Genomic DNA, 456,950 nt, shown 5'->3' with positions numbered 1-456,950 from the left:
GGGCCCGATCAATAATCCGATCGTGCTTCCCCAGATTGCCGCCCTGCTTCCTCCGTACCTTTTAACGCCAAGTAAATTTGACACATAGTCAGCTGCGAATAAAACGGCCGCAAATACCGCCTCAATGAGCCAAAACAGGTAAGAATAAGGACTGAAGGAAAACAAAAATCCGTAGAGAAGAAAACCGGCCACAATAAAAATAACGCTTGGAATCACCGGGTATACAAGTCCGATAAAAGCAATGACGAAGACCGCAATGATAATCAGCCAATACAAAACACTCATGACAAAAACACCCTCCTTTGTTTTGCGGGCGATCACAGCTTCCCGCTTTATCTTATTATGTATGATTCCTTATCACCGCTTTAAATACTCTCACTTGTGTTCATCCCCTGTGAACGATACAATAAGCAACATATACCAGTTTAGGCTAGGAAGTGAAGATGTTGAACATATTTACGGCTTTATTGAAAAGTACATACTCTCCGGCGGATATTGCAAAAACACGGTTTCAGGGGATAGGAAAAGCGATCCTTTATGTATTTTTGCTGTCTGTCCTTTTTACGCTGCCAAGCGCTTATTACCTTTGCTCCGGCACCGTAAACTCAATGAACGGTTTCAAAACCGTGTTAAAGAAAGATTTCCCTGATTTCAGCATTTCAAACGGAGAATTGCAGACGAAAGCGTCCGCCTCTAAGGAAACGGAAGCTAACGGCTTTGTCATCGTGTTTGATCCGACAGATGCTTACGGCGCGAAACAAATAGCGGCGAAACAAAACGCGATCGGCATTTTAAAAAATAAAATGGTGCTTGCTGTAGACGGACAGGCGACAGAAATGAATTATTCGCTGATGCCTGCTGATATCACAAAAAAAGAAATCATATCAGCATTAAACCAAAATAAAACAATGATCGTCACCGTCCTGTCCGTTTTGCTGTTCATCATGACAGCGGCCGGAAAATTCATTGAAGTATCATTTCTCGCCGTCATCGGCCTGATATTGAAAAATGCGCAAAGAAAGACATTGAATTACCAGCAGCTCTGGAAGCTTTCGGCTTATTCCATTACACTTTCGACCATATTCTTTACGATCATGCGCGCGCTTGTTATTACAGTGCCGAGTGAATTTTTAGTGAATTGGTTTGTAAACTTTATCATCCTTTTCCTCGTCTTAAAAGAGATACCGCCAAGAAAAACAGCTGTGTAACAAAGACTGCCCCCGGCGGTCTTCTTTTTTGTCATGAACAAAATGGGACAAGCATACAATGAAGTAAAAATGTATGCGGGAGGCGGTTGGAATGAAGCGGCTTACTTTTGTATTCGGCAGTTTATTTGTGATATTCATTATCTTTTACGATCTTAAAATCGGCACGATCCCTTCTCAAGACCTTCCAGCATACGCAGCGGCGGCACAGCCAGCAAAACAGGAAGCTTCATACAGAACGGTTACGGTCAAAAAAGGCGATACGGTGATGTCGATAGTCGGCGCACATAAAGCTCCTGATGATATTGCACAAGATTTTGAAGCGCTGAATCCGAATGTAAAAGCAAACGCCATTCGGGCAGGCACCGCTTATAAATTCCCCGTCTACCGCAATTAAACGTTAATTTCTTGTCAGTTCGGCAAATACACTGTTACAATATAACATGTAAATAGAAGTTGCCTGACATGTAAAAGGCTCAGCCTGCAAAAGCGGTAACTACAATTAAGGAGCGATTGACAAGTGAGTGAAATCACACATCGTACAAAAACGCGTCCCGTCAAAGTGGGACCTTTAACAATAGGCGGAAATAACGAAGTCGTTATTCAGAGTATGACGACGACCAAGACACACGACGTAGAAGCAACAGTTGCGGAAATCAACCGTTTAGCCGAAGCCGGCTGCCAAATTGTCCGGGTAGCATGTCCGGACGAACGCGCCGCTAACGCGATTGCCGACATCAAAAAACAAATTTCCATCCCTCTCGTTGTCGATATTCATTTTGACTACAAGCTTGCATTAAAAGCAATTGAGGGCGGCGCCGACAAAATCAGAATCAACCCGGGTAACATCGGCCGGCGCGAAAAAGTGGAAGCCGTCGTAAAAGCGGCGAAAGAAAAAGGAATTCCGATCCGGATCGGCGTAAACGCGGGTTCTTTGGAAAAACGCATTTTAGAAAAATACGGCTATCCGACTGCTGACGGAATGGTTGAGAGTGCGCTTCATCATATCAAAATCCTGGAAGACCTTGACTTTCACGACATCATCGTCAGCATGAAAGCGTCTGACGTCAATCTCGCCATAGAAGCATACGAAAAAGCGTCAAAAGCATTTGATTATCCGCTCCACCTCGGAATTACAGAATCGGGCACGCTGTTTGCCGGAACGGTAAAAAGCGCGGCCGGACTCGGAGCGATTTTAAGCAAAGGAATCGGAAACACGCTCCGGATCTCTCTGAGCGCCGACCCGGTTGAAGAAGTAAAAGTAGCCAGAGAACTGCTGAAATCATTCGGTCTCGCTTCAAACGCGGCTACGCTTATTTCATGCCCGACATGCGGACGGATCGAAATTGATCTCATCAGCATCGCAAATGAAGTGGAAGAATACATTTCTAAAGTCAAAGCGCCGATTAAAGTAGCGGTTCTCGGATGTGCCGTTAACGGACCGGGCGAAGCAAGAGAAGCCGATATCGGGATTGCCGGCGCGCGCGGCGAAGGACTTCTTTTCCGCAAAGGCCAAATCGTCCGCAAAGTCCCTGAAGAAACCATGGTCGAAGAGCTGAAAAAAGAAATCGACAAGCTGGCAGAAGAACACTACGCAAAGCTTGAAGCGGAAAAAGCAAAAGCAGAACAAGAAACACAAAAAGCTTGACGGATATTCCGCCAAGCTTTTTTTTGCGTTGTGTTAAAAAAACGGTGTAATGAAGATGCCGAGCACAAGAGAAACAATACCGATTCCCATCGCCCATCCGCCTAAAGCGCCTGCTCCTCTTCTTCTGGCGATATAGCCGACGATAATGCCGCATGCCCCTAATAAAACAGGGAGCACAAACAGGGAAATGATAGAAATAGCCAATGCTGCATACCCTATCCCCCGGCCTTCACTTACTCCGTCCCGATTATCATCACGGTCTGCTGCCCGGTCAGAAGCACGATATGGCTCTGAGATTTCGGCCGCTGTTTCTTCTGAATAAACATCACGCGTGATATCGGTTCCTTCCGATCCATGATCCACATAGTAGTCGTTGCCTTTTCGATTTTCGTAATCGTATGCCACCTTCAATTCCCCCTTTTTCTTTTATGAAAGGAGCTTTTTTAGTTTCCGCGTTTTTTACGGATTCATGTTTGCTAAACTTTTCTGGTATTGTTAATTGTTTATGTTACACTTGAAGGGATGAATTTATAGGAGTGTGGACATGTTACGGTTAGGTATAGATATTGACGGCACAGTTACGGCACAGGATACATTTGTCCCTTATTTAAACCGCTCATTTCATCTTTCCATTACCTTGGATGATATGACTGATTATGATCTGACGAAGCTTTTGAACATTACAGACGAGGAATTTTGGGAATGGATGAACGTTCATGAAGCAGCCATATATAAAGAAGCGAAACTCGCGGAATTTGCCAAGCAGGCACTGGACGGACTGAAAGAAGAGCACCGTCTGATCTACATTACGGCAAGACGCGGCCACTTAGAAGATGTTACGCTGGACTGGTTTGCAAACCGGGACATTCATTACGATCACATTGAGCTTGTCGGAGGCCATCACAAAGTGGAAGCCGTCAAAAAACACGGCATTGATTTATTTTTCGAAGATCACCACGGCAATGCGACAATGATCGCAAAAGAAGCAGGCATTCCGGTTATCCTTTTTAACTCCCCATATAATCAGCTCCCCATCGATTCCAATATTATCAGGGTGCAGAATTGGCTTGAAGCCGTCGCCTGGATTAATAAAAACAAACACAGCTTCCAGCATGTCAAAAGCTGAAAAAAACCTCCTGTATAAGCAGGAGGTTTTTTATCGGCACGCCGGACAGGTGCCGTAAATTTCAAACTTATGGCCGCTGATTTCATACCCTTCCAAATCATCGTGCAGCTTATCCATCGGACAGGACTCAATTTCCTTCGTTTTCCCGCAGGTTAAACAGATAAAATGGTGATGATGATGGGTATAAGAGCATGTAAAACGGAACAGTTTTTCTCCGGATAGCTCCGTCGTTTCCAAAATGCCGAGTTCTTCATATAACGAAAGATTTCTGTATATGGTATCAAAGCTCAGACCCGGATAGTTGTCATTTAATGCGGCAAGCACGTTTTTGGCGGTCAGATATTTATCAGAATCAGCAAAAAGCTGCAGCATGTCTTCTCTCTTACTCGTATATTTATACCCTTTTTCTTTCAGCAGGTTCAACGCTTCTTGTACGTTCATGAGGACCTCCCCTTTACAACACGGTATCGCTCCAAAAAGAAAATGGCAGCTGTCTGAACAGCAGGCCATTTTCTTATGATGTATCAAATTATACCTATAAAATGATGAAAAGTAAATGAAAGCCTAGTGAATCGCGGTTTTGAACTTACCGCCCCTCGTTTCATGGGTATTCATGATCGTAATAAAGGCGTTTTTATCAATTTCAAACACAATGGATTTCAATTTAGTCACTTCAAGCCTTGTCACGACCGCGTAAATGACTTCTTTGGTTTCATCCGTATATCCGCCTTTACCCTGAAGTTTGGTGGTTCCCCGTCCAAGCCGGTGCAATATAGCATCTGAGATCTCAGCATATTGCTCTGCAACAATAATGACCGCTTTTGTTTCATCAAGCCCCTGGATGACGGCGTCAATCGTTTTCATGGCAATATAATAAGTCATGAAAGAATACATTGCCTGCTCCGGACCGAACACAAAACCGGCCCAAATGAAAATAAACACATTGATGAGCATAACGAATTCCCCGACTGAAAAGGGCAGCTTTTTCGTGAGAAGGATACCGAGGATTTCAGTACCGTCCATCGAGCCTCCGTTTCGGATGACAAGGCCTACCCCGAAACCGAGCAAAAGCCCGCCGAATACCGTCGCCAAAATAGGCTGGGTCGTAATGGCCTCCACATGGTGCAATGAGGATTCAATCAGCGCTAAACCGACGATTCCGATAACAGTAGAGATGAGAAATGTTTTTCCGATATATTTATATCCGAAAATCATAAATGGAATGTTGAGTAACACAACGAATAAGGCAAAATTGAGGAGGGGATTGGACATAAAGAGGTGGTCTAAAATTAATGAAACACCGATAATGCCTCCGTCGATAAAATTATTAGGGACCAGAAACAATTCAATACTTACGGCGGCTGAACCCGCCCCGATCAGAATCATAATGACCCTGAAGATAAAGTGTAAAAATGATTCTCTTTTATGCTGTTTATTTGGGGTCATAAAATCTCCTTTCCTATAATAACTATTTTAAACAGTAAGCAACTTTATTTTACCATTAAAAGCTGTAACATTTTAATGATCTGCTCAATACATTATGTCTAAAGAGGTGAAAGTATCGATGATTTTAATACAAAGAATTATTTTGCAGCGGCTCAATCAAGTCACTGCGGACGATCTGCTGAAATATTCCAAGCAATACGGAATCAGCATTACAAGAAGTCAAGCGGCTGAGGTAGCGGCTCTGATGCACGGAAAAAACATTAATATTTTTGATGAACAGGAGCGGCTGCGCCTGCTGAAAAAAGTGGAAACGATAACCTCAAAAGAAACGGCGCGGAAAGTTGACGAACTTTTCAATCAATTCTCAGGGTAAGAAAGGAGGGACACCCGCCCCTCCTTTCTTTCTTATTGAGCTGATATTTTTTCAAGAAGCTCCTTATCAAACTGCTTTTCTTTCAGCATTTCGATTTCAAAACGGTACGGCGGCTTCTTATTTTTCTTGTCTTCGCCTACATACGGTGTTTCGAGGATTTTCGGAATATCGGCAAGCTGCTCGTGATGAACGATGTACTGCAGAGCGTCAAAACCGATCTCTCCGAACCCGATATTTTCATGGCGGTCTTTCCGGGCGCCTTTAATATTTTTACTGTCGTTCACATGAAGGACTTTTATCCGATCGATGCCGACGATTTTATCAAACTCGTTAAGAACACCGTCAAAATCATTAGCGACATCATACCCGGCGTCATGGGTGTGGCAAGTGTCAAAGCAGACGGATAGATGTTCATTATGCGTGACTCCCGCAATGATCTCGGCCAGCTCTTCAAAGCTTCTTCCGCATTCTGATCCTTTGCCCGCCATTGTCTCCAGCGCAATCTGCACGTTTTGATCGGGAACAATCACTTCGTTTAAACCTTCAATGATTTTTTTGATGCCCGTCTCAGCCCCGGCTCCGACATGCGCTCCTGGATGAAGCACGATCTGTTTCGCGCCGATCGCTGCCGTTCTTTCAATTTCAGAACGCAGAAAATCAACGCCCAGCTCAAACGTTGCCGGATTTGTCGTATTTCCGATGTTAATGATGTACGGCGCATGCACGACAATCTCGTCGATGCCGTTTTCCTTCATATGGGCGCGGCCCGCTTCGATATTCAAGTCTTCAATTTTTTTGCGGCGCGTGTTTTGGGGAGCGCCCGTATAGATCATAAATGTATTCGCCCCGTACGAAACAGCTTCCTTGCTTGCGGCAAGGAGCATATGTTTTCCGCTCATTGAGACGTGTGAACCTATTTTCAGCAACCCGATTCCCCCTACTTTCCTCTGTTAGATTGGTTTCTTCTCTGCTTCTTTTTAATTTTTTCCATTTCGTAGCTCATTTTCTTTTTATAGCCCGGCTTTACTTTTTTCGGCTTTTTCACGAGGCGTTTCGCAATTTGGTCAGCCTCATTTGTCGTCTTTTTGCGATTTTTACGGCGGTGGCGGTCATCGCCTTTCTTCCATTCGCCGTTTACAAGCTCCGCATAGTCAAACACAATGCCCATCTTTTCGAGTCTTACGAGCGCATCTTCGTCAGAAAGCTCATAAATGGTCAGTGCTTGGCCTGATGAACCGGCGCGTGCAGTTCTCCCGACGCGGTGAACATAAAAATCCAGATCGTCCGGAAGCTCGTAGTTGATGACGTGGCTTACGCCTTTAATGTCAATTCCTCTAGCCGCAAGGTCTGTCGCAATGACATAAGTGAACTCCAGATCATTAATCTGCTTCATTACCTTTTTGCGCTCACGCGGCGTTAATCCCCCATGCAGAAGACCGACCCTCATTCCTTTTTCAGTCAGGTATTTCGCAATATGGTCAGCCGTGTTTTTCGTATTTGCAAACACAATGCCCAGATAAGGATTCAGATGAGACATCATATCAAAAAGCAGTTTGTCTTTATCACGCTGTTTAGAAGGAACCAACACATGTTCAATCTTTTCGGCTGTGATTCTTTTCGGCTCAACATGCGCATACTTCGGATTTTCCATATACTTTTTCAAAAACGGCTTCAGCTTTTCCGGAATCGTAGCTGAGAACACAAGCATCTGCAGTTCTTCCGGCATACGCGATCCGATATAATCAACGTCTTCTAAAAAGCCCATATCAAGCATCAGATCAGCTTCGTCAATGACGAGAGACTGCGCTTTATAGACGTTCAATGCCTGCGCCTTAATCAGATCCGCGATCCGGCCCGGCGTTCCGACGACGAGATGAGGCTGTGTTTTCAGCTTATCAATTGATTTTTGCTTGTCCGTCCCGCCGATGAAGCATTTTGTCCGGATCGGCTCATCTTCCGCACCCTGTGTGATTTTGAGCGCTTCCTGATGAATCTGATTGGCAAGTTCTCTCGTCGGCGCCGTGATAACGGCCTGTACCGTATCAGAACCCGGATCAATCCGATTCAGAATAGGCAATAAATAGGCGTGGGTTTTCCCCGTCCCCGTCTGGGACTGCCCGATCACGCTTTCGTTTTTCAGTACGGCAGGTATCAGACGCTTTTGAATATCTGTCGGTTCATAAAAACCAAGGCGGTGAACTGCATCTATAATAAACGGTTTTAAGTTGTATCCATCAAATTTAGTTTCTTTCATTTTTCCCAGCTCCTTAAAGCGGCACATTCTGTGTCCATCATCACATTATAACCGATTTTACTTAAAAACACCATGTCTTGGGGGAATCCTGTTTTCGAGACAGAAAAGCAAATGCCCCCTCCGATGCATATTGTAATAGCAGAGAGACAGAAAGGAGGTACAAGTATGTTTCCACAGCAGCCGATGAGAAATATGGCGCAGCAGGGCCGGCCGTTTATGAATCCGCGTATGATGATGGGAGGAAGACCGTCATTGCCGGGACGGCAGCTGATGCAGCAGGGACGGCAGTTTTTCCCTCAGCAGCAGATGGCCGGAGCGGGCCTGAGAAACGCAGGCACGGGCGGCGGAGGGGGCTTAAAAGGGATGCTTTCCCGTTTTTTACCCGGTTCAGGAGGAGGAAGCGCTGCCGCGTCGGCACCGGCGGCGGCCAGCGGAGGAGCAGGTGCAGGACTGCAGGGAATACAGAACCTGGCAAGTCCGGCATCCCTGTCGAGCATGCTCGGCAACGTTCAGAAGGTGCTCGGCGTGGCGCAGCAGGTTACGCCGATGATCCAGCAGTACGGTCCTTTAGTACGGAGTCTGCCCGCCATGATGAAGCTTTACAGCCAATTAAGCAGCAGTGATAACGAGAATGAATCTGACGAGACGAAAGAAACAGACGAACAGGACAAAAAGGATGAAGCTGAAAAAACAGATGAAACAGAAGATGAAAACAAATCAGACGCCTCATCCAAAACATCAAAGAAGACGTCTGAAAAAGCATCCGCTTCAAAAGAAAAAGACGCCGCACAGGCAGACTCAGCGGAACAGCCGCGTCCAAAAAGAACATCGGGCAGATCAAAGCCGAAATTATATATTTAACATTCTTTGATATCTCACGAAAGATTAGCTATAATGAGATCAGAAGAATGCAAGATTTGAGCCGTTTAACTACGGCTTTTTATATTGCCTCTACACTCACTTTTGATAGGAGGACATCTACATTGGACGTTATCAAAATATCGCCGCGCGGCTACTGTTACGGCGTTGTTGATGCCATGGTCATAGCCAAAAACGCGTCACTCGATAAAACACTGCCAAGACCTATATATATACTGGGAATGATTGTTCATAATAAGCATGTCACAGATGCGTTTGAGGAAGACGGCATTTACACGCTTGACGGCACAAACCGTCTGGAGATTTTAAAGCAGGTGGAAAAAGGAACCGTTATTTTCACGGCTCACGGGGTATCTCCCGAAGTAAGAAAAGCCGCTGAGGAAAAAGGGCTTGTTACGATTGACGCCACATGCCCGGACGTCACGAAAACACATGACTTAATCCGAAAAGTAAAAGCTGAAGGCTATCACGTCATATACATCGGTAAAAAAGGCCACCCCGAGCCTGAGGGAGCCGTCGGCGTCGCTCCTGAAATCGTTCATCTCGTTGAAACAGAGGAAGACGTGAGAAACCTCGATATTCAGGCTGAGAAATTAATCGTTACAAACCAAACGACCATGTCCCAGTGGGACGTCCATGATATTATGGAATCAGTTCAAGAAAAGTACCCGCACGTGGAATATCATCAGGAAATCTGCCTGGCTACACAGGTTCGTCAAGAAGCTGTCTCAGAGCAGGCAAAGAAAGCGGACTTAACCATTGTTGTCGGTGATCCGAAAAGCAATAACTCCAACAGACTGGCGCAAGTGTCAGAAGAAATCGCCGGAACAAAAGCCTACCGAATCGGAGACATCAGTGAACTGAAGCTCGAATGGCTGAAAGACGTCAATACCGTCGCCGTTACCGCAGGCGCATCAACACCGACACCGATTACAAAGGAAGTCATCCGCTTTTTAGAGCAGTTTGACCACAACGATGAATCGACATGGCAGCTTGAACACAGTGTGCCGCTTAAAAAAATCCTTCCGAAAGTAAAAATAAAAAACTGAGGCCCGGGGCCTCAGTTTTTTTTATAAGAAAGTAAATGGGTTTGTATCTGTTTCGGAAGCGAAAATGCGCACATCATAGTTTTTCTCTCCGGCCATTGCCGTAAGCTTCTCAGCCGTGCCTTTTCTCATGATCTTTTCAGCATAATGCCCCGGGTCTACGACGTTTAATCCCATCATCATCGCATCATGCGCTACATGGAAATAAAGATCGCCCGTCACGTAAACATCTGCACCCTTCCGCTTTGCCTGATAAATATATTTATTTCCGTCCCCGCCAAGAACCGCGACTTTTTTCACCTTGCTGTTTCGCTCTCCGACCATCCGGACTCCGTTAACGTCAAACTTTTCTTTCACAAACAGCGCAAACTCTTCAAGCGTCATGTCTTGCTGAAGTTTTCCGATGCGGCCGAGTCCTTTTTCAAGCGGAGACTGCTCCACCGGATAAATATCATATGCCACCTCTTCATACGGATGGCTTTTTTTCAGCGCTTTTATGACGGTTCTCTCCATACTTGCCGGAAAAACGGTCTCAAGTCTCACTTCATGGACGAGCTCCAGTTCTCCCGTCTGTCCGATAAACGGTTCTGCCCCGTCCAGCGGCTTAAAGCTGCCGATTCCCTCAGAGGAGAACGCGCAATGGCTGTAATTGCCGATATGTCCCGCTCCGGCGTTGCCAAGTGCAGTTCTTACAGCTTCTTCATAGTCTTTCGGAACATATACGGCAAGTTTTTTCAGCGGGTCCGAATATGTCGGGACGAGCACTTCTGTGTCTGTCAGGCCGAGAGCTTCGGCAAGCAGATCGTTCACACCGCCGTCCGCTACATCAAGATTCGTATGAGCGGCATATACAGCAATATCATGCTTTATACATTTCTCAATCAGTCTTCCGCCAGGCTGATCAGTGGTGATCTGTTTAAGCGGCCGAAAAATCGGCGGGTGGTGGGCGATAATTAAGTCAACTTTTTTCTCAATGGCTTCATCTACCGTTTTTTCCAGAACATCCAGTGTCACCATGACATTTTTCACCGGCTTATTCAATGTACCGATCTGCAGACCGATTTTATCTCCTTCCACCGCAAAAGCCTTCGGTGAAAATTGTTCAAACAGCTGGATGATTTCCTGTCCGTTCACATGTTTAGGCATGTCCGATTACCTCCTTCAGCAGAGAAATCCGCTCTTTCAATTCAGCTAATTTTTCATGATTTTCATGCTTTGCGCTGCGGCTGATCTGTTCATAAATTTGTTCAGTATGCTTAAGTTCCTGGCTCCATTTCCGAAGAAACACTTCATTCCTCTCTTTTAATAAAAACGGACCCGCAAGCATTCCGGCAGCCATCGGCAAGTCCCGATACGGCGCATCACGGTCGCCAGTTTCCGCAACGAGGATTTCATAACACTTTCCGTCTTCCTCGAGAATCACTTCATCAAGCAGTTCATAGCCTTCCTGATACAGCCACTCTCTTATATGAACGGCATGAATATTCGGCTGCAGAATCAGCCGTTCACGCCCCGTCAATTTCGTTTTTCCGGACTCCAAAATATGAGCGATCAGCGCTCCGCCCATGCCAGCGATTGTAATGGCGCCGGCTTCTCCTTTTTCAAGGACGCTCAGCCCGTCACCTTTCCTTACGGAGATAAGAGTGCTTAAGTCCAGTTTTTCCACCTGCTGTTTGGCGGATAGAAACGGTCCGTCTGTAATTTCACCGGCGATTGCCCGGCTTGCCAAATGATTCAAAACGGCATAGCAAGGAAGATACGCGTGGTCTGACCCGATATCAGCAACCAGGGCACCCGGAGGGATATATTCCGCCACAGACTGCAATCTTTTAGATAACTTCATTTCATTCACAATATCACAACTTTTCTCAGGTTCTTTTTCCTTTACTATCATATAAAAAAACCGCCCGGAATCCAAGCGGCGGATAGAGTTTTTCATATGTCTTTTATATAGGGACCGGTAAAGCTTTATTTAATGTCAGAAACCCATTTTGCCATGTCATCCAGCTTTTCGGCCGGCACAAGGCCCGCGGGCATCCCGTTGCCGCCTTTTTCAATTTTTGTTTTAATCTCAGCGACATCTTTTCTTTTGCCGACGCCTTTTAAGTTCGGCCCTGACACACCTTCATAGTTTTCCCCGTGACATGTGATGCAGTTCGCTTTATAAATCTCTTCAGGTGAAGCGTTTGCAGTTTCCTTCTCGGCATTTTTGCTTTCACCGCCGCTTGCGATCTGATGCGCATCTCCATTGCCTTTTACAGCTAAAAAGAAAGTCAGCCCTATTCCCAGCACTGCAATGAGCAAAAAAGGAATCAGCGGATTCCACTTCATATCTCCATCCCCCTTTTTCATTCTCCCCCTATGTAAACACTTCTAATTCTAACTTATTTTTACAAAAAGTAAATGGTCTTGCTCAGCAATTTCATTGATTTCACAATTTATACAAAAAGCAAAATAACTGTTTTGTTTATCACAAAATTATCTTTATTCTATTGTATAATGAATTGTATACGCTTACAATAAAGAATATAAATAAACTTATCTCATTTTCCCCCTTTCAGGACATGCCGCATTTTTTCCGAACTCATTTGCAAAACATATGCTTATCCAGTAAAATAAAGGTATATTATCCATATATCTTATACATAAAAAAGAACGGATCAAAAAGACCCGTTCCATTCTATTCGAGAAAATCCTTCAGACGTTTGCTTCTGCTCGGATGTCTCAATTTGCGAAGCGCTTTTGCTTCAATTTGGCGAATACGCTCTCTCGTTACTCCAAACACTTTGCCGACTTCTTCCAAAGTTCTTGTGCGCCCGTCATCCAGACCGAAACGGAGACGCAGCACGTTTTCTTCACGATCTGTCAACGTATCCAGCACATCTTCCAGCTGTTCTTTTAAAAGCTCATATGCCGCATGATCCGACGGAGATGTCGCTTCCTGGTCTTCGATGAAGTCACCGAGATGTGAATCGTCTTCTTCACCGATCGGCGTTTCTAAAGAAACAGGCTCTTGAGCAATTTTTAATATTTCACGGACTTTTTCAGGCGTCAGATCCATGTCTTCAGCAATCTCTTCCGGTGTCGGCTCTCTGCCAAGATCCTGAAGAAGCTGACGCTGCACCCGGATTAATTTGTTGATGGTTTCCACCATGTGAACCGGGATACGGATTGTTCTCGCCTGGTCAGCGATGGCGCGTGTAATCGCCTGTCTGATCCACCAAGTCGCATACGTACTGAATTTATATCCTTTACGGTAGTCAAACTTCTCGACTGCTTTCATGAGACCCATGTTTCCTTCTTGGATCAAGTCTAAGAAAAGCATGCCGCGGCCGACATACCGTTTAGCAATGCTGACAACTAAACGAAGGTTTGCTTCAGCCAGTCTGCGTTTAGATTCCTCGTCACCCTCTTCAATTTTTTGAGCGTAGGTGATTTCTTCTTTAGCAGAAAGAAGATTTACCCGTCCGATTTCCTTAAGGTACATGCGGACTGGATCATTGATCTTTACACCAGGCGGTACGCTGAGGTCATTAAGGTCAAATTCTTCTTCGGCTTTGGCAAGCTGTTGAATATTAGGATCTTCCGTTTCTTCATTTTCACTAATTAATTCAACACCTTGTTCTCCTAAAAATTCATAATACTCATCCATTTGGTCTGATTCAATTTCAAAGCTGGACATGCGTTCAGCAATTTCTTCATATGTTAAAACGCCACGTTTTTTTCCAGTTTCAGTAAGCTGCTCTTTTACCTGGTCTAATGTAAGTTCTGTTTCTGTTTCGTGGGTTTGTTTATCAGCCATTATGGATCCCTCCTTCCAAAGCTTGCAACGAATTCTAAAAGCGGTATGTTTCTTATCCGCCCCGGAAGCCTTCTCTCTTTTTCAGCATGCAGGGCTGCGGATAATAAATGACAATTCATGATGAGGTTAAGCGATCTATTTGCTCCTCCGCAAGGAATCATTGCCAATCAGAACGCAAGCCTCTTTTTGGTGTTACTTTAATGATCGGTTCAATGCAACAATTTCTTGAGCCAGAGACGCAGCTTTCACGAAGTCTTTCTGCCTCTCCGCATCCGCTCTTTCTGCTTCTTTTTCCTTTATCATTGACCATTTTCGGTGATCCAACACTTTTTTTACGTAATCGGATAACTCGGCCTCTGAGAGCTCCTCGTTTACTTGGAGCATCCCTATATCTGAAAGCAGCTGGCTGATTTCCTCATCCTGCATTCTCGCCATAAGATGCTGCGGCGTCATGTCAGCGCCCTCTTCATAAACAGCGTACAGGTATGCTGCCAGCGCACGATGTCCGTCAATGTTAAATTCAAAGCCGACACGCTCAATCACTTTCTTTATGACGTTTCGGTCTCTCAGCATATGAGCGAGCAGAAGTCTTTCCGCGTTCTCATAGGCGGGACGGAGACGGCGCCGTTTCGCTTTTGTCGTCACCCGGGCCCGTCTTGTCTGCGGTTCGGCGTTTTTGTCGCCGGGGGCGTTTTGTCTGGCGTAGATGGAAAGCTGTTCCGTCAAAGATTCTACCGAAAGAGAAAATTCCGAGGCGAGCTGCTTCACATACATTTCCTGCTCAAGCGACCCGGAAAGAGCGCTGATTTCTTTCAGCACCTCTTTCATGTAAGCGAGCCGGTCTCCTTCGTCAGATAAGTTTTTCCCTTTGCGGAAATACTGCATTTTAAAAGCCATGACCGTAACGCTTGCATCAATGATTTCGGTCCGGAATTTTTCTCCGCCCCGGGTTCTGATATAATCATCAGGATCAAGCCCGTCAGGCAGCATGCTTACTCTTACCTTACAATCGGCTTTCTGGAGCAGGCCGGCCGCTTTCAGCGTAGCTTCGTACCCGGCTTTATCCGAATCGTAGCAGAGAATGACCTCCTGAACATTTCTCCTGAGGATTTTCACATGCTCTTCGGTGAGCGACGTCCCCATTGTGGCGATACTTTCTTTTACGCCTGAGCTGACGGCGGATATGACGTCAGCGAAGCCTTCAAACAGAACGGCTCTCTCCTCTTTCCTGATCGGCAGGCGCGCCTTATGAAAGTTATACAGCAGCTTAGATTTATGAAACAGCGGCGTTTCCGGGCTGTTCATATATTTCGGCTGCTGGCTTCCGAGCGCCCTTCCTGAAAAAGCCGCCACGGCTCCGTGGTGATCATGAATGGGAAACATAATTCTGTTTCTGAAACGGTCAAAATACCCGCTGCCGTCTTCCCTTCTGATCAGCAGACCCGCTTTTTCCATCAGTTCTTCCTCAAAACCGCGCTTTTTCAAGAATTTCGTCATGAAATCCCAGGAATCCAGCGCGTAGCCGATTTCAAACTCATCTATGAGCTCTTTCGTAAAACCCCTTGATAAAAGGTAATCTAACGCTTCCTGGCCTTCCTTTGTATTTATTAGCAAATGATGGTAAAATTTCTTCAGAAGCTCGTGGGCTTCCGCCATCTTCTGCTCTCCGGAAGATTCAGGCCTGGATGCAGAGTGAATCGTTATATCATCAGGGAAATCAATCTGATATTTATCCGCAAGGTGAGAAACAGCTTCCGTAAATGAATAGCCTTCCATCTGCCGTAAGAAAGAGAAAACGTTCCCGCCCGCACCGCATCCGAAGCAATGAAAGATCTGCTTATCGCTGGAGACGGAAAACGAGGGCGTGTTTTCCCCGTGAAACGGACAGAGCCCAAAGTAGTTGCGGCCTTGCTTTTTCAATTGGACATAATCACCTATGACTTCAACAATGTCTGCTGACTGCTGCACCTGATTAACTACTTCATCTGGTATGCGGTTTCCCATCTTATAACACTCCGTCGTACATTATTCGATGCTTTGATTTGAAATCCCTTCATCATTCGACAGGATTTTTTTAAGCAGGGTAACAAATCGATTCCGATCTTCTTTATTTAATTTTTTAGGTCCTTTGGAATGAATGCCGCTTCTTCTCATTTTGCCTGACATATGACGGCTCATCAGAGCGAAGTCAATCGTGTCTTCAGTATAAGAACGGCCCCTTTCCGATAAGACGGCAATATTTCTGTTCAGCAAAAGAGAGGCTAAACCGATATCCTGCGTGACTACGACGTCTCCCGATCTCACATGGTTTGCGATATATAAATCTGCCGCTTCTTTATGAGGATCAACGTATACCCAGTTCTCGTCTTTGCTTCTGGAAAGCTGGTAGTGTTCAAATGATGCGACGAAAATAACCCGAACGCTGTATTGCGATGCAATGAGCATTATTTCCTCTTTTACGGGGCATGCGTCTGCATCGACAAAAATCGTCTTTTCTTTTTCATTTAGAAGACTAATTCTCCATCCCTCCATCAATCTCCTGCATAAAAACAAGCGAAATCGCATATGCTCCATGACTGCGGATCTATTTTGAGCTTTGTCGAAAAATTTCCGGGAGTTATTCTTGACATCTTACCCATAATAGTTTATTCGTATCACACGAAGCTTAAACCTAAAAATAAACATTTTATCACAATTTTTTATTATAATACAAACTTCGCGAAGATGCCATCCTTTTTGTTTATTCCCTATTTGCATACCCAAAAACCCAGGATAAAGCGTCCTGAGTTATCGGCCCTTTGTTTTGAGATGATGAATGATGTTCGCTGTTTCCTCGACCGCTTTATTCGAAACGTCAACGACTTGGCAGCCGATCCGGTCCACGATTTTCTCAAAATACTCCAGCTCTTCTTTAATTCTGTTGATATTGGCGTAAATGGCTTTGTCATTTAAGCCGAGAGATTTTAACCGTTCTTTTCGTATATGGTTCAGTTTATCAGGGCTGATTTTTAAGCCGATGCATTTTTTCGGATCAACGCTGAACAGTTCTTCCGGCGGATCGACCTCAGGAACGATCGGCACATTGGCCACTTTCAGACGCTTATGGGCAAGATATTGTGATAATGGGGTTTTAGACGTTCTGGATACTCCGAGCAGGATGATATCGGCTTTTAAAATGCCTCTTGGATCTCTGCCATCGTCATATTTGACGGCAAACTCAATCGCCTCGACCTTTTTGAAATAATCTTCATCAAGCTGACGGACGCGGCCCGGTTCATATTTGGCGGTCAGACCGTAAGCCGATTCCATTTTATCGATGAGCGGACCGATAATATCGTAATACAGCACATTCGCTTTTTCCGCTTGTTCAACCAGGTATTTGCGCATTTCAGGAACAACGAGCGTAAAACAAATAATGCCGCCGTCCGCTTTGGCGAGAGACACGACTTCATTAATGGTGCCGATATCTTCCACATAAGGTATTCTTCTGATATGCGTATCATCGGCTGAGCCGTTAAACTGGCTGAGCGAGGCTTTTACAACGAGTTCGGCGGTTTCTCCGACTGAGTCTGATACTACATAAATGATGCGATTGTCCATGTTATCCCCCCGTTAGTTTTCAAGCTTATATGATTTCATTTTCTGATAAACTGACAAGTATCTTAGTCATATTCGTTTTGGTAAACCGGCCGATGACCTCAAAGCCTTTATCCGTATCTTTAATAACGGGCAGGGCATCGATCTGTTTTTCAATTAAATACTTGGCGATGTCCATCACATAATCGTCACGCCGGCAGACGGCGATATTCGGCATTCTTGTCATGATAATATGAACCGGTATTGAGGCAAGTTCCTGCTGGCCGATGCTCGCCCGCAGCAAATCTTTGCGTGACAGCACACCGACTAAGACAGCATCACGATCTACGACAAATAACGTGCCGACATCTTCTAAAAACATGGTGCAGATGGCATCGTATACCGAGACATTCTCATTGATGACAACAGGGATCGATTGAAAATCTTTCACTTGCAGCTTTTTCAGTTTATCCGCAAGCAGCTGATTTCCCGTTTTCCCCGTATAAAAATAACCGACCCGCGGACGGGCCTCTAAGAAGCCTGACATGGTGAGTATGGCCAAGTCCGGCCGCAGCGTGGCCCTCGTTAAATTGAGCTGTTCTGCGATATGCTCTCCGGTAATCGGGCCGTTTTCCTTTACAATCTGTAAAATTTGTTCTTGCCGTTTATTTAATTCGATCGTACTCACCACCTTTATGGAAGGGTTTCTTTATCTATGTTTTCATTCTGTGATGTTTATGTAAAAGGGGAAAAGACGATTGCCGATCACACAGCAACCGTCTTTTTCTTTATTTTACAATAAGATGATTCATATTAGCAAAAGACTTGATCACATCTGCAAGAGCGGTCATTTGCGCTAAACGGTTGGTTTTTAATGTTTCATCGTCCGCATTTACCATCGTGTGATTAAAGTAGTCTTCGATCGGCTCCTTTAATCCGCTGAGCACGGCAAGCGCCTGTTCATAGTTTTTGGAGGCAAAGCTTTCCCCGACACTGTCTTTTGTTTTTTGATAAGCGTCAAACAGCTTTTTCTCCTGTTCATTTTCAAACAGATCCGGCTTGACATCGCGGCTCTCGCCTTTTTTGCTGATGGAGATGACCCGGCCGAGTGATTCAGCCGTTTCTTTAAAGCCGGGTGTGCCAAGGTGCTTCTCAAGCACTCTTGCCTTATGAACGGCTGCATACGGCTCAAGCTCTGTGCTGTCCAGAACGGCTTCAATAACGTCATGACGGATGTCTTCAGCGTTTAAGACGTATTTCAGACGCTGTGTAAAGAAATCGAGGAGCTCATTTTCTTTTTCCGTTTCTGTCAATGACAGCAGCTCTTTAAACGAAATGCTCCAATTGCGGTCGATCAGAATGGAAACGATGCCGCTTGCCTGACGGCGCAATCCGTACGGATCCTGAGAACCTGTCGGAATTACGTCAATGCTGAAGAAGGAAGCAATCGTGTCCAGTTTATCAGCTAAAGCCACGACCGCGCCGGTAAAGGTTGAAGGCACTTCTCCCCCGGCCGCTCTCGGCATATAGTGCTCATTGACAGCGGCAGCGACGGCATCATCTTCACCGAGCATGCGCGCATATTTTTCTCCCATTACGCCTTGAAGCTCAGGGAACTCATAGATCATATGTGTAACCAGGTCAAATTTAGAAATTTCTGCGGCGCGCTTCACAAGTTTTTGCGTCTGTTCATCCGCTTTCAGGCGGACGGCAAGTTTGCCCGCAATGGCGGCCACTCTTCTTACTTTATCTCCAAGGGAGCCGAGCTCTTCATGGAAAACGATATTTTCCAGTTTCTTCACGTTTTCATCAATGTTCAGCTTTTGGTCTTCTTTGTAGAAGAACGCAGCATCTGAAAGCCTTGCTCTCAGCACTTTCTCGTTTCCGCGGGCAACATTTTCAATTGCATGGCTGTTCCCGTTTCTTACCGTAATAAAATGAGGCAGCAGATTTCCGTTTTCATCTTTTACCGGGAAGTAGCGCTGATGCTCTTTCATTGTTGTTACAAGCACTTCTTCAGGGATAGAAAGAAATTCGGATTCAAAAGATCCGTAAAGCGCTGTCGGGTATTCCACCAGATGGTTGACTTCGTTCAGCAGGTCCTCATCGATCGGAATATTCCATTTCTTCTCGGCCGCAAGCGCGTCCAGCTGGCTTTGGATCATTTGTTTGCGTTCTTTCGGGTCAGCAATGACGCTTTGTTCTTTCAGCAGCTTTTCGTATGATGCCGGTGCATCAACAGATACTTCTTGGCCGAGAAAGCGGTGTCCCTGCGTGTGCCGGCCCGTCTCGACATTTGTGATTTCAAACGGGATGACGTCTTTCCCAAAGAGAGCGGCAATCCATTTGATCGGACGGATATAGCGCAGATCCTGCGTGCCCCAGCGCATGTTTTTCGGAAAATGCATTCCGGCAATCAAATTTTCCAGCTGCGGTAAAAGTGTCTTCGTCTCTTGTCCCGCCTGGAATTTTTGAACGAAGACATATTCCGTGCCGTTTACATCTTTTATATACAGGTCATCCACTTCGGCGCCTTGGCCTTTTGAAAATCCGATAGCGGCTTTTGTCCAGTTTCCGTCAGCATCCTGAGCGATTTTTTTCGCCGGGCCTTTTGCTTCTTCCTGAATATCAGCCTGTTTTTCTGCTACGTCTTTTATATATACTGCCAGACGTCTCGGCGTATTAAAAAGTTTCACTTCGCCGTGGGCGATATTTTTTTCAGCCAGCCAGCCGGTCAGCTTTTCACCGAGCTGCACCATGCTGTCATGTAAAAACCGCGCCGGCATTTCCTCGAGTCCGATCTCTAAAAGCAAGTCTTGTTTACTCATGGGAAGAGCCCTCCTCTTTAAGCATTGGGAACCCTAATTTTTCCCGTTCTTCATAATACGTTTTTGCCACTTTTCTCGCTAAGTTGCGGACACGGCCGATATAACCCGTCCGCTCTGTCACCGAGATCGCGCCTTTTGCATCGAGCAGATTAAATGTGTGAGAGCATTTCAGCACATAATCATAGGCCGGATGCACGAGCCCGTTATCCATTTGTCTGATCGCTTCTTTTTCATAGGTGCTGAACAAATGGAAAAGCATATCCACGTCAGATGTTTCAAAAGTATAAACGGAATGCTCATATTCAGCCATCATAAATAAATCTTTCACAGTAAATCCTGACGTCCATTCAAGATCAAAGACGTTTTCTTTATCCTGAATATATGACGCGAGACGTTCAATACCATATGTGATCTCAACGGATACCGGTTTACATTCAATTCCGCCCACCTGCTGGAAGTATGTAAACTGAGTAATTTCCATCCCGTCAAGCCATACTTCCCAGCCGAGACCTGCACAGCCTAAAGACGGGTTTTCCCAGTTGTCTTCTACGAAACGGATATCATGTTCAAGCGGGTCAATGCCGAGCGCACGCAATGAATCAAGGTAAAGCTCTTGAATGTTATCAGGCGACGGCTTGATAATGACTTGGAATTGGTGATGCTGATAGAGCCTGTTCGGGTTTTCACCGTACCGTCCGTCCGCAGGCCGTCTGGACGGCTCAACGTAAGCCACTCTCCACGGTTCCGGCCCGATGCTTCGTAAAAATGTATACGGGCTCATTGTGCCTGCGCCTTTCTCCACATCATACGACTGCATGAGCACACAGCCTTCATTCGACCAGTGCTTCTGCAAGGTTAAAATCATATCTTGAATGTTCATTTCAAGCACCTCCACTTTCTCCATTCTTTTACAAGTGCGGCGGCAACCAAAAAACTCCCGTCTCTATGCTTGCCGGCCGCAAACATAGGGACGAGAGTTCTCCCGCGGTTCCACCCTAGTTGCTGAGGATGTGAATCACTCAGCCTCTTTTTAAAGGGTTGCTCGAGAATGCCTTTCGTTGCGCGCTCATCCTTAGCTTACACTGCCCTAAGGTCGCTTGTATGAGTTGGACGCAAGTACTTCTTTCTGTCACTGCAACATATTTTATAATAAATGATCATATAAAAAGATGGGCAGAATGTCAACTTTTGTTTTCATCCAAAAGGTTCTTCATGCTTTCCATCTGATCTAAAAACCGTTTTGACTTTAAATAAAGTCCTGAATATTCCTCGTAATACAGATCAATGACCCGTTTAATTTCGTTTTTGGTTTCCTGTTTTAACGAGACGCTGCCGAGCCTTCCGATATCAAAGTAATAAAAAAGCCTTAGCAGCCTTGCCGTTTGCGGCGAAATCGGAACTCTGTACGGATCCTTTTCAAAGCAGCGGTGGCAGATAAACCCGTTATCTCTTATCGAAAAATGAAACGTCCCTTCCCCGCTTTTGCAGTGGACACAATGATTCAGCTCCGGATACAGCCCCATGACGCCGAGCATTTTCATCTGCACGATGAAGGTGATCACGTCCGGGTCAGTCCCGTCATTCAGCCTCTTAAAGGATTCGAGAATCAATTCGAATAAATAGGGGTTCGGTTTCTTCTCTTCCGTTCCTTTGTCAGTGAGTTCAGCGATAAAAGCGGCATACGCCGTCAAAAATAAATCTTCTCTGATCGTTCTCATGCTGAGAATCATTTCACCCTGCTGGAGCGTGCCGAGTCCGGATGTTCTTTGCATTAAAAATGACCCGTACAAAAACGGCTGGCTGACTGCTGACAGCCGGCTGGCTGACTTCCTGGCGCCCCTTGCCATGACGCCGATTTTGCCGTGTTCCCTCGTCAGCAATGTCACGATTTTATTCGTCTCCCCGTAGTCATTCGTACGGAGCACGATTCCTTCACATTTAGTCAGCATTTCCGCACCTTCCAACAACGGGAGGGGCCAAGAGGTTTACAAAATTGGAAAATCAATTCGGGCTAGCTCATCTTCCGGTTCTTCGGGTCTTTCCAGGTTCTCTTTTTCCAGTTCTTTAAAAAGAAGGTACGTATCAACACTTCCTGTTTGAGAAAATACGTTCCAGGTAAAATTCAACACAAAAAACCCACCTTTCATCATTAAACTAGCTTTGCAATCCAAATTCTTACCCTTATCTTGACCTGATGTCCTCCTTTTCATGTTAAACAAATTTTGCTAACGAATCCCTGCTTCTGTGAGGTAATCTCACACCTCAGGCATGCGCCTTAGATGAATTAATATTCATCCTCTTTAAAGCCGAAATCACGCAGCTGAGACATTTTATTCCGCCAGTCCTTCTGCACCTTCACCCATAATTCCAGGTAAACGCGTGAGCCCAAAAGAGCTTCAATATCAGCCCGCGCTCTTTTGCCGACTTCTTTCAGAAGCGCTCCTTTTTTGCCGATGACAATGCCTTTTTGAGAATCCCGCTCGACCACAATGGTGGCGGCGACATGGACGGAGCCGTTTTCCTGCCCTTTAATGGACTCGATGGCGACAGCGATGCTGTGCGGCACTTCTTCCCTTGTCAGATGGAGCACCTTTTCCCTGATCAGTTCAGAAATAATGAACCGCTCGGGATGGTCAGTCACCTGATCGCTCGGATAGAACTGAGGCCCTTCCGGTAAATACGCTTCAATCTGCGCGAGAAGGGTTTCGACGTTGTTCCCTTCCAAAGCTGAGATCGGCACGATTTCCTTAAACGGATAGCGCGTACGGTACTCATCAATTAACAGAAGCAGCTGGTCAGGGTGGATCTTATCAATTTTGTTTACGATCAGAAAGACCGGCGTGGACGTCTGTCCGAGCTTTTCAATGATAAACTCGTCGCCTTTTCCGTACCCTTCTTCGGCGTTAATCATAAATAACACCAAGTCAACTTCTTTCAGCGTATTCTGCGCCACTTTCATCATAAAGTCGCCAAGCTTGTGCTTTGGTTTGTGAATGCCCGGTGTATCAATAAAAATGGTCTGCGACGTGCCGGTTGTCAGCACTCCTTGGACTTTATTTCTTGTCGTCTGGGGTTTGTCGCTCATGATGGCGATCTTTTGACCGATGACCCTGTTTAAAAAGGTAGACTTTCCTACGTTCGGTCTTCCGATGATAGATACAAATCCTGATTTAAAGCTTTCGTTCGTCATGTAAATCCTCCGATGAAAATGCGCCCGGCAATAATTCTTCCGCAGTCATTTCTTTTATTTGTCCTTGTAAGTTGGTCAGAATAACAAGCATATCCTTTGAGCACAGCTCGGAAATTACTTGCCTGCAGGCTCCGCACGGCGAAACCGGTCCCGGAGTATCCGCAGCCACGGCGAGCATCGCAAATTCCGTATCCCCCTCGGAAACAGCTTTGAATATCGCCGTGCGTTCAGCACAGTTGCACATGCTGTATGCCGCATTTTCAATGTTGCAGCCTCTGTACACTTTTCCGTCTTTGGTAAGAAGAGCGGCTCCCACTCTGAAATTTGAATACGGCACATACGCTGTGTCCCGCGCTTTTAATGCTTCTGCAATCAATTCTTGTCTGTTCATGTGTACTTAATTCCTCTCTTACCTTTATCCTGTATGATACCGCTGTCACTTTTATTTTACATAATTATGATTGGTTTTTCACGCCCATTTTTGGCAATGTAAAATAATTGTAAGAATCTTCTGCTAACATATCTTCGGCAAGAAGATGAGTAAACCAATGATACACGATATTACGGCAAAGACGCAAACGGCTCCGGCGGCCGCGTCCTTTGCCGCTTTTGCGAGCGGGTGATACTGATCGGTAACTAAATCCACAACATGCTCTATCGCCGTATTTAAAAGCTCCAAAGCAAGCATCCCTCCGATCAGCATCAAAACAACGGCCCATTCGGCTGTGCTCAGCCCGGTGAGAAAACCGCAAACGATAACGGCGCAGGCCGCGGTAATATGAAATTGAAAATTCCGCTCTGACCGCGCCGTTTTCCAGATTCCCCTCCATGCATGGACAAAGCTCTTCAGGAACCTGCTCCACTCGTTTTTATGATCTCGTGAGTCCATACTCATCCAGCAAATCCTTTTGCTTTGAAAACATTTCTTCCTCTTCTTCTTTTGTCATGTGATCATAGCCAAGCAAATGCAAAAAGCCGTGGACGGCCAGAAAACCGAGCTCTCTCATAAATGAATGGCCGTACTCTTCCGCCTGCTCTTTCGTTCTGTCAGCGCTGATGATAATATCTCCTAAAACAGGCGGCATGTCGGCGCCTACGATTTCAACCTCGTCTTCGCCTTCTTCTTCAAGCGCAAACGAAATGACGTCAGTCGGAGTGTCTTTTCCCCGGTAGTCTCTGTTGATTTCTCTGATTTCCTCATTTGTCACAATCGTGACCGATACTTCAGCCTGATCCTGAACGCCTTCTTTTTCCGCCGCGAATTGGAGCAGCTTCTCCACTTCTTGGAGCGCATCAGCTGAGACGCTGTTCGTTTCATCAATAATATCTATGAGTAAACCCATTTATTTCACCTTCTTCGTAGCCTCCGGATATTCAATCCGGGAGTGGAAAATTCCTTTTAAAGTCGCACATAGTGTTTTTGCGATCGTATCCAGTTCTCGGAACGTGAGATCACATTCTGAGAATTGTCCGTCCTGAAGCTTGTCGGATATAATTCCCCGCACCAGTTTTTCGATCCGCTCGGGATTGGGGTTATGCATGGAACGGACGGCGGCTTCAACGCTGTCGGCCACTGAGATAATAGCCGCTTCTTTCGATTGCGGCTTCGGCCCCGGGTAGCGGAACTCTTTCTCTGTAATCTGGTCGCCCTTTTCTTTCGCTTTATAATAAAAGAATTTCAAAAGGGACGTTCCGTGATGCTGCTCCGCGATATCCACAAGCTCTTTCGGAAACTTATAGCTTCTGAGCATATTCGCACCGTCTGTCGTATGTGCGATAATGATATTTTTGCTGAGCTGCGGAGACAGCTTGTCATGCGGATTATCCATATTCATCTGATTTTCAATAAAATATTGCGGACGTTTCGTTTTGCCGAGATCGTGATAATACGCTCCGACCCGTGCTAAAAGACCGTTTGCCCCTACGGCTTCACAAGCCGCTTCCGATAGATTTGCCACCATGACGCTGTGATGATATGTACCGGGTGTTTCCGTTAAAATCTTTCGAAGCAGGGGATGATTCGGATTAGACAGTTCAATCAGTCTCATCGTTGAAAGAATGCCGAATCCCGTCTCAAAAAACGGCATCAGACCGATAATCAAAACGGATGAAGCAAGTCCCGAGACGACCCCCATCAGCATCAGCGTTCCGATTTCAACCGGTGACAGCGCCGTATTTTGTATTAATAAAAGCGACAGCACGATAATCATATTAATAAATGAGACGAACAGTCCCGTCTGCAATATTTTTGATCTCGCATTATGTTTTCCCAAAAACAGAATGCCTGAAATGCTGCTGATTAAATAGTAAATGCCGATGACGTAATTAAATGTTCCCGTCACACCCTGATTAAACATCATACTGCCGCAGATCGCCAGAATGATGCTTCCTAAAATGGCGAGCCTTTCATTGAGCAGCAGCCTGATTAAAATCGCGCCGGCGGCGATCGGCACAAGATAGCCGATATTGGTGTATTCAATCTTCTGAAAGAGACTGACGACTTCCATAATGACGAGAATAAGCGTTGTAATGATAGAAAACAGCAAAAGAGATTTATTTTTCAGCTTAAGCTCCTGCTGCTGTTTCTCAAAATAGTAGACAAGCGTGGCGATAAACAGACCGATCATCAGAAGCAGACCGCTGATCGGTTTTAACAGGTTGGAATTATTCAAAAGACCCGTCAGTTCAAGCTTCCTGTATACTTCCCGGTCGATCAGATCATTCTCTTCCACGAGAACCTGTCCCTGTTTGATCTGTACCGGCTGGACGCTGTCTGACGCTTCCTGGCGTTTCTCATCGGTCGCTTTCGGATCAAATACGTAATTCGGGATGACCGCGTATTTTCCGATTTCAGTCGCAGCCGCTAAATATTTTGACGGCACAGAAGCGCTTTTCAGCTCTTTTGCGACCTTATCCTTCGCTTCAGCAAGCTTTTCAGAAGGAATTTCACTGCTCATCACCGTATTCACCGCGGTAATGACGGAATCCCTCACAAATGAGAAATCTTCATTGTTTGCATGGAGAAGCGATTTAATGGCATCTTCCGAGACGGATTCATTGACATCCTGTGTCAGCTTGTTTTTCACCGATTTTACCAGTGATTTTTCCGAAGGTGACTTTTTGTCTTTTTCCGCATCTTTTTTCACTTCGCCGATGCTGTCAAAAATGGAAGTGATCAGGTCAAGCCGGTTGTCGGTATAGCCTTTTTTCAGAGTGTATTGGTCTTCCACCGCATCTTCGGCCGCCTGCTTTTTCGATTCCGTCGCCTGCTGATCTTCCACTGTGGCGGGCGCGTAAATCGTCTTATCACTGACTGCAAACAAATCCAAATTAAGTGATTCAGGTTTTACATGAATAAAGAGCAAACCAAACATGATCGCTGAAAGCAGCAGGTACAGCAGCACATGGGCTGAGCGGGCATGTCTGAAACTGCGGAACCGTTCCCGGGCGCTTTTGCCCTTTCCCTTCTTTTTCAAAACAAGAACCTCCTCCCTGAAACATCAGGAACACATCATATAAAAATGACCCGATAACGGGAGATCGGGTCATTTTTGCATTACTTTTGCTTATCATAAGCTTCAATAATTTTTGCAACAAGCGGATGCCTGACCACATCTGTCTGGTCAAGTTCAATCACGGAGATGCCGTTTACGTCCTTCAGCATGTCCTTCGCTACTGCAAGTCCCGATGTGACGCCTTTCGGCAGGTCAATTTGGCTTACGTCGCCCGTAATGATCATTTTAGAGCCAAAACCCAATCTCGTCAAAAACATTTTCATTTGAGCGGGAGTGGTATTCTGGGCTTCATCAAGAATCACATACGCGTCGTCAAGCGTCCGCCCTCTCATATAGGCAAGCGGGGCGATTTCGATAACCCCTCTTTCCATAAGACGCTCCGTATGGTCGCTTCCGAGCACATCATGGAGCGCGTCATACAGCGGGCGCAGATAAGGATCTACTTTTTCCTTTAAATCTCCGGGCAGAAAGCCGAGGCTCTCGCCGGCTTCCACAGCGGGTCTTGTTAAAATGATTTTTTTAATGTGGCCGTTTTTTAAAGCGTGCACCGCTTTTACGACCGCCAAATAAGTTTTGCCGGTTCCCGCCGGCCCGATGCCGAACACCATGTCGTTTTTCTTCATCGCCGCCACATATTCTCTTTGGCCGATGGTTTTGACACGGATCGGTTTGCCTTTAGCCGTTTTCGTTATTTCCTCTTCATACATGCTTTCAAAATAGTCCAGTTCATCTTTTTTTGCCATTTTCACGGCATACAGCACATCACGTTCCGAAATCTCGATCCCCTTGCGAATTAAAGTAAGGAGCGAGCCCAATAATCTGTCAGCGATCTCAAATGTTTCATCATTCCCGGAAACGTAAATGGTTTCACCGCGTGTGATGAGGCTAATGCCCAGATCCTTCTCCATTAAATGTAAAAAAGCATCTTGGCTGCCGAACAAAGAAAGTGCTTCGTCCGGGCTTTTCAGTTTGTGATTAATCGCAAGTAAATGTTCTGCCATTCTTTAGTCTCCCTGAACAATAGGTGTGGTTTGAACGATATCTTCTATAACTTGGTAGAGAATAATCAACTTTACTTTACCATTCTCAACGGATTGGTGCAAAACTTTTTCACTTTCCACCTCTCCGCTGCCGTTTAATCGCTTTTCTACATCTTGTCTTCCCATTTTGATACCGGCCTGAACCGCTTCGCCTTTCGTATAAGTCCGCACGGATGTTTCACTTTCTCTTGTCTGTTCTTGAACGTAAGAAACCGGAAGCTTCATCCCCAGAAATTGAAACGGATGCTTTTCTTCCTCTGTTTTCGGATGTTTCAGCGGCTTCTCATTAAATTCAAAGCCCCAAAAAGGCACGCCCCATGATCCGAAAGACAGCTTGTGCTTCGTCCTTACTTTACCCGTATATAGCGTAAATGATGTTTCAAGAGGCACGGTTACTTCTGACTTGTACCATGTTTCTCCGTAAATTTCCGCTTTTGAGGCAACTTTCCGGTCTTCATTTCCGATCAGTCCTGAGACGAGGAGCTGTCCTTTGTCAACATGATCGTTCACAAAAGCCATCGGCTGCCCCTTTTGCACGAACATCCTTTTGATGACCGCCTTCTTTTTGGCAACGATATGGCGGGGGCTCACGTACTTTTCTTTTGTCGGTTCGTTTTTTTCGACCACTTTCATATGAAGGGCTGTCCCGTTCAATTCCACACCGACCCACGTAATATTATCGATACCGTTTGTTAATGATTTTTGAATTTTCTCCGGCGTCATCATTAAAAATTGCAAACGGCCTTTTTTTACACCGATTTCTTCAAGGTGCTTTACCATCTGATGCTCGGTCTCTGGCTTGGCCCCTTTAATATCAATTTCCCAAATCATGTTGGACAAAAGAAACAATATAACAAAAAATATCACAAATCCCGCAGTGAAACCCAGATTTAATTTTGATTTGAGAAGCAGAAAGGGAAGACCCTTTCTTTTTGTAAAGCTTGCTTTGCATTCATGTTTTCTGATGACTCTTCTGAAAGCATGTACATCTTGAAGCTGAATCATCAGCAGAACACAGTCTTGCTTTTTTTTCACCGCAAAGATGGCGATTCCGTTTCTCGTGCATTCATTCAGCAGCCGTTCAATTCCTTTTCCTTTGACTTCCATTTGGACTTTACCCGAAAAAAATGACAGCCATTTGTTTTTCACATTATTTCCCCCCGGCTTTATGAATCGACATATCGTACGTGATCTATCGTGCCTTCCAAAAGGATTTCCTCAGGAAGGATTGCCTTAATGACCAAGTTTTTTCCTGATATGATACACTGCCCCTGCTTGAGCATCAGCCTGACTTCTTCTTCGCTGAACAGCAGGAGGCCTCTGTGATTCTCTATGTAGATATGAAGTCTGCCGACCATCGTAATACGAGGCAGATCCATCATAACGTCCGGGGGAATTTCCAATGCTCTTGTCAGCCATGCCTTTACACGATTCTTTCTTTGCCCCATAAAAAAAGAACCCCCTTTCATCTCATATGTATGATTTGAAAAGGGGTTCTAACACTTTATTTTTTACCGATGTTCCGCATGGTCCGGTGCGGTTTTTTTGCACGGGGCGGCCCCAAAACCTCACTGAATATAATGCCTTGGACCGCAGTTTCTTTATTTATTTTGAGGGCTGATTTCTTCAGAGACGCGTTTCGTGCGCGTGGGGATGTCAGCTTATGTTCAAGCCCGTTAAACATCTGCTCCGTCTCCGAAAGGCGCTGTTCAGCTTCCCTTCTTTTTTGCTCAAAAGGGTTCTCTTCTGAAACGGCAGGCAATTCTTCCGCTTCCGGCTTATGCTCTTTCTGCGGCTGTTTTTGATCCTGCTTTTTTGCCTGATTTCCGGGACGTGTACCCGGCGGACATTTTTCATCTTTGTTTTTCTTGCCGAATATTGCCGATATAATGCCGATGACGGCGGCAATGACGAGCGGATTTGTCAGAATCTCGTGCATATAGCGGCTCCCTCCTTAATAGAGAGGTTATTGTTGGTCTTCATCTTGCTGGTCATTCGTCAGCTTGCCGATAGAATCCCTCATGTCCGTATCCGCGTCGATATTTTTTATGTTCATATAGTCCATGACGCCGATGTTTCCTTCACGCAACGCTTCTGCCATCGCAAGCGGCACTTCGGCTTCTGCTTCCACGACTTTCGCACGCATTTCTTCTACGCGAGCGCGCATTTCCTGCTCTTGGGCGACCGCCATGGCGCGGCGCTCTTCCGCTTTGGCCTGCGCAATGTTTTTGTCTGCTTCTGCCTGATCCGTCTGAAGAATCGCTCCGATGTTTTTGCCGATATCAACGTCGGCGATGTCAATCGAAAGAATTTCAAATGCAGTGCCTGAATCCAGCCCTTTGCCAAGTACGGTCTGCGAAATCATATCAGGGTTTTCAAGTACTTTTTTATGATTGTGTGAAGAACCGATTGTCGAGACAATCCCTTCTCCGACACGGGCGACAACCGTCTCTTCTCCCGCTCCTCCGACAAGGCGCTCAATATTGGCTCTTACCGTGATTCTGGCTTTTGCTTTTACTTCAATTCCGTCCATGGCGACACCCGCGATAAACGGTGTTTCAATGACCTTCGGATTGACGCTCATCTGTACGGCTTCCAATACATCACGCCCGGCCAGGTCAATGGCTGCGCAGCGTTCAAATGTCAGCTCAATATTGGCGCGCTGTGCCGCAATCAGGGCATTGACCACCCTGTCGACATTACCTCCGGCCAGATAATGGCTTTCGAGCTGATTTGTTGTTGCGGATAGGCCGGCTTTGTGCGCTTTAATTAACGGATTGACAACGCGGCTTGGTATGACGCGCCGCAGCCTCATCCCGACCAAAGTGAAAATGCTGATTCTGACTCCTGCCGCAAGCGCCGAAATCCATAGCATCACCGGTACAAAGGTGAAGAATATGGCTAACACAATAATGGCAGCAGCAACTAATGCTAAAATCGCCAAACTTGACAGTTCCATCTAATTCCTCCTCAAGGTTATCATCTATATTTCTCTCACGACAATGCGTGAGCCTTCCGCTTTCACTACTTTCACCTGTCTGTCTTTTTCAGTGAATGATCCTTCCGAGACGACATCCAGACGTTCATCATCAATAATGACGGTGCCTGACGGTCTGAGGGCTGTAGCGGTAACGCCGACTTTTCCCAACAGCTCCGTCCGGTTCTGATTTGAAACATAACCGCTCTCCGTGCTTGTTGAATCAGTTAATATTAATTTTTTAAAGAATTTCATTCGTTTCCCCAACACCCTTGTTAATATGATAAAGGCTGTAATAGACACAGCAATGGCGATCAAGAGAGAAACCGCCATTACGGTAAAGCTACCCGCAGCGAGAAAGAGGCTCGCGATGACGCCTGCAATACCGATAAGACCGATTATGCCTCCGGGCAGGAATATCTCTAAAAGGATAAAAACGAAGCCCGCGCAAAATAAGAATACGCTGTCATAGCCGGCGAATCCGGCAGCGATATGCCCGGTGAAAAACAGCAGCATGGCCGTCAGTCCGACGGCACCCGGTATCCCGAGGCCCGGCGAGAACAATTCAATGGTCAAACCAAGCAAAGCAAGCGTTAATAAGACGGGGACAACAAACGGATTTGTCAGCCATCGGCCCAGTTTGCCGACGAAACCTTCTTCTGCATGGTGAACATCCGCTTTGTCAAAACCGAGCTTTGTATATAGAGCATCAAGGTTTGAAACCGTGCCCTCCGAATATCCGACTTCCTTGGCTTTTTCAGCTGTCAGTGTCAGCAGTTTTCCCTTTGGGGCGCCCGCTTCCTTTGCATTAATGGCGGGATCTGCCATGGCCAGGGCGTATTTCGGATTTCGGTTGTTTTTAACCGCTGCGTCCTCCATTTCTGCATGCCACAGTGATTGGGCCTTTTTGTCCGCCGCGTTTCCTTTTCCGTCGATGATGGCTGCGGCACCCATTTTTCCGCCCGGCGCCATGTAGATTTCATCTGCCTGAAGCGCTATATACGCTCCGGCAGAAAGCGCCCGTTTATTAACGTAAGCGGTAACAGGCACATCCGCGCGGCCGATGATATCCGCAATATCCAAGGCTGATTGAACGGCGCCTCCCGGTGTATTGATGTCAAGAATAATGTGTGACGCGCCGGACTCCTTCGCTTCTTTGAAAGAACGCGATAAAAACGAGGCGAGCCCCTGTTCGACATTTTTCTCAACCGGGATGACATAAACCGATGGGTGATCAGCTTTCACGTTCAATTGAACCCCTAATAAAGATAATACAAATAAGCCCAATAGAGCAACAGCAATTCCGGTTTTTTTTCGGAACAAGGCAAATATACCCTCCTTCCCGTTTCGTTCTTCTTTATATACGTAACAAATGTACTTTAGTTTCATTTTTTTATGTATAAAAAAAGACATCTCTCAAGGAAAGATGTCTTTTTTCTTGTCAATTAAGATAATTGACTGCTGACGAGTCTGTTAATTACGCTGCCGTCAGCTTTACCTTTTACTTTAGGCATAATAGCACTCATCACTTTGCCCATGTCCGCTTTGGAGCTCGCACCGACTTCAGCGATGGTTTCATTTACGATTGTCTGCAGCTCTTCTTCAGAAAGCTGCTTCGGTAAATAAACTTCTAAAATGTCCAGCTCTTTTTGAACTTTATCTACTAAATCTAAACGATTAGCGTTTGAAAATTCATGGAGGGAGTCTTTACGTTGCTTAAGTTCACGAGATAGGACAGTAAGTTCCTCATCCTCGGTCAAACTGTCTTTCTTAAGCTTAATTGCTTCGTTTTGAAGTGAAGCTTTCACCATTCGAACGACAGTCAGTTTGTCTTTCTCACGGCTTTTCATATACAGCTTCATATCTTGGTTAAGTCGCTCAAGAAGACTCATAAATCCACCCTCTTTTAGAATTTGCGTTTTCTAGCAGCTTCTGACTTTTTCTTGCGCTTTACGCTAGGTTTTTCATAAAATTCGCGCTTTCTTGCTTCTTGCAAAGTACCTGTCTTTGATACACTGCGTTTGAAGCGACGAAGAGCATCTTCAAGCGATTCGTTTTTTCTAACGACCGTTTTTGACATTCTCTTTCCCTCCCTCCGAATACACCAATCGACTACCTTTAAAAAGATACATATATAAACATGTACTTTGACATTATAATATAAGCCATCAGTCAGGTCAACTAAGCGAGCTCACTTTTCCGTCATGAATAAGGCTGCTTGTCTATATAATGATGGAAAGGGGTGTTTCGTTTGATGATACTGATTCTCTTTACCGCACTTATCCTGGTTTTTTTACTCGGAATGAGCCTGCTCAGGCAGGGGCTGATCGCATTAACGTATTCAAAAATTGAGAAAAGCCTGCTCTTATTTACCGACCACCCTTTGAAAGCTTTTCTCATAAGCATCGTGTTCACTGGTTTTCTTCAGAGCAGCTCAGCCTTCATGGTCATTGTCATCGGCTTTGTCAGCGCAGGCGCTTTATCTTTTAAACGGACCATTCCGATGATTCTCGGCACGAATGTCGGCTCCACGTTTACGACGGAGTTTTTAGCCATAAAGATGGATGTGCTCATTTGGGTGCTTTTTATCGGAGGCCTTGTGTTTATCCTCCTCCGTAAATATCCGTTCAGGCAGATCGGCATAAGCTTCCTCGGTCTCGGCATCATCTTTTTTTGCATCACATGCTTCAGCCGGCTCGCCGTTCCGCTGACAGAAATGAAGGCGGGGGCGGAGGTTTTGCGACATGTGAATGATTCGAGCTGGTCCGCTCTTTTTATCGGTATGATATTGACGGCAATCATTCATTCAAGCTCCGTCTGCATCGGCATTTTGATGAGTTTTATGAACGAAGGGGTGATCGGCATTGAACAAGCGGTCAGCGTCGTTCTGGGATCTAATATCGGGACATGCGTCACGGCCGTCATGGCTGCTGTTTCAGGCGGTTATGCCGCCAGACAGACCGCCGGTGCTCACGTTGTGTTTAATATTCTCGGCGTGCTGCTCGTATTTCCCTTCCTGTCCGCATCAGCAGGTTTTACGGAGCGCCTGTCTGATGATCCCGCGCAGATGATTGCGCATTTCAGCCTGTTATTTAACGTAGTCACCGCCCTATTGTTTCTGCCGTTCACACATTTGTTTTACCGGCTGATTGACAGGCTGATTCCTCCGAAACCGTAAAAAAACCGATGCGGGAAGGCACCGGTTTTTTTACATATGTTATGAAGACATGCGCATGTTTCGGGTCATTTCATCCTCAACGACGCGGACGAATTGTCCTTCATTGTACGGATAGCCCGCTTTTTGAATTTTGACTTTGACAAGTTTGCCGATTAGATCTTCCGTGCCTTTGAAGACGACTTTCATGTAATTGTCCGTATAGCCGACGAACATGCCGTCTTCATCAGACTCTTTAAACGTCTCTTCAGGAATGATTTCCAGAACCTCTCCTTCATAATCGGAGGCGTATTCTTTTGCAAGCTGGTCAGACAGCGCGATCAGCTTATGCACCCGTTCGTTTTTCACGTTCTCGTCAACCTGGTCTTCCATTCTGGCCGCAGGTGTTCCGGTGCGTTTGCTGTAAGGGAATACGTGAAGCTCTGAAAACTTATGTTCTTTAATGAACCGGTATGTTTCCATAAATTCTTCTTCCGTTTCACCCGGGAAACCGACGATGACATCAGATGTGACGGCTAGACCCGGCAGCGCTTCTTTCAGCTTATTTAAACGGTCCGCGAAAAATTCCATCGTATATTTGCGTCTCATCCGTTTCAGAACGGTGTTTGATCCTGACTGAATCGGGATATGAAGGTGACGGACGATTTTATCAGACGCATCCAGCACTTCAATTACTTCATCAGTGATTTGGCTTGCTTCAATAGATGAAATTCTGATCCGCTTCAATCCTTCTACACGTGTATCAAGCTCGCGGAGAAGCTTGGCGAAATTATAATCTTTCATATCTTCGCCGTAGCCGCCCGTATGAATCCCCGTCAGGACGATTTCTTTATAGCCGGCATCCACCAGCTGCTGCGCCTGTTTAATGACTTCTTCCGGATCGCGGGAACGAAGCAGGCCGCGCGCCCAAGGGATAATGCAGAACGTACAGAAGTTGTTGCAGCCCTCTTGGATTTTTAACGACGCTCTTGTGCGGTCAGTAAAAGCGGGAACATCCAGCTCTTCAAACACGCGTGCTTTCATAATATTGCCGACGCCGTTGATCGGCTGGCGCTCTTCCCTGTACTGCTCAATGTAACCGAGCATTTTTTCACGATCCTGCGTGCCGACGACGATGTCAACACCCGGGATGGCCATTATTTCTGCCGGAGAGGTTTGCGCATAGCACCCTGTTACGCAGATGACGCCGTCAGGATTTTGGCGGATCGCCCGTCTGATGACTTGACGGCTTTTTTTATCTCCCGTGTTTGTTACCGTACATGTATTAATGACATATACATCTGCTGTCTGTTCGAATTCTTTTCGTTCATAACCCGCATCTTTAAACAGCTGCCAGATTGCTTCTGTTTCATAATGGTTGACCTTGCAGCCAAGGGTATGAAAAGCAACAGTTGCCATTACTGATCACCTCTTAATAACTCTGTATGATAGGAAACTGCGCTTAACGCGTAAAGAGGCGCAGTTTCAGTCCGTAAAATTCTCGGTCCGAGGCCGCATAAGACGGCGCCTTTTTCTGAAAGCTGATGAACTTCAGACTCAGTCAGACCGCCTTCAGGGCCGAATACGATTAAAAGAGACGAACCTTGCGGAAGGCTTTTGAGCTCCGCGGCGAAAGCGCCCGTTTCTCCCTGCTTTGATGACTCCTCGTATGCAACGACACATTTATCGACATTCTCCGCCATTTCAAGCAGCTGCCGGAACGTATGAACGGTTTTCACTTCGGGAATTTCATTGCGGTACGATTGCTCCGCCGCTTCCTTCGCGATTTTCGCCCATCTCTCCCGTTTTTTCTTTGCCTTTTTGTCGTCTAGCTTAACAACGGATCTGGCGCCTTGAAAAGGGATGAACATACTTGCCCCCAGCTCGGTCCCTTTTTGGATAATCCATTCAAGCTTATCACCTTTCGGAAGGCCGCTTGCGATCCTGATCTTCAAAGGCAGTTCACGGTTTTCACCCGTCCACTCAGCAATGCTGCATGATATATGATCTTTAGAAACCTCTTTAAGCAGGCAAAACGCTTCATGGCCGTCTTTCGAACAGCAGATAATCCGGTCTCCCGCACTCATTCTCATGACGTTCGCTATATGGTGGATGTCTTCCCCCGTGATTTGAAAATCAGGAGTTTCGTCCATCTCCTGCTTCGTGAGCTCGATAAAATATCGTTGCATACGCTGTGACACCTACTAACTGTTATTTTTTCGCGATGATGCTGACCCAATCTTCCATAGACAGAATTTCTATGATAGTAAAGCCGGCTTTTTCCAACGCTTCTTTTACTTCCTGTTTTTTCTGGCCGATAATGCCTGAAGTGATAAAATGGCCTCCGTCTTTGAGCAGGTCGTACGCCTGTGATGTAAAGCGGAGAATCACTTCTGCCAAAATATTTGCGACAATGACATCATGTTCGCCCGTGATGCCGTCTAACAAATTGTTCTGCTTCACTTCGGCCGTATCACTCACTTTGTTCAATTTCACATTCAGACGCGCGCTTTCAACAGCGACCGGATCAAGGTCATACGCATGAACCGATTCGGCCTCAAGCATGGCGGCCGCGATGCTTAAAATTCCTGAACCGGTGCCGACATCAATGATACGGTCGCCTTTTTGAACGATACGTTCAAGCGCCTGAATGCACAGAACTGTTGTCGGATGCGTTCCGGTACCGAATGCCATACCCGGGTCCATTTCGATAATCAGTTCATCTGTATGAACAGGTGTGTACGTTTCCCATGTGGGAACGATCGTGAACTTTTCAGAAATTTTCACAGGATGATAATACTTTTTCCAAGCTGTTGCCCATTCTTCTTCATTCACTTCAGAAATGGTGATTTTGTTTCTGCCCAAATCAATGTCGTACAAAAGCAGATTATTAATCGTCTCTTTAATGCCGTCCACCGTTTCGCCGAGGAAACTGTTGATCGGCAGATACGCTTTGACAATGACACCCTCATCGGGGTAATCATTGGGGTCGAGCTGGTAGATTTCCCCGTAAACATTCTCACGCTCTTTCATTAAATCAAGCGGATCTTCGATGACAACCCCGCTCGCACCAGCTTCATGCAAAATATTTGAGATGGGTTCGACCGCTTCATGTGTTGTGTGAATGCTGATTTCGGACCATTTCAAAACTACCAACTCCTATCCAATCATTACTCGCCTTTAAATGCGCGTTTTACTTTGTCAAAGAAACTCATTTCTTGTTCATCCGGCAGGTTTCCGCTGACTTCAGCGAACTCGCGGATGATGTCTTTTTGTTTGTCTGTCAGATTCGTCGGTGTGACGACGCGGACGACAATGTGCTGGTCGCCTTGTCCGTAGCCCCGGACGTTCTGAACGCCTTTGCCTCTTAATCTGAATTTCGTGCCTGTTTGTGTGCCGGCAGGTATTTTCAATTTCACTTTTCCGTGAAGCGTCGGCACTTCCACTTCGTCTCCGAGTGCCGCTTGGGCAAACGTTAACGGCATTTCGCAATAAATATCGTCTCCGTCGCGCTCAAAGAACTCGTGGGCGCGCACATGGAATACGACAAACAGATCTCCCGCAGGCCCTCCGTTCACGCCCGGTTCACCTTGGCCCGGAACGCGCAGCTGCTGTCCGTCATCCACACCGGCAGGAATCGTGACATTGATTTTTTTCCGTTTTTTCACTTTGCCCGTGCCGCCGCAGTCAGAACACTTGTTTTTGATGATTTTTCCTGTTCCTTCACAGTGGTGGCAGACTCTTCGGTTAACCACTTTGCCAAACGGCGTGTTCTGTTCGACGTTCAGCTGGCCTGAACCTCCGCAGTGCGAGCACGTATCCGGCTTTGTTCCCGGCTTCGCGCCAGACCCTTTACATGTTTCGCAATTCTCTTCGCGCGGAATTTCAATGATCGTTTCTTTTCCGAAAGCCGCGTCTTCAAATGACAGGGTCATTGTATACTGCAGATCCGCGCCTTGCCGCGGCGCATTCGGGTCACGGCGTCTCGTGCCGCCTCCGAAGATGCTTGAGAAGATGTCATCGAAACCGAAGCCGCCGAAGTCTCCGCCGCCTCCGAAACCGCCGCCGAATCCCTGGTTAGGGTCTGTATGGCCGAATTGGTCATATTGAGCGCGTTTTTGGTCGTCTGAGAGCGCTTCGTACGCTTCTTTTACCTCTTTGAATTTTTCATCTGCTCCGGATTCTTTATTGATATCAGGATGATATTTTTTTGAAAGCTTCCGATAGGCTTTTTTGATTTCATCCTTTGAAGCGCTCTTACTTACCCCAAGCACTTCATAGTAATCACGCTTACTCATCTCGCTTCACTCTCCCGAATTTCTCACATAAATTAGATTGTATCATTTTGAATTATGTTTTTTCAATTCCTTTTATCCCGGGCAAGAAAAAAAGTCAAAGCCAAGAGATGCCTGACTTTGACTTTCTGTCTGTTGAATCAGAATATGCTGTGTGTTCTTCCGCCTATAGCCTATGCGGGAAAGAACTTATTTTTTCGTTTCGTCGTCTTTTACTTCTTCGTATTCCGCATCGACAACGTTGTCGTCCGCTTTTTTGCCTTCAGCGTTTGCTCCGCCTTCAGCCTGCTGCGCTTTCGCCGCTTCTTCGTAAAGCTTCATAGAAAGCTCTTGAACGATTGTTTGAAGTTCATCTTTTTTCGCTTTGATGTCTTCAATTTCGTTTTTCTCGATAGCGGCTTTCAGCGCGTCTTTCGCGTCGTTTGCTTTTTTCACTTGCTCTTCGTCCACTTTGCCTTCCAGATCTTTTAATGTTTTTTCCGTTTGGAACACAAGCTGGTCAGCTTCGTTGCGGACTTCGATTTCTTCTTTTCTCTTCGCATCAGCGTCAGCGTTTTCTTCCGCTTCTTTTACCATGCGTTCGATCTCATCATCAGAAAGACCTGAAGAAGATTTGATTGTAATATTTTGTTCTTTTCCTGTGCCTAAGTCTTTCGCTCTTACGTTTACGATACCGTTTTTGTCAATATCGAAAGAAACTTCGATTTGCGGTACGCCGCGCGGTGCAGGCGGGATATCAGTAAGCTGGAAGCGGCCGAGCGTTTTGTTGTCGGCAGACATCGGGCGCTCACCTTGAAGAACATGGATATCAACAGCTGTTTGGTTGTCAGCAGCGGTTGAGAATACTTGAGACTTGCTCGTCGGAATTGTCGTGTTGCGGTCGATCAGTTTCGTGAACACGCCGCCCATTGTTTCAATACCGAGAGAAAGCGGTGTAACGTCAAGAAGAACAACGTCTTTTACGTCTCCAGTGATGACGCCGCCTTGAATCGCTGCACCCAGCGCTACAACTTCATCAGGGTTTACGCCTTTATGCGCTTCTTTACCCGTTTCTTTTTTGATTGCTTCCTGTACGGCAGGAATACGTGTTGATCCGCCGACAAGGATAACTTTATCGATTTCGCTTGCAGAAAGATCCGCATCTTGAAGAGCCTGACGGACAGGAGCCATTGTGCGCTCAACAAGGTGAGCGGAAAGCTCTTCGAATTTAGCGCGGGTCAGTGTCAGCTCAAGGTGAAGAGGACCTGCTTCTCCCGCCGTGATAAACGGTAAAGAAATTTGTGTGGATGATACGCCGGAAAGATCTTTTTTCGCTTTTTCAGCCGCATCTTTTAAACGCTGAAGCGCCATTTTGTCTTTTGAAAGATCAATGCCGTTTTCTTTTTTGAATTCTGCTACGAGATGATCGATGATGACTTGGTCAAAGTCGTCCCCGCCAAGACGGTTGTCACCGGCAGTTGAACGGACTTCAAACACGCCGTCGCCAAGTTCAAGAACAGATACGTCAAACGTACCGCCGCCAAGGTCGTAAACAAGAATTGTTTGGTCTTCATCCGTTTTATCAAGTCCGTATGCAAGCGCTGCTGCAGTCGGCTCGTTGATAATACGCTCTACTTCAAGACCGGCGATTTTACCGGCATCTTTTGTCGCTTGGCGCTCAGCATCGTTGAAGTATGCAGGAACCGTGATAACGGCTTTTGAAACTGTTTCGCCGAGGTAGCTTTCAGCATATGCTTTCAGATGCTGAAGGATAATAGCTGACACTTCTTGAGGCGTGTAGTCTTTTCCTTCAATTTCCACTTTATAGTCAGTACCCATATGGCGTTTAACAGACATGATTGTGTTAGGATTTGTGATTGATTGGCGTTTCGCCACTTCCCCTACTTGGCGCTCGCCGTTTTTAAATGCAACGACTGACGGAGTCGTACGGTTTCCTTCAGCGTTGGCGATGACTGTAGGCTCTCCGCCTTCAAGCACTGCCACACATGAGTTTGTCGTACCCAAGTCAATTCCGATTACTTTACTCACTTTGAATTACCTCCTGCTATGTAGTTATTGATTCACTTTTACCATTGAAGGACGGATGACGCGATCCTTCAGTTTGTAGCCTTTTTGCAGTTCTTCGATAACAATATTGCTGCCGAAGTTTTCATCTTCCACCTGCATGACGGCTTGGTGAAGGTTCGGATCAAATTCCTGACCGACAGCTTCGATGGCTTCTACGCCTTCTTTTTCAAGTGCGTCCATCAGCTGGCGGCGGACCATTTCCATACCTTGCAGCAAGCTTTTTGTCTGCTCGCTTTCAGCTTCTACCTGTAGCGCCCGTTCAAAGTTGTCGAGAGCCGGAAGGATTTCCGTTACGACGTTTTGAGAACGGTATTTCTGAGCAGCTTCCATTTCAAGGCGGCTGCGTCGTTTATAGTTTTCAAAGTCTGCTTGAACACGCAAAAGCTTGTTTTCTTTTTCATCAAGCAAACCCTGCAATTCATCAATTTGGTGCTGAAGGGCTTCTTCCTGACCTGCCGTTTCTTCATGCTGCTCTTGTGAAGCGGCTTGTTCTGCCTGTTCTGTCACTTCTTCTTGTTCTGCTGCTTCAACCTGTTCTGCGGTTTGTTTTTCTTCTGACATTGTGTTCACCTCCCTCAAATGCTGTAAAAAGATGACTGAAAATGATTGCCAAAATTCCCTTATTCATCATACAAACTTGTGAATGCTTTTGACAAGTCCGAAGTCACGTGCTGCAGCAGGCTGACGACTCTTGAATAATTCATGCGCGTCGGCCCGATAATCGCGATTGATCCGATCTGTTTCGTATCAACTGTATAGGTGGCCGTGATTAAACTGCAGTTTTCCATTTCTTCGTAGTCGTTTTCTTTCCCGATTTTGATTGAAATCCCGGCTTTTGATGACTGAAACAGCTTCAGAACATCCTGCTCTTTTTCAATTAAAGATAAGAGCGAGCGGACCCTTTCAATATCATGGAACTCCGGCTGATTCAGCATGTTGATCTTTCCGCCGAAAAACAATTTCTCGACGTGGGCCGCCGGATGGAATGTGGAGCGGAGCGATTCAAGTATGCTGTCATAGTTGGCGATATGCTGCCTTAAATATGTGACAACCTCTTTGAAAATGCGCTCATTCAGTTCGTCCATCGGCACGCCCGCTAATCGATCGTTTAATATATTGACCAGTTTTTCAATATCGGCCAAATCCACTTTAGCCGGGAAATTGATGGTGCGGTTTTCGACATGCCCCGTGTTCGTGACGAGGATGGCGACCGCCTTATCCGGCTGGATCGGAACGATTTGAATCTGTTTAAGATAGTTCTCGCTCAGCGTCGGCCCGAGGACAATCGATGTGTAGTTTGTCAGATCGGACAGGATTTGCGCTGATTTTTGGACTGTTTTTTCCAGCTCGAAGATTTTTTCTTTAAATATCGAGTGAATTAAATCCAGATCGGTTTTTGTCAGCTTGACGGGTGACAGCAAATGATCGACATAATACCTGTACCCTTTTTCCGACGGAATCCGTCCTGAGGATGAATGGGTTTTTTCAATAAAGCCCAATTCCTCCAAGTCAGCCATCTCGTTTCTGATCGTTGCAGAGCTGAATGTAATCTCGTCTTTTTTTGAAAGAGTTCTTGATCCTACAGGCTGCGCTGATTGTATAAAATCATTAATGATCACTTGCAGGATCAACAGCTGACGATTTGTTAACATCATCATCACCCCTGTTAGCACTCAAGGTCAGCGAGTGCTAATTCTATATCAAAAGTAACAAACCAAAAGAAAAATGTCAATTATAACTCACCCAAAAAAGCACCAAAAACCTCATTTCCTAATAATTTGCCCTCATGCGTTAATGCAACCGATTCTTCCGCGTCACAGATCAGGCCTTTTTCGGTTAAATCTTTGAGAACATCGGGAAACAGTTCGTCGACCGAGCGTCCGAATTTATCGAGAAAAGCTTGCTTTTGTACGCCGGACATTTTTCTGAGACCGAGGAACATTTCTTCTTCAATCTGCTCCTCACGTGTCACCTTGTGCGTGTCACGGTAAGGCAGCGCCTTTTCTTCGATGAGCTGCATGTAATGTTTCACAGGCCCGGCGTTGACGGTGCGCGTCCCGCTGATATATCCGTGAGCGCCTGCGCCAAAACCGAAATACTCTTCATTGCTCCAATACGTCAGATTATGCTGCGACTCGTATCCGGGCTTTGCAAAGTTACTGATCTCGTATTGACGGATGCCCGCTTCACTCATCTGCCTCATGACCGTTTCATACATCTCGGCCTCTTGTTCTTGCGCCGGGAGATGCAGGCGGCCTTTTTGCATTAAATTATAAAACACCGTTTTCGGCTCTACGATCAGCGAGTAAACGGAATAGTGCTCCGCATCAAGAGATAAAGCCGTTTTGACGGAATTGTCAAGATCGGCCAGCGTCTGCCCCGGCAGGCCGAACATCAAATCGAGACTGATGTTTTCGAAGCCGAGAGCCCTCGCACGTTCAAAGGAAGTGAATACGTCCTTTTGTTTATGCACTCTGCCGATTTTTTGTAAAAGCTCATCTTCAAAGGTTTGAACACCGAAGCTCAGCCGGTTGACACCGGCATTTTTCATAATTTTTAATTTTTCCGGGGACAAATCATCCGGATTCGCTTCCGCGGCAAATTCTATGAGTCCGTCAGAAGGCTTCAGCACGCGGTGAATGGAATCCATCAATTTTTCCAGCTGGACGGGTGAAAGCGATGTCGGCGTGCCTCCCCCGATAAAAATCGTACGGAGATCAGGCCGTCCCGTCCGTTCTATTGTATTTATCATTTCCTTTTCGAGTGAGTTTAAGTACTCATCGACAGGCTGGCTTTGAATAAAATATTTATTGAAATCGCAATAGTGGCAGATATGCTCACAAAACGGAATATGAATATAAGCTGATTTCATTTTGAAACACCTTCTTCTTTACAGAAAGAAGCCGCAGCGCGGGACTGCGGCGGCTTCCGTTATTTTTTCGGGCTGTCATCCATTTTAAGAACGGCCATAAACGCTTCCTGCGGCACTTCTACTGAGCCGACCTGCTTCATCCGGCGTTTTCCTTCTTTTTGTTTTTCAAGAAGCTTCCGTTTCCGCGAGATGTCTCCGCCGTAACATTTAGCCAATACGTTTTTACGCATCGCTTTAATGGTAGAGCGGGCCACGATTTTCTGGCCGATCGCTGCTTGAATCGGTACTTCAAAGTGCTGGCGCGGAATAAGCTCTTTCAGTTTTTCCACAATTACTTTTCCGCGTTCGTACGCGTAATCGCGATGCACGATAAATGAAAGGGCGTCGATTTTTTCTCCGTTCAGCATAATGTCCATCTTGACAAGTTTGGACGGTTTGTAGCCGATCAGCTCGTAATCAAAGGACGCGTAGCCTTTTGTGCTTGATTTCAGCTGATCAAAAAACTCATAGACGATTTCCGCTAATGGCATGTCATAGACAATGCTGACACGATTTGCGTCTAAATATTGCATGTCGATAAAATTGCCGCGTTTTCCTTGGCAAAGCTCCATCACCGCACCGACATAATCGTTCGGCACCATCATTGTCGCTTTTACATACGGCTCCTCGATTCTTTCGATCTTTTGTGGGTCAGGCATGTTGGACGGGTTGTCGACAACAACCTTTTCGCCGTCTGTCATATACACATCATAGATAACACTCGGTGCCGTTGTGATCAGGTCGATTTTAAACTCACGCTCAATCCGCTCCTGGATGATTTCCATGTGAAGCATACCTAAAAATCCGCAGCGGAAACCGAATCCGAGCGCTTGGGATGTCTCTGCTTCATATTGAAGCGATGAGTCATTCAGTTCAAGTTTCTCAAGAGCTTCCCTTAAATCGTTGTATTTGGCCGTATCGATCGGATACAAACCGCAATACACCATCGGGTTCAGCTTGCGATATCCAGGCAATGCTTCGGCAGCCTGATTGGCCGCGCTTGTTATCGTGTCACCGACGCGTGTGTCACCGACATTTTTAATCGCAGCAGTTAAAAAGCCTACATCGCCGACAGTCAGTTCATCTGTCGGAGTTGCTTTCGGCGTGAACACACCGACTTCTGTCACTTCAAACTCTTTTCCGGTTGCCATCATTTTAATTTTCTGGCCCGGTTTGACCGTTCCTTCTACGACTCTGATATACGCGACGACTCCGCGGTACGCGTCATAAAGCGAGTCAAAGATGAGCGCTTTCAGCGGAGCTTCCGGGTCTCCCGCGGGAGCCGGCACTTTTTCTACGATCTGTTCTAAAATGTCTTCGATGCCGATGCCCGCTTTCGCTGAAGCGAGGACGGCGTCTGAAGCGTCAAGGCCGATAACGTCCTCAACCTCTTGACGCACACGTTCTGGCTCTGCGCTCGGAAGATCGATTTTATTAATGACAGGAAGAATCTCAAGATCATTATCAAGCGCCAGATAGACGTTCGCCAATGTCTGCGCTTCTATTCCCTGAGCCGCATCAACAACGAGAATCGCGCCTTCACAGGCAGCCAGGCTTCGCGATACTTCATATGTAAAGTCGACGTGTCCGGGCGTGTCGATGAGATGGAATATATATTCTTCTCCGTCTTTTGCTTTATATTTCAGCTGAACGGAATTTAATTTGATGGTAATTCCCCGTTCGCGTTCAAGGTCCATTGAATCAAGCAATTGTTCTTTCATTTCCCGCTGGGTGATCGCCGATGTTTTTTCTAAAATCCGATCCGCCAAGGTCGATTTGCCGTGGTCTATGTGGGCGATGATGGAGAAATTCCGGATTCTTGACTGCCTCTCTAAACGCTTTTCTTTATCTGTCACAATCTATCACTCCTACTATTAAACGCAAAATACACTAGCTTAGATTATATCAATAGGATTGTAAACATTCAATTAAAACAAGAAAGAGAAAAGCTTCCTTTAAGGAATCATCCGCTTTTCTCTTCATCAATGCTAACGGTTCAGTTTCGAAACCCACTCATACATCGCCTGCGCCGAGTCCGTCACGGTATTTGAAAGGGTTTCCCCGGCTTTTGAAAACAAGTTGAAGGTTTCCGCCTGTTCCAGCTGTTTTTGTTTTTCTTCCAGATCTTTCGCCGTAACGGTTTGCCCCAAAATGGAAGCTTCTTTTTCCTGTCCTTCTCCGCCGCCGAGCGTGAACGCTCCTTTTAAGGAGGGATCTTTGTATCCTTTCATATCAAGCATTCCGCTGTTTGCCTGCTGCATGCCGAACAATACGCCGAAAAACATGACAATGGCGATCAGCAGGCATTTGCCGGTAAAACGGATCATTCGAATCACCTGATTTCTATTGTTTTTTCTTCTCTCCTGATTGCGAACTGACCTTTTCTGCATCCCAGTACAGTTCGCTGAACACATCGGCCACGGCATCTGATGCGCGCCTCAGTTCTTCAAGATTGTTATCCACGCCCCCGAATTCCAGCAGAAGCGACCGGTCGTTTAAATCCTGGTTGTACACTCCATTATCTCCCGGAGAGCCTTTAGATAAAACACCGACGCTTAAGCCGGGGTATTTTTTCTCCATGAGCTTATGAAGTTCACTTGCGAGTTTATAGTTTTCTTCAAAATTAGCGCTTTTTTTGCCGACGACGATGGCGACTCTGGCATAGCTTCTTCCTTTGATGTCGGCTGTCGTATTTTTCTTGCGGCGGGAATCCCGGTGAATGTCTATGGTATATTGCAGGTTTTTATTTTTGGTGAGCGCGCTTTTTACGACCGGCCTTGATTCGTCATAGCTTCGCGCATAATTTAAGCCGTCTTTGTTCAGGCGGGCCTGAATGTCGGTTTTATCTACGGTCGCTCCTACACCTTGCGCTTCAAGCGCTTTTCCGAACATATCTCCGACAAGCGTGACATTGGCCTTCGAATGGCGGGCGTTATCCGGATTTGTTTCCCCCTTTAACAGAGGAAGGTAGGATTCGGTATTATGAGTGTGGTAAATAAAGACGACTTTTTTGCTGCCTGTTGAATGTTTCGGCGGCGCCGTTTCTTCTTTTTTCGTTTTGTTTTCGATTTCTGCCAGGTTCACTTCTTTTTCTTTTTCCATCACTTTTGACGGCGGCGGAGATTCAGCCGGCATATTCGTATAATCCGTCCCCTGCCCCGCCAGAAGGATCTCCGTATCATATTGGGCAAATCCCGGCAGCTCACGTCCCAAGAAACTCCGCGGGTCTTCCATATTAATGCTTGTCGCCAGTTTTAAGGAAAGCCGGGACAGCTGAAAAGAGTCTTTTTCAGGAAGCTCTGAGGCGAAATAATGATTTTCCATGCCGAGGAGGTGTGCAAACGCGTCACCCGGAAGTTCTCCGGCAATTCCGTGAAGAGAATCCGAAGAAAGCCTCAGTTCAGGGCGAAGCGATGTGAGCACACCCGATAATACGAAAATAACGATAAGGCTTGTCATAAACAAAAACATGCCCTTGAGCGCATTTCCACCGTTTACTGCAACGACAATTTGACGGTTTCTGCGTTTTTTTCTCATGATTTGAATCCCTCCAGCGCTTGTCTAGTAATTACTCTATGAACAAGCTAGAGGAGGTAGAACCACTTTAATGATTATAAGAACCTTTGTTATCTTGTGACACTTTTTCATGAAGGGCGGTGTTTAACCCGTTTGCAAGTACGTTCGCCATATCATCAATAAAGGTGTCAATCTCCTTCGGCGTGACCATCAGATTATGGCCGAGCGGAGAAAGCACTTCGTGAATCAGCTGGCGCTTTTCGTTTTCGTCCAGCGTGCCGACAATACCGAGAAAGGATTGGCGTTCTTTTTCTCCGGGAAGGTCTTCGTCTGTCAGCACCTTCTTTTTGCCGAAGTTCATTCCGGCGGGCACCAGAGATCTTGACGGGCTGTCATCTTTCATCTCTCTGCCGAAATGTTTTAATATATAATCCACCGTATCGCTTGCGATCGTAACCGCATCAACGACAGTCGGTACCCCGATTGCGATGACGGGAATGCCGAGCGTTTCCTTGCTTAATTCTTTTCTCTTATTGCCGACGCCTGATCCCGGGTGAATGCCCGTATCAGAAAATTGGATGGTCGTGTTCACCCTTTCAACGGCTCTTGCCGCAAGAGCGTCTACCGCGATCACAAAATCCGGCTTTGATTCTTTGATGACACCTTGAATAATATCGCTCGTTTCAATTCCCGTTAATCCCATCACACCGGGAGCAAGCGCGCTGACCGGCCTGTACCCTTCCTGCACATTTTCAGGCTGAAGCCTGAACAGATGCCTTGTCACAAGTAGGTTTTCGGTCACGAGAGGGCCGAGCGCATCCGGCGTCACATTCCAGTTGCCCAGACCGACGATCAAACAGCTTGCATCCTTTGGAATCTTTAATGCAGACAAATAGGCGGAAAATTCCTCGGCAAACACTTCCGTTACTTTTTCCTGCATGTCAGAGTCGTGTTCCCGAACCCCTTGAGCTTCGATCGTGACATAGCGTCCCTGCTTTTTCCCCGATAGCTCGGCGCCTTCTTTGGTAATATCGACGGTTCTGACTTTAATGCCGCCCTTGTCGCGTTCTTTTTCAATAAACCCGTTTATTTCTTTTTTCTGACCGGCTTGTCCGTCTTTTACCGCCTGTTTCGTTTCTACCGCTAAATCCGTCCGTATCAGAAATTGATTGACATCCAGTTCGTTGTTTTTCACGGGGAAGACCTCCTTCAATCATCGTGGTACATAGTGTGGCCATTTACAAAACGAATCATGCGAATTTACCCATCAACGAAAAATACTTTACATTTATATTGCAATCTAAAGTTCTGTTTGATAGAATACAATTTGTTCTATTGTGAAGAAGATTTAACCTTAAGACACTGTGCTACAGGTTGTATCTTAGGAGGTGAAACACATGCCAAACATTAAATCAGCGATTAAACGTACAAAAACAAACAACGAACGCCGCGCTCATAACGCGACAATCAAATCTGCTATGCGTACTGCAATCAAACAAGTTGAAGCTTCTGTTGCTAACAACGAAGCGGATAAAGCGAAAACTGCTCTTTCTGAAGCAGCGAAACGCATTGATAAAGCAGTGAAAACAGGTCTTGTACACAAAAATGCCGCAGCTCGATACAAATCTAGACTTGCGAAACAAGTGAACGGACTTTCTGCATAATACAAAAACGATCCCTTTAACGGGGATCGTTTTTTTCATTCAGTCCGGAGAAGCTCAAGGAGAAAGAGCTCCAGCAAGAGCTGCTTGTCCTTTTTCCCCGTTTTCATTTCATAATCCATCACTGCGAGTCTTTCTATAATACGCCGCAGCTCTTCTTCAGAAAAAAGCCTCGCCTGATCCATCGCCAGCTTTACCCGGAAGGGGTGCACCTTTAAGTTGGAAGCGATTTGCTTTTGGCCGTATCCTTGTCCTGCAAAATACTTCGTCTGCATAATCAGACGGAATTGGTTGGCGATCAGCGCCATAATTTTGATCGGTTCTTCGTTTTGTTTTAAAAGATCATAAAATATTTGAAGACTTTCCGTCCGTTTTCGGTTCACGATTTTGTTGATCAGCTCAAAAATATTCTGCTCCAAACTTCTTGCGACGAGCTCCCGGACATCTTCAAGTGTGATCTCATGTCTGTCACCGGTGTAGGCGGAGAGTTTTTGTATTTCCTGATATATGGAAGACAGATGGCCGTTTGCAAGCAGAACCAAATGCTCGGCAGCTTCTGTATCGATCATTTTATTTTCGGATTTCGCCAGATTAATCGTAAAATCAGTCGTCTCCTTTGCATTCAGCTCCTTAGCTTCAATCATAAGGGCTTTTTGCTTCAGCGCTTTCGTCAGCTTTTTCCGTTCGTCCAGCTTCTCATACGGAGCCACAATCACAAAGACCGTGTAAGGTGCAGGCTCCTTCAGATAAGTCTCCAGAGCGGCTGTATTATGCTCTATTTTTTCTTTCTTTTTTTCCCCTGTTAAAAAAGACGGATTTTTTACGATGACCAGCCGCTTCTCTCCCATAAACGGAAACGTTTCCGCATCGGTTACGGCCTGGTCAAGCGGATCTTCTTCAAGATCAAAAACAGACAGGTTAAAATCCTTTGTCTCCTCATCAACGACAGCTTGTCTGATCCGGCTGACAGTCTCTTGGAGCAGATACGTTTCTTTTCCGTATAAGCAATAAACGGAGCGGACATCCCCTTTTTTCAGGGCTTTCCAAACATCAAATACCATGATCGTATGACTTCCTCTCTTTCTTGATCCCCTTCTATCCTAAATTGAGTTCGGCAAATAGTAAAGAGGAAGCTTTAAGGACAGCTTCCTCATTTATAATAAACGCCTGATTCACATGCTCCCGGGTCTGCTTGTAAAAAGGCGATAATCACAAGAACAGAAAACGTTACCATCACTTCTAGATTTTTCAAAACAATTCCAGTATACTTAGGGAAGTCAGGAGGGATGAAATTGAATGATTTTGAAAAAAACGTTCAAAGCAAACGAAATGATGCTGTTGACTCAGCTGTCGGTTTTGTCGTGTCCTTCGGATTTTTCGCCTTTTTGTTCGTGATGGCAACAGCCATCCATCTTATCGGCTCTTAGCCGCATTCCGGGCTGCTGTCAATCGGCAGTCTTTTTTACTTCTTGCGCCCTGGTTTCTTCTATATCATATGGAGGGAAGACGGAAAACGTTCCGGCGCCTTTTTTAAATCTGTATTGAATCGTTCCGCTGACATCGGTGCGAAGCACATTGACAGAGTACACCTTCAAACGATCCAGCACTTCTTCATGCGGATGATGGTATCGATTCTCTTTTCCTGCTGAAATCAGCGCTGCTTCCGGCTGAAGCTGTTTCAAAAAGGCTTCACTCGTAGAGCTTTTGCTGCCGTGATGACCCGCCTTCAATATATCAGCCTTCAGTTTCGGATACGTTTTCAGCACTTCCGTTTCGCCGTCCGATTCTAAATCTCCCGTCAAAAGCCAGCTCACTCCGCCTAAAACCGTCCAAAGCACCAGTGACGAATCATTTTTACTCCTTCCGTCAGACGACTCCGGAGACAGCACCTGAAACTGAAGATCACCGGCTGTAATGGTGTCGCCCCGCTTTGCTTCGGCAACGGGAATGTTGTTTTCTTTCGCCATATTTAATATGTTCTGATCTTTCGGTTCTTTTACGAATCCCACGGGGACAATTAACCGTTTGACTCTATGATTTTTGATTAACACTCCGGCTTCTCCGATGTGATCTTGATCCGCATGGGTTAAAATCAGCGCATCCAGCTTTTTCACCCCTTTTCCGTTTAAAAACGGAATCAAAACCTTCTCGCCGATAGAATACGGGTGGCGTTTTTCTTTCCATGATTCTCCGGGATAAGAAATCACTCCCCCTGTATCAACCATTACGGTCCCTTTGCGGTGCGGCGCGCTTATAAACAGTGAGTCTCCCTGCCCGATATCAAGCATATCCGCTTCTCCCCATGGACTGAAATACGGACGGCATATTAAATAAGCCAAAACCGCGCAGAAAAAAAGAGCCGATTTCCTGAGTTTTAAAAAACCTCCCTTTTCCAAAGCCGCAAAAAGCGTAAAAACTGAAACCGCAAGCAGAAGAAGGGAAACAAAATCAGGCTTTGACACAATCATAGTAAATAAATCAACGGATGCCGCATATGTAATGAAATCATGCACAGGCTTCATCACAAGGTCGAACATATCAAACAAACATTCTCCCATCTGCCTTGAAAGTAAAAGAAGAAGGAAACCGATAACAGAAACCGGAATGACAAATAACGTATAAAATGGCACCAACACCATATTCATCAGAAAACTGACAAGTGAAATCTGCTGAAAATGATAGAGAAGAAACGGAAGTGAGCTGAGCTCCGCAATGAATGAAGCCATCGCAAGCCCGGCAAGTCTGCTTTTCCCCGCTTTCTTTAAAATGGAGGATGACAGAATTAAAGAGGCGCTTACCGCAAAGGAAAGCTGGAAGCCCGCCTGCCAAAGGAAGTAAGGATTAAACATCAGGAGCAGCAGATAAGACAGGGACAATGCAGCAGAGGAATGAATGCCGCGTTTAACAAGAGTTCCGGCGATATAAAATCCCAGCATGAGGGATGCGCGCAATACGGATGGGGCGGCACCGCTCAGCAGCGTATACACCGGCAAAAACAGCAGCAGCAAAATTCCCGCTTTTTCTCTTGTCAGCCCGATTCTGATCAGAGCATAAAATAATCCCGCCGTAATAAGACCGACATGCATTCCGGAAATCGCCATTAAATGAACGACTCCCAAATTTTGATATGCACTCAGTATATCGTCCTCTATAGAAAATTTTTCACCTAAGGTCAGCGCTTCAACAATTCCGGCGGAAGATTCAGGCACGTGATTCCGAATGATCGAAATCAAATTTTTTCTGATGTTCAGCAGTTTAAACAGCGGCTGTTTGGATTTTTCACACTGCTGAATGGAAGTCACGGAAAATAACCAGTGAATCTGCTGAGAGTGAAGATATTCCTTATAATCAAAACCTCCGGGAACCGTCGCATGTGCAGGCTGTTCCAGAGAGCCTGTAAACGTGCAGCGCATCCCCGGTTCAAGCTGTTCAATAAGTCTTTTTTCCTCAAGAGAACGGATTTTGTACGAAGCCGCCCATTTTTCCTTGTCATGTGTACGGATAACGGCTGACATTTTCGCTCCGTCAACCTTCGGAATATTAGTGATGACGGCCTGTTCAGTATAACTGCCGGCCTGATACCGCGTTACATTCGCAGCGTCACAAACCGTATAAAGAAAGAAATAAACACAAAAAGAAACGAGGCAGACGATAACCGGAGCATGGTGCTTTGTTTTTACAATAATAAAGAGAAGATACAGAAGAAAAAGGAGCAGAACCCAGAAGACATGAGCGGCGGCAATTCCCGCAGTTGCAGAAACCGCCGCCAGAGGCAGAAGAAGGTATTTATATTTCATTTATACGTAACTGGTAAACAGCTCATTGGCCTGTTCATGAATTTTTTTCAGTTCATCTGCCTTAACCCCCGCATCAGATAATTGCTGAATCAGACCTGCTACAAAAGACAATTTTTCGCGGTTTTTCAGATCGATGATCATTTCATCAAGTTCGACCTGCTCCACCTTGACTCCGGCTTGGCTGAACAGCTCTTTTGCATAAGGCTGTGTTTTGTAATCTTCGGCATAATAAACCGTTTTGATGCCTGCCTGGATAATTGATTTGCAGCATTGAATACAAGGATAATGCGTCACATAAATTTCGGCGCCCTCCGTCGGAACACCGAACTTAGAACATTGCAGAATCGCATTCATCTCTGCATGTATGGTCCGCTGGCAATGATTATCTATTAAAAGGCATCCTTCATCAGCGCAATGGACGCCGCCGGCGATTGAGCCGTTGTATCCGCCGGCAATCATCCGCTTATCTCTGACTACGGTTGCCCCGACTGACAGTCTCGGACATGTGCTTCTCAGCGCCAGCAAATGGCTTTGCGCCATAAAATATTGATTCCATGAGATTCGTTCCACAAGTGTTCCCTCCAAAAAGTCTTGTTGCTTTTCTAAGTTTACATAGATTTAAGCAGAACCGTCAATTCACTTTACCGTAATGGAAGTTTTTATCCGCTCAAATGACTTTTCTCCAAAGCCTGATACATTCATCAAATCTTCAGCAGTCTGAAACCGTCCTTTTTCTTCTCGGTAGGCGATAATCGCTTCCGCTTTTTTCTGCCCCACCCCGGAAATCGCCTGAAGTTCGTCCAGAGATGCCGTATTGATATTGACAGCTGCATTCTCCTTTTCACCCGCTGCTGTTTTCGGGCGATTCTCCTCTTCGCCTTCACTCGGAATATAAACAATCGTCCCGTCCTGCAGCTGCTCTGCTAAATTAACGTTCAATTCATCCGCCTTTTTCTTCAGGCCGCCGGCTTTTTCAATGGCTTGAGTCACTCTGTCTCCCGCTTTCATTTCATACACGCCGGGATTTCGGACCGCGCCTTTCAAATCAATCATAATCTTGTCGTCTGCGGTGTCTTTTTTGTCCGCGACGGATGCTGAGGCTGTTTGGCCGAGCACGGACTGCTGTTTGACCGGCTCTTCCTTTTCAGAACGAAACAGCCAAATGCAGATAAAAACCGCCCCTGCTACAAGACAAGCGCCCAGAATTTTCAGGTTCCGCCGCAGCCGCTCCGTCATCATCGCTTTCGTCATATTGCATTGCCTCCCCGCATAAGGTTTAGAGGATTAAGGGAAAAAGGAGGGGAATTCATTGAAAATAGGCTTTATCGGCACCGGAAACATGGGAACGATCCTGATTGAATCGTTTATCGAATCAAACGCTGCCGATCCCTCACATATCACCATCACAAACAGAACAATCGAAAAAGCATTAAAACTAAAAGAACGTTTCAGCGGCATCCATGTCACCGAGGATCAGGAAAAGCTCGTACAGGAAAATGAAATAATATTCATTTGTGTAAAACCGCTGGATATATATCCTTTGCTGAAGAAACTCACACCGCATTTACGGAAAGATCACATCTTAATCTCCATTACCAGTCCCGTTCAGACGGATCAGATTGAACATACGGTTCCGTGTCAGACGGCCCGCGTCATTCCGAGCATTACGAACCGCGCCTTGGCCGGCGTCTCGCTTGTTACGTTCGGCAAAAGCTGCAGCGAGTCTGCAAAAGCGGATATTCAAACGCTGTTCACTCATATTTCAAAACCTGTGGAAATCAGCAGCGGCATTACAAGAGCGGCGTCAGACATTGTCAGCTGCGGGCCCGCTTTTATGAGTTATCTCGTTCAGCGCTTTATTGACGCGGCAGTGGAAGAAACGGACATCACCAAAGAAGAAGCCGTGATAATGTCGACGGAAATGCTTGTCGGTCTCGGAAAGCTTCTGGAAACAGGGCATTACACACTTCCCGCCTTGCAGGAAAAAGTATGCGTAAAAGGCGGCGTCACCGGGGAAGGACTGAAGGCTCTCGAAAGCGGTGTTCAGGATATGTTCAACCGTGTCTTTCAGCGTACACATGACAAATACGATGAAGATATATCGTTAGTGAAGAAGCAATTTCACGTGTAACTGAGTATGCCATAAAGTGCTTTATCTCGCCAATCGCAAAAAATGCATTTTAAAAACCATCGTTCCGTTTAAACGATGGTTTTTGGTTTGCCTGCCGTGAAGAAAAGACGTTCAGACTCTGTTGAAGGAGGCCGGTCTGTAAAATCAGCCGTCACCTTCTTCAGTTCAAATCCGGTCTCTGCAAGCATTTGTTCATATTCTTCAATGTAAAATGTTTTTTGCTCATGCGTCTCGTCATAGCGGTCATAAGATTGTCCGTTCCATACGAAAAAGGACATATCATGGATGACAGAAAGCTCTTCATCGCCGGCAAAGCTTTGCCAGATATAGCTGATCTGCTCATCCTGATCCGCATGGGTGCTGTCCGGAAAAAGCTCCGTCATTTTATATGGGGAATGGACGTCAAACAGAAGCAGGCCGTCCTCCTTCAAAACTTGAAAAACACTTTTGAAGGTGCTTAAGACATCATTTTTCGTTTTTAAGTAATTTAGGGAATCACAGCAGATGACTACAGCATCAAACTGTTCTTCAAAACCGGAAAGCTCTCTCATATCCTGCTGGAGAAAAAGAATCGGCTTTCCCGTTTTTTTCTGCTGGGCACAGCTCAGCATATCTTCACTCAAATCAATCCCCGTGACTTCGCAGCCTTTTTCAGCAAGCCTGATGGATATTTCTCCGGTTCCGCAGGCAAGATCAAGCACCCTTCCCTTTTCCGGAAGAGACGCTTCGATCCAGCCCGCCCATTCATCATACGGCGCATGTGACATTAACTCGTCATATACGCCGGCGAAGCCTTGGTAAATCATGAGTTCAAGCCGAGCTCAAGCTCTGCGAGCGGCGCGTCGCCCCATAGCTTTTCAAGGTTGTAGTAGCTTCTTTCATCTTTATGGAAAACGTGGACAATGACGTCGCCGAGATCAACTAAAATCCAGCGGGCCTCATCAAACCCTTCCATCTTTTTCACATCAATGCCGTTTTCTTCTGCCTGATCTTTAATTTCACGCGCAATTGCCTGAACCTGCTTATCAGAATTCCCGTGGCAGATTAAAAAGTAATCCGCTATAAGTGAGATTCCTTCCATGTCCAGCGCTAAAATATCTTCTGCACGTTTATCGTCGCATGCTTTTGCCGCGATTTTTAATACGGAAGCTTGATTCATTCTTCAAATTCCTCCTGTCAATTTTAAAGACACCAGCCAATTATAGGTTGCAAACGTCTCCGGAAAGACCGGCTGGTTTTTTTTCATCAGAAATATCATTGTATTTTTCATCGCTTGTATGAGCGCTTCGTTCAGATCTGTTTCCGCCAGACGGCGCACCTCTTCCACTCCGGGAAAATGGCGGCCGGGTTCAATGTAATCCGCAACATAAATGACTTTGTCTAAAAGGGTCATTCCGGGACGCCCTGACGTGTGATAGCGGATTGCATCCAAGATCTCAGGATCAGTGATCCCCGCTTCTTTCTCAGCCAAATACGCTCCCACAGGGGCATGCCACAGCTCGGCATTGTAATCCAAGAGCTCAGCCGGCATTTTTTCCCGCACGATGATCTGCTTCATTTCTTCTTTCGGCCGGAATTTCGCATAATCATGAAATATAGCAGCCATTTCCGCTTTTTTCGGGTCTGCTCCGAACCGGCCTGCGAGAATAACCGCCGTATCTGTCACGCCGATTGTGTGGATGTAGCGATGCTCGGTCAGCTGTTCTTTGACGCAGGCAAGTGCTTCCTCACGATTCATATAAATCATTCTCCTCTATATACTGCCTCACTTTATCCGGCATTAAGTATTGCGTCGGCTTTTTTGCTTTGAGACGTTCTCTCAGCATCGTTGACGAAACGTCAAATTCCGGAACGTCGGCAAAAAGCAGCGGGTACGGGGTCTCAATATGATACCCCGGGCGCCGCACTCCGATAAATTGAATGAGCGTGAGCAGTTCGTCCAGTTTGTACCATTTCGGCAGATATTCAATCATATCCGCCCCGATAATAAAGAAAAGCTTGTCGTTCGGGTGCCGCTCCTTCAGTAAACGGACAGTATCATAGGTATAAGAAGGGCCTTTCCGGTCCATTTCCGCAAGCTCAAGCTTAAAGCCGGAATTCGAGCTGATGGCAAGCTTCAGCATCTCCACCCGGTGCCGGCTGTCTGTAAAGTCTTCATTCTGCTTGTGCGGAGGGATTTTATTGGGCATAAACCAAATCTCATCGAGCTCCGCCTGATGAAGGACTTCATTAGCCATCAGAAGATGTCCGTTGTGCGGAGGGTCAAATGTGCCCCCGAATATTCCGATTTTCTTCATGTCAACCACCTTACGGAAGCTCGATTTGTTTATTTTCCTTTGATTCCTTATACAATACGATCGTATTTCCGATCGTCTGCACCAATTGTGAGCGGCTGCCTTTCACAAGGGCTTCTGCGACATCATTTTTATCGTCTTCGCAGTTTTGAAGCACGCTGACTTTAATCAGCTCTCTTGCTTCTAAAGCCTCGGCAATCTGTTTCACCATGTTTTCGTTGACTCCGCCTTTTCCCACTTGAAAAATAGGCGTTAAATGATGCGCTTTTGAACGCAAAAACCGTTTTTGTTTTCCTGTTAACATTGTGTTCCTCCTAGTTTTCCTTCAACAATTGCTCTCATTAAGCCGCTGTCAGGCTCTTGTTCCGTCCACAGCTTGAAAGACAGTGCGGCCTGTTCCACAAACATGCCGACACCGTCAAGGGTTGTTAAACCTCTTTTTTCAGCTTCTTTTAAGAACGCCGTTTGAATCGGGTTGTATACGATATCACAAACGATGGCGCCCGTTTTGGCCCGTTCCAATGAGAGCGGCACGGCATCCGTTTTCGGATACATGCCGACAGATGTTGTATGAATAATGACGTCATATTGTTCAAGCTGATTTTCAGCTTCTTTTAAAGTAAGGACGCGTTTCTGCTGAAAAGAGGGAGCAGCCGCAATCAGACTTTCTGCTTTTTCCGGCGTGCGGTTGCAAACGTCAAATTGTTTCGGCTCTCTGCGGACGATCGTCGTAAAAATCGCTCTTGCCGCTCCTCCCGCCCCAATCATAAGGATGGAGAGCTCTGATATCGGTTTGTCCAATACTTTGACTAAGGATTTATAAAACCCATCTCCGTCAGTATTATACCCGATGAGCCTGTCTCCCTCTCTTTTGACGGTATTTACGGCCCCGAGTACTTTCGCGCTTTCATGTATTTCATCCAGATGCTCCATGATCGCGACTTTATGCGGGACTGTGACGTTCACTCCGCAGATGCCAAGCGCCTTGATTCCGTTAACGGCGTCCTTGAGATGATGAGGTTCCACCTGAAACGCAAAATACTGCCCGTTGATGTTCTTATCTTGCAAAGCCGCGTTATGAATATCGGGTGACATTGAATGCCCGATCGGATTTCCGATTACTCCGTACAATTGTTTCATGCTCCCTCTCCCCTTCTCTCTATATTAATGAACGGCGGACAAATACGTGTACGCCTTTCGGAGCGTATGCCGATATTTTTTTATCTGCTTGCTGCACCGTGACCCAGCCGAGACCGGAAAAAACGATATCCGTCTTTCCTTCTTTAATCGAAAACGTATGGGGTGTAAGCTCCGGAAATTCATCCAAATGATCTTTTCCGGGCGGGGTAAGCAGTTCTCCCGCATGCTTTTCGTATAAGGCATCAGCATTTTCAAGCTTTGTTCTGTGAATCATCAATTCATTCGGCATATAGCAGACAAACGCCGTTTTATCGCCTGATACATAGTCAAACCGGGCAAGCCCGCCGAAATAAAGCGTTTGTTTTTCATTCAGCTGAAAAGTGCGCGGCTTCAGTTCTTTTTTCGGTGTCAGCACCTTTAAGTCACGCTTGTCCACGTAATGCGCCATCTGGTGATGGTTAATGATTCCCGGCGTATCATAAAGCGCAGATCCGTCATCAAGCGGGATTTCAATCGCATCAAGCGTCGTGCCCGGAAATTGAGAGGTAGTAATAATATTCTCTTCCCCTGAGACCTCTTTAATAATCCGGTTGATAAATGTGGATTTGCCGACATTGGTACAGCCCACCACATACACATCGCGGCCTTCGCGGTAATGTTCAATGGCGTCAATGACTTCTTTCATCCCTTGTCCGCGGGAAGCGCTGATTAAAAAGACATCAAGGGGTTTTAAGCCGTATTCTTTCGCTTCGCGTTTCATCCATTGAACGAGCCGTTCCCGTTTTACGGATTTCGGCAGGATATCGGCCTTATTACCGACAAGAATGATCGGATTACCGCCGACAAAGCGGTTCAGCCCGTTTATCCAGCTTCCGTTAAAATCAAAAATATCAACGACTTTGACAATAAGAGAGTCAGTATCGCCGATTGTGTGCAAGATATTTAAAAAGTCATCATCCGTTAATGAAACATCTTGAATTTCATTGTAATTTTTCAGTCTGAAGCAGCGCTGGCAGATGACATTCTCCTTTGTGAGAGATGCCTTTGGCGCGTATCCGAGACCTTGTTTATCCTCGGTTTGGATCGTTACTCCGCAGCCGATGCAAACAACCTTTTCCATTTCTAATCCTCCCACTGAATATGGCCTTTACGTTTCAAAGAACTCAATATTCTCCGTTCAATCCGGCGGTTAAAGCGCGTCATGACTCCGTCAGAGGAAGCGACAGGCACGACGAGGATCGTATGATACCCGTTTCTGTTTCCGCCGAGAACATCAGTAAGCAGCTGATCGCCGATGACCACACAGTCTTCTTTTTTCAGATCCATGCTGCTGACGGCTCTTTTAAAGGCGCGCCCCATCGGTTTTCTTGCCTTATAAATAAACGGTATGCCAAGCGGCTCCGAGAATAATTTCACTCTTCGTTCATTATTATTGGAGACGATCGTGACTTTAATGCCGTGCTCCTTCATTTCTTCAAACCACTCGATTAATCGAGGTGTCGCACTCGGTCTGTCCCACTCCACAAGCGTGTTGTCAAGGTCTGTAATAATCCCTTTCACATTGCGTTCTTTGAGCTTTTCCGGTGTGATATGAAATATATTTTTCACAAATTCGTCAGGTAAAAAAAACTTTTTTAACAAAACCCGCACCCTTCCTTTTCTTTCTATCATCTATATGTCGAAACCTGTCAGATTTAAAAACAAAGTCGGACACAGTAAAAAAATTTCGACAAAAATTGGGTTTCTTCACCAGTTGTGGATAAAATTACACACATTATCCACTCTTATTACATCCGGATTTATCCAGATTATAAACAAGATACTAACAAGTTATCCACGTACGAGTGTGGATAACAGAACGATTGTTCTTATTTGTATTTCATGGTAGATTAAAGATAACCTCACCATGATTGAAACGCAACCTTCCATCATATGCTTGCGTCTGATGATTGATTACAATTGTAAGGAGGTGCCACTCCCATTAATTGGGTCCCCGGCATGAGAAAGCTTTCTGATGAATTACTAATAGAATCTTATTTCAAAGCCAATGAAATGAATTTGAGCCGTGAATTTATCGAGTTAATTGAAAACGAAATCAAAAGAAGATCGCTCGGACACATTATTTCCGTTTCTTCTTAAACAGAAAAAAGTTCCCGGGCGAATTTCCTTTTTTTACTCAGATGACTGATATTATATCACTTCGGTTATGCGCATTACTACCACTTTCAACAAAAAACACCCCTAAAATAGAGGTGTTTAAGAGGACGGCTGCTATATATTGAACCAATACAGACCGCCCAGGACGAGAATGACGACGAGCAGCACAACAAAAAATGCGTACCAGTACCCCGCATTCACCCGAGGAGGCGGGCATACAGGATGTTGCGGAGGGAAACCGCGGTTCATAGCAATCGCCTCCAAAAAGATGTTTTTTCTACAGCCTATGAAGCAGAAGCAAAACGGTTTAGGCAGCTGACGGCGTCAGCGTTCCAAAACCCGCCCATTTTTTATGCCTTCAATTAAGATTCTGGCGCCTTTTGGCGTCATATGATTTCCGGAAGGATCTATCAGTCCGGATTGGATCAGCGCCCGGTCTGTATCTTTGCCGCCGTCCGCGCGTATAAAGTGTTTCCAGTTATCCACCAGCGGCACTTTTAACTCAGCTGCAACCTGCCTCGTAACGCTGTTATAGGAATTATGCCATTTTCTCGCACCGCCTTTTTCTTTAAAGGCTGAGGCTTTATATCTCGAATAGTAATAGAGATGATTCGTTCCGTTTCCTTCTATAACCGGGATGCACGTCATTAAAATCGGCTTTATGCCGTGATTTCTGCTTTCGTTTATGAAATAAGTCAGGTTTTCTTTAAACCGTTTCTTTGATACCCGCGGCTGATCGCCCGTCAAAATGCCCGCATCATTTGTTCCGAACATGATAAATAAATATTGGGGCTTACGCTCCAGCACGTCGCTTTGAAAGCGCAGGCGCGCATCCTCAGTCGTCTGGCCGCCTATTCCCGCATTTATAACCGTAAGACGGCCGCGTTCCGCTGTCTTTAATATGTTTACCCACTGCTGCGCCTTCGGATAATCACGATAATCCCAGTTGGAACCGCGCGTATTGCTGTCGCCGAATGCGACAACACTTTTTTCTTTGCCCGCGGCGCATCCTGATAACAGACAGATTATCGTAATAAAAAGAACAGCAAACTTCATTTTCTCTCCCCCCCAAACCTTACCTCCTATGGTACACATCTCTTTGGCGGCTTTCAACGCGGCGCTCTCTTTACTGGATATGAAAAGGACCGGAATCCTGTCCGATCAAATCCGAAACCTTAACAAACGTGTAGCCCTGCTTTTTCAGCTTGGGAATGATTTCTTTCAAAGCCTCAACCGTCTGGCGCCGGTTTCCTCCGCCATCATGCAGAAGAACGATATCTCCATCTCTGGCATGTGAAACAACGTGCCTGACGATTTTTCCTTTCCCGGGCCTTTTCCAGTCCCTCGGATCTTGGTTCCATGACCACATGATGATATGATAGCCCTCTTTTAAGATGCTTTTGAAAGCCGTATGATTCAGCGACCCTCCCGGCGGGCGGAATAACTTGTCCCCTTCCGGCTGCAGCGATGTGATATGATGCGCTGAGCTGTGAAGCTCTTGTAAAATGTCTTTGCGTTTCAGTCGGTGAAAATAAACATGGTTCATCGTATGGTTGCCGATTTCATGCCCTTCTTCAACGATGCGTTTTGCCGTTATGGGGTATTTGTCTATACGGCTCCCGACACAAAAAAAGGTTGCTTTAACATTGTGCTGTTTCAGCACGTCTAACACAGCCTCCGTATAGACAGGATGGGGGCCGTCATCGAAGGTTAAAGATAGTTTCTTTTTTTCAGACCTTATATCCCAGTACACGTTTCCCGTTTTCTCCATGTCACTTCTTTTTAAAGATTTCGCATCGGCGGACACGGCAGTGAGACTCGTGAGGACGCATATCATGATGATCAGATGAAAGCATCTCAACGTTTACACCTCCAGTAAACACTACTGTTAACGTGTCCCCTTTTATAAAAAATCATTCTCTGCATCAAATGATGCACATCACCCGCTTCCCGCTTGTTTTTGTCCAAACCCGGGTGCCAGCCGTTTCTCATCAAACGGCAAATGCTGATAAATCAAATACGCTTATCGGACAGCTTATTTTAATAGAAGGAGATAGATTTGTGCTGTATACTATTTGAAAAAGAGGTGAACGTGCAGATGATAAAAAAGGGATTCAGTCTTGCCGTCATCATTGCTGTCGTGATGATCGGCTTTATGCAAAAAGACGTCTGGCTCAGCATGATTCGCGCGGGCGGCATGTACGCCGTGCTTATGAGTATCCTTCTGGTCGCAGCTGACGTATTTTTTCCGATCGTTCCATTCGCCATTATCGCGGCCTTAAACGGAGCGGTTTTCGGGATTGTAAACGGGGTGTGGATTACATTGTCAGGCGCGATGCTCGGAACAATGGCATTGTTTTTTCTCGTCCGGTACGGATTCAGAGACTGGGCCAGAAAAAAGCTGCTGGCTTACCCGGCAGCGGCCCAATATGAAGATTCATTTCATCAGCACGCGTTTACGGCGGTGCTTTTCGGGCGGCTGATTCCGATTATACCGTCGCTTGCCATGAATACCGTCTGCGGGTTGAGTAATATCCGATGGCCGATCTTTTTTTCTGCGTCGGTGCTCGGCAAAATTCCGAACATTGTGATCGTGACCGTCGCAGGCGCTTCATTTACAAGCAACAAACTGCTGTCTTTCGGGATTTACGGAATGTATATGCTCGTCTTAATGGCGGTCATTTATAAGAAGTTTCCCGGCCTTTTAAAAACAACGAAAAAATGAAGCGCGTACCGCCCCCTATTCCGGCGGTACGGCTCCTCTCATTCTGAACCGACCACTACCATATTTTTCTTTCTGTAAAATGACAAAGCCGCTCTGAAAAACTGCCTCACGTATTGATGCAGTTTCGTTCCGCAACCCCTTCCCCTCTGCTGCTCAGTCATATAGTAAAGGTGCACATAACCGATTTTTTGGCTGCGGTAAAATTTGATGGAAGCTTCAAGCTGTCCGATCGGCTGCCCGGTATGAAAAAGCAGCATAAAACCGTCGGGAAAGCATTTGATTTGGGATGACAGCAACCTGAGATATTCATCCTTATTAAAATGATCCGCCGTGCCAAAGCTGACGAAAAACGAATCCTCACGAAACGAAACGGCCGTCTCTTTATGTTTGTTTAAATTGATCCGCTTGAAATACATCAGGAGTCCTCCTTTTTGCGGCCGCAAATAAGAACGAGCATAAAACGGCTGCCAACGCCAGCATAACAGCAGCGCCTGCGATGACGATGCCGCGGACGGAAGAACTGACAGAAGCCGCTCCGAAAACCGCCGTTACTACTATAATGAAGACGGCTTCGACTAATGAATAAAAGCTCCCCACTCTCCCCATGATGTCCACCGGAACATTCTTTTGATAAAACGTCAGAAAGCCTGTATTGGCAAACGCCAGAAAAAAAGCGAGAAGGAAAAATCCGAAAGCAGCCGTCCAAAAAACGTCAGAAAACGCATAAATCATATATCCGGCCGCTGTGAATAAAGAGCCCATTCCCATCAATAAAGAAGCCGGCATTTTTTTATTAATGAATACATTGACAAGCGCCCCCGCAATAATGCCTGCCCCTGAGACACTGACGAGAAAACCGTAATCGGCATCAGTCAGCTGAAGAACCTCTTTTGCAAAAGCGGCTTCAAGCGAATCAAGCGCTGATGGCATAACAGTCATGACCAGACTGAATAAAAAATAAATGATCATGACGTTACGCGCTGTTCGGCTGAAGCGATAGACGAGCTTCCAATCTTCTTTGTATATTGCCAAAGAAAGCTTCTGTGCGGGAGAATGTACGTGAGGCCCATTTTCAAGGTTCGGCAGCATCATCGTAATGAAACCGGACAGCACTAAAGCCGCCGCATTCACCCAAATCGCAAAAATCGGCGTGCCGGCGATAAAAAGCAGCCCGGCCGCAGCCGGCCCGAGGAGAAAAGCCCCTGATTCCGACAAAGCCCTTAGTGAATTGAATCGTTTTCTCCTTTCAGCCGGGATAAGCATCGTCACATACGCCATGGAACACGGACGAAACATCGCATTGGCCATTTGAATCAAAAATACGATACAATAAACGGAAAATAAAGACCGTGCAGTAAACATCAGCGGCAGAACGGCAATGAATGCAGCCCGGATGAAATCAAGCGACATCATCATATTCCGTTTGTTGCACCGGTCGATGATGCTCCCCGCCCACCCATTTGTCATCAAAACAGCCGCAGGCCTGATTAAATAAAGGATGGAAACCGCAAAAGCAGACCCCGTTTCTTTTAAGACAATAAGATTAAGAGACAAAAAATAGATCCATTCACCAATATTTGCTATCCCGATTCCGGTTAACAGAAGCATCGGGTACCGCCAAGACTTCAGGTTTTTCATCTTATCCCTCCCTTAGAAATAAAAAACGCCCTCAAGACAATAAAGTCTTGAGGACGGGAAACAGCCCGCTATGCCACCTCAATTCGGTTTGGTGCCGGCCTTGCCGGGTACAAAGCTTACTCGGTAACAGGAGTATCCGCCGCATCATCCTCGTGTTGCATGATTCCGATGCGAAGCTAAGAGGTTTGTTTCAACACATCCATTCATACTCCTTCACAGCTCCCGGAGCTCTCTGTCATGAATGATATCTGTCTACTCGTCTCTTCAGCGCTTTTCGTTTATATTGTTTTCACCCTTACTTTTTTTAACAATATACAGGCTCAATCAGCAAAAATCAAGAGGCTGTAAGAAATAAAACCCGATTTTGATTAATTTCCCTGTACAGACACAAACAGCCCTACCGACACATACAGTTACATATAGGCGATTGCCTACATAACTTTGTGGAGGTGAGGATGGTGACAGGTGTTTTTGCAGCGCTCGGGTTTATTGTGAAAGAACTTGTGTTTTTAGTATCATACGTGAAAAATAATGCCTTTCCACAACCGCTCTCAAATAATGAGGAGAAAAAATACTTAGACCTTATGGCTGAAGGAGATGAACACGCCCGCAACATGCTGATCGAACATAATCTTCGTTTAGTCGCCCATATTGTGAAAAAATTCGAAAACACGGGAGAGGACGCAGAAGATCTGATCTCCATCGGTACAATCGGGCTGATTAAAGGAATTGAAAGCTACTCAGCCGGAAAAGGCACGAAGCTTGCCACATATGCCGCACGATGTATTGAAAATGAGATTTTAATGCACCTGCGCGCATTGAAAAAAACAAAAAAAGACGTCTCCCTTCATGATCCGATCGGCCAGGATAAAGAAGGGAATGAAATAAGCCTGATCGATGTCCTCAAGTCGGAAAGCGAAGATGTGATTGACACTATTCAGCTCAACATGGAACTTGAAAAGGTCAAAAAATATATCGACATTTTAGACGACCGCGAAAAAGAAGTCATCGTCGGCCGCTTCGGGCTTGATTTAAAAAAAGAAAAAACGCAGCGCGAGATCGCAAAGGAGCTCGGCATTTCAAGGAGTTACGTGTCGCGGATTGAAAAACGCGCATTGATGAAGATGTTTCATGAGTTTTACCGGGCGGAGAAGGAGAAGCGGAAGAAGAAGGGAAAGTGAGCGAAAAGCCGGATCTGACATCCCGGCTTTTTCTATTTTATCTTTTTCAATCATGACTATAAACAGAATATGCGTAGCGCTCAGTATGAAGGGATAAATATACAAACTGCTTGATCGCTTCAAGGCCTGTGATCATTTCATTTGTGATACGGCCATTTTCAAAATCAATTTTGTAGGTTTGCGAGGTCTCTATAACTTCGCTGTCATCTTCAATATCATCAAATTCAATTTCTGAGGAAAGGGGCATGATAAGATCATTCCTATAACGTTCCTCCATTTATTGATTGAATGAACCATAATAAAAACCGCTCCTAAAGAGCGGTTTTAACATATAGGAAGTAATCATTCTAAGAAGAAATCGAAAGGGATTTATTTACTGCTTTTTGAGCATGGATTAAAGTCGTATCAAATAATGGCACTTTTGAATCCTCTGCCTTTACTAATAGGCCAATTTCAGTGCATCCAAGAATGATTCCTTCTGCTCCTTTATCCACCAAATTATTTATGATCTTCTTATAAATGTTTTTGGAAGACTGTTTAATTTCACCCAGACATAGTTCTTGATAAATAATATTATTTATTAATTCTCTTTCATCATCATCAGGAACAATGACATTAATCGCATGAGACGCAATACGTGATTTATAAAAATCTTGTTCCATCGTATATTTAGTACCTAGCAATCCTACTGAGCGAATGTCTTGTCTAATAATTTGTTCTGCAGTTGCATCGGCAATATGCAAAATAGGTATAGTGATCATTTCTTGGATATATCCAAGAACTTTATGCATAGTATTTGTACATATTACAATAAAATCTGCACCTGCTTTTTCTAATGATCTTGCAACTTGACCTAAAGCTTCACCTGCTTTATCCCAAGCTCCTATGGATTGATAATGTTCAATTTCCTTAAAATCAACACTGTATAAAAGGCATTTTGCCGAGTGAAGCCCTCCTAACTTCTTTTTTATTTCTTCATTGATAATTCGATAATACTCAGCTGAAGATTCCCAACTCATTCCGCCAATAAGACCAATAGTTTTCATAACCCACCTCGGATGAAATTTTCAAAATATTATAGTTATTCTATAGCATAGATTAGGTCTTTACAATTATTTATTTTTTCAGGATTATTATCATTAAATTTTATCGAGAATAAAAAATGATTGTCCGCCTTTTAAGGAGAAAACCATCAAATTCTCACCCATTTTCAGTTCTTCATCTTCTCCAGAGCGCAACCGTTTAGGAATAATAATCAAATCAGCAGGTATTATTAATTTGTCATTTTCATTAAGCCTTATTTCAATAGATGAAACGGAAATCACTTCAGCCGGCATAATATCCACCGGTGACTCACATTCAATAAAGTAAGAATATAGAAAAAGAGATATGACAGTTATGAAAATATCATTTTTCTCATTCGTTACTGCATTTTGGTATCAAATGACTTGACTTATAAGTCCTTAACTTGCGTCCTCTCTCAAACGATTCAACGCCGGGCGCTCTAAAAAGCTCCTCAGAAAATCCTTCACAGGCATACTTCATTCCCTGCTTTCTTTATGCAGACCTCGATCTGGCTGAAAGAAAAACTAGTTACTGATTAGTAACTAGTTTTTATCTTAAAAGATTCAAATATTAGGTTTCAGATTTTCTGGTTTAACCATCTCATCAAATTGTTCTTCCGTTAAAATGTAAGTTGCACGCAGTCTTTTTAGCATTAACCCTTCCTTATGAACAAACTTGGAATTTTCGAATAATTTTCATACCCGATAAGGTTCTAATTCTCTAAGTTTTCGTATCAATATTCTCTGTGTAATCCATGGGATTAACCTTTTAAGTTCATTAAACCTAACTGTTTTATTAGACAAAGCTTACAGATCGAATTTCATGGCGCCTATCGATTTTACAATTTCCGGATCTTGGTGCGACCCGAAAAGACTTTCTCCTTTATCAAGTGTGGAAATTTTTTCAATATCCTCTAAACTTAACTCAAAATCAAAAATGTCAAAGTTTTCGACAATCCGTTCTTTGCGCACCGATTTTGGAATCGTAACGACTTCACGCTGAACAAGCCAACGCAGCACGACCTGGGCGACGGATTTATTGTGTTTTTCCGCAATGGAAGTCAACACGCCGTTGCTGAACATGTTATTGCGTCCTTCAGCGAACGGTGCCCATGACTCGTGTTGAACTCCCTGCTCTTTCATAAAAGCAGCACTTTCTTTTTGCTGGCAGAATGGATGCGTTTCGACTTGATTGACGGCTGGCACGATTTCATTATGCATGATCAGATCCATTAGACGGTCGGGATGGAAGTTGCTGACTCCGATTGCCCTGATTTTTCCTTCGCGATACAGATCCTCCATCGCGCGCCAAGCGCCGTAGTAATCGCCGTATGGTTGGTGAATAAGGTATAAATCAAGATAATCCAGCTGCAGCTTACTCAATGATTTGGAAAAGGCTATCTTGGCGCTTTCATAGCCGGCATCCTGAATCCAGAGCTTGGTCGTAATGAATAGCTCCTCACGCGGTACGCCGCTCCGCTTGATTGCACGTCCGACTGCCTCCTCATTTAGGTAGCCGGAAGCAGTGTCAATCAAGCGATAACCGGCCATCAGTGCTTCATATACCGCGTTTTCACATTCTTGAGCATCGGGGACTTGGTATACACCGAAGCCGATAATTGGCATTTTCACTCCATTGTTTAATGTTACGGTTTGCATTGTAATTCCTCCTATTGTTCAAATGTAGAAACGACAAACGGCACGCATCCCGAAAATCGGGCACTGCAGAATGAATTCCGCTGCGGCTGGTTTGCGTTATAATAAGCTTATTACCTTCGTGTAACACGAAGGCAAGCACTTTTTTAAAAAGTTTTTAAAGGAGGGTTACCCATGCATACAGTCAAAGAAGCAGCGATGATAACCGGACTCACCGAGCATGCGGTGCGCTTTTACACAGATAAAGGCCTGGTGCCGAGCGTACAGCGCAATAAAAACAATATTCGTTTGTTCGACGAAGAATCAATCAACTGGCTGTTTGGTGTCAAATGCCTCAGGCAATCCGGGATGCCGATTGAAGTCATTAAAACGTACGTGAATCTCTGTCTTGAAGGAGATTCGACCATTCCACAACGGTACACACTCATGATGGAGCATAAAGAAGATGCGCTCGCCCAGCTCGAAGAAGCCAAACAGCACATTGCCCATTTGGAACAAAAAACCGCCCTATATCAGGCCATTTTAGAGCACCGCTCTTTTGATACAACCAATCCCGCCAACTGGGAAAAAATACAGCATATGCATAGTGACGTATTTTACTCGCCCACTGTCCGCTAGATGTGAAAGATATTTATGAGCACATCAATGGCTCTTAAACTCCTAAATTGGAATCCATATTGAGTATGCTAAGTTTGATGACATATTATGAGGGATTAAATTTGTTTATACGGCTATAGGGCTGCAAGTCCTTAAATTTTTTCTTAAGATTACTTTCCATTAATCGGAAACTTATAGAAGTCGCATCTGTATGTGACTTCTTGTTCGATGTTGTTTTCAAGTGTGGCATAGGTAATGTTAACTTCAGCAATTACTTCTTTTGTGCTTAAGTTAACTGTGCTAGTTGATGGAACAGACTTTTGATTCTTAGTTAGCGCATCTCTTAAAATCGTTGGCGTGTCTTGAACCATTCGAATAAAAGTTGAAGCTTGAGTAGGATTCATAATCCCGCCGGAAGCAGTTTACAGAGAATATAAAGAGCACCCCGTAGGATGCTAAATCTTATTTTTTAACATTTTGTCTAAAAAAACTTCCTTGAAAATAATTTAAGTTTGCAGAGTAGTATCTGAAACTTGATTCCGAAATAAACAATATTACAAGTTGTATAATTAACATCGGCGGGTAAGAAAAACAGCCATACTTATACAGTGTTGCTATCACTGTAAACAAAACGGCTAAAAAATGACTTACGAATACAGTACCCAAGGCATGAATTTTTGATAGCAGGTATCTATACCTTTCAACGATTCTTTTATCTTCTTCTAAATAATCGTTCTTATTGTTATCTTTCCAATTGTCAGGTATCGGAAAATTTTCAACCCGCTTAATTGCATTATCAAAAATCCGATTTTTATTAAATATCCAATTCGCTACAAAGTATAAATGATGAATTATATAGCCCACTACCATGCCAAATATACTCAGAGAAATGAAAACCCCTATTAATTTCCCGTGCTCAGAAAACTTTATATGAGCTGATATATAGTCAGCTTCAGTAAGTGCAAAATAGGCTCCTATCCAGAAAATTAACATCCATCCTGATATGCCCCACCTTATTAAATACTTTGTTTCAAAACTCATATAATCTCCTCCCACCTTATTATCGGTGTAAGAAAAGGACAAAGTATAATTTGCAGAATTTGTCTAACAAAAAAGCACCCCTAAGGGTGCAGATGTTATTTAATCCAATCTTTAATCTCTTTAATGGTCTTATACGCCTTCGACCATGTTCCATTTTCTTCCAAGTAGTTTTCACCTTTCTCTGTCAACTCAGGTCCTAATTTGAATAATTGGGGCCTATTATCTGAATAATGAACCCCAATTATATACCCTTCGCGTTTCAAAAAGTTCACAGCATCATTAAATTGGTCTTCAGTAACTCCAATATCGTTTTCTGACAAAGGGGTATGGCCTTCAAAAATCTCTTTTAAGATTGCATACCTTAATTTATCCTTATTCATAATTTCTCCTTTCAGCCTTTAGATCTGTCTTTCTCTTTTCTCTCTTTGATTTGTTTAAATGTTTCCAAAATTGAAATCGCTTGATTTCTATATTTTCTTTCTACTGCAATTATCCAAACAATAGCAGCAATTGTACCAGCAGCGAAAGCTAAAGCTCCCCAATGTTTTTCATAAAAATTAAAGAACATAGTGAGATACGCTGCCAATAAAGGGATAAATGCAGGCACATATTTTGAATGATCATGTACAATATCTATATGAGAAAATCTTGATATCGCAAATTCTAAACATTCAATATCTAACTCATATACAAGAGATTGAAAGTCCTTGTAATGACTCTTACTTTGACCTACCTTGAGTTTTTCAAAAAAGAAAGCGAGTAGCTCCTTTTTGGAATAAGTATAAATAACATTCTCCAGTTCTTCTAAATCCTTCTTATTATTCTTTCTATTATCGTTCTTTTTGTTCTTATTCATTTTACAAATCACCCCCATTTTTAATATCGGAAATTAATTGTTATGATTAACCATTTGCAAAATTTGTCGAACGAAACTGTTGAATAAGCACGCAATACTGTTGCTGTTTTATCACCCATTCACTATGTAAAAATTTAGTGATGACGCAGGAATAATTCGCCGCGCCGACCTGCCTCCCATTTTACACCACAGATTTTTTCAGATTCAACAAACCTCAAAATGGAAATCTTGGCATAATTGGCTGGATCAACTCGTCTTTCATTTTGCGTACAGTTTCCCGTGAAATGCCAAGGTGAAGACCTATTGCGCGGTAGCTCATACCCTCCATCTTGCAATTATAAATGACTTTATGTTGCTCTCCTTTGATCTTTTCTGCCCCCAACTCAACTGCATATACTCGTTCCTCATAGTACTTAAGACGTTTAAAAAGACGTTCCTCTCTCATATCCATTTGCCGCAATTCATCCTGACTCTTTCCAAGACTCCCTTTCGGCATAGCTGCCTCTAATCCATATTTAGCAATACCCCAATTTTTCATAGGAATTGTTGAACCGTAAAGTACTCTTTGCAACCGTTGAACCTCTTTCACCATCCAGTGATAGCTATTGATTAGATTTTCAATGTCTTTTTGCTTCATGAGTAGTCCTCCTATATAATCAAATTAAAAACGGACACCAAACAAACAGCGTAAATGCTGTAAGTTCAGTGTCCGCAGGCTTTCCGTCTAGGACTATTCCAAAATTTCCACTTGGCAATCATTAAGTTTCATATTGAAATACGTTAAAGTTAAATTTTTAAAGTATTCACTCTTACCAACTATCCATGTATCGTCCAAATACACTTTGATAGCTAGCTTACTCTCAAAGCTATAGTTAACAGATTTAGCAGATGGAATGTTTGAGTCAATTATGCGGCAACTAAACTCTTCACCAAAAGGGAAACCCTCAGTTAAATCGGTTAAAAATGAATCTGATAAGTATTTATTATGGTGAAGTAATATTATGTATTCAAATGTGTGCTCGCCATAATAAAATTGATTTAATTGGCTCAACGTACTCATATAATTCGTTCCATCCCTAACAAATAAAGGATAATCCCCACTTTCCTTGCTAACCTCTTTTACCTCAGTAATCGTGTTATCAGAGAAATTTTCACTGTAAACTTTACCGGCCTGTTTCATGAAAACTTCCGGTTTAAACATATAAAACTCTTGATTAGTTTTATTTGAAAATTCATTTAATAGCTCACTTCGCGGGCCAATTGTTTTTCCTTTTGAGTAATACCACCAATCTTCTTTATCATCATCCGTTATAAAAATAATATTTGTTTGTTTTTCTTTTGCAAAATCCATAATTTGTTGCCACAGAATGTAATCCCCATATTTCTCTAATATGATTTCGCCATTGTAAAATTTAGCTCCCTTTTTAGATGCATCCTTATATCCTGGTGGAATTTCTAGCTTATATCTTTGCTCCGCCTCTTTTGATAATTCGTCAAGCCTCTTTTTTTCGTATGGCTTTCCTACTTTATCTTCAAATATATCAGTGATTTCAGCTTTAATGTGATCATTTCTAAGTAACTTTGGATGGTCTTCTTTTTCCTGTTTTATCTCAGAAATTAAAGTATTAATCGATTCTTTAACTTGATCTATTATTGAGTCAATACTTAAAGTTACATGTTTTTTTCTGTATGTAGATAACTCTTTTTTTAGACTAGTCTCTATCTCAATTGACTTTTTACTTAAAATTGATTCAATTTTTTCATAAGATGTTTGTTGATCTAGAATTACATTTGTTCTATTTAAATGAAACTCTAAAGCTATTTGATGAGGTAGCCAAAGACGCTCTTGTGATTTTTTTAATAATGAGAGCAGCTTTTTTGAAGTTTCCTTCGAATATCTATAAAGGTTTAATAAAACATTTGCATCTAAAATAACTACTGAGTTTATCCATATATCAGAGCTCTTATTATCAAAATAAAACTCTTTGAATATTGATTTCATTTAAAACCCCTCAATCCATAATATTTCTTACTACCAAAATTATAATTGATTATACAGAGATTTACTATTGGATAATTTGCACCTTAAAATCAGGCCTATTGATTCACTAGCTTTGTCCGGCGTACAAACCTTACCTAAAAGAAAATCATCTTCCACTACCATATCGTCTGGAACCATAAGGTCTAACTGTTCATCTAAATGCCATGAAGTGTCCTTATGGACCCGATAAACGACAATTCCACGGTCCTTACAGGAAACTGACTCAACATTTATTTAATCAAACAGTTACGGGAAATCTATGCACCCCCCCTTTTGTAATTAATAATGAGATTTTAATGCATCTGCTCGCATTGAAAAAAACGAAAAAAGACGTCTCCCTTCATGATCCGATCGGCCAGGATAAAGAAGGGAATGAAATAAGCCTGATCGATGTCTTCAAGTCGGAAAGCGAGGATGTGATCGACACCATTCAGCTCAACATGGAACTTGAAAAGGTCAAAAAATATATCGATATTTTAGACGACCGCGAAAAGGAAGTCATCGTCGGCCGCTTCGGGCTTGATTTAAAAAAAGAAAAAACGCAGCGCGAGATCGCAAAGGAGCTCGGCATTTCAAGGAGTTATGTGTCGCGGATTGAAAAACGCGCATTGATGAAGATGTTTCATGAGTTTTACCGGGCGTAAAAAAGGAGAAGCGGAAGAAGAAGGGAAAGTGAGCGAAAAGCCGGATCATTTTTCTGCATTTTAGGACATTCCTCTTCAAGTATAACTTCAGGATTTAAAAGTAAAACATAACAAATGAATAGAATTGGTACAATTGTTAACCTTTTCAATAATTTTTTATTGATATTTAACCCCTTCAACACAGCCCTCCCTTTTTAACAATCCATTTCATTTGGGCTCACCCCCATCCTTGAATGTATTTTCTATGAAAAATGATTTTGAACCTCATAGGAACCCTTACATGACAAGGTTTTAGTTGTTTTTCATTGTTTATCAAGATCTAAAGCAAAAGAACTTGCTATTTCTCAAATACATCCACCAAATTTTCAATGTTAATTTGCTTTTCATACATACTAATAATAAAAGTAAAACCTTATTAAAACTTTACAAGACAAGCTGAATCGACTATAGTCTAATTAGACTAAAATATTGATGTAAAGAAGTGAAAAATTAAATGATAAAGTCTTTTTTAATGTTGGGGCAGTCGAATATGGCGGGCCGTGGATTTTTGAATGAAGTAGACCCTATCTATAATGAAAAAATAAAAATGCTGCGCAATGGACAGTGGCAGATGATGACAGAGCCGATTAATTACGACCGTCCGGTTTCCGGCGTTGGCTTGGCGGCATCTTTTGCAGATGCTTGGTCGAAAGCTTATCCCGATGAAGAAATTGGCTTGATCCCGTGTGCGGAAGGCGGCAGTTCATTGAATGACTGGCATCCGGAAGGCATCCTTTTTCAGCATGCTTTGTCCGAAGCCCGCTTCGCCCTCCAATCCAGTCAAATTTGCGGAATCCTTTGGCACCAAGGTGAGAGTGACAGTTATCGTTCGCTGCATGAAACTTATTACGAGAAATTAACTCTTATCATCGAGACGCTAAGAAACGAGTTGAAACTTGATGAGGTACCGTTGATTATTGGAGGGCTTGGTGACTTTCTTGAGAAGACTGGTTTTGGACAGCACGCGACTGAATTTCGACAAGTTAATGAACAATTGCTGCGTTTTGCTAATGAACAACAGAATTGTTATTTTGTTACTGCGGCAGGTTTGACTGCGAATCCTGATGGCATTCATTTAGACGCAGTTTCACAACGCAAATTCGGTTACCGCTATTTCGAGGCTTTTTCGAAAAAGCACCATATCCTGAAACCCATTTCGGGAGAGGAGCAATCACTGAAAGTGAATGGTGACTATTCTAAAACAGAACAGATTTACCTTCATAGTATGGATTTGGCTTCGGGTAAAATCACGTACGCGGAATTTGAGGCGCGGATGGCGAAGGTGATGAAACCGTGATTCCCTTACTTATCCTTGGCTTGCTCATCCAAAACCCCGGAGCTCACGGCTATGAAATTCTGGCCTTAATGGAAAAACGTCATTACAAATACATTGTTAACTTCACGAAAGGTTCATTTTATTACAATCTGCAGCAACTTGAAGAAAAGTGTTTGATTGAACAGATTCAGCAGAAACCCTCAACCAGCGGGCGTGAAATCCGTAACTTTAACGTCACAGATTCGGGAAGGGCAGAATTTGAAAAATTAATGATCAAATACGGCACCAAATCGGAATATGTGAACCTTCAATTTTATGGGGCGTTACTCTTTGCTGATGAATTCGACAAAAGTAAATTACTGGATCTGATCCAATCACAAATCGATCAGACTAAAACTCGAATCGAGCTCCTTGATGAATACCTGTCCACCACTCAAGAAATTCCCGGCACAATCAATTACTTTCGCCGTATGAACGAAAATTCCCGTTCACATCACTTGGTTAATTTAGAGTGGTTCGAGAAATTGAAAGCAGAAATAGAGTGAACTATTGCATAATAAAAAATGCAATGTTACATATATAAGAATATTAGTTACCTACATATAAAACCTGTGTCGCAGATATCTAGTAACACCATTGATACAGGTTTTATACTCCTTCTTTAATTAAACCAGTAATAGAGTTGTCAACACTTGCCCCAAACAAGAGCAAGTGAATCTGCTGCGTGTTCTTCTTTTTCAATCCGTATGAATAACCACTTTACACCTATTCAGTATTCAAGTAAGTCATAGGACATTTCAGTGGCGTATCGGTATAAAGTGAACTAATTATTAATGTTCAACAACAGAATTTCGTCTATTGACAATAAAGAATGCACAAATCATTGCAAGAATGGCCATCGCCCACCAGAACGTTGAGATCGCCTGATCATGATCGATGATTATCAAACGAATGACAGCCGTGATGCCAATATAAATAAAGTAGCGAAGCGGGAAATGAAAGTCTGATTTGAAGTATTTGATAATCAAAGCAATGAACTCAAAATACATGAAGAATATAAGCAGTTCCCCAAGCATCTCATAATAGCTGTCCACTTTGTTGAACAGTGACTTGTATACGAATTGAACAATGTACCATGTCTCGCTGATCAGAAGTCCGCTTAAGGCTATCGCCAGGAAGAACAGACAGACATTGAGAAGCGCTTGTAACAGGTAAGGCGCCTTTTTAAAATTGTTGGAAAATCTCATCTTGTTGTCTCCTATTTCAATATTTTCGTCGTTTTGATTCGCAGCCTACATCTTTCTGTTCCAAAATCGCAGCACGATGCAGTACTTGGAATTCTTTTGTATACTGTGAAACTGCCCCTGCATGCGGGACATCATTCGCGCAATGCTTCTTTCACCGAGTCCGTTGCTTTCCGGCGTTACATCCGCAAGTTTAATCGTATTGCTGATATGAATCTCAAATATTTCTTGATCCGATACAAACGTGATGCTGATTTCTTCTTCCGGATCTGCGTATTTAAATAAGTTTGACATCACATTATCAAATACACGACCAAGCTCCTCCAAATTCACGTTAATATAGGTTTCCGGCAGCTCGCCTGAAATATGGACCCGGAAATGCTCCTGATGAAGGATAGCAATCTGATCTGATATTAGATCGTAGATCACTTCTTTCACTGCAACGGTCTCCAGGTCGGCCCCATGTTCCTTATTCAGCAGGAAATACGCAAACAGATTGTCAGACAAGTTTTTTAATTGCAGTGCTTTACCATAAGCATTGGCTACATAACGATCTTTGCTGGCACCCGCTTTGCCTCCTTCTTTTTTGGCAAACTCCAGATTCATGATCAGCGACGTCAGCGGTGTGCGCATATCGTGCGACATTTCGGTAACCAGGCTGCGGCTCTCTGCTTGCAATTCCTCGATCGCTTTAAGTTTGTCCAAGAAAGCTTTCCGCAGATCCTCAATGCTCTTTGCAATCATCGCTAATTCATCATGCCCTTTTATCGTCATCTCGTAGTCCAGCTGGCCCCCTTCAAGAATATGAATCTCTTGGTGAAGCGTTTTAAGGTAGCGAAGACTTTGGCGAATGCCCAAGAGAACAATGATTAAAAAGATGAGGGTTGCACCGAGCAAATCCAATGTAAAGGCCAGATCATAATATCGGGATGAGTAGAAACCGTCGATAATGACTCGTCCTTCACCATCGCTGAACTTGACAGGATGTGAATGATTTTGAGCATACTGAGTCAGCTTTTCTTTTCCATAATCGGATTCGGAATAAACGGAATCATATTGCAACTCCTGATCCTTGAATATGGTGAGGTTAATGTAATTTTCTTTTTTGACCCACTCGCCAAACGCTTTTCTATCCGATGTAGACAACCCATTTTCTGAAACGTACTGACTGAATTTTTGAATGTATCTCGCTGACTCCTTGTGATAATACTCATCCGAACTCAGATATCCCTCGATCAGATCATCTGTAATCTTTTGCAGCGTCAGAAAGATCACACCGCTCACAATCGCAGCAACCATGATCAGCAAAGCCAGTTTTTTGGTTAGCGTGAATTTACGATGTGCCAAATCGATATCCTCTTCCCCATTCAGTTTTTATATAAACCGGACGTGCCGGATCATCCTCAATTTTGGAGCGCAGTTTCCGAATATGCACCATCACTGTATTGTTAGAACAGTAAAAGTAAGGCTGTCCCCACACACTCTCATATATATTTTGAGCAGAAAATATTTTGTTGCGTTTGCTCATCAGCAGTTTCAGGATACGATATTCCAGATCTGACAGCTTGATTTGCTGCTCCTCTTTCCAGACCTCATTAAATTCTTCGCTCACTCTCAGTTTGCCCCCGATAAGAAATGTTTCTTCCTGTTCCTTCTTTTCCTGATAGATTGTATATCTGCGTAATTGGGCAATCACTCTAGCGTGAAGTTCCTCTTCCGAGAAGGGTTTAGTCATATAATCATCGCCGCCGGCGAGTAATCCCTCAGTTTTATCGAGTGTACTCGATCTGGCCGTCAGAAACAGAATTGGGACGTTAGAGGTTTCCCTGATGTGCTGACAGGTTTCGATTCCCGAAATGCCTGGCATCATAATATCCAAAATAACCAAATCAAGTGAGTCATTCACAAGTTGCAATGCTCGCTTTCCATCCTTGGCTCTTAGCACCTCGTAGCCTGCTCGCATAAGGGATTCCTCCAAAAGATCACCAATATCATGATCATCCTCTACGACTAATATTCGATGGGTCATGCCTCTTTCACCTCATGATTCTTGATGTTATTTCTCGTGTGACCTTACTATATATCATTCATAAGTAACACGTACGTTATAAGATACTACGTAAATCTTAACAGTTTATGAAAGCTGATGTCCGCCACAATTTTGTCACATTTTAAAAAAAATGATGAACCTTCATAAATTGTTAAGATTCTGTCTTTATATTTATCCATTGTAAGGCTCGAGTTTTTCAGATCCGCACTGCATATTGCAATGGTAAATGGGAAAGGAGTATTGATATGATTGTACAAAAAGAAGAACGCGGGCAACCAGTGAGTCTGCGGGAACGGGTTCATTTTCTGGACATCGTACGTGGGTTTGCCTTGCTTGGCATTATTATTGTCAACTATTTTCTGATCGTAGATTCAGTAAAGGGATTCGAAATGGCCTCCGGTGACCTCCTGCACAATCTGGTTTCCTGGTTTGCCGAAGGGAAATTCGTTACATTATTCTCCTTCTTGTTCGGAGTTGGGTTTATGATCTTTATGGATCGAGCCGCGCAGAAGGTAGATAGTCCCAACAAGCTGTTTGCCCGTAGGTTATCTATCCTGTTGGGATTTGGCATTTTGCACATCACATTTGTTTGGGTCGGTGACATATTGACCTTTTACGCCGTAAGCGGCTTCCTGTTACTCGCCTTCTATCAACGCACGGCCAAAACGGTGCTTAGATGGATTATCGCACTTATCGTGTTTCAATTCCTGACTCCTGTTTTCACAATGTTGTACAATGTCATCAATACTGCAGGGTCAAAAAACCCGAATTTTTCAGAGTTTACTTTGTTTAGCCACACAAGCCTTACCTACATGGAATCCATCAGCACTCGGTGGACAGATATGGTCACGATGGCGGCTGGCTCTTTCTCTATGATCTATTCCATGTTTCTCATGTTTCTGCTGGGCGTGTACTTTGTTAAGATGGAATTTTTCAAAGACATGGAAGCAAAAAAGTTCATATGGAAGCGTATCTGGATCATCAGCACAATCGCTTTTCTAATAACACAAAGCAGTATATTACTAGACATGTTTAATCTTTCTGAGAATATGCTGTGGAAGGACATTTCCTCTGTCATGGGTCAAAATGGCGGCTTAACCGGAAGTATGTTTTATATGAGCACTTTTGCAATGCTGTTTCTGTACGTTCCTCAGCTGCGAGGCCCTATGATGATCTTCACCAAAGTCGGACGGATGTCATTGACCTGTTATCTGCTTCACTCTATCATTGGAACAGTTTTGTTCCTCAGGTACGGATTCGGGCTTGCGGATCATATTCAATCCGCCGGCACGTTCATGTTCAGTCTGGCCGTGTACTTCGTGCTTATGAGCTTTAGTACATTGTGGTTGAAACGATTTAAGTACGGTCCGATGGAATTGATATGGCGCAAGCTGACGTACGGCAAAGTAAACGGAAGTCCCAAAGCGACTCCGCTGCATTCGGAAAAATCAATTCCGAAATAACCCCTTTGCACAGATTGCATGACTTCAAATTAGTTGTTGAGAAGTGGGCATTAAACGGACAGATTTGATATATATACTAGTTATTTTTATATCTATTAGGCTTCTTTGGGCTAATAAATTCACCGGAGTTTACTCAATGTGCATTGCTCATGATCGAATTTGAATCTTTTACGCATGTTCATAGGCAAAGGCGCCACATTCGACTATTTTTGCAACTTTTCGCAGGTAAAGTTTGAGAATGATTGCAAATCCCGCGTACCACACTTAATACGGCAGTGAACGATAGTAAATAAGGGTTACATGCAGCTTATTTTCCAAGAAAACAAAGAAAAAGACATCATACAAAAAGACAGGAGAAAGCTTTTGAAGTATTTTAACGCCAAATTTACCGCGGAAGAAAAAGCGGCAGAGCAGGTGGAATGTTTTACTGAACGACTGAACTCGTTATTTCAGCAACTGAAGGAGTGAGCAATCATGAAAACAAAAAAGGAACCAAAAGTTATTCTGGAACCAGCAAAGGAATCTGATCTGCCAGAATTCCAAAAAAAATTACAAGAAGCCTTTGCGATCGCCGTGATTGAAACGTTCGGTGATTGCGAAGATGGACCGATTCCATCGGACAATGATGTTCAGGAGTCTTTCGACGCTCCCGGAGCAGTCGTATATCATATTTTTCGGGATGGTGAGAAGGTAGGTGGTGCAGTAGTACGTATCAACAGCGAAACACATCATAATTCGCTAGATTTATTCTATGTATCTCCAGAACATCACAGCCAGGGGATTGGTCTTTCTGCTTGGAAAGCCATAGAAGCACAGTATCCGGATACTGTGCTTTGGGAAACCGTGACACCTTATTTTGAAAAGCGAAATATCAACTTCTATGTGAATAAGTGCGGATTCCATATCGTAGAGTTCTACAATGAACATCACTCTGATCCGCATATGCATCGCAATGGACGCGAAGATGACAAGCCCCTGCCGGATGATGATGACTTTTTCAGATTTGTAAAGATTATGAAAAAAAAGGACTAAACAATTGAACACTGCGATATGCCGCAGAAAGTTGCCGGTAACTTTTTTAAAGATATTTGTTTGGATCGAAAAAATTCTAAGTTAACCAATAATTCCCTATGTTTACAGAGTTGATTAATAAACGATACGAGGGATAAACGGATAAAGCCTTCCCCTTCTTTTTGAGGAGAAAGTATTAAAGGCGGAAAGCCCTTCTCGTTATGAGAGGGCTTTAATTCGGTCTGAAAATGAAATGGAGAATAAAAATAAACAAAGAAATAATTAATTAAGTGATGAACGATTTATACGAATTTTAGAGAAATACTCCAACGGAGAACTTAACGAAGAACAAATCACTTCTCTATTGTGGGATGCTGCCGAAAATAAATCACTTCACAACAGAGAAACTGAAAGCGGTATAAAAAAACAGCTCCGTTAAAATGGCCGGAACTGCCTTTGAATTTTGGATTTTGCAGTTATCTCCATCCGTTAGTTTGAATTCAGATAATCCAAGACACGGTCAACTCTTTCATTTACTGAGTAATCTCCTTCAATTTTTAACAACGGACAAGATAAATCTGCCATCCAATGTTCGTGTAAAGCTTTGCTTCTAACTTCCATTCCGGCATTATCATATAAAGAAGCCCACTCTAAAAATGTTTTTGATTGTTCATATTTACTGCCGCCGGCTAACACTTCGTTTCCATAACGCTGAAATTCCCTCTGCCTTAATCTCTCAAGCCGTATATCTTGCGGAATCCATAAGAAGATGACAAGGTCAAAATAACTTTTTAGATCATCGCCCCAGCCGCACACTGCGCCAGAAAGAATCCATTTCTCATTTATTGTAAAGTCTTTTTCAAGCAGCTTTCTTCTTTCAGGAATTTCTCTTTTCTTAGTGAATTTATCTGTCCAATAGTAATCATCAGTATCAAGATGCGTATGAGGCAAATGCTTTGATAATGCAACACCCAATGTTGAAGTTCCGACTCCGGAGGCTCCCAGTATGTGAATATTTTTTTTCATAGTTCCCTCTCCTTATAAAGCAACGAAACTCCCTGTCCGCTGCACAAGGTTCTTACTATTATTTTAATATAAATCCCCAAAAACCTTTACTTTGCCAAGGGAATCCAAATGCGTGTTAAAACCATACTGCTTACGAACTTCATGGTCATTTTCAAACAGAATAATTAACTTTCTCTCCGGGTTATTTTAATATCCTCTTACACTTTCTCAAAAGTCTCGATTGGCAGTGAAAACTTGGTTGTTTTCTCGTTACGATAATTGATCATGATCTCAATTTGATTATTTTTTTGTTCAAACTCAATAAGTGCATTCTCCCATTTATCTCTGATTGAAATGATACAATTTCCATTTTTCTTTTCCTTTTTCTTATAAATGTAATTCACTTTAACTCCCTTTTCATTGATCGCCAAAAGGTTTCGGAATAAGGAAGCTCCTCAAAAAAAGGATCAAAACTTCTATCAAGTTTGATCCTTTTCCCTTTTTAGTCATTTCTTTGCGAACGTTTATAGACATTCACGGTTACCAGCCAGCTCATAACAACGATTCCTGCAAAAAGAATGAGCATATTACTGTACAAATAAGCGGAATGATCAGCGTTAACAGGCAGCAGCCTTTGATCCAGCAAGCGGATCGATAATAAACCGCCTGCAATCGAAATACCCGTTCCCTCTGATAAAAAGCTCGTAAAATTAAGCAGACTCATTCCGGCGCCGGCTTCCTTTTGTTTCAAACTGCCAGACACAATTGTAGATATAACCGTTTTTGTGAAGGAGAGCCCCCCAAAAACAAAAACAATTATAACGGTCATGAGCCAAGGTGTCGCATCTATAAAAAAGGCAGCGATTAAAAAGCTGGAAGACATCAATACAATCCCGATGGTGAGCACATATAAAGAACCTTTCCGATCAACAAGCAATCCTCCAATGTAACCGAAGATGATGACGCTCATCGTCCCGGGGAACATAATCCCGCTTCCAATTGCCGCAGTACTTAAATGGTGAACATCTTTCATCATATAAGGAACCATAGACACAAATCCTGCAGCAGTGCCGAATATCAGGCCTCCGCAAAAGACGCCCATCATAAACAGGACATTTTTCCCCAGTGCAGGGTCAACAAAGGGATCTTGAGTTTTCCTAATATGTTTCACAAATATCAGGAAAGCTAGAATACTGATGGTCAGAAAAGACATTCTATATGACGTTGTAAACAGCAGAAAAAATACGATGCCTGCAGACATTAATATAATCCCCGCCATATCAAAGCGTCCGCTGATTCTTTCTTCCTTTTCAAGCAGTTTTATCAGGAATGGAACGGTGATAACTGTTGCTGTTGGAATAAGCAGCAAATATGACCAGTGAATATAATGAGCGATCATTCCGCCAATAGCTGGTCCGACACCTTCCCCCATTGCCACCAGAGACCCGATCAGACCAAATGCTTTACCCCTGTTTTCTTTCGGAATATAGCGTACGACTGCAACCATTACAAGTGCCGGGAATGCGGCAGCACCAGCCCCTTGAATAAATCGGGCCAGAATGAGTAAAGGAAAGAAAGAGTGTCCGACAAATCCAATGATTGATCCGAAGCCATTGACCATAATCCCAAACAGGAGCAGCTTTTTGATGCCCAGTTGATCCGATAACTTCCCATACAGAGCAGTTCCGATGGAAAAGGTGAGCATAAAGGCCGTGTTCACCCAGTTTGCACTCGCTGGCAGTTTATGAAAGTCGTTGGCGATATCAGGTAACGAGACGTTCAAAACCATTTCATTTAATACGCTGAAAAATGACAGAACACAAAGCCAAATGAACACTTGGTTGTGCCGTAAAGTTGATTGTGAATAAGGCGTATTCACAATTTCCCCTCCATTAATGAGGGCAGACGCAGTTTATAGGGCCATTGATACGCTTCCCTCTTTTAATTGTACCCTGTTCATTTTTTTGCACTTCATACTTAACTCCCCCTGCATTGGTTGATATACCTTATTATAAATCCTCAAGCCGATGTTTTGAATACTTTGCGACACACACTCGCTAAATGACGAAACATCAAATACTGTTATCTTTAAAATTTACAGTACCAAAAAACCGCAATTTCATTTGCTGTTGAAAAATTGGAATAAAGCATTGTATCGACCGCTCCTATGACAAAGTTATTTTTGGCATAAAAATGACAAGCTGAAACATTAATATCTTGTGTTTCAAGCATAAGACCGCATAAATGATTCTCCTTTGCCCACTCAATCGCTTTATGTAATAAAGCCGTCCCGACACCATTTTTTCTATAATCTTTTGCAACGGCAATGTCTTCAATCAGTGCGTATCCATTCCAATTAGAACGAAGCTTACTCCGGCCGACACAGTCGTTCTCTGCGTAATAAAAAAAGACAGCTTTATCCTCTTCTTCAATATAACTGACATCAATGTCTTCATCGTCATATTTTTTGACATAAGGTTCAGCAAATTTCTCCTCTGTATATGTCCAAACATTGTCCTCAAATGAAGGGATTATTCTCCCTGAAACAACGAAAGGTTCGTTTGGTTTATTGAAGTCTTTCATATTGAATCGAGTCATTTTAGTTATCATCATAATCACCTTTCTGCATTTATTGACCTTAATTTACATCTTTTGAACTGTTGATTCGTCTGCATGTCATGGATACCGGTTTAATAACTCTAAAAAACAAAAAAGATACCAACATCGATTGGTATCATCTATTCATTCGAGCCCTTACATCAACATCCTATTTCGGAGCTTCCAAACCGAATGTTGTCCATTCCTCTTTTGCCGGACCATAAATACCCGGAACAGGTAAACCTGCTTGTCTCATAAGGACAGTCATTTGTCCTCGATGATGGTTTTGATGTTGAATTAAAAACATCAAAAGTGAACCATTCGGCAATTGCTGACCAATAAAGTTGACACATTCTTGAAGTGTATCGTCAGTCCATTGCGTTTTTAACGCCTGTACAAATGCATTACTGGCTTGATGATAACTCTCAGCAATAAACCGCGCCGATGCAGGAACAGGATAATCTTCAGCCGGAGCGTGAAACGTTAAATCTGTGTTTGAGGTAATGATGTGAATGGCCGCGACAGTATGCCATGCAATACGGCCTAAAGTCCAATGTTGTGAAGTGATTTCTTGTTTAAGTGATTCATCAGTCAGATGATTCAGCAGTTTCTGTGTCGCATCGGCTTCGAACTCCCAAGATTTCAAAAAATGGTCTAAGGTTTGAAACATAAAAATCCTCCTTATCCTTTTTTGTTTTTCTATGTATCTACAGTTCAATTATAGTGCTCCGCTTAGTTAAAAAAGAACAAAACGATAGACAGACATTTTTAACAGAAAGCCCGATCTGACAACAACAGACAAAATATAAGAACATAACGGATAACTCTATCCTTCTTTTTCTTCAATCGACAAAAAAAAGATAGCTGTTCAAACAGGATTCTTCTGTCTAATATTTTCGCTTTGCAAAAGTCCATATCGTCTTAGTGATTGAACCGGAGACAAAACAGCTCCCCGTCATCATAGCCACCCAAATGAAAAATGTCGGTTCGGCACCTATTACAATAAACATAAATATCAAGGACAAAATGAAGACAATAACAACCATCATCCATACTTTTTTAAAGATGAAATACCCTAATATCCCTAACAGAAAAGAAGCTGCCGGAAGAAAAATAAGAATGATATACGCGGGACTCAACAGCGGGCTAATACAAACACCTCCCAATTTATTTAAAAACGAGGAAGTTCCTGCTTTTTGTCTGATATGAAATGATTTTTTTCATCTTGATATTATGCCGTTTCATTCATTTTATACATATTATACCAATACAATCGAGTCAAATATAGATATTTATTCATTTTTAACATATTTTAGGGAAATCAAGAGTGAATTAAAGTCTGAGGATAGCCCGCTTTTTCTTTCCCTAGTAAGTCCTGCCGCATTGGCTTTAGCCCATCATTGTTTTTGCAGCGCTAATATTCTCATAATCGTGTGCATGACGCTGCTTTCCTCATTTGATTTGATGACAAAGTGCGCCGCATCTTTTATTTCGTCAATGGCATTCTTAACCGCAAAGCTGTAGGATGCCGCTTCCATCAATTCTTTGTCATTGCGGCCGTCACCGAACGCCATTGTTTCATCAGCCGAAACCCCTAATAATCGCTGCAGTTCTTGTACTGTTGTTCCTTTATGTATTCCGATATTTGATATGTCCATCCAGGTATCCTCTGATGCTACGATATATAATTGGTGAAAAAATTCATGCAGCTTTTCTCTCGTTTCCGGACAGTTGGCGTCGGGATCATGAACCGTAATCTTGATAAAATCGTCTTTTATCTCAGTAAAATCAGTTATTCTCGTTACATGTGCATAAGAGGCATTTACATATTTCATCTCACTTTCAGACAGATTTTCTTTTACGATCGCGCCATTTTTTGTGCATGCGATAATGCTATGCCCGCAGCTGATTTTTTCTAAAGCGCCTATAATTGACAGTCCCGCTTCATTGCTGATCAAAGATTCATATACGAATTTGCCGTTCTTTTTTATACGTGTGGCACTGTCTCCTAAAATCCAAAAATCTTTCGCATCTTCTCCGAATAAAGCTTCCACCCTTTCACACTGCTTCCCGGTGCAGATGGCGAAAGCGACATGCTGTTCCTCCATTACTCGTTTTGTCTTTTCAAATAACGTTCTGTCAAAATCGCCTTGATTATTTAAAAATGTGCCGTCTAAATCCGTAATCACTAATTTAATCATCGTTCAGCACCTCCGCAGTTAAAACGTCTTTTTCAGACAAAGGGTTTTTCACATTTGAGAATGGAATCAATCGCATTTAAGACCCCTTCTTCATTGTTTGATTGCGTGATATGCGTGGCAGCCTGTTTAATGCTTTCCTGCGCATTATCCATAGCGACTCCGTATTTCACGGCAGACACCATCTCCAAATCATTGCCGCTGTCTCCGAAGGCCGCGCATTCTTCATCATTTATCCCCCATTGTTTCTGGAGAAGCTTAATCCCGCTTGCTTTATGAAGCCCCGGTATGATCAGATCTATGTCACCGTGCCCGCTTGATACAGGCGTGACGAAAGACCCGATGGCGTCTTTTAAATGCCTCAGAAGTGCGGAACAATGTTCGGCGGGAAAGCTGATGGAAAATTTCAAAATGTCATCATCGATGTTTTCAAAATGCGGCACCCTTTTTAACACATAATAATACTTACTGGCATGCAGATATTCATCTTCACTGGCATTTTCATGAATATACGCGCTTTTTTTTCCGCAGACAATGACGTTTTTCACCTCATACTGCTCTAAAGCACGGATCACTGCTTTTATAGTGTCTTCAGACATGTTACCCGCGAATAATTCTTCTCCGGCATTCACGACGAAAGCGCCATTCTCGGAAACGAAAGCGATTTCACTTTCGATCTCTGGAAAAAAGGATGTAAGCTGCGCATACTGGTTTCCGCTTGCTACGGCAAATTTAATTCCCCGCGCTTTTAATTCACGATACTGATTCATAAAACGCTCTTTGTTGTATGCCATTTCATCATCCAAAAACGTTCCGTCCATATCAACCGCTATCAGTTTGATACTCATATTGTCCTCCTTTTTTCGGCCGCTTTTGTCAGAGACCCTTAAAGAGATCATGCATAAAGCGTATGAACGAATTATATCCGCAGTTGTTTTGCGCCGTAAATCATTGGCTGACGTCTTGTTTTGAATGACACAAAAAGTGATTTGTCACATAAATATAACACTATGTTTCTTTTAAAAATGATATGTTACGATTAGATGTACATTCACCATTCTCATAAAAAGGAGAATCCCCCTGCATGTTCACACACGAAATGATTGCTTCATTTAACGAGCTTGAAACTTCTTTATACAACTACATCTCCCAAAACAGCGAGAAAGTCGTCTATATGCGAATCCGTGAATTGGCAAATGAAACCCATGTATCTACGGCTTCTATTTTACGTTTCTGCAAAAAAATAAACTGTGAAGGGTTTTCGGAGTTTAAGGTGAAGCTGAAAATGTATACGGAGGCAAATAAAAAAACGATTTTAAAGAGTCCCCATCATTCCGTTGCCGAGTTTTTTGAAAGAACAGTAAGCGGAGGGATGGAAGAAAAGCTGAAGGAAGCAGCAGCCCTTGCGGCCGATGCAGAAAGCGTCATTTTTATCGGAGTGGGAAGTTCAGGAATTCTCGCCGAATACGGAGCCAGATATTTTTCGTGCTTAGGAAAACTTTCAATGTATATTAAAGATCCTTACTTTCCGGCCCATTCCCATTTCCGTCATAACAGCATCACGATCGCATTATCGGTTTCAGGTGAAGGAGATTCTACGGTGACTCATCTGAATCAGCTGAAACAAGAAGGCAGCCGGGTCATCAGTATTACAAATCATAAACATTCAACCATTGCCAAAATGTCCGATGTGAATATTTCATATTACGTGACGGAAGAATGGGTTGAAAATGCGAATGTCACCACCCAAATCCCCGCTATGTACATACTTGAATCGATGGCTCGGGAGATATACAAATTGAGAGAATAAATTCAGGAACGAAAACACTGATACGCTGGAAATTTCGGTATTTTTGCAAAAGTGATGAGAAACCCTTCTCTGATGCAAGAGAAGGGTTTTGAGGATCACAGATGAGACACAATACAATTTGCATGGCCTGCCAGTTTATATTCTCCCAAACCGGAAGGCAGGAGAATATGATCTCCTTTTCTAAATGGATATTCATGCCCGCCTGCAATCATTATTCCATCTCCTTCGATCACGCTGACAAGAAGGAAAGGATGATGCTGGAATAGATTTGCTTCACCTTTCACAACCCACTTTTCGACTGAAAAATAAGGACATTCTATTAAAACAGCTGCCAGCAGATCATCTGTTTGTTTATAGTGAATGGTCGGCCGTTCACGGACAGATGGAACGTCTATCACGTCTATACCTTTTTCCAGATGGAGCTCGCGCATCCTGCCGTCCGCATCTTTTCTTCCGTAATCATACAATCTGTAAGTCGTATCTGAATTTTGCTGCGTCTCTAAAATAAGTGTGCCCTTTCCAATCGCGTGAACGGTGCCGCTTGGAACATAGAAGAAATCTCCCGGCTTTACCTTAACTCTGTTCAGGAGCCCGTCCCATTCTCCGCGCTCAATCATGGATATCAGTTCTTCTTTTGTTGTTGCGTTGTGGCCGAAAATGATCTCCGCCTCTTTTGCACAATCAATGATATACCAGCATTCGGTTTTTCCAAGTTCCCCGTTTTCATGCATTTTGGCAAAGTCATCATTCGGATGCACCTGGACGGAAAGGTCTTGGTCCGCGTCCAAAATTTTTGTAAGAAGAGGAAAACGGCTTCCTTCAAGGTTTCCGAATAAATCTCTGTGATGCTCCCACAATTCACCGAGCGTACATCCTTTATACATGCCGTTTCGAACTGTGCTCTGTCCATTTTGATGAGCGGCGAAGGCCCAGCACTCCCCTGTCCGCTCGGACGGAATATTATAGTGAAAATTACGCAGGGCGGCGCCTCCCCAAATTCTTTCTTTGAAAACCGGATTGAAAAATATCGGTTCAGTAGACATGATCATCCCCCGCTTTATTCGATTTCTTCCAGAAGCTCATACGCCTCTTCTTTTGTCTGCACGGCGAGCAGCCTTTCCCGATAGCTGTCATCCATCAGTTTTCGGGATAACATCTGCAATATTTTCAGATGCTGATTTCCGCCGCTTTCCTTCGGTACGGCAATCATAAAAATCAGTTTTGCATCAGAACCATCAAGGCTGTTCCAGTCAACACCCGAACGTCTTATTCCGAATGCGACACCCGGCGTTTTGACGGCTTCAGACTTTCCGTGCGGAATGGCGATATTCATACCTATCGCCGTGGTTCCCTGCTGTTCCCGGCTCAAAATGGCCTGCTTAAATCCGCTGTCAGACAGCAGCATACCTTTACGGGACATTTTCTCGATCATTTCATCGATAATGTCATCCCTCGTTTCGCCGGATAAATGCGGTTCAATCAAGTCTGTACTGATAATGTCAGTCAGTTTTTTGATTTCGGTCATCCCGGCTTTTCGGCTGTCAGCCTGAGATGGTTCCTTTGTTTCTTTTGCCGCTGCAGCTTCATTTGGTTCGGCAGACGGCAGCACCTCGCCGGGCGCGGGGGATTTCGCCATATCTTTCTTCAGTACATTAACCAACAGAGCGGTGACAAGAGAGCCTGCTGTTACAGCGATAAAAAACATCAGTACATGATCTACTGCTCCAAGTACAGCAACGATGGGGCCGCCGTGTGCCACTCTGTCCCCCACATGTCCGATCATCGCTATCACCGAGCCGGTCATAGAACCCGCCATAATACTCGGGATCACTCGAAGGGGGTCTTGGGCCGCAAATGGAATGGCTCCTTCCGTGATACCGAAAAGGCCCATCGTAAATGATGCTTTTCCCATTTCTCTTTCTGCGGCGGCGAATTTTCTTTTTCCTAAAAACGTCGCAATCCCAAGCCCTATCGGCGGTATACAAATGGAAACGGCAATCGGGCCCATAATTTCATAATTTCCTTCTCCGATCATTGCCGATCCGAAAAGAAAGGCCACCTTGTTTACGGGTCCTCCCATATCAAAGGAGATCATCGCTCCTAAAATCAATGCCAGAAGAATTGAGCTCGAACCTTTCATTCCCGCAAGCCACACCGTTAATGATGCGAAAATATGAGCGACGGGGGCGCCGATCAGAAATACAAACGCCAAACCGACGATCAGTGAGGCAAACACCGGAATAATAATGATCGGCATAATCGGCTGTATTGCTTTAGGAACTTTACATTTTTTGATTCCAAGCGCCGCATATCCCGCCAAAAATCCCGCAATGATTCCTCCAAGGAATCCTGCGCCGCTTGCACCGTCGTAAAAGCTGCCGGATGCCGCAATATATCCGCCGATCATTCCGGGGACAAGACCCGGCTTATCAGCGATGCTGAACGCGATGTACCCGGCTAAAATCGGGATCATGAATGAAAAAGAAGCACTGCCGATCTGTTCAATCGTTTTCCAAAAAGACTCGTCCGGAATGACTAAGCCCTTTGGTGTTTTTTCTCCTCCAAGCGTCAATGCAACCGCTATCAATAATCCGCCGACGACAATGAAAGGAACCATAAAAGAAACGCCGTTCATTAAATGACGGTAAATCGGGTTTTGTTTTTTGCCCTGCTGACTTGCGGATTCAGCTTTTGAAGCAGATTGATAGACCGGCACTTCACCGCTAAGCGCTTTTTGAATTAATTCTTCCGGTTTGCGGATGCCTTCCTGAACCCCGACGGCCAACAGCTTTTTTCCCGCGAATCGGTCTTTGTTCACCGAACGGTCCGCCGCGATAATGATTGCGTCTGCTTCCCGGATTTCCTCTTCGGTCAGCCTATTTTCCACCCCGATTCCGCCCTGGGTTTCCACTTTGATCTCAACGCCTAATCTGCCGGCTGCTTTTTGTAAATTTTCAGCAGCCATATACGTATGGGCAATGCCGTTCGGACATGATGTAATCGCTAACAGTTTCATATAAATCCTCCTTTGCAGTCTGAATTTCAAGATCTTGTCTCAACTTTATACTGAAATCAGCCTGTGATAAGCGCGTTTTTTTACCATAAGTTCCGGAAATAACGGCATTTTTCCCTATAAACAGAAAAAAAGCAGGGAGCCATTCCCTGCTTTTAATAGTTTAAATACGATAAAAACGTCATTACATTTTTTTCTTCCGTCAGTTTTTGAATAAATGCCGGCTGCTCGCTAAGATAGGAAAGCTCACTGAATAATTGCTTTACCTTGTTTTGATCTTCATGTTTGACGGCAAGCATAAAAACGAGCGACACCTTTTCCGTCCCCCACTCAATCGGCTCTTTTAAGGTGGCGATTGCAATGGCTGATTGTTTGATATATTTAGAGTTCGCGTGAGGGATAGCAATACCCGCCCCGATATTTGTCGCCGACATTTTTTCTCTCATTACTGCATGAATGCCATACTCTTTTTCTACATAGCCTTTTTCATACAAAGCCTGCGCCAGCTTTTCAATGACCTGATAACGGTGCTCTGTCTCTTGCTGTAAAAAAACGAGAAACGGAGTCGTGTCGTTCAGCATTTTAAACGTTTTTTGCTCCCGGCGGTGTGATGTATCAAGCTGTTGCATAAATGCGCTGAGCTTCTTTTCATCAGCAGACTCCAAAAGCGGTGATACGACAATATGAGGGATCGTTACATTTCCAAGCCCTATCGTAGAAATGACGAAATCTATATCTTTATGCTTTTTGATATACTCTGTCAGCTCCGCTTTTGCGATACAGTCTTTTACCGTAATGTGATGAAATTTGCGTTCAATTTTAGTCCGCAGCAATTGCGACATGCCAATGCCCATATGGCAGACGATGATCGTTCTTTTAGGGTTATGACTGCTTCGGCGCAGCCGTTCGATCGCTGCCTGAAAATGCAGCGTCAAATATGCCGCCTCTTCTTCAGGAATACAGAGATCAAATGTTTGATTGATGTCTTCTAAAACGTCAATGATAAGATGAAACAAATAAGGGTACATTTTTTTGATGTCGTGAAGCATGGGGTTTGAAACAGAGAGATCATAGCTCAGCCGCTTCAACACCGGATCGAGATGAATGTTCAATCCATTGATCAGTTCCTGGTCTTTATGAAAATCCAGCTTTTGCAGTTCTGAAACACGATTGATCAAATGCCTGACGACTTTGGAAAGCTCAGAATCTTCAAGATCAAGCTTCTTTTCTTGCTGCGATGGATAGCGGACTTTCCCGCCTATTATATGTAAAGTTAAATAGACGGCTTCTTCCTCAGGAAACCGTATGGCAAATACCGGCTCAAGCCGTTTTAAACAAGCCAGTGTCCATTCATATTCTTTCTTCTTTTTTACCGCGTCCAGCTGTCTTGCAGAAATGGCGACCGGCTGTTTCATTTTGATACGGCGGATCGTCAGCAATGTATGCAGCAGCAAACTTTCAAATGTTTCATCCGTAAAATAGATAGAATGGTTTTTTTGTAATAACTTGATTTCTTTTCTCACAAAGTCCGCTTCATGACTTAAAAACTTACTTTTTATAAATTGGCTTGTAAATTCCGCATTATCAATCAAATCTGAAATTCGCGCCAATGCTTTTCTTTTGTTTTTTTCGTCTCCTTCAATCTTTAAGCCGAGCCGCTGTTTAGAAACCAGCGTGAGATCAAATCGCTTCAGCCACTCTTCAACCGCACTTACATCCTTTTTAATGGAAGCTCTGTTTACAAAATGCTGTGCGGCAATTTCTTTTGCGGAAACGGGCTTTGAATTCATTAATAAATCATAAGCGATGTGAAGTATTCTTTCTTCATCGGTCTTGTGCCTGCATGTAAAGTGCTCATTATAAATTTGCCGGCTTAACCGTGACCTTTCCTGTTCAGATATATGTAAATAGACGCCTAATCCCGGTTTGCGGATCAGCTGAGCTTGAGCATGTTCATTCAGGAAATCTTCAATCGTTTTCAAATCATTCCTGATCGTTTTTTCAGAACAGCGGACCCTGTCTGCGAAATCTTGCACAACTAAGTAGTCATCAGGTTCAGATAACAACAGATACAAAATCTTTTTCTGCCTTGAATTCATGTATTTCATCTGTTTTTCTATCCTTCCTGTCCGTTTCTGCTGGAGCAATTGTGATAGGTTAAATATACTGCGCATACGAAACCGCTTTCATTTTATAGTGAAACAAAAGAGTAAAAAGTTTTGTTTTTTACCGCAGGTTCCGGAAAAATCATGTTTTATACAGAGGCTGTTCACCTTTGATTGACAGCAAAACACCAACCGTTTTTAAACGATTGGTGTCGGCAGCGAAAACCTGCTGTTACAGCCAAAATGTTTCGCCAATCGCTAATGATTTCAGGTTTTCAGGAGGTAATGCAAGCCGGTCCCACTCGCCGTGCAGTCTGCTTAATGCTTCCGGTCCTGTATCATCAGCAAGCCGGAATGCCCCGTAATGCATGGGAATGAAGCTGTCAGCCTTCAGCTCCAAAAACGCTTTCACGGCGTCTTCCGGATTGATATGTGACACTTGCATAAACCATTCCGGTTCGTATGCCCCGATCGGCAACAGGGCCGCCTTAATACGAAACCTCTCTCCGATTTCTTTAAAGCCTTCAAAATAGCCTGTATCTCCTGCAAAATAGATGGACTCGCCGTTTTCGCTTTCTATGACCCAGCCTCCCCAATGAGAGGTATCGGTATCCCAAAGCGTTCTCCGTGTCCAATGCTGGGCCGGAACAAATGATATATTGACCCCCCGCATCTCAAAACGATCCCACCAATTCATTTCATGAACGTTTTTGCGGCCTTTTTTGTTGAACAGCTTTTTCAATCCCGCAGGCACGTAAAAATCCGGGTTTCCTCTCAGTTTTTTTATACTCGGAAAATCAAGATGATCATAATGCCCGTGTGAAATGAGCACGGCATCAATGTCAGGCAGTTCGCTCAATTCATATCCCGGCTCTGTCAGCCGTTTTTGAAAACCCATCCGCCGCGCCCATACAGGGTCGGTCATTATGTTAAGCCCCTGTATTTGGATCAGAAATGAAGAATGGCCGATCCATGTTATGGCGGTTTCCGTCCGATTGACGGCAACATCACGGACATCCCTAGTGACCGCTTTCGGAATGTTCTCGCTTAAGTCTTTACTTTTCTCTCTTCGTTCTTTCATCCATTTCCACATGTCCCTGAATCCATGTTCATTCTTCACGCCATTCAAGTTTTCATATCTTTTTTTCATTATCATTCTCCCTTGACACGTGTATTCCATTAGATTCATCGGACATTTATACAATGTCTGTAAATACCGCCCCGCTTGCTTCGGCTAAATCTTGAGGCGCTACTTTCAGCTGCATTCCGATTTTCCCCGCACTGACAATCATAAACTCCAGTGTTTCAGCGGATCTATCAATAAAAGTCGGAAACCTTTTTTTCATTCCGATCGGAGAGCAGCCGCCGCGCATATAGCCGGTTACTCCCAAAAGGTCCTTCATGGCAATCATTTCTATTTTCTTCTCACCTGCCGCCTTCGCAGCCTTTTTCAGATTCAGTTCTTTTGCAACGGGAACGACAAAGACGTAATAACGATCAGTTCCTGCAGATGCCACTAAGGTTTTATAAACATATTCGGCAGAGTATCCGATTTTTTGTGAAACGGAAAGACCGTCTGCGGGCTGTCCACCTTCTGTTTTGTAACCTAATAGCTCATAGGGAATGTTTTGCTGCTCAATGATACGGACAGCATTTGTTTTCACTGTTTTTTTCGCCATGGTTTTCCTCCGTTTTCTGTATTTCTTTCTGCTTTATTTTCAACTTCGATTTTAATAAAATGACCGCTCAGTTGCGTGCTTTGTAATACTCAAGTGCAAACTGTTTAAAACGCTCAGCAGCGGGAGAAAGAGCATGGTTTTTCAGCTGGGCTAACGCTATGGTGCGTTCGCATTGGTAATCTGCCACCGGAAGAAAAACGACCGGAAAGTATGAATGCTCCGCGGTTTTCGGCAGCACTGCAGCCCCCAGACCCGCGGCGGTCAGTCCTAATATGGTTGACACTTCCTCTCCTTCAAATGCGAGATGCGGGTGTATATTCAAATCCCGGCACATCAGATCAAACATATACCTCAGCCCGTATCCCGGTTTAAAACCCACAAAATCCTCGTCCTGCATCTCTTTCATTTGAATGCTTTTATTTCCTGCAAGCGGGTGGTTCTCAGGTAGCACCGCATAAAGAGGCTCTTTCTCCAGCACTGTCCATTGTAAAAGCTCGCTGGGAAGCGGCGGGGAGCTGAGACAGATATCCGCATCTCCCGTTTCCACCATTTTGCGAAGCGTTTCATTTGCGCCTTGATAAAGCCGGAAGGTCACGTTTGGGTATAGCTTTTTAAATTCGGCAATCAGCTGAGGCATTAAGCGCAGCCCGAGCGTATGAAGAAATGATACAGATATTTCGCCGTGCTCCAGGCTCATATTCTTTTTCACTTGTTCAACGCCTTCATTTAGAGCTCGTCTCGCTTGTTTTGCTTTTATTAAGAACTGCTCTCCGTGCCTTGTCAGCCGGACGGCTTTTGTCTCTCTGTAAAATAACAGCGCGCCTAATTCTTCTTCAAGCCTGATAATCGATCGGCTTAATGCCGGCTGAGAAATCATTCTTTCTTTTGCCGCATTTGTGAAATGCTGATGAGCTGCCGCCGCAATGAAGTTGTCAATTTGATGAAGCTCCATTTTCTCCTTCTCCCCTTTCTCATAACCTACACGCATTAATTCTATAGTTATTATAAATTAGACACATTGAAATGAAAAGCGTACGATACATATATAACCAACAGTGAGAAAAGAGGGACATTCATGACGTTTATTCAGCCTCATACAAAGGCTTACAGAAAGGCCAGCTTGGCTCTGTTTATCAGCGGCTTTGTGACATTCGCCACGCTTTACACGACACAGCCGCTTATGCCTTTGTTTTCGGAAGAGTTTCATATTTCCGCTGCGGCTGCCAGCTTAACTTTATCCATCTCAACAGCCGTTTTGGCATTTTCATTATTGGCCGCCGCTTCGTTGTCTGACGGATTCGGCAGAAAAAAATTAATGGTGCTGTCGTTAACAGCTACTTCTGTTTTAGGGTTATTAACAGCGTTCAGTCCGGCTTTTCCGGCGCTTTTGGCGATGAGGGGTCTGCTCGGTATTTTCCTGGCAGGCGTTCCGGCTGTCGCTATGACATATGTAGGCGAGGAGTTTGATCCGCAGGGACTCGGGAAAATGATGGGCCTGTATATCAGCGGCACAAGCATCGGGGGAATGAGCGGCAGGCTGTTAACGGGGCTTCTGACCGATGTATTCGGCTGGCGGCCCGCGCTTGCCATCATCGGCATTCTTTCTATTGTATTAAGCTATTTGTTTTGGCGTTTTCTTCCGGCTCCGCGCCATTCGTCTGAGCGGCATGCGGGCGTAAAAGCGGCATGTAAGGAATACGGAGCGGTTCTGCACCGCAAACGGCTGCTTTTGTTAATATCTCTGGGATTTATATTAATGGGGAGTTTTGTGACATTATATAATTATATCGGCTTTCATTTAATGGCGGCTCCTTACCATTTGTCGCAGACTGTGATCGGTTTTATTTTTATTGTCTATCTCGCGGGAACGTTCAGCTCGGTCTATATGGGGAAAAAAGCAGATCTTTTCGGAAGCGCGAAAATGATTAAGATTGCGATTTTTGTTATGCTTGCCGGCGCAGCGGTGACACTTTTGCCCCAGCTTGCGCTTAAAATCGCGGGGATTGCCGTCTTTACCTTCGGCTTTTTCGGCGCGCATTCGATCGCAAGCGCCTGGGTCGGCCGCGCAGCCGGTGATCATCGCGCGCAAGCCTCTTCATTATATCTGCTTGCATACTATATCGGTTCAAGTGTGGCCGGGTCTTGCGGCGGTTTCTTTTGGACGCATTTTCATTGGATCGGTATCATTTCATTTATTTCGGTTTTGCTATTGCTGTCTTATCCGGTTTTATTTCTGGCGGAATTCAGAAAAAAGGGACATAGCCGCCTGCATGTAAATCAATAAAAACATTAAAGATTTGTGCCTTTTGTCCGATACTAAAGATAAGGCCGGCACGATACTCCCTATAACTATTCCTTTTGATTCAGTAGATTTCAAATATCGTGCCGGCTTTCTTCAATTAAAAAACATTCTTCAGTTGTCTCACTCTTCTGTTACATACCTGCCCAAACATCTTTCGCATATCTTCCTTCCGCCTGCAGCTGTTCAAGCCACTCCAAGGAAACTTTTGAATCAGTGTTATGCACCTTTTCATACGCCTGAAGCAGTACATTTTCTACGGCCGGAGCCATTTTGCTTCCGTCACCGCATATATAGAGATGGCCGCCTTGGTCAAGAAGAGCAATAATTTGTTCAGCCTCGCGAAGCAGAACATCCTGTACATATACTTTACAGTCCTGATCTAATCTGGAATACGCTCGGTGCACGGTGACAAGGCCGTTTTTCTCCGCATGGTCGAATTCATCTTTGTACAGATCGTCTTGTTCAGGATGCCGGCAGCCGAAGTATAAATGAGCTTCGCCCAGGATGTTACCGGACATTTTTTCGGCAGCGCGCGCCTGGATAAATCCCCTGAACGGCGCAATTCCTGTGCCTGCTCCGACCATAATGAGAGGCGTTTTCGGATTTTCAGGCAATGCGAAACCCGACTGCGGCGAGCGAATGAAACAGACGGCAGAATCGCCATTCTGTAATCCGGCTAAATAGTTCGAAGCCACGCCCCGGTATTCCCCACGGCCGCTCCATGCCGGAGCCGTCACAACGCCGACCGTGATACTGAGCTCCCCGCTGGCTGCCTTCGGTGAGCTTGAGATTGAATAATAGCGCGCCTTTAAGGACGGCAGAAGTTCTAAAAAGCGCTCAAACGGCAGTTCACAAGCCGGATAATCTTCCAGCAGGTCCAGCATGGTCATTCGTTTTTTCAGCACGTTTTCTTTATATGCCGTATCATCAGAATAAAGATGCTCCAATTCTTTTTGGTGCGGCGGGCACACGGTATGTGCGGCAAGTTCGCGAAGCTGGGCTCTCGTTGCCGGCTCCTGCAGCTCTACATAGGACGCCAAAAGCTCCGGCGCATTAACCGGCCGGTCCATCGGCAGATGAGGCAGCTGCCGGCCCTTGATCTTAAAGTGCTGGTTCGGATCAAGACCGAATCGGCGAATAACACGGCTGATCAGTTCCCCGCTGTTTTGCGGAAGCACCCCGAGATGATCTCCTTCCTGATACGTTTCTGTTTCGGGGAGACGCAGCTCAATATGCCGGACTGAGCGCTTGCTGCTTTCGGTATGAAGCTCTTTGTTCGTGATGACCTCCGCCTCAAATGCTTTGTACGTTTTGGCAATCGGCGTCTCGGCTGCTTCACTTACGTATTCGATTGATAACTGTGATTTGTTTGTCTGTTTTGGAGCGGCCTCTATATGAAAAGCCTTCATGATGTCCTTCCAGAATGAGTCTTCCCAGGCTTCCTGACTGTACTCAAAATCATCGGCATTGTCGCCCTCCCCGATAGAGGTCAGCCGTTTTGCCCCTTTTTCTTCAAGCACTTTGTCTATCAGGCGGGGGATCCTCTGGTAAGTGGCGGCCCAGTTGCGGTCTCCGCAGCCGAAAACGGCGTAAGAAACACCCTTTAATTCCTGATCTTCAAGGGTTTCCATCCATTTCACAAAACCCGCCGCATTATCAGGCGGCGCCCCGTTATAAGAAGCCGTAACAATAACGACCGCGCCTTTTACAGGCAGTTTCCCGGCATAATCATCGAGCGGGCCGGTTTCAGTTGAAAATCCTTTGCTTCTTCCGATATCAGCCAGCTCTTCCGCGATTCCTTCCGCAGTTCCTAAATTTGATCCGTAAAGAATGAGAAGCGGCGTTCCGTGGGACGGGATTTCTTTCGTTTCTTCTTTGTGACCGCTTCCTTCAGCTTTATGGTTTTGTACGGGCTGATGATTGGACACGTCCTTGTTTTTCACACGGATTTTAAAATCACCGGGCTTAATGGTTAGAGCTTCTTTAATCGTAAGCTCATAATCGGTATGATCAATCAGTTCAAAGTGTTTCAGGACAAGGCCGAGCACCATTGTCGCTTCCTGAAGGGCAAACTGCATCCCGATGCATGCTCGCTGTCCGTTTCCGAACGGCTTATATGCATCAGCCGGAATGGCCGCGGGATCACTGAACCTTTCCGGACGGAATAACTCGGCATCTTCTCCCCACGCGCTTTTATCCCGATGCAGCTGCGGAGTCAGAATCGTCACCGGCTGTCCCTTCGCAATCGGATATTTCCCGCCGAGAACCGTATCTTCCTTCGCGTACAGAGAAAATGCCGGGGCAGTCGGATACAGCCGCAAAGTCTCGTTTAACACCATGCGGATATATGTCAGCTGCTGAATCTGCTTATATTCAGGGGTCTCTCCCGTCAGCACCCGCTCGGCTTCCTGAACGGCTTTTTTCAATTTATCTTTATTTTTCAGCAGGCAGTATATCGCAAAAGAAAGCAGCCCGCTTGTGGTTTCATGCCCAGCGATCAAAAAGGTAATGATTTGATAACGGATATTTTCATCATCCAGCCTTTCCCCCGTTACAGGGTCTTTCGCTTCAAGCATCAATGCTAAAAGGTCAGACAGATTCTCATCCGGATTTTCCCTCCGCTCAGCGATGATCCGGTCTACAAGCGAATTCATCTCTTCAATATCCTGCTGGAACTGATGTCGCGTTTTGATCATCAGCTTGTCCTGCAGGCTGTGTCTCTGCGATTGGCGCATTGCCTCCTGCAGGGCACGAAGCATACTTGTGATAAAAGGATGCTGTGTGTCGCGGTAAAAGCTGTTAAAGCGGTAATGAAATCCGCACAGGCCGATTGTATCCAGCGTCAGGCGCGTCATATCTTCGGCAACGTCAATTTCTTCATTCGGATTTAATCTGCTCCACTTCTGCACGAGCTGCATGGCAATATCCAGCATCATTGAATGATAGCCTTTCATCGCCTTCTGGCTGAAGCTCGGCAATAAAATCCGATGCGCTTTCTGCCAGTTCTTTTCGTGAGTCCAGCTCGTAAATAGTCCGTCACCGCCAAACTCGCGGACTTTCAGCAGGGCTTTGCTGAGATTTTTGTCAAATCGCTTTTCATCACAGACTTCTGCCGCGAGCTCGCGGCCTGATACAAAGACCCCGACAGAGCTCGGAAATTCAAAACGAAAGATCGGGCCGTATTCTTCGGCAATTTTCCAAAGCGATTGTGACAGTTTTTCTTTTTCCAAGTGAGGGAGATTTTTCAGAGGCCCGTATGTTTTCGGCTGCGGTATAGCGCTTAGCTGTTTCATATCGATCTTCCTTCCTTCGGCGTATAATTAATGAGTTCTGATGGCATCCCAAGAACATTGTTCCAACTCTTTCAGAAACGGTTTAGTTATTTCGACGCTTCCCGTCCGGATAAGCTGATAGAGTTTGAGATATGCCCCGAGCAGCAGCGCCATCAGCACATTGGACGGCAGATTGCGGAGCACGCCTTCAGACTTGCCGCGCTGAAAAAAGACGTCAAGCATCTGTGTTATTTCATCAAGAAGCTTACGGCTCGTTTCATTCAGAAAGTAGGCGTCCTTATTCGTTTCAAGAAAAAACAATGCATACTCACTTTCCTTCGTAAAATCAATCAGACAATAAAACAGGTGATGAAACCCTTCTCTTACAGATATCCCCTGAAAGTCCGTTTTGACTTTTTTCATAAAACGCTGCGCACTTTCCTGATACAGTACGTTCACAAGTGTCTCTTTACTGTCAAAGTAACGGTAAATTGTGCCGGTTCCGACATCGGCCTGAGCGGCGATCATCGGAATCGTCGTGGCGTCAAATCCTCTATCTGTAAACAAAGTAAGCGACGCTTTCATAATGAGTTCAACCTTGTTTGAAGCTGTCATTTCATCCCCCTTTCTAAATGCGGAATGAATATTCATTCCGTTTGTTCAAAATATTTAAAATGTACGGTCATCTGATTACCATTGTATAAGAAAAAAACTTTTTTTAATATAAAATATATGTGAAGTAACCAAAAATAAGGAAATATGCCCAATTTCACAAAAAGAGCTGCAGTGACTTAAGCAGCTCTTTTTATTTCCCAAGAAATATTCTATTTAATGGCAGTAATAAAATGGAATGAATCTCTGCTGACAACTGAAATGTCTCTGAAATGCTGATCATAGAGCACCTCAATCACATCCTTCTCACTCATCCGCGAAGGTTTCAAAACCATATAGAAACACCCGTCAATTTGAAGAACGCGGTACACTTCTTTACATGCTGTCCGGTAATCGCTGACTGTTTCAGCAGTATGTAATGAGAAGACTTTATGAAAACTGCGGTCGCGGAACGGTATGCTTTCCGGCCTCCCCTGCTGAATGTTTCCGAGCCCGGCTTTTATAACCGAACGGTTTGCGCGCTGTGTTTTCCGTATTTTACGTTTCGATGTTTCTATGCTTTTAAGACTGCCCTTTTCAAGCTGTCCGATGATTTGTTTAAACATTGAGCCGTTTCCGGTCCCGATTTCCAGAATGCGGTCGTATTCCTGTATGTCCATCAAGATTTGCTGAATGACTGACTCTGCCGGTTCTGATGCAGCAAAGTATTTCGCGCGCATTCGTTTTAATGCTGAAGATGTATGTTGCAACATTGTATAACACCCGCTTTTCCATTCCTGTGATTTATTATTCAGAAATAATATTACCTCGTATTAGTATGAGGTACTAACTAGACGCACTTCTCTTTATGAACGTTTCGATTTATTTGAAATTTATATTTGTTTTCATAAAAAAAAGACGGAAAACGTAGGTTTTCCGCCTGCTCTAGTACCAATAATACGGTGCTATATATCTTGTCTGCCGGGAAAGCGCCGCCATTCTCTGCCGGCGGTACGGGTTGCCGTAGCCGTGTTTAAATGAATGGGGCATTGACGCATACCCGTGCCCGATGGATGGAATTCTGTTCTGACCGCCTTGCATGTTATCACCCGCTTACCAATTTTTCTTTCTTTACCATGGTATGCAGGCCGTCTGCGACGTGACAGCAACATCCTCGCTAAACCTGGTCCTTCTCCATTGTGTAATGATTCAGCAGTTCAATTCTGAACATGATGATCTCCTCCTTCTCCTCCGTTTTGGCCCTTCGTGTCCGTTAGTTCATATAAAAATGTTTCAGCTGGCGTTCTTTCGCTTCATTATAAAACTCTTCGACCTGCTGTTCTCGTTCATACTCTTCCGCACTTTTAAAACGCTTTGAAATGGTCAGTGTTAAAAAGAAAAGATTAATGGTCATTATCGCTCACCCCCTTTCAATATCCGCACAAGCGAAAATAACCCGCAGCAAAGTTCATATGCGCTGCGGGCAGACTAAATCCGCAGACAAAAGAAGACGGTGCTTCTTTCCCTGCGGGGAGCTGCGAATGTCCTGATACTCCGAAATTAACGTGCTTGACGGGCAGAGGTTAAGGAAGGACACGAACTCTTCCACAGGCTGAATCGGTTCAATTGTAGATTTTGATTGCCGTTTAACGTCGTCATGTGATTCAACCTCCCTTTGCTTTTTTCTTACTTTGTAAGTATATCCATCAGCTTCCATTTTGTAAACATTTTTTTCAAGATTTGGACGGAAAATGTGCTGGCATTCCGCTTCAATTGTCCGTGTTTTCCGGCATCTTTATTACCTCAGGAAACTCTTTTCATCCCTTGCTTTTTCTGATCTTTTTTTGAATATGCAATAAAATAAATAAGACCGACAAACACTGCCCCGCCGATGACATTCCCAATAAAAGCCGGAATGAGATTGCCAATCAGATCACCCCACGAAAAAGAACCTGCAAAAATCGCAGCCGGGATGATAAACATATTGGCTACAACGTGCTGAAAACCAATTGCGACAAACGCCATAATCGGAAACCATATACCCGCGATTTTTCCGGCTCCGTCTTCTGCGCCGAAAGAAAGCCAGACGGCCAAACAGACAAGCCAGTTACAGCCGATCGCCGAAACAATGACTTTTCCAAACGGCATATCCAATTTGCCTTGTGCGACCGCAATCGTTTTTTCCAAATACGGTCCTGTTTCGGTTAATCCGACAACATGTCCGAAAAAGTAAGCGACAAACAGTGCGCCGACAAGATTCATCAACGTCACGATCACCCAATTTTTCACTAATGCACCGGCGGATATTCTTCTGGAAAACAGCGCCATGGATACCGACATCATATTTCCCGTAATCAGCTCCGCGCCGGCAAGAACGACGAGCACCAATCCGATAGGAAACACGGACGCCCCGATTAAACTCGACAGGCTTCCCCATTCTTTCGGAAGGTCGCCGATGACACGGATATCAAGCAAATAACCGAGTGCGATAAACGCTCCTCCCAAAAATCCTAATACAATCAGTGCTGAAAGCGGTGAATGCACCTTTTTTACCCCTGATTCGACCGCAAGCTCCGCTATTTCGTCCGGTTTACGAAAAGCCATAATAACCCCTCCATTTATCATTTCAGCCCGCAGTTTCCAAAGACACCTAACAAAAAAGGCAGCATTCAACTAACCCGTCTGAAAAAACGGGGTTTGAATGCTGCCTAACTTGTATGCATACCCATACAACAATATCAAGCAGAATGAAAATATGCGGTATAGAATATGTACAGATCATGCACACATTCCATAAAAAATCGTCCTTAGGCCACTGCTGGCAGTTCATATCATATCAAATGTGACAATTTCGTGTCAATTGAATATTGTCAGCTTTTGATTTCTTCTTTATGCTCTTCAATTGAGCGGTCAAAGACAAACACCGATACGGCAATATTTTCCTCTATTTTAATATCTGAAAACAGATGCACCAGCTTTGCTCCGATGAGCTCTTCCATTCCGTCAGGCGTTTGTTTTGAATACAGCTCCTGAATTAAGCTGGTTCGCGCCGCATGAACCATTTCTCTTCCTTCAGGCGTGCGTGCGATAAACTGCTCACTTGCGCTTAGATTGCCGTAAAGTGTAGATACCGCCATGTTATCCACAAAAACGGTGTGAATTCGTTCAGGCCCCTTTCCAAATAATTCTTTGCGCAATTTCCGGATAATATCGTTAAATTCATGAATTTTTTTAGACATATTGTCCCCTCCGATTTTAGCCTATGAAAGACATTCCCGGTTCCCCTTTGTGACATTTCACTTGGTTAAAGTTTTCCTTTCGTATTGTATTATAATAAATATCACCTTATAATAAAAGCAGTGAAGATGGATTTGTAATAGGAAACGTGTTATGAGTCTATCGTTTTATACAAATAGGATTGGTCTGTTAGTAAGACTTGCTAGTGAACTATTCCGCCATGCGTATTTATACCGTTCTCCGGACAGGAGGCCGGTATCTATGTGCATGGCTTTTTTTCGAGTTTACAAGATGGAGGGGAATTGGAAGTGACAGACGTTCAGTCTATCCGTGTCAAAATTGACGGCACGGAGTATGAAGCACCAGAGGGGTCTAAGATTTTAGATATTTTAAACCAAAACGGAATTGAGATTCCGCAAATATGCCATGTACCGGAAGTGGATCCGATTCAAACATGTGACACCTGTATTGTTGAAGTAAACGGGAAATTGCAGCGCTCTTGTTCCACGGCTGCAGAAAACGGGATGTCCATCTCGCTTACGTCGGGAAGGGTAAAAGAGGCTCAGACAGAGGCCATGGACCGCCTGCTCGAGAATCACCTGCTTTACTGTACGGTATGCGATAACAACAACGGCAACTGCACACTGCATAATACAGCGGAAATGATGGGAATTGAGCATCAGAAATATCCGTATACGCCGAAAGATGATTCAAAGTGCGCGGTTGATATGTCTCACCCGTTTTACCGCTATGATCCGAACCAATGCATCGCCTGCGGCCAATGTGTGGAAGTGTGTCAAAACCTTCAGGTGAATGAGACCCTTTCAATTGATTGGGAGCGCGACCGCCCGCGGGTCATTTGGGATGAAGGCGTCGCCATTAATGAATCTTCCTGCGTCAGCTGCGGCCAGTGTGTCACTGTCTGTCCTTGTAACGCACTGATGGAAAAATCAATGCTCGGCCAAGCCGGATTTATGACAGGAATAAAAGAAGATGTCATGGAACCGATGATTGATTTAGTAAAAAATGTTGAACCCGACTATACAAGCATCTTCGCCGTGTCTGAAGTGGAAGCGGCTATGCGCGATAAACGGACGAAAAAAACAAAAACAGTCTGCACGTTCTGCGGCGTCGGATGCTCTTTTGAAGTATGGACAAAAGGCCGTGACATCCTTAAAATTCAGCCTGTTTCCGATGCTCCGGTTAACGCGATTTCCACTTGTGTGAAAGGGAAATTCGGCTGGGACTTCGTGAATTCGGAAGAACGGATTACAAAACCGCTTATCCGGAAAAACGGCGCATTTGTTGAATCGTCATGGGAAGAAGCTCTTGATCTTGTCGCTTCAAGACTCGGTTCGATCAAGGCCGAACACGGAAATGGTTCTGTCGGCTTTATTTCTTCTTCTAAAATTACGAATGAAGACAACTATGTCATCCAAAAATTAGCGCGCCAAGTATTTGAAACCAACAACGTGGATAACTGCTCACGCTACTGCCAGTCACCGGCAACGGACGGCTTATTCCGCACCGTCGGTATGGGCGGAGACGCCGGCACAATTAAAGATATCGCAAAAGCGGGCCTCGTGCTCATCGTCGGCGCCAATCCGGCGGAAGGACATCCGGTTCTGGCCACACGCGTGAAACGCGCCCATAAACTGCACGGCCAAAAACTGATTGTTGCCGATCTGCGCAGAAATGAAATGGCTGAACGGTCCGACCTCTTTATCAGCCCGAAACAAGGGACTGACCAGGTCTGGCTCATGGCAGTAACGAAATATATGATTGACCAAGGCTGGCACGATCAAGCGTTTATTGATGAAAATGTCAACTACTTTGATGATTATAAAGAAACGCTGGAAAAATACACATTGGAATATGCGGAGCGCATCACCGGACTTTCTCAGGATACGATCATCCGTATTGCCGAAATGATTCGTGATGCTGACGGCACTTGTGTTCTTTGGGGCATGGGCGTAACCCAGAATACAGGCGGCTCTGATACATCAGCGGCGATTTCCAACCTGCTGCTTGCCACAGGAAACTACCGCCGTCCGGGCGCCGGAGCCTATCCGCTGCGGGGACATAACAACGTTCAAGGCGCTTGCGATATGGGAACTCTTCCAGGCTGGCTTCCGGGGTATCAGCATATTACCGATGATGCGGCACGCGCTAAATTCGAAAAAGCTTACGGTGTTGAAATTGACGGCAAGCCGGGTCTTGATAATATCGAAATGCTCCATGCGATTGAAGAAGGAAACATGAAAGCCATGTATCTTGTCGGTGAAGATATGGCGCTCGTCGATTCAAACGCCAACCATGTTCATGACATTTTATCCAGCCTTGATTTCTTTGTTGTGCAGGATATTTTCCTTTCAAGAACGGCGCAATACGCGGATGTCATCCTGCCTGCGGTTCCATCTCTTGAAAAAGACGGAACATTTACAAACACAGAGCGGCGTGTGCAAAGATTGTATCAGGCGCTTCCGACACTCGGCGATGCAAAACCCGACTGGTGGATTATTCAGGAAGTCGCCAATCGTTTAGGCGCTGATTGGAATTACACGCATCCTAGCGACATTTTCTCAGAAATGGCGAGCCTTTCTCCGCTGTTCGGAAAAGCAAGCTACGACGTCCTTAGCGGTTGGAACAGCTTCCTGTGGGGAAGCTTTACGGGAGAAAGCACTCCGCTTCTTTATGAAGACGGCTTTAACTTCCCGGACAAAAAAGCCCGTTTTGCGCTGAGCGATTGGGTGGAGCCTGCTGTATTCCCTGAAGAATATGACCTGCATATTAACAACGGACGGATGCTTGAACATTTCCACGAAGGAAACATGACAAACAAGTCAAAAGGCATTCAGTCTAAAGTTCCGGATGTATTTGTTGAAGTATCGCCGGAGCTCGCGGCTGAACGCGGAATTTGCGACGGGACAATGATCCGGCTCGTCTCTCCTTTTGGAGCGGTTAAATTGAACGCGCTTGTGACAGACCGTGTCCGCGCAAATGAGCTTTATCTGCCGATGAACTCTACAGATAAAGATTCTGCGATTAATTTCCTGACCGGGCCTGCGTATGATTCACGGACACATACACCTGCCTATAAGCAGACAAAAGTCCGCATGGAAGTGCTCGGTTCCTGTGATACTCCGCCGCTTCCGAAAACGAATCCGCGGAACAAAAAACGTCATCCGCAAAACGGTGTGGAAGCTCAGCGAAAATGGAACCGTCCGGGCTATGTGCACTTAACTGATTAAGGAAAGGAGGAAACATTATGGCAAGCCCAATTACTGAAATTCAAAAAGAAACGAAAACAGAGGAACAGCTGAAAGCTGAAAAACTGGAAGAGCTGAAGACGCTTCTCGCAGAAAATGAAGAAGCCGTCGCGAAAACGATGTCCATCATGGCAGAGCTGAATAGCTTGGGCATTTTTGATGCCGCCGGCTATATGCTCCAGGCAAAAGAGGAGATTGCCAAAATTGCACTCGAACAGATTTCCCGGGAACCTGTCACCAATCTCCTGAATACGATGATGGCCGCGGGAGGCGCGCTGTCAAAAGCTGATCCCGAATTTATGGGCAGACTTTTAGAAAGCGCCATGGCCGGGACGGATCAGGCGCAAAGATTTTTAAAAGAGGACAGGAAAGTCAGTATGTTTGAACTGATGAAAGCCGTCGGTGATCCTGATATTAACCGCGCGCTCGGCTTCGGGCTGCAGTTTTTAAAAGGAATGGGAAAAGAATTACGCGAAACCCCGTCTGAATAAGAAACGAAAAAGCCATTGTCAAAAGACAATGGCTTTTTTTTATTCTTCGGCCTCTTCCAGCCTCTTTTTATAAATAAGTGAACGGTCAACGCAGAAATAAGCGCCCGCTAAAAATACACAATCCGTTACAAACATCAGCATTTTCTGGCCCGCAGTCAGCCCTTGTCCGGGAAGAACCGCGCCGATATAAATGAAGGTGCTGACTGCAAGCAGAATAAATGCGTAATGCTTAAAATCTTCTAGTAGTGATTTCAGTCTTTTCTTCTCCATATAAGGTCACCTGCCAGTTTTATAGTCTACCAACATTATAATACAAGCTGACAGCCGACAGAGAATGTAAATCTATCCATTCTTTATAAAAGTGAAATCAAGCGCCTGTTTCACATCCGCCGTTAAATCCTCAGTATCCTCAATACCGACTGAGATCCGCACGAGCCCGTCGGTAATGCCAAGCGCAAGCCGGCGGTCGCGCGGGATCGAAGCGTGCGTCATTCTGGACGGCACGGAGATTAAGCTTTCAACCGCTCCTAAACTTTCCGCGATCGTAAACAGGTTCAATTTTTCTAAAAACGCGTCGACGCGTTCGCTGCTGCCGACATCAAAGGAAATCATTCCGCCGAAACCGGAGCTTTGCGCTTTTGTCAGCTCATGGCCCGGATGTTTCGCTGATCCCGGATAGTAGAGCGTTTGAACGGCATCATGCGCTTCAAGCAGCTCGGCGATTTTCCCGGCGCTGTGATTGATAGCATCCATTCTGAGTCCCAGTGTTTTAATGCCTCTCATTAAGAGCCATGAATCCTGCGGTCCTAAAACGCCGCCTGTTGAGTTTTGCACGTAATGAAGCTTTTCACCGAGCTCTTTATCAGCCGTGACGACTAAGCCGCCGACGACATCGCTGTGGCCGCCGAGATATTTTGTCGCGCTGTGCAGCACGATGTCCGCCCCGAAGCTGAGCGGCTGCTGGAAATACGGCGTGTAAAACGTATTATCGACGATAAGCAATACGCCCGCTTCTTTTGCTATGTCAGACATCAGTTTGAGGTCAGTCACTTTCAATAGCGGGTTTGTCGGTGTTTCGATATAAATGGCTTTCGTATTCGGACGGATGGCTTTTTGGACTTTTTCTTTGCTGCTCGTATCGACAAAGTCCGCTTCAATGCCGAAGCGGTTCAGCACGCCTGTCATCACGCGGTAAGTGCCGCCGTATACATCATCCGTCAAAATAACATGATCGCCGCTGTCAAACAGCATCATGACGGCAGTAATCGCAGCCATGCCTGAGCCGAACGCATATCCTGCCGCACCGCCTTCAAGCTCCGCAATTAAGCTTTCAAGCGCCGTCCGCGTCGGATTGGCCGTTCTTGAATATTCATAACCCGTGTGCTCGCCCGCTTTCGGCTGCCGGTACGTGCTTACTTGATAAATCGGTACGGAAACCGCTCCTGTTTTTTCATCTCCCGTAATTCCTCCGTGCACCATCAGCGTTTTTTTCTTCATCTTACTGACCTCCTTGAAAAATGTTTTTGCTTATATATCGATCGCTGCCGTCAGGGAAAATAGTGACGATATTTGATCCGGCGGGCGCTTTTTTCGCTTCTTCAAGCGCTGCATAAAGAGCCGCCCCTGAAGAGCTTCCGATTAAGAGGCCTTCTTTCTCGGCCGCTTCTCTGACAAGCGAAAACGCCGTATCGTCTTCCACCGTGTAAATGGCGTCAAAATGGTTCTCATCCATATAATCCGGGATAAACTCCATGCCGATGCCTTCCGTTTTATGGGCATGCGGCTCTCCGCCATTCAGGATCGAGCCTTCCGGTTCAACGATCACCGTTTTGACGGCAGGATTTTTCTCTTTTAAATAAGCTGCCGTACCGGCAAAAGTGCCGCCGGAACCAGCTCCTGCGACAAAAGCGTGGATATCCCCGCCGAGCGCGTTCCATATTTCGGGCCCGATCGTTTTATAGTAAGTCAATGGATTTACTCGGTTTTTAAATTGCAGAACGGCATAAGAATTATTAATCTCTCTCTCCAGTTCAACCGCTTTTCGAATGGCTCCCTGCATGCCTTCTTCTCTCGGCGTATGCACGATGTCCGCCCCGAGAGCTTTCATAATTTGCTGCTTTTCTCTGCTGAAATGCTCCGGGACGCAAAAAACGGCGCGAAGCTGATGCTTTCTGGCGCACAGAGCGAGTCCGATCCCGGTGTTTCCGGCAGTCGCCTCAATGATAACGCCGCCCGGTTTCACCTTTCCAGTGCGAAGCGCATCTTCAATGAGCATCCCGCCCAGCCTGTCTTTAATGCTTCCGCCCGGATTCATCATCTCAAGCTTAGCATAAACCGCTGTTCCCTCCGGTATATCAAAATGCTTGAGACGGAGCAGCGGTGTATTTCCGATCAGTTCTGTAATATCTGTTATCACGTTCAAGATATGTCCTCCTCCTGGAAAAGCGGAGGAGAACGAGAATCCCCCGCTTAGTGAATTCGTTTGATGACATTCAGGACAAGCTCAGTTGAATGAACGGCAGCCTGTTCTAAAAATTTATCAAATGAAACGTCAGATTCTTTTCCGGCAATATCAGATAAAGCTCTGATGACAACAAAAGGCGTTTTGAACTGGTGGCACACCTGTGCGACAGCCGCAGCTTCCATCTCAACCGCGTACAAATCCGCAAATTTGGCGCGTACGTCTTCAACCCGCTTCGGATCATTCATAAAAGAATCACCCGTAGCGATTGTGCCTTTGGCGACTTGAATGCCGTTCAGTTCAGAAACCGCTTCCTCAGTAATGCTGATCAGCTTTTCATCAGCTTTGTATGCTGCCGGAAGACCCGGCACCTGTCCGTATTCATAGTCAAACGCCGTCACATCCACGTCATGATGGCGGACATCTGTTGAGATGACGACGTCGCCTACATTCAATGTATGATGAAAACCGCCTGCTGAGCCTGTGTTAATCACATAATCAGGTTTGAAACGGTCAAGCAGAAGCGTCGTGCTGATCGCCGCGTTGACTTTCCCGATACCTGATTTCAGCAAGATGACTTCGATGCCTTCATAGCTGCCAGTTGTAAACTCACAGTGAGCGATCATCTCTTGTTTTGCGTCTTTCAGTTTGCTTCTTAAAATCGTAACTTCCTCTTCCATTGCTCCGATGACTGCCAGTTTCATTTATACACAATCCCTTCGATTTACCGTTTAATCGCCTCCATTATCCAGACAAAGTCATTTTGCTGCGTAAACCGCGCGGCAAATCCCTCTTCTGAAAAGATGTTTTTCATTGTCGCGAGTGTCGGATAATGTTCCGTCTTTAAATCGTCCGCTAATTGATGATAGCCGTTTCGGCTTGCTTTTTGAATGGCTTCATCATAAGCTTCATGATCTTTAAAGACAGTATCGGCAAACACTATTTTATCATGCTTCTGAAGGATTGCGCCATACTGCTTTACAGCCGTTCGCTTTTCTTCATCGGTTAAATGATGAAAGGCGTACGAGCTGACGATGGTATCTATTTGAAAAGGCGGAGCGGGAAACTCCAGAAAATCTCCGTCACTGAACACGGCTTTGTCAGAAAGCTTGTCAGCCGCCAGTTTTCTCATTGACGGAGACGGTTCTACACCAAACACCTTTTTGTTCGCGGCGGCTAATTTCGCCGTTAAATTCCCCGTTCCCGGTCCGAACTCTAAAACGTTTGAACCTGAAAGTGCGACAATGCTGTCAAGAATGTTGTCATATCCTTTAAAAACAGCAGCATATTGTTTGTCAGCCCCGTGCACTGTGGCGTCATAAGTCGCTGCCCAATCTTCAAATAAAGGAATAAATTCACGGCCCATATTTTTCACTCTCCATATTTTATAATTCCTATGAGTATAGTATGGATTAATCGTGGAACAGTTCCTATCCTATCACAAAAAAGAATGGAAGGGTACTAAAATACTCTGGGATTATTGCGCAATTACGGCAGAAAGGCTTATACTTTCATTGACTCAGAAGTAAAATCAGGAGGATCTGTACTGATGAATTTTCAATTGGATTTAATCAAAGATAAAGTAGAATTTTTCGAAGCGGCATCTTTGCAGGAGCTTGAAAAGAAAATAAACGTTCAGATTGAAAACAACCAGGCGATTATGCTTCGCGTCCGTTCCGTATCCCATCAGGTGACGGCCGTTGACGGCAGAATCCTTTACAGCGCGTCGGTGCATTTTTCAGCTGACGTATGACAGAAAAAAGCAGCTGAATAATCAGCTGCTTTTTTGCGGTTATTTTAAGGTTTCTACTTTTGTCGGCTTCCAGCCTTTTTTGTCTTTCCAAGTGATGGTGACCTGATACTTTTTGCCGTTCGTTTTGTCTAAAACTTTACCCTTCGCATCTTGCGGACTTCCATTGTTTCCGAGCCACAGCACTGTCATGTGATCTTTTGACACGCCGGTTGCGTAAGAGATGGCGTCAAGCATTTCGGCCCAGTCTTCAGAGCTTGAGTCATACGTCGCCGCATGTTCTCCCGTCTGCTTTGTGCCGACCGCTTTCCATTTTGGGTTAACAATTGTTTTCTCGACATCGCTTGATGAGCCGCCCTCTGTTATTTTTGCGCCTTTAAAAGGATCGCTTGAATCAGAGTCTTTTTTGCTGCTGTCATCACTTTTCGATGAATCATCGTCTTTTTTGCTGTCAGAGTCTGAAGATGAATCAGATGTGTCCTTATCTTGTTTATCTTTTTTGTCATCGTCTGATGCCGTATCTTTTTTGCTGTCTTTTATGTCTTCATCCGATGTCTGCTTCGTCTTGCCTGATGCAGGTGTTTCCTGCTTCTGGCTCGTGTCCGCTTTTTCGCTCACGTCGCCCGACGGACTGTTGATGAAGAGGCTGACGGCAACGACGACAATAAGAATAGATACGATAGCAATTAAAATGTTAAGCACCATATTTGCTTTTCTGCGCTTATCACGGTTTTCAAAACGAGATTGTTTATTGCTCAATCATTCTGCACTCCTTTATCCCTCTTGCTCAGCATATATTTTAACATGGGCTGAGCGGTTGTTCTATGTCTGATTTATTTCATTTTCATGTACCTTTTTAACAATATCATAAAACACTGTATTTGTCAGAGCCTTATCCCCCGGCGTGTCCATGTGCAGCACCACGAGAGCGTATTTCGGCTTGTCCGCGGGAAAGTATCCCGCAAACCATTTGTGGTAAAGCGTCTGTTTTTCTTTTGTGAACATTCCCGTCTGGGCCGTTCCCGATTTGCCTGCTATCTCATACGGCAGATCCTGAAACCTTCGGCCGGTTCCTTTCGGTGAGGTGACGACTTCTCTGAGAATTTTTTGAAGCTGCTGCGCCGTATATTTGTCGATGTTTTCCCCTTTTAACGGCTGATCTTTGAATGACGCCATCGTCGTTTTGTTTTTGTATTCAATTTTGTCCGCGATTTTGACTTGTTTTTTTTCACCGCCGCGCGCGATCGCCGCCATCATATTGGCGACTTCAAGAGGCGTGACTTTCACGTTTTTTTGCCCGATCGCCGTCTGTGCGACGGCTTTTTTTACGGTTTTGTCTTTGTCATCTCCCCAAATGACCCCGCTTTTTTCATTATACAGCTGCCTGAATCCGTCTTCCCGGTACAGCTTGCCTTCCCAGCCCGCCCGCTGGGTGAGACCGAGTTTTTCTGCCATGTTTTCAATAACGGAATCATCTTTTTTGATCAATTTTTCCGCAAGACTTGTAAACGTATAATTGCAGCTTTGGGCAAAGCTTTCTCCAAAACTGAGCGTGCCTTTGTCATCCCCCGGCTCTCCGTACAGGTTGAGATTGCAGTTAAAGGATGTGCCCGGCTTCACTTCGTTTTGTTCTATTGCGGCTGCGGCGATCACCGTTTTAAATACTGATCCCGGATAAATCGGCGTCAGCATGTAATTTTGCAGTGTCTGCTGCTTTGACATGTCGGCGTCAGGCTTTGATACCATTCCGAGCACACTGCTTTTTTCAATGTCTAAAAGGACGGCTCCCCCCTTTTTTAACCCGCGGTCTTTCAATACATCTTCCATTGCTTTTTGAATATTGCGGTCGATGGAGGTTTTGACTTGCAGCGGATAAAACGCGTTTGCTTCAGCCGTATATTTGACGTCCATTCCGAATAAAGGGTTTCCCCTTCCGTCGACATGATACAAAAGTTTTGTGTCCTGATCCGCAAGTAAAAACTCATCAAACGTCCGCTCCATCCCGCTTGTCCCGATTTTTGCCGTGATCGGCAGTTCCTTCCTGCCGGGGTATTTCTTTTTCAAAAGCTCAGGGTCCTGGTTTGTCGCGCCAAACAAATGAGCGGCTATGTTTGTTTCTTTGCTGTCTTTCATATATACGCCGTAAATGCCGGGATATTTCAAAGAATTGATATTTGACACGGATTGTTTCGTCAAATGTTTTATTTTTCTGCTGTTCAGGATCACCGGTTTTTTTGCTTCCGTGAGCAGCTGCCTGAGCTCCCCCTGTTTCATTCCGAGAATGTCTGATACCCGGTCAACCGGCCAATCCTGCGTCACGAGAAAGGGAAACAGTATGACGGCAGGCTGCTTTTTTCCGGTCAGTTCTTTGCCGTTCCGATCAAGAAAAGAGCCGCGTCCGTCTGAAATAAGGACTTCTTCCGTCCGCTGCTTGACGCTCTCCTGAATCAGATTAATATTGGATTTTGAAAAAGATTCTGTGAAAAACAGCTGAATTTCAGCCAGCCTCGCAAGCAGAAAGAAAAACACGAGCAGAAAACAAATCACGGCCGCTTTCAGCCTTTTTGATACGATCATAAAAAACACCTCATCCACATTTTGGACGAGGTGTTTCATTGTTAAACGGATCTTATGAAATTTTCACAATTTTCACGAGCATTTCTCCGCCCGGCGTCTGAACTGTCACTTCTTCGTCCACTTTTCTGCCGAGCAGGCTTTTGGCGATTGGCGAGTCGTTTGAAATTTTCCCTTCAAACGGATCAGCTTCAGCGCTTCCGACAATCGTGTAAGATTCTTCTTCACCGTCCGGCAATTCGATGAATGATACGGTTTTTCCCAAACCGACTACATTTGAACCGCCGTCGTCCTCGATGATCTTCGCATTGCGGATCATGTTTTCAAGCGTCGTGATGCGCCCTTCCACAAATGCCTGTTCTTCTTTTGCGGAATCATACTCAGAGTTCTCTGACAGATCTCCGAAGCTTCTTGCGATTTTAATGCGTTCTACTACTTCTTTACGTTTAACCGTTTTCAATTGCTCTAATTCTTGTTCAAGTTTTTGTTTTCCTTCGTGAGTCATCGGAAAAACTTTTTCTTGTGCCATGTTCCTTCACTCCTTGGTGGTTGTCCCTCAACAATAACGTGTGATTATGTATGAGAGCATAAACGAAAAAATCAAGAATGAGAACACAGGGCAGTCCTCGTTCTTCTCTCCCATATAGGTACTGTTTATCTTAAACTGAATATGTGTTTTCTGCAAATGTTTCGGTTTATAAACAGGGAAAGAAGGGAACTGTCTCATTCCCTTCCAGCCTATACATAATATGGTCTGAGTTATTTATGTCTATGCTATGGTATTACAAAATTGCATTTTGTTCAAGGATCGTTTGAATCTTCGTGACCATCAGATCAATCGCGACGTGGTTTTGCCCGCCTTCCGGAATAATGATGTCCGCGTAGCGTTTCGTCGGTTCAACAAACTGATTGTGCATCGGTCTGACGACGGACACATACTGCTCAATGACAGAATCGATTGAACGGCCTCTTTCGTTAATATCTCTCATAATCCGTCTGATGATACGGAGATCCGCGTCCGTGTCAACATAAAGTTTCATATCCATGAGGTCGCGAAGCCTTTTATCTTCGAGAACGAGAATGCCTTCCAGAATAATGACATCCTTCGGCTCAACCGGAATGGTTTCCTCAGATCGCGTATGCAGTTTATAATCATAAATCGGCTTTTCTATCGGCCGGTAATTCAAAAGCTCTTGAATATGCTCGATTAAATAGTCATTATCAAATGCGAGCGGGTGATCATAGTTTGTGTTCAGCCTTTCTTCAAACGGAAGATGGCTTTGGTCTTTATAATAAAGGTCTTGCTGGATCATTAAAATCGAGTGTCCTTTAAACTGCTCATAGATGGAACGGGTGACGCTTGTTTTTCCTGATCCGGAACCTCCTGCGATGCCTATAACTACAGGACTCTTACCCATTGGTGATTACTTCCCCTTTCTCATCATGTTGCTCGGATAAATCTTTTTGTCTACTTTAAATGTAACGATTTGCAGGGGATGGCGGGCAGCATCAAGCTCGTTTCCGTCTTCGTCCCAAATAGTGCCGATTGTGAATGTGAAATTGTCGATTTCAGGACCGAAAAATTCCACTTCGTCACCTTGTTTAAAGAAATTGCGCTGCTGGAGCGTCACCATTTGAGTTTCCTCGTTATACGCGAGCACGAGACCGGCAAAATCAAATGTTGTTTTCTTTCCGTGTTCACCGAACATCTGCTCTTCATACCCGGGCGTGCCTTCAAAGAAAGCAGGCGCGGTATCCCGGTTTGCACATTTGTCCAGCTCATCCAGCCATTCTTTTTGAATGACAAAGTTTTCAGGATCAGCGCAGTATGCGTCGATGACTTTGCGATACACGCTGACAACCGTCGCAACGTAATGAATCGATTTCATCCGGCCTTCAATTTTCAGGCTGTCGATGCCCATCTCGATCATTTGCGGAATGGATTCAATCAATTTTAAATCTTTCGGGCTCATCGCAAACGGAGCGTCTTCTTCGCCATAGAGCGCGACCGCGTTTGCACCGTCTGTCTGATACAGGTCATAATCCCAGCGGCAGGACTGACAGCAGCCGCCGCGGTTGGAATCCCGGGCTGTCATGTGATTGCTCAGCACGCATCGGCCTGAATAAGCAATACACATAGCGCCGTGGATAAAGGTTTCAATTTCAATATCCACTTTTTCCTTCATTTCTTTAATTTCCAGTCCGCTCGTTTCACGGGCAAGCACCACGCGGTCAAGCCCTTCTTCTTTCCAGAACTGCACCGCTTTCCAGTTGGAAAGGGACTGCTGTGTACTGAGGTGAATTTCTACGTCCGGGGCCACTCTCCGGCATGTTTCAATAATCAGCGGATCAGCGACGATAATTCCGGCAACTTTTGCGTCTCCCAACGCTTTTAAGTATTCTTCCAGACCGTCCATATTTTCATTATGGGCGAAAATGTTTGTTGTCACATATATTTTCGCCCCGTATTTTTTGGCAAATTCTACGCCCTCTGCGATTTCTTCTATTGAGAAGTTATCCGCATTTGAGCGGAGTCCGTATTCCTGTCCTCCGATAAAAACCGCGTCCGCTCCGTAATGAACGGCAATTTTTAATTTTTCAAGGTTTCCTGCCGGAGCAAGGAGTTCAGGTTTTTTCGTAATGACGCGTTTTCCGTTTACGACTTTGGAAATGGTTTGATTTACGGCTGTCATCCGTTGCACCCTCCTTTTTAATAGACCGTTTCTTTAAAGAAGAATCCTGTGTCGATGCTTCTGTTCACAGGCTGAATGCTTTCAATCCGCTCTATCCAGCTCTCTTTTTTCTCTTTGTATGTCTCTCGGCTTTCGAAGCACAAATCGATTGCTTCTCTGTACATGCGGGTCACTTCAGTTAAGTATTCAGAAGACTTCAAAACTCCGTCGATTTTGAAAGAATCGATGCCGGCGTCCATCAGGTCCTCTAATTCATCAATCATGCACACATCGTTCGGGCTCATGATGTGCGTGCCGTTTTCATCTTCAAAAATCGGGTATTTATTGCCCCGTTCCTTGTCATGCAGAAACATCCCCGCTTCTTTTTTCTTCTGTTCGATGTCCATGACTTTACCCTGGTATTCGAAGTAATGGCCCACTAAAGAACGCTTCGATTGGAACATGCAAGTCATGCCGTGGATTTGAATTTCAATTTCCACTTCAGCGTTTTCTTTTATGTCAATGATGCTGTCCATATTTAATTCCTTAGCCAGCACTGCCCGCCGTGCGCCTTTGCGTCCCCAGTAATTGCAGGAATAGTAGTTGGTTCCCGTTGTTTCCGTGCTCCAGTGCAGTTTAAGCTCGGGAGCCGCTTCACGCGCCGCCATTAAAACGGCCGGATCACCGAAAACAGCCGCATCAACGCCGGCCTCCTGCAAAAAGGCAAGATAGCCGTTCAGCTCGTCCACTTTTTCGTTGTGAAAAATAGCATTGACGGCGGCATACACTTTCGCGCCTTCCTGATGAGCTGTCTTTACGGCTTCTTTTATATCTTCTCTTGAAAATTCACCGGCCAGTCTCAGGCCGTATCTCTGTTCTCCGACTAACAGGGCCGTTGCGCCCGCTTGAATGAGCGGAAGAATATCCTGTACAGAAGTCGGAGTCACCAAAAGTTCAGGTTTTTTCATGATCCTTCACCTCTTCTTTTTACTGATGGCGATGCCGTCTCCGACCGGCAGTATGACCGTTTGATAGTCAGGCCGGTCCATCAGCCATTGGTTATATTGATCAATTTTTTCAACAAGCTTCCGTCTTCTTTTCGGCTCAATGTCCGAGTGATTTTGTGCCACCAGCCCTTTAAACAGAACATTGTCCGTAAAAATGACTCCATCCGGCGCAAGCATCGGTTCATAGAGCTCAAAAAAGTTCGTGTACTGGCCTTTGGCCGCGTCGATAAAAATGGCATCATAAGGAGCCGTGACACGGACAGACTCAGAAAGTTCCAGCGCATCCCCGTGCATTACGTGAATCCGGTTTTCCATTTCAAAGTCTTTTATATTGTTCACAGCTTCTTCATAGCGTTTGTCGTCCCGTTCAATCGTGTAAATATTCGCATCCGGAAGCTCAAGCGCCATCCGTATGGCGGAATATCCGATTGCCGCGCCGATTTCCAAAATGTTTTTCGCCTGTTGAATCGACAGCATTTGAAGCAGCACTTCAATGCCCGCTTCTTCCATAATCGGAACATGGTGCTCTTTTGCATAGGCTTCAAGCTTTTTCACTTTATCAGGCCGAGGCTTCAGCATCGCGTTTATATACTCGTTTATTTGTTCATACCGATCATTCACGGCAAACAGCCTCCGTTCTAAAAAGGAGTGCCCCTGACGAATCCGCGGGGACACTCTCTTAAGACACTTCTTTATCCATAAGTAAACAACCCGATATATTTTATCATAAAACCTTTCAGAATGGAATAAAAGGAGAGCTTTTGCCCTCCTTTTATTCGCTGTCTTTTTTGGAAATATACTTTTCCTTCGCTTTATTATGGTCTTTTAATGTTTTGGTGAAAACGACCTCGCCGTTTGATTTTGCAAGGAAATAAAGATAATCCGTTTTGTCAGGGCGGAGAGCCGCTTCCCATGATGAATCACCGGCATTTGCAATTGGTCCCGGCGGCAGCCCCTTATGTTTATACGTATTAAACGGGGAATCAATTTTCAGGTCTTTGTAGTAGACCCGGCTTTTATGCTTACCGGCCGCATATAATACCGTCGGGTCAGTCTGCAGCGGCATTTTTTCTTCGAGCCTATTGTAAAAAACGCTGGCGATTTTGTGACGGTCGGCTTTAGCGGTGGCTTCTTCTTCAATAAGCGATGCCATCGTCAGCGCGTTATGGACGGAAAGTTTCTTTTTTTCCAGTTCAGATTTATACGTTTCGATACGGGTGTTTGTTTCCTGAACCATTGCCGTCAAAATCGTGTCAAGCGATGCATCCGGATCATTAAACGGATATGTGGCCGGATACAGATAGCCTTCGAGCGGATGCTTGAGCTTCTTGTTTGAAAGCGCGTCCGTTATCGTATCAGGAAACTGTTTTTTCAGTTTGCCGATGAATGTTTTGTCATCCAGTTTCGCCATGATCTCTTCTTTTGAATATGATGTTTCTTTTGCGATCGCATCCGCAATCTGTGTAAGCTGTTTTCCTTCAGGAACGGAGATCTGAAAGGCATATCCCGTTGATCCCGCGGTCAGTTTTTTGATAATCGCATCCGCATCCATTCCTTTATTCAGGTGGTAAAATCCCGCCTGAAACCCGGAAGCGCCTTTATACTTCACATACAGCTGAAATGCTTTTTTGCTTTTGATGACATGCTGATCCTCAAGAATTTCAGCGATTGCCGAAACGGAAGAACCGCTCGGAATATTAATATTGACTGCCGTTTTGCTGCCTTTGTCAACCGGGGACAGCAGAGATTTTCCATAGAAAAAAGCACCGCAAATGATGATAAGCAGAGCGATCACGGAGGACAGTATTATCGTCGTTTTTTTGTTTTTACGCGGAAATGAATTTTTAGTCTGATTGATATTCATACAAGTATTTTCCTCCCAACAGCTCTTATACTACATGATTCATGTGCATTCGGCAATTTATTACAAAAAAAAAGCCGAAGCGCATATGAGCTCCGGCTTTTTCCGTTCATTTTATTCTTCGTCTTCTTCCGCTAAAAACGTATTCAGCGTTTCTTCGATCATTTCCCACTCTTCATCGGTTTCAATCGGCATCAGTTCGCCGTCTTCACCGTTTTCGTTCGGTTCGAAACTTGAAGCGTGAATTTCGATTTCATCATCGTCTTGAGCATCAATCGGATAATAAAGTACGTAAGATTTGTTGAATGTGTCGTTTTCAAATGTGAACAGTACTTCGCAAAGCTGTTCGTTGCCTTGATCATCGACAATTGTAATGTGTTTTTCGCCGTGTTCCATTTCTTTTCACCTCTTAGTTTAAACTGTCCAGATATCCTTGAAGTATCATGACAGCCGCCATTTTATCAATGACTTTTTTTCGTTTTTGCCTGCTGACGTCAGCCGCGATCAGCATTTTTTCAGCCGCCATCGTCGTCAGACGCTCGTCCCATAGCACAACAGGGACATTGTACGCTGTTTCAAGCAGTTTCGCAAATGTTTGGCTGGCTTCGCCTCTCGGACCGATCGTCCCGTTCATGTTTTTCGGAAAACCGAGCACGATCTTCTCTACATTATAGTCTTTCATCAGCTCGGATAAACGGTCCAGACCGTAATCTCCTTCAGCCTCGTTTATTTTTATCGTCTCAATGCCCTGAGCGGTCCAGCCCATTTCATCGCTTAAAGCTACGCCGAGTGTTTTCGTTCCAAGATCAAGTCCCAATATTCTCATGAATGTATTTACGCCTCTTTATGCTGTTCTAGATAGGATTTTACCAATTCCTCGATTAATTCGTCACGTTCCAGTTTGCGAATTAAGTTCCGGGCGTCGCGATGCCTAGGAATGTATGCAGGATCTCCAGACAGCAAGTATCCGACAATCTGGTTGATAGGATTGTACCCCTTTTCCTGAAGCGCATCATATACCGTATTCAGCACTTCTTCGACGTTTGTTTCAGCAGAATCATCGGAGAAATTAAATTTCATCGTTTTATCAAACGAGCTCACCGTTTTGCACCTCTTTCCCAAATTCGCAGGCAAAGTTCAGCCTGAGGTCCTCATCTTATCATCATTCTACACTAGTTGAAAGGATTATAAAACGGATTTTATCCAATCTTCCGCAGATGCCAGCGCCTCTTCCAATTTTTCAGGCTGCTTTCCGCCGGCCTGCGCCATGTCCGGACGGCCTCCGCCTCCGCCTCCGCAGACTTCAGCAGCTTGTTTGACCATTTTGCCGGCATGAAGGCCTTTTTCGATCAGGTCTTTCGTCACGCCTGCTGAAAGGTTGACTTTCTCGTTTTGCACGGCGCCGAGAATAATGACCGCAGAACCGAGCTTCGCTTTCAGATCATCCACCATAGTGCGAAGGTGGTTCATGTCTTTCGCATTTACTTTTTCAGCCAGCACTTTTACGCCGCCGATGTCTTTTACTTTAGACAAAATGGCTCCGGCTTCCACATTGCCAAGTTTGCTGAGCAATGATTCATTTTCTCTTTGCGCTTCCTTCAGCTCTGCTTGAAGAGACTGAATTCGCTTCGGTACGTCTCTTACGTTTGATTTCAGCTCGTCCGCAGCGTGCTGCAGAAGGCTGAGCTGGCTGTTCATTTCCTGATAAGCGCCTTTTCCTGTTACGGCTTCGATTCTTCGCGTCCCTGCGCCGATCCCTGATTCGGATACGATTTTAAACAGGCCGATTTCTGCCGTATTCGTGACATGGCATCCGCCGCAAAGCTCAAGGCTGTAATCTCCGACTTGTACGACGCGGACGATATCGCCGTATTTCTCGCCGAACAGGGCCATCGCGCCCATTTCTTTCGCTTCATTGATCGGTTTCAAATCAATCGCTACCGGAATGCTCTCCCAGATTTTTTCGTTGACGATTCCTTCAATGCGTTCAAGTTCTTCTTTCGTCACTTGACCGAAATGAGAGAAGTCAAAACGCAGGCGATTTTCGGTAACGAGTGAACCCGCTTGGTTGACATGTGTGCCGAGAACGTCTTTCAGCGCCTGGTGCAGAAGGTGGGTTGCCGTATGGTTTTTCACCACGCCGCTTCTCATTTGATCTTCAACTTCAGCCGTCACGCTTGCGCCTTTTTGAATCGTGCCGCTATCCACCGTGCCTTCGTGTACATGCTGACCGTTCGGAGCTTTTTTCACGTCCTTAATGGTTACGACAGCCTGCTCGCTTCTCAGCACTCCTCTGTCACCGATCTGTCCGCCGCTTTCAGCATAGAAAGGCGTTTTGTCGAGAAGGATTTGGACGGTATCCCCTTCATGCGCCTCGCTGATTAATTGCCCGTCATGAAGAAGCTCGATCACCTTCGCTTCAGCTTTTACGGCACTGTAGCCGACAAATGTGCTTTCTGCGGTAATGTCGCGCAATGCGCCGCCCTGCACCTGCATGCTTCCTACATCTTGGCGCGCATTTCTCGCCCGTTCACGCTGTTTTTCCATTTCGGCTTCAAAGCCTTTATGGTCAACTTTCATTTGCTCATCTTCCGCGTATTCCTCCGTTAATTCAACCGGGAATCCGTACGTATCGTACAGTTTGAATACGTCTTTTCCGGAGATGATGCCGCTGCCTTTTTCCTTCTCTTTCTTTATCACGTCGGATAAAATGGCCAGACCTTCGTTTAATGTTTCGTGGAAGCGCTCTTCCTCCGTTTTGATGACTTTGGCTATAAACTCTTGCTTTTCTTTCACCTCCGGATAGAAAGCGTCCATAATTCCTGCAACAGTCGGTACCAGCTCGTACATAAACGGACGGCTGATCCCGATGGTTTTCGCGTATCGCACTGCCCGGCGCAAGAGGCGTCTCAGTACATACCCGCGCCCTTCATTTGACGGCAGAGCTCCGTCGCTTACCGCAAATGCGACCGTTCTGATATGATCGGCGATCACTTTAAAGGCCGTATCCTTCACTGCATCCTTTCCGTAAGCATCTCCGGAAATGCGCTCTGTTGCTTCAATAATCGGCATAAACAAATCAGTGTCAAAGTTTGTCGGGACATCCTGAATCACGGAGACCATCCGTTCAAGCCCCATGCCCGTATCAATGTTTTTCTTCGGAAGCGGTGTGTATGTGCCGTCCGGGTTGTGGTTGAACTCTGAGAATACCAGATTCCATACTTCAAGATAACGATCATTTTCGCCGCCCGGATACAATTCAGAATCTGACGGGTCATTGCCGTATTTCTCGCCGCGGTCATAGAAAATTTCCGTATTCGGTCCGCTCGGGCCTTCGCCGATATCCCAGAAGTTCCCTTCCAGACGAATGATTCTTTCTTCCGGAACGCCGATTTTTTCCGCCCATAGCGTATAAGCTTCTTCATCCTCAGGGTGAACCGTTACAGACAGCAGCTCCGGATCAAAGCCGATCCACTTTTCGCTCGTTAAAAACTCCCATGCCCACGTGATGGCTTCTTCTTTAAAATAATCACCGATGGAAAAGTTTCCGAGCATCTCAAAGAACGTGTGGTGGCGCGCCGTTTTCCCCACATTTTCAATATCATTTGTTCGGATTGATTTTTGCGCGTTTACAATTCTCGGATTCTCCGGCACAACGCGGCCGTCAAAGTATTTTTTCAGCGTCGCAACGCCGCTGTTGATCCATAATAAAGACGGATCTTCATGCGGAACCAATGAGGCGCTCGGTTCAACGGCATGGCCTTTTTCTTTAAAGAAATCTAAAAACATTTGACGCACTTCAGCAGAAGTTAAGTGTTTCATCTATATTCCTCCTTATCACTACCCGAAATTCTCTTTTGCGACAGCAAAAAAGCTCTCTCCCTATGCAAACCATGCGTTCACACAGGGACGAGAGCTGTCTCGCGGTACCACCCTGATTACAGGCCGAAAAAGGCCTGTCACCTTTCATCCCGTAACGCAGGACTGCGGCAGCCTTTAACTGCACTCAGGATTAGCTTCCGCCGATCTTCTGCTGAAGCTCCTTTCAGCGTATCGGAGCTTCTCTCTTAAACAGGGCTTCGGCGTACTCATATCCGTCACTCGAGATTCGTATGTATTCTACTCGAAATTATAGACAAGCAGAACCCGAATGTCAATGTTCCGTCCTGATCCGCAAAAAGTGTATGGCCGTCACTTTTAAAACGGCTGCCGCCGGAACAGCGAGAATCATGCCGGGAATGCCCGCGAGCTCTCCTCCGGCAAGGAGCGCCAGCATGATCACGACGGGGTGCATTCTGAGACTGCGCCCGACAATAAGCGGGCTCAAAATGTTTCCTTCTATAAATTGCAGAATAAAAATGGTGACGATTACGATGATCACAGCTTTAGCAGAAATCGCCAGCGAAAGGAGCAGCGCCGGTACAGCGCCGATAAACGGACCGAAATACGGGATGACATTCGTAATCCCGATGGCAAGACCTAAGATCAGCGGATAAGGAAGCCCGAACAGCCAAAATGAAACGCCGGCTATTAACCCGAGCAAAAAACAAACGAGAAGCTGACCGCGGATGTAATCACCGAGAGAATCGTCCACATCCCGCAGAAATTCACTCCCCCTTTTCCTCCAGGACTTCGGCGTCAAATACCAGACTGTCTTTTTCATGACGTCTATATCCTTCACCATATAGAACACGAGAAAAGGAATCGTCGCCGCGATCAGGATATAATCAAGCACGAAACGGATGCTTCTGATCGTGCTTTCAATCGTGCCGGCAAGAAACGTTTCTGTCTGCTGAATCATTTTGTCCATCCGATGGTGCATGCCGTCAGGCCAATGATCCGTGTGATTGTGCAGATGCTTCAGTATACTGTTGTAGTTTTTGGCAAGACCGGGAATGCTCTCAGACAGATCCTGCAGCTGTTCAATTAAAACAGGAACCCCTTTATAAACCCCCCAGCCGATTCCGCCGAAAAACAGGCAATAAATCAGAAGCAGGCTTAAAGTTCTAGGCATCCCTTTTCTATGAAGCCATTCAGTAATCGGAAGTAAAAGATAAGCAATAAATACTGCGATGAATATAGGAATAAAGAGAGATTTTATAACAAGCCAAATGGGAGACCATAACATATCGAGCATGCAAAAGACATACACTGTTAACAAAACGAGCAGACATACAGCCGTCCACATTAAGAGCTGCAGCGGTTTTTGAAGCATGACGTTTCACCTCTTGCTTTATCTTTTGACAGAAAGCCGGAATTATTCCCGTTTCATAAACTCCGCCTTATGACGCAGACCTCTTGACGGAAATAATTATCAGAAATTACGAAATAATCTAAATAATATTCATAAAAATCTGTATAACCATCGTAATGTGTTAAAGGATTTCAAAAACTGTCCAGTCAATATGACTCATGTTTTTTTAAGGAGGATGGCCATGATTTCATTTCAGGATGTAAATAAGCACTACGGACATTTCCACGTGCTGAAAAACATTAATCTGCACATTAAAAAAGGGGAAGTCGTCGTTATCATCGGACCTTCAGGATCGGGAAAAAGCACGCTTCTCCGCTGCATTAATCAGCTGGAAACAGTTGATGGAGGCGCCTTAACGGTAAACGGCGTCTCCATCCATGACAAGAAAACGGATATAAATCAGGTCCGCCGCAATATCGGCATGGTGTTTCAGCATTTTCATCTGTACCCGCACAAAACCGTTCTGCAAAACATCATGCTCGCACCGATCAAAGTGCTAAAGCAATCAATAGAAGAAGCAAAAGAAACGGCCTTATACTATTTGAAAAAAGTCGGTATACCGGAAAAAGCGGACGCTTATCCTTCACAGCTTTCGGGCGGCCAGCAGCAGCGTGTCGCCATCGCCAGGGGGCTTGCGATGAAGCCCGAAATTATGCTGTTTGATGAACCCACATCCGCGCTTGATCCGGAAATGATCGGGGAAGTGCTGGATGTCATGAAAACACTCGCAAAGGAAGGCATGACCATGGCAGTCGTCACACATGAAATGGGATTCGCAAAAGAAGTGGCGGACCGCATCGTGTTTATCGACGGCGGAGCCATCTTAGAAGAAGCTGCACCGGCTGAATTTTACGAAAGCCCCCGTGAAGAGAGGGCGCGTTTATTCTTAAGCCGTATTTTAAATCACTGAAAAGAAACGGAGGAGCGCTTATGTCACGCGTAACAAAATGGTTGTCATTCGGATTAATATCACTGCTGGCCGTCTTTATGCTGGCAGCCTGCGGAGGGAAAGAAACGTCCGGGGATTCAAAAGGAACGGGAAAAGACACGTTAGCCTCTATTAAAGACAGAGACAAAATCATCTTCGGCGTCAAAACCGACACGAGGTTATTCGGGCTGAAAAACCCAAGCTCCGGTGATATTGAAGGCTTCGATATTGATATCTCAAAACAGCTCGCAAAAGATATTCTGGGGGATGAGAAGAAAGCGGAATTTAAAGAAGTGACGTCAAAAACGAGAATTCCGATGCTGCAAAACGGCGATATCGATGCCATCACCGCCACGATGACGATAACGGATGAGCGGAAAAAAGAAGTTGATTTCTCGGATGTTTATTTTGAAGCCGGGCAATCCCTGCTCGTCAAAAAAGGAAGCAGCATCAAAAGCACCGAAGACCTGGGAAAAGGCTCAAAAGTATTGGCGGTAAAAGGCTCTACTTCCTCACAAAACATCAGAGAAAAAGCGCCTGACGCCTCAGTGCTGGAATTTGAAAATTACGCCGAAGCGTTCACTGCGCTTAAAGCGGGACAGGGAGATGCGCTCACAACCGATAATGCGATTTTATACGGCATGGCAGATGAAAATAAACAATATCAGCTGACAGGCGAAACCTTCACCGATGAACCTTACGGAATCGCCGTCAAAAAAGGCCAATCCGGACTCATCAAGGAAATCAACGCCTCTTTGAAAAAAATGAAAGCCGACGGCAGGTACGAAAAAATCTATAAAAAATGGATTAAAGAAGAACCGGCAAAATAGAAAGGACCGCGGGATGAGCAGCCATGCTCATCCCCGTTTTATAAGGAGTGACATAGATGAACTTTTCAATTTTAACGGAAAACTTCGATATGTATATGGACGGTTTCCTGCACACATTGCTTGCGAGCTTCGTCGCGCTGGCAGGCAGTTTTGCGCTGGGCGTTCTGATCGCAGTCATGAGAATCACGGCTTTCAAACCCCTTCAATGGATCGGCACTGCGTATGTGGAATTTATCCGGAACATCCCGCTTCTCCTCATCACATTCGTTTTTTATTTCGGACTTCCGAACGCCGGGCTGAGACTGGACGGCTTTCAGGCGGGAACGATTGCGCTTACGATTTATACGTCCGCCTTTATCGCAGAAGCCATCAGAGCCGGAATTCAGACTGTCTCCAAAGGGCAGATGGAAGCGGCCAGATCGTCAGGCTTCACCTACAGTCAGGCGATGAGATACGTCATTCTTCCTCAGGCCGTAAAAATCGTGATTCCCCCGCTCGGAAACCAATTTCTCAACCTTGTCAAAAACTCATCAATACTCGGAGTGGTGGCGGGACTCGATTTGATGTATCAGGCGGATCTCGTTTCCTCAAGCACTCTTGTCGTGTTTGATGTCTATATTTTCGTCGCGCTTTTTTATTTGGTATTAACGATCCCGCTCAGCATCGGGGTTCACTATTTGGAAAGACGTCTCGGAAAGAGTTATTAGAAAAGGAGAGTGAAAAACATGGATTTTAGCGGCGCCTATACACCTGACCATCTGCTGTTTTTATGGGACGGCTTTTTGGTCACACTTTATGTTGCGCTGATCTCCATTGTCCTGAGTTTTATTTTCGGGCTTGCCGCCGGCACTTTGCGCTATGCGAAAATTCCTATCGTTTCGGGCAGTATAGCGGCCATTGTGGAAACCATCCGCAACCTGCCGCTGTTATTAATCATTTTCTTTACGTTTTTTGCCCTTCCGGAAATCGGGATCAAACTGGAAATTACCGCGGCCGCCATTACGGCGCTTACGATTTTTGAATCGGCCATGCTGTCAGAAATCATCAGAAGCGGTTTGCAATCCGTTGACAAAGGACAGATTGAAGCGGCGCGTTCTTCAGGACTGACGTACACGCAGACTCTTTTTCTCGTCGTCATGCCGCAGGCGCTCAGGCGTATGGTTCCTCCGATTGTGAGCCAGTTTATTTCTTTATTAAAGGATACGTCACTTGCGGTCGTCATCGCTCTGCCCGAACTGATTCATAACGCGCAGATTTTAAACGGACAAAGCGCTGACGGAGGGTATTTTTTCCCGATCTTTCTGCTGGCGGCCCTGATGTATTTCGCGGTCAATTACAGCCTGTCTCTCGCGGCCAGACGGCTGGAAGCGAGACAAACGTAAAAAGGATACTTCCGGAGAAGTATCCTTTTTTCTGCTTAAAACATTTTCATGACTCGTCTTCTCATCCGTTTCATACCTTTTTTATTCAGCATATCGGACTGAGAAGCCATACGATACATAACGGCTCCAGCTCCTAAAGCCAACAGAGAGGTCATTGTTCTGCCCATCGCGCGTATCTCCTTTCAACTTTAAAAATTGATACTGCGTTCGTCTTCAGAAAACAAATCATCAAGACTGCTTAATGTACCGTCTTCCTCTACTTGATGTGTTGCAATTTTGCCTTTGGCCACCGTCAGCTCAATGAAGCAGCCCCAGCAATAGTATTGGTTTACGCCGATTTTGCCGATATCTTTACTTTTGCAGTTCGGACATACAAGCACAGACTACACCTCTTATCCGTTCAGGACGATGCCTTCTTTCCCCGCTTCAATAAGCGTATCGGCGGCGCGGCGCACTTGGCGTCTGCCAGCCAGATCTGAAAAGAAGCCGTCCGAGAGTTCATATGCTACGATTATGCCCTTGTCCAAACAAAAGTATACATCTTCCAGTAAACCGAACATTTCACCATCAGGCGATTTCACCGGCTGCATCTTAATCTGTTCAAAGGTGAAACAGCTCTTCGGCAAAGGCTGCAAATGAGCATGACCGGAAGCTACGGCTTCTTGTTCCATCTCTTTTATATCACTTGCCTCTAAAAAAAGATGGCGGTTGTGAAACAGGCGTTTCTGCTCCAGAACGAAACCGAGAAACCGGCCGTCCAGAGAGAAACATACATCCGATATCATCCCGAGACTGCGCCCGTTTTCGTCATATACTGTTCGTCCTTCAGCTGCATGGCATGTTCTCAAAGTGTGATCAACCACCTTTTGTTGAACACGTATAGGTTTTGCCAAGAAGCCGGGCAGCATACTTTGAAATGACTTCCACAGGCGAAAACCCGGCGCATGTTTATGCTCCGGGTTTTATTTACGCTTTTTCTTCCATAAAGTCAAACGGCGTGATGCCTTCCATTCCGATGTTCGCATCATGTACACTGAACGGCAGCTCTTTTTGCAGGGCGGCCAGTTCTGCATCCATCTCTTCAGTCTGCTCTGTGAGCCTGTTTTTAAGCGACGTCTGTCTGACGGTGGCATCATTGTTTTTGACGCCCCATTCAAGCGCTTCTTCTTCTCCGCAAAGAATCAGAAATTTTTTCGCTCTTGTTATGGCGGTATAAAGCAGATTTCTCCTGAGCATTCGATAGTAGCCTTTGACGACAGGCAGGACGACAATAGGGAATTCGCTTCCCTGCGACTTATGAATGGAACAGCAGTAAGCGTGGGTAAACTGGCTGAAATCCTTTTTCGTAAAGGTGATTTCGTTGCCGTCAAACGAGACGACGACCATGTCTTCTTTTTCCGTATTTTCTTTGGCATAAAAAATGGACACGATTTCGCCGATATCGCCGTTAAACACATTGTTTTCCGGCTGGTTGACAAGCTGTAATATTTTATCGCCCGTCCTGTAGACGACATCACCGAATTTCAGCTCCCGCCTTTTTTCTTTCGGCGGATTCATGATGTCTTGAAGAAGCATATTCAGCTCGTTAATTCCCGCTTTTCCCCTGTACATCGGGGCAAGCACTTGAATATCCCTGGAGGTATACCCCTTTTTTAACGCGTTCGAAACGACCTGATCCACGACTTCTTTAATCTGTGAAGAATTACAGCGGATAAATGAGCGGTCCTTTGTCGGCGCGGTCAGCCCCTTTGGAAGCAGTCCTTTTTTCATATCATGCGCAAGTTCCACAATGGATGATCCTTCAGCCTGACGGTAAATATCTGTCAGGCGCACGGTCGGCAGCACCTCAGAAGCCAAAAGGTCTCTGAGCACCTGCCCCGGTCCGACTGAAGGAAGCTGGTCTTCATCACCGACGACAATGAGCTGAATGTGCTTAGGAAGCGCCTTAAACAAATGGCTGGCGAGCCAGATATCGAGCATACTCGCTTCGTCTATAATAATCAGTTTCCCTTCAATCGGCTGATCTTCATTGTAGGTAAAGCCTTCAGCGCCATTCCAGCCGAGCAGCCTGTGAATCGTAACAGCCGGCAGACCCGTAGATTCGCTCATCCGTTTTGCGGCTCTTCCCGTCGGCGCGGCAAGCAGCAGCGGAAACGCCTCGTCTTTTTTATAATCACCGGGGTCAAGCGATACTCCGTGCAGTTCACTGTATAATTCCACGATTCCTTTAATAACGGTCGTTTTCCCCGTCCCGGGTCCTCCGGTCAATAAAAGCATCGGTGAAGACAGCGCTTTTTGAATGGCATCCTTTTGGCTTGGTGCGTATTGAACATTCATCCGTTCTTCCAGTTCACCGAGTGCAAGCAGAAATTCCGATTCAGGAAATTGATCGGCATACTCCGTCTGAGCCGCAATGTCGAGCACGCGTTTTGCGACATTTTGTTCGGCGTAAAACAAGGACGGAAAATAGCAGCGCTCTCCTTCAATGACGATATCCTTACTCTCCCCGAGGGCGATGATGCCGTCAGCCGCATCCATTTCTGTGACGCGGCCGCCTTCAGCTGACTGATTCAGGAGCGTTTGCGTATTGATAATCAGCTGCTTTGTCTCTATGTACGTATGGCCTTCTGAAAGACAGGTCGATTCAATCGTATATAAGATTGCCGCTTTGATCCGCTCCGGGTGGTTTCCTGACAGACCCATTTTTCCGCCCAGCTCGTCAGCTTTCACAAAGCCGATGCCTTCAACGTCTTTTACAAGCTGATAAGGATTTTCCTGAATTTTCTCCAGGGTTTCCGTTTCGTAGGCCTGATATATTTTCATTGATAGCTGGGGCCCGAAACCGTATTGGTTCAGAGAGATCATAATCTGCTCCAGCCCCTGATGCCGCTGCAGCTCTCCGGCAAGCTTATCCGCTTTCTTTTTCGACATTTTCGGCACATCGTAAAGCACCGACGCATCCGTCAGAATTTTATTGAGCGCGCCGTCTCCGAGCTTTTTGACGATTTCTTCCGCCGTTTTTTTTCCGATTCCTTCAAACAGATCACTTGATAAGTAGTGAATGATCCCTTCTTTTGTGGTCGGAATTTCTTTTTTAAAGTGTTCAGCCTGAAATTGCAGGCCGAACTTAGGATGCGTGGCGGTTTTTCCATAAAATGTGTAGGTCTCATCTTCTTGCAGCAGAGGGAAGTAGCCCGTTACGGATACGACCTTGTCTTCGATCGCCTCAGACGTTTCTGCAACTTTGACTTTCAGCACTGTATACAGGTTGGTGTCATTATGATAAATGACCGTATGAATGATGCCTTTTACATACGGCTGTTCTTCGATGTTCAGCTGATCCACGAGCCTTCCCTCCTTTTGTTACGACTGGGTGATAAGCTGTTTCGCATGAAGCGCAAGCATATGATCAGGCTGTATGCCGATTGCGCCTTCCAGCATCTCAAGCGCCTTTTCACGATTTTCTTTGTACGCGTAAGCGACTCCGGCATTATAAAATGCGTCCGCGTGGCTTGGGTCCTGCTCGATCACCGTCTCAAACTGCGTCAGAGCTTCATCCAGCATTTCTTCATTTGCGAGACACATTCCGAACTGGAAGCGTGCTTCCGTGTCATTTTCGTTTAATTCAACGGCACGCTGCAAATACGGCAGTGCAAGCTTCGGCCGCTCTAATTTAACGAGAACGGTCCCCAGCATATAAAACAAATCTCCGTTTTCCATTCCGGAGCGAAGCGCTTTTTCAAACATATCCTTCGCTTCGGAAAACGATTCTTTCATCACATATACGTTTCCCGCACCGTAATAAGCGGCTGCCGCCGAATTGTCCAATTCGAGCGCTCTGTTATAGAATGCAAGCGCCCGTTCGAGTTCGTTCACAGAAGAAAGCAGATTTGCGAAGTTGATATACGGCACCGGATCTTGCCCGTTTTCCTCAATCGCTTTCGTAAAAGCCTCTGCCGCTTTTTCAAAATCGCCCTCCTGCATGGCGTCAATCCCGATTTTATTATAATCCATTTTTAACTTCCTTTCGCTAAAAAACCCCAACATGCGAGTTGAGGTTTTTTACATGTGTTATACGTACCACAGTTTTGTTCCGTCTTTATAAACGTCATCTATCGTTCCGCCGCCGAGGCACTCTTCTCCGTCATAAAAAACGACGGCTTGTCCCGGCGTAACGGCGCGTACCTGCCCGTCAAAAATGACTTCCGCTTCATCATCACCCGTCATTTTCACCGTTACTTTGTGATCTTCCTGACGGTAGCGGAATTTCGCCGTGCATGTCATTTCGCCGCCGTCCATCAGACCGGGACGCGTCCAGCTGACATTTGTCGCCGTGATCTTATCGGAATACAGAAGCGGATTATGGAATCCTTGATCAACATACAGAATGTTTTTTTCAAGATCTTTACCGACGGCGAACCACGGCTCGCCGCTTCCGCCGATTCCAAGACCGTGGCGCTGTCCGATTGTATAATACATCAGACCGTCATGACGCCCTTTTACTTCTCCGTCCATTGTCATCATATCGCCCGGCTGAGCGGGGAGATATTGGCTGAGAAACGTTTTAAAGTTGCGTTCGCCGATAAAGCAGATTCCCGTGCTGTCTTTTTTCGCAGCTGTCGCAAGTTCCGCTTCTTTGGCGATTTCCCGCACGCGGCTTTTTTGCAGATCACCGATCGGGAACATGACTTTGCTGAGCTGTTCCTGATTGAGCTGATTCAGAAAATAAGTCTGGTCCTTGTTTTCATCCAGGCCGCGGAGCATGCGCACTGTACCTGCGCTTCTGTCCACGCGGGCGTAATGGCCCGTCGCAAGATAATCCGCGCCGAGTGACAGAGCATGATCCAAGAAAGCCTTAAACTTAATTTCTTTATTGCACATGACATCCGGATTGGGGGTTCTTCCGGCTTTATATTCATCAAGGAAATATTGAAATACCTTTTCCCAATATTGCTTTTCAAAATTGACGGCATAATACGGAATTCCGATCTGGTTGCAGACCCGGATGACGTCTTCATAATCTTCCGTCGCCGTGCAAAAACCGTTTTCGTCCGTATCATCCCAGTTTTTCATAAAGATTCCGATTACATCGTAGCCCTGCTCCTTCAGCAGAAGGGCCGCCACGGAAGAGTCCACGCCGCCGGACATGCCGACTACGACTCTTGTATCCTCCGGCCGTTTTTCCATTTGCATTCACTCCATTAAAAACGTAAGTCCGCCGTTTTAAGCAAGCCGTTTAACGACGGCGGCAAGCTTTTCGGCGGCTGTTTCGATTTGTTCCGCCGTATTGCCGAGGCCGAAGCTGAGACGGATTGACGAAGTCAGCCTGCCGCTCTCACTTCCGAACATGGCCGTAAGCACATGGGACGGAAGAACGGATCCCGCTGTACAAGCAGATCCGCTGGAGACGGCAATGCCTTCCATGTCAAGATTGACCAGCAGCGCTTCCACCGGCACACCGGGAAAGTAAAGGTTTAAAATATGAGGCAGGCATTTCTCGGCATCTCCGTTCACCTCCGCTGTTACGCCGGATTTTTCCAGCGTGCTCATGATAATGTTCTTAAACTCCTTATACTTCGCTGTTTTCTCTTCCCTCTCACGGTTTGAAAGGACGACCGCTTCTTTTAAGCCGGCGATGCCCGGTACATTTTCCGTCCCCGCGCGGCGCTTTCGTTCCTGCTCTCCCCCGAGAAGAATCGGTGACAGCTTCACCTCTTGATTTACATATAAAAAGCCTGTCCCTTTAGGCCCGTTAAGCTTGTGACCTGAAACAGACAGCATGTCAATTCTGCTTTTTTTCACGTCAATCGACATATAACCGAATGCCTGGACGGCATCTGTGTGAAAATAGGCCTGATGCCCGCTTAACAGCTCTCCGATTTCGTCAATCGGCTGAATGGTTCCGACTTCGTTATTGCCATACATGACGGTAACAAGGATTGTATCATCACGGAGCGCTTCTTTCACCTGATTTGCACTGATCCGTCCTGAAGGGCCGGGGATGAGGTATGTCACCTCAAAGCCGTCTTCTTCCAGCTTTTCGCAGGCGTGCAACACAGCATGATGCTCAACAGCGGTCGTAATGATATGCTTTCCTTCATTCTTCCGGGCGGCAGCCGTTCCGAAAATCGCTAAATTATCAGCCTCCGTGCCGCCGCTTGTAAAAATAATTTCCTGTTCTTTCGCACTGATTTCGCGCGCGATGTCCGCTCTCGCTTCATCGACCCATTTCCGGGATTCTCTCCCGAATGAATGAATGCTTGACGGGTTGCCGAAACTGCCGAAGAAATGGGGCTTCATCTCTTCGAGCACACGCTCATCCATCGGGGAAGTCGCGGCATGATCTAAATAAATCCGTTCCATTGTCTGTACACCTCTGGTTTAAATATAGAACATATAAGCTTCCTGCTCGCCGTCCGTGTAGCTCGCAAGGTCTTCTAACGTCGTGCTGTCCAGCACGTCTTTTACAGCGTCGCGGATGCGGATCCATAACTCCCGCTTGGCAGGCTCTTCATCCTCAAGCACTTCTACCGGGCTGATCGGCCCTTCCAGCACTCTGATAATATCTCCGGCCGTTATCTCTTCAGGCTGGCCCCCGAGCACGTAACCCCCGTAAGCGCCTCTGATGCTTTTTACGAGTCCGGCGTTTCTGAGCGGTGATACAAGCTGTTCCAAGTAATGCTCAGAAAGGCTGTTTGTTTGGGCGATGCTTTTGAGCGACGTCGGACCGTCTCCGTGCTTTTTCGCCAATTCAATCATAATGGTGAGCCCGTATCTTCCCTTTGTCGATATTTTCAATATGAACACCCCAGTCAATTCTAATTGTTAATTTATACAAGTAAATGGATATGAATAATCTGTTTAGTATCTTATAGACCAACTGTTATTATAACATAACTTATCCTAATTTTCATTGAAACACGGGGCCCGCCGCAATTCGCTTTTCTAATCGTCCGTTTTCCGTTACCCTGTATATGTAAGGAGAGATGTTCATGAAACCACTGGCGTATCGGATGCGGCCTGCCAATATTGAAGACATTATCGGCCAGGAACATTTGGTCAAAGAAGATAAAATCATCGGCAGAATGGTGCGTGCAAAGCACTTATCATCCATGATCCTGTACGGACCGCCGGGCATCGGAAAAACATCCATCGCCACAGCGATCGCAGGATCGACAAGCATCGCATTCAGGAAATTGAATGCCGTCATTCATAATAAAAAAGACATGGAGATTGTCGTACAGGAAGCGAAAATGTCAGGCCAGGTCATTTTAATCCTTGACGAAGTGCACAGGCTTGATAAGGGAAAGCAGGATTTTCTGCTGCCCTATTTAGAAAACGGCATGATTATTTTAATCGGCGCGACGACCGCCAACCCTTATCATGCCATTAACCCGGCCATCAGAAGCCGTACCCAGATATTTGAGCTTGAACCGTTAACACCCGATCTGATCAAGCAGGCATTGAAAAGAGCGCTCACAGATGAACACCGGGGACTCGGTTCTTACAGCGTTTCGGTGGACGACGACGCGATGGATCATTTCGCACAAGGGTGCGGGGGAGACGTCCGCTCCGCTTTGAACGCACTGGAGCTTGCCGTGCTCTCCACAAAGGAATCAAGCGACGGCACGGTCCGGATTACACGGGAAACGGCGGAAGAATGTCTGCAGAAAAAAAGCTATACTCATGATAAAAACGGCGATGCGCATTATGACGTCTTATCCGCCTTCCAAAAATCGATCCGAGGCTCGGACGCAAACGCCGCCCTTCATTATCTGGCCCGTCTGATCGAAGCCGGAGACCTTGAAAGCATATCAAGAAGGCTTCTCGTGATCGCCTATGAAGATATCGGCCTCGCAAGCCCGCAGGCAGGCCCCCGGGTGCTGAGCGCGATTCAGACCGCAGAACGGATCGGCTTTCCGGAAGCGAGAATTCCGCTGGCCAATGCGGTAATCGAATTATGCCTCTCGCCAAAATCAAACTCCGCCATCTCAGCCGTTGATGAGGCGCTCAAAGACATCAGAACGGGTAAAATCGGCGATGTGCCGAAACATCTAAAAGACGCCCACTATAAAGGGGCCCAAGAGCTCGGACGCGGGATCGGCTATCAATATCCTCACGATTTCGAAAACGGATGGGTCGAACAGCAATATTTGCCCGATCCGTTAAAAAACAAGCAATACTATAAACCGAAACAAACGGGGAAATTTGAAGCCGCCATAAAGCAAGTGTATGAAAAACTGATGAAGCAGAAAAAATAACCGGACAAGGACATCCTATGTGTTCTTGTCTTTTTTGATACCGGCCAAAATCTTTCGTGTAAACGGCGGATTCAAATAAAAAACAGCCTTTCCTGAAGAAGGCTGTTTTTCTTTTTATTTATCTTTAACCCGTTTAATGTCGATGTCCTTTAAGAGCTCCATGACAACATGTCCGCCCATAATCAGGCCGGCCACTGACGGAACCCAGGCGTTGGAAGACGGCGGCATTTGCGCTTTGCGGATTTTCGCTTCATCATTCCCGACTTCTTTTCTGACGTCTTCACGGATGACGATCGGGCTTTCATCAGAAAAAATGACCTGTACGCCTTTTTTAATGCCCTCTTTGCGAAGCCTTATGCGGACGACTTTGGCAATCGGATCGGTATGGGTTTTTGAAATATCAGCAATCTGAAAGCGTGTCGGGTCTGTTTTATTCGCCGCTCCCATGCTTGAAATCAGCGGAACATTCCGTTTCAGACATTCTTTCATCAGATGAATTTTATAATGAATCGTATCCGACGCGTCAATGACGTAATCAAGCGGATACTCAAAGAACTGCTCATATGTCTCTTCTGTATAAAACATTTTTAAGGCAACGACATCGCAATCCGGATTAATATCCGCGATCCGCGCTTTCATCAAGTCTGTTTTCGGCTGTCCCACCGTCGACAAGAGCGCATGCAGCTGGCGGTTTACGTTTGTAATGTCAACATCATCTTTATCGACAAGCACGATCCGCCCCACTCCGGACCTCGCCAATGCTTCGGCTGCGAATGAACCGACTCCGCCGACGCCGAGAACGGCCACCGTGCTGTTTTTTAACGTGTCCAGCCCTTCTTTTCCAATCGCTAGCTCATTTCTGGAAAACTGATGTAACAAGAACCTCACTCCACATTCTGGTTTTATAAACTCGGCTTGTCAAAAAGCCGCTGGTTTTAGCGCACAAAAAATAAAGTCCCAATTGTGCCGTTGCAGCTTTCCTTCGTTTTGAACCCGCTCTCAGCAGGTGGGTGCCCTTTTTTAAATCTTGTAAGTCCTCTTAACGAATGAAAAGAGGCATGTACGCCATTTAAAAATGCGGGCTCCCAAATCAAAAAAATGTTCGGTCAAAACTAGGTGTACAACTAACACATCAGGACTTTATTTAACTTGTCAAAATCATATCACAGCAGATTTTGATTTTCAAGAAACAAACTGCTGATCTTTACTGTTTCACTTTTCTTTTGACAGAAAGGTGAAGTTCTTCAAGCTGGGCCTCGCTCACTTCGCCGGGCGCTTCCGTAAGAAGGCAGCTTGCGCTTGCCGTTTTCGGGAAAGCGATCGTATCTCTTAAGTTTGTGCGGCCTGCAAGAAGCATAACCAAACGGTCTAAGCCGAGCGCGATTCCGCCGTGCGGAGGGGCGCCGTATTCAAAGGCTTCAAGAAGGTATCCGAATTCCTCCTCCGCTTCTTCTTTTGTAAAGCCGAGAAGCCCGAACATTTTTTCCTGAACGTCTTTTTCAAAAATACGGATTGAGCCTCCGCCGAGTTCATAGCCGTTTAAGACAAGGTCATAAGCCTGCGCTTTCATATCTTCAGGCGCCGTTTCAATCAGGTCAAGATCTTCACGGACAGGCATTGTAAACGGGTGGTGAGCCGCATAGAAACGGCCTTCTTCCTCGTCATGCTCCAGTAACGGCCAGTCCACAACCCACAGGAAGTTGAAGAGGCTTTCGTCAATCAGGCCGCGTTCTTTGCCGAGCTTTAAGCGAAGCGCGCCGAGGGATTGAGCCACAACCTCAAACTTATCAGCGCCGAACAGGAGCAGATCGCCTTCAGAAGCATCAAGCGCTTCAGCCAGTTTTGCCTGCTTCTCTTCATCAAAGAATTTCGCAATCGGGCCTTTTACGCCGTCAGCTTCAACTTTCACCCAAGCGAGACCTTTCGCGCCGTAATTTCCGGCAAAAACGCCGAGCGCATCGATATCTTTTCTGGAATAGTCGCCGGCAGCGCCTTTGACATTGATCGCTTTTACAACACCGCCGTTTGCCACGGCTGATGAGAACACCTTAAATTCAGTATCTTTCACTATGTCTGACACGTCCGTCAGCAGCATGCCGAAGCGGGTATCGGGTTTGTCGGAACCGTAGCTGTTCATCGCTTCTTCATATGTCATTCGCGGAAGCGGCAGCGGTACTTCAACACCTTTTGTTTCAAGCATGACTTTCGCCATCATCTCTTCCGCCAGAGCCATGATGTCCTCTTGACTCATAAAGGACATTTCGATATCAATCTGCGTAAATTCCGGCTGGCGGTCGGCACGCAAGTCTTCATCGCGGAAGCAGCGGGCCACTTGATAATACCGTTCAAAACCCGACACCATCAGAAGCTGTTTAAAAATCTGCGGCGATTGCGGAAGGGCGTAAAATTCTCCTTCATGCACCCGGCTCGGCACTAAGTAATCACGGGCGCCTTCGGGAGAGCTTTTTGTTAAAATCGGTGTTTCAATATCAAGAAATCCGTTTTCATCCAAGAAATGGCGGATGGATTTTGTGACTTGATGGCGCATTTGCAATGTTTGAAACATCGCGGGGCGGCGCAAATCCAAATAGCGGTGTTTTAACCGGACGTCTTCAGAAACGTCAGCCGCCTGGTCACTGATCGGAAACGGAGGCGTTTTCGCCGTACTGAGCACCGTCACCGCTTCAGCTTTGATTTCAATTTTACCGGTTTTCAGGTTGGGATTCACCGTGCCTTCTTCACGGGCAGAAACCGTGCCTTCGATATCAAGCACATATTCGTTTCTGATTGCTTCCGCTGCGGCAAGGGCTTCCTTCGATACGTCAGGGTTGAACACGACTTGCACAATACCCGAGCGGTCACGCAAATCAATGAAAATCAAGCCGCCGAGATCGCGCCGCTTCTGCACCCACCCTTTCAGTTTGACGGTTTCGCCAATCGCTTTTTCAGTTATCTCGCCACAATAATATGTTCTTCCAAACATAGCGTTCCTCTCCTTCACTGCTTTTGATCTGCCTTTAACACTTGTATCAGCTCGTCTAACACCACTTCACGCTGCTCTCCTGTTTCCGCATCTTTTACATTGATTTTATTCTGGGCAAGCTCATCTTCCCCTAAAATCGCAATAAAACGTGCGCCGAGACGGTCAGCCGTTTTGAATTGGCCCTTCATCTTTTTATTTTCATAATCGATTTCACTTGAGATGCCCGCTTCTCTCAGTTTGTACACGAGGGAAACGGAATAATCCTTCGCTTTTTCTCCGAGCGTCACGATGTAGCAGTCAATCCCCTGATTGACGGGAAGCTCTGTTTTCTCAGCGTCAATGGCTGCCAGCAGACGTTCGATGCTCATCGCAAATCCGATACCCGGCGCTTCAGGTCCGCCGATCTGTTCAACAAGCCCGTCATAGCGGCCCCCGCCGGCAAGTGTTGTAATCGCTCCGAATCCTTCGGCATTGCTCATAATTTCAAAAGCGGTATGGTTATAATAATCAAGCCCTCTGACAAGGTTCGGATCTATTTCGAACGGGATGCCGAGATCGTTTAAGTATTGTTTTACTTTCTCAAAATAAGCGGCTGATTCTTCATTTAAGTAATCAAGAATGGACGGAGCCGTTTTCATCAGTTCATGCTCTCTGTCTTTCTTGCAGTCAAGAATTCTGAGCGGGTTCGTGTGCAGACGCGACTGGCAGTCCGAGCAAAATTCTCCGATGCGCGGTTCAAAATGTTTGACGAGCGCTTCCCGATAGGATTTGCGGCTCTCCTGGTCACCAAGGCTGTTCAGCACAAGCTTGACATGTTTCAAACCGGCTTTACAGTAAATACTCATCGCAAGCGCAATGACTTCTGCATCCACGGCCGGATCTTTGGAGCCGATCGCTTCAATTCCGAATTGATAGAATTGGCGGAAACGCCCCGTCTGCGGACGTTCGTAACGGAACATCGGTCCGACATAATAAAGCTTCGTCGGCTGCACCGGGTTCGCAAATAATTTATTTTCATTGAACGCGCGGACTGCGGCAGCCGTTCCTTCCGGCCGAAGCGTCAGGCTTCTCCCTTTACGGTCTTCAAACGTGTACATTTCTTTCTGCACGATATCTGTAGACTCACCGACGCCTCTTGCGAACAATTCCGTATGTTCGAAGATCGGCGTGCGGATTTCTTTATATTGATAAGTGCGGCACGTCTCCCTCATAATTTGTTCGACGAACTGCCATCTGTCTGATTCACCCGGCAGTATGTCCTGTGTGCCTCTTGGAATGTGATATGCCATGTTACAGGCCTCCTTAATGTCTTTCTTCAAATAAAAAAACTCCCGCTCCTACTATACATGTATAGTAGGGACGAGAGTTATACCCGTGGTGCCACCCTAGTTGGAATGCCGAAGCATCCCCGCTCTGACCTTTAACGCAGGTTCACGTCCGCTGCCTAATGACTTGCTAAAGCGTTCAGCAGGGAACCTCCGGAGTGTTGTTTCGAGAAAGATGCAGTGCGGATCCGCTTTCAGCCCGGGACGGTTCCTCTCTTCTCCATGCATTCTGACCTACTCTTCTCCATTATCGGTTCAAAATCGTTATCATGACTTATGTACATCAATTTCTATTATAATAATGGGATTGCACTCCCCTGTCAAGTTTTATTCCGTCTGTTTTTCCTTGCGACCGCTTCTTTCGATAAGAGACCGAACTCCGTCGCCGTCTCTTCAAGAAAACCCGTCTTTTCTCTATCGCTCTGATCACTGAAATGCAGATTTCCTTCCGCATCGTGCAGCGCGCGTCCCATTTTTGGTTGATATTTCATGATTTGCACACCTTTTCGCTGTATTTATGACTAGTATAAACAAACCATTTTATTTTTATTTAACATTCAGCAAGGAAAATACGATATTATACAAGAATGTATTTTAGTTAGTTCAGAAAGGAGGACAGCCATGAAGAAGAGAACTCTTGCTCTTATTTTATGCGGCGTCATCATCACAGCGCTTCTTCCGTCATTCCACACCGCAATCGCCGCAGAGGGAGAAGCGGTCATCGCGACAGACAAGATCAATGTCAGAGGCGGTCCCGGCCTGAGCTATGGAATTAAGGCTGAAGTAAAAAAAGGGGAAAGATACCCGATCGCTAAAGAAGAGGGAGACTGGGTGCAGCTTCAGCTGAGCCCCGGTAAAACCGGATGGGTCGTTTCCTGGCTGATATCAAAAACAGCCGGGGGAGCAGACAATTCATCCGCAACAAGCGGAACGGTCACTTCGACCGATCCTGACCTCCGCATCAGAAAAGGCCCGGGGACATCATATGAAGTCATCGGCAAACTTCCGCAAGGTGCACATGCATCCGTGCTGGACAAGAACAGCGGATGGGTGAACATTTCTTATCAAGGCACAACCGGATGGGTTTCTTCCGAATACGTCACCGCGGACAGCGGCGGATCGGATACGAAAGCAACTTCGGCCCGAAGCGGGTCAAAAAGCGGAACGGTCGGCGTTTCTTCATTGAATGTCAGAAGTGCAGCGTCACATGATTCAGCGATTATGACTAAATTATCACGCGGAACAAAGGTTTCCATTTTAAGTGAAGACCACGGCTGGCTGAAAATTGAAGCAAACGGGCAAAAAGGCTGGGCAGCAAGCCACTACATCATAAAGGATTCTGACTCATCGGACAGCGCATCCAGCTCGGGAGACGGTTCTGCGGGCTCAGGCTCCTCGAAAAAAGCGTATATTGTTTACGGCGGCACCAACTTAAGGAGCTCGGCCTCGACTTCCGCTTCTATCGTAAAAAGAGCAGATAAAGGCGCAGCCTACCCGATTGTCGGCTCAAGCGGCAAATGGTATGAAGTCCGGCTTGAAAACGGACAAACTGCATACGTGGCAAACTGGGTCGTACAAACGTCAAAAAGCGGTGAGGTAACAGGCGAAGCACCTTCTCCCAACACGTCAGGCGGCAGCGGCTCACTTAAAAACAAAACGATTGTCGTTGATCCCGGACACGGAGGAAAAGACAGCGGAACGATCGGCTACTCCGGAAAGTTTGAAAAAAACGTAACCATTAAAACCGCTAAGCTGCTGGCCCAAAAATTGCGGGCATCCGGTGCAAACGTGTATATCACCAGACAGGATGATACTTTTATCAGCCTGCAGGCCAGGGTTTCAACCTCTCATTACCGGAATGCGGATGCCTTTATCAGCATTCACTATGACAGCTATGCCGATACGTCAACGCGGGGAAGCACGGCTTATTATTACAGTCCGTCTAAGGATCGCCAGCTTGCCTCAGACGTCCATTCTGAAGTAGTGAAGCGTTCCCCTATCCCGGATCGCGGCGTTCTGTTTGGCGATTATTACGTCCTGAGGGAAAATAAACGGCCTGCCATGCTGTATGAGCTCGGCTATCTCAGCCAACCGCAAGAAGAAACAATCATACATAGCGGCTCTTATCAGGAAAAAGTGACAGACGGAATTGAAAGCGGATTGGAACATTATTTTCAATCATAAAAAAAGCTGCCGAACGGCAGCTTTTTTATTGTTTAGAATCCATAATCAATGTAATCGGCCCGGAATTCGTCAGCTGAACATCCATCATGGCTCCGAATATTCCGGTTTCCACTTTGACTCCTTTTTCCCGAAGGAGCTCGTTCCACTTTTCATAAAGGAGCACTGCCTGATCCGGTTTAGCCGCATTCATAAAATTCGGGCGTCTCCCTTTCTTCGTTTCGCCGTAAAGCGTAAACTGGGAAACGGATAAAATCTCCCCGCCCGTATCCAAAAGCGATAAATTCATCTTGCCGCTTTCATCATCAAAAATCCGGAGATTCACGATTTTATCCGCCAAGTAAACGGCATCTTCTTCTGTATCTTCATGAGTGATGCCGACAAGCGCCATAATGCCGGGTCCGATCCGGCCGGCGACAGCGCCGTCAACCGTCACACTTGCTTCTGTTACACGCTGAACAACTAATTTCATAGCAAGCTCCTTTTAGTTCATTACCCGCCGGACTGAATAGATGTCTCTGATCTGCTTAATCCGCTCGACCACTTTATGCAGATGGTTGATGTTTTGAATAAAAATCGCCATATGAATCGTAGCGACTTTATTGCGGTCGGATTTGCCGGAGACAGAGGAGATGTTGGTTTTCGTCTCATTTACGGCTTGGAGCACCTCATTTAAAAGCCCGAGACGGTCATACCCCAAAATCTCAATCTCAACGTTATATTCTTTGCGTCTTTGAACCTGTGATTCATGCTCCCATTCAACAGGGATCAGACGTTCCTGCGCTTCATTCGTTTTGACGTTCGGACAGTCATCCCGGTGAACGGATACACCGCGGCCTTTTGTAATAAAACCGACAATATGGTCGCCAGGCACCGGGTTGCAGCATTTCGACAAGCGGACGAGAAGGTTGTCAATGCCTTTTACGCGCACACCCGCTTCCCGTTTTCTCCCTTGCGGATAATGTTTCGGCTCTGAAGTGACTTCCTGAACGATTTTTTCCTGCTCTTCCTGATCACGCAGCTTCCGTTCTTTTTCGGTGAGCCTGTTGGCCACCTGAAGAGCGGTAATGCCGTTATACCCGACCGCCGCATACATATCCTCTTCATTAGAGAAATTGAACTTGTCGGCAACTTTTTGAAGATTTTCGAGTGTTAAAACATCTTTCACTTCAAAATCAAGATTTTTAATTTCTTTCTCGACAAGCTCACGGCCTTTTTCGACGTTTTCTTCACGGCGCTGTTTCTTAAAGAATTGGCGGATTTTGTGTTTCGCCTGGGACGTCTGCGCCAGTTTGACCCAGTCTTGACTCGGACCGTATGAATGCTTGGACGTCAGAATCTCGACGATGTCGCCCGTCCGGAGCTTATGGTCAAGCGTCACCATTTTTCCGTTCACTTTCGCCCCGATTGTTTTGTTGCCGATCTCCGAGTGGATCCTGTAGGAAAAATCAATCGGCACAGAGCCTGACGGCAGTTCAATGACATCGCCTTTTGGCGTAAATACGTATACCATGTCAGAAAACAGATCGATTTTCAGCGATTCCATAAATTCTTCCGCATCGGTAGACTCGTTTTGAAATTCCAGAATTTCACGGAACCAGGACAGTTTTTTCTCAAATGTCGCTTCTTCGTTTGCAGCCTTGCCTTCTTTATATGCCCAGTGTGCAGCCACCCCGTATTCAGCGATCTCATGCATCTCAAACGTTCTGATCTGCACTTCCAGCGGATCGCCTTTAGGCCCGATTACGGTCGTATGCAGCGACTGATACATATTCGGCTTAGGCATCGCAATATAATCTTTGAATCTGCCCGGCATCGGCTTCCAGCACGTATGAATAATGCCGAGTACGGCGTAGCAGTCTTTAATGCTTCCGACAAGAATACGGACGGCGAGCAGATCATATATTTCATTGAACTGTTTATTTTGCAGCGCCATCTTGCGGTAAATGCTGTAGATGTGCTTCGGACGTCCTGAAAAGTCCGCTTTGATATTCACTTCTTCGACGCGTTTTTTCACTTCATTGACAACCTCTTCGACATAAAGTTCGCGTTCCGCGCGCTTTTTCTTCATGAGGTTGACGATTCTGTAATATTGCTGAGGATTCAAATAACGGAGAGCGGTGTCTTCCAGCTCCCATTTGATTTTAGAAATCCCGAGCCGATGGGCCAGCGGAGCGAAAATTTCCAGCGTCTCATTTGAAATTCTCCGCTGCTTTTCCTGCGGAAGATGCTTTAACGTCCGCATATTGTGAAGGCGATCCGCCAGCTTGATCAATATGACTCTGATATCCTGAGCCATAGCGACAAACATTTTTCGATGGTTTTCCGCCTGCTGCTCCTCTTGAGATTTATACTTAATTTTACCGAGCTTCGTCACGCCGTCGACAAGCATCGCCACTTCTTCAGAAAATGCTTCCTTCAGGTCGTCGAGGGTGACATCCGTGTCCTCTACCACGTCATGCAGAAATCCGCCCGCAATTGTGGAAGGGTCCATTTCCAGATCGACGAGGATCCCCGCCACCTGAATCGGATGAATGATGTACGGCTCACCTGATTTGCGGTACTGTTCGCGATGCGCGTTTTGCGCATACAGGTAAGCTTTCTCAACAAACGCAATCTGCTCCTCCGGCAGATAAGTGCGCGCTTTATCTATTACTTGCTCGGCAGTCAATACTTGTTCGTTCGCCATGGAATCACCTTTTTTAAATGTAAACTGTATTAGTTTATTATCAAGAAAAAAACGAGAGATGTAAAGGGCAGAAGTTCAAAACACCTAAAGAATCTGTCAGGATGATGAAATAATAGGAAAAAAGCACCCTGACACGAGTGCTTTTTTCCATATGCGGTTAATATTTCATTAATGTTAAAATATCGTAATCGTCAAGCTTGTCTCTGCCATCAAGGTAAGAAAGCTCGATTAAGAACGCAATACCGGCTACGACGCCGCCCAGTTCTTCGACTAGCTTAATCGTTGCTTCGATCGTGCCGCCTGTTGCAAGCAAGTCATCAGTAATCAGCACGCGCTGTCCCGGCAGAATCGCATCTTTATGAATTGTCAGTACGTCTTTTCCGTACTCCAAACCGTAATCGACTTTAATGACCTCACGCGGAAGTTTTCCTTCTTTCCGAACCGGCGCAAAGCCGACTCCGAGAGCGTATGCAACCGGACAGCCGATAATAAAGCCGCGCGCTTCAGGCCCGACAACTAAATCAATTTCTTTTTCTTTTGCATATTCAACAATCTGGTCAGTGGCGTAACGGTATACGTCGCCTTTGTCCATCAATGTCGTAATATCTTTAAATTGTACGCCTTCTTTCGGGTAATCGGGCACAATTGTTACGTATTTTTTAAGATCCATCTGTTCTATGTCCTCCTCGTACTTTCATAAGCTTCTGAACCTTGGTTCATCAGCTTATTCAGCCATTCCTTCAGCTCATGGGCTGCGGAATAATTGAGCTTCTGGTCTAATTCCATCAGCTGCTGTTTTACCTGATAGGTTTGCGAATCTGCCAGGTCGCGTTTTTTCGCGCCGCTCACGACAGACAGCACACCATCTTCTATTTTAACAAAACCGAGATCAAAAAACACCTTTGTCATGAAATTGATTGTGTCAATTGACCATCCTCTGTGTCTCGCAAGCTCTGAACCATGCTTGCCGAAGTCAAAAGCGCCCCTTTTCAAGAGAAATGCGTAAAACCACTTGAAATCATTCCGCGATGGAAATGAGGACAGGAAATGTTCTTCATGATTGATAAAAACAAAATAAATCCGTTCCGGCTTCTTTCCGTCAAGCAAATGCTGCAGGCGATCCGCTGACGGCGGCACATCCAGAAAAACGGCATATTTTCCGTCAAGCTGGAGAGCTTTCGCCTCGGATTCCGATGTGATCCCGGCAAACTCGCCCGACAGCTCTTTTTCACGGAGCTTCTGAGCGGTTTTTTCGTTAAAGCTGATGAGCACCCGTTTTTCCTTCGGCAGCGCGGTGACCGTGTCTTCCCACGTCCGCTTGCCCCTGATATCAAAAAGCTGCCATTCCGGCACCGCAGCATCTTTAATCATCAGCTGGGGCTTCTTTCTGTTGTTCCATTCATTAATGGACATTTCGCCGACAATGGAAATCGTTGATCCGGGGACAACTCCGGCTTCAAGCTCTCCTTTGTTAAAGCCGACGCAGTCAAGGACGGCGGAATCACTTTTCACCGTCATTTTCACGTGGTTTTTATTCGCTCCGATCAGGCGCACATCATCAAGCACCGCATTTTTCACCATCACATGCGGTTTAGGGTTAAGCATGCCGAACGGCGACAGCATATTCAATTCTGTAATGCTTTCAACGGTTATGTCTTCAACGCCGCAGACAAGATCAACCTCCTGAACGGGAATAAAATCCTCTTCCGTAAGGGTTTCTTCAGCCATTTGATTCAGCCTGTCCCTTAATTCCGCCACATCTTCAGCCTTCAACGTCATTCCTGCCGCCATCGGATGCCCGCCAAAATGAGGAAGAATGTCTCTGCACTGTGAAAGGCTCGTAAACAGGTTGAAGCCTCTGATGCTTCGCGCCGACCCTTTAGCGATTCCCTGCTCCTCATCTATCCCAAGCACAACAGCGGGCCGGTAAAAACGTTCAGCCAGCTTCGATGCGACAATACCGACGACTCCCGGATTCCAGCCGGCTTTTGCCACTACAATGGCAGACGGGTTTCCGCCTTGCTGCTGAACCATTTCAACAGCCTCTTCGGTCATGGTTTTCACCATTTTCTGCCGCTCTTTATTCAGCCGGTCAATATCCGAAGCCAGTTCCTCCGCTTCAAACTGATCTTCAGTCATCAGCAGGTGCACGGCGGGATCGGCCTGTTCTATTCTTCCGACGGCATTGAGCCTCGGCGCGACCTGAAATCCGATCGTTTCCTCATCAGCTTGTCCGATATCTCCGCCGGAAAGCTTAATCAGAGCTTTGAGGCCCGGCCGATTTGTCGTCCTAAGCCTTTCGATTCCGAGTGACGCAATTAATCTGTTTTCATCATGAAGAGGCACCAGATCTGCAACCGTACCGATTGCCGCCAAGTCCAGCATAGCTTCCGGCAAAGAACCCGTAAGCGCGTGGGCAAGCTTAAACGCCACACCGACGCCGGCCAATTCTTTAAACGGATAGCCGCATCCCGGCTGCTTCGGGTGGATGATCGCAAATACGTCAGGAAGCTCGGGTCCCGGCTCATGGTGGTCGGTAATAATGACGTCTAAGCCCAGCTCTTTTGCGACTTCAGCTTCATGGACGGCGGCGATTCCCGTATCCACTGTAATGATTAGCGAAAATCCCCGCTCTTTTATGGAGCGGAAAGCTTGTTCATTCGGGCCGTAGCCTTCTGTGAAACGGTCGGGAATATAAAAGTCAACGTCCGCCGACAGCTGTCTGAGTGCCGTCAGCATCACCGACGTGCTTGTAACGCCGTCTGCATCGTAATCTCCGTAAATCATAATCGGTTCCCCTTGAGAAACCGCCAGTTTTATCCGATCAACTGCTTCCCGCATTCCCTTTAATTCATACGGGTCATAAAAGTCTGCATCCTTTGTATGTAAAAACAGCCTTGCGCTTTCGGCAGTATCAAAACCTCTTTTTACAAGCAGTGATGCCACAAGAGGTGTTATGTCCAATTGTTCTGTGAGTGATTTGACTTTTTCCTGATCCGGCTGCTGGATTTCCCAGCGCATTTTTGACGCTAACATAAATTCACCCCTCAACCACCCTATTATACTAGAGCGGACTGAGGGGTTTCAAATGTTATTCTGATCCTTTTTTCTCTTCAAGCATTTCTTCCGGCGGCGCGGCTGTTTTTTGGCCGTCCGAATCAGCCGTCAATTCACCTGCGGATCTGTTTTCTTTCCGCAGCATTTTAATTTCGCGCTTCAGTTTCATCACTTGAAAGATACCGGCTGAAAACACGATCAGCGCTCCCATTAACACAGAGCCTAAAATGACTAAAATCAGCGGCCATTCAGCGGTTCCGAACAGATAATCAACCTCAACCGCCCGCACGTTAATGACAGCAAAGATGGCGACAATCAAAGTAAATAGTAAAGCGAATATAATAGTCCATTGTTTATTCATGCGTCTGCCCCCAATTGTTCATTCTTATCTTTTCCCCCATTTTCCCGGGAGTAAACCCCGGTCTCAGAAAATCCGGGCCGTTAACTGCTCGCGGATCAGCTTTTTCAGTCCGCTTCTTTCTCCCGATATAACGAGGGTGTCCCCTGCTTCAATTACGGTATCAATGCCGGGGCTCAGCTGTTTTTGCCGGTTTTTCTTTACGATCGCAATAATCTGGACGTTGTAATGTTTCTTGATCTCCAAATCTCCGATTGTACGGCTGACAGCCGGTGCATGAGATTCGGCTTTAAACCACTCAATGACGAGGTCATCAAGCGCAACTTCCACAGATTCCAGCGCTTTCGGCTTATACGTCATCCCGCCTAAAATAGCGGAAATCTGTCTCGCCTCTTCGTCGTTAAATTCAACGGATGCCAAGCATTCGTCATGATCATTCTCATCGAAGTAATAGAGCTCTTTTCTGCCGTCATCATGAAGAATAATACTGATTTTATCGTGATTTTTCGTAATGACTTCTACTTTCTGGCCGATGCCCGGAAGCTCCGACTCACGAACGTTCATAAGAACCCTCCTACATGTTTTTACAATGATGATTGATTATGTAAGCGTATGTCATTATAGCAAATGCAGGTTTTAAGTTCAATGCGGCCTGAAAAAACAGGCTGCCTTCTGCAAGACAGCCTGTTCCCATTTTACTCTTCGATTGATTTTTTCCCTTTAAATTCTTTACCTTTCCATACAAGCCACAGCTGCGCGGCGATGTAAAGAGAGGAATAAACGCCCGTCAATAAACCGACCAATAAAGCGACGGAGAAGTTTGTAATTGACGATGAGCCCAAAATGAGCAGCACGACGACAACAATCACAACGGTCAAGACCGTATTGATCGAACGTGTAAAGGTTTGCTGCAAGCTCAGATTCACGATATGTTCCAGATCGGCAAATGACTTCGGCTTACGTTTTTTCATCTGCTCACGTATCCGGTCAAATGTAACGATCGTATCATTTATCGAGTAACCGATTATGGTGAGAATTGCGGCGATAAAGGTGACATCGACCTCCAGCCTGGTAATGCTGAAAAACGCGACGATAAAGAAAGCGTCATACAGCAGGGATACAATTGCGGCGACAGCCATTCTGTACTCGAAACGGATTGACACGTAAATAATAATGCCGATTGATGCAATGGCGACGGCATATAAGGCATTACGGGCCAGTTCTTTTCCGACTGTCGGCGATACCGTGCTGACGTTCGGTTCAGATCCGTATTTGTCCTTAAAGTACGTTTTGATTTCAGCGATTTTTTCTTTAGATGGCTCTCCGACAAACCGGGCCGCGGCAACATGGTTCTCTTTACCAGAAAGCACGATGTTTTCCGGTTCCATGCCGAGAGAGTCAAAGTCTTTTTCAACCTGCTGCGCCGTCAATGCATGATTGCTCTGCACGTCAATCCGCGCGCCGCTTGCAAAATCGATTCCCAGGTTGAGCTTAAAGACCAGTAAGATGATAATTCCCGCAATGGTTACAGCGCTTGAGAAAATAAAGAAATATTTTCGCTTGCTCGTGAAATCCCATTTTTGGAATGCCGTATGCGGTTCAGTATTTTCATCCGTTTTTTGAATGTCCATAATATGTTTTTTCTTGACGCCGAACCAGCCTTTTTTCCGGTCAAGCCATCTGCTTTCCACGAGAAGGGAGAGCAGGAATCTTGAAAGGAAGACAGCTGTAATAAAGCTTGTCAGAATTGACAGAATCAGCATCGTCGCAAACCCTTTTACAGAGCTTGTCCCGAAAATAAAGAGCACGACCGCTGCGATGATCGTTGTGATGTTCGCATCGAAAATCGTCGCGAATGACCGTCTGTTCCCTGAACGGAAAGCTGAGCGGACGGATTTGCCGAGTTTCAGTTCTTCTTTTATCCGTTCATAGGTGATGATGTTGGCGTCAACCGCCATCCCGACACCCAAAATGAGCGCCGCAATACCCGGAAGCGTCAGCACCGCCTGCATCCAGTCGAACACTTGAAGCGTAATATATACGTATACAGAAAGCGTAATTACCGCTATGAGTCCAGGCAGTCTGTAATAAAGCAGCATAAATAAGAAAACAATTGCAATACCGATGATGCCGGCCTCTACCGTATCATGCAAAGCCTGCTGTCCGAATTGCGCCCCTACTGAAGTAGAGTATTTTTCGGTCAGCTTCACAGGCAGCGCGCCCGCGTTTAAAATATTGGCCAAGTCCTTCGCTTTTTGAACGGTGAATTGGCCTTCAATCGTGACATCCTTCGTGTTTAATTCCTGGCTCACATTCGGAGCGGATACATATTTCGGATGTTTTTTGCCGACTTCTTTTTTAAATGAATCGCCTTTTTGGTAATCAAGCCAGATCACAAGCTGATTATTAGGCGCCATTTTCTTGACTTTTTTCGTCACTTCTCCGAACTTATCCGCATCCTTCAGCTTAACGCTGACAATCGGTTCGTTCGTCGTCGGATCAAAGGTTTGCTTCGCGCCGTTTTCCACGAGATCAGAGCCGTTTAACAGCTCTTTATCATTCGTATCCCTGAACGAGAGCTGCGCTTCCGTTGACAGAATTTCGCGCGCCCTGTTCTGATTCGTGACGCCCGCCAGCTGTACGCGGATGCGGTTATTTCCTTCAATCTGAATGTTCGGCTCGCTTACGCCGAGAACGTTAGCCCGGCGGTTCAGCGCCTGCACCGTGCTGACGAGCACGTCTTTTGTGATTTTATCGCCTTTTTTGACGGGCTGCACATCGTACAGAACTTCAAACCCGCCGCGTAAATCCAATCCTAACGTAATATTATTGGCAGCCGGTTTTGTAAAATACCCCAGCCCTGTGCCGATCAATAATACGATCAGGAAAAACGCAATCAAGCGTCCTTTTTTCATTATGTATTTCCTCCTTAAACCTATGCCGTCAAATCATTATCTCAGCAGTTCATCTAAAGCTTCCTGACCCTCATCGCTTTCCAGCCAATTAGACGACTTAAAAGCTTCAACGGTTGCATAGTTCATAAAATCGCCAATTTTAACTGATAAAATATGACCGGCCAATTCATGCAGCGGCAGTTCCTTTTTCTGTTTCCACTTTTTATGTATTAAGTATGACCATAAACTCTCGTGCTCAACATCATCGTATCCGAGGATTTTGAACTCTTCAAGTTTACTGTACAAGAAAGGCCGCAAATGATCTTTGTACATTTCGGCGGGATGTTTCTCCACTGGGCGCTCGCTCCTTTTTCCATTTTTCTCGAAGACTTGTCATGCTCGGACGACATCGGCGCATATCTTTATTGTATATGATTCCAGGTAGTTTGAGAAGGCAGGGGTTTATAAAATGGCAAAACAGACTTTTTTAAGGGGCACTCTTATTCTCATCGCAGCCGGGATGATTACGAGAATGCTCGGCTTTGTCAACCGGGTGGTTATCGCCCGGTTTATCGGTGAAGAAGGGGTCGGTTTATACATGATGGCTGCCCCGACATTTTTCTTGGCCACCACTTTGACTCAATTCGGCCTCCCCGTTGCCATCAGCAAACTTGTCGCTGAAGCAAGCGCGCGGGGGGACCGGCAGAAAATGAAACACATTTTAGTGATGTCGCTTACCGTCACCGGGATATTAAGTCTCATCTTCACGCCGCTGTTTTTATGCTTTGCGCCGATTATGTCCGAAACGATGCTGACAGATCAGCGCACGGTTTACCCGCTTCTGGCGATTACGCCTGTCGTACCGATTATCGCGATCTCCAGCGTGCTGCGCGGTTACTTTCAGGGCAGGCAGAATATGAACCCGCTGGCGTTTTCCCAAGTGCTTGAGCAGATCGTGCGGATTTCACTTGTCGCAGTCTGCACGACGGTGTTTCTGCCGTACGGGATTGAATATGCCGCAGCCGGAGCCATGATTTCGTCTGTCATCGGGGAGCTTGCCTCTCTTATTTATTTATTCATTTGTTTTAAAGCAAATAAAACAATCAGAATCAGAAAACAATTTTTCAAGTCGATTGCAAATGGAAAAGAAACCTTCCGCCAGCTGATGAGCGTGTCGCTCCCGACAACCGGAAGCCGCTTCATCGGAAATTTATCTTGGTTTTTTGAACCTATTGTCGTCGCGCAGAGCCTTGCGATTGCAGGAGTGGCCACCGCTGCCGCCACCAGCCAGTACGGGGAGCTGACCGGATTTGCCATGACGGTTTTGACGCTGCCCAGCTTTATAACCTATTCTCTGTCAACGGCGCTTGTTCCTGCGATCAGTGAAGGGATGGAGCAAAAAAAGCTGCAAGTTGTCGAATACCGTCTGGAACAGGCGATGAGGCTGTGTCTTTTAAGCGGAGGCATTTCGGTGGTTATTTTATTCTCTTTCGCTGATGAACTGATGTCCGTCATGTACGGATCAACTAATGCGGCGGTATTTGTTAAAGTGATGGCGCCATTTTTTCTGCTTTACTATTTTCAGGGGCCACTTCAGGCGGTGCTGCAGGCTCTCAATTTAGCCGGGGCCGCCATGATGAACAGTTTTATCGGCGCCGCTGTCAAAACCGGCCTAATTTTTGTTTTGGCGACCAGGCCTTCCTTGGGCATCATGGGCGCCGCACTTGCGATTGTAACGGGGATGGTCCTTGTCACCCTGCTACATGCGGCCACCGTAAGCAAGGTGCTTCCGATCAGCATTAAAATAAAAGAATACGCGCTCTGTTTTGCCGTCATATTCATTTGCGGTTATGTCAGCCGCATCATCAAACACGCCGTTCATTTTTCAGGGTCAGAGGCTGTTAATCTCACAGGCTGGATTGCAATGACCGCGATTTTGTACATAGCGCTTCTTCTGTTATTCAGGCTGATTAAAAGGGAAGAGCTGATCCGGATTCCGGTCATCGGCAAGTTCGTGACGCGGTAAAACCCATTTATGGCTCCCCTTTTTCATCTTTAAGATCAATAAAAAAAGCGCCGTCCGTAAACGTGCAGAATGATATAACCGAAAGATCGCGATATCCTCTTTTTGCTAAATTTTTTTCGAGCCAGTGTTTATCTTTCCCGATTCTGTCCAGATGCTCGTTCTGAATGACCCCGTCAACGATAAGCGATGTTTCCATCTGCTTATCCTTATTGTTTTTCTTTTTGACGATCGACAGTTTGCCTGAAGACTCCAAAATGGCGTATGACACGTCAGAGATTCTATCGATGTTATTTTCCCTCAGCTGCATAAGAAGATCGTCAAAATTGTAGCGCTGCGATCTCATCGCCCGTTCATCAATTTTTCCCTGTTTTATAATAATGGTGGGTTTTCCGTCAAGCAGCTGCCGTATTTTTTGGCTTTTGAGCGAAATAAAAGCAAGGCTTACTTGAATAATCATTAAAACGACAATCGGCACAATTGTATGCAAAAGCTTATCTTTTACATTTTCAATTGCCAATACGGCAATCTCGGCAATCATAATGGAGACGACAAGGTCTAAAATGCTCAGTTCTCCGATTTCCCGTTTTCCCATCAGTCTGAAAATCACAAGAATGATAAAATAAAGCACAATCGTACGAAACGTAATAATGATAATATCTTCCATATCGCACCTCCAACGGTCATAGCATTTGCCATCGGCTCTGAATTATGTAAGAAACGGGCTGAACATCATGCATTTACGTCTAATTCGAACATTCAGAGAATACATTTAGAAAAAGACGGGCTCCGGCTTGTCATATATCAGGCCGCAGGGCGGAGAGGAGATAAAAATGGAAGAAACGAAACAAGTGGGAAGAGGCGTCTTGTATGGCTTAGTGGCTATCTTTGCGGTGATGCTTCTTACGAGTTTGGCGATTTCGCTTTTACTGACGGTTACCTCAATGGAAGAATCATCTTTCAGCTGGCTGATCACCGCGCTTTCCTTTCTTTCTTTATTTGCGGGCGGTTTTATATCGGGCGGCAAAGCGAAGGAAAAAGGCTGGATGATCGGAGCGTTAACCGCCGTCTGTTTTTCATTAATCATCTTGCTGTTTCAATATTTAGGGTTCGGAAAAACGTTTACATCCGGTCAGCTTTTGTTTCATCTCGGCTTTTTGGGAGTCAGCATGCTGGGCGGCATTTTCGGAGTGAATTTGAAAGGAAGCAGATCAGCGTAATAAAAAAAGAGCGGATTCTCCGCTCTTTTTTTGTATGTATGAGCTTCGCTGTTATTCAGCGGAAGCTTCTCTGATTGCGCGGCGGTCAAATGTTAAACGGGTGTTATCACCTGTTTTAATGACGACCTTGCTTTCATCAATTGAATCAACAGTGCCGTGCAATCCTCCGATTGTCACCACTGTATCCCCTTTTTTCAGTTCTTCCTGCATCTGGCGTACGGCCTTCTGCTGCTTTTGCTGCGGACGGATGAGCAGGAAATAAAGCACTGCAAACATTAAAATAATAGGAACGATTGTGCCTAAAGTACCCATCTATTTCCCTCCTTTCAAGAATGGTTTTATTTAGAAGCTTTTCGCATTTGGCTTATTATAGCCGTAACGCTCAAAGAACTCTTCTCGGAAATCACCAAGACGATCCTCCCGGATGGCTTGTCTGACCTGCTCCATTAAGTGTAACAGAAAATGAAGGTTATGGTAAGTTGTTAATCGAATTCCAAACGTTTCATTACAGCGGATCAAATGTCTGATGTAAGCGCGGGAGTAATTTTGGCATGTATGGCAGCTGCACTCTTCGTCAATCGGACGGAAATCACGCTCATATTTGGCGTTTTTCATATTCAGACGCCCTTCATTCGTAAACACCGTGCCGTTTCGGGCAATCCGGGTCGGCAGTACGCAGTCAAACATATCCACGCCGCGGATGGCGCCGTCAATTAAGGCATCCGGTGAACCCACACCCATTAAATATCTCGGCTTGTCCTTCGGTAAAAGCGGAGTTGTAAACTCAAGCACTCGGTTCATGACGTGCTTCGGCTCGCCGACAGATAATCCGCCTATGGCATAACCCGGAAAATCAAGCGAAACCAAGTCTTTTGCACTTTGTGTCCGCAGATCTTCGTATTCTCCACCCTGTACGATTCCGAACAGCCCCTGCTCATCTGAGCGCCCGTGCGCCTCCAGGCAGCGTTCCGCCCAGCGGCTGGTCCGTTCAACAGAGCGTTTCATGTAATCATACTCTGCCGGATACGGCGGACACTCATCAAACGCCATCATGATATCAGAGCCGAGGGCGTTTTGAATTTCCATCGCTTTTTCCGGAGATAAAAACAGCTTGTCTCCGTTTAAGTGATTGCGGAAATGAACGCCTTCTTCTTCTATATTACGAAACTTGCTCAATGAAAAGACCTGAAAACCGCCGGAATCCGTTAAAATCGCGCGGTCCCAGTTCATAAACTTATGAAGCCCGCCCGCTTCTTTTACAATGTCATGTCCCGGGCGGAGCCATAAATGGTACGTATTGCTTAAAATAATGCCCGCATCCATAGATTTCAGCTCGTCCGGAGACATCGTCTTTACCGTAGCAAGCGTGCCGACCGGCATAAATACAGGCGTCTCAAAGGAGCCGTGGGGCGTATGGACTCTGCCCAGTCGCGCTCCCGTTTGTTTGCATTCCTTTATAAATTCATAACGTATCGGTTGTTCAGCCACTTTGTATGAGGCCTCCTGTCATTCAAATTAGATAATCAGCATGGCGTCGCCAAAGCTGAAGAAACGATATTCCTCTTCTACCGCATGACGGTAGGCGGAAAGAACATGCTCTCTGCCGGCAAGCGCAGAAACGAGCATGATAAGCGAAGATTTCGGCAAATGAAAATTGGTGATCATGCCGTCAATCGCTTTAAATTCATATCCCGGATAAATGAAGATGGACGTCCAGCCGCTTGAAGCTGTAAATACGCCGTCATGCTCGCCGGCAATGGTTTCCAGGGTGCGCGTTGATGTCGTCCCGACCGACACAATGCGCCCTCCCGCCTTTCTGACCTCGTTTAAAGAGGCGGCGGTTTCTTCCGTCATTTCATAAAATTCCGCGTGCATGTTATGTTCTTCCACATCATCCGCACTGACCGGGCGGAATGTGCCGAGTCCCACATGAAGTGTGATAAATTCAATCCGCACACCCTTTTGCTTCAGCTCGTCCAGAATCTCTTCCGTAAAATGAAGTCCGGCCGTCGGAGCTGCGGCAGATCCGATTTCTTTTGAAAAGACGGTCTGATACCGTTCTTTATCATCAAGCTGCTCTTTAATATAAGGAGGCAGCGGCATTTCACCGAGTGATTCAAGCACTTCGTAAAAAATCCCGTCATACCGGAATTCTATTTTTCTGCCTCCGTGATCAAGCTCCTCCGTGCAGACCGCTGTCAGCCGGCCGTCGCCAAATGTCAGGACCGTTCCTTTTTTTACGCGTTTCGCCGGCTTTACGAGCGTTTCCCATGTATCATTTTCTTCCTGTTTTAATAACAGAAGCTCCACTTTCGCTCCCGTATCTTCTTTTGTGCCGAATAATCTTGCAGGCAGCACACGGGTATTGTTCAAGACGAGGCAATCCCCTTCATTAAAAAAGCTTACAATCTCTTTAAATGAACTGTCCGTCAGCCCGCCCGTCTGTTTGTCGAGCACCATCAGCCGCGATGCGTCACGCTCTTTCAGCGGCACTTGGGCAATGAGGCGTTCAGGCAGTTCAAAATCAAATAAATCGACTTTCATCATTTCACCTTAATTCTGTCTATTGTTATTTCATTCTGCCGAAAAAATTAAGCAGAATGGATAGTATCACACTGATCACAATACAAGTGACAACGGGAAAGAAAAACGTAACATTTCCCTTCTTAACGAAAATATCTCCGGGCAGCCTTCCGACAAAGTGCCAGACTGCGCCGGCAAGAAGCAAAACGGCACCGAGAACCATGAGAACCTTCGGAAAGTCAGTCACGGGCGGGCGCCTCCAATCGAAAATGTTCATACACAGCCGGAGTCACGACCCGTCCCCTCGGCGTCCTCTGGAGAAATCCGATCTGCAGCAGATACGGTTCGTACACATCCTCTATTGTATGCGGTTCTTCGCCGATTGTCGCGGAAATCGTATCAAGGCCGACGGGACCGCCGCTGAATTTTTCGATCATGCCCATCAGCAGCTTATGGTCGATATGATCGAGGCCGAGCGCATCGACTTGAAGACGTTCGAGCGCATCGTGAGCGATTTCTTCCGTGATGCGGCTGTCGCCGAGCACCTGGGCAAAATCTCTCACCCTTCTGAGCAGCCGGTTTGCAACCCGCGGTGTTCCCCTTGACCGTCTGGCGATTTCCAGAGCCGGAGCTTCTTCGATATCCACTTCAAAAACGTCAGCCGTTCTTGACACGATATCTGTCAGCTCTTCCTGCGTATAGTATTCAAGGCGCGACAGCACCCCGAACCGGTCTCTGAGCGGTGCGGTCAATAATCCGACCCTTGTCGTAGCTCCTACAAGCGTAAAAGGGGGAAGGTCGAGACGGACGGAGCGGGCGGACGGGCCTTTTCCAATGACGATATCAAGGCAGAAATCCTCCATCGCCGGGTACAGAACTTCCTCAATTGAGCGGTTCAGCCTGTGAATTTCGTCTATAAACAGCACATCCCCTGGTTCGAGCGCCGTCAAAATGGCTGCCAAATCTCCCGGTCTTTCGATGGCGGGACCTGACGTCGTCCGCATCTCCACACCCATCTCATTGGCCACGATAGACGCAAGCGTTGTTTTCCCGAGACCCGGAGGCCCGTATAAAAGAACGTGGTCCAGCGTTTCCTGCCTCATTTTCGCCGCATCGATAAACACGCGCAGATTTTCTTTCACCTTCTTTTGGCCGATATACTGGGCGAGATTCTGCGGCCTGAGGCTTTGCTCGATTATTGATTCATGGCTGTCTGCTTCACTTGAAACGAGCCGTTCATCCATGAACATCACCTTACTTTAATAATTTTTGCAATGCTTTTTTCACATATTGATCTGTTGAAAGCGCCGTTTCCTCTTTTAAGTGAGGAAGCACTTTTTTAATTTCTTTTTCGGCGTAGCCGAGAACCCGGAGCGCTTCAAGCGCCTCGTCAAGCGCCGTTTCAGCCTCTTGTTTTTCAATGCGCGCTTCATGATTGAACAGGTTGTCAATCATTTCAGGCACGACGTCGGCCAGTTTGCCTTTCAGATCAAGAATAATCTGCCGCGCCGTTTTTTTGCCCACACCCGGAAATTTCACCAAAAAGGCCTCATCTTCCTGTTCGATCGCTTCGATGACGGCTCCGGGATCACCGGAACCGAGGATGGCGAGGGCCCCTTTAGGCCCGATGCCGGTGACGTTCAGCAGCTTTGTGAAAAGCGCTTTTTCTTCCCGGGTTGAAAAACCGTACAAAGAAAAGGCGTCTTCTTTTATATGATGATACGTAAAAATGGTCTCTTGATTGCTTACCTTATAAATAAACGGATTCGGAGTGAAGACCTGATAGCCGATTCCGCCGTTTTCAATCACGATGTATTGGGGAGATACATAATCAATCGTCCCCTTCACGAATTCAATCACACCTATTCACCTCTTTGACTGCTTATCATTGTAACACAAAAACAGCCAAAGTCTTATAGAAAAGTTAACGTATGTTCGCTTTGACACCTTCCATTCAGAAAAAAAAGACATGTGTCACATGTCTTGCGTCAAAGTCAGCCGCTGTAAGTCTTAATATGATCGATCACGCTCTCAAACTCCGCTTTTGTCCTGTACGGTATACCGTGTTCCAAATGCTTTTGCAATCGGCTTTCCAGCCGCTCTATATCAATCTGGAAGAAAGACTGAATCGGCTCAGCCAGCGATCCGGGACGGCCGTGAAATGTGGAGATGACGCCTCCGTCCGTGACGCCGATATAACCGTTAACCTTACTGAGCGGGGAAATGTCATCAACATGCTTACGGAAAAGGACGAAGCCTTTTTTCTGCTCAACGAGCGTCCAGCCGGCGTATGCGGCCCAAAAATCCTCCATCGCTAAAACGGTTTCATCCGTATGTTCAATGCCGACATCACCGTCAAGATAGACCTTTTCCAGCTGGACATGCACCCGAAGCGGCCCGTAATGCTCGACCTCCGCCCCGTATGCGCCTTTTCCTCCGCAAATCAGGGCCGCAGCCGATAAGATAAGCATAAACAATAGACGCGCACCGCAAATTCGTTTCACCAATAACACCTCTTTATTCAATCAAACTCTTGATGCTAGTTTGACCAAAGATGCCGGTGCTTAATCGTTTTCTTTCATTTGTCTGTTTCAGGCCGAAAAAAAGCAGCCTCTATATGAGGGCTGCCTCGATGATTATGCCCGGCCGGCTGAAATCAGTTTCATTTGTCCGGGCGTCAGTTTGAGCCGGTATCCCCTTACGGTCAGATACACAGTTTTTGCTCCGCGGCTTTTGTCATGCTCCGTTTTTTTCATCCCGGCCCTCCGTTACGTTTTATTACTTTTATGTTAACACCGCAATATAAAGAGCGTTTTAAGAATATGTAAAGAAATGATGAAGATTTATCCATAAAAATACTGCCGGATGAAATCATCCGGCAGTCCGTTTAACGGCTGTTTCTGTTCATGTCTTGCAGCTTTGTAAAAGTAGCGTTGTCGGTAAACACTTGAATTGTACGGCCGTCCGCGAATTTTTTGGCCGCATGTTTGACATGTTTATCATCATTTTTCGTAAAAGGATGATTTGTTCTGACGGCAATGACGACTCTCGTGTCAGTCACGATGACCTGACTATCCTGTACGCCTTTTACTTTTTTCACGCGGTTTGCAACTTTTGCTGCCAACCTGATGTTTTCGGCGTTGTCATACCCATTATAAGACATTGCTGCCGGCGGCGTATTGACATTTCGGCCGTTATATGTGCCGTCCGTCGTTAACGGAACCCCGTCATTAGGCGCGTACTGGTCGGACACGTTTGTCGTATTATGACGGCCGTTTCGGTTTTCCATCATTTCAGAAACGGGTCCTTGATGGTCCATTCCGTACTGGCCTCTGCCGTTACCATTATCATTCGAATAATATCCGACCGGACGTGTTGACTGATTGTAGCGTCCGTCATTCATGGCATTATTTGCTCCGCATGCCGTTAAGCTTGCCGTCACGGCTAAAACGCCCGCGATCGTCATCAGTTTTTTACCCAATGGAAAAACCCCCCGTGGATTCATCGCTGTTTGAGCGTTTTCCGCTCATGTTTAGGATGTGCGGCGGGCGGCGGGTTTAAGCTTGTCAGTTATGTCCATTCCTCAGTTGGACATAAAAAAAGGAACGACATACATCGTCCCGAAACATTAATCTTCTTCTTCCTCCGGCCGTCCGAATACTTGATTTGGACTCGGCTGATTCGGCGCGACATTGGGATTTCCTCCGCCGTAAGGCATAAAATGTCCTGCGTTTGCATCCATATTCGGATACGGCTGCACAGGCATATTTGCGTGATGGTGATGTGAACCGTGGTGGTGATGATGGTGATGATGTGAATCATGGCAGCCGCAATCATCATCCTTATATTTTCCATCATGATGAGGTGCGTTTGCGTAATGTGACGAATATCCGCCGTAATACGGCATTTGACCGTAAGGAGCACCGCCGAAACCAGATGCAGAACCATCATAATGCTCTGCATTTTCATGGGCCTGGTTTTCATATTCACCGTAACCCGCGTGCGGCCCAAATCCCGGATGATGGAATCCGTACGGTAACGGCATCGGCATTACCGGAAAGCCTCCAAAACCTCCTCCAAAACCGCCGAAACCTCCGCCTACCGGGAAGCAAGGGTGGCATAATCCAGAACCCGGCAGCATCGGTGTCACCGGAACCGGACAAGGACAAGGCATGCACGGCATCGGGTAATGCATAAAAGGCGGTTCAACGGCCGGCATATTCGGAAACGGGACATTCGGAATGTTTGGCATATTCGGCAGATGATAAGCGGCGTTTTCTTCTTCCATCTTTCCGGCTTCAGGCGCCTTTGGCATATTCGGGTAATTCGCGTTTTCCATGTTGATCATTTCCTCCTGTTGTGGAATGTTATTGTCATGCTCTTTTTCTTTCGGCTCGACAAAATGTGTCACCGGTTCCTCCGGCTTAGGAGGCGACCACGGCTGAAACAGCTGATTGGACGGGTAATATTGGTTCATATCAGCTTCCGGCAGCACATTTTCATGCTTTTCAGGGATTGGCGGCACATACGGAATTGACGGCTTTGGTTCTTCCGGTATTGTGTCTTCAATGTCCACAACTGATTTCGGTTTTTCTTTGGCATATGGATGCTCATGCTTATGCGCAGACGTTCCGAAGCCGGCCTTAGGTTCTTTTCTGACCGGAACGGCTTCTGAAGGCACCTTTATCTTCATTCCAGGCATAATTAAGTCTGGATTGCTAAGCTGATGATTCAGTTTTTTTAGCTCTTCAAGATCAACTCCGTATTTTTCAGCTATTTTCCAGAGCGAATCGCCTTTTTGAACGATATGAATTTTCAACGTTTTCCCCTCCTATGCACAAAACGTGAACGGTACATTTGTCATTACAATACGTTTCTTCACACTATATGCCGGTGGACTGGGCATGATGATAAAAAATTTTGGGAAGGAGGGGAAATTTTTATAATTACGTATGACTCAGCATTCTGTTCAAAGCACGAAGCGCATCTGTCCGAACCGCTTCCGGAACTTTAATGACACCCTTCGGCTCGCCTTTTTCAAGCTGCTCAAGCGACCACAATAAATGCGGCAGGTCGATTCTGTTCATTGTCAGACACGGACACATATCGGGATTCAATGATTCAATCTGTTTATCCGGATGCGATTGAATGAGGCGCTGAACAAGATTCATTTCCGTGCCGATCGCCCATTTGCTTCCCGGTTCAGCCTGTTCGATCGTATCAATAATGTATTTGGTAGACCCGCTGTCGTCACTGAGCGAGACCACTTCCCGCGAACATTCCGGATGAACAATAATGCGGATGCCGGAATCCCTCTGCCGCAGCTGAGAAATATTTTCCGCTGTAAACTTTTCGTGTACGGAGCAATGCCCTTTCCAAAGGATAACCTTAATGTTTTCCGGATGGTCAGTAAGCAATCGGTTCTGCACCGGGTCCCATACAGCCATTTCTGTCAGCGGAATGCCGAGGTCATAGGCCGTATTTCTGCCTAAATGCTGATCCGGCAAAAATAAAATTCTCTCTTTTTGTTTAAAAGCCCATTTCAGCACACTCCGGGCATTCGAAGAGGTGACGGTCGCTCCCCCGTGCCGTCCGACGAATGCTTTAATTTCCGCCGTCGAGTTAACATATGTTAACGGAATGATGGTGTTACCGTACAGTTCTTGAAGCTCTTGCCATGCTTTGTCCGTCTGCTGAATATCTGCCATATCAGCCATCGAGCATCCGGCGCGCATGTCGGGCAAAATGACGGTTTGGTTATCATCAGTCAGCATATCAGCGGTTTCCGCCATAAAATGCACGCCGCAAAACACAATATATTCCGCCTCTTTATTTTTTTCTGCCACTTGAGCAAGCTGCAGGGAGTCACCTGCCGTATCGGCGAATTGTATTACTTCGTCTTTTTGATAGTGATGCCCCGGAATGAACAGACGCTTTCCGAAAGCCCGTTTAATGGCGGCGACCCGCTTTTCCATTTCTCCGGTGCTCATGTCTTTATAATGGCTCGGCATCATTTCGGCTGATGCAGTTAGCACGTCAAAAATAGACATCTTAAAAATCCCCCTGTTCCGCAGCCTCAACATCCATGCTGATGTCGGCGCTTTTTACTGAATGAGTCAGAAATCCGAGTGAAATATATTGGACGCCCGTTCCTTTATAAGCGGGCAATGTGTCGAGCGTTATGCCTCCGGATGCTTCCGTTTTGATATGGCCAGGTGTCATGTCTGCAAAACGCCGGACGGACTCAGGCGGACAGTTGTCAAACATAATAACGTCTGCGCCCGCTTCTATTGCCTCAAGCAGCTGCTGTTCGGATTCGATTTCGACTTCCACCGCAAGCATCTGCCCCGCCGTTTTTCTTGCCCGCTCCACGGCCGCCTTTATCGATCCGCAGGCGGCAATATGATTATCTTTTATCATGATGCCGTCATATAAGCCGAAGCGATGATTAAAGCCGCCTCCGACCCGAACGGCGTATTTTTCCAGCATTCTGAGCCCGGGTGTCGTTTTTCTCGTATCACAAATCTTAATGGACGGATCATCAAGACGCCTTTTGGCCTCATCCGTCATTGTCGCAATGCCTGACATTCTTTGTATGAGATTCAGAATGACCCGCTCCCCCGTAAGAAGAGCCGCCGTCTGGCCTTCCATTTCAGCGAGCACGTCTCCTTTTTTCATCCGTTCTCCGTCTTTTTTCAGGGAGCGGATGCGGATGTCATCGTGTAAAAGCTTCCATCCTTCACGGATAACGGCTTCTCCGGCAAACACGCCGTCTGTTTTTGCGATGATTCGCGCTTTACATTGCTGATCAGAAAAAATCGCTTGTGACGTCGCATCACCCGTTCCGATATCTTCCTGAAAAAAATAAGTCAGCATTTGTTTCAGCTGCAGAATGTCCATAGTTCCCCAATCCTTTCGTTTTTTCTGATAACTGTTCCAGATGTTGAATGAATGATTTGTTTTCCGTGCCACTCTTTCTCCGTCCCGGGAAAATCAGCGCGAAAATGAGCGCCCCTGCTTTCTTCCCGAATAAGGGCTGAGGTCACAACAAGTTGCGCAGTCTTCCATAGGCAGGATAGCTCGGCTTGTTCTATTGTGATATCCTTCACATTTATATGACGCACAGATACGTTGTTAAGCCAGGATGCCAGCGCCTGCATGTTTTCTTTATCCCTGACGATGCCCGCTCCGGTTGTCATTTTGGCTTGGAGCACATGAAGCGATGTGTCCGGCACTTCTAAGATGACGTCAGATTTCTTCGGGGTTTTTTTATATCTTCCGTTTAACGGCGTTTGAGTGATATGTTCAGCACATCGTTGCCCGCTTGCCAGCGCTTCCAGCAGTGAGTTGCTCGCAAGGCGGTTCGCCCCGTGCAATCCTGTGCAGGCGGTCTCGCCTATGGCGTACAAATCAGGCACGGACGTTTTCCCCCAGGTATCGGCTTTTACTCCGCCCATTAAAAAATGCATTCCGGGTGCTACAGGAATCCCGCTTTCAAGATCAACACCGGCTGTTTGACAAATACCTGTTATGGTCGGAAAACGTTTCTTAAAATCGGCTATTCTGCTGCAATTTATAAAAACAGGATTTTCTTTCATCATTTCTTCATAAATCGCCCGTGAAACCACATCCCGGGGCGCCAAATCTTCTAGCGCGTGTCTGCAAGCCATGATCCTGCGCCCGAAGCGATCCGCTAAATATCCGCCTTCTCCTCTCACTGCTTCAGAAATCAGGCCGTACACAGTCCCGTTTTTCACAAGGAGGGTCGGGTGGAACTGGGTGAACTCCATATCCGTGATCTCAGCTCCAGCGCGGAAGGCAAGAGCGATGCCGTCTCCCGTTATGGCGGAATCATTTGTGTGATATTGGTACAAACTGCCGCAGCCGCCTGATGCAAGCACTACACAATCCGCTCTTCTGTAAGAAACAGCGCCTGAAGCATCCATTACGGCAACGCCTGCGCATCGTCCGTGTTCAATCAGAAGATCAACAACCGTCTCGTGTTCAATGATCCGTATGCCGTCCCTCAGCTGCTGAACCAGAAACTCAACCAACATCCGTCCGGTCGCATCTCCCCCGGCGTGCAGAATCCTCCTTTTCGAATGAGCGCCTTCCCTGCCGAGACAAAACGTTCCGTCCGACTTCGTATCAAAAGGGAAATGGCCTTCTATCAGCCTGTTTATCATGCTCTGTCCGCTTTTCAGCAAATGCCGCACGGCTGTCACGTCATTGTGTCCGCATCCCGCATACAGTGTATCGTTCACATGGGATTCTAAAGAGTCATCTTTTGCGTATGAAACAGCAATCCCGCCTTGAGCATAATGCGAATTGCTGTTCGTTACGCTTCTCTTTGTGATGACGGTCACTTGGTATGACGGAGGAAATGAGGAAGCACAGGCAAGGGCCGCCGTCCCCGAACCAATGACGATAATTGTTTTTTCAGACATACATCACCCTCCTGTTATTTACACCTGTCTTGACACATATATTTACACAACGATAAAATAAACTCAAGCTTTTTTTTAACATAAACGGATAGGAGACGGGCTGTATGATTTATCTTGATTACGCGGCGGGAGCGCCTTTAAGCAAAGAAGCCGCGAAAGTCTTTCAGCATCTCAGCACAGAGGTATACGGCAATGCAAGCAGCCTTCATGACGCCGGAGGAAGAGCGGCGGACGTGCTGGAATATTGCAGACATTCTGCAGGAAAATTGATCGGCGGAGCGGCAGACGGCATTTACTTTACAAGCGGCGGAACGGAAGCGAACATCTTGGCCGTCCAATCATTGCTGCACGGTCTGCCCGATCACAAAAAACATTTTATTACGACCGCAATGGAACACCATTCGATCCATAATGCCGCGGCGTTTTTAGCTGACCGGGGAATTGATGTCACCATCATATATCCCGACGAAAACGGCCTTATAACCGAAGACATACTGGCGGCTCATATCCGTCCTGACACGGGGCTCGTTTCCATACAGCACGCCAATTCAGAAACCGGCCTCATCCAGCCTGTGAATCGTCTGGCCGCTTTTCTTCACCAGAGAAACATTTTGCTTCATTGCGATTGTGTTCAAAGTTTCGGCAAACTGCCGATTGATGCGGATCAGGCGGGAATCGACGCCCTTTCCGTCTCCGGTCATAAAGTATACGGCCCGACAGGCACCGGGGCTGTTTACATTCGGCCCGGTGTCAGCTGGAACCCGGTTTATCCGCATACCGTGCATGAAAACGGGTTCAGGCCCGGTACGGTGAATGTACCGGCAATCGGCGCTTTTACCGCTGCTGCGGAGTATGCAGTGAAACATATGGAGGAACACCGTGAGCATGCTGACAGGCTGAGGAATTATTTGTATGACCAAATTCGGCGTCAAGGCCTCCCCATTTCATTTTCAGAGGAAGAAACCGGCGGTGAATGCCTGCCCCACATTGTCGGGTGTTTTTTTCAATCCTTTGAAGGACAATATATTATGTTAGAATGTAATCGTAACGATATTTGCATCTCAACCGGGAGCGCATGTTCCGCCGGCAGCCACGGCCCTTCTTCAGCTATGAAGGCGCTGAGAAAAACCGAACGGGAAGCGCGGCAGTTTTTCCGGATCTCATTCGGAAACGAAACAACATGTGAACAGCTCGATATGCTGATACATACATTTACGGCGCTATGGGAGCAAAAGAAAGGAGAATCAGCAATTTGACAGAAGGAACGAAGCTTACAGGGGCGAAAAGACGCGACATGCTGCTTCATTGGCTGAAAGAAGCCGGCTCGCCATTAACAGGAGGCGAATTGGCCAAAAAAGCAAATGTCTCAAGACAGGTGATCGTGCAGGACATATCACTCTTGAAAGCAAAAAACGAGCCGATCATCGCGACGAGCCAAGGCTACTTATACATCAGCATGAATGCCGGCGGCGGAAATAACGCCGAACGGATTGTCGCCTGTCTGCATGGCCCGGAGCGGACGGAAGAAGAGCTTGAACTCATTGTCGATGAAGGCGTCACCATAAAGGACGTAATTATTGAACACCCCGTGTACGGCGATTTAACCGCCGCCATAAGAGTCAGCACACGGAAAGAAGTCAAACAATTCATGGATCACATTAACTCGACAAATGCCGCTTACCTTTCACAGCTGACCGGAGGCGTGCACCTTCATACGTTAAGCGCCCCGACAAAAGAGCGGATTGACCAAGCCTGCCAAGCGCTGAACGACGCGGGTATTTTAATAAAAGATTAAAAAAAAGCCCCCTGAAGGGCTTTTTTTATATCGAATAGGATTGATATGTTCCCAGAAGCTTGACCCGGCAGCCGAGGGCTTCCATCTCTTGAACGGCACCGGGAATGAGAACCTGATCCATCGCCTGTTCAATATCAATAATAAAGAAATAGTTGCCGAGACCGGTTTTTGTCGGGCGCGATTCGATCTTTGATAAATTCAGGTTTCTCCATGAAAAAGCGGACAGCACCCTGTGCAGCGCACCTGATTGGTCATCTTGGGGAAGCGTTACCATCATCGTCGTTTTCGGCCGTGAAGACAGTTTCGCATTCACTTCGAATGAGACGTCTTTTTCAGGTGAAAGAATGACAAATCTCGTGTGGTTGTCCTGATAATCCTGAATATCCCGCTTCACGATGCTCAATCCGTATGTAGCGGCGGCCATTTCATTTGCAATCACGCCGATCGGAAGGTCCGAATGCTCACTGACATACTTGGCAGCCGCACCTGTTGACTTCGCATACTCATAAGGAACGGACGAAAAATGCCGGTGAAGAAATTTGTGGCATTGCGCAATCGCATGGGAATGAGAATAAATTTTCTCAAGCTTTTTCCACTCATTTTCTCTCGAAGGGTGAACGAGCAGATGCTGGTGAATCGGCAGCGTCATTTCCCCCACAATCGCAAGAGGCTGCTCATGAATCAAATAGTCAATCGTTAAGTTAACCGAGCCCTCCAGCGCGTTTTCCAAAGGAACAAATGCAAGATCAACTTCTCCCGCAACCGCCGCATCCATGCATGCCGGTATTGTTTGATAAGGTGCTTGTGTCACGCTGTTTTGAAAGCAGGAACTGACTGCTAGATGTGTAAATGTGGCTTCTGGCCCTAAATAACCGACTTTCATGTCTCTTCTCTCCTTACGCGCCTGACCCTAAGATCTCAACTTTTTCTATAAAATCAAATTTTCTCAGTTTATTCATTAACGTATGAATGTTTTCTTCCATTGCGGACGTACTGATTGAGAGCGTGACATTCGCCCTGCCCTGAAGCGGAATCGTCTGGTGAATGGAAAGCACGTTGCTTCCTGAGTCAGCCACCGCCTGCAAAAGCTGGGATAACGCGCCTGACCGATCCTCCAAATGAAAGAAAAGTGTGATTATTTGTTCTTTAACCATCGTGTAAAAAGGGAAAACCGCATCTCGGTATTTGTAAAAAGCACTTCTGCTTAAATCAACTTTCTGCACGGCATCTGCAACCGATTCAGCCTTTTTTCTGTCCAGCAGCTTTTTGACTTCAAGGGTTTTCCGCATCGCATCAGGCAGAACGTCTTCACGCACTAAATAAAATGTCTCTTCTTTCACCTGCACCCCTCCCTTTTACATCAGAGAGCCTGCAATGCAAGCTCTCCGTTTTTTTAATCAATAAATTCAAATTCAAATTCCAGAAGCCGGATGATATCGCCGTCTTTAGCACCGCGTTCTCTGAGCGCTTCATCAACGCCCATACCGCGCATCTGTCTTGCAAAACGCTTGACGGATTCGTCACGGGAGAAGTCAGTCATTTTAAAGAGGCGTTCCAGACTGTCACCTGAAAGCACAAACGCACCGTCCGGATCACGGGTAATGTTAAATGGAATTTCTTCGTCTTCCATCGTGTACATTACGCGGTTTTCCGCCAGTTCTTCTTCATCATACAGCGGGAATTCAGGCGTTGTTTCCAGCTGGTTGGCGACTTCAAACAGAAGATCGCGGAGCCCTTCTCTCGTCACCGCGCTGATCGGGAAGACAGGATGGTCATCCTGAAGCTTTTCTTTAAACGCTTTAAGATTTTCAGCCGCTTCGGGCATGTCCATTTTATTCGCAACGATAATTTGCGGACGCTCCGTCAGCCGCAGATTATATTCACTGAGCTCCTGATTAATGGTCACATAATCCTCATACGGATCGCGGCCTTCGATCGCTGACATGTCAATGACGTGAACGATGACACGCGTCCGTTCGATATGGCGGAGAAATTGGTGGCCTAAGCCGACTCCTTCATGCGCTCCTTCAATCAAACCGGGCAGATCCGCCATGACGAAGCTTCTTCCGTCATCCGTTTCCACCATGCCCAGATTCGGAACAAGCGTTGTAAAATGATAATCGGCGATTTTCGGCTTTGCCGATGAAACGACAGACAGAAGCGTAGATTTTCCGACGCTCGGGAAGCCGACGAGACCTACGTCTGCAAGCACTTTCAGTTCAAGCACGATATAGCGCTCTTTTCCGGGCTCTCCGTGCTCTGACAGCTGCGGTGCCGGGTTGGCCGGTGTCGCAAAGCGGGTATTTCCGCGTCCGCCGCGTCCGCCTTTTGCGATGACGGCGCGCTGCCCGTGCTCAGTCAGATCGGCAATGACCTGTTTTGTATCGTCATCCGTTACGACTGTGCCGGGCGGAACTTTAACAACCATATCGTCCGCATTTCTGCCGTGCTGGTTTTTAGACATGCCGTGCTCGCCGCGTATCGCTTTGAAATGCCGCTGGTACCGGAAGTCCATGAGCGTGCGCAGTCCTTCATCAACCTCAAAAACGACGTCGCCTCCATTACCTCCGTCACCGCCGGCAGGCCCGCCTTTCGGGACATATTTTTCACGGCGGAACGCAACCATTCCGTTACCGCCGTCGCCGCCTTTTACATATACTTTCACCTGATCTACAAACATAATATCCTCCGTTCTAAACCGTAAAAAACCGCTAGTTCATTCCAATTTCGGCCACACATTCATGGCCGGTCAGCTCAAATTGCATGACATCAAAGTCCTCATACCGGGATTTGCGAAATTCATCAAACACATCTGCATTTGCAATCGTTCCATGAAAATCGAGATATACAATAAGCTGTCTGTCAGGGTGATCCGTCTGCAGCGATACGGTCAGATGATTTTCACTTTCATTGCTTACTGCCAGACCGAACAGATGAAACAGTTTTCTCATCAGGTTCGACAGCTTTTGATCATATGCCGATAAATCTTTAATTTCTCCGAGCACTTCGTATTCGAGTCTCATATAACGGGACTTCCAATTAAATGTAAGAAAGTCAAACGCCAAGTGCGGGGCTTTCAGGTTTGAGAGCTTTGATTCGTGCTTTGCATCTATGACCATTTCGTCAATAATTTCAACGACCCTGTCATACTTCTGCAAACTTAAGTTTCCTTTTATCAGCTGCAGCTTATTCATCCAATCATGACGGAAATGGCCCATTAATTGGATCAGCTCATTGATCAGAGCCGCATCGCTTACAGGTTCTTCTTGTTTCTTCGATACATCCTTCATTTTCGCACTCCCAATCGTTTAATTTCTTTTTAGGAGTCTTGATAAGTGTGTACTATGAATTATAACAGAGAAGGCTTTGTTAAAAAAACACTTGTTTTTCCTGGTTCATCATGTTCCTTTTTCGGATCGCATACAATGCGGATGCCAGGCAGAAACATTTTTGGTATCACTGCTTGGGGAACATATCCAGTGGGTATGGGAAGCTGATGTCCTCATTCAAGGCGGGGTTCACTCACGCATCCTCTGCTTTTCATTCTTGATGTTACTCCGCTTACTGCAAAAAAAACTCCAGTCAACGACCGGAGTTTTTTGTGTCATTATTGAGCTACAGGATATACGCTCACTTTTTTGCGGTCACGGCCGAAACGTTCGAATTTAACAGTTCCGTCGATTTTAGCAAAAAGAGTGTCATCTCCTCCGCGGCCCACGTTTTCACCTGGGTAGATTTTCGTTCCGCGTTGACGGTAAAGGATAGATCCGCCTGTTACGAATTGACCGTCTGCACGTTTAGCGCCTAAACGTTTAGATTCAGAGTCACGTCCGTTCTTTGTAGAACCTACACCTTTTTTAGAAGCGAAAAACTGAAGATCTAATCTAAGCATGTAACTCACCTCCTATATTTGGTTTGCAGTCAACCGTAAGTGTTCACTGTAATCCCGCTCGATCGTTTCAAGAGAAACAATCATGCCTTCAATCAGCAGCTGCGCTTTTTGCAAAGCTTCCTGATCAGCGGCTTCAGGGAATTCAAAGTAGAAATAACCCCCGTCCTCGCCTATATCAAGAATCGGTTCGAGAGGAGCCAGCGCGATAACCGCATTGACCGCTCCGAAAACGACAGCTGTGACCCCGGCACATACGAGATCTCGTCCATGTTCAGCAAAATCGGCATGTCCCGTCATTTCAAAGGACAAAATGCCCCCGTCATTCCGGGATCTTCGAATTGTTGCCTCAATCATGCTTACGCGTTGATTTTTTCGATTGTCAATTTAGTATAAGGCTGACGATGACCTTGTTTTTTATGAACATTTTTCTTTGGCTTGTAACGGAAAACAGTGATTTTTTTCGCACGGCCTTGTTTTTCAACTTTAGCTGTAACTGTCGCGCCTGCAACTGTTGGGTTGCCGACTTTCACGCTGTCTCCGCCAACAAACAATACGTCTTCAAACGTCACTGTTTCACCTGCTTCAGCAGCAAGTTTTTCGATGTAAACAGTTTGACCTTCTTCAACTTTGATTTGTTTTCCGCCTGTTTTAATGATTGCGTACATTCTCTGCACCTCCTATTAGACTAAGACTCGCCAGCAACAGGGGGCTTTAAAGCTCTTATCACCTGTCCCGAGCGGTTGTAGCATTGGTGCTACATCCATAACATTAAAAAATATATCAGAACCAAAAGGATATGTCAATCTATTTCTAGTAAGGCAGCAGCAGGTCTTCCATAGAGGAATCTGTCCGTTTATCGGCAAAATACGCATGAAGCACTTCATTTTCATCGAGCTGGCTGAGCTTTTCGCCGGCTTTTTCAATGATAATGGGGTGCTTGCATCCCCGTTTGAATTCGGCCATGACATGCTTTACTTTGGCATCGGCCGCGACCGTCAAAGGATGCAGCATGGCGACATCACGGTTTTTGCCGTAGTATCTCTCCAAAAGAAACCTCAGCTGAATATAGTGCCGCTTCCGGTATTCATCCCATAAAGAAGCGGTGAGAAAGACGAACAGCACCCATGCGCTGACCTGAAGGGGGACGGCCAGCACAATCCAGCAGCAGAGCAAAAGCGCGGAAACGGCCGATGTCTGCAGGCTGAGGAGATGCGCTTTTTGAAAAGCCATTTGTTTAGAAAAGTATAAAAACACAAACTTTCCGCCGTCAAGCGGCCAGATCGGCAAAAGATTGATGAAAAGAATGGAGAGATTATAAAAGGTAAACATCTCAAATGTCTGCTCACTTGCAAAACCTGACATGAAAAAGAGCCAGGCTGCCGCCTGAAGCCACACATGCTGAAGCGGGCCCGCCAGAATGACCGCGAATTCCTCTTTAAGCGGCCGGTTTCCATGCTCCTCCACCTCAACCGTCCCGCCGAAAGGGAGCAGAAAGATTCGTTTAATGCGCCACGAAAAAAACACAGCCAGAGCAGCATGCCCCAGCTCATGAACGGATACGACCAGCAAAAGACACAGCAGCGCTTTGATGTGCCCCGTCATAAGACCAAGCCCCATGATAATCCAAAGAAAAGGATGGACATGAACTTTGAAAAGGAGGCTGAGCCATTTATTCATCAAAAGTGATCACCTGGATCGGATCTATGAATTTATCGCCATCCTGGATCGCGAAATAGTACTGGCCTTTACTTTTATCGTTGAGCTTGATCGAACCGATCTTTTTCCCTTTATCGACAAAGTCGTACAATGAAACGTTAACATCTTTTAGCCGGCCGTAAATGCTGCTTGTATTGTCGGCGTGCTGCACCTTCACCGTCAGTCCTGTTTTTTTATCTTTGCTCACTTCCATAATGTAGCCTTCTTTTACGCTGTCAATGGCTTCACTGGCAGTTTCGACGACGACGCCCTCTCCGTTATTTTGAAAGTCCTGCTGGATTTTCCCCGCGGCAGGAACAGCCATATCCTGACTGACCGCCACCTGACCGTCCTTCTTTTTCGTTCCCGGCGTAAGAAAAGCGAGCGGGTTTCCGAAGGAAGATACGAACCAATTGCTTACGGCAGCAAACTGAAATTCTTTTTGAAAGGTTTGTGCGATCGCCGGTTTGATCTGACTCAGCGGCTGTTTGTCAGTTTTATAGGCAATAGCGGAGATCAGTACGAGACAGGCGGCCAGCAGGCATTTTAAAATAATAGAATGAGCGCTGATCAATGGATGCCGTCCGTTAAATTCGGGCGGGTGTTCCGTTTGATATTCGTAGTCCGGTAGAAGCTTGTGCTTTTCCTGCTCCTTGACCGTCTGCCACGCGGGAAAATTCTGCGTTTGGGCGTTTTGAACGAAAGTCCGTTTTGATTCAGGCCGCTGTTTTCTTCTTTTGGCCAGTCTTTTTCTAATTTCATCAGCTCTGTGACTCATCGCCATCATCCTTTGCAATCGTTGGGTTTGTACATCCTATGTCTTGTCCATTGCAAATATGCGCTCTTGAAAAACAAAAAAGACCTGATAAGCTGGGCTTCATCAGATCTTTGTATTCTGGTATATATTATGAACGCACGCCGAAAAATGACTTGATTTTCGCCATCATCCCTTTTTGCTGCTCTTCAAGCACCTGCAAAGGAACGGATTCTCCTAAAATGCGCCGGGCGATATTGCGGTACGCAATGCTGGCGCGGTTTTTGGAATTCATGGCAATCGGTTCGCCGATATTTGAAGCCCTGATCACTTCATCATCGTCAGCAACGATTCCGAGGAGATCAATAGACAGATGATGAACAACTTCATCCACATCCATCGTGTCACCGTTTTTCACCAGGTGATTTCTGATGCGGTTCACGATAAGGCGCGGCGGTTCGATATCTTCCTGCTCCAAAAGTCCGATAATGCGGTCAGCGTCCCGCACCGCTGATATTTCCGGCGTCGTCACAACAATCGCCTTATCAGCTCCGGAGACGGCATTTTTATAGCCTTGTTCAATTCCGGCCGGACAATCAATAATGACATAATCAAATTCCTGCTTAAGCTCCTGCACAAGCGATTTGATCTGCTCAGGGACAACAGCCGTCTTGTCGCTTGTCTGGGCAGCCGGCATTAAATGAAGCAGATCATCAAAACGTTTGTCTTTGACAAGCGCCTGATGCGTCTTGCATCTGCCTTCAATTACATCTACTAAGTCGTAAATAATTCTGTTTTCAAGACCCATTACGACATCAAGGTTGCGCAGTCCTATATCTGTGTCTACCAAACAGACGCGCTTCCCTAAAATGGCTAAGGCGGTACCGAGGTTTGCAGATGTTGTTGTTTTACCTACTCCGCCTTTTCCCGAAGTTATTACGATAGCCTCACCCAATTTCACATTCCTCCCTCAAGCCTTGTTAGATCAGGTCTTAAATGAGCCAATTGCTGAAGGCGTTCAATGACCATATTTCCGTCAGTATCTAAATAAGCACATTCCATGTCGTTCCCTTTTTGAATGTGGTCTGGGGAGCGATTTAACACGTGATTGATCCTCAATTGTGTCGGCATCATTTCGGATGCGGCGATCACAGCCCGGTTATTTCCGTTATAACCCGCGTGGGCAATCCCTTTTAATGAACCGAGAACAAATATATTTCCTCCGGCTCTGATCGTACCGCCGGGATTCACATCTCCGATTAAAAGCAAATCTCCCGTCACGTGAAGCACCTGGCCCGAACGGACGATTTTGCAAACAGAAACAATTTCCTGCTCCTCTATCATCCGCTGCGCTTCTTCTTTGGCGATGACTTCACTGTCAATTGAATGCACGACTAAATCTTTCTTTGACGCGATCAGATCAGTCAGCTGCTCTGCCTGTTCCTGATACAGATACCGATGCCCGAGTTTAATATGAACACTGATTTTTTGGCCTTTGCCATCAGTATATTGTTCAATCGACAGCATGTTTTGAAGACCATCGAGAAGCTCATCAAAAGAACACGCATCATCCAGATGCAATGTTAAGCCGTTTTTTGTTCCTTTTATTGTTACATATTGCTGCTTTTTGGTCTTCATCAATGTTCACCTCAACAACATACTCTTTTCGTCAAAAAAAGATAAAATCCTTTTTACTCATCTCTTAATTCTTTCTTCAGACTTATATAAAACAGCCTGAAGGGCAGGACTAATATAACGGCTCCCGCAATATTCAGCAAAGCGGTGGGCAAGAACCGCTGAATGACAAAATCGTTAAACGTCATTGTGCCGCTGCGGATTAACGTCTGAATGCCGTAAACGTAAAATTCAAGCACGCATACGCTCAGCACCGCGACCAAAATGACCATCAGGGCGTTTGTCTGAAGCACTTTAAACGCTTTGGCCGCCAGATAGCATAAACCGGCAAAACCAAACATATAAACGCCTAAAACACCCGTATAATTAATGTCATAAAGAAATCCGAAAATCAAACCGTAGATCACCGCATGCTTTTGGTTGATATAAGCGGACATAAAAATCAGCGCAAGCAAAAGAAAATGCGGAACGACCTGCTGCTCGACGGAAACGAAAGGAAAACGCACCAGATCGGTATAGATGCTTTCCGCACAAAAGACCAAAATCATAATCAAAGGGAGAAGGAAACGTTTCACGATCCTTCCTCCCCTGTTGCTACGCTTCGGTTCACGACGATGACATGGTCAAGATCGTACAGGTCGGCAGCCGGTTTCACGTAAGCGATTTTCGTCAGGCCGTAAGCATCTGATTCTACATCGGTCACTTCCCCGACCGTCAGCCCTTGAGGAAATACGCCGCCCGTCCCGGATGTCTCCACGAGGTCGCCTTTTTTCACTTCACGTTTTTCATCCGGCTCAAGAATGGTCATTTTCAGAGTCTGTTTCTTTTTATCATACCCTTCAATTAAACCGTAGCCTTTGCTTCCCTTTTTGCCGGAGATTTTGGTGGCCACTCTGTTATTGCGGTCAACATCGCTCAGCAGCTGAACGGCGGATGTGAAACTGTTGAGTCCGCTGCTTTTGATCTTCCCGACCAGCGCACCCTTTTCGTTCGTGACAGCCATGTCTTTGGCCACTTTCTGCTTCGTTCCCTTATTGATCATGATCTGCTTGTACCATTGATCAGGGTTTCTGGCGATAACGGTCGCTAAAATCGGATCATAGTCGGAAATTGATTTGACATGCCCGAGTTCATCACGCAGCTTCTTGTTTTCATCTTTGAGTTCTTGGAGCTTCGCTTCATATTGTGTCTGTCCGTCCAGCTTTTGTCTTAAGCGTTCGTTTTCCTTGTACGTGTTTTTCAGGTCTTTTATGTCCCCGAAGAACCCTGCAAAATATTCGGCAGGCGTGTGAAAAATGTTTTGAAATACTCCCGTCGTATCACCGATCAGCTTTTCAGGCCAGGTGGTATTACGGCCGTTCTTCAGCGAGAATCCAATCATAGCCACCAATATGATAATACACAGAAGTAATAGCATTAACCGTTTGTTCGGCATCGTGATACACCTCTTCTATTTAACTCCTGATTATCTTGTTTTTCCTTTGAAAAGATGGATGTGCTCCAGTGCTTTTCCAGTGCCGATCGCAACACAATCCAGCGGATCTTCAGCGATAAGAACAGGCATTTTCGTTTCGTCACTGATGACTTTGTCGAGATTGCGGAGCAGGGCGCCTCCCCCTGTTAATACAATACCTCTGTCCATAATATCAGCGGCCAGCTCAGGCGGTGTTTTTTCAAGCGTGCTCTTCACCGCGTCAACGATTGAGAGAACTGTATCACGCAGTGCATTTGCAATTTCCGTTCCCGTGATTTCGATCGTTTTCGGCAGACCTGTCAGAAGATCGCGGCCGCGGATTTCCATTGACGCATTTTCTTCACCGGTTTCTGCTGAACCGATTTCCATTTTAATAGCTTCCGCCGTACGGTCACCGATCATCAGATTATATGTTTTTCTGATATAGCTGATGATTGAGTCGTCCATTTCGTCACCGGCTACGCGGATTGACTGAGACGTAACAATGCCGCCTAAAGAAATGATCGCCACTTCAGTTGTTCCGCCGCCGATATCAACGACCATGCTGCCCGTCGGCTCCCATACCGGAAGATTCGCGCCGATTGCTGCCGCAAACGGTTCTTCAATCGGATAAGCGTCACGTGCGCCCGCTTGTCTTGTCGCGTCGATGACCGCCCGTTCTTCAACGGCCGTAATACCTGACGGCACACACACCATAACGTAAGGCTTTCTCGCAAACAATCCTTTATTTTTCACAGCCTGATTAATGTAGTATTTCATCATTGTCGCAGTTGTTTCATAGTCAGCGATAACGCCGTCTTTCATCGGACGGAGCGCAACCACATTGCCCGGAGTTCTTCCGATCATGTTTTTCGCATCGTTACCGACCGCAACGATGGACTTCGTATCCGTTTGCAGAGCAACGACAGACGGCTCTCTCACTACGATTCCTTTTCCTTTAACAAACACAAGCGTATTCGCGGTTCCCAAATCTATACCAAGGTCTCTTGTACCAATTCCGAACATATGTATGTATCTTCCTTTCTTAAAGCAAAAATACCCTAAAGGGAAAAACTCATAAAATCTATTATATCTTAAATCAACGAAAAAAAAAGTGTTACAAATATCCTTTTTCCTTTAAACTCACAAATTTTTTGTCACCAATGACCAAATGATCCAGCAGCTCGATGCCGATTAAATTTCCGCACTCAAAAAGCCGCCTGGTTACCTCTATATCTTCCCTGCTCGGTGTAGGATCTCCTGAAGGATGATTGTGAACACAAATGAAGGACGCGGCGGATCGTTTGAAAGCTTCTTTAAACACCTCCCGCGGGTGGACAATAGATGAATTCAGACTTCCGATAAAAACGGTGCGTTTATGAATGACTTGATTTTTGGTATTTAAATATAAACAGACAAAATGCTCCTGGGATAAAAAGCGCATATCCTCCATCACATACTTCGCCCCGTCTTCCGGAGAGCGGATGACGCAATGCTCCCCGGCGGATGTCTTATGAATGCGGCTCCCCAGCTCAATTGCGGCAAGAATCTGAACGGCTTTCACCGTGCCGATTCCGGGAATGCTGGAAAGCTCCTGGGCAGAGGCGCCTTTTAACAGTCGCAGCCCGTCAAACGTCCGCAGCAGCCGGTGAGCGAGGTTCATGACGGACTCATGTTTCGTTCCCGTCCGCAGCAGGATGGCGAGCAATTCATTGTTAGAGAGATGTTCGGCTCCGAAGTGCAGAAGCCGCTCTCTCGGTTTTTCTTTTTCGGGGAAATCTCTTAATTTTAACGGCAGATCACGGATGATCAACCCCTCCTTGTTCCCCTTCCCGGTTTGAACATCAAGCTTTTATATTAAATTCTTTCAAGGCTCTCATTGTTTTAGCGACAGGAAGCCCGACGACAGAATAAAAATCACCGTCTATTTTTTTCACTAAAAGCGCGCCTTTTCCTTGGATGCCGTATGCACCTGCTTTATCCATCGGTTCTTTTGTTTCAATGTAGAGCTGTATGTCGTCTTCACTGAGCGGCCAAAACGTCACTTCCGTCGTGTCACAGAACGTTTCTTTCCGGTCATGCGTCTGAATGCTGACCGCCGTAATGACTTGATGGCTTCGGCCGGAAAGCCTCCGCAGCATGTGTGCCGCTTCTTCTCTGTCATGCGGTTTGCCGAGGCATTCGCCGTCTATGCACACCATCGTGTCAGCCCCGATAACGACTGCATCGAGATTTTCGGCCAATACAGCACCGGCTTTTTGCTCGGCCAAACATTGGACGTTTTCTTCCGGCGAAAGGTTTCGATTTAATTTTTCTTCTGTGCGGCTTGCAATAATGCTGTAAGGAATCTGAAGAAGATTAAGGAGTTCTTTTCTTCGCGGAGATTGTGATGCGAGTATTAAGCGTTTTGTCATGGTTGTCATCCTTTCAGGGTTTGCTTAAGAAAAAAAGATACTTGTCTATCCTACCAAATCTAACGGGCAACCACAATTTCAGAAAAATAACTTTTTGATGACAAAATAAAAAATCCCGCCGGATGACGGGAAATAAGATACTATTTTACAACACTTAAAAGCTCTTTTTGGGCTTTCCAGCCGGATTCTGAACCCGACGTTTCCAGTTCTTTCAGCGCTTGGAGCACGGCCTCTTTCTGCTTTTTGTCAGCGGCGTCTGCGCCGTCTGCCGCTTTTGCCGCTTCAGCTACTTCCGTTTTTGAAAGATCTTTGCCGGTAATCGCTTTGGCGGAGAGCTCAGATGCTTGTTTAAAAGAGTCTTTCAGCCCTGAATCGACCGCAAAGCTGAGCTCTTTTCCGCCCCAAGCCTCAAAATCATGGTCTATCAGCGTCTGGCCCAATTGCTGTGATAAGCTTTTTTCCGCGGCAAGCCCGGCGATCACATAAGTGTACCCGTCTTCTTTTGCCAAAGAAACGGCCGAGTATCCTTTTTCAGTCAGCTGGTCAACAAGCGTCTTCGCTCCTTTTTCTGATGAAAATTTTCCGGCCTGCACCGCATATGTTTTATAGTTTCCCTCTGAAGATTCCGCATCTCCTGTGCCGGCTGTTTCAGATTTGTCTTTAGAAACATCTCCCGCTTTCACCGTCTGCCCTTGTGAACCTTTGTCAGCTGATGCTGGAGCGGCGGCTTCTTTACTTCCCGACATATTTAAGGCGACAAGGCCGAGCCCGGTGCCTAAAACAGCCGCAACGGCAATTGTCGTGACCGCTTTTTTAACTGGAGAAGACGGCTGCTTTTTTTGCGGAAAATGAGGGCCTGTTTTTTTCTTCTGGTATGGCGGCACGACTTTCGGGTCATCTTCAAATACCTCAGAATTCTTCTCATGATCCCAATTGAAATCTTCTTCTTTCGGATCTTCATGGGAGGCGGCGGTCTCCTGCTCCGCCTTTTTTGTTTCTTCCCAATTGGAAAATGTGACGGTCTTCTCCCCGCCTTCATTCACATCTTCTTGTCCATACATCGTTTCTTCTTGTCCGTTAATGGTTACTTTAAGGGCATTGTTTTTGGCTTTGCTGTGCTTTTTGCTCTTCCTTTTTTTCAACGTCTCTTCCCCCTTGCATTCGTCTTGGCCGTACCTTGAACTGATCATGGTTCACACTTTAGCATAGGCGTAAAAAAAAAGAACAAGACTTTTGTCGTCTTGTCCAAAAAACGTTCGCCAAATTTTTTAAGCTCCGCCTGAAGCGAGCTTGATGTAAAACGAAAACAGCTCTTCACCGTATAAATAACTCAAAGCGCTCCCGGCTGAGATGGCCGGCGCAAACGGAAATGGCTGCTTTTTACCAAGCCTGCCCCGGGCTGCGGCGCACATGCCGTATACGGCTCCGATCATAACGGAAAGAAAGAATGCAATGAGCACGAGCTTCACGCCGAGCGTCAGGCCGATCACCCCAAACAGTTTCACATCACCTGCGCCGATGCCTCCTTTACTGACAAACATGATAAAAACAAGCAGAAAAAATCCGCAAACGGCTCCGGCAAACCCTGCATACCATGAATCCAGCGGAGAAAACATGCGGCCGGCGATGAAAAGCGGAAGAAAAAACAGCAGAACTTTGTCAGGAATCAGCATATATTGCAGATCCGTCATAGTAACAATCATGAGCAGAGACAGAAATAACAGCGCGACTAACAGTTCTTTTGAGAAACCGAAATGAATGCCTGCAGCCGTGAATAAACACGCCGTCCAGCATTCCGCCGCCGGATACATAACCGACAGCTTTGCACGGCAGTTTCTGCATCTGCCTCTTTGCAGAATATAAGAAACGACGGGCACAAGCTCCCCCCAGGAGAGCGGCAAGCGGCAAAACGAACAGGCTGAACGCGGCGAAATAACCGAGATTCGAAGCGGGATACGGCACGCTGCTGTATAAAAAAAAGAACCGAAAATCAAACCGAGAAAAAACAGAATCAAAAGCACTCAGACCACACCTTTACTATCAATCTGGCTCAGATTATAGCAAAGAAAAACACCATGACTGAAATGGCTGAAAATATATTTTCAGCATAAAAACACCCGGCAAAACCTAAAAAGGGTCTGCCGGGCATCCGAGGGGCTGTCAGATAAGCCGCTTTCTCATTTCTGAAATAAAATATAAGGAACCGGTAATGATGATGACATCATCCGCCCCGTCTTTTTGTTCTATCCATTCTTTCACACTGTCCGGGTTCTCATCGAAGCTCTTATCCGCTAGACTGCTTGCGTTATAAAGGGCTTCGGCGCTTGAAGCACGCGGAAAGTCAAATGATACAAAGTGAATGGAGTCCGTTTCGGTTTCCAGCTTTTTAATCATTTCCTGATACGGTTTGTCTTTTAATGCGCTGAATACGACATGAACGTTTTTATCGGCAAAGCGCTGCCTGATCGTTTCTGTCAGTGTGTCAACACCTTCTTCGTTATGTGCGCCGTCCGCAAACACTAAAGGGCGGTTTTGAAGACGTTCAAACCGGCCCGGCCATGATGCTTTTTTCAGTCCGTTTCGCATTGCTTCTTCAGAAATCGCTGCGGCTCCCAGACGATTCATCCATTCAGCGGCCAATATCGCCAATGCCGCATTCTGCCTTTGGTGAATGCCGATCAGCGACGTTTGAATGTTTTCATAGCATTTCGTTTCCGTTTCCAGCGAAAAGCTTTCACCGGACGGAAGCGCCGCTTCATTAAACAGTCTGCACGTTTTATATAGTGACTGATACGGAGCCTGCTTTTTTTCGGCTTCCGCTTCAATAACGCCGAGTGCTTCCGGCTGATTGACGCCCGTAATGACCGGAATGGAATTTTTAATGATACCGGCTTTCTGCCCGGCGATCTCCTCGATGGTATTGCCTAAAATCGCCATATGGTCATGTCCGATACTTGTAATGACCGACAGGAGCGGATTCACAATATTGGTTGAATCAAATGTGCCGCCGAGCCCCGCTTCAAAAATGACAAAATCGATATCAGCCCGCTTCGCAAAATATAAAAATGCACACGCTGTAATGATTTCAAATTCTGTCACCGTTCCGGCATCGGTCTTATCAAGCTCATCGACTATCGGTTTTATGTCATTAACGAGTGTTCTCCATTCCTCATCAGAAATCGGCGTGCCGTTGACGCTGATACGCTCATTAAACGTAATAATGTAAGGCGATGTAAACGTGCCGACCGTATAACCGGCTTCTTGAAGCACGGAACGGATAAAAGCGACGGTCGATCCTTTGCCGTTTGTGCCCGCCACATGAATAGCGCGAATGTTCTTTTCCGGGTGTTCCAGTTTTTCCATCAGCTTTTCCATACGGAGAAGGCCCGGCTTAACGCCGAACTTGAGTCTGCCGTGAATCCAGCTGATCGCTTCTTTGTACGTATTAAACAATGAAATCCCCTCTTTTATACGACAAGGCGGTTTCTTAGGAAACCGCCCCGCTGTTTTATCAGCCTTTCAGCTCTGCAATCCGCTGCCGGACAGCTTCGCGTTTTGCCGTGTAGTCTTTCTCTTTTCCGCGTTCTTCTTCAATGACATGCTCAGGAGCTTTTTTAATGAATCCTTCGTTGCCGAGTTTTTTCTGAACGCGTTCGACTTCTTTTGTCAGCTTGTCGAATTCTTTTTGCAGACGGGCGATCTCCTCATCAATGTTAATCAGCCCTTCAAGCGGCAGAATGACTTCCGCTCCGGTGACGACCGCTGTCATCGCTTTGTCTGCTGCAGTGATATCCGTCCCGATTTTCAGCGTGCTCGGATTCGTAAAGCGTTCAACGTAAGAACGGTTCTTCTCAAGGCGGCCGGCAATGTCTTCGGTAGCTGTTTTAATGTAAAGCTCAACCTGCTTGCTCATCGGCGTGTTGACTTCGCTCCGGATATTGCGGACAGAACGGATTAATTCAACGAGCAGTTTCATATCCGCCGCTGCCTCTTTATCCGTATGCTCCGGCACCGGAACCGGCCAAGAGCTGATCGTGATTGACTCGCCTTCATGAGGAAGGTGCTGCCAGATTTCTTCCGTTAAGAATGGCATAAACGGGTGAAGAAGACGCATCGTCTGGTCAAGCACGTATGCCAGAACAGAACGGGTTGTTTTCTTCGCCGCTTCATCTTCCCCGTACAGCGGAAGCTTCGCCATTTCGATATACCAGTCGCACACATCGTCCCAGATAAAGTTGTACAGGTGGCGTCCGACTTCACCGAATTCATAACGATCCGCAAGCTGTGTTACGTCTTCTATCGTTTCATTCAGTCTTGTGAGGATCCACTTATCAGCAACTGATTTTTCACCGGACAGATCAAGCTCGTCATACGTCATGCCGTCCATGTTCATTAATGCAAAACGGGAGGCGTTCCAAATTTTATTTGCGAAGTTCCATGTGGATTCCACTTTTTCATAGCTGAAACGGAGATCCTGTCCCGGTGAACTTCCGGTTGCCAGGAAATAGCGCAGGGAATCCGCTCCGTACTTGTCGATGACATCCATCGGATCCACGCCGTTCCCAAGGGATTTACTCATTTTTCTGCCCTGCTCGTCACGGATTAAGCCGTGAATCAGCACGTCTTTGAACGGACGCTCGCCGGTAAACTCAAGGCCTTGGAAAATCATCCGGGATACCCAGAAGAAAATGATGTCATATCCCGTTACAAGAACATCGGTTGAGTAATACCGCATAAAGTCTTCAGCGTTTTCATCAGGCCAGCCCATTGTAGAAAACGGCCAAAGCGCGGAGCTGAACCATGTATCAAGCACATCTGAATCCTGTTCCCAATTTTCGCTGTCTTCAGGCGCCTCAAGGCCGACGTACACTTCTTTTGTTTCTTTGTGATACCAAGCCGGGATGCGGTGGCCCCACCACAGCTGACGGGAAATACACCAATCACGGATATTTTCCATCCAGTGCAGGTACGTTTTCTCGAACCGGTCAGGAACGAAGTGAACTTTCTCTTCTTTTGACTGAAGGTCAACCGCAGCATCGGCCAGCGGCTGCATTTTGACAAACCATTGTGTGGACAGGTACGGCTCAACAACGGCGCCGCTTCTCTCACTGTGGCCGACAGAATGCATATGGTCTTCGATTTTAAAGAGAACGCCGGATTCCTGAAGATCTTTGACGAGTTTTTTGCGGCATTCAAACCGGTCCATGCCGTTATATTGCAGCGCTTTTTCATTCATTGTTCCGTCTTCATTCATGACGAGAATCCGCTCTAAATTGTGGCGGTTTCCGAGTTCAAAGTCATTCGGATCATGGGCAGGCGTGATTTTAACGGCGCCTGATCCGAATTCCATATCAACATAATCATCGCCGACGATCGGAATTTCGCGGTTTGTAATCGGCAGAATCACCGTTTTGCCGATTAAGTGCTTGTAGCGCTCATCTTCAGGATGAACCGCGACAGCCGTGTCGCCAAGCATCGTTTCCGGACGGGTGGTCGCGATTTCAATTGAGCCTGAACCGTCTGCTAACGGGTAGCGCAAATGATAAAACGCGCCCTGTACGTCTTTGTAAATCACTTCAATATCGGATAAAGCCGTTTTTGTGGCAGGGTCCCAGTTGATGATATATTCGCCTCTGTAAATCAAGCCTTTCTCGTACAACTTGACGAATACTTCCCGCACGGCTTTGTTCAGCCCTTCATCAAGAGTGAAACGTTCACGTGAATAATCGAGTCCAAGTCCCATCTTGGCCCATTGGCTGCGGATGAAATCAGCATACTCTTCCTTCCACTTCCACGTTTCTTCCAGAAACTTTTCACGGCCGAGGTCATAACGGCTTGTGCCCTGTTCGCGGAGTTTCGCTTCGACTTTTGCCTGAGTGGCGATGCCGGCGTGATCCATGCCCGGAAGCCAGAGCACGTCATAGCCCTGCATGCGTTTCATACGCGTAACGATATCTTGCAGCGTCGTATCCCACGCATGTCCGAGGTGCAGCCTGCCCGTCACATTCGGCGGCGGAATGACGACAGAATACGGCTGTTTCGTTTGATCGCCGCCCGCTTCAAAATATTTTCCTTTCAGCCAAAAATCATAGCGGCCTTTTTCAATCGCAGACGGATCATATTTTGTCGGCATTGTTTGTTCATTTGTATCCATGATAACCCTCCAGCATGTTTAGAAATGGCTGAGCAACTAAAAAAGAGCCTTCATCCTGATAAAGGACGAAAAGCTCTTTCGCGGTACCACCTTTTTTCATGAACAGATTTGTTCATGCACTTAAACGGATAACGGGTGCGGCCCGAATTTCTCTACTGTATGTTCAAGAAATTATGCTCCCGGGCGACCTTCCAATGAGACGGCATAAGAAGCCTTTCAGCACAGTAGCTTCTCTCTCTTCATGCGTCTTTCTTGTACTCTTCCCGTTCAAAGCAGGTGTATTTATATCAGCTCATGATCTTATTTATTATGTTCTTTATTATAGTAAAAGTGTTTTTGATTCGTCAATCATCTTTTCCAAAAACCGCTGCCGTCATACATAAATGGGCATGCACCCCGCCCTTTCCCTTACATACGATACATAGAAAGGCGAATGTGAGGAGGAATTGCCCGTGAGAAAAAAATTCAATTCTTATTCGCTCCCCCAGTGGGCCAGACAGGTCCGCCTTGTATCCGCGCAAGTCATAATCCCGATTACGATCTTTCAGGGGATCAGGACGATTTTCTTTCCGACCACTTTTGATGTCCTGCTGCTTGCCATCCTGCTGTTTTTAGCGTGCGCCCTGCATTTGGAATGGATATAAAAAAACGAGTCCCGTTATGAAGAGGACTCGTTTTCCGCTTTTATTTTTTTCTCCCGTTCAATCTGATGAACCTTCATGAGAAAAGGCTCAACATTTTTCATCTGCCAAAACGCTCTTAATAATTGCGTGCACTCTTCTTTTTCAGAGCCCCTTTGGCCGGTCTGATACCGTTTCAGCACTTTGTACATGGCGGATGGATAAGCCATATAGCTGAGAAACAGGCTGATTTCCGCTTCACGGAGCGGGAATGATTTGTGATACGTATAAAACCAGTCCAGACATTCCGGGCATGCTTTCGGATAGCTTCTGAACATTCTGGAGTAAAAGCCGAGCAGGTCATTTTGCGGAGGGCCCAGCGCAGCTTTCTCGAAATTCGTGAAAAAGCCCGATCCCGCATCATTATACAGAAAGTGGCGGCTCGATAAGCTGCCGTGGTTGATCACCGCTCTCGTCTTGTCATGATCCTTTGCCGCGTCAAACCATTCTTCCAGACGTTCCAGAGCAAAATTGACGGCGGAAACCGTTTCTGTAAGATACGTAACAGCCTGCAGTTCAAAAGGTGAAAGATACCACTCTTTTTCCGCCCGGTCGGCGAATTGTTCATAGACAAGCTTATCATTTTCCCAATCTCTTTTCGTTGCTTCATAAAAGCCGCTGATATCTTCAGTCCGGATTTGGATGTCCCGCACAGTCGCAGAATGGAGCTTCGCGACCTCTTTAAAAAGGTAAACATGTTTTTGATCCCGTTCCTCTTCCTGATCGTACTGAAGCCAAGGCATTAAATAATAAGAATTCTCCGTCTGTCTTCCCGCAAAAAAATCGCCGGCATACGTGCGGCAGATCGGCACAAATGATCGGTAGCCTTTCTCCTCAATCTCAATCATAAGATCCGTAAATTCACTGCTGCGGGCCGGCTTGAGCTGTTTCAAAGCAAAAATGCCGTAGTTTGAGTAGACCTTCCAAACATGCGGGCTGACAGGCTCAATATACTCAGCCGCCAGCCCGTATTCCTGAAGCACTGATTGGACTGCTTCCATTCCATTCACCACATTTTTACGGCCTCTTTGTGCTTACGCATGGCTGTTATTATATTCAGGTATATACAGAAGCTGACCTTCTTCAAGCTCGTCATCAAACGATAAAGCATTCGTTCTGATGAGCTGCTGGGATGTTATGTCATATCGTTCACACACCCGGTCGATAGTATCTTGCTGCTGTACGATACAAATTTTCATTCTTGAAAACTTTTCTTCTTCCCTTGTAAATAATTTTGTCAAGTAATGAGAGTTGTCATTTTCCTTCTGCTCGGTTCCCGGTGCCGCTTCTTCATTCTTTCTTTCAGGCTTAAGCGGCTCAGGCTGTTCAGCTTGCGCCGGCTCCTCAGGCGGCAGTTTGGAAAACTGAAATGACAAATCGAGAGGCTTCCCGGTTTCCTCCTCCGGCGGCGCCATCTTCCTTACCTCAATTTCAAACCCTTCTTCATCCTGAGCCTCTTCTTCAAGCAGCTTAGGAGCGCTGTAAAACTCCTCTTCCTGCTGTTCCGGAACGAACTCGCGATAAACGGGCGCCTGCTCTTCTTGAAAAACCGCAGGCTCATCTTCGTCTTCTGCCGCCTCATGATCGCTCTGACGGAGAAGCGGCTCGGCCTCTGGCTGCTCTTCTTTTTGAAGGAAGGGCTGTTCCGCAATTTTTGGTTTTTCCGCATGCGGAGTCAGAGTGAACGCAGGGAAAACCGGTTCGATATCATCTTTTGGCTCTTCCTGGACTTCTGCTGAATCATCCTCAAATACAGGTTCATTCCTCACAGCCGACATGATTGCAGGCTCCTCAGCTTCTTCCGGCTCTTCTTCGTGTTGGAAGGAAACAGGAGGAGGAGGCTCAGTAAAGGAAACAGGTTTCGGCACCTCTTCCTGCTCCCTCAGAATCGGGGCAGTTTCTTGCTCTTCTTCTTCCTGCTCTCTCAAAATCGGGGCTGCTTCCTGTTCTTCTTCTTCCCGCTCCCTCAGAATCAGGGCTGCTTCCTGCTCTTCTTCTTCCCGTTCCCTCAGAATCGGGGCAGCTTCTTCCTCTTCTTCTTCCCGTTCCCTCAGAATCGGGGCTGCTTCCTGCTCTTCTTCCCGCTCCCTCAGAATCGGGGCTGCTTCCTGCTCTTCTTCTTCCCGTTCCCTCAGAATCGGGGCAGTTTCCTGCTCTTCTTCTTCCCGCTCCCTCAGAATCGGGGCAGTTTCCTGCTCTTCTTCCCGCTCCCTCAGAATCGGGGCTGCTTCCTGCTCTTCTTCCTCCCGTTCCCTCAGAATCGGGGCAGTTTCCTGCTCTTCTTCTTCCCGTTCCCTCAGAATCGGGACTGCTTCCTGCTCTTCTTCCCGCTCCCTCAGAATCGGGGCTGCTTCCTGCTCTTCTTCCTCCAGCCTGATTAAAGGCGGGATTTCTTCCTCGTTCTTCTCGGTTTCTTGTGCTGCTTCTTCTGATACAGTCAAAGGTATTTCAGGCTCATGGCGTATCATTAATTCTGGTTCGTTTTCGCCCTCAGAATGATGTCCGGCAAGATTGATCATTTCTTCTCTGGCAAATTCAGGCGCCACGTACAAAGGGATCTCCGGCTCTTTTGGCTCGGATTCCTCAAGCAGCCCTTCAATTGCCAAATCAGCTTGAATGGTTAAGATCCTTGAATCCGTCAGCTGATAATCAAAGGCATCAATAAATACGAAAACATCATTGAGGTGGCTCACTTTATTTTTCGGAATCGTAATGTCCACCGGGAAACAATGAATGAGCTCGGCCGTGCCATCCTCCCTCGCCCTCACTTCCTCTACATGCCTCAGCTCCCTATCAAGCTCTTCAAAATGACTGCTGTGATCTATGTTGTACTCGCCAGTAAGTTCTAGTGATCCTTTAATTGAGACATAATCATTTACTTCCTGCACCCTGATGTCAGGGTCTAATGAAATCGAAAGTAATTCAGAAACTTCCTGTCCTTTTTGGAAACAGATTGATTCTTCAACAGAAAATTGCAATCGGTGATTATGCGGCAAGTTCATATCCTCCTTTCATCTAATCCATACAATTAGATGTCACTAAAGGTGTATGCCGCAATCCGGGGAAATATGATAATGGAGGCATTGAAAAAAGCCGATACAAGTCTTGCTTGCATCGGCTTTTCTGTATCAGCGGCTGATCGCCTGGAACACTTTCTCAGCGGCTTGAATGGTATTTTCAATATCCTCCATTGTATGCGCAGTGGAGAGAAACAATCCTTCAAATTGAGACGGCGGCAGAAATACGCCTGCGTCAGCCATCCCTTTATAATATTTGGCGAACAGCTTTAAATCAGAAGATTTGGCTGCTTCATAGTTAATGACAGGCTCATTTGTGAAAAAGAAGCCGATCATTGAACCCGCCCGGTTAAACGTGTGCGGAATGCCATGTGCTTCAGCTGCTTTTGAAATGCCTTCTTCAAGCATATCGCCTTTTTTCACAAATTCTTGGTAAGATTCAGGTGTGAGCTGCTGTAACGTCTCAAGTCCCGCTGTCATGGCAAGAGGATTTCCTGACAATGTTCCCGCCTGGTAGATCGGACCGCTCGGCGCGATTCGTTCCATAATATCAGCTTTTCCGCCATACGCACCGACAGGAAGACCGCCGCCAATGACTTTGCCGAGACACGTTAAGTCAGGCGTCACGCCGAAATACCCTTGCGCACAGTTATAATCCACGCGAAAACCGGTCATGACCTCGTCAAAAATGAGCAGCGCGCCATACTGTTCCGTAATGTCGCGAAGTCCTTGTAAAAAGCCTTCCTGCGGCGGAACAACGCCCATATTGCCTGCTACCGGTTCAACAATGACCCCGGCAATATCTTCACCGTACTCCCGGAATGCGAGTGCAACGCTTTCCAAGTCGTTGTATGGAACAGTAATCGTATTCATTGCTATTCCTTCCGGCACGCCCGGGCTGTCCGGAAGGCCGAGTGTCGCCACTCCGGATCCCGCTTTGATCAGCAGCGAATCACCATGGCCGTGGTAACAGCCTTCGAATTTCAAAATTTTGTTGCGTCCGGTATATCCTCTTGCAAGACGCAGGGCGCTCATTGTCGCCTCTGTGCCGGAGCTGACCATCCGCACGATTTCAACAGACGGCACACGGTCAATGACCAATTTGGCCAGTTCGTTTTCCACTTCAGTAGATGCCCCGAAACTTGTCCCGTTCTCGGCTACTTTTTTCAGGCTTTCAACGACCCGGTCGTTCGTGTGGCCCAAAATGAGCGGCCCCCAGCTCAGGACGTAGTCGATATATTCATTGCCGTCAATATCAAAAATTTTCGATCCTTTTCCGCGCTGCATAAAGATCGGGTCCATATCAACTGATTTAAACGCGCGCACCGGGCTGTTCACTCCGCCCGGCATCAGTTTCTGCGCTTCTTTAAAAGCGGCTTTTGATTTTTCATAGCTTCTCATCTGCCTCAGCTCCCGTCAAATGAAATCGTTACTCAGCAAGCCATTTTGCTGCGTCTTTTGCATGATACGTCATAATCAGATCGGCTCCTGCACGTTTCATGCTCGTTAAAATTTCCAGCACCATTTCTTTTTCTTTAATCCAGCCGTTTTGGGCTGCCGCTTTCACCATGGAATACTCCCCGCTCACATTATATGCGACCAGCGGCAGGTGATGGCGGTTTTTCACATCACGCATAATATCTAAGTATGACATAGACGGTTTGACGATTAAAAAGTCAGCGCCTTCTGCCGCGTCTGATTCAGCCTCACGGAGCGCTTCCAAGCGGTTGGCCGGATCCATCTGATATGTTTTTCGGTCTCCGAACTGCGGCGTGCTGTCAGCCGCGTCGCGGAACGGACCGTAAAATTCACTTGAATATTTCACGGCATAAGACATGATCGGAATATTCGTGAATCCTTCTTTGTCGAGCGCTTCCCTGATCACTGTGACAAAACCGTCCATCATATTTGAAGGAGCGATGATGTCAGCGCCGGCTTTGGCCTGGCTGACGGCTGTCTGCGCCAGCAGCTCAAGCGACTCGTCATTTAAGATTTCTCCGTCTCTCACGACGCCGCAATGGCCGTGATCCGTGTATTCACAGAGGCATGTATCAGCGATTACGATCATTTCAGGATAATGCTTTTTAATTTCAGCAATCCCTTTCTGCACAATGCCGTGATCATGAAAAGCCTGGGTTCCGCAGGCGTCTTTTTCTTCCGGCACGCCGAAAACGATGACCGACTTAATGCCGAGCGATATCAGCTCAGCCATTTCATCCTTTAACAAATCGAGTGATACATGATAAACCCCCGGCATGGAAGGAACTTCTTTTTTTCCTTCGAGTCCTTCAACGACAAATAACGGGTAAATAAAATCTGAAGGGTGAAGACGTGTTTCTTTTACTAAATCTCTCATCGCAGCGTTCGCGCGCAAACGGCGGTGTCTGTTAAATGTTTGATTCATCATTATCAATCCTTTCCCGACATGCTGCACATGACGTCCAGCATGCCTTCAATCGTATAAGTGACAGGCACATGGGATGAGATCCCGTATTCCAAGAGCGCTTTCTCTGTCAAAGGGCCGATGCTGATATAGCTCGCACCGCTGTTTTCCCACGCTTTTTCCCCGTCTCCGACCGCGTGCATAAACGTATGCACCGCCGATGAGCTGGTAAACGTAATAAAATCAAAATGAGAGCGGGATGCAGCCAGTCTCAGCTCGTCCATGCCTTTTTCATCCTGAATGGTATTGTATAACACCCATTCCCTTATTTGATAGCCAAGCGGCTCAAGCTCCGCTTTTATGACATCGCGTGATAAATTGCCCTTTATCACTGAAATGGGTTCGGCAGCTGATGCGTGCCGTTTTAAAGTATCAGCCAGACATTCCGCCACATACTCGTCAGGCATCGCATCCGTCCGGGCTCCCCGCTCTTTCAGGGCGCGCGCAGTCTTTTCACCGACGGCTGCGATTTTTTTCCGTCCCGAAAGCGCAAGACCGTGACGATCAAGATAGGAAAAAAAGAACCGGACACCGTTTACGCTTGTAAACACAAGCCATCCCGGCTCAGAAAGGTCTTCCCGGAGACTGTCCGCACATTCATCCGGGAGTGCTTCCTGAAAAGCGATCAGCGAAGCGGAAACAGCCGTTCCGCCGAGCGCCTCTACTTTTTTTCGGAACGGTGCGGCCTGTCTTTTGTTCCGGGTGACAAGCACGGTCTTTCCTTGTAAAGGAAGGTCATTTGCCATCCTGATCGAGCTCCTGTTTTACACTGTCGATTAATGCTTTGGCTCCTTTTTCAGACATCATCGCCGCACAGCGTTTTCCGATTTCTTCCGGATCATGTCCCGCCGCTGTTTCTTTATAAATCGTCTTTCCGTCCGGAGACGCGACAAGACCGACCAATTCAACCTCATCCCGGTCATTGACGGACGCATACCCGGCTATCGGCACTTGGCAGCCGCCTTCCATCGCGTGTAAGAAAGCCCGTTCGGCTGCCACCGTGCGCTGCGTATACTCATCGGTAAATTGCGCAAACAGCTTCAAAAGCTCCTCATCCGACTCTCTGCATTCAATGGCAAGAGCGCCTTGGCCGACCGCAGGCAGACAGCGGTCCGGTTCGAGAAATTCAGATACGACATCATCTTTCCAGCCCATTCTCGAAAGCCCCGCAGCCGCTAAAATAATAGCATCGTAATCTTCCGTTTCAAGCTTTTGAAGTCTCGTATCGATATTGCCTCTGATCCACTTAATTGTAAGGTCAGGGCGTTCAGCAAGAATCTGGGCGCTTCTTCTTAAACTGCTGGTGCCGATGATGCCCCCTTCTTTTATGTCGTCCAGCTTTTGATGCCCCTTTGAAATCAGCGCATCACGCGGATCCTCACGTTTCGGTATGCAGCCTATGACAAGACCCTCAGGCAAAACGGCGGGCATGTCTTTCATGCTGTGAACCGCCATATCAATCTCCTGATGCAGCAGCGCCTGTTCAATCTCTTTGACAAACAAACCTTTGCCGCCCACTTTTGACAGCGTAACATCGAGGATGCGGTCGCCTTTTGTGACAATCTCCCGGATTTCAAAGTTATAGGAAGGGTTCAATTCCTTCAATTTGTTAATCACCCATTTTGTCTGGGTCATAGCCAGTTTGCTCCGTCTGGAACCTACCTTAATCGTTCTCATTTTCTTTCCTCCCGAATCTGTTTGGGCGCGTGCGTTAACTGAACCAATGGAATTGCGACAGGCTTCCGAGCAGGAAGTAATTAATCATCAGCACGAGAAAACATGCTGAATTCCATAACGCCGCCACTTTTCCCTGCAGTTCCTTAATCATTCTGATATATAAATAGTAGCTGTATAAAAGCAGCACAATAAACGAACCGAGCACTTTTGAATCAAACCAGTACAGCGTTTCCAGCGACACATACGCCCAGATCACGCCTAATATCAGGCTCAACAGCAGCATCGGAACCCCGATGACATTTAAAACGTAAGCCATATAATCAAGTTTTGACAAATCTTCAATTCTCAACAGCCATTTTCCCCACTTTTTCTTCTTTAATAAAGAATATTGAAACTGATAAAGAAGCGAAAAAACAAAAGAAAGGGAAAAAGCGCCGTAAGACAGAATCGCCATTGTAATATGAATGACCAAAAGCTCTGAGACCAGCTGGCCGGAAAAAGCGGCCGAATGCTGATCCGTCGGTGAAAACGTATGGATCGCAATCATCGAGAAACCGATGACATTCGTGAAAAACACGATAAAATCAACGCGCAGAATCTGCGTGACCACAAGTGAGAGCGTGACAAGCACCCACGCATAAAAGTAAAGGGCCTCCGTAATATTCAAGACCGGAAATCTGCCCGTCTGCCACATGAAATAAGAAAGATAGACGGTTTGCAGAGTCCAGACAATAGAAAGCAACCAGAAGGCCATTTTCCCAGCCTTCCGGTTGTGTTGAAGAAAATCTATAAAGTAAAAAAGGACGCTGACTGCATAAATAACAATTGTCGCTTCATTAAGTCTTGCCATTGCTGTATCAATCATACAGCCCTCACTCACTTACAAGCGGACGTAAGCCCGTTTTTGCTTCTGCCTTTTGAAACGAATGAACCGTCTGGCGGTTATCCAGGCTTTTGTCCAGCTGGCGGCCGGCCTCTTCCTCAATATCGAAAATCTGCATAAACAGCTTCAGCTTTTCATCTGAATCCGCTTCAGCCGCAAGCTCTTTCGCTTTCAGAATCGGGTCGCGCAACATTTGGTTAATGATGCTTTTCGTATGTTTGCTGAGAAGTTTTTTCTCTCTTACCGTCAGATGAGGCAGCTTACGCTCAATGCTCTGCATCGTATCGGACTGGATGGACAGCGCCTTTTCACGCAGCGCCGAAATGACCGGCACAACGCCGAGCGTATTAAGCCACTGCTTAAACTCAACAATTGCCGCTTCAATAAACAGCTCGACTTTTTCAGCGGTTTCACGGCGTTCTTGTAAGTTGGCTTCAACGATTCCTTCAAGGTCATCAATATCATACAGAAAAACACCTTCAAGATCGTTCAGCGCCGGATCGAGGTCCCTCGGCACAGCGATATCCACCATAAATAACGGGCGGCCTTTCCGCTGTCTGCCCGCTCTCTCCATCATTTCTTTAGACACGACGAAATCACTTGCGCCTGTCGAACTGATTAAAATATCAGCTTCAGCAAGTGCATGTTCAAGCTGGTTTAAGCTGCGCGCTTCTCCGGAGAAACGGTCAGCAAGCGCTTTTGCCTTCAAAAACGTTCTGTTGATGACCGTTACTTTGCCGATACCCTGACCGTGCAGGTTTTCTGCGGCGAGCTCGCCCATTTTTCCCGCACCGAGAATCAAAATGTGCTTATTTGACAATGAGCCGAAGATTTTTTTCGCGAGTTCAACGGCGGCGTAACTGACGGAAACGGCATTGGCGCCAATATCGGTTTCGGCATGCGTGCGTTTGCCGACGGTCACCGCCTGTTTAAACAGCTCATTGAAAATGGTGCCGATCGTCTTTTCTGCCTGCGCCGTTTTAAAGCTCGAGCGGACCTGGCCGAGTATTTGCGTTTCTCCGATGACCATGGAATCCAAACCGCACGCCACACGGAATAAATGCTCGATCGCCGCGTCGCTCTCATAAAATTTCAGAAACGGAGACAGCTCTTCTTTCGGCAGCGAGAACCATTCGGATAAAAATGTCTTTATATAATAACGGCCGGTATGAAGCTGGTCGACCACCGCATATATTTCGGTGCGGTTGCAGGTTGACACGATAATGTTTTCAAGAACGCTTTTTTCTTCTTTTAAACGGAGCATCGCTTCTGCAAGCTCATCCGGCTGAAAACTTATTTTTTCGCGTATTTCAATAGGGGCGGATTTATAATCTACTCCCACAACAAGAATATGCATCGCTTTCATGCACCCCCGTACATCGCAATTTATTTATAATCATTCTAACATAGAATTTATTATTTAGAATGATTATAACATAGTTTCTTCGGAAAAAATGTGAACAGATTTCAAAAATGTTGTGCTATAGTATAAAAAGCTCGTTTCCACTGTAATCATCATACTAAAAATCCTTTACTGCGGGTAGGTGACAGGATGAAAAAAACATCAATTTTATTACCGGGACTTCTGCTTGCCGCTTCATTATTCGCATGGCTTCAGAGCGGACAGGTTCACCTGTTTGCGAATCAGGGGGAATGGCCGGTGCTCCTTATGCTCTTGGGCGCCATGCTCTCGTACCAGGGCAAAAAGGAAGCGGCCGGGCCTCACGTCCTGATCGGCATGCTTCTTTTCGGCATAGGTTTACACTTTTTCGCCAAACCTGAGCTCTCATGGTGGCCGGGAGATTTTGAAATGATTCTCTTCGTCTTCGGATTCTCCTTATTTGCGGCAGCCAGAAAAGAATATGTATACGAAGCGGTTGCCATGATTGGTTTTTCCCTCTTTTTATACTTCTTTAAACAAATTACGGCATGGCTGGAGTCCGTCCATATTCCGACGGAACACTTCAAAACATACTGGCCGTATGTTTTCATCGGAATCAGCCTTTTATTATTGTTTATCAAGCGGAACAAAACTATACGATAAAACCCAAAACGCACTGCGTTTTGGGTTTTTCATTACCGGCTGATCATTTTTTTAATGGCTCCCCATGCTTCATCTTTGCCTTTTTTCGTTTCAGAGGAAAATAAAATCAGCTCATCTTCAGGATCCATATCAAGCGTCTGTTTGACAACCTTTAAGTGCTTGTCCCATTTTCCTTTTGGAATCTTATCCGCTTTTGTCGCGATAACGATGACGGGAATGCCGTAATACTTCAGGAATTCATACATGTTCACGTCTTCAGCAGACGGCGCGTGCCTGAGGTCGACAATCTGCACGCAGGCTTTCAGCTCTTCACGGGTCGTCATATAGGTTTCAATCATTCTCCCCCATGCTTCCCGCTCGCTTTTGGAAACTTTCGCAAATCCGTACCCGGGAACGTCGACAAAATGCAATTCATCATTGATGATGTAAAAGTTTAAGGTCTGTGTTTTCCCCGGTTTTGATGACGTTCTGGCCAAGTTTTTCCGATTGATTAATGAATTGATAAAAGATGACTTTCCTACATTTGATCTTCCCGCCAGCGCGATTTCCGGAAGCCCCCCATTAGGGTACTGTTCGGGTTTGACCGCGCTGATCACGATTTCTGACTTTGTGACTTTCATTTCTTCTCTCCTACTAAGGCATGTTCCAAAACGTCATCCAGGTGAGAAACGAATATAAACTTCAGTCCTTCTCTGACGCTTTCCGGAATATCCTCTATATCTTTTTCGTTATCTTTAGGCGCAATAATAGTAGTCAGGCCCGCTCTGTGCGCACCGAGCGCCTTTTCTTTCAGTCCGCCGATCGGAAGCACGCGGCCCCGCAGCGTGATTTCTCCCGTCATACCGACTTCGCGTTTTACCGCACGGTCCGTTAATGCTGAAACGAGCGCCGTGGCCATCGTAATTCCGGCAGAAGGGCCGTCTTTCGGCACCGCTCCTTCAGGGACATGGATATGAATGTCATACTTCTCATGGAATTTCGGGTCGATTCCGAACTGTTCCGCTTTCGAGCGGACATAACTGAAAGCGGCCTGCGCTGATTCCCGCATGACATCTCCTAGCTTCCCGGTCAGAATCAGCTTTCCTTTTCCCGGCGACAATGACACTTCGATTGACAGCGTATCTCCGCCGACCGTCGTATACGCGAGCCCCGTGACAACCCCGATTTGATCTTCGGTTTCCGCCTGTCCGTATCTGAATATCCGTTTTCCGAGATAGTCGGCCAGATTTTTCTCTGTAACGGTAATGCGTTTTCTCTCCTCAGACACAATGGCTTTTGCAGCCTTTCGGCAAATGGCGGCAATCTGGCGTTCAAGCGTTCTCACGCCGGCTTCCCTCGTATAGTAGCGGATGATGTCCGTAATCGCCTGATCCCGAATCTGCAGGTTGCTCTTTGTGAGCCCGTGCTCTTTGATTTGTTTCGGAAGCAGGTGGTCTTTCACGATCTCCAGCTTTTCGTTTTCAGTGTAGCCTGACAGGCTGATAATCTCCATTCTGTCTCTGAGAGGTCCCGGTATGGAAGCAAGGTTATTCGCAGTCGCGATAAACAGCACTTTCGATAAATCGAACGTCTCTTCAATATAGTGGTCGCTGAATGTGCTGTTTTGTTCCGGATCCAGCACCTCAAGCATCGCTGAAGACGGATCGCCTCTGAAATCAGACGACATTTTGTCGATCTCATCCAGGAGAAAGACCGGATTTTGTTTGCCGGCTTTTTTCATCCCCTGTATAATACGGCCCGGCATCGCTCCGACGTATGTGCGCCGGTGCCCGCGGATTTCAGACTCATCGCGCACTCCGCCCAGTGAAATTCTCACAAAACGGCGCCCCATGCTCGTACTGATTGATTTTGCAAGAGATGTTTTACCGACTCCCGGAGGTCCGGCCAGACAAAGAATCGGCCCTTTCAGCGTTTTCGTCAGCTGTTTCACGGCCAAATACTCCAAAATCCGCTCTTTCACTTTCTCTAAGCCGTGGTGCTCTTTATCTAAGATTTCCCCGGCTTTTTTAATATCAAGTTTATCTTCTGTTTCATCCGACCACGGAAGGGCGATGAGCCAGTCAATATAGTTGCGGATAACAGAGCTTTCCGCTGAGCTTGACGGCACTTTTTCGTAACGGCTTAATTCCTTAAGCGCCGTTTCTTTGACACGCTCAGGCATGCCTGCTTCTTCTATCTTTTCCGTGAGCGACTGAACTTCGCCGGTTTTTCCTTCTTTGTCGCCAAGCTCCTTCTGAATGGCTTTCATCTGTTCACGCAAGTAGTATTCCTTTTGAGTGCGTTCCATCGAACGTTTGACGCGCTGACCGATTTTTTTCTCAATCTCCAGCACTTCTTTTTCGTTATGAATGGAACGGATGACCTTATTCAGACGTTCTTTAATATCCGCCGTTTCTAAAATGTCCTGCTTGTCCTTTAATTTCAGCGGGAGATGAGAAGCGACGATATCCGCCATTCTGCCGGGCTCTTCAATATCAGTCACAGCCGCATACGTTTCTGCGGAGATTTTTTTAGAAATTTTTATGTACTGGTCAAAATGGTCCAGCAGCGTCCGCATAAGCGCTTCGTCTTCCACGTCTTTTGAATCATCCTCATGCATCAGCTGTATATCGACCGAAGTATAATCTTCGAGCTCGGTGTATTCAAGGATCTGCGCCCGCTGAATTCCTTCTACAAGCACTCTGATCGTACCGTTGGGCAGCTTCAGCATCTGTTTAATTTTTGTATAAGTGCCGACGGCGAAAATATCCTCTTCACCCGGTTCGTCTATCGAAATATCCTGCTGAGTGGCTAAAAAAATCATATGATCATGCATCATTGCCTGTTCAAGAGCCTGAACCGACTTGTCACGGCCTACATCTAAATGTAAAACCATTGTCGGGTATACCAATAAGCCTCTTAAAGGGAGGAGCGGGATGCTGCGTTTTGTATCTTCTGCCATGTGACTGACACCTCCGTGACTTTAGTATGAACCATTATAATACAACTTTTTCATCGTTGTACAATTCCGGGATCGGGCAAAATCGGCTTATCCGCCTGCCCTGTATATAAAACAGTCTCTTCGTAGTATACCCTTTCTTTCTGTTCTGAAAAAGGAAAAGATGTCCTCCATAAAAAAACCCCATTATAAAAATGGGGTTTATACGGATTCTTTATTCATTTGGATATCAAACGGTTTTTGTTCAGAAGGAGGGTCAACCAATATGACGTCCAGCACTTCCTGGAACGTTTTTACCGCTTTAATGGTGATTCCGTCTATTCGTTTCAGAATGGACTGCTGATTTTCATATGGGATAATGACCGTTTTTGCTCCGGCCTGTTTTGCGGCTTTAATTTTCGGAATGACGCCGCCGATCGGTTTGACAAGCCCCGTCAGGCTGATTTCTCCCGTCATCGCCACCGTATGGTCGATCGGGATGCGGTGAATCGCGGAAAAAATCCCCGCGGCCATCGCGATACCTGCTGAAGGTCCGTCAATCGGGCCTCCGCCCGGAAAATTGACGTGAATGTCATAGTCTGAAGGTTTGATGCCCATTGTGCGCAGAACCGTCAGAACATTTTCCACAGATCCCTTCGCCATGCTTTTGCGGCGGATCGACTTCGATTGGCTGCCGATGCTTTCTTCCTCTGCAATTCCCGTGATATTCAGGCTTCCTTTGTCCTGCGCAGGTGTGACATTCACTTCGATTTCCAGCAATGCGCCGCTGTTCGGCCCGTAGACAGCAAGTCCGTTCACGATGCCGACTTGCGGTTCATCGGCGATTTTCTGCTCATTTTTAGGTGTAAGCTGACTGGAATGAACAACCCATTCTATATCTTCTGTCGTAATTTCTTGTCTGTCCTCAGTCACCGCCATGCCGGCGGCGATCTGGATCATATTGACGGCTTCACGTCCGTTTCTCGTATATGTGGTCAGCACACTGAGAGCTTCGTCAGAAATCTCTTTCTGAATTTTGTCGGCTGCTTTTTTCGCAACGATTTTAAGTTCATCCTTTTCCAGCTCGCGGAAAAATACTTCAAGACAGCGCGAACGGATGGCCGGCGGAATTTCATTCGGCATTCTCGTTGTCGCTCCGATCAAACGGAAATCTGCCGGAAGCCCATTTTGAAAAATATCATGAATGTGATTCGGTATTTGCGTATTTTCTTCACTGTAATACGCACTGTCTAAAAATACTTTTCGATCTTCAAGCACCTTCAGCATTTTATTCATCTGAATCGGATGAAGCTCACCGATTTCATCAATAAACAATACCCCGCCGTGAGCATGGGTCACAGCCCCCTGTTTCGGCTGCGGAATGCCTGCTTGGCCCATCGCACCCGCTCCCTGATAAATCGGATCATGCACTGAACCGATAAGCGGATCGGCAATCCCCCGTTCATCAAACCGCGCGGTCGTCGCATCAAGTTCAACAAAAACAGCCTGCTTTTGAAACGGTGACTGTTTATGTTTTTTCGCTTCTTCCAATACCAGCCGCGCCGCAGCCGTTTTTCCGACTCCCGGAGGACCGTAAATAATGACGTGCTGCGGGTTCGGTCCGCAAAGCGCTGCTTTTAACGCTTTAATTCCGTCTTCCTGGCCGACAATGTCCTGAAAGCTTTTCGGCCGCACCTTTTCTGATAAAGGTTCTGATAAACTGATGGCGCGCATTTTGCGCAGCTGTTCCATTTCTTTTTTTGATTCTTTATCTATCGTCACTTTTTGTGTACGCTGGTTTTTGAGCAGATTCCAAAAATATAATCCGATGACTATCCCGAAAAACAGCTGTACAAATAATGCGATCCCTGTCCAACTCATGCTGGTCCCTCCTGAAAAAACAATTTATGTATCCAATTCATTCCTCTGTCCGCTAGTATCTCCCAGCAAAGCCCGGAATAAACATTTTCAGAAGGGTCAGGACAAGAAAAAAACCTCCTGATCAATTCGAGTCAGGAGGTTTTGTCATGTTATGCTGATGTTTTATCTTGGCCGACAACTGTGCCGTCTTTTAATACAAGACGCGGTGCTTCACCGTCTGCGACTGTCGCTCCGGTAATGACACATTTTTCAATATCATCGCGGGACGGCAGATCAAACATCACGTCAAGCATGATGCCTTCAATGATAGAACGCAGGCCGCGTGCGCCTGTTTTACGCTCGATCGCTTTTTTCGCAATTTCAGATAATGCCTCGTCTTCAAATTCAAGCTCGACATCATCAAGTTCTAACATTTTCTTGTATTGTTTGACGAGTGCGTTTTTCGGTTTAGTCAGAATTTCAACCAGTGCCGTTTCGTCAAGCTGCTCAAGGCTTGCAATGACAGGAAGACGGCCGATGAATTCAGGAATCAGACCGAAACGGAGCAAGTCTTCCGGAAGAACTTTAGAAAGCAGTTCTTCTTTTTCCAGGTCTGCCGCTTTATTATCTGAGCCGAAACCGATGACTTTTTGTCCGAGACGGCGTTTGATAATTTGTTCAATGCCGTCAAATGCACCGCCGCAAATGAACAGAATATTCGTCGTATCGATCTGGATGAATTCCTGATGTGGATGTTTGCGTCCTCCTTGAGGCGGCACGCTTGCAACCGTTCCTTCAAGAATTTTCAGCAGCGCCTGCTGAACGCCTTCGCCTGATACGTCGCGTGTAATGGACGGGTTTTCAGATTTTCGCGCTACTTTATCGATTTCATCGATATAAATAATGCCTTTTTCTGCTTTTTCCACATCATAGTCTGCTGCCTGAATCAGCTTGAGGAGGATGTTTTCTACGTCCTCACCGACATATCCGGCTTCAGTCAGAGATGTAGCGTCCGCGATCGCAAACGGCACGTTCAGAATACGCGCAAGCGTCTGGGCAAGAAGTGTTTTCCCGCTTCCAGTCGGTCCGATTAAAGAAATATTACTTTTAGAAAGCTCGACATCATCCACTTTACTGTTGGAATTGATGCGTTTGTAATGGTTGTATACCGCAACCGCAAGTGATTTCTTCGCCTGATCCTGTCCGATGACATATTCATTCAGAATCTCACGGATTTCCTGCGGCTTCGGAACGTCTTTAAATTCGACTTCTTCTTCCGTACCAAGCTCTTCCTCTACGATTTCTGTACAGAGCTCAATACATTCGTCGCATATATATACACCCGGTCCTGCAACCAGCTTACGAACCTGATCTTGCGTTTTTCCGCAGAACGAGCATTTCAATTGTCCTTTTTCCTCGTTGAATTTAAACATTCTTTCACCCCTTAATCTTGTCTCACTTTTTCTTTTACCTGAAGGGCAAAAGAAAACGGTTCTTGCTACGATCGAGTATGTATTGCATTTTACCATACTTTCCAGTAAGACGGTAACAATGTGTTTCGCACTTGCACATTCTATATGTATGACGAAAAACAGCCCGGCAATGACTATCTTGCCCCAAGAAAAAGAGTTATATCATAATTGTACAAAACAAGGCACGAATTAATCGCGCCCTGTTTTATTATGTCTATTATTATGAACCATATTAACGGTTTTCTACAAGAAAATCAATTGCTTTTCGAACTTTTAAATCTTCTTTCATCGCGTCAGTTGAACCGATTGCCTGCTTGATGTTTTCAACCGGCATGTTGTAAGCTTCAGCCATTTTAGTCAGCTCAGCTTCAACTTCTTCGTCTGTTACTTCAAGGTTTTCAGCTTGAGCGATCGCTTCAAGAGTCAGGTTTGATTTTACGCGTTTTGCGGCATCTTCTTTCATTTGCTCTTTTAACGCGTTTTCGTCTTGGCCTGAGAATTGAGTGTAAAGCTCAAGGTTCATGCCTTGCATTTGCAGACGCTGTTCGAATTCTTTCAGCATGCGGTCAAGCTCAGTGTCGATCATCGCTTGAGGAACATCAGCTTCAGCGTTTTCAGATGCTTTCAGAACAAGCTCTTCACGCAATTTAGCGTCAGCTTCGTTTTCTTTTGCTTCTTCAAGGCGTTTTTTTGTTTTCTCAGTTAATTCAGCAAGCGTTTCAACTTCTTCGTCAATGTCTTTTGCGAATTCGTCGTTAAGCTCAGGAAGCTCTTTCGCTTTGATTTCATGAATTTTCACTTTGAAAACAGCCGGTTTTCCAGCAAGCTCTTCAGCGTGGTACTCTTCAGGGAATGTTACTTCAACATCCTTTTCAGCTCCTGCTTCAAGGCCTGTTAACTGCTCTTCGAAGCCCGGGATGAATGAACCTGATCCTACTTCAAGTGAGTAGTTCTCAGCTTTTCCGCCTTCAAACGCTTCGCCGTCAACAAAACCTTCGAAGTCAAGAACGACTGTATCGCCGTTTTCAACAGCGCCTTCTTCTTTCACGACAAGCTCAGCCTGACGCTCTTGAAGCGCTTTAAGTTCGTTTTGTACATCTTCGTCAGTAACGGCAGTGTCATCTTTTTCGATTCCTAAGCCTTTGTAGTCGCCAAGTTTCACTTCCGGTTTTACAGTCACTTTTGCAGTGAAAATCAAGCTTTCGCCTTTTTCGATTTTTTCAACATCGATTTCAGGGCGGTCTACAGGTTCAATGCCGGCTTCTTCAACCGCTTTAGGGTATTCTACAGGAAGTAAAATATCTAAAGCATCCTGGTAAAGAGCTTCAACGCCGAAACGCTGTTCGAATAAACCGCGGGGAACTTTCCCTTTACGGAATCCAGGAATAGAAACCTGTTTTACTACTTTTTTAAATGCATCATCAAGAGCTGTTTTGAACGTATCCGCATCAACTTCAACCGTTAATACGCCTTCGTTGCCTTCTTGTTTTTCCCATTTTACAGACATGTGTTTCCCTCCAAAAATCTATTCAGGTTGTGTCGGTCTTCCATTCTAAAGCAATCCGCGGCTTTGTCAAAGAAAAAACCGCTTTGAATCAGAATCATTATGTAATGAACTGGCAGCCTGTCCAACCGTAATTCTCATTTCAGTTAAACCGCTATACATAAATACAACCACTATATTATAACATAACGCCTACCGCTTTCAACTATATGGTGTGATTTACAAATAAGAAATTTCTTCAATATCCTTAATCATCGTGCAGGCTTCTTCAAGTTCGCGGCTGTCAAACTCGTACATCATATGAAGTTCCTCCGGCTCAATGTCAATACCGTGCATCTCGTAACCGACCTTATGAAGCGCCGCCGCCCATAAATCTGCGTTCAAAAACTTCGGCATAAAAGGGTGCAGGACGTACAGATGCCTTCTCCACAGCTCCTCGACGGCAGCGTATAATGTAGGGTTTTCATTGCCGAGCGTTTCATCAAGCACCCGTAGAACGCGATGCAAAACCGGAGCCGCATCAGGCTGAACCGTTTCACTCGGAACCGCGGTCATTGAATCGCCGAATTTTGTAATATGAACCGGCTTGCTGTAGTCATGCTCCGCCATCAGCGTCAAAATCATCGTCTTGATAAGCGGATGTGCGCCCGGATCTTGAAGAATCGTTTTTAAGAGACCCGTGTATTTTGCAATATTGCGGTCTTTGAGAGAATGAATCAGATTCATTTGTTCAGCGGGGCTGTTCAGCACTTTTTCCGCATCAAGAATGTCCTCGTATTCCTCCTCCCACGCTTCATCCTGCTGGTCGGGATCGGTCATTTTGCGGCTGAATTCGAGCAGCCGGTAGAATTGCTCCGCACTTTCTGCGGGCAGCTGGTTTTCTTCCAGCACAGCTTCAATCGTGCTTTTGACTTCTTCATATTGTTTCAGCTGAATTAAAATGGTCATGTACACCTGCAGTACGGTGAAATAATGGCCGTACCCTTCATTCAGCATTTTCTCGCAAACTTGTTTTGCTTCTTCCAATTCCCCGAGTTCCAGAAAACAAATCGCCATGCCTAAATGTACGTCGGACTCGGTATCGCCGTGGCTTACCGCCTCTGAGAACAGTTCGAGGGCCTCCTGATACTGTTTATCCTTCATGGCGGCCATCCCTTTATCAACCAAGCGTTCTTTCAGACGGGGGAAAGGAATGATATCAGCTTTTTTCTTGTCATGCGTCATACTTTATTTCCTTTCAGGCGCTATTTTTTTCAAGTGTATCAACACGCGTCAGGAAACACAAGAAAGGATGGCGCGCACGGTAAAAAAAGCCGCCGGACAGATGCCGGTCGGCTTTTTTCAGGCTTGAAGCCAAGAACTTCTTTTCGATTCAAACTGCTGAATGTCGTCCTCCAGCAGAAGCGTTAATGAAATTTCATCATAACCGTTGATCAGCATTTCCTTCCAGTGAGGATCGACTTCAAATGAAATCTCTTTTCCTTCACTGTCGTGAATGAGCTGGTTTTCCAAATCAACCGTCATGTTAAGAGACTGATTTTCATATTGACCGGCGAGTTTTTTCCACTGATCATACGGCATACGGATGGGAAGCATACCGTTTTTAAAACAGTTTTGATGAAAAATATCGGCAAATGACGGAGCAATGATGATTTTGAAGCCGTAATCATCCAGCGCCCAAGGAGCGTGCTCACGGGATGATCCGCAGCCGAAATTCTCTCCGGCAATTAATATGGACGTGCCTTCATAGACTTTGCGGTTTAATTCAAATTCAGGATCAGGCTCACCGTTCTCAAGGTATCTCCAATCAAAAAACGCGAATCTGCCGTATCCTGTTCTTTCAATTCTTTTCAAAAACTGTTTCGGAATAATCTGGTCCGTATCGACGTTGATCCGGTTTAAGACAGCCGCTTTTCCCGTATGCGTTTTTAAAGGTTCCATCTTTTTGCGCACTCCTTACACAACTGTTTTTTCTTGATAAAACTTTCTTACATCGACGAAATGCCCGTGAATGGCTGCCATTGCCGCCATCGCCGGACTGACAAGGTGTGTTCTCGCGCCTTTTCCCTGTCTGCCTTCGAAGTTGCGGTTGGAAGTGGAAGCGCATCGTTCCCCTTCAGGCACGACATCATTGTTCATACTGAGGCACATGCTGCAGCCTGATTCTCTCCATTCAAATCCGGCCTCGAGAAACACGCGGTGCAGCCCTTCTTCTTCGGCCTGCTGTTTCACGCTTTGAGAACCCGGCACTACAATGGCTCTGACGCTGTCGGCGACTTTTCGGCCTTTGATCATATCCGCAGCCTGGCGAAGATCGGTCATCCGCGAATTTGTACAGGAGCCGATAAACACATGCTCGACTTTAATATCTTCAATTTTTTGATTCGGTGAGATTCCCATGTATTCGTACGCGCGGATGGCTTCTTTTTTACCGTCTTCAGAATCAATCGTTTCCGGCGCCGGTATTTGGGCATCGACCGGGAGAACCATGCCGGGATTGACGCCCCATGTTACCATTGGAGAAATCTCGCTGCCGTCTAACACGATGGAATGATCGTATACGGCGCCCGGATCGGTTTTTAACGCTTTCCATTCTGCGGCGGCTTTGTCAAACTCTTCGCCTTTTGGCGCGTATTTACGGTTTTTACAGTATTCAATCGTCGTGTCATCAGGAGCGATCAGTCCCGCCCGTGCTCCCGCTTCTATTGACATATTGCAGACGGTCATGCGTTCGTCCATAGACATGTTTCTGAATACTTCCCCGGTGTATTCAATAACATATCCGGTACCGAATCTCACCCCGTATTTTCCGATGACCGACAAGATGACATCCTTCGCGGTCACTCCTTTTTGGAGCGTTCCGTCAACGCGGATTTCAAGCGTTTTCGGCCGCTGCTGCCATAATGTCTGTGTGGAAAGAACATGTTCCACCTCACTTGTGCCGATACCGAAGGCAAGCGCTCCGAACGCGCCGTGAGTCGATGTATGGCTGTCTCCGCAAACGATCGTTTTCCCCGGTAGTGTCAGACCAAGCTCAGGTCCGACTACGTGAACGATCCCCTGGTCTGCGCTGTGAAGATCCGCAAGACGGACGCCGAACTCCTCGCAATTCCGTTCAAGCGCGGTTACTTGGCGCTTTGCGACTTCATCTTTAATGTCAAAACGGTTGACGGTCGGAATATTGTGGTCCATCGTCGCGAATGTGTTCTGCGGCCGTCTGACCTTTCTTCCCTTCTGCCTTAACCCTTCAAACGCCTGAGGAGACGTCACCTCATGAATTAGATGCAGATCAATATAGAGAAGGTCGGGTTTTCCTTCACCGCTTTTTACAACATGCCGATCCCAAATCTTTTCGATGATTGTTCGAGGCATCATCTTTGTTTCCTCCCTCTACCTATGAACTAAGACCGCTTTCTTTAAAGCGTCACACTATAGATTTTGTATTCGAGCCGGCTAATGCGGCTTTTACTTTTTCAGTAATGTCATGCGTTCCGGCATATTGGCCGTCCCGGGCGATATCACGTGTACGGCTGCCGTCTGCAAGCACCTTTGCGACCGCCTTTTCCACCGCCTGAGCTTCGTTTTCAAGCCCGAAAGATGTTCTCAAAAGCATCGCCGCTGATAAAATCGCCGCAAACGGATTGGCCATCCCTTTACCGGCGATGTCAGGCGCAGATCCATGCACGGGTTCAAACAAGTGAAGACCTGAACTTGATAAACTGGCTGACGGCAGCATGCCGAGCGAGCCTGTCAGCATGGAGGCTTCATCGCTTAAAATATCGCCGAACATATTCTCAGTTACGATGACGTCAAATTGGCTCGGAGCGTAGATGAGCTGCATCGCGGCATTATCGACAAGCATATGTTCAAGCGTCACATCAGGAAATTCTTTTGCGATTTCATCCGCTGTTTCACGCCACAGCCTGCTTGAAGAAAGCACATTCGCCTTATCAACGGACGTCACTTTTCCTTTTCTGTCGGCAGCCATCTTAAAAGCTTCTCTGACAACACGTGCGATTTCTTCTTTCTTATAAAAAAGGGTATCGACCGCTTCCTTTTCTCCCGCTTCATTGACATACTGTCTGCTCGGTTCTCCGAAGTAGAGGCCGCCCGTCAGTTCCCTGACGATTACAAAGTCGACGCCGCTGATATATTCTTTTTTCAGCGGAGATGCCTCAGACAAGCTTTCAAATACGGTCACGGGACGCAGATTGGCAAACAGGCCGAGTTTTTTTCTGATGCCGAGCAGGCCTTTTTCCGGTCTGAGCTCCGGAGGATTTTGGTCCCATTTCGGTCCGCCGACTGCCCCGAGCAGGATGGCGTCGGATCTTTCACAAAGAGCCACCGTCTCCTCAGGAAGGGGGTTTTGATGGGCGTCAATGGCCGCTCCCCCGATCAGTCCGTTTTCAAATTCAAATTCATGTCCGAATTGTTCGGCAACGCTTTTCAATACATCTGCCGCTGATTCCGCCACTTCCGGTCCGATTCCGTCACCGGGAAGCAAAGCAATGCGTTTTTTCAAATCAAACGTTCTCCTTTCTATTACGAGCCGACCGCAGTCTGTCTCTTTAATCCGTCTATATTGCAATCCAGCACCAATTGCCGGTTCACAGCGTTCAGATAAGCTTTTGCAGAAGCTTCCAGAACATCCTGCGCGATTCCCCGCCCTGATGATTCTTTTCCGTTCACGGTCACTCTGACGTAAACTTGAGCCAGCGCGTCTTCGCCTTTTCGGTTGGATTGGATGCGGTAGTCTGTCAGTTCAATATTTTTATCGATGCAGCGCCCGAGCGTATTATAAACGGCTTCTACGCTGCCCGCCCCCGTTGCCGCCTCTTGCATCAGCTGTTCGTTTTCCTGATTTTTTAAAGAGACTGTTGCAGTCGGCACCTGAGACGTCCCGTAATGCACTTGCAGAGACAAAAATTCATAGCCGATTTTTTTGTCCGTCACTTTTTCTTCTAAAATAAGAGAAATCAAGTCATCATCGGTGATTTCTTTTTTCTTTTCGGTCAGTTCTTTAAACATCGTAAAATATTTATTGATTTCATCACTATCAAACTGGAATCCAAGCGTATTCAGGCGGTCTTTGAACGCGTGGCGCCCGGAATGCTTTCCGAGTACGAGCGCATCAGCAGTCACGCCGACAAGTTCCGGTGAAATGATTTCATATGTTGATTTTTCTTTCAGGAAACCGTCTTGGTGAATGCCGGACTCATGTGCGAAAGCGTTATCTCCGACGATTGCTTTGTTGCGGGGAACGGCCATTCCCGTCAGTTTGCTGACAAGATCACTCGTCCGCTTCAATTCATGAAGATTGAGAGATGAATCGGCTTGATGCGCGTCATTTCTGACATGAAGCGCAACGGCGATTTCCTCTAGCGCGGCGTTCCCGGCTCTTTCTCCTATGCCGTTAATGGCGCATTCAATTTGATCAGCGCCGTTCTCAATTGCCGAAAGTGAGTTGGCAACCGCCATTCCGAGATCATCGTGGCAATGGGCTGAGAGCTTTACCCGGCTGATATTCGGAACGTGTTCCTTCATATATTTAAAGATGTTTCCGTATTCAGCCGGCGTCAGGTAACCTACAGTGTCCGGCAGGTTGATGACGCTCGCGCCGGCATCAATCACTTTTTCTACGATTTCAGCCAGAAACGGAAGTTCTGTGCGGCATGCGTCTTCTGCTGACCATTGAACGATCGGAAAGCGTTCTTTTGCATACTTCACCATTTCAACCGCTTTTTCCTTAACCTCTTCCCGCGTCATTTTCAGCTTATGCTTCAGATGAATGTCAGAGGTGGCGATAAAGATGTGAATCCGCGGGCTGGCCCCGTCTTTCAGCGCTTCCCAGGCTGCGTCGATGTCACCTTTGACAGATCGGGCAAGCCCTGTTACCGAACAATTTTTAATTGTTCTTGCGATTTCCTGCACGGCTAAAAAATCACCTCGGGATGAAGCGGGAAATCCCGCTTCAATAATGTCCACCCCGAGTCTTTCAAGCTGCTTGGCTATCGCCAGTTTCTCCCGGGAATTGAGGTTGACCCCGGGGGATTGTTCACCGTCACGAAGGGTCGTGTCGAAAACATTAATTTTGCGCAACGGAGACCACCGCTTCCTTCTTTTTGCCTTGTTTGACAAACGGCATCATTTCACGAAGCTGTCTGCCGACCTTTTCAATCTGATGCTCGTTTTCACTTGCATTGATCGCATTGAAACGAGGACGGTTCACTTGGTTTTCCACGATCCATTCTTTTGCGAATGTACCGTTTTGAATATCTGTTAATACTTGTTTCATCGATTCTTTTACCTTCGCATCGACTACACGCGGTCCTGATACAAAATCTCCCCATTGAGCCGTATCGGAGATAGAGTATCTCATGCCCGCCAAGCCTTCTTCATACATCAAGTCTACGATCAGCTTCAGTTCGTGCAGACACTCGAAGTATGCGAGTTCGGGCTGGTAGCCGGCTTCTGTCAGCGTTTCAAAACCCGCTTTGACAAGCGCCGTTAAACCTCCGCACAGAACAGCCTGCTCACCGAACAAATCCGTTTCCGTTTCTTCCTTAAATGTTGTTTCAAGAACGCCCGCACGCGCTCCGCCGATTCCTTTTGCATAAGCAAGAGCCGTATCTTTCGCTTCTCCTGATACATCCTGGTAGATGGCAAACAATGCCGGTACGCCTGCGCCTTGTTCATATGTTCTTCTGACAAGGTGTCCCGGTCCTTTAGGAGCGACAAGGAAGACATCTACATCAGCTGGAGGCACGATCTGATGGAAATGGACGTTAAATCCGTGTGCGAATACCAATGACTTGCCAGCCGTCAATTCATCTTTGATTTCAGCTTCATATACTTTTTGCTGCTGTTCATCCGGAAGAAGAACCATAATGATATCAGCCTGGGCAGCCGCTTCTCTTACCGAAAAGACTTTATGACCGTCTTCTTGGGCCTGTGTAAATGATTTTCCTTGTCTGACGCCGACAATGACATCAATTCCGCTTTCTTTTAAGTTCAGCGCGTGTGCATGACCTTGTGAACCGTAACCGATAATCGCTACTTTTTTACCCGCCAATACGTTCTCTTTGATATCACCGTTATAATATACTTTTACCATTTTAATCTCTCCCTTTTTTGTGTTATACAATTGAAATTGTTTTATTGGATGACGCCTTCTGCTGGGTTCCCCTCGCAAAAGCCGTTGTGCCCGTTCTCGCGATTTCTTTAATGCCGTAAGGTTTGAGAAGCTCTATAAGGGCTTCGATTTTATTAGATTCGCCGGTAACCTGAACGACGATGCTGTCTCTTGAGACATCAACGACGGAAGCTCTGAACGGCTCAATGATTCCATTGATTTCCGTTCTGGCCGACGGTGCGGAAACAACTTTAATCAGTGCAAGCTCACGCTGTACAATCGATTGGTTTGTAATATCCGTCACTTTAAGGACGTCAATTTGTTTGTTAAGCTGCTTTGTCAGCTGCTCTACGTCATTTTCGCCTTCCACATGGACGACAAATGTAATCCTTGAAACACCGCTTGTTTCCGTGTGGCCTACAGTGATGCTTTCGATATTATAGTGTCTTTTTGTAAACAGGCCGGTGATCCGGTTTAATACTCCCGAGCGATTGACCACCGTTAATGTGATAATGCGTTTCAAGGTTTCACCCCCACCATTTCATGAAGTCCTTTACCCGGCGCAATCATCGGGAATACTTTCTCGCTTTTGGCGACCCGGACGTCAATAACGACCGGTTCTTTTGATGAAAGCGCCTTTTTAAGCTCTTCTTCCGCCTCTTCTTCCGATGAAATCCGGACGCCTTTAATGCCGTAGGCTTCTGACAATTTGACAAAGTCAGGCTGCGCCGAGAATTTGGATTCAGAATAGCGTTCTTCATAGAAGATTTCCTGCCACTGTCTGACCATGCCCAGACATTCGTTGTTCAAGATAACCACTTTGACAGGAAGATTCAGCTGCCGGATGACATCTAATTCCTGAAGGGTCATCTGAAAACCGCCGTCTCCGAGGATGGCAACGACCGTGGCGTTACGGTCAGCCAGCTGTGCTCCGATAGCCGCCGGAAGGCCGAAGCCCATTGTGCCGAGTCCCCCCGAGGTCACCCACTTATCAGCCTTTCGGAAAGGATAAAACTGAGCCGCCCACATCTGGTGCTGGCCGACATCCGTCGCCACAATCGCCTCTCCGTTTGTGAATTGGTGAATATACTCAATCAGCTTTTGGGGTTTCAAGCCCTCTTCTCTGTTGTCTGTATACCAAAGCGGATATTCTTCTTTCCATTCTGAAAGCTGCTGTTTCCATTCCTCTGTCTGTCCCTGTTTTCCGTTTTGCTTCAATAATTCCTGAAGGACGATTTTACTGTCGCCGACCACCGGAATCTGCGTTTCAATAATTTTTCCGATTTCAGCAGGATCAATATCGATATGCGCTACTTTGGCCGATTTTGCAAAATGCTGCAGATTTCCGGTCACACGATCATCGAACCGCGCTCCGATGCTGATCAACAAGTCACAGTGGTAAAGCGCCATATTCGCTGTGTATGTGCCGTGCATCCCCGCCATTCCCAGAAATAGAGGATGGTCTGCCGGGAAACCGCCCAGACCGAGGAGCGTGTGCGCTACCGGTATTTGCTGCTGTTCGACATAATTTTTTAAATCTTCTGAAGCTTTACCGTGCAAAACACCCGCTCCGGCTAAAATAACCGGCTTTTTCGCACTGCTTACAGCTTCCACGAGCTTTCGGATCTGCAGATAGTTAGGCTCTTTTACCGGCTGATAACCCGGAAGGCTGATCTCATGATCATATCTGAACTCTCCTTCAAATGCTGCGACATCCTTCGGTATATCAATTAATACCGGACCAGGTCTTCCCGTCGTGGCGATATGGAACGCCTCTTTAATCACACGGGGGAGATCTTCCGGACGGCGGACTTGGTAGCTGTGTTTCGTAATCGGCATCGTAATTCCTAAAATGTCGGCTTCCTGGAAAGCGTCGCTGCCGATGACCGAAGTGGCCACCTGCCCGGTAAATACTACGAGCGGCAGTGAATCAATCATCGCATCCGCAAGACCGGTAACTAAATTTGTCGCGCCGGGCCCTGAAGTAGCAATCACAACCCCCGGCTTTCCGGAGACTCTCGCATACCCTTCTGCCGCATGAATCGCGCCTTGCTCGTGGCGGGGCAGGATGTGAACCAATCCTGATTGATACAGTTTATCGTAAATCGGAAGGACGGCTCCCCCCGGATAGCCGAAGATCATCTCGACATTTTCTTTCTTTAATGATTCAATCAGCATCAGAGCCCCGTTCATTGTTTTTGTACATTCGGCAGACAAAGAATCCGCCTGTACATTTGTGCCCATTTTCAGTTCCTCCTTTTCAATGTTCCCTTCTAAAATCCAATTCATAAAACGCAGCGCCGGCTGACGCAAATAAAAAAGCCTTCCCACCCACATTCAGCCAAGCATTTCATGCGATAGCCAAAAGGGGCGAAAAGGCTTTGCTCTCCGCGGTACCACCCTTGTTTACGGTCATATGCAGACCGTCTCATGGATAATGATTATCCGTTTTGATAACGAGTAAACATTGCGTTCACTCGGCCGAGTCCTACTCTTTACATTTCAGACCGGCACTCTGAGGGGAGTTCACTTTGATTTGTTTTACCGGCTCTCAGCGTTACCGGCTCTCTGTGAAAAACTTCAGCAAAGCTACTTATCCTCTTCTGCGCTTTTTATTATGGCAGCTCTTTTATTAAAAAAGAACCTTCATTTGTTTGTTTTTTCAGTGTTTTATGATTTTTCTTTTTAGCGTGAATCATTTATTTATTTTTGTTTGAACTCATATTACGCCCGTTTGCAGGCAGTGTCAACAGCATTTTTATAATTATTAGACAATTTAGATTAATCAATCTACTTTGTATACGCTTTCATTACTGGTACAAAGGGATCTGTAAATATTAAAAGTTTTTATCATTTTTTTATTAATCTCTCAAGATTACATGAAATTTTTCCGTTCATATACGAATATGTCACATTTTATTACACGATTTTTCTCTGTCCTTCCGGCATGCTTGTCAGATATTCCGTTCGATTGAACAGGCTCTTTATACAGACATACGCATACACTGTTCTTATCTCGTAAGAAATGAGTGATGTCATGAATAAGATGTTATCAGGCATGCAGGGCCTGCCTCCTGGATTTCCGCCTTTACCGGTCTTACCGCCGCAGTCTTATTATCCCCCGGCCCCGATGCATACAGCTCCATATCAAGGCGGCCCTTCTTTTCAGCAGGGATTCCCGTCATCTGGATACGGACAGCAGACCCCGCAAAGCACGCTGTCATTCGCCGGACAGCAATTCGTTCCGTACCCTTATACATCCGGGTACTACGGCCAAACCTTCAGTGACGTCGGCGGAAGCCTCGGCGCCGGGGCACATCCCGGCGCGCTCGGAGGCGGTTTCAGCGGCCATGCAGGAAGCTTCAGTGCTCCGAGCGGATTCAGATGATACAAAAACCGGTCTCACACGGCCGGTTTCTTTTCATATTCACAAAGTATAACGGTCATTCCATTGATTCATTTCCTGCTCCGTATAGTAATCAGCCCTTGAAACCTCAACAATGATTAAACCGCATTGAGTGATTAAAAATTGCTTCAGTTCCTCAAACAGCTTGTCTTTTCCGCAAAAGATCGTTTCTATATTGTGATTTTTATATGCAAATGCGTACTTCAAAAGCTAATTCCTCCCGCTGTCTTTCTATCGATTATTGACAAAATGCATGATAGAAATTAGATAATTTATTACTCAAGGGCGCCTTAAGTATCTTTATACATATATTTATCACGGTAAATATTACATTAAGTTTCATTTATATTAAAATTACTTTACAATTTTCATCAAATACGGAACTTTTGTTTCGTAAAATAAAAAATAAAATACAAAAAAACCTCAAACCCATTGTCAGGGCTTGAGGTTTTTTTATACGTCCCAGGAGAGATTCGAACTCCCGACCGACGGCTTAGAAGGCCGTTGCTCTATCCGGCTGAGCTACTGGGACATGAAAATCAAATTGTTCTGCTGATCATTTTACCATGATATCAGCGAATTGACAATATAGTCATCCGATAAAAAAGGCCAGCGGCATCAGTTTTCACTCTGATGTCACCAGCTCTTTTTTTGTACGTCCCAGGAGAGATTCGAACTCCCGACCGACGGCTTAGAAGGCCGTTGCTCTATCCAGCTGAGCTACTGGGACAGCTTTTGCTTTATGTATCAGCGACAAGATTTATTATATACAGGTTCAAATCATAAGTCAATATTTTTTTAAAAACTTTTGATGGGGAAGAATGAAATCTCCCCCATCACTTGTTAAAAACTGATTGTATTCCCCAAGTCCTTCAATTCCCGACCCGTTTCGTCGTAAAATGTCACGGCGCCTTCTCTTTCTGTAAGAGTAAGAATGGCATAGCTTTTCACATTGCGGACTCTCGGAAGATGGATGCTGCCCGGATTAATCAAAAGCTTGCCCCGGAGCACTTCACTCCCGGCAATATGTGAATGGCCGAAGCAGACGATATCCGCCCCAAGCTCTTCCGCCCGGTAAAAAACAGTTAAAAGTGACTGTTTAATGCCGTGAAGATGCCCATGAACGGCCAGAATTTTCTTTGAACCGGCGTCCAGAAGGAGTTCATCCTGAAACCCGCCGCCAAAGTCGCAATTGCCTTTTACCGTGTGATATGGCGTAAGCGCCGGATGTGCGGCGTCAAGCTCTGAATCACCGCAATGAATCATCAGATCCGCTTCGTCTTCGTGCCGCTTTGCAATCGTCTCCAGCTCGTCTTCAAGGCCGTGACTGTCACTTATTATCAGCACTTTCATTGCATACGCTCCCCCTTATGAATCAAGCAGCTTTGACAGTTTCTTGAGCGCCTCAGCCCTGTGGCTGATTTTGTTTTTCTCAGCGCTTGTCAGCTGGGCCATGGTTTTATCTTTATCTTTCACAATAAAAATGGGGTCATAGCCGAACCCGTTATCCCCCTCGGGTCCTTCCGCAATATACCCTTCAACATGACCTTCGACCGTTTTTGTTTCCTGCCCCGGCATGCTGACGGCAAGGGCGCAGCGGAAACGGGCCGTGCGCTGCTCTTTTTCGATGCCTTTTAATTCTGACAGCACCTTGTCCATATTCGCCTTATCATCTTTTGCTTCTCCGGCATAACGGGCTGAATAAACGCCCGGTCTGCCTCCAAGGTTGTCCACCGATAAACCGGAGTCGTCTGCAATGACCATTTTGTTTACGGCTTTTGCCACGGCTTCCGCTTTTAAGATGGCGTTTTCTTCAAAGGTATGTCCGGTTTCTTCAATTTCTTCCGTAAATCCGATTTCCGCCAAAGAAGAGACGCTGTAGCCTTTCGGTTCGAGTATTTCCTTGAATTCTTTCACTTTTCCCTGATTATGTGTCGCAATAATGGCTTCTTTCACGGTGATCAGGCCTCTCTTTCTTATTTCAGTTCAGGCAATATTTCTCCCAGCACTTCTTTTTGCTTTTGAATAAGCGTCTGGATTCCTTTTTCGGCAAGACTTAACAGTCCGTTTAAATCTTCACGGGAGAATGTGGCTTCTTCGCCCGTCCCTTGAAGCTCTACAAAACGTCCGCTTCCCGTCATGATAATATTCATGTCGACTTCAGCTGCCGAATCCTCTTCATAATTCAGATCCAAAAGAAGGCCTTCTTCTTTATCCATCCCGACAGAAATGGCCGCGAGATAATCTGTCACAGGAGAGGTTTTGATAACGCCGCTTTTTACGAGTTTGCCGATCGCAATGGCCATTGCCAAGAAGGCGCCCGTAATGGAAGCCGTTCTTGTTCCGCCGTCAGCTTGAATGACGTCACAGTCGATCCAGATCGTCCGTTCGCCGAGCTTCTCCAAATCAACGACGGCCCGGAGCGCGCGCCCGATCAGCCGCTGAATTTCCATCGTTCTGCCGGAGACCTTTCCTTTTGAAGATTCTCTTATCGTTCTTTGATTCGTCGCGCGGGGAAGCATGCTGTATTCCGCGGTGATCCAGCCTTTTCCTCCGCCGCGTAAAAATGGCGGCACCCGGTCTTCCACAGATGCATTACAGATGACCTTCGTATTTCCCGCTGTAATTAAAACAGAGCCTTCCGGGTGAGTGATAAAATCCAAATCAAATGTGATAGGGCGCAGCTCATCGTGCTGTCTTCCGTCGTGTCTCATATTTTACCTCCGATTATATGTACATAAACCTTTTGTTCCGGATTGTGAATAAAGAAAGAGGCAGCCGGAACGCTAACCTCTTTTTTACTAGTATATCAAAAATCGCAAATTAAAAACTACCCGTATTCACTTGTGACGGCCTCGAAACAGGTTTTGAAAGGGATTCTCCTTTTTCATTCACCAGTTCTGATTTTCCGTTTACTTTTATAGAAACACTTTTGATCGACGGCTGTTCGGTTAACGTGAGGACGATGCTGTCCAGTACGCCCGATGATACCATTTTTGTTTTTTCGTCGGCGCTTCCGTAAATGGAGCTGTTAAAGTCCAGTGTAACCTGGCCGTCTTTCACTTTCGGCTTGCTGAGAAGTTTAACATCGTTATTAAAGTCCGTCAAAAGCCCGCTTGCTTTGCCCGGTCCGTCGGCGAGCCGTTCAACGGCAGCGGTGATGTCATTTGTTTCCGAATTGTCAATCCGCTTTGTGACAGGCACGTAGTATTCGCTCGTCTCTGTTTCCGCCAGATAATATACAGTCAGCGGGTGGGTGTCTGTCAGATCATTCACTCCGGCCGTTTCAATATTAATCCCGTCTTTTCTGCTTAAGTCGCCCGTAATCGGCGTGCCGCCCACCGGCATTTCTTTCAGCTCGTGCCCGTTGATTCTGATTTTGACTTTATCTATTGAGCTGAATTGGGTAAGCGTCCATGTAATCGATTGCAGGATTTTTTGTTCGTCTTCTTTTTTATAGTTTTTAAATTCCTTCGAAAAATCAGCGACGGCAGTGCCGTCTTTTTTAATATCGACATTTACCGTCGTATCAACAGGAAGCACCGCTCTGAAGCCGTTCGGCAGGATTTCTGACACAGGCCCTCCCTGAACCAAATACTCAAGGGCCTGCTTTGCGGTTCCCTCACTGTTCGGAAGAGGCAGTGTCTGTGCTGCGACATAGCCGTTTTTATCAATCAGATACAGCTCTCGCATGACTGTATTGGCCGGCTGGTCGGCTTTAGAAGTGCCGTTTTTCTCTGACTGCTTTGGTTTTGCCTGAATTCCCGCTTCATCCTTTACATATGAAATGTCTTGAGGCGGGTCAATTTCCCCGGCTGTTTTATCGGATTGAAACAAACCGCATCCAGATAACACAAAAGCCGAAGTAAGACATGTTGCAGCAATGACTGCAGGTCCTTTTTTCAGCATACTTTTCCCTCCTAAGGCTGTTTGTACTATGATGTATACGAGCCCTGTCCGGGAAATAGACCGGGAAGCGTAAAAAAACCCGCCGTAAACAGCGGGTTTTTTGATTTATTTTCTGACCGGCTCTTGAAGGGAGATGCACTCGACATGGCCGATTTCGTGGCCGAACCAGTCTTCGGCAATTTTTGCGAAGCCGTTCCGCTCTCCCGTTGTAAGAAATTGATGCTCCGGTGCATGTTTCGATTGGTTTAACAAACCTTTATAAGACAAGATGGTGCTCACTTCTCTCGCCGTCTCGTCTCCGGAGGAAATGATTTTCACATGCTCTCCCATATAGTTCTGAATCGGATCTTTTAAAATCGGATAATGCGTACATCCTAAAATCAAGGTGTCAATTGATGTACCTTTTAAAGGCTCAAGCGATGCTTCAACCGCTTCCTCCGCTGATTCCTGAAGAAACCGTCCGCTTTCCACAAACGGTACGAGCAGCGGACAAGCCGTGTTCTCAACTTGAAGTTCTGCGTTTAATCCGAGCAGCGCCTGCTCATACGCTCTGCTTTTAATGGTATTGACCGTGCCGATGACGCCGATATGCTGGTTTTTCGTGACCTTTATCGCCGTTCTCGCACCCGGCTGAATGACGCCGACAACCGGAATATCCGTTTTGCGCTGAATATCCTCCAAGGCAATGGCCGTGGCCGTATTGCAGGCGATCACGAGCATTTTGATATGGTGGTTTTCCAGCAGGTAATCGGTCATTTCCCACGTGTATTGAAGAACTTCTTCTTCAGGACGCGGGCCGTACGGGCAGCGTTTTGTATCTCCCACATAGATGATATTTTCCTTCGGTAGCTGTCTCATAATTTCCTTAGCAACGGTTAACCCGCCAACCCCGGAATCAATGACTCCTATCGGCTGTTCCAACAAAATCGCCTCATTTTCTTTTCATTTCATGCTGCAGTTTCAATAATGATTTTTCGAAAGCGGCTGTTTCTTCTTCGGAAAATGTCGCAAACATATCCCGCAAATAAGCCTGTCTTTTCAAAATCACTTCTTGGATAATGCGCTCTCCTTCAGCGAGAAGATGAATTCTGACGACCCGTCTGTCAGCCGGGTCTTTGACCCGCTCGACAAGCTTATTTTTTTCCATGCGGTCTATCAGATCCGTCGTCGTGCTGCAAGCCAAATACATTTTGCCTGATAATTCGCCTATTGTCATATCCCCCAATTCATAAAGCCATTGAAGCCCCACGAATTGCGGCGGTGTAATTGCATATTGGTTAAGGATTTCTCTTCCTTTTTGTTTAATGATCGCAGCGATATGGCGGAGTGATTTTTCGATATCCGCAACATGCTCTACAGATTTTGATGTCATTTGTCCATCCCTCACTCAAGGATCTTTCTGGGCTATGCGCTCCGTGTCTATTTTCCTTCTTTTTTTAAGAAAATGCAAGACTGACGGAGAAAAAGGAAAAACGGGATTTTCACCGCATGCCCATCAGCCCGGGCGCCAACGCAAATAACCGGCTCCTTCTCGAAAAGAAGGAAAACCGGCAAGAATCAGAGCTCTAGCTCACCCATTCTAAGAAGCTCGACAACAGCTTGCGAACGCCCTTTCACACCTAACTTCTGCATGGCATTTGAAATGTGATTCCGTACAGTTTTTTCACTGATAAATAGCTCGCTTGCAATTTCCTTTGTTGTCTTGTCTTGAACGAGCAATTCGAATACTTCTCTTTCTCTTTTGGTCAGCAGCGGCTTTGATTGAAAATCTTTCTCCTTCAAGTATTGTAACCCTCCTTGCTAAGGTGAGAGCGAATCTGAAACGAATGGGTTTATATAGTCAAGATATCATATGTAAAGGACGCTTCGGAGGTGACGTCTCTTAGAGAAATAGTTATCCGTTCAGGCGAGCAGAATGCCTTTCTCCCGCTCCGTCCAGCTGACCGCTTTGCCGCTTTCCTTCGACACTTGAACCATAACGACGGAACCTGTAAAGCACGGGAGGCCCGACTCATTTTCTCCAAGGTAATGAAGGGTGACGGACGCATTTCCGGCAGCGCTTGCTTTCACATAAATCCGCAGATTTTCATACGGCATCACCTGACGCATATAGTCGCACTGCTGGCTTGCGACGACGGTCATCGTTTCCGAGTTTTGCGCCGTCATGCCTCGCTGTTTAAAATAAGCGATCCGGGCTTCTTCAAAATAGATGAAAGGGGTTACATTATTCATATGGCCGAACATATCCGTTTCTGAAAAACGGACCGATACTTCAGTAAAGAAAGAAAACGACTGTCTCCATTCTTCAAACGGGATATCAATATATTGCGGTTGTTTCATCACCTTCAGCTCCTTATAAAAAAACCTCTCCCGTGCGGAAGAGGCTCTTTTTCTCTTTCTTATACTCTGTCGCTTCCGAAGAAATTACGGAATGCTTGTAAATTGGTATCTCTGTTCAAAGCAGCGATTGAAGTCGTAAGCGGAATGCCTTTCGGGCAGGATTGAACACAGTTTTGTGAATTCCCGCAATCTCCGAGGCCGCCGTCTGTCATTAACGCTTCTAAACGTTCTGCTTTGTTCATCGCGCCCGTCGGATGGGCGTTAAACAGACGCACTTGTGACATCGGGGCAGGCCCCATGAATTTCGACTTGCTGTTGACGTTCGGGCAGGCTTCGAGGCAGACGCCGCATGTCATGCATTTAGACAATTCATATGCCCACTGGCGGCGTTTTTCCGGCATTCTCGGCCCCGGCCCCAAATCGTAAGTTCCGTCAATCGGCACCCATGCTTTCACTTTTTTCAGTGAATCAAACATTCTGCTGCGGTCAACCTGAAGGTCACGGACAACCGGGAATGTTTTCATCGGCTTCAGACGGATCGGCTGTTCCAGCTTATCAATCAGCGCCGTGCATGACTGGCGAGGTCTTCCGTTGATGACCATGGAGCAGGCGCCGCATACTTCTTCAAGACAGTTCATGTCCCATGCGACCGGAGTGGTTTTCTCTCCTTTTGCATTCACGGGGTTTCTGCGGATTTCCATCAGGGCGGAAATCACGTTCAGATTCGGGCGGTAATTGATTTCGAATTCTTCATCGTATGGCGCGCTTTCGGGCGTATCCTGACGTGTAATGATAAACCGTATCTTTTTCTCACTCATGATTATTTCGCCACCTTCTTCTTCGAGTAGTCGCGTTTACGGGGCGCAATCAGTGATACATCGACATCCTGATATTCAAATTCCGGAGCTTCAAACGGACCGGCATGTTTAGCCATCGTCGTTTTGAGCCACTCATCGTCATTTCTTTCAGGGAAATCCGGTTTATAGTGCGCTCCCCGACTTTCATTTCGGTTATATGCGCCGAGCGTGATGACTCTGGCAAGCTGAAGCATATTGGAGAACTGGCGGGTGAACATCGCCCCTTGGTTGCTCCATTTTGTCGTATCGTTGATATTGATTTTCTTAAAGCGTTCCATCAGCTCTTGGATTTTGTCATCCGTTTTCAAAAGCTTGTCGTTGTGGCGGACCACCGTGACGTTGGCCGTCATCCATTCTCCGAGCTCACGGTGAAGCACGTAAGCATTTTCGTCGCCGTCCATCTTCATGATATCGGCCCATTTTTCTTCTTCTTTTTTCACATAGGAATCAAATAATGAAGAAGACAGGTCTTCCGCTGATGTTTCAAGTCCGGAAACATATTTCACCGCATTCGGTCCGGCCACCATTCCACCGTAGATAGCGGAAAGCAGAGAGTTCGCCCCTAAACGGTTTCCTCCGTGCATTGAATAATCACATTCACCCGCTGCGAACAGTCCGCGGATGCTTGTCATCTGATCATAGTCAACCCACAGTCCGCCCATTGAATAGTGAACGGCAGGGAAAATTTTCATCGGAAGCTTGCGCGGGTCATCGCCCATGAATTTTTCATAGATTTCGATAATGCCGCCAAGCTTAACGTCAAGCTCTTTCGGATCTTTGTGCGACAGATCGAGATACACCATGTTTTCACCGTTGATGCCGAGTTTCTGATTCACGCACACGTCAAAGATTTCACGTGTCGCAATATCCCGGGGCACGAGGTTTCCGTAAGCCGGATATTTTTCCTCAAGGAAGTACCAAGGTTTTCCGTCTTTGTACGTCCAGACTCTTCCGCCCTCGCCGCGCGCCGATTCACTCATCAGACGCAGTTTATCGTCCCCCGGGATTGCTGTCGGGTGAATTTGGATAAATTCGCCGTTTGCATAATAAGCGCCCTGCTGATAAACGATTGATGCGGCAGATCCCGTGTTGATCATGCTGTTTGTTGATTTTCCGAATACGATTCCGGGTCCTCCCGTCGCCATAATAACGGCGTCAGAACGGAATGACTCGATTTGCATATTGGTCAGATTTTGGGCTACGATACCGCGGCACGTGCGCTCATCGTCAAGAACGGCGCCGAGGAATTCCCAGCCTTCGTATTTTGTGACGAGACCTGCCACTTCATATCTGCGCACCTGCTCGTCCAGTGCGTAAAGCAGCTGCTGACCCGTCGTCGCTCCCGCGTATGCGGTTCTGTGATGCTGTGTACCCCCGAAACGGCGGAAGTCCAAGAGCCCTTCCGGCGTTCTGTTAAACATAACCCCCATGCGGTCCAATAAGTGGATAATGGACGGCGCCGCTTCACACATCGCTTTTACAGGAGGCTGGTTTGCCAAAAAGTCGCCTCCGTATACCGTGTCATCAAAATGCTCAAACGGAGAGTCTCCTTCCCCTTTTGTGTTGACAGCTCCGTTTATCCCGCCCTGCGCGCAGACCGAGTGAGAGCGTTTGACCGGAACGATGGAAAACAATTTAACGGCCGTGCCTGATTCCGCTGCTTTAATTGTCGCCATGAGGCCGGCAAGACCCCCGCCGACTACGATAATGCTTGATTGACTCATGATAGCCCCTCTCCCTCTAGTAATCTAGTTCTCTTACACAAACGCAAAAATCGCTTTTAAACCTACGTATGAAAGCGCTAAAAATATAATCAGCGTCACGTAAGTCGAAATTCTTTGAGAACGCGGCGTGACCGTGATCCCCCATGTGACCGCAAAAGACCATAAGCCGTTTGAAAAGTGGAAAATGACCGATAAAACGCCTACAATGTAAAAACCGAGCATAAACGGCGAGCTCAGAATATTCGCCATCATATCGAAGTTGACTTCAGCGCCCATCTGCGCGGCAATCCGCGTCTGCCACACATGCCAGCTGACGAAAATAAGGGTGAGAATACCAGTGACACGCTGAAGCACAAACATCCAGTTTCTGAAATAACTGTAGTGGCCAGCGTTGTTTTTCGCAGTAAATGCTATGTACACACCGTAAACCGCATGATAAATTAAAGGTAAGAAAATAATAAAAATTTCTAACGCATACCTGAACGGCAGACTGTCCATAAAGCCGGCCGCCTTGTTAAACGCATCCGCTCCCCTTGCGGCAAATTGGTTGACGACTAAATGCTGGATCAAAAAGATGCCGACCGGAATAACACCGAGCAAGGAATGCAATCTTCGAAAATAAAACTCTCTGTTCCCAGACATTACTTTACCCCCTGTTTGATTTAAGTGCGAAATGTACTAAAATCTCTGCCCCCACTTCGTTTCAATTGTAAGCACTTTATTAAAATTTATTGACAATTTCATTTTACTCCTCCCTCAAAAGGGCGTCAAGAAAACGTGTACATAAATTATAATTTTCGGAATTGATTATCTGGAGGGAAAATTTTATTTTCCTGCGATATCTTTCTCACATTTTTTCGCGTGTTTTATAGGATCATCCTGTAATCCTCCCCCATGTTTAAGCTATAATAAACGAAGGAGAGAGGGGAATACATAATATGAAGAATAATTATGAAGCAGCTTTAGAACCTTTAACTGAACTCGACGTCAGCGCATACGGCTACGAATTAATCCGGGAAATCGTGCTTCCGGATATCCTCGGCCCGGAGCATTCATCCATGATGTATTGGGCGGGAAAACGCCTCGCCCGCAAATTTCCTCTTCAATCGTGGGAAGAAATCCCCGCCTTTTTTGAAAAAGCCGGCTGGGGAACTTTGACAAACGCAGGATCAAAAAAACAAGAACTGGAATTCGAACTGGAAGGACCGCTCGTATCCAGCAGGCTCAAACATCAGAAAGAGCCTTGTTTTCAGCTTGAAGCCGGTTTTATAGCCGAACAGATTCAATTGATGAACGATCAGATTGCAGAATCTTATGAACAGGTAAAAAAGAGAGCGGATAAAGTCGTCCTGACCGTAAAATGGGATATGAAGGACCCTGTATAATTGAAAAAAGGCGGTGACTCCAAGTCCCGCCTTTTTGCCTGCCCGTTTATACGGCAGACGGCTGTTTAGAAAGCTCAAACGCATCATGAAGCGCTTCGACCGCTTTCACCATATCATTTTCGCTGACAACCGCTGATACTTTTATTTCAGATGTGCTTACCATTTTGACTTGTACATTTTTTTCCGCCAGTACGGCAAACATGTCCGCGGCGACGCCGGGATTTGAAACCATGCCCGACCCGACAATAGAGACTTTCGCCAGTTTTCTTTCGGTTTCAATTTTTTCATAGTCAAGCGCGTTTTTATATTCTTCAAGCACGGCGACCGTTTGCGCGGCATCTTCCGTTTTCACTGAGAAAGAAATATCCGCTTCCCCATCGTCCGACTGTGTCTGAATAATAATGTCAACGTTGATGTTTCGTTTTGCCAGCGCGGTGAAGATTGTTGAAAGTGTTGTCAATCCGCTTGCAAGGCCTGTAACGGACACCCTCGTGATCTGGTCTTCAAATGCAATTCCTCTGACGATTAAATTCTGCTCCATTGATGATTCCTCCTCAATTAATGTTCCAGCTTCATGTTCTGTGCTTGACCGCACTTCTAAAGGCACTTGGTAGTTTTTCGCGAACTCAACCGCCCGCGGGTGAAGAACACCCGCTCCTAGATTTGCAAGCTCCAGCATTTCATCATAAGAAATTCCTGCCAGTTTTCTCGCTGACCGGACATACCGCGGATCTGTCGTAAATACGCCCGGAACATCTGTATAAATGTCGCATTTATCCGCTTCCAATGCTGCGGCAAGAGCGACCGCCGTCGTATCGGAACCGCCCCGTCCGAGCGTCGTGATGCCGCCGTCTTCCGTTACGCCCTGAAAACCGGCAACGACTGTAATTTTGCCTTCTGCAAGCTGCGAACGAATCGCCGTGATATCAATATCCGTAATTCTCGCATTACCGTGAACGGCTTCCGTGCGGACACCCGCCTGCCAGCCCGTATAAGAGACGGCGTCATATCCTTTTTCCTGAAGCGCCATGGCCAAAAGCGAAATCGTGACCTGCTCTCCCGTAGACAAAAGCATATCCATCTCGCGTCTGCTTGGTTCAGATGTGATTTCAGCCGCGAGGTTAACGAGCGCGTCGGTTGATTTTCCCATTGCCGAAACGACGACTACGACATCATGGCCTTTTTGCTTTTCAGCAATGGCGCGATTTGCGGCATTTTGAATTTTTTCGGCAGAGCCGACGGAAGTGCCTCCGAATTTTTGTACGATAAGACCCATACTAGACCACCCTTTACATTTTGGTTCGTGCGGGTGAGGAGAAAAGAGCGTTTTGTCCACAATAAAAAAAGCAATGAGAGGAATAGCTCTCATTGCTTTTTCATATCATTACGATTGATTATGAACAACGAGATAGCCCTCCAAGAAAATGAATTCTTGACAGCCTTACATTTATTTAATGCAAGGCCAGCAAATCACACCGATGGGATGTGATACACTTCGGCGACGCTCCCCTTTCAGCCTTTTTCGCAGAATCCATCATTCTCCAAAGGCTTACTATTGAAGTTCGCACCTCTATCTTCACCATATAACACGATCTTATGAAATTAGTTCACATTCTAGCAGATTTTTCAGAAAAGCACAATACTATTTTTTTAATTTTTCAAACAGCAGCTGGGCCGCCGCGGCCGGCACACCCGCTTTTTTGATATCGTCAAGGCTTGCTTCCTTCATCTTTTTGACAGATCCGAAATGTTTTAAGAGCATTTTTTTGCGTTTTTCGCCGATTCCGGGGATATCATCCAGAACGGATTGAAAGACGCTTTTTCCTCGGATCTGTCTGTGAAAGCTGATCGCAAAACGGTGAACTTCGTCCTGAATACGCTGAAGCAGGTAAAACTCTTGGCTGTTCCGCTCCAAAAACACCGGTTCAAGCGGGTCGCCGATCAAAAGGTTGGATGTTCGGTGTTTATCATCTTTCGCCAATCCCGCTACCGGGACATCAAGGCCGAGCTCATTCTCGAGCACGTCGCGCGCCGCGTTAATCTGCCCTTTTCCGCCGTCAATGATGATTAAATCCGGCAGCGGAAGGTTTTCGCGGAGCACCCTCGTGTACCTTCTTCTGACGACTTCCCTCATTGAACCGTAATCATCCGGCCCTGTTACGGTTTTAATTTTATATTTGCGGTATTCCTTTTTATTCGGTTTTCCGTCAATAAAGACAATCATGGCCGATACGGGGTTTGTGCCTTGAATATTGGAGTTGTCAAACGCTTCAATCCGATGCGGCGTGTAAATATTCAGCGCTTCGCCGAGCCGTTCGGCTGCACCGATTGACCGTTCCTCATCCCGCTCGATTAACGAGAATTTTTCCCGCAGAGCGATTTTCGCATTTTTGTGCGCAAGCAAAAGCAGCTCTTTTTTCGGGCCTTTTTTCGGCTGATGCACGGCGGTTTCCAACAGCTCGCTGATCATGTCCCTGTCAACGCTGTCAGGCACCAGAATTTCCTTAGGCAGAAAGTGATTGTTTTTGGAATAGAACTGGCCGATGAAGGTCAGAAACTCTTCGTCCGCTTCCTGATACATCGGAAACATGCTGACATCGCGTTCGATCAGTTTTCCTTGGCGAATGAAAAAGACTTGGACGCACATCCAGCCTTTATCGTAGGCATATGCAAACACATCGCGGTCCAGAAGGTCATTCATGGTCATTTTTTGCTTCTCCATCGTCGATTCGATGTGAGCAAGCTGGTCGCGGAATTCTTTAGCCCGTTCAAATTCAAGCTTTTCCGCCGCCTCTGCCATTTTCGCTTTGAGCTCTTTTTTGATTTCGTTATGCCCTCCCTTTAAAAAACGGGTGATGTCTTCAACAATCTCGCGGTTTGTCTCCTCAGATATATCCTTTACACATGGGGCGAGGCATTGTCCGAGATGATAATAGAGACAGACGCGGTCCGGAAGCTTTGAGCATTTCCTGAGCGGGTAAAGGCGGTCCAGCAGTTTTTTCGTTTCCCGCGCCGCCTGCACATTCGGATACGGGCCGAAATAGCGTCCTTTGTCTTTTTTGACATTCCGAGTGACAATCAGCCGCGGATGGCGTTCATGGGTGATTTTAATAAAGGGATAGGTTTTATCATCTTTCAGCATGACATTGTATTTCGGATCGTATTTTTTAATCAGATTCATTTCCAAAATAAGCGCTTCAAGATTGGAGGAAGTCACGATATATTCAAAGTCCTCAATCTCCGTCACAAGCCGTTGGGTTTTTGCGTCATGAGAACCGGTGAAATAAGACCGCACCCTGTTTTTCAAGACTTTCGCTTTCCCCACGTAGATGACTGTTTTTTGACGGTCTTTCATTAAATAACAGCCCGGCTGATCGGGAAGGAGGGCCAGCTTTTCTTTCAGTTGTTTATTCATACGTTACCCTTCCTTACATTCATTTCTCGTGTCCATTCAGTGTATCACGAACATTTGTTTTTCTCCATTCTCAGCTTTTGGAAGATCAAAAAAGGCGATTCCCTTCAAAGGAATCGCCCTGCCGTAACGGAAGCTTTCGGCTTACAGATGTTTGTTTACAAGCTCTTCAAGAGCTTCTTTCGGTTTGAAACCGACAGATGTTTCAACGACTTCTCCGTCTTTCAATACGAGAAGTGTCGGGATGCTCATGACGCCGTATTTACCGGCAGTTTCTTGGTTTTCATCCACGTCGATTTTAACGATTTTCAGTTTGTCTCCCATTTCTTGATCAAGCTCTTCAAGAACGGGCGCGATCATTTTACAAGGTCCGCACCAAGGAGCCCAGAAATCAGCCAATACGACACCTTCACTTGTTTCAGCTGAGAACGATTGATCAGTTGCTTTTACGATAGCCATTTTGTTATTCCTCCAATTGTCAAATGATGATTTTTAGTATAGCATCTCCCATTCGTTCATGCTAATTTAATGCTTATATTATTTTCTCCCGATACCGCCGGAAATAATCTTTTTTATACAGTATATTATAGCCGGGCGGCGGGCGTTCAAAACTTAAGATGGACCCGCAGGCAGCGTGATTAATACAACCGCCATCGGAGGAAGCTCCGCCTCAAGTTTTCCGCCCTTTTGAGCAAACCCGGAAAACGTCTTCGGTTTGACGTTTTCCGGACTGCTGAATGTATTATGGGCATTCATTTTTTCCGCGTGCAGAATCGTTCCCGAAGGCTTCCCTGTCTTTTTCATGCCCCGCAGTTCAATCTTCACATCAGCTTTGTGCAGATGATCGATATTGCAAATGCTGATATGTATGTCTCCGTTTTGCTGTTTGGACGCTGAAATGCTGACTTGCGGGAGCCGGCCGTCATTCCATTCGTACCCGGCTGCTTTTGTTTCTGTCGCCAAAAGAGATGCGTCCTGATGCACCTTAAACATATCAAACACATGATACGTCGGCGACAACAGCATTTCTTTCCCTTTTGTCAGGATCATTGCCTGAAGCACATTGACGGTTTGCGCGATATTGGCCATCTGTACGCGGTCTGCGTGCTGATGAAAAATGTGAAAATGCGTGGCTGCGACAAGAGCGTCGCGGATCGTATTCTGCTGATACAGAAAGCCCGGATTCGTGCCCGGCTCAGGATCAAGCCACGTGCCCCATTCATCAATGATCAGCCCGACTCTTTTTTCGGGATCGTACTGATCCATGATGGCACTGTGCCTTGTGATCAATTCATCCATATGCGCCGCTTTTTTCATCGTGATGAACCATTCATCTTCCGTAAACTCCGTCGCTGACCCTTTCCCCTTCCAGAAGTCGCCCGGTATTGTGTAATAATGCAGGCTCAGCCCGTCCATGAGATCCGCGGCTTTTTTCATTAAAGTTTCAGTCCAGCGGTAATCGTCGACATTCGCGCCGCCGGCAATTTTATAGATTTCATTACCGCTGTAATTGCGGACATAGGTTTGAAAGTTTCTGTAAAGGTCGGCATAATACTCAGGATGCATGTTTCCGCCGCAGCCCCAGTTCTCATTTCCTATTCCGAAATATTTCAGCTTCCACGGTTTTTCCCGCCCGTTTTCTTTTCTCCAGTCGGACATCGGCGTGCCCGCTTCAAACGTCATGTATTCAATCCAATCAGCCATTTCTTTAACCGTTCCGCTGCCGACGTTTCCGGCGATGTATGGTTCGCAGCCGAGCAGTTCGCAAAGCATCATAAACTCGTGCGTGCCGAATTCATTGGAATCAATCGTTCCGCCCCAATGGGTATTCAGCATGGTTTTGCGTTTCCCTACGCCGTTTGCCCAATGGTATTCATCTGCAAAACAGCCGCCCGGCCATCTGAGGACGGGAATCTGAAGCTGTTTGAGGGCGTCGGCGACATCCGTCCTGATCCCGCCGGTATTCGGAATATCGGAATCTTTTCCGACCCAGATGCCCTCATATATGCCTCTTCCCAGATGTTCCGCGAAATGTCCGTATATGTTTTTATTAATGGTTCCCCGTGTGATATCAGTTTGAATGACTGCCGTATTGTGAGACAAACTTGATCATTCCTTCCCCTTAATAAGAATGAAAGCACTAGAGACGATCTATGTATCTGGGATGTGTGCTGAATGGATAAGTTTGTAAGCGCTTTACAAAAGCTTATTACATTGGTTCGTACATGTCAATCTATTGTTTTATTAATATTTAATTTGTACGAACCAATTAACACAAATCAAAACCCTCTGACAAATCAGCCAGAGGGTTTTGATTATGAATGAATATTGGCATTTTTAAATTCCTGTGTCAGAAGCGGAACCACTTCGAACAAATCGCCGACAATTCCGTAGTCCGCTATTTTAAATATTTCCGCTTCCGGGTCTTTGTTAATGGCAACGATGACCTTACTGTTTGACATGCCCGCCAAGTGCTGAATCGCTCCGGAAATGCCGCAGGCGATATACAAATCCGGCGTGACGACTTTTCCCGTCTGGCCGATTTGAAGAGAATAATCGCAATAGTCCGCGTCACACGCGCCGCGTGAAGCGCCCACCGCTGCTCCGAGCACCTCGGCAAGTTCTTTTAACGGTTCAAATCCATCTTTGCTTTTTACACCGCGGCCGCCTGCTACGATAATTTTCGCTTCTGATAAATCCACGCCGTCCGCCGTTTTTTTGACTACTTCTTCAATGACCGTCCGCAAATCTGCCGGAGGCGCCGCAAGCTCTTCAATATCACCCGTCCGGTTCGCGTCTTTTTCTAATGCCTGAATATTATTCGGCCGAATTGTCGCCAAAATGAACGGATCGGTTGAAATCACCTGTTCAAAGGCTTTGCCCGAATAAATCGGTCTTGTAAAAACGATGTTGTCTCCGGTAACGCTTACATCCGTGCTGTCTGAGATCAGCCCCGTTTCAAACCGGGCCGCAAGCTTAGGTGACAAATCTTTTCCCATAGAAGTGTGGCCGAAAATGACCGCATCAGGCTTTTCATTTTCGATCAGATCCCCGAGAACCGCGGCATATCCGTCCGCCGTATACTGAGAAAGCCCCGGCGCATCGGCCGTAAATACTTTATCGGCGCCGTACTGAATGAGTTCTGGTGCTGCATCAGCCGCGCCTTTTCCCATCAGTACGCCGATGACATCTCCTCCGCCGGAAATGGTTTTGCCTGCGGCTATGGCTTCAAAGGTGACGTTCCGTAAGGCGCCGTCACGAATTTCTCCGAGTACGATCACTTTTTTTCCCATTCTGACATCCCCCAGTTTCTTTAATATCGGTTTATACGACTTTGGCTTCTTTTCTCAGCAGTGACACAAGCTCTTTCGCCTGATCAGCGGCTTCTCCTTCGATCAGTCTGCCCGCTTCTTTTTGCGGCGGCAGAAAACGTTCGATCGTTTTGAGCTTCGGTGCGGCTTCATCTTCATCAATGTCGAGATCATCGAGCTCAAGTTCTTCCAGCGGTTTTTTCTTCGCCTTCATAATGCCCGGAAGCGACGGATAGCGCGGCTCGTTTAAGCCTTGCTGTGCCGTGATGGCTAAAGGAAGTGAGGTTTTAATGATTTCGGTATCCCCTTCATTGTCTTTCTCTGCCACAGCTTCATCGCCGCTGATTGTCAGTTTTGTGATCGTTGTGACGCAAGGAATGTTCAGCAGTTCGGCAAGCCTTGGAGCCACTTGGCCTGAACCGCCGTCAATCGCGACATTTCCGCCGAGAATCAGATCATATTCCCGGTCCTTGAAATAATGATATAAGATAGTTGAAATGGAGTATTGGTCAGGATCGCTCAGATCATCTTCAATATTGATTAACACCGCCTGGTCACAGCCCATCGCAAGGGCGGTTCTCAGTTCTTTCTCCGCATCTTCTCCGCCGACGGTTACGGCGGTAACGGTTCCGCCGTGCTCTTCCTTCAGCTGTATGGCTTCTTCAATGGCGTATTCATCATACGGATTGATGATAAATTCGGCCCCGTCCTCCTGAATCTTTCCTGCTTCAATGACGATTTTCTCTTCTGTGTCAAACGTCCGTTTCATCAGTACAAATAGATTCATAATCTTATCCCCTTTATCTTCGCCCACCGAATTGAGGCTTTCTTTTTTCGAGAAATGCCTGAATGCCTTCTTTTGCGTCATCTGATGCAAATGCTTCCCCAAAGCGCTTTGCTTCAAGCTTTAAGCCGCCGTCATAAGAATAGATCTTGTTTGAATAAAGGAGCTCAAGCAGATAAGCCATCGACTGCGGGCTTTTTTCCGCAAATTTGCCCGCGAGCGTTTTCGCTTTTTGCAGCAGCTCATCCTCATGTTCGGCGCCTATCGTGACAAGGCCGAGGCTGAGCGCTTCTTCTCCGGTCACAGGTTCTGAAGTGCCGATCATTTCAAGCGCTTTCGCCGTACCGACGTACCGGGGAAGCCGCTGCGTCCCGGCAAAGCCCGGGATAATGCCGAGATTCAGCTCGGGCAGGCCGAGCTTTGCATCCAATGTAGCGATTCTGATATGGCAGGCCATGGCTAGCTCAAGACCGCCGCCGAGCGCAGCGCCGTGAATCGCTGCGATAACGGGCTTCGGAAACCCTTCAATTCTTTCCATCAGCTGCTGGCCTTTATCCGCCATGGCAGAAGATTGCTCAAGATTTTCAAGCGACGTAAATTCCTTTATATCGGCGCCCGCCGAGAAAAATTTTCCCTCACCGCGAATGATGATGCTTCTGACGCTGTCATCCGTTTCACACCTGTCGAACAGACCGGACAACTCATCTAAAACCGCACCGGACAGCGCGTTGGCCGGCTGATGATTAATGGTGATCACCGCAACAGATTGTTCTACCGCCATCGAAAGGCTGTTCATCCGTCAACCCCCTTTAGTTTTGATGAATTCCTGACACCAACAGCTCCAATACCTTGTCTGACAAATCCGGAAGATCATATTTCTGATCGTTCATCACCCATGTTGTCACTGTTTCATCTATCGTCCCGAATATCATCTGCCGGGCAAGGCGGACGTCGAGATTGTCTTTCCATTCCCCCGACTTGATTCCCTCGGTCAAAATGGTGTCCAGCATGTTTAAATAACCTTTTAAAATATCATTGATTTTCAGGCGCAGCTTGATATTCGACTGTCTGAGCTCAAGCTGGGTCACAATCGCAAGGTGGCGGTCATTGCCGAGCAGTGTGAAATGCTGCTTAATAACGAGAGCGAGTTTTTCTTTTGCCGTCGTTTTTTCTTTCACTTCTTCTTCCATGCGTTCAATGAACTGGCCCATCTTTTCTTTAAAAAGAGAAATGAGTATATCCTCTTTGTTTTTGAAATATAAATAGATGGTGCCGTCCGCAACGCCGGCCTGCTTGGCGATTTTGGACACCTGTGATTGGTGATAGCCGTTTTCCGCTATGACTTCTACTGCTGCATCAATAATCTGCATATACTTTGGCCGTTTTTGGTTCAATGTCATCGTTCCTTCCTTCGATAAATGAATGACTATTCATTCATAACTTCATGATAAAAAGGAATCCGGATTTTGTCAAGTTTTTCTTTTAAGGCACCTTGTTTTCACGGGAAGCATCTTCCTCTTCGACTAAACGCCTTCTTAATATTTTTCCGACGGCCGTTTTCGGAAGCTCTTTTCTGAATTTGTAAAGCTTCGGGACTTTGTACGGCGCAAGCCGCTCTCTTGCAAACGCATCAAGCTCATCGGCATCTGCCTCGGCGCCTTTTTTCAAAACGATAAATGCTTTCACCGTTTCCCCCCTGTAGGAATCAGGAACGCCCGCTACGACGATTTCCTGAACGGCTTCATGCTCATAAAGCGCCTCTTCCACCTCCCGGGGGTAAATGTTGTATCCGCCGGCAATGATGATGTCTTTTTTCCTGTCGGCGATGTAGAAAAATCCTTCCTCATCCATATATCCCATATCTCCGGTAAACAGCCAGCCGTCTCTGATGACACGCGCCGTCTCCTCCTGCTTATTCCAGTACCCTTTCATGACTTGAGGGCCTTTTACGATCAGCTCGCCGTGTTCATACGGCTCCGCAAGCCCGCCTTTTTCTTCTGAATAGATTCCGGCGTCGGTATTGGGCCAAGGACAGCCGATGCTGCCGGGTTTGTTTTTTCCCCAGATGAAGTTTGAATGGGTAACCGGTGATGCTTCGGATAATCCGTAGCCTTCCACAAGCTTTCCTCCGGTCACTTTTTCAAATTTCTGTTTGACCTCAACCGGCAGCGCCGCTGAACCGCTCGGACAGTTTTCAATGGAGGACAGATCATATTTATTCAGCTCCGGGTGATGCAACAGCCCGATGTAAATCGTCGGCGCCCCGGGAAAAACCGTCGGCTTTAGCCTGTCGATTGTTTTCAAGGTATCCAAAGGATTGAATTTGGGAAGAAGGATCATTTCACATCCCTGCATAATGGAAAAATTGAGCACGGCGGTCAATCCGTACACATGAAAAAAAGGCACGATGCCGAGCACCTTTTCGGCTCCCTTTTTCATTTTGTACATCCAGGCGGCGCACATTTCTGTATTGGCCTGAATGTTCCGGTGTGTGAGCATGACGCCTTTCGGATAGCCGGTTGTTCCGCCCGTGTATTGAAGCACGGCGATGTCATGCGCAGGGTCAATATCAAATGGCTCTGCTTCCTCCGCTCTTTCGTTTTTTAAAATATCCGCTAATTTGTGAATTTGTTCGCATCCGTCATAATCAATATGAACCTGCTGTTTTTGTGTGAGCGTATACAGCATATTTTTCGGAAACGGCAAAAAGTCTTTTATACTCGTTGTAATAATGCGTTCGACGAGTGATAACGTTTTCATTTTTATCACTTTCGGAAACAGCATATCGAGGGTGATGATCACGCGCGGCGCACTGTCTTTCAGCTGATACTCAAGCTCGTGTTCCGTGTAGAGAGGATTAGTCTGAACGACAATGCCGCCGGCAAACAATACGCCGTAAAAAGCGATGACCGACTGCGGACAATTGGGCAGCATAATGGCGGCTCTGTCCCCTTTTTTCAGGCCTGTTTTGCGTAAAAAAGCGGCTAGCTTTAACGAATCTGTGAGAACGTCTTGGAATGTGAGTTTTTTTCCGAGAAAATAAATGGCGGTGTGGTTCGGGAATTGAGCTGCGGAGTTTGTCAGATTGGATGGCAGGGTTTGATCGGTAAATTCAAGCTCATGCGGAATCTCTTCGGGATATTGAGAAAGCCATGGCTTTTCAGACTGCATAATACCTCTCCCTTCTGTTTTCCTATACGCTATTATTATAGCAGAAGGGTGATTGGAATTGGAAAGCGTTTCATGTGAAATTTCGAGTTTCAGAAGGTGTTGAGTTTGTTGGAAACGCTGCATTTTGAAGAGGGAGTTCCTATCCTGCGCCAGCTGCCGAAGCCGTTTACGTCGGCCGCCTTTTTGTTTCATCCCTTTGTCCGGATGCCTGATGGGTGGGAAGAGCAAAAGCGCAAGCGGCCTTATGAACATATGTATCCGAGTGATGAGGAGATCATCGCGATGGGCAGACCCGTTTCCTGGCAATCCGTCATGACCGTTTGCGGATTGCGCTTATGAGCGCTGTCATGGCACTTCGGGATGAATATGCACATCCAGAATCCGCCAGGCTGTTTAATCGGCTTCATCCCGATCTGTACTTGCCGAGCGATGATGTCACTTCACCATTTTTAATTCCGGGACTTTTGGATGTGTTCCGTTCAAAAGGCATAAAGCGCTGCACTTATTATGAGCCTGTCGAAGAGAAAGGCATATTTTCACTCAATCAAACGGCGGCTTCGGATGTATGCGGATTGCTGCGGGCTGACATGATCATTGCCGACGAAAAACGGCGCGCCGCTTTTATGAGCATATATGATTCTTTTATGACACTCTTTCTCATGGAAGATCAAGACATGCCGTCTGTCATCCGCGCCATGAGTTGGGAAGCCGTCATTTGCTCTGATACGGCCTGCATAAACTGGTATTCTCAATAAAAAAGGCCGCCGATTCTAGTTCGGCAGCCTTTTTTCAGTATTAAGATGTCATGACCAGATAAATAAGTCCGATGAACAGAAAAATTCCCGCTGCCGACAGCAGCACTTTCGCAAGCTTCTCCATTTTTCCCCGTCCCCTTAAATCCCGGCGGCCACCACAAATGACAGGCCGACTGAGATGACAAATGAAATAAAGCCGACAGCTCTGTTATCTTTTTCAATTTCTTTATCAATTTTAAACCGGGGCGTCAGAAATTCAAAGATAAAATAGCTGATTAAAAGCATAATAAATCCGTATACGCCCCAGCCGATCATTTGCAAAAGCGAATTATGCTGGGCGATGCTGTGCTGAAAGACATTTGCGATACCGAGAATTTTCCCTCCGGTCGCCATTGCCACCGCAAGATTGCCTTTTTGGATTTCCACCCAGTTTTTATAGGATGTCACCAATTCAAACACGGTCAGAAAAATGACGAGACACAAGACGGCTACACTGTAATAAGCCGCGATTTCAACAAGCTCATTTTCCCAAAAAGCATTCATGACGTTTACTCCCTTTTTATTTTAGTTCGACAATCGTTACGCCTGATCCTCCTTCTCCCGCTTCCCCGAACCGCGAGCTTTTCACACTGCGGTGGTTTTTCAGAAGATCCTGCACCCCTTTTCGGAGGGCGCCCGTGCCTTTTCCGTGAATGATGGACACTCTCGGATAGCCGGCAAGCACCGCGTCATCTAAATATTTTTCGACGCGGCTGAGGGCGTTTTCGTAACGCTCTCCCCTGAGGTCAAGTTCAAGGGATACGTGATAATCCTTCCCTTTTACGGCGGTGATTGCTTTTTCTTTTTTCGGTTCAGGAGCCGATTTGAGAAACTCAAGATCTTTTTCCTTCACCTTCATTTTGAGGATGCCGATTTGGACGTTCCATTCTTTCTCGCCGGTTTTCTCAAGCAGCGCCCCTTTTTGTCCGAATGTGAGCACCTTTACTTCGTCGCCCGGCTTGAGCTCGCGTTTTTTCTCTGTTTTTCTTTCCGGCTGCTTTGATTTTTCAAAAGCCGGCATCGCGTCTCCGAGACGTTTTTTGGCGTCAATCAGCTCGTGTTCCTTAAAGGATCTGTGTTCTTGCTTGATGGACCGGAGTTCGCGGATGATCTGTTCGGCTTCTTTTGCGGCGGCTTCCAGTTTTTCCGCAGCTTTCTGTTCGGCTTCTTCCATCATTTTATCTTTTTGGGCGTTCAGCTCAATGATTTGCTGCTGAAGCTCTTTGTGCAGTTTTTCTGCTTCTTTTCTGATTGATTCGGTTTCAGAAAGTTCTTCATCCGCTCTTTTTTTGCTTTTTTCAAGCGATGCGATCATCAGATCGACTTCGTTATGTTCGGCGGTCATTTCTGACTTCGCCTGGCCGATGATATGCTCCGGAAGCCCAAGGCGTCTTGAGATTTCAAATGCATTGCTTCGGCCCGGCACTCCGATCAGAAGCTTATAAGTAGGCGCAAGCGTTTCGATGTCAAATTCAACGCTGGCATTCATGACGCCTTGTCTGTTATATCCGTATGCTTTCAGTTCCGGATAATGGGTTGTCGCAAGCACTCTGGCGTTTGTCCGGTGAACTTCGTCAAGGATGCTCATGGCAAGCGCCGCTCCTTCCTGCGGATCTGTTCCGGCACCGAGTTCATCAAACAGCACAAGACTGTTTTCAGACACGTCTTTTAAAATATTGACGATATTGACCATGTGGGATGAGAACGTACTCAGACTTTGTTCGATCGACTGTTCATCGCCGATATCGGCAAACACATTGTCAAATACGGCTGCTTCCGATCCCTCATCAGCCGGTATGTGCAATCCTGCCTGCGCCATTATCGTCAGCAGCCCGAGTGTTTTTAACGTAACGGTTTTACCGCCCGTATTCGGTCCCGTGATAACGATCGTTGAGTAATCTCCGCCCAGTTCAATATCGTTGGCCACGACTTGATCTTGGGGCAGCAGCGGATGGCGCGCTTTTTTCAGCCGGATAAAACCGTCTCCGTTCATGAGTGGTTTTGTCGCCTTCATTGCTTTTGCGTATCTCGCTTTGGCGAAAATGAAATCCAGTGTCTGCAGCACTTCCACATTTTGAGCGATTTCTTGTGTGTGTTCAGCCGTATGCTCCGTCAGCATTCGGAGAATCCGTTCGATTTCCTGTTTTTCTTTTACTTTCGCCTGCTGAAGCGAGTTGTTCATATCTACGATCGCCTGCGGTTCAATAAACAGTGTCGCACCGGATGAAGATGTATCGTGGACAATTCCGCCGTAGCTTGATCTGTATTCCTGTTTGACCGGGATGACAAAGCGGTCATTCCGAATCGTAACGATGGTGTCAGACAGCATTTTAGAAGCGGAAGATGAACGCAGCATCGATTCAAGCCGATCTCTGACTCTTGATTCAAGCGTCCTGAGCTGCGTGCGGATTCCCCTTAAAGCGGGAGACGCATGATCAAGCACTTCACCATGGTCATCAATGCAGGAGTTAATCTCCCTTTCCAAATCGCCTAATGTAATCAGCTCTTCTGCATGGGCTTGTATCAGCGGAATGCCGACGCCGTCTTCTGTCATTTGGCTGATAAAATGCTTCATTTGTTTAACGGCATACAGCAGCCCGGACAATTCGGTAAATTCCGCCGGCGTCAGCACACTGCCGATTTCCGCCCGCCGTAAAGCAGATCTTATGTCGGTCAGGCCGCCGAACGGAGCATGGCCTCTCAAGCGCATGACCGCGGATGCTTCTTCGACTTCATCCAGCTGTTTTTGGATGTCTGAGAGATCCGTCAAAGGTTTCAGCTGCAGAAGCTTCTCCCGGCCGAGCGATGAGGCGGCATGTGCGGTAATTTGTTCTTTTACTTTATGAAATTCAAGTGATGATAACACTTTTTGCTGCACGGTTTTGTGATCCTCCTTACTTAATCATTGCGCGTCAGAAATGCTTTGACCTCGTGTAGCGGCCGGGCGTTTAACACATGTTTTGTCTCCGTCCACCCTTTGCGCGCAGCGGTCACGCCCGTTTTCATATCATCGAGCATCTCGATATTATGGGCATCGGTATTAATGACCAAAGTCACGCCTTTTTCATTTGCTTTGATAAGATGCTCAGTCCGCAAATCGAGGCGCGCGGGGTTTGCATTCAGTTCAAGCGCCGTATTTGTTTTGGCGGCGAGTTCAATCAGCATGTCGATGTCGACTTCATAGCCGGCCCGTCTGCCGATCAGGCGTCCCGTCGGGTGGGCGATAATGTCCACGTGCTTATTCGTCAGCGCCTGTTCAAGCCGTTTCATAATGACATGCTCCGGCTGGCTGAAGCTTGAATGAATAGACGCGATGACAAGATCCATTTCAGACAGAACACTGTCATCATAATCGAGCGAACCGTCGGGGAGAATGTCCATTTCTACGCCTTTAAAAATATGAAAATTTTCAAATTCAGCATTTAACGCGTCAATTTCTTCCGCCTGTTTTTTGAGCCGTTCGGCTGTTAACCCGTTGGCTACCTTTAAATATTGGGAATGGTCGGTGATCGCCATGTACTGATAGCCTTTTGCCATACACGCTTCTGCCATTTCTCTGATGGAAAAAGCGCCGTCACTCCAGGCTGAGTGCATGTGGAGATCGCCTTTTATCGCTTTATGCTCCACAAGATCCGTTTCTTCCCGGTACGTGTCGACCTCCTGCCCGGTTTCTCTGAGCTCAGGAGGAATAAACGGCAGGCCGAAGTGGGCGTAAAACGCTTCTTCGCTCGGGAATGTTTTGACGTCTCCCGTTTCTATGGTTTCTACTCCATATTCACTGATCCGTTCACCGCGCTCTTTCGCCAGCTGGCGCATTTTAATGTTGTGATCTTTAGAACCGGTAAAATGATGCAGCGTGGTGGCAAACTGTTCCTCTGTCACAAGCCGGAAATCCACACTCGTCTCATATTCAAAGGTCAGGATGACTGATACTTTTGTATCCCCGCTCGCTATCACGTCTTTTACGTTCGGGAGGGAAAGAAGCTGTTCTCTGACAGCCTCCGGATGATCTGTAGCGATAATGTAATCCAGATCTTTTACGGTTTCCCGCGCTCTTCTGAGACTGCCGGCCCGGGAATATTTCTGAATATCCGTCAGCCGGGCCAAATGTTCTTCAATTACTGAAGCAATGCCGAGCGCATAGCCGATCGGAAAACGTTCCGGCTGTTTTCCGGCTTCTCCGAGAGCCTGAAGGATTTTCTCCTCCGTTTTTTTACCGAAACCGGCGAGCCCCTGTACTTTTTGCTGCTCGCACGCTTCTTTCAGCGATTCCGCGTCATGAACGCCCAGTTCCTGATACAGCTTGGCGATTTTTTTGCCGCCGAGGCCCGGAAGCTTCAAAAGAGGAACCAAGCCTTCCGGAACTTCTTTCTGCAATTGGAGAAGCGTGCCGGACACACCTTCCTCCATATATTCACGAATGACGCCGTAAGTGCCTTTTCCGATGCCGGATATAGACATCATGTCGTCGATTTCCGACAGGCTGCGGTCATCCTGCTCAAGCGCCGCTGCCGCTTTTCGGAAGGCTGATATTTTAAACGGGTTGTCCCCTTTCAGTTCCATGTAGACCGCAATCGTTTCAAGCAGCCTGATGATATCTTTTTTATGCATACTGTTAACCCCCCAGTCGTTTCCTGCTTTTCATCATACAAATTTTTCTCCTCCGGCACAACTGACGCAGAGCTTGAAAAAAACTTCTCCGGTCAAGAGAAGTTTTTTATGCCCCGTACTGGGCCCACAGTTCTTGCAGGAGCCCTGACAGATACGGCGTATGATGTGTGATGATATTTGCAAGCGTCGATTGTGCGAGCATATCCTGAAGAGCGCTTACCGGCAGTACGGATGCGACGTATAACAGGATAAACGCAAATAAATAGACTTCCAGAAATCCGAGCACCCCGCCCAGCAGTTTGTTGATCTGTTTAATGACCGGAATGCTGGCGATAATATTAAGCGCCGCTCCGATAATCCGAAGCAGAATCTTTGCGATGATAAACAAAATGACAAACGCGATCGCGTTGTAATAAGCCGTCTCTACGTTTCCTTTAATAAAAGACAGAGCCGCCTGCCCGCCGGAAAAATCAGGCGCGGGTATAAAGCTCAGATGCGGGGCCAGGTTTTTGTAAAAAAGCGCCGCAAACGCAATCGAGAGGATGAAACTCGTTAAATATATAAATTGGAGGATAAATCCTCTTTTTAATCCAAGCAATGTGCCCATTAAGAGCAAAACTAAGATGATGATATCTATCATATGGTGTTCATTCCTTTTCTTTAAGCTGCCGCTCCAGTATTTCATATTTTTCTTGCAGTTTCATATAATCATGCACGACATTGACCGCAGTCAATACAGCGAGCTTATTTATATCAAGATATGGATTTTTCTCGTTGATTTCTCTCATTTTATCATCAACCACTCCGGCCACATGGCGCATGTGCGCTTTGCTTTCTTCCCCGATAATGGTGAAGTGCTGGCCGTAAATGTTTACTGTCGTTTTGGTTTTTTTGCCGTCAGACAACGTTTCTCCTCCATTCCGCGAGAATCCTAGTTCCTATCATACCACGATTATCGTTTGAATGGAAAGACGAGCCTCAGGCTGTTATGATACACTGGTATATACAGTGAAAAGTGCCAAAAAAGGAGATTATATCGTGTCCCATTCTGTTATAAAAGTATCCGCTTCCGCTATGGAACAAATGAAACAATCCTATGCCGGCTCCCTTACTCCCGCCGTTCCGCAGGGCGCCGTCTTCCAGGCTAAGCCTCCGGGCTGTACCATTACAGCCTACCGCTCGGGCAAGGTTCTCTTTCAAGGAAAAAACGCCGGCACAGAAGCGGCCCGCTGGGGAACGGCTGAGGCGCCGAAGGCAAAGAAAACCGTCAAAAAAGCGGCCGACCCGCTCTACGCTCCCCCGGCGGGCATTGCCTCCATGTCAGTGATCGGCTCTGATGAAGTCGGAACAGGCGATTACTTCGGGCCGATAACAGTTGCCTGCGCCTACGCCGACAAATCAAAGCTCTCTTTAATGAAAGAACTCGGTGTGAAGGATTCGAAGGATTTAAAAGATCCGCAGATTATTGAAATCGCCAAACTGTTAATTAAAACCATTCCTTACAGCCTGCTTGTGTTAAAAAACGAAAAATACAATCAGATGCAGGAAAAAGGCATGAGCCAAGGAAAAATGAAGGCGCTCCTTCATAATCAGGCGATTTCCAATCTGCTGAGAAAAATGAACGGCGTTAAACCGGAAGCGATTCTGATTGACCAATTCGCAGAGCCCGGCATTTATTTTAAGCATCTTTCCGGACGGGATATCGTAAAAGAAAAAACGTTTTTCAGCACGAAAGCGGAAAGCATACATCTTTCCGTCGCCGCAGCCTCTATCATTGCGCGATATTCTTTCTTAATTGAAATGGATAAGCTTTCCCGAGAGGCTGGGATGACGATTCCAAAAGGCGCGGGGCCGCACGTCGATGAAGCTGCCGCCAAGCTGATCATCAATAAGGGAGAAGGTGCGCTCAGAACGTTCACCAAACTTCATTTTGCCAATACGCAAAAAGCGAAACGCCTTGTTGAACGGAAGCGGTCATAATAAAAAAGCTTGCAGAGTGATCTGCAAGCTTTTTCTTTATCCTCTTAATACGGCCTGATACGTTTCTTCCAGCGCTTTCAGCACGTTTTCATGTACTTTTGTCACTTCTTCTTCTGTCAATGTTTGTTCAGGGTTAACATATTGGAGCGAGAAGGCGACGGATTTTTTGCCCTCTTCCATATGCTCACCTTCGTACACATCAAATACGGTGACTTCTTTCAGCAGCGCGCCGCCGGCTTCTTTGATCACGGCTTCGAGCTGTCCGCTTGTAACGGTTTTATCTGCCACAAGCGCAATGTCGCGCGTGACGGACGGATACTTCGGAATCGGCGTATACACGACAGGTTCTGTTTCCTCGGTCAGAAGCGCGTGCAGATCAAGCTCGAACACATACGTTTCTTTGATATCCAGCTCTTTTTCCATTGCCGGATGCACCTGGCCGATAAATCCGGCAAGCGAACCGTTCAATAGAATGTTTGCCGTCCGGCCGGGATGCATGTTTTTGCGTTCCGACTGGACAAATTCAACCCGGTCTGACACATTCAATTGATGCAGCAGGCCTTCAACGATTCCTTTGGCGACGAAGAAATCAACCGGCTTTTTCTCACCCTGCCATAAATTTTTGCGCCACAATCCGGTTACAGCTCCGGCAACCCGTTCTTTTTCAACCGGTTTTGTGTTTTCTTCTTTCGTCAGAAATACAGAACCCGTTTCATATAAAGCAACGGAATCAGTCTGTCTGGCCAGATTGTATGAAACGGCTTCAAGAAGATTCGGCACGAGGCTGTGTCTGAGAATGCTTCTTTCTTCGCTCATCGGCAGAGCAAGCATCGTGTTGAATGATTTTTCGATCGCAAAAGCGGCCGCTTTTTTATCATTCGTCAATGAATAAGTGGTCGCTTGTGAAAGACCCGCTCCTTCAAGGAAACGTCTCACTTTCCGGCGTTTTGCCTGATACGGTGTCAAGCCGCCTGTCGTGCCGGCCGTTTCCGGAAGCGTGGACGGAATATTGTCATACCCGTACAATCTCGCCGCTTCTTCAATCAGGTCTTCTTCTATTCTAATATCTCCGCGGCGCGACGGCACCGTTACGACGAGAACGTCTTCAGCTTCACCGACTGCAAACCCGAGGCGCTTGTAAATGCTGATGATTTCTTCTTTAGCGATTGTCATGCCGAGCACGGCGTTCACTTTTTCAACAGACACGTGAATGTTGTTTGCTTCGATTTTCAGATGGTTTTCTTCAACCGTGCCTGAGAGCACTTCTCCGCCGGCATATGCCTGAATGAGACTGCAGGCCCGTTCAGCCGCCAGCAAAACGCGGGCCGGATCAATGCCTTTTTCATATCTGGCGCTCGCTTCGCTTCTCAGTCCGAGGTCTCTCGACGCTTTGCGGACGGTCTGTCCGTCGAAATAAGCGGCCTCCAGTAAAATCGCAGTGGTGTCTTCGCGGACTTCAGACTCAGCTCCGCCCATGACTCCCGCAACGGCTTGCGCTTTTTTTCCGTTTGTGATGACCAAATGGCTGCTTGACAGCTTGCGCTCTTGTTCATCCAGCGTCACGATGGTTTCGTTTTCCGCCGCTTTTCTGACGACGACCTCTTTTGAACCGAACCGGTCGTAATCGAAAGCGTGAAGCGGCTGTCCGTACTCAAGGAGGACGAAGTTTGTAATGTCCACGACGTTATTATGCGGGCGGATGCCTGCATTCATTAGCTTCGTCTGCATCCAAAGCGGTGACGGGCCGATTTTGACGTTTTTAATGATTTTTGCGGCATAATGCGGATTGGCCTGCGTATCTTCAACCTTAACGGAAACAGCATCCGCCGCTTTTTCTGCCGCTTTTTCATATGAAGCCTCCGGAAGTTTTACCTCTGCGCCGAGGATAGCCGCAACTTCATAAGCCACGCCAAGCATGTTCATCGCGTCGGCGCGGTTCGGCGTTAAGCCCAATTCTAAAATCGCATCATCAAGCTGAAGGGCCGCCATTGCGTCAGCTCCCGTTTCAGCATCATTCGGAAAAACGAAAATGCCTTCCGCATATTCTTTCGCCACGAGCTTGCTTTCAATGCCGAGCTCCTGAAGGGAACAGATCATACCGTGAGACGCTTCGCCGCGCAGCTTGGCTTTTTTAATTTTGAAATTGCCGGGAAGCACGGCTCCGACCGTTGCAACGGCAACCTTCTGTCCTTTATCAACATTCGGGGCGCCGCAGATAATCTGCACGGGTTCCTCCGCACCGATATCAACAAGGCATTTGTTGAGCTTGTCGGCATTCGGGTGCTGTTCGCGCTCAAGCACGTGTCCGATGACAACGCCTTTTACGCCCTCCCCTTTATACTCGATACCCTCAACTTCAATACCGGCTCTCGTAATTTTTTCTGCAAGCACGGCCGGGTCGATTCCCTGCAAGTCAACGTAATCTTCTAACCATTTATAAGAAACAAACATGTGTATCCTCCTCTTACGCCTGTTTAAACTGCGAAATGAATCTGACATCATTGGTATAGAAATGGCGGATATCTTCAATGCCGTATTTCAGCATCGCGATTCGTTCAACACCCATTCCGAAAGCAAAACCCTGGTATTCCTCAGGATTGAATCCGGCCATTTTCAGCACGTTCGGATGAACCATGCCGGCGCCGAGAATTTCGATCCAGCCTGTTTTTTTGCAGACGGAGCAGCCTTGTCCGCCGCACTTAAAGCAGGTCACATCCACCTCGACAGAAGGCTCTGTGAATGGGAAAAAGCTCGGACGGAGCCTGATTTCACGATCTTGGCCGAACATTTTTTTGGCGACCAATTCAAGCGTGCCTTTCAGATCGCTCATGCTGATTTTGCGGTCGACGACGAGACCCTCGATCTGCATGAATTGATGGGAATGTGTCGCGTCATCGTTGTCGCGGCGATACACTTTACCGGGACAAATGATTTTGACGGGGCCTTTTCCTTTATGCTTTTCCATCGTGCGCGTCTGCACCGGTGACGTCTGCGTTCTCATCAGCATTTCTTCTGTAATGTAAAAGCTGTCCTGCATGTCGCGGGCCGGATGTTCCTTCGGCAGGTTCAGCGCCTCAAAGTTGTAATAATCCGTTTCCACTTCAGGGCCTTCTTCGACGGTATATCCCATGCCGATAAATAAATCTTCAATTTCTTCAATAACGACCGTCAGCGGATGGCGCCCGCCGATGTTTACCTGACTGCCCGGCAATGTGACGTCAATCGTCTGGCTGCTGAGTTTTTTATTCATTTCTTCTTGTTCAAGCTGTTCATTTTTCGCCGTAATGGCTGCTGCAATGCGCTCTCTCACTTCATTGGCGAGCGCTCCCATTTTCGGGCGCTCTTCGGCGGACAGTTTGCCCATGCCGCGGAGAACTTCTGTAATCGGCCCTTTTTTTCCGAGATATTGCACCCGAATGTCGTTAACTTCTTTTAATGAACCCGCCGCTTCTACTTTTTCTGCAGCTTCCAGTTCAAGCTGTTTAAGCTTCTCTTCCATCATGCATCCTCCTTTTATGTAAACCAAACCGTTCTATGCCTTTTTCAGAAAACAAAAAAACCCGTCCCTTGAGAGAAGGGACGAGTTGTGGCCGCGGTACCACCCTTTTTAAGGCAGACTTCATCTGCCGACAGCTTCATTGACATAACGGAAACGATCGTTCCGGTTCACCTTTACGCGCGTTTGGCGCGGTCCCGGTGACAACTCGAGAGGTGAAAATCAATTTCTGTGCTGCGATAAAAATGCTCTCAGTCAGCGGCATTTTCTCCCTGGAAGGCAGTGTGTGCAAAAATTGACGTCCTCTGTCACGGTTTTTACATTATTGCTATCTATTATAGTGAAATCCAAGGCTTTTCGCAACCTATCCTCTGAGATGATAAACGAGGATGGCGGCCGCCACCGCCACATTCAGCGATTCCGCCTGTCCGTACAGCGGAACGTACAGGTTGAGATGCGTTTTTTGCAGAAGGCCGGCGTCCACTCCCGCCCCCTCGTTCCCGACGATTAACGCGAACGATTCTTCAGGCTTCACGCTTTGATAAGCCGCACCGTTTTCAAGCGCCGTGCCGTAGATCGCGACGCCTTGTGATTTCAGCTCAGCGGTAAACTCATCAAGCGGACGTTTCAAAATGGGAATATGAAAATGAGAACCTTGTGCTGAACGCAGCGTTTTTCCATTGTACGGGTCTGCTGTTCCCTCACCAAGGACAACGGCGTCGATCCCCGCCGCATCTGCCGTTCTGATCATTGTTCCTAAATTCCCCGGATCCTGCACGGCATCGATCAGAAGCAGCCGCTTCAGCTGATCAGGCTGCTTATCCGGCATATGGCAGACCGCGGCGATCCGCTGCGGCGTTTCTGTTTCCGTCACGGCTGAAAACGCGTCTTCGCTCAGCACGTAGCACGGAATGCTCATGTCCAGATCGGCCGGGATGGCGCTCTCATCGTTTACGAGAATTTCTTTTACCGTTCCCTTTGATTTGAGCGCTTCTTCTGCCAGATGCTCTCCTTCTATCAGAAATGTATTCGTTTTAAGTCTCTCTTTTTTTGTGTGAAGTTTTTTCCAGTCCTTCACTTTTTGGTTTTTTGCAGAGTCGATTCGTTTCACTTTATGTCTGTGCTCTCCTTTTTTCATGCATGTTGTTATTATATCTTAAGAACAGCACATAATAAACCGCGTGCGCGGTAAGAATATGCGTATCACATTCAGAAAAAAGGAGCGGTTGTAATGGATCTTAATTTACGCAACGCCGTTATTGCCAATGTAACCGGCAATAACCAGGATCAGCTGGAGCATACTATCGTTGACGCCATCCAAAGCGGTGAAGAAAAAATGCTTCCGGGCCTCGGCGTCTTATTCGAAGTTCTTTGGCAGCATGCGTCGGACTCAGAAAAAAATGAAATGCTCAAAACACTTGAAGGCGGATTAAAACCTGCGCAATAAACATGAACCGGGTGATGGGACACCCGGTTTTTTTTGTATAATAATGGCGAGGGGGATCGCCATGCAGTTACAGCCGGAACTGGCAAAGAAATTGATTGCCGAAGTCAAACATATGTACAGCCGCGAAGTGATTATTGCCGATACAAAAGGAATGATCATCGCGGGCACCAATGAGGCGCGCGCCGGATGGTTTCATGAAGGCGCACTGATCTGCGCGCGCGAAAAACGGAATGTCATCATTACAAAAGAAGATGAAAAACGGCTCGAGGGCGTAAAAGCAGGACTGAACCTCCCCGTTTTTTCAGGCCATGAAGTGATCGGAGTATTCGGCCTGACAGGAGACCCTGACGATATCCTGCCTTTCGGAGAATTGCTCAGAAAAATGACGGAGCTGTTTATTAAAGAAACGCGCCATATGGAAGAAGCGCAGTGGCGTGCGAGAATGCTTGAATCCTTTATGGTTGATTGGCTGCAGCTGAAAGAATGGTCTCCGGGCTTTTTAGAAAAAGCAAAGCTCATCGGCGCAGACCTTCACGCATACCGCCGGATCATACTCATTCAAGGCCGTTATGAGCAATATAAAGCGGAGGAGCTCGGGCGGCTCTGGCAGTACGAATGCCCTGAAGACCTGTTTGTCCGCTGGGGAAATGAACGCATTCTCATTAATCATGAAGCAAATTCGGCTTCCAAAACACAGCTCATTAAAAAGATCGGCGTCGTTTTCGGGCAGCCTGTCACCGCCGGCATCGGACGGATCGTTCCGGGAGAGCGCCTCACGGAATCATACGAACAGGCGGATAAAGCACTTTCAGCCGGAATCGGTGACAAGCAGGCCGTCTTTGAAGAAGATTTAAAACTGGATATGTGTCTTGCCGATATCACACCCGGCACGAGGTCGGAATTTTCACGGCGGGTTCTCGAGCATGTACTCGGCCGGGAAGAACTTCTGGATACGCTGCGCGCCTTTTTCGACCGGCAATTATCGTTAAAGCGCACCGCCGACGACATGCATATTCATATCAATACATTGCGCTACCGCCTTTCCAAACTGGAATCACTGACAAATATGAATCTCGACCGCCCTGAAGACATAACAGCTTTTTATTTGGCGCTGCGCTTTTTAGATCAACATACAAAAAGCACGTAATCATATCATCATTTTTCATATGTTTCTCCATAGTGTGCGGAATCGTTTTTCTTTACAATTAAATGAAAACGCTTTTCTTATCAGGGAGGTTGGGAGAACATGATTTCACGAGAGGCAAAAGAAGCGTTCATCCGGACGGTCGGGAAGGAGAATTATGATGATTCAGCGGCGGGCCGTCTTGTGTATTCTTATGATGCAGCTCCTCAGCTGCAAGCCATGCCGGATGCGGTCATCGCCCCCCGCAGCGCGGATGACGTGTCCCGTATATTAACGATTTGCAGCAGGCATGACATTCCGATCGTGCCGAGGGGTTCAGGCACAAACTTATGCGGCGGCACATGTCCGTCTGAAGGCGGGCTTGTGCTTTTATTCAAACATATGAACCGCATTCTGGAAATCGATGAAGAAAATTTGACGGCAACCGTCCAGCCGGGCGTGATCACGCAAGATATGATCCGTGCGGTTGAACAAAAAGGTTTATTTTATCCGCCTGATCCGAGCAGCATGAAAATATCGACGATCGGCGGGAATATTAATGAAAATTCCGGCGGGCTGCGCGGTTTGAAGTACGGCGTCACCCGGGATTATGTTCTCGGCCTTGAAGCCGTCTTGGCTTCAGGCGATATCATCCGCACAGGAGGAAAGCTGACAAAGGATGTCGCCGGTTATGATCTGACCCGGCTTTTCGTCGGATCAGAAGGGACGCTCGGCGTTGTGACGGAAGCGACTTTAAAGCTGGTTCCGAAGCCGGAAACGAAAAAAACGCTGCTTGCACTCTATGAACATATTGAAGCGGCTGCGGAATCTGTTTCTGCCATCATCGCTGAAAAAATCATTCCGGCGACACTCGAATTTCTGGATCAGCCGACACTGCAGGTCATTGAAGATTACGCCAAGATCGGGCTTCCGACCGACGCAAAAGCGGTGCTGCTGATCGAACAGGACGGTGACAGCGACACGGTCAGACGAGATATGGAAAAAATCGAAGCCATCTGTAAAAACGGAGCAGCCGTATCCGTCCAAACGGCTGAAACCGAGGAAGAGGCATTCGCGCTTACAGAGGCCAGACGGTCCGCATTATCAGCCCTTGCCCGGCTGAAACCGACAACGATTCTGGAAGATGCGACCGTGCCGAGATCGCAAATTGCCAGCATGGTCAAAGCCATTAACGAGATTGCAGAAACATACGGCTTGTCCATCTGCACATTCGGCCATGCCGGAGACGGCAACCTCCATCCGACGTGCACCACCGATATCCGAAATACAGAGGAGATGGAACGTGTCGAAAAAGCTTTTGCCGCCATTTTTGAAAAAGCGATTGAGCTGGGCGGAACGATAACGGGTGAACACGGGGTCGGCATCGTAAAAGCGCCGTATTTAGAAATGAAACTGAAAACAGAAGGCATCACCGCCATGAAAGCGATCAAACAAGCGCTTGATCCCCAAAATCTGCTGAATCCGGGAAAAATATTCGCCAATTCATCAAGGAAACGCGTGGTGGTGATGAAATGACCACGGCTAAAGAGCAGAAACAAATTCAAACAGAATTCAAAAACCGCATGGATGAAGGTGAATTGCTGAACTGTATGCGCTGCGGCTTCTGCCTTCCTTCCTGTCCGACCTATATCGAATCGGGATTTCAAGAATCCCATTCGCCGCGCGGCCGGATCGCCCTGATGAAAGCCGTCACTGACGGACTGATCGAGCCTGATGAAGATGTCGAGCGCTCACTTTCGCTGTGTCTCGGATGCCGGGCATGCGAGCCCGTTTGTCCGGCAGGGGTCAATTACGGACAGCTGCTTGAAGAAGCGAGGGATATCATTCATCAAAATAAAAAACATAAGCCGGGCGTGCGCCTCTTGCGGAAAGCCGCCTTCACCGGGCTTTTCCCACACCAAAATCGCATGCAGACAGCCGTGAATCTTCTCGGAATATACCAAAGATCGGGACTGCAGACCGCCGTCAGAAAAACCGGTATGCTGCGCGTTTTGCCTGAACATCTGCGCACAATGGAACAAGTGCTCCCGCCCGCCCCGAAACGGAAAGACATGAAGGAAAGGCCGCGTTTTCTTCCTGCCGCGGGTCCCGTCCAAAAACGGGCCGCTTTTTTCTCGGGCTGCTTAATGGATACAATGTTTTTAGCGACAAATCATGCGACAACGGCGCTTTTACAGGCGGCCGGATGTGAAATCGCGGTTCCGGACGGCCAGGCGTGCTGCGGCGCGCTTCACGGGCACAGCGGAGAAAAAGAGATGGGAAAAGAACTGGCCAAGCGGAATATCGCGGCTTTTGAAGCGCTTGACGCTGATTATATCATTACAAACGCCGGCGGATGCGGCGCCTTTCTTCAGGAATATCCCCATTTACTGAAAGATGAACCCGGATGGGCGGAACGTGCCGAACAATTCGTCCGGAAGCTCAAAGACTTTTCATCCGTACTGGTTGATCTGAAGTTCCATCAAAAAAACCTGCGGGCACAGTCTCCTCATATCGTCACATATCAGGACTCCTGCCATCTCCGCAATGTGATGCATACGTCAGAGGAACCGCGCACGCTTTTGAAAAGCATTAAAGGGGCTGAGTACAGAGAAATGGAAAAGGCCGACAGCTGCTGCGGGTCGGCGGGAATTTATAATATAACAGAGTCAGAGATGTCTATGAAAATATTAGACAGCAAGATGAAAGCCGCCGGAAAAACGGAGGCGGCCGTCATCGTGACAGCCAATCCCGGATGCCTTCTGCAAATGCAGCTCGGCATTTTACGCGAAGGATTAACAGGCCGTGTCCGCGCGGTTCATTTGGCGGATTACCTTTTGGAAGCGGCGGATTTGTCATAAGATGAAAGCAGAGAGACCGATCGGCTCTCTGCTTTTTTTATGATTGTGCAATGTTCGGACGGCCGCGGATTTATCCGGGTATTGAAGCTTCCAGTCTGGCACTCGGATCACGCCATACATTCGCCCATTTTTTCACAGCCGCAATGATAATCACAAGCCCGAGAATGAGCATGATAATGGATAAAACGCCATTCAGCACGTTGTATCCCGCCGCTTCGGGGTTCAAATACACATACCGCACCATCCAATAACTCGCATAGTTGACGGTCACATACAAATAAGCGAGAGGAATCAAGCATGTCAGCATATAGCGCCGCTTATCCGCTATTTTTAATACGACGGTCGCACCGATAATTAAGCCGACAGACGCCATAAGCTGATTGGATACGCCGAACAGCGCCCAAATGGAGCTGATGTCGCCCGAATACAGAAGATAGCCCCACAGCAGGCAGGCGAGCGCGCTTGAGAAAATCGAGCCCGGCAGCCAGTCTGTTTTTTTCAACGGCTTATAGACCTCTCCGAAAAACTCTTGAATCAAGTACCGGGCGACACGGGTTCCCGCATCAATCGCCGTTAAAATAAACACCGCTTCAAACATAATGACGAATTGAAAAAAGTATGAAGCCAAATGACTGAAAAACGGAATCTCCGTAAAGATATACGTCATTCCGACGGCAAGCGTAACGGCGCCGCCCGTTCTTCCTTCCAGACTGAGCCCGATTTCTTTGCTCAATTCAGGCAGATGGACGACATTCATCCCGAGGGTGCGGAATATTTCAGGCGTGCTGTTAATGGCAAAATAATCGGCGGGCTCAAGAGCGGCAGCTGCAATGAGCGCCATAATTCCGACGAGACATTCCACAAGCATCGCTCCGAAAGCAACCGGCTTTATATCACTCCATTTATCCAGCATTTTCGGCGTTGTGCCGGAACCGACAAATGCATGAAAGCCCGAAATGGCGCCGCAGGCAATCGTTATTGAAATAAACGGCCAGACAGGACCCGCGATCACCGGCCCTCCGCCGTGAATAAACTCCGTTACGGCCGGGAATTTAATGGCGGGATTGACGAAAAAGACGCCTGCGATCAAAGCGGCAAAAACCCCGATTTTCATAAAACTGCTTAAATAGTCACGCGGAGCCAGCAAAAGCCAAACCGGAAGCGCCGCGGCGAAAAACGCATAGACAGGAAGCGCCACTGCAAGCGTTTTCGCATCCAGTGTCAGCATGTCCCCGAGAGCCGTTGTCTGCAGCCACGGCCCGATGACAACACCGGCCATTAACAAAAGAAACCCGACAGTTGATGCGAGTTTGAGATTGCCCGTTTTTTTATAATAGAGGCCGACCCCCATCGCGATCGGAATCGTAATCCCCACCGCAAACGTTCCCCACGGGTTTTTCTCAAGCGCGTGCAGCACAACCATGGACAGCCCCGCCATCGTGATCGTAATGATAAACAGCATCGAGAGACCCGTGCAAAAACCCGCCACTGGGCCGAGCTCTTCTTTGGCGACTTCAGAAAGCGTTTTCCCGTTTTTCCGCATTGATGCAAACAATACGACAATATCGTGCACGGCTCCTCCGATCACCGCTCCGATTAACAGCCATAAAAGCCCGGGCAGATAGCCGAACTGAGCTGCCAGAATCGGTCCGACAAGCGGGCCGGCAGCGGCGATTGCCGCGAAGTGGTGGCCGAATGACACCCACTTATTCGTCGGCACATAATCTTTCCCATCCTCAAGCACATGGGCCGGAGTCGGTGTCTGATCATTGATTTTTAATACTTTGACCATCATAAAGGTACCGTAAAGCCGATAGGCGATCGCCAAAATACATATAGACGCTATGACGATTGTAATCGCATTCATTTAATCCCAGCCCCTTTTCTCTTTTTCTAAATATTATCACAATTATCAGATAACAGTAGATGATTTTTACATAAAAAAAGCCGGCGGCTAAGCCCGGCTTTTCGGAACATTATTTTCCTGATAAACGGATGACATTCCAGGACAGCGGCGTAAAATGAGCCGTTATCCCTTCAGCATTTGCCGAAGACGTTCCGTTGGAGTGAGGCGTAACTTCTTTTCTGTTTTTTTGATTGGTCGCTTTCATATCCTGATGCTCCAGCACGATATGCTCAATAATGCGGTAATCTTCAAACCCTCTCAGCTTTATCTCCGTTTCCATCAGTTCCTTGCTTTTGTTGACGGCAAAAATGGTCAGTGCTTCATCCTCTTCATGGTAAACGGCCGCGGCATCAACATACGGCACATCCGTAAAATCCGCTGAGTCGTATTTCGGGGAAGTGACCAGCAGCTTCATTGAAGTCCCTCTCCCGTAGACAGAGGCGTGCATGTAAGGGTAAAAGATCGGCTGTCTCCATGCTTCTCCGCCCTTTTCAGTCATAATAGGCGCAATTACGTTGACAAGCTGGGCGAGACAGGCGATCTTTAGTCTGTCCGCATGCTGCAGCATCGTAATCAGCAGTGAACCGATCAACAGTGCATCTTCAAAATTGTAGATGTCTTCGAGAATCGGCCGGGCCGTAATCCATGGCTCCACTTTTTTATCCGCTTCATTTGAGTGATACCACACATTCCATTCATCTAAAGAAAGGTGAATCGTTTTTTTGCTGCGTTTTTTCGCTTTCATATAATCACATACGGCTGTGACGGATTTAATAAAATGGTCTAAATCCATCGACTTCGCCAAATAGTTCTCAAGATCATTTTCATGGTTGCCGTAATACGTATGCAGTGAGATGTAATCCACATGCTCGTACGTATGCTCAAGCACCTCGGCCTCCCACTCGATGAAGGACGGCATGCCGCTGTTTGAGCTTCCGCAAGCCACCAATTCGATCGTCGGGTCCGTCCATTTCATTACCTTTGCCGTTTCAGCGGCGAGCCGTCCGTATTCATGCGCCGTTTTATGACCGATCTGCCAAGGGCCGTCCATCTCATTTCCTAAGCACCATGTTTTGATGCCGTAAGGTTTTTCATATCCGTGTGATTTTCGTAAGTCGCTCCAGTACGACCCTTCAGGATGGTTGCAGTATTCGACGAGGTTCCGGGCGGCATCGATCCCTCTCGTCCCGAGATTGACCGCCATATTCACTTCGGCGTTCACTTTTTTCGCCCACGTTAAAAATTCATTCGTCCCTACTTCGTTCGTTTCTGTCGTCTGCCATGCCAAATCAAGCCTCCGCGGGCGGTCCTTCACCGGCCCGACGCCGTCTTCCCAATTGTAGCCTGAGAGAAAATTCCCTCCCGGATAGCGGATGAACGGCACTTGCAATTCCTTGATTAACTCCTGCACGTCTGTTCTGAAGCCGTCCTTGTCGGCTTTCGGGTGTCCGGGCTCATAAATGCCTTCATACACCGCCCGGCCCATATGTTCTATAAATGATCCGTACATCCGTTTGTCCACTTCACCGATGATATATTCTTTATCTGCTGTAATCCCCGCTTTTTTCATTATTTCCTCCCTCTCTCTATCCCTTCACTCCGCCTACTGTGAGGCCGGAAATGAAGTATTTTTGGAAAAACAAGAATATGATGATCACCGGCAGTATCGCAAAAACGGACCCGGAAATCAGCATGTCATAGTTGTTGCCGTACGGACTCAGCAGCCCTGAAAGTCCGATTGGAAGCGTAAACATTTCTTTCGACCGAAGCACGATCAGCGGCCATAAAAAGTTATTCCAGCTGTTTAAAGATTGAAGAATGATCATTGCCCCGAATGCCGGTTTCATGAGCGGCGCCATAATTCTGAAAAAAATGCCGAATTCCGTGCAGCCGTCCATTCTCGCTGAATCAAGCAGATCCTTCGGAAGTCCGAGCGCATATTGCCGGAAAAAGAACACGGCGACAGGCGACACAATAAACGGCAGAATCACCCCCGTATAAGAATCGATCAAATGAAGACCCACCGTCAATTTGAACAACGGAAGCATCATCACTTCAAGAGGCACCATCATAATGATCAGCACAAGAACGAAAATAATATTTCTGCCCTTAAATTCGTAGACACCGAGTCCGTAGCCGATCAAAGAGGAAAAAAACAGCGTGAGAACCGTGGTGAGAACGCCGAGCAGCAGGCTGTTAAAAAACCATTTGAAATAAATGCTCCCCCCGTTGAACAAATAGGTGTAGTTATCAAGGCTCATCACATCCGGATCAAGACGCAGATTCAGCCCGATGCGCATCAGCTCAGATGACGGCTTTAAAGAACCGAGCAATAGACAGATCATCGGAAAGATATACAACAGGCTCAGCATGATAAAAAACAAGGTAAACGCGACTCTGTACACGGAAAACATGTGATTGTTACGCAACGCTTATCCCTCCCCTTTAAACGAACCGGACAGTTTCAGTGAAACAAGGCTGACTAGTAAGATGACAAGCAAAAGGACAATTCCGATTGCGGCCCCGTACCCCATTTCGTTGTATGCAAGCCCCTGCTGATATAAATAACCGACAAGCGTGAGGCCGATATTGCCCGGGGAATTATTCTGCCAAAGCACATAGCTTTCCTCAAACATTCTGAAACCGCCGATAATACTGATCGTTAACACATAAACGGACACCGGCTTTAAAAATGGAAGGGTAATATGACGGAACTTTTTCCACGTACTCGCCCCGTCAATTTCAGCCGCTTCATACAATTCTTTCGGCACGTTTTGCAATCCCGCCAGAAAGTAAAGAATGTTAATGCCCATCCACCTCCATGACGCAAGCAGCACCATTAAAAACATGCCGGTACCTTTGTTGTTGAGCCAGTTTTGGGGTGATGCGCCAAGCTTCATCATCAGCTCGTTTGCAAGCGACGTATTCATTTCTCCGAACATCAGACGGAAAATAATCCCCGCTACGATCGTCGATGTTAAAGCCGGTACAAACAGAGCCGATTTAAATACATTTCTGAACCTGACGAGCTTCGAATTCAGAATCACCGCCAAAAGAAGCGGCACCGGAATCAGCACGATCAGCGTCCAGAAGGTATATTCCAATGTGTTAAACAGTGCGGTGTAAAAGGTTGGATTAAGAAGAGCGGTATAATTGGAAAACCCGACAAATGTAATTTCTCCCGGCAGTATCCGCTGAAAGCTCATGATAAACACGCTGATGATCGGATACAAAAAGAAAACGAGAAACGAAATGATAAATGGCGCCGTAAAAAGATAAGGCGCCGCTTTTTTTGAATACAGCACATTGCGCCGGCGCGGCTTCTTCCGGACTGCAGAAACGGTTTGCGCTGTCTCTGTCTTTACAGGTCTCATAAAAGCTCCCCCGCTTTCACTGTTAAATAGGGCGGCTTCTCCTATTTCTCTAATTGCTCTGCCGCCTCGTCCAAGGCTTCCTTAGGTGTTTTTTCCTGCGTCTTCAGCGCATCGAACAGCACTTGTCTGACAACAAGATCAGCCGCTTTAGAGAAGTCTTCATGCAGATAAATCGGATTGATCTCATCTTTTATTTCAAGGAGCGAGGAAAAAATTGACGTACCGTTCCGGAAGAAATCCGTGTACTTGTTTTTCTCCTTCAATTCTTTTGAATCCCACACGTCCCAGCGGAGCGGGTCAAAGCCGAGCACCGTCCAAAGCTTTATGTTCCCTTCCTTTGAACCTTTCGCAAAACCGAGAAATTCTTTCGCGAGATTCAGATGTTCAGCCTGCTTCGGCACGACGGTGGCTGTTCCGCCTAAACCCGCTGATCTGTCACCGCCTTCTTTCCAGGCCGGCATAGGGTAAATCGCCATTTTTCCTTTTAAATCAGGCATATAATCGATAAACCGTCCCATGTACCAAATAGGCATCAGCACTGAGGCTGCCCCGCCCTGATTCATAAAACCGTAGTATTCTTCGCTGTGATGGCCGCCGCCGGGAGCCGGCAGAAGGGTTTTATCATTTACCATGTCCTTTACATAATTCAGTGTGTCTGTATTCGTCTTGCTGTTCAGAATCAATTTTCCGTTTTTGCTGTAGTAGCCTGACCCTTGCTGCGAAATCATGGATAGGAATGTGGCGGAGTCGTTTGTTTCAACCGTTCCCATCGGTTTCCCAGATGCTTCACGCACTTTTTTCCCTGCCCGCCGGTAATCTTCCCATGTCTTAATGGAGGCGGGATCAACGCCCGCTTTTTTCATGATATCCATGTTGTAAAACATGACGGTCGTCCCCACATGTGTATCAAGGCCGTACAATTTTCCGTTTTTGCTGTACAAGGCCAGACGCGCTTCCACAAACTTATCGCGGTCTTTTTCAATCAGCGGCGTCAGATCGGCAAGCGGGATATCCTTCCCCTTCAGAAAGTTCGAGAACCGGCTTAATTCCACGTCGGCTATATCGGGAAGCCCCTCACCCGCGATCAGCGAAACCGATAAATTATCATGCATTTGTCCATAAGGATAAACAACGGTATTCAGCTTGATTTTGCGCTCCGGATATTTCTGATTCCATTCTTTGACCATTTCCTGATAAAACTGTTCGTGCAGACCGTTAAACGTCCAAAACGTCAGCTCCGTTTCTCCCGGCCGGCCGGCAGTCCGTTCTTGTGAACAGCCGGCGGTAAACAAGAAGAGCATCATCAGCACCAAACATACAGCGGTCGTTTTTTTCATGTCATTACCCCTTCCACTTTAGGCCGCGCGGCTATAGATGCAAATGATGTGCAAAGAGTGCTGCATTTTCATTTATGATGGTTAAACCGGTATAACGGTCTCGCAGTGTGTGCGCATGCTTAAGCGCATCGCTGACAAGGTCCTGTTTTACACCGATCTCATCGAAACAGGCGGGACCTCCCGCAGATGCGAGCCACCCGGCAATTGTTTTGCCGTCGGGAAGCCCTTCATATGCAGAATGAATCGCCTCGCGAAAGTGCGGCGGCAGTTCAGCAAGCTTTTCGTGACAAGCCAGTTCTTTGTAAATATCACTCAGCACCGCGCACGCACAGCCGACCTTCGCACCGTGGAGAATCGGAGGCTGTTTTGCCTTCAGCATTTCCATCTCAATCCAATGCGAGATGTGATGTTCTCCTCCTGAGGCGGGGCGGGAGTGGTCAAGCGCAAGCATGACAAGACCCGAAACGATCAGCGCTTCCATCAGTATCTGAATGCCGGCCTCCGTTCCCATGGCAATGTCAGCGCGGTGATCAATGCACTGCCAAAGCGCGTCTTTCACAAGCTTCGCCCCGGCTTCTGAGTACGGCTCACCCGCAAGCCTGCGGGAAATCTCCCAATCTGCCAGCGATGTTATTTTTCCGATCATATCTCCGAAGCCCGCGGCTGTCATTGAACGGGGCGCTTCTTTTAATACATTCGTATCGGCAAATAAGGCGATCGGCGCTTTCGTTTGAATCGTCGTTTTGATTCCGTTTATTATGAGCGGCGCTCCAGCCGATGTAAAACCGTCGACTGACGGAGCGGTGGGGAATGAGATAAACGGCAATCCGCGCTGATAAGCGGCAAACCGCGTAATATCGTGAATCGTTCCTGAACCGGCCGCAATGATGACATCCGTCTCTTCCGCGAGATTGATCAGCGTATAGACCAATGTCCTCTCATCAGCCGCGGCGGCCCCGGCTTCATGCTCCGGAATGATGACTTTTGACGCTTTGATCCCGCCTGCCCTCAATTCTTCCGCAAGCAGACGTCCCGCCGCCTCGTAAGTGTTCCGGTCACAGACGATGAGCGGATGATTCCAGCATTTTTTTTGCAGAAATCTGAGAAGCTCTTCTTTTGCATTCGCCCCGATCACGATATCTTCTATTTGAATCGGTGAGCGGCTGGCCCCTTCCTTGTCAAACTCGGATTGAATGTCCTCAGGAGAACGTTTCATAAAAGGATTCCCTCCTTCGCTAATCCTGTCAGGTCTTTAATAGAATCAAGGACGATGTCAGGTTCATATAGACGGGGCTCCCCAAGTTTGGCCGACCCCGTCAGAACCAATACGCTTTTCATTCCGTACAGCCTGCCCATTGCGATATCAGATTCGAGGCTGTCTCCGATAATGGCGCATTCCTCAGGGGGAAGTCCGAGCGCTTCACATGCCGCCTCAGCCATCAGCCAAGACGGTTTGCCGATGACAAGCTCCGTTTTTGCTCCGGCGGATGCTTCAATGGCCCCGATCATTCCCGCGACGTCCATGGCATGGCCGCTTTCATTCGGAAAGGAGCGGTCCCGGTTCGTGGCGATGATGCGCGCGCCGGAGGAAGCCGCCTTAAAAGCGAGATTCAGATCTTCGTAGGTGACGGTTTCATGCAGGGAGATGACAAGCCAGTCAGCCGCCTGCGGGTTTTGCGCCAAGGCGACACCCGCTAAAGCGAGTTCATCAGTCAGCCCTTTCTCTCCTAACACCCACACCTTTGACAAAGGATAATGCTTCTTTAAAAATGATGCCGTCACACTGGAGGACAGCACGATGCTCCGTTCATCCGTGCGGATACCGGCACCCAGCAGTTTCTTTCGGCACATTGCTCTTGATAGATTGCCGCGGTTGCTTAAAAAGACAACGGCTTTGCCCAGTGACTGAAGGGTATGAACGGCTTCTTTTGCGCCGTCAATCAGCTCCCGCCCCCTGAATACGGTTCCGTCTAAATCAATCAGAAACCCGGCTGCGTCAAGTTTGGCCATAATAAGCATTCGCCCCGTGTTTTCTGTAAAAATGCTTGTCGTGCAGCACTCTGTCGATCGGACTGAGCTGTTTGTTCAGCATAAGCGAATGGTAGGCCATTTCCGCTACCGTTTCGAGCACAACGGCGTTATGCAGGGCATTCAGCGCGTCCGTTCCCCAGCAGAACGGGCCGTGGCTGTGGACGAGGACACCCGGATTTTGTTCATACGGTTCGTTTTGAAAGGTTTCGGCTATGACTTTGCCTGTATGATATTCGTAATCTTTCACAATTTCTTCTTCATACATTTCCCTCGTACAGGGTATAGCGCTTTCAAAGTAATCCGCGTGAGTCGTTCCGAGAGCGGGTATGTCTCTTCCGGACTGTGCCCAGCTCGTCGCCCAGCGGGAATGAGTATGAACGATTCCGCCGATCGCCGGAAACGCTTTATACAGATAAAGATGGGTCGGCGTGTCAGAAGACGGTTTCAGCGAGCCTTCGAGAATGTCTCCGTCCTCATTCAGGACGACCAGTTTGTCAGCGGTCAGCTCACTGTAATCGACACCGCTCGGTTTAATGACGATTCTCCCGCTCTCTCTGTCAATGCCGCTGACATTCCCCCATGTAAACGTGACAAGGTTATGTTCCTCAAGCTTCAGGTTGGCAGCGAGCACTTCTTCTTTTAACGCTTCAAGCATGGCGGCTCCCTCCTTTCGCAAAATCACGGTTTTTAATGGCTTTTAGGCGTTTCATGACATTGTTTTCTTTGCCGAAGTAGTGTACGAGCTCTTTATATTCCGCATATAAGCTGTCATAAATCTCAGCTCTTTCCCGGTTCGGGGCATAAAAGCCGTCTTTTAATTTCCCCATATGCGCACATGCTTCAGCAATATTGGAGAATCCCCCGTTTTCCCGTCCCGCGGCGAGCGCTCCGAAAATCGCGGAGCCGAGTGCAGGCGCCTGCGGAGACCCGGATAATTTAATATCCATATTTGTGACGTCTGCATAAATCTGCATGACAAACGGATTTTTTTCGGCGATTCCTCCGGCTGCGTAAAGCTCTTCGACCGGAACGCCGTTTTCCCGGAACGTTTCGATAATCATCCTCGTTCCGAACGCTGTCGCTTCAATCAATGCCCTGTAGATTTCTTCCGGCTTCGTATGCAGCGTCATGCCGAGCATCATGCCCGTCAAATCTGCGTCCACCAAGGTTGACCGGTTTCCGTTCCACCAGTCAAGCGCGAGAAGGCCGCTTTCCCCGGGAACAAGTTCAGCTGCTTTTTTGCTGAGCAGCTCGTGAATGTCTATGTGTTTATCCTCAGCTTCCTTCTCATAGTCTCTCGGAACGCACGTTTTGACGAACCATTCAAAGTGGTCGCCGACACAGGACTGCCCCGCTTCATATCCCGCATATCCGGGCAAGATGCCGTTATTGACGACCCCGCACATACCGGGGACGATATGTTCTTCGTCGCCGAGCAGCACATGGCAGGTAGACGTTCCCATGATCATCAGCATTTTCCCCGGCTCTGTAATACCGACCGCGGGCACTGACACGTGAGCGTCGACATTGGCGACGGCAACGGCCGTCCCCGGCAGAAGCCCGGTCAGCTCCGCCATTTTTTCGGTCAAACCTCCTGCTTTTTCCCCGACTGAATAAATGGAGCCGCTTAATTTATCCTTTGTAATCGTTTTCATTAACGGGTTGAGCCTTTCGAAAAAATGATCCGGCGGATACCCCGTATCCTCATTCCAGATTGCTTTGTAGCCGGCCGTGCAGTTGCTTCGCTTCAATGAACCGCACAATTGATAGACGATCCAGTCTGCCGCTTCCACAATCTGATCTGCCGCCTTGTATATATGCGGCGCTTCTTCCGCGATTTGCATGATTTTCGGGATCATCCATTCGGAAGAAATTTTACCGCCGTATCTTTTAAGGAATGTTTCATTTGTGTCTTCGGCAATCGTGTTCAAACGGTCTGCATGTTTTTGAGCCGCATGATGCTTCCACAGCTTCACATAACTATGGGGCTCCCGTTCAAATTCCGGCAGCATACAAAGCGGCTGCCCCGCGCCGTCTATCGGCAAAATCGTGCAGGCGGTAAAATCAATTCCTATGCCGATCACGTCTTTTGGATCAGCGCCCGCCTGCTCAAGCAGGTTCGGAATCGCCGTTTCCAGAACTTCGATATAATCGGCAGGATGCTGAAGCGCCCAGTCCCGAGGGAGTTTTTCACCCGTCTTCGGCAGCGTGCGGTCGATGACGGCATGAGTATATTCTTTTACCGCAGACGCGATTTCTTCGCCCGTGCGGACATTGACAAGCACCGCCCGGCCGGACAATGTGCCGAAATCAACACCAATCGTATACGCCATATCAATTCCCTCCCAACCGGTATAATACGTCATTCCATTTCAGCTCTTTTTTCAGCTCATGTATTTCGGTATTGCGGGAAATAAAGATGCTTTCAATGCCTGCCATCTCAGCCCAGTCAAGCATCTGTTCAGCCGTAAGCCGGAAGGACATACAGGTATGATGGGCGCCTCCCGCCAAAATCCATGCTTCCGCAGCTGTTTTCAGCGATGGCTCCGGCTTCCACAGCACCCGCGCCACAGGGAGATTCGGCATATCATGATCAATTTCCCTGCCTTCCGCTTCATTCAGAATGAGACGGAATCGCCCGCCGATATCAATGATGCTGGCGATGATGGCTGAACCGCCGATTCCGTTAAAGACCAACCGGGCCGGATCTTCCTTCCCTCCGATTGAGAGAGGATGAACTTCGATTTTCGGCTGATCAAGGGCGATCGTCGGACATACTTCAAGCATATGTGATCCGAGAATCATCGCACGCCCCGGTTCAAAATGGTACGTATAATCTTCCATGAAGGAGGTTTGTTCTCCGTCCGCCATTATTTTCATCATTCGCACAAGGACAGCCGTTTTCCAATCGCCTTCGCCGGCAAATCCGTACCCTTTTTCCATGAGACGCTGAACGGCAAGACCCGGAAGCTGCTTCATTCCGTGCAAAACTTCAAACGAGGTCGAAAACGCTGTATATCCGCCCCGTTCGAGAAAGGCCGTTAATCCGAGTTCAATTTTCGCCTGTTCTTTAATGGAAGCAACTTTTGCTTCATCCCGTTTTGTTTCGTCGCTGATGACATACAAGTTGTCGTATTCCTCATAAAGCGCCTCAATTTCTGCGTCGGTGACGTTGTTCATCACCTCGGTAAGATCGCCGATTCCGTACCCGTCAACCTGCCAGCCGAATTGAATGTGGGCGCCGACTTTGTCTCCGTCAGTAACCGCCACATTCCGCATATTGTCGCCGAACCGGGCTACTTTAATATTCCTGCTTTCATTCCAAGCGGCAGCCGTGTTCATCCATTGCGAAATGTCATGTTTGACTTCCTCATCATCCCAATAGCCTGCGATGACTTTTCTCGTCTGCCCCATTCTTGACTGGATATATCCGTATTCCCGGTCTCCGTGAGCGGATTGGTTGCTGTTCATAAAGTCCATATCAATCGTTTCCCACGGGATGTCGCGATGATACTGGGTATGCAGATGAAGCATCGGCTTTTGAAAAGCGGAAAGACCTTCAATCCACATTTTCGCAGGGGAAAATGTATGCATCCACGTCACGACCCCGGCACAGTTTTCTTGATACTGCGCTTCCCGCAAAACCTCTCTGATTGTTTCAGATGACGTGACAACCGGTTTATGCCTGATCTTGTATCTTGATGACACCCCGCTGAGGCCGTCACATATTCCCTTTGCGTGTTTATCGACAAGCTTCAGCGTTTCCTCTCCGTATAAGTGCTGGCTTCCCGTTACAAACCAAAATTCATATTCTTTGTTCTGAAGCACATTCATTTCCCCTTCCCATCAAAATAAAGCGCTTGCATTTTTAAAAAAAACATACGTACGAATATAAACTACAAAACTTTAATCCTTTTATTTGTACGAACAATTTTATTATAGTTAAGGAGGAATCAAACTGTCAATCTTTTATTGCAAGTAAAAAAGCCGGACACACATGCCCGGCTGCTCAATTAATAGGAAGGCCAGCCTGAACTCCAATCGATATCATTGATGAGCATCTTCGGAATTCCGCTGTTTTCGGCATCATACGCATGACGCACTAAAATATTCCCGTTCACAATGTCTTGACCGCCCGGGCCTTTCCAGCGGTCATTGCCGGAATCAAGAATCGTCCCTCCGCCTTCAGACATGCTTTTCCCGCTTTTATCGAGATATGGGCCGGTGATGCTTTTGCTTCTTCCATAAGCGATTTTGTACGTACTATTCACGCCTGAACAGCATTTATCAAACGACACCATTAAGTAATAGTAGCCGTTCTGGTAAGTGATCGCCGGCGCTTCCAAAGCTCCGCCGTTATTCGGTCTGGCAGCGATGGAATAAAGTGATCCCGTCGGTTTCATTGTATTTTTATCAAGCTTTGTCAGCTTAATGCCGCTCCAAAAAGAACCGAAGGCAAGCCAAGGGTTTCCGTCTTTATCAATTGTCAGCTCCGGATCAATTGCATTGTAGTTATTGGCGCTTGTTGAACGGATGACGAGCCCTTCGTCCTTCCAGTTTCCCGAACTGAGGCTTGCAGATGATGCAAGACCGATCGAGGAGGTATTTTTGCCGAATGAAGAAACGGCATAATACAGCCAATACTTTCCGTTAAAATATTGAACATCGGGGGCCCATTGATTCAGCCCGTAATTCGGCACATAATTGCCCCACCATGACAGCGGAGAATTAAAAATTGATTTCTGAACGGTCCATACGCCGCCGCTGCCCGCCTTTAAGACGCGAAGTCCCCTCTCCCCTTCCAAACCGGTTCCGAAAGCGTACCACGTGTTTCCTTCCTTCGCCATTGTCGGATCGTGAAGCAATTCATTTGATGCCCCCCAAAACGCGGCAGATGCCGGAGATGAAGACATCATCAGCAGCCCGGCTGTAACGGCTGCGCACGAAAAGCGGATCATGCGTCTGAATCTGTTTTTCATTTGTAAATCCTCCCCTTTTTTAAAGCGCTTTCAAAAACGTGTTGTCAAATTTTTCTATGTCTTCTCTTATTGTAGACGCAGGGCTCATATTTGTACATATAAAAAAAAGAATCTGCTTAAAAAAGCAGATTCTTCCGTATCTTTATTGATAAGTAATACGGTCAACCGTTTCCCGATCTAATTTTTTAATCACTTCTGTGATCAATTTTACCGTATTCTCATAATCATCCCGATGCAAAATAGCGGCATGAGTGTGAATGTAGCGCGTCGCGATCGTAATGGACAGCGCCGGCACTCCGTTTGCGGTTAAGTGAATGGAACCTGAATCCGTGCCCCCTCCGGCAATGGAATCGAATTGATACGGAATTCCCGCTTCTTCCGCCGTGTTCACGACAAGGTCGCGCAGCCCTTTGTGAGATACCATTGATGCGTCATACAGAATAATTTGCGGCCCTTCGCCGATTTTGCTTTGCGCCTCTTTTTCAGAAATTCCCGGTGTATCTCCGGCAATTCCGACATCCACACCGAACGCGATATCAGGCTGGATCGTATGTGCCGCTGTTTTCGCCCCGCGCAGCCCGACTTCTTCTTGAACGGTTCCGACCCCGTATACTTCATTGGGGTGATCACTGTTTTTCAGATTTTTTAATACATCGATGGCAATCGCACAGCCGATACGGTTGTCCCATGCTTTCGCCAATAAATGCTTTTCATTGTTCATCACTGTAAATTCAAAATACGGCACAATCTGGTCACCCGGAAGAACGCCCCATTCCATTGCCTCTTCACGGCTGGACGCCCCGATATCGATGAACATCTCTTTAATATCGGCGGCTTTTTTTCTGGCGTCAGGAGGCAGAATGTGAGGCGGTTTCGAACCGATGATCCCCGTGATGTCCCCTTTTTTTGTCACGACGGTGACGCGCTGGGCCAGCATGACCTGAGACCACCAGCCGCCGACGGTTTGAAAGCGGAGAAAGCCTTTATCAGTGATTTGCGTCACCATAAAACCGACTTCGTCTAAATGCCCTGAGATCATGATTTTCGGACCGTTTTCTTTGCCGGTTTTTTTGGCGATTAAGCTTCCCAGCCGGTCTGTTGTGACGTCATCGGCAAATGGTTCTATGTATGATTTCATCACTTGTCTTACTTCTCTCTCATTTCCCGGTATCCCTTTTGCATCCGTTAACGCTTTCAGCATGGTGAGCGTTTCATCTAATTTTGTCATCAATAAACCTCCTTTTTTTCACTACCCTTCTTATTATACAAAACCAATGCTGAAGCATACGATTAATTCGCCTGAAAAACGGGTAAATGTTTTTATCTATTTCTTTTAAAAAAATGAAACCTTTTGTTTTGTTTTTCGTATTACATCAGATCATGACAAAGGTGAGGAGGTGCCTTCACACATATGGCCATTACAGTATTGAGGATTGTCTTGCTTGCACTTCTTATTTATTTTATTTACATGTGCGTCAAATTTTACGCAAACCCGAAAAGAAGGCTCAGACTGGCACAATCAAAAGAGAATTTTTATTTTATTGACGAACAGAAAAACACGCGAAAAAATCTCCAGCTTACTTATAAAGGAGTGCTCTTTGAAGGAGAAAAGCATATCCCTTCCAAAGATCATCCGCTGTTTATTCATACGATATTTGTATGGACCGAAAATCCGGAAAAGCTGAACCGCTTTTCTGCAGGTGATTTTGAAGAAGTCGAAAAAAAGGTATTGGAGCGGTATCCGAATTGCAAGATTGATTGGGACCAGCCCATCAAAAAAGCGAAAAAAGCAGGCGAGCGATAAGCTCTCCTGCTTTTTATGTTTTATACATCAAATACATCAGCACAAGGGCGGCTTCAGTGAGAAAAAGCAGCGGCACCCCGTATAAAAAGGATTTGTGTTTCGTCTTATGCCTGAAGGTGCGCATGCCGATCCATACGCCGAGTGAGCCGAACATGGCGGCTGTGAGCCATATTCGTTTCTCTGATATTCTCCACCGGTGTGCCTTTGCTCTTCTTTTATCAGCGCCCATGATCCAAAAGCCGTATCCGTTTATCAATACGGCGTAAATGAAGAGAGCCATTGATTGTCACCCTTTACGTAAAAAAACCGCTCCCGGAAAGAGAGCGGCTTTTTCAACTTACTTGTCTAACTGAGCTTTAGCAGCATCAGCAAGCTGATTGAAAGCAGTAAGATCGTTTACAGCAAGATCAGCAAGCATTTTGCGGTTTACTTCGATGCCTGAAAGCTTAAGACCGTGCATTAAACGGCTGTAAGAAAGACCGTTCATACGTGCAGCAGCGTTGATACGAGTGATCCAAAGCTTACGGAAATCACGTTTTTTCTGACGGCGGTCACGGAATGCATAGTTTCCTGATTTCATGACCTGCTGGTTTGCTACTTTGTATAATCTATGTTTTGAACCGAAATAACCTTTTGCTAATTTAAGAACCTTTTTACGACGCTGACGCGACACAGTTCCGCCTTTTACTCTTGGCATTATATTTCCCTCCTAATTGTTCCTTGTCCGATTACTTGATGTTAGCAAGCTGTTGTTTGATACGTTTGAAGTCTCCTGCGCTTACAATAGCACCCTTGCGAAGCTTACGCTTTTGCTTTTGGGATTTGTTGGCGAATAAGTGACTTGTATATGCATGAGAACGTTTTAACTTCCCAGAACCTGTCTTTTTAAAACGTTTAGCAGATCCGCGGTGAGTTTTCATTTTTGGCATGGGATTTCCTCCTTATTGCTTTTCGTTTTTCGGCGCGAGCATTAAGAACATGCTGCGGCCGTCCATTTTTGGTTTTGTTTCGACTGTCGCAACTTCCGCACATGCTTCAGAGAAACGGTCCAATACGCGCTGGCCGATTTCTTTATGAGTGATTGCGCGCCCTTTAAAGCGGATAGAAGCTTTCACTTTATCGCCTTTTTCAAGGAATTTAATCGCATTGCGCAATTTCGTGTTAAAGTCATGCTCATCGATCGTCGGACTTAATCTAACTTCTTTTAAGTTAATGATTTTTTGATTTTTGCGTGCTTCTTTGTCCTTTTTCTGCTGCTCGAATCTGAACTTACCGTAGTCCATGATGCGGCAGACAGGCGGTTTTGCATTTGCTGCAACTAACACAAGGTCAAGATTTGCGCGGCCGGCGATTTCAAGTGCTTCCTGACGGGACTTGATGCCGAGCTGATCGCCATTTTGTCCGATCAGACGAACTTCACGTGCACGGATACCCTCATTAACCAATTGATCTTTGCTAATAATGAGCCACCTCCATAGTTTCTTCGAATTGATTCACAACGCTTTTTGACTGCATTCTGCAGGCAAACAAAAAGTGCGGGCATGACAACACACCCACACTACGAACATCTGCATAAATAAAAATGTACGGTCAACCTGCCAACTACATGAATGTGTCAATCAGGTGAGAAGCGGGTGCCTCTGCTTGTGATTTATATTCAATTCAATAACTATTTTACACAATACCGGATCATTAGTCAAGAATGACTTCTCCGGATCAACTTTTTCATTTTAACACGATGCCAGTGTGAGCGCAAGGAAAAATGTGAAATTTCGTTCTTTGCCGCCTGCAGATGCTGCCGGACAATAAAAAACCCGGGTCTATGACCCGGGTTTATCCTCCGATGAGCTGAACGAATACCGGAATGACCAGCACTGTCACCACTCCTACGACGACAACCGCGATACTTGCCATTGCCGCTTCTACTTCCCCCATCTCAATACCGACCGCAACACCGAGTGCGTGTCCTGATGTGCCGAGAGCCAGTCCTTTAGAGATTGGGTGCTTTACTTTAAACAGTTTTAAGAATAGAGCACCCAGAGCATAGACGATAACGGCGTTGAAAATAACGGCGAAAGCGGTGATATCGGTGATGCCGCCGATTCCTTTTGACAGCGGAAGGGCAATTGCCGTTGTCGCCGCCTGCGGAAGCATGCTTTTCATAACGGCCGCGTCAAGATGAATGCCTTTTGCGATCAAATAGACAATCGTCACTGAGCAGATAGAGCCGACAATGATAGAAGACATGATCTGCCACCAGTATTTTTTCAGTTTGTCACGCTGTTTGTATAAAGGGATGGCAAAAGCGATCGTCGCGGGCTCCAGGAAGAATTTAATAATGTCTCCTCCGCTTTTATAATCTTCATATGAAAAACCGCCGAGCTTCAGAAAAAGGATTCCAAGCACCATCGCGACAAACAGCGGGGTGAAGAGGAAAAAGCCTCTCGTTTTTTTAAATAAATACGTGCCGATGCCAAAGGCCGCAAGTGAAACGACAATACCGAAATATGGACTCATCCGATTTCCCTCCTAATGCTGCACAAGTTCTTTTTCCTGATTGGAACGGCGCACCGTTTGTTTTTCAGGAGCTGCCTTCTGACGTTTTTGGCTGGCAGACAAGATCAGCTGAGAAAAAAGGCCCGTCGCCCCTAACAGAATGATGGTGGCGAGTAAGATGACGAGTGCAATCTGCACGCCGTACTGCTGCATGACGCCAAGTGAATTCATCACGGAGATGCCCGACGGGACAAATAAAAATCCGATCAGTGACGTTAATGATGTTCCCAGCGTTTCTACTTGTTCAAGCTTAATCACTTTCAGACATAAGAGGACAAATAATAACACCAAACCTACTACGGAAGCGGGTATAGGAATGGGGACAATCGCTGCAATCCCATTAGATATGAGCATAATTACGGCAAAAATAAATGCTTGTGTCAGAAATCCGTACACTTTTTTCGCACTCATTTTCTTCACCTCTTTCTCTTTGTTAGGTCCATTATAAAAGAGAAATCGATATTTAAAGCGCTTTCATAGTAAACGGCTGAATATTCATTCTGAAATGCAAAAAACGGCTGCTGAAATGCAAAAGCCGCCTCATATAATATGAAGCAGCTTTTTTAAGTCCTTGGCGTATGTACGGCTGACGGGAATTTTAGAGCCGTCTTTTAAGATAAGATTGTACGTCGAATTAAACCACGGATGAATTTCCGTAATATGCTCCGTATTCACGATGAACGCGCGGTGCACTCTCAAGAACCCCGTATCAGGCAGTTTTTTCTCAATGACAGCCAAAGTTTCATGAACGGAATAAGACGCGGCAAACGTTTTGACGGAAACGTGCCCGTCTTCCATGCCGGCGAAAATAATGTCCTTCGTATCTAAAATGACAATAGATTCACCGGCTGATACAGCCAGTTTATGCGCTCCGGCTGCGGACGGCTGCTCTGAGACGCCTCCTGCCCTGTCCTGCTTCACTCTTTTAAACTTTCTGATCGTCTGGCGCACTCTTTCTTCATCAAAAGGCTTCGTTAAATAATCGAGCGCGTCGACTTCAAAAGCTTTTAAAGCAAATTGGTCATACGCCGTCGCAAAAACGACGGCCGGCGGATTTTTCATGTTTTTCAGCCGTTTGGCAATGTCAAATCCGTTTTCTCCTGACAAATCAACGTCCAAAAACAGCAGATCCGGTTTTTGATCCATCATGCTGTCAAAAGCGGATTCAATATTTTCTGCTTCGTTTATGTCACTTACTTCATTCGTCCGTTTCAGCAAATAAGCTAATTCATCTCTTGCCAGCATTTCATCATCAACGATTAACACCTTCAGCATGTTCTTCTCCTTTAGTCATCAGTTTCAAAGGCAGCTCAAATGATACGTCCGTACCTTTGCCGGCCTCACTTTCCAATCGCAGGGCTGCTTTGGGGCCGAACAGCCCGATCAGCCGCTGATTTAAATTGTAAAGCGCGGTTCCCGTCCCTTCTTTAGACGGGAGCGGACGGTTTCCGAGCACGGACAGCAATTCCGGATCAATTCCCCGCCCGTTATCTCCAACCCGCATTAAAACCGACTGACGGGCGGATACCACGCTGACATTGACGGCACAGCTGTCCTGCTTTCTTGAAAATGCATGGCGGAGCGCATTTTCGACGAGGATCTGCAGCACAAAAGGAGGAATTTCGATGTCCTCCAAACCGCGTTCGATTTCAAGGCTGATTTTATATTTCCCGGGAAAACGGGCCTGCTCCAATGATAAATATGCCTGCAGATGGTTTAGTTCTTTAGAAAGCGGGATGAGCAGCTGCCTTGCCCCCTGCAGATTGGAACGGAAATAGACGCTGAGCTGCAGCAGAAGCTTTCGGGTTTTTTCCACATCCGTACGGCAAAGAGCAGAAATCGTATTGATCGCATTAAACAGAAAATGCGGATTGACCTGTGCTTGAAGCGCCTTTATTTCTGCGTCTTTCAGCAATTTGCTCTGCAGTTCCGCCTCGCCGAGTTCAAGCTGGGTGGAAAACAGCATGGCGAGTCCTTCTGCAAGCTCTTCTTCAACCCGGCTTAAACCTGACGGGCTTTTAAAGTACATTTTCAGCGTCCCGATCGTTTTGCCGTTTGACGTCAGCGGCAATACAATCGCCGCATGCAGCGGACAAGGATCGTGCGTGCATTCAATTTCTTCCTTTGATGTCGCTTTCATAATATGACCCGTTTTAATGACGCGCTTTGACAATCCGGTAATCAGGCTTTCAGACGGAATATGATGGTCGGCACCCGCGCCGACGTGCGCCAAAATCTTTTCGTTATCCGTAAGCGATACCGCGTCCGTTCCTGTTTGCCTGTGGATGATGGCGGCGACGCTTTTGCATGAGCTTTCATTCAGCCCCTGGCGGAAAAACGGAAGCGTCTGATCGGCAATCATCAGCACCCTATGGGTTTCAAGGGCTCTCGCCCGTTCTTCCTTCCTGATAATCGACTGAATGATCGAAAGAAAAATAAAAGTCCCTGACCCGTTTACCAATATCATCGGGATGCCGATGATGCTCACAAGCGTCCAAGCATCAGAAAACGGCTTGGCCATCAAGAGGATGAGCAGCATTTGCAGTGATTCCATCCCGAGTCCGACAAGCGCGGCCACCCGCGGTGTCGGCATCGCATAGCGTTTTCTGAAATACCGTCCGATCCAGCCGGACAAAATGCCCGCTAAAACGGATGAGACGGCACAGCTGACTGCGGTCGCGCCGCCGAGTGATAAACGATGCAGGCCGGCCAGTATGCCGACGCCGATCCCCACATACGGGCCGCCTAAGAGTCCGCCGATTTCAACGCCCATAATTCTTGTATTGGCAATTGAACCGGACGGATTAATTTGAAACACCCAGTCATTATTCATGATTGTATTCCGCTGAATTTCTATTCCCGTATAGTTGCTGATGATACTGAACAGCGAGAAAATTGAAATCAGCACCGCTTTGCCTTTATAGCTCTCAGGCTGCTGGAGCGCCTGTCTGAACAATCTGGTATGAGCCAGAACAAATCCCAATATGACGATAATTCCGACTCTTTCCAGCATCATGATGATCAAATGCAGCATACTTTTCACCTGTTCTTTCAAATTTTATTTTATCACGTTTTAGAGCCTGAGACAGAATCTGACACAAACCTGCCTGTTTTTTTCAAATCATCTGAAAACAAATCTTTCACAGTCTATATATCTATTGTAGAATAAACGGGAGCCTTGCGGCAGAGAGTTTCAGAATATAACAAAGAGGAGAAGATCATGAAAGCCGTATTTTTTGATTTGGACGATACACTGTTATGGGATGAAAAAAGCGTCAGAACAACATTCAGGGAAACATGTTTACAAGCGGAAAAAAAATATGGCCTTGACCCGCATACATTTGAAGAGGCGGTTCGGAAAGCGGCACGGGAATTGTATATGTCATACGAAACCTATCCTTATACGGTCATGATCGGCATTAATCCGTTTGAAGGATTATGGGCGAATTTTTCCGAGCCGGTCAGCGAAGGATTTAAACAGCTGAATCGGATTGCGCCGGAATACAGACGAAACGCCTGGACGAACGGCTTAAAAAGTGTCGGTATAGACGATGCGGCTTACGGCGAATATTTGGCGGAGTTTTTCGCGGCGGAACGCAGACAGCGGCCGTACGTGTATGATGAAACGTTTGCAGTGCTTGATAAGCTGAAAGGTGTTTATGAATTGCTTCTGCTGACAAACGGCGATCCCAGCCTGCAGAAAGAAAAACTCGCCGGCGTTCCTGAGCTCGCGCCTTATTTTAATGAAATCGTCATCTCAGGCGCTTTCGGAAAAGGGAAACCCGACGCCTCCATATTCGAACATTGCCTCGGCCTCCTGAACCTGGAAAAAGAAGACGCCATTATGGTCGGAGATAACCTCAATACTGATATATTGGGAGCGAAACGGGCAGGTATTACAACAGTCTGGGTAAACCGGACGCAAAAGAAAAATGATACGGACATTGCGCCTGATTACGTGATCAGCGATCTTCACGAGCTGTTTGCAATTATAGAGAAACAAAAAGAAAGATAATTTTATACGCAAAAAAACCCCATTCTGGATGAACGGGGTTTTTTGTATTTCTGGTTATTTTTTCGCTTCGGCTACAGCCTTTTTCACAAAATCGTCCAATGAGACGGTTTCTGATTTCTGCTCGCCGTATTTCCGGACGTTTACCGCGCCGTTTTCCGCTTCTTGGTCACCGACCACAAGCATGTACGGGATTTTTTGCATTTGCGCTTCACGGATTTTATAGCCGATTTTTTCGTCCCGGCTGTCAAGCTCGACACGCAGGCCTTCACGCTGCAGGCGCTCCTGCACTTTTTTCGCATAGTCAAGATGCACGGACGGTGAAACAGGAATGACTTGGAACTGCACCGGCGCAAGCCATGTCGGAAGGGCGCCTTTGTGCTCTTCGATTAAGAAAGCAACGAAACGCTCCATCGTTGACACGACGCCGCGGTGAATAACGACAGGACGGTGCTGTTTGCCGTCTTCTCCGACGTAAGTGAGATCAAAGCGTTCCGGAAGAAGGAAGTCAAGCTGTACAGTTGACAATGTCTCTTCTTTGCCGATCGCCGTTTTCACCTGCACGTCAAGCTTAGGGCCGTAAAACGCCGCTTCGCCTTCCGCTTCATAGTAGTCGTGCCCCATCTCATCCATTGCCGCTTTCAGCATGGACTGCGCTTTGTTCCACATCTCATCATCATCAAAATATTTTTCCGTATCTTCAGGATCGCGGTAAGACAGGCGGAATGTGTAATCATTCAGGCCGAAGTCTTCGTATACGTCTTGAATCAAACGGACCGTGCGGATGAATTCTTCTTTAATCTGGTCAGGGCGGACGAAAATGTGCGCGTCATTTAACGTCATGCCGCGTACGCGCTGAAGACCTGAAAGCGCCCCGGACATTTCATAACGATGCATCGTTCCCAGCTCGGCGATGCGGATCGGGAGCTCGCGGTAGCTGTGAATGTCCTGTTTGTAAATCATCATATGGTGAGGACAGTTCATCGGACGGAGCACGAGTGTTTCATTGTCCATTTCCATCGGCGGAAACATCGTATCCTGATAATGATCCCAGTGCCCTGATGTTTCGTACAGGTCTTTGCTTCCGAGAACAGGCGTATAGACGTGCTCATAACCGAGGCTCAGCTCTTTATCCACAATGTAGCGCTCGATCACGCGTCGGATGGTCGCGCCTTTCGGCAGCCAGAGCGGCAGGCCTTGTCCGACTTTTTGAGAGTTGGCGAACAATTTTAATTCTTTGCCCAGTTTTCGGTGGTCACGCTCTTTCGCTTCTTCAAGCATCCGCAAATGCTCTTTCAAGTCATCCTTTTTAAAGAAGGCCGTGCCGTAAATGCGCTGAAGCATTTGGTTTTTGCTGTCGCCGCGCCAGTACGCGCCCGCAAGGCTCAACAGCTTAAATTCTTTAATTTTGCCTGTAGACGGCACGTGCACGCCGCGGCACAGGTCAAAAAATTCGCCCTGCTCATAAATGGAGACCGTTTCGTCTTCTGGGATGGCATCCAGCAGTTCAAGCTTCAGATTATCGCCGATTTCCGCAAACATGGCTTTTGCTTCATCACGGCTCACTTCTTTTCGGATAATCGGCAGATTTTCACCGACGATGCGTTTCATTTCTTTTTCAATCTTCGGAAGGTCATCCGGCGTCAGCGCCTGCTCCATTTCAACGTCATAATAGAACCCGTTTTCAATGACGGGGCCGACTCCGAATTTCACATCTTTATAAATGCGTTTAATCGCCTGGGCCAATAAATGCGCCGTGCTGTGCCGCATGATGTTCAAGCCTTCTTCTGTGCCTTCTGTAATGATTTCTACGGCACCGTCCTCTTGAATCGGCGTTCTTAAATCAATTTCCTGTCCGTTCAGTTTTCCGGCTAAAGACTTTTTCTTTAATCCCGGACTGATGGATGCCGCGATATCTTCTGTTGTGGTTCCTTTCGGAAATTCCTTTACCGCTCCGTCCGGAAATGTGATGTTGATCATATCTGACATCTTCGTCACTCCTTTTTTTATGCAAATCAAAAACCCCGCCCCCTATGAAAGGGACGAGGTTAAATAAACGGAATCGTGGTTCCACCCTTTTTTCCGCGCGGTCGATTGTTTCGGCACCTGCGGCTCTAAACTCTGTAACGGGAGTTCCCGTCAGCTATTACTGGCGCTTCTTCCGGCGTTCACAGCTGAAGTTCAAAGGCGGTAAAGACAATGATCCATAGCTGGAAAGCTTTCAGCCTAGGGCTCTCCTCTCTTATAAAGCCGGTATCAATGCTTCATGTCCTTATCAATACGTGTAGCAATCATTAATCTTTTATGTATTATAAAATGTCTGCGAGAAAAATGCAACTCGGTTTTTTCCGTCTGATTTCGCACAGACAGCCCTGCCGCCTACGCAAGGCCGTCCGTACGGCTATCCTTCCGTCTTCTCGGCTGCAAACGCGCCCAGCGGGAAAAGGCGCACCCTCTCCTGAAACACGTTTTGAATCGTTCTGGACATCATATGCTCCGGTTTGTCCGTATACAGTTCTACCGTCTCAGGCGCAATGGAGATCAGAGGCGCAAGGAGATGGGAATCTATATACATCGGGTGCTCCCGCACAAACCGTCTGTCTATGTATTTTTTCTGTTCCCGTTCTGACAAATAGCGCAGCTCCCACAGCGTAAAAGCCCGGTCATGTACGATGCGGACTTTCTTCATCCGCGGCGGATTGGATGTCACATAATCTCTCAGAGACTGGATAAAGTTTTGATATTCCTGTTCCATCCGGTATTCATCTATCGCAGCCTCCGCGTATTCTCTGAGCCGCTCATAATACCTGCCGAGCCGGAACGTCTGAAACGAACGCACGGAAAAAACACCCGCATCAAGTGAAATCGTCCGGAGTGCATCTGAAATAAACTGTGTGCGCGGCTCTTTCTTCGGCTCGAACGGATGATCATCAAGCTCTCCTTCCATAATGCTGTGTGCAAGCTGAAGGATTTGCTGCTGTTCATCCTGATCGGTGAAGCAGTATGCATCCTCAATAAGCGAAAGCATATGCTCGTCTTCTTTGCATTCCAAAAAAAACCTGACAAGTATCGGCTCAATAAAGCGCTGAACGCAAAAAGCCGTTTCAGACCTTGCGATTCCGACTTTTTTTATGCCTTCACGGACAATAAAATGTCTCCGGTCGTCCGATTGCTGAATGAGATGTAAAAAAGCGGCGGTATCGTGGTCATCTTCAAAGATCACTTCAAGCATATTTGTCCCCCCTTACGGCATCTGTTACAAGTATATGGGGGATGTTTTTAAAATAGACGTAAAGGTTAGCTTTCACCGCCGAACAAATGGCGCACCTTCTTTTTAAATATAACGGGAAGCGATAAAAATACGATGTAAAGACAGATCACGCAGAGTACGGTCAGCACATTGCCGGACATAAAGCTCGCGCCGAGCACATTCAGGACGATCGTCCCCGGAATGATGCCCGCTGCGGTCGCCAAAAAATACGTCATCGGCCTGACTTTCGATAGGCCCGCGGCATAGCTGATCACATCAAAGTTAACAGGCAGAATGCGCAGGATAAAAATATAAAAGAAGCCATTGGTTTTCATCTGCTTTTGAATGGCTTCCATTTTTCCATGACGGTTTTTCTCATTAAAGGCAAACAGCCACGCCGCAAAAAAAGACGCGGCGGCAGCGCCCATTGAGCCCGCCAGCGTATACACGGTGCCGAAAAACGGGCCGAACGCCAATCCTCCGGCGACGGAAACGATTGATACGGGAAACAGCACAAAAGGCCTGACGATGGAAATTCCGATAAACACAAGCGGCGCAAAAATACCGAACGATAATACCCACAGCCGGATCTCCTTAGGCGACAGATTCAGATATTTGCGGTTTGCCCACAGCAAAAGGCCCGCTCCCGCCGCAGCCGCAGCCCAAGTGACAGCCTTCTTATTCCTCATTCCCTCAAATCCTTCCCATTGGACGCCGGCATCATGAACGGCGGCGGTTTTCCCCGTCAAGACGGATGGGCGAAGCCAAATATAAAATCCGCTCCATCAGTCTTGCCGCTTTTACTTCTTCCTTTTCTCCCCGCTGTGAATACGTAAAATGATGCTTCAGCTCGTCTGGTGAAAAATTAGACGAGAAGAAAGTGGGAAGCTGCTGGCTCATTCTGTGCTGAAGCACGGTGCCGATGACCTCATCTCTGACCCAGCTTGTCATTGACTCCGCTCCGATGTCATCAAGCATCAGTACGGGCGTCGTTTTTACCATATTCAGTTTCGCCTCCAATGACTGATCCTGGAGCGAGTTTTTCAGCTCTCTGACAAATTCGGGAACATATACGATCATTGATGAATACTCTTTTTCCGCCAGTTCGTTAGCAATGGCGGCTAAAATAAATGTCTTTCCGATTCCGAATTTTCCGTACAGGTACAGCCCTTTGCCTTTTCCCGTTTCATTATAGCTCTTCAGAAAATCCGTCACATGCTGGAAAATGCCGACTCTGCTCGGATCGGTAATGTCGATCTGCTGAAACGTCGCGCCGAGAAGATCCTGCTGGATATACATGCTCTTCATCAGGGACTTTTGCCTTTTCTGGCGGTCGAGCTTTCTCTTTTCCGGACATTCGTAATATTCAATATCGATGGAACGCCCGTTGATCACAAGCTTCGGATGATAGCCTTCAAGCAGGCTGTTCGTCCGGCTGTCTTTCGAACAGAAGGCGCACTGCTTGCTTTGCTGAACGAATTCGTACAGTTTATTTAATCCTCTGTCAATCATGCTTTGATTGATTACATCTTTCTGTTCCTTCAAAAAAGCCTGGACGTCTTCGTCGGCCATGACTTGCTGCTGCATTCGTTCCAGGCGTTTTTGAAAGTCAGGTCTTTTCGTCACGCCTTCTAATGATCGGCTGATCGGTTCCATTCAATATCACCCCGCTTCTCTGTCTCAATAGGCAGAGTATTTTTTCAGTTTTTTCATTTCTTCCATCATTTTTTTCTTCTGTTCTTCAAGATCCTGCGCGGAAAGAGCCGGCTGTTCTTGTTTCTTCCCGGTTTCTTCTTCTTTCATCCAATCAGGGCGCTTTTCTTCCCGGACGGTTTTTTTGCTGCGCGCCGCGCCGTTTGTTTTGCCGTCCGCCCAATCAAGATATTGCCTGTGCTCTTCTATTGCGAGCTTCATTGCTTCCCGTACCGTTTTGACTTTCTTTCTGGCCCAGTGGGCGGCGATTTTTTGGATATAGTTTTTGGACAGCTTCATATCCGTTTTCAGCATGACATAATAAATCAGCACATTGGTGACGCCGGGCTCAAGCTTTTGTTCGAACATAATATCGGCGATAATCTGCAAGTCGGCTTTTGACGGCTCGGTCCCGTCCGCAATGTCCTGAAGAAGCTTTCTCGGTGATATGGTCTCAAGCTGTGCGATGAGTTCGCCGTTCAATGAATCGTCCTTTTCCGTCCGGTTTTCTCTCAAGGTGACAGGCTGTGTTTTATCAATCAGTTCCGGAAGCTTCCCGCTTCTTTCAATTTGGTACCAGTCGCTGGCCGCTTTCCTCAGCGCTTCGGCCGTTATCGTATCTTGTTCATTAATTGCGGTCATGACGACGTGCTGCATGGAGATAGGATCTATTCCGTATAAATATGAAAGCTTTTTAATGCTCTCCCGCACGTCCTGTGTGATTGATTTACGCGGTATCATCGTTTCTGACAGTCCCGCCATGAAAAGCTCAAAATCAAACACTTCCTCCGTCACCGTATAGGAAGGCGCTTGTCCGACAGACGCCGTCTCATAGTCCTCGGGGAGCTTCATCGCCTCTTCCATATCAGGCGTCATTTTCCATTCACTCGGCTGAAAAGAGGCAAAGGCGTGATTAAACGGACGGGTAATTTCCCTTGCGTCCGCGCCGACGGAAGGATGCGTGTAAAATTGTCTCAGCTGCTGGTATTTCGTTTTACCGACTCTGTTATAAAGAAAGACATTCAGCATGCCGTCTTCAAAAAAATCATTCGGTCTGAGCGGGGGAAGCAGCTCATAAATAAACATCCGCTCTTTTTGCTCGGACTCCCGGATATACACTTTCAGCAGCCCGATTCCTTCAAGCTTTCCCTGTTCATGATGAATCTTTTTTAAATTTGACTGCATCATGCCCATCAGCTGCCTGTGCGTGGATTCCGCTCCCCACAAGCGGTTCTGCTCAAGCTCCCCCCATAAGGTCATATAAAGGGAGAATGCAAAAGAACCGATCAGCGGCTGGTACAGATGTGTCAAAACCTGTCTGTCGACATCCTGAAGAAGCGAACGGCTTTTGACCGTATAAGGATCTACAGGCAATACGTCATTCCAATAGTCAGCCATGATTCTCAAACCTTCCGATATGTTTCTACTCTCATTTTACACCGTTTCTGCGATCTATCAAATGCCAATTTTGCTCATGAGAAAAGAGCCAGACACAATCTCTTAGCTCTCTCAGCGTTCTTTCTTTATTAAATCTTTCAATTCATCGATAAACACGTTTATATCCTTAAACTGCCGGTAGACGGAGGCAAAGCGGACATAAGACACCTCATCGATTTTCGCCAGACGGTCCATTACCATTTCTCCGACAAGTTCGCTTTTGACTTCAGATACGCCTTGGTTTCTCAGCTCTTTTTCAATATCAAAGCACATGTCTTCCAATGTTTTTAAAGGAACGGGCCTTTTTTCACAAGCTTTAATTAACCCGCGCAGCATTTTTTCACGGCTGAATTCTTCCCGGACGCCTTCTTTTTTCACGACGATCAGAGGCATCTCTTCAAACTTCTCAAATGTAGTGAAGCGGTAATGGCAGGCTTCGCATTCCCGCCTTCTGCGGATTGATTTCCCTTCGTCCGCAGGCCGTGAATCAAGTACGCGGGAACCGTTATGCTGGCATGAAGGACATTTCAAATTGGATCAGCTCCCATCTGTTTCGTTGCTGTAATGCGGTTCGCAAGCTTCCGGTAAATGCCCGCCAACGTTTCTAGGATGAGCCTATTTGTTGGGAGAGCCGATAGACCGGCCTTATCTTTTCTATTTTACAAAAAAAATGCTTAAAGAAAAAGCAATGCTGTTTTTTTACATTAGAAAAGGAGCATCAGCTTCAAAGCGCGTAATGGCTTTTTCAGCTTAGCTCCCTTGTGTTTGCGTTTTGAAAATTACAGTACTTTCGCTTGTGCCTGTTTAATCTGTACAGGCCCCATTCCTCTCGGTATTTCAATGTTTTCTCTTGTATCTGCATGTAATGCGTCCGCAATGTAATCCGCAGCCACATTAGGATCCAGGTCTCCACAAGTATAAACATCAATGCTTGCATATCCGTGTTCAGGAAAACTGTGAATCGTTAAATGTGACTCAGAGATGATAACGACTCCGCTTACGCCTTGCGGTGCAAATTTGTGAAATGCGACCTCACGCACTTCAGCTCCTGATTTCAAAGCAGCATTTACAAACGTTTTTTCAATAAAATCCATGTCATTGAGCTTATCAAAATCGCATCCCCACAGCTCGGAGATGACGTGACGCCCCATTGTTTCCATAATCATGGACCCCCCTTAACAAGAATTAAAAAAGTGAATTTCCGAGAACTGACCCGGCCATTTACCACGGGGGAAAGTTAGTCCGGAGAGGTCCTAACCCTTTAAGTAATTCCGAAGCAGTCACGAGCAAGAAGTTCACGAAAGATAGTATACTGTGTTTAAGTTTATTTTGCAAGGTGTGTTTTTTGCGAATATGCCGTTAAGGGTTTTTTTCTAACAAATGTCCATGATCTTTAGTCTACACAGCTGACGGGTGTTTCATTCGCGCGGCGACATGACGGATAAGATCAACGACCCGGCAGGAATATCCCCATTCATTGTCATACCAGGCGAGCACCTTTACTTTTCGGCCTTCCATCACCATCGTTGTCAGTCCGTCGATGATCGCAGAGTGTGAATTCGTATTATAATCCGAAGAAACGAGCGGCTCATCCGAATAATCAAGAATTCCGTACATCGACGTTTTTGCGGCTCTTTGGAAAGCGGCGTTCACTTGCTCGGCCGACACATCTGTTTTCAGATCGCAGACAAGGTCCACTAATGACACATTCGGAACGGGAACACGCAAAGCAAGACCGTGAAGTTTTCCTTTCAAATGAGGCAGCACGAGCGACAGCGCTTTGGCGGCGCCTGTAGAAGTCGGAATGATGGATTCTCCGCACGCTCTCGCCCTCCGCAGATCTTTATGCGGATTGTCGATATTTTTTTGATCATTCGTGTAAGCGTGAACAGTCGTCATCAGGCCGCTTTCAATCCCGAATTCCTGATCAAGCACTTTGACGACCGGCGCAAGACAGTTTGTCGTGCAGGATGCATTTGAAATAATGACATGTTCATCGGGATTGAACTGCTCTTCATTTACTCCCATGACAATGGTAACGTCTTCATTTTTGCCCGGAGCCGTTAAAATAACTTTTTTCGCTCCTGCTTCAATATGGCTCATTGCTTTTTCTTTTGAATTAAATTTCCCCGTTGCCTCTACGACGATGTCTATTCCGCATTCTTTCCACGGAAGCTCTCTCGGGTCCCGGCGATTGAACAGCATAATATGTTTTCCATTGACGATCAGACTGTCGTCGGAGGTCTCAACTTCTTGATCGTATTTGCCGTGAATTGTGTCATACTTTATCAAATGAGCAAGCGTTTCCGGGGGATAGCTTGCATTAATGGCTGTTATTTGAATTTGATCATCTTCCATTGCTTTTCTGAACACCATTCTTCCGATTCTTCCAAACCCGTTGATTGCTACATTTACCTTCATACTCAGGTCACCCCTTTTTAATATGCCACTCTAATTTACCTTTATTTATATATAGTATAACACATTAAAAGAAATCCGCCAGTACAACTTGATAAAAATCCACCCTTATACCGATCAATATGTTGTTCAATCGGTTTTTTTGCATATAAAATGATCTTTCTTCCATAAAAAAAGCAGGATCAGCGTCTCAGGCTGCCTGCTTTTTTCTTATATTTGTCCCGGTTCTTTGAATTTGTCATTTAAAATGCTGTCCTCTAAAACGGAAGACACCTCGCCGTACCGTTTAGCAATATGCATCGCGCCCCAGTCGCACAGCGCGTTTAAAATTCTTTCCAGACTGTGCCCGTATTCACTCAGCTCGTATTCCACTTTCGGCGGCACCTGATTGTACACGATCCGGTTGATGACGCCGTCAGCTTCCAGCTCCCGCAATTGCTGTGTCAGCATCTTCTGGGTGATGTCCGGCATAAGCCGCTTCAATTCGCTTGTCCGTTTTTTCCCGCGCATGAGGTGGCAGAGGATCACACACTTCCATTTTCCGCCGATCACTTCAAGCGCCGCTTCTACGGATATATTGTATTTTTTCTTCAGCAACGGTAATTCCTCCTCATCTATAGGAACTAAAAAGTGCCTATGGCACTTAAAAGTACGTTCTTTTCAATGACACTTCTATCGATCATAATGACATTTGCCGGCTGAAAAGGAATGTACTCTTATACTTATATCGTTTACCCGGCATCATTTCAACCATACATTATCGTTCAAGGAGGAAAACAGATGTCTTCACATCGCCAAAGCTATTTACCAGCGCTGCTGGCATTAGCCGTCAGCGCTTTTGCGATCGGCACAACCGAATTTATCAGCGTCGGGCTGCTGCCGCTTATATCTCAAGATCTGCATATACCTGTGACAACGGCGGGGCTTACCGTTTCCATGTATGCTCTGGGCGTAACGATCGGCGCGCCGGTTTTAACATCTCTCACATCCGGCATGTCACGGAAAACGCTGCTGCTCTGGGTGATGTTAATTTTTATCGCCGGAAATACACTCGCAGCGAGCGCTTCCTCAATCGGCGTCTTACTGGCGGCACGGGTTATTTCGGCTTTTTCCCACGGCATTTTCATGTCAATCGGGGCAACAATCGCCGCCAATATCGTGCCGGAGCATAAAAGAGCAAGCGCGATTTCCATTATGTTTACGGGGCTGACGGTGGCTACGGTGACCGGCGTTCCGTTCGGCACCTATCTCGGCCAGCAATTCGGCTGGAGAATCGCATTTGCCGTCATTGTGGCGGTAGGAATCATCGCATTCCTCACAAACGCGCTTCTCGTTCCGTCGCATTTGCGTAAAGGGACGAAAACCGCATTTTCCGAGCAGGTCAAACTCGTCACAAACGGCCGGTTATTGCTTTTATTTATTATTACCGCGTTAGGCTACGGCGGAACGTTTGTCGTGTTTACGTATTTATCTCCGCTTCTTCAGGAGGTAACCGGTTTTCAGAAAGAAACCGTCGCGGCCATCCTGCTCATTTACGGAATTGCGATTGCTATCGGAAACATGATTGGAGGCCGTTTATCAAACCGGAATCCGCTGAAAGCCTTGTTTTATATGTTCATTGTCCAGGCTGCTGTGCTGTTTGTTCTGACTTTTACCGCGCCGTTTAAAACAGCCGGGCTGATCACCATTATTTTCATGGGGCTGTTGGCGTTTATGAATGTGCCGGGGCTTCAGGTATATGTTGTGATGCTGAGTGAACGTTTTGCGCCAAGCGCCGTTGATACAGCATCAGCCTTAAACATCGCGGCATTCAATGCCGGAATCGCGATCGGCTCGTTTGCCGGCGGAATCATTACAGACTCAATCGGAATCATTCATACCGCTTGGATCGGGGCGCTGATGGTGCTCAGCGCGGTCGTATTAACCGGATGGAGCAGGAAGCTTGAAAAGCGGGATCGCACTGCTCTTGAAAGGAGGTGAGTTTTTCTTCAGCGCATTTTGATTGTTTCAACAGACAACTAATAGGAGGAATATATACATGACAACACATTTACAAGCAAAAGCAACATTGCATAACGGAGTAGAGATGCCTTGGTTCGGCATCGGCGTTTTCAAAGTAGAGGAAGGCGCGGAACTCGTCAACGCGGTGAAAACGGCATTGGTGCACGGCTATCGCAGCGTTGATACCGCCGCGATTTACGGAAATGAAGAGGGTGTCGGCGAAGGCATCCGCCAAGGACTGCAAGAAGCGGGATTAAAACGTGAAGACATTTTTGTCACGTCAAAAGTGTGGAATGCCGATTTAGGATATGAAGAAACGTTAAAAGCGTTTGACACAAGCTTAGAAAAACTCGGTTTAGATTATTTGGATTTATATTTGATTCATTGGCCTGTCGAAGGAAAGTACATCGATGCGTGGCGGGCGCTCGAAACCCTCTACAGGGATGGACGCATCAAGGCGATCGGGGTCAGCAATTTCCAAATTCACCATCTGAAACATCTCATGAAAGAAACGGAAATCAAGCCGATGATCAACCAGGTGGAGTACCACCCGCGTCTGACACAGAAAGAACTGCTTGCTTTCTGCACTGAACAAGGCATTCAGCTTGAAGCGTGGTCGCCATTGATGCAAGGGCAGCTGCTTGATCATCCCGTCTTACAGGAGATCGCTGAGAAGTACGGCAAATCAGCCGCTCAAGTGATTTTGCGCTGGGATTTGCAAAACGGTGTCATCACCATTCCGAAATCAACTAAAAAACACCGTATTGAAGAAAATGCAAATGTCTTTGATTTCGAACTGTCAGCTGACGATATGAAGCGGATTGATGATCTGAACGAAAACCTCCGTGTCGGTCCTGACCCTGACAATTTTGATTTTTAACCAGAAAAACACCGTTCGGCTTTCCGAGCGGTGTTTGTTTATGCCCAGCCGCTCAATACTTCCTCAAGCTGGTGCTTTGTATATTCAAGACTGCCGCTGTTATCAATGACGGCGTCAGCTTTTTTTGTTTTGTCCGCTAAAGGCATTTGCGACGTTATCCGGCTCATCGCTTCTTCTTCTGTAAGGGAATTCCGCTCCATCAGCCGTTTGAGCTGAATGTCTGCCGGTACGGTGACGACGAGCACCTTGCCGACAAGATAATCAAGCCCGCTTTCATACAAAAGCGGTATATCCAAAACGACGAACTGCTCTTTTCTCGCAACGGCTTCATCCCGCTGTTTCAGCATTTCCGCACGTACCGCCGGATGAACGATCTGATTCAGCTTCAGACGCTTCTGTTCGTCAGTGAAAACGATAGAACCGAGTTTTTTTCTGTCAATATCGCCATTTTCCAGCAGGATGTCTTTTCCGAATGCTTCCACAATTTGTCCGTAAGCCGGCATTCCTTTTTCCACCGCCTGTTTTGCGATGACATCCGCATCAATGACTGTTATTTTTTTGTCGATCAGCATACGCGCTACCGTGCTTTTGCCGCTTGCGATGCCTCCCGTTAAACCGATGACCAAGCTCAAAAAGCCCACTCCTTCTTACATTTTCCAAATCCCGATGATAATCAGCAGGACTCCCGGCAAAAATGTCATTTTATCTATCCAATTCCATCTTGAAAGCAAATGCCCCGCGTTTATGCCGAGTGAAACAAACAGCGAGCTCATCAGCCCGACAGTCACGCTCATCATAACCGGAGAAAAGCCGAGAATGGCCGATCCCAGCCCGGCGCCAAACGCGTCAATGGATAAGGCGATACCGAGCAGAAGCGCCTCGACTCCGTTAATGGTTCCGGATTGATCAATATCGGCGCTGGTCGGTTTTTTCAAAATGTGAATGACGATGCCGAGCGATTTCACTTCAAGATTAAGTAGCGTTTTTTCATGCAATAAGTAATCCGGCTCTTTAGCCGGTTTAAAAAATTGCCAGATGACCCATGCCCCGATTCCGATTAAGATCAGCCCGCCCAGTTTTTCCGTGACGGATACGGGAAAAATCTTTGTCAGAAAATGGCCGATCAGCATGGATATAAACATCACAGAGGCTGAACAGCAAGCGATCACGGCAATCGCTTTGAACGGGATTTTCATTTTTCTCAAACCATACGTAAACCCGACTGAAAAACTGTCCAAGCTGACAGCAAAAGCCAAAAGCAGCAAAGAAGCAATCTCCATATCCGTTTCTCCCTTTCTCTTGATCGGCAATTGTGACATATGCCTATTGGGTGAATCACAATATATATATGGAGAAAGGTCATCAACTGTGTTAGAAAAAAGTCATTCTGCTGCCGCCTGCTTGTACAGCTTCAGTTTATGATTTTTTTTGGCAGCGGGCGCAAAAATGCGTCCCCCTTCCGCCGACCACGATTTTAGAAATCATCGTGCCGCACGTTTTGCACGGTTCATCCTTTTTGCCGTATACGTAATGTTTGAGCTGAAACATTCCGATCTCCCCTTGAGAATTGATATAAGACCGGACGGTGCTCCCGCCCGCGTCAATCGCTTCCTGAAGGGTGTCTTTAATTTCTGTATGAAGCGTTTTTATCTGCCCGTCTGACAGACTGTTCGCTTTTGTCTCAGGATGAATACGCGCCCGGAATAAAGCTTCATCGACATAAATATTGCCGAGGCCGACGACCGCTTTTTGGTCGAGCAGGGCTGTTTTCACCGCGCGGTTCGTTTTTGCAAGCCGCTCTTTTAAATAAGCAGCGGTAAATGCTTCATCATCGGGTTCGGGCCCGAGCTGTGAAAGCGGTAATGCATTCAATTCCTCTCCCGGCGCAAACAAATGCATCGTGCCGAATTTCCGGACATCCCTGTAGCGGAGCTGTGTTCCGTCCGTCATGTGAAACACGACGTGCACATGTTTATCGTCAGGCTCATCGGCCTGATGAAGGCCGTATTTCCCCTCCATCCGCAGGTGGGACACCATGACATAATGATCCAGATGGAAAAGCAAAAACTTTCCCCTTCTTCCGATGGATCGGATGGTTTCTCCTGCAATCTGCCGCGCGAATTCCTCCGGCTCGGCGGGTTTTTTGATGATATTCGGCCATCTGATATCCGCCGATTCAATCGTTTTCCCCTTCACAAGACCGGTCAGAGTGCGCCGGACCGTTTCAACTTCTGGTAATTCCGGCACAATCATCACTTCCTTTTTCTCTGTTTATTTTGCATCGTACCAAGACGGCCCTGAAGCATAATCCGCCTTCAGCGGCACGTCTAACGCCAAAGCATGCTCCATCACTTCAGGAACCAGCTTCTCTAATATTTCAATTTCTTCCTTAGGCGCTTCAAAAATCAATTCATCGTGCACCTGAAGCAGCAGTCGTGCCTTCAAGTTTTTTTCTTTCAGCTCAGCTGCCATGTCAATCATGGCTTTTTTAATAATATCGGCGGCGCTTCCCTGAATCGGCGTATTCATGGCCGTCCGTTCCGCAAAGCTCCGCAGGTTGAAGTTGCGGCTGGTCAGCTCAGGAATATAGCGGCGGCGCTGCATAAGTGTCGTGACATATCCTTTTTGCTTCGCTTCCTGCACCGATTCTTCCATATATGCCTTGACGCCCGGGAAGCTCTCCAAATAGCGGTCTATAAAAGCGCCCGCTTCTTTCCGGGTGATGCCGAGGTTTTGTGATAGTCCGTAATCACTGATGCCGTAAACAATGCCGAAATTGACGGCCTTTGCCTGGCGGCGCATCGCTTGTGTCACTTCATCTTCACTGACATGAAACACGTCCATGGCGGTTTTTGTGTGAATGTCCATGTCATTCGTAAACGCCTCGATCAGATTTTCATCTTTTGAAATATGCGCAAGCACCCTTAATTCAATTTGTGAATAATCGGCGGCGAAAATAAGCCAGTCCGGTTCGGACGGTACGAAAGCCTGACGGATTTTCCGCCCTTCCTCCAGCCGGATCGGAATATTTTGCAGGTTCGGATCCGTTGAGCTGAGGCGTCCGGTTTGAGTCAACGCCTGATTGAATCGTGTATGCACCTTATGAGAATCCTTGCGCGTGACCTTCAGCAGCCCTTCAATATAAGTCGATTGGAGTTTGCCGATTTGTCTGTATTGCAGAATGTACGCGACGATATCATGTTTGTCGGCGAGCTTCTCAAGCACATCGGCTGAAGTGGAATAGCCTGTTTTTGTTTTCTTTACTGGCGGCAGGCCGAGTTTTTCAAACAGAATGACGCCGAGCTGTTTTGGTGAATTGATGTTAAACGGTTCACCGGCGATGTCATGGATTTTTTCTTCATATTCTTTCAGCTTCGCCTTGAGCTCTTCGCCCATTCGCTTCAGTCTTTCAACATCCACTTTGACGCCCATTGATTCCATTTCTCCGAGAATAAGCGCAAGCGGGAGTTCGAGATCTTCATATAATTCAAGCTGATTATTTTCTTCCAAAGCGTCAAGCAGTTTGTCACGAAGGCTGTTAACGGCAGACGCTTTCCGCGCGAGATGATCAGCAAGCTCTTTTTCAGCCGGAATAGCGCGCTTTGCGCCTTTTCCGTATACCGCTTCATCTTTTGAAACGATATTCAGCCCGTATTCTTTCGCTACGCTCGCGACATCGTCGTACGAATTGCCCGGGTTTATAATGTAGGCAGCAAGAAGCGCGTCAAATTCCGTTCCCTTCAGCTCAATTCCCTGCCAGCGCAAAGCGACGACGGAACGTTTGCTGTCGAACACCCATTTTTTCATCGATTCATCTTCAGCCCAAGATTTAAAAGCTTCAGACTGAATGGCGATTTCTTTCGGAATATAATAAAGACCTGTTTCATTCACGATGGAAAAGCCGAGGATCGGTTCTTCGTGATAGTTATCACCGATTTGTTCGACGACCAAAGCGGACGGCGAAACGAGCATATCTTCGGTGATTTCTTCTGCCGTTTCGACATTGATGTCTTCAAAATTTTCTTCCGCCGTTTCCCCGCTTTCTTCACCGAGCCGCTCAAGAAGCGTATTAAAACCGAGGTCTTTAAAAATGGCAACAACTTGTTCACGGTCAAACCCTTTGTAATCTAAATCTTCGGGCTTGACTTCAATCGGCGCATTTGTCATAATCGTCGCCAGCTCTTTGCTCATCAGGGCTTGTTCCTTATATTCTTCAAGCTTTTCTTTTAATTTTTTTCCGCTGACTTCATCAATGGAATCAAGCAGTTTCTCAACCGAATGGAACTGCTTTAAGAGCTTAATCGCGGTTTTTTCTCCGACGCCGGGGACGCCCGGTATATTATCGGATGAATCCCCCATTAATCCCTTCATATCAATGATTTGCAAAGGGGTCAGACCGTACTTTTCTTGCACGTGCTCCGGCGTGTAATCTTCCACGTCGGTAATGCCTTTTCTCGTAATGGCAACGGTCGTTTTCCCGGTTGCAAGCTGGGTTAAGTCCTTGTCCCCCGACACTACCTTTACTTCGAAGCCGTCTTTTTCAGCAGATACGGCAAGGGTGCCGATAATATCGTCCGCTTCATATTCAGGAAGCTCGTAGCGGCTGATGTTATAGGCATCAAGGAGCTCGCGGATGAACGGCATCTGTTCTGAAAGCTCCGGCGGCGTTTTTTGTCTTCCGCCTTTATATTCTTTAAACGTGCTGTGGCGGAAAGTGGTTTTTCCCGCATCAAAAGCCACCAGCATGTGGGTCGGCTTTTCATCTTCCAGCATTTTCATTAAAATCATCGCAAACCCGTATACGGCATTTGTATGAATGCCTTTTTCATTGCTTAAAAGCGGCAATGCAAAAAACGCCCGGTATGCCAGACTGTTTCCGTCGACAAGCACTAATTTTTTTCGTTCCGTCATTCAATATCCTCCTAAGAGCAAAAGCTCGTCATTCCTCTATTTTTTAATCTCACAGCTCCTCTTATTTTAACAAAGTTCAATTTGAAAGGAAAATGAGCGAACCCTGCGAAAACGCAAAAAAGGACGGGAACAAGAAAACACGTTCCCGCCGTCAAAATTGGCTCCTTGGATGAAGGGGTTCTGTTATATCCTAACAAGATAGGTTTAACAGGTCATGAAGAAATTGTTAATCCTTTGTAAAGCTGATCACGCTTCCGGCTGCCGCTTCAGCGTCACGGTAAATACAGTGCCCTGTCCCGGCTCGCTTGTGACCTCGATTTTACCTTCATGGGCTTCTATTAAGTGCTTCACGATGGCGAGGCCGAGCCCGGTTCCTCCCGAGTTGCGGCTTCTGTCTTTATCCACGCGGTAGAATCTCTCAAATATCCGCGGGATCTCTTCCTTCTGAATGCCGATTCCCGTATCGGACACTTTGATATCGACAACGGTTTCTTTCACATGTACCGAAATCCCCACTGTCCCTTTTTCAGGCGTGTAGGTCAGGGCATTGTTCGCCAGATTCAAAAACACCTGCTTTAGCCTGTGCGCGTCACCCGTCACAAAAATCGGCTCTTCCGGGAGATCGAGCTGAAAGCTGATGCCTTTTTCCTCAGCCTTATGCCGCAAAAGCGCTTCAATTTCATGCAGAATTTTTGCAGCATCAAAGGACTCTACGCGCATCGTAAAGTTTTGCTGCTCCATCTTGGATAAATCCAATAAATCCTGCACGAGAGATTGGAGCCGCTCACTTTCTTTCAGAATGATAGACAGAAAGTCTGAAAGCGCCTTTTCGTCTTTCATCGCTCCGTCTAACAGTGTTTCCGTAAATCCTTTAATCGAGGTGATCGGTGTTTTCAGTTCATGGGAGACATTGGCGACGAAGTCCTTTCTCATCTGCTCCAATTTTTTAATTTCCGTCATATCGTGAAAGACGAGGACGATGCCCTTCCATTCATCGTCGGGGCCCATGATCGGAACGCCGTCAACTTCAAAGTAGCGCCGCTCAATATTGATGGGAAGTCTGAGCAACTGGCATTTTTTCGTCTCCGTCATAAAAATGTCTTCGACAAGCCGAATGATCTCCTCATGTTCAAACGCATCATGGTAAAGGCGCCGAAGCAGACGTTCAGGCTTTGTATGAAACTGCTTCGTATATGACCGGTTCACGAGATTGATAAAACCTCTCCCGTCTATTAAAATCAAACCGGATCCGATATTTTCAATAACGGTTAGCAGACGATCGCGCTGCATATCCTGCGTTCTCGTCATTTCCATTAAATCGACCGCCAGGCTGTTCATCGCACGCCCGAGACGGTCCGACCGCCTTGCGTAGCCGCTGTAGGAGCGGGCGTCGTAATTCCCTTTGGACAGCTCCGTCGCCACCTTTGTCGCGGCGTCGATTGATTTTTTGTAACGGGACGTCATGTTTGTATAAAAGAAAACGATAATGATAAAAGCGGTACAAAGACTTGCTGCCAGCATGCCCCACATTTCTCCGGTAACACTTGAACCGCCGTTGATCTCAGAGGAAACGAGTACATACCCCGCAATTTTCCCGGCGTCATTTTTTACGGCAGTGCCGCGGATGACTTTGTTTTTCGACTGTACGGCTTCCTCGCTTTTATTGTGAGAAATGAACTCCTTTACGGCTGAATCATCAGCATGACTGCCGGAATGATATACGGCGTCACCCTTCTCGTTGAGCACGGAGACGTTTATACCGAGGGTGCGGCCGGCGTCACGGATTACCGTTTCATTGCTTTTATTGCCGATTCGGCCGGTGTCAAGAAGACCCGCTATGTATACCGATTCCTTTTTCAGCTGATCCGCCGTTCTTTCTTCAGCGGATGAAGAAATAAGCTGCTGTAAAAAAAGGCCGAGAACACTGAAAACCAATATGATACATACAACGAGTAAAGCGAACAGACGCACACGGACTTTATTCATTCATTTTTGGCTCCTCCAGTTTATACCCCAAACCTCTGATTGTTTTAATATAGATCGGTTTTTTGGTATTTGATTCGATTTTGTCGCGCAGATGACTGATATGAACGTCAACAATCCGGGTATCCCCGGCAAAATCATAGTTCCAGACCGCGCTCAGCAGAAGATCTCTCGTCAGCACTCTTCCCTTATGTTTTCCCAAATACAGAAGCAGTTCAAATTCTTTAGGCGTCAATTCCAGCTGTTCTGACTTAAAGTACGCTTCGTAATGCTCCGGAAGAATTTTCAGCTCGCCGATGAGGATCTGCCCGTCCTTTTCCTCTTCTCTGCCTTGTGATGACAGCGAAGAAATGTCAGCCCTTCTTAAAATGGCTTTCACCCGCGCAGTGACTTCCCGCGGACTGAACGGCTTTGTCATGTAATCATCCGCTCCGAGCTCGAGTCCCAGCACCTTATCAAACTCCTCATCTTTTGCTGTCAGCATCAAGATCGGAACCATCATTTTCTGCTGTCTGAGCTGTTTACAGACGTCGATTCCGTCCACTTTCGGCAGCATGACATCCAGTACGATTAAATCCGGGTTTTCGTTCTCTGCCTGCTCCAGAGCCTCTTCGCCGTCTGATGCGGTAATGACATCATAGCCGGACCGTTCCAGATTATACTGTAAAAGAGTAACGATAGATTGTTCATCATCTACAACTAAAATTTTTTTGTTCATGCTGCGCCCTCCGCTGTCTATTTTCCCCGACATCCAATTTTCTCTATTTTATGTGCTGCATATCACTTTATGATTTCATTTTATCCAATACTGCCCGTTCAGACAATTCGCCTTTTTGATCATTTTCAGAGAAAGGATCGCTCAGGGAAAAAGAAAACGCTTTCATTAATTGTAAAAAGAGGAAGGCTTCTGATTCGGAAGCCTTCCCTTTTTTCTTATGACAATACTTTCATCACGTTTTTGACAGATTCAACTGATTTACTCAGCTGCGCTTTTTCATAGTCTGTCAGTTCAAGCTCGATGATTTGCTCTAGGCCGTTTCCTCCGATAATCGTCGGTACGCCTAAGTAAATGCCTTCATGACCGTATTCGCCTTCTAAGTAAGCGATGGTCGGAAGCACGCGGCGCTGATCTTTCAAAATGGCTTCTACCATTTCAGTCAGTGACGCAGCAGGCGCGTAGTAGGCGCTTCCGTTGCCGAGAAGGTTGACGATTTCCCCGCCGCCTTTTCTTGTTCGTTCTACAATCGCATCAAGACGGTCTTTCGGGATAAGCGTTTCAAGCGGAATGCCGCCCGCATAGGAATAACGGACGAGAGGAACCATGTCGTCACCGTGTCCGCCAAGAACAAAACCGGTCACATCTTTTACAGACAGGTTTAATTCTTCAGCGACGAATGTTCTGAATCGCGCAGTGTCAAGCACTCCGGATTGTCCGATGACGCGTTCTTTCGGGAAGCCTGATTCTTTGTACACCGCATATGTCATCGCATCAACAGGGTTTGTCAATACAACGATAATGCAGTCAGGAGAATATTTCACGATCTCACGTGTGACGCTTCTCATGATTTTTTCGTTTGTAGATACGAGATCATCACGGCTCATGCCCGGTTTTCTCGCAATTCCGGCTGTGATGACGACGATATCAGAACCGGCTGTGTCCTCGTAGTTGGACGTGCCTGTGATTTTCGCGTCAAATCCTTGGACCGGACTTGCTTCGAGCATGTCTAGCGCTTTTCCTTTTGTCGGGTTTTCTAATTGCGGAATATCAACGAGCACAACGTCTGCAAGCTCTTTTTGAGCTGTAAGAAAGGCTGTTGTCGCTCCCGTAAATCCTGCTCCGATAACAGAAACTTTACTGCGTGTTTTTCCCATGATTCTCTTCTCCTTTTTTGGCTTCATTAGAAGTCTGCTTTAGGTTCAGTCCATGTTTTTGATTAGCTCTTCACCAAACTCTGAACATTTCACTTCAGTTGCACCGTCCATTAATCTAGCAAAATCGTACGTTACTACTTTTGAAGCAATCGTTTTTTCCATAGATTTAATGATCAAGTCAGCAGCCTCATTCCAGTTCAGGTGTTCAAGAAGAAGCACTCCTGAAAGGATGACGGATGACGGGTTGACTTTGTCAAGGCCGGCATACTTAGGAGCCGTTCCGTGAGTCGCTTCGAAAATCGCATGCCCTGTTTCATAGTTGATGTTCGCTCCCGGCGCGATTCCGATTCCGCCTACCTGAGCGGCAAGCGCATCAGAGATATAGTCTCCGTTTAAGTTCATTGTCGCCACGACGTCGAATTCGCTCGGACGGGTTAAGATCTGCTGAAGGAAAATATCAGCGATGCTGTCTTTGACGATGATTTTTCCTGCCGCTTCCGCGTCGCTCTGCGCTTTATCAGCCGCTTCTTTTCCGTCTTTTTCGACAATGCGGTCATATTCAGCCCAAGTGAATACTTTATCTCCGTATTCTCTTTCGGCAAGCTCGTAGCCCCAGTTTTTAAATGCCCCTTCAGTGAACTTCATGATGTTTCCTTTGTGGACAAGCGTGACAGACTTACGGCCGTTTTCGATCGCATACTCAATGGCAGCTCTGACTAAGCGGCTTGTGCCTTCTTCAGAAACAGGTTTGATGCCGATTCCTGACGTTTCAGGGAAACGGATTTTGTTAACACCCATTTCATTTTGCAGGAAGCTGATCAGCTTTTCAACTTCTTCAGAACCTTTCGCATACTCAATTCCGGCGTAAATATCTTCCGTATTCTCGCGGAAAATGACCATATTCGTATCTTCAGGACGTTTAACCGGAGAAGGCACTCCCGTGAAATATCTGACAGGGCGCAGGCACGTAAACAAATCAAGCTCCTGTCTCAGCGCCACGTTCAGAGAACGGATACCGCCGCCGACCGGTGTCGTCAGAGGACCTTTGATGGCGATGAAGTACTCTCTGATGTCTTCCAGCGTTTCGGCAGGAAGCCACTCACCTGTTTTATTATAAGCCTTTTCACCGGCATAAACTTCTTTCCACGTGATTTTTTTCTCGCCTTTATATGCTTTTTCAACAGCGGCTTCCAATACTTTAGAAGCGGCGTTCCAAATATCAGGGCCTGTGCCGTCGCCTTCAATAAACGGGATAATCGGATTATTTGGTACGTTTAATACTCCATTAGAGACTGTAATTTTTTCACCTTGTGACACAATATTACCTCCCAGTATGTAATTCATATTTAGAAAACATTTTATTTTTCTTGTATAGAAAATAAAATGACTTTTCTCAAGATTCTATCAAAATTGTAAACCAATCCGGGCTTGATTAACAAGAGGCTAACGACATGAAAATCACCAGCCTCCCGTTTGATCAGGCTCTTTCATCAATCGGAACAAAAGTCTGCTTATCCGGACCCGTGTAGTCAGCGCGCGGGCGGATGAGGCGGTTGTTATCGTACTGTTCAAGAATATGGGCGATCCATCCTGACATTCTGCTGACCGCAAAGATCGGCGTGAACAGATCGTGATCAATGCCGAGACTGTGGTATACAGATGCGGAATAGAAATCAACGTTAGGCGGGAGTTTTTTCTCCGACGTCACGATTTCTTCGACACGGATTGACATCTCGTACCATTTGCTTTCACCCGTCAGATTCGTCAGGCGTTTGCTCATTTCTTTTAAGTGTTTGGCGCGCGGGTCTCCATGCTTATACACACGGTGTCCGAAGCCCATTACTTTTTCCTTTTTCTCCATTTTGCTGCGGATATAAGGCTCGGCGTTTTCCACTTCGCCGATTTCTGTCAGCATTTTCATGACGGCTTCATTGGCTCCGCCGTGAAGCGGTCCTTTTAAAGCGCCGATGGCGGCAGTGATGCCTGAGTAAATATCAGATAAGGTGGCGACACATACTCTCGCCGTAAATGTTGATGCGTTCAGCTCATGATCCGCATGAAGAATGAGCGCTTTGTTAAACGCTTCCACTTCGATCGGAGAAGGCTCTTCACCGTTTAAGGTGTAAAGGAAGTTCTCCGCGATTCCGTACTCTTCCTTCGGTTCAACAGGATCAAGTCCTTTGCGGATTCTTGAGAAAGCGGCGACAATGCCCGGCACTTTCGCCTGCAGACGGATGGCTTTTCTGTAGTTCGCTTCCGGATTCATGACATCGGCTTCACTGTCAGTCAGACCGAGTAATGAAATCGCCGTCCGGAGCGCAGCCATTGGATGTACGTTATTGAGGGGATAAGATTTGAAGTGCTCAATGATTTCTTGTGGAACGGCAGCTTCTTTCGCAAGCTGTTTTTTCAGTTCAGCAAGTTCCGTTTTATTCGGCAGGCGCAGATGCCACAGCAAATAAATGATTTCTTCAAAACTTGCATTCTCTGTCAAGTCGTCAATATCGTACCCTACATATGTAAGGGTATCGTCGATAATAGAGCTTACAGATGATGTTGTTGCTACAACCCCTTCAAGACCGCGTGTTGCTGTCATATTCAACCTCTCCTTTTCAATCAAAATTCCCCTTTAAAGAGTATATAAAACATACGGCTTACTTAAAATGAGTCATGCAAACAATCCCTTTCCCCTTTAAGAAAATGCTTACATTTCACTGATTGCGGTTACATAACCGATATGCTTATAGAGGAATATAACAAATTCTTATAAGCTTATTTAAGTTTAAGCCTATTCTTATTATAAACAATAATCTGATTAATTTGTAGACTTTTAACTAAAAATGTTTTAAAAGCCCTATATATCAAGGTTTTGCGTTGATAAATTTAATCGCTTGCTTTCAGGCGCTTTGTAAAACCATGTATTCTCATGTTTTCAATTGGGGGAGTTTTGGAGGTGACTTTAAAAGGACAGGCGCGACAACTTCACCGCAAATTCCCCCTCCTTCTTTACCGGAGAAGAGGGTTATTTTGTTTACTCGACTGAATCAATGTTCGGATCAGCTTCAGAAATCCCTGTCTTGGTTTTAGTTGGCTCAAATTTTCTATATATCTTTGTTGTTACTTCGTATTTCGCTTTTGTGTATATAACGATCCATTTGTATTTTTCTGCGGACTTCACATAACCTGTTACCATGCTTATAAATGCAGCAGCCGCAGCCCCGCCTAAAAAGAGAAAAAACGAAAATACATGACAAAAAAAGATGCAGCCCTAAAAAGGCCACATCTTTTAAGTCATGTTTGCAGTCGTGCAGCTAGTTGTATTACCTCATTATCAGTTTTGGCTGCATTATGATGAAGATGAGTCGTGTTTCCTACAAAAGCAATTACACCGAACGTAATAGCGAAAGCAGAGACAGAGAAACAAATTGCTTTTGCGGGTGCTAAACTTACGATTTTCGTCAAGTGAATTTATGCTATAAAGAGAAACTAGAAGTCTATTTTTCGCCTTAAAAAGAAGTACAGAAATTATCTTCTGTACTCCTTCAAAATCTAAATAAGAAATCAATCTTGAGATAAATAAATCCAATTTATATCGTCAAATTCTTTGATAACATAATCTGATCCTATACTACGTAAAATTCTATTAAAGAAAATGATGTCATCTTCATCATCGTAATTATATAAATCCTTTTGAACATATTCTTTAATAATAAAATTCGTTAAATTTGTATGATTAACAAATTCAGAAAAGTAAGATCTTATAAAAATTGAATTATCTTCATTTAATTTTTCATCATTAACAATTGAAATCTTAAAAACATTTAAAATCGCATTAATATCTTCTTCGTCCATATAACACAATGGTTCTAATTTTTTGTCTTCTTCTGTAAATGGCTTTCGAGTATCTTCAATTATTACGTAAGATAAAATGTTACCATCTTTCAGCACACGAAAAACTTCTAAATCACGTAATTTTAAAGCTCTATTAAGTGATAGCATTATTTCCCCCTAATCAAATATTAAAACCCAAATACTAACCTTAGATTCTTTAGTAATCTACCTCCTGTTACACCTATTTAAAGCTGCTATTGTTATCACATATGCAGAGTTCAATAATATATCAATCCAACTATATTTAGAAATTTTTTCGTTCTTTATCTAATTTTTCCTATTTCTTTAACGCTGATTTTCATCTTTGTCTTTGACCCATGAATGCCGTCAGCAGTAAGGCCGTACATGGACTGGAATCGTTTGACTGCATTTGCGCTGTTTTCGGGCCGTAAATATCATCATCAAACCGTTCATCAATTGAAACTGACTCATTTACTGATGTAAGTGAATTTAAATAAATTGCAGAAAAACCCTCCTCATCTCGAGAAGGGCTCGATTTCTACTTCTTTTTTCTAAAACAGTCCGAAGAAACAAACTGATGCCGCTCAACTTTAAATCGAAGGGCTTCATCGGGTTCTCCAACTATTTGCCCCTATGCTTTTCTTTTGCTTTTTGTTTTCTGATTAAATATTTTTGTTCCTTTATTTTTTCTCTTTGTTTTCTATTCAGTTGTTTTTTCTTTTCTTTTCTTGCTTCAAGCTCCTGTTTTATCGCTTTTTGTGCCTTAGTTGATATCCCGATATTTTTCATCTCTTTAGAAGCTTGCCGTTGCAATCTTTTTGGGTTTAATTTCTTAGATTTTGCTTTAACACAAACCCCTTCTTGTTCAGTGCGGGAGAGAGTCTGTAAAAGTTGATTATTAACAAAATGCATTATTTCTGAATCCTTTGGCTCTTGTCCAAACAAATGACGAATTGCTCTTAATTTCCCATCATTCACAACTTCAATGACTCCTACCCAAAACTGACCATCATAGTAAACCGTTAATTTCATAACGATTCCCTCCTCCTAAATTTACTGAAGAATGATGGACATCCCGAGGAGGGGAAGGTTACTGACATTTTAAATCATGCATCCGGACTACCAACCGAATTGTGTTTTTTCATTCTCATTATAAATTTAACAAACTTTCAAATTGAAGGAAAGGGTCTCCGCTTATTTTGACAACACTTCAAGTTTTGCTTTGGTATCAGCGCATAAATTCCATCAGCTTTTAATCCATTCATCAATTGGAATTAATGCAATCGCTGTTTTCGCTCCATGTGCGCCGTCAATCCCGAAGTTCTTTGTTACATGGTAAGCCACTTCATTCATCGGAATAATGCAAATGGCATTTGTCTGAACTACAAAATGCGCAAGTGCAAACTCTAATTTTCTCCACAAAAAAAAGCAGCTTTACGCCGCTTTTTTACTTTACGAAGTGAATATTTTAACGATTTGCATGGCCAAGTAGGCGATTCCGGCGCCGATTAACGGGCCGACGGCGACGCCTCCGAAAAGCGCGACGGCAAGTATCGTGCCGATGACCAGCGCCGTTGTAATATGAGGGTCGTTTTCCAATAAGGTGAGACCGTTTTTGGCGATTAAGGCAACCGCGATCCCGGCACCGAGAGCGATCCACGCATAATATGATTTCATCGCTTCTCCGAGCTGTTTAAAACCGATATCACCTGTGGCAATCGGCACTAAAACGGCGATTGTAATGACGGTGACCCCCCAGTTGATGCCTTTTGACTGAATAACCGGAAATAGTTTCTGATCAAGACCGACAGCTTTTATCACAATGAGAAAGCCGACGGCAAAAAGCAATGACTGATTTTTGGCTACCAATGCGATGGCCAGCAATAATAGTAAAAATAAATTCGCTTGTGTAAACATCCTGAAAGCACCTTCTTTCATCATATCTGTATTCATATCCTTTTTTTTGACGAATAAACTAATGTAATAGGACGTGCCGACCGAGAGGAGGATCGATGTGAACCCGCACTATGCAACTGTTTTTTTCCGCGCGCTGTTTGTACTCGCTGCGGCCGGCGGCGCTTTGGCGGCCGGTTACGCCTCATTTCCGTTAACTTATCCGTTTCTGATCGCCCTTATTCTGTCATCAGCGATCATTCCCGTAGTTGACTGGCTGGACAAACTGACGGGGATGCCCCGGTCAGTCAATACAGTCATTGTCCTGGTCTTCTTTTTGCTTATTCTTCTTGGCGCGGCGACATTTCTCGTTGCGGAAATCATTTCGGGAACCGCCTATCTGGCCAAAACGCTCCCTCCTCATATCAGCGCCTTTATGACGTATTGTGAAGAGCTGTTCACTTCCCGCATTCAGCCATTGTACCACGAGCTGACCGTCTTATTTAACGGACTGGAAACCAATCAGCAGGCATCCATCGTGACGCATATTCAGACCCTCGGTGATACAGCCGCTAAAAATGCGGGGCTGATGCTTTCACATCTTTTGGAGCTGGTGCCGAAATGGATTGCCTTCCTTCCCAATACAGCTGCCGTCTTCATTTTCGCAATGCTGGCGACTTTTTTTATGACAAAGGACTGGCATAAGCTGAAAGCGCTGCTTTATTCCATTCTTCCGGAACGGGTTTCGGCAAACGCCAAGGCCGTATCGGGAGAGCTGAAAAAAGCGATGGCAGGTTTCATTAAGGCGCAGGCCGTGCTCATACTTTTCACGATGATCATTGTCTTTATCGGACTTTTTCTTTTAGGGATTGAGCATGCGGCAACCATCGCCTTTTTTATCGGCTTGGTGGACCTTCTCCCGTATCTCGGCGCCGGGTCGGTCTTTGTTCCCTGGATTATGTATTTGGCCATTGCCGGTCAGCTTCCTCAAGCGATCGGTCTCGGTGTTTTATATATTGTGGTTCTCATTCAGCGCCAGCTGACGGAGCCGAAAATTTTAAGCAGGTCAATCGGACTTGATCCGCTTGCGACCTTAATCGCCCTGTTTGCCGGCTTTAAACTGTTCGGAATTTTAGGACTGGCTGCGGGGCCCGCGCTGCTTGTTTTCATTCAGGCCTTTATCACAACGGGCGCTTTAAAAGAAATATGGGCCTATATTACTGTTCAATCTAAATAAAAACAGCAGCCCTGTAAGAAGGCTGCCGTTTTTATTTGATAATGATCCGCTTGTTTTTTGACATTCCTCTCAGCCATTTGAACAAAAGCGGCTTCATGCGGTTCCGAGTGAACGGAATCAGAAGACAGGCCCCTGCAATATCGGACAGAAAACCCGGAAGCATCAAAAGCAGGCCTCCGAAAAAGACGCATATTCCATCAAGAAGCGCTTCCCCCGGCATTTTGCCGTGCTGCAGGTCGCGCATCACCCGATGATACACATCGGTTCCCTGTCTTTTTGCCACCAAGGCCCCTAACACGCCTGTCAAAATGATGAGAAGGAAGGTCGGAAAAATACCGAGCCATTTTCCCGCCAGCAGAAACAAGCCGATTTCAATTGCCGGACACACGATAAACAGTAAGAATAACACTCTCATTTTTCTGCCCTCCTGCCCTTCTAAAAGCGCGTCACCGCCCGCATGGGAATAGGAAAATCAGCCTAAAGACAAAAGAGAAGGGAAAACCCCCCCCTCTCTTTTTTAAAGCTGTTTAAAGAACGCTTGCGCGGCCTTCATACACAGCGCCGCGGGCAGCGTCAACTGTGATAACCTGTCCTTCTGTTAAAACTGAAGTTGCGTTCTCCAGACCGACGATAACCGGAATGCCCAAGCTTAAACCGACAACGGCTGCATGGCTTGTCAAACCGCCTTCTTCAGTGATGAGCGCTGATGCTTTTTCAAGTGAAGCGATCATGTCGCGGTCAGTGCTTGAAGCAACCAATACTGCGCCGTCTGTCATTTTTTGTTCAGCTTCTTTCGCATTTTTTGCAACAACGACCGGCCCGAATGCAGATTTGCGTCCGATGCCTTGTCCTTTTGCGATAATGCTGCCGACAGTGTGGACTTTCATCAGATTCGTCGTGCCTGATTCACCGACAGAACCTGCTGTAATGACAATCAGATCACCGCGTTTCACGATGCCGCTGTCAAGTGATTTTTGAACCGCGTCTTCAAGCATTTCATCGGTTGAAGTCGCGTTTTGGCCGCTTGCCGGGAATACACCGAATACAAGGCCGAGTTTGCGTGATACAGACTCATTGACCGTAACCGCTACAATCGGAGCCTGCGGACGGTATTTGGCGATCATACGCGCCGTATGCCCGCTTTCTGTAGGGGTAACGATAGCTGCCGCACTCAGATTGATCGCCGTGTGCGCAACTGATTGGCCGATCGCATCGGTAATCGTCATGCCGACCTGATCTCTGCGTTTAGACAGAATTTCTTTGTAGTTCAGAGATTCTTCCGTGCGTGTGGCGATGTTAAACATTGTTTGAACCGCTTCAACAGGATATTGTCCCGCAGCCGTCTCACCGGAAAGCATGATAGCGTCTGTGCCGTCGAAAATGGCGTTGGCAACGTCACTTGCTTCAGCGCGTGTCGGGCGAGGGTTGCGCTGCATGCTGTCAAGCATTTGTGTCGCAGTAATAACCGGTTTGCCGAGCGCGTTGCATTTTTTGATCATTTCTTTTTGCACGAGCGGCACTTCTTCGGCCGGAATCTCTACGCCGAGGTCTCCGCGCGCTACCATTAAGCCGTCAGATACTTCCAGGATCGCATCCAGGTTGTCCACGCCTTCCTGGTTCTCGATCTTAGGAATGATTTGAATGTCAGACGCGTTATGCTCTTCAAGCAGTTCGCGGATTTCCAGGACATCCGTAGAACGGCGTACAAATGACGCAGCGATAAAATCAACGCCTTGCTCGATACCGAATACGATGTCTTTGGCGTCTTTTTCAGTAATTCCGGGAAGGTTGACGCTGACGCCGGGAACGTTTACGCCTTTTTTATTTTTCAGCGTGCCGCTGTTTAAGATTTTTGTTTTGATTTCGTGTTTTTCCGGATTTGATTCCAGCACTTCCAATCCGATTAAACCGTCATCCAACAGGATGATAGACCCTGCTGACACGTCGTCTGCCAGGCCTTCATAAGAAACTGAGAATTTTTCAAGCGTTCCCAGCACCTGTTTCGTAGAAACGATAATTTCATTTCCCGCCTGAAGCTCAAGCGCGCCGTTTTCCATATCGTGCGTACGGATTTCCGGACCTTTCGTATCGAGGAGAATCCCCACGTTTTTGCCGAGCTTTTTGCTTGCTTCTCTGATGTTTTTGATTCTTGCGCCGTGCTCTTCGAAATCACCGTGTGAAAAATTCAGACGAGCAACGTTCATACCCGCTTCCATCAATTTTGTCAGCATTTCTACACTTTCACTGGCCGGACCGATTGTACAAACGATTTTTGTTTTTTTCAACTCGTTCACTTCCTTCTGAAATCTTCAGCTTCTTCCGCCTTAAATAGACAGTTCTTTTGAAAGCTGATACATGTTTGGTTCAACAGTATGTTTTGATTCTAAAATTTCTATAATATCATGGTCTACAAGCTTGTTGTTTTGTATACCTACGCAGCGTCCGCCTTTTCCTTTAAGCAGAAGCTCAACCGCGTAAGCGCCGAGGCGGCTTGCAAGAACCCGGTCAGAAGCGCTTGGAGATCCGCCGCGCTGGATGTGCCCTAAAACGGATACCCGTGTTTCAAGGTTCGTTTCTTCTTCGATGCGTTTTCCGAATTCAACTCCGCTGCCTACCCCTTCTGCAACGATGATGATACTGTGTTTTTTGCCGCGGTCGTGCCCTCTCTTCAAACGGCCGATAATTTCCTGCATATCGTAGTCCGCTTCAGGAATTAAAATTGATTCCGCTCCGCCTGCAAGACCTGCCCATAAAGCAATGTCGCCCGCATGGCGCCCCATCACTTCAATAACGTATGTACGCTCATGAGACGTAGCGGTGTCACGGATTTTATCAATCGCATCAATTACGGTGTTTAGCGCCGTATCAAATCCGATCGTAAAATCAGTTCCCGGGATGTCATTATCTATCGTACCCGGTACACCTACACACGGAAACCCGTGTTCCGTTAATTTTTTCGCACCCATGTATGAACCGTCTCCGCCGATGACGACAAGACCTTCAATGCCGAGTTTCTTTAAATTTTCGATTCCTTTTTCACGGCCTTCAACTGTTTTGAATTCAGGACATCTGGCCGTATACAGCTTTGTTCCGCCGCGGTGGATGATGTCACCGACCGAACCAAGCTCCAGTTTCTCTATTTTTCCGCTGATTAATCCTGAATAACCGTTATAAATTCCGTACACTTCGACGTCGTGGTAGATAGCTTTCCGCACAACCGCGCGCACCGCAGCGTTCATACCCGGGGAATCCCCGCCGCTCGTTAAAACTCCTATACGCTTCATTTCCTATTCACCTCAGCAACATATATATGTTAAACATATCATGATCATTGCCCTAAAACAATGAAAAGGGACGCCTGAGCTCCCATGAAACCTTACCTATTATACAATTAAATAAATTGTTTTTAAATAAAATTTAAGGAATATCACAAAAATCACAAAAAATAAACGTGAGCCATAGGCTTCACGTCTATTCAGTTTACCCCGATATATTGATCCTCAACCGAAACTTTCCCGATTGCTTTATATTTTTCATAGCGCTGTGAGATCAATTCTTCGGCGTTCAATTGAAGAAGAGATTTTAACGTTTCTTTAAGAATACCGTCAATATAGCCCGCCTGCTGCTTGATATCATGGTGAGCTCCGCCCTTCACTTCTTTAATCATATCATCAATAATTCCTAATTCTAATAAATCGGGCGCAGTAATCTTCATGGATTCGGCCGCTTTTTTCGCAAGGCTGGAGTCTTTCCACAAAATGGACGCGGCTCCTTCAGGAGAAATAACGGAATACGTCGAGTTCTCAAGCATCAGCATGCGGTTGCCCACACCTAATGCAAGCGCGCCTCCGCTGCCGCCTTCCCCGATGACGATACAAACGACAGGCACAGTCAGGCCGGCCATCTCGAACAGGTTCTTGGCGATGGCTTCACTTTGTCCCCGTTCCTCCGCTGCTTTACCCGGGTACGCTCCCTTCGTGTCGATGAAGCAGATAATCGGGCGGTTGAACTTATCCGCCTGCTTCATGAGACGAAGCGCTTTGCGGTAGCCCTCAGGGTGAGGCATCCCGAAATTGCGGACAAGGTTTTCTTTCGTGTCTTTTCCGCGCTGATGACCGATGACGGTGACCGGCATGCCGTGATATTTGGCGACTCCGCCGACAATCGCCGCATCGTCTCCGTATGTTCTGTCTCCGTGGCACTCAAAAAAGTCGGTAAACAGGTATTGAATGTAATCAAGCGTCGTCGGCCGGTCGGGAAGGCGTGCGATCTGCACTCTGTCCCACGGCTTCAGGTTTTTATAAATCTCATCCTGGAGCTTGCTGAGCCGGTCTTCAAGCCTTGCGATTTCAGCGCTTAAATCCATCTCCGAATCTTGGGTGAATTTTTTCAGTTCGGCGATTTTCGTCTGCAGTTCAATCACTGGTTTTTCAAATTCTAATCTTGCAGCCACTCATGCTCACCTCCTGTTTGGTGCATGTCCAGCAGAAATGCGAGTTTGTCTTTCATGTCGTTTCGGTGAATCACCGCATCAAGCTGGCCGTGCTTTAATAAAAATTCCGCCGTCTGGAAATCTTCCGGCAGTTTTTCCCCAATCGTCTGTTCAATAATACGTCTTCCGGCAAATCCGATCAAGGCGCCCGGTTCAGCGAAATTATAATCACCGAGAGACGCGAAACTGGCCGATACGCCGCCTGTCGTCGGATGGGTCATGACAGAAATAATCAGTCCCTGCTCCTCACTGAACAGTTTTAATGCAGAGCTTGTCTTGGCCATTTGCATAAGGCTTAAGACCCCCTCCTGCATACGTGCGCCGCCGGAAGCGGTAAAGATGATAAATGGGACTTTTTCCTCTTTTGCTTTTTCAATTGCAAGCGTGATTTTTTCGCCGACAACCGAACCCATGCTGCCCATTCGGAATGTTGAATCCATGATCGCGATCACGGCAGGGAATCCGCTGATGGTTCCTTTTCCGGTAACCACCGCTTCATTCAGCGATGTTTTCTCACGGTCTTTTTCGATTTTTTCTAAGTATTCCGGGAAACCGAGCGGGTTTTCAGATATCATTCCCTGGTTGAATTCTTCGAATGAATCTTCATCCAGGAGGCTTTCAATGCGCTGCTTTGCATTCATGGGGAAATGGTGCCCGCAGTTCATGCAGACGCGCAGGTTTTTATCTAACTCTTTTGTGAGCATGATTTTTTTACATTTGGAGCACTTTGTCATAATGCCTTCCGGAACATCATGTTTTGCCTGCTCAGACGGCACGGAAGCATATTTTTTCTTTTTTGTGAATATATCCTTTAACAAATGATTACCTCCCTTTTGTGAAGGGTTCTCTTCACTGCATGTCTTCCGATTAGATAGACTTAATAATAACTTTACCGAAACTATTGTACTTTTTTTGTCAAACGGTGTCATCCTCCATTCGACATTTTTTGCTGCAAAACAGACGGAAACGGACGGATTTCATACCGTAAAAAGCGTTGTTCAGCCTTATCTGTCAGCGTTTTCAAAAGAAATAAGGATTCTGCTGAATTTTTTTTAAGACCTGCCCTTAAAAAAATGCCAGCAGTCCGTATATTGAACAGCAGCGCGTTGTTTTTTTCCAACGCGCTGCCATTTCATTTTTGTGTTATTATTCGCCGATAACCGTGAGCTGTCTTGTTTTTTCAGCCACTTCCTCAGGATCGACCGTAATTCTGGCGACGCCCGTTTCCATCGCTGCTTTCGCAACAGCTTTCGCAACGGCAGGAGCCACACGTTTGTCAAATGGAGCCGGGATGACATAATCAGCGCTTAATTCTTCCTCTGAAACGAGGGAAGCAATCGCTTCAACCGCAGCAATTTTCATTTCTTCGTTGATGTGAGTCGCGCGAACGTCAAGCGCCCCGCGGAAAATTCCAGGGAATGCCAGCACGTTGTTAACCTGGTTCGGGAAATCAGAACGGCCTGTTCCGATTACGCTTGCGCCGGCTGCGCGCGCGTCTTCAGGCATGATTTCCGGATTCGGGTTGGCCATTGCGAAGATAATCGGATCTTTCGCCATGCTTTCCACCATTTCTTTCGTCAGCGCGCCTTCGACTGATACGCCGATAAAGACGTCTGCATCTTTAATGACATCCTGCAGCGAACCGTCGTTGCGGTCTTGGTTTGTAAACTTGGCCACTTCGTTTTTCACTGCGTTCATGCCGGCCGGACGCCCTTCGTAAATCGCCCCTTTAGAGTCGCACATCACGATGTCGCGTACGCCGAAATGGTAAAGAAGCTTGATGATCGCGATGCCTGCCGCTCCCGCTCCGTTTGCCACAACTTTAATGGATGACATGGATTTTCCTGATAATTTCAGCGCATTTACAAGTCCGGCAACGGTTACGATGGCAGTGCCGTGCTGATCATCGTGGAAAACCGGAATGTTTGTTTCTTTTTTCAGGCGCTCTTCGATAATGAAGCAGTTCGGCGCCGCAATATCTTCAAGGTTGACACCGCCGAATGTCGGTGCAAGCAGCTTCACAGTGTCAATGATTTTGTCCACATCGTTTGTGTCAAGCGCGATCGGGAATGCATCCACGCCCGCGAAACTTTTGAACAGCACCGCTTTCCCTTCCATGACCGGAAGTGAAGCTTCAGGCCCGATATTACCGAGACCGAGAACGGCTGATCCGTCTGTTACGACTGCTACCATGTTCCCCTTCATTGTATAATCATATACTTTGTTTTTATCGTCATAAATCTCTTTACAAGGCTCAGCTACTCCGGGAGAATAGGCAAGGCTTAAGTCGTCCGCGTTTCTGACTTCTACCTTTGCTTTTGATTCCAGCTTTCCTTGGTTTACTTTGTGTAAATGTAACGCTTCTTCTCTTAATGACATTCTAAACACTCCTTTTAAGTACTTTGTTACATATTCTGCCGCATAGACTGGTACAATCGCTGGAGGTGAAAAATTTCAGAATCTTTAAATAAGATAGCACAATTGTTTCAATTGTATAACAAAATGATTATTGTTACCACTATTTTAACACGACGTTTTCGCGGCCCAGCAGCTCTTTTAAGCGGTATAACGCCTGATGGTCCGCCTGAATATGAAAAGTATCCGGCAGCCTGATCGTCTGCTTGTCTTTTTCATAATAAAGATAAACGCCGGTTTCCCCTTTATGCTCCAGTAAAATACGCTTCATCTTTTCCAAAAACTCCTGATTGTGCCGGCTGCCTTCGATTTTGATGTAAACAGACGGCGCTCTGTCTGCCTCCGTCTGCTCAAGAAGAGAGGCGGATGACATGATGAATTGTGTCTTCTCCTGACGCTCTTCCATTTTTCCGGCGGCGAATAAAAGCGCGCCTTCTTTTAACAGCGGAGACAGCCTTCTATATTGGTCAGGAAACACGACGGCTTCCATTTCTCCCGTTTCATCGCTTAATGTGAGAAACGCCATATGCTGACCTGTCTTTGTCCGAATCGTTTTGATGCCCGCGAGCAAAGCGCCGATTGACAGCTGTCCCTTCGGCATCTGCCGCGCTGCTGTGATCGCTTGCGCCCCCCTTTTTTTCAGGAGATCCCTGAAAGCAGATAAAGGATGGCTTGAGAAATAAACACCGAGAGCTTCTTTTTCGAACCGAAGCTTGTCCACGAGCGGAAATTCCTCAGCCTCTACATATTTTGGCTTAATGGAGAACGATTCTTCCAAAAACAATCCCATTTGGTCATCGTCTGCACGAAAAAGTTCAGCGTGCTCTAAAGCCACATCAACGGAGGCCAGCAAGGCGGCGCGATTTTGATTGAATTCGTCCATGGCGCCAGAAAATATAAGGGCTTCGATGGTTTTCCGATTCACGCTTTTTGCGGGTACGCGAAAGCAGAAATCGAAAAGATCCTCGAACGGTTTATGTGTTCTTGCTTTATAAATATCTTTCACTGCCGAGACGCCTACGTTTTTAACGGCCCGCAAACTGTATCTGACGGCTCCGTTTTCCGGCGCAAACGGAAAACCGCTTTTGTTTATTGACGGCGGAAGGACTTGAATCCCGCTCCCCTTCGCTTCATGCAGATATTGCGATATTTTGTCCTCATTGCCGATGACGCTCGTCAACAGCCCGCACATAAAATATAACGGATAATGCGCTTTTAAATAGGCGAGCTGATAGCCGATCATGCTGTATGCGACAGCATGGCTTCTGTTGAATCCGTAGTTAGCGAATTTTACAATCAGATCGTAGACCTCGTTTGCAGTGACTACAGAATACTCCTTTTTTATGCACCCTTCAACAAAATGGCTTCGCTCTCTGTCCAGAATGTCCTTTTGCTTTTTGCTGACAGCCCGTCTGAGCAGATCCGCTTCACCTAATGAAAACCCTGCCATGCGCGAGGCGATCATCATTATCTGTTCTTGATAGACGATGACGCCGTAAGTGTCACTGAGAATATTTCTTACATCCTCGTGCGGCACTTCCACACGCGCCCGCCCGTGTTTCCGGTCGATAAATAACGGAATATTTTCCATCGGTCCCGGCCTGTAAAGCGCGTTAACCGCGACAATGTCTTCCAGTCTTGACGGCTTCAGGCGCTTCAATACGTTTCTCATTCCTGATGATTCCAGCTGGAAAATACCCGTCGTATCACCGTTTGACAATAGTGAGAACGTTTTTTCATCCTGATAAGAAATCTCGGAAAAATCAATTTTCGTATTCGTCTCTTTTTCAATCATCGTTTTAATGGATTCAATAAGCGTCAAGTTGCGCAAACCTAAAAAGTCCATTTTTAAAAGACCGAGATCTTCCAAGTGATCCATCGCATACTGCGTTAAATACACGCCGTCATGCCCTTCTTGAAGAGGGACAACTTCCGAAAGCGGCTCTTTACTGAGAACGACCCCGGCCGCGTGTGTTGACGTGTGCCGCGGAAGACCTTCAATTTTCCTTGCGATCTGAAACACTTTATGAAGAACGGCGGATTCGGACAGCCGCCTGTTCAGCTGAGCGGACTGCCGCCTCGCCTCCTCAAGCGTCATTCCCGGTTTTGACGGAATCAGGCGGGCAAGCTGGTCGGCTTCTTTCGGGCTGATTCCGAACACTCTCCCGGTATCCCTTAACGCCGCCTTTGCGGCCAATGTCCCGAAGGTGATAATCTGGGCGACGTGCATGGCCCCGTACTTATTTTGTACATACTGAATGACCTCATCCCTTCTCGTATCAGGGAAATCGATATCAATATCCGGCATGCTGATCCGCTCGGGATTAAGAAACCTCTCAAACAGCAGAGAATGTTTAAGCGGATCCACGTCGGTAATGAAAAGGGAGTAAGCGACAAGCGAGCCTGCCGCGGACCCCCTTCCCGGGCCTGTCACAATGCCCTTTTCATGCGCGTACTTCATAAAGTCCCATACGATGAGAAAATAATCACTGAATTTCATGCGCCTGATGATGTCCAGCTCATATTCAAGCCGGCGGACAGCGCGCTCATCAGGAGTGCCGAAACGGAGGCGCAGCCCCTCATGACAGATCTCCGCCAAATAGTCATCGGCTGATTTGCCGTCCGGTGCCGGAAAAGACGGAAGCTGTGTCTGTCCGAGGCTGACATCGACCCGGCATTGCCGGGCGATACGCGCGGCTGCTTCAATCGCTTCCGGATGCCGCGTGTAAAGCTCTGCCATTTCTTCAGGCGTCCTCAAGTATAAGTCCGGCAGATCCCCGCTCTGATCCTCCCACTTCTCTCCGGCTTTAATAGCGCACAGACAGCGGTACGCATCTTGATCTTCTTTCTTGATATAACGGACATCCCCCGCAGCGCAGACAGCGATTTCCGTTTCGGCTGACAGACGGAGAATCTCTTCTGATAACGTCTCATGTCCTTTAAACGGCTGGTATCCTAAATAAAAACGGCCGTCTCCGAACAGCTCCCGGAATCCTTCGGCAGCCCGGACCGCTTCTTCAAACTTCCCGGTTTGAAGCAGGCTTTCAATGTAGCCGTTTTCACCGGGCGTAATGGCGATCAGCCCCTCACGATAGCTCTTCATCCATTTTCGCTTCATGCCGCCCTTTGCCATGGATTGCAGCGCACTTGAGATTTTCACCAGGTTCTGATAGCCGGTGTTTGTCTCTGCTAAAAGAATGAGCGGGTGTGCTTCAAGCTCCGTATCGTCCGTGTATATAGAAGCCGTCAGACCGATAATCGGCTTAATTCCGTTTGATTTGCATGCTTTATAAAACTCAATGGCGCCGTACATCACATTTTCGTCCGTCAGCGCCAATGATGAATATCCGAGTTCCTTCGCTTGAGTAACAAGCTCTTTTACAGAAGCGGCGCTGTTTAACAGGCTGTAGCCGCTATGTACTTGCAGGTGAACAAAAGACAATGCCGCCACTCCTTTCCCATACGTTCATTTTGCCTTTCTACATTATAAGACGGGTTTTCTTAAGAAACAAATGTTCTTTTTTTGACTCATCATCATACTTGTCCGTTTCGCTCAATATGATAGAAAAGTGAGGTGGTGTATATATGGATCAGGAAGCCGGATTTATGGCGAATTTCATCAGCAGTTATTTTATCGCCCTCGGTGTGTTGCTCGGCGGCGCGCTGATCGGCGGACTCGGAGCTTATTTATCAGGTGAGCCTCCGCTGACAGCGATCACAAAATTGGCGAACAGGCTGAAGATCTGGGCGCTTGTCGCGGCCATCGGGGGAACATTTGACGCGGTATACAGTTTCGAGCGGGGGCTGTTTGAAGGCAACACGCGCGACATCTTCAAACAGCTTCTTTTAATTATTTCAGCAATGGGCGGCGCGCAGACCGGCTGGCTGATTATTTCATGGCTGACCCAGGAGAATATGTCATCATGAGAATTCCCGAGTATTATAAAAAACCGGGATGGCAGCGTTTTTTTGCGGGAATGATGTGCGGAGCCATCGTCAGCTGGCTGTTCTTTCTGTTTACATACGGAACGTTTCAGGAAGAACAGGTGACGTTAATTGAAAAGCAGCGTGAGCACGCGCGGGATTTAAAAAACCAAATCTCGATCTATCAGAAGGATCTTCATAAATTAAATGAGGATAATAAGCAAAGACTTCTCATCCAAAGTGTTGATGTGAAGCTGATCAATGGGGAAAAATACAGAATCGCTCAGCCTGACAAGATGAAATTTGAGGAACAAGTGAAAGATAATATTTCTGAAGTCATCACAAAGGATATTGAAAGTGTGTATAAAACAAAGGAACTTTTAAAACGGACGATCGAAAACAAGATATACACCATAAATGAGAAGGAATTTAAGGCTGAAGTAAAGGAACTGACGATTTATACGAGATTGTCTGTCGAAATTCATATTTCTTTTGCGACGTAATTATGTCATTTTTAAAAAATTTCCATAGACCTGTCGCTTTTTTCTCCGCTTTTTTATAAACTGTAGATGAGACATTTTCAAGATTCTGAAGGGAGGAAGGGAAAATGGAGGTTTTTAGTGAACGCCGCTTGGCAAAAGATCATGCAGCCCGAATCAGACAAGGCTATTCCGCATATGCAGAAACAGACACACTCGCTTCCCTCATAAAAAAAGAACTCCAAATCTGTAATCTCCGCGTCTACGAAGACCTGACTGATTTCGGCTGCTGGTTCATCCCCGTGACAGATGAACACTAAGAAAGAGGGTCTCCCCTCTACTTGTGTTCGTTACATACCTCTTCCAGATCAGCAAGAATCTGATCGGTTTCATCCCAGCTGAAGATGGATGCGCCGGCCGCAAGCGGATGTCCGCCGCCATTGTATTTCCGGGCAATTCCGTTGATGACCGGACCTTTTGAACGGAACCGGACTCTGATTTGATCGTCTTCTTCTACGAAAAACACCCAAGCGCGGATACCCGAAATATTTCCGAGTGTTCCGACAAGCTGCGACGCTTCAGAAGCGGTGGTTCCATATGTCTCCAAAATGTCTTTTTTAATGAAAACGGAAGCGACGCCGTTTTCAGACAGTGACACATTTTGATAAATAAAGCCGTTAAGCTTCACCACATTTAATTTTGTTTCATACAATTGATTGAACAGCTCTGACGATGAAAATGGGAACTCAATGAGCTCTCCCGCGTATTTTAATGTCTTTTTTGTGGTGTTCGGGAATAAGAAACGCCCCGTATCACCGACGATACCCGCGTAGATCAGCTCAGCTGCTTTCGTATTCAGTTTCCAGCCGTGCTGCTTTCCTTCCAGGTACAGTTCATAGATCATTTCGCTTACGGAGCTTGCATTCGTATCGACCCATAACAGATCGCCATACGGATCTTCATTTGGATGGTGGTCTATTTTCATGAGCTTTGCGCCGGAATGGTAGCGCTGATCGTCGACCCTGCCTTGGTTTGCGGTGTCGCACACGATGACAAGAGCATCTTTATAGGTTTCGTCATCCACCTCATCGAGGGAATATAAAAAAGACAAGGACGGCTCAGGCTGTCCGACGGCAAAAATATTTTTTTCGGGATACGTTTCCCGCAGGATTTCCGTAAGGCCGCACTGTGAACCGTAGGCATCCGGGTCAGGCCTCACATGTCTATGTAAGATAATGGTGTCATATAATGATATGGTTCTGATCAGTTCGGATTTCATCGTTTTCTCCTTTTTGTTTTTATTCATTTAATCATACTCTTTATCCATGGAAAAGGAAAATCTTTCAGCAACGGTATAAACGGTTTTGCAAACTCATATAATGGAGGATTTCATTTATGCTGGTTTTTGTTTTTCTCATCGGGCTTTCTGCCTGCTTTTACGTGTATTACAAAGTAAAAGGAATCCAGACGAAACGGGCGCTGGAGAAGGAATGTTTTTCGGCTAAATCAAGTATGGCATTAGGCGCGCTGGTGCTTTTGTACGGAGTAAACCAAATGATTCTGTTTCACTCTGTCCTGACCCTGGTCATCGGCGGCGTCTTCATTTTAATCGGAGCAGGCAGCGCATGGGCCGGGTATAAAGCCTATAAGCACTATGAGCCCATCCATGCAAAGGAAGCGGAGAGAGACCACGCATAATGAATGCCAAGGGACCCGGGTGCGTCCCTTAACTTCTCTCCATCAGCTGCACCATGAGCATCGCTTTTGAAACGATGCCGCTTTGGCTTGACACTTCCACTTCCATTTTCCCGAATTTCCGGCCCGCCTCTAAAATGCGCGGTTTCACTTCAATGACCGACTCCATCTGTACGGGCTTCAGGAAGAAAATCGTAATGCTTTCAATGACCAGCTCGCCGCGTTTGCGGGAGCGTAAAAATCGGCTGGCGGCCTGGGTTAAAATCGTCGTAAACACCCCGTAAGAAATCGTGCCGAGCTGATTGGTCATTTGCGGCGTGACTTCATATTGATAAACGGCCGGCGTTTTGTCATCTTCCTCTTCTTTAAATCCCCTTGAAACAATATCATCCAGCTTTTCCCCGACCTGAGGCTGCTTTTGAACCATTTGAAGCGCTTTTAAGACATCCTGGCGGCTGATCATTCCGATCATTTTGTGATGCCCGTCTGTCACCGGAAGCACTTCAATTCCTTCCCAAACCATCATTTGAGCCGCTGAGGCGACAGATGTTTTCCCGATCACCGTGACAGGGTTTTTGGTCATTACTTTTTCAATCGGAACTGACCGGTCATGCCCCGCGATATCTTTCGATGTGAGGATTCCGTGGATTTTCATCTGCTGATCGATAACCGGGAAGCGGCCGTGTCCGGTTTCATAGTTTTTTTCGTACCATTTCTCCAGCTTATCCTTAGGGGACAGCGTCACTGTCCGATCTGCGGGCGTCAAAATGTCTTCCACGAGCACAATCTCTTTTTTTATGAGCTGATCATAGATCGCCCGGTTGATCATCGCGGCTACCGTAAAGGTATCGTAGCTCGTGGAGAGAATCGGAAGCTCAAGCATATCGGCCAGCTCGATAATGCTGTCGTCGGTATTAAACCCTCCTGTTACCAAAACAGCCGCGCCCGCTTCAAGCGCCTGGCGGTGGGCGTTGATTCGGTTCCCGACGATTAACAGGTTCCCCGCCGCCGTATAACGCATCATCGCGTCAAGCTCCATCGCGCCGATCACAAACTTATTCAACGTTTTATGCAGACCGGCTTTTCCGCCGAGCACCTGGCCGTCTATCACATTGACGACCTCGGCGTATGTCAGCTTTTCAATATTTTCTTTTTTCTTCTGTTCAATCCGGATGGTCCCCACACGTTCAATAGTGGAAACGAATCCTTTGTTTTCGGCTTCCTTAATGGCTCTGTAAGCCGTTCCTTCACTGACTTTCATTTCTTTCGCAATTCTTCTGACCGAAATTTTTTCACCGACAGGAAGCGAATCTATGTATGATAGGATTTGTTCATGCTTTGTTGCCAAGCGTTTCACCTCTAAGGACAGTCTTCTGCTTTTATTATAAGGGTACGGGGGATTCATTCGCAATGAGACGCCCGAAAAAAGGCGGCATCACAAAAAGACCTTCTGAATGCTTGATTCAGAAGGTCTTTGACACATATGTCAGGCAAGCTCAATGGTCTCGCCGGCCGCCATGACTTTGCCGACGCCTCCGGGCAGACTTTCGGCGAAAGCGTCAGGGTCCTGTTCAATGACGGGAAATGTATTGTAATGAACGGGAACGACCTGTTTCGCTCTCAGCCACTCAGCCGCGAGTTTCGCATCTTCAGGGCCCATGGTGAAGTTATCACCGATCGGCAGAAACGCCAGGTCAATGTGGTTCAGTTCCCCGATCAGTTTCATATCTGAGAACAACGCCGTGTCCCCGGCGTGGAAAATCGTCTTGCCGTCAATCGTCAATAAAATCCCGGCCGGCATCCCCGTGTACGTAATAGTTTTGTTTTCTTCATCAGTGACCGCCGATCCGTGGAATGCCTGTGTCAGTTTCACTTTGCCGAAATCAAATTGGCGCGCCCCGCCGATATGCATCGGGTGGACCTTTAAACCTTTAAAGCCGAGATAAACGGCCAGCTCATTCGGCGCAATGACGAGCGCATCGTTTTGTTTGGCGATCTGCTCTGTATCTCCGACATGGTCATTGTGTCCGTGAGTAAGCAGGATGACATCCGCTTTCACTTCTTCCGGTTTCAAATTTGTCAGACTGTTTCCGGTCAGAAACGGATCAAAAATAATGTTATGGGTTTTCGTTTCCACTTGAATGACAGAATGTCCGTGATAAGTCACTTTCATTGTTTTCACCTCATAAAAAATTAATATTTATCAAGTTCCCTTTTTGACAAACGAAAAAACTTACAGGGATTGATGCCTGTTAATCACATTCAGCCCGCCTGTTGCTTCAATGACCGTTCCGGTTACAAGATCGGAATCTTCTTCACATAAAAAGGCGATGATTCTCGCAATATCCTCTCCGGTTCCGGACCTGCCGATCGGCGTCTTTTCTTTGCCGATTTTCCGTCTTGCTTCCTCTATAGACGCTTCTTTCATATCTCCTACAATATCACCCGGACAGACCATATTGGCCGTAATGCCTGATTCAGCTTCTTCAATCGCAATGGTTTTCGTTAACGAAGCCAATCCGACTTTAGCCGCTCCGAAAGCGGAACGGTGAAGCCAGCCGGGGGCATGGTCCGCTCCTTGAAAACCGTATGTAATAATCCGGCCGAACCGCTGCTGTCTCATGACCGGGATAACCGCTTTAAACAGATGGAAAACGGCGCTTAAATTCCCTTCAAGCATGTCATACCATTCGTCATCGGAATAATCGGCAAGCTTTTTGCGCTCAAATATGTACGGCCCGGCATTGTTAATCAGTATGTCAATCCTTCCAAACCGCTGAAGGGCTGCATCGGCGATCCGCATGAGATCTTCTTTCCGGGTTACATCGCCCTTAACGAATTGCAATCTGTCATGGCACCCGGGATAATCCGCCTTCAGACAGGCGACCGCTTCTTCGTCTTGTCTGTAATTCACTGTGACAGAAAAGCCTTTTTCCAGAAGCATTTCAGTCACTTTTCGGCCCAATCCCTTTGTACCGGCAGTGATTAGAGCATGTCGCACATTGAATACCCTCCCCAGGCAACGTAGCCGCTTCAATAAAATCAAGACGTTTCTCCCTCTACTTTACTATAAACAAACGGCAATATCACTTTTTTGCACTTCGTCCGCACGAAAAAAAAGCCGTCTTTACAGACAGCTTAATTTTCTGAAGGAGCAGAGGCTTCCTCCATGCCGACATAACCGCTTTCGTATGCCTCTGAAATGAGCCTGGCCGTTTCTTCACTTTCTTTTTCATCATAGATGTAACGGTCTTGTTCTTTGCGCATTCCTTCTACCTCCCATCTTTATAGATGTAGGGTGTCTGATATGACGGGAAAATATGAAGGGAATTTCAGCAAATTAAATGCCGGCGCAGGCTTTTGCTTTTACGAGCGCCTGTTCTACCTGCTGAAAACCCGTTCCGCCGGCGCTCATTCTTTTTTCAACCGCATGATGCGGATCGAGCACGGTATAGATGTCTTCTTCAAAGAGACTGCTGGCTTGAAGGAATTCTTCAAATGCCATATCACTTAAATAGATTCCTTTTTCAATGCAGCTGTACACAAGCTTGCCGACCACTTCATGCGCTTCTCTGAACGGCATGCCTTTTTTAGCTAAATAATCGGCAAGTTCCGTCGCGTTTGAAAAATCTTGTTTTGTCGCTTGTTTCATGATGTCTTTGTTTACTTTCATCGTTTCAATCATGCCCGTGAAAATCTGAAGGCTTCCTTCAACGGTTTTCACCGTATCAAACATGCCTTCTTTATCTTCCTGCAGGTCTTTGTTGTAAGCGAGCGGGAGCCCTTTCATAATCGTGAAAAGCCCCATCATATCACCGTATACGCGTCCGGTTTTACCGCGGATCAGCTCCGCCATGTCGGGGTTTTTCTTCTGCGGCATCATGCTGCTTCCCGTCGCATACGTATCATCCAGTTCAATGAATCTGAATTCCTGCGAGCACCATAGAATGATTTCTTCTGATAAACGCGAAAGGTGCATCATCAGCATGCTGCTGCCGCTTAAAAACTCGAGAATAAAATCTCTGTCACTGACTCCGTCAAGACTATTCTCATAAATGGAGTCAAAACCGAGCAGCTCCGCCGAATAGTTACGGTCTATCGGAAACGTGGTTCCGGCAAGCGCCCCGCATCCGAGCGGCGATATGTTAATCCGCTTCATAGCATCGCGAAAACGCTCTTTATCCCGTTCAAGCATCCAAAAATAAGCAAGCAGATGGTGGGCGAAAGAAATCGGCTGAGCCCGCTGTAAATGGGTGTACCCCGGCAGAATGGTCTCGACATTGGCCTCCGCTTTTTCGATCAGCGCTTTTTGGAACTGTTCAATCAGCACGATGATATGTGAGACATGATCTTTCAAATACAAATGCATGTCGGTCGCCACCTGGTCATTCCGGCTTCTGCCGGTATGAAGCTTGCCGCCCAGCGGTCCGATTTCTTCGATCAGCATTTTTTCAATATTCAAATGGATATCTTCATAATCAACAGAGAATTCAAGTGTTCCTTCCTCTGCTTTTTGCAGGAGGGTCTGCAGCCCCTGTCGGATGGCGCCTTCTTCTTCTTCCGTCAGAATGCCGCATTTTTTCAGCATTGCCGCATGAGCGAGAGACCCTGTAATATCCTCTTTGACTAAGTTTTGGTCGAATGTGATGGATGCGCCGAACTCATCGACCCACTTTTCCGGTGTTTTTTGAAAACGGCCTCCCCAAAGCTTCTTCATGCTTCAATCTGCTCCTTCTTTTTCACAATGCTGTTTACTTTTGTCGGCAGCCCCCAAAGCTCAATGAAACCGATTGCCGCGTGATGGTCAAAAGCATCGTCTTTTGTATATGTCGCAAGTTTTTCATCATAGAGTGAATATTCCGACTTACGTCCTTCTACAATGGCATGGCCTTTAAACAGCTTGACGCGCACGACGCCGGTGACGTGTTTTTGAGTTTCTTTCAGGAATGCAAGCAGCGCGTCTTTTAACGGCGAGAACCATAAACCGTTATAGATGATTTCAGACAGTTTTTGTTCAATTGCCGGTTTGAAATGGGCCACTTCTTTCACTAAAGTCAGATCCTCAAGCTCTTTGTGAGCCGTAATCAAAGTCATCGCGCCCGGGCACTCGTAAACTTCACGGGACTTAATGCCGACCAGGCGGTTCTCCACATGGTCAATCCGGCCGATGCCGTGTTTTCCGGCAGTCTCGTTCAGCTTGAGAATTAAATCAGCGAGCGGGTAGGTTACGCCGTCGATTGAAACCGGAACACCGGCTTCAAATGCGATTTCGATGATTTCCGGAACGTCCGGCGTGTTTTCAAGAGATGCTGTCAGGTCATATGCCCCTTCAGGCGGCGCCGCCCACGGGTCTTCTAATATACCGCATTCGTTGGCGCGTCCCCATAGGTTCTGGTCGATGGAATACGGGCTGTCAAGATTGATCGGAATCGGAATGCCGCGGCTTGCAGCATATTCAATTTCTTCTTCACGCGACCATTGCCACTCACGGACCGGAGCAATGACCTCCAGATCAGGATTTAATGATTTAATGGATACTTCAAAACGAACCTGATCGTTCCCTTTTCCCGTGCAGCCATGCGCTACGGCCACCGCTTTTTCCTTTTCCGCGACTTCAACGAGTTTTTTCGCGATTAATGGACGGGATAATGCAGATACGAGCGGATACTTGCCTTCATACATTGTATGGGCCTGCATAGAAATGAGCGCGTACTCCCGGGCGAATTCTTCTTTCGCATCAATCACATAGGAATTTACGGCACCTACTTCCAGCGCTTTTTGCTGAACGAATGCCAAATCCTTTCCTTCCCCTACGTCTAAGCAGCAGGCAACAACATCGTATCCCTGTTCTTGCAGCCATTTTATCGCTACAGAAGTATCAAGACCTCCTGAGTATGCCAATACAACCTTTTTTTGTTCTGCCATGTTAAAAGCTCCCTTTTGTATAAAAATTAGTTTTAATTAATAAAAATGCATTTTGTATGTATACACTGTAACAAGTAAATTCTGTTTTTTCAAGCCTTTTATAAAAAAAACCCCACCCAATTTTTTGAGCGGAGCAGAGCCTTTTTATACATTTATAAATCTTTTCGAATTTCCCGGAGCACATGAGGCAGTTCAGGTATAATCAGTTTACTCATCGCAAGCTTTACGGCGCCTGTGGAGCCGGGCGTGCAGAAGACTGCGGTATTTTGGATCACACCCGCTGCCGCTCTGGACAAAATGGCGGCGGAACCGATGTCCTCCGTATAGCTCAGCATGCGGAACAGCTCGCCGAATCCCGGGAGTTCTTTTGAAAACAGCGGCGTGACCGCTTCAATTGTGACATCCCTTTCGGCAATGCCCGTCCCTCCGTTTAACAGCACCGCATCTGTATATTCATCCATACAGCCGGATAAAACGGCTTTCTGCAATTCATCTTTTTCATCTTTAACAATGTCATAAGCGACCGTTTCAAATCCCGCTTCCCTGAGGAAGTCCATCATGACGCGCCCGCTTTTGTCGGTTTCTTTCGTTCTCGTGTCGCTGACTGTAATCACCTTGCAGCGCACGGCTGACGGGGCTTCTTGTTTATGTTCATGCACACTCATTGCTTCACCTCATCGTTTATGTATTAAACATATCGTAACGTTTGATTCTGGGGCATTCAATAAAAAAGCACACCCTAAAGGATGTGCTTTTTTCGATCATTACTGTGCAAGGCGGACAACGTCGCGTGCGATCATGACCTCTTCGTCAGTCGGAATGATCATGACTTTGACAGGAGAGTGAGGGTAGCTGATAAACGCTTCCTCGCCGCGCACGTTGTTCAGCGCAGGATCCCAATATACACCCATGAATTCTAAGCCGCGAAGCACGCGTTCTCTGACTTCAACGCTGTTTTCACCGATACCCGCAGTGAAAATAATCGCGTCAACGCCGCTCATTCTCGCAGCGTAAGAACCGATGTATTTATGGATTCTGCTTGCGAACACTTCAAGAGCCGTTTCCGCTCTTTCGTTTCCTTCTTTTGAAGCTTCCACGATATCGCGGAGGTCGCTGGAGAAACCGGATACGCCAAGCAGTCCGCTCTTTTTATTTAACGTATTTAATACTTCATCTGCCGTCTGATCCGTTTTTTCCATAATGTACGGAATCAATGCAGGGTCGATGTTTCCTGAACGTGTTCCCATCGCAACACCCGCAAGCGGTGTGAAGCCCATTGACGTATCAATGGATTTTCCGCCTTCTACGGCCGCGATACTTGCGCCGTTACCGAGGTGGCAGGAAATCAGACGCAAATCTTCAAGCGGGCGGCCGAGAAGCTCAGCTGCGCGCTGTGTCACGTATTTATGAGAAGTGCCGTGGAAACCGTATTTGCGGATGCCGTATTTCTCGTAGTATTCGTACGGTAGGCTGTACAGGTAAGATTGCTCAGGCATCGTTTGGTGGAACGCCGTATCAAACACTGCAACCGCAGGCACATTCGGAAGCACTTCTTTAAAGGCTTTAATGCCGACGATGTTAGCCGGGTTATGAAGCGGCGCAAGTTCTGAAATCTCTTCAATCTCACGGATTGTTTCATCCGTAAGCAAAACAGAATCGCTGAATTTTTCTCCGCCGTGAACCACACGGTGGCCGATTCCGTCAATTTCATTTAAATCCTTTATAATACCGAATTCAGTCAGCTTGTGAAGCAGCATCTTCACCGCAACCGCATGATCCGGAATATCTGTCACTTCTGTATTTTTTTCGCCGTTAACAGAGATTGTGAAAACGCTGTCGGCGATACCGATCCGTTCTACTAAACCTTTTGTTAGCACCTTTTCTGAAGGCATTTCGAATAACTGAAATTTTAAAGATGAGCTTCCTGCGTTAATTGCAATAATTTTAGACATAAATGACGCTCCTATCAAAATTCTTCTTCGTTTGTTCGTTCTTTTTTCCCAGACCATAACTGCAGTCCAAAAAATATCTGACTTTTCCATTTAAACATTGTCAACTCAGCATTTCAAGTCAACATCCATATTGGCACCGCTTACAATATGAAGTCGATATTTTCTGATAAATTTTATTTGTGCCAAATGGACGGCACGGCCTTACGGAATGTTATTTTCTTTCCTTAATTTGTGTTATCCTCCTGATTTCCATTCATTTTAAAAAGCAAAAGCAGCGCGGGATTTTGCATCTCGCACTGCTTTTTCGCCACTATTTTTCTGTTTGAATCCATTGATCCAATTTTGCCATCATCTCCCGCATCGCCTGCTGGTACGCAAAAGAAGGAAGATTCGCCAAAAGCGCTTGTTTCGGCGGCTTTGCGTCTTCGCCTTTTTTCTGCAAGATTAAAATGCTCTTTGCCTGCGCTTCGTCTTTAAACATAGTAGCCGGCAGCTGAAGAAGGGCGTTGATATACACTTTTTCCGCAAAAAACCGCTTCAGTTTATCGCTTTGCGCGCTGTCAAACAGATGGTTCGGAATCATAAAAAATAAGTATCCGCCCGGTTTTGTATGTTTGACGCTCTGCTCAATAAATAAGTGGTGGGCAAATGAGTGGCCTTCATCCGCTTTCAGCTCAAACGCTTCAGCGCCTTCGTCATTCGGATAGTAGCCGACCGGCAAATCGCAGATGACCGCATCGGCCGGTTCGATAAATAACGGCTGAAGACTGTCCTGGCAGAACAGCTCCATTTCTTTTTCCTGCAGATTCGCCTGAGCATAAGCGATCTTCAGAAGGACATCGTCGATTTCAATGCCGAAGCTTTTTCCCGCTTTGTCAGAAAGCTGGTTTGCCGCGGTCAGCAGAAGATTTCCGGTGCCGCAGGCGGGGTCCAGCAATGTCAGGCCTTTTCGGCCGCCCGTAAATTTATTCACGAGGTAACTGATGAAAAGGCCGATCGTATCAGGCGTCATCTGTCTGTTCGGATGGGACTTATCTTTGAGCCCTTTTAAAATGGCGAGCTGGAACGCCTTGCGGATCCATTCATGCTCCCATTTTCTGAAGTCTGCTTTCGCGAGCAGGCTGTTAAGCTCGCCGGTTTTCTTTTCCTGAAGCGGAAGCTGGTCGGCCTTTTCAAGAAAATACATCTCTCCCGCTTCCGCAAGCCCCTCAATATAAGAAATCTGAAGGCCTTCTGCTATCACTTGGGCGGCTTCATCTAAAAGTTCATAAATCTGACCGACATGGTCATGTTGCATGCTGTTTCCTCCTTGCCATGAAAAGAGCTCCGCGGCAGCACCCGGAGCTCTTTTTCTCTCTTTACTTGATTAACGCTTTTGCAGCTTCGATAGGCTTTTCATAATTCGGGTGGTTTGTCGCTTCGCTTACGTATTCCGCGTAAACGACTTTTCCGTCCTGATCAAGGACGAATACGGAACGCGCCAAAAGACGAAGTTCTTTGATGTGAACACCGAATGCTTCACCAAATGACATCTCTTTATGATCCGATAATGTTTCAACTTTATCAATTCCGTTCGCTCCGCACCAGCGCGCTTGTGCAAACGGAAGGTCGGCGCTGATAGTATAAACGTTCACATCACCGAGTTTTGCGGCTTCTTCGTTGAAGCGGCGTGTCTGCGCGTCACATACGCCTGTGTCAATGGAAGGAATAACGGATATGATCGTTACTTTCCCTTTCATATCTGCTAATGTCTTCTCTTCTAATCCGTTTGTCAAAACCGTGAAGTCAGGAGCTTGGTCACCCGGTTTCACTTCTTGTCCGATCAGCGTCACGGCTCCGCCTTTAAATGTAATTTCAGCCATTCTGATTCCTCCCTTTATCTATGTATAGCTCTATCATAGTCGAGTTTTATGCAAACTGCAAAGGTTATGCCGCATCGTAAAAAAAGCTAACTGCGGGCGGCAGTTAACTTTTCTGTTATAAATCGATATCCGTTCTTTTTTGGTTCCGGCCTTTTTCATTCTTTTTAAACATATGCTGGATGCGTTCAATCGTTTGAGGCGCGGAGTCTAACAGTTTATCAATCAGATGGGTGTTTTCGTCTAAATGAAGCATACGCACCCCGTTTGTTCCGACAATCAGAAACGCAATCGGCGTAATGGATACTCCGCCGCCGCTTCCGCCGCCGAACGGGAGCTTCTGCTCTTTTCTTTCATCATCATCGGTTCTTTTTTCAGCCGGCTTTCCTCCAAACTCGCTTCCGCCCGCCGCAAATCCGAATCCGACCTTTGAAACCGTTAAGATTACGCTGCCGTCAGGCGTTTCAACAGGATCGCCGATGATTGTATTCACGTCAATCATTTCTTTTAAATTTTCCATAGCGGTTTTCATTAAACCTTGAATGGGATGGTCTGCCATATGCGCTCCTCCTTAAACTGATGAATCATTCTTTGAAGCAACCGGAACCGGCTGTTTCTTTCGTATGATAGAAAGTCCGTTCCGCCCGTATTTGAGCAATTTGAAAGCTGCACCTATAAGATGTCCAAAACGAAAAAAGAATATACACTGCAAATGCGTCTTGGATGCAGGCACTTGAAAAGACGGAATGACTTCGCACACCGGTTTATGTATGAAACGCAGATGATCATACAGCATCGCCGTAAGGCCTCCCTTTACGGCCCACAACCCGCCGGCGGCGATTCCCGTAACGGCGGCGTCCTTTATTCCGATAACCGTCACCCATTCGAACTTCGTAACACGGACTCCCGCAAGAAATGAGGCGCCGATTTGACGCATCTGAAAGACTTGGTGCAGAATCATTTCTATTCTGTGAATGCTCTGTTTGACATCTTCATATGTGATTTTTTTCTTCTCTTTTTTCTGACCTTTCATTTCTGATTTTGTGTCCTGTTTGACATCAATTGACGCGTCTTCGCTGTTTACCTTAATGACGGGCAGCGTTTTTTTAATACGGATCAGCCCGTATAAGGCCGAGAGTTTAAACGTCAGTTTGTCGTTATCTTTATCATGAAGATATTCGAGCGTCAGATGAATTTTCATCCTCATGAGCAGCCAGGCCAAAATGAGAATGAGAATAACAGCTGCTGCGGCATATCCCATAAGCTTCACTTCCTTAGCAGCATTATCGCCAAAACCAAAAAAAATAAACCCGGACGTTTATTCCGGGTTTACTGCTTTTATTTGCGGTACAGCGCTTCGTGAATCACCGTTGTGTCGGCGATCAGATCATGAATGCCCTGCTTTTTGGGCGTAAACGCAATGACGATATAGAGAATCCAGATTTTATCGATATAACGCCCCACCGCTTCTCTGAAAATGACGGTGCTCCAAGTCAGCGGCTTTCCGGGCGTCAAAGAAGTGACCTTTAACCCGAAGACCATCTTGCCGAGTGTCTGATGAAACCATTTCGTCATGAACACAAAATAGGCGAGGTAGACGATCAGGGTTGTGACGGAATAAGCTGAGATTGTAAACATTCCGCTTGTTGCCGGGAGCTTCATCAGCGTGAAAATCGGTGAAACGATGAGATGGTTTAGCCCCCAGACCACCAGCCAATCAAGAAGAAACGCCCAAAACCTGATCCAAAAGCCCGCATATGCCTGCTCGGGCGCCCTCTGTTGTTCAGCTTCCTCTTCTTTGCCGTGAAAGCCTTCGTAAGTCGCGTCCATTCTTTCTTCCCCCCTACTTTGCATAGAGATACATCATCCGCGGCGAACCGGATTGCGAAATGAGTTCTTTCATATTCAGAAAATCAATTTCGCTTTTAAACATTTTCGCTGCGCTCATGGAAAAGAGCGAGCCTAATCCGAATCCTTCCTCGTATGTGATGACTGAAGCGTTTTTCATATTTTTATGGTCCTTTTTCATCGCACTGATCGTATCATCGTAAAAACCGAGCTCATCAACGAGGCCGATTTTTTTCGCTTGTCTGCCGTCGTAGACACGGCCGTCGGCAATTTTTTTCACATCCGCTTTTGACATGTGCCGGCCTTTTGAAATGACATTGACAAATCCTTCATAAGAATCGTTGACCATTGTCTGCATGATCTTTCTTTCTTCCTTCGTCATGTCGCGGGTCGGGGACATGATGTCTTTATGCGCGCCGCTTTTAATGGTTTCAAACTTGATGCCGAGTTCATCGGCGAGCTTGGAATAATTGACGCTTTCCATGATGACGCCCAGTGAACCCGTGAGCGTTTCCGGTGAAGCATAGATTTTATCGGCGGCCGTTGAAATATAGTAGCCTCCCGAAGCCGCCATGGAGCCCATGGATACATAAATCGGTTTCTTCGTTTCTTTCTTTAGTTCTTCCAGTTTTTTATGTATTTCCGCGCTTTCGTACACGCCTCCGCCAGGGGAATTGATTTTCAGTACAATTCCTTTGACGCTTTTATCTTCTTTCGCACGCTCAACCTGTTTTAAAAATGATCTGTGATCATACCCGCCTGAGCTGAGCAGGCCAGCGGACCCGCCGTTATCCTCAATCGTGCCGTCCACTTCAAGCACGGCGATTTTACTGCCGGGGCTGCCCTTATCCAGTGTCACTTCTTCTGTGTCATCTGTCAGTGATGCAAAGTCAGACCCTGTATCTCCGATATTCTTCAGCACCCCGACGGTCACACTTGCAATGACTGATACGCCGAAAATGCCGAGCGCGATGACGAGCGCAATCCATCTTTTTGCATTCATTTGTTCTCCTCCTTTTCTGTCAATATTCGTACGTTCCCCCGTAAAAAAAGATTCATTTTTTTCATGAAGCGCTTTCCCTTAACGGATAAACAGGAAACATGTTACACTATTGCCACAGGTATTTTAACACAATACCTGCTGGGAGAAAAACGTAAATATGACAGCAAAGGGGAATGGGGATATGACCGATCTTCGCCGCAATGTTTATTTTTTCCACAAACAAAACAACGAAACAAAAGAACAAGTCAGCTCTTTGAAGCAGCTTGCTGAATCGCACGGTTTTACAGTTGCGGCTCAACCGGAGGATGCCGGAATTATCGCCAGCATCGGCAGCGACGGCTCATTTCTGCAAGCCGTCAGAAAAACCGGATTCCGTGATGACTGCCTGTATGTCGGCATCGCTAAAAAAGGGAAAGCCCATTTGTACTGTGATTTTCACAGCGATGAGCCTGAAAAAATGGCGGCCAGCATGACCGCGGAACAGCTTGAGGTCAGAAAATACCCGCTCATTCACGTCACGGTGGACGGCAGCAATCATTTTCACTGTTTAAACGAGGTTTCCATCCGTTCAAGCATTATTAAAACGTTTGTGATGGATGTGTTAATTGATGATCTTCATTTTGAGACATTCAGAGGAGACGGGATGATCATTTCCACCCCGACGGGCAGCACCGCCTACAATAAATCTGTTTCAGGCGCCGTTGTTGATCCTTTGATTTCCTGCATGCAGGTATCCGAACTGGCGTCGTTGAACAACAACACATACCGTACACTCGGATCTTCGTTTATTTTAAGCTCAGACCGGAAGCTGACACTGCAGGTGGTGCAAGACGGCAATGAGCATCCGATTATCGGGCTTGATAATGAAGCGCTCAGCACGCGGAATGTCAAAAAGGTTGAGATTAGACTATCCGATAAAAAAATCAAAACGGTGAAACTGAAAGACAACTCTTTCTGGGAAAAAGTAAAACGATCATTTTTATCATAAAAAAAGAGGACGGGCATCACTGCCTGTCCTCTTTTTCATATACGATACGGCCGCCGACGACAGTTTTGACAGCTTCCAATTCATGAAGCTTTTTCGGGTCCGTCCTGAACGGATCACCGCTGAGTACGGTAAAGTCGGCATCATAGCCGGGGGCGATCCGTCCGCGGCTATGTTCTTTATGGATGATGGCCGCGCTTCCCTCCGTGTAAAGCTGAATGGCTTCGTACACGGTCAGGCACTCTTTTTCATAATAGGCCGGACCTTCCGGGTGCTGCTTGCTCGTACGGAGCACAGCCGATTGAATGCCCAGAAGCGGATCGGCCGGTTCTATCGGGGCATCTGAACCTCCGGCGCACAACAGCCCTTTTGACAGCAGTGTTTTCCAGGCGAAAGCCGTTTTCATCCGCTCTTCTCCGAGCCTGTCAATCACCCACGGAAAATCACTGGCCACAAAATGCGGCTGAAGATCAAGTCCGATCGGCAGCCGGGCGGCTCTTTCAATCAATCCGTCATCTAATACTTGCGCATGAATGAGCCTGTCTAGCTGTCCGGGCTTTGCCGGGTATCTTTCGATAACATCCAGCACCTTTTCAAATGCAAGGTCGCCAATCGCGTGCACGGCGATCTCCATCCCTTTCTCTCTCGCTTTATAAACAAGAGCGGCAAGGGTTTCGTCATCATGCACCTGAACGCCGGAAACTGACGGATCATCGTGATAAGGCTTTTTCAATAGAGCGGTTCTGCCGCCGAGCGCGCCGTCAGCAAAAATTTTCATCGCTCCGTATTCCAGATAAGGTCCGGTCGATTTATCCAGAGCGCTCCAGCTGTCGACGGCTTCGTGATGAACGAGCAGATGGGCGCGAAAAGGATAAAGGCCGCTGCCGGTTAATGACTCGTACGCGGCAACGGGAACGGACGCGTCGCCGTAGTATGCCAGATCTTCTGAATGCCCGCCGGTCAGGCCTTTTGACCAGCAGTCCGTAATCGCCGTTTGAAGCGCGCGTTTGACATAGTGAAGTGAGACGGGCGGCAGGGCCTGTGTCACAAGCTCTTGGGCTTTATCCAGCAGAAGGCCTGTCGGACCGGTGCCATCCCGGACGATAATCCCGCCGTTTGGATCAGGTGTTTCGTTTGTAATTCCCGCCGCGCGCAATGCGGCCGAATTAACCGCCGCGGCGTGCCGGCATACCCGCTTCAGCAGGACGGGGCGGTCGGGAAAGAGCGGGTCAAGGTCATGCTTCGTGACGTAAACCGGCCGTTCAAACAGATTTTCATCCCAGCCTTCGCCGATCAGCCATTCGCCATCTTCCAATTCACGCTCTGCTTCTTTTGCGGCCCGCAGTATCGCTTCTTTTAACGTCAGCTGCGACAAATCGAGGCGAAGCTGTTTTTCCCCGTGTCCGATTAAATGCATATGACTGTCCGTAAACCCCGGGAACATGACAGCTCCATGTAAATCGATTTCCTCCGTATCAGGCGAACCGTATGTTCCTTGGAGCTCCCGGAAGCTGCCCGTCTGCCTGACGACGCCTTCTTCGGTATAAACGGCTTCAGTGACATGATTCTTGTCCAGCATTGTATAGATGGTGCCGCCGTGCCAAATCGCTTTCATCCCCGCTCACCCTTTATCCTGTATTATGCTTTTTTATCAGCCTTCAGCCGTTCTTCACGCTGTCTCAGCTCCACACGTCTGATTTTTGCGGACGCCGTTTTCGGCAGGCTTTCGACAAACTCAATTTCTCTCGGATATTTGTAAGGCGCCGTAATCGTTTTTACGTGGTTTTGCAGTTCTTTGACAAGTTCGTCACTGCGCTTTTCATCGTCTTGTAAAACGACATAAGCTTTTACGATTGAACCTCTGATTTCATCCGGGCTCGCCACGACGGCACATTCTTTCACTTCCGGATGCTTCACGAGCGCGTCCTCTACTTCAAAAGGCCCGATTGTATATCCGGAGCTGACGATGATGTCATCATTGCGGCTCTCAAACCAAAAGTAGCCGTCCTCGTCTTTTTTCGCGCGGTCTCCTGTAAGAAAGTAATCTCCGCGAATCTGCTTTTTCGTTCTTTCAGGATCTTTATAATATTCCTTGAATAAAGCCGGTGTGCTCAAATGCACGGCGATATCGCCCGTTTCGCCAGTTTCGCATATTTCGCCTTTATCGTTTATAATCTCCACTTGATTTCCAGGGGTCGGTTTGCCCATGCTTCCCGGCTTAATATCCATGTCCTTCAGGACGCCGACTAACAGGGTGCTCTCCGTTTGGCCGTATCCGTCTCTCACTTTAATGCCGAAATGCTTCCGGAATACGTCAATGACTTCCCGGTTTAATGGCTCACCCGCAGAAACTGCGCTGTGAAGGGCAGAAAGATCATATTTGTCCAACTCCTCCACTTTTGCCATCAGGCGGTATTCTGTCGGAGTACAGCAGAAGACATTTACTTGATGGCGCTCCAGCAGCTCTAAATACGTCTTGGCGTTGAATCTGCCGTGATAAATGACTCCTGTCGCGCCGCTTCCCAGAATTGCGAGCAGCGGGCTCCACACCCATTTCTGCCAGCCGGGCGCCGCGGTGGCCCACACTGTATCGTCTTCAGAAATATCCAGCCATGCACCGGCTGATGTTTTTAAATGGGCAAAGGCCCAGCCGTGTGTATGTACAACGCCTTTAGGCTGGCCGGTCGTGCCTGAAGTATAGGACAAAAACGCCATGTCTTCTCTTGTTGTATCAGCTGTTTGAAAACTGTCCCCGTCCGCTTCAATCGTTAGGAGGTTTTTCCAGCCGACATTATTTTCACCGATTGACAATGTCACCAGCTGCTCGGTATTCACCTCGTCAAACGCGTTTATAAATGAAGGATAAACGATAGCGCCTTTCACTTCGGCGTGTTTGATCCGATATTCAAGGTCTTTGGCGCGCAGCATTTCCGAGCAAGGAATGACGACCATCCCCGCTTTTAAGATCGCTAAATAAACGGCATACGCTTCAAGCACTCTCGGAACCATGACAATCAGCTTATCGCCTTTTTCAAATCCGAGACCTTTCAGGCGGGCTCCGATTTTATTCGTTTCTTCCATCAATTTTTCATACGTCCAGACTTTCTTGCCGCCTGTTTGATCTTCCCATATAAGCGCGTTCTTCTCTTTAGAACGGCTGAACTTTTCGATTTCATTTACAAGGTTATAGTTCTTTGGGGCGATTAAATCTTCTCGTTTTAACACGAACAACTCCTCACTTTCTTTCCCCATTATACATAAACATAGGCCATTACAATAAAAATATGCATAAATTGCTTCCCGCCTTCTATCTATACTCATGAAAAAAGAGCGGGGAATTCCCCGCTCTCTTAGCCATTATGTGAAGTTGTGATTAAAACTGCTGCTGGCTGCTTCCGCCCATGCTTTGCTGAGCAAAAGAGACAAGACGTTTTGTGATTTCTCCACCGACAGAACCGTTAGCGCGAGAAGTTGTTTCCGGTCCAAGGTTTACACCGAATTCAGAAGCGATTTCATACTTCATTTGGTCGATAGCTTGAGCAGCGCCTGGCACTAAAAGCTGGTTGCTGTTTCCGCTGTTTGATTGTTGTGACATGTGTATCACCTCCTTGTGAGTATAGAATGTGATAAAACACATGTCTTCATTCAAAAAAACTTTGGTAATTGTATACAGTTTTAAAACAGGCCGGCAAACTTATCGTGAGCTTCCTGCTCTGAGTAAACAGTGATGGTTTCGATGCCGGCAGCGGCCTCTGCAATCAGCGGTTCAAAATCAACGAAGCTTTCGAAGTGCTCGATTTTTTCTTTTTTCGGGCGTGTTTTCGGACTTGGCGGCGTAAAGATGGTGCAGCAGTCCTCAAACGGCTGAATGCTTGTTTCATAAGTGCCGATTTCTTTTGATTTCTCGATGATTTCTGTTTTGTCCATTCCGATTAAAGGGCGCAAAACCGGCGTTGCCGTCACGGCATTGATCGCATACATGCTTTCAAGCGTCTGGCTCGCTACCTGCCCGAGGCTTTCTCCCGTAATGATCGCGAGCGCTTTTCGTTCTTCTCTGATTCTGTCCGCGATTTGCAGCATAAGACGCCGCGTCGCCGTCATCGTATAGTTTTCCGGGATTTGTTTTTGGATGAGTTCCTGCGTCTTTGTAAACGGCACGATATGGAGTGTCATACTGCCGCCGAACTTTGCGAGGCATCCCGCGAGATCCATGACTTTCTGCTTTGCCCGTTCACTCGTATACGGCGGACTGAAGAAATGTACGGCTTCAACAGATAATCCCCGTTTCATCGCGTAAAAACCGGCGACCGGACTGTCAAAACCGCCGGAAAGCATCAGCATCGCTTTACCCGCGGAACCGACAGGAAGGCCTCCGGCGCCTTTTTCGTTACGAATAGTCAGGAATGTCGCTTCCTCCCTGATTTCAATCCGAAGCGGAATATCGGGATGTTTCACATCGACGGTTAATCCATCCGTGTTTTTCAAAATATGGCCGCCGATTTCAGCGTTCATCGCATTCGTATCTAATTCAAACTGCTTGTAAGCCCGTTTGGTCTCGACCTTAAACGTATTCCCCGGTTTATATTCGCCTTCTATCGCGGCTAAAGCCGTTTTTTTAATGTCTTCCAGCTTGCTTTCGCATTTAATTGCGAGACTAAAGCTTTGAATGCCGAATATATTCTTTAATAAGGAACAAATTTCCTCCGGGTTTTCTCCATTAAGTGTAATTGACATCCGGTCCCGGTTTGAAAAGTATTTTACTTTTTTATAATCCTTTAATACCAGGCGGATATTCTGTTTTAATCTTTCAATAAAACTGCGTCTGTTTTTTCCTTTTGTGGATATTTCACCAAAACGGATTAAAATATGATCGTAATTCATATGCTACCTCATCATTTTTTTTAGTTTTTGAACAGCCGGCGCCAGCGCGGCCATAAACGGCTCCGTGATGTCAGCCGTATGGCTGAAGTTCAGGCTGACTCTGATGCTGCTTGATGCAATCTGTTCGCCTTTATTCATTTGCAGAAGAACACGGCTCGGTTTGTGCTCTCTTGCCGAACATGCCGCGGTTGTGGAGACATATATTCCTTTTTCCTCAAGCATGTGCAGCAGCACTTCCGCCTTCACGCCCGGAACGGAAAAATTAATGATATGCGGCGCGCTGTTTTCGGCGGGAGTGTTGATGACGACCCCGTCCGTCCCGCTCAGCCTTTCCATGAGCGCATTCTTGGCAGCCTCCATGGAAGAAAGCCGCTCGTTCATGTCACGCGCGGAAAGATTGATCGCTTTCGCAAGGGAAACGGCGCCTGCCGTGTGTTCTGTTCCGGCGCGGACGCCTTTTTGCTGCGAGCCGCCCGTTATAAGCGGAATGAGCCGCGTTCCTTTTTTGACGATAAGCGCTCCGGTCCCTTTTAAGCCGTGAAACTTATGCCCTGAAACGGTGCAAAGGTCAATGCCCGCTTCTTCTATAGACAGAGGAACTTTATGAATACCCTGCACATGATCAACATGAAACAGAATATTCCGGTGCTGCTTCAAAAACCCGCCGATTTCCTTTACGGGCTGAATGGAGCCGACTTCGTTATTGACATGCATGACGCTGACGATTATCGTATCCGGCCTGATAGCCGATTTGACGTCTTTCAAAGAAACGAAGCCGTTTTGATCGGCCGGAAGATATGTGACTTCAAAGCCGAACAGCTCTGTCAGCTGATCAAGCGTCTCCGTCACAGAAGGATGCTCAATCGCCGAAGCAATGATATGTCTTCCTTTACTCATGTTTGCCCAGGCTGCTCCCTTTAACGCCGCGTTATTCGCTTCAGTCGCGCCTGATGTAAATACAATATCATAATTTTTTAAACGCAAGGTTTTTTTTATTTGCTGAGCGGCCGCTTCAAGGAGCTGTTCCGTCTCAGTTCCTAACTGGTGCAGAGACGAAGGGTTGCCGAAATAACGGCTGCTCGTCTGTTTATACACTTCCAAAACCTCTTCATACGGCTCGGTCGTTGAGCTGTTGTCTAAATATATCATTTTTTTTACTCCTTTAATGAAAACGGTACATCGTATGATATTTATGCTACCATAACAAAAGTAAATATAAATTCGCAATAAATCGAGTATTGACTTCTCTGTACATTGCCATATAATAAGTAATGTTCGTTTTGTTATATTATCTGACAATTAATTGACAGAATATTTCAACATAGTATTTAGGAGGATTTTTATGAAACACTCACTACCTGTCAAAGATACCGTTATTATCGGTTTCATGCTTTTCGCACTTTTTTTCGGGGCAGGAAATATGATATATCCGCCGGAGCTCGGGCAAGCGGCGGGGCATAATGTCTGGAAAGCGATGGGCGGTTTCTTACTGACCGGCGTAGGTCTGCCGCTTTTGGGTATTATCGCCATCGCATTAACGGGCAAAGACGCGAAAGGGCTTGCCGATAAAGCTCATCCGGTATTCGGGACTATTTTCACCGTTGTGCTTTATTTATCAATCGGGCCGCTTTTCGCGATTCCGAGAACCGGAACCGTTTCATATGAAATCGGTGCAGTTCCGTTTTTAAGCGGCATTCCGGAAAGATTATCTTTATTTGTTTTCACGTTGATCTTTTTTGCTATTACGTATTATTTAGCTCTTAATCCTTCCAAAATCGTTGACAGAGTCGGAAAGATTTTGACTCCTATTAAATTCGGTATTATTCTAATCATCGTCGTAAAAGCCATTGTCACTCCGATGGGCGGACTGGGCGCCGTACATCAGGCATATTCCGGAACGCCGGTGTTCAAAGGATTTTTGGAAGGCTATAAAACAATGGACGCGCTCGCCTCAATCGTCTTCGGCGTCGTTGTCGTCAACGCTGTTAAAAGCAGGGGCGTCACCCAGCGTAAAGCGCTCGCGGCCGCTTGTATTAAAGCGGGTCTGATTGCAGCGGCAGGTTTGACATTCATTTATTTATCTTTGGCCTATTTGGGAGCGACAAGCACGGACGCTGTAGGTCCGATCGGCGAAGGCGCAAAGATTTTATCAGCTTCATCAGATTACCTGTTCGGTTCACTGGGAAACATCGTTCTCGGCTCTGCCATCACCGTTGCGTGTTTAACGACAAGCATCGGGCTTGTCACATCTTGCGGCGAATATTTTTCAAAATTGATTCCTGCTTTATCATACAAAATGGTGGTTACGATTGTCACGCTGTTCAGTCTGGCGATTTCAAATTTCGGACTTGCTGAGATTATTGCATTTTCAGTTCCTATTTTATCAGCGATTTACCCGCTGGCGATTGTCATTATCGTCCTTTCCTTTATTGATAAAATCTTTAAGGAAAGACGGGAAGTCTATATCGCCTGCCTGATCGGAACGGGGCTGTTCAGTATCTTGGACGGTTTGAAGGCAGCAGGCATTCCGCTCGGATCATTAGATTCATTCTTAAACGCAAATCTTCCGCTTTACAGCATGGGAATCGGCTGGGTGCTTCCGGGCATTGCCGGAGCGATCATCGGCTGCATCATCACGTTTTTTACCAGCCCGCCCATCGAATTAAATAAAGCAAAATCGTAACATTCAGCGCTTGCGGCTTGACGTTTATCAGCCGCAGGCGCTTTTTATATTCCGTGAGAAACTAAAAAACTGCACCTCTGATTTCCATCAGGGTGCAGTTTTTGCTTATGCGTCTATGAAGCAGATTGATCAGCTTTAATTTTTTTCACGGCGCCGGGAGCTGCTTTTTCAACAGCATCTGCCGCCATCTCATAAGCTTCATTATAGCTGAAAGCGTAAAACAGCCGTTCCGCTTCTTTCAGCTGTTCGGATAAAATATGATTCTGGCTTCGGAAGCGGTTGCCGTACTGGATGATCCGCTCAATCAGCTTCACCTGAATCACAAGATCTTCCGCCTCTTCGCTGACTTCCTCAACCGCCTTTTCGGCTTCGGTCAGATGTTTGGCGGCTTCCTCCATATTCAGCGGCAGCACTTCCAATTGGCTGACGGTTTCTTCTATATGATGATTTGCCGTTTCGAGCTTGTCCTTGACTTGTTCAGGAATACCCGGCACGTTGCTTTTTTGCAGCATTCGGGCCGTGTCAGAAATGGTTTTCCGAAGATGCATCAGCGTTTCCCGCGCCTGCAGTTCTTCTTTTCTGAGCGCCTGCAGATTTTCACGGTATTCGGCATGTTCTTTCTGAGCCTCTTCCATCTGCTTTTCGATGGCCTCGACTTCTTCAATCAATAGAGAGTAAGCGACATGCTCACCATCAAGCTTTTCTCTCGCCTGCTCAAGGAGCCGGCCGATCGTTTCCAGTTGTTTTTCGAAGGCATGCTGTCTGCCGATTTCACCCGCCGTCAGCTGATAGCTTTCCTTGACGAGCTCCGTTTCGGTTTTTGTTCGGTCTTTTTCTTCCTCAAGCTTCTCATACGCGATGATCAGCTCAGGCATTTTGCTTAATACGGACTGTCCGGCTTCCACTTCGCCTTCCAGCTGGTCATACATCGATTGAATGGTTTCATCAATCAGCTGAAGAATGGCGGACGCTTCGTCGACATCCAATTCTTCCAAAAGCGCGTTTTCGGCCCGTTTCAATTGATTTGTGAGTGTATCCAGCTCTTTTTCGATTTGAATATGCTCTAATTTGTAGCCTTTTTCCGTCATTTCCCGGTAGCCGTCTTTCAGCTTGGCAATTTGGTTCGGCACGGTCTGTTTACAGTCCGCAAGCAGTTTCGGAACGTCATCTATGTATGTCTGAAGCTGATCCAGTCTGCGGTCCTGTTCAAGCAGCACTTTTCTCGCTTTGATGTAATTGCCGCTTTCCGTCTCTTCTTCGAACTCTTTTATGCCGCTCCAGATTTCGTCGAGATCCGTCTCCAGGCTGTTATAAAGCTCTCCGTAGAGATGGCTGTACGCCAGAAGGTTTTTTCGCGCTTTTGAATACCGCTCACGCACCTGTTCAATCTCTCCGCGGCTTTTTTCCTCGCTCGTCACAAGGTCGCTGATCTCACGCAGTATGCCTTCTATATTTGATTCGGCTGCAGTGAGAAGGTCGTCAATGTGGACAAGCACCTGATTCGCTTTTTTAAACCGGTATTTGTCGGCGTTCTCTTCGGCATCATAAAGGAGCTCTTCTACTTTCGGCAGATGGGCTGTGACAATTTCATCCCACTCTTCGCGCCATCTTTCAAAGAACTCTTCCGTCTCTCCGGTCATTTTCAGATGTTTGATCTTGGACATTTCTTCCACTATCGAACGGTTTAAAATTTCAATCTTCCATGACTCCAGCCGGTCAATTTCCGTATAAATTTTTTTCCTGAAAAAGTAGCCCGCCGCAAAGAGCGCGAGCAGTATAACCAATAATCCGATGACTAACTCCATAATGAGCCCCCTTGTTGTTCTCTTAATCTGTCAGGGTGTTTTATGTATTCAGAAAGATTTCAATATATGTATTGAGAAAATCTGTCGTTTTCATTGTTATTATGATACCATGTAACCAACATTTTTTGACCAGAAATCAAAAACTTTTTGCATAATTTCGGCAGGATTCTGCAATTTTTTAATGGAGTGACACAAATGGAAAAACGAGACGCTCATATCCACACGCCTTTTTGCCCTCACGGCTCGAAGGATGCGCTGAAACAATATGTCGAAAAGGCCCTGGAAAGAGGCTTTGACTCGATCACATTTACAGAGCACGCCCCCCTTCCTCCGTCATTTCAAGATCCCGTACCGCTTCAGGACAGCGCGATGGATCTCAGACAGATGGAGGTTTATTTGGAGCGGCTGTCACACCTGAAAAAGGAATACGATGGACAAATCAGCATTCTGACCGGGCTGGAAACCGATTTTATCACAGGGTATGAAGAGGAAACCGCGGCGTTTCTGAACACGTACGGCCCCTCACTGGATGACGGCATTTTATCCGTTCATTTTTTGAAGACCGGTCCGTCTTATATATGCCTGGATTTTGACGAGCACGCCTTTCAGCAGCTTGTCGCGCAATTCGGAAGCGTTGAAGCCGTATATGAACAATACTATGAAACTGTGTATTCTTCCATTGTAACACCGCTCGGCCCCTTTAAGCCAAAACGGGTCGGCCATATCACGCTCGTCAAAAAATTCGCGCGCCTTTTCCCTTACAGCATGTCACCTCAAATAAGAGAGCTTGCGGCCCGCTGTCTTGACGCCGTGAAAGAACACGGAATGGAGCTGGATGTGAATACATCCGGGCTCAGAAAGAAGTTTGCCGGGGAAGTATACATGGAGGATTGGATGGCTGAGACGGCGAAGCAAAAAAAAATCCCGCTCATATTCGGGTCGGACGCCCATCAAGCGGAAGATGTCGGCAGTTCCTACGAAACGTACAAAAGCATCATTACTTCATAAGCGCCGCATCAGGCCGTCGGAACACGCTTTTGATCCAGATCTTCATCTCTTCAAAATACCTTTTATAAAAGTACGGTTCATGAGGCTGCATATAGAGCACCTCCGTAATGTATTGGGGCTGAAGATACGGCATCATCAAGAGGGACTTCAACTGCAGAATAAAATGCGGCACGGGCAGCGTCAGCCGTCTGTGGCGTGACTGCCCTTCTTCAATCACCAGCTGGAAAATATATTTTTCTTTCATTAAGTAAGTAGACATAATTTCCCTGATCAGCACGGAATCAATCGTCACTTCCCGGTACACAAACCGCGTTAATTGACGGTTATCGTGCTGATAGGATAAAATATCGAAAATCACCCGCAGGATGCGTTCCTGCGCGTCTTCACCGTTCATACTGACGGCGGCTTTTTCCAGCGCTTCAGTATAGCCTTCGTAAAACTCGGAAACTAAATGTTCCATTAATCCGCCTTTCCCTTTAAAATAGTAGGAGATGTGCGCAACATTTACATCAGCTGACTTTGCGATTTCACGGACGGACGTGCCGGAATAACCTTTTTGGTTAAACAGCTGGACAGCGGCGTTAATAATTTTGTCTTTGGTGCTTACTTTCATACGGCTCACCCCTTTATGTGTAACAATTCAAGCAGAAAGGCGCCGTTCCTGTAAGAACTTCTCGACAAATGCCGGCAGAACGGCCGGAACTTTGTTTGATATTATAGAAAAAGTGAGGGTTTTCCATGTTTCATGTCGAAAAACAATCCGGAGATAAAGAAAAAAGTTATCAGCTTCTGCTTAAACAGCTCGAAGCCATGACAGAAGATGAAACGGATGCGATCGCAAATTACGCGAATGCGTCAGCGCTTTTATACCATTCATTACATGAAGTCAACTGGGCGGGGTTTTACTTCGCTAAAGAGGGCGAGCTCGTGCTCGGACCGTTTCAAGGACTTCCTGCCTGTGTGCGCATTCCGTTCGGCAGAGGCGTATGCGGCACTGCCTACTCTAATGGCGACGTGCAGCGGATTGCCGATGTGAATGCGTTCCCGGGACATATCGCCTGTGACGCGGCTTCCCAGTCAGAAATCGTCCTCCCGATCCGTGTAAACGGTGAAGTGATCGGTGTGCTGGACATTGACAGCCCCGTGAAAAACCGTTTTGATGAAACGGACGAAACCTATTTAGCAAAGTTTGTTGAAACGCTTGAAAAACGATTAGGATAAAAAAAGGAGCCCGGCCGGCAGGCCGGCTCCTTTTTTATGTCGTCGTACTGTTTTGATGGATGATCAGCCGGTTTTTGCCGTTCCGTTTGGCGATATAAAGCGCCTCATCCGCTTGCTGAACGAGCAATTTCAACGGCATCGGGCCGGTCTTTGACCAGCAGGAAACGCCGCAGGAAATCGTCACGCGCGGCTCGGTGTTTTCCCGGATGGCGCGAACCAGCCTTTTAGCGATGCGTTCTCCGGATGACACGTTGATATTCGGCAGATAGACAGCCAGCTCCTCGCCCCCCCACCTCGCAGCGACATCATGCTCACGAATATGGTTCTTCATAACGGAGGCCACCTGAATCAGGATCGAATCTCCCGTTTGATGACCGTATGTATCATTAATATTTTTGAAATTATCGATATCAACGAGGATGAATACACCCCGTTTATGAATTTTCATGCTGTATTGAATTTTCTCATCCAGATAGGTTCTTGAATACAGCTCCGTCAGCTGGTCTGTCTGAACAAGATGCTCAAGCCTGTCGCGCAGCATGGAGTTCGTGACCGCCAATGTCGCATGGTGAATGAGCGCTTGAAAAAGCTTATACATTTCAAAAGTAAAAGCATACAAATCCTTTTTCAATAAAATCGCGAACCCGAAGACGGTGTCATTTTCGATCATCGGCACCGCCATCAGCGAGCCGAAACCGTTTTCGCCGAATACAGTCTTTCCGCTGCCGATAAATACGCCCTTTTCTCCCTCGAAGAGCTTTTCTTTCACAATGCTGATATAGGGGTTCGCACGTTCTGTCTTAAAAAAAGCGGTATGTCCCGGAAGCAGATTTTGCGTCTCAAAATGATCAATATGAAAAAAAGCCACTTCTTCCGCATGAAACGATTGGGTCATAATGGCGGCGAGCTCCCGCATCGTATCAGTAAGTCTGAGGCGCTGATTCAGCTGGCGCGATGTTTCATTAATGAGCTCCAGATTCGCAATGCTTTTTTTCGATTGCTCATAGAGCTGCGCATTTTCAAATGCTTTTCCCGCTGCGCCCGCAAGCAGCAGCATTTCACTGAGAGTACTGCACGAAAGAACGGCATCCTGCAGCCCCTCCGTCTTCAGAACCCCGTAAGTCCCCTGCTGGCCTTTGATCGGCAGATAAGCAGATGACCTGCCTTTTCTGAGCAGTCTCCCCGATAAATAAACCTTCTGGGCAGACGGATCGGCATCTTTTCCGTCCATATGTAATTCTTTTGCGGGAAGCTGTCTGTCCGTATCCTGATCCTGCGTGATAAACAGTGAAAAACGGAAAGACCGGAAAGCCGTACTCAAACTTGCCTGCAGTTTTTCCAAAACCTCATTTTGGTCCAAAAGCGAATGGAACATTTCTGTCATTCTGTGAATTTTCCGCTGATGCTTCGTTTTGTCAAACAGCCCGCTTTGTCTCACAGATTGATTAATAAACTGAGTAACGATCTCAGGCAATGATTCCGGGATCGGCAGCCCGCCTTCCGAGCGCAGATAAAAGGATCTGCCGGACGTCTGATTCCTGATCATAAAACGGCCGTCACTCTCTTTCAGCGGAGCATAATGCGGTTCATCTTCTGTTTTTATGGTGAAACGTGTTGATTCTGCCGGTGAAAGGGTCAATGAAAGAGATGTAAAGCAGGATTCTAGAGCTGAGGCCAGCCATAACAGCGAGTCGGATAATGAGACGGATTCAGATTTCGTTAAGAAAAAAGAAAGCATTTTCTGATGAAAGGCCGTCACTTCATCAATTGTTTGTTTTTTCATTTTTATCACCTAAACATGTACTACTCATTTTTGTACATTATATCATAAACCGGCACTCTTCATGGAGAAATGGTTGACGGCGGCGGGGAAAAATCATATAATGTTCTTTGTGTGAAATATTGCAGCCTTTTTGTTCAGCTTCTGTGTTTGCATTTTGTTCCTTAGCTGTAAGGTGTATCGTGTAACTCTCTGCTGCTGGAGCGAGGATACATGAAAACAAAATGTGCACGGTCGGATCGAACAGACGGTTTTTATTTTCCACAAAATAAAACCAAAGGAGGAGTCACATTATGGCTCGCTATACAGGTCCATCTTGGAAACTGTCTCGCCGTTTAGGAATCTCTCTTAGCGGTACAGGTAAAGAATTAGAAAAACGCCCTTACGCACCAGGCCCCCACGGTCCGGGACAGCGTAAAAAACTATCAGAATACGGTTTGCAATTGCAAGAAAAGCAAAAACTTCGTCACATGTACGGTGTAAACGAACGTCAATTCCGCACATTGTTTGACAAAGCTGCAAAAATGACTGGTAAACACGGCGAAAACTTCATGATTCTTTTAGATGCACGTCTTGATAACGTTGTGTACAAGCTCGGTCTTGCGCGCACTCGCCGTCAAGCTCGCCAATTAGTTAACCACGGTCACATCCTTGTTGACGGAAGCCGCGTTGACATTCCGTCTTACCAAGTAAAACCTGGTCAAACAATCGGTGTTCGCGAAAAATCAAGAAACCTTTCTATCATCAAAGAATCTGTAGAAGTAAACAACTTCGTTCCTGAGTACCTTACTTTCGACGCTGAAAAGCTTGAAGGTACATTCACTCGTCTTCCAGAGCGCTCTGAGCTTGCTCCGGAAATTAACGAAGCGCTTATCGTTGAGTTCTACTCCCGTTAAGTAAAACGCTCTTTAAAGAGCATTGGATTAAACCCCGGACATGTTGTGAGGACAATGTTTCCGGGGTTTTTCTTTTGGGCTGTCAGAATAATGGGCAGATGCTCCCTCTCTTTATTAAAAAAGCCCCTGTCCGGGGCTTTTTTTATGTGCCTACTGGCTTTTCAGCTATATGTACATTAGAAACCCCCATTTGACAAGCAGAAGAAACTTTCCACATAATAAATCACCATACCTTACAAAAAGGAGAGACGAAATGAACAGCATCCCCTCTATCGTCAGCAAGCACAAAGCCTATTTTGCGGCGGGGCATACGAGACAGCTAGAAATGAGACTGAACATGCTGCAAAAGCTGAAACAAGCCATCAAAACACAAGAAGCCGATATAACAGCCGCTCTCTATCAGGATCTCCACAAATCCGAACAGGAGTCGTACACGACAGAAATCGGAATTGTACTGGAGGAAATCAGTTTTGTGATGAAGCGGCTGGGAAAATGGATCAAACCGAAACGAGTCAAAACGCCTCTGACTCACCTAGGCTCGAAAAGCATCATTATCCCTGAGCCATATGGAACCGTTTTGGTGATTGCGCCTTGGAATTATCCCTTGCAGCTGGCGCTTTCACCCTTGATTGGAGCCATTGCGGCCGGAAACACAGTCGTTCTTAAACCGTCAGAATACACGCCGGCGGTTTCCGCTGTTCTTTCCAAACTCATCAGCAGCGTTTTTCCGAGTGACTATGTCGCTATGGCGGAGGGCGGGCCCGACGTCAGCACTGTGTTATTACAGCAGCCCTTTGACTATATTTTCTTCACTGGAAGCGTTGCCGTGGGAAAAATCGTCATGGAGGCCGCCGCCAAACAATTAATTCCCGTTACCTTGGAGCTCGGCGGCAAAAGTCCCTGCATTGTCCATAAGGATGCTGATATACAGCTTGCCGCCAAACGCATCGTCTTCGGGAAATTTACAAATGCAGGGCAAACCTGCATCGCACCGGATTATTTATTTGTCCACCAAGATATCAAGACGAATCTCACAGAAGAAATGAAGCGTGCGATCAGTGAATTTTACGGCCCTCAGCCTGAACAAAATCCGCAGTACGGCAAAATCGTCAGTGAACGCCACTATCAGCGGCTGCTCAGCTTTCTGAATGATGGCGTCCCGCTTACAGGCGGACAATCTGATCCCGCTCATCATAAAATTGCGCCGACCATTCTCGAACAAGTGAGGGATGACTCTCCAGTGATGCAGGAGGAGATTTTCGGGCCAATTCTTCCGCTCTTTACATACCGTGATATCGGGGAAGTCATTGAGAAAGTCCAATCGCGCCCAAAGCCGCTCGCCCTGTATCTCTTCACAACAAACAAAGGAATCGAGCGAACTGTTTTAGAGAATCTGTCGTTTGGCGGCGGCTGTGTCAATGATACGTTAATGCACGTCGCGACACCGTATTTGCCATTCGGCGGCGTCGGGGAAAGCGGCATCGGCAGCTATCACGGATTTGACAGCTTTAACACGTTTACGCACAAAAAAAGCGTCGTCAAACAAACGAACCGCTTCGACTTCGCTTTCCGTTATCCTTCTTCCAAAAACGGGCTGCGAATGATTAGGAAAATACTTAAATAAAAAAGCGCAGAGTATCTGCGCTTTTTATAAATCCTCTATACACCAATTAATCGGTTCGCCTTCCAAATTAAACCTATTTTTAAAAGTTCAAATCGAAGTCTAATAGTAAAAATGGACCAACCCAACTGTAGGAAAGGTTAATCCTCATCACCCTGGTGAGTCCTATAATAATTTTCAGCAGTATAGATATTCCACTCCCAAAAATTTGCTCCTTGAGACAAGATATACCTATCTAAGAATATCTCAAAATTAAGTTGCATTGGTTCATACTCAATAAATCCGCGGAACCATAAATAGTTTGGATCTGTGGATATTTTGGTTTTGTCAATTAACAAATAACATCCGTCTAACAGATGTGCGACGGGAATAAACTGAGGCTCTAAAAAACCATTTTGCATATACTTTTCAATCTCTTCTACATTAAGAATATGCAAACCCCCACCCACATTCTCACCGTAAATCAACAAATCAAATATTCTGGCTCCGTTATGCAATTTTAAAAAGGTTTTATAATCTTCAGGAAGTGATACTTTTATTTTCTTCTCAAAACTCTCAATCTCCAGATCTGTTGCACCTTTAAAGAAAGTACATTCTGTTTCTAAAAGCGCTCCTTCATTCCCTAAAATTTTTAAGCGGCCTTTTTCATCAATTAATTCTTTTAGACCTTGGAGCGTTTTTTCAACAAAAACTGCCATTGAGCCACCTCTTACTTATTAATATTTACCCCACCAAGAATTTAATAGATTTTGGTGTACCTCGATCAGTTCTGCTATCCCAGTTGCTCTTTTATCGACAGATACAACCGGGAAATTTGCTTTAGCCAGTAAAGGCATTGTTTTTTTGCTGTGAGTATTTATTATCTCTGGATACGGCTTTGCTATTTTATTCGCAAGAGCAGGAGCCAATGTTCCAGTTGAAGTATCAGGAAGTGAACCATTCCAGCCGGCTACCGAAGTATGTTGGGACATAAAAAACTTTGTCTTTTTAGGATAATACGACTTTGAATATGATTTACCTGCTTTAATATCCTTCCCTAAAAATTCTCTATTATGGAGAAAAACCCTTCCATATTTTCCGCTATAAGTGTTACTTACGTATAATCGTTTGTTCCTCCTTCCCCGCCGCTTCTTTCCGGGTACCTCCTGTTGTGGCACTTTAAACAGATCGTTTTATGATTATCAAGATTAAATGCCACGCTTGGATCATCTCTTGATGTGTTGGTATTTGCCTGCGGTATTAATCCACGACAACGTCCTCACAACACAAATAGCCGTCCCTTATCAGAACGACTTTCCTTACTCGCTTCCAGCGTGCTGTATTATATATTCGTCACGTTGCCTTGCCATGCTTATTCCTTTTCTGATTTATCTGAACAGACTACACACGACAAGCAGAAGAACGTGAGCGAAATAACCCATAACGTCTCAAATTGAGCATAAATTGTTTCCATGCTCTATCTCCTTTACTCAACATAATAAAAGCTTCCATGAAAAGCGGCTTGGGCGTTGGCATCTTTTCAGCCGCACACCTCAGATTCTTTCCTAATTCCTAAAAGGCTTGACTAATTGTTTTCATGTGATCCCTCCAATCATATTCTTTCTAAACTGCCCCCGTACTCAGACCGTTAACCGCCAGTAGTATTTCTGAGATTTACCGGAAGCAGTTTAAAGAGAATATAAAAAAGCACCATCCCGTAGAATGATGCAAACTGTTCAATGCTTATCTTTAACTTCTTTTAACTCTTCCATTACCTCGTCTAATAACAACTTAAAACCCCGCAGCTGTTGATAATATTTCTTACTTACAATTGTAATAAAAATCCACAACCCAACCATAAGAACAAGCGTAAAGATGCTGAAATATATTAGTGACGAAGCTATTTTCTCTCCACCTTCAACAATAGCATTAAGGATGTCTCCAGGATTTATCTTATTTTCTTTATCCTTTTGTAACATAGTGTTGGAAAAACTATTAGTAGTATTGAAATAGAAAGTGAACATAACGACAAAGATACTAATTATTCCGGCAGTAACTGATGTAAGTATTGTAAAAGGAATAGTTTTGAGAGAACTTAAATCATTTGAAACACTGAGATTCGAATCTAATCTATTAACCATCAGTTTCAATTGGTCTTTACTGTGATCTCTTTTCAATGCTTCTTTAAAAATCTGTTGAATGGTCAAGTTTTCTTTGTATGGTTTCCCGTATCTTTTTTCTAGGTATTTCACTATTGCTTTTGTTTCCATCAAAGAATTGTTTTGCATATTATCACCTCAATCCCTTTTATCGGCAAAAGAGAGTGACAATGCAACTACTTGCGAAATTTGTCGAACAAAAGTTCTTTTCATAAATTAGTCTCAACCGTAAGACAAAAAATGCTTTTTTCTAAAATAAGTATTGGCACGTGTAATTAATACGTGTTGTAATATATATGAAGGGAGGGAAACATGAAGTCTTCAAGAGATATCATAAAGATACTTACAAAAGATGGGTGGTATTTAAAGCGGGTTGTTGGTAATCATCATCACTTTAAACATCCAACCAAACCGGGCACGGTAACAGTCCCACATCCAAAAAAGACTTCAAACCCAGCACACTAAATTCTATACTTAAACAACCCCCTTGTAAGGAGGTTTTATATATATGGCAAAGTATTTATTTCCGGCGATTTTTGATGCAGGAGAAAACGGAAGCGACGGCTACACAATTACCTTTCCCGATTTACCCGGCTGCATTTCAGAAGGCGAGAACGTGGATGATGCTATGAGCATGGCAAAAGATGCGCTCGAAGGCTTTCTATATGGCATGGAAGAAGGCGGCGAAGACATCCCTTCCCCCTCCGCTCCAAAATATATCAAAGTGCCGGCAACCGGTTTTGTTGTTATGGTAAGCGCCTGGACAGATATTGTCCGTGATGAAATGGAAAACAAAGCAGTGAAAAAGACACTTACTGTACCTAAATGGCTGGCGGAAGCAGCAGAAAAAGAAGGTGTCAACTTTTCGCAGCTTCTTCAATTTGCATTACGTGAGCGGCTTGGCATTAATAAAAGATCATCATAAAAAAGACAGCCTGTTAAGCTAAACAAAAAGGCTGTCATTTGCTCTATTTTTCATTTTTAAGAGGGATCGTTCAATATTCTTTTGGACGGTTCCTTTTTTTATATTGAGTAAAGCAGCTATTTCTTCATAAACATATTTTGCACAGCGTGCATGATAAAAATATCTTTCTCGGGGTCTGTCAGTACAGATAAAGATCGCTATTCTTTCCCTGTTCCAATCGCTTGCCTCTCCATCAGGGTCCTGAACGATTGCATATTCTTCCGGCAGCGCATCAATTAAACGCGGATCAGAAAGGATCGTTCTTTTATACGCATCCCTGCGATCAGCACCACGGTGGGCGCCGGGTTGTCTTCCGTTCTGCAGCCATTCGATTGTATTCAATGTCGCTTATCATGCCGCCAATAATCTTTTTATCGCTGTTTTGTTCAGCGGTTAAGAGACTGTCAGCAACCGCCCATAACTGCCGGTACATCTTTTTAACATGTTTCAATGCGCTTTTATATTCAATGATTAAATCTTGCATATGTTTCCTTCTGTTATTTCTCCTTAAATATGCCGCTCCTAGCTCGTTTCATCCTTTGCCAATTCCCCGACTCCCCCACTTTTGGGGAAAAGCCCTCAGATTGAACCCTACGCAATATTCAGCACTTCTTTATCGATGCTTCCCAAAAACAAAAAACGGACACCAATCAGAGCACAGTAATTCTGTACAATGATCATAGTCCAAAGGCTTGCTGTCTTGGACTTATTTAATTAAATCTTCTCCCAGTTCAGATTAAGAACTGGTTACAATAAACTCAATAAATTTAGTGATTAAATATAGTTTTATTTGAAAGAATGAACTTTTCCGTACTGAATGATTGGTTATCTTGTTTCCATTTCACTTGAACCGTTATCTTAGATCCTTTTAGATCAGATTCTTCTAAGCGTTCTAAAAATGAAAATGATTTTTCTTTAGCTGATCCATCGCTAAACGTACCACCTGAATAATCCTTCATAGGGATATCGCTGTTAAAATCTGAAGAATCAAGAAGTGCTTTATTATCTTTCATTATTGTTATGGATTCTATATAAGTTTTATCAGTTTTATCTTTATCGCCAATCCAAAGAATCTCCCCGCTAAACTCTTTTGGAGTATCTTCATTCTTTTTAAAGACTACTTCCCAGTTGTGATCCTTACTTTTACCTTCCCAGTTAGGATATTCGAGATTGTAATAGTTATAGATTTTTAATGAGAAAAACACTAGGAAAATGATCACCAATGCAGAAACTGTAAATAAAATGGGCTTTTTATACTCGTTCGTCATAAACAACCTCCAAAAAACGCATTGACTTGTCCTTTTAAAGTAATTACAGGATAATAGTACCACAATTCCAAAAAAGGAGAAACAAATGAAAAAATCGCATTGAGTCTTTTAGTAACATCAGTTTTGAGTTTTACTTTTCTTAATAATGCCTAAGCGGCTGAAGCCAGAAATGAGAATTTAATAAGCAAGGGGAAACTGAAGTACAACAGTACTTAAAATCATTCTGATCCTAACAAAAATTGAACGAGTTGCTGATGCGTGACTGGTTCTTCTTTTTTGTCTAAAAAACAAATTAGAGATGGATTATTGAATACTATCTATTATGATGTAAAAAGAGGAGTATTCTGTGTGCAAATATTCTTTTTGGTGCTTTCTGTCCAGTCTGTTTGACGGAGATTTATCGGATAGTATGCTGCAATCCAATTTAATTATCGTTCCTATTGCTTGCTATTGCGAGATATTGTTTTTATATTAAGGAATCACAAAGAAATAGGGACTCATCCTGCTTTCCAGAATTGTTTAATTGGATACAAGTCCAAGACGGAAAGCCTGTTGGCGCTGAGGAGGAGATAGCGTGGAAATAGGGAGCGTCTTATTATCAGAAAAAAAGCCATGTGCAGTATGCATAGAAGAAATAGCCTTCGTCCCTTTTAACGCGGGTGACCTTGCCATGATTTGTAATTATCTTTGTTTCCCTGTATGTGGGGAGCGGAGCCATCCTTGCAGCTCCATTGGATAGAATAACCGCAAAGTAACCGTACTGTGTCGTGTCTATGACAAGTTTATCTCTTTATATGATCTAAACTGATTAATCTCATACTGTTTCCTCCTTTAAATCCGTTGTTCGTATACCAACAAATAAGCGTTCATCCCGTCTTTAAATTTCTCTTGTAAATAAAAATTCAGCACCTCTTCCGAATCCTGCAGCCGCACCGTTTTTTTCTCGCACACCAAAAATTCGATCAGCAGGATAAGTGAGTAATAACTGTGAGTAATAATTGTATCGAAGCGCTGCCTCATACCATTCTCTAATCGTCAAATTGCCGCTCCCGGTTGACAAAAAGCCCGTACTCTTTGATGCGCGAGCCATGTGTCTTTTATTTCATTAATTAAGCAAGCTTAACATAAAATGTTGAGCAGCAAACTTTCCTCGCAAGAGAATAAAAAAGCACCCAATTCGGGTGCTTAAAATCGGCCTTCCTTCTTCCGTCACACCATACTCAGCTGGGGTTCAAATAATTCATAGTGAATGGATTCCGGCGGTGTATTGAATTCAGATATCAGCTTTTTCATTTCTTTAATGAACGACGGTGATCCGCACAGGTAAAAATCAGCATCTTTATCTGTCATCACTTCTTCTAACAGCTGTTTGTCAATCCGGCCTTCCCGAAAACGAATGTTTTCTGAACGGTCTTGTTCGGACGGCTCGCTGTAAATAAAGAGGGTGTCAACGGATGAGTGTTCCGCGGCTTCTTCAGCTTCATGCCGCAACGCATGATACTCTCCGCTCCTTGCCGCATGGATAAAGAGAACGTTTCGCTGCGGCTGAGTTTTGGCAACCGTCTTTAACATGCTGATCATCGGAGTAATTCCGACACCGGCACTGATGAGAACAAGATTCTTTTTGGAATCAGGGTCTAATACGAAATCCCCGGCCGGAGCGCTGATCTCAATTGAATCCTTTTCGTGTAATTGGTCATGCAGATATGAGGAAACAACCCCTTCTTTTTTAACGGAAATCCGGTAATAATCCTTACCGGACACGTCGGATAAGCTGTACTGGCGGATATGCGTATAGCCCGTGTCCGGAATGTATACTTTTACACTGATATACTGCCCTGCTTTGAATTCGGGGAGAACTTGTCCGTCTTCCGGTTTTAAATAAAACGACGTTATCTCCTTGCTTTCTTTTACCTTTTTATCAATTGTAAACGCTTTATAGTCTTTCCAGCCGCCTTTTTGCGTTTCCGCTTGTTCATACATGTCCTTCTCAATTCCGATAAAAGCGTCTGCAATGACGCCGTATGCTTTTTCCCATGCCTGAATGACCTCAGGAGCGGCCCCGTCTTTTAGCACATCCTTTATCGCGATTAACAAGTACTTTCCAACGATTGGGTAATGCTCGGGCTTAACACCGATACTCCGGTGCTTATGGCTGATTTGTTTGACGACGGGGACTATGTTTTCCAGCCGGTCAATATTGGCTGCGGCCGCGATCACAGCATTCGACAAGGCCGTACGCTGTGTTTTTTTCTTTTGATTTGTCTGATTAAAGATATTCAGCAGCTCAGGGTGATGCTGAAACAGCAGGTCATAAAATCGGCCTGTGATTTCTTCACCATGCTCTTCTAAGACCGGCACTGTGCTTTTAATGATTTCAATCGTTTTTTCATCGAGCATTCTGAAATCCCCCTAAAGATGTATGCATCTCGATTGACCTGAGAAAAGAATCGTTTTTGAATTCTTTTTTATAGATTTCCCCGCTCAAAAAGGGTTAACCGTTCCAATTTGAGGCGGATTCAGGAAAAACCAGAAAAACGAAATTGCATATGAAAAATTGTGGACTTGCCACGGTGTACTTGTCCGATGCAAAATCCTCCTTGTCAGCATTTAATAAAGTACGGGAGGTGAGATGAATGGGTAAAAAATCGAAAGTGTATTACTGTGACCCTAAGTATATTGTGACTGACAAGTATACTGACAAAGAAGTGGTTTACGTCCATCCCATCAAACACATTAACAGAGAGCATATCCGTTATGTTCCCCGCCACGTTTATCAGGAAGAAACAATTCACGAAGTCATTGATCCGGGAGATCCGGGGAAATGCGGGTGTAAAAAGAATAAAAAAAGACACAAAAAGTAATTGGTTCGATTTCTTGCCTTATCTCAGGTTAAACACGTAAGTTTCAGCAGACCTCCGTACCTTTTGGCTCTTCTTTTTCAGAGGAGTCTTTTTTCATAAGCAAATACGTTGTGAGGCGGGAATCTGCCTGATATTCTTGTCATATACAAATTCACAGGAGGCATGATGTATGAGCAAAAAAATCGCAGTTCTGATGACAGATCAATTTGAGGATATTGAATATACAAGCCCGGCGGAAGCATTTAAAGAAGCGGGCCACAGTGTGGTGACAATAGATTTGGAAGCAGGGAAAGAAGTGACGGGCAAGCACGGTGAGAAAGTAAAGATCGATCAAGCGATCTCAGACGCAGACGCCAAGGAATTCGATGCGTTATTGATTCCCGGAGGCTTTTCACCGGATCTTCTGCGCGGAGATGACCGCCCGGGTGAATTCACTAAAGCATTCGTGGAAAATCAGAAACCCGTTTTCGCAATCTGCCACGGCCCGCAGCTGCTGATTGATACCGACCTTCTTAAAGGAAAAGATATCACGGGATTCCGCAGCATCCGCAAAGACTTAATCAATGCCGGCGCACATTATAAAGATGAAGAAGTCGTCGTGAGCCATAACATCGTAACGAGCAGAACACCTGACGATTTGGAAGCCTTTAATCGTGAATCATTGAACCTGCTGAAATAAGAGAAAAAAGCACAGACCCGTTCAGTCTGTGCTTTTTTATGGACTCTTAAAGAAACACCGTTCGTTTAGACCTATTCTCCGGCCCATCCATAATAAGTAAAATAAAGAGAGGATGTTTTAAAACCCGACGGGAGGTTCACTTATGTGGATGATCATTTTGCTGCTTATCATTTTAATCGGTTTTACCGGTAATATCGTCTCGCTTTTGAGAGCGCAAAAACACGCATCTCAAAGAATAATTGAGCTTTTAGAAAAGCAAAGCCGAAAATAATTTGTTAGCGCTGTGTTACCCATAATAGTAATAATAATTCCGGCAGATTTCCTGAAATATGATTTGATGCCCTTTCTCGTTCGGATGAAGACCTTCTGACATGCACATGCTGCGGAAAGCGGGATTATACGGGTCGATGAGATCGGTATCAAACAGATCGGCATACGGGACAGAGAGGAGTGTGCAGGCTTCTTTTTGGGCTTTCACATAGTCAGCCAGCTTCAGGCCCAGTTTATTTTTATCAGTATCACGGCGGACGATTTTTCCTTTTGATATTTTTGCTTGTCTCGTTGGGGTCACCACAATGATGCTCGCGCCTTTATTTCCGCTCCGCAGCTGCTGGATCACTTGGCAGAAGCCTCCGTAAAATGTGGTGATATCCTTTTCATCTGTGCCGATGGGAATGTGGTTGCACCAATCATCATCTGTTCCCTGGACAATGATGACATCATGTCCCTTTGTTTTAAGCGCCTGCTGATAAATGTTATCGCTTCCGTTGTTGCTCATATTAACGCCGCTGACAGACAGATTGGTTATTTTAGCGTTTGTCCGGTCTTTCAGAATGTCACCAAAGCCGTATTCCGCACGCAGCCCCCGAGCGACGCTGTCACCTAAGATCGCGATTTTTGAAGCCTTCCGCAGCCTGCTTATGCTGATGAAGTCAACGCTGATATGCCCGCTGTCCGTGATATGCAAAAGCTTGCTGCTTATGTTTGGCAAAGAGACTGTCTTTCCTGCAGAGTTATAAAAATCCTCATTCAGCTTCATTCGGCGTCATCCCTTCCTTTTTATCCTCCGGCATCTTTTTTGACATAAAAAACGGACACGAACAAACAGCGCCATGTTGTCAGTTCAGTGTCCGCAGATGATGAATACCGGATCTTTTATGCAGTTCTCTTGCCATTATAGCAGATCCCCGTTACTTGTAACAGAGTCTGCAGTCAGCATTTAAAACAGCGTTTGCGGGTACGTTTTTGATGGGACCGTCTGCTGCGGGAACGGTGTGTCCGGTGATGCGTCCGTCTTCTGCTGCGGGAACGGTGTGTCCGGTGATGCGTCCGTCTTCTGCTGCGGGAGCGGTGTGTCCGGTGATGCGTCCGTCTTCTGCTGCGGGAGCGGTGTGTCCGGTGATGGCTCCGTCTTCTGCTGCGAGAACGGTGTGTCCGTTTTCTGCTGCGGGAACGGCGCGAACATTTTTTAGAAACCGGTTCTTGGTATAAATACTCCCCTAAACCTTCTCTTTCCGCAACGGCAACTCCATGTTCAATTTCTTTAACAGAAATAGCGTTCAATTCTGTTCACCTCCCTTTTTCTTTACAACATAACGTATGAAATGAACCCCTCACGTGTATAAGCTTCTCTCTCATATGAGCGAGAAATGGTCATTTACACAACAAAAAGACCCGTGTAGACGGGCCTTTCTGTAAAGAAGACATTTTGCCGGGAACAAACGCAAACATAAGATCGATTTATTTCTTCCTCTCGCTCTCCGGCTCGGGGTGAATCATTACCTGTGCTTGTTTGAATTCATTCGTAATATCTCTTTCAATGCGGTCACACAGGTCGTGCACGTCTTTAATCGTCACGTGAGATGCTACGACCAGGTGAAAATCAATATACTCCTGCGGGCCGGAGCGTCTTGTACGAAAATCATGAATTTCAATAAATTCCTGTTGAAATGTTTCAATAATCTTTAAAATTGTTTTTTCTTCCTCTTCCGACAAACGGGTATCAATCAGCGGCGGGAATGCTTCTTTCATTAACTTAAACGCTTCATATATGATATACACCGCCAGCACCATACCTATAATGGGATCAAGTATGTACCACTCCGTTAAGGTAACGACCAAAAGGCTTGCCGCTACGCCTAATGATGTGTACACGTCAGTCAGTAAATGCAGGGCATTTGATTTCATTGCCACGGAATTAACCTTTTCGGCTTCTCTTTTTACGAACTTCGAAACGATCAAATTAATGAGAGCCCCCGCAAGCATCACAACAATTCCCAATACAGGCAGATGAACCGGCGCGGGGTTGACCAGTTTTTGAACGCATTCATATATCATCCAAATCCCTGCCGCAAAAATCAGAATCGTCTCGATAGTCCCCGACAGATTCTCGACTTTTCCATGACCGTACGGATGCCCTGTATCAGCCGGCTTTTTTGAAATCTTGACGGAGATAAAGGCGATGAAGGCGGCGATCAAATCTAAAAAAGAATGAATAGCTTCAGAAAGTATCGCGACAGATCCGGTTATTATCCCCACCACTATTTTGAGCATGACGACCAGGGAATTGCTTATAACCGATAAAAAAGCGATTTTAGAGGTGTTTTCCACCGTGATCCTCCTCTTTTTAACTTCTTGAATTTATCGTATCAAACGGCATTCGTGTGGGTCTACGGCAACGTTTTTCACAAAAGCCATACATGTAACTGGCCATAAACTAAGTTGGAAAGCGACAAAACAGGTGCAACTTTCTTTCAGCACTCAAGTCCCATTGACAAGATATAACCGCTTACATTATAGTAGTTTCATGAATAACCACTACGGAGGATGTTTATGGAGGATGTTCTGAAAGAATTACAGAAATTTGGATTTTCTCAATATGAATGTAAAGCATATATCGGCTTGTTGAAACACTCGCCTGTTACCGGATATGAAATCAGCAAAAGGTCAGGCGTCCCCCGCTCAATGATCTATGAAGTATTGGGGAAATTAGTTGATAAAGGCGCTGTCCATATTGTGCCGTCTGATCCGGTTACATATGCCCCGCTGGCCGGAAAGGAATTAATCGACCGGCTCCGGCACGATTTCGAGAGTTCATTCGGCTACCTTGAGGAAAAGTTATTGGCACTGGAAAGCGAGCAGGAGATGAATGTCATCCGCCGCATCAGCACGAATGATCATGTCATCAATGAGATGAAGGATATGATTGAAAAAGCCGAGGAAGAGTTGTGGCTGTCTGTCTGGGAACAGCAGATTCCCTTTATTCAAGAAGCCGCTAACAAACGCGCCGCCGAAAAATTGCCCGTCTTTTCGATTGTGTTCGGCCCTCCGGAAGTGAAGCTCGGAAATACGACACATCATAATATGTCTCCTGAAGTGGCGGAGAAACGGATGGGCGGAAGATTAACGATAGCTGCCCGAGATAATAAAGAAGTCTTAATCGCCAATTTTTCTCCGCAGACGAATGCCTGGGCCATTAAATCAGAAGATCCCGCTCTCGTTCTCGTGGCTATGGAATATATGAGGCACGATCTGATGTTCGCGGAGCTTGTGAAAGAAGTAGGGGCTGAGAAAGTTGAAGGCCTGATGAAACAAAACCATTCGTTATTTCATGTCGTCACCGGAAATCGGTTCATATAAATGTGAACCGTATTTTCTTTGATTTTTTCATTAGTCGTTATCATTATAATCTCTATGAAAGGAGTATAAAAAATGATTAACACAGAAGTGCAAAAAACCGCCGTTTCCCGGGAAATGAACGATACGTTTTTACAGGGGGTGCGGGATTGTGTGCCTACGCTGCTGGGCTATATGAGCATCGGTTTTGCTTTCGGCATCGTTGGCGTTGCCTCTCATCTAAGCATTCTTGAAATTTGTTTGTTATCCTTGTGTGTCTATGCCGGCGCCGCCCAATTTATTATTTGCTCACTCCTTGTTTCCGGGAGTCCGATTTCCGCCATTATTTTAACGACGTTTATCGTCAATCTGCGGCACCTTCTGCTGAGCCTGACCATCGCGCCTTATTTCACGAAATACTCTTTGCTGAAAAATATCGGCTTCGGGGCTTTGCTTACTGACGAATCTTTCGGGGTAGCGGTGAACAAAGCGGCTCAGAACGGCAGGTTATACGATAAGTGGATGAACGGCCTCAATATAACCGCTTACATGTGCTGGGTTATTTCCTGCGTGATGGGCGGGCTTCTCGGACAATGGATATCTGATCCTTACGCGCTCGGCCTGGACTTTGCTTTGCCCGCTATGTTTGCGGCGCTGCTTGTGCTGCAATTGCAGTCGTCCGCTTCGGAAAAGCTGAAGCACAGCCTCTCCTTAATTCTCTATATGATCATTTTTATGGTCTTGTTATCGTATTTCGTCCCGTCACACATCGCGGTCATCGCCTCAACCGTGATTGTGGCAACGATCGGGGTGGTGACGGACAAATGAGCATCAGCACACAAATGATCTGGATTATACTCGGCTGCATGATTGTTACGCTCGTGCCGCGCATTGTTCCGTTTATATTTGTCCGGAACATTCAGATGCCTGAATTGGCTTTAAAATGGCTCTCCTTTATTCCGCTTTGCATTTTGACGGCTCTGGTAACGGAAAGCATGATTGTGAAAACAAACAGCGCTTTGACCTTTGATTGGCAAGCCATGATCGTTCTCATCCCGACATTGCTTTGCGCAATGCGGACAAAAAGCTTATCCATCACGGTCATCACAGGAGTCGTGCTGATGGCCGCCGTCAGGCTGATATGGTGACAATCAAAAGCCTCCATTCCGCAGAATGGAGGCTTTCCCTTTATGATGTCGGATTTTCTTCTTCCGTCTCTGATTCCTCGGCTTTGGCTTCGGCGTTTATGCTTTGCTGCTGTTCCCAATGATCCCGCTGCAATCTTTCTTTTGCAATGGTAAACATGAAATTCACGGCGCAGCACCCCTTCCCTGTTTTGCTTATACTATGTACTGTACTCATTTCCCCGTGCAGTATTCACAAAACATAAAAAAGCAGCCTGCCGCATTGAGCGGCCGGACTGCTTTTTATTTTCAGTACGTGATCAGGAAGTATTTTTTCTTTCCGCGGCGCAGTACGGTAAATTGATCTTCAATGCGGTCTTCCGCAGTCAGAAGATGCCCGATGTCCGTCTGGCGCTCGCCGTTAATGTAAACAGCTCCGTTTTGAATGTCTTCGCGGGCCTGCCGTTTTGAAGGCGACAATTTAGATTCCACAAGCACGTCTACTAAAGACAGTTCTTCAGAGCGGTCTTTTTCAAACGAAGGTACATCTTTAAATCCTACCTTGACGTCTTGAGCAGAAAGCTCTTTAATATTGCCGCTGAACAGCGCCTGGGAGATATGAACGGCCTGCTCAAGCGCTTCGCGGCCGTGTACAAGAACAGTCACCTCTTCAGCGAGACGTTTCTGCGCTTCTCTTTTCTCAGGAGCCGTCTCCGTTTTTTCAGCATAAGCTTCAATTTCCTCTTTTGATAAGAAAGTGAAGTATTTTAAGTATTTGACGACGTCGCGGTCATCTGTATTGATCCAGAACTGGTAGAATTCGTACGGCGATGTTTTTTCTTTATCAAGCCAAATGGCTCCGCCTTCCGTTTTGCCGAACTTCGTGCCGTCAGCTTTTGTGACGAGCGGAATGGTAAGACCGAAAGCTTTCGCCCCTTCTTCTTCAGATTTTCTGATCAGTTCAAGACCGGCCGTGATGTTGCCCCACTGGTCACTGCCTCCGATTTGGAGTTTGCAGTTCTTTTCTCTGTACAGATTCAGAAAATCGTAGGATTGCAGGATCATGTAGCTGAATTCCGTGTAAGAAATTCCGGTTTCAATCCTTGAGCTTACAGTATCTTTCGCAAGCATGTAGTTAATTCCGAAGTTCTTTCCGACGTCGCGGAGAAATTCAATGATGCTCAGCTTTCCGATCCAGTCAAAGTTGTTCGCTATGACAGCGGGGTTTTCTCCGGCCTCGAAATCTAAAAATCGGGAAAGCTGATTTTTAATTTTTTGCGACCATTCGACAACGATATCCTGAGTATTTAACGTACGTTCCGCTTTTTTGCCGCTCGGATCGCCGATCAGTCCCGTCGCGCCGCCTACAAGCGCAATCGGATGGTGGCCTGCAAGCTGGAAACGGCGCAGTGTCAATATCGGCAGAAGGTGTCCGATGTGCAGGCTGTCAGCCGTCGGGTCAAACCCTGAGTATAAACGGATTTTTTCTTCGTTCAGCTGTTTATTCAGTCCTTCTTCATCCGTCATTTGCTGGATTAAGCCGCGGAATGATAAATCCTCTAATAAGTTAGTCATTTTGTCTGCTCCTTTGTTTATGAAAATAAAAAACGCCCCTTCGTTTAAAACGAAGGGACGATATAATCGCGGTACCACCCTACTAATAAAAGCATAAAAAAGCTTTTATCACTCTTTTTGATAACGGACCGTGTCCGTTCTTTCACTACTGAAAGCCTTGGAAGGGCTTTGTTCGCAAAAGCGGTTCATGAGTGTATTCGGCATATCTTATGTGCTGATTTTCACCGGCCATCAGCTCTCTTGAACAATCAGATACCCTACTTGTCTCAATCAAAACCTTTTCGTATGAAGCTTACTCATTTTTAACATAAATAAGATACGATGTCAACGCCGTCTTTAATCTTCCATTGTGGACAGGTCGCCTGCCGGCAGGTTCAGCTCCCACGCCTTCAGCACACGTCTCATAATCTTTCCGCTCCTTGTTTTCGGAAGTTTATCTTTGAATTCAATTTCCCGCGGTGCTGCATGCGCGGCAAGCCCCTGTTTTACAAAGAGGCGAATGTCCTCCTTCAGCTGATCGGATGGCTCATGCCCTTCTCTGAGCGCGATAAACGCTTTAATAATTTCTCCCCGGACAGGGTCCGGCTTTCCGATGACGCCGGCTTCGGCAATCGCCGGATGTTCAACAAGTTTGCTTTCGACTTCAAACGGGCCGACGCGCTCGCCGGATGTCATGATGACATCATCGACTCTGCCTTGGAACCAGAAATAACCGTCTTCATCCATATAAGCAGAATCTCCGGAAACATACCAGCCGCCCGGCATGAAATAAGAATCATATTTCTCTTTGTTGTTCCAAATGGAATCCATCATCGACGGCCAGCCCTTTTTAATGGCGAGATTTCCCATTCGGTACGGCGGAAGCTCATTTCCCTGATTGTCAACGATCGCCGCTTCCACTCCCGGAATCGGTTTTCCCATTGAACCCGGCTTGATCTCCATGCAAGGATAATTGCAGATGAGCTGTCCGCCCGTTTCTGTCATCCACCACGTGTCGTGGATGCGCTTGCCGAATACTTTATGTCCCCACTTGATGACCTCGGGGTTCAAAGGTTCTCCGACACTCAGGACGTGACGAAGTGAAGTAAGGTCAAATTTGGATGCCATTTCATCTCCGGCCCCCATAAGCATTCTGAAAGCCGTCGGAGCGCTGTACCAGACGCTGACACCGAGCTTCTCAATCGTGCCGTACCAGTTTTCCGGACTGAATCTGCCGCCGACGATCACATTCGCCGCTCCGTTCAGCCACGGCGCAAATATCCCGTACACCGTCCCGGTCACCCAGCCCGGGTCCGCAGTGCACCAGTAAATATCGTCTTCTTTAAGATCAAGCACCCACTTGCCGGTCTGGTATTGCTGAATCATGGCTTCATGAACGTGGAGCACACCTTTGGGCGTTCCGGTAGATCCTGATGTGTAGTGAAGCAGGTAGCCGTCTCTTCTGTCCATCCATTCAATATCAAGTCTCGTGCTTTCTCCCTCAGCCGCTTTATCATAATGGATGATTTTATCTCCCGCTTCTTTGCTGCCGCCGACAATGAAAATATGCTCGAGGTCGGGCAGGCTGTCCGCCGGAATCCGTCCGGCCAGTTCAGGTGTCGTCACGACAACCCTCGCCTGGCTGTTCAAGAGGCGGTCTTTGACGGCGCCTTCCATAAACGCTTCAAATAAAGGGCCGGCGATCGCACCGATTTTAATTGCGCCGAGCATGATAAAGTAAAGCTCCGGCGAACGCGGCATGAAAATAAAAACGCGGTCCCCTTTTTCCACGTTTCCATACCGTCTCAGTACATTTCCCGCCCGGTTCGATTCCTCCATCATTTCTTTAAATGTGTATTTTTCATCCCGGTTCGCGTCCTTGTAATACAGCGCTACTTTGTTTTTTCGAAATGATTCGGCATGACGGTCAATCGCTTCATACGCGGCATTCAGCTTTCCCGTCTGATGCCAGGAAAACTCCGCTTCGACCTCTTTCCAATCGAAGCTGCGGTACGTTTCCTCATAATTTCGCAGATGATAATTCCCCTTTTCCGCCGGCAACGCTTTCAAATTCATGCAACATCCCCCTTTGCTTATCTATAGACTAATTATAGTAGATGTTCACAGTTTTCTCAATTTTTAAAATATAAATTACAACACTATTGAAAACGCTTTATATTTTGTTATGCTTAAAAGAGATGTGTTTTTATTAAGAACCGACAGGCGGTGAATCAGTGAAACATCATAAAACGTACCATTCTTCATCAATTCAGACAGCAGCCGGCCCTCTTTTAGTAGAAGGGCCCGTACCTCCAGAGGACCTAGCACAGTATGAGTTTCATGAAGGCCTGACAGCCTTTCGCCTTCCTCATGAACAGCACAAAGCGTTAATCGAGATCGCCGGGCTTCCTGAAGGTCGGATCATTATCGCCAGGGACGGACAGACGATTATCGGCTATGTGACGTATTTATATCCTGATCCGCTTGAACGGTGGTCTGACGGAAATATGGAAGACCTCCTTGAACTCGGGGCGATCGAGGTCGCTCCCGGCTACAGGGGCTGTTCTGTCGGAAAAACGCTGCTGACAGTCAGCATGATGGATGAACAGATGGAACGGTACATCATCATGACGACGGAATATTACTGGCATTGGGATTTAAAAGGAATGAAAAAAGATGTGTGGGAATACAGAAAGATCATGGAAAAGATGATGAATGCCGGGGGTCTTGTCTGGTTCGCAACGGATGAACCGGAAATCAGCTCTCATCCGGCCAATTGTCTGATGGCCCGCATCGGCAGGCACGTCAGTCAGGAGTCAATTGAACAGTTCGACAGGCTTCGTTTTTATCAGCGATTTATGTATTGACTGACATACAAAGGGGATAAAAAGATGATTGCAGAACAAATCATGAAACGGGACGTCATCACCGTCTCAAAACACGACTCCATTGAAACAGCCGTCCGTAAAATGAAGGCATATCATATCCGCCATCTCCCTGTCATCGACGACGAGCTGCACGTCATCGGTATTGTCACAGACAGAGACATTAAACAGGCCGGCCCCGGCAGCTTTGAACAAAAGGAACGCGGCGTGTTTCTGACAAACAAAGTGGAGACCATTATGAAGCGGAATGTCATCTGCGCTCATCCGCTTGACTTTGTGGAAGAAATATCCGCTTCCTTTTATGAGCACGGCATCGGCTGTCTGCCGATTACGGTAAACCATAAGCTGACGGGCATTTTAACGAAAACTGACGTGCTCCGGACTTTCGTCAGCCTGACAGGCGCGGCCCAGCCGGGATCACAGGTGGAAATCCTGGTGACGGATATGACAAAAAGCCTTGCTGATCTCAGCTGCATGTGCCGTGATCTTCAGCTGCAAATCCTGAGTGTGCTCGTCTATCCCCATGATTCCGCCGGGTCGAACATTCTCGTCTTCCGGGTGAAGACGATGAATCCGCTCCCTTTTATCCGTGCCGTTCAAGAAGCCGGATACAATGTCTTATGGCCGAAACATTTGAGGGATCAGCCATGAGAGACAGCGTTTTTGTTTACTCGCCTTCTTATCAGACGTATCAATTTCATCAGGATCATCCGTTCAATCAGCAGCGCGTGCTTTTAACATACGATCTGCTTCAGGCGGCGGACGCGTTTGACGAGGGAGACATCGTCACTCCGCGCACGGCCGCTAAAGAAGAGCTGGCTCTCGTTCATACGGAGGATTATATACAGGCGGTGGAACTAGCGGGTGCGGGCCGGCTCCCTGCCGCAGAAGGAGAAAGCTACGGTCTCGGAACGGAAGACACCCCCGTTTTTGCCGGCATGCATGAAGCCGCGTCACTTCTGGTGGGCGGCACCTTAACAGCGGCTGATTATGTCATGACGGGACAAGCCAGGCACGCCTGCAATTTAGGAGGCGGCCTTCACCACGGCTTCCGCGGCAGAGCCTCAGGCTTTTGTATCTATAATGACAGCGCCGTGGCCATCCAATACATCCAGAAGAACTACGGGGCAAAAGTGTTATACATTGATACAGACGCCCATCACGGCGACGGCGTTCAATTTACGTTTTACGACAGGTCTGATGTCTGCACTGTTTCTTTTCACGAGACCGGGCGTTATTTATTTCCCGGGACGGGACAGGTACTGGAAAAAGGAAGCGGGCAAGGCTACGGCTATTCTTTTAACATTCCGCTGGATGCTTTCACAGAGGACGATTCCTTTCTTCACGCTTACAATACGGCCGCCTCAGAAATCGCGGCTTTTTTTAAGCCGGATGTGATTCTTACCCAAAACGGTGCAGACGCCCATTATTACGACCCATTGACACACCTGTCCAATACAATCTCCATTTATCAGGAGATCCCGCGGCTCGCTCATTCATTAGCCCATCAATATTGCAGCGGCAGATGGATCGCGGTCGGCGGCGGCGGATACGATATTTGGAGAGTCGTCCCGAGAGCATGGAGCCGCATTTGGCTTGAGATGAAAGGGATTGATCCCGGGGAGTGCATACCGCAGAAATGGATCGATAAATGGCAAAAGCACTCCCCATGCACGTTGCCCGCTTTTTGGAGTGATCCTGAACAATTATATCCTCCGATTCCCCGCAAAGAAGAAATTTCAGAAAAAAATGCCCAAACCGTGGAAAAAGCACTTTTTGCCATCCGGTCTGAGCAGCGGTATAAAACAAAATAAAAAACGACCTTATGAGGAGGTCGTTTTTTTGATCACAATTTCTACACGGCGGTTTTCTTTCATATGTCCGGGACTTTTGTTGTCCTTCATAGGTTTCGTATCCGCATACCCGGCAGAGATAAACCGTTTGGCGGAAAAGTCTTCATTCGCGGTAAAATACCGGATCACACTCGCCGCTCTTGCAGACGACAGCTCCCAATTTGACGGAAATTGATAGGTGGAAATCCGGCGGCTGTCCGTATGGCCTTCTACCTGTATGTCATTCGGAATTGTCTTTAAAAGCACCGCGATCTGATGCAGAACCGGCTCGGCGTTTTTCAGCACATCCGCTTTTCCTGTCTGAAACAGAACGGCCTCCTGCAGCACAAGAACCACTCCGCGCTCATCGCGCTTCGCCGTCAATTTCGAACTCAAATGATGCGCTTTTATGTATGTCTTCACGTTTTGTAACAGCAAATCCTGTTCTTTATTTTCGTTTGCTTTGTCTGATGACGCCGATTCACCCCCGCTGCCGTTTGTATGAATCGATGAAACGGCAGATTGAAATTTTTCCGCGTCTATTTGCGACATCGAAAAAAGCAATATAAAGAACACGAGAATGAGCGTGATCAAGTCAGCGAACGTCACCATCCATCTCGGTGAACCGCCGGAATGTTCCGATTTGTTTCTTCTTTCAAAACGCTCTTTTCTAAGCTTCATGGACAGCGCCCTTTTTCTTGTTCGCAGGCTGTCCTTTACGCCAGTCTTCTCTTGAGCTGAAGACAACGAGCTGACTTTCGAGATTGCGGGGATTTTTGCCCGATTGGATGCCGACAACCCCTTCGATCATGACCTGTTTGATGAAAATTTCACTTTCCGTTTTTTCTTCAAGCTTTGCCGCGATTGGGATAAACACCAAGTTGGCAAGCAGCGCTCCGTACAGCGTCGTCAATAGCGCAACGGCCATGTTCGGTCCGAGGGTATGCGGGTCATTTAAGTTTTTGAGCATGAGAACGAGCCCGACGAGCGTCCCGATCATTCCCCAGGCGGGTGCGAAATCACCGGCTTTTTCAAAAACGCGTCTTCCTTTTCTGTGTCTTTCTTCCATCGCGGCGATCTCAGAATCCATCACCAGCCGGATCGTTTCCTCGTCCCAGCCGTCAATTGCAAGCAAAAGCCCTTTTTTTAAAAACGGATCCTTGATCTCACGCGCCTGGTCATCCAGAGACAGAAGCCCCTGCCTGCGCGCCTGCTCCGAAAGGCTGACAAATACTCTGACAAGCTCTTTCACATTGTCATCCTGACGGGAGAATACCTGTTTCAGAACAGAAGGGGTTTTCTTTAAATCCCTCGGCGGAAAACTGATAAAGATCGCCGCAGCAAGGCCGCCTGTGACGATTAAAAAAGAAGTCAAATCTAAAAATGAACTGATTCCCGCCAGTCCCGTCCCTGACAGAATACCGATTGCGACAATAATACAGCCTAACATAAAGCCAACGGGCGTCAGATAATCAAAACGTTTCATATCTTCTCCTTACTCAAGTAAAAAAGCAAGATTCCACCCCTCAGAGTGAAGCTTGCTTTTCCGTTTTTTTATGACTTGGTTGATTGTCTTAATTCGATGCGGTGAGGCAATTCGACGATATGCTCTTCAACCGGCTCTTTGTTCATCAGTTTTGTCAAAAGTCTCATCGCCACGGCGCCGATATCGTACGTAGGCTGCACGACTGTTGAAAGCTGAGGGCGGACCATCAGGCTCAATCTCGTATTGTCAAAACCGATAATATCAAGATCATCAGGAATCGAAAGACCTTGATCTTGGGCCGCATGGATAATGCCGAGGGCCATTTCATCCGTCGCAGAAAGAATCGCCGTCGGTTTCCGGTCAAGGCCCATCAAGCTTTGAAGCGCCTCCATACCGGAATCATAGGTGTAATCGCCTTCCGCTACGAATTGCTCGTTAAACGGAATCGCCGCTTCTTCAAGCGCCAGTTTGTACCCTTGCAGTTTTTTCGAACGGTTGATCGGCTCTTGCATCGGTCCGGAGACGAATGCAATATCGCGATGCCCTTTATCAATGAAAAGCTTAACGGCATCATAAATCGCCTGTTCATAATCAATGGCGACAGAAGGCGTCTCGCCCTGTTCTTCCACTGATGCCGCCAAGACGATCGGCACAGGAGAGCGCTTAAATTCTTCGACATGCTCGTCCGTAATGTTGCCGCCCATAAATACGATACCGTCCACTTGTTTGCCAAGCATCGTATTTAACAGATGCAGTTCTTTCTCAAGATTTTGGTCCGAGTTGCTTAATATAATATTATATTTGTACATCGTCGCGATATCTTCAATTCCACGCGCAAGTTCAGAGTAGAAAATGCTTGAGATATCAGGGATGATGACGCCGACCGTTGTCGTTTTTTTGCTTGCAAGCCCTCTTGCCACCGCGTTCGGGCGGTAGCCGAGCCGGTCAATGGCTTCCAATACTTTTTTTCTGGTCGTCGGTTTTACATTCGGGTTGCCGTTCACGACGCGGGAAACAGTCGCCATACTGACATTTGCTTCTCTGGCCACATCGTATATCGTAATGTTGCTCACTGAAACCACTCCTTTTACTGGATACACTTATCCTTATCTATAGCATAAACACTTTATGTAAAGAAATGTCGTACGATTTCGCATTCTGTCGTTTATGATTGTAAGCGTAAGTCAGTAGTGTACATTATTTTTCATTATTCATCAAATTTAAATATCTCTCATGAAATTATACGCGTTTTTCCCAGTGATGAAAACGTTCACTTTCATTTTATAATTAAATAAAATGAAGATACGAAAAAAAAGCCGCGCGAGGCGGCCTTTAAAGAGCGGAACGTTGTATTATGCTTTTACTTTCAGCATTGGCTTTAATTCGTTCAGCCATTTCTCGAATTCAGGTATATCCATCTGCTGCGCAGAGTCTGAAAGGGCAACGGAAGGATCAGGGTGAACTTCGGCCATCACGCCGTCAGCGCCGATCGCAAGCGCCGCTTTTGCTGTCGGAAGCAGGAGATCGCGGCGGCCTGTTGAGTGTGTGACGTCAACAAACACCGGCAAGTGAGTTTCCTGTTTCAAAATCGGCACGGCAGAAATGTCGAGTGTGTTTCTCGTTGCCGTTTCGTACGTTCTGATTCCGCGCTCACAAAGAATGATTTGGTCGTTTCCTTGTGACATGATGTATTCAGCTGCATTGATGAACTCTGAAATTGTTGCGGCAAGACCGCGTTTTAACAATACCGGCTTTTTAACGGAGCCGGCCGCTTTCAGCAATTCAAAGTTTTGCATGTTCCGCGCGCCGATCTGAATGACGTCAATGTAATCAATCGCTTGCTCAATGTGTGCGGGCGTTACGATTTCACTGATCACCGCGAGGTCATATTCATCAGCGACGCGTTTAAGAATTTGCAGGCCTTCTACGCCGAGACCTTGGAAATCATACGGACTTGTGCGGGGTTTAAACGCGCCCCCGCGCAGGATTTTAATGCCTTGTTTTTTCGCTGCGGCCGCTACTTCGGCAACCTGCTCATAGCTTTCTACGGCACAAGGTCCGACGATGAATCTCTGATCGCCGTCACCGATTTTTTCACCTTTTATGTCAACGATCGTATCTTCTGCTTTTTTCTTCCGGGAGACGAGCAACGCTTTGCTGTGGTCCTCTTCTTGAAGTTCAAGTCCGGCTTTGAAAATTTCTTTGAAAATATGCTGGATCGTTGAGTTTTCAAATGGGCCGTCATTGCTTTCAATTATGCGGTTAAGCATTGTACGCTCTCTGACAGGGTCAAATCGGTTGACACCCTGTGCTTCCTTTGCTTTACCGATTTCTTTTACAACGGCTCCGCGTTCATTAATTAATTTAAGGATTTCTAAGTTTAGTGCGTCTGCCTGCTGTCTTAGGCTCTCTAATTCCTTGTTGCTCATCTTTTTCATCCCTTCTATGCTATGTTTTATTTTAATGGTTAACATGCATCTTACTACAGTTATGCGAAAATAGGAATATGAAATAATAAATTTTTTCACATTCGGCTTTATCACAAAAACGCTTTTAAGCTTTTATGCGTTGAAGCGGTATATATTGATATCCTACATGATCCGGCTGAAATGATCAATAGTTTTTTTCAAAAAAAAAACCGCCGGTATCAACCGGCGGCCAGCAATTATGAAAGGTGCTGCTCTATTGCGTTTTTTGTGATTTGTGAATGAGACGCGTGCCATTTCACTTCGCCGTTTGCAATGACGAATACTTGCGGACTTTCATGTTTCACGCCGTATGTCTCGGCGATATAGTTTGAAAGCGGCCGGCTGTCCTGCACCTGCAGGTAATAAGAAGGCACTTCCGAATGCGCCGATGCAAAGGCGTCAAACTCCTGAAACGCGGCTTGGCTGATCGGGCAGGTTGTGCTGTGTTTCAAAAACACGAGCGTGTTTTCTTTCTCAGCGGCATTTTTGAACTCTTCTTCAGACGATATCAGCTGTTTTGTCATGTCGGTTATCTCTCCTTATTGAAGATCAGCGATTTGCCTGACCGGCTTTTTCCCCGGCGTCTTCCGCTTCGGCCTTGATGCTTTGGGCCGTGTCCTGCATTTCGCTTCTCGTCTCTTCGGCTTTCTCGGTTAGTGTGCTCTTAGAACGGTCTTTTAAATCCTTCACTTTATTCATAATCTGGCCTGACTGATCAGCTACCAGCTGGGTGATATTAGATGTTTTGTCCTTGGCGATGCTGACATATTGAGAGCCTTTTTCTTTCGCGTCGGCCGTCATTCTGTCCGTCTTATCCTTTAACGCAGAAGCCTGACTGCCGAGATCGTCGCGCAGCTCCTTACCTGATTTAGGCGCCAGAAACAACGCCGTTGTCGCGCCGATAATTCCCCCGATCAGCGTTCCGATTAAAAAATCCTTACTATTGATTCCATCTTTGCTCATTATGATTCCTCCTTAGTGGATTTTTCTTATGATTAAAGCGATGTTTTTTTCTTTTGCTTCCACTTGTCCCATATTTCCATAGCGGCCTGGCTCCAGGTGACAACCTGACTGATCTTATCCTGATTCTCTCTTACAGAGGCCGTAACGGAACCTGCTGCCTGCTTTATGGATGTATTAAACTGCTGGACGGAAGTTCCCACTTCCTGGACAGCATGGACAACCGTATTTAATTTCTCTGATTTTTCCTGAATGTCTTCCGCGAGACGGTTTGTCTTATGTAACAGCTCGGTTGTCTCTGCGGTAATGCCTTTCATCTGCCCTTCAAGGCCGTCTAAAGTCGATGCTACGTTTGTTAAGGTCATCTGCACGGACTTTAATGTTTTGGACAGATAGATGACGAGGATGAGAAATGCAACGGCAATGAGTGCGACGCTTAAGTAAAGAATGATGATCATCTAATACCTCCTTAATGCAGGATATAGTGGTATATACCCAATTCTTAAAATGATAAACATATATGAAAGATCTGTATGTATACTATTTCTCCGTTTCTCGGTAAATCCCTTTGCAGCACGCACAAAAAAGCAGTGAGAGCCCCACTGCTTTTTCGTTACGCTATGACGTTTTCATAGGCTCTCATATATTTTTGAATGTCTCCGGCGCCCATGAAGATCAGCACTGCGCCTTCATGCGCTTTTAACACGGATGTGTCATTTTCTTCAATGAGTTCTGCATTATCGATTTTTTCCTGAAGATCCGTGATCGTGAGCTTGCCGACGTTCTCGCGGGCAGAACCGAAAATGTCACACAGATACACGCGATCGGCCGCGCTTAAGCTTTCTGCGAATTCATCCAAGAATGATTGCGTCCGTGTAAACGTATGCGGCTGAAATACCGCGATGATTTCACGTTCGGGATATTTTTGGCGCGCCGCCTCAATCGTGACTTTGATTTCAGTCGGATGGTGGGCGTAGTCGTCGATCAGCACCTGGCTGCCGATCACTTTTTCATTGAATCTGCGTTTGACGCCGCCGAATGATTCAAGTCCGAGCTTAATCATGTTCACGTCTATCTCTTCATAGTGGCAGAGCGCAATGACCGCTAAGGAATTGAGGACATTGTGATGGCCGTATGCCGGGATGTAGAACGTATCGTAAAACGTATTGCGGACAAAGACGTCAAATGTCGTGCCTTCCGTATTTTTTACGATGTTTCTCGCTTGAAAATCGTTTTCTTCTCCCGTGCCGTAATAAACGACAGGCACATTGGCGTGAATTTTCGGCAGGTACTCGTCATCACCGCAGGCAATGATGCCTTTGTTGACTTGAAGCGCCATGTTTTGGAAAGCATCAAACACATCGTCAATGTTGGCGAAATAATCAGGGTGGTCAAAATCAATATTCGTCATAATCGCATAATCAGGCTGATAGCTTAAGAAATGACGGCGGTACTCGCAAGCTTCAAATACAAAGTATTCGCTGCTTTCATTTCCTCTGCCCGTTCCGTCCCCGATAAGAAACGAAGTCGGCTTCGCCTGCTGCATCACGTGTGCCAAGAGGCCCGTTGTGGACGTCTTGCCGTGTGCGCCCGTTACCGCGACACTTGTATATTTTTTCATATATTCAGCTAAAAATTTATGATATCTGATGACAGGAATCCCTTCAGCGAGCGCCTTTGCGATTTCCGGATGAGAATCAGGGAATGCGTTTCCGGCGATTACCGTTAAGCCGGGTTTGATGTTATCGGCGCTGAACGGATAGATCGGGATATTTCTTTTTTCAAGGGCAGCCTGAGTGAAAATCTGCTTCTCGATATCCGATCCCTGCACCTGATACCCTGTATCATGCAGGATTTGAGCAAGCGGGCTCATACCTGTCCCTTTTATTCCAACAAAATGATAAACAGTCATAATCGTACCTCCAACAAACGTCTATCTGTTCCCCAGTATATGACGCTCATTTCATTTTGCGACCGCCGCGGGCAAAAAGCCCGCACAGCGGCGCTTCCATTTATTTTTACGTTATCGTCAGTATCTGTAACTTTCTTTTTGATTAAACCTGCCGCATGATATTTCAGCGCGTGACAGTGATGCAGTTTTGATGGTCCATCCACTATCATACCATGTTTGTGAGAAAAATGAACGATATTCTTATTCTTGAGCAATGTCAGCGGCCGTAATCAGCACTTCACGGGGCTTGCTGCCCTTCGCTTCTGAGATCATGCCCTCGGCTTCCATCATGTCAATCAGCCTTGCGGCGCGGTTATAACCGATTCGGAACCTTCTTTGAAGGCTTGAGGTGCTGGCACTGTTTTGCTCCACGACGAATTGGCACGCCTCAGGAAACAGTTCGTCTTCTTCCTTGAGGGCAGTTCCCTGCCTGATCAGTTCTTCCTGTTCAAACAAATAAGAAGGCGGCAGCTGCTTTCTGACATGAGAGACGACGCGGTCAATTTCTCTGTCGGATACAAAGTTGCCTTGCAGGCGCACCGGTTTTCCGGTACCGTTTTCCCAGTACAGCATGTCGCCTTTTCCGAGCAGCTTTTCCGCTCCCGCCATGTCGATGATCGTTCTGGAATCTACCTGGCTTGAGACGGAGAATGCAATCCTCGTCGGTATGTTTGCCTTAATCATTCCGGTAATGACATCGACAGACGGACGCTGTGTCGCGACAAGCAGATGAATGCCGCAGGCTCTCGCTTTCTGCGCGATTCTGGCAATGCTTTCTTCCACATCGTTCGGCGCGACCATCATTAAATCGGCAAGCTCATCAATAACCACTACGAGGTACGGGAGCTTTTCGCCTGTCTTATGATCGGCGGTTAATTCATTAAAGCGGCCGATATCTCTCACACCCGAATGGGCAAACAGTTCATATCGCCGTTCCATCTCTTCCACAACCCATTTTAACGCGGCGGTCGCGGCTTTGGCGTCCGTGATGACGGGGCTGACCAAATGCGGAATTTGGTTATAAGGCGCAAGCTCGACCATTTTCGGATCAATCAGAAGCATTTTGACATCACTCGGATCCGCCTTATAAAGCAGACTGACCAAAATGGTATTGATGCAGACGCTTTTTCCCGATCCTGTCGCACCCGCTATCAACCCGTGCGGCATCTTTTTCAAATCAATGACGACCGGGTTTCCGGAAATATCGACACCGAGCGCGGCTGTAAGCGGAGACGGATTCGTCCTGAAAGCGGCGCTTCTGATCATCTGCCTTAAATCGACGACTTTGCTTACACGGTTCGGAACTTCAATGCCGATCGTGTTTTTACCGGGGATCGGCGCCTCAATCCGAATATCCTTGGCAGACAGGCTCAGTTTAATATCATCTGCTAAGTTTGTAATTTTGTTCACTTTCACTCCGGGCTCAGGATGCACTTCAAAACGTGTGACGGACGGGCCTTGTGTGACATGAACGACTTGGGCGCGCACATTAAAGTTTTTCAGTGTAACGTTTAAAAGCTCGCGCTGTTCTTCAATCCACGATTGGTCGTCATGTCTTTGCGCCGGCGGTACGTCCAGAAGCGACAGATTCGGAAAGACATAGCTCGCTCCGCCCTCCGGCGTCTTCGTCTGCTTGTGTTTATCGCTTTTAAGCATCATGACGTTAAACGGAACATTGCGCTCTTTCGGCCGCTCCGCTTTTCTCACAGTCTGAGGCTGTCCGGGATACTCCGTTTTTTCTTCGGCAGGCCGGGACGGAGCATCGGCCGTCTCGATGCTTGCAGGTTCAGGCTCGGGCTCTGAATGCCGCGTGACTTCATTGTACTCAGGCTGAGAGTCTGCTTCCTGTTTCGCGTCGGTTTCAGCTGATTCGGGCTTGTCTTCAGACTGCGGCTGAACTTCCTCATCGTATCCGGGTTCTGTGTATGTATACACCGGTTCTTCTGCGGTTTCAAAAGGCGGTGCTTTTTCCGGCTCAGGCTCCTGATATTCCTCCTGCGGCGCCGCTTGTTCCTCTGTGTTGTCAGCCGTTCGGGATGCTTCATACTCAGGCTCTTCAATAGGCTGCGGGCGGGTTTGTTCATGCTCTTGTTCTTCTGTAAAGCCGGCAGATTCCGCGCTTTCCGTGTGCTCCCGCTCTTCAGCCTGCTGCGGTTCTGGTGCTGCAAACACTTGCTCTTTTGCATTCTCAGCCTCGGTGTGAAGCTCCTCTTTTTTAACGGCCTGGATTTCTTCCGTTTCTTGTTTCACAAACGGGTCTGGCCGGTCATTCGTCTGTTTTGTTATGCCGGATGTTGTGAAGACGGGCTCTTTTTCCGTTTCCTGACGGGCTTTTGTCGGAACAAATTGCTCCTCTGACAGCAGTGTTACGTTCTCTTCACGCCGCTTTTCGGATATAGGCGCTTTTTTTATGCTGTGCTGAGATTGAAAGCCGTAAACCGGTGAAGGAATGGATGACGGTTTAAAGGGCTTTTTCACCGTTTCAGGCTCTTTATGTGTATGCTGTTTCCGCTCGGTTTGCTCCTTCCCGGCGGCATAATCCCGGGACGGCTGGCGGCGTTCGTGCCTTTCCCGCTGTCTTTGGTTTTGCTCCGTTCGCTTATAGCCGTCCGGAACGACGGGGAAGCGGAAATTCCCTTTCGGATATTCGTAATATATTTTAGGATCTTCCATGCGCGTGAATTTGCCTTCTGGCTGATCCGGTATCTGCTGTTTCGGGATTTGGGCATGCGTGTTTGGTTCACGTTCATGCTCTTCTTCTTTTTCACCTAAAAATAAGTCAAAAAATTTATTCAGCCAACTCATGTTTAATCACTCTCTAACTCCCTTTTTAGTAGTCTGGGACGATATTAGTATACCATTGCCGGGCGGCTCAGAAAAGATTAAGCTCCCAACTGAAGAAAGCCGTTAAGCAGGCCTGCTTAACGGCTTTCTCTCACATCATTCGATTCTGTGCGCTTATTTATGGGAGTTAGAATTGAAATGCTTCGCCGGCCTCGCGGCTGTCTTCAAGAACAAGAATCCCTTTTTCCGCCGGCGCATCCGGCAAAGCGAGTTCTTTCGCGGAGCAGATCATGCCGCTTGACGGAACGCCTCTTAATTCAGCGTCTTTAATCACAAGTCCGCTCGGCATTACCGCGCCGACTTTAGCGACGACGACTTTTTGCCCTTTGTCCACGTTCGGCGCGCCGCAAACGATTTGAAGGGTTTCCTCTCCCACATTCACTTGGCAGATATTCAGTTTATCCGCATTCGGATGTTTTTCTTTCGATTCAACGTGACCGACAACAAATTTCGGAGAAAGGTCAACCGTCAGCGTTTCTGAGACGCCGTTTCTGTTCAGTATTTCATTCACATCCTGAACGAATGTCTCAGACAAAGCGACGGGGCCGTTGTCCTCAATCTGTAAGTAAGAAGACACGTTAAAAATGTTAAAGCCCGTCGTTTCTTTTGTTTCTTTGTTAAAGATTCTGACGACATCGCCTTCTCTTTCATAGCCGATTTCTTCGCGTGCTGCATCTTTAAGAGAGATCAGAAGCGTATCTCCCACACCTTCTTTATTGTAAAAAGCGTTCATAAGAAAAATCCTTTCTAATCCTTTTTCGGCCGGCTTTTCGCCATGATAAACACAGGTTCCAGTCTGCCTTCATTATACAGAAATGAAAGGGCCGTAATCGGCACCGTGCCGCTTGCAAAGAAGCTCATGGACATTTGCCCTAAAATATCATAACCCGATTCATTTCGAATGTCAGCAAGTATTAATACATCCTGGTGCGGGATTGAAATCGCCAATTCGCCTTCAGCGGCCTGCTTGTATTCATGAAGAATCGAATCATTGAGAATCCGGCTGGCGTCATAGCCGTCATTCGCCCTGAAAAAATAAAAATAATTGTCCGCAACCGTATCCTGTTTCACGACCGAAGGAAGAGAGCGGAGATTGAATGACGCCGTCTCCCTGATGCGTTCTTTTGTCCAGTTTTCTTTCTCGAGCATCCGGCTGTCAATTAAGCGGTACGTCTTACCGAGGTCAAGCGCGTAGTAGATTCTTGTTTCGGCCGTATGGTCATCATACACGAGCGGAATGCCGTCGCTCGTTTGATCGGGAAATGATGTGGAGCGGATGACCGGATAGATTCCGGCTTCCTTTCCGGACATCTCCTGTCCGCTGCCTTCCATCGCCTCCATTGCTTCTGACACATAGTAGACGATTTCGTCGATCGCTTCTTCTTTTTTCGTCTCCCACTTCGCAATGATCGGCGGGAGCTCCAATGTGATGCCTTTTTTGGTCGTTTGATCCTCAACACGGAGGGTGTCTTTTTCTCTGTCAAAAAAGAAGGATCGGTTCTCGTGCTGCAGGCGCTGTTTTAATAAATCCGCCAGCTTCCTTGAGGTCATTTTCAAAGCCCGTGGCCTCCTTTATGCTTTAGCAAGGGAATCGGTTAAAAATTGCTCAATTTCTTCTTTTGTTTTACGGTCTTTGCTGACGAAGCGGTTCACTTCTTTTCCTCCGTTAAACACAACAAAGCTCGGAATGCCGTAAATTTCCCATTCCGCGCATGTATCAATAAATTGATCGCGGTCTACGTAGTAATAAGTGAATTCAGGAAAGTCCGCTTCCAGCTCAGGGAGAAACGGCTCCACAAAGCGGCAGTCCGGGCACCAATCCGCTGAAAACATAAATACCGCCCAATCGTCTTGTACCGCTTTTTGCAATTCTTCCGTGCTTTCAATCTTTTTCATTGTCATTCCTCCATCTGGATTATGAGTTTTTTATATGCTGATGTTTGTCCAATTGGATCATACCAGACTGTGTACGGCAAGACCAACTATATGCAATATCATTATCATATTTCATTTGCATTATCAAGCAAGTTTCGTTTACCATTTTGCTTGTAGCCGTACGAAAATCTGAATATGTACATAAGGAGGGGCAAAAGATGCAGTTTGTCGTGTATTTAGCGGGTGAAATCCACAGTGAGTGGCGGGATGAGCTCAAACAAAAAGCAACAGCGCTGGACCTGCCGATTACGTTTGTCGGCCCGATGGAAAACCATGAACGCTCAGACAATATCGGAGAAGAGATTATGGGCGTGCAGCCCGATTCTGTTTTAAAAGACGCCAGAGCTTCTGATATCAACAATTTCCGTACAGAAGTGCTGATGGAAAAAGCCGATTTTGTAATCGCCCTGTTTGGCGAGAAATATAAACAGTGGAATACCGCGATGGATGCTTCTTATGCCATCGCAAAAGGAAAGCCGCTCATTCTCATCCGTCCGAAAGAGCTGCATCACCCGCTGAAAGAGCTTTCCGGAAAAGCGAATATCACGGTCGAAACCGTCAATCAAGCGATGAAAGCACTCTCTTATTTATTTGAAATAGAATAAGCAGGCCGCCTTTATGCGGTCCTGCTTATTTTTTTACACATTTTCTCTGATCGTTTCGACCGTCTGTTTGTCACTCGCCATGACCAGCTTAATGAGCATTTCTTTCGCCGCGGCATAATCATCGACATGGATGATAGCGGCATTTGTATGAATGTATCTTGAACAAATGCCGATGACGGCAGACGGAACCCCGCTGTTTGATATGTGGACCCGTCCGGCATCCGTTCCCCCGCCTGAAGCGAAATATTGATAAGGGATATTGTGCGTTTCCGCCATATCAAGGACGAACTCTCTCATCCCGCGGTGCATGACCGTCGTTCTGTCAAGAATGCGGAGCAGCACCCCCTCGCCGAGACGGCCGAACAGCTCCTTATCGCCGCTCATATCATTTGCCGGGCTGGCATCAAGCGCGAAGAAGAGATCGGGCTGAATCATATTGGCCGCTGTCTGCGCCCCTCTCAGGCCGACTTCCTCCTGAACGGTGGCCCCGGCGTACAGATTGTTCGGCAACTCTTTTCCGTGCAGCTCTTTTAATAGTTCAATGCTTAACCCGCAGCCGTAGCGGTTATCCCACGCTTTGGACAATATTTTCTTCTCGTTGGCCATCGGGGTGAACGGGCAGACCGGCACGACCTGCTGTCCCGGTCTGATCCCCATTCTGACCGCGTCCTCTCTGTCATCGGCACCGATATCAATCATCATATTTTTGATCTCCATCGGCTTTGCGCGCTGGGCATCCGTTAAAATGTGGGGCGGGATGCTTGAGATGACGCCGATAATCGGTCCGTTATCCGTCTGCACCTCGACGCGCTGGGCAAGCAGCACCTGACTCCACCAGCCGCCGAGCGTCTGAAATCTCAGCATGCCGTTATCCGTAATCTGCGTTACCATAAACCCGACTTCGTCCATATGGCCGGCTACCATAACGGTCGGCGCATCTTCAGCGCCGCGCCTTACTCCGAAAACACTTCCGAGTCTGTCCTGCACGATGTCATCCGCATATTTCGCAAGCTCCCGTTTCATAAAGGAGCGGACCTGATGTTCATTTCCCGGTGCGCCGGGAAGCTGCGTCAGCGTCCGGAAAAGCGTTTTCGTTTCCTCATTCATATTTTCCCCTCATTTCTATGTAATGCTTTTATTTTATTAGAAAAACAACCGTTTTCCAAGCGCTCAAATTGAATGGGCTGGAAAACCGCCGCTTTACTTAACACCGTCTGGCATCTTCTGTATAATAAAAACTACGACATAATTGGAGGTGCTTCATATTGAAATTACGTCATTTTCTCTTAGGTGCAGGAGTCGGATTATGCGCTGCCATCGCAGTGAAAAAGTATGCGATGAAACCTTATATCTCTTCAGAAAAAGCGCTCCGTATCGTGAAAGCGGCTTTTAAACAGCGCGGGCCGATAGACGGATCATGGATTTACACAGAGCCCGAGCCCTACCAGGTAAACGGAGAAACCATCCAGGTATACAAAACCGGCGTGACACGTTCGGCATTCGGCGAACTGGAGCAATATGAAGTTATGGTCAATGCAAAAACAGGCCAGATTGTCGATGTCATTGATTCTGTCGCCTCATAATTCGGACAAGCAAAAAATAAAGCCCAAAACCATCAGCGTTTTGGGCTTTATTCGGTTACATCGGCCGAATTCGTTTATATACGGGGTGCCACATCGCATCCTGCACCGTTTGAATCAGATCCTCGGGTTCCATTTCCGCTACACCGTCCTGAATGGCCGCTTTCGCTACGGCTACCGCCACAGTTGCCGATACCGTCCTGAGATCCTCCACTTTCGGAAGCATCGGCGCCCCCGGCTTGCCGACGTCCACCATACCGGCGATGGCATTCGCGCAGGCAACGAACATATTGTCCGTAATGAGCCTTGCTTTTGTCACAATCGTGCCGAGTCCGAGTCCCGGGAATACGAGCGCGTTGTTCGCCTGTCCGATATGGTAGGTAACGCCGTTATACGCGACAGGCGGGAATGGACTTCCCGTCGTGACAAGCGCGCGGCCTTCCGTCCATTTAATTAAATCTTCAGGTTTTGCTTCTGATAATGTGGTCGGGTTTGACATCGGCAAAATAGCGGGCCGTTTGACATGTGAGGCCATTTCTTTGACGATTTCTTCCGTAAATGCGCCTGATACAGTGGATGTGCCGATCAGAATCGTCGGCTTGGCCTGACGCACCGTCTCCGCCAGATCAATTGATCCGCCTTCACCGCTGCGGCCGTACTCTTTCACTTCATCAGCAGAGCGCGCGTACGGAACCTGAAAATCACGCAAGTCCTTCATATCATCCGTTAACAATCCGTTTCTGTCGATACACCAAAAATGGCTGTAGGATTCATCTTCGCTTAATCCGTCATGCACCATGGCTTCGCGCAGCTGCTCAGCAATTCCGATACCGGCCGTTCCCGCACCGAAGACGACGACTTTATGCTCTTTTAAAGGCACTTTTGATGCTTTCGCACACGCTAAAACAGCTGCAAGCGATACTGCGCCCGTTCCTTGAATGTCATCATTAAACGTACAGACTTTATCTTTATACCGTTTCAATATGCCGCGGGCGTTAGCCGTACCGAAATCTTCCCAATGAAGCAGCGCATTCGGGAATGTTTCCCGGGCAAGCGAGACATACTCATCAATAAAGCGGTCATATTTCTCGCCGCGCACTCTTGAATGCTGGTTTCCGACATACAGCGGGTCATTTAAGAGGCTTTCCTGATTTGTCCCCGCGTCCAACACGACCGCAAGCACTCGTGACGGATCAATTCCGGCCGCCGCCGTATACACCGCAAGTTTTCCGACAGAAATGGCGATGCCGCCGACGCCCCAGTCACCGATTCCCAGAATGCCCTCGGCATCTGTGGCAACGATTAAGTCAATGTTTTCATTTTTTCCGAACTGCTGAAATGCGGCGCGCATTCCTTCAGGGTCATCTATTGACAAATACAGACCGCGGGGTTTTCTGTACTCATGGCTGTAACGCTGGATCGCGGTGCCGACGGTCGGCGTATAGACGATCGGCAGCATTTCGCCTAAATGATCATTTAACAGCCTGTAAAATAACGTTTCATTCCGATCATGGAGAGCGGTCAAGTAGACATTTTTGCTCAGCTCATCAGGCTGCGAACTGAATTGTTCATAGGCCCGCCTCGCCTGCTCTTCGATTGTCAATACTTTCGGCGGCAGAAACCCCTCGAGTCCGAGTTCCTTTCTTTCCTCCTGTGTAAAGGCCACCCCTTTATTTAAAAAAGGCGTAGAAAGTACTTCTAATCCGCGCAGAGTTGTTTTGATTTCTCCATCTTTCGTCACTTGAAATTGATTCACCTGTCTCTTCCTTTCAAAGCAATTTGTCTTAGGTTTGCTTTTATTCCCGAAATTCATACAGGTAAATCATCGATCCGCCTATTTTTTCTCCCGTCTGACAGATGCAGCCACTTCGCCGTCTTCTCCCCATTTTACCGCTCTGTAAATCGCGTCGTGATAGAAAATCAGCCAGGCGTCTTTTTCTGCCGCGAACGTCTGCCATTTCTGCTTTTGCGGAATAGAGGTCATCGGATAATCATCATAGGCCAGCACCCATAACGGATTTTTATGCGCGTTCGTCGGCATCAGGTCGGCAAAATGCACAGCCGTTTCCCCTTCGTCTTCTAAGACGATGACGCTGTGGCCGTCGCTGTGGCCGCCGGTGTGGTGCATCGTAATGCCTTCTGTCAGCTGATACTCGTTCTCAAAGGTTTCGACCTGATCTTGTACCGCCTCCCAATTTTCTCTCCAATATGTATTTTTCGATCTGATATTAGGGTTTCTCATTTCGCGCCACTCTGTCGCAGAAGTGATAATGCGGGCATTCGGGAAAACAGAGACAAGCTCCTCTCCGCTGTATTCCGTCAGGCCGCATGCATGGTCAAAATGAAGATGGGTCATCGCGGCAATATGAATGTCCTCACAGGAAAGCCCGAGTTCACGAAGAGATTGTTTCAGATTGGATTCCTGTGTTACGCCGTAATTCCTTTTTTGTTTATCAGAGAATTTCCCTCGGCCGATACCCGCGTCAACCATTATATTCAGGCCGTTTTTTCTGATCAAAATCGGGTCTGTTCTTAATTCAATCTGGTTTTTGTCATTTACGGGGTATTTTCTCGACCATAAAGGCTTCGGGACAACGCCGAACATCGCTCCTCCGTCCATATGCGTTACACCGCCGTCCAGCCATGTTAATGAAATATTCCCAATATTCAATGTCTCCATCTTGATCCCTCCTGATGTAATGGTAGCAAATGGCGGCATAAAAAAACAGACTCCCGCATCAGAGTCTGTCTTTTGTTCTCCATTCAACTTCGGCCCGGTAAATCGGCTGGCCGAGCGCGGAGAATTTTTCTTCGTATTCTGTCATAATATTGCCCTTCGGATCGCTGTTGTGCAGATCAAGGCTGACTTCCGTCAGAAGCAGGCCGTATTCGGAAAAGCTTTTCAGAGAGTATTCGAATAAACCGCGGTTATCGGTTTTAAAATGAATCTCACCTGTTTCGCCCATCACTTCTTCGTATTTTTTCAAGAACGTTTTAAATGTTAAACGGCGCTTTTCGTGACGGTTTTTCGGCCACGGGTCAGAAAAGTTTAAATATACGCGCTTGATTTCTCCCCGTTCAAATACGTCATTCAGTGTTTCCGCGTCTATATTTAACAAACGGACATTGTGAGCCTCGCTGTCCTTTACTTTTTGAACGGCAGTGACGATGACGCTTTTAAACAGCTCAATTCCGATATAGTTGATATCCGGATTCTGCTTGGCCATTCCTGAAATGAACTGCCCTTTTCCCGTACCGACTTCAATATGGATCGGGTTGTCATTGCCAAAGACCGTGTTCCATCGCCCTTTATACTGGGCCGGATCACTGATGGCGATGTCAGCGTTTTCTGCCAGAAAATCATTCGCCCAAGGTTTATGGCGCATTCTCATATGATTGACACCTCTATCTATAATTTCGAGTAACAACATACCATGAAACATAAAGAGCCGCAAGCGCCTTTTAAAGGCGCCGGCTGCATAAAAAAAGAGGCTCCCCGGTCCGGAACACTCATGTGATGCATAAAACCGCACCGCTTTGCACAATGTATGACACAGAAAGGATGTGTATATGAATCATGGGCTTAACAAGCGAACATCAGGTCCGGTTATTAAAGGACATATTGGCCGACCATCAATTGGATTGCTGCGGCACGGTTGCCGAGTATGAACAGCTGGAGCGCGTCATCAAATCACTGATGGCCAACACCGGGCTTGATTCAAATATAAAAAACGTGCTCGAGGACATCTACCGCTACAGCCAGTCCGGCATCACGGCCGATTCCATCGACACGCATATTCAGGAGCACCAAAACCATTTGTCCCAATGGGTGGAGCAGATGGATTCGTACTCCTGACTACTTGACAATCCGCTTCATCAGGGCATGAAGCTCTTCCATGGCATCATGATACGCTTTGTCGTTTCCTTTTGATTTGTGCCAGGCGATGAAGGTGATGGTCTCCGATAACATGTACCACGCCATCCGCAGCCGAAGCCCTTCCGTGAGCTTCATGCCGTACATCCCAAGCCAGCTGTCCCACGCTGGCTCTTCGACGTAATGATACAATAAAGGGCCGAGATCCATGGCCGGATCGGCTATCATGGCGCCGTCCCAATCTATTAAATACAGCTGGTTGTCTTCAGACAGAAGCCAGTTATTATGATTCACATCACAATGGCAAACGACTTTTTCACCGAATTGCACCTGATCCACATGAGCTTCCAAATAAGCAAGGCCTTCCTGAATAAGCGGCGAAAATTGCCGCACGGCAAAGACGGCCTGCTTCAGCTGCGACAAAAGGGCGCCCGGATCAAGCGGTTCTTTTCCCAATCTTTTCAGCATGTCGAGCAAAGCTTTTGATGTGTGGATTTTGCGGAGCAGCTCAGCCACCGGGCGTCCGCTCATATCCTTTGCCTTCAGCTCCCTGCCCGCCATCCAATGCTGAGCCGTAATGACGTCTCCGTTTTCCATCCGTTTCGTCCAAACCAGCTTCGGAACAATGCCTTCGGCGGATAACACGGCTAAAAAGGGCGAGCTATTACGTTTTAAAAAAAGCTGTTGGCCGTTATGTTTCGCATAATATGCATCTCCTGTAGCTCCTCCGGCGGGGAAGATCTCCCAATCGCTACCTAGTAATTGTCCCAACCAGTTCATATCAATGTTCAACCCATCATTTCTTAAAATATTTTAGAATAGGCCTCCAGCCTTTCTCTATTGGCGGAGCGGCCTGTCATAAACAATTTCATGAGAATAAAAAAGACAGCTATTGAGAGTCTCATATGCTAATCAATAGCCGTCCTATAAATTTTAGCGCTACAGCACAAACTTCGTCAAGCAAAACTAGCAAGAACACCTGTGAATTCTGAAGATTTATGCCGGAACCGCTCTTTGCCGTGAAACATTTGACGGGTTTCATTTGTTTATTATGTTTTTATTTTCAACGGCGCACCGCCCGGCATAAGCCGAAACGGCGTCGTTCCGATCAGCTCGCCGTCAGTGTGAAACGGAATTTTCCCATCTGTTTCAAAAACGAATTCCTTCCCCTTTATCATCGTCACTCCGTCCATTTTGATATGCCGGCCGAAGCTCATCGCCCATAAAAAACGATACAGCGAGAAAAAGGACAGGTTTTCTGCAATGACAATATCAAAATGGTTTTGACGGGGATTTGCTGAAGGCGCCGCTTTCATGCCGCCTCCGTAATAAGGGTGATTAGCCGCAATGACAAACCAGACATTGCGGAATTCACGCCTCTGGCCGTCTGCCGTGCAAATAAATCTGAACGGCTGAAACCCCGAGGCTGTATGTAAATGCGCGAGCGGGTAAATCACAAAGCCGAGACGCAAAAACCGAAGAACGCGCGAAAACGGAAAATTCGCGGCTGCCTTCAAAACTGAGGCATCGAAGCCGACAGACAGGTGGTTAATAAAATAAAGTGATTGCGCTTTGTCATGAAAAAAGTTGATGTTTCCCGCAAAAAATTTCCGCGTGAGCGGGCGGTGCAGACTTTTGATTTCTTGGAGAAGCGCCGCCTTCTTAATACCAAGCCCTTTGGAAAAGTCATTGTACGAACCGGCAGGCACAAAGGTCAGCTCAATCTGATCCGTTCCTTTCAGTCCGTTAATGACTTCATGCATCGTCCCGTCACCGCCGATGACGAACAGCCGCTTAAGCTTATGATCCTGCATCATTGAAATCTGCCTCGCCAGCACCTCCGCATGTCCGGGATGCCCGGTCAAAAAAGAGCGGTGGCTGACCCCGCGCCTGGTCAGCTCTTTTTGAACTGATTTCCAGACACGCCGGCCCCGCCCGCCTCCTGAGACCGGGTTAATAATAAAAAACCATTGACTCATCGTTTGTTTTCACCTGCTTCATAGATGAAGAGACAGCCGGCAAACGTCGGTTTTAATCAAGCCATTCCTGTCTCCGGCTTGAATTGCTTAAGCCGTAAGACAAAAGAGCCTTCGCCGCTTTGAGCTGGTGGTGCTTGATCGGCGCCGTATTTTTCTGCTGCTTTTCCAGCCACTCTGCGGCAGTCCGTTTATCAGCTATTTCCAGCCCGTACGGCGGCTCCGGGTAATCAATATAAGACGTTCTGCTGAGCAAAAGCTTCCGCACGGGAATGTCGGCCTGCTTTTCTTTTACGATTTGCGAAACGACCGAGCCTGTCCGGTGCAGGCTGAGAGACGGATTCAATACTTGACGCGTGCTGCCGGAGCCCCTTTCTTCCCAAAAACGGTGTTTTGATCCGATATATACGCTGTCCTCTTCCGCTTCCATAAAAGCAGCGCAGAAGATCTCCAGCGGCGAGATGATGATCATGCTCAGTTCGACGGACGCCTGCTGAATTTGCAGAACCGGATGATACATCACAAAATAGGAATCGGGCAGCTTTTGAGCCAGCATTTTTAACATCCTGTCCCTTTTGACCGCCTGCGAAAGCTCAGACTTTTGAGAAAGCGTGGAGCTCGCCCATTTTAATTGAAAGTCATACAGCTGATCTTTGAAAAAAGGCGCGAGCTCAGACTTTCGAGACGGAAGATTCCCGAACAGCGCCTCTTCTCCCTCCGGCTCATCAAACCATTGGTGCCTCTTTTCATTTATATCGGCCGTATTTTCTTCTTTTCTCTTTTTCAAGGAAAATTTTTTCCTGGCCGGCGCTTGATCGGTTTCCCCGCCTGCAGCCGTTTCCGTTTCTTTTTCTTCCGTCTTCCGGTCAAACGCTTCAAGAAGCGCCTCCCAGCGTTCTTTCTTCAGCCGGATAAACTGGTTCATATAATGATATGGATCAAGTTCATATCTGGATATGCAGTCGTGAATTTTGATGATCTGTGCCATGTGATTTCTCCACTCCGAATATTTGTTTATGTCAATTGAAACTGTGCGATTTCTTCGTATTTAGGCGACCGATCAAGATGGGTCTGAAACAGGGAAAACCGGCTGACGGCACTTTGCACCCTGCCGCTTTCAAACGGCACATCGTCAGGAAACGGCCGGTCTCCCGCCCACTTCCGCGCCATCGTCATATGAGGGTGATAAGGCCGTTTTTCCACTTGAAAACCGGCTTTCAAAACAGCCTGTTTTGTTTTTTCCCGCAAATCAAAGAGCAGTTCATTCCGTTCGGGCTCAAGGTGAAGCACTCTCGGCTGTCTGCGGTCGCCGAAAATATCCAGATGCTGAAACTGTACGGTAAACGGCTGCGCTGCCGACGCAGTATCTGCGAGCAGCGACGATAATTTCGCAAGCCGTTCTTCATCCGCGGCTCCGAGAAAAATGAGTGTAATATGATAGTCATGCGGGTGCACCCATTTTTTGAATGATAACGCCGGCTCCTTTTTGGCTGCTTCCCAAATCGGTTCAGCAATGTCAGCCGGAATCGGAATGCCGATAAAATAATGCGGCAATGAAGCTCTCATACGAGGATCTCCCCCTCTTTGGTTATGGTGTTATTATAAAACGGATAAGCGGAGAGGAGAACCCTGTCCGCTCATTATGATAGGATATTATGTACCGAACGTTTTATACAGAAAGGAATGAGCCGGCCTTGAAAATCGTAAACAGCACGGCGGAGCTGATCGGCGGCACACCGATCGTAAAGCTCAATCGCCTTCAGCCAGAACATGCAGCACAGGTCTATTTAAAATTAGAATCGTTTAACCCGAGCGGCAGTGTCAAAGACAGAGCGGCTTACAATATGATCATTGAAGCGGAAAACAGCGGGCATTTAAAACCCGGCTCTGTCATCATCGAACCGACAAGCGGCAACACAGGCATCGGCCTGGCGATGAACGCGGCGGCGCGCGGCTACAAGGCAATCCTCGTCATGCCTGACACGATGACGAAGGAACGCATCAACCTCCTGAAAGCGTACGGCGCGGAGGTTGTGTTAACACCAGGGGCGGAAAGAATGCCCGGCAGCATCAAAAAAGCGAAAGAACTCGCCGAACAGATTCCGGGAAGTTTTATCCCGATGCAATTCGATAACGGCGCTAATCCAGATGCCCACCGAAAAACGACCGCCATTGAAATCTATCAGGCCGTTCAGCAGCTCAACAGACCGCTCGGTGCTTTTGTGGCAACGGCGGGAACGGGCGGAACCATTACCGGAACCGGAGAAACGCTGAAGGAGCTTTTCCCGGATATGATTGTTCATGTCGCCGAGCCGGCGGGTTCCCCCGTCCTGTCTGGCGGAAAACCCGGAGCCCATAAGCTTGTCGGGACAAGCCCCGGATTTATTCCCGGCATACTGAATCAGGACGTTTACGATGAAATCATGAGAATATCTGATGAAGATGCGTATACGACAACACGTCGTCTGGCCCGGGAAGAAGGTATACTCGTCGGCCCGTCTTCAGGCGCCGCCTGCTTCGCCGCCATTGAAACCGCAAAACGCCTCCCTTCCGAACAGATCGTCATCTGTATGACGGCCGATACGGGAGAACGTTATTTATCAACGGATTTATGGTCATTTGAATGATAAAAAAGGATGCCGCTTTCGGCGTCCCTTTTTATTATCACTTGGCAAGCTCATAAATGGCTTCGGCATATAAAGCCGTTGACCGGAGAAGGTCATCAATTTCAATGTACTCATCCTTTTGATGCGCGCTGTCAGGCCGGCCGGGGAACAGCGGTCCGAACGCGACGCCCGCCGAAAGGGATCTCGCATACGTTCCTCCGCCGATTGAAATCAGATCCGCTTTCTTTCCCGTCTGTCCCTCGTAAACCTTTTGAAGCGTCTTTACGAGCGGATGATCGGCAGAAACGTGGTGCGGTTTGCTGTCTTTAAATTCTTCAAGCCGGAGTTCTTCAGCAGACGTAAAAGCATCACGGATGAATTTGCTGTCTGAAGTGACGGGATAACGGATGTTGATGCCGAGTTCTCCTTCCTCACCCTTTCTGTATGTAAAGGTGCCGACATTCAATGTAAGCTCTCCGCTGATGTCATCCCTGCAATCGATTTTCAGTTTTTTGCCTCGTGTATCATTTAAAAAATAGTCACTGACGGTTTTGACAAAGTGCTTTCCGGCTTCATCCAGCTCCGTTCCGTTAAGGCATTCAGCAAGCTTTAAGCCGGCATTGACACCATTATCCGGTTCCATCGCGTGGCATGATTTTCCGTATACCCGAAGCGTCAGTTTTCCATTTTCCGAAACTGCTTCACCTTGTGTTTTTGACTGCTCAAGCCATTTGCTGAAATATGCGTGCACGGCATCAAGACCGTCCCCTTCAATAACCGCTTCAGCCGCATCCGGCACCATGTTCAAGCGCAGTCCTGAACGGAATGACAGAAGCCCGTTTTTTGCGTCTTTGTCAGAAGCGCTTTTTGCAATGCGCAGTGACGCATCTATAATTCCTTTTTCCGCGTTAATGATCGGAAAATCCGCGTCTGGAGCAAAGCCGATGTCAGGCATTTTTTCGTGTTTGAAGTAGTAATCCACGCATCTCCAATCACTTTCTTCATCCGTTCCGATGATGATTCTCACGCGTTTGGATAAAGGAAGCTGCATGTCTTTGACGATTTTCAGCGCATAAAACGCTGCCATTGTCGGCCCTTTATCATCTATGGCGCCTCTGGCATATATCCGGCCGTCCCTGATATCGGCTGAAAACGGATCGCTCGTCCAGCCGTCTCCGGGCGGAACGACATCGACGTGGCACAAAACGCCGACGATTTCGTCACCTGTTCCCCATTCAATATGGCCCGCATAGCCGTCAAGATTCTTTACGGTGAAGCCTTCTTTTTCACCGAATTCCAGCAGTGACGTCAGGCTGGCATTGACGCCTTCTCCAAACGGCCGGCCGGGACCGGCTGTTGATTCGTCCATTACGCTGTTGATCTGCAAAAACTTCTGCGTGTCACGGATCAGATCTTCTTTGTTTCTGATGACTTCAACTTCCCAGTTCATCACAAATCCCCTTTCTTGATAAAGACTTGCAAAATGTCGATAAAACGAATAATATAGATGATGTTTTGAAAAAATGTTCGTCATTGGAGGTACTTATGTTTCATCTCGACAAGCATCAAACGACAATAAAAAGAGAAATTACCGCGGGATTGACCACCTTTTTCACAATGGTGTATATCATTGTCGTCAATCCGGTGATCCTTTCCAATGCGGGAATTCCGTTTGACCAGGTGTTCACCGCGACGATTATCGCTTCCATTGTCGGAACTTTATGGATGGCTCTCGCTGCGAATTTTCCGATCGCCATTGCCCCCGGCATGGGCTTAAACGCGTATCTCGCCTTTCACGTTGTCGGCACAGGCAGCGGCATTACGTATCAGACGGCTTTCAGCGCCGTTTTTATCGCGGGAGTCATCTTTATTATTTTATCGTTAACGCCTTTAAGAAAACAACTTATAGAAGCGATTCCGGACAATTTAAAATACGGAATTACGACCGGCATCGGCTTATTTATCGCTTTTATCGGCTTACGCCAATCCGGAATCATCACGGCTGATAAATCTAATCTTGTCGCACTCGGCGATCTTCATTCGCCCGCCGTCATTTTAACGCTTATCGGACTTATCATCAGTATTGTACTGATGGTGCTGAATGTAAACGGGGCTCTGTTCATCGGAATGGCGCTGACCGCCGTCATTGCCTTTTTGACCGGGCAGATCCATTTCGCGAAAGGATTCATGTCCTTCCCGCACCTGCCGGAGGGGCTTTTGATCACAAATCCGTTCGGTGCCCTCGGGGATGTCGTGCATCACGGTCTGTACGCCGTTGTGTTTTCTTTTCTTCTTGTTACGATTTTTGACACAACCGGCACCATGATCGGTGTCGCCGAACAAGCGGGATTGATCAAAAACAATCAGCTGCCGAATGCCAGAAGAGCGCTTTTGGCTGATTCGACCGCTACGACGGTGGGAAGTATCTTCGGCACCAGCCCGACGACCGCGTTCGTTGAATCTTCAGCAGGTGTGGCGGCCGGCGGAAGAACGGGTCTGACGGCGCTGACGATAGCCGTTATGTTTGCCGTTTCCATGTTTTTCAGCCCGCTTGTCAGCGTCTTATCGGAAGTGTCCGCGATTACGTCACCGGCTCTGATTATTGTCGGCAGCCTGATGATGGGCGCGGTATCGAATATCCGCTGGAATGAGCTTGATGAAGCGTTCCCGGCCTTTCTCGTCATTTTGGCGATGCCTTTAACGTCCAGTATTTCAACCGGAATCGCACTCGGCTTCATTTCATATCCGCTTGTTAAAGCAGCTAAGAAAAAATGGCGCGAAATCCATCCTTTAGTCATCATCTTCGCCGTACTGTTTTTTATTCAGCTTTTTATTTTGAACGGACATTAAGAAAAATCCCTTTCCTTTTCGGAAAGGGATTTTCACATATAAAGAACGGAAAGAATCGCGGCAATGAGACACCAGGCGGAACAGATGACTTGGATGACGGTTAATGCGCTGTTTCGCGCCCGGAAATAATCATCACTGTCTCTCTTGATACCGCTTAAAACCGGTTTATCCGTGATCCGGTCAAATAAAAGCGACGCGGCATAGCGGCTGACGATCGCAAATAAAATGAGGACTGCCGGCTTCACTAAGAGCGGAAGAACGAGAATAAGAGCCGTAAAAGCCGCAGTTAAAAGGTAAAGCTGCCGGAGATACCCGCCGTTTCGGATCAGCACTTTAAAGAACAATTCTCTCCACGCCGTATACGCCGACCGTTTTGTAAAGATGTGCTTGGAGCCGGGATATAAAAACGGCTTGCTCCGCCCTTTATTTTTACCATTCGGGAGCTGCACATCATGGCTGAGCATCAAAACAAAGGCCGCGAAAGAAAGCTTGCGCCTGTTCTCCTCAAGCACTTCTTCCTCAAAGGCTGATAATGTCTCCGTCCCTTTCCAAGTCAAAAGGGCGGAACAGATGAACAATATACATCCCGCCGGCCAAAGCCAATACCATTCGGCGGCAAAGACGATCATAAAAAACGCACCCGCCATCAGAACCATCACTTTCAGCCAGCCCGCCGCCTGATTCCCGAATGTCCGCCTGCTGTTTTTTCTGTGCCGATGTACGGCTAATATCGCGGTATGGAAGCCGAACAGACAGCAAAACATACCTGAATATGCCGGTAAGGTACAGTCACCGTACTGGCGCCATAAGGGAAATAACAATACGGCAAGCGCACCCCATTTGATAAGGGAAAGGAACATCGAATACAAAAGCGCGTACCTTTTCAGCTTTTGCATCAGATGTTTTGCATGCACCAAAAATACGTGATCCGCTTCCAGCAAAAAGGTATGAATAAAACCCGTGCACAACAGCAGGGCACTGAATACATACAGCCAGCCCCATCCTAATACTCCTGCCGCTCCATTAAGAAGCCCCCTGCCGTTCAGCCAATCAGCATATTGATAAACGGCAAATGCGGCAGCGGGAAGAACGATATACAGCGCGACCGTCCAATCAATGACCGTCTGAAACACCTTCCATTGATACCGCCAATAATGAAACAGTCTTTGAAAAAACAAAGCCCGCCCGGTCATCGCTGACTGCTCCGAACCGCTGAATAAAAGCAATCCAGCAGTGAACGGCTCCCCGTTTTTTCCTGAAGCTCCTCTAACGTGCCTTGAAGAAGCAGAGCGCCCTGATCCAGCAAATAAAACCGGTCGCAGATTTTTTCCGCCGTATCCAGAACATGAGTGCACATCAAAATCCCCGCGCCCCTTTCTTTCTCAGCAATCAGCATGTCGGTAAACAGCTTTGTTGAGATCGGATCAAGTCCGATAAAAGGCTCATCAATGATGTAAATATCCGGCTTCGCCAAAAATGCCTGTATGAGCATCAATTTTTGCTGCATCCCTTTTGAAAAACCGGAAGGCAAATCATGTTTTACCGATGTCAGTGAAAACTCTTCAAGCAGCCGCTCGGCCCGCTCACGGCATTCTTCCCCTTCTATACCCCGCAATGACCCGGTCAGCTCGAGGTGCTCCCAAAGCGTCAGTTCATCGTAAAAACTCGGACGCTCCGGTATGTAAGCATAAGATGAATCATTCCACTCAATACCGCCTTCTATAGCCCGGGACAGCCCGAGAACCGCCTTTATCACTGTGCTTTTTCCCGCGCCGTTCGCTCCGATTAAACCGGTAATTTCACCAGCGTTGACTGACAGAGATACATCAGAAATCACCTTCGGCCTGTCAGCATAACCGGCGCAGACAATGTTTGCATTCAATAATTCTCCCAAACTTCTCACTCCCCCGTTTTCATACGGACATGTATAAAAAAAGTTTCAGTTTCCATAATAATAAAAGCGGACCGGACATAGTAATGCACCAAGGCGGCACCCATTTGGAAAAAATTATCTGCGCTTATTCCTAGATTCATGTCGTCCATATCGTGTATAATGGAGGCAGTTAAAAGAGAAAAAACAGATGTCATCCTTTGTTGCTTATTCGTACGAAGTTTTAGAGTCGAAAGTTGTGGTATATCAAGTCCATCCGATCTTATGATAGGGAGTGGTTTTTTGAAACCTTCAACAAATCGTATGCTGACTCGGATTAAATCAGTTTACATGTTCATCCAGGAAAAAGGCCTTGTGACAACACAGGAACTGGTTGATGAATTCGGCATTACACCTAGAACCATTCAGCGAGACTTAAATGTGTTAGCATACAATGATCTTGTTCATAGTCCTAGCCGAGGCAAGTGGGAGACAACACGAAAAAAAGTGAAAATTACATCTTAAGCGAACAATTACATAAGGCCCTTTTCGGCCTGACATGCTGCAAGGCAAAGCAGCGTCTTTGCCTTGTTTTTTGTTCCTCTATATAAAAAGCCCAAAACAAATCTGTTTTGGGCTTTTCTGATATCGATTACACTTCAGCGCCTCTCAGCGTTTCGAGCTCCTCTTCAGTCAGCTCGCGGAATTCTCCCGGTTTAAGATCCGGGTCAAGAGAAACAGCCCCCATCGAAAGCCGCTTCAAATAAGCCACTTCATTTCCGACAGCCTTTGCCATCAGCTTCACCTGATGATATTTGCCTTCTGTAATGGTCAAGTGAATCACCGTTTCATCCGGGCTTTCTGTAATGATTTCAACGGCTGCCGGCTTCGTCTTATAGCCTCCTTCAATGACGACGCCTCTTTCCAGATGAACGATGTCTTCCGGTGACAGAGGTGAAATTAACCGGACCTCATATGTTTTGGGCACATGCTTTTTCGGAGAAAGCAGGCGATGAGCGAGCTGCCCGTCATTGGTCAGAAGCAAAAAGCCTTCCGTATCCTTATCAAGACGTCCCGCCGGAAACGGTTCAAAACGCTGTTCTTCAGGCGTCAGCAGATCAACCACCGTTTGCTGGCGGCTGTCTTCGGTAGCGGACAGCACTCCTTGCGGCTTATTCATCATGACATAAATAAATTCACGATAGTCTGCCGGCTCTCCGTATACCGTGATGTCCTGTTTTTCCGGATCGACATGGGTTTTCACATCTTTCGCCGGCTCTCCGTCAATCATGACAGCCCCAGCCTTGACGATTTTTTTCACATCTTTTCTTGAGCCGAATCCGCTGTTGGCAAGCAGCTTATCAAGTCTCATCCTGATCCTCTCCTTTAAAAAGAAAAGCCCGCGATAAGCGGACTATTCATTATTCTTAATGGGCGGAATGCCTGCCTCTCCTCAAAACGCGGGGCAGACGGTTTCCAAACATTTTTTGTAAAAATCCGATTCGGTACGCGGCAAACATGTACACCGCACCGCCGACAGCGGCGCAGACAAAGACGACAATCGCCGCATGCACCTGGCCGCTTTGGTATGTTACAAAGAAACTGAGCAGCCATTGAGTCAGCTTGACCGCGACTCCCATCACGACGGACAGGACTGCGATTAAAATAACCCGTTTTATAAGTACCGTATACGAATAGCCTGCATGGCGCTTAATCATAATAAAACCGTACAGAAGAGAAGCGATATAACCGAGCGCCGTTGCCAAGATGGCACCGTCTCCCTGAAACAGCTTGATCAGCGGCACGTTCAGCACCACTTTTATAATGACGCCGATAAAAAGGCTCACGACAGCAAATTTCTGCTTATTAATCCCTTGCAGGATCGCGGCGTTTACGGTAAACAGAGAAAACAGAATCGCGACAGGCGCGTACCAGAACAATATATCCTGTCCGATATCCGGGCGAAGACTTTCAGAGCCGTAGAAGAACGTATAGGCCGGACCCGATAACACGGACATCCCGACAACAGCGGGAATAACCAAAAACAGAATGATTTGCATCGTCTGGTTAATCTGCTGGTTCAAAAGCTTATAATTCCTGCTCGTAAACGATTCAGTAATCGTCGGAATCAGCGTCAGACCGAAAGCGGTCGCCAGAGAAACCGGGATCATCACAAGCTTCGGCACATAAAGGGTGACAATCGCAAGCATGTCCTGGCTGATATCCTTATGGCCCGCTGCAATCATCGCTTTATTAAACGTATTCGTATCGATATATGAATACAAAGGAATCGCCAGTCCGACAAATACGTAAGGAGCGGCATAACTGAAAAGCTCAATGAACATTTTTTTATAACTTAAGTTCGCAGACGGGACGAGATTCGGCTTCATCGCCAGAAGATCGCCCTTCCGCTTATTCCAGTAAATATAAAGGACGACAAGCCCTCCGAATGATCCGATCAGCGCCGCGAAAGTCGCGTATCCGACTGCGATGACAAGGCCGCCGTTGATCACTCTTAAAATCAAATACGTGGCGCCCAATAAAAAGATGATCCGGGCAAGCTGCTCCACAACCTGTGAAACGGCTGTCGGCCCCATCATCTGATGACCTTGGAAAAAACCTCGCACAAGACTCATAATCGGCACGACCAAAAGTGCCAGACTGACCATCCGGATGACATAAACGACGTGGTCAATCGTAAGTCCGTTGTTACTCGTGCCGCCGAGAGATGTTTCCGCAAAAAACGGCGCTGAAATATAAAGAATTGAAAAAGCGATCATCCCGGTTACGAGCATAACCGACATTCCCGCTCTCAGCATCCGCCTGCTCGTCTCATAGTCTCCTTTGGAGTTATATTTCGAGACAAATTTTGAAACCGCGGCGGGAAATCCCATCGTGGCAATGTTTAAAAACAGTGTATATTGATTATATCCGTATTGAAACAAAGCTCCGCCCGTCGCTCCGACCATCGCTCCGAACGGGATCAGATAAATCATCCCTAAAATCCGCGATATATAGGTGCCGAGCGTCAGCACGAACGTGCCCCTTAACAATTTGCTTGACATGTTTCCTCATCACCATTTTCTACGAAGATTCAACTTTTCTATTTTAACACAACTGGGCAATTAGACGGTAATAATTACAGCGGGAAACTTTTTGGGAAAACTCTTTAAAAAACAAAATACGTTTAAGGATTCCCTTTCTTTCGCTATAATAGCAGAAAGCGGACATTTCCGCCTATTATAGCGAAAGAAAGTTGTTGATGAAATATGAAACACTATGACGTGATTGTGATCGGCGGCGGCCCGTCCGGTTTAATGGCTGCGATTGCCGCAGGCGAAGAAGGGGCGGACGTATTATTAATCGATAAAGGAAACAAGCTGGGACGGAAGCTGGCGATTTCCGGCGGCGGGCGCTGCAACGTGACCAACCGCCTCCCCGTTGAAGAAATCATCAAACACATCCCCGGCAACGGCCGCTTTTTATACAGCGCGTTTTCCGAATTTAATAATGAAGATATTATCGCCTTTTTTGAAAAACTCGGCATTCAGCTGAAAGAAGAAGACCACGGGCGCATGTTCCCGGTGACGGACAAAGCGCAAAGCGTTGTCGATGCGCTTTTGAACCGATTAAAACAACTGAATGTCACCATCCGCACAAATGAAAAAATCAAAGAGGTGCGGTACGAGAACGGCAGGACAGCGGGCATTACGACAAACAATGACGAACACATTAACGCAGACGCCGTCATTATCGCGGTCGGCGGAAAATCAGTCCCGCATACCGGCAGCACCGGAGACGGCTATGCATGGGCGGAAGCGGCCGGTCATACCGTGACCGAACTCTTTCCGACGGAAGTGCCGGTTACGTCGTCAGAACCGTTTATTAAACAAAAAACACTTCAGGGGCTGTCCCTTAGAAACGCGGCCGTCAGCGTCCTGAATAAAAAAGGCAAACCAATCGTCACACACGTGATGGACATGCTGTTTACCCATTTCGGCTTGTCAGGCCCCGCCATTCTCCGCTGCAGCCAGTTCGTCGTCAAAGAACTGAAAAAGCAGCCAGAGGTCAAACTCCGCATCGATCTGTTTCCCGGCATCAACGAGGAAGAGTTATTTCAAAAGATGCACAAGGAACTGAAAGACGCACCGAAAAAAGCGCTCAAAAACGCGCTGAAGCCGTGGATGCAGGAACGGTACCTGCTTTTTCTTCTGGAACGGAATGGTCTTGATCCGCAGACAAGCTTTACGGAACTGCCGAAGGATCAATTCAGGGCTTTTGTCAAAGACTGCAAACAATTTACGGTTGCCGCTGACGGAACGCTTTCTTTGGACAAAGCGTTTGTCACAGGCGGAGGTGTTTCCGTAAAAGAGATTGAGCCGAAACAAATGGCGTCAAAAAAAATGGAAGGCTTATATTTTTGCGGAGAAATACTCGATATTCACGGCTATACCGGGGGCTACAATATCACTTCAGCCTTTGTCACGGGGCGTCTCGCCGGTTTGAATGCAGGACGTTTCTCACGCTCGCTCTAAATGGTTTAAAGCGCACTTACCTGAGCGTCCCCGTTGATAATTGACCAAAAACATGATAGAGTTTTCTGCGTTTTGTTTCACCTGATTGAGGGAATAGGAAGAAAGGATTGATCTGCAATCGTACGACCATACTAAAACAAAATGGCGTATTGAAAAAAATAGTCAGAGGGTGAGAACGTTTGAAGAAGAACATCTCCAGTGTTTTTTGGATTGTGATTGTCATCACAGCCGCTGCGGTTTTATGGGGGGCCATTTCTCCTGACAGCCTGCAGCAAGTCACTGATACGGCACAAAAATTTATTACGGATTCTTTCGGCTGGTATTATCTGCTGGTCGTTTCTATATTTGTCGGTTTCTGTCTCTTTCTCATTGTGAGTCCGATCGGCACAATAAAACTCGGAAAACCCGGGGAAAAACCGGAATTTGGCTTATTATCATGGTTTGCCATGCTTTTCAGCGCAGGCATGGGAATCGGTTTGGTATTTTACGGGGCTGCGGAACCGATCAGCCATTACGCCATCAGCTCTCCCTCAGGTGAAACAGAAACGCCCCAAGCATTTCGTGATGCGCTCCGGTACACATTTTTCCACTGGGGGCTGCACGCTTGGGCCATCTATGCGGTCGTCGCTTTATGTATCGCATATTTTCAATTCAGAAAAGACGCGCCCGGTTTGATCAGCAGCACACTGACACCGCTTTTGGGCGATAAAGTAAACGGGCCGATCGGCAAAGCGATTGACTGTATCGCGGTGTTTGCGACCGTTGTCGGTGTGGCGACAAGCTTAGGGCTCGGAGCGACTCAGATCAACGGCGGTCTGCATTATTTATTCGGCATTCCGAAAACATTTTCCATTCAGCTGATCCTGATCGCTGTCGTGACCGTGTTATTTTTGATTTCTGCGTGGAGCGGAATCGGCAAAGGGATTAAATACTTAAGCAATACCAACATGGCGCTCGCGGCTATTTTAATGATCTTTATGCTCATTGCAGGCCCGACGGTGCTGATTATGAACTCATTTACCGATTCTATCGGCCAATACATCCAAAATATCGTGCAGATGAGCTTTCGCTTGTCTCCGAATGATCCCCAAAAACGCGAATGGATTAACAGCTGGACCATTTTCTATTGGGCCTGGTGGATATCCTGGTCGCCGTTTGTCGGCATTTTTATCGCCCGTGTATCAAGGGGCCGGACGATCCGGGAATTTTTAATCGGGGTGTTGGTGACACCTTGTATATTGGCTTTCTTATGGTTTGCGATCTTCGGTGTATCCGCGATGGATCTTCAGCAGAAAGGCGTATTCAATGTCGCAGGAATGTCAACGGATACGATGCTGTTCGGCGCACTCAGCCACTATCCGCTGACAATGGTAACATCCGTATTAACGCTTGTTCTGATCGCTGTATTCTTTATTACATCAGCGGATTCAGCGACATTTGTGCTTGGAATGCAAACGTCTTACGGCTCATTAGACCCGTCAAACCGGGTGAAAATCATCTGGGGCATCATCCAGTCCGCCGTGGCAGCGGTATTATTATATTCCGGCGGTCTGGCCGCACTGCAAAACACGGCCATTCTCGCCGCGGTTCCGTTTTCAGTCGTGATCCTTCTGATGATCGTGTCTCTGTACAAGTCATTAGCGAGCGAGAGAAAAGGAATCAAACAAGCGGAGAAATACCAAAAACCAAGAAGTCCCCGAGTCAAAAAAGCATAATGCACAAAGAAGCCCGGCATTTCATCCGGGCTTCTTTATTTTCGGTATAAAATGAGAGCGGAAAAACAATAAAGCTGCTCACCTTCAGGATCACAGGCCGCCGCTACCGTATATTTAATATCAACGAGCTGTTCATCAGAAATCCCCTTTAAAAATGTATTGACTTCAGTCTGCAGATCCTTTTCATGCTCCTCATCAAAAACAGCTATCTTCAGCACATCACCCTCTCCTTTCTCTATCAATTTATTCCGGTTCAATTGAAATATGATAGAGAAAAACAGATTTTCTTTTTTACTGATTTTTTACTAAAAGTGACCAAAAATAGTTGTTGAAAACGCTTACTAACGTATGATAATATCACTTTAACAATAACCAGGTCATTTCTATTTAGTAAATATTTAGTAAAAAGGAGATGCGAAATGGTCCGTCTCAAAGATATTGCCTTACAGGCATCTGTATCCAGCGCGACAGTATCGAGAATTTTGAATAAGGATGACTCTTTAGCCGTGACTGATGAAACAAGAGAAAAAGTTCTGAGGATCGCCGATGAGCTGGGCTATCAGCCGTCGGCAAAAAAACGGAAGAACCGCAGCCGCAGCGATTCAGCGCCCCTGATCGGCGTTGTCAGCTGCCTGTCACCCGAAGAAGAACGGCAGGATCCTTATTTTTCAGCGATCCGAAAAGGCATTGAGGAAGAATGCTTTCGGCAAAAAGTTTTTATCACATCTTCTATCCATCTCGGTTCTTTTCAAGAGCATATGTTTCACGAACTGGACGGCGTTATCATAATCGGCAGCCTGCAAGACGAGGCGCTTACGAACATCAGCGCCGCTTTCAGGCACGCGGTATTTGTTAACGGCACCCCCGATCCCGCCCGCTACGATTCCGTCAGCGTGGATTTTTATGCCGCAGCGCAAAAGGCGATAGAACATCTTCTGTCGCTCGGTTACCAGCGGCTCGGTTATATCGGCGGCCGGGAGCGGGAGCATACCGTCATAGACGGTGTAAACAGCAATAAAACGATTGAGGATAAGCGTCTGACTGCTTTCTTACAAATGGCCGGCGCCGAGCCGGAGCATGTGCTGATCGGCGAATACAGTATGCACGAAGGGTTCCGGCTGATGAATGAAGCCATCAAAGGCGGAAGTCTCCCCGATGCCTTTTTTATCGCAAGTGATTCGATGGCTGTCGGCGCTTTAAAAGCCTTGCAGGAAGCCGGTCTTCAAGTCCCGCGCGATACGGCGGTTGTCAGCTTCAACGGAATTGATGAGGCAGAATACGCCAGCACGCCGTTATCAACGGTAAAAGTATACACGGAAGAGATGGGCCGGACGGGTGTCAAATTGCTTCTCGACCGTTTAAACGGCAGAACCGTCCCGCTGGCCGTGACGCTCCCCACTTCATTGATTGTCAGACAAAGCTGCGGCTCACAAGAAAGGAGGTGACGTGTCCCGCAGCGTTTATATCATATTTAAAGGAGGAAAAGATGAAACGCTTACTGGCTTTGTTTCTTTCTTTTACTTGCATGATACTTCCCGGCTGCTCGGCAGAACAGAGCGGCGCCGGAGAAAAGCAGAAAACATTGACAGTCTATTCCACCATATCCTCAGACAGCGAACGCGCCGTATTCAGAAAGTTGGCTGATTCATTCCAAAAAGAACATCCGGACATTCAAGTAAACGTTCATTTCCCAGGCAATGACTACGAAAATATGATGAGAGTCAGAATGGCAGCCGGTGACATGCCCGACCTTTTCGACACACACGGCTGGGCCAAAATCCGCTACGGAGAATATACCGCCGACCTCAGCGGCATGTCTTGGACGAAGCGGCTCGATCCGAATTTAAACAGCATGCTCAAAGACGCCAAAGGCAGAATATACGCCTTCCCTCTGAATCAGGCAAAGGACGGACTGGCATACAACCGCACGCTGTTGGAAAAATACGGAATCAAACCGCCGGAAACAATGGATGATTTTATGAAGGCATTGAGACAGATTAAAGAAAAAAGCGGCGGAACAGTCACCCCCTTCTGGTTTGCCGGCTATGAGAAAAGCTCATTTGCCCAATATTACGATCAATTCGCCGCACCGCTTCTTATCACAGATCCCGCACACCGTTACAAAAAACAACTGTTAAACGGAACCTTCCGCTGGACACACTTCACCTATTTATCTGACAAACTGAAAGAGATGCAAAAGGAAAACCTGCTCAATATAGATGCCGTGACGGCAAAACGGTCCCAGCTCATTGAACTGATGGCGCAAAACAAAATCGCCTTTACGCTGCAGGGCGGCACCCTCGGCCAAGACGTCGCTCAAATCAATCCGAAGGTAAAAGTCGGCATCATACCGACCCCGGCCGTCCACAAGGGAGACGCACCGGTTTGGATCGGAGGCGAACGTTACACGCTGGCGGCATTCAAGGATTCCGCGCGGCTTAAAGAAGCGAAACAGTTTATCGCATTTATGGCCCGCCCCGAGCATGCAAAATCAATTGCCGAAGCGACATCGCTTCCGGCCGGATTAGTGAATGTGCAAACGGACATTTTCTACGCAAATGACTATAAGCGCTATCAGCATATTAAGGTGCAGCCTTATTTTGACCGCCTTTATTTGCCGAACGGAATGTGGGATGTGATGGGAACAGCCGGGCAGGAGCTGATGGCCGATATCTTAACCCCCGCTGAAATTTCAGCGAAACTCGGCAGGGAATATAAGCGGCTCCGGCTTCAATCTGATTCACAGGGAGCTGAAAAAGAATGAGTGATCTTGCAAGAGAAACTCAAGGATCTCAACATCAAAAGCCGGTAAAATCCGCGTCACTATGGTGGATGTACGTTCCCGCTCTTGCCATAGTTTTTATTTTCATGATTTTTCCGTTTGTCAAAGGCGCTTTTATCACATTTACAAACTGGAACGGCTTCTCACAGACGTATCAATGGGTGGGGGTCACTCAATATAAAAGGCTTTTTACAGATCCGGACACGTGGCTTATTGTGAAAAACACTTTGCTTTACGGCATCGGAAGCACTTTTTTTCAGAATATGCTCGGACTTTTATATGCGCTGCTTTTGAATCAGAGCTCAAAAATGAAGGCGCTCACAAGAACGATCGTCTACCTGCCCGTCATTATCAGTCCGCTGATAATGGGATACATTTGGTATTTTATTTTCTCATATGACGGGGGTGCGCTGAATGATGTACTTGGCGCACTGGGAATCGGTCCTGTCAACGCCTTGGCAAGCCCTGCGGCAAACCCGTGGATTATCGTGATGATTAACACGTATCAATACGCAGGCATTGCGATGATTGTATATTTGGCGGGGCTGCAAAGCATTCCGAAAGATTATTACGAGGCCGCAAAAATAGATGGCGCGGGAGGTCTTCAGCCGTTTTTCACCATCACCCTGCCTTTATTGATGCCGGCTGTCACCATCAACATGGTCATCAATATCATCGGCGGGCTGAAGCTGTTTGATGTCATTTTCGCACTGACCGCAGGCGGGCCGGGCAATTCCTCTCAATCGATGTCGACGTTTATGTATGATTTATATTTTAAACGGCAGGATGCGGGATATGCCGCCGCCCAAGGCGTATTTATGTCCGTTATTATTCTTGTCATCAGCTTTTCGGCTCTCGTGTATTTCAAGCGAAAGGAGACAGAAATGTCATGAAAACAGCCCGAATGCGGATTTTTACGCTGTTGGCAGCCGTTATCTCGTGCGTTCATATTGTCCCCTTTTATATTTTGCTGACCACGTCATTAAAAGCAAAAGGAGACTACAGTTCAAAATGGTCGCTGCCATCCGCCTTTTCATTTCAGAATTTTCGTGAAGCATGGGAACGTGCCTCTCTCGGGCAATCCTTTCTGAACACGATCATCATTACAGCCGTTTCCGCCGCTTTGTTAATTTTCATGGGTTCGCTTGCCGCATACCCTCTCGCAAGAAGAAATACAAAGCTGAACAAAATCGTCTTCGGCCTTTTGATTTCAATCATGATCATCCCGCCTTTGACTTCCATGGTTCCTTTATACAAGATGGTCGCTGATGCGGGGCTGATCAATACGCATGCCGCAGCCATTCTCATTAATACGGCTGCATATATGCCGCTGACCGTTTTCTTATATTCAGGGTTTATCCGCTCTTCCATTCCGAAAGAGCTTGAGGAAGCCGCCAGGATGGACGGCGCGGGATTGATCAGGACTTTTTATACAATCGTGTTTCCTTTGTTGAAACCGATTACCGCAACGGTCTGCATTATTTCCTGCGTGTTTATCTGGAACGATTACCAATTTGCGATTTTCTTTTTACAAGATCAAAAGGTGCAGACATTGACCGTGGCCATGGCGGGATTCTTCGGCGAAAACGCGAACAATCTTCACTTAGTCGCCGCAGCCGCAATTATGGCGATGCTGCCGATGGTCGTATTGTTTTTGGCGCTTCAAAAATATTTTATCTCAGGGCTGTCCTCCGGGGCGGTCAAAGGCTGAGAAGAAAAGGGAGGAATTTCTATTGAAGAAAATTACGTTTATCGGAGCGGGGAGCACGATTTTCGCAAAAAATGTACTGGGGGACTGCTTACTGACTGAAGCATTAAACGGGTTTGAATTCGCGCTTTATGATATTGACGCTGTACGGCTGAAAGAATCCCAGCTCATGCTGGAAAACATGAGAGACCGCTACAATACGAGTATATCCATCATCTCCTACGATGACCGAAAACAGGCGCTGAAACACGCCGGCTATGTGATCAACGCCATTCAAGTCGGCGGCTATAAACCCGCGACGGTTATTGACTTTGACATCCCGAAGCGGTACGGTCTCCGCCAGACGATTGCCGATACCGTCGGAATAGGCGGCATTTTCCGTTCCCTTCGCACCATCCCCGTTTTATTTGACATCGCAAAAGACATGGAAGAGGTCTGCCCGGATGCGTGGCTGTTAAACTATACAAATCCGATGGCCTCTCTGACCGGAGCGATGCTCAGACATACAAATGTCAAAACGGTCGGCCTGTGCCACAGCGTCCAGGTATGTACCAAAGATCTGTTTGACTCACTCGGCATGGATCACGAAGGGACAGAAGAACGCATTGCCGGCATCAACCATATGGCTTGGCTTTTGGAGATTAAAAAAGACGGAATTGATTTATATCCTGAAATTAAAAGACGGGCACGCGAAAAACAAAAGACGAAACATAAGGACATGGTGCGGTTTGAGCTGATGGATAAATTCGGCTGCTACGTAACGGAATCATCTGAGCATAATGCTGAATATCACCCGTATTTTATAAAAAGCCGGTATCCTGAGCTGATAGATGAACTCCAAATTCCGCTTGATGAATATCCGAGGAGATGCGCGGAACAAATCAACAATTGGGAAACGATGAGAGACGGCATCATCAACAACCAAAACCTGACGCACGAACGCTCAAAAGAATACGGTTCGAGAATTATAGAAGCGATGGAGACGGGCAAACCGTTCACATTCGGCGGCAATGTGCTGAATACCGGGCTGATACCGAATCTGCCGGCGAAAGCGGTCGTTGAAGTGCCTTGCACAGCCGTCAAAAACCACATTATGTCGTGCTATTCCGGCGAACTTCCGGAGCAGCTCGCGGCGCTCAACAGAACAAACATTAACACACAGCTTTTAACCATCGAAGCGGCCGTTACATTAAAAAAGGAAGCCGTATATCAGGCGGCCATGCTTGACCCGCATACAAGCGCCGAGCTTTCCATGAATGACATCATCTCTTTGTGCGACGACTTATTTGAAGCGCACAAAGACCTGCTTCCGGCTTATCACTGATCATTCGCGATCCGGTCCTGGAAAGGCTGGATCGCTTTATATGTTCAGCACCAGTTTGACCGTCTGTAAAGTGTGTCCTTTAAAGTCTTCTTCAAATTCACATACCCATTGAAACCCTTTCGCTTGATAAAAGGATAAGGCGATGCGGTTCTCTTTTTCTGCATGGACATAAAGCTTTTTTACCCCGCCGGACTGCCTGATGCATTCTTTAAGGAGTGTCGTTCCTATCCCGCTTCCCTGGCAATCCGGGTCAATATAGATGGCGGTCAGCTCCGCATTTCCGTCTTTTTGAACCGGGGTGACATTTGCAAAACCGAGCACTCGCCCCTCTTCTTCTGCCACAAAGAACAGAGAATGCAAGAGCCGGCGTTCCATCATCTCATCCTGATAGGCGGATTCGAGAAACTGATCCTGAATGTGTCCGGGAATAATCCCTTCATACGTATGATGCCAGCTGCGTTCTGCGACTTGCCGGACCTGTTTGATATCGTTTGTTTTCATCGCGCGGATCATCGGTTTCACCTGATTCGCCTCCCGTTTTTTTATAAAAAAAGAAGAAAAAGACGCACGTCCTTTTTCTTCTTTCACTTCAAAGCGTTATTTCTTCGGCTTTGTTTCGCCTTCCCACTCCAGCATGCCGCCTTCAACATTAACCGTACGGAAGCCCTGCTCATGTAAATACATACAAACGTTCATACTTCTTTTTCCGGAACGGCAGATAAATACATATTCCTTGTCCTTGTCTAACGCATCCATCTTCTCAGGGATGTCTCCCATGCGGATGTGAACGGCCTGCGGAATCATTCCTTCGGCAACTTCTTCGTCTTCTCTGACATCAACCAGATACAGCTCTTCTCCCGTTTTTAATTTTTCTTCCAGTGCGGCTGTGCTGATTTCATTTATTTTCAATGTGTGACACTCCCATTCATCTTTATGGTGTTAAGTATACCAAAGCCCGCGGTGCAATTTCTATGATAGAGGCCTGATAAAAAAGCCCCTCTCTGTAGGAGAGGGGCTTCGTCCGGTCAGTTTGCCACGATATTGACAAGCTTGCCCGGTACGGCAATGATTTTTCGGATCGTTTTTCCTTCAAGCTGCTCTTTTACTTTTTCGTCAGCTTGTGCGAGCTGTTCTAACGCTGCTTTATCAGCATCAGCCGGAACCATTAATTTCGCTTTTACTTTTCCGTTCAGCTGGACGACGATTTCCACTTCATCGTCCACCAGTTTTGATTCGTCATAAGCAGGCCAAGCCTCGTATGCAATCGAACCTTCGTGGCCGAGTTTTTCCCACAGTTCTTCAGCCAAATGCGGCGCAATAGGAGAAAGCAGCTTCACAAAACCTTCGATATAGTCTTTCGGCAGTTCATTCGCTTTGTAAGCTTCATTAATGAAGACCATCAGCTGAGAAATGCCCGTGTTAAAACGAAGGGCTTCGAAGTTTTCTGTCACTTTCATGACCGTTTCATGATAGACGCGCTCAAGAGTTTCGCCTGCGCCTTCTGTCACTTTGCCCGTCAGTTCGCCGTTTTCCTCGATAAACAAACGCCATACGCGGTCAAGGAAGCGGCGCGCTCCGTCAAGACCTGATTCAGACCAGGCGATAGATGCATCAAGCGGCCCCATAAACATTTCGTACAGGCGGAGCGTATCTGCTCCGTGAGACGCCACAATTTCATCCGGATTGACGACGTTTCCGCGGGATTTACTCATTTTTTCATTATTTTCCCCGAGAATCATTCCTTGGTTATACAGCTTTTGGAACGGTTCTTTCGTCGGCACGACACCGATGTCGTAGAGGAATTTATGCCAGAAACGCGCGTACAGAAGGTGAAGCACGGCATGCTCCGCTCCTCCGATGTAAATATCAACAGGCAGCCATTTATCCAGTTTCTCAGGTGACGCGAGCTGATCCGGATTTTTCGGATCGATAAAGCGGAGGAAATACCAGCAGCTTCCCGCCCATTGCGGCATCGTGTTTGTTTCTCTTCTGCCTTTTTTGCCCGTTTCAGGATCAGTGACTTCCACCCACTCTTTAATGTTGGCAAGCGGTGATTCACCTGTTCCGCTCGGTTTGATTTCATCTGTTTTCGGCAGAATCAGCGGCAGCTCTTCCGCCGGAACGGCTGTTGACGTGCCGTCTTCCCAATGAATAACCGGAATCGGCTCGCCCCAATAGCGCTGGCGGCTGAACAGCCAATCACGCAGACGGTATGTCACTTTTTTCTCACCGTTTTTCGTTTCTTCAAGCCAGGCGATCATTTTTTCAATCGCTTCCGCTTTATTCAGTCCGTTCAGAAAGCCGGAATTGACATGCTCTCCGTCTCCCGTGTACGCTTCTTCTTCCGTGTTTCCGCCTTTTACGACTTCTTTGACAGGCAGGCTGAACACTTTGGCGAATTCAAAATCACGTTCGTCATGCGCCGGCACGGCCATTACAGCGCCCGTTCCGTAAGAGGCGAGGACATAATCCGCTATCCAGATCGGCAGCTTTTCTCCGTTTGCAGGGTTTACGGCATATGCGCCTGTGAAGACGCCCGTTTTTGTTTTCGCAAGATCCGTCCGTTCCAGATCACTTTTCGCCTGAACTTCTTTAACATAAGCGTCTACCGCTTCTTTTTGTTCAGGCGTCGTGATGGCCTCCACAAGCTCATGCTCAGGAGCCAGTACGGCATAAGCCGCGCCGAACAGCGTGTCCGGTCTTGTCGTAAACACCGTAAACGTGTCATCAGTGCCGTCGATCGCGAAATGCACGTTTGCGCCTTCTGAGCGTCCGATCCAGTTGCGCTGCATGTCTTTAATGCTTTCCGGCCAGTCAAGTTCTTCTAAATCTTCAAGAAGCCTGTCCGCATAAGCGGTGATTTTCAGCATCCATTGTCTCATCGGACGGCGTTCAACCGGATGGCCGCCCCGCTCGCTTTTGCCGTCAATGACTTCTTCGTTCGCAAGCACCGTTCCGAGCGCCGGGCACCAGTTGACCGGCACTTCGTCTACGTAAGCGAGCCCTTTTTCGTACAGCTTGGTGAAGATCCACTGCGTCCACTTGTAATAGTCCGGATCAGTCGTATTGATTTCACGATCCCAATCGTAAGAAAATCCGAGTGATTGGATCTGGCGGCGGAAATTATCTATATTTTGTTTTGTGAACTCAGCCGGATCATTCCCCGTGTCAAGCGCGTATTGCTCGGCAGGAAGCCCGAACGCGTCCCATCCCATCGGATGAAGCACATTGTATCCTTGCATGCGTCTCATGCGCGAAAGGATATCGGTTGCCGTATAGCCTTCCGGATGTCCGACATGAAGGCCGGCTCCTGAAGGATACGGGAACATGTCAAGCGCGTAAAACTTCGGCTTGTCATTCTCTTCACTGACGGCGAACGTTTTATGATCCAACCAGTAATTCTGCCATTTCTTTTCTATTTTTTCGTGCTGAAAACTCAACGTAAAAACCTCCTTCTGATTGAATACGGCGTATGTAGTCCAAGTATTGACGGGATGAGAAAGATTATATTCAGATTATTCTAAAACTAAAAAAAACTCCCTCATCCCAAAAAGGGACGAGAGATTTTTATTTCCCGCGGTACCACCCTCGTTAGCGCGGTTTTAAGCCGCACTCACTTGATACTTTTAACGCAGTTATGCGTCAGCGGTTTTGCCGCTGCAACTCTGAGGCGAGTTCGGAAACAGACTTGATTGACTTGCACCGGCCGTCAACTCTCTGATTGCAAAATCTGCTTCTTACTGCTCCTCTTCACTGTTCTTATCGCTACCGTAATCTTACCTGTATTTTATAGAATTCTGTTCATAAGTGCAAGCAGGTTTGTATACAATGGGAATGTACCCAGAACGGGTCATGAGCGGGGATATTATTTTGATGGAGGATTTTTTTGCTGGTGTGGTTTTGCTTCGGCCGAATCACTGTTTTGTTCTCTGACAAAATCAAAGCTCCTGAGAACAGCTTCTCCGCCGTAGCCTGCGATTATGGATAAGATGACGAGTTGAATTCCTGAATCGGGGTCAGCGGATAAGACAAGTAAGATGGAAGCAGCCATTCCGATAAAACCATCTTCCAAAAAACCGAGATAGATAAACCGCTTTGTCATTCTGGGTTTCTCCAGCCTGCCTCTCTTTTTCACATGACCGAGAACCCCCATGATGCCTCCAATTACACAAGCAATTATTACCTGATGCAGCATCTTCATCACCTTCCTAAAGCCCTTATTTAGTAAAGCGACTTCAGGCCATCCAGCCCCCTTACGAATACGATGATATTCGATATCTACATACCGGCGATTGAGCAGGAAAGTAAAAAGCTTGTTTCTTCCATTATATGTGAACACATGATCGGTAAGCTTGATGCATTAGATTCATTTTTCACCCAGTGACAATGACCTAGTCACTTACTTAGCAATGTGTGCCTTCCCCTTATATATTCAGTGTATATGAGGACAAGCCCGAATGACAAATTGCAAACTTCGGCTGCTTGAATCAGAACATATGTTATGCTACGGTTACTGTAGATTCATTTAAAAAGGGGAGAAACAACGGCTGAAAAAGCGCACAGCTTTACGGCCAAAAGGGGGTTTTACATGGCTGACTCAAATGTATTCGGAAAACTGGAGCAGCTGGAGCTTATCAAAAAGGCGCTTGATCACGCACGCATCGGCGTGGTGATTACAGACCCCTCTCTTGAGGACAATCCCATCATATATACAAATCAGGGATTTATGGATATGACAGGCTACTCTTCCGAAGAGATATTAGGTAAGAACTGCAGATTTCTGCAAAGCAAAGAAACCGACCGTCAACAAGTCGCGAAAATAAGAAAGAGCTTAAACCAGAAAGAAAAGATCACGGTGCGGCTGAAAAATGTCAAAAAAGACGGCACCCCATTTTGGAATGAACTCAACATTGATCCTCTGTATGTTGAAGACAAGCTCTATTTTGTCGGTTTTCAAAAAGACATTACAGAGCAGAAAGAATACGAAAAGCTCCTTGAGGATTCCCTCGCAGAAATCACGACGCTGTCAACGCCGATTGTTCCGATCCGAAACGGCATCTCCGCTTTGCCGTTAGTGGGAAACTTAACGGAAGAACGATTTGATTCAATCGTGACAACTTTGACGGACATATTAACCGCATCTAAAGATGATTACTTAATTATAGACTTATCAGGTCTGGCCGAGGTAAACGAACAGACCGCAGACCGGATTTTCAAATTGCACCATCTGCTTAAATTAATCGGCACGGAATTGATTATTACCGGGATCAAGCCTTCCCTCGCCATGAGAATAAATCAGCTTGATGCCAGCTTTTCTTCATTAAAGACATATTTAAACGTTAAGGACGCGGTCAACGTGCTTCCGGTCGTATAAACAAAAAAATCCCGCCGAAACAGCGGGATTTTTTTATGTCGTCATCGCACTTGGACGTTTTGTTTATTAACGGTTTTCAGGCGTTTGTCGTACAGCACCGTCGCTGCGATGCTGACAACAAGAAGCACCATCAGGATCAGCAGCAGCACGCTCATGCCGTACTGATCAACCAGCACGCCGCCAAGGAGCGGCCCGATCATTCTGCCGCCCGTCGCCGCACTGTTGACGAACCCTTGGTAAAACCCCTCTTTCCCCTTAGGCGCAAGCTGATTGGCAATGGTAGGCACGGCAGGCCAGACAAGCATTTCTCCGACAGTTAAAATCACCATTGCGGTGAGGTACATCGGAAATTGCTTGGCGCTGAGAAGCACGCCGAACGAGACGATAAAAATACAAAAGCCGATGACCATCTGCGTTTTTAACGCACCGGACCATTTTCTCAGAACAGCTCCTATGAGAGGCTGTCCGGCGACAATTAATATTCCGTTTACGGTCCAAAGCACACTGTATAATGAAAGCGGCATACCGATGCTTTGAGTATGTGACGCAACGGTTGTGGACCACTGCGAATAGGCAATCCACCCGAGAACATACCCGCCGCTCAATATGAGAAGCGCCGTAAATTTCGTTCTGCTGCTGACAGGCTCGTAGTCCAGGACAGAAACCTGGCTCGCATTTCCGGTTTTGATATTTCGAAACCCGAAAAATACGATAAGGAAAAACAGCACATACAGCATAGCATTGGCTAAAAACACGTACGTAAACGAGTACGCCGCAACCATCCCGCCGAGTGCCGAGCCCACGGCGACACCTGCGTTCTGAGCTACATAAATCGCATTAAAAGCTCTCCGCCCGCCTTCTTTCCATACCGCTCCCGCCATGGCATAACTGGCCGGAAACACGATACCGGAACCGAAGCCGACAATGATGAGCAGCCAAATATAAACGGGCCATTGGTGAAACAGAACGAGTCCGAGAAGACTTGCCAATGTGATCATAATGCCGAGCATAATGGATTTGAATCCGCCGATTTTATCAAACAAAAATCCGCCGCATAAATTCCCCGCCACACTGGCACCGGAATTCAGCATCAGAACAATCCCCGCAACAGTCAGCGATTTCCCTAAATGATTATGAATATAGATCGTATTCAGCGGCCACAAAAAAGATGCGCCCGTCACATTGATAAACATTCCGATGATTAATATCTTCAAAGCGCGCGGCATACCGATCCCCCTCTCTCTATAAAAAACCCCATGAAAAAACGGAAACCGCAAGCCGCGGCTCCGTATCGAACACGTTATCATAGCACATTCATTCTATCGCCGCGGACGTCTTTTTTCAACATCAGAATCCGAAAAAAATAATGCCGGAATGTTGAAAAAATTACAAATGATTGGATTCACAAAAACAGGCCGGCCTCATGCTCTTTTCCTCAGCAGCCAAAACGGAATATACAGAATGAAAAAGCTCAATATCACCGCCGCTTCCATTGATAGAAGATACCACGGCCAAGGTCCGAAAACATTCAGAAGCGAAGCGGTCTTCGGTTTTTTCATTAAATATAGGTAATTTGCATTCAGCACACGATCAATAAAAAAGACACACGCCCCGTACAGATTTACGATCAGCACCGATACCCACAGCCCGCGCGCCGACGGCCTGTACCTTTCTGAAGCAGCCATGAATAGACAGGTAAGAAAAACACAGCCGTGGGAGACGAAAAACACGATGTACCGAAAATGAGGGAAAGAATACGCCCCTAAATCAGGTGTTGCCATCGCCTGTATAGCGCTGCCCAAACCGGCAAAATAGAGGAAGGCGAACAGTTTTTTGCTTTTTGTCATGACCATCAGCATCGCCAAATAGACGGAAAGGTCGCTCAGCTGCAGCGGCAGAGCTGTTTTCAGCGACCAGGCATGATGACATAGCAGCCATATATGATAGCTGATCTGCGACACGGCAAGGAGAATGAACAGTACATAGCGGATCATGCGATTCGACCGGCCGTGGTTGAGCTTTTTCCGGAACATGATCACGCCCGCCCCCAGCAATCCGATGATCAACAGCGTGAAAATGTGTTCCTTGGAAAAAAGATGAAAGGTCCCTGTTTCAGATTTCAATTGAAAATACTTCTGCATAAGGCTCCCCCGCGCGAAAAAATGACGTATGTCTATTCTTTTAAAAATCGCTTTCTTCTATTCATACAAAAAAAGCCTCCGCTTATGCGGAGGCTCCTCAACTTGTTTTACAATGCGGATTGAATGACCTTTTTATAGTATAGCACCGACAGCATGCCGAAGATGGAGTACAGCAGCGTATACAGCGCCATGACGATGATCATCGGCGTCCACACTTCCGTTCCGAATAAAAACCATCCTGACTGAACGGCAAAATAGCTGTGGAACAGCCCTAGAACGAGCGGAATCCCGAAATGATACGCCTGCTTCCGGCGGATGCCTTTCAGCAGATCTCCCGTTGTGAAGCCGAGCTTCCGCAATATCGTGTAATCAGCCTTCTCATCCTCACACTCGCCCATTTGTTTAAAATAAAGGATACAGCCTGAGGTGATCAGAAAGGTCAATCCCAAAAAGCCGACAATAAACATGATCAGCCCCATATTTTTCTTTTGAGTGTCAGCCGTTTCAAATTGCGAAAGCGCGCCGTCTGAATAGTGCTGCGCCTGAAACAGACCATCAGCTTTTTGGATGTCCTCTTCACGTTTGAGTGTAATGCCGAAAAACCGATTTGATTTTCCCTGAATGGACGGGTCGATATCTTTCTCGATCCGGTCGAATACCTGCTGCGTGACGATAACGGTCGGCAGCCCTCCGCTTGTAAATGTATATGACAGGAGGAAGTCGTTCTTCAAGCCCTTATACGCCAGCGGTATTTTATCCGTTTTGCCGTTTATATCAATGGAACCCGACGTTTTCAGGTCGAGAAATCTTTTCATCATATCATTATATCCGGTAAACACGGCTTCTCCGTCAGAAAGCTCCGTCCCTTCTGCGTCTTTCTCGCTTATAATCGGCAGCGCCAAGCTGGACGGGTCTTGTTGAAAGTTTTTCATATCGCCGTTTATGATGTTCTTCATATTGACACCGGCTTGAATGGTCTTGATTGTTTTCACTTTGTGTTCAATTCCGTCTTTCTTCAATAAAGCGGTAAATGAGTCAGTCTCCTTTTGGTTATCAAACGCAAAGTCCGCGGCTGTATTTTGCTCAGCCGATTTTTCCGCGGAGTAGTACGAGATATAGCTTAAAGACAGCAAACCGATTGCCAGCGCCGAAAGAGTCGTAATAATCGTCAGCAATACGGCGTTTGACTTCATCCGGAACATGATGGATGACAAAGACAGCACTTCACTGACATTCAGATACCCGCCTTTTGATTTCCGGATGAGATTTGCCAGAAAGCTGACCGAACCTTTATAAAACAGATAGGTTCCGATAATGACCGAGCCGAGAATAAACACCATTGCCGAAAACAGTTCATTCATGCTCGTAAAACTGCCTCCGAATAAATGCGCGGACACGGCATAGCCGGCGATAATGGCCGCAATACCGACAACGCCGATCGACATCTGCACCCAAGAAAGCCGTCTTATGCCGCTTTCTGACGATGACGCGGTTTTAAATAAAGACAAAATGCTTTGCCGTTTAATAAATAAGTAATTCATCACCATAATCAGCAGGTAAATTGCCCCGAACACAATTAACGTCTGAACGAGCGCCTTGCTTGAAAAAAACAGTGAGACAGAGGCTTTCACACCGACTGTATGAAACAGCATCATCATACATAATTTCGAAAGAGAAAAGCCGGCAAAAATACCGATCCAAATCGATCCGAAATACAAAATGAAATTTTCTGTGCTGAGTATGCGGAAAATGTGCATTTTCGTCATGCCGATTAATCGGAATAAGCCGATTTCCCGGCCGCGCCGTTTAATAAAAATGGTGTTGGCGTATAAAAGAAATACCGACACGATCGCCACAAGCAGTACAGAGGCGGCCCGGATTGCCGCCGCTCCTTTTATGGAGCTTTTCATTTCATCAAGCGCCGGATCGTATTGCATCGTGACAAACGCGAAATAAAGGGCGGCGCTGAACACCAGCGCAAAAACGTAAAGGTAATAGTTTTTCATATTCTTTTTCAGGTTCTGGAAGATCAAATGATGAATACTCATGCCTGAACCCCGCCCAATACACTTTGCGTTTTCATAATATCCTGAAAAAAGTCCGGTCTGTCCTGACCGCCTTTATTCAGCTGTGTATACACACGGCCGTCTTTAATGAAAACCACACGTCCGGAATAGCTGGCGGCAACCGGATCATGCGTCACCATCACAATGGTGGCGCGGCGTTTTTGATTCAGACGGCTGAGTTTATTCAGTAAATCCATGGCAGCCTTTGAATCGAGCGCTCCGGTCGGCTCATCAGCAAAAATAATGCCCGGTTCGTGAATAACAGCTCTTGCGGCAGACGTCCGCTGTTTTTGCCCGCCGGAAATTTCACTCGGATACTTATGTCGCAAATCATAGATCCCAAGCTCCTCTGCCGTCTCGGCAAATCGCAGGTCCGCCTCTTTCTTAGACATTTTCGTAATGGATAACGGCAGGAGTATGTTTTCCTTCACGGTCAGCGTGTCCAATAAATTATAATCCTGAAAAATAAAGCCGAGATGCCGTTTTCTGAATTCGGCAAGCTGTTTTTCTTTCATGGATGTTATCTCCGTCTCATTCAGTTTAATGGTGCCCGCGCTCACTTTATCAATGGAGGAAAGCACATTCAAAAGGGTCGTTTTCCCTGATCCCGACGGGCCCATAATGCTGACGAATTCCCCTTTGTGAATCTGAAGATCAATTCCTTTCAGCACCTCTTGTTTATTCAGCTTGTTTCCGTAGCTTTTTTGTATATTGCCTGCTTCTAAAATCATCGCGTTATGATTCTCCTTTTACATTGGTTATCTTTATTTTAAAAACAGAAGCCGTTTTTTTCGTTTGATTAAGCGAACAAAAGAGAAAAGCATGTGACACTTTTGTCACACGCTGAACATGCTGACGGCATCGTTCTGTTTCGGAAACACCAAGGTAAAAACCGTGCCGCTTTCCGGCTCAGAGCGCACGCTGATCTGTATGAGAAGCGGAGCCGCGGCTTTTCGAGCCAAATACAGGCCCATCCCCGTTGACGCGTGATCACGCCTCATTCGCGTCGAAGTAAATCCCTTTTCAAAAATGCGCGGAAGATCTTTGGGCTCGATGCCGATGCCGCGGTCTTCAATATCCACGTGCACCCGGCCGTTTTGTTCATAGCTTTTTACGGTAATGTCATCCGCTTCACTGTATTTGACGGCATTGCTTAACAGCTGCCTGATGATGAAGGAAAGCCATTTTCCGTCACTGTGAACGTCTGGTGAATCAAGCTGAATGTCAAACCCGATCCCTTTTTGTATACACCATGATTGCAGATTTTTAATTTCTTTGAAAACGAGCGGTCTGAGCTGAACGCGCTGGAATGATAAATCATTTTCAATAAAGGACAATCGTTTCTGATGAAGCTGCTGGTCCAGGAGATGGTGAATCCGCAGCCATTCATACAGCAAAGGGGCTTTCAGCGGCTGTTCATCAAGGCGCTCAATCATGAGATGCATCGCTGTCAGCGGTGTTTTGACCTCGTGAATCCATGACATCAGATCGTCCTTTTCATGCTCTGAAGCCGCCTGAAGGTGAAGTGAGCTTTTTCGTAATTGCTCCGTCTGCCCTTCAATGCTTTCTTCAACGATAGACTCAAACGGACTGTCAGGCGCTTTAAGATAAGACATGTCTAAATTGGCGTCCCACTCTCTTAAGCTTTTATAATAGGCGGTCTCTTTACGATAGCGGAACAAGAGAAATACAAGAAACACAAGAAGCGACAGGTAAACGAAATACAGCACTGAAAAAAACGGAATAGACGGATCAATATATGCCGCAAAAAGGAGCACAGCCTGCTGCAAAAGAAACATCGCAATCCAGCTTTTTCTTTCGAGCAGAAATGATTTAATCATAAAGACCGTCTTCTTCCTTTGCGATGTATCCCTGCCCCACCTTGGTTTCAATCATTTTCCCGATGCCTAATTGTTCGAGTTTTTTCCGCAGCCGGTTGACATTCACCGTCAGCGTATTATCACTGACGAAACGTTCATCATTCCAAAGGCTTCTGATGAGTTCTTCCCGACTGACGATTTTATTTTTCTGCTCAGCCAGCAGTTTTAAGATCAGCATTTCGTTTTTGGTCAGCTCGACCGAACCGTTTTTACGGCTGACCGTGTTGGTTTCTGTGTCAATGACCGCCCCGCACCATCTTTTCATCAGCGCCGGTTCTGTGCCGTATTGATGCACACGGCGGAACACCGCCTGTATTTTCGCGATTAACACATCAAAGTGAAAAGGCTTCTGAATAAAATCATCTGCCCCGAGCTGCATCGACATGACCATATCCGCGGGATGATCACGCGAGGACAAAAAGAGAATCGGCACGTTTGATTGGGAGCGTATCATTCTGCACCAATGAAAGCCGTCAAATTTCGGCAGCTGTACATCAATGATCACCAAATCAGGCTTGATTTCGGAAAACTCCCGGATGACCCGGCTGAAATCTTTTATTCCGTGCACCGCAAATGACCAGCCCGTTAATCTCTCTTTCATCTCGTGAAACAAAGTGTTATCATCTTCTATTAACAAAATGTGAAACATGGTATCCGCCCTTTTCTGATAAATAGAGGAAAAACCGGCTGATGTCCAGCCGGCTTTTTTCCTTTACAGTTCTCTTCTTAATGCGGTCAGAACGTTGGTTTTTGTCGCTTTGCGGGCCGGATTCATACCGGAAATCACCGCGACCCCCGCACAAATGACAACTGCGATCACAACGAGGCTGAGCGGGATATAGGAGAAGGTATAATGAAGATCTTCAGCTCCGGTGTTTCCCCCTACCGCTTTTAAGATAACCGGCACAGCCAGATTGACGGCAAAACTCACTCCGTAAGAAATGATAATCCCGATGACAGAACCTAATATCCCGATATAGGCGCTTTCCATCAGGAACATTCTGCGGATGATGGACGGGCTTGCGCCGATCGCTTTCATAATCCCGATTTCCTGCGTTCGTTCCGTCACCGCCATCGTCATCGTATTGAAAATACCGATAGCAGAAATCACGACGGCGATAAAGCCGACAAAGATCAGGCCGATTTTAAAGACGAGGAAAAAGGTGTTGACGCCCTTCAGCTCGGTAGTGACAGACCTGACATAAAAGCCGTCATCCGTGAGGTCATGGGTAAGCTGATCGACATGATCGAATTTGTCCGCATACACATTGATGCTTTTTTCCGCATTTCCATTCTTCAGATCCAAGAATGTCGAGAAGTCTTTCTTGAATTGATCACTCACAAAAATATTTGTATCCTCCATCCAATCTTGGGACGGTTTTTTTGTAATTCCAACTACTTTAAAGTCGTACGTTTTCGTTTTTTCAACGTCTCCGTCTTTGTTTGTTTTGGAGATGCTCAGCTGTATCGTTTTATTAAGCAGGTCTTTCGTATAGCCTTTTGGTTTTTTCACCTCCGACATGTCGCCTTGGTGATCCTTTAACTCTTTGTCGTAAGCGTCAGCCTCTTTTTTCGTCAATAGGTTCTTCGCAAAATCATAGCCGACCACGATTTCATTCTCTGTGCGGGCGACCCTTCCCTGATCAAGCTCCATATTGGCTTTGACTTCATCGTTCATGTTTGTCAGCACAATGGCTGAATCTTCATTTGTTCGGTTTCCCAATGACGCTTTATTCGGTTCATACACTTGTGTTCTTTCAACGACAGACTTGACATTTTTATACTTTTCCAAGTCTGATTTCTTCACGGCTTTTCCGTTTTCTTGGCCGAGTACGTTGATTTCCGTAACAATCTGCTGGCTCATCGTAATGTCTGTAATCGTTTTTTGGATGCCGAATCCGACGGAAGCCAGCACCACTAAAAACGCGCACGCCATTGTCGTTGCCAGCACCGTCATGAAAACACGCAGCCGGTTTTTCTTCATATTTCTTCTGATAAAGTGAATCTGATCCTTAAATCTCAACAGTAACGCCCCCTTTTAATACACCGTCATGCAGCTGGAATTTTGAATGCGCGATCGAAGCGACTTCATCGTCATGCGTAATGATGACAAATGTAATCCCGCGCTCCCGGTTCAGCTGCTGAATTAATGCAAGCACCTCAAGTTCCGTCTCTGAATCAAGGCTTCCCGTCGGCTCATCAGCTAAAATAATCGACGGATTTAAAATCAGGGCTCTTGCGATACTGACACGCTGCTGCTGGCCGCCTGACAGCTCATTCGGATAATGATTCGCATGATTCTCAAGTCCGACCCGTTTCAGCATATCCGCGACCTTCTGCTTGCGTTCAGACGGTTTGACGCCTTTTAAGGCAAGCGGCATTTCAACATTTTCATAGGTTGTCAGACTCGGAATGAGCTGAAAACTTTGAAAAATAAAGCCGAAATGCCCGAGGCGGAACTGCGCCCACTCTTTTTCACTGAAGCCCGTCACATCAGTGCCGTTAATGACGATACGGCCCTTCGTCGGCGCTATGTATCCGGATATTAAATTCAGAAGCGTTGATTTTCCGGAACCGCTCCGACCGACGATACAGGCAATTTCCCCTTTTTCAACGGTCAAAGAGACATCCTTCAATACCGGAACTTCACTCTCTCTGCCTTTCCTGCCGATTTTAAATGAATGATCAATATGCTGTACTTCTATCACGTACACCACTCCCCCTTATATCTGTTTCGTTTTTTTATAGATGAAGTAATAACTGATGAAAAACCCGATAATCGCACCGAGAAGCATGCCGAATATGTAACCGGTATACGAGCCGTTATAAGCATATCCGCATACCCCCGCACTTCCCAGCATACTGAGCACCATGACGAGCACTTGAATGATGCGCTCAATGTGTTTGCTCAGGATAAAATGACCGCTTCGTTCACTCGGCATTTTCAGGAAATTCGCATAGCCGAATAGATAGAAACAAAATCCCATTAATGCGGAGATTAACAATGCGTGTTTCATGTAATACATCCATGATGTATGGATGTAAGCGGCAGGCATGAAATAGATCAGAAACCCGCTCCAAGGGAAATCAATATCCGGCACAGCCTGCCTGCCAAAAAGGAACTCAGCGTTTAACAGGTAAATCGTCATAACCACGATCGGAAAGACGGAAACCGTAAACGCCGTGATCAGATGTGCCGCTAAATTGCCCGTTATCGTGCCGGCAGCTGTCACTAATGCATAAATCATCAAGCTGATGACCAGCATCCCTGCGCTGAATGATTGAAAATGATGGACAGCGTCAGGTTTAAGCGCCAGAAACAATATGTCAGATACTCCGTAAGAAACAAATTGCGAGCCGGCTAACACGGCTGCTCCCAAGAAAAACTTCGTATGAAATATCCGGCTTCTCGAATACGGAAGACTCAGTGTAAACATCCTTTCAGCCCGGCCTCCTCTTATCAGAAAAAGCCCCATCATAACCGGAGGAATGAAATGCAGCCCGATCAAATTCCGATTGCTGTAATCAATGCTGAACGTACAAACTGAATCTGAATATTGATGAAGCGCACTCAAACAATCCTTATAGTGAAAATATTCATTTATAATTGCCAAAGGGCCTAAAATAGCTAAGAACCCCGCTGTAAGAAGCAGCAGCGTCTGCCGCTGCTTCCATTCTTTATAAAGCAAACCGCTAATCGGCACCTTGCTTTCCTCCAAACTGTTCATTTTCAAACAGATCTACATATGCTTTGACTTCCTGTAAACCGTAAAATAACTGATGAAAAACCCGATAATCGCGCCGAAGATAATGCCGGCTAAATAGCCGAACATCGTGTCTGTGACCCCATATCCGAAAACGCCGAAACCCATAACGGCAAAGGCAATCACCAATATCTGCACCGGCCGGTCCAATTTTCTCCAAAGAAAGAATCTGCCGTTCCGTTCATTCGGGTGTTTCAGAAAGCTGACGTAACCGATCAGATAAAAGACAAGGCTCATCACAATCGGAATGATTAAAATCAAATCTCTTTCTCTGATCCAGTCGTTAAACACATATACAATAGGGGTTATAAATATAAAAAGACGGGATTCGATATAACTGCTGATAAAAGAAAATTGATCTCCGACACTAAAATCGAAAACGACCTCCAAATTCGCGGCCGGCAGACCGATGAGTAAAAAGGGCAGAACCGTTACTGTAAACGCCGTTAACAGCTGGGCGAATATCTGTCCCGTTAATGCTCCGGATGCCATTAACAAGGCGTAAGCCATAAAACTGATGACAATCATTCCGATTGAAAAATGATCAAAATCGTACGTATGGCTCGGTTTCAGCAAAGATATCAGCAATGACGCCGCTCCATAGCCTATCACCTGAGGAACAACAATGACTGCCCCGCCGAGCCAGAATTTCGTCTGAAAGATTTGGCCTCTGCTGTAAGGCATGCTTAACAAAGCATCCATCGTTCCCTTTGTCCGTTCTAACCCTAATAAGAAGACAGCAATGATAACACTCACAATCCAGCTGAAGGAAAGAAGCGACCCATTCGTATAATTAACAACGAATTCACAATCTTGAAGAGCTGGGTTATTCAAACATTCTTGATATGTTGAGTAGTTGTTATAAACCATAAAAGGGTTTGCCGCCATTAAAAGAATGCCGCTGCATAAAAACAACCACTGATTTTTCTTCCATTCTGTGTACAACAATCCCCGCGGTATCATTCCGGCCCTCCTTTCTTATACATGCTTCGTTTTTTTAAATATGGCAAAGTAACTGACCAAAAATCCGATCGCTCCTCCGACCAGCATCCCGGCCACATACCCTGTCATCGTCTGTCCCATCGAGTACCCCGCCAGGCCAAAACCGAGAACGGCGATTAAGATCACCACAATCTGAATGGGCCGGTCAAGCTGTCTCCAGAGAAAAAAACGGCCGTTCCGTTCCACCGGCTGCCTGACATAGCAAAAGTACCCGATGGCATAAAATACAATGCTCATCACTGCCGGAATGATTAATATATACTTGCTGGCAGATACCCAGTCCGTATTAACATACATGATCGGAATCAGATATTGAAACGAATCGTTTAAGTAAGCATTGACTGATGGCATCAGCTCATGCATGCCGACCCCGAAGATAACTTCCGCATTTGTCAGCGGCAGCGTAATAATCAGGTAAGGCGCTATCGACACGGCAAACGCCGTTAACAGCTGGGCGAACGTATTGCCCGTTAAGCAGCCTGCGCTCGCGACCAATGTAAAAGCCAAAATACTCACAATGATTTCGCCGACGCTGTAATGGTGAAAGAAATATACGCGCTCAGGCTTTAACAGAAGAATGAGCAGCTCAGCCAGCCCGTAGCCGATCACCTGAGCGCCGGTAATGACCGCCGCCCCGAGCCAAAATTTGGTGTGAAACACCTGAGCGCGGGAATAAGGCAGACTGAACAGCGCATCAATCGTTCCTTTTGTACGCTCCAGTCCGAATAAGCAAACCGCCAAAATCACAGCGGGCGCCCAGTTCAAGTTCAGCATTCCGCTATCCAAAGAATTCACATAAAACTTACAATATGCTCCGTGGGTATCCAGACAGCCCTGATAGACAAGATAGGTATTTAACACTTCAAATGGATTGACCGCCGCTAAAAAAATGCCGACCATCACAAGAACAGTTCGATTCTGCACCCATTCCCTGTACAGCAATCCCCTGTCTACCATCTCCGGTTCCCTCCAAACTTCGCGATGAAGACTTCTTCTAAGTTGACAGGAAGTTCGTTCCATACTTTCGGCTGCAGCTCTTGCAGAAAGTTCTTTTTCTTTTCATCATTCTTTTGAATCAGCACCGTATAAAACACACCGGCATGGTCGAGAATCGGTATATTTTGTTCTCTGATCTTCAAGGCGACGTTTTCTTCAAATGCCATTTGGATTTTCATGTACTCTTCCTTCATATCATCCAAGTCCATCACATTCGTCAGCTGATTTCCTTCCAAAAACCCGATCCGGTTGCACATTCGCTCAATATCTTCTAAACGGTGTGAGGTAATCAGAATGCTCGTTTCCCGTTCAGCCACTTCATCCACCATAAGCTGAAGCACATCATGACGCGTTACGGCGTCAATTCCGTCCGTCGGTTCATCCAAAAGGATAAGTGCCGGGCGTGAAGCAAAGGCAAGGACGAGCGCAAGCTGTTTTTTCAGGCCTGTCGATAATTCACGGTATTTCTTCGTTTCCGGAATGCCGTACCTGTTCATCAGCTCATTGGCGTAAGTCACATCAAAATTCGGATAGATTCTGCTTACAATCGCAACAAGCTGTTTATATGTATACTTGTCATAAAAAGGATTTTCAACAGGCATATAAATGATGTTCTGTTTTACTTTCGGATGCCGCTTTATTTCCACCTGATTAAATAAAACCGTCCCTTGATCCGGCAGCAGAATCTGCTGAATGAGCCGGAGCAGTGTTGTTTTCCCTGATCCGTTTCGCCCGAGCAGCCCGAAAATTTCCCCTTTTCCGATGGTGAGCGAAATATCCTTGAGCACTTCTTTACCGTCTATCGTTTTTGAGAGATTCCGCAATTCAATCATGATCCTTGCCTCCTTTCACATCAGCGCTGATTTCCTTTATCCATTCCTGCAGCTTCTCCAGCTCAACTCCCGCGTAATGGGCATCGATGATGAGCTGTTTCAATTGCTCTTTTATCATCGTCATCTTCCCTTCAACCAATGTCGTTTTTGCATTCTCCGATATATACGTTCCTCTTCCCCTCAGCGTTTCAATGACACCATCGCGTTCGAGCTCCTTGTACGCTTTGCTGACTGTGTTCGGATTGGCGATAATGATCGTTGCCAATTCCCTGACAGAAGGAAGTTTATCCCCCGGCTTCATGATCCCTTTTAAACAAAGCTCTTTCAGTTGCTGTATGATCTGCTCATAAATCGGAGTTGAGCTTCTCGGATCGATTTGAATCATTTACTTCCCTTCTTTCTTTTACGAGCTGCTCTCTTTCTTCAAATGTTCTGCCATTGAAATCCGAGTACGACAAGAACGGCAAACAGACTGCTGGCCAAAACCGAGGCGGCGATAATAAGAGGCACATCTTGTTTTACGGATCTTTTGTTTTTCATGAAAGTTCCCCTTCCCTATGCTTAACATTTATATATCGATTTCATTTTTTGAGTGTTTTATGTGTATTACATCAAGTAGTACACGTAATACAATAAACACACTCAGGCCTATTGTCAATTCTTTTTTTAAAAGAAATACAAAAAAACCCGCCGGGATTCCGGCAGGTTTGCTGAACCATTTGAAACGGCGCGGTCAGTAATCAAAATTACGCTGCAAAATCATATTGTTTTGCAAGGTCTGCAGCTGCAATCTCATTCGGTAAAGCTGCTCTCTTTGCTGATCATTCGCAGATAATGACAGCTTGTTTAATTCATTCACCGCGTTTTCAAGCATCATTTGCGCTTCACTGTACTCATTATCATTATAATGCTCTTGTTTTGAAGCGGTTATAAATTGCTCATTCGCAAATTCATACGCCTGTTCGCTTCTTTGGAGATGTTCATCTACTGATTGTCTTGTTGCCAACGAAACCCCTCCTCAGTGAATGGGAAATCAAACTTAGTTTGAGCGGACCAAAAATAATAACACCCGAAGGTTGAAGGAAAGAGAACCAAATTTTCCGTGTTTAACTAAAGGAATGAGAATCCTGCCTGCAGTCATAATAAACAAAAGAAAGCCGCATCCTGTTTTCAGATTGTGAACCCCCATCATTCATGCTACAATTTTAGGATGCATCTGATGTGAGGGAGGCTTTTTGAACATTGAACGAGAATAACCCTTTTCCTTATTCAAATACGGAAAAACGGTACCATACATTAAATTATCATCTGCGGGAGCATTTCGGGCATAAAGTGTTTAAAGTCGCGCTTGACGGCGGTTTTGACTGCCCGAATCGGGACGGCACGGTTGCACACGGAGGCTGCACATTCTGCAGCGCGGCGGGCTCCGGCGATTTTGCCGGCAATCGGGCCGATGACTTACTCACGCAATTTCACGATATCAAAAACCGCATGCACGAAAAGTGGAAAGACGGCAAATATATCGCATATTTCCAAGCGTTCACGAATACGCATGCCCCGGTAGAGGAGCTGCGTGAAAAATTCGAATCCGTCCTCAAGCTTGACGGCGTTGTCGGCATGTCGATCGCGACCCGTCCGGACTGCCTGCCGGACGATGTCGTGGAATATTTGGCCGAACTGAATGAGCGGACCTATTTGTGGGTTGAACTCGGGCTGCAGACCGTGCATGAGCGGACCGCCCTTCTGATCAACCGCGCCCATGATTTTGACTGCTATGTTGAGGGTGTCAATAAACTGAGAAAACACGGCATCCGCGTTTGTTCCCATATCATTAACGGGCTTCCGCTTGAAAACAGGGACATGATGATGGAGACGGCCAAAGCCGTCGCTGATTTGGATGTACAAGGCATTAAAATTCACCTGCTTCACTTATTAAAAGGCACACCGATGGTGAAGCAATATGAAAAAGGAAAGCTGGAGTTCCTTTCTCAAGAAGAATATGTAAGTCTTGTATGTGATCAGCTCGAAATCATTCCCCCGGAAATGATCGTTCACCGCATTACGGGAGACGGGCCGATCGAATTAATGGTCGGACCGATGTGGAGCGTCAATAAGTGGGAAGTACTGGGCGCCATTCAAAAAGAGCTGGAAACACGGGGAAGCTATCAAGGGAAGCTCTTCAGAAAGATCGGGGAGGAGACCGCCCTATGACCTTAATGCACATCCTCCCTTTCAGTAAAGAATTGCTGAAGTCCGCCGCACAGGAAGGTGATATCACAGTTGACGCGACGATGGGCAACGGACATGATACATATTTCCTGGCCGGCCTTGTCGGTGAGACAGGACATGTCCATGCCTTTGATATTCAAGCGGACGCACTGGCTAAAACGAAGGAGCGGCTCGGTGCCGACTTCGGCCCGCGCGTCACGCTTCACCATAAGAGCCATGATCAAATAAAGGCATCGCTGCCTGAAGATGCGCACGGTCGTGTGGCTTGCGCCGTGTTTAATCTCGGCTATCTGCCCGGCGGCGATAAAAGCATTACGACAAACGGTCACTCAACCATTTCCGCGATCGAACAGCTCCTTGAACTGCTGAAGGAGAACGGGCTGATCGTTCTCGTTGTGTACCACGGGCATCCTGAAGGCAAGACGGAAAAAAGTGCATTACTGGAGTACTGCGGCAATCTTGATCAGGAAAAAGCGCGCGTGCTGAGCTACGGCTTTCTCAATCAGCGAAACGACCCTCCGTTTATTATAGCGATTGAAAAGAAATCTGCCGGCAAATAAAGAATCGGCCTGTCATAAGCGGGCCGATTCTTTTTGTGTTTACTTTTCAAGAAAAATCAATTACTATGAAATAATGGAAAAAATCATATCTTTTAAGTGTAACATCTGGGAGGAGCGGCAGTTTGAATATTCTTCGCATCATATTTTCAAGTGTTCCCTATGTGATGTTCGTCATCATTTTATCAAGACATTTAGGATTTGAGTTCGCAAAAACCTATTACTGGTGGTTTGCTGCATTTTTTGTCATCGGGCTGATCGGCAAATTCGCAATGCACCTTGCGGCAAAAAAGAAACCGTTAAAAAAAGAGACAGCGTAAAATGCGCATGTCTCTTTTTATTTACTGTTTTGCAGCACGCTGCGTGTATAAGCGGGATTGTTTGTAAAGATACCATCTGCTTTTTGTTTCAGCATAATAGGCGTCAGCGTATGCTCGTCTTCCTTATCAAAAAACACGTGCACTTTCATCTTATTGTGATGAATGCGCTTCACGACTGCTTCATTTGCCAATTTGGCGTTGAGCCCGACTGTATCAGCATACGTTCTGATGGTTTGCAGCTGCTTATCATTTATCTCCTCAGCCTCGTTATCTTTTAATAATCGAACAAGAGGAACTTTTTTATTCATAGATCGAACTTTCTTTAAGCTCTTCCCGCTAAAAGACTCAATGACTGCTTTATGGCTGGAAATCAGCTTATGTTTTTGTAATATGTCAATCAGTTTCTTTTCCATCACCAGGCTGCCGTTGCTTTCTCTTGTCTCAATATAGTAATTGGCAGTTTGTCCGAATTTCTGTATGATTTCTTCTAATGTTAAAATCTTTTCTCCTTTTCCCGCATTCAGTTTCTTAATCTGAGCCAAAGACAGATCATCTGTCATCCCTTTACCATCTGTTGTCCGATCTACCGTTTTATCGTGAATGGCAATCAGATGGCCGTCCTTTGTCTCCCGTAAGTCTATCTCAATATAATCTGCTTTGTCTTTAATGGCACGCGCATAAGACAAAGCTGTATGTTCCGGCTCAATCGCAGAAGAGCCCCTGTGCGCTATCAAGACAGGATGATAGCCGGCGGAAGCATGGATGACGGAGCAGCCTCCGGAAATGGAAAGTAATGCTATGACGGCTAAATACTTTAATTTTTTCATAAAATTAAAGTATCATATTCTGCAGGCGCAAACAATGTTTCATTCTTCACGTCATAAATAAAAAAACTGCGCCGTCATGATTTACACGAGAGGCGCAGTCCACCCATTACGAACTTTTCGTCCAAGCCATCTTCTGAAATTTGCGGTAGGCTCTTCCGTTAATATAAAAGAAAAATGACGTTTTTCCGCTTGCCCTGATCAGCTTTCGCGCGAGGCGGCCCATTTCTTTTTGGCCGGCGACTTTGTCATCGGATAAATAGACGCCGAGCAGCCCCCTGTTGATCAGCCGGTGAAAATTTTCATGCGGAATGCCTTGCAAATGTTCATCCGCTTTTTCAATAAAATGCTGCAGTCTCTGCATCATTTCTTCATGAGACTGATAATACGTACAGAAATTCAGATCGCCTTCAAGCAGATCCTCTTCCTGGTCAATTAAATAATCAAGCAGTATATGCAGCCCTTGTATGTACGGAAAATAACTGCTGCGGATTTTCTCAGCGGTATGTTCGTTAAAATCAGGCTGGAATGAGTAAGCAACGAGACAGAAAATGCCTAACGTCGATCCGGCGCAGGCCGAGAACTCAAACCACTCCATTTCCGGAAGCTGTGACCGGTACTGCTCAAACCAGCCTTTAAGCCTCGGAACGCGTTCATGCTCAACGACATGCTTATGAACCTGAAGGTCGCAATAATAATCACACAGCTCAAGCAAATAAGGTTTAATGATACCGTAATGTTCTATTGACCCGAGCACCCGCTGGCATGTTCTCACCAGCTCATGAAGATAACCGCCGTCATCCCGCTCGTCTCTGTACTGATAGTACGGCCGCACCTCGGCGCCGACCGTCAGCGCGTCACGCATGGAAAGATGAAGCATGCGGAAGTCCTCGGGATCAAGCGAGGTGCTGCGGTCGCACAGATTGTCCAGATAATCACTGATTGTCTGATACGCGATGATAAATTGCACGCATTTCTGTTTCTGCTCTCCCGAAAGCAGGGCTAAAATGCCGCCGCCTTCACAATGAAACGATTTATCGCGGATACTTGCGGCCGCCTGCTGCCGCAGTTCGGTATTTTTAATGGAATCTGATTTTTCCCGCCACATGTTCAATTCCTGATGAACGAGCGGAAAAATTTCCCGATACACTTTTGCCATAAGGTTAAAAGGATGTTCCGGTACTGTCAACATATGCACCCCCAGCGAATTCAAATATACTGATCTGTAAAGGCTTTTGCCGCCTTAAACACAGTTTCTCTTTCCGGTTCATTAAAAATTTCATGATAAAGCCCTTCCCATTCGCGGTACGATTTATTATGGGAAGCCACACCGGAAAACCATTTGCGGACCTTCATTTTATCGACGATTTTGTCATCACCGCCCTGCATAAGCAAAAGCGGCACCTTTAAAAACGCATCAGTCGGCACCATAGCGGCATCAATGGTTTTTAAAAGCTCTCTATACCATCTTACGGATACCTTCGTGACATATAAAGAATCGTTTTGATCCGCTTCAATCATATCCGCATTCCTCGTTGCCATATCAGGTGATAAGCCGGAATCCACTCTGAGGGACGGAGCGAGGACGTTCAGTCCTTTAGACGCAAAATCAAGGACTTTATTGACTTTTATTTGCAGACCCAGACAAGGTGATGATAAAATGAGTGCCGTAATGCGGGGATTTCTCTGCTGCTTAAACCATTCTATCGCAATCAGTCCGCCCATGCTGTGGCCCAAAAGGAAAACGGGCGCTTCAAGCGTTCTCGCTTTATCAATCCATATATCTACTTCATCAATGTATTCTTGGAAAGAGCGAATATGCCCTCTGGCGCGGGTCGACGTTCCCTGACCGGGCAAATCGCCCATCACCACGTTATATCCGGAAGATCTCCACATTTCAACGAGCCATTTATAGCGCCCGTGGTATTCGCTCGCCCCGTGGATAATGACAATGGTACCGACGGGCCTGTCTGCTTTCCAAGTCCACATGCAGTTCACCTCTTACATAAATTTAGAGAAAGAAGGATGAGACATGATAATCTACCCTTATAAACAATTTACGCCTGACATACATCCTGAAGCGTTCATTGCGGATAACGCCGTCATTACGGGCGACGTCGTGATCGGAGAACAATCGAGCATTTGGTTCTCGGCAGTCATCCGGGGGGATGTTGCGCCGACAAGGATCGGAAAAAGAGTCAGCATACAAGACTTGAGCTGTCTGCATCAAAGTCCGAACCGCCCGCTTCTTATTGAAGATGACGTCACGATCGGCCATCAGGTTACACTGCACAGCGCAATCATCAGAAAGAATGCTTTAATCGGTATGGGCTCCGTCATTCTTGACGGGGCGGAAATCGGAGAAGGCGCGTTTATCGGCGCCGGAAGTCTCGTTCCTCCGGGCAAAACCATTCCTCCCGGCTGTCTTGCGTTCGGCCGGCCCGCAAAGGTTATCCGCCGGCTGACAGAAGAAGACATACGGGACATGGAAAGAATCAGAACGGAATATGTTGAAAAAGGCCGATACTATAAAACACTGCAAGAGAAATAAAAATAGATCAGCTTTGTTTTACTACTGTACCATTTTTCAAAATATTATTTAAGTAATAACCATTTGCGTTCCGCTGATTGTCAGGAAACAGTAGCAAAATGTTCAGGAATTTGTTTTATTCTTCCCCCTTTTACCCGATCCTATGAAAAAAGAGCCCATTTCAGCGGGCTCTTTTTTTACGCTTTTTCGGCGAATGTCTGTCCGTTTTCCAGGTTTATGTGTTTTCTTTTGTGGAAGCCTTTCCCGTAATAGGCTGCTAATAAAATGCCGAACCAGACAGGGCCGATGATGACAGCCACCCTGGTTTCTGCATCAAAAGCCATCAGCACAACGACAAAAGCCAGAAATGCCAGCGAGATATATGAGGAAAAGGGGTATAAAGGCATTTTATATTTCAGTTTTTTCCGTTGTTCCGGCTGTAAGCTTTTACGGTATTTCATTTGGGAAAGCAAAATAATCGACCATGTCCAAATCGCCCCGAACGTCGCAATGCTCGTCACCCACGTAAACACTTTCGCCGGCACCACGTAGTTCAGCAAAACGCCGATGCATAACGCACCCGCTGAAACCAATACCGCTTTTCCCGGCACGCCGCCTTTTGTGACCGTACCGTATGCTTTCGGGGCTTCATTTTGCTCCGCGAGATTAAACAGCATGCGCCCCGTGCTGAAGATCCCGCTGTTGCAGGAAGAAAGAGCCGCCGTCAAAACGACAAAATTAATGATTCCGGCCGCTGCGGGAATTCCGATTTTTTCAAATGTCAAAACAAACGGACTTCCGACTGAACCGATTTCCTGCCACGGATAAATTGACATAATGACAAACAAAGCTCCGACGTAAAAAATGAGAATGCGCCAAAAAACAGTATCTATGGCCCGCGCCAGTGATTTTTCCGGATTTTTGACCTCACCGGCTGTGACACCGATCAGCTCAATCCCGAGATAGGCAAACATGACCATTTGAAGCGACAGCAGCACCCCTTTAATCCCATTCGGGAAAAAGCCGCCGTGGCTCCATAAATTGCTGATTCCGAGTGCAACGCCTCCATTTCCGAAACCGAATACGATCATCACCAGACCGATCGCGATCATTGACAGAATCGCCAAGACTTTAATGAGCGCAAACCAGAATTCAAGCTCACCGTACGCTTTGACCGCCAGAAAGTTGACAGCCGTCATAATGACGAGTGCACAAAGCGCCCAGATCCATGACGGCACGTCAGGGAACCAGTAGCCCATATAAATGCCGACCGCGGTGATTTCCGCCATGCAGGTAACAACCCATAAAAACCAATAATTCCAGCCTGTTAAAAACCCGGCAAGCGGACCGAGATAATCTCTGGCATACCGGCTGAATGAGCCGGCTACAGGCTTTTGAATCGCCATTTCCCCTAATGCCCGCATAATAAAAAACATAATCAGTCCGCTGCAGGCGTAAGCGGCTAAAATCCCCGGCCCGGCAAGCTTTATGGCAGAAGCCGACCCGAGAAACAGCCCGACTCCTATCGCGGCGCCCAACGACATAAGCGAGATATGCCGCTCTTCCAAGCCGCGGTGAAGCGTTTTTTCTTTGTTTTGCATAACTCTCCCTCCCCCTGATTTTGACAAAGAAACAACAAACCGAGACGAAATAGCCAGAAAACACTTTCCGGAATCTACCCGATTAGTCCTATTATAACCTTTTTCTGAATATTGCGTAATACTTTGTCGAAAACAGAGCGGAATAGACGGTTTACAAAAGAACAATAGAAAAAAGGCTTTCGATAACATCGAAAGCCTTTTGGATTAAACGAAAATGACTTCTTTCGGCTGATGATTCAGCTCTTCCGGCACAAGTCTTTTTTCAACATTGATGCTGTGCCAGATCATGAAGATCAGCACGGTCCAGATTTTGCGGCTGTTGTCCGCTCTGTCGGCACAATGATCTTCCAGAAGCTGAAGGACATAATCCTTTTCAATATAAGCATCTGTTTCACTTTCACGAATGATGTTGCGAACCCATTCGTTCATTTCATTTTTCAGCCAGTGGCGGATCGGCACAGGGAAGCCGAGTTTTTTGCGGTTAAGCACATGATCAGGCACTACCCCTTCAGCAGCTTTGCGCAGAAGGTATTTCGTCGTGCCGTTTTTCGTTTTCAGTTCATCCGGAATTTTAGAAGCCACGTCAAACACGACTTTATCAAGGAACGGCACGCGCAGTTCCAATGAGTTGGCCATCGTCATTTTGTCAGCCTTTAACAGGATGTCGCCGCGCATCCACGTATGGATGTCAACATACTGCATTTTATTAATGTCGCTGTATGAACGGCTTTCCGTAAAGTACGGCTTCGTGACATCACGGTATGAAAGCTCTGGATTGTAATGTTTGAGCAGCTGTTTTTTCACGGGCTCTTCAAAAATCTTCGCATTACCGATATAACGCTCCTCAAGCGGTGTGCAGCCGCGGACTAAGAGGCTTTTCCCTCTCATTCCTTCAGGCATGACGGACGCCACATGAAGAAGCATTTTTTTCAGACCGGACGGAATGCGTTCAAACGGTTTAAGCGAAAGCGGTTCGCGGTAAATATTGTACCCGCCGAACAGCTCGTCCGCGCCTTCCCCGGATAACGCGACCGTTACATGTTTTTTCGCTTCTTTCGCGACAAAGTACAAAGGAATCGCCGCCGGATCTGCAAGCGGGTCATCAAAGTGCCAGACGATTTTCGGAAGCTCGTTCATATACTCCTCGGGAGAAATGACTTTGCTGATGTTTTCAATCCCGAGCGCGGCAGCCGTTTCCTTCGCTACGTCAACCTCACTGAAGCCCTGCTGCTCAAAACCGACGGAAAATGTTTTAAGGCTCGGGTGAAATTCTTTCGCAACTGAGACGATAAAAGAAGAGTCGATACCGCCGGATAGAAATGAACCGACAGGCACGTCACTTCTCATGTGAACTTTGACAGAGTCAAAGATTGCGTCTCTGACTTCTTTCACCAATTTATCTTCATCAGACTGAACAGGCTTAAAGTTCGCTTTGAAATATGTTTTAAACGCGATATCGCCTTCCGGACGGATCGTAAACTGGCTGCCCGGCTCGACTTTTTTCACTTCAGCGTCAAGCGTGCTCGGTTCAGGAACGAATTGGAAAGACATATATTGCTGTAAAGAAGCTGTATCGAGATCAATACCGTTTTGAGCGGCCATTAAACTCTTTCTCTCAGAGGCAAAATATACTTTGTCCCCGATCGTTGTGTAATACAGCGGTTTAATGCCGAACGGGTCTCTCGCGCCGTACATGACGCGGTCAGCTTTGTTCCAGATTAAAAACGCAAACATTCCGCGAAGCTTTGAAGCGGCTTCTTCTTTATAATGACGGTATGTCGCAAGGAGCACTTCGGTATCGGAATCTGTATTGAAAGTGTAGCCTTTCGCTTCAAGTTCTTCTCTCAATTCAATGTAGTTATAGATTTCGCCGTTAAAAATGATCCAATATTTTTCGTCTTCATATGATAAAGGCTGTCCGCCGTTTTCTACGTCAATAATACTGAGCCGTCTGAAGCCGAATCCGACGTGCTCGTCATGATAATACCCATCGCTGTCAGGACCGCGGTGAACGATCATTTGGTTCATTTGTTTGATTAGCTCTTCTTGATCTGCGGTTTGAGTTAATGGATGCTTATTAAAAACACCGACAAATCCACACATAGTATAGCCTCCATAAGTGTAATTTTCTAATTGGACCCCCTTTTTATAGACGCTTTGTTACGCCATTGGTTTCACGCTATGTAAAAAATAAGCATGGCAGCATCTACAAAAAGGGAAAGCCGCTTAAGTAAGCGGCTATAAAATTATTCTCCTAGTGCTTCTTTGCGAAGCGCATCCGCCTTGTCAGTACGCTCCCAAGGAAGATCCACATCATGACGTCCGAAGTGGCCGTAAGCAGCTGTCTGCTTATAGATCGGGCGGCGCAGATCAAGCATTTTAATAATGCCGGCAGGTCTCAGGTCGAAGTTATTCCGTACGACTTCGATCAGTTTTTCTTCAGAAGCTTTTCCTGTATCAAATGTATTGATGGAAATAGAAACAGGCTGTGCCACGCCGATTGCGTATGCAAGCTGCACTTCACAAGAATCAGCAAGACCTGCTGCCACGATGTTTTTCGCTACGTATCTCGCAGCGTATGCCGCAGAACGGTCTACCTTCGTCGCATCCTTACCGGAGAATGCACCGCCGCCGTGGCGTGCATATCCGCCGTATGTGTCAACGATGATTTTACGGCCGGTAAGACCCGCATCACCTTGAGGTCCGCCGATTACGAAACGTCCCGTAGGGTTGATGAAGTATTTTGTCTCTTCATCGATCAGTTCCTCAGGCACGACTGGGTTAATGACATGCTCTTTCAGATTGCGCTGAATCTGCTCAAGCGTAATTTCCGGGTGGTGCTGAGTTGAAATGACGATCGCGTCGATGCGGACCGGCTTGTTGTTTTCATCATATTCAACGGTAACTTGCGTTTTGCCGTCAGGGCGAAGGTACGGAAGAATGTCTTCTTTGCGGACTTCGCTCAAACGGCGGGCTAATTTATGCGCCAAAGAGATCGGAAGCGGCATAAGCTCTTTCGTTTCGTTACACGCATAACCGAACATCAGGCCTTGGTCTCCCGCTCCGATTGCTTCGATTTCAGCATCGCTCATTGTGCCTTCACGCGCTTCAAGAGCCTGATCGACACCCATTGCGATATCCGCAGACTGTTCATCAATTGATGTTAAAACAGCGCAAGTCTCCGCATCAAATCCATATTTGGCGCGTGTGTAGCCGATTTCTTTAATCGTTTCACGGACTGTTTTCGGAATGTCAACGTATGTTGATGTAGTAATCTCTCCGCTTACCAGCACAAGTCCTGTCGTTACAGATGTTTCGCAGGCCACGCGCGCGTTCGGGTCATTTTTTAAAATCTCATCTAAGATACTGTCAGAAATTTGGTCACAGATTTTGTCCGGATGACCCTCAGTAACAGATTCAGATGTAAATAGTCGACGGTTTTTACTCATTCACTTTTCCTCCTGAAAAAAGATCTTTTACAAGACCTTCTCATATGATACGGAACTCGCTCCCTCTTAATACAATGTCATACTATATCAGAGAATGTTAATTGGCATATTTTATGAAATAAAAAAACCTTTTCCACTCGAGGAAAGGGTTTGGTCTGTGTGCCTTTCACTCTTATCGCTCAAGGAAAATATTAAACCTTGCATCAGGTTAGCACCTTGGTTTCCCACAGTGTTTTCACCTGCTTTTTTACAGAGAAACCGGTTGCTGGGCTTCATCGGGCCTGTCCCTCCGCCAGCTCGGGATAAGAGTATCCGCTCAATGAAATATCTTATCGTAAAAGGGCGGAAAGTGTCAATATGAATTAAAGCGATTACGCGCCTTTATTTCGGGAAGCAATGGAAAAACACAAACAAAAAACCTCAAATAGTATAGACTATTTTCAGATATATGTTATACTAATTCCACATTCAGCGAAATACAAATAAACCGGCAAAGGAAGGTTTTTATGAAATTAGTTGATTTAACCGCAGATCTTCAAGCATTACTTGCAAGTCCGAATGTGCATCATAATTTATCGGCTCCAAAACTTACCGAAAAAGTGATCAGCCGAAATGAAGGAACGCTGACATCAACGGGCGCCGTACGCGCCACCACCGGCGCATATACAGGCCGGTCACCTAAAGATAAATTTATCGTACGTGAACAAAGCACAGAAAATCAAATTGATTGGGGCGCGGTGAATCAGCCCATTTCTGAAGAGGCGTTTGAAAAGCTGTACGCCAAAGTCGTCAGCTACTTAAAACAGCGGGATGAACTGTTTGTTTTTGAAGGATTCGCGGGAGCGGATGAAAAATACAGACTGCCGATTACGGTCGTAAATGAATTTGCGTGGCACAATTTATTCGCGCGCCAGCTGTTTATCAGACCGGAGACGGATGAAAGAGATCCGCAAGCGCAGCCTTTCACCATTCTCTCGGCTCCGCATTTTAAAGCAGATCCGGAGACGGACGGCACGCATTCGGAAACGTTTATCATTGTCTCTTTCGAAAAACGCGTCATTTTAATCGGCGGCACCGAATACGCCGGAGAAATGAAAAAATCAATATTCTCCATTATGAACTTCCTGCTTCCGCAGCAGGATATACTGCCGATGCATTGCTCAGCCAACGTCGGTGAAAAAGGCGATGTCGCCCTGTTTTTCGGCCTTTCCGGCACAGGGAAAACGACGCTTTCAGCCGATGCAGACCGCAAACTGATCGGCGATGACGAGCACGGCTGGTCAGATTCCGGCGTTTTCAACATTGAAGGCGGATGTTACGCTAAATGTATCAATCTGAGCGAGGAAAAAGAACCGCAGATTTTTCGTGCGATCCGCTTCGGGTCTGTTCTTGAGAATGTCGTGCTTGATGAAAAAACGGGTGAAGCGGATTACGACAATTCCTTCTACACGGAAAACACAAGAGCCGCATATCCGATTGAGATGATCGGCAATATCGTGCAGCCGAGCATTGCCGGCCATCCGCAGGCGATCGTCTTTCTAACGGCGGACGCATTCGGCGTGCTTCCTCCGATCAGCAAACTGACGAAGGAACAGGCGATGTATCATTTCTTAAGCGGGTACACCAGTAAACTCGCGGGAACCGAGCGCGGCGTGACATCTCCGCAAACGACTTTCTCGACGTGCTTCGGTTCACCGTTCCTTCCGCTTCCGGCGCATGTATATGCCGAAATGCTCGGGCATAAAATCGACGAACACGGCGTTCAAGTCTTTCTGGTCAACACAGGCTGGACCGGCGGAGGGTACGGAGTCGGAGAACGGATGAAACTTTCGTATACAAGAGCGATGGTTAAGGCCGCTATTGAAGGCAGACTGAACCAGACTGACATGACGGCAGACAGCATTTTCGGCCTGCGCAGCCCCGTTCATGTTCCGGGCGTGCCGGATGAAGTTCTTCAGCCTGAAAACACGTGGAGCGATAAACAAGCATACAACGAAAAAGCGCTGTTTTTAGCCAATGAGTTTAAAGAAAACTTTAAAAAGTTTTCCCATGCAGACTCGATTGCCAAAGCCGGCGGACCTCTCGTGTAATCAAAAAAGCCAAGGGCGTTTATGCCCTCGGCTTTTGTTTTTTCAGTTTGTCGAATGAAGCGACGTGAGTCTGTATGTAATGCTTGTCCGGCCGTTCGCCCATTCGAGCTTTTGGACCTCGCCGGTGCCGGATTTCTCGCCGGTTTTCGTTTTGCGCACGTCCATCGGAATATCAAGAGGATAGACGCGGTAGCCCTCTTTCTCCAATAAAAAGATATTTTCCTCTATCCGTTTTTCATTGCCTTTTGTCACAATCATGGTATTAAATTCAACAGGCATTCCCAAAATGAAAATCCCCTTTCATTCTCTTATTCTTTATTATCATATCATAAATCAGGCATCTTACCGCGTCTTCATCCATTCTGCCAGCCGCCGGACAATGCGTCTGTTTTCCTGCGGCGGAAAATAATGCGTAAAACCGCTGTAATACCAAGTTTCCACCGGTTTCCCCGCCTCTTTCAGCTTGTCCTCGATCAGCCGGGCGTGTTCGATCGAAACATTCTCATCATTCTCTCCATGGATGAGCAGCACAGGGGCCTGAATGCGGTCTGCTTTTTCAAACGGCGAACGCCATCTGTATTCATCCGGCACCTTTTTCGGCGTGCCGCCGATCACCCGCTTCATCATCCGCCGCATATCCTTCCGCTCTTCATAAGTAAGCACCATATCGCTCACACCGCCCCATGATACGAGCGAAGCCGCTTGATGCCCCATTTCAATCGCGGTTAAAAGCCCCATGATTCCGCCCCGGGAAAAACCGAAAATATGCACCCGCCCTTCCCTGACGTTCGGATGCTCCCGAAGCAGGCGAAAAGCGGAAAACGCATCCTCTCTGTCCTCTCCCGCAAAATCTTCATTTCCCTCGCCGCCCTGGTTGCCTCTGTAATAAGGCGCAAACACGACAAAGCCTTGGGAAGCGAATTGAACGATTCTTCCGGGGCGTACCATGCCGACATTTTTTATGCCGCCGCGCAAATATAAAAAACCGTCATATGTGCCCGGCGCCGCAGGCTCGGCAAGGAGCCCCTTTACCTTCAGCCCTTCTGACTCATAGCATACCGCAAAGAGGCGGACATGCGGACTCGGAGACGGGAACCTTTTCTTTTCTGCCAGCAAAACAATGCGCCTCCTTATATCATCAGTTTTTTTATTCTTTCCCAACGTGAATATGGGCACTCACACATTTTTTATACCCATCATACGATATGTAAAGCAGAAAAGGTTATTTTAACGCTTAAAACAAGGAGGTTACACCGTGAACAAATGGCTCAAAACGGGCTGCGTTTTTGTCATATGCGCCTTTTTCCTGCTCATTCTTCCGGCCTGCAGACAGGAAGAAAGTCTGACGAAGGTAAAGGTGGCGGAAGTCACACACTCCATCTTCTATACGCCTATGTATGTCGCTGAAGCAAAAGGTTTCTTTAAAAAAGAAGGGCTCCAAGTGTCACTTCAAACAACATGGGGCGGAGACAAAACGATGACATCGCTTTTGTCAAACGGGTCTGATATCGCGCTGGTCGGTTCTGAAACATCCATTTACGTGGAGGCGCAGGGAGCAAAAGATCCGGTCATCAACTTCGCGCAGCTGACACAGACGGACGGCACATTTCTCGTGTCGCGGAAGGATGAGAAATCATTCAAATGGAGCGATTTAAAAGGAAAAACATTTCTCGGCCAGCGAAAAGGCGGCATGCCCCAAATGGCCGGTGAGTACGTCCTGAAAAAGAATCACATAGAGCCGAAAGAAGACATTAACCTCGTTCAAAACATTGATTTCGCCAATATTTCCAACGCATTCGCATCCGGAACGGGTGATTATGTGCAGCTGTTTGAACCGACGGCATCCCAATTTGAAAAAGAAGGCATCGGCCATATCGTCGCATCTTTCGGAGAAGCTTCCGGCCAAGTGCCATACACAACCTTTATGGCAAAAGAAAGTTATTTGAAAACCAATGAAAAGACGGCGGAAAAATTCACCCGCGCCATCTATCGCGCCCAGCAGTGGGTGGAAAGCCATCCGGCCAAAGACATCGCAAAAACGATTCAGAAGGAATTTGCCGATACCGATCCGGCCATAATCGAAACATCAATAGAGCGCTATAAAAAACAAAAGTCATTCTCTGCAGACCCAGTTCTGCAAAAGGATGAATGGGAACAGCTTCAATCTATTATGGATGAAGCCGGAGAGCTCCCGAAACATATTCCGTACAGCAAACTCGTCAACACAAAAATCGCCAAAAAAGTCACCTCAGAACAATAGGAGGAACATGAATGTCTTTTTTACATGTCGATCATGTAACACATACTTATTTCTCGCTGAAAGAAAGAACAACCGCCGTGAAAGATATACATTTTCAGATTGAAAAAGGGGATTTCATCTCCTTCCTCGGGCCGAGCGGATGCGGAAAAACAACACTCCTGTCCATTCTGGCCGGTCTTATCACCCCTGCGCAAGGCAGGGTGCTGATTGAAGGGAGCGTGCCGAACCATAAAGAACACCAAATCGGTTATATGCTTCAGCAGGATTACTTATTTCCTTGGAAATCAATTGAGGAAAACGTGCTGCTCGGTTTACTCATTTCAAAAACATTAACAGAAGAAAAAAGAGCTGAAGTTCTCAGCCTTCTGCCTAAGCTCGGATTAATCGGCGTTGAAAAGAAATACCCGAAAGAGCTGTCAGGCGGAATGCGGCAGCGGGCGGCACTTGCCAGAACTCTTGCGCCGGACCCGGGCCTGCTGCTCCTTGATGAACCGTTTTCCGCGCTGGACTTTCAAACGAAGCTTTCTTTGGAAAACCTTGTCTTCAGAACATTAAAGGATTTTCAAAAAACCGCCGTGCTCGTCACCCACGATATCGGTGAAGCCATCGCCATGAGCGATACGATCTATTTATTTTCGAATCAGCCGGGCACCATCCACCAAATATTCACCGTGCCTAAGGAGCTCGCGGCTTTAGATCCGTTTGACGCGCGTCAGGATCCGGCCTTTCAGCCGCTGTTTCAAACCATATGGAAGGAGCTGAATTCCCTTGAAAAACAGCAGCGGCACGATTGAACAGCTTCATCAGCAGTTTAAGAAAAGACACCAAAAAGAAAAGCTCCGGGTCCGTGCGTATCAGGCCGCCATTTTCATCGTATTTTTTGCCGGCTGGGAAATATCGAGCAGGGCGGGCTGGATCGATCCGTTAATCTTCAGCTCACCCTCCGCCGTTTGCAGGCTTTTAGTTGAAAAGATTGCGGACGCATCCCTTGCGGCGCACATCGGCGTAACCTTAGGAGAAACCGTTCTCGGCTTTTTGCTCGGCACGCTCCTCGGCACATGCCTCGCCGCTCTGTTATGGTGGTCAAACGGGCTCGCCCGGGTTTTAGACCCGTACCTCGTCATTTTAAACGCGATGCCGAAGGTCGCACTCGGACCGATTCTCATCGTGGCACTCGGACCGAATTTCACAAGCATTGTCGCCATGGGAGCAGTCATCAGTGTCATTATCACGACAATCGTCGTCTTTACGGCTTTTCAGGAAGTGGATGAAAACTATATTAAGGTGATGAAAACCTTCGGAGCGAAAAGAAGCATCATGTTTAAAGAAGTCATTCTGCCGGCATGCGCCCCCGCGATTATTTCCGCGCTTAAAGTGAACGTCGGTTTATCCTGGGTCGGTGTCATCGTCGGCGAGTTTCTCGTTTCCGAAAAAGGTCTGGGCTACATGATCATTTACGGATTCCAGGTCTTCAATTTCACTCTTGTGTTCTTAAGCCTTCTGATCATCGCGATTTTTGCGACATTGATGTATCAGGGAGTCGAACTGTTAGAAAGAAAATGGACGAAAGGAAAAATATAAAAAAGACCCGTGCGTAAGCGCCGGGTCTCCGTTTTTTATGATTGAAATACGCCGTCTTCTTTCAGCTTTTTCAGACTGATCGGAAGCACCGAATCTTTCATAATGAAACTGAATTTTTTATTTCGGGGGAGATTCTCCGGCAGTTCGCTGAACAGCACCGGCCCCTTTGTTTCAAAATAATCAGCCTGTTTTTCAAGCTTTTCAATATCGGCAAAATAAATATTCTTCACGATTACCTTTTCCCTGCCGAGAACTTTATACTGTCCGACGTACTTCAGATGTCTTACCGCGGCACCGGTTTCTTCTTTCACCTCGCGCAGGGCCGCTTCCTCCGCACATTCCATCGGCTCCACTTTTCCGCCTGGAAATTCAAACCCCCGGTCTTCGTGCTCAGTCAAAAGCCACTTATCTCCGTATCGGCATATGACCCATACGTGCTTCGGGCTGTCTGAAAAAGGCTGGTGTTCAAAGGAGAGCTGAACAGTGTTCTGATAATAGTCTTTAAACTCGTACATGTTTATCCCTCTAATCCGTTCCTTCATATCTTCCATACATCATACCACAGTTGCGTTTGTTCGGAAGCCCTTTATCAAAAATTCAGAGGAAAACCATCATACCCGCTAGTATAGCCTCCTTTGAAGCAAATGTTACGGTTTGCGCTTGAATTTATTTTTCAGGGTATCCAATAGATCGACGAGCACCTGCGGGACCGGTATGCCCAGCGAGCTTGCCGTAATCACGATCTGAACAGATTCGTATAAGATATAAAACATGATAGCCAAATTACGGATGGCGCCTTCGGTATGAAGCAGCTGGTCAAAAAAATGGCAAACTGAGACTAATGCCAGGGTCACGATTTTTTTGACCAGCCGCGCAAAAAGCTTTCTTGCGCTCAGCTGCTGCAAAAGAGATTCTTTTAAGCTTGTACTGATAAACTCAATCGCCATGACCGATAGCAAAATCAGAAACGAATACTGAAAACCTCCGAAGAAAAACCCCGCTGCCGACACGATCACTGCAAAAAACGAAAAGATGCCAAAGTCTTTGCCCACTTGATCCAACATCCTTTCACAGAAACGGCCTTACATTATTCTATGAAAAGTGAATGGAACGGACTGGATTTTTCAGAAAAATGGACAACACCTCTCTTCGGCAGCCAAATAAAAGACCGAGTGCTTTACAGCCCCGGTCTTCCCTTGTTGATTATCCTAAATACGCTTTCAGCATCCAGTTATGTTTTTCGATATTCTGGTGAATAGCAAGCAGCATATCACCGGTCGTTTCGTCTCCTACCTCATCTGCGAGGTCCATGCCGCTTTTCAGCTCTTCCGCAATGACAGTGAAATCATCATAAATGTTCTGTACCATTTGTTCTGCGCTCTCATTGCCTTCCGCTTCTTTTACAGACGCTGTCTTCAATGATTCCGTCATTGTGCCGATCGGCTTGCCGTTTAATGCCAGCAGACGTTCCGCCAGATCATCAATATATGTAGCCGTTTCGTTATACAGCTCCTCGAATTTTTCATGCAATGTGAAAAAGTCCTTCCCTTTGACGTACCAATGATAGTTATGTAATTTCACATACATGACCGTCCAGTTTGCAACTTGCTTATTGACTGCATCCAATAGTTTTTCTGACATGCCTATCTTCCTCCTTTGGTTTACTATTGATATACCCTATATATCGTGTGTTAAAACATAAATTTTTAGCCCTTGATTTTACGGATGGAAAATATGTTATGATTTGTTAAAAAGGAGGGATTTCATGCTGCTTCTTCTGAGCTTCGGCTTTCTTATCGTGCTCGCCGTGCTGCTTTTATCCATCTGGTCGACTGTAAGAGCTTATAATGTAAAACATACGATTGACCCGCCGGAGGACGCATCAAAAGGCTTGACGGATAAAAAAAATCCTTAATGGTGATGCGTCTGTTCCTCATGGCCGGAGGAATCATCGGCAGCTTCAGCATCCCCGACACGCACTTTTACAGTCGGCATATTATGCTGCTGTTTTGCCGTTACGTGGGATTGAACGGTATACACACCCTCTTCATCAAATTCAGTCCGCAGGTGATACGCCCCTTTTTCCTCCTTGGCCTTGCTTGTTTTGCTGCTGCCTTTTTTTCCTTCTTTCCATACTTCAAACATAACTTCATCCGCATCCGTGACACGCTTGCCGCCGTAAAAAACCTCCGCCTTGTATTCCGCTTTTTCATGCGGTGCTGCCGTTTCCGGTCCTGTAAGCTTGACCTCAAGCGCTTTAGGCTCTTCATCCGCGGAGGTTTTGTCCGAATTGCCCCCGCAGGAAGATAATAGAAATACCATACCGCACATACCTGCCAATACAGCCCGTTTCATCCCATCACTCCTTCATGTTTGCTTCTATTTTAGCAAACGCTTACACATAAGGTGTGACATTTTTTAGAAATATGTAAAAAAGCCTTTTTGCATGTCAGCAAAAAGGCCTGTTTTTTATCCGAACACTTTCAGCAAATCTTCTTTATCTTGTGACAGCCAGAAACGCATCAGACGTTTTGCGCCTTCTAAATCATGAAGTTTCGCCTGGCCGCACTGTTTTTCGTTGGCCGCCGGAATCTCCGTAATATCGATGGCTTCTTTCAGCGTAGCGTCAAGCAGGTCTACAATTTCTTCCGCTGTCGGCTCGCCGCTGACAACAAGATAATAGCCTGTCTGGCAGCCCATCGGTGAGATATCTATGATGTCGAAGTGATCGTATTTCTCAGAATGTGTGCGAATCGTAAACGCAAGCAAGTGCTCAAGCGTATGAATCGTATCCGGCTTCATCGCCTGTTTGTTCGGCTGGCAGAAGCGAATGTCAAACTTATTCACGACGCCGTCTGTTCCGACTTTATGCACTCCGCAATGTCTTACATACGGAGCCACAACCGCATTATGGTCAAGCTCAAAACTTTCTACTGAAGGCATAATGGCACTCCCTTTTTTTCAGAATATGCATCCATTATAACACAGTTTTCCGATAAGAATTGTGGCGGAAGCTTTTCAATCTGAAATTTTTTTTCTATACTAGCATCAGAAAGGTGGTTTTTTGATGAAAACCATAATGATTGCGTTCATCCGCGGATACCAGAAGTTCATCTCTCCGCTGACACCGCCGTCATGCCGCTTTTATCCGACGTGTTCGCAGTACGGAATCGAAGCCGTCAAGACTCACGGCGCATTAAAAGGCGGATGGCTGACACTGAAGCGGATTTTAAAGTGCCACCCTTTTCATCCGGGCGGTGTTGATCCCGTACCGGACAAAAAACAAAAACATTAGTCCATATGCTGGTAGCCGTCGATCACCAGATCAAGTTTACCGGTTTCAGGATCAATCACCAGACCGTGCACCGGCACATTGTCAGGGAATAGCGGATGGTGTTTAATGACGTTTACGCTGTCTGTAACACTTGCTTCTACTGAATCAAAGCTTTTCAGCCATTGATCAAGATCAACTCCTGAGTGCTTCAGCATGTCAATCCGCTCTTTCGGAATACCGCGGTCGATAATTTTATCGAGCATATCCTCGCTGTTGATTTTGCTCATGCCGCAATCATGGTGGCCGATAACGCAGACTTCATCGGCGTTTAATTCGTATACGGCCACTAAAAGGCTGCGCATGATACTTCCGAACGGGTGGGCGACAAGCGCGCCGGCACTTTTAATAATTTTCACATCGCCGTTTCGCATGTTCATCGCATGCGGAAGCAATTCTACAAGACGTGTGTCCATACAGGACAAAATCGCCATCTTTTTATCCGGGAATTTAGATGTTTGGTATTTTTCATAATCTTTGTTTTTAGTGAACTGCTCATTAAATTGCATGATATCGTTTAGAAGACTCATCTTGGTGTTTCCTTTCTGCTTTTTTATTCACAATATAACATAAGACGGGTCATTTCGTCACTCCCCGCACGGATGACAAAGTGCTCAATAAATAAGACAAACCCCATTGGGCTTGTCTTATTTCCCCATATTGTATTTTTTGTTGAACTGTTCGACTCTCCCGCCTTTTTCGTTGAATTTTTGGCGGCCTGTATAAAATGGATGCGTATCTGAGCTGACCTCTACTTTAATCAGCGGGTATGTTTTTCCGTCTTCCCACTCTGCCGTTTCCTCTGATTTTTTCGTAGAATGGCTTAAAAAGCGATAGCCGCTGTTCACATCTTGAAAAATCACCTGATGGTTATCCGGATGAATATCTTTTTTCATGCTGATCTCCCTTTCTCAAATCGTAATAATTACGTTTTATTCTAAACCTTAAATAACCGCTTGTCAATCATATATGCCCTGATCCCTTGATTTCTAAACCCTGCACATATATGGAATCGGAAGAATAATCTAATCGCTTCAGCAAATAATATAACCACATTACATAAAACGGTAATTTAGAAAGGCGGTTTATGATCGTGGATGATTTAGTGTTAGCCAGAAGCCTGTTCGGGACAACCATGGGCTTTCATATTATTTTTGCGACGCTTGGTGTCGGCTTGCCTCTGATGATTTTAATGGCTGAATTGATTTATCAAAAAACAAAAGATCCGCATTATGCCATTATGGCGAAAAGGTGGACGAAGGCGCAGGCTGTTCTGCTCGGCGTGGCGATACCGACCGGAACGATCGCGGGTACACAGCTTGCCCTTTTGTGGCCCGGATTCATGGAAGTCATCGGCAGGGTGATGTCCCTCCCGTTTCAGATTGAAATTTATGCTTTCTTTATCGAAGCGCTGTTTATGTCCATTTATGTCTACGCCGCTGACCGGCTGACTCCGGCGATGCGTATCATTGCCGTTATTTTTGTTTTGATCGGCGCCGCGGCATCCGCCGTCTTAATCACAAATGTTCACGCATTTGAAGGAACGCCGGCCGGCTTTAAAATTTTAAACGGCAAAATCACTGACGTCGAACCTTGGGCAGCGTTTTTTAATCCAAGCTTTTTCACCACCGCGGGCCATGTCGTACTGACGGCTTTCATGACCGGTGCATTTATCGTTGCGTCAGTTGCGGCTTATAAAATGCTGAGAACGAGAAAACAGGAGCAGGTATACCGCTTTCACCGAAAAGCGCTGCTGCTCGCCTTAACGATCGGCGGGATATTCTCCATTATTGCCTCTTTAAACGGTCACGAGTCAGCCCAGCTTCTTTACGAATACCAGCCTGAGAAGCTTGCGGGCGCAGAAGGGCTGTTTGAAACTAGATCACACGCTCCGCTTGCGATCGGAGGTTTTACTGATGCAAAAGAAGAAAAAGTAAAATGGGCGATAGAAGTGCCATGGGCTTTAAGCTTTTTGGCTGCAAACAGCTTTGATACCGTCGTCAAAGGATTGAACGCCTTTCCGAAAGACGAGTGGCCGCCTTTATTCATCCATACACTGTTTAACGGAATGGTCGGCATCGGGATGCTGCTCATTTTGTACTCAATCATCGGCATCGTGTGGAGAAAAATTTTAAAGAAAGACAGCTTTCCGACTTGGCTTTTGATTTTATTTTTAACCGCAGGACCGCTCAGTCTGATCGGAATTGAATTCGGGTGGATATTCGCTTGTACGGGGCGGCAGCCGTGGGTGATTTACCATCTCTTGAAAACGTCAGATGTCGTCACGACAACCGGTTCAATCGGTTTGCTGTTCATCCTGTTTACAGTGGTTTACGCCATTTTGGCAGCCGCAGTCATTTATGTGCTGCTTTATTATTTCCGCAAACATCCCGTTGAGGAGGATGTAAAAGCGGCGGAATCCTAACAATAGAAAGGGCTGAATTGAAATGGACATTACCATGGATGCTCTCATTGCGATATCCATCGTATGGGGCTTCGTGTTTATCTACGCGGTCATGGCAACGATGGACTTCGGAGCCGGCTTTTGGTCGATGATTTATTTAAATAGAGAACAAACAAAGGCGACAAACATCGCCAACCGTTATTTGTCCCCGACATGGGAAGTGACCAACGTCTTTATCGTCGCAATCGTTGTCGCCCTATTCAGCTTCTTTCCAGGGGCAACCTTCGTGCTGGGAACCGTTTTATTGATCCCGGGGAGTATTATTTTGCTGCTTTTAGCCATCCGCAGCGGCTTTCTCGTCTTCTCCAATACGGCGAAGGAAAGAAAAATCATGAGATATATCTCCGGAATTTCGGGCTTCATTATTCCCGCTGTGCTGATTTTGGTCCTTCCGGTCACACACGGAGGATTTATTGATAAGACGGGCGGCGTGTATCACCTGAATTTGGCAAATGTCTTTACAAGCCTTAATGCGTATGCGTTTATCGGCTTTGCCATTTTAAGCACTTTATTTTTATCTTCACTGCTTCTGGCCGATTTTTCAAATGTTGCGGAAGAGGAGCATGCGTACCGCATCTACAGACGGAGCTCTTTAATAACAGGGCCGCTGTCGCTTCTTTTTGCCTTCTTCATTATGCTGACATTACGCTCTGAAGCCGGCTGGCTGTATACGGGCATGATGAAAGACAAGACATGGCTCATTCTGTCTGTCATTACATTTATCATTGCCGGCGTGGCTCTGTTTTTGCCGAATAAGCACTTCGGCCGCAACCTCGGCAAACCGAGAATCGCCATGATCGCCATTGCGCTTCAATACTTTCTGGCAAGCTATGCATACGGACGGGCGCATCTTCCTTATATGATTTATCCGGATATTACGGTCATGTCAGGATTTACGGAGCCGGCAACCTTCAGGGCGCTGTTTATGACGTATATCGTCGCTTTCATCATTTTGTTTCCCGGGTTTTATTTCTTCTGGAAGCTCTTTATGAAAGACAGACGTTATATCCGCCAGGAGGAATAACAAAAATCAGGGCGGCTCATACTAATGGCGTACCTTTTATCTTGGAGGGGAGCCAGCATGGACCAAAAAATTCTGTGTGAAGTCAATAACTGTTCATATTGGGGCAGAGGAAACAAATGCACGGCCGACGCTATTTATGTGGTCAGCCATACAGGCGAAACCGCTGAAAAAAGTGAAGAAACGGATTGCAAAACCTTTAAACCGCATGATTTATAAAAGAAAAGAGCTGTTTTATACAGCTCTTTTTCATTTCCGTGCCGCAAGCCTTTTTGAAATCAGCCCCTGAGCCGGAGAAAACCGCGCGGATGAGAAGCATGGCAGAAAGGCGGTTCGCCGGCAAATATATGCGGCGGCAGACAGTACAATATCGCATTCATGACAAGCACATAATTTTTTATCAAGATGTACATCTTGGCCCCAGCCAGAGAGCAACACCTGCGCGCTGTTTGAAGAATAAAAAAATCATCGCATTCGCCTATAAAAAAAACCGGCTGATACAGCCGGTTCAAACTGGGGAAGGGGTGATGATGAACAATTTCAATATAACAGCAGCATACAGGCAGCTCAACTCGCTGAAATGTCTTTTTATCAGTTGTTTGTCGTAAAAACGTCCATTTGGGTGACGTATTTTCTCATTATTTCCTGATTGACTTCAACACCCAGTCCGGGACCGTCCGGAACAGAGATGAACCCCTCTTCGATACGGATGTCGGGAGTGACAATATCCTCCTCCCAGTATCGGTCTGATGAGGAAATGTCACCCGGTATCGTAAATTGCGGCAGCGAAGCGAGCGCGACTGTCTGCGCTCTCGAAATGCCGGTTTCAAACATTCCGCCGCACCAAACCGGCATGTGATGCTCTCTGCATAAGTCATGTATTTTTAAAGCCTCTGTCAGGCCTCCTACACGCGCTGGTTTTATGTTAATGATTTTACAGCTCCCAAGCTCAATCGCCCGCCTTGCGTCATCATATGAGCATATGCTTTCATCGAGGCATACCGCGGTTCTCAAGTGTTTCTGCAGGTGGCGGTGATCGACAATATCATCTGCCTGAAGCGGCTGTTCTATCATCATGAGCTGGAATTCATCCAACTCTTTCAGCCTGCTGATGTCTTTCAGTTCATATGCCGAGTTGGCATCCGCCATCAGCGGTACGTTCGGAAAACGGCTGCGGATGACTCTGATCAGATCAACGTCATGGCCGGGCTGAATTTTTATTTTTATACGTTGATAACCTTCTTTTACGTATTGCTCAATTTCCCGAAGCATCTCATCAGCCGAAGCCAGACCCACCGCCACGCCGGCGGGCACTTTATCTCTTTTTCCCCCTAAGGCTTCTGCGAGAGATATCCCCTTTTTCTTGGCATATAGATCCCACACGGCTGATTCAAGCCCCGCTTTTGCCATGCGGTTTCCTTTGAAACGCGCGAGACTGTCAGGCACTTCTGACGGATGGAAAAACTCGCGGCCTACGACATTTGGGATAAAAAAATCTCTCAGCATATGCGCGCATGTCTGAATCGTTTCTTCTGTATACCACGGAGAAGAAAACGCCGATACCTCCCCCCAGCCGGTTCTCCCGGTTTCATCGATCGCTTCCACGATCAAAAATTTACGGTCCTGCAGCGTTTCAATACTTGTTTTAAACGGTTTTTTCAGCCTCATACTTACATGATAAAGGGTGATTTTTTCAATCTTAATCATGACAATTCTCCTTTACGAAGCTCATTCAGCCGATGCCTCATCAGTTTATTGGACGCGTTCCGCGGGAGCCCGTCAACCTCGAAAAAAGCAGCCGGTATTTTATATTTTGCAAGCCGCTCACGGCAAAAGGCGGTCAGCTCCTCAGAACTGACAGAAGAAGTCAGCACGAGAAAAGCATGCGGCACTTTCCCCCACTTCGGGTCTTCGGCTCCCGAAACACCGGCCTCCCCTACAGCCGGATGGGCAAGCAGCGCCGCTTCCACTTCTGCCGGGTAGATGTTCTCTCCGCCTGAAATAATGAGGTCCGACCGCCTGTCCAGCACGTATAAAAACCCTTCATCATCCAAATATCCAAGATCGCCCGTTTTAAACCATCCATTATGAAAAGCGGCCTGGTTTGCGTCATCACGATGGTAATACCCTTTCATTACATTCGGGCCTTTCACCGTAATTTCACCGTGTTCAAACGGCGCACAAGGGTTCCCGTCTTTTTCAATTCTAATTTCACATGAAAACAGCGGTTTACCGGCCGAGCCGAGCTTGTCCATACTGAATTCCGGAGAAAGCGTGACAATCTGTGAGCAGGTTTCAGTCAAGCCGTAAGATTGAAACACCGGAAATTGTTTCCTGCGGCATTCTTCAAGGAGCGGCAGCGGTGCAGGACCCCCGCCAAGCAGAATGCAGCGCAGTGATTCAGGACATTGTTCAGTTTCCGCAAGCAGGCCCGAAAGCATGGTCTGCACCGCTGAAATGATCGTGACCTGATGGGAGCTGATGCTGTCAAGCACATCAGTGACAGAAAATTTTTGATGAAGCACGACAGGCATGCCGTAAATGACCGACTTAAACAGCGCAGACAGACCGCTGATATGAAACAGCGGCAGCGCAATAAGCCAGCGGTCCCGCTCCGTGACCCCCAGATTCAGCGCAGACGATACAGCGCTGGAATAATGATTACCGAAAGTCTGCTGCACCCCCTTCGGCCTTCCTGTTGTTCCTGACGTATACATAAGAGTCGCCGTATCATCAAGCGTTACATAAGCTTCTGGCTCCATGTCACCCGCCTCTTCAGCCTGCAGCTCGTCCACATCTGCGGTGGCGACCGCAGATTCATATTCTTCGCGGCAAAAACCGTCCTCCGTCAATAAAAGCTTTGCCTGTGAATCTTCGAGCTGAAACAACCGTTCCTGTTTTGAGAGCTTCGTATTCAACAGCACAGCTTCCGCCCCTAATAAGAAGCAGGCGTGAACGGCATAAACCATTTCCGGTCTGTTAGAAAGCAAAATCGCAGCGCGGTCTCCTTTTTTAAGCGAGCAGTATTTGGACAGCCGCGCGGCCATTTGCCTAGAAGCATGATATAATTCTCTGAATGTCATCTGTTTGTTTTCAAATATGAGAGCGATTCTCTCTGGTGTCAGCTGAGCCCTTTGAATGAGCCAATTCGGCTGTTCTGTCAGCATGTTATCATCTCCGAGGTAAAAGTACTTTTTTTGAAAAGAAAACAGCTTGGACCAGAGCGGCTCAAGCTGTTTCGTAGTGTCATCTGATCACGGAAAACGAGGGAACTGACCGAAATCGGGACTGCGTTTCTCTTTAAAGGAATCGCGGCCCTCTTTCGCTTCGTCAGTCGTGTAATAAAGAAGCGTTGCATCTCCTGCAAATTGCTGAATTCCGGCGAGGCCGTCTGTATCTGCGTTAAATGCCGCTTTAAGGAAACGAAGGGCTGTAGGGCTTTTCTCAAGCATTTCTTCACACCATTTAATTGTTTCCTCTTCAAGTTTCTCTAATGGGACAACTGTATTGACAAGCCCCATGTCGAGCGCTTCCTGCGCGTTGTATTGACGGCACAGGTACCAGATTTCACGGGCTTTCTTATGTCCGACGATACGCGCCAGGTAACCTGAGCCGTAACCGGCATCAAAGCTTCCCACTTTCGGTCCGGTTTGGCCGAAAATCGCGTTATCGGCCGCAATCGTTAAATCACAGACGATATGAAGCACATGTCCTCCGCCGATGGCATAGCCTGATACCATCGCTACGACCGGTTTAGGAATCACGCGGATCAAACGCTGAAGATCAAGCACATTCAGACGAGGGATCTGATCGTCTCCGACATATCCGCCGTGACCGCGGACTTTTTGGTCTCCGCCTGAACAGAATGCTTTATCTCCCGCTCCCGCAAGAACGATGACACCAATATTGGAGTCATCACGCGCACGAGCAAACGCGTCAATCATTTCTGATACCGTCTTAGGAGTAAATGCGTTATGTACCTCCGGGCGGTTAATTGTTATTTTTGCAATACCGTTATACGTCTCGTACAGGATTTCATCGTACTGACGTTCACTTTTCCATTCTGCAGCCATTGATATGACCTCCTTCATTTTTGCCTGAGTCCGGCCGAAAAGCTATTTTCTTTATGCTTTACAAGCCGTATAAAAACTCACTTACTATCTTACCAAAAATTCGCGGCTGTTCCACATGTACCGTGTGCCCCGCCTGTTTGACAACCTCTATTTTACTTGATGGGAGCAGGTTATGCACCTTTTGATTAATAGCGCAAAACTTTTCATCCCATTCACCGCATATGAGCAGGACGGGCGCCTTGATGCGGTGTAATGCCTCCCACCAGGAAGGCTGTGAGCCCGTCCCCATTCCGAGCAGGCTTCCTGCAAGTCCGGACGGATTATTTTTCAGCCTGCCGGCACGGATGGATGCCTTTACGCTGTCCGGCAGAGAAAGCTGCGAGGCAAACAACGGAATGCCCTCCCAATAATCGACAAACGATGTTATACCTTCCCGCAATATAAAGTCAGCAAGCTTCCGGTCTGACTGAATCCGCTTTTTGCGTTCCTGAAGCGTGCTCAGGCCCGGGGTTGTACTTTCCAAAACAAGCGCTGACACCCGATGCGGAAATGCCTGTGCAAAGGAATACGCAAGTCTTCCCCCCATAGAATAACCAATAAGTTTCACTTTGTGAAGTTTTAATTGATCAAAAACGGCGGCAAGGTCCGCAACCTGCCGGCTCGCACTGTACCTTGCCGCTTGCACAGGCGCGTCTGTCTCCCCGTGACCCAGACAGTCAATCATCACCATTCGTTCGCCGGGAAACATGCCGCGTAAAAACATCCATGATTCTTTGCTGCCCGTAAATCCATGCAGACAAACAATAGCTTCAGATGATTCGTGGCCGCTATCAGCAGCCCGATAGCACACGCCGTCGGCCGTTTTAACTGTTACAGCTTCCATTCTTTTTTCACTTCCCGCACTGCGGCCTGCAGCAGATCGCGATGGAATTGAACTCTTGATGTCCGATCTGTTTTCAGCTCGATTATATGAAGTCCGGGCTTGTCCGCCTGCGGCTGATACGCATCCTTAAATGCTTCCCATGTCTCAGGGCAAGTATACGTCCCGCCGTACAGTGCGGCGGCATGCCGGAAATCAAGGCCCGTCGGCGTACCGAACAGTTCTTCAAAATGAGTCTTATCAGATGCCTGCGGCAAAAACGAGAAAATCCCGCCGCCATCATTGTTTATTAAAATAACCGTAAGCGGAATTCCAAGTTTTTTAGCCGCTAACAGCCCGTTTAAATCATGGTAAAACGATAAATCTCCAATTACAAGCGTGACAGGAGCTTTTGTACCTTCACACAGTCCCATAGCCGAGGAGACAACCCCGTCAATGCCGTTAGCGCCGCGGTTGGCATAAACACGGAAGGAACGATCTTGTTTTTCAAAGAACGTATCCACGTCGCGAATCGGCATGCTGTTGCCGACAAAAATCGAACTGCCTTCAGGGACAAGATGCTGAAGCTGACGATATACATTTCCTTCAAAAGATAAATCATCCATGCTCGCATCCTGTAAATGACTCCGGAACCGCTCATTGACAAACTGCCATTTCTCAAGCCATCCGGACGGCCGTTTTCCGGTTTCAGCTGAACGGACCGCTTCCAAAAACACAGACGGATGGCAATGAATCATATGCGCGCCGGCCTGGGTGGGATCTCTCCATCCTCCGTCTTCATCGACGATAAACTGCTCAATGGCAGGATCATCTCTGAGCCATAAAAAGAGCGGTTTCGAAACCGGCATCGGGCCGAAGCGGATCACAGCGTCCGGGCGCAGCGCCTCTTTTATTTCTTCATCTTTTAAAAACGAGTCATAAGCATCAATAATCAGCGTCTTATCATGCTCCCCGTTTCGGAGGTTTGAAAGCGGGTCAGCTAAAATCGGGAACTGAAGCATCTCGGCAAGCGCGATGATTTGCTGCTTTTCTGCTTCACCGTGAATTTCGCCGCAGACGATCACACCTTTTTCGGTACCCGCAAGACGCTCTGTAATATGACAGAGAGAATCTTGATCAGCTGACTGAATCCCTGTTGTGACTGAGACGTGCCGCCCCTTTCTCATTCTTTCAAAAGGTCCGGCTGATAAATCCGGCATCAAAGGCTCTCTGAGCGGCACATTGATATGGACTGGCCCCATCGGGCGCTTCCCGGCTTCACTCACGGCTCTGCCGGCCAATGTTCTGATATAGCTCAGCATTTGAGGATTTTCTTCAGGCAGAGCCGAGTCTGTGAAAAACTTAACAAAGTTACCGAACAGAAAATGCTGGTTAATCGCCTGAGGCGCCCCCACTTCCCTCAATTCATGAGGCCGATCAGCAGTCAGGACAATAAGAGGCACTCTTGAATAATGAGCTTCAATCACGGCCGGATAGAAGTTAGCCGCCGCCGTTCCTGACGTACAAATCAGCATGACCGGACGCTGACGGGCTTTTGCAAGACCGAGTGCGAAAAAACCTGCGGATCGTTCATCAATCTGTATATGGACTTGAATATCCGGGTGGGCCGCCGCCAAAACCGCCAAGGGAGTTGACCTCGACCCCGGGCAAACAACCGCGTCGGTGACACCCGATAGAGCGAATTCATCAATAAAGCTTCCGATATAATGTGTAATCGGGTTTGTCAAAGCCTTTCACCTCCTAAAGCAGAGATCATCGGCTTTAGTTTAATTTGTGTTTCTTCATATTCTGATTGCGGATCTGAATCTTCAACAATGCCGCAGCCTGCGAAAAGCCGCGCATTTTTGCCTTCAATCAGCCCTGATCGGATAGCCACGACAAATTCTCCGTTTTCCCTGCCGTCCATCCAGCCGATCGGAGCCGCATACCATCCGCGTGTCATCGGTTCAATATCAGCGATAACTTCAACAGCTTTCTGCTGGGGAGCTCCGCCCAATGCCGGCGTGGGATGCAGCTTTTCAATTAAATCAAACAGCGAAGCGGACGTTTTAAGATGGCCTGTGATCGGTGTATATAGATGCTGAACACTTTTTGTTTTATATAATTGCGGACCTGCAGGCTTTTTCACATCGCTGCAGCTCGACAAGAAAGAATCGTGTATCATCTGAACCACAAAATCATGTTCCGCGAGATTTTTTTCGTCATGCAGCAGCTCTTTGCCGAGACGGTCATCTTCTTGTTGATTTTCTCCGCGCTTAATTGAACCTGCCAGACAGGTGGACATAACGTCTTTGCCGGATTTTTTGATCAGCCGTTCCGGTGAAGCGCCGACAAAGCATTTATCTCCCTGCTCAATCGCAAAAACATAGCTTGTCGTTTGGTCCTTCAAAAGCTTGCGGACAACGCTCTCTGTCGGAATAGGCCCATCATATGACAAAACGACTTCCCTTGCCAGCACGACTTTATCATATTGATTTGCTTTCATATCATTTGTTGCTGTTTTAATGGCTTCAAGCCAGTTTTCCACATCAAGTTCTTCCGCTTTTGTTAAAACAGGATATTCTTCATACTCGATTGAAGAAACTGAAAAAGCTTCCGAAAAAGATTTCAGACGTTTCAGCGTATCTTCTGCCTGATTACCGTCTGCCGCCCATTGATTGACGGTTAAATAATCACCATCTGCCGTCTTTGTCAGCATGAGTGAGGGGATAAAGAACAGTCCTTCTTCGAACCCGTTCCATTCGTCTCCTCTCTCTTCAGCGGGATTAAATGAAAAACCGCCGAATAAGACAGGGCCGACCGCGGTATGCGCCGCCTCTTCTTCATGAATATGAAAAGCCGTCTTTTTAAAGCGCTCCCATTGTTCAAAAACGTCGTGATAACGCTTTCCATTTTTTTCATTCGATTGGAACAGCGCTTCTGTGCCAAGACCGACTATTGTTAATTCACTACCGGGTTCTGACCAAAAAAATCGTTTGCCTTTATATTTTTTTGCTCCGTCTTTGAAAAATGATAGAGGGTCTAAAGACGCAATACGTCTTGAATAGCTCAATAAGACAGCATGGTTGACTTGTTTGGCTTTATGTAATGCATGATCTGCTTCCTCTCGGAACGTATGCTGCACCGTTGTCACCATGAGACATTCCTCCATAATCCGTTAAATGCTTTTAATACAATACACCTGTGATGACTTTGTGTCAAACACACAGATTTGAGCACGACAAAATGCCTGCATTTCTTATTATAAACCTTTTTGCGCAAATGAATAAAGAAACAAACTTGAATTTTCTTTCCCCACTCTCGGCAATCACTGTATCCTTTTACTTCCTCATGGGAAAATGACTATTTTTATCCACCATTTTTCTGCGCAAAAGCGTTCATACTAACAGTAAGCATCACATAGAAACGAGGGATTGATGTGCTTACAAACGAACAGATTACACACTTAAAAAAAGAATTGGAAGAAGCCAGACATGATATTTTGAGCCGCTTTAAAGAAAATGATCAATTTCAGTTAACTGATGAATTCCCGTATCAGTCATCCGGCGAATTGTCTTCCTATGACAATCATCCCGGCGATCAGGCGACCGAATTATACGAGCGGGAAAAAGACCTGGCTCTGCTCGACCATGAACGAGAGCACCTTCGCGATATTGATTACTCTCTGAAACAAATTGAAAACGGCACATACGGCACGTGTGAAGTCAGCGGCAAGGACATTCCTTATGACAGACTCGAAGCTCTGCCGACGGCTACAACATTGGCGGAATATTCCTCGCAGGATGCCGTTTCCAAAGACAGGCCGATTGAAGAGGAAACACCGTTCGGACAGTTTGAATTTGATGATGATGAATCAATCCGGGCTGCTTACGATAGTGAAGATGCTTATCAGGATGTTGAGGAATACGGAAACTCAGAAACGCCTCAGGATTTAGAGGATCCGCCGCTCAGCTATGGGGATATGACAATGAACTCCGAAGAAAACATCGGCTATGCTGAGGATTATGAAAACTTTATCGCGACAGATATTACCGGAAAAAACATTTCCGTGTATCCAAGCAAAGCACACGAAAAATATGAACAGGAACTGGACGAAGAAGGAATAATGACGACCTTTGGCGATCTTCATGCTGATTAAAACCCCGGCCTGCCGGGGTTTTTGAATACAAATAAATGGTTTGCTGCATTTTCACACTGAAAACTCATACACTTAATGGTGCATGAACCTTTTAAAAGGTTTAACATTTCCAAAAAAGGGAATTAACGTGTTGACATTGAATGACGGAGGGGACAAATGAAAAAGAAGTATATCGGTGCGATTATTGTATTTATCATTACATATGTCTTGTTTTCTTTAGCGGGAGTTCTCTTTCCCATCGACCGGGAATGGTATGACGCGCTGCAAAAACCTGACTGGACGCCGAGCGGATCAGTGATCGGCATCATATGGGCGGTTTTGTTTGCGCTTATTTCGCTCTCAGCAGCCTTGATATACGCAAAGTTTTCATGTAAAGAATCCAAAGCTTTTTGGGTGATGCTTCTCATCAATTATATCGTGAATCAAGGGTTCAGCTATTTTCAATTCACACAGAAAAATTTGCTTGCTGCATCTATCGATTGCCTGCTTGTGGCGGTGACAACACTCATTCTGTTGCTCATTGCCGGTAAATACAGTAAAGCTTCAGCCTGGCTTCTGGTTCCTTATTTATTATGGAGCGCTTTTGCCACATACCTGTCTTTTACCATTTACGCTACGAACGCATAATAAAAAACCTTGCATAGTATGCAAGGTTTTTTAATGACCCGTACGGGATTCGAACCCGTGTTACCGCCGTGAAAGGGCGGTGTCTTAACCGCTTGACCAACGGGCCTTATGGCGGAGAAGGAGGGATTTGAACCCTCGCGCCGCTTACACGACCTACACCCTTAGCAGGGGCGCCTCTTCAGCCACTTGAGTACTTCTCCGTATGGCTCCACAGGCAGGATTCGAACCTGCGACCGATCGGTTAACAGCCGATAGCTCTACCACTGAGCTACTGTGGAAAAATCATCATGGTGGGCCTGAGTGGACTCGAACCACCGACCTCACGCTTATCAGGCGTGCGCTCTAACCAGCTGAGCTACAGGCCCATGACAATATAAAAATGGAGCGGGTGATGGGAATCGAACCCACGACATCAGCTTGGAAGGCTGAGGTTTTACCACTAAACTACACCCGCATGTTGTTTGGGGCGATTGATGGGAATCGAACCCACGAGTGCCAGAGCCACAATCTGGTGCGTTAACCACTTCGCCACAACCGCCAAAACAATATTAAATTAAATGGTGGCTCGGGACGGAATCGAACCGCCGACACACGGATTTTCAGTCCGTTGCTCTACCAACTGAGCTACCGAGCCTTGTTATAAATGGCGGTCCGGACGGGACTCGAACCCGCGACCTCCTGCGTGACAGGCAGGCATTCTAACCAACTGAACTACCGGACCATTTTTTGGTTGCGGGGGCAGGATTTGAACCTGCGACCTTCGGGTTATGAGCCCGACGAGCTACCGAACTGCTCCACCCCGCGATGATAATTAAATTAGATATGGCGGAGGAAGAGGGATTCGAACCCCCGCGGGCTTTGACACCCCTGTCGGTTTTCAAGACCGATCCCTTCAGCCAGACTTGGGTATTCCTCCGTATAAGTGGTGGACCTTGTAGGACTCGAACCTACGACCGGACGGTTATGAGCCGTCTGCTCTAACCAACTGAGCTAAAGGTCCAATGGTAGCGGCGGAGGGGATCGAACCCCCGACCTCACGGGTATGAACCGTACGCTCTAGCCAGCTGAGCTACACCGCCAAAAAACAATTAAAATCAAGTGGAGCCTAGCGGGATCGAACCGCTGACCTCCTGCGTGCAAAGCAGGCGCTCTCCCAGCTGAGCTAAGGCCCCAAAATGGTCGGGAAGACAGGATTCGAACCTGCGACCCCATGGTCCCAAACCATGTGCTCTACCAAGCTGAGCTACTTCCCGTTTTTCAAAAGTATGTATGGCGCGCCCGAGAGGAGTCGAACCCCTAACCTTTTGATCCGTAGTCAAACGCTCTATCCAATTGAGCTACGGGCGCAACAATAAGTGCCGAGGGCCGGACTTGAACCGGCACGGTAGTCACCTACCGCAGGATTTTAAGTCCTGTGTGTCTGCCAATTCCACCACCCCGGCATGGATGGTATAGTATAGTTGGAGCGGAAGACGGGATTCGAACCCGCGACCCCCACCTTGGCAAGGTGATGTTCTACCACTGAACTACTTCCGCGTTTGGCAATGCGGATGAAGGGACTTGAACCCCCACGTCTGTAAAGACACTAGAGCCTGATTCTAGCGCGTCTGCCAATTCCGCCACATCCGCAAGAAAAAATGGTGAGCCATGAAGGACTCGAACCTTCGACCCTCTGATTAAAAGTCAGATGCTCTACCAACTGAGCTAATGGCTCTTATTACAAGAGACTTATATAGTATAACATATAAAGGTGGTGCCGGCAAGAGGACTTGAACCCCCAACCTACTGATTACAAGTCAGTTGCTCTACCAATTGAGCTACACCGGCTTAATACGCCAACTTATGTATGATAGGAATGGTGGAGGATGACGGGCTCGAACCGCCGACCCTCTGCTTGTAAGGCAGATGCTCTCCCAGCTGAGCTAATCCTCCATATATTACACTTGAGTGTAATGGCTTGGCGGCGTCCTACTCTCACAGGGGGAAACCCCCGACTACCATCGGCGCTGAAGAGCTTAACTTCCGTGTTCGGCATGGGAACGGGTGTGACCTCTTCGCTATCGCCACCAAACCATTGAGAGTGTTCTCTCAAAACTAGATAACAGTAAGCATACATTCAAATTGGTTAAGTCCTCGATCGATTAGTATCTGTCAGCTCCATGTGTCGCCACACTTCCACCTCAGACCTATCAAC

At 46.5% G+C, this 456,950-nt stretch carries 463 protein-coding genes, 23 tRNA genes, 1 rRNA gene, 1 other RNA gene, 15 pseudogenes, 2 riboswitches and 8 other annotated features (1 of these 513 running past the window's edge); of the genes and pseudogenes, 103 read left to right on the top strand and 400 right to left on the bottom strand.

What is annotated here, in order from left to right; translation table 11 throughout:
* On the bottom strand, positions 1 to 285 hold the 5' portion of the coding sequence (locus ACWHAR_RS02515) for a DUF456 domain-containing protein (protein ID WP_032873988.1). It extends 198 nt beyond the left edge of the window; the window shows 285 of its 483 coding nt (coding positions 1-285); it begins with the start codon at positions 283 to 285; its stop codon lies beyond the left edge, outside the window.
* A gap of 158 nt (positions 286 to 443) precedes the next feature.
* Between ACWHAR_RS02515 and ACWHAR_RS02510 the strand changes: the two genes are divergently transcribed.
* From ACWHAR_RS02510 to ispG, 3 genes are all read left to right on the top strand, one after another.
* A complete protein-coding gene (locus ACWHAR_RS02510; protein ID WP_014418394.1) occupies positions 444 to 1,208 on the top strand; it encodes a DUF1189 domain-containing protein in 765 nt (254 codons plus the stop codon).
* A 91-nt stretch (positions 1,209 to 1,299) separates the two neighbouring features.
* On the top strand, positions 1,300 to 1,602 hold the full coding sequence (locus tag ACWHAR_RS02505) for a LysM peptidoglycan-binding domain-containing protein (RefSeq protein ID WP_025285006.1): 303 nt from the start codon (positions 1,300 to 1,302) through the stop codon (positions 1,600 to 1,602).
* Positions 1,603 to 1,734: 132 nt separating this feature from the next.
* A complete protein-coding gene (ispG, locus tag ACWHAR_RS02500) occupies positions 1,735 to 2,853 on the top strand; it encodes a flavodoxin-dependent (E)-4-hydroxy-3-methylbut-2-enyl-diphosphate synthase (RefSeq protein WP_169510269.1) in 1,119 nt (372 codons plus the stop codon).
* Between the two features lie 33 nt (positions 2,854 to 2,886).
* Here ispG and ACWHAR_RS02495 read toward each other — a convergent pair whose 3' ends face one another.
* Positions 2,887 to 3,264, bottom strand: a complete 378-nt coding sequence (locus ACWHAR_RS02495) for a DUF308 domain-containing protein (RefSeq protein WP_087920773.1) — start codon at positions 3,262 to 3,264, stop codon at positions 2,887 to 2,889.
* Between the two features lie 133 nt (positions 3,265 to 3,397).
* Here ACWHAR_RS02495 and ACWHAR_RS02490 point away from each other — a divergent pair, with 133 nt between their 5' ends.
* Positions 3,398 to 3,979 (top strand): nucleotidase, encoded by a 582-nt coding sequence (locus ACWHAR_RS02490; RefSeq protein WP_007408297.1) that lies wholly within the window; start codon positions 3,398 to 3,400, stop codon positions 3,977 to 3,979.
* A gap of 30 nt (positions 3,980 to 4,009) precedes the next feature.
* Here the strand turns inward: ACWHAR_RS02490 and ACWHAR_RS02485 are convergent, their stop codons facing one another.
* Positions 4,010 to 4,420, bottom strand: a complete 411-nt coding sequence (locus ACWHAR_RS02485; protein WP_032873986.1) for a Fur family transcriptional regulator — start codon at positions 4,418 to 4,420, stop codon at positions 4,010 to 4,012.
* Positions 4,421 to 4,543: 123 nt separating this feature from the next.
* On the bottom strand, positions 4,544 to 5,425 hold the full coding sequence (locus ACWHAR_RS02480; RefSeq protein ID WP_007408296.1) for a YitT family protein: 882 nt from the start codon (positions 5,423 to 5,425) through the stop codon (positions 4,544 to 4,546).
* Positions 5,426 to 5,543: 118 nt separating this feature from the next.
* On the opposite strand from ACWHAR_RS02480, the gene ACWHAR_RS02475 reads away from it, so the two are divergent.
* Positions 5,544 to 5,798, top strand: coding sequence for a DUF2624 domain-containing protein (locus ACWHAR_RS02475; protein ID WP_003153013.1), 255 nt, complete (start codon positions 5,544 to 5,546; stop codon positions 5,796 to 5,798).
* Between the two features lie 32 nt (positions 5,799 to 5,830).
* Here the strand turns inward: ACWHAR_RS02475 and ACWHAR_RS02470 are convergent, their stop codons facing one another.
* Together ACWHAR_RS02470 and ACWHAR_RS02465 are read right to left on the bottom strand one after the other, a co-directional pair.
* A complete protein-coding gene (locus ACWHAR_RS02470) occupies positions 5,831 to 6,724 on the bottom strand; it encodes a deoxyribonuclease IV (protein ID WP_032873983.1) in 894 nt (297 codons plus the stop codon).
* Between the two features lie 11 nt (positions 6,725 to 6,735).
* On the bottom strand, positions 6,736 to 8,052 hold the full coding sequence (locus ACWHAR_RS02465) for a DEAD/DEAH box helicase (RefSeq protein ID WP_032873981.1): 1,317 nt from the start codon (positions 8,050 to 8,052) through the stop codon (positions 6,736 to 6,738).
* 165 nt (positions 8,053 to 8,217) lie between these two features.
* On the opposite strand from ACWHAR_RS02465, the gene vrrA reads away from it, so the two are divergent.
* Both vrrA and ACWHAR_RS02455 read left to right on the top strand, forming a co-directional pair.
* Positions 8,218 to 8,913 (top strand): VrrA/YqfQ family protein, encoded by a 696-nt coding sequence (gene vrrA, locus ACWHAR_RS02460; RefSeq protein ID WP_032873979.1) that lies wholly within the window; start codon positions 8,218 to 8,220, stop codon positions 8,911 to 8,913.
* A gap of 122 nt (positions 8,914 to 9,035) precedes the next feature.
* Entirely contained in the window at positions 9,036 to 9,980 is a 945-nt protein-coding gene (locus tag ACWHAR_RS02455; RefSeq protein ID WP_021494325.1) for a 4-hydroxy-3-methylbut-2-enyl diphosphate reductase, read from the top strand.
* A gap of 21 nt (positions 9,981 to 10,001) precedes the next feature.
* Here the strand turns inward: ACWHAR_RS02455 and ACWHAR_RS02450 are convergent, their stop codons facing one another.
* The 25 genes and pseudogenes from ACWHAR_RS02450 to rpsU form a co-directional block, all read right to left on the bottom strand.
* On the bottom strand, positions 10,002 to 11,123 hold the full coding sequence (locus ACWHAR_RS02450) for a Nif3-like dinuclear metal center hexameric protein (protein ID WP_032873977.1): 1,122 nt from the start codon (positions 11,121 to 11,123) through the stop codon (positions 10,002 to 10,004).
* Positions 11,116 to 11,820 carry a tRNA (adenine(22)-N(1))-methyltransferase gene (locus tag ACWHAR_RS02445; RefSeq protein ID WP_032874147.1) on the bottom strand — a complete coding sequence of 235 codons (705 nt, stop codon included), beginning with the start codon at positions 11,818 to 11,820 and terminating at the stop codon, positions 11,116 to 11,118. The genes ACWHAR_RS02450 and ACWHAR_RS02445 overlap by 8 nt, the downstream gene beginning before the upstream one ends.
* Before the next feature lie 125 nt (positions 11,821 to 11,945).
* A complete protein-coding gene (gene cccA, locus ACWHAR_RS02440; protein ID WP_003152999.1) occupies positions 11,946 to 12,308 on the bottom strand; it encodes a cytochrome c550 in 363 nt (120 codons plus the stop codon).
* 349 nt (positions 12,309 to 12,657) lie between these two features.
* Positions 12,658 to 13,779: an RNA polymerase sigma factor RpoD gene (gene rpoD / locus ACWHAR_RS02435; RefSeq protein ID WP_003152998.1), complete on the bottom strand. Its 1,122-nt coding sequence runs from the start codon at positions 13,777 to 13,779 to the stop codon at positions 12,658 to 12,660.
* A gap of 192 nt (positions 13,780 to 13,971) precedes the next feature.
* Positions 13,972 to 15,783, bottom strand: a complete 1,812-nt coding sequence (gene dnaG, locus ACWHAR_RS02430) for a DNA primase (RefSeq protein WP_032873975.1) — start codon at positions 15,781 to 15,783, stop codon at positions 13,972 to 13,974.
* A gap of 21 nt (positions 15,784 to 15,804) precedes the next feature.
* Positions 15,805 to 16,311: a YaiI/YqxD family protein gene (locus ACWHAR_RS02425; protein WP_007612647.1), complete on the bottom strand. Its 507-nt coding sequence runs from the start codon at positions 16,309 to 16,311 to the stop codon at positions 15,805 to 15,807.
* A 255-nt stretch (positions 16,312 to 16,566) separates the two neighbouring features.
* Positions 16,567 to 17,379, bottom strand: coding sequence for a pyruvate, water dikinase regulatory protein (locus ACWHAR_RS02420; protein ID WP_003152991.1), 813 nt, complete (start codon positions 17,377 to 17,379; stop codon positions 16,567 to 16,569).
* A gap of 25 nt (positions 17,380 to 17,404) precedes the next feature.
* The gene (gene ccpN / locus ACWHAR_RS02415) at positions 17,405 to 18,043 is read right to left on the bottom strand and encodes a transcriptional regulator CcpN (protein WP_003152989.1); all 639 of its coding nucleotides are present in this window, start codon (positions 18,041 to 18,043) and stop codon (positions 17,405 to 17,407) included.
* A gap of 100 nt (positions 18,044 to 18,143) precedes the next feature.
* Entirely contained in the window at positions 18,144 to 20,183 is a 2,040-nt protein-coding gene (glyS, locus tag ACWHAR_RS02410; protein ID WP_032873973.1) for a glycine--tRNA ligase subunit beta, read from the bottom strand.
* The gene (gene glyQ, locus ACWHAR_RS02405) at positions 20,176 to 21,063 is read right to left on the bottom strand and encodes a glycine--tRNA ligase subunit alpha (protein ID WP_003152984.1); all 888 of its coding nucleotides are present in this window, start codon (positions 21,061 to 21,063) and stop codon (positions 20,176 to 20,178) included. Before glyQ ends, glyS begins: the two co-directional genes overlap by 8 nt.
* A 301-nt stretch (positions 21,064 to 21,364) precedes the next feature.
* On the bottom strand, positions 21,365 to 22,132 hold the full coding sequence (gene recO, locus ACWHAR_RS02400; protein ID WP_007408287.1) for a DNA repair protein RecO: 768 nt from the start codon (positions 22,130 to 22,132) through the stop codon (positions 21,365 to 21,367).
* 36 nt (positions 22,133 to 22,168) lie between these two features.
* A complete protein-coding gene (locus ACWHAR_RS02395; RefSeq protein ID WP_007408286.1) occupies positions 22,169 to 22,312 on the bottom strand; it encodes a YqzL family protein in 144 nt (47 codons plus the stop codon).
* A 155-nt stretch (positions 22,313 to 22,467) separates the two neighbouring features.
* Entirely contained in the window at positions 22,468 to 23,373 is a 906-nt protein-coding gene (era, locus tag ACWHAR_RS02390) for a GTPase Era (protein WP_007408285.1), read from the bottom strand.
* Positions 23,354 to 23,764 carry a cytidine deaminase gene (locus ACWHAR_RS02385; RefSeq protein WP_003152976.1) on the bottom strand — a complete coding sequence of 137 codons (411 nt, stop codon included), beginning with the start codon at positions 23,762 to 23,764 and terminating at the stop codon, positions 23,354 to 23,356. Before ACWHAR_RS02385 ends, era begins: the two co-directional genes overlap by 20 nt.
* A gap of 123 nt (positions 23,765 to 23,887) precedes the next feature.
* Positions 23,888 to 24,262 (bottom strand): diacylglycerol kinase family protein, encoded by a 375-nt coding sequence (locus ACWHAR_RS02380; RefSeq protein WP_015240233.1) that lies wholly within the window; start codon positions 24,260 to 24,262, stop codon positions 23,888 to 23,890.
* Positions 24,243 to 24,716 (bottom strand): rRNA maturation RNase YbeY, encoded by a 474-nt coding sequence (gene ybeY / locus ACWHAR_RS02375; protein ID WP_032873971.1) that lies wholly within the window; start codon positions 24,714 to 24,716, stop codon positions 24,243 to 24,245. The genes ACWHAR_RS02380 and ybeY overlap by 20 nt, the downstream gene beginning before the upstream one ends.
* Positions 24,717 to 26,849: an HD family phosphohydrolase gene (locus ACWHAR_RS02370; protein WP_007408284.1), complete on the bottom strand. Its 2,133-nt coding sequence runs from the start codon at positions 26,847 to 26,849 to the stop codon at positions 24,717 to 24,719.
* An 80-nt stretch (positions 26,850 to 26,929) separates the two neighbouring features.
* Positions 26,930 to 27,889, bottom strand: a complete 960-nt coding sequence (locus tag ACWHAR_RS02365; RefSeq protein ID WP_007408283.1) for a PhoH family protein — start codon at positions 27,887 to 27,889, stop codon at positions 26,930 to 26,932.
* Positions 27,853 to 29,077, bottom strand: a pseudogene (yqfD, locus tag ACWHAR_RS02360) (sporulation protein YqfD). Before yqfD ends, ACWHAR_RS02365 begins: the two are co-directional and overlap by 37 nt.
* 17 nt (positions 29,078 to 29,094) lie before the next feature.
* Entirely contained in the window at positions 29,095 to 29,376 is a 282-nt protein-coding gene (yqfC, locus tag ACWHAR_RS02355; protein ID WP_003152966.1) for a sporulation protein YqfC, read from the bottom strand.
* A gap of 56 nt (positions 29,377 to 29,432) precedes the next feature.
* Positions 29,433 to 29,867: a hypothetical protein gene (locus ACWHAR_RS02350; protein WP_032873969.1), complete on the bottom strand. Its 435-nt coding sequence runs from the start codon at positions 29,865 to 29,867 to the stop codon at positions 29,433 to 29,435.
* A 27-nt stretch (positions 29,868 to 29,894) separates the two neighbouring features.
* A complete protein-coding gene (gene floA / locus ACWHAR_RS02345) occupies positions 29,895 to 30,887 on the bottom strand; it encodes a flotillin-like protein FloA (RefSeq protein WP_014418409.1) in 993 nt (330 codons plus the stop codon).
* Positions 30,888 to 30,911: 24 nt separating this feature from the next.
* The gene (locus tag ACWHAR_RS02340; RefSeq protein WP_032873967.1) at positions 30,912 to 32,228 is read right to left on the bottom strand and encodes an NfeD family protein; all 1,317 of its coding nucleotides are present in this window, start codon (positions 32,226 to 32,228) and stop codon (positions 30,912 to 30,914) included.
* A 122-nt stretch (positions 32,229 to 32,350) separates the two neighbouring features.
* Positions 32,351 to 32,797, bottom strand: a complete 447-nt coding sequence (locus tag ACWHAR_RS02335; protein ID WP_007408278.1) for a GatB/YqeY domain-containing protein — start codon at positions 32,795 to 32,797, stop codon at positions 32,351 to 32,353.
* Between the two features lie 14 nt (positions 32,798 to 32,811).
* Positions 32,812 to 32,985, bottom strand: a complete 174-nt coding sequence (rpsU, locus tag ACWHAR_RS02330; protein ID WP_003152957.1) for a 30S ribosomal protein S21 — start codon at positions 32,983 to 32,985, stop codon at positions 32,812 to 32,814.
* 171 nt (positions 32,986 to 33,156) lie between these two features.
* On the opposite strand from rpsU, the gene ACWHAR_RS02325 reads away from it, so the two are divergent.
* Positions 33,157 to 34,083 (top strand): Na/Pi symporter, encoded by a 927-nt coding sequence (locus ACWHAR_RS02325; protein WP_007408277.1) that lies wholly within the window; start codon positions 33,157 to 33,159, stop codon positions 34,081 to 34,083.
* A gap of 39 nt (positions 34,084 to 34,122) precedes the next feature.
* On the opposite strand, the gene mtaB is transcribed toward ACWHAR_RS02325, so the two are convergent.
* From mtaB to gpr, 12 genes are all read right to left on the bottom strand, one after another.
* A complete protein-coding gene (mtaB, locus tag ACWHAR_RS02320) occupies positions 34,123 to 35,478 on the bottom strand; it encodes a tRNA (N(6)-L-threonylcarbamoyladenosine(37)-C(2))-methylthiotransferase MtaB (RefSeq protein ID WP_015417847.1) in 1,356 nt (451 codons plus the stop codon).
* A complete protein-coding gene (locus tag ACWHAR_RS02315) occupies positions 35,478 to 36,248 on the bottom strand; it encodes a 16S rRNA (uracil(1498)-N(3))-methyltransferase (RefSeq protein WP_032873965.1) in 771 nt (256 codons plus the stop codon). Before ACWHAR_RS02315 ends, mtaB begins: the two co-directional genes overlap by 1 nt.
* Positions 36,249 to 36,270: 22 nt before the next feature.
* On the bottom strand, positions 36,271 to 37,206 hold the full coding sequence (gene prmA, locus ACWHAR_RS02310; protein WP_014418413.1) for a 50S ribosomal protein L11 methyltransferase: 936 nt from the start codon (positions 37,204 to 37,206) through the stop codon (positions 36,271 to 36,273).
* 23 nt (positions 37,207 to 37,229) lie between these two features.
* Positions 37,230 to 38,357 carry a molecular chaperone DnaJ gene (gene dnaJ, locus ACWHAR_RS02305; protein ID WP_003152895.1) on the bottom strand — a complete coding sequence of 376 codons (1,128 nt, stop codon included), beginning with the start codon at positions 38,355 to 38,357 and terminating at the stop codon, positions 37,230 to 37,232.
* Between the two features lie 186 nt (positions 38,358 to 38,543).
* Positions 38,544 to 40,382, bottom strand: a complete 1,839-nt coding sequence (dnaK, locus tag ACWHAR_RS02300; protein WP_007408273.1) for a molecular chaperone DnaK — start codon at positions 40,380 to 40,382, stop codon at positions 38,544 to 38,546.
* Positions 40,383 to 40,406: 24 nt separating this feature from the next.
* The gene (grpE, locus tag ACWHAR_RS02295; RefSeq protein ID WP_003152892.1) at positions 40,407 to 40,982 is read right to left on the bottom strand and encodes a nucleotide exchange factor GrpE; all 576 of its coding nucleotides are present in this window, start codon (positions 40,980 to 40,982) and stop codon (positions 40,407 to 40,409) included.
* 59 nt (positions 40,983 to 41,041) lie between these two features.
* The gene (gene hrcA, locus ACWHAR_RS02290) at positions 41,042 to 42,073 is read right to left on the bottom strand and encodes a heat-inducible transcriptional repressor HrcA (protein WP_003152889.1); all 1,032 of its coding nucleotides are present in this window, start codon (positions 42,071 to 42,073) and stop codon (positions 41,042 to 41,044) included.
* Positions 42,074 to 42,153: 80 nt separating this feature from the next.
* Positions 42,154 to 43,293 (bottom strand): radical SAM family heme chaperone HemW, encoded by a 1,140-nt coding sequence (hemW, locus tag ACWHAR_RS02285; protein WP_032873963.1) that lies wholly within the window; start codon positions 43,291 to 43,293, stop codon positions 42,154 to 42,156.
* 59 nt (positions 43,294 to 43,352) lie between these two features.
* Entirely contained in the window at positions 43,353 to 45,188 is a 1,836-nt protein-coding gene (lepA, locus tag ACWHAR_RS02280; protein ID WP_014418416.1) for a translation elongation factor 4, read from the bottom strand.
* A 132-nt stretch (positions 45,189 to 45,320) separates the two neighbouring features.
* Positions 45,321 to 45,659 carry a YqxA family protein gene (locus ACWHAR_RS02275; RefSeq protein ID WP_007408270.1) on the bottom strand — a complete coding sequence of 113 codons (339 nt, stop codon included), beginning with the start codon at positions 45,657 to 45,659 and terminating at the stop codon, positions 45,321 to 45,323.
* A gap of 16 nt (positions 45,660 to 45,675) precedes the next feature.
* Positions 45,676 to 46,869 carry a stage II sporulation protein P gene (spoIIP, locus tag ACWHAR_RS02270; RefSeq protein ID WP_032873961.1) on the bottom strand — a complete coding sequence of 398 codons (1,194 nt, stop codon included), beginning with the start codon at positions 46,867 to 46,869 and terminating at the stop codon, positions 45,676 to 45,678.
* Between the two features lie 67 nt (positions 46,870 to 46,936).
* Positions 46,937 to 48,043 (bottom strand): GPR endopeptidase, encoded by a 1,107-nt coding sequence (gpr, locus tag ACWHAR_RS02265; protein ID WP_007408268.1) that lies wholly within the window; start codon positions 48,041 to 48,043, stop codon positions 46,937 to 46,939.
* A 202-nt stretch (positions 48,044 to 48,245) separates the two neighbouring features.
* On the opposite strand from gpr, the gene rpsT reads away from it, so the two are divergent.
* Positions 48,246 to 48,512 (top strand): 30S ribosomal protein S20, encoded by a 267-nt coding sequence (rpsT, locus tag ACWHAR_RS02260; RefSeq protein ID WP_003152876.1) that lies wholly within the window; start codon positions 48,246 to 48,248, stop codon positions 48,510 to 48,512.
* Between the two features lie 16 nt (positions 48,513 to 48,528).
* Here rpsT and holA read toward each other — a convergent pair.
* Together holA and ACWHAR_RS02250 are read right to left on the bottom strand one after the other, a co-directional pair.
* A pseudogene (gene holA / locus ACWHAR_RS02255) lies at positions 48,529 to 49,570 on the bottom strand (DNA polymerase III subunit delta).
* 39 nt (positions 49,571 to 49,609) lie between these two features.
* Positions 49,610 to 49,761 (bottom strand): annotated as a pseudogene (locus tag ACWHAR_RS02250) (hypothetical protein).
* Between the two features lie 40 nt (positions 49,762 to 49,801).
* On the opposite strand from ACWHAR_RS02250, the gene ACWHAR_RS02245 reads away from it, so the two are divergent.
* On the top strand, positions 49,802 to 49,936 hold the full coding sequence (locus tag ACWHAR_RS02245; RefSeq protein WP_003152870.1) for a YqzM family protein: 135 nt from the start codon (positions 49,802 to 49,804) through the stop codon (positions 49,934 to 49,936).
* A gap of 18 nt (positions 49,937 to 49,954) precedes the next feature.
* Here the strand turns inward: ACWHAR_RS02245 and ACWHAR_RS02240 are convergent, their stop codons facing one another.
* The 3 genes from ACWHAR_RS02240 to ACWHAR_RS02230 form a co-directional block, all read right to left on the bottom strand.
* Positions 49,955 to 52,306 (bottom strand): DNA internalization-related competence protein ComEC/Rec2, encoded by a 2,352-nt coding sequence (locus ACWHAR_RS02240; protein ID WP_032873958.1) that lies wholly within the window; start codon positions 52,304 to 52,306, stop codon positions 49,955 to 49,957.
* On the bottom strand, positions 52,307 to 52,876 hold the full coding sequence (locus ACWHAR_RS02235; protein ID WP_003152868.1) for a ComE operon protein 2: 570 nt from the start codon (positions 52,874 to 52,876) through the stop codon (positions 52,307 to 52,309).
* A 66-nt stretch (positions 52,877 to 52,942) separates the two neighbouring features.
* On the bottom strand, positions 52,943 to 53,557 hold the full coding sequence (locus ACWHAR_RS02230) for a helix-hairpin-helix domain-containing protein (RefSeq protein WP_032873955.1): 615 nt from the start codon (positions 53,555 to 53,557) through the stop codon (positions 52,943 to 52,945).
* Between the two features lie 58 nt (positions 53,558 to 53,615).
* Between ACWHAR_RS02230 and comER the strand changes: the two genes are divergently transcribed.
* Positions 53,616 to 54,437, top strand: coding sequence for a late competence protein ComER (gene comER / locus ACWHAR_RS02225; RefSeq protein WP_012118027.1), 822 nt, complete (start codon positions 53,616 to 53,618; stop codon positions 54,435 to 54,437).
* Positions 54,438 to 54,505: 68 nt separating this feature from the next.
* Here comER and ACWHAR_RS02220 read toward each other — a convergent pair whose 3' ends face one another.
* Genes ACWHAR_RS02220 through ACWHAR_RS02185 form a run of 8 tightly spaced genes read right to left on the bottom strand, consistent with a single transcriptional unit; the run spans position 54,506 to position 59,512 of the window.
* Positions 54,506 to 55,243, bottom strand: coding sequence for a class I SAM-dependent DNA methyltransferase (locus ACWHAR_RS02220; RefSeq protein WP_032873951.1), 738 nt, complete (start codon positions 55,241 to 55,243; stop codon positions 54,506 to 54,508).
* Positions 55,240 to 55,596, bottom strand: a complete 357-nt coding sequence (gene rsfS / locus ACWHAR_RS02215; RefSeq protein ID WP_007408260.1) for a ribosome silencing factor — start codon at positions 55,594 to 55,596, stop codon at positions 55,240 to 55,242. Before rsfS ends, ACWHAR_RS02220 begins: the two co-directional genes overlap by 4 nt.
* Before the next feature lie 3 nt (positions 55,597 to 55,599).
* A complete protein-coding gene (gene yqeK / locus ACWHAR_RS02210) occupies positions 55,600 to 56,175 on the bottom strand; it encodes a bis(5'-nucleosyl)-tetraphosphatase (symmetrical) YqeK (protein ID WP_032873949.1) in 576 nt (191 codons plus the stop codon).
* A complete protein-coding gene (locus ACWHAR_RS02205; protein WP_007408258.1) occupies positions 56,165 to 56,734 on the bottom strand; it encodes a nicotinate-nucleotide adenylyltransferase in 570 nt (189 codons plus the stop codon). The genes yqeK and ACWHAR_RS02205 overlap by 11 nt, the downstream gene beginning before the upstream one ends.
* 10 nt (positions 56,735 to 56,744) lie before the next feature.
* Positions 56,745 to 57,035, bottom strand: coding sequence for a ribosome assembly RNA-binding protein YhbY (yhbY, locus tag ACWHAR_RS02200; RefSeq protein WP_003152858.1), 291 nt, complete (start codon positions 57,033 to 57,035; stop codon positions 56,745 to 56,747).
* Positions 57,029 to 57,871, bottom strand: a complete 843-nt coding sequence (aroE, locus tag ACWHAR_RS02195; RefSeq protein ID WP_032873946.1) for a shikimate dehydrogenase — start codon at positions 57,869 to 57,871, stop codon at positions 57,029 to 57,031. The genes yhbY and aroE overlap by 7 nt, the downstream gene beginning before the upstream one ends.
* Positions 57,872 to 57,890: 19 nt before the next feature.
* Positions 57,891 to 58,991, bottom strand: coding sequence for a ribosome biogenesis GTPase YqeH (yqeH, locus tag ACWHAR_RS02190; RefSeq protein ID WP_032873945.1), 1,101 nt, complete (start codon positions 58,989 to 58,991; stop codon positions 57,891 to 57,893).
* A gap of 2 nt (positions 58,992 to 58,993) precedes the next feature.
* A complete protein-coding gene (locus ACWHAR_RS02185; RefSeq protein WP_007408254.1) occupies positions 58,994 to 59,512 on the bottom strand; it encodes a YqeG family HAD IIIA-type phosphatase in 519 nt (172 codons plus the stop codon).
* A gap of 357 nt (positions 59,513 to 59,869) precedes the next feature.
* Between ACWHAR_RS02185 and sda the strand changes: the two genes are divergently transcribed.
* On the top strand, positions 59,870 to 60,010 hold the full coding sequence (sda, locus tag ACWHAR_RS02180; protein ID WP_003152850.1) for a sporulation histidine kinase inhibitor Sda: 141 nt from the start codon (positions 59,870 to 59,872) through the stop codon (positions 60,008 to 60,010).
* Between the two features lie 132 nt (positions 60,011 to 60,142).
* Here the strand turns inward: sda and ACWHAR_RS02175 are convergent, their stop codons facing one another.
* The 3 genes from ACWHAR_RS02175 to ACWHAR_RS02165 form a co-directional block, all read right to left on the bottom strand.
* Complete coding sequence (locus ACWHAR_RS02175) at positions 60,143 to 60,277, bottom strand: hypothetical protein (protein WP_254894354.1); 135 nt, start codon at positions 60,275 to 60,277, stop codon at positions 60,143 to 60,145.
* Between the two features lie 75 nt (positions 60,278 to 60,352).
* Positions 60,353 to 61,084, bottom strand: coding sequence for an SGNH/GDSL hydrolase family protein (locus ACWHAR_RS02170; RefSeq protein WP_032873943.1), 732 nt, complete (start codon positions 61,082 to 61,084; stop codon positions 60,353 to 60,355).
* Between the two features lie 70 nt (positions 61,085 to 61,154).
* Positions 61,155 to 61,889, bottom strand: coding sequence for a polysaccharide deacetylase family protein (locus ACWHAR_RS02165; protein WP_007612700.1), 735 nt, complete (start codon positions 61,887 to 61,889; stop codon positions 61,155 to 61,157).
* A gap of 237 nt (positions 61,890 to 62,126) precedes the next feature.
* On the opposite strand from ACWHAR_RS02165, the gene ACWHAR_RS02160 reads away from it, so the two are divergent.
* Positions 62,127 to 62,753, top strand: coding sequence for a TVP38/TMEM64 family protein (locus tag ACWHAR_RS02160; protein ID WP_012118035.1), 627 nt, complete (start codon positions 62,127 to 62,129; stop codon positions 62,751 to 62,753).
* Between the two features lie 38 nt (positions 62,754 to 62,791).
* Here ACWHAR_RS02160 and ACWHAR_RS02155 read toward each other — a convergent pair whose 3' ends face one another.
* Together ACWHAR_RS02155 and ACWHAR_RS02150 are read right to left on the bottom strand one after the other, a co-directional pair.
* Positions 62,792 to 63,169, bottom strand: coding sequence for a GNAT family N-acetyltransferase (locus ACWHAR_RS02155; RefSeq protein WP_032873941.1), 378 nt, complete (start codon positions 63,167 to 63,169; stop codon positions 62,792 to 62,794).
* Entirely contained in the window at positions 63,135 to 64,391 is a 1,257-nt protein-coding gene (locus tag ACWHAR_RS02150; RefSeq protein ID WP_032873939.1) for an MFS transporter, read from the bottom strand. Before ACWHAR_RS02150 ends, ACWHAR_RS02155 begins: the two co-directional genes overlap by 35 nt.
* 455 nt (positions 64,392 to 64,846) lie before the next feature.
* Here ACWHAR_RS02150 and sigK point away from each other — a divergent pair, with 455 nt between their 5' ends.
* Positions 64,847 to 65,572: an RNA polymerase sporulation sigma factor SigK gene (sigK, locus tag ACWHAR_RS02145; RefSeq protein ID WP_171006739.1), complete on the top strand. Its 726-nt coding sequence runs from the start codon at positions 64,847 to 64,849 to the stop codon at positions 65,570 to 65,572.
* Positions 65,573 to 65,621: 49 nt separating this feature from the next.
* On the opposite strand, the pseudogene ACWHAR_RS02140 reads toward sigK, so the two are convergent.
* The 7 genes and pseudogenes from ACWHAR_RS02140 to ACWHAR_RS02110 form a co-directional block, all read right to left on the bottom strand.
* A pseudogene (locus ACWHAR_RS02140) lies at positions 65,622 to 65,819 on the bottom strand (DUF2634 domain-containing protein); the annotation flags it as partial.
* Positions 65,820 to 65,919: 100 nt separating this feature from the next.
* Entirely contained in the window at positions 65,920 to 66,618 is a 699-nt protein-coding gene (locus tag ACWHAR_RS02135) for an aspartate/glutamate racemase family protein (protein WP_032873937.1), read from the bottom strand.
* A gap of 93 nt (positions 66,619 to 66,711) precedes the next feature.
* Complete coding sequence (locus tag ACWHAR_RS02130; protein WP_045555123.1) at positions 66,712 to 66,978, bottom strand: DUF2577 family protein; 267 nt, start codon at positions 66,976 to 66,978, stop codon at positions 66,712 to 66,714.
* A gap of 60 nt (positions 66,979 to 67,038) precedes the next feature.
* Positions 67,039 to 67,151 (bottom strand): annotated as a pseudogene (locus ACWHAR_RS02125) (recombinase family protein); the annotation flags it as partial.
* A gap of 49 nt (positions 67,152 to 67,200) precedes the next feature.
* Positions 67,201 to 67,343 (bottom strand): annotated as a pseudogene (locus ACWHAR_RS02120) (class II fumarate hydratase); the annotation flags it as partial.
* Entirely contained in the window at positions 67,333 to 67,440 is a 108-nt protein-coding gene (locus ACWHAR_RS02115; protein WP_074534277.1) for a winged helix-turn-helix transcriptional regulator, read from the bottom strand. The gene ACWHAR_RS02115 and the pseudogene ACWHAR_RS02120, both read right to left, overlap by 11 nt.
* Positions 67,441 to 67,443: 3 nt before the next feature.
* Positions 67,444 to 68,295 carry an aldo/keto reductase gene (locus tag ACWHAR_RS02110; protein WP_032873933.1) on the bottom strand — a complete coding sequence of 284 codons (852 nt, stop codon included), beginning with the start codon at positions 68,293 to 68,295 and terminating at the stop codon, positions 67,444 to 67,446.
* Positions 68,296 to 68,466: 171 nt separating this feature from the next.
* Here ACWHAR_RS02110 and ACWHAR_RS02105 point away from each other — a divergent pair, with 171 nt between their 5' ends.
* Positions 68,467 to 68,910 carry a MerR family transcriptional regulator gene (locus ACWHAR_RS02105; protein WP_032873931.1) on the top strand — a complete coding sequence of 148 codons (444 nt, stop codon included), beginning with the start codon at positions 68,467 to 68,469 and terminating at the stop codon, positions 68,908 to 68,910.
* 197 nt (positions 68,911 to 69,107) lie between these two features.
* Here ACWHAR_RS02105 and ACWHAR_RS02100 read toward each other — a convergent pair.
* The 7 genes and pseudogenes from ACWHAR_RS02100 to ACWHAR_RS02070 all read right to left on the bottom strand — a co-directional run.
* A pseudogene (locus tag ACWHAR_RS02100) lies at positions 69,108 to 69,305 on the bottom strand (phage major capsid protein); the annotation flags it as partial.
* Between the two features lie 46 nt (positions 69,306 to 69,351).
* On the bottom strand, positions 69,352 to 69,930 hold the full coding sequence (locus ACWHAR_RS02095; RefSeq protein ID WP_032873928.1) for a BA5345 family protein: 579 nt from the start codon (positions 69,928 to 69,930) through the stop codon (positions 69,352 to 69,354).
* 95 nt (positions 69,931 to 70,025) lie between these two features.
* Entirely contained in the window at positions 70,026 to 70,310 is a 285-nt protein-coding gene (locus tag ACWHAR_RS02090; RefSeq protein ID WP_032873926.1) for a YjcQ family protein, read from the bottom strand.
* Between the two features lie 11 nt (positions 70,311 to 70,321).
* Positions 70,322 to 70,804 (bottom strand): hypothetical protein, encoded by a 483-nt coding sequence (locus ACWHAR_RS02085; protein ID WP_032873924.1) that lies wholly within the window; start codon positions 70,802 to 70,804, stop codon positions 70,322 to 70,324.
* 163 nt (positions 70,805 to 70,967) lie between these two features.
* Positions 70,968 to 71,423, bottom strand: a pseudogene (locus ACWHAR_RS02080) (sigma-70 family RNA polymerase sigma factor).
* 93 nt (positions 71,424 to 71,516) lie between these two features.
* Positions 71,517 to 72,788 (bottom strand): PIN-like domain-containing protein, encoded by a 1,272-nt coding sequence (locus ACWHAR_RS02075; RefSeq protein ID WP_032873920.1) that lies wholly within the window; start codon positions 72,786 to 72,788, stop codon positions 71,517 to 71,519.
* Positions 72,789 to 72,890: 102 nt separating this feature from the next.
* Positions 72,891 to 73,061, bottom strand: a pseudogene (locus ACWHAR_RS02070) (ATP-binding protein); the annotation flags it as partial.
* Between ACWHAR_RS02070 and ACWHAR_RS02065 the strand changes: the two are divergent.
* The 4 genes and pseudogenes from ACWHAR_RS02065 to ACWHAR_RS02050 form a co-directional block, all read left to right on the top strand.
* Positions 73,037 to 73,105, top strand: a pseudogene (locus tag ACWHAR_RS02065) (ImmA/IrrE family metallo-endopeptidase); the annotation flags it as partial. The pseudogenes ACWHAR_RS02070 and ACWHAR_RS02065 overlap by 25 nt on opposite strands.
* Positions 73,106 to 73,503: pseudogene (locus tag ACWHAR_RS02060) on the top strand (sigma-70 family RNA polymerase sigma factor); the annotation flags it as partial.
* A 461-nt stretch (positions 73,504 to 73,964) separates the two neighbouring features.
* Positions 73,965 to 74,807 (top strand): sialate O-acetylesterase, encoded by an 843-nt coding sequence (locus ACWHAR_RS02055; protein ID WP_032873917.1) that lies wholly within the window; start codon positions 73,965 to 73,967, stop codon positions 74,805 to 74,807.
* A complete protein-coding gene (locus ACWHAR_RS02050) occupies positions 74,804 to 75,331 on the top strand; it encodes a PadR family transcriptional regulator (RefSeq protein WP_032873916.1) in 528 nt (175 codons plus the stop codon). Before ACWHAR_RS02055 ends, ACWHAR_RS02050 begins: the two co-directional genes overlap by 4 nt.
* 285 nt (positions 75,332 to 75,616) lie before the next feature.
* On the opposite strand, the gene psiE is transcribed toward ACWHAR_RS02050, so the two are convergent.
* Genes psiE through yrkP form a run of 3 tightly spaced genes read right to left on the bottom strand, consistent with a single transcriptional unit; the run spans position 75,617 to position 78,059 of the window.
* Entirely contained in the window at positions 75,617 to 76,033 is a 417-nt protein-coding gene (gene psiE, locus ACWHAR_RS02045; RefSeq protein WP_012118039.1) for a phosphate-starvation-inducible protein PsiE, read from the bottom strand.
* A gap of 45 nt (positions 76,034 to 76,078) precedes the next feature.
* Complete coding sequence (gene yrkQ / locus ACWHAR_RS02040) at positions 76,079 to 77,377, bottom strand: two-component system sensor histidine kinase YrkQ (RefSeq protein WP_032873914.1); 1,299 nt, start codon at positions 77,375 to 77,377, stop codon at positions 76,079 to 76,081.
* Positions 77,364 to 78,059, bottom strand: a complete 696-nt coding sequence (yrkP, locus tag ACWHAR_RS02035) for a two-component response regulator YrkP (RefSeq protein WP_015417875.1) — start codon at positions 78,057 to 78,059, stop codon at positions 77,364 to 77,366. The genes yrkQ and yrkP overlap by 14 nt, the downstream gene beginning before the upstream one ends.
* 266 nt (positions 78,060 to 78,325) lie before the next feature.
* On the opposite strand from yrkP, the gene ACWHAR_RS02030 reads away from it, so the two are divergent.
* The 3 genes and pseudogenes from ACWHAR_RS02030 (at position 78,326) to ACWHAR_RS02020 (ending at position 80,575) form a co-directional block, all read left to right on the top strand.
* Positions 78,326 to 79,543: a DUF418 domain-containing protein gene (locus ACWHAR_RS02030; protein ID WP_032873912.1), complete on the top strand. Its 1,218-nt coding sequence runs from the start codon at positions 78,326 to 78,328 to the stop codon at positions 79,541 to 79,543.
* Positions 79,462 to 79,706, top strand: a pseudogene (locus ACWHAR_RS02025) (hypothetical protein). Before ACWHAR_RS02030 ends, ACWHAR_RS02025 begins: the two are co-directional and overlap by 82 nt.
* Positions 79,707 to 80,017: 311 nt before the next feature.
* Positions 80,018 to 80,575, top strand: a complete 558-nt coding sequence (locus ACWHAR_RS02020) for a GNAT family N-acetyltransferase (RefSeq protein WP_032873910.1) — start codon at positions 80,018 to 80,020, stop codon at positions 80,573 to 80,575.
* 468 nt (positions 80,576 to 81,043) lie between these two features.
* Here ACWHAR_RS02020 and ACWHAR_RS02015 read toward each other — a convergent pair whose 3' ends face one another.
* The 9 genes from ACWHAR_RS02015 to ACWHAR_RS01975 all read right to left on the bottom strand — a co-directional run bounded on the left by ACWHAR_RS02015 (position 81,044) and on the right by ACWHAR_RS01975 (position 87,203).
* On the bottom strand, positions 81,044 to 81,580 hold the full coding sequence (locus tag ACWHAR_RS02015) for an ATP-binding protein (RefSeq protein WP_007612719.1): 537 nt from the start codon (positions 81,578 to 81,580) through the stop codon (positions 81,044 to 81,046).
* 197 nt (positions 81,581 to 81,777) lie between these two features.
* Positions 81,778 to 81,963 (bottom strand): hypothetical protein, encoded by a 186-nt coding sequence (locus tag ACWHAR_RS02010; protein WP_032874143.1) that lies wholly within the window; start codon positions 81,961 to 81,963, stop codon positions 81,778 to 81,780.
* Positions 81,964 to 82,061: 98 nt separating this feature from the next.
* Complete coding sequence (gene tet, locus ACWHAR_RS02005) at positions 82,062 to 83,438, bottom strand: Tet(L)/Tet(K)/Tet(45) family tetracycline efflux MFS transporter (protein WP_032873908.1); 1,377 nt, start codon at positions 83,436 to 83,438, stop codon at positions 82,062 to 82,064.
* Positions 83,439 to 83,471: 33 nt separating this feature from the next.
* A complete protein-coding gene (locus ACWHAR_RS02000; protein ID WP_134816631.1) occupies positions 83,472 to 83,534 on the bottom strand; it encodes a tetracycline resistance efflux system leader peptide in 63 nt (20 codons plus the stop codon).
* 113 nt (positions 83,535 to 83,647) lie between these two features.
* Positions 83,648 to 84,169, bottom strand: coding sequence for a streptothricin N-acetyltransferase SatA (satA, locus tag ACWHAR_RS01995; RefSeq protein WP_029326061.1), 522 nt, complete (start codon positions 84,167 to 84,169; stop codon positions 83,648 to 83,650).
* Between the two features lie 157 nt (positions 84,170 to 84,326).
* Complete coding sequence (locus ACWHAR_RS01990; RefSeq protein ID WP_003152812.1) at positions 84,327 to 84,827, bottom strand: DinB family protein; 501 nt, start codon at positions 84,825 to 84,827, stop codon at positions 84,327 to 84,329.
* A 217-nt stretch (positions 84,828 to 85,044) separates the two neighbouring features.
* Positions 85,045 to 85,296, bottom strand: a complete 252-nt coding sequence (locus ACWHAR_RS01985) for a DUF2651 family protein (RefSeq protein WP_025285029.1) — start codon at positions 85,294 to 85,296, stop codon at positions 85,045 to 85,047.
* Positions 85,297 to 85,554: 258 nt separating this feature from the next.
* Positions 85,555 to 86,358, bottom strand: a complete 804-nt coding sequence (locus ACWHAR_RS01980) for an HAD-IIB family hydrolase (RefSeq protein WP_032873907.1) — start codon at positions 86,356 to 86,358, stop codon at positions 85,555 to 85,557.
* Between the two features lie 32 nt (positions 86,359 to 86,390).
* Positions 86,391 to 87,203, bottom strand: coding sequence for a Cof-type HAD-IIB family hydrolase (locus tag ACWHAR_RS01975; RefSeq protein WP_032873906.1), 813 nt, complete (start codon positions 87,201 to 87,203; stop codon positions 86,391 to 86,393).
* A gap of 236 nt (positions 87,204 to 87,439) precedes the next feature.
* Between ACWHAR_RS01975 and ACWHAR_RS01970 the strand changes: the two genes are divergently transcribed.
* The gene (locus ACWHAR_RS01970) at positions 87,440 to 88,165 is read left to right on the top strand and encodes a MurR/RpiR family transcriptional regulator (protein WP_007612737.1); all 726 of its coding nucleotides are present in this window, start codon (positions 87,440 to 87,442) and stop codon (positions 88,163 to 88,165) included.
* 95 nt (positions 88,166 to 88,260) lie between these two features.
* On the opposite strand, the gene manA is transcribed toward ACWHAR_RS01970, so the two are convergent.
* The 6 genes from manA to ACWHAR_RS01940 all read right to left on the bottom strand — a co-directional run bounded on the left by manA (position 88,261) and on the right by ACWHAR_RS01940 (position 95,914).
* Entirely contained in the window at positions 88,261 to 89,208 is a 948-nt protein-coding gene (manA, locus tag ACWHAR_RS01965; protein ID WP_032873905.1) for a mannose-6-phosphate isomerase, class I, read from the bottom strand.
* Between the two features lie 14 nt (positions 89,209 to 89,222).
* Entirely contained in the window at positions 89,223 to 91,181 is a 1,959-nt protein-coding gene (locus ACWHAR_RS01960) for a fructose-specific PTS transporter subunit EIIC (protein ID WP_032873904.1), read from the bottom strand.
* A 152-nt stretch (positions 91,182 to 91,333) separates the two neighbouring features.
* Complete coding sequence (locus ACWHAR_RS01955) at positions 91,334 to 93,286, bottom strand: BglG family transcription antiterminator (protein ID WP_032873903.1); 1,953 nt, start codon at positions 93,284 to 93,286, stop codon at positions 91,334 to 91,336.
* Positions 93,287 to 93,515: 229 nt separating this feature from the next.
* Complete coding sequence (locus ACWHAR_RS01950) at positions 93,516 to 94,433, bottom strand: MBL fold metallo-hydrolase (protein WP_032873902.1); 918 nt, start codon at positions 94,431 to 94,433, stop codon at positions 93,516 to 93,518.
* A 46-nt stretch (positions 94,434 to 94,479) separates the two neighbouring features.
* Positions 94,480 to 94,962, bottom strand: coding sequence for a Cys-tRNA(Pro) deacylase (ybaK, locus tag ACWHAR_RS01945; RefSeq protein WP_032873901.1), 483 nt, complete (start codon positions 94,960 to 94,962; stop codon positions 94,480 to 94,482).
* 67 nt (positions 94,963 to 95,029) lie between these two features.
* Positions 95,030 to 95,914, bottom strand: coding sequence for a LysR family transcriptional regulator (locus ACWHAR_RS01940; RefSeq protein WP_032873900.1), 885 nt, complete (start codon positions 95,912 to 95,914; stop codon positions 95,030 to 95,032).
* A gap of 123 nt (positions 95,915 to 96,037) precedes the next feature.
* Here ACWHAR_RS01940 and ACWHAR_RS01935 point away from each other — a divergent pair, with 123 nt between their 5' ends.
* Positions 96,038 to 97,246 carry an MFS transporter gene (locus ACWHAR_RS01935; RefSeq protein ID WP_032873899.1) on the top strand — a complete coding sequence of 403 codons (1,209 nt, stop codon included), beginning with the start codon at positions 96,038 to 96,040 and terminating at the stop codon, positions 97,244 to 97,246.
* A gap of 149 nt (positions 97,247 to 97,395) precedes the next feature.
* On the opposite strand, the gene ACWHAR_RS01930 is transcribed toward ACWHAR_RS01935, so the two are convergent.
* The 7 genes from ACWHAR_RS01930 to ACWHAR_RS01900 form a co-directional block, all read right to left on the bottom strand.
* On the bottom strand, positions 97,396 to 100,557 hold the full coding sequence (locus ACWHAR_RS01930; RefSeq protein WP_032873897.1) for a bifunctional cytochrome P450/NADPH--P450 reductase: 3,162 nt from the start codon (positions 100,555 to 100,557) through the stop codon (positions 97,396 to 97,398).
* Between the two features lie 27 nt (positions 100,558 to 100,584).
* The gene (locus tag ACWHAR_RS01925; protein WP_003152789.1) at positions 100,585 to 101,151 is read right to left on the bottom strand and encodes a TetR/AcrR family transcriptional regulator; all 567 of its coding nucleotides are present in this window, start codon (positions 101,149 to 101,151) and stop codon (positions 100,585 to 100,587) included.
* A gap of 209 nt (positions 101,152 to 101,360) precedes the next feature.
* Positions 101,361 to 101,900, bottom strand: a complete 540-nt coding sequence (locus ACWHAR_RS01920) for a class I SAM-dependent methyltransferase (RefSeq protein ID WP_007408228.1) — start codon at positions 101,898 to 101,900, stop codon at positions 101,361 to 101,363.
* 172 nt (positions 101,901 to 102,072) lie between these two features.
* Positions 102,073 to 102,228 carry a hypothetical protein gene (locus ACWHAR_RS01915; protein ID WP_007408227.1) on the bottom strand — a complete coding sequence of 52 codons (156 nt, stop codon included), beginning with the start codon at positions 102,226 to 102,228 and terminating at the stop codon, positions 102,073 to 102,075.
* 172 nt (positions 102,229 to 102,400) lie between these two features.
* Complete coding sequence (locus tag ACWHAR_RS01910; protein WP_003152787.1) at positions 102,401 to 102,541, bottom strand: YrzI family small protein; 141 nt, start codon at positions 102,539 to 102,541, stop codon at positions 102,401 to 102,403.
* Positions 102,542 to 102,930: 389 nt separating this feature from the next.
* Entirely contained in the window at positions 102,931 to 103,731 is an 801-nt protein-coding gene (locus tag ACWHAR_RS01905; protein ID WP_007408225.1) for a formate/nitrite transporter family protein, read from the bottom strand.
* Between the two features lie 266 nt (positions 103,732 to 103,997).
* A complete protein-coding gene (locus ACWHAR_RS01900) occupies positions 103,998 to 104,366 on the bottom strand; it encodes a DUF2294 domain-containing protein (RefSeq protein WP_007408224.1) in 369 nt (122 codons plus the stop codon).
* Positions 104,367 to 104,672: 306 nt separating this feature from the next.
* Here ACWHAR_RS01900 and fdhF point away from each other — a divergent pair, with 306 nt between their 5' ends.
* Together fdhF and ACWHAR_RS01890 are read left to right on the top strand one after the other, a co-directional pair.
* The gene (fdhF, locus tag ACWHAR_RS01895) at positions 104,673 to 107,615 is read left to right on the top strand and encodes a formate dehydrogenase subunit alpha (RefSeq protein WP_087920802.1); all 2,943 of its coding nucleotides are present in this window, start codon (positions 104,673 to 104,675) and stop codon (positions 107,613 to 107,615) included.
* 17 nt (positions 107,616 to 107,632) lie between these two features.
* Positions 107,633 to 108,124 carry a DUF1641 domain-containing protein gene (locus tag ACWHAR_RS01890; protein WP_032873894.1) on the top strand — a complete coding sequence of 164 codons (492 nt, stop codon included), beginning with the start codon at positions 107,633 to 107,635 and terminating at the stop codon, positions 108,122 to 108,124.
* A 39-nt stretch (positions 108,125 to 108,163) separates the two neighbouring features.
* Here ACWHAR_RS01890 and ACWHAR_RS01885 read toward each other — a convergent pair whose 3' ends face one another.
* The 5 genes from ACWHAR_RS01885 to ACWHAR_RS01865 form a co-directional block, all read right to left on the bottom strand.
* Entirely contained in the window at positions 108,164 to 108,394 is a 231-nt protein-coding gene (locus tag ACWHAR_RS01885; protein ID WP_032873893.1) for a YrhC family protein, read from the bottom strand.
* Between the two features lie 72 nt (positions 108,395 to 108,466).
* Entirely contained in the window at positions 108,467 to 109,621 is a 1,155-nt protein-coding gene (locus ACWHAR_RS01880) for a bifunctional cystathionine gamma-lyase/homocysteine desulfhydrase (RefSeq protein WP_032873892.1), read from the bottom strand.
* A gap of 1 nt (position 109,622) precedes the next feature.
* The gene (locus ACWHAR_RS01875; protein WP_032873891.1) at positions 109,623 to 110,546 is read right to left on the bottom strand and encodes an O-acetylserine dependent cystathionine beta-synthase; all 924 of its coding nucleotides are present in this window, start codon (positions 110,544 to 110,546) and stop codon (positions 109,623 to 109,625) included.
* A gap of 47 nt (positions 110,547 to 110,593) precedes the next feature.
* Entirely contained in the window at positions 110,594 to 111,289 is a 696-nt protein-coding gene (mtnN, locus tag ACWHAR_RS01870) for a 5'-methylthioadenosine/S-adenosylhomocysteine nucleosidase (RefSeq protein ID WP_007612774.1), read from the bottom strand.
* Positions 111,290 to 111,309: 20 nt separating this feature from the next.
* A complete protein-coding gene (locus ACWHAR_RS01865; protein WP_032873890.1) occupies positions 111,310 to 111,951 on the bottom strand; it encodes a class I SAM-dependent methyltransferase in 642 nt (213 codons plus the stop codon).
* 183 nt (positions 111,952 to 112,134) lie between these two features.
* Between ACWHAR_RS01865 and ACWHAR_RS01860 the strand changes: the two genes are divergently transcribed.
* Positions 112,135 to 112,338, top strand: a complete 204-nt coding sequence (locus ACWHAR_RS01860) for a YrzA family protein (protein WP_003152771.1) — start codon at positions 112,135 to 112,137, stop codon at positions 112,336 to 112,338.
* 39 nt (positions 112,339 to 112,377) lie between these two features.
* Here the strand turns inward: ACWHAR_RS01860 and ACWHAR_RS01855 are convergent, their stop codons facing one another.
* From ACWHAR_RS01855 to ACWHAR_RS01795, 13 genes are all read right to left on the bottom strand, one after another.
* The gene (locus ACWHAR_RS01855) at positions 112,378 to 113,094 is read right to left on the bottom strand and encodes a YrrS family protein (protein WP_014418462.1); all 717 of its coding nucleotides are present in this window, start codon (positions 113,092 to 113,094) and stop codon (positions 112,378 to 112,380) included.
* A 63-nt stretch (positions 113,095 to 113,157) separates the two neighbouring features.
* Positions 113,158 to 114,912 carry a peptidoglycan D,D-transpeptidase FtsI family protein gene (locus ACWHAR_RS01850; protein ID WP_032873888.1) on the bottom strand — a complete coding sequence of 585 codons (1,755 nt, stop codon included), beginning with the start codon at positions 114,910 to 114,912 and terminating at the stop codon, positions 113,158 to 113,160.
* Between the two features lie 52 nt (positions 114,913 to 114,964).
* Positions 114,965 to 115,438: a transcription elongation factor GreA gene (greA, locus tag ACWHAR_RS01845; protein ID WP_003152766.1), complete on the bottom strand. Its 474-nt coding sequence runs from the start codon at positions 115,436 to 115,438 to the stop codon at positions 114,965 to 114,967.
* 253 nt (positions 115,439 to 115,691) lie between these two features.
* On the bottom strand, positions 115,692 to 116,327 hold the full coding sequence (gene udk / locus ACWHAR_RS01840; protein ID WP_003152763.1) for a uridine kinase: 636 nt from the start codon (positions 116,325 to 116,327) through the stop codon (positions 115,692 to 115,694).
* Positions 116,328 to 116,333: 6 nt separating this feature from the next.
* Positions 116,334 to 117,602: a peptidase U32 family protein gene (locus ACWHAR_RS01835; RefSeq protein ID WP_007612788.1), complete on the bottom strand. Its 1,269-nt coding sequence runs from the start codon at positions 117,600 to 117,602 to the stop codon at positions 116,334 to 116,336.
* Positions 117,603 to 117,619: 17 nt separating this feature from the next.
* Entirely contained in the window at positions 117,620 to 118,549 is a 930-nt protein-coding gene (locus ACWHAR_RS01830; protein ID WP_032873887.1) for a peptidase U32 family protein, read from the bottom strand.
* A 6-nt stretch (positions 118,550 to 118,555) separates the two neighbouring features.
* Positions 118,556 to 119,209 carry an O-methyltransferase gene (locus ACWHAR_RS01825; RefSeq protein WP_007612793.1) on the bottom strand — a complete coding sequence of 218 codons (654 nt, stop codon included), beginning with the start codon at positions 119,207 to 119,209 and terminating at the stop codon, positions 118,556 to 118,558.
* Between the two features lie 151 nt (positions 119,210 to 119,360).
* Positions 119,361 to 120,452, bottom strand: a complete 1,092-nt coding sequence (gene mltG / locus ACWHAR_RS01820; RefSeq protein WP_032873884.1) for an endolytic transglycosylase MltG — start codon at positions 120,450 to 120,452, stop codon at positions 119,361 to 119,363.
* 111 nt (positions 120,453 to 120,563) lie between these two features.
* Positions 120,564 to 120,845 carry a DUF1292 domain-containing protein gene (locus ACWHAR_RS01815; protein WP_003152751.1) on the bottom strand — a complete coding sequence of 94 codons (282 nt, stop codon included), beginning with the start codon at positions 120,843 to 120,845 and terminating at the stop codon, positions 120,564 to 120,566.
* Between the two features lie 13 nt (positions 120,846 to 120,858).
* On the bottom strand, positions 120,859 to 121,275 hold the full coding sequence (gene ruvX, locus ACWHAR_RS01810) for a Holliday junction resolvase RuvX (protein WP_003152750.1): 417 nt from the start codon (positions 121,273 to 121,275) through the stop codon (positions 120,859 to 120,861).
* 8 nt (positions 121,276 to 121,283) lie between these two features.
* Positions 121,284 to 121,550, bottom strand: a complete 267-nt coding sequence (locus ACWHAR_RS01805; RefSeq protein WP_012118070.1) for an IreB family regulatory phosphoprotein — start codon at positions 121,548 to 121,550, stop codon at positions 121,284 to 121,286.
* A gap of 84 nt (positions 121,551 to 121,634) precedes the next feature.
* Positions 121,635 to 124,271, bottom strand: coding sequence for an alanine--tRNA ligase (alaS, locus tag ACWHAR_RS01800; RefSeq protein WP_032873881.1), 2,637 nt, complete (start codon positions 124,269 to 124,271; stop codon positions 121,635 to 121,637).
* 80 nt (positions 124,272 to 124,351) lie between these two features.
* Positions 124,352 to 124,559: a binding site (T-box leader), on the bottom strand.
* Positions 124,560 to 124,602: 43 nt separating this feature from the next.
* Positions 124,603 to 125,664, bottom strand: a complete 1,062-nt coding sequence (locus ACWHAR_RS01795) for an AI-2E family transporter (RefSeq protein ID WP_032873878.1) — start codon at positions 125,662 to 125,664, stop codon at positions 124,603 to 124,605.
* A 220-nt stretch (positions 125,665 to 125,884) separates the two neighbouring features.
* On the opposite strand from ACWHAR_RS01795, the gene ACWHAR_RS01790 reads away from it, so the two are divergent.
* From ACWHAR_RS01790 to ACWHAR_RS01775, 4 genes are read left to right on the top strand one after another with little or no spacing between them, the layout of a single operon-like run.
* Positions 125,885 to 126,613 carry an amino acid ABC transporter ATP-binding protein gene (locus ACWHAR_RS01790; protein ID WP_032873875.1) on the top strand — a complete coding sequence of 243 codons (729 nt, stop codon included), beginning with the start codon at positions 125,885 to 125,887 and terminating at the stop codon, positions 126,611 to 126,613.
* A gap of 20 nt (positions 126,614 to 126,633) precedes the next feature.
* Entirely contained in the window at positions 126,634 to 127,461 is an 828-nt protein-coding gene (locus ACWHAR_RS01785; RefSeq protein ID WP_007408208.1) for a transporter substrate-binding domain-containing protein, read from the top strand.
* A 56-nt stretch (positions 127,462 to 127,517) separates the two neighbouring features.
* Positions 127,518 to 128,168 (top strand): amino acid ABC transporter permease, encoded by a 651-nt coding sequence (locus ACWHAR_RS01780; RefSeq protein ID WP_032873872.1) that lies wholly within the window; start codon positions 127,518 to 127,520, stop codon positions 128,166 to 128,168.
* A gap of 18 nt (positions 128,169 to 128,186) precedes the next feature.
* Positions 128,187 to 128,843, top strand: a complete 657-nt coding sequence (locus ACWHAR_RS01775; RefSeq protein WP_032873869.1) for an amino acid ABC transporter permease — start codon at positions 128,187 to 128,189, stop codon at positions 128,841 to 128,843.
* A 35-nt stretch (positions 128,844 to 128,878) separates the two neighbouring features.
* On the opposite strand, the gene ACWHAR_RS01770 is transcribed toward ACWHAR_RS01775, so the two are convergent.
* From ACWHAR_RS01770 to cymR, 8 genes are all read right to left on the bottom strand, one after another.
* Entirely contained in the window at positions 128,879 to 129,010 is a 132-nt protein-coding gene (locus tag ACWHAR_RS01770; protein ID WP_003152741.1) for a YrzQ family protein, read from the bottom strand.
* Between the two features lie 21 nt (positions 129,011 to 129,031).
* Positions 129,032 to 129,223: a hypothetical protein gene (locus ACWHAR_RS01765; protein WP_003152738.1), complete on the bottom strand. Its 192-nt coding sequence runs from the start codon at positions 129,221 to 129,223 to the stop codon at positions 129,032 to 129,034.
* A gap of 12 nt (positions 129,224 to 129,235) precedes the next feature.
* Entirely contained in the window at positions 129,236 to 129,691 is a 456-nt protein-coding gene (locus ACWHAR_RS01760; protein WP_032873866.1) for a PRC-barrel domain-containing protein, read from the bottom strand.
* 118 nt (positions 129,692 to 129,809) lie between these two features.
* Complete coding sequence (gene recD2, locus ACWHAR_RS01755) at positions 129,810 to 132,188, bottom strand: SF1B family DNA helicase RecD2 (protein ID WP_032873862.1); 2,379 nt, start codon at positions 132,186 to 132,188, stop codon at positions 129,810 to 129,812.
* Positions 132,189 to 132,206: 18 nt separating this feature from the next.
* Complete coding sequence (locus ACWHAR_RS01750) at positions 132,207 to 132,827, bottom strand: tetratricopeptide repeat protein (RefSeq protein ID WP_087920803.1); 621 nt, start codon at positions 132,825 to 132,827, stop codon at positions 132,207 to 132,209.
* Between the two features lie 87 nt (positions 132,828 to 132,914).
* On the bottom strand, positions 132,915 to 134,030 hold the full coding sequence (gene mnmA, locus ACWHAR_RS01745; protein ID WP_012118077.1) for a tRNA 2-thiouridine(34) synthase MnmA: 1,116 nt from the start codon (positions 134,028 to 134,030) through the stop codon (positions 132,915 to 132,917).
* A gap of 36 nt (positions 134,031 to 134,066) precedes the next feature.
* On the bottom strand, positions 134,067 to 135,206 hold the full coding sequence (locus tag ACWHAR_RS01740; RefSeq protein ID WP_032873857.1) for a cysteine desulfurase family protein: 1,140 nt from the start codon (positions 135,204 to 135,206) through the stop codon (positions 134,067 to 134,069).
* An 18-nt stretch (positions 135,207 to 135,224) separates the two neighbouring features.
* Positions 135,225 to 135,641 (bottom strand): cysteine metabolism transcriptional regulator CymR, encoded by a 417-nt coding sequence (gene cymR / locus ACWHAR_RS01735; RefSeq protein WP_003152730.1) that lies wholly within the window; start codon positions 135,639 to 135,641, stop codon positions 135,225 to 135,227.
* 194 nt (positions 135,642 to 135,835) lie between these two features.
* Between cymR and ACWHAR_RS01730 the strand changes: the two genes are divergently transcribed.
* Positions 135,836 to 137,104, top strand: coding sequence for a replication-associated recombination protein A (locus ACWHAR_RS01730; RefSeq protein ID WP_029326053.1), 1,269 nt, complete (start codon positions 135,836 to 135,838; stop codon positions 137,102 to 137,104).
* Positions 137,105 to 137,218: 114 nt separating this feature from the next.
* Here the strand turns inward: ACWHAR_RS01730 and ACWHAR_RS01725 are convergent, their stop codons facing one another.
* The 5 genes from ACWHAR_RS01725 to ACWHAR_RS01705 all read right to left on the bottom strand — a co-directional run bounded on the left by ACWHAR_RS01725 (position 137,219) and on the right by ACWHAR_RS01705 (position 141,903).
* Positions 137,219 to 137,983 carry a tRNA threonylcarbamoyladenosine dehydratase gene (locus ACWHAR_RS01725; RefSeq protein ID WP_032873855.1) on the bottom strand — a complete coding sequence of 255 codons (765 nt, stop codon included), beginning with the start codon at positions 137,981 to 137,983 and terminating at the stop codon, positions 137,219 to 137,221.
* Positions 137,984 to 138,054: 71 nt separating this feature from the next.
* A non-coding RNA gene (ssrS, locus tag ACWHAR_RS01720) (6S RNA) lies at positions 138,055 to 138,246 on the bottom strand.
* Positions 138,247 to 138,308: 62 nt separating this feature from the next.
* Entirely contained in the window at positions 138,309 to 140,087 is a 1,779-nt protein-coding gene (gene aspS, locus ACWHAR_RS01715; protein ID WP_032873853.1) for an aspartate--tRNA ligase, read from the bottom strand.
* Positions 140,088 to 140,101: 14 nt separating this feature from the next.
* A complete protein-coding gene (hisS, locus tag ACWHAR_RS01710; protein ID WP_032873851.1) occupies positions 140,102 to 141,376 on the bottom strand; it encodes a histidine--tRNA ligase in 1,275 nt (424 codons plus the stop codon).
* A 63-nt stretch (positions 141,377 to 141,439) separates the two neighbouring features.
* Positions 141,440 to 141,672: a binding site (T-box leader), on the bottom strand.
* A gap of 60 nt (positions 141,673 to 141,732) precedes the next feature.
* Positions 141,733 to 141,903: a YrzK family protein gene (locus ACWHAR_RS01705; RefSeq protein WP_087920774.1), complete on the bottom strand. Its 171-nt coding sequence runs from the start codon at positions 141,901 to 141,903 to the stop codon at positions 141,733 to 141,735.
* 130 nt (positions 141,904 to 142,033) lie between these two features.
* On the opposite strand from ACWHAR_RS01705, the gene ACWHAR_RS01700 reads away from it, so the two are divergent.
* Complete coding sequence (locus ACWHAR_RS01700) at positions 142,034 to 143,596, top strand: SH3 domain-containing protein (protein ID WP_032873849.1); 1,563 nt, start codon at positions 142,034 to 142,036, stop codon at positions 143,594 to 143,596.
* 25 nt (positions 143,597 to 143,621) lie between these two features.
* Here ACWHAR_RS01700 and dtd read toward each other — a convergent pair whose 3' ends face one another.
* The 8 genes from dtd to ACWHAR_RS01660 form a co-directional block, all read right to left on the bottom strand.
* Positions 143,622 to 144,065 carry a D-aminoacyl-tRNA deacylase gene (gene dtd, locus ACWHAR_RS01695; RefSeq protein WP_032873847.1) on the bottom strand — a complete coding sequence of 148 codons (444 nt, stop codon included), beginning with the start codon at positions 144,063 to 144,065 and terminating at the stop codon, positions 143,622 to 143,624.
* A 12-nt stretch (positions 144,066 to 144,077) separates the two neighbouring features.
* Positions 144,078 to 146,282, bottom strand: coding sequence for a GTP diphosphokinase (gene relA / locus ACWHAR_RS01690; RefSeq protein WP_003152716.1), 2,205 nt, complete (start codon positions 146,280 to 146,282; stop codon positions 144,078 to 144,080).
* Between the two features lie 157 nt (positions 146,283 to 146,439).
* Positions 146,440 to 146,952 (bottom strand): adenine phosphoribosyltransferase, encoded by a 513-nt coding sequence (locus tag ACWHAR_RS01685; RefSeq protein ID WP_003152714.1) that lies wholly within the window; start codon positions 146,950 to 146,952, stop codon positions 146,440 to 146,442.
* Positions 146,953 to 146,957: 5 nt separating this feature from the next.
* The gene (recJ, locus tag ACWHAR_RS01680) at positions 146,958 to 149,318 is read right to left on the bottom strand and encodes a single-stranded-DNA-specific exonuclease RecJ (RefSeq protein ID WP_032873845.1); all 2,361 of its coding nucleotides are present in this window, start codon (positions 149,316 to 149,318) and stop codon (positions 146,958 to 146,960) included.
* Between the two features lie 55 nt (positions 149,319 to 149,373).
* Positions 149,374 to 149,700, bottom strand: coding sequence for a LapA family protein (locus tag ACWHAR_RS01675; protein WP_014418528.1), 327 nt, complete (start codon positions 149,698 to 149,700; stop codon positions 149,374 to 149,376).
* 63 nt (positions 149,701 to 149,763) lie between these two features.
* A complete protein-coding gene (locus ACWHAR_RS01670) occupies positions 149,764 to 150,261 on the bottom strand; it encodes a cation:proton antiporter regulatory subunit (RefSeq protein WP_032873843.1) in 498 nt (165 codons plus the stop codon).
* A gap of 131 nt (positions 150,262 to 150,392) precedes the next feature.
* The gene (gene secDF, locus ACWHAR_RS01665) at positions 150,393 to 152,612 is read right to left on the bottom strand and encodes a protein translocase subunit SecDF (RefSeq protein WP_032873841.1); all 2,220 of its coding nucleotides are present in this window, start codon (positions 152,610 to 152,612) and stop codon (positions 150,393 to 150,395) included.
* Between the two features lie 36 nt (positions 152,613 to 152,648).
* A complete protein-coding gene (locus ACWHAR_RS01660; RefSeq protein WP_007408189.1) occupies positions 152,649 to 152,945 on the bottom strand; it encodes a post-transcriptional regulator in 297 nt (98 codons plus the stop codon).
* A gap of 115 nt (positions 152,946 to 153,060) precedes the next feature.
* Here ACWHAR_RS01660 and spoVB point away from each other — a divergent pair, with 115 nt between their 5' ends.
* Entirely contained in the window at positions 153,061 to 154,617 is a 1,557-nt protein-coding gene (spoVB, locus tag ACWHAR_RS01655) for a stage V sporulation protein B (protein WP_007408188.1), read from the top strand.
* A 7-nt stretch (positions 154,618 to 154,624) separates the two neighbouring features.
* On the opposite strand, the gene ACWHAR_RS01650 is transcribed toward spoVB, so the two are convergent.
* Positions 154,625 to 155,281 (bottom strand): DUF421 domain-containing protein, encoded by a 657-nt coding sequence (locus ACWHAR_RS01650; RefSeq protein WP_032873839.1) that lies wholly within the window; start codon positions 155,279 to 155,281, stop codon positions 154,625 to 154,627.
* Positions 155,282 to 155,447: 166 nt separating this feature from the next.
* Between ACWHAR_RS01650 and ACWHAR_RS01645 the strand changes: the two genes are divergently transcribed.
* Positions 155,448 to 155,834 (top strand): TIGR04086 family membrane protein, encoded by a 387-nt coding sequence (locus ACWHAR_RS01645; RefSeq protein ID WP_003152697.1) that lies wholly within the window; start codon positions 155,448 to 155,450, stop codon positions 155,832 to 155,834.
* Positions 155,835 to 155,885: 51 nt separating this feature from the next.
* Here ACWHAR_RS01645 and yajC read toward each other — a convergent pair whose 3' ends face one another.
* From yajC to nadB, 13 genes are all read right to left on the bottom strand, one after another.
* Positions 155,886 to 156,146: a preprotein translocase subunit YajC gene (gene yajC / locus ACWHAR_RS01640; RefSeq protein ID WP_007408187.1), complete on the bottom strand. Its 261-nt coding sequence runs from the start codon at positions 156,144 to 156,146 to the stop codon at positions 155,886 to 155,888.
* A 30-nt stretch (positions 156,147 to 156,176) separates the two neighbouring features.
* Positions 156,177 to 157,322 (bottom strand): tRNA guanosine(34) transglycosylase Tgt, encoded by a 1,146-nt coding sequence (tgt, locus tag ACWHAR_RS01635; protein WP_014305500.1) that lies wholly within the window; start codon positions 157,320 to 157,322, stop codon positions 156,177 to 156,179.
* A gap of 27 nt (positions 157,323 to 157,349) precedes the next feature.
* Positions 157,350 to 158,378 carry a tRNA preQ1(34) S-adenosylmethionine ribosyltransferase-isomerase QueA gene (gene queA / locus ACWHAR_RS01630; RefSeq protein WP_003152692.1) on the bottom strand — a complete coding sequence of 343 codons (1,029 nt, stop codon included), beginning with the start codon at positions 158,376 to 158,378 and terminating at the stop codon, positions 157,350 to 157,352.
* Positions 158,379 to 158,403: 25 nt separating this feature from the next.
* Entirely contained in the window at positions 158,404 to 158,604 is a 201-nt protein-coding gene (locus tag ACWHAR_RS01625; RefSeq protein WP_032873837.1) for a DUF2905 domain-containing protein, read from the bottom strand.
* Positions 158,597 to 159,601, bottom strand: coding sequence for a Holliday junction branch migration DNA helicase RuvB (ruvB, locus tag ACWHAR_RS01620; RefSeq protein WP_003152685.1), 1,005 nt, complete (start codon positions 159,599 to 159,601; stop codon positions 158,597 to 158,599). The genes ACWHAR_RS01625 and ruvB overlap by 8 nt, the downstream gene beginning before the upstream one ends.
* Positions 159,602 to 159,611: 10 nt before the next feature.
* Positions 159,612 to 160,217 carry a Holliday junction branch migration protein RuvA gene (ruvA, locus tag ACWHAR_RS01615; RefSeq protein ID WP_003152683.1) on the bottom strand — a complete coding sequence of 202 codons (606 nt, stop codon included), beginning with the start codon at positions 160,215 to 160,217 and terminating at the stop codon, positions 159,612 to 159,614.
* A gap of 134 nt (positions 160,218 to 160,351) precedes the next feature.
* Positions 160,352 to 160,861, bottom strand: a complete 510-nt coding sequence (locus ACWHAR_RS01610) for an intercompartmental signaling factor BofC (RefSeq protein WP_007408184.1) — start codon at positions 160,859 to 160,861, stop codon at positions 160,352 to 160,354.
* 132 nt (positions 160,862 to 160,993) lie between these two features.
* The gene (locus tag ACWHAR_RS01605) at positions 160,994 to 161,113 is read right to left on the bottom strand and encodes a hypothetical protein (protein WP_007612850.1); all 120 of its coding nucleotides are present in this window, start codon (positions 161,111 to 161,113) and stop codon (positions 160,994 to 160,996) included.
* Positions 161,114 to 161,244: 131 nt separating this feature from the next.
* The gene (locus ACWHAR_RS01600; RefSeq protein WP_014721606.1) at positions 161,245 to 161,838 is read right to left on the bottom strand and encodes a YhcN/YlaJ family sporulation lipoprotein; all 594 of its coding nucleotides are present in this window, start codon (positions 161,836 to 161,838) and stop codon (positions 161,245 to 161,247) included.
* A 147-nt stretch (positions 161,839 to 161,985) separates the two neighbouring features.
* Positions 161,986 to 163,176 (bottom strand): SafA/ExsA family spore coat assembly protein, encoded by a 1,191-nt coding sequence (gene safA, locus ACWHAR_RS01595; protein WP_032873835.1) that lies wholly within the window; start codon positions 163,174 to 163,176, stop codon positions 161,986 to 161,988.
* A gap of 127 nt (positions 163,177 to 163,303) precedes the next feature.
* On the bottom strand, positions 163,304 to 164,407 hold the full coding sequence (gene nadA / locus ACWHAR_RS01590; protein WP_032873833.1) for a quinolinate synthase NadA: 1,104 nt from the start codon (positions 164,405 to 164,407) through the stop codon (positions 163,304 to 163,306).
* Position 164,408: 1 nt separating this feature from the next.
* On the bottom strand, positions 164,409 to 165,257 hold the full coding sequence (gene nadC, locus ACWHAR_RS01585) for a carboxylating nicotinate-nucleotide diphosphorylase (protein WP_032873830.1): 849 nt from the start codon (positions 165,255 to 165,257) through the stop codon (positions 164,409 to 164,411).
* A complete protein-coding gene (gene nadB, locus ACWHAR_RS01580) occupies positions 165,239 to 166,804 on the bottom strand; it encodes an L-aspartate oxidase (protein ID WP_032873827.1) in 1,566 nt (521 codons plus the stop codon). Before nadB ends, nadC begins: the two co-directional genes overlap by 19 nt.
* Positions 166,805 to 166,908: 104 nt before the next feature.
* Between nadB and ACWHAR_RS01575 the strand changes: the two genes are divergently transcribed.
* Both ACWHAR_RS01575 and ACWHAR_RS01570 read left to right on the top strand, forming a co-directional pair.
* Entirely contained in the window at positions 166,909 to 168,060 is a 1,152-nt protein-coding gene (locus ACWHAR_RS01575) for an IscS subfamily cysteine desulfurase (protein ID WP_032873824.1), read from the top strand.
* Positions 168,057 to 168,599: a transcription repressor NadR gene (locus tag ACWHAR_RS01570; protein ID WP_032873821.1), complete on the top strand. Its 543-nt coding sequence runs from the start codon at positions 168,057 to 168,059 to the stop codon at positions 168,597 to 168,599. The genes ACWHAR_RS01575 and ACWHAR_RS01570 overlap by 4 nt, the downstream gene beginning before the upstream one ends.
* A gap of 25 nt (positions 168,600 to 168,624) precedes the next feature.
* Here the strand turns inward: ACWHAR_RS01570 and pheA are convergent, their stop codons facing one another.
* The 20 genes from pheA to ACWHAR_RS01470 form a co-directional block, all read right to left on the bottom strand.
* Complete coding sequence (pheA, locus tag ACWHAR_RS01565) at positions 168,625 to 169,482, bottom strand: prephenate dehydratase (RefSeq protein ID WP_003152668.1); 858 nt, start codon at positions 169,480 to 169,482, stop codon at positions 168,625 to 168,627.
* A gap of 13 nt (positions 169,483 to 169,495) precedes the next feature.
* Positions 169,496 to 169,939 (bottom strand): transcriptional regulator ThrR, encoded by a 444-nt coding sequence (gene thrR, locus ACWHAR_RS01560; RefSeq protein ID WP_007408173.1) that lies wholly within the window; start codon positions 169,937 to 169,939, stop codon positions 169,496 to 169,498.
* A 53-nt stretch (positions 169,940 to 169,992) separates the two neighbouring features.
* A complete protein-coding gene (gene obgE / locus ACWHAR_RS01555) occupies positions 169,993 to 171,279 on the bottom strand; it encodes a GTPase ObgE (protein ID WP_032873818.1) in 1,287 nt (428 codons plus the stop codon).
* A gap of 31 nt (positions 171,280 to 171,310) precedes the next feature.
* On the bottom strand, positions 171,311 to 171,889 hold the full coding sequence (locus ACWHAR_RS01550) for a sporulation initiation phosphotransferase B (RefSeq protein ID WP_032873815.1): 579 nt from the start codon (positions 171,887 to 171,889) through the stop codon (positions 171,311 to 171,313).
* Positions 171,890 to 172,206: 317 nt separating this feature from the next.
* Positions 172,207 to 172,491, bottom strand: a complete 285-nt coding sequence (rpmA, locus tag ACWHAR_RS01545) for a 50S ribosomal protein L27 (RefSeq protein ID WP_003152662.1) — start codon at positions 172,489 to 172,491, stop codon at positions 172,207 to 172,209.
* Between the two features lie 12 nt (positions 172,492 to 172,503).
* Positions 172,504 to 172,845 (bottom strand): ribosomal-processing cysteine protease Prp, encoded by a 342-nt coding sequence (locus ACWHAR_RS01540; protein WP_012118103.1) that lies wholly within the window; start codon positions 172,843 to 172,845, stop codon positions 172,504 to 172,506.
* Between the two features lie 2 nt (positions 172,846 to 172,847).
* Positions 172,848 to 173,156, bottom strand: coding sequence for a 50S ribosomal protein L21 (gene rplU / locus ACWHAR_RS01535; protein WP_003152660.1), 309 nt, complete (start codon positions 173,154 to 173,156; stop codon positions 172,848 to 172,850).
* Between the two features lie 13 nt (positions 173,157 to 173,169).
* Positions 173,170 to 173,243 (bottom strand) — a sequence feature (ribosomal protein L21 leader region).
* Positions 173,244 to 173,301: 58 nt separating this feature from the next.
* Positions 173,302 to 174,168, bottom strand: coding sequence for a M50 family metallopeptidase (locus ACWHAR_RS01530; protein ID WP_007612866.1), 867 nt, complete (start codon positions 174,166 to 174,168; stop codon positions 173,302 to 173,304).
* Positions 174,161 to 174,964 (bottom strand): M23 family metallopeptidase, encoded by an 804-nt coding sequence (locus ACWHAR_RS01525; RefSeq protein ID WP_007408168.1) that lies wholly within the window; start codon positions 174,962 to 174,964, stop codon positions 174,161 to 174,163. The genes ACWHAR_RS01530 and ACWHAR_RS01525 overlap by 8 nt, the downstream gene beginning before the upstream one ends.
* A gap of 127 nt (positions 174,965 to 175,091) precedes the next feature.
* The gene (minD, locus tag ACWHAR_RS01520) at positions 175,092 to 175,895 is read right to left on the bottom strand and encodes a septum site-determining protein MinD (protein WP_003152655.1); all 804 of its coding nucleotides are present in this window, start codon (positions 175,893 to 175,895) and stop codon (positions 175,092 to 175,094) included.
* Between the two features lie 2 nt (positions 175,896 to 175,897).
* Positions 175,898 to 176,578: a septum site-determining protein MinC gene (minC, locus tag ACWHAR_RS01515; RefSeq protein ID WP_032873813.1), complete on the bottom strand. Its 681-nt coding sequence runs from the start codon at positions 176,576 to 176,578 to the stop codon at positions 175,898 to 175,900.
* A gap of 53 nt (positions 176,579 to 176,631) precedes the next feature.
* Positions 176,632 to 177,150, bottom strand: coding sequence for a rod shape-determining protein MreD (mreD, locus tag ACWHAR_RS01510; RefSeq protein WP_007408167.1), 519 nt, complete (start codon positions 177,148 to 177,150; stop codon positions 176,632 to 176,634).
* Complete coding sequence (mreC, locus tag ACWHAR_RS01505) at positions 177,147 to 178,010, bottom strand: rod shape-determining protein MreC (RefSeq protein WP_007408166.1); 864 nt, start codon at positions 178,008 to 178,010, stop codon at positions 177,147 to 177,149. Before mreC ends, mreD begins: the two co-directional genes overlap by 4 nt.
* Positions 178,011 to 178,040: 30 nt before the next feature.
* Positions 178,041 to 179,054, bottom strand: coding sequence for a cell shape-determining protein MreB (gene mreB / locus ACWHAR_RS01500; protein ID WP_003152647.1), 1,014 nt, complete (start codon positions 179,052 to 179,054; stop codon positions 178,041 to 178,043).
* A gap of 91 nt (positions 179,055 to 179,145) precedes the next feature.
* The gene (gene radC / locus ACWHAR_RS01495; protein WP_007408165.1) at positions 179,146 to 179,841 is read right to left on the bottom strand and encodes a RadC family protein; all 696 of its coding nucleotides are present in this window, start codon (positions 179,839 to 179,841) and stop codon (positions 179,146 to 179,148) included.
* Between the two features lie 31 nt (positions 179,842 to 179,872).
* A complete protein-coding gene (locus ACWHAR_RS01490) occupies positions 179,873 to 180,442 on the bottom strand; it encodes a Maf family protein (RefSeq protein WP_032873810.1) in 570 nt (189 codons plus the stop codon).
* A gap of 140 nt (positions 180,443 to 180,582) precedes the next feature.
* The gene (locus ACWHAR_RS01485; RefSeq protein ID WP_032873809.1) at positions 180,583 to 181,584 is read right to left on the bottom strand and encodes an SPOR domain-containing protein; all 1,002 of its coding nucleotides are present in this window, start codon (positions 181,582 to 181,584) and stop codon (positions 180,583 to 180,585) included.
* A gap of 126 nt (positions 181,585 to 181,710) precedes the next feature.
* The gene (locus tag ACWHAR_RS01480; protein WP_012118107.1) at positions 181,711 to 182,463 is read right to left on the bottom strand and encodes a prepilin peptidase; all 753 of its coding nucleotides are present in this window, start codon (positions 182,461 to 182,463) and stop codon (positions 181,711 to 181,713) included.
* Between the two features lie 139 nt (positions 182,464 to 182,602).
* Positions 182,603 to 183,895 (bottom strand): bifunctional folylpolyglutamate synthase/dihydrofolate synthase, encoded by a 1,293-nt coding sequence (locus ACWHAR_RS01475; protein WP_032873806.1) that lies wholly within the window; start codon positions 183,893 to 183,895, stop codon positions 182,603 to 182,605.
* A 58-nt stretch (positions 183,896 to 183,953) separates the two neighbouring features.
* On the bottom strand, positions 183,954 to 186,596 hold the full coding sequence (locus ACWHAR_RS01470; RefSeq protein ID WP_032873804.1) for a valine--tRNA ligase: 2,643 nt from the start codon (positions 186,594 to 186,596) through the stop codon (positions 183,954 to 183,956).
* 58 nt (positions 186,597 to 186,654) lie between these two features.
* Positions 186,655 to 186,876, bottom strand: a binding site (T-box leader).
* Between the two features lie 172 nt (positions 186,877 to 187,048).
* Between ACWHAR_RS01470 and ACWHAR_RS01465 the strand changes: the two genes are divergently transcribed.
* The gene (locus ACWHAR_RS01465; protein WP_007612879.1) at positions 187,049 to 187,240 is read left to right on the top strand and encodes a hypothetical protein; all 192 of its coding nucleotides are present in this window, start codon (positions 187,049 to 187,051) and stop codon (positions 187,238 to 187,240) included.
* A 14-nt stretch (positions 187,241 to 187,254) separates the two neighbouring features.
* On the opposite strand, the gene ysxE is transcribed toward ACWHAR_RS01465, so the two are convergent.
* From ysxE to hemA, 8 genes are all read right to left on the bottom strand, one after another.
* A complete protein-coding gene (gene ysxE / locus ACWHAR_RS01460) occupies positions 187,255 to 188,277 on the bottom strand; it encodes a spore coat protein YsxE (RefSeq protein WP_012118110.1) in 1,023 nt (340 codons plus the stop codon).
* A 33-nt stretch (positions 188,278 to 188,310) separates the two neighbouring features.
* A complete protein-coding gene (locus ACWHAR_RS01455; protein ID WP_032873802.1) occupies positions 188,311 to 190,272 on the bottom strand; it encodes a LysM peptidoglycan-binding domain-containing protein in 1,962 nt (653 codons plus the stop codon).
* Between the two features lie 132 nt (positions 190,273 to 190,404).
* Positions 190,405 to 191,694 carry a glutamate-1-semialdehyde 2,1-aminomutase gene (gene hemL, locus ACWHAR_RS01450; protein ID WP_032873800.1) on the bottom strand — a complete coding sequence of 430 codons (1,290 nt, stop codon included), beginning with the start codon at positions 191,692 to 191,694 and terminating at the stop codon, positions 190,405 to 190,407.
* Positions 191,695 to 191,722: 28 nt separating this feature from the next.
* Positions 191,723 to 192,697 (bottom strand): porphobilinogen synthase, encoded by a 975-nt coding sequence (gene hemB / locus ACWHAR_RS01445; protein WP_029326045.1) that lies wholly within the window; start codon positions 192,695 to 192,697, stop codon positions 191,723 to 191,725.
* A 5-nt stretch (positions 192,698 to 192,702) separates the two neighbouring features.
* Complete coding sequence (locus tag ACWHAR_RS01440; protein ID WP_032873798.1) at positions 192,703 to 193,482, bottom strand: uroporphyrinogen-III synthase; 780 nt, start codon at positions 193,480 to 193,482, stop codon at positions 192,703 to 192,705.
* Complete coding sequence (gene hemC / locus ACWHAR_RS01435; RefSeq protein ID WP_007408155.1) at positions 193,472 to 194,413, bottom strand: hydroxymethylbilane synthase; 942 nt, start codon at positions 194,411 to 194,413, stop codon at positions 193,472 to 193,474. Before hemC ends, ACWHAR_RS01440 begins: the two co-directional genes overlap by 11 nt.
* 34 nt (positions 194,414 to 194,447) lie before the next feature.
* Positions 194,448 to 195,278, bottom strand: a complete 831-nt coding sequence (locus ACWHAR_RS01430; RefSeq protein ID WP_007408154.1) for a cytochrome c biogenesis protein — start codon at positions 195,276 to 195,278, stop codon at positions 194,448 to 194,450.
* Positions 195,279 to 195,285: 7 nt separating this feature from the next.
* A complete protein-coding gene (gene hemA, locus ACWHAR_RS01425; RefSeq protein WP_003152628.1) occupies positions 195,286 to 196,653 on the bottom strand; it encodes a glutamyl-tRNA reductase in 1,368 nt (455 codons plus the stop codon).
* 195 nt (positions 196,654 to 196,848) lie between these two features.
* Between hemA and ACWHAR_RS01420 the strand changes: the two genes are divergently transcribed.
* Positions 196,849 to 197,340 carry a hypothetical protein gene (locus ACWHAR_RS01420; protein ID WP_032873795.1) on the top strand — a complete coding sequence of 164 codons (492 nt, stop codon included), beginning with the start codon at positions 196,849 to 196,851 and terminating at the stop codon, positions 197,338 to 197,340.
* A gap of 32 nt (positions 197,341 to 197,372) precedes the next feature.
* On the opposite strand, the gene yihA is transcribed toward ACWHAR_RS01420, so the two are convergent.
* The 13 genes from yihA to ilvB form a co-directional block, all read right to left on the bottom strand.
* Positions 197,373 to 197,960: a ribosome biogenesis GTP-binding protein YihA/YsxC gene (gene yihA, locus ACWHAR_RS01415; RefSeq protein ID WP_007612895.1), complete on the bottom strand. Its 588-nt coding sequence runs from the start codon at positions 197,958 to 197,960 to the stop codon at positions 197,373 to 197,375.
* Positions 197,957 to 200,281, bottom strand: a complete 2,325-nt coding sequence (gene lon / locus ACWHAR_RS01410) for an endopeptidase La (protein WP_007612896.1) — start codon at positions 200,279 to 200,281, stop codon at positions 197,957 to 197,959. Before lon ends, yihA begins: the two co-directional genes overlap by 4 nt.
* A 198-nt stretch (positions 200,282 to 200,479) precedes the next feature.
* Positions 200,480 to 202,138: an ATP-dependent protease LonB gene (lonB, locus tag ACWHAR_RS01405; protein ID WP_007612897.1), complete on the bottom strand. Its 1,659-nt coding sequence runs from the start codon at positions 202,136 to 202,138 to the stop codon at positions 200,480 to 200,482.
* Positions 202,139 to 202,287: 149 nt separating this feature from the next.
* Positions 202,288 to 203,550: an ATP-dependent protease ATP-binding subunit ClpX gene (gene clpX / locus ACWHAR_RS01400; RefSeq protein ID WP_007408149.1), complete on the bottom strand. Its 1,263-nt coding sequence runs from the start codon at positions 203,548 to 203,550 to the stop codon at positions 202,288 to 202,290.
* A 271-nt stretch (positions 203,551 to 203,821) separates the two neighbouring features.
* Positions 203,822 to 205,096, bottom strand: coding sequence for a trigger factor (tig, locus tag ACWHAR_RS01395; RefSeq protein WP_003152618.1), 1,275 nt, complete (start codon positions 205,094 to 205,096; stop codon positions 203,822 to 203,824).
* 216 nt (positions 205,097 to 205,312) lie between these two features.
* Positions 205,313 to 206,317 carry a DNA damage checkpoint antagonist DdcA gene (ddcA, locus tag ACWHAR_RS01390; protein ID WP_025285063.1) on the bottom strand — a complete coding sequence of 335 codons (1,005 nt, stop codon included), beginning with the start codon at positions 206,315 to 206,317 and terminating at the stop codon, positions 205,313 to 205,315.
* 117 nt (positions 206,318 to 206,434) lie between these two features.
* Entirely contained in the window at positions 206,435 to 207,034 is a 600-nt protein-coding gene (leuD, locus tag ACWHAR_RS01385; protein ID WP_032873792.1) for a 3-isopropylmalate dehydratase small subunit, read from the bottom strand.
* Positions 207,035 to 207,049: 15 nt separating this feature from the next.
* Positions 207,050 to 208,468 carry a 3-isopropylmalate dehydratase large subunit gene (gene leuC, locus ACWHAR_RS01380; RefSeq protein ID WP_007612904.1) on the bottom strand — a complete coding sequence of 473 codons (1,419 nt, stop codon included), beginning with the start codon at positions 208,466 to 208,468 and terminating at the stop codon, positions 207,050 to 207,052.
* A gap of 49 nt (positions 208,469 to 208,517) precedes the next feature.
* The gene (gene leuB, locus ACWHAR_RS01375) at positions 208,518 to 209,615 is read right to left on the bottom strand and encodes a 3-isopropylmalate dehydrogenase (RefSeq protein ID WP_032873788.1); all 1,098 of its coding nucleotides are present in this window, start codon (positions 209,613 to 209,615) and stop codon (positions 208,518 to 208,520) included.
* A 20-nt stretch (positions 209,616 to 209,635) separates the two neighbouring features.
* Positions 209,636 to 211,192, bottom strand: coding sequence for a 2-isopropylmalate synthase (locus ACWHAR_RS01370; protein ID WP_007612906.1), 1,557 nt, complete (start codon positions 211,190 to 211,192; stop codon positions 209,636 to 209,638).
* Positions 211,179 to 212,207 (bottom strand): ketol-acid reductoisomerase, encoded by a 1,029-nt coding sequence (ilvC, locus tag ACWHAR_RS01365; protein ID WP_003152600.1) that lies wholly within the window; start codon positions 212,205 to 212,207, stop codon positions 211,179 to 211,181. Before ilvC ends, ACWHAR_RS01370 begins: the two co-directional genes overlap by 14 nt.
* A 22-nt stretch (positions 212,208 to 212,229) precedes the next feature.
* Positions 212,230 to 212,748 carry an acetolactate synthase small subunit gene (gene ilvN, locus ACWHAR_RS01360; RefSeq protein WP_003152598.1) on the bottom strand — a complete coding sequence of 173 codons (519 nt, stop codon included), beginning with the start codon at positions 212,746 to 212,748 and terminating at the stop codon, positions 212,230 to 212,232.
* Positions 212,745 to 214,469 carry an acetolactate synthase large subunit gene (ilvB, locus tag ACWHAR_RS01355; RefSeq protein ID WP_032874141.1) on the bottom strand — a complete coding sequence of 575 codons (1,725 nt, stop codon included), beginning with the start codon at positions 214,467 to 214,469 and terminating at the stop codon, positions 212,745 to 212,747. Before ilvB ends, ilvN begins: the two co-directional genes overlap by 4 nt.
* A gap of 119 nt (positions 214,470 to 214,588) precedes the next feature.
* Positions 214,589 to 214,840, bottom strand: a binding site (T-box leader).
* Between the two features lie 422 nt (positions 214,841 to 215,262).
* Here ilvB and ACWHAR_RS01350 point away from each other — a divergent pair.
* Positions 215,263 to 215,613 (top strand): hypothetical protein, encoded by a 351-nt coding sequence (locus tag ACWHAR_RS01350; protein ID WP_032873786.1) that lies wholly within the window; start codon positions 215,263 to 215,265, stop codon positions 215,611 to 215,613.
* A 39-nt stretch (positions 215,614 to 215,652) separates the two neighbouring features.
* Here the strand turns inward: ACWHAR_RS01350 and ACWHAR_RS01345 are convergent, their stop codons facing one another.
* The 14 genes from ACWHAR_RS01345 to sdhC form a co-directional block, all read right to left on the bottom strand.
* Positions 215,653 to 215,838, bottom strand: a complete 186-nt coding sequence (locus ACWHAR_RS01345; RefSeq protein ID WP_032873783.1) for a hypothetical protein — start codon at positions 215,836 to 215,838, stop codon at positions 215,653 to 215,655.
* 251 nt (positions 215,839 to 216,089) lie between these two features.
* Positions 216,090 to 216,163 (bottom strand) — tRNA-Arg (locus tag ACWHAR_RS01340).
* 124 nt (positions 216,164 to 216,287) lie between these two features.
* Positions 216,288 to 216,361: transfer RNA gene (locus ACWHAR_RS01335), tRNA-Arg, on the bottom strand.
* A gap of 113 nt (positions 216,362 to 216,474) precedes the next feature.
* Positions 216,475 to 216,984, bottom strand: a complete 510-nt coding sequence (locus ACWHAR_RS01330) for a YfcE family phosphodiesterase (protein ID WP_032873780.1) — start codon at positions 216,982 to 216,984, stop codon at positions 216,475 to 216,477.
* Positions 216,985 to 216,999: 15 nt separating this feature from the next.
* Positions 217,000 to 217,596 carry an XTP/dITP diphosphatase gene (locus ACWHAR_RS01325; RefSeq protein WP_087920775.1) on the bottom strand — a complete coding sequence of 199 codons (597 nt, stop codon included), beginning with the start codon at positions 217,594 to 217,596 and terminating at the stop codon, positions 217,000 to 217,002.
* Positions 217,597 to 217,607: 11 nt separating this feature from the next.
* The gene (rph, locus tag ACWHAR_RS01320; RefSeq protein ID WP_032873777.1) at positions 217,608 to 218,345 is read right to left on the bottom strand and encodes a ribonuclease PH; all 738 of its coding nucleotides are present in this window, start codon (positions 218,343 to 218,345) and stop codon (positions 217,608 to 217,610) included.
* Positions 218,346 to 218,454: 109 nt separating this feature from the next.
* Positions 218,455 to 219,540 (bottom strand): GerMN domain-containing protein, encoded by a 1,086-nt coding sequence (locus ACWHAR_RS01315; protein ID WP_032873775.1) that lies wholly within the window; start codon positions 219,538 to 219,540, stop codon positions 218,455 to 218,457.
* Positions 219,541 to 219,645: 105 nt separating this feature from the next.
* Complete coding sequence (gene racE, locus ACWHAR_RS01310) at positions 219,646 to 220,464, bottom strand: glutamate racemase (RefSeq protein ID WP_012118125.1); 819 nt, start codon at positions 220,462 to 220,464, stop codon at positions 219,646 to 219,648.
* Between the two features lie 7 nt (positions 220,465 to 220,471).
* Positions 220,472 to 220,912 carry a MarR family winged helix-turn-helix transcriptional regulator gene (locus ACWHAR_RS01305; protein ID WP_003152580.1) on the bottom strand — a complete coding sequence of 147 codons (441 nt, stop codon included), beginning with the start codon at positions 220,910 to 220,912 and terminating at the stop codon, positions 220,472 to 220,474.
* A 185-nt stretch (positions 220,913 to 221,097) separates the two neighbouring features.
* Complete coding sequence (gene gerE / locus ACWHAR_RS01300) at positions 221,098 to 221,322, bottom strand: spore germination transcription factor GerE (RefSeq protein WP_003152579.1); 225 nt, start codon at positions 221,320 to 221,322, stop codon at positions 221,098 to 221,100.
* Between the two features lie 120 nt (positions 221,323 to 221,442).
* Positions 221,443 to 221,880 carry an acyl-CoA thioesterase gene (locus ACWHAR_RS01295; RefSeq protein ID WP_007612938.1) on the bottom strand — a complete coding sequence of 146 codons (438 nt, stop codon included), beginning with the start codon at positions 221,878 to 221,880 and terminating at the stop codon, positions 221,443 to 221,445.
* Between the two features lie 59 nt (positions 221,881 to 221,939).
* On the bottom strand, positions 221,940 to 222,698 hold the full coding sequence (gene sdhB, locus ACWHAR_RS01290; RefSeq protein WP_003152575.1) for a succinate dehydrogenase iron-sulfur subunit: 759 nt from the start codon (positions 222,696 to 222,698) through the stop codon (positions 221,940 to 221,942).
* 2 nt (positions 222,699 to 222,700) lie between these two features.
* Complete coding sequence (gene sdhA, locus ACWHAR_RS01285; protein WP_003152573.1) at positions 222,701 to 224,461, bottom strand: succinate dehydrogenase flavoprotein subunit; 1,761 nt, start codon at positions 224,459 to 224,461, stop codon at positions 222,701 to 222,703.
* A 33-nt stretch (positions 224,462 to 224,494) separates the two neighbouring features.
* Positions 224,495 to 225,103, bottom strand: coding sequence for a succinate dehydrogenase cytochrome B558 (gene sdhC, locus ACWHAR_RS01280; RefSeq protein WP_003152571.1), 609 nt, complete (start codon positions 225,101 to 225,103; stop codon positions 224,495 to 224,497).
* A 296-nt stretch (positions 225,104 to 225,399) separates the two neighbouring features.
* Here sdhC and ACWHAR_RS01275 point away from each other — a divergent pair, with 296 nt between their 5' ends.
* On the top strand, positions 225,400 to 225,846 hold the full coding sequence (locus ACWHAR_RS01275; RefSeq protein WP_007612940.1) for a YslB family protein: 447 nt from the start codon (positions 225,400 to 225,402) through the stop codon (positions 225,844 to 225,846).
* Positions 225,847 to 225,892: 46 nt separating this feature from the next.
* On the opposite strand, the gene ACWHAR_RS01270 is transcribed toward ACWHAR_RS01275, so the two are convergent.
* The 9 genes from ACWHAR_RS01270 to ACWHAR_RS01230 form a co-directional block, all read right to left on the bottom strand.
* On the bottom strand, positions 225,893 to 227,122 hold the full coding sequence (locus tag ACWHAR_RS01270; protein WP_032873773.1) for an aspartate kinase: 1,230 nt from the start codon (positions 227,120 to 227,122) through the stop codon (positions 225,893 to 225,895).
* A 125-nt stretch (positions 227,123 to 227,247) separates the two neighbouring features.
* A riboswitch (Lysine riboswitch) is annotated at positions 227,248 to 227,427 on the bottom strand.
* A 61-nt stretch (positions 227,428 to 227,488) separates the two neighbouring features.
* On the bottom strand, positions 227,489 to 229,261 hold the full coding sequence (gene uvrC / locus ACWHAR_RS01265; RefSeq protein WP_032873770.1) for an excinuclease ABC subunit UvrC: 1,773 nt from the start codon (positions 229,259 to 229,261) through the stop codon (positions 227,489 to 227,491).
* A 141-nt stretch (positions 229,262 to 229,402) separates the two neighbouring features.
* Positions 229,403 to 229,717: a thioredoxin gene (gene trxA, locus ACWHAR_RS01260; protein WP_003152560.1), complete on the bottom strand. Its 315-nt coding sequence runs from the start codon at positions 229,715 to 229,717 to the stop codon at positions 229,403 to 229,405.
* Between the two features lie 153 nt (positions 229,718 to 229,870).
* Entirely contained in the window at positions 229,871 to 231,361 is a 1,491-nt protein-coding gene (locus tag ACWHAR_RS01255) for an alpha-N-arabinofuranosidase (protein ID WP_032873767.1), read from the bottom strand.
* Positions 231,362 to 231,573: 212 nt separating this feature from the next.
* Complete coding sequence (locus tag ACWHAR_RS01250; protein WP_032873765.1) at positions 231,574 to 232,551, bottom strand: electron transfer flavoprotein subunit alpha/FixB family protein; 978 nt, start codon at positions 232,549 to 232,551, stop codon at positions 231,574 to 231,576.
* A gap of 31 nt (positions 232,552 to 232,582) precedes the next feature.
* Positions 232,583 to 233,356 (bottom strand): electron transfer flavoprotein subunit beta/FixA family protein, encoded by a 774-nt coding sequence (locus tag ACWHAR_RS01245; RefSeq protein WP_032873763.1) that lies wholly within the window; start codon positions 233,354 to 233,356, stop codon positions 232,583 to 232,585.
* A gap of 13 nt (positions 233,357 to 233,369) precedes the next feature.
* A complete protein-coding gene (locus ACWHAR_RS01240) occupies positions 233,370 to 234,149 on the bottom strand; it encodes an enoyl-CoA hydratase (RefSeq protein ID WP_032873761.1) in 780 nt (259 codons plus the stop codon).
* A gap of 13 nt (positions 234,150 to 234,162) precedes the next feature.
* Positions 234,163 to 234,747 (bottom strand): TetR/AcrR family transcriptional regulator, encoded by a 585-nt coding sequence (locus tag ACWHAR_RS01235; protein WP_007408119.1) that lies wholly within the window; start codon positions 234,745 to 234,747, stop codon positions 234,163 to 234,165.
* An 88-nt stretch (positions 234,748 to 234,835) separates the two neighbouring features.
* Positions 234,836 to 236,524, bottom strand: coding sequence for an AMP-binding protein (locus tag ACWHAR_RS01230; RefSeq protein WP_032873759.1), 1,689 nt, complete (start codon positions 236,522 to 236,524; stop codon positions 234,836 to 234,838).
* 96 nt (positions 236,525 to 236,620) lie between these two features.
* Here ACWHAR_RS01230 and ACWHAR_RS01225 point away from each other — a divergent pair.
* A pseudogene (locus ACWHAR_RS01225) lies at positions 236,621 to 237,279 on the top strand (DUF2711 family protein).
* Positions 237,280 to 237,417: 138 nt separating this feature from the next.
* Here ACWHAR_RS01225 and ACWHAR_RS01220 read toward each other — a convergent pair.
* The 5 genes from ACWHAR_RS01220 to zapA form a co-directional block, all read right to left on the bottom strand.
* Positions 237,418 to 237,822 carry a DUF350 domain-containing protein gene (locus ACWHAR_RS01220; protein WP_003152541.1) on the bottom strand — a complete coding sequence of 135 codons (405 nt, stop codon included), beginning with the start codon at positions 237,820 to 237,822 and terminating at the stop codon, positions 237,418 to 237,420.
* 16 nt (positions 237,823 to 237,838) lie between these two features.
* Positions 237,839 to 240,196, bottom strand: a complete 2,358-nt coding sequence (locus ACWHAR_RS01215) for an endonuclease MutS2 (RefSeq protein WP_032873757.1) — start codon at positions 240,194 to 240,196, stop codon at positions 237,839 to 237,841.
* A gap of 20 nt (positions 240,197 to 240,216) precedes the next feature.
* On the bottom strand, positions 240,217 to 241,929 hold the full coding sequence (gene polX / locus ACWHAR_RS01210; protein WP_032873755.1) for a DNA polymerase/3'-5' exonuclease PolX: 1,713 nt from the start codon (positions 241,927 to 241,929) through the stop codon (positions 240,217 to 240,219).
* A 106-nt stretch (positions 241,930 to 242,035) separates the two neighbouring features.
* Positions 242,036 to 242,569 (bottom strand): CvpA family protein, encoded by a 534-nt coding sequence (locus tag ACWHAR_RS01205; RefSeq protein WP_007612958.1) that lies wholly within the window; start codon positions 242,567 to 242,569, stop codon positions 242,036 to 242,038.
* A 7-nt stretch (positions 242,570 to 242,576) separates the two neighbouring features.
* The gene (zapA, locus tag ACWHAR_RS01200) at positions 242,577 to 242,834 is read right to left on the bottom strand and encodes a cell division protein ZapA (RefSeq protein WP_007408114.1); all 258 of its coding nucleotides are present in this window, start codon (positions 242,832 to 242,834) and stop codon (positions 242,577 to 242,579) included.
* Positions 242,835 to 242,967: 133 nt separating this feature from the next.
* Here zapA and rnhC point away from each other — a divergent pair, with 133 nt between their 5' ends.
* A complete protein-coding gene (rnhC, locus tag ACWHAR_RS01195) occupies positions 242,968 to 243,909 on the top strand; it encodes a ribonuclease HIII (RefSeq protein ID WP_007408113.1) in 942 nt (313 codons plus the stop codon).
* Between the two features lie 36 nt (positions 243,910 to 243,945).
* On the opposite strand, the gene pheT is transcribed toward rnhC, so the two are convergent.
* The 3 genes from pheT to ACWHAR_RS01180 all read right to left on the bottom strand — a co-directional run bounded on the left by pheT (position 243,946) and on the right by ACWHAR_RS01180 (position 248,516).
* The gene (gene pheT / locus ACWHAR_RS01190) at positions 243,946 to 246,360 is read right to left on the bottom strand and encodes a phenylalanine--tRNA ligase subunit beta (RefSeq protein WP_012118137.1); all 2,415 of its coding nucleotides are present in this window, start codon (positions 246,358 to 246,360) and stop codon (positions 243,946 to 243,948) included.
* Positions 246,361 to 246,373: 13 nt separating this feature from the next.
* Positions 246,374 to 247,408: a phenylalanine--tRNA ligase subunit alpha gene (gene pheS, locus ACWHAR_RS01185; RefSeq protein WP_003152530.1), complete on the bottom strand. Its 1,035-nt coding sequence runs from the start codon at positions 247,406 to 247,408 to the stop codon at positions 246,374 to 246,376.
* Positions 247,409 to 247,769: 361 nt separating this feature from the next.
* The gene (locus tag ACWHAR_RS01180; protein WP_032873753.1) at positions 247,770 to 248,516 is read right to left on the bottom strand and encodes a TrmH family RNA methyltransferase; all 747 of its coding nucleotides are present in this window, start codon (positions 248,514 to 248,516) and stop codon (positions 247,770 to 247,772) included.
* A 120-nt stretch (positions 248,517 to 248,636) separates the two neighbouring features.
* Between ACWHAR_RS01180 and sspI the strand changes: the two genes are divergently transcribed.
* The 4 genes from sspI (at position 248,637) to ACWHAR_RS01160 (ending at position 252,836) form a co-directional block, all read left to right on the top strand.
* Positions 248,637 to 248,852 carry a small acid-soluble spore protein SspI gene (gene sspI, locus ACWHAR_RS01175; RefSeq protein ID WP_003152527.1) on the top strand — a complete coding sequence of 72 codons (216 nt, stop codon included), beginning with the start codon at positions 248,637 to 248,639 and terminating at the stop codon, positions 248,850 to 248,852.
* A gap of 61 nt (positions 248,853 to 248,913) precedes the next feature.
* Positions 248,914 to 249,999 (top strand): CdaR family transcriptional regulator, encoded by a 1,086-nt coding sequence (locus ACWHAR_RS01170; protein ID WP_032873751.1) that lies wholly within the window; start codon positions 248,914 to 248,916, stop codon positions 249,997 to 249,999.
* 99 nt (positions 250,000 to 250,098) lie between these two features.
* Positions 250,099 to 251,511 (top strand): glycolate oxidase subunit GlcD, encoded by a 1,413-nt coding sequence (gene glcD / locus ACWHAR_RS01165; protein WP_032873749.1) that lies wholly within the window; start codon positions 250,099 to 250,101, stop codon positions 251,509 to 251,511.
* Positions 251,508 to 252,836, top strand: a complete 1,329-nt coding sequence (locus tag ACWHAR_RS01160) for a (Fe-S)-binding protein (protein ID WP_032873747.1) — start codon at positions 251,508 to 251,510, stop codon at positions 252,834 to 252,836. The genes glcD and ACWHAR_RS01160 overlap by 4 nt, the downstream gene beginning before the upstream one ends.
* 70 nt (positions 252,837 to 252,906) lie before the next feature.
* Here the strand turns inward: ACWHAR_RS01160 and cstA are convergent, their stop codons facing one another.
* From cstA to ACWHAR_RS01100, 12 genes are all read right to left on the bottom strand, one after another.
* Positions 252,907 to 254,703, bottom strand: a complete 1,797-nt coding sequence (gene cstA, locus ACWHAR_RS01155; protein ID WP_032873745.1) for a carbon starvation protein CstA — start codon at positions 254,701 to 254,703, stop codon at positions 252,907 to 252,909.
* Positions 254,704 to 254,812: 109 nt separating this feature from the next.
* Positions 254,813 to 256,312, bottom strand: coding sequence for an arabinosylfuranosidase ArfA (gene arfA / locus ACWHAR_RS01150; RefSeq protein WP_012118142.1), 1,500 nt, complete (start codon positions 256,310 to 256,312; stop codon positions 254,813 to 254,815).
* 16 nt (positions 256,313 to 256,328) lie between these two features.
* Positions 256,329 to 257,156 (bottom strand): carbohydrate ABC transporter permease, encoded by an 828-nt coding sequence (locus ACWHAR_RS01145; protein ID WP_007612991.1) that lies wholly within the window; start codon positions 257,154 to 257,156, stop codon positions 256,329 to 256,331.
* Positions 257,157 to 257,174: 18 nt separating this feature from the next.
* Positions 257,175 to 258,116: a carbohydrate ABC transporter permease gene (locus tag ACWHAR_RS01140; RefSeq protein WP_007408105.1), complete on the bottom strand. Its 942-nt coding sequence runs from the start codon at positions 258,114 to 258,116 to the stop codon at positions 257,175 to 257,177.
* A 41-nt stretch (positions 258,117 to 258,157) separates the two neighbouring features.
* Positions 258,158 to 259,453 (bottom strand): ABC transporter substrate-binding protein, encoded by a 1,296-nt coding sequence (locus ACWHAR_RS01135; RefSeq protein ID WP_032873743.1) that lies wholly within the window; start codon positions 259,451 to 259,453, stop codon positions 258,158 to 258,160.
* 31 nt (positions 259,454 to 259,484) lie between these two features.
* Positions 259,485 to 260,669 (bottom strand): sn-glycerol-1-phosphate dehydrogenase, encoded by a 1,185-nt coding sequence (locus ACWHAR_RS01130; protein ID WP_032873740.1) that lies wholly within the window; start codon positions 260,667 to 260,669, stop codon positions 259,485 to 259,487.
* Complete coding sequence (locus ACWHAR_RS01125) at positions 260,666 to 261,472, bottom strand: HAD-IIA family hydrolase (RefSeq protein ID WP_370465913.1); 807 nt, start codon at positions 261,470 to 261,472, stop codon at positions 260,666 to 260,668. Before ACWHAR_RS01125 ends, ACWHAR_RS01130 begins: the two co-directional genes overlap by 4 nt.
* Positions 261,450 to 262,139 (bottom strand): L-ribulose-5-phosphate 4-epimerase, encoded by a 690-nt coding sequence (gene araD, locus ACWHAR_RS01120; RefSeq protein ID WP_003152509.1) that lies wholly within the window; start codon positions 262,137 to 262,139, stop codon positions 261,450 to 261,452. Before araD ends, ACWHAR_RS01125 begins: the two co-directional genes overlap by 23 nt.
* Positions 262,132 to 263,817: a ribulokinase gene (gene araB, locus ACWHAR_RS01115; protein ID WP_032873736.1), complete on the bottom strand. Its 1,686-nt coding sequence runs from the start codon at positions 263,815 to 263,817 to the stop codon at positions 262,132 to 262,134. The genes araD and araB overlap by 8 nt, the downstream gene beginning before the upstream one ends.
* A 1-nt stretch (position 263,818) precedes the next feature.
* Positions 263,819 to 265,312: an L-arabinose isomerase gene (gene araA, locus ACWHAR_RS01110; RefSeq protein ID WP_032873733.1), complete on the bottom strand. Its 1,494-nt coding sequence runs from the start codon at positions 265,310 to 265,312 to the stop codon at positions 263,819 to 263,821.
* Positions 265,313 to 265,497: 185 nt separating this feature from the next.
* Positions 265,498 to 266,463, bottom strand: a complete 966-nt coding sequence (locus ACWHAR_RS01105; protein ID WP_032873730.1) for a glycoside hydrolase family 43 protein — start codon at positions 266,461 to 266,463, stop codon at positions 265,498 to 265,500.
* A gap of 142 nt (positions 266,464 to 266,605) precedes the next feature.
* Positions 266,606 to 267,691 (bottom strand): M42 family metallopeptidase, encoded by a 1,086-nt coding sequence (locus ACWHAR_RS01100; protein WP_007408096.1) that lies wholly within the window; start codon positions 267,689 to 267,691, stop codon positions 266,606 to 266,608.
* Positions 267,692 to 267,874: 183 nt separating this feature from the next.
* On the opposite strand from ACWHAR_RS01100, the gene ACWHAR_RS01095 reads away from it, so the two are divergent.
* Entirely contained in the window at positions 267,875 to 268,267 is a 393-nt protein-coding gene (locus ACWHAR_RS01095; protein ID WP_003152498.1) for a hypothetical protein, read from the top strand.
* 13 nt (positions 268,268 to 268,280) lie between these two features.
* On the opposite strand, the gene ACWHAR_RS01090 is transcribed toward ACWHAR_RS01095, so the two are convergent.
* From ACWHAR_RS01090 to ACWHAR_RS01055, 8 genes are all read right to left on the bottom strand, one after another.
* Positions 268,281 to 268,547: a DUF1294 domain-containing protein gene (locus tag ACWHAR_RS01090; RefSeq protein ID WP_007613018.1), complete on the bottom strand. Its 267-nt coding sequence runs from the start codon at positions 268,545 to 268,547 to the stop codon at positions 268,281 to 268,283.
* 57 nt (positions 268,548 to 268,604) lie between these two features.
* Positions 268,605 to 268,964, bottom strand: coding sequence for a 50S ribosomal protein L20 (gene rplT, locus ACWHAR_RS01085; protein WP_007613019.1), 360 nt, complete (start codon positions 268,962 to 268,964; stop codon positions 268,605 to 268,607).
* A 31-nt stretch (positions 268,965 to 268,995) separates the two neighbouring features.
* Positions 268,996 to 269,196 carry a 50S ribosomal protein L35 gene (gene rpmI, locus ACWHAR_RS01080; RefSeq protein WP_003152493.1) on the bottom strand — a complete coding sequence of 67 codons (201 nt, stop codon included), beginning with the start codon at positions 269,194 to 269,196 and terminating at the stop codon, positions 268,996 to 268,998.
* A gap of 12 nt (positions 269,197 to 269,208) precedes the next feature.
* Complete coding sequence (gene infC / locus ACWHAR_RS01075) at positions 269,209 to 269,730, bottom strand: translation initiation factor IF-3 (protein WP_071543361.1); 522 nt, start codon at positions 269,728 to 269,730, stop codon at positions 269,209 to 269,211.
* Positions 269,731 to 269,788: 58 nt separating this feature from the next.
* Positions 269,789 to 269,919, bottom strand: a sequence feature (ribosomal protein L20 leader region).
* Between the two features lie 181 nt (positions 269,920 to 270,100).
* The gene (lrgB, locus tag ACWHAR_RS01070; protein WP_007408093.1) at positions 270,101 to 270,784 is read right to left on the bottom strand and encodes an antiholin-like protein LrgB; all 684 of its coding nucleotides are present in this window, start codon (positions 270,782 to 270,784) and stop codon (positions 270,101 to 270,103) included.
* A 12-nt stretch (positions 270,785 to 270,796) separates the two neighbouring features.
* A complete protein-coding gene (gene lrgA / locus ACWHAR_RS01065; RefSeq protein ID WP_032873728.1) occupies positions 270,797 to 271,234 on the bottom strand; it encodes an antiholin-like murein hydrolase modulator LrgA in 438 nt (145 codons plus the stop codon).
* Positions 271,235 to 271,363: 129 nt separating this feature from the next.
* Positions 271,364 to 272,098: a LytR/AlgR family response regulator transcription factor gene (locus ACWHAR_RS01060; protein ID WP_032873726.1), complete on the bottom strand. Its 735-nt coding sequence runs from the start codon at positions 272,096 to 272,098 to the stop codon at positions 271,364 to 271,366.
* The gene (locus tag ACWHAR_RS01055) at positions 272,076 to 273,857 is read right to left on the bottom strand and encodes a sensor histidine kinase (protein ID WP_032873724.1); all 1,782 of its coding nucleotides are present in this window, start codon (positions 273,855 to 273,857) and stop codon (positions 272,076 to 272,078) included. The genes ACWHAR_RS01060 and ACWHAR_RS01055 overlap by 23 nt, the downstream gene beginning before the upstream one ends.
* A gap of 186 nt (positions 273,858 to 274,043) precedes the next feature.
* On the opposite strand from ACWHAR_RS01055, the gene ACWHAR_RS01050 reads away from it, so the two are divergent.
* Complete coding sequence (locus tag ACWHAR_RS01050) at positions 274,044 to 274,838, top strand: HAD family hydrolase (protein ID WP_032873721.1); 795 nt, start codon at positions 274,044 to 274,046, stop codon at positions 274,836 to 274,838.
* Between the two features lie 54 nt (positions 274,839 to 274,892).
* On the opposite strand, the gene thrS is transcribed toward ACWHAR_RS01050, so the two are convergent.
* The 9 genes from thrS to ACWHAR_RS01005 form a co-directional block, all read right to left on the bottom strand.
* On the bottom strand, positions 274,893 to 276,824 hold the full coding sequence (gene thrS / locus ACWHAR_RS01045) for a threonine--tRNA ligase (RefSeq protein WP_012118154.1): 1,932 nt from the start codon (positions 276,822 to 276,824) through the stop codon (positions 274,893 to 274,895).
* 412 nt (positions 276,825 to 277,236) lie between these two features.
* Positions 277,237 to 278,067 (bottom strand): putative sporulation protein YtxC, encoded by an 831-nt coding sequence (gene ytxC, locus ACWHAR_RS01040; protein ID WP_015240356.1) that lies wholly within the window; start codon positions 278,065 to 278,067, stop codon positions 277,237 to 277,239.
* A 65-nt stretch (positions 278,068 to 278,132) separates the two neighbouring features.
* Complete coding sequence (locus ACWHAR_RS01035) at positions 278,133 to 278,774, bottom strand: TVP38/TMEM64 family protein (protein WP_032874139.1); 642 nt, start codon at positions 278,772 to 278,774, stop codon at positions 278,133 to 278,135.
* 31 nt (positions 278,775 to 278,805) lie between these two features.
* Positions 278,806 to 279,741 (bottom strand): primosomal protein DnaI, encoded by a 936-nt coding sequence (dnaI, locus tag ACWHAR_RS01030; RefSeq protein WP_032873717.1) that lies wholly within the window; start codon positions 279,739 to 279,741, stop codon positions 278,806 to 278,808.
* A 24-nt stretch (positions 279,742 to 279,765) separates the two neighbouring features.
* Positions 279,766 to 281,175: a replication initiation and membrane attachment family protein gene (locus tag ACWHAR_RS01025; RefSeq protein ID WP_032873715.1), complete on the bottom strand. Its 1,410-nt coding sequence runs from the start codon at positions 281,173 to 281,175 to the stop codon at positions 279,766 to 279,768.
* 111 nt (positions 281,176 to 281,286) lie between these two features.
* Complete coding sequence (gene nrdR / locus ACWHAR_RS01020; RefSeq protein WP_003152473.1) at positions 281,287 to 281,745, bottom strand: transcriptional regulator NrdR; 459 nt, start codon at positions 281,743 to 281,745, stop codon at positions 281,287 to 281,289.
* Positions 281,746 to 281,993: 248 nt separating this feature from the next.
* Entirely contained in the window at positions 281,994 to 282,374 is a 381-nt protein-coding gene (gene speD / locus ACWHAR_RS01015) for an adenosylmethionine decarboxylase (RefSeq protein ID WP_003152471.1), read from the bottom strand.
* Between the two features lie 238 nt (positions 282,375 to 282,612).
* Positions 282,613 to 283,635: a glyceraldehyde-3-phosphate dehydrogenase gene (locus ACWHAR_RS01010; RefSeq protein WP_032873712.1), complete on the bottom strand. Its 1,023-nt coding sequence runs from the start codon at positions 283,633 to 283,635 to the stop codon at positions 282,613 to 282,615.
* 207 nt (positions 283,636 to 283,842) lie between these two features.
* The gene (locus tag ACWHAR_RS01005) at positions 283,843 to 284,229 is read right to left on the bottom strand and encodes a winged helix-turn-helix transcriptional regulator (RefSeq protein WP_003152469.1); all 387 of its coding nucleotides are present in this window, start codon (positions 284,227 to 284,229) and stop codon (positions 283,843 to 283,845) included.
* Between the two features lie 183 nt (positions 284,230 to 284,412).
* On the opposite strand from ACWHAR_RS01005, the gene ACWHAR_RS01000 reads away from it, so the two are divergent.
* The gene (locus ACWHAR_RS01000; protein ID WP_032873710.1) at positions 284,413 to 285,612 is read left to right on the top strand and encodes an MFS transporter; all 1,200 of its coding nucleotides are present in this window, start codon (positions 284,413 to 284,415) and stop codon (positions 285,610 to 285,612) included.
* Between the two features lie 58 nt (positions 285,613 to 285,670).
* Positions 285,671 to 286,513, top strand: a complete 843-nt coding sequence (locus tag ACWHAR_RS00995; RefSeq protein WP_003152464.1) for an aldo/keto reductase — start codon at positions 285,671 to 285,673, stop codon at positions 286,511 to 286,513.
* Between the two features lie 38 nt (positions 286,514 to 286,551).
* Here ACWHAR_RS00995 and coaE read toward each other — a convergent pair whose 3' ends face one another.
* From coaE to ACWHAR_RS00925, 14 genes and pseudogenes are all read right to left on the bottom strand, one after another.
* A complete protein-coding gene (gene coaE / locus ACWHAR_RS00990) occupies positions 286,552 to 287,145 on the bottom strand; it encodes a dephospho-CoA kinase (RefSeq protein WP_032873708.1) in 594 nt (197 codons plus the stop codon).
* Positions 287,146 to 287,160: 15 nt separating this feature from the next.
* On the bottom strand, positions 287,161 to 287,793 hold the full coding sequence (ytaF, locus tag ACWHAR_RS00985; protein ID WP_032873706.1) for a sporulation membrane protein YtaF: 633 nt from the start codon (positions 287,791 to 287,793) through the stop codon (positions 287,161 to 287,163).
* A gap of 136 nt (positions 287,794 to 287,929) precedes the next feature.
* Positions 287,930 to 288,760 carry a DNA-formamidopyrimidine glycosylase gene (mutM, locus tag ACWHAR_RS00980; RefSeq protein WP_015417984.1) on the bottom strand — a complete coding sequence of 277 codons (831 nt, stop codon included), beginning with the start codon at positions 288,758 to 288,760 and terminating at the stop codon, positions 287,930 to 287,932.
* A gap of 24 nt (positions 288,761 to 288,784) precedes the next feature.
* Positions 288,785 to 291,424: a DNA polymerase I gene (gene polA, locus ACWHAR_RS00975; RefSeq protein ID WP_032873704.1), complete on the bottom strand. Its 2,640-nt coding sequence runs from the start codon at positions 291,422 to 291,424 to the stop codon at positions 288,785 to 288,787.
* Between the two features lie 246 nt (positions 291,425 to 291,670).
* Positions 291,671 to 293,410 carry a two-component system histidine kinase PnpS gene (gene pnpS, locus ACWHAR_RS00970; RefSeq protein ID WP_032873702.1) on the bottom strand — a complete coding sequence of 580 codons (1,740 nt, stop codon included), beginning with the start codon at positions 293,408 to 293,410 and terminating at the stop codon, positions 291,671 to 291,673.
* Positions 293,403 to 294,125: a response regulator transcription factor gene (locus ACWHAR_RS00965; protein ID WP_032873700.1), complete on the bottom strand. Its 723-nt coding sequence runs from the start codon at positions 294,123 to 294,125 to the stop codon at positions 293,403 to 293,405. The genes pnpS and ACWHAR_RS00965 overlap by 8 nt, the downstream gene beginning before the upstream one ends.
* 215 nt (positions 294,126 to 294,340) lie before the next feature.
* On the bottom strand, positions 294,341 to 295,279 hold the full coding sequence (mdh, locus tag ACWHAR_RS00960; RefSeq protein ID WP_003152455.1) for a malate dehydrogenase: 939 nt from the start codon (positions 295,277 to 295,279) through the stop codon (positions 294,341 to 294,343).
* Positions 295,280 to 295,324: 45 nt separating this feature from the next.
* The gene (gene icd, locus ACWHAR_RS00955; RefSeq protein WP_032873698.1) at positions 295,325 to 296,596 is read right to left on the bottom strand and encodes an NADP-dependent isocitrate dehydrogenase; all 1,272 of its coding nucleotides are present in this window, start codon (positions 296,594 to 296,596) and stop codon (positions 295,325 to 295,327) included.
* Positions 296,597 to 296,756: 160 nt separating this feature from the next.
* Positions 296,757 to 297,875 (bottom strand): citrate synthase, encoded by a 1,119-nt coding sequence (gene citZ / locus ACWHAR_RS00950; RefSeq protein ID WP_003152453.1) that lies wholly within the window; start codon positions 297,873 to 297,875, stop codon positions 296,757 to 296,759.
* Between the two features lie 965 nt (positions 297,876 to 298,840).
* Positions 298,841 to 299,278 (bottom strand): hypothetical protein, encoded by a 438-nt coding sequence (locus ACWHAR_RS00945; protein ID WP_014418618.1) that lies wholly within the window; start codon positions 299,276 to 299,278, stop codon positions 298,841 to 298,843.
* A 155-nt stretch (positions 299,279 to 299,433) separates the two neighbouring features.
* A pseudogene (locus ACWHAR_RS00940) lies at positions 299,434 to 299,570 on the bottom strand (peptidoglycan-binding domain-containing protein); the annotation flags it as partial.
* A 182-nt stretch (positions 299,571 to 299,752) separates the two neighbouring features.
* A complete protein-coding gene (locus ACWHAR_RS00935) occupies positions 299,753 to 300,163 on the bottom strand; it encodes a YjdF family protein (RefSeq protein ID WP_032873696.1) in 411 nt (136 codons plus the stop codon).
* 213 nt (positions 300,164 to 300,376) lie between these two features.
* A complete protein-coding gene (locus tag ACWHAR_RS00930) occupies positions 300,377 to 300,553 on the bottom strand; it encodes a hypothetical protein (RefSeq protein ID WP_162859396.1) in 177 nt (58 codons plus the stop codon).
* A gap of 30 nt (positions 300,554 to 300,583) precedes the next feature.
* The gene (locus ACWHAR_RS00925; protein WP_003152447.1) at positions 300,584 to 301,048 is read right to left on the bottom strand and encodes a DUF441 domain-containing protein; all 465 of its coding nucleotides are present in this window, start codon (positions 301,046 to 301,048) and stop codon (positions 300,584 to 300,586) included.
* 97 nt (positions 301,049 to 301,145) lie between these two features.
* Between ACWHAR_RS00925 and ytvI the strand changes: the two genes are divergently transcribed.
* A complete protein-coding gene (ytvI, locus tag ACWHAR_RS00920) occupies positions 301,146 to 302,261 on the top strand; it encodes a sporulation integral membrane protein YtvI (protein ID WP_032873694.1) in 1,116 nt (371 codons plus the stop codon).
* Between the two features lie 31 nt (positions 302,262 to 302,292).
* Here ytvI and ACWHAR_RS00915 read toward each other — a convergent pair whose 3' ends face one another.
* The 7 genes from ACWHAR_RS00915 to dnaE form a co-directional block, all read right to left on the bottom strand.
* On the bottom strand, positions 302,293 to 302,676 hold the full coding sequence (locus ACWHAR_RS00915; protein ID WP_012118168.1) for an FxsA family protein: 384 nt from the start codon (positions 302,674 to 302,676) through the stop codon (positions 302,293 to 302,295).
* A gap of 112 nt (positions 302,677 to 302,788) precedes the next feature.
* Positions 302,789 to 304,546: a pyruvate kinase gene (pyk, locus tag ACWHAR_RS00910; protein WP_007613076.1), complete on the bottom strand. Its 1,758-nt coding sequence runs from the start codon at positions 304,544 to 304,546 to the stop codon at positions 302,789 to 302,791.
* 39 nt (positions 304,547 to 304,585) lie between these two features.
* A complete protein-coding gene (gene pfkA, locus ACWHAR_RS00905; RefSeq protein WP_007408068.1) occupies positions 304,586 to 305,545 on the bottom strand; it encodes a 6-phosphofructokinase in 960 nt (319 codons plus the stop codon).
* A gap of 191 nt (positions 305,546 to 305,736) precedes the next feature.
* Positions 305,737 to 306,714, bottom strand: coding sequence for an acetyl-CoA carboxylase carboxyl transferase subunit alpha (accA, locus tag ACWHAR_RS00900; RefSeq protein ID WP_025285100.1), 978 nt, complete (start codon positions 306,712 to 306,714; stop codon positions 305,737 to 305,739).
* A complete protein-coding gene (gene accD, locus ACWHAR_RS00895) occupies positions 306,699 to 307,571 on the bottom strand; it encodes an acetyl-CoA carboxylase, carboxyltransferase subunit beta (RefSeq protein ID WP_007613077.1) in 873 nt (290 codons plus the stop codon). The genes accA and accD overlap by 16 nt, the downstream gene beginning before the upstream one ends.
* A gap of 328 nt (positions 307,572 to 307,899) precedes the next feature.
* Positions 307,900 to 309,132 carry an NAD(P)-dependent malic enzyme gene (locus tag ACWHAR_RS00890; protein ID WP_007613079.1) on the bottom strand — a complete coding sequence of 411 codons (1,233 nt, stop codon included), beginning with the start codon at positions 309,130 to 309,132 and terminating at the stop codon, positions 307,900 to 307,902.
* Between the two features lie 139 nt (positions 309,133 to 309,271).
* Positions 309,272 to 312,610, bottom strand: coding sequence for a DNA polymerase III subunit alpha (gene dnaE / locus ACWHAR_RS00885; RefSeq protein ID WP_032873689.1), 3,339 nt, complete (start codon positions 312,608 to 312,610; stop codon positions 309,272 to 309,274).
* 143 nt (positions 312,611 to 312,753) lie between these two features.
* On the opposite strand from dnaE, the gene ACWHAR_RS00880 reads away from it, so the two are divergent.
* The 3 genes from ACWHAR_RS00880 (at position 312,754) to ACWHAR_RS00870 (ending at position 313,891) form a co-directional block, all read left to right on the top strand.
* Positions 312,754 to 313,095, top strand: coding sequence for a YtrH family sporulation protein (locus ACWHAR_RS00880; RefSeq protein ID WP_003152438.1), 342 nt, complete (start codon positions 312,754 to 312,756; stop codon positions 313,093 to 313,095).
* Complete coding sequence (gene ytrI, locus ACWHAR_RS00875; RefSeq protein WP_007408062.1) at positions 313,092 to 313,595, top strand: sporulation membrane protein YtrI; 504 nt, start codon at positions 313,092 to 313,094, stop codon at positions 313,593 to 313,595. Before ACWHAR_RS00880 ends, ytrI begins: the two co-directional genes overlap by 4 nt.
* 104 nt (positions 313,596 to 313,699) lie before the next feature.
* Positions 313,700 to 313,891 (top strand): hypothetical protein, encoded by a 192-nt coding sequence (locus ACWHAR_RS00870; RefSeq protein WP_007408061.1) that lies wholly within the window; start codon positions 313,700 to 313,702, stop codon positions 313,889 to 313,891.
* Between the two features lie 17 nt (positions 313,892 to 313,908).
* Here ACWHAR_RS00870 and ACWHAR_RS00865 read toward each other — a convergent pair whose 3' ends face one another.
* On the bottom strand, positions 313,909 to 314,850 hold the full coding sequence (locus tag ACWHAR_RS00865; RefSeq protein WP_003152435.1) for a DHH family phosphoesterase: 942 nt from the start codon (positions 314,848 to 314,850) through the stop codon (positions 313,909 to 313,911).
* Between the two features lie 116 nt (positions 314,851 to 314,966).
* Between ACWHAR_RS00865 and ACWHAR_RS00860 the strand changes: the two genes are divergently transcribed.
* Positions 314,967 to 315,269 (top strand): YtpI family protein, encoded by a 303-nt coding sequence (locus tag ACWHAR_RS00860; RefSeq protein WP_003152434.1) that lies wholly within the window; start codon positions 314,967 to 314,969, stop codon positions 315,267 to 315,269.
* Positions 315,270 to 315,297: 28 nt separating this feature from the next.
* Here ACWHAR_RS00860 and ACWHAR_RS00855 read toward each other — a convergent pair whose 3' ends face one another.
* The 14 genes from ACWHAR_RS00855 to sppA form a co-directional block, all read right to left on the bottom strand.
* The gene (locus tag ACWHAR_RS00855) at positions 315,298 to 316,614 is read right to left on the bottom strand and encodes a CBS domain-containing protein (RefSeq protein ID WP_032873686.1); all 1,317 of its coding nucleotides are present in this window, start codon (positions 316,612 to 316,614) and stop codon (positions 315,298 to 315,300) included.
* Between the two features lie 138 nt (positions 316,615 to 316,752).
* Positions 316,753 to 317,439: a metal-dependent hydrolase gene (locus ACWHAR_RS00850; RefSeq protein WP_007613083.1), complete on the bottom strand. Its 687-nt coding sequence runs from the start codon at positions 317,437 to 317,439 to the stop codon at positions 316,753 to 316,755.
* 60 nt (positions 317,440 to 317,499) lie between these two features.
* A complete protein-coding gene (locus tag ACWHAR_RS00845) occupies positions 317,500 to 318,267 on the bottom strand; it encodes an SDR family oxidoreductase (RefSeq protein ID WP_017418355.1) in 768 nt (255 codons plus the stop codon).
* A gap of 137 nt (positions 318,268 to 318,404) precedes the next feature.
* Positions 318,405 to 318,533 (bottom strand): hypothetical protein, encoded by a 129-nt coding sequence (locus ACWHAR_RS00840; RefSeq protein WP_007408056.1) that lies wholly within the window; start codon positions 318,531 to 318,533, stop codon positions 318,405 to 318,407.
* Between the two features lie 73 nt (positions 318,534 to 318,606).
* Positions 318,607 to 319,983, bottom strand: coding sequence for an argininosuccinate lyase (argH, locus tag ACWHAR_RS00835; RefSeq protein WP_003152429.1), 1,377 nt, complete (start codon positions 319,981 to 319,983; stop codon positions 318,607 to 318,609).
* Entirely contained in the window at positions 319,980 to 321,191 is a 1,212-nt protein-coding gene (locus tag ACWHAR_RS00830) for an argininosuccinate synthase (RefSeq protein WP_032873684.1), read from the bottom strand. Before ACWHAR_RS00830 ends, argH begins: the two co-directional genes overlap by 4 nt.
* 152 nt (positions 321,192 to 321,343) lie before the next feature.
* Entirely contained in the window at positions 321,344 to 321,856 is a 513-nt protein-coding gene (locus ACWHAR_RS00825) for a MogA/MoaB family molybdenum cofactor biosynthesis protein (protein WP_032873682.1), read from the bottom strand.
* A gap of 99 nt (positions 321,857 to 321,955) precedes the next feature.
* On the bottom strand, positions 321,956 to 323,143 hold the full coding sequence (locus tag ACWHAR_RS00820) for an acetate kinase (RefSeq protein WP_007408053.1): 1,188 nt from the start codon (positions 323,141 to 323,143) through the stop codon (positions 321,956 to 321,958).
* Positions 323,144 to 323,453: 310 nt separating this feature from the next.
* Entirely contained in the window at positions 323,454 to 324,440 is a 987-nt protein-coding gene (locus ACWHAR_RS00815; RefSeq protein ID WP_032873680.1) for a class I SAM-dependent methyltransferase, read from the bottom strand.
* Between the two features lie 61 nt (positions 324,441 to 324,501).
* On the bottom strand, positions 324,502 to 325,005 hold the full coding sequence (gene tpx / locus ACWHAR_RS00810; RefSeq protein ID WP_007613091.1) for a thiol peroxidase: 504 nt from the start codon (positions 325,003 to 325,005) through the stop codon (positions 324,502 to 324,504).
* A 115-nt stretch (positions 325,006 to 325,120) separates the two neighbouring features.
* Positions 325,121 to 325,561: a GerW family sporulation protein gene (gene ytfJ, locus ACWHAR_RS00805; RefSeq protein ID WP_003152423.1), complete on the bottom strand. Its 441-nt coding sequence runs from the start codon at positions 325,559 to 325,561 to the stop codon at positions 325,121 to 325,123.
* Between the two features lie 12 nt (positions 325,562 to 325,573).
* Positions 325,574 to 326,263, bottom strand: a complete 690-nt coding sequence (locus ACWHAR_RS00800; protein WP_007613093.1) for a DUF2953 domain-containing protein — start codon at positions 326,261 to 326,263, stop codon at positions 325,574 to 325,576.
* A 77-nt stretch (positions 326,264 to 326,340) separates the two neighbouring features.
* Positions 326,341 to 326,832, bottom strand: a complete 492-nt coding sequence (locus ACWHAR_RS00795; protein ID WP_007408048.1) for an RDD family protein — start codon at positions 326,830 to 326,832, stop codon at positions 326,341 to 326,343.
* 13 nt (positions 326,833 to 326,845) lie between these two features.
* Complete coding sequence (gene sppA / locus ACWHAR_RS00790) at positions 326,846 to 327,853, bottom strand: signal peptide peptidase SppA (RefSeq protein WP_003152419.1); 1,008 nt, start codon at positions 327,851 to 327,853, stop codon at positions 326,846 to 326,848.
* Between the two features lie 181 nt (positions 327,854 to 328,034).
* Here sppA and ACWHAR_RS00785 point away from each other — a divergent pair, with 181 nt between their 5' ends.
* On the top strand, positions 328,035 to 328,841 hold the full coding sequence (locus ACWHAR_RS00785) for an NAD kinase (protein ID WP_025285105.1): 807 nt from the start codon (positions 328,035 to 328,037) through the stop codon (positions 328,839 to 328,841).
* Between the two features lie 16 nt (positions 328,842 to 328,857).
* On the opposite strand, the gene ACWHAR_RS00780 is transcribed toward ACWHAR_RS00785, so the two are convergent.
* From ACWHAR_RS00780 to ACWHAR_RS00760, 5 genes are all read right to left on the bottom strand, one after another.
* Positions 328,858 to 330,453: an amidohydrolase gene (locus ACWHAR_RS00780; protein WP_032873678.1), complete on the bottom strand. Its 1,596-nt coding sequence runs from the start codon at positions 330,451 to 330,453 to the stop codon at positions 328,858 to 328,860.
* A 23-nt stretch (positions 330,454 to 330,476) separates the two neighbouring features.
* A complete protein-coding gene (gene mbcS / locus ACWHAR_RS00775) occupies positions 330,477 to 332,063 on the bottom strand; it encodes an acyl-CoA synthetase MbcS (protein WP_012118182.1) in 1,587 nt (528 codons plus the stop codon).
* A 148-nt stretch (positions 332,064 to 332,211) separates the two neighbouring features.
* Positions 332,212 to 332,433: an alpha/beta-type small acid-soluble spore protein gene (locus ACWHAR_RS00770; protein WP_007408043.1), complete on the bottom strand. Its 222-nt coding sequence runs from the start codon at positions 332,431 to 332,433 to the stop codon at positions 332,212 to 332,214.
* A gap of 80 nt (positions 332,434 to 332,513) precedes the next feature.
* Complete coding sequence (gene thiI / locus ACWHAR_RS00765; RefSeq protein ID WP_015418002.1) at positions 332,514 to 333,719, bottom strand: tRNA uracil 4-sulfurtransferase ThiI; 1,206 nt, start codon at positions 333,717 to 333,719, stop codon at positions 332,514 to 332,516.
* A gap of 3 nt (positions 333,720 to 333,722) precedes the next feature.
* Positions 333,723 to 334,868: a cysteine desulfurase family protein gene (locus tag ACWHAR_RS00760; RefSeq protein WP_032873676.1), complete on the bottom strand. Its 1,146-nt coding sequence runs from the start codon at positions 334,866 to 334,868 to the stop codon at positions 333,723 to 333,725.
* 193 nt (positions 334,869 to 335,061) lie between these two features.
* Here ACWHAR_RS00760 and brnQ point away from each other — a divergent pair, with 193 nt between their 5' ends.
* On the top strand, positions 335,062 to 336,402 hold the full coding sequence (gene brnQ, locus ACWHAR_RS00755; RefSeq protein ID WP_032873674.1) for a branched-chain amino acid transport system II carrier protein: 1,341 nt from the start codon (positions 335,062 to 335,064) through the stop codon (positions 336,400 to 336,402).
* Positions 336,403 to 336,515: 113 nt separating this feature from the next.
* Here brnQ and ezrA read toward each other — a convergent pair whose 3' ends face one another.
* Positions 336,516 to 338,207 (bottom strand): septation ring formation regulator EzrA, encoded by a 1,692-nt coding sequence (ezrA, locus tag ACWHAR_RS00750; RefSeq protein ID WP_032873672.1) that lies wholly within the window; start codon positions 338,205 to 338,207, stop codon positions 336,516 to 336,518.
* 195 nt (positions 338,208 to 338,402) lie between these two features.
* Between ezrA and hisJ the strand changes: the two genes are divergently transcribed.
* On the top strand, positions 338,403 to 339,215 hold the full coding sequence (hisJ, locus tag ACWHAR_RS00745; RefSeq protein WP_032873670.1) for a histidinol-phosphatase HisJ: 813 nt from the start codon (positions 338,403 to 338,405) through the stop codon (positions 339,213 to 339,215).
* On the opposite strand, the gene refZ is transcribed toward hisJ, so the two are convergent.
* Positions 339,205 to 339,828: a forespore capture DNA-binding protein RefZ gene (refZ, locus tag ACWHAR_RS00740; protein ID WP_032873668.1), complete on the bottom strand. Its 624-nt coding sequence runs from the start codon at positions 339,826 to 339,828 to the stop codon at positions 339,205 to 339,207. The two genes, hisJ and refZ, sit on opposite strands and share 11 nt — an antisense overlap.
* A 125-nt stretch (positions 339,829 to 339,953) precedes the next feature.
* Here refZ and ACWHAR_RS00735 point away from each other — a divergent pair, with 125 nt between their 5' ends.
* A complete protein-coding gene (locus ACWHAR_RS00735) occupies positions 339,954 to 340,436 on the top strand; it encodes a GAF domain-containing protein (protein WP_007408037.1) in 483 nt (160 codons plus the stop codon).
* A 34-nt stretch (positions 340,437 to 340,470) separates the two neighbouring features.
* On the opposite strand, the gene ACWHAR_RS00730 is transcribed toward ACWHAR_RS00735, so the two are convergent.
* Positions 340,471 to 342,219 carry a sensor domain-containing diguanylate cyclase gene (locus tag ACWHAR_RS00730; RefSeq protein WP_032873666.1) on the bottom strand — a complete coding sequence of 583 codons (1,749 nt, stop codon included), beginning with the start codon at positions 342,217 to 342,219 and terminating at the stop codon, positions 340,471 to 340,473.
* Positions 342,220 to 342,509: 290 nt separating this feature from the next.
* On the opposite strand from ACWHAR_RS00730, the gene rpsD reads away from it, so the two are divergent.
* Positions 342,510 to 343,112, top strand: coding sequence for a 30S ribosomal protein S4 (gene rpsD / locus ACWHAR_RS00725; protein ID WP_003152406.1), 603 nt, complete (start codon positions 342,510 to 342,512; stop codon positions 343,110 to 343,112).
* 253 nt (positions 343,113 to 343,365) lie between these two features.
* Positions 343,366 to 344,736, top strand: a complete 1,371-nt coding sequence (locus ACWHAR_RS00720; protein ID WP_032873664.1) for an aldehyde dehydrogenase — start codon at positions 343,366 to 343,368, stop codon at positions 344,734 to 344,736.
* A gap of 137 nt (positions 344,737 to 344,873) precedes the next feature.
* Here the strand turns inward: ACWHAR_RS00720 and ACWHAR_RS00715 are convergent, their stop codons facing one another.
* The 3 genes from ACWHAR_RS00715 to ACWHAR_RS00705 form a co-directional block, all read right to left on the bottom strand.
* A complete protein-coding gene (locus tag ACWHAR_RS00715; protein WP_032873662.1) occupies positions 344,874 to 345,431 on the bottom strand; it encodes an SMI1/KNR4 family protein in 558 nt (185 codons plus the stop codon).
* Positions 345,432 to 345,449: 18 nt separating this feature from the next.
* Positions 345,450 to 345,890 (bottom strand): hypothetical protein, encoded by a 441-nt coding sequence (locus ACWHAR_RS00710; protein WP_223204421.1) that lies wholly within the window; start codon positions 345,888 to 345,890, stop codon positions 345,450 to 345,452.
* Between the two features lie 558 nt (positions 345,891 to 346,448).
* A complete protein-coding gene (locus tag ACWHAR_RS00705; protein ID WP_032873660.1) occupies positions 346,449 to 347,000 on the bottom strand; it encodes a hypothetical protein in 552 nt (183 codons plus the stop codon).
* A gap of 183 nt (positions 347,001 to 347,183) precedes the next feature.
* On the opposite strand from ACWHAR_RS00705, the gene ACWHAR_RS00700 reads away from it, so the two are divergent.
* Together ACWHAR_RS00700 and ACWHAR_RS00695 are read left to right on the top strand one after the other, a co-directional pair.
* Positions 347,184 to 347,336 (top strand): type II toxin-antitoxin system HicA family toxin, encoded by a 153-nt coding sequence (locus ACWHAR_RS00700; protein WP_171006738.1) that lies wholly within the window; start codon positions 347,184 to 347,186, stop codon positions 347,334 to 347,336.
* A gap of 43 nt (positions 347,337 to 347,379) precedes the next feature.
* Positions 347,380 to 347,796, top strand: coding sequence for a type II toxin-antitoxin system HicB family antitoxin (locus tag ACWHAR_RS00695; protein WP_032873658.1), 417 nt, complete (start codon positions 347,380 to 347,382; stop codon positions 347,794 to 347,796).
* An 18-nt stretch (positions 347,797 to 347,814) separates the two neighbouring features.
* Here ACWHAR_RS00695 and ACWHAR_RS00690 read toward each other — a convergent pair whose 3' ends face one another.
* From ACWHAR_RS00690 to hmpA, 5 genes are all read right to left on the bottom strand, one after another.
* Entirely contained in the window at positions 347,815 to 348,177 is a 363-nt protein-coding gene (locus tag ACWHAR_RS00690; RefSeq protein ID WP_032873657.1) for a positive control sigma factor, read from the bottom strand.
* A gap of 425 nt (positions 348,178 to 348,602) precedes the next feature.
* Positions 348,603 to 349,103: a DUF4944 domain-containing protein gene (locus tag ACWHAR_RS00685; protein ID WP_032873655.1), complete on the bottom strand. Its 501-nt coding sequence runs from the start codon at positions 349,101 to 349,103 to the stop codon at positions 348,603 to 348,605.
* A gap of 598 nt (positions 349,104 to 349,701) precedes the next feature.
* Entirely contained in the window at positions 349,702 to 349,821 is a 120-nt protein-coding gene (locus ACWHAR_RS00680) for an XtrA/YqaO family protein (RefSeq protein WP_229023902.1), read from the bottom strand.
* A 159-nt stretch (positions 349,822 to 349,980) separates the two neighbouring features.
* Positions 349,981 to 350,142: a hypothetical protein gene (locus tag ACWHAR_RS00675; RefSeq protein WP_223204422.1), complete on the bottom strand. Its 162-nt coding sequence runs from the start codon at positions 350,140 to 350,142 to the stop codon at positions 349,981 to 349,983.
* A gap of 170 nt (positions 350,143 to 350,312) precedes the next feature.
* Positions 350,313 to 351,503 (bottom strand): NO-inducible flavohemoprotein, encoded by a 1,191-nt coding sequence (gene hmpA / locus ACWHAR_RS00670; RefSeq protein WP_032873653.1) that lies wholly within the window; start codon positions 351,501 to 351,503, stop codon positions 350,313 to 350,315.
* 159 nt (positions 351,504 to 351,662) lie between these two features.
* Between hmpA and ACWHAR_RS00665 the strand changes: the two genes are divergently transcribed.
* The 4 genes from ACWHAR_RS00665 to ACWHAR_RS00650 all read left to right on the top strand — a co-directional run bounded on the left by ACWHAR_RS00665 (position 351,663) and on the right by ACWHAR_RS00650 (position 352,917).
* Complete coding sequence (locus tag ACWHAR_RS00665) at positions 351,663 to 351,734, top strand: SWIM zinc finger family protein (protein WP_223204447.1); 72 nt, start codon at positions 351,663 to 351,665, stop codon at positions 351,732 to 351,734.
* A gap of 5 nt (positions 351,735 to 351,739) precedes the next feature.
* Positions 351,740 to 351,967, top strand: a complete 228-nt coding sequence (locus ACWHAR_RS00660; RefSeq protein WP_007613133.1) for a hypothetical protein — start codon at positions 351,740 to 351,742, stop codon at positions 351,965 to 351,967.
* Positions 351,968 to 352,136: 169 nt separating this feature from the next.
* Positions 352,137 to 352,646, top strand: a complete 510-nt coding sequence (locus tag ACWHAR_RS00655) for a type 1 glutamine amidotransferase domain-containing protein (protein WP_007408760.1) — start codon at positions 352,137 to 352,139, stop codon at positions 352,644 to 352,646.
* 142 nt (positions 352,647 to 352,788) lie between these two features.
* Positions 352,789 to 352,917, top strand: coding sequence for a hypothetical protein (locus ACWHAR_RS00650; protein WP_007408761.1), 129 nt, complete (start codon positions 352,789 to 352,791; stop codon positions 352,915 to 352,917).
* A gap of 15 nt (positions 352,918 to 352,932) precedes the next feature.
* Here the strand turns inward: ACWHAR_RS00650 and ACWHAR_RS00645 are convergent, their stop codons facing one another.
* The 4 genes and pseudogenes from ACWHAR_RS00645 to ACWHAR_RS00630 form a co-directional block, all read right to left on the bottom strand.
* Entirely contained in the window at positions 352,933 to 353,685 is a 753-nt protein-coding gene (locus tag ACWHAR_RS00645; protein WP_032873649.1) for an SGNH/GDSL hydrolase family protein, read from the bottom strand.
* Positions 353,686 to 353,865: 180 nt separating this feature from the next.
* Complete coding sequence (locus ACWHAR_RS00640; protein ID WP_032873647.1) at positions 353,866 to 354,111, bottom strand: hypothetical protein; 246 nt, start codon at positions 354,109 to 354,111, stop codon at positions 353,866 to 353,868.
* Between the two features lie 47 nt (positions 354,112 to 354,158).
* A pseudogene (locus ACWHAR_RS00635) lies at positions 354,159 to 354,209 on the bottom strand (hypothetical protein); the annotation flags it as partial.
* Between the two features lie 177 nt (positions 354,210 to 354,386).
* The gene (locus ACWHAR_RS00630) at positions 354,387 to 355,256 is read right to left on the bottom strand and encodes a cation diffusion facilitator family transporter (protein ID WP_032873645.1); all 870 of its coding nucleotides are present in this window, start codon (positions 355,254 to 355,256) and stop codon (positions 354,387 to 354,389) included.
* A gap of 222 nt (positions 355,257 to 355,478) precedes the next feature.
* Here ACWHAR_RS00630 and ACWHAR_RS00625 point away from each other — a divergent pair, with 222 nt between their 5' ends.
* The 3 genes from ACWHAR_RS00625 (at position 355,479) to ACWHAR_RS00615 (ending at position 357,409) form a co-directional block, all read left to right on the top strand.
* On the top strand, positions 355,479 to 356,285 hold the full coding sequence (locus tag ACWHAR_RS00625) for a TrmB family transcriptional regulator (protein WP_032873642.1): 807 nt from the start codon (positions 355,479 to 355,481) through the stop codon (positions 356,283 to 356,285).
* A 72-nt stretch (positions 356,286 to 356,357) separates the two neighbouring features.
* Positions 356,358 to 357,089: an AzlC family ABC transporter permease gene (locus ACWHAR_RS00620; RefSeq protein ID WP_007613144.1), complete on the top strand. Its 732-nt coding sequence runs from the start codon at positions 356,358 to 356,360 to the stop codon at positions 357,087 to 357,089.
* Positions 357,086 to 357,409, top strand: a complete 324-nt coding sequence (locus tag ACWHAR_RS00615; protein WP_032873640.1) for an AzlD domain-containing protein — start codon at positions 357,086 to 357,088, stop codon at positions 357,407 to 357,409. The genes ACWHAR_RS00620 and ACWHAR_RS00615 overlap by 4 nt, the downstream gene beginning before the upstream one ends.
* A gap of 40 nt (positions 357,410 to 357,449) precedes the next feature.
* Here the strand turns inward: ACWHAR_RS00615 and sr7p are convergent, their stop codons facing one another.
* The 3 genes from sr7p to acsA all read right to left on the bottom strand — a co-directional run bounded on the left by sr7p (position 357,450) and on the right by acsA (position 361,015).
* On the bottom strand, positions 357,450 to 357,575 hold the full coding sequence (gene sr7p, locus ACWHAR_RS00610; protein WP_007408768.1) for a small protein SR7P: 126 nt from the start codon (positions 357,573 to 357,575) through the stop codon (positions 357,450 to 357,452).
* Between the two features lie 119 nt (positions 357,576 to 357,694).
* Positions 357,695 to 358,960: a tyrosine--tRNA ligase gene (gene tyrS, locus ACWHAR_RS00605; RefSeq protein ID WP_007613147.1), complete on the bottom strand. Its 1,266-nt coding sequence runs from the start codon at positions 358,958 to 358,960 to the stop codon at positions 357,695 to 357,697.
* Positions 358,961 to 359,010: 50 nt separating this feature from the next.
* Positions 359,011 to 359,243 (bottom strand) — a binding site (T-box leader).
* Between the two features lie 53 nt (positions 359,244 to 359,296).
* On the bottom strand, positions 359,297 to 361,015 hold the full coding sequence (acsA, locus tag ACWHAR_RS00600) for an acetate--CoA ligase (RefSeq protein ID WP_032873638.1): 1,719 nt from the start codon (positions 361,013 to 361,015) through the stop codon (positions 359,297 to 359,299).
* Positions 361,016 to 361,173: 158 nt separating this feature from the next.
* Between acsA and ACWHAR_RS00595 the strand changes: the two genes are divergently transcribed.
* From ACWHAR_RS00595 to ACWHAR_RS00585, 3 genes are read left to right on the top strand one after another with little or no spacing between them, the layout of a single operon-like run.
* A complete protein-coding gene (locus tag ACWHAR_RS00595; protein WP_015240397.1) occupies positions 361,174 to 361,806 on the top strand; it encodes a GNAT family N-acetyltransferase in 633 nt (210 codons plus the stop codon).
* A 24-nt stretch (positions 361,807 to 361,830) separates the two neighbouring features.
* Entirely contained in the window at positions 361,831 to 362,475 is a 645-nt protein-coding gene (locus ACWHAR_RS00590) for an acetoin utilization AcuB family protein (protein ID WP_032873636.1), read from the top strand.
* A complete protein-coding gene (locus tag ACWHAR_RS00585) occupies positions 362,472 to 363,638 on the top strand; it encodes an acetoin utilization protein AcuC (protein ID WP_032873634.1) in 1,167 nt (388 codons plus the stop codon). The genes ACWHAR_RS00590 and ACWHAR_RS00585 overlap by 4 nt, the downstream gene beginning before the upstream one ends.
* Before the next feature lie 9 nt (positions 363,639 to 363,647).
* Here the strand turns inward: ACWHAR_RS00585 and motS are convergent, their stop codons facing one another.
* The 12 genes from motS to ACWHAR_RS00525 form a co-directional block, all read right to left on the bottom strand.
* On the bottom strand, positions 363,648 to 364,337 hold the full coding sequence (gene motS / locus ACWHAR_RS00580) for a flagellar motor protein MotS (RefSeq protein WP_032873631.1): 690 nt from the start codon (positions 364,335 to 364,337) through the stop codon (positions 363,648 to 363,650).
* A complete protein-coding gene (motP, locus tag ACWHAR_RS00575; RefSeq protein WP_007408775.1) occupies positions 364,327 to 365,142 on the bottom strand; it encodes a flagellar motor protein MotP in 816 nt (271 codons plus the stop codon). Before motP ends, motS begins: the two co-directional genes overlap by 11 nt.
* A 68-nt stretch (positions 365,143 to 365,210) precedes the next feature.
* Entirely contained in the window at positions 365,211 to 366,215 is a 1,005-nt protein-coding gene (ccpA, locus tag ACWHAR_RS00570; protein ID WP_032873629.1) for a catabolite control protein A, read from the bottom strand.
* A gap of 279 nt (positions 366,216 to 366,494) precedes the next feature.
* On the bottom strand, positions 366,495 to 367,571 hold the full coding sequence (locus tag ACWHAR_RS00565; protein WP_003152383.1) for a bifunctional 3-deoxy-7-phosphoheptulonate synthase/chorismate mutase: 1,077 nt from the start codon (positions 367,569 to 367,571) through the stop codon (positions 366,495 to 366,497).
* 236 nt (positions 367,572 to 367,807) lie between these two features.
* Positions 367,808 to 368,134: a bacillithiol system redox-active protein YtxJ gene (ytxJ, locus tag ACWHAR_RS00560; protein ID WP_007408776.1), complete on the bottom strand. Its 327-nt coding sequence runs from the start codon at positions 368,132 to 368,134 to the stop codon at positions 367,808 to 367,810.
* Positions 368,135 to 368,159: 25 nt separating this feature from the next.
* A complete protein-coding gene (locus ACWHAR_RS00555) occupies positions 368,160 to 368,573 on the bottom strand; it encodes a YtxH domain-containing protein (RefSeq protein WP_003152380.1) in 414 nt (137 codons plus the stop codon).
* A gap of 32 nt (positions 368,574 to 368,605) precedes the next feature.
* On the bottom strand, positions 368,606 to 369,028 hold the full coding sequence (locus ACWHAR_RS00550; RefSeq protein ID WP_007408777.1) for a DUF948 domain-containing protein: 423 nt from the start codon (positions 369,026 to 369,028) through the stop codon (positions 368,606 to 368,608).
* Positions 369,029 to 369,183: 155 nt separating this feature from the next.
* The gene (gene murC, locus ACWHAR_RS00545; RefSeq protein WP_032873626.1) at positions 369,184 to 370,482 is read right to left on the bottom strand and encodes a UDP-N-acetylmuramate--L-alanine ligase; all 1,299 of its coding nucleotides are present in this window, start codon (positions 370,480 to 370,482) and stop codon (positions 369,184 to 369,186) included.
* Between the two features lie 240 nt (positions 370,483 to 370,722).
* A complete protein-coding gene (locus ACWHAR_RS00540) occupies positions 370,723 to 373,326 on the bottom strand; it encodes a DNA translocase FtsK (protein ID WP_032873624.1) in 2,604 nt (867 codons plus the stop codon).
* A gap of 166 nt (positions 373,327 to 373,492) precedes the next feature.
* The gene (gene ytpR / locus ACWHAR_RS00535) at positions 373,493 to 374,098 is read right to left on the bottom strand and encodes a YtpR family tRNA-binding protein (RefSeq protein ID WP_003152375.1); all 606 of its coding nucleotides are present in this window, start codon (positions 374,096 to 374,098) and stop codon (positions 373,493 to 373,495) included.
* Positions 374,099 to 374,112: 14 nt separating this feature from the next.
* Complete coding sequence (locus ACWHAR_RS00530; RefSeq protein WP_079891120.1) at positions 374,113 to 374,922, bottom strand: DUF1444 domain-containing protein; 810 nt, start codon at positions 374,920 to 374,922, stop codon at positions 374,113 to 374,115.
* 15 nt (positions 374,923 to 374,937) lie between these two features.
* Entirely contained in the window at positions 374,938 to 375,261 is a 324-nt protein-coding gene (locus ACWHAR_RS00525) for a thioredoxin family protein (RefSeq protein ID WP_003152373.1), read from the bottom strand.
* A 197-nt stretch (positions 375,262 to 375,458) separates the two neighbouring features.
* On the opposite strand from ACWHAR_RS00525, the gene ACWHAR_RS00520 reads away from it, so the two are divergent.
* Positions 375,459 to 375,905, top strand: a complete 447-nt coding sequence (locus ACWHAR_RS00520) for a YtoQ family protein (RefSeq protein ID WP_032873622.1) — start codon at positions 375,459 to 375,461, stop codon at positions 375,903 to 375,905.
* Between the two features lie 33 nt (positions 375,906 to 375,938).
* Here ACWHAR_RS00520 and ACWHAR_RS00515 read toward each other — a convergent pair whose 3' ends face one another.
* Entirely contained in the window at positions 375,939 to 377,012 is a 1,074-nt protein-coding gene (locus ACWHAR_RS00515) for a M42 family metallopeptidase (protein WP_032873620.1), read from the bottom strand.
* A 158-nt stretch (positions 377,013 to 377,170) separates the two neighbouring features.
* On the opposite strand from ACWHAR_RS00515, the gene ACWHAR_RS00510 reads away from it, so the two are divergent.
* Complete coding sequence (locus tag ACWHAR_RS00510) at positions 377,171 to 377,488, top strand: PepSY domain-containing protein (protein ID WP_003152366.1); 318 nt, start codon at positions 377,171 to 377,173, stop codon at positions 377,486 to 377,488.
* A gap of 55 nt (positions 377,489 to 377,543) precedes the next feature.
* On the opposite strand, the gene ACWHAR_RS00505 is transcribed toward ACWHAR_RS00510, so the two are convergent.
* The 3 genes from ACWHAR_RS00505 to trmB form a co-directional block, all read right to left on the bottom strand.
* Positions 377,544 to 379,241, bottom strand: coding sequence for an NAD-dependent malic enzyme (locus ACWHAR_RS00505; protein WP_032873618.1), 1,698 nt, complete (start codon positions 379,239 to 379,241; stop codon positions 377,544 to 377,546).
* Between the two features lie 78 nt (positions 379,242 to 379,319).
* Entirely contained in the window at positions 379,320 to 380,165 is an 846-nt protein-coding gene (locus ACWHAR_RS00500; RefSeq protein WP_032873616.1) for a YtnP family quorum-quenching lactonase, read from the bottom strand.
* Between the two features lie 58 nt (positions 380,166 to 380,223).
* Positions 380,224 to 380,877, bottom strand: a complete 654-nt coding sequence (gene trmB, locus ACWHAR_RS00495) for a tRNA (guanosine(46)-N7)-methyltransferase TrmB (protein WP_032873614.1) — start codon at positions 380,875 to 380,877, stop codon at positions 380,224 to 380,226.
* A 185-nt stretch (positions 380,878 to 381,062) separates the two neighbouring features.
* Here trmB and ACWHAR_RS00490 point away from each other — a divergent pair, with 185 nt between their 5' ends.
* Positions 381,063 to 381,341, top strand: a complete 279-nt coding sequence (locus tag ACWHAR_RS00490) for a YtzH-like family protein (RefSeq protein ID WP_032873610.1) — start codon at positions 381,063 to 381,065, stop codon at positions 381,339 to 381,341.
* Here the strand turns inward: ACWHAR_RS00490 and ACWHAR_RS00485 are convergent, their stop codons facing one another.
* The 4 genes from ACWHAR_RS00485 to thpR all read right to left on the bottom strand — a co-directional run bounded on the left by ACWHAR_RS00485 (position 381,342) and on the right by thpR (position 384,901).
* A complete protein-coding gene (locus ACWHAR_RS00485; RefSeq protein ID WP_003152355.1) occupies positions 381,342 to 382,139 on the bottom strand; it encodes a phosphotransferase family protein in 798 nt (265 codons plus the stop codon).
* Between the two features lie 269 nt (positions 382,140 to 382,408).
* A complete protein-coding gene (locus ACWHAR_RS00480; RefSeq protein WP_032873608.1) occupies positions 382,409 to 383,338 on the bottom strand; it encodes a YegS/Rv2252/BmrU family lipid kinase in 930 nt (309 codons plus the stop codon).
* Positions 383,339 to 383,390: 52 nt separating this feature from the next.
* Entirely contained in the window at positions 383,391 to 384,323 is a 933-nt protein-coding gene (locus ACWHAR_RS00475) for a hypothetical protein (protein WP_032873605.1), read from the bottom strand.
* Between the two features lie 26 nt (positions 384,324 to 384,349).
* Positions 384,350 to 384,901 (bottom strand): RNA 2',3'-cyclic phosphodiesterase, encoded by a 552-nt coding sequence (thpR, locus tag ACWHAR_RS00470; protein ID WP_032873603.1) that lies wholly within the window; start codon positions 384,899 to 384,901, stop codon positions 384,350 to 384,352.
* Positions 384,902 to 384,990: 89 nt separating this feature from the next.
* On the opposite strand from thpR, the gene cysK reads away from it, so the two are divergent.
* A complete protein-coding gene (cysK, locus tag ACWHAR_RS00465; RefSeq protein ID WP_087920777.1) occupies positions 384,991 to 385,962 on the top strand; it encodes a cysteine synthase A in 972 nt (323 codons plus the stop codon).
* A 37-nt stretch (positions 385,963 to 385,999) separates the two neighbouring features.
* Here cysK and pepV read toward each other — a convergent pair whose 3' ends face one another.
* Positions 386,000 to 387,391: a dipeptidase PepV gene (gene pepV / locus ACWHAR_RS00460; RefSeq protein ID WP_032873601.1), complete on the bottom strand. Its 1,392-nt coding sequence runs from the start codon at positions 387,389 to 387,391 to the stop codon at positions 386,000 to 386,002.
* A gap of 95 nt (positions 387,392 to 387,486) precedes the next feature.
* On the opposite strand from pepV, the gene ACWHAR_RS00455 reads away from it, so the two are divergent.
* Positions 387,487 to 388,791 (top strand): NCS2 family permease, encoded by a 1,305-nt coding sequence (locus ACWHAR_RS00455; protein WP_012118223.1) that lies wholly within the window; start codon positions 387,487 to 387,489, stop codon positions 388,789 to 388,791.
* Between the two features lie 32 nt (positions 388,792 to 388,823).
* Here the strand turns inward: ACWHAR_RS00455 and ACWHAR_RS00450 are convergent, their stop codons facing one another.
* Positions 388,824 to 389,984 carry an ABC transporter permease gene (locus ACWHAR_RS00450; RefSeq protein ID WP_032873599.1) on the bottom strand — a complete coding sequence of 387 codons (1,161 nt, stop codon included), beginning with the start codon at positions 389,982 to 389,984 and terminating at the stop codon, positions 388,824 to 388,826.
* On the bottom strand, positions 389,981 to 390,685 hold the full coding sequence (locus ACWHAR_RS00445) for an ABC transporter ATP-binding protein (RefSeq protein ID WP_032873596.1): 705 nt from the start codon (positions 390,683 to 390,685) through the stop codon (positions 389,981 to 389,983). Before ACWHAR_RS00445 ends, ACWHAR_RS00450 begins: the two co-directional genes overlap by 4 nt.
* A 279-nt stretch (positions 390,686 to 390,964) precedes the next feature.
* Between ACWHAR_RS00445 and ACWHAR_RS00440 the strand changes: the two genes are divergently transcribed.
* The gene (locus tag ACWHAR_RS00440) at positions 390,965 to 391,186 is read left to right on the top strand and encodes a DeoR family transcriptional regulator (RefSeq protein ID WP_003152337.1); all 222 of its coding nucleotides are present in this window, start codon (positions 390,965 to 390,967) and stop codon (positions 391,184 to 391,186) included.
* 127 nt (positions 391,187 to 391,313) lie between these two features.
* Here ACWHAR_RS00440 and ACWHAR_RS00435 read toward each other — a convergent pair whose 3' ends face one another.
* Positions 391,314 to 392,033 (bottom strand): pseudouridine synthase, encoded by a 720-nt coding sequence (locus ACWHAR_RS00435; protein WP_007613195.1) that lies wholly within the window; start codon positions 392,031 to 392,033, stop codon positions 391,314 to 391,316.
* Positions 392,034 to 392,088: 55 nt separating this feature from the next.
* Complete coding sequence (locus ACWHAR_RS00430; RefSeq protein WP_003152313.1) at positions 392,089 to 393,726, bottom strand: putative polysaccharide biosynthesis protein; 1,638 nt, start codon at positions 393,724 to 393,726, stop codon at positions 392,089 to 392,091.
* Between the two features lie 204 nt (positions 393,727 to 393,930).
* On the opposite strand from ACWHAR_RS00430, the gene ACWHAR_RS00425 reads away from it, so the two are divergent.
* Both ACWHAR_RS00425 and opuD read left to right on the top strand, forming a co-directional pair.
* Positions 393,931 to 395,196: a BaiN/RdsA family NAD(P)/FAD-dependent oxidoreductase gene (locus ACWHAR_RS00425; RefSeq protein ID WP_007408798.1), complete on the top strand. Its 1,266-nt coding sequence runs from the start codon at positions 393,931 to 393,933 to the stop codon at positions 395,194 to 395,196.
* Positions 395,197 to 395,375: 179 nt separating this feature from the next.
* Positions 395,376 to 396,911, top strand: a complete 1,536-nt coding sequence (opuD, locus tag ACWHAR_RS00420; protein ID WP_007613202.1) for a glycine betaine transporter OpuD — start codon at positions 395,376 to 395,378, stop codon at positions 396,909 to 396,911.
* 35 nt (positions 396,912 to 396,946) lie between these two features.
* Here opuD and ACWHAR_RS00415 read toward each other — a convergent pair whose 3' ends face one another.
* Positions 396,947 to 397,129, bottom strand: a complete 183-nt coding sequence (locus ACWHAR_RS00415) for a sporulation protein Cse60 (protein ID WP_003152309.1) — start codon at positions 397,127 to 397,129, stop codon at positions 396,947 to 396,949.
* A gap of 201 nt (positions 397,130 to 397,330) precedes the next feature.
* Here ACWHAR_RS00415 and ACWHAR_RS00410 point away from each other — a divergent pair, with 201 nt between their 5' ends.
* Genes ACWHAR_RS00410 through melA form a run of 5 tightly spaced genes read left to right on the top strand, consistent with a single transcriptional unit; the run spans position 397,331 to position 402,725 of the window.
* Complete coding sequence (locus tag ACWHAR_RS00410) at positions 397,331 to 398,356, top strand: LacI family DNA-binding transcriptional regulator (RefSeq protein WP_032873594.1); 1,026 nt, start codon at positions 397,331 to 397,333, stop codon at positions 398,354 to 398,356.
* Positions 398,357 to 398,397: 41 nt separating this feature from the next.
* Positions 398,398 to 399,675, top strand: a complete 1,278-nt coding sequence (locus tag ACWHAR_RS00405) for an ABC transporter substrate-binding protein (protein ID WP_032873592.1) — start codon at positions 398,398 to 398,400, stop codon at positions 399,673 to 399,675.
* Entirely contained in the window at positions 399,672 to 400,586 is a 915-nt protein-coding gene (locus ACWHAR_RS00400) for a carbohydrate ABC transporter permease (protein ID WP_032873590.1), read from the top strand. The genes ACWHAR_RS00405 and ACWHAR_RS00400 overlap by 4 nt, the downstream gene beginning before the upstream one ends.
* A complete protein-coding gene (locus ACWHAR_RS00395) occupies positions 400,583 to 401,404 on the top strand; it encodes a carbohydrate ABC transporter permease (RefSeq protein WP_007408803.1) in 822 nt (273 codons plus the stop codon). The genes ACWHAR_RS00400 and ACWHAR_RS00395 overlap by 4 nt, the downstream gene beginning before the upstream one ends.
* Before the next feature lie 22 nt (positions 401,405 to 401,426).
* Entirely contained in the window at positions 401,427 to 402,725 is a 1,299-nt protein-coding gene (gene melA, locus ACWHAR_RS00390) for an alpha-galactosidase MelA (RefSeq protein WP_032873588.1), read from the top strand.
* 36 nt (positions 402,726 to 402,761) lie between these two features.
* Here melA and ACWHAR_RS00385 read toward each other — a convergent pair whose 3' ends face one another.
* The 4 genes from ACWHAR_RS00385 to ACWHAR_RS00370 all read right to left on the bottom strand — a co-directional run bounded on the left by ACWHAR_RS00385 (position 402,762) and on the right by ACWHAR_RS00370 (position 406,926).
* Entirely contained in the window at positions 402,762 to 403,313 is a 552-nt protein-coding gene (locus tag ACWHAR_RS00385) for a GNAT family N-acetyltransferase (protein ID WP_079891119.1), read from the bottom strand.
* 9 nt (positions 403,314 to 403,322) lie between these two features.
* Positions 403,323 to 403,634, bottom strand: coding sequence for a rhodanese-like domain-containing protein (locus tag ACWHAR_RS00380; RefSeq protein WP_032873586.1), 312 nt, complete (start codon positions 403,632 to 403,634; stop codon positions 403,323 to 403,325).
* Between the two features lie 116 nt (positions 403,635 to 403,750).
* The gene (leuS, locus tag ACWHAR_RS00375) at positions 403,751 to 406,165 is read right to left on the bottom strand and encodes a leucine--tRNA ligase (RefSeq protein WP_007613214.1); all 2,415 of its coding nucleotides are present in this window, start codon (positions 406,163 to 406,165) and stop codon (positions 403,751 to 403,753) included.
* 109 nt (positions 406,166 to 406,274) lie between these two features.
* Positions 406,275 to 406,488 (bottom strand) — a binding site (T-box leader).
* Positions 406,489 to 406,590: 102 nt separating this feature from the next.
* A complete protein-coding gene (locus tag ACWHAR_RS00370) occupies positions 406,591 to 406,926 on the bottom strand; it encodes a DUF4257 domain-containing protein (protein WP_015418038.1) in 336 nt (111 codons plus the stop codon).
* Between the two features lie 387 nt (positions 406,927 to 407,313).
* Here ACWHAR_RS00370 and ACWHAR_RS00365 point away from each other — a divergent pair, with 387 nt between their 5' ends.
* Positions 407,314 to 408,099: a PAS domain-containing protein gene (locus tag ACWHAR_RS00365; protein WP_032873584.1), complete on the top strand. Its 786-nt coding sequence runs from the start codon at positions 407,314 to 407,316 to the stop codon at positions 408,097 to 408,099.
* A gap of 41 nt (positions 408,100 to 408,140) precedes the next feature.
* Here the strand turns inward: ACWHAR_RS00365 and ACWHAR_RS00360 are convergent, their stop codons facing one another.
* The 14 genes from ACWHAR_RS00360 to ACWHAR_RS00295 all read right to left on the bottom strand — a co-directional run bounded on the left by ACWHAR_RS00360 (position 408,141) and on the right by ACWHAR_RS00295 (position 421,787).
* Positions 408,141 to 409,325: an MDR family MFS transporter gene (locus tag ACWHAR_RS00360; RefSeq protein WP_032873582.1), complete on the bottom strand. Its 1,185-nt coding sequence runs from the start codon at positions 409,323 to 409,325 to the stop codon at positions 408,141 to 408,143.
* Between the two features lie 195 nt (positions 409,326 to 409,520).
* Positions 409,521 to 410,240 carry a YwaF family protein gene (locus ACWHAR_RS00355; protein ID WP_032873580.1) on the bottom strand — a complete coding sequence of 240 codons (720 nt, stop codon included), beginning with the start codon at positions 410,238 to 410,240 and terminating at the stop codon, positions 409,521 to 409,523.
* A 107-nt stretch (positions 410,241 to 410,347) separates the two neighbouring features.
* Positions 410,348 to 412,288, bottom strand: coding sequence for an FtsX-like permease family protein (locus tag ACWHAR_RS00350; protein ID WP_032873578.1), 1,941 nt, complete (start codon positions 412,286 to 412,288; stop codon positions 410,348 to 410,350).
* Positions 412,285 to 413,037 carry an ABC transporter ATP-binding protein gene (locus ACWHAR_RS00345; protein ID WP_007613227.1) on the bottom strand — a complete coding sequence of 251 codons (753 nt, stop codon included), beginning with the start codon at positions 413,035 to 413,037 and terminating at the stop codon, positions 412,285 to 412,287. The genes ACWHAR_RS00350 and ACWHAR_RS00345 overlap by 4 nt, the downstream gene beginning before the upstream one ends.
* A gap of 105 nt (positions 413,038 to 413,142) precedes the next feature.
* Positions 413,143 to 414,147, bottom strand: coding sequence for a sensor histidine kinase (locus ACWHAR_RS00340; protein WP_032873576.1), 1,005 nt, complete (start codon positions 414,145 to 414,147; stop codon positions 413,143 to 413,145).
* Complete coding sequence (locus ACWHAR_RS00335) at positions 414,140 to 414,835, bottom strand: response regulator transcription factor (RefSeq protein ID WP_007613229.1); 696 nt, start codon at positions 414,833 to 414,835, stop codon at positions 414,140 to 414,142. Before ACWHAR_RS00335 ends, ACWHAR_RS00340 begins: the two co-directional genes overlap by 8 nt.
* Before the next feature lie 63 nt (positions 414,836 to 414,898).
* Positions 414,899 to 416,209, bottom strand: a complete 1,311-nt coding sequence (locus ACWHAR_RS00330; protein ID WP_012118242.1) for an ABC transporter permease — start codon at positions 416,207 to 416,209, stop codon at positions 414,899 to 414,901.
* Positions 416,199 to 416,894 carry an ABC transporter ATP-binding protein gene (locus ACWHAR_RS00325; RefSeq protein WP_007408816.1) on the bottom strand — a complete coding sequence of 232 codons (696 nt, stop codon included), beginning with the start codon at positions 416,892 to 416,894 and terminating at the stop codon, positions 416,199 to 416,201. The genes ACWHAR_RS00330 and ACWHAR_RS00325 overlap by 11 nt, the downstream gene beginning before the upstream one ends.
* A 15-nt stretch (positions 416,895 to 416,909) precedes the next feature.
* Positions 416,910 to 417,890 carry an ABC transporter permease ytrC gene (locus ACWHAR_RS00320; RefSeq protein ID WP_032873574.1) on the bottom strand — a complete coding sequence of 327 codons (981 nt, stop codon included), beginning with the start codon at positions 417,888 to 417,890 and terminating at the stop codon, positions 416,910 to 416,912.
* Positions 417,891 to 417,926: 36 nt separating this feature from the next.
* Entirely contained in the window at positions 417,927 to 418,913 is a 987-nt protein-coding gene (locus ACWHAR_RS00315; protein ID WP_032873572.1) for an ABC transporter permease, read from the bottom strand.
* Between the two features lie 15 nt (positions 418,914 to 418,928).
* Positions 418,929 to 419,909: an ABC transporter permease subunit gene (locus ACWHAR_RS00310; protein WP_032873570.1), complete on the bottom strand. Its 981-nt coding sequence runs from the start codon at positions 419,907 to 419,909 to the stop codon at positions 418,929 to 418,931.
* Positions 419,903 to 420,781, bottom strand: a complete 879-nt coding sequence (locus ACWHAR_RS00305; protein ID WP_007613240.1) for an ABC transporter ATP-binding protein — start codon at positions 420,779 to 420,781, stop codon at positions 419,903 to 419,905. Before ACWHAR_RS00305 ends, ACWHAR_RS00310 begins: the two co-directional genes overlap by 7 nt.
* Entirely contained in the window at positions 420,774 to 421,166 is a 393-nt protein-coding gene (gene ytrA / locus ACWHAR_RS00300; protein ID WP_003152275.1) for a GntR family transcriptional regulator YtrA, read from the bottom strand. Before ytrA ends, ACWHAR_RS00305 begins: the two co-directional genes overlap by 8 nt.
* 348 nt (positions 421,167 to 421,514) lie before the next feature.
* Positions 421,515 to 421,787, bottom strand: a complete 273-nt coding sequence (locus ACWHAR_RS00295; RefSeq protein WP_016938496.1) for a YtzC family protein — start codon at positions 421,785 to 421,787, stop codon at positions 421,515 to 421,517.
* A gap of 236 nt (positions 421,788 to 422,023) precedes the next feature.
* Between ACWHAR_RS00295 and ACWHAR_RS00290 the strand changes: the two genes are divergently transcribed.
* From ACWHAR_RS00290 to ACWHAR_RS00280, 3 genes are all read left to right on the top strand, one after another.
* Entirely contained in the window at positions 422,024 to 422,992 is a 969-nt protein-coding gene (locus tag ACWHAR_RS00290) for a TIGR01212 family radical SAM protein (protein ID WP_007408822.1), read from the top strand.
* The gene (locus ACWHAR_RS00285; RefSeq protein ID WP_032873567.1) at positions 422,989 to 423,570 is read left to right on the top strand and encodes a tRNA (mnm(5)s(2)U34)-methyltransferase; all 582 of its coding nucleotides are present in this window, start codon (positions 422,989 to 422,991) and stop codon (positions 423,568 to 423,570) included. Before ACWHAR_RS00290 ends, ACWHAR_RS00285 begins: the two co-directional genes overlap by 4 nt.
* Before the next feature lie 122 nt (positions 423,571 to 423,692).
* The gene (locus ACWHAR_RS00280; protein ID WP_003152265.1) at positions 423,693 to 423,887 is read left to right on the top strand and encodes a hypothetical protein; all 195 of its coding nucleotides are present in this window, start codon (positions 423,693 to 423,695) and stop codon (positions 423,885 to 423,887) included.
* Positions 423,888 to 423,904: 17 nt separating this feature from the next.
* Here the strand turns inward: ACWHAR_RS00280 and ACWHAR_RS00275 are convergent, their stop codons facing one another.
* From ACWHAR_RS00275 to ACWHAR_RS00265, 3 genes are all read right to left on the bottom strand, one after another.
* Positions 423,905 to 424,714, bottom strand: coding sequence for a glycerophosphodiester phosphodiesterase family protein (locus tag ACWHAR_RS00275; protein ID WP_032873564.1), 810 nt, complete (start codon positions 424,712 to 424,714; stop codon positions 423,905 to 423,907).
* A gap of 106 nt (positions 424,715 to 424,820) precedes the next feature.
* Positions 424,821 to 425,900, bottom strand: a complete 1,080-nt coding sequence (locus ACWHAR_RS00270) for a tetraprenyl-beta-curcumene synthase family protein (RefSeq protein WP_025285155.1) — start codon at positions 425,898 to 425,900, stop codon at positions 424,821 to 424,823.
* A 20-nt stretch (positions 425,901 to 425,920) separates the two neighbouring features.
* Positions 425,921 to 426,700 (bottom strand): alpha/beta hydrolase, encoded by a 780-nt coding sequence (locus tag ACWHAR_RS00265; protein ID WP_003152261.1) that lies wholly within the window; start codon positions 426,698 to 426,700, stop codon positions 425,921 to 425,923.
* Between the two features lie 46 nt (positions 426,701 to 426,746).
* On the opposite strand from ACWHAR_RS00265, the gene ACWHAR_RS00260 reads away from it, so the two are divergent.
* A complete protein-coding gene (locus ACWHAR_RS00260; protein WP_029326247.1) occupies positions 426,747 to 427,262 on the top strand; it encodes a gamma carbonic anhydrase in 516 nt (171 codons plus the stop codon).
* Positions 427,263 to 427,438: 176 nt separating this feature from the next.
* Here ACWHAR_RS00260 and alaP read toward each other — a convergent pair whose 3' ends face one another.
* From alaP to metK, 3 genes are all read right to left on the bottom strand, one after another.
* Positions 427,439 to 428,842 (bottom strand): alanine permease AlaP, encoded by a 1,404-nt coding sequence (alaP, locus tag ACWHAR_RS00255; protein ID WP_032873562.1) that lies wholly within the window; start codon positions 428,840 to 428,842, stop codon positions 427,439 to 427,441.
* A 204-nt stretch (positions 428,843 to 429,046) separates the two neighbouring features.
* On the bottom strand, positions 429,047 to 430,945 hold the full coding sequence (asnB, locus tag ACWHAR_RS00250; RefSeq protein ID WP_003152255.1) for an asparagine synthase (glutamine-hydrolyzing): 1,899 nt from the start codon (positions 430,943 to 430,945) through the stop codon (positions 429,047 to 429,049).
* Between the two features lie 143 nt (positions 430,946 to 431,088).
* The gene (gene metK, locus ACWHAR_RS00245; protein ID WP_003152253.1) at positions 431,089 to 432,291 is read right to left on the bottom strand and encodes a methionine adenosyltransferase; all 1,203 of its coding nucleotides are present in this window, start codon (positions 432,289 to 432,291) and stop codon (positions 431,089 to 431,091) included.
* A gap of 169 nt (positions 432,292 to 432,460) precedes the next feature.
* Positions 432,461 to 432,600, bottom strand: a riboswitch (SAM riboswitch).
* 197 nt (positions 432,601 to 432,797) lie between these two features.
* Between metK and pckA the strand changes: the two genes are divergently transcribed.
* Positions 432,798 to 434,381, top strand: a complete 1,584-nt coding sequence (pckA, locus tag ACWHAR_RS00240) for a phosphoenolpyruvate carboxykinase (ATP) (protein ID WP_007613256.1) — start codon at positions 432,798 to 432,800, stop codon at positions 434,379 to 434,381.
* Between the two features lie 42 nt (positions 434,382 to 434,423).
* Here pckA and ACWHAR_RS00235 read toward each other — a convergent pair whose 3' ends face one another.
* The gene (locus tag ACWHAR_RS00235) at positions 434,424 to 434,666 is read right to left on the bottom strand and encodes a DUF2584 domain-containing protein (protein WP_003152249.1); all 243 of its coding nucleotides are present in this window, start codon (positions 434,664 to 434,666) and stop codon (positions 434,424 to 434,426) included.
* A 57-nt stretch (positions 434,667 to 434,723) separates the two neighbouring features.
* Positions 434,724 to 435,497 carry an alpha/beta hydrolase family protein gene (locus ACWHAR_RS00230; RefSeq protein WP_032873560.1) on the bottom strand — a complete coding sequence of 258 codons (774 nt, stop codon included), beginning with the start codon at positions 435,495 to 435,497 and terminating at the stop codon, positions 434,724 to 434,726.
* 139 nt (positions 435,498 to 435,636) lie between these two features.
* Between ACWHAR_RS00230 and ACWHAR_RS00225 the strand changes: the two genes are divergently transcribed.
* From ACWHAR_RS00225 to ACWHAR_RS00215, 3 genes are read left to right on the top strand one after another with little or no spacing between them, the layout of a single operon-like run.
* Positions 435,637 to 436,641, top strand: coding sequence for an ABC transporter substrate-binding protein (locus tag ACWHAR_RS00225; protein ID WP_032873558.1), 1,005 nt, complete (start codon positions 435,637 to 435,639; stop codon positions 436,639 to 436,641).
* A gap of 11 nt (positions 436,642 to 436,652) precedes the next feature.
* On the top strand, positions 436,653 to 437,435 hold the full coding sequence (locus tag ACWHAR_RS00220) for an ABC transporter ATP-binding protein (RefSeq protein WP_032873555.1): 783 nt from the start codon (positions 436,653 to 436,655) through the stop codon (positions 437,433 to 437,435).
* On the top strand, positions 437,410 to 438,222 hold the full coding sequence (locus ACWHAR_RS00215) for an ABC transporter permease (RefSeq protein ID WP_032873553.1): 813 nt from the start codon (positions 437,410 to 437,412) through the stop codon (positions 438,220 to 438,222). Before ACWHAR_RS00220 ends, ACWHAR_RS00215 begins: the two co-directional genes overlap by 26 nt.
* Before the next feature lie 35 nt (positions 438,223 to 438,257).
* Here the strand turns inward: ACWHAR_RS00215 and ytkD are convergent, their stop codons facing one another.
* From ytkD to ACWHAR_RS00200, 3 genes are all read right to left on the bottom strand, one after another.
* On the bottom strand, positions 438,258 to 438,737 hold the full coding sequence (gene ytkD / locus ACWHAR_RS00210; RefSeq protein ID WP_003152244.1) for an RNA deprotection pyrophosphohydrolase: 480 nt from the start codon (positions 438,735 to 438,737) through the stop codon (positions 438,258 to 438,260).
* A 132-nt stretch (positions 438,738 to 438,869) separates the two neighbouring features.
* Positions 438,870 to 439,274, bottom strand: a complete 405-nt coding sequence (locus tag ACWHAR_RS00205) for a phage holin family protein (RefSeq protein ID WP_007408834.1) — start codon at positions 439,272 to 439,274, stop codon at positions 438,870 to 438,872.
* A 151-nt stretch (positions 439,275 to 439,425) separates the two neighbouring features.
* Positions 439,426 to 439,863, bottom strand: coding sequence for a Dps family protein (locus ACWHAR_RS00200; RefSeq protein WP_007408835.1), 438 nt, complete (start codon positions 439,861 to 439,863; stop codon positions 439,426 to 439,428).
* 124 nt (positions 439,864 to 439,987) lie between these two features.
* Here ACWHAR_RS00200 and ytzI point away from each other — a divergent pair, with 124 nt between their 5' ends.
* Positions 439,988 to 440,137 (top strand): YtzI protein, encoded by a 150-nt coding sequence (gene ytzI, locus ACWHAR_RS00195; RefSeq protein WP_007408836.1) that lies wholly within the window; start codon positions 439,988 to 439,990, stop codon positions 440,135 to 440,137.
* Here ytzI and ACWHAR_RS00190 read toward each other — a convergent pair.
* Positions 440,134 to 440,577: a FixH family protein gene (locus ACWHAR_RS00190; protein ID WP_014418701.1), complete on the bottom strand. Its 444-nt coding sequence runs from the start codon at positions 440,575 to 440,577 to the stop codon at positions 440,134 to 440,136. The genes ytzI and ACWHAR_RS00190 overlap by 4 nt on opposite strands.
* A 114-nt stretch (positions 440,578 to 440,691) precedes the next feature.
* On the bottom strand, positions 440,692 to 441,165 hold the full coding sequence (locus ACWHAR_RS00185; RefSeq protein WP_003152237.1) for an S-ribosylhomocysteine lyase: 474 nt from the start codon (positions 441,163 to 441,165) through the stop codon (positions 440,692 to 440,694).
* Positions 441,166 to 441,289: 124 nt separating this feature from the next.
* On the opposite strand from ACWHAR_RS00185, the gene yidD reads away from it, so the two are divergent.
* Positions 441,290 to 441,517 (top strand): membrane protein insertion efficiency factor YidD, encoded by a 228-nt coding sequence (gene yidD / locus ACWHAR_RS00180; RefSeq protein WP_007408838.1) that lies wholly within the window; start codon positions 441,290 to 441,292, stop codon positions 441,515 to 441,517.
* On the opposite strand, the gene ACWHAR_RS00175 is transcribed toward yidD, so the two are convergent.
* Positions 441,514 to 442,083 (bottom strand): beta-class carbonic anhydrase, encoded by a 570-nt coding sequence (locus tag ACWHAR_RS00175; RefSeq protein ID WP_003152233.1) that lies wholly within the window; start codon positions 442,081 to 442,083, stop codon positions 441,514 to 441,516. The genes yidD and ACWHAR_RS00175 overlap by 4 nt on opposite strands.
* A 117-nt stretch (positions 442,084 to 442,200) precedes the next feature.
* Complete coding sequence (locus ACWHAR_RS00170) at positions 442,201 to 442,449, bottom strand: type B 50S ribosomal protein L31 (protein WP_007613295.1); 249 nt, start codon at positions 442,447 to 442,449, stop codon at positions 442,201 to 442,203.
* A 197-nt stretch (positions 442,450 to 442,646) separates the two neighbouring features.
* On the opposite strand from ACWHAR_RS00170, the gene ACWHAR_RS00165 reads away from it, so the two are divergent.
* The 3 genes from ACWHAR_RS00165 to ACWHAR_RS00155 are packed head-to-tail and all read left to right on the top strand — an operon-like array spanning position 442,647 to position 445,257.
* A complete protein-coding gene (locus ACWHAR_RS00165; RefSeq protein ID WP_003152226.1) occupies positions 442,647 to 443,978 on the top strand; it encodes a cytochrome ubiquinol oxidase subunit I in 1,332 nt (443 codons plus the stop codon).
* Positions 443,979 to 444,000: 22 nt separating this feature from the next.
* On the top strand, positions 444,001 to 445,041 hold the full coding sequence (locus ACWHAR_RS00160; RefSeq protein WP_032873551.1) for a cytochrome d ubiquinol oxidase subunit II: 1,041 nt from the start codon (positions 444,001 to 444,003) through the stop codon (positions 445,039 to 445,041).
* A 57-nt stretch (positions 445,042 to 445,098) separates the two neighbouring features.
* On the top strand, positions 445,099 to 445,257 hold the full coding sequence (locus ACWHAR_RS00155) for a DUF1540 domain-containing protein (RefSeq protein WP_007408842.1): 159 nt from the start codon (positions 445,099 to 445,101) through the stop codon (positions 445,255 to 445,257).
* Positions 445,258 to 445,629: 372 nt separating this feature from the next.
* Here the strand turns inward: ACWHAR_RS00155 and menC are convergent, their stop codons facing one another.
* The 6 genes from menC to ACWHAR_RS00125 all read right to left on the bottom strand — a co-directional run bounded on the left by menC (position 445,630) and on the right by ACWHAR_RS00125 (position 453,127).
* Positions 445,630 to 446,745: an o-succinylbenzoate synthase gene (menC, locus tag ACWHAR_RS00150; RefSeq protein ID WP_032873547.1), complete on the bottom strand. Its 1,116-nt coding sequence runs from the start codon at positions 446,743 to 446,745 to the stop codon at positions 445,630 to 445,632.
* Entirely contained in the window at positions 446,742 to 448,205 is a 1,464-nt protein-coding gene (locus tag ACWHAR_RS00145) for an o-succinylbenzoate--CoA ligase (protein WP_032873545.1), read from the bottom strand. Before ACWHAR_RS00145 ends, menC begins: the two co-directional genes overlap by 4 nt.
* A gap of 87 nt (positions 448,206 to 448,292) precedes the next feature.
* Entirely contained in the window at positions 448,293 to 449,111 is an 819-nt protein-coding gene (menB, locus tag ACWHAR_RS00140; protein ID WP_007408846.1) for a 1,4-dihydroxy-2-naphthoyl-CoA synthase, read from the bottom strand.
* 58 nt (positions 449,112 to 449,169) lie between these two features.
* Positions 449,170 to 449,994, bottom strand: a complete 825-nt coding sequence (menH, locus tag ACWHAR_RS00135; RefSeq protein WP_032873544.1) for a 2-succinyl-6-hydroxy-2,4-cyclohexadiene-1-carboxylate synthase — start codon at positions 449,992 to 449,994, stop codon at positions 449,170 to 449,172.
* A complete protein-coding gene (menD, locus tag ACWHAR_RS00130; RefSeq protein ID WP_032873542.1) occupies positions 449,982 to 451,718 on the bottom strand; it encodes a 2-succinyl-5-enolpyruvyl-6-hydroxy-3-cyclohexene-1-carboxylic-acid synthase in 1,737 nt (578 codons plus the stop codon). The genes menH and menD overlap by 13 nt, the downstream gene beginning before the upstream one ends.
* On the bottom strand, positions 451,715 to 453,127 hold the full coding sequence (locus tag ACWHAR_RS00125; RefSeq protein WP_032873540.1) for an isochorismate synthase: 1,413 nt from the start codon (positions 453,125 to 453,127) through the stop codon (positions 451,715 to 451,717). Before ACWHAR_RS00125 ends, menD begins: the two co-directional genes overlap by 4 nt.
* Before the next feature lie 282 nt (positions 453,128 to 453,409).
* Here ACWHAR_RS00125 and ACWHAR_RS00120 point away from each other — a divergent pair, with 282 nt between their 5' ends.
* Together ACWHAR_RS00120 and ACWHAR_RS00115 are read left to right on the top strand one after the other, a co-directional pair.
* On the top strand, positions 453,410 to 454,129 hold the full coding sequence (locus tag ACWHAR_RS00120) for a TraR/DksA C4-type zinc finger protein (protein ID WP_007613312.1): 720 nt from the start codon (positions 453,410 to 453,412) through the stop codon (positions 454,127 to 454,129).
* Between the two features lie 156 nt (positions 454,130 to 454,285).
* The gene (locus ACWHAR_RS00115; RefSeq protein ID WP_032873537.1) at positions 454,286 to 454,756 is read left to right on the top strand and encodes a TspO/MBR family protein; all 471 of its coding nucleotides are present in this window, start codon (positions 454,286 to 454,288) and stop codon (positions 454,754 to 454,756) included.
* 34 nt (positions 454,757 to 454,790) lie between these two features.
* On the opposite strand, the gene ACWHAR_RS00110 is transcribed toward ACWHAR_RS00115, so the two are convergent.
* The 22 genes from ACWHAR_RS00110 to rrf form a co-directional block, all read right to left on the bottom strand.
* A tRNA-Glu gene (locus ACWHAR_RS00110) sits at positions 454,791 to 454,862 on the bottom strand.
* A gap of 3 nt (positions 454,863 to 454,865) precedes the next feature.
* A tRNA-Ser gene (locus ACWHAR_RS00105) sits at positions 454,866 to 454,956 on the bottom strand.
* Between the two features lie 3 nt (positions 454,957 to 454,959).
* Positions 454,960 to 455,034: transfer RNA gene (locus ACWHAR_RS00100), tRNA-Asn, on the bottom strand.
* A gap of 10 nt (positions 455,035 to 455,044) precedes the next feature.
* Positions 455,045 to 455,121 (bottom strand) — tRNA-Ile (locus ACWHAR_RS00095).
* Positions 455,122 to 455,136: 15 nt separating this feature from the next.
* Positions 455,137 to 455,210: transfer RNA gene (locus tag ACWHAR_RS00090), tRNA-Gly, on the bottom strand.
* An 8-nt stretch (positions 455,211 to 455,218) separates the two neighbouring features.
* A tRNA-His gene (locus tag ACWHAR_RS00085) sits at positions 455,219 to 455,294 on the bottom strand.
* A 20-nt stretch (positions 455,295 to 455,314) separates the two neighbouring features.
* Positions 455,315 to 455,390 (bottom strand) — tRNA-Phe (locus tag ACWHAR_RS00080).
* 10 nt (positions 455,391 to 455,400) lie between these two features.
* Positions 455,401 to 455,477 (bottom strand) — tRNA-Asp (locus ACWHAR_RS00075).
* A 6-nt stretch (positions 455,478 to 455,483) separates the two neighbouring features.
* A tRNA-Met gene (locus ACWHAR_RS00070) sits at positions 455,484 to 455,560 on the bottom strand.
* A gap of 19 nt (positions 455,561 to 455,579) precedes the next feature.
* Positions 455,580 to 455,672: transfer RNA gene (locus ACWHAR_RS00065), tRNA-Ser, on the bottom strand.
* 7 nt (positions 455,673 to 455,679) lie between these two features.
* Positions 455,680 to 455,756: transfer RNA gene (locus ACWHAR_RS00060), tRNA-Ile, on the bottom strand.
* A 2-nt stretch (positions 455,757 to 455,758) separates the two neighbouring features.
* Positions 455,759 to 455,835: transfer RNA gene (locus ACWHAR_RS00055), tRNA-Met, on the bottom strand.
* A 20-nt stretch (positions 455,836 to 455,855) separates the two neighbouring features.
* Positions 455,856 to 455,928 (bottom strand) — tRNA-Ala (locus ACWHAR_RS00050).
* 4 nt (positions 455,929 to 455,932) lie between these two features.
* Positions 455,933 to 456,009 (bottom strand) — tRNA-Pro (locus tag ACWHAR_RS00045).
* 17 nt (positions 456,010 to 456,026) lie between these two features.
* Positions 456,027 to 456,103 (bottom strand) — tRNA-Arg (locus ACWHAR_RS00040).
* 9 nt (positions 456,104 to 456,112) lie between these two features.
* Positions 456,113 to 456,198, bottom strand: a tRNA-Leu gene (locus ACWHAR_RS00035).
* Between the two features lie 19 nt (positions 456,199 to 456,217).
* Positions 456,218 to 456,292 (bottom strand) — tRNA-Gly (locus ACWHAR_RS00030).
* Positions 456,293 to 456,301: 9 nt separating this feature from the next.
* A tRNA-Leu gene (locus tag ACWHAR_RS00025) sits at positions 456,302 to 456,385 on the bottom strand.
* Positions 456,386 to 456,394: 9 nt separating this feature from the next.
* A tRNA-Lys gene (locus tag ACWHAR_RS00020) sits at positions 456,395 to 456,470 on the bottom strand.
* Positions 456,471 to 456,507: 37 nt separating this feature from the next.
* Positions 456,508 to 456,583: transfer RNA gene (locus ACWHAR_RS00015), tRNA-Thr, on the bottom strand.
* A gap of 29 nt (positions 456,584 to 456,612) precedes the next feature.
* Positions 456,613 to 456,688, bottom strand: a tRNA-Val gene (locus tag ACWHAR_RS00010).
* A gap of 23 nt (positions 456,689 to 456,711) precedes the next feature.
* A 5S ribosomal RNA gene (gene rrf, locus ACWHAR_RS00005) occupies positions 456,712 to 456,827 on the bottom strand.
* Between the last annotated feature and the right edge of the window lie 123 nt (positions 456,828 to 456,950).

The organism is Bacillus sp. LR--39 (assembly GCF_053613335.1).
Note: the sequence above shows the minus strand (reverse complement) of the source record. Positions and strands in the feature narration are given on the sequence as shown.

What these genes read in the sequence shown, in the direction of transcription:
- ACWHAR_RS01145 (WP_007612991.1), bottom strand. Translation starts at nt 257,156, where the DNA reads ATGTTTTCCGTGTACAGAGTCGCGTTTACCTTGTTTTTTATCATGCTG.
- ACWHAR_RS02170 (WP_032873943.1), bottom strand. Translation starts at nt 61,084, where the DNA reads ATGAAGTTTGCTGTTCTTTTTATTACGATAATCTGTCTGTTATCAGGA.
- mdh (WP_003152455.1), bottom strand. Translation starts at nt 295,279, where the DNA reads ATGGGAAAAACACGCAGTAAAGTTTCTGTTATCGGAGCAGGATTTACG.
- ACWHAR_RS01245 (WP_032873763.1), bottom strand. Translation starts at nt 233,356, where the DNA reads ATGAATCTATTTGTACTGATGAAACGGACGTTTGACACAGAAGAGAAA.
- ACWHAR_RS01010 (WP_032873712.1), bottom strand. Translation starts at nt 283,635, where the DNA reads ATGAAGGTAAATGTAGCAATCAACGGGTTTGGAAGAATCGGAAGAATG.
- ACWHAR_RS00870 (WP_007408061.1), top strand. Translation starts at nt 313,700, where the DNA reads ATGGAGGTTTTTAGTGAACGCCGCTTGGCAAAAGATCATGCAGCCCGA.
- ACWHAR_RS00430 (WP_003152313.1), bottom strand. Translation starts at nt 393,726, where the DNA reads ATGTCAAGCAAATTGTTAAGGGGCACGTTCGTGCTGACGCTCGGCACC.
- ACWHAR_RS00520 (WP_032873622.1), top strand. Translation starts at nt 375,459, where the DNA reads ATGCAGTTTGTCGTGTATTTAGCGGGTGAAATCCACAGTGAGTGGCGG.
- ACWHAR_RS00525 (WP_003152373.1), bottom strand. Translation starts at nt 375,261, where the DNA reads ATGAAAAAGATTGAAAGCACGGAAGAATTGCAAAAAGCGGTACAAGAC.
- ytfJ (WP_003152423.1), bottom strand. Translation starts at nt 325,561, where the DNA reads ATGGCAGACCATCCCATTCAAGGTTTAATGAAAACCGCTATGGAAAAT.
- yidD (WP_007408838.1), top strand. Translation starts at nt 441,290, where the DNA reads ATGAAAACCATAATGATTGCGTTCATCCGCGGATACCAGAAGTTCATC.
- aspS (WP_032873853.1), bottom strand. Translation starts at nt 140,087, where the DNA reads ATGTTTGGAAGAACATATTATTGTGGCGAGATAACTGAAAAAGCGATT.
- ACWHAR_RS00405 (WP_032873592.1), top strand. Translation starts at nt 398,398, where the DNA reads ATGAAACGCTTACTGGCTTTGTTTCTTTCTTTTACTTGCATGATACTT.
- ACWHAR_RS00820 (WP_007408053.1), bottom strand. Translation starts at nt 323,143, where the DNA reads ATGTCTAAAATTATTGCAATTAACGCAGGAAGCTCATCTTTAAAATTT.
- asnB (WP_003152255.1), bottom strand. Translation starts at nt 430,945, where the DNA reads ATGTGTGGATTTGTCGGTGTTTTTAATAAGCATCCATTAACTCAAACC.
- glcD (WP_032873749.1), top strand. Translation starts at nt 250,099, where the DNA reads ATGATTTCACGAGAGGCAAAAGAAGCGTTCATCCGGACGGTCGGGAAG.
- ACWHAR_RS00815 (WP_032873680.1), bottom strand. Translation starts at nt 324,440, where the DNA reads ATGCAACATGACCATGTCGGTCAGATTTATGAACTTTTAGATGAAGCC.
- ACWHAR_RS00370 (WP_015418038.1), bottom strand. Translation starts at nt 406,926, where the DNA reads ATGAAGATGCTGCATCAGGTAATAATTGCTTGTGTAATTGGAGGCATC.
- secDF (WP_032873841.1), bottom strand. Translation starts at nt 152,612, where the DNA reads ATGAAAAAAGGACGCTTGATTGCGTTTTTCCTGATCGTATTATTGATC.
- ACWHAR_RS00825 (WP_032873682.1), bottom strand. Translation starts at nt 321,856, where the DNA reads ATGAGTGTGCATGAACATAAACAAGAAGCCCCGTCAGCCGTGCGCTGC.
- rpsU (WP_003152957.1), bottom strand. Translation starts at nt 32,985, where the DNA reads ATGTCAAAAACGGTCGTTAGAAAAAACGAATCGCTTGAAGATGCTCTT.
- ytkD (WP_003152244.1), bottom strand. Translation starts at nt 438,737, where the DNA reads ATGTACGAGTTTAAAGACTATTATCAGAACACTGTTCAGCTCTCCTTT.
- ACWHAR_RS01000 (WP_032873710.1), top strand. Translation starts at nt 284,413, where the DNA reads ATGTCTTCACATCGCCAAAGCTATTTACCAGCGCTGCTGGCATTAGCC.
- ACWHAR_RS00720 (WP_032873664.1), top strand. Translation starts at nt 343,366, where the DNA reads ATGAACAGCATCCCCTCTATCGTCAGCAAGCACAAAGCCTATTTTGCG.
- rplT (WP_007613019.1), bottom strand. Translation starts at nt 268,964, where the DNA reads ATGCCAAGAGTAAAAGGCGGAACTGTGTCGCGTCAGCGTCGTAAAAAG.
- pnpS (WP_032873702.1), bottom strand. Translation starts at nt 293,410, where the DNA reads ATGAATAAAGTCCGTGTGCGTCTGTTCGCTTTACTCGTTGTATGTATC.
- ACWHAR_RS00925 (WP_003152447.1), bottom strand. Translation starts at nt 301,048, where the DNA reads ATGTTTACACAAGCGAATTTATTTTTACTATTATTGCTGGCCATCGCA.
- yqeK (WP_032873949.1), bottom strand. Translation starts at nt 56,175, where the DNA reads ATGAATCGTGAGGAAGCACTTGCCTGCGTCAAAGAACAGCTGACCGAG.
- ACWHAR_RS02230 (WP_032873955.1), bottom strand. Translation starts at nt 53,557, where the DNA reads ATGACGAAAGCGATGATGACGGAGCGGCTGCGGCGGAACCTGAAAATT.
- ACWHAR_RS00660 (WP_007613133.1), top strand. Translation starts at nt 351,740, where the DNA reads ATGGGTAAAAAATCGAAAGTGTATTACTGTGACCCTAAGTATATTGTG.
- sspI (WP_003152527.1), top strand. Translation starts at nt 248,637, where the DNA reads ATGGATCTTAATTTACGCAACGCCGTTATTGCCAATGTAACCGGCAAT.
- cysK (WP_087920777.1), top strand. Translation starts at nt 384,991, where the DNA reads ATGTACCGAACGTTTTATACAGAAAGGAATGAGCCGGCCTTGAAAATC.
- ACWHAR_RS00305 (WP_007613240.1), bottom strand. Translation starts at nt 420,781, where the DNA reads ATGATTGAATTGCGGAATCTCTCAAAAACGATAGACGGTAAAGAAGTG.
- recJ (WP_032873845.1), bottom strand. Translation starts at nt 149,318, where the DNA reads ATGTTAGCGTCAAAAATGCGCTGGGAAATCCAGCAGCCGGATCAGGAA.
- ACWHAR_RS00715 (WP_032873662.1), bottom strand. Translation starts at nt 345,431, where the DNA reads ATGGCAGTTTTTGTTGAAAAAACGCTCCAAGGTCTAAAAGAATTAATT.
- ACWHAR_RS00350 (WP_032873578.1), bottom strand. Translation starts at nt 412,288, where the DNA reads ATGAGTATTCATCATTTGATCTTCCAGAACCTGAAAAAGAATATGAAA.
- ACWHAR_RS01095 (WP_003152498.1), top strand. Translation starts at nt 267,875, where the DNA reads ATGGCCATTACAGTATTGAGGATTGTCTTGCTTGCACTTCTTATTTAT.
- alaP (WP_032873562.1), bottom strand. Translation starts at nt 428,842, where the DNA reads ATGCAAAACAAAGAAAAAACGCTTCACCGCGGCTTGGAAGAGCGGCAT.
- ACWHAR_RS02085 (WP_032873924.1), bottom strand. Translation starts at nt 70,804, where the DNA reads ATGGGGGTGATTTGTAAAATGAATAAGAACAAAAAGAACGATAATAGA.
- acsA (WP_032873638.1), bottom strand. Translation starts at nt 361,015, where the DNA reads ATGAATTTGAAAGCGTTGCCGGCGGAAAAGGGGAATTATCATCTGCGA.
- ACWHAR_RS01925 (WP_003152789.1), bottom strand. Translation starts at nt 101,151, where the DNA reads ATGACAGCTTCAAACAAGGTTGAACTCATTATGAAAGCGTCGCTTACT.
- ACWHAR_RS00645 (WP_032873649.1), bottom strand. Translation starts at nt 353,685, where the DNA reads ATGAAGCTGAATGAGGATTTTTATAACTCTGCAGGAAAGACAGTCTCT.
- queA (WP_003152692.1), bottom strand. Translation starts at nt 158,378, where the DNA reads ATGAAAGTCGATTTATTTGATTTTGAACTGCCTGAACGCCTCATTGCC.
- ACWHAR_RS00730 (WP_032873666.1), bottom strand. Translation starts at nt 342,219, where the DNA reads ATGAAAAAACAAACAATTGATGAAGTGACGGCCTTTCATCAGAAAATG.
- ACWHAR_RS01530 (WP_007612866.1), bottom strand. Translation starts at nt 174,168, where the DNA reads ATGAATAAATGGCTCAGCCTCCTTTTCAAAGTTCATGTCCATCCTTTT.
- ACWHAR_RS00735 (WP_007408037.1), top strand. Translation starts at nt 339,954, where the DNA reads ATGTTTCATGTCGAAAAACAATCCGGAGATAAAGAAAAAAGTTATCAG.
- ACWHAR_RS00680 (WP_229023902.1), bottom strand. Translation starts at nt 349,821, where the DNA reads ATGGCTCCGCTCCCCACATACAGGGAAACAAAGATAATTACAAATCAT.
- mtaB (WP_015417847.1), bottom strand. Translation starts at nt 35,478, where the DNA reads ATGGCAACTGTTGCTTTTCATACCCTTGGCTGCAAGGTCAACCATTAT.
- rpsT (WP_003152876.1), top strand. Translation starts at nt 48,246, where the DNA reads ATGCCAAACATTAAATCAGCGATTAAACGTACAAAAACAAACAACGAA.
- ACWHAR_RS00175 (WP_003152233.1), bottom strand. Translation starts at nt 442,083, where the DNA reads ATGAGTCTTCTAAACGATATCATGCAATTTAATGAGCAGTTCACTAAA.
- rph (WP_032873777.1), bottom strand. Translation starts at nt 218,345, where the DNA reads ATGAGACACGACGGAAGACAGCACGATGAGCTGCGCCCTATCACATTT.
- ytpR (WP_003152375.1), bottom strand. Translation starts at nt 374,098, where the DNA reads ATGAACGCTTTTTACAATAAAGAAGGTGTGGGAGATACGCTTCTGATC.
- mreB (WP_003152647.1), bottom strand. Translation starts at nt 179,054, where the DNA reads ATGTTCGGAATTGGTACAAGAGACCTTGGTATAGATTTGGGAACCGCG.
- ytxJ (WP_007408776.1), bottom strand. Translation starts at nt 368,134, where the DNA reads ATGACAAAACAGCTGATATCGTCTGAAGAAGAGTTCAAAAATGCCGCT.
- ybeY (WP_032873971.1), bottom strand. Translation starts at nt 24,716, where the DNA reads ATGGGTTTACTCATAGATATTATTGATGAAACGAACAGCGTCTCAGCT.
- citZ (WP_003152453.1), bottom strand. Translation starts at nt 297,875, where the DNA reads ATGACAGCAACACGCGGTCTTGAAGGGGTTGTAGCAACAACATCATCT.
- uvrC (WP_032873770.1), bottom strand. Translation starts at nt 229,261, where the DNA reads ATGAATAAACAACTGAAAGAAAAGCTGGCCCTCCTTCCCGATCAGCCG.
- ytrA (WP_003152275.1), bottom strand. Translation starts at nt 421,166, where the DNA reads ATGATTCAAATCGATCCGAGAAGCTCAACTCCGATTTATGAGCAGATC.
- tig (WP_003152618.1), bottom strand. Translation starts at nt 205,096, where the DNA reads ATGTCTGTAAAATGGGAAAAACAAGAAGGCAACGAAGGCGTATTAACG.
- yhbY (WP_003152858.1), bottom strand. Translation starts at nt 57,035, where the DNA reads ATGTTAACAGGAAAACAAAAACGGTTTTTGCGTTCAAAAGCGCATCAT.
- ACWHAR_RS01105 (WP_032873730.1), bottom strand. Translation starts at nt 266,463, where the DNA reads ATGAAAAACAGATTCAGACGCATGATCCGCTTTTCGTGCGCAGCCGTT.
- psiE (WP_012118039.1), bottom strand. Translation starts at nt 76,033, where the DNA reads ATGAGATTTTCCAACAATTTTAAAAAGGCGCCTTACCTGTTACAAGCG.
- ACWHAR_RS00455 (WP_012118223.1), top strand. Translation starts at nt 387,487, where the DNA reads ATGTTTCATCTCGACAAGCATCAAACGACAATAAAAAGAGAAATTACC.
- ACWHAR_RS01950 (WP_032873902.1), bottom strand. Translation starts at nt 94,433, where the DNA reads ATGAAAAAAAGATATGAAAACTTGAATGGCGTGAAGAATGAACATGGA.
- sdhB (WP_003152575.1), bottom strand. Translation starts at nt 222,698, where the DNA reads ATGAGTGAGAAAAAGATACGGTTTATCATTACACGTCAGGATACGCCC.
- ACWHAR_RS02110 (WP_032873933.1), bottom strand. Translation starts at nt 68,295, where the DNA reads ATGCAAACCGTAACATTAAACAATGGAGTGAAAATGCCAATTATCGGC.
- ACWHAR_RS02105 (WP_032873931.1), top strand. Translation starts at nt 68,467, where the DNA reads ATGCATACAGTCAAAGAAGCAGCGATGATAACCGGACTCACCGAGCAT.
- ACWHAR_RS01940 (WP_032873900.1), bottom strand. Translation starts at nt 95,914, where the DNA reads ATGGAGCTTCATCAAATTGACAACTTCATTGCGGCGGCAGCTCATCAG.
- yqfC (WP_003152966.1), bottom strand. Translation starts at nt 29,376, where the DNA reads ATGGGGCAAAGAAAGAATCGTGTAAAGGCATGGCTGACAAGAGCATTG.
- ACWHAR_RS02205 (WP_007408258.1), bottom strand. Translation starts at nt 56,734, where the DNA reads ATGAAGAAAATCGGAATATTCGGGGGCACATTTGACCCTCCGCACAAC.
- pckA (WP_007613256.1), top strand. Translation starts at nt 432,798, where the DNA reads ATGAAATTAGTTGATTTAACCGCAGATCTTCAAGCATTACTTGCAAGT.
- ACWHAR_RS02450 (WP_032873977.1), bottom strand. Translation starts at nt 11,123, where the DNA reads ATGCCTAAACATGTGAACGGACAGGAAATCATCCAGCTGTTTGAACAA.
- ACWHAR_RS02365 (WP_007408283.1), bottom strand. Translation starts at nt 27,889, where the DNA reads ATGGCAGAACATTTACTTGCGATTAATCACAAACTGAAAAGCCCGGAC.
- ACWHAR_RS01790 (WP_032873875.1), top strand. Translation starts at nt 125,885, where the DNA reads ATGATTTCATTTCAGGATGTAAATAAGCACTACGGACATTTCCACGTG.
- lrgB (WP_007408093.1), bottom strand. Translation starts at nt 270,784, where the DNA reads ATGAGTCCATATTTCGGTATTGTCGTTTCACTTGCGGCCTTTGGCATC.
- aroE (WP_032873946.1), bottom strand. Translation starts at nt 57,871, where the DNA reads ATGAAACAATTGTACGGAGTAATCGGAAATCCGATCGGGCATTCAATG.
- tpx (WP_007613091.1), bottom strand. Translation starts at nt 325,005, where the DNA reads ATGGCTGAAATTACATTTAAAGGCGGAGCCGTGACGCTGATCGGACAA.
- menC (WP_032873547.1), bottom strand. Translation starts at nt 446,745, where the DNA reads ATGATTAAGATTGAAAAAATCACCCTTTATCATGTAAGTATGAGGCTG.
- ACWHAR_RS01930 (WP_032873897.1), bottom strand. Translation starts at nt 100,557, where the DNA reads ATGAAACAGCTAAGCGCTATACCGCAGCCGAAAACATACGGGCCTCTG.
- ACWHAR_RS02420 (WP_003152991.1), bottom strand. Translation starts at nt 17,379, where the DNA reads ATGGACAATCGCATCATTTATGTAGTATCAGACTCAGTCGGAGAAACC.
- hemB (WP_029326045.1), bottom strand. Translation starts at nt 192,697, where the DNA reads ATGAATCAAACATTTAACAGACACCGCCGTTTGCGCGCGAACGCTGCG.
- ACWHAR_RS02445 (WP_032874147.1), bottom strand. Translation starts at nt 11,820, where the DNA reads ATGAAGTTATCTAAAAGATTGCAGTCTGTGGCGGAATATATCCCTCCG.
- ACWHAR_RS00585 (WP_032873634.1), top strand. Translation starts at nt 362,472, where the DNA reads ATGAGAGACAGCGTTTTTGTTTACTCGCCTTCTTATCAGACGTATCAA.
- ACWHAR_RS01920 (WP_007408228.1), bottom strand. Translation starts at nt 101,900, where the DNA reads ATGTTGCAACATACATCTTCAGCATTAAAACGAATGCGCGCGAAATAC.
- ACWHAR_RS01025 (WP_032873715.1), bottom strand. Translation starts at nt 281,175, where the DNA reads ATGGCTGACTATTGGAATGACGTATTGCCTGTAGATCCTTATACGGTC.
- pheA (WP_003152668.1), bottom strand. Translation starts at nt 169,482, where the DNA reads ATGAAAGTCGGTTATTTAGGGCCAGAAGCCACATTTACACATCTAGCA.
- minC (WP_032873813.1), bottom strand. Translation starts at nt 176,578, where the DNA reads ATGAAGACCAAAAAGCAGCAATATGTAACAATAAAAGGAACAAAAAAC.
- spoVB (WP_007408188.1), top strand. Translation starts at nt 153,061, where the DNA reads ATGGCAAAACAGACTTTTTTAAGGGGCACTCTTATTCTCATCGCAGCC.
- ACWHAR_RS01250 (WP_032873765.1), bottom strand. Translation starts at nt 232,551, where the DNA reads ATGGGAAAAAAAGTGATCGTACTCGGAGAAATTCGTGACGGCGCCTTA.
- glyQ (WP_003152984.1), bottom strand. Translation starts at nt 21,063, where the DNA reads ATGAACATTCAAGATATGATTTTAACCTTGCAGAAGCACTGGTCGAAT.
- ACWHAR_RS01060 (WP_032873726.1), bottom strand. Translation starts at nt 272,098, where the DNA reads ATGCTGAAGGTGTTAATCGTTGATGATGAAATGCTGGCAAGAGATGAA.
- ACWHAR_RS01575 (WP_032873824.1), top strand. Translation starts at nt 166,909, where the DNA reads ATGATTTATCTTGATTACGCGGCGGGAGCGCCTTTAAGCAAAGAAGCC.
- ACWHAR_RS00850 (WP_007613083.1), bottom strand. Translation starts at nt 317,439, where the DNA reads ATGAAAGTGACTTATCACGGACATTCTGTCATTCAAGTGGAAACGAAA.
- lonB (WP_007612897.1), bottom strand. Translation starts at nt 202,138, where the DNA reads ATGAGTTGGACAGGGATCGCATTATTTGTACAGCTGTTTTTCGGGATA.
- sda (WP_003152850.1), top strand. Translation starts at nt 59,870, where the DNA reads ATGAGAAAGCTTTCTGATGAATTACTAATAGAATCTTATTTCAAAGCC.
- ACWHAR_RS00425 (WP_007408798.1), top strand. Translation starts at nt 393,931, where the DNA reads ATGAAACACTATGACGTGATTGTGATCGGCGGCGGCCCGTCCGGTTTA.
- ACWHAR_RS01540 (WP_012118103.1), bottom strand. Translation starts at nt 172,845, where the DNA reads ATGATTGAGGCAACAATTCGAAGATCCCGGAATGACGGGGGCATTTTG.
- ACWHAR_RS01910 (WP_003152787.1), bottom strand. Translation starts at nt 102,541, where the DNA reads ATGACCATTAATCTTTTCTTTTTAACACTGACCATTTCAAAGCGTTTT.
- ACWHAR_RS00345 (WP_007613227.1), bottom strand. Translation starts at nt 413,037, where the DNA reads ATGATTTTAGAAGCAGGCAATATACAAAAAAGCTACGGAAACAAGCTG.
- ACWHAR_RS00125 (WP_032873540.1), bottom strand. Translation starts at nt 453,127, where the DNA reads ATGGTGACAACGGTGCAGCATACGTTCCGAGAGGAAGCAGATCATGCA.
- ACWHAR_RS02095 (WP_032873928.1), bottom strand. Translation starts at nt 69,930, where the DNA reads ATGAGTTTTGAAACAAAGTATTTAATAAGGTGGGGCATATCAGGATGG.
- satA (WP_029326061.1), bottom strand. Translation starts at nt 84,169, where the DNA reads ATGATAACTAAAATGACTCGATTCAATATGAAAGACTTCAATAAACCA.
- ACWHAR_RS02485 (WP_032873986.1), bottom strand. Translation starts at nt 4,420, where the DNA reads ATGAACGTACAAGAAGCGTTGAACCTGCTGAAAGAAAAAGGGTATAAA.
- trxA (WP_003152560.1), bottom strand. Translation starts at nt 229,717, where the DNA reads ATGGCTATCGTAAAAGCAACTGATCAATCGTTCTCAGCTGAAACAAGT.
- rpmI (WP_003152493.1), bottom strand. Translation starts at nt 269,196, where the DNA reads ATGCCAAAAATGAAAACTCACCGCGGATCTGCTAAACGTTTTAAAAAG.
- ACWHAR_RS02335 (WP_007408278.1), bottom strand. Translation starts at nt 32,797, where the DNA reads ATGAGTCTTCTTGAGCGACTTAACCAAGATATGAAGCTGTATATGAAA.
- ACWHAR_RS00395 (WP_007408803.1), top strand. Translation starts at nt 400,583, where the DNA reads ATGAAAACAGCCCGAATGCGGATTTTTACGCTGTTGGCAGCCGTTATC.
- ACWHAR_RS01035 (WP_032874139.1), bottom strand. Translation starts at nt 278,774, where the DNA reads ATGAGGAATAAGAAGGCTGTCACTTGGGCTGCGGCTGCGGCGGGAGCG.
- ytaF (WP_032873706.1), bottom strand. Translation starts at nt 287,793, where the DNA reads ATGGAGATTGCTTCTTTGCTGCTTTTGGCTTTTGCTGTCAGCTTGGAC.
- hemL (WP_032873800.1), bottom strand. Translation starts at nt 191,694, where the DNA reads ATGAGAAGCTATGAAAAATCAAAAGCCGCTTTTAAAGAAGCGCAGAAA.
- spoIIP (WP_032873961.1), bottom strand. Translation starts at nt 46,869, where the DNA reads ATGAGAAAAAAACGCAGAAACCGTCAAATTGTCGTTGCAGTAAACGGT.
- era (WP_007408285.1), bottom strand. Translation starts at nt 23,373, where the DNA reads ATGACGAACGAAAGCTTTAAATCAGGATTTGTATCTATCATCGGAAGA.
- ACWHAR_RS00915 (WP_012118168.1), bottom strand. Translation starts at nt 302,676, where the DNA reads ATGAGAGTGTTATTCTTACTGTTTATCGTGTGTCCGGCAATTGAAATC.
- ACWHAR_RS00360 (WP_032873582.1), bottom strand. Translation starts at nt 409,325, where the DNA reads ATGCCGCGCGCTTTGAAGATATTAATCATCGGAATGTTTATCAATGTG.
- ACWHAR_RS01835 (WP_007612788.1), bottom strand. Translation starts at nt 117,602, where the DNA reads ATGACAGCCGTAAATCAAACCATTTCCAAAGTCGTAAACGGAAAACGC.
- ACWHAR_RS00185 (WP_003152237.1), bottom strand. Translation starts at nt 441,165, where the DNA reads ATGCCTTCAGTAGAAAGTTTTGAGCTTGACCATAATGCGGTTGTGGCT.
- ACWHAR_RS00190 (WP_014418701.1), bottom strand. Translation starts at nt 440,577, where the DNA reads ATGAAACGGGCTGTATTGGCAGGTATGTGCGGTATGGTATTTCTATTA.
- tyrS (WP_007613147.1), bottom strand. Translation starts at nt 358,960, where the DNA reads ATGACTAACTTATTAGAGGATTTATCATTCCGCGGCTTAATCCAGCAA.
- menB (WP_007408846.1), bottom strand. Translation starts at nt 449,111, where the DNA reads ATGGCTGCAGAATGGAAAAGTGAACGTCAGTACGATGAAATCCTGTAC.
- leuC (WP_007612904.1), bottom strand. Translation starts at nt 208,468, where the DNA reads ATGATGCCTCGAACAATCATCGAAAAGATTTGGGATCGGCATGTTGTA.
- manA (WP_032873905.1), bottom strand. Translation starts at nt 89,208, where the DNA reads ATGTCTACTGAACCGATATTTTTCAATCCGGTTTTCAAAGAAAGAATT.
- menH (WP_032873544.1), bottom strand. Translation starts at nt 449,994, where the DNA reads ATGGAAGCTGTAACAGTTAAAACGGCCGACGGCGTGTGCTATCGGGCT.
- cccA (WP_003152999.1), bottom strand. Translation starts at nt 12,308, where the DNA reads ATGAAGTGGAATCCGCTGATTCCTTTTTTGCTCATTGCAGTGCTGGGA.
- ACWHAR_RS00200 (WP_007408835.1), bottom strand. Translation starts at nt 439,863, where the DNA reads ATGTCAGAAAAACTATTGGATGCAGTCAATAAGCAAGTTGCAAACTGG.
- ACWHAR_RS01205 (WP_007612958.1), bottom strand. Translation starts at nt 242,569, where the DNA reads ATGATAGATATCATCATCTTAGTTTTGCTCTTAATGGGCACATTGCTT.
- ACWHAR_RS01705 (WP_087920774.1), bottom strand. Translation starts at nt 141,903, where the DNA reads ATGAAATATCAACCAAAAATGGGACGCGCGCTGCACGATGCGGAAGGA.
- ACWHAR_RS00485 (WP_003152355.1), bottom strand. Translation starts at nt 382,139, where the DNA reads ATGAACTGGTTGGGACAATTACTAGGTAGCGATTGGGAGATCTTCCCC.
- ruvB (WP_003152685.1), bottom strand. Translation starts at nt 159,601, where the DNA reads ATGGATGAACGGCTCGTTTCAAGTGAAGCAGACAGCCATGAATCAATA.
- ACWHAR_RS00310 (WP_032873570.1), bottom strand. Translation starts at nt 419,909, where the DNA reads ATGGTAGACAGGGGATTGCTGTACAGGGAATGGGTGCAGAATCGAACT.
- ACWHAR_RS01140 (WP_007408105.1), bottom strand. Translation starts at nt 258,116, where the DNA reads ATGAGACCTGTAAAGACAGAGACAGCGCAAACCGTTTCTGCAGTCCGG.
- ACWHAR_RS01685 (WP_003152714.1), bottom strand. Translation starts at nt 146,952, where the DNA reads ATGGATCTTAAAAAATACGTAACAATTGTGCCCGATTACCCGAAAGAA.
- speD (WP_003152471.1), bottom strand. Translation starts at nt 282,374, where the DNA reads ATGGAAACAATGGGGCGTCACGTCATCTCCGAGCTGTGGGGATGCGAT.
- metK (WP_003152253.1), bottom strand. Translation starts at nt 432,291, where the DNA reads ATGAGTAAAAACCGTCGACTATTTACATCTGAATCTGTTACTGAGGGT.
- ACWHAR_RS00145 (WP_032873545.1), bottom strand. Translation starts at nt 448,205, where the DNA reads ATGCTGACAGAACAGCCGAATTGGCTCATTCAAAGGGCTCAGCTGACA.
- relA (WP_003152716.1), bottom strand. Translation starts at nt 146,282, where the DNA reads ATGGCGAACGAACAAGTATTGACTGCCGAGCAAGTAATAGATAAAGCG.
- ACWHAR_RS01350 (WP_032873786.1), top strand. Translation starts at nt 215,263, where the DNA reads ATGAATAAGATGTTATCAGGCATGCAGGGCCTGCCTCCTGGATTTCCG.
- sdhA (WP_003152573.1), bottom strand. Translation starts at nt 224,461, where the DNA reads ATGAGTCAATCAAGCATTATCGTAGTCGGCGGGGGTCTTGCCGGCCTC.
- ACWHAR_RS02275 (WP_007408270.1), bottom strand. Translation starts at nt 45,659, where the DNA reads ATGATCCGTTTTACCGGCAAATGCCTGCTGATCGCCATTGTCATGTTT.
- araD (WP_003152509.1), bottom strand. Translation starts at nt 262,139, where the DNA reads ATGCTTGAAGCGTTAAAAGAAGAAGTGCTCGCTGCCAACCTGAAGCTT.
- ACWHAR_RS00285 (WP_032873567.1), top strand. Translation starts at nt 422,989, where the DNA reads ATGACCTTAATGCACATCCTCCCTTTCAGTAAAGAATTGCTGAAGTCC.
- pfkA (WP_007408068.1), bottom strand. Translation starts at nt 305,545, where the DNA reads ATGAAGCGTATAGGAGTTTTAACGAGCGGCGGGGATTCCCCGGGTATG.
- ACWHAR_RS01880 (WP_032873892.1), bottom strand. Translation starts at nt 109,621, where the DNA reads ATGAAGAAAAAAACGCTGATGGTGCACGGAGGAATTACGGGAGATGAA.
- ACWHAR_RS00220 (WP_032873555.1), top strand. Translation starts at nt 436,653, where the DNA reads ATGTCTTTTTTACATGTCGATCATGTAACACATACTTATTTCTCGCTG.
- ACWHAR_RS02350 (WP_032873969.1), bottom strand. Translation starts at nt 29,867, where the DNA reads ATGCACGAGATTCTGACAAATCCGCTCGTCATTGCCGCCGTCATCGGC.
- ACWHAR_RS01980 (WP_032873907.1), bottom strand. Translation starts at nt 86,358, where the DNA reads ATGATTAAATTAGTGATTACGGATTTAGACGGCACATTTTTAAATAAT.
- motS (WP_032873631.1), bottom strand. Translation starts at nt 364,337, where the DNA reads ATGAAGCTTAGAAAAGAGCGTTTTGAAAGAAGAAACAAATCGGAACAT.
- rplU (WP_003152660.1), bottom strand. Translation starts at nt 173,156, where the DNA reads ATGTACGCAATCATTAAAACAGGCGGAAAACAAATCAAAGTTGAAGAA.
- ACWHAR_RS00935 (WP_032873696.1), bottom strand. Translation starts at nt 300,163, where the DNA reads ATGAAATTAACGGTTTACTATGATGGTCAGTTTTGGGTAGGAGTCATT.
- ACWHAR_RS01850 (WP_032873888.1), bottom strand. Translation starts at nt 114,912, where the DNA reads ATGATCGTATCAAAAAGGCTGAAAGCGGCCGTGATTTGTTTTCTGCTC.
- ACWHAR_RS01900 (WP_007408224.1), bottom strand. Translation starts at nt 104,366, where the DNA reads ATGTCTAAAAAAATTCATGAATTTAACGATATTATCCGGAAATTGCGC.
- pheT (WP_012118137.1), bottom strand. Translation starts at nt 246,360, where the DNA reads ATGTTTGTTTCTTATAAATGGTTAGAAGATTACGTTGACTTGCAGGGA.
- ACWHAR_RS01975 (WP_032873906.1), bottom strand. Translation starts at nt 87,203, where the DNA reads ATGAGTATCAAACTGATAGCGGTTGATATGGACGGAACGTTTTTGGAT.
- ACWHAR_RS01135 (WP_032873743.1), bottom strand. Translation starts at nt 259,453, where the DNA reads ATGAAAAAAACGACCGCTGTATGTTTGGTGCTGATGATGCTCTTCTTG.
- ACWHAR_RS00335 (WP_007613229.1), bottom strand. Translation starts at nt 414,835, where the DNA reads ATGTTTCACATTTTGTTAATAGAAGATGATAACACTTTGTTTCACGAG.
- ACWHAR_RS00760 (WP_032873676.1), bottom strand. Translation starts at nt 334,868, where the DNA reads ATGATATATTTAGACAACAGCTCAACGACCGAGCCGTATGAAGAGGTT.
- ACWHAR_RS01330 (WP_032873780.1), bottom strand. Translation starts at nt 216,984, where the DNA reads ATGAAAGTGCTGATAATAAGTGACAGTCACGGCCTTGAAGACGAGCTG.
- ACWHAR_RS00800 (WP_007613093.1), bottom strand. Translation starts at nt 326,263, where the DNA reads ATGGGATATGCCGCAGCAGCTGTTATTCTCATTCTCATTTTGGCCTGG.
- ACWHAR_RS00315 (WP_032873572.1), bottom strand. Translation starts at nt 418,913, where the DNA reads ATGATACCGCGGGGATTGTTGTACACAGAATGGAAGAAAAATCAGTGG.
- ACWHAR_RS01670 (WP_032873843.1), bottom strand. Translation starts at nt 150,261, where the DNA reads ATGAACGTTCGTGAGTCGGAGCTTCCGGGCATCGGCCAGAAAGTAGAA.
- ACWHAR_RS01675 (WP_014418528.1), bottom strand. Translation starts at nt 149,700, where the DNA reads ATGAATAAACAATGGACTATTATATTCGCTTTACTATTTACTTTGATT.
- ACWHAR_RS02240 (WP_032873958.1), bottom strand. Translation starts at nt 52,306, where the DNA reads ATGAAATATAAATACCTTCTTCTGCCTCTGGCGGCGGTTTCTGCAACT.
- ACWHAR_RS01420 (WP_032873795.1), top strand. Translation starts at nt 196,849, where the DNA reads ATGAAAAAAACATCAATTTTATTACCGGGACTTCTGCTTGCCGCTTCA.
- ACWHAR_RS01295 (WP_007612938.1), bottom strand. Translation starts at nt 221,880, where the DNA reads ATGAAACAACCGCAATATATTGATATCCCGTTTGAAGAATGGAGACAG.
- ACWHAR_RS00995 (WP_003152464.1), top strand. Translation starts at nt 285,671, where the DNA reads ATGACAACACATTTACAAGCAAAAGCAACATTGCATAACGGAGTAGAG.
- polA (WP_032873704.1), bottom strand. Translation starts at nt 291,424, where the DNA reads ATGACGGAACGAAAAAAATTAGTGCTTGTCGACGGAAACAGTCTGGCA.
- rpmA (WP_003152662.1), bottom strand. Translation starts at nt 172,491, where the DNA reads ATGCTTAGATTAGATCTTCAGTTTTTCGCTTCTAAAAAAGGTGTAGGT.
- ACWHAR_RS00590 (WP_032873636.1), top strand. Translation starts at nt 361,831, where the DNA reads ATGATTGCAGAACAAATCATGAAACGGGACGTCATCACCGTCTCAAAA.
- vrrA (WP_032873979.1), top strand. Translation starts at nt 8,218, where the DNA reads ATGTTTCCACAGCAGCCGATGAGAAATATGGCGCAGCAGGGCCGGCCG.
- ACWHAR_RS00865 (WP_003152435.1), bottom strand. Translation starts at nt 314,850, where the DNA reads ATGAAATCCGAACTGATCAGAACCATATCATTATATGACACCATTATC.
- ACWHAR_RS00890 (WP_007613079.1), bottom strand. Translation starts at nt 309,132, where the DNA reads ATGTCATTAAGAGAAGAAGCGTTACATTTACACAAAGTAAACCAAGGA.
- ACWHAR_RS02220 (WP_032873951.1), bottom strand. Translation starts at nt 55,243, where the DNA reads ATGATTTACCAAGGCTTCGCCGGCGTATATGACGAGTTAATGTCACAT.
- ACWHAR_RS02135 (WP_032873937.1), bottom strand. Translation starts at nt 66,618, where the DNA reads ATGAAAACTATTGGTCTTATTGGCGGAATGAGTTGGGAATCTTCAGCT.
- ACWHAR_RS00490 (WP_032873610.1), top strand. Translation starts at nt 381,063, where the DNA reads ATGGGCTTAACAAGCGAACATCAGGTCCGGTTATTAAAGGACATATTG.
- ACWHAR_RS01170 (WP_032873751.1), top strand. Translation starts at nt 248,914, where the DNA reads ATGCAGTTACAGCCGGAACTGGCAAAGAAATTGATTGCCGAAGTCAAA.
- mtnN (WP_007612774.1), bottom strand. Translation starts at nt 111,289, where the DNA reads ATGAAACTGGCAGTCATCGGAGCAATGGAAGAGGAAGTTACGATTTTA.
- ACWHAR_RS01270 (WP_032873773.1), bottom strand. Translation starts at nt 227,122, where the DNA reads ATGGGTCTTATCGTACAAAAATTCGGAGGCACTTCCGTCGGCTCTGCC.
- ilvC (WP_003152600.1), bottom strand. Translation starts at nt 212,207, where the DNA reads ATGGTAAAAGTATATTATAACGGTGATATCAAAGAGAACGTATTGGCG.
- hmpA (WP_032873653.1), bottom strand. Translation starts at nt 351,503, where the DNA reads ATGCTCGATGAAAAAACGATTGAAATCATTAAAAGCACAGTGCCGGTC.
- refZ (WP_032873668.1), bottom strand. Translation starts at nt 339,828, where the DNA reads ATGAAAGTAAGCACCAAAGACAAAATTATTAACGCCGCTGTCCAGCTG.
- ACWHAR_RS01830 (WP_032873887.1), bottom strand. Translation starts at nt 118,549, where the DNA reads ATGAAAAAACCTGAACTTTTGGTGACTCCGACTTCTGTACAGGATATT.
- grpE (WP_003152892.1), bottom strand. Translation starts at nt 40,982, where the DNA reads ATGTCAGAAGAAAAACAAACCGCAGAACAGGTTGAAGCAGCAGAACAA.
- ACWHAR_RS01160 (WP_032873747.1), top strand. Translation starts at nt 251,508, where the DNA reads ATGACCACGGCTAAAGAGCAGAAACAAATTCAAACAGAATTCAAAAAC.
- ACWHAR_RS01780 (WP_032873872.1), top strand. Translation starts at nt 127,518, where the DNA reads ATGAACTTTTCAATTTTAACGGAAAACTTCGATATGTATATGGACGGT.
- ACWHAR_RS01125 (WP_370465913.1), bottom strand. Translation starts at nt 261,472, where the DNA reads ATGCTTATTATGGCCAAACTTGACGCAGCCGGGTTTCTGATTGATTTA.
- thpR (WP_032873603.1), bottom strand. Translation starts at nt 384,901, where the DNA reads ATGAGAGCTTCATTGCCGCATTATTTTATCGGCATTCCGATTCCGGCT.
- lon (WP_007612896.1), bottom strand. Translation starts at nt 200,281, where the DNA reads ATGGCAGAAGATACAAAACGCAGCATCCCGCTCCTCCCTTTAAGAGGC.
- ACWHAR_RS00685 (WP_032873655.1), bottom strand. Translation starts at nt 349,103, where the DNA reads ATGACGAACGAGTATAAAAAGCCCATTTTATTTACAGTTTCTGCATTG.
- glyS (WP_032873973.1), bottom strand. Translation starts at nt 20,183, where the DNA reads ATGAGTAAACAAGACTTGCTTTTAGAGATCGGACTCGAGGAAATGCCG.
- hisJ (WP_032873670.1), top strand. Translation starts at nt 338,403, where the DNA reads ATGGAAAAACGAGACGCTCATATCCACACGCCTTTTTGCCCTCACGGC.
- ACWHAR_RS01645 (WP_003152697.1), top strand. Translation starts at nt 155,448, where the DNA reads ATGGAAGAAACGAAACAAGTGGGAAGAGGCGTCTTGTATGGCTTAGTG.
- ytxC (WP_015240356.1), bottom strand. Translation starts at nt 278,067, where the DNA reads ATGCTTGAAGTGATCTTTGAAGATGACCACGATACCGCCGCTTTTTTA.
- ACWHAR_RS01915 (WP_007408227.1), bottom strand. Translation starts at nt 102,228, where the DNA reads ATGCAAGGCGGTCAGAACAGAATTCCATCCATCGGGCACGGGTATGCG.
- rpoD (WP_003152998.1), bottom strand. Translation starts at nt 13,779, where the DNA reads ATGGCTGATAAACAAACCCACGAAACAGAAACAGAACTTACATTAGAC.
- nadC (WP_032873830.1), bottom strand. Translation starts at nt 165,257, where the DNA reads ATGGACATTCTGCAGCTGAAACAAATGCTGACTTATTTTTTTCAGGAA.
- ACWHAR_RS01865 (WP_032873890.1), bottom strand. Translation starts at nt 111,951, where the DNA reads ATGGGCCGTGAATTTATTCCTTTATTTGAAGATTGGGCAGCGACTTAT.
- ddcA (WP_025285063.1), bottom strand. Translation starts at nt 206,317, where the DNA reads ATGACGCATGACAAGAAAAAAGCTGATATCATTCCTTTCCCCCGTCTG.
- ACWHAR_RS02510 (WP_014418394.1), top strand. Translation starts at nt 444, where the DNA reads ATGTTGAACATATTTACGGCTTTATTGAAAAGTACATACTCTCCGGCG.
- ytrI (WP_007408062.1), top strand. Translation starts at nt 313,092, where the DNA reads ATGAGAATTCCCGAGTATTATAAAAAACCGGGATGGCAGCGTTTTTTT.
- nadA (WP_032873833.1), bottom strand. Translation starts at nt 164,407, where the DNA reads ATGTCTATTTTTGACGTGCTAACTGCATCAGCCGAAATGATGCCGAGC.
- ACWHAR_RS02425 (WP_007612647.1), bottom strand. Translation starts at nt 16,311, where the DNA reads ATGGAGGGATGGAGAATTAGTCTTCTAAATGAAAAAGAAAAGACGATT.
- ACWHAR_RS01970 (WP_007612737.1), top strand. Translation starts at nt 87,440, where the DNA reads ATGTTCACACACGAAATGATTGCTTCATTTAACGAGCTTGAAACTTCT.
- ACWHAR_RS01055 (WP_032873724.1), bottom strand. Translation starts at nt 273,857, where the DNA reads ATGCTGCATTTGATCATCATGATGCTGGAAAGAGTCGGAATTATCGTC.
- ACWHAR_RS01750 (WP_087920803.1), bottom strand. Translation starts at nt 132,827, where the DNA reads ATGCAGGAGGGCGATTTTGAAAAAGCGGCAGAGGCTTTTACGAAAGCG.
- obgE (WP_032873818.1), bottom strand. Translation starts at nt 171,279, where the DNA reads ATGTTTGTAGATCAGGTGAAAGTATATGTAAAAGGCGGCGACGGCGGT.
- ACWHAR_RS01935 (WP_032873899.1), top strand. Translation starts at nt 96,038, where the DNA reads ATGACGTTTATTCAGCCTCATACAAAGGCTTACAGAAAGGCCAGCTTG.
- ACWHAR_RS01815 (WP_003152751.1), bottom strand. Translation starts at nt 120,845, where the DNA reads ATGGAACACGGCGAAAAACACATTACAATTGTCGATGATCAAGGCAAC.
- ACWHAR_RS02020 (WP_032873910.1), top strand. Translation starts at nt 80,018, where the DNA reads ATGAAAACAAAAAAGGAACCAAAAGTTATTCTGGAACCAGCAAAGGAA.
- ACWHAR_RS02160 (WP_012118035.1), top strand. Translation starts at nt 62,127, where the DNA reads ATGATAAAAAAGGGATTCAGTCTTGCCGTCATCATTGCTGTCGTGATG.
- alaS (WP_032873881.1), bottom strand. Translation starts at nt 124,271, where the DNA reads ATGAAACACTTAACTTCTGCTGAAGTGCGTCAAATGTTTTTAGATTTC.
- sdhC (WP_003152571.1), bottom strand. Translation starts at nt 225,103, where the DNA reads ATGTCTGGGAACAGAGAGTTTTATTTTCGAAGATTGCATTCCTTGCTC.
- ACWHAR_RS00340 (WP_032873576.1), bottom strand. Translation starts at nt 414,147, where the DNA reads ATGATTAAATCATTTCTGCTCGAAAGAAAAAGCTGGATTGCGATGTTT.
- cstA (WP_032873745.1), bottom strand. Translation starts at nt 254,703, where the DNA reads ATGAATGCGATTACAATCGTCATAGCGTCTATATGTATTTTGGCGATC.
- ACWHAR_RS02490 (WP_007408297.1), top strand. Translation starts at nt 3,398, where the DNA reads ATGTTACGGTTAGGTATAGATATTGACGGCACAGTTACGGCACAGGAT.
- ACWHAR_RS00650 (WP_007408761.1), top strand. Translation starts at nt 352,789, where the DNA reads ATGTGGATGATCATTTTGCTGCTTATCATTTTAATCGGTTTTACCGGT.
- mltG (WP_032873884.1), bottom strand. Translation starts at nt 120,452, where the DNA reads ATGAATATCAATCAGACTAAAAATTCATTTCCGCGTAAAAACAAAAAA.
- ACWHAR_RS02385 (WP_003152976.1), bottom strand. Translation starts at nt 23,764, where the DNA reads ATGAACAGACAAGAATTGATTGCAGAAGCATTAAAAGCGCGGGACACA.
- argH (WP_003152429.1), bottom strand. Translation starts at nt 319,983, where the DNA reads ATGAAGAAGCTTTGGGGAGGCCGTTTTCAAAAAACACCGGAAAAGTGG.
- ACWHAR_RS01770 (WP_003152741.1), bottom strand. Translation starts at nt 129,010, where the DNA reads ATGGGCAGAACAATGACCTCTCTGTTGGCTTTAGGAGCTGGAGCCGTT.
- ACWHAR_RS02175 (WP_254894354.1), bottom strand. Translation starts at nt 60,277, where the DNA reads ATGAACCGCGGTTTCCCTCCGCAACATCCTGTATGCCCGCCTCCTCGG.
- ACWHAR_RS02015 (WP_007612719.1), bottom strand. Translation starts at nt 81,580, where the DNA reads ATGAAAAAAAATATTCACATACTGGGAGCCTCCGGAGTCGGAACTTCA.
- ACWHAR_RS00410 (WP_032873594.1), top strand. Translation starts at nt 397,331, where the DNA reads ATGGTCCGTCTCAAAGATATTGCCTTACAGGCATCTGTATCCAGCGCG.
- ACWHAR_RS00640 (WP_032873647.1), bottom strand. Translation starts at nt 354,111, where the DNA reads ATGTTCGCGCCGTTCCCGCAGCAGAAAACGGACACACCGTTCTCGCAG.
- ACWHAR_RS02155 (WP_032873941.1), bottom strand. Translation starts at nt 63,169, where the DNA reads ATGTATTTCAAGCGGATCAATTTAAACAAACATAAAGAGACGGCCGTT.
- ACWHAR_RS00945 (WP_014418618.1), bottom strand. Translation starts at nt 299,278, where the DNA reads ATGCTATCACTTAATAGAGCTTTAAAATTACGTGATTTAGAAGTTTTT.
- ACWHAR_RS00965 (WP_032873700.1), bottom strand. Translation starts at nt 294,125, where the DNA reads ATGAACAAAAAAATTTTAGTTGTAGATGATGAACAATCTATCGTTACT.
- greA (WP_003152766.1), bottom strand. Translation starts at nt 115,438, where the DNA reads ATGGCACAAGAAAAAGTTTTTCCGATGACTCACGAAGGAAAACAAAAA.
- ACWHAR_RS01890 (WP_032873894.1), top strand. Translation starts at nt 107,633, where the DNA reads ATGGCAAGCCCAATTACTGAAATTCAAAAAGAAACGAAAACAGAGGAA.
- ACWHAR_RS01885 (WP_032873893.1), bottom strand. Translation starts at nt 108,394, where the DNA reads ATGGAGAAGAAAAGACTGAAATCACTACTAGAAGATTTTAAGCATTAC.
- ACWHAR_RS00625 (WP_032873642.1), top strand. Translation starts at nt 355,479, where the DNA reads ATGGAGGATGTTCTGAAAGAATTACAGAAATTTGGATTTTCTCAATAT.
- pheS (WP_003152530.1), bottom strand. Translation starts at nt 247,408, where the DNA reads ATGGAAGAGAAGCTTAAACAGCTTGAACTGGAAGCTGCAGAAAAAGTA.
- floA (WP_014418409.1), bottom strand. Translation starts at nt 30,887, where the DNA reads ATGGAACTGTCAAGTTTGGCGATTTTAGCATTAGTTGCTGCTGCCATT.
- ACWHAR_RS00115 (WP_032873537.1), top strand. Translation starts at nt 454,286, where the DNA reads ATGAAAAAGAAGTATATCGGTGCGATTATTGTATTTATCATTACATAT.
- hemA (WP_003152628.1), bottom strand. Translation starts at nt 196,653, where the DNA reads ATGCATATTCTTGTTGTGGGAGTAGATTATAAATCCGCCCCTATTGAA.
- ezrA (WP_032873672.1), bottom strand. Translation starts at nt 338,207, where the DNA reads ATGGAGTTAGTCATCGGATTATTGGTTATACTGCTCGCGCTCTTTGCG.
- murC (WP_032873626.1), bottom strand. Translation starts at nt 370,482, where the DNA reads ATGACTGTTTATCATTTTGTTGGAATAAAAGGGACAGGTATGAGCCCG.
- sppA (WP_003152419.1), bottom strand. Translation starts at nt 327,853, where the DNA reads ATGAATGCAAAAAGATGGATTGCGCTCGTCATCGCGCTCGGCATTTTC.
- ACWHAR_RS00770 (WP_007408043.1), bottom strand. Translation starts at nt 332,433, where the DNA reads ATGTCACAACAATCAAACAGCGGAAACAGCAACCAGCTTTTAGTGCCA.
- ACWHAR_RS00695 (WP_032873658.1), top strand. Translation starts at nt 347,380, where the DNA reads ATGGCAAAGTATTTATTTCCGGCGATTTTTGATGCAGGAGAAAACGGA.
- ACWHAR_RS02480 (WP_007408296.1), bottom strand. Translation starts at nt 5,425, where the DNA reads ATGACCCCAAATAAACAGCATAAAAGAGAATCATTTTTACACTTTATC.
- ACWHAR_RS01100 (WP_007408096.1), bottom strand. Translation starts at nt 267,691, where the DNA reads ATGACAAAATTAGATGAAACGCTCACCATGCTGAAAGCGTTAACGGAT.
- ACWHAR_RS02475 (WP_003153013.1), top strand. Translation starts at nt 5,544, where the DNA reads ATGATTTTAATACAAAGAATTATTTTGCAGCGGCTCAATCAAGTCACT.
- nadB (WP_032873827.1), bottom strand. Translation starts at nt 166,804, where the DNA reads ATGTCTGAAAAAACAATTATCGTCATTGGTTCGGGGACGGCGGCCCTT.
- mnmA (WP_012118077.1), bottom strand. Translation starts at nt 134,030, where the DNA reads ATGGAAAAACGGCCGGAGGATACAAGAGTCGTAGTCGGCATGTCCGGC.
- ACWHAR_RS00500 (WP_032873616.1), bottom strand. Translation starts at nt 380,165, where the DNA reads ATGGAGACATTGAATATTGGGAATATTTCATTAACATGGCTGGACGGC.
- ACWHAR_RS02090 (WP_032873926.1), bottom strand. Translation starts at nt 70,310, where the DNA reads ATGAATAAGGATAAATTAAGGTATGCAATCTTAAAAGAGATTTTTGAA.
- ACWHAR_RS02315 (WP_032873965.1), bottom strand. Translation starts at nt 36,248, where the DNA reads ATGCAACGATATTTTATCGAGCTCACGAAGCAGGAGATGGACGAAACT.
- ilvB (WP_032874141.1), bottom strand. Translation starts at nt 214,469, where the DNA reads ATGGGCACAAATGTACAGGCGGATTCTTTGTCTGCCGAATGTACAAAA.
- ACWHAR_RS00830 (WP_032873684.1), bottom strand. Translation starts at nt 321,191, where the DNA reads ATGGCAGAACAAAAAAAGGTTGTATTGGCATACTCAGGAGGTCTTGAT.
- ACWHAR_RS01775 (WP_032873869.1), top strand. Translation starts at nt 128,187, where the DNA reads ATGGATTTTAGCGGCGCCTATACACCTGACCATCTGCTGTTTTTATGG.
- ACWHAR_RS02505 (WP_025285006.1), top strand. Translation starts at nt 1,300, where the DNA reads ATGAAGCGGCTTACTTTTGTATTCGGCAGTTTATTTGTGATATTCATT.
- rsfS (WP_007408260.1), bottom strand. Translation starts at nt 55,596, where the DNA reads ATGAATCAAGCTTCCGTATTAAAAATCGCGGCAAAAGCATGCGACGAT.
- ruvX (WP_003152750.1), bottom strand. Translation starts at nt 121,275, where the DNA reads ATGAGAATATTGGGACTTGATCTTGGAACGAAAACACTCGGCGTAGCT.
- udk (WP_003152763.1), bottom strand. Translation starts at nt 116,327, where the DNA reads ATGGGTAAGAGTCCTGTAGTTATAGGCATCGCAGGAGGTTCCGGATCA.
- polX (WP_032873755.1), bottom strand. Translation starts at nt 241,929, where the DNA reads ATGCATAAAAAAGATATCATCAGGCTGCTTGAAACGATTGCGGTCTAC.
- ACWHAR_RS01990 (WP_003152812.1), bottom strand. Translation starts at nt 84,827, where the DNA reads ATGTTTCAAACCTTAGACCATTTTTTGAAATCTTGGGAGTTCGAAGCC.
- dnaJ (WP_003152895.1), bottom strand. Translation starts at nt 38,357, where the DNA reads ATGAGTAAGCGTGATTACTATGAAGTGCTTGGGGTAAGTAAGAGCGCT.
- rpsD (WP_003152406.1), top strand. Translation starts at nt 342,510, where the DNA reads ATGGCTCGCTATACAGGTCCATCTTGGAAACTGTCTCGCCGTTTAGGA.
- ACWHAR_RS00705 (WP_032873660.1), bottom strand. Translation starts at nt 347,000, where the DNA reads ATGCAAAACAATTCTTTGATGGAAACAAAAGCAATAGTGAAATACCTA.
- ACWHAR_RS02030 (WP_032873912.1), top strand. Translation starts at nt 78,326, where the DNA reads ATGATTGTACAAAAAGAAGAACGCGGGCAACCAGTGAGTCTGCGGGAA.
- trmB (WP_032873614.1), bottom strand. Translation starts at nt 380,877, where the DNA reads ATGAGAATGCGCCATAAACCTTGGGCGAATGATTTTCTGGCAGAAAAC.
- ACWHAR_RS01305 (WP_003152580.1), bottom strand. Translation starts at nt 220,912, where the DNA reads ATGACATCAAAATCTGTAGAGCATGTTGCGGATATCGAAAAATCACTC.
- ACWHAR_RS00480 (WP_032873608.1), bottom strand. Translation starts at nt 383,338, where the DNA reads ATGAGTCAATGGTTTTTTATTATTAACCCGGTCTCAGGAGGCGGGCGG.
- ACWHAR_RS00840 (WP_007408056.1), bottom strand. Translation starts at nt 318,533, where the DNA reads ATGCGCAAAGAACAAGACCGTTACATCTATGATGAAAAAGAAAGTGAA.
- dnaI (WP_032873717.1), bottom strand. Translation starts at nt 279,741, where the DNA reads ATGGAACCGATCAGCCGATCATTAGAAGGCGTGACGAAAAGACCTGAC.
- ACWHAR_RS01650 (WP_032873839.1), bottom strand. Translation starts at nt 155,281, where the DNA reads ATGGAAGATATTATCATTATTACGTTTCGTACGATTGTGCTTTATTTT.
- ACWHAR_RS00365 (WP_032873584.1), top strand. Translation starts at nt 407,314, where the DNA reads ATGGCTGACTCAAATGTATTCGGAAAACTGGAGCAGCTGGAGCTTATC.
- recO (WP_007408287.1), bottom strand. Translation starts at nt 22,132, where the DNA reads ATGCTGACTAAATGTGAAGGAATCGTGCTCCGTACGAATGACTACGGG.
- ACWHAR_RS00655 (WP_007408760.1), top strand. Translation starts at nt 352,137, where the DNA reads ATGAGCAAAAAAATCGCAGTTCTGATGACAGATCAATTTGAGGATATT.
- ACWHAR_RS02055 (WP_032873917.1), top strand. Translation starts at nt 73,965, where the DNA reads ATGATAAAGTCTTTTTTAATGTTGGGGCAGTCGAATATGGCGGGCCGT.
- ACWHAR_RS01740 (WP_032873857.1), bottom strand. Translation starts at nt 135,206, where the DNA reads ATGGAACGGATTTATTTAGATCATGCCGCGACTTCCCCGATGGATGAG.
- ACWHAR_RS02465 (WP_032873981.1), bottom strand. Translation starts at nt 8,052, where the DNA reads ATGAAAGAAACTAAATTTGATGGATACAACTTAAAACCGTTTATTATA.
- thrS (WP_012118154.1), bottom strand. Translation starts at nt 276,824, where the DNA reads ATGTCAGATATGATCAACATCACATTTCCGGACGGAGCGGTAAAGGAA.
- ACWHAR_RS01785 (WP_007408208.1), top strand. Translation starts at nt 126,634, where the DNA reads ATGTCACGCGTAACAAAATGGTTGTCATTCGGATTAATATCACTGCTG.
- ACWHAR_RS00785 (WP_025285105.1), top strand. Translation starts at nt 328,035, where the DNA reads ATGACCGATCTTCGCCGCAATGTTTATTTTTTCCACAAACAAAACAAC.
- dtd (WP_032873847.1), bottom strand. Translation starts at nt 144,065, where the DNA reads ATGAAATTAGTTGTTCAGCGTGTAACAGAAGCAAGTGTGACGGTTGAC.
- ACWHAR_RS00540 (WP_032873624.1), bottom strand. Translation starts at nt 373,326, where the DNA reads ATGAGTTGGCTGAATAAATTTTTTGACTTATTTTTAGGTGAAAAAGAA.
- ACWHAR_RS00620 (WP_007613144.1), top strand. Translation starts at nt 356,358, where the DNA reads ATGATTAACACAGAAGTGCAAAAAACCGCCGTTTCCCGGGAAATGAAC.
- ACWHAR_RS00155 (WP_007408842.1), top strand. Translation starts at nt 445,099, where the DNA reads ATGGACCAAAAAATTCTGTGTGAAGTCAATAACTGTTCATATTGGGGC.
- ACWHAR_RS00860 (WP_003152434.1), top strand. Translation starts at nt 314,967, where the DNA reads ATGCTGGTTTTTGTTTTTCTCATCGGGCTTTCTGCCTGCTTTTACGTG.
- hisS (WP_032873851.1), bottom strand. Translation starts at nt 141,376, where the DNA reads ATGGCATATCACATTCCAAGAGGCACACAGGACATACTGCCGGGTGAA.
- ACWHAR_RS01700 (WP_032873849.1), top strand. Translation starts at nt 142,034, where the DNA reads ATGAAGAAGAGAACTCTTGCTCTTATTTTATGCGGCGTCATCATCACA.
- ACWHAR_RS00355 (WP_032873580.1), bottom strand. Translation starts at nt 410,240, where the DNA reads ATGCAGAAGTATTTTCAATTGAAATCTGAAACAGGGACCTTTCATCTT.
- ACWHAR_RS01730 (WP_029326053.1), top strand. Translation starts at nt 135,836, where the DNA reads ATGAAACCACTGGCGTATCGGATGCGGCCTGCCAATATTGAAGACATT.
- ACWHAR_RS01130 (WP_032873740.1), bottom strand. Translation starts at nt 260,669, where the DNA reads ATGAAACGTTCTCCTGAGGACATTCAATCCGAGTTTGACAAGGAAGGG.
- ACWHAR_RS01430 (WP_007408154.1), bottom strand. Translation starts at nt 195,278, where the DNA reads ATGATTGATACAGCAATGGCAAGACTTAATGAAGCGACAATTGTTATT.
- hemW (WP_032873963.1), bottom strand. Translation starts at nt 43,293, where the DNA reads ATGAAATCAGCTTATATTCATATTCCGTTTTGTGAGCATATCTGCCAC.
- ACWHAR_RS00565 (WP_003152383.1), bottom strand. Translation starts at nt 367,571, where the DNA reads ATGAGCAACAAGGAATTAGAGAGCCTAAGACAGCAGGCAGACGCACTA.
- ysxE (WP_012118110.1), bottom strand. Translation starts at nt 188,277, where the DNA reads ATGGAAGCAGTCCAATCAGTGCTTCAGGAATACGGGCTGGCGGCTGAG.
- yajC (WP_007408187.1), bottom strand. Translation starts at nt 156,146, where the DNA reads ATGGGTACTTTAGGCACAATCGTTCCTATTATTTTAATGTTTGCAGTG.
- ACWHAR_RS01490 (WP_032873810.1), bottom strand. Translation starts at nt 180,442, where the DNA reads ATGACAAAACGCTTAATACTCGCATCACAATCTCCGCGAAGAAAAGAA.
- ACWHAR_RS00475 (WP_032873605.1), bottom strand. Translation starts at nt 384,323, where the DNA reads ATGGCACAGATCATCAAAATTCACGACTGCATATCCAGATATGAACTT.
- ACWHAR_RS00555 (WP_003152380.1), bottom strand. Translation starts at nt 368,573, where the DNA reads ATGAGCAAAGATGGAATCAATAGTAAGGATTTTTTAATCGGAACGCTG.
- motP (WP_007408775.1), bottom strand. Translation starts at nt 365,142, where the DNA reads ATGAAACGTTTTGATTATCTGACGCCCGTTGGCTTTATGTTAGGCTGT.
- ACWHAR_RS01470 (WP_032873804.1), bottom strand. Translation starts at nt 186,596, where the DNA reads ATGGATACAAATGAACAAACAATGCCGACAAAATATGATCCGTCTGCG.
- ACWHAR_RS01275 (WP_007612940.1), top strand. Translation starts at nt 225,400, where the DNA reads ATGAAGAATAATTATGAAGCAGCTTTAGAACCTTTAACTGAACTCGAC.
- ACWHAR_RS01605 (WP_007612850.1), bottom strand. Translation starts at nt 161,113, where the DNA reads ATGAAAAAAACGGAGCATGACAAAAGCCGCGGAGCAAAAACTGTGTAT.
- ACWHAR_RS00795 (WP_007408048.1), bottom strand. Translation starts at nt 326,832, where the DNA reads ATGGACGCGACTTACGAAGGCTTTCACGGCAAAGAAGAGGAAGCTGAA.
- ACWHAR_RS01220 (WP_003152541.1), bottom strand. Translation starts at nt 237,822, where the DNA reads ATGAATGCTTTTTGGGAAAATGAGCTTGTTGAAATCGCGGCTTATTAC.
- ACWHAR_RS01860 (WP_003152771.1), top strand. Translation starts at nt 112,135, where the DNA reads ATGAATTTTCAATTGGATTTAATCAAAGATAAAGTAGAATTTTTCGAA.
- ACWHAR_RS00880 (WP_003152438.1), top strand. Translation starts at nt 312,754, where the DNA reads ATGGATCAGGAAGCCGGATTTATGGCGAATTTCATCAGCAGTTATTTT.
- ACWHAR_RS01240 (WP_032873761.1), bottom strand. Translation starts at nt 234,149, where the DNA reads ATGAACAGCCTTTCGATGGCGGTAGAACAATCTGTTGCGGTGATCACC.
- sigK (WP_171006739.1), top strand. Translation starts at nt 64,847, where the DNA reads ATGGTGACAGGTGTTTTTGCAGCGCTCGGGTTTATTGTGAAAGAACTT.
- pepV (WP_032873601.1), bottom strand. Translation starts at nt 387,391, where the DNA reads ATGAACTGGGAAGTTGAAGTCATCAGAAACAAAGAAGATCTGATCCGT.
- araB (WP_032873736.1), bottom strand. Translation starts at nt 263,817, where the DNA reads ATGGCGTATACGATTGGTGTTGATTTCGGCACATTGTCCGGCCGGGCG.
- ACWHAR_RS01955 (WP_032873903.1), bottom strand. Translation starts at nt 93,286, where the DNA reads ATGAAATACATGAATTCAAGGCAGAAAAAGATTTTGTATCTGTTGTTA.
- ACWHAR_RS01090 (WP_007613018.1), bottom strand. Translation starts at nt 268,547, where the DNA reads ATGGCTCTCTTCATTTACGCCGTATTGATAAACGGATACGGCTTTTGG.
- ACWHAR_RS00265 (WP_003152261.1), bottom strand. Translation starts at nt 426,700, where the DNA reads ATGTGGACTTGGAAAGCAGACAGGCCCGTCGGTACCATTGTCATTATC.
- ACWHAR_RS01550 (WP_032873815.1), bottom strand. Translation starts at nt 171,889, where the DNA reads ATGAAGGATGTATCGAAGAAACAAGAAGAACCTGTAAGCGATGCGGCT.
- leuD (WP_032873792.1), bottom strand. Translation starts at nt 207,034, where the DNA reads ATGGAACCTTTAAAAACGCATACGGGAAAAGCGGCTGTCTTAAACCGG.
- ACWHAR_RS01440 (WP_032873798.1), bottom strand. Translation starts at nt 193,482, where the DNA reads ATGGCAAATGACCTTCCTTTACAAGGAAAGACCGTGCTTGTCACCCGG.
- ACWHAR_RS00550 (WP_007408777.1), bottom strand. Translation starts at nt 369,028, where the DNA reads ATGATCATCATTCTTTACTTAAGCGTCGCACTCATTGCCGTTGCATTT.
- yqeH (WP_032873945.1), bottom strand. Translation starts at nt 58,991, where the DNA reads ATGGAAAAGGTTGTTTGCATCGGCTGCGGAGTAACGATCCAAACCGAG.
- ACWHAR_RS00435 (WP_007613195.1), bottom strand. Translation starts at nt 392,033, where the DNA reads ATGAGACTTGATAAGCTGCTTGCCAACAGCGGATTCGGCTCAAGAAAA.
- ytzI (WP_007408836.1), top strand. Translation starts at nt 439,988, where the DNA reads ATGCTGCTTCTTCTGAGCTTCGGCTTTCTTATCGTGCTCGCCGTGCTG.
- ACWHAR_RS00275 (WP_032873564.1), bottom strand. Translation starts at nt 424,714, where the DNA reads ATGAAAAAATTAAAGTATTTAGCCGTCATAGCATTACTTTCCATTTCC.
- ACWHAR_RS01050 (WP_032873721.1), top strand. Translation starts at nt 274,044, where the DNA reads ATGAAAGCCGTATTTTTTGATTTGGACGATACACTGTTATGGGATGAA.
- ACWHAR_RS00700 (WP_171006738.1), top strand. Translation starts at nt 347,184, where the DNA reads ATGAAGTCTTCAAGAGATATCATAAAGATACTTACAAAAGATGGGTGG.
- hrcA (WP_003152889.1), bottom strand. Translation starts at nt 42,073, where the DNA reads ATGTTAACAAATCGTCAGCTGTTGATCCTGCAAGTGATCATTAATGAT.
- hemC (WP_007408155.1), bottom strand. Translation starts at nt 194,413, where the DNA reads ATGAGAACGATTAAGGTAGGTTCCAGACGGAGCAAACTGGCTATGACC.
- ACWHAR_RS01905 (WP_007408225.1), bottom strand. Translation starts at nt 103,731, where the DNA reads ATGGCTTTTCGTAAACCGGACGAAATAGCGGAGCTTGCGGTCGAATCA.
- ACWHAR_RS00780 (WP_032873678.1), bottom strand. Translation starts at nt 330,453, where the DNA reads ATGAAAGCGATTTGGCACGGCGGCACCATCTATACAATGCTGGACAAG.
- yrkP (WP_015417875.1), bottom strand. Translation starts at nt 78,059, where the DNA reads ATGACCCATCGAATATTAGTCGTAGAGGATGATCATGATATTGGTGAT.
- clpX (WP_007408149.1), bottom strand. Translation starts at nt 203,550, where the DNA reads ATGTTTAAATTCAACGAGGAAAAAGGACAATTGAAATGCTCGTTCTGC.
- lrgA (WP_032873728.1), bottom strand. Translation starts at nt 271,234, where the DNA reads ATGAGTGCGAAAAAAGTGTACGGATTTCTGACACAAGCATTTATTTTT.
- ACWHAR_RS02150 (WP_032873939.1), bottom strand. Translation starts at nt 64,391, where the DNA reads ATGAAAAACCTGAAGTCTTGGCGGTACCCGATGCTTCTGTTAACCGGA.
- ACWHAR_RS00615 (WP_032873640.1), top strand. Translation starts at nt 357,086, where the DNA reads ATGAGCATCAGCACACAAATGATCTGGATTATACTCGGCTGCATGATT.
- ACWHAR_RS01315 (WP_032873775.1), bottom strand. Translation starts at nt 219,540, where the DNA reads ATGCTGAAAAAAGGACCTGCAGTCATTGCTGCAACATGTCTTACTTCG.
- dnaG (WP_032873975.1), bottom strand. Translation starts at nt 15,783, where the DNA reads ATGGGAAACCGCATACCAGATGAAGTAGTTAATCAGGTGCAGCAGTCA.
- arfA (WP_012118142.1), bottom strand. Translation starts at nt 256,312, where the DNA reads ATGAAAAAAGCGGGGATTACAGCAGATAAAGAATATATCATCGGTGAA.
- ACWHAR_RS00170 (WP_007613295.1), bottom strand. Translation starts at nt 442,449, where the DNA reads ATGAAAAAAGATATTCATCCGGATAACCATCAGGTGATTTTTCAAGAT.
- ACWHAR_RS00450 (WP_032873599.1), bottom strand. Translation starts at nt 389,984, where the DNA reads ATGACCGGGCGGGCTTTGTTTTTTCAAAGACTGTTTCATTATTGGCGG.
- thiI (WP_015418002.1), bottom strand. Translation starts at nt 333,719, where the DNA reads ATGAATTACGATCATATTTTAATCCGTTTTGGTGAAATATCCACAAAA.
- ACWHAR_RS00400 (WP_032873590.1), top strand. Translation starts at nt 399,672, where the DNA reads ATGAGTGATCTTGCAAGAGAAACTCAAGGATCTCAACATCAAAAGCCG.
- mreC (WP_007408166.1), bottom strand. Translation starts at nt 178,010, where the DNA reads ATGCCGAACAAACGGTTAATGCTATTACTTCTGTGTATTATCATATTG.
- ACWHAR_RS02075 (WP_032873920.1), bottom strand. Translation starts at nt 72,788, where the DNA reads ATGAAATCAATATTCAAAGAGTTTTATTTTGATAATAAGAGCTCTGAT.
- ACWHAR_RS01795 (WP_032873878.1), bottom strand. Translation starts at nt 125,664, where the DNA reads ATGCTTCAAAAACCGCTGCAGCTCTTAATGTGGACGGCTGTATGTCTG.
- ACWHAR_RS02380 (WP_015240233.1), bottom strand. Translation starts at nt 24,262, where the DNA reads ATGGACTCACGAGATCATAAAAACGAGTGGAGCAGGTTCCTGAAGAGC.
- brnQ (WP_032873674.1), top strand. Translation starts at nt 335,062, where the DNA reads ATGAAACACTCACTACCTGTCAAAGATACCGTTATTATCGGTTTCATG.
- ACWHAR_RS01525 (WP_007408168.1), bottom strand. Translation starts at nt 174,964, where the DNA reads ATGAGTCACAGAGCTGATGAAATTAGAAAAAGACTGGCCAAAAGAAGA.
- yihA (WP_007612895.1), bottom strand. Translation starts at nt 197,960, where the DNA reads ATGAAAGTCACAAAGTCAGAAATCGTGATCAGCGCGGTCAAACCCGAA.
- ACWHAR_RS01230 (WP_032873759.1), bottom strand. Translation starts at nt 236,524, where the DNA reads ATGCAGTCTGAAAAGCCATGGCTTTCTCAATATCCCGAAGAGATTCCG.
- ybaK (WP_032873901.1), bottom strand. Translation starts at nt 94,962, where the DNA reads ATGGCGAAAAAAACAGTGAAAACAAATGCTGTCCGTATCATTGAGCAG.
- ACWHAR_RS00160 (WP_032873551.1), top strand. Translation starts at nt 444,001, where the DNA reads ATGGACATTACCATGGATGCTCTCATTGCGATATCCATCGTATGGGGC.
- ACWHAR_RS00515 (WP_032873620.1), bottom strand. Translation starts at nt 377,012, where the DNA reads ATGAATGAGGAAACGAAAACGCTTTTCCGGACGCTGACGCAGCTTCCC.
- ACWHAR_RS01960 (WP_032873904.1), bottom strand. Translation starts at nt 91,181, where the DNA reads ATGAAACTGTTAGCGATTACATCATGTCCGAACGGCATTGCCCATACG.